Origin of the sequence: Amycolatopsis sp. FU40, from assembly GCF_021903635.1 — a bacterium.
GTDB classification, from domain to species: Bacteria; Actinomycetota; Actinomycetes; order Mycobacteriales; family Pseudonocardiaceae; genus Amycolatopsis; species Amycolatopsis dendrobii.
Genome location: NZ_CP091381.1, coordinates 9,142,882 through 9,604,254 on the forward strand (window position 1 = coordinate 9,142,882; position 461,373 = coordinate 9,604,254).

407 protein-coding genes, 3 tRNA genes, 2 pseudogenes and 2 riboswitches (2 of these 414 cut by a window edge) are annotated in these 461,373 nt (G+C 68.8%); of the genes and pseudogenes, 245 read left to right on the forward strand and 167 right to left on the reverse strand.

Going from position 1 to position 461,373, the window contains the following annotated elements:
• The 9 genes and pseudogenes from L3Q65_RS43420 to L3Q65_RS43460 all read left to right on the forward strand — a co-directional run.
• Positions 1-486: the 3' portion of a DUF4097 family beta strand repeat-containing protein gene (locus tag L3Q65_RS43420; RefSeq protein ID WP_182892440.1), read on the forward strand. The gene continues 360 nt to the left of window position 1, outside the view; only the last 486 of its 846 coding nucleotides appear in the window; the start codon falls outside the window, past its left edge; its stop codon occupies positions 484-486.
• A gap of 21 nt (positions 487-507) precedes the next feature.
• Positions 508-1,467, forward strand: a complete 960-nt coding sequence (locus L3Q65_RS43425; protein WP_237598225.1) for an ATP-binding cassette domain-containing protein — start codon at positions 508-510, stop codon at positions 1,465-1,467.
• Positions 1,464-2,279: an ABC transporter permease gene (locus tag L3Q65_RS43430; RefSeq protein WP_237598226.1), complete on the forward strand. Its 816-nt coding sequence runs from the start codon at positions 1,464-1,466 to the stop codon at positions 2,277-2,279. The genes L3Q65_RS43425 and L3Q65_RS43430 overlap by 4 nt, the downstream gene beginning before the upstream one ends.
• 14 nt (positions 2,280-2,293) lie before the next feature.
• Positions 2,294-3,484, forward strand: coding sequence for a cytochrome P450 (locus L3Q65_RS43435; protein WP_237598227.1), 1,191 nt, complete (start codon positions 2,294-2,296; stop codon positions 3,482-3,484).
• 94 nt (positions 3,485-3,578) lie between these two features.
• Entirely contained in the window at positions 3,579-4,334 is a 756-nt protein-coding gene (locus tag L3Q65_RS43440; RefSeq protein ID WP_237598228.1) for an aminoglycoside N(3)-acetyltransferase, read from the forward strand.
• Between the two features lie 120 nt (positions 4,335-4,454).
• Positions 4,455-5,378, forward strand: a pseudogene (locus tag L3Q65_RS43445) (type III PLP-dependent enzyme); the annotation flags it as partial.
• A gap of 108 nt (positions 5,379-5,486) precedes the next feature.
• Positions 5,487-5,879, forward strand: coding sequence for an adenosylmethionine decarboxylase (gene speD / locus L3Q65_RS43450; RefSeq protein ID WP_370648242.1), 393 nt, complete (start codon positions 5,487-5,489; stop codon positions 5,877-5,879).
• Positions 5,876-6,706, forward strand: a complete 831-nt coding sequence (locus tag L3Q65_RS43455; RefSeq protein ID WP_237598229.1) for a spermidine synthase — start codon at positions 5,876-5,878, stop codon at positions 6,704-6,706. The genes speD and L3Q65_RS43455 overlap by 4 nt, the downstream gene beginning before the upstream one ends.
• Positions 6,703-7,509, forward strand: coding sequence for a nucleoside-diphosphate kinase (locus tag L3Q65_RS43460; RefSeq protein WP_237598230.1), 807 nt, complete (start codon positions 6,703-6,705; stop codon positions 7,507-7,509). Before L3Q65_RS43455 ends, L3Q65_RS43460 begins: the two co-directional genes overlap by 4 nt.
• Here the strand turns inward: L3Q65_RS43460 and L3Q65_RS43465 are convergent, their stop codons facing one another.
• Positions 7,510-7,980, reverse strand: coding sequence for a MarR family winged helix-turn-helix transcriptional regulator (locus L3Q65_RS43465; protein ID WP_237598231.1), 471 nt, complete (start codon positions 7,978-7,980; stop codon positions 7,510-7,512).
• Positions 7,981-8,042: 62 nt separating this feature from the next.
• Between L3Q65_RS43465 and L3Q65_RS43470 the strand changes: the two genes are divergently transcribed.
• Positions 8,043-8,438 carry a cupin domain-containing protein gene (locus L3Q65_RS43470; RefSeq protein ID WP_237598232.1) on the forward strand — a complete coding sequence of 132 codons (396 nt, stop codon included), beginning with the start codon at positions 8,043-8,045 and terminating at the stop codon, positions 8,436-8,438.
• A 285-nt stretch (positions 8,439-8,723) separates the two neighbouring features.
• A complete protein-coding gene (locus tag L3Q65_RS43475; RefSeq protein WP_237598233.1) occupies positions 8,724-9,599 on the forward strand; it encodes a nuclease in 876 nt (291 codons plus the stop codon).
• On the opposite strand, the gene L3Q65_RS43480 is transcribed toward L3Q65_RS43475, so the two are convergent.
• Entirely contained in the window at positions 9,559-10,728 is a 1,170-nt protein-coding gene (locus L3Q65_RS43480) for a GyrI-like domain-containing protein (protein ID WP_182892430.1), read from the reverse strand. The two genes, L3Q65_RS43475 and L3Q65_RS43480, sit on opposite strands and share 41 nt — an antisense overlap.
• Before the next feature lie 10 nt (positions 10,729-10,738).
• The gene (locus L3Q65_RS43485; RefSeq protein ID WP_182892429.1) at positions 10,739-11,476 is read right to left on the reverse strand and encodes a phosphotransferase family protein; all 738 of its coding nucleotides are present in this window, start codon (positions 11,474-11,476) and stop codon (positions 10,739-10,741) included.
• 281 nt (positions 11,477-11,757) lie between these two features.
• On the opposite strand from L3Q65_RS43485, the gene L3Q65_RS43490 reads away from it, so the two are divergent.
• Positions 11,758-14,517 (forward strand): BTAD domain-containing putative transcriptional regulator, encoded by a 2,760-nt coding sequence (locus tag L3Q65_RS43490; RefSeq protein ID WP_182892428.1) that lies wholly within the window; start codon positions 11,758-11,760, stop codon positions 14,515-14,517.
• Here L3Q65_RS43490 and L3Q65_RS43495 read toward each other — a convergent pair.
• The gene (locus L3Q65_RS43495; RefSeq protein ID WP_220507467.1) at positions 14,514-15,038 is read right to left on the reverse strand and encodes a M15 family metallopeptidase; all 525 of its coding nucleotides are present in this window, start codon (positions 15,036-15,038) and stop codon (positions 14,514-14,516) included. The genes L3Q65_RS43490 and L3Q65_RS43495 overlap by 4 nt on opposite strands.
• 88 nt (positions 15,039-15,126) lie before the next feature.
• Here L3Q65_RS43495 and L3Q65_RS43500 point away from each other — a divergent pair, with 88 nt between their 5' ends.
• Positions 15,127-15,801 (forward strand): response regulator transcription factor, encoded by a 675-nt coding sequence (locus tag L3Q65_RS43500; RefSeq protein WP_182892426.1) that lies wholly within the window; start codon positions 15,127-15,129, stop codon positions 15,799-15,801.
• Complete coding sequence (locus L3Q65_RS43505; protein WP_182892425.1) at positions 15,798-16,910, forward strand: HAMP domain-containing sensor histidine kinase; 1,113 nt, start codon at positions 15,798-15,800, stop codon at positions 16,908-16,910. Before L3Q65_RS43500 ends, L3Q65_RS43505 begins: the two co-directional genes overlap by 4 nt.
• On the opposite strand, the gene L3Q65_RS43510 is transcribed toward L3Q65_RS43505, so the two are convergent.
• The 4 genes from L3Q65_RS43510 to L3Q65_RS43525 are packed head-to-tail and all read right to left on the reverse strand — an operon-like array spanning position 16,860 to position 20,611.
• Positions 16,860-17,957, reverse strand: a complete 1,098-nt coding sequence (locus tag L3Q65_RS43510; RefSeq protein ID WP_182892424.1) for a glycosyltransferase — start codon at positions 17,955-17,957, stop codon at positions 16,860-16,862. The two genes, L3Q65_RS43505 and L3Q65_RS43510, sit on opposite strands and share 51 nt — an antisense overlap.
• Entirely contained in the window at positions 17,957-18,565 is a 609-nt protein-coding gene (gene vanX, locus L3Q65_RS43515) for a D-Ala-D-Ala dipeptidase VanX (RefSeq protein ID WP_237598234.1), read from the reverse strand. The genes L3Q65_RS43510 and vanX overlap by 1 nt, the downstream gene beginning before the upstream one ends.
• The gene (gene vanA, locus L3Q65_RS43520) at positions 18,562-19,599 is read right to left on the reverse strand and encodes a D-alanine--(R)-lactate ligase (protein ID WP_237598235.1); all 1,038 of its coding nucleotides are present in this window, start codon (positions 19,597-19,599) and stop codon (positions 18,562-18,564) included. Before vanA ends, vanX begins: the two co-directional genes overlap by 4 nt.
• Positions 19,592-20,611: a D-isomer specific 2-hydroxyacid dehydrogenase family protein gene (locus L3Q65_RS43525; protein ID WP_182892421.1), complete on the reverse strand. Its 1,020-nt coding sequence runs from the start codon at positions 20,609-20,611 to the stop codon at positions 19,592-19,594. The genes vanA and L3Q65_RS43525 overlap by 8 nt, the downstream gene beginning before the upstream one ends.
• Before the next feature lie 341 nt (positions 20,612-20,952).
• Here L3Q65_RS43525 and L3Q65_RS43530 point away from each other — a divergent pair, with 341 nt between their 5' ends.
• The 6 genes from L3Q65_RS43530 to L3Q65_RS43555 all read left to right on the forward strand — a co-directional run bounded on the left by L3Q65_RS43530 (position 20,953) and on the right by L3Q65_RS43555 (position 30,413).
• Complete coding sequence (locus L3Q65_RS43530; protein ID WP_237598236.1) at positions 20,953-24,762, forward strand: tetratricopeptide repeat protein; 3,810 nt, start codon at positions 20,953-20,955, stop codon at positions 24,760-24,762.
• Between the two features lie 158 nt (positions 24,763-24,920).
• Positions 24,921-25,895 (forward strand): hypothetical protein, encoded by a 975-nt coding sequence (locus tag L3Q65_RS43535; protein ID WP_237598237.1) that lies wholly within the window; start codon positions 24,921-24,923, stop codon positions 25,893-25,895.
• 132 nt (positions 25,896-26,027) lie between these two features.
• Positions 26,028-27,104: a hypothetical protein gene (locus L3Q65_RS43540; RefSeq protein WP_237598238.1), complete on the forward strand. Its 1,077-nt coding sequence runs from the start codon at positions 26,028-26,030 to the stop codon at positions 27,102-27,104.
• Positions 27,104-28,243 (forward strand): toxic anion resistance protein, encoded by a 1,140-nt coding sequence (locus L3Q65_RS43545; protein WP_237598239.1) that lies wholly within the window; start codon positions 27,104-27,106, stop codon positions 28,241-28,243. Before L3Q65_RS43540 ends, L3Q65_RS43545 begins: the two co-directional genes overlap by 1 nt.
• Positions 28,240-29,850 (forward strand): extracellular solute-binding protein, encoded by a 1,611-nt coding sequence (locus L3Q65_RS43550; protein WP_237598240.1) that lies wholly within the window; start codon positions 28,240-28,242, stop codon positions 29,848-29,850. The genes L3Q65_RS43545 and L3Q65_RS43550 overlap by 4 nt, the downstream gene beginning before the upstream one ends.
• Positions 29,847-30,413 carry a hypothetical protein gene (locus L3Q65_RS43555; RefSeq protein ID WP_237598241.1) on the forward strand — a complete coding sequence of 189 codons (567 nt, stop codon included), beginning with the start codon at positions 29,847-29,849 and terminating at the stop codon, positions 30,411-30,413. The genes L3Q65_RS43550 and L3Q65_RS43555 overlap by 4 nt, the downstream gene beginning before the upstream one ends.
• Here the strand turns inward: L3Q65_RS43555 and L3Q65_RS43560 are convergent.
• The 5 genes from L3Q65_RS43560 to L3Q65_RS43580 form a co-directional block, all read right to left on the reverse strand.
• Entirely contained in the window at positions 30,367-32,541 is a 2,175-nt protein-coding gene (locus tag L3Q65_RS43560; RefSeq protein WP_237598242.1) for a BTAD domain-containing putative transcriptional regulator, read from the reverse strand. The genes L3Q65_RS43555 and L3Q65_RS43560 overlap by 47 nt on opposite strands.
• 178 nt (positions 32,542-32,719) lie before the next feature.
• A complete protein-coding gene (locus L3Q65_RS43565; protein WP_237598243.1) occupies positions 32,720-33,115 on the reverse strand; it encodes a hypothetical protein in 396 nt (131 codons plus the stop codon).
• A gap of 134 nt (positions 33,116-33,249) precedes the next feature.
• The gene (locus L3Q65_RS43570) at positions 33,250-33,906 is read right to left on the reverse strand and encodes a response regulator transcription factor (protein ID WP_237598244.1); all 657 of its coding nucleotides are present in this window, start codon (positions 33,904-33,906) and stop codon (positions 33,250-33,252) included.
• The gene (locus L3Q65_RS43575; RefSeq protein WP_237598245.1) at positions 33,903-35,057 is read right to left on the reverse strand and encodes a sensor histidine kinase; all 1,155 of its coding nucleotides are present in this window, start codon (positions 35,055-35,057) and stop codon (positions 33,903-33,905) included. Before L3Q65_RS43575 ends, L3Q65_RS43570 begins: the two co-directional genes overlap by 4 nt.
• Positions 35,054-35,662, reverse strand: coding sequence for a DUF1453 family protein (locus L3Q65_RS43580; RefSeq protein WP_182892410.1), 609 nt, complete (start codon positions 35,660-35,662; stop codon positions 35,054-35,056). Before L3Q65_RS43580 ends, L3Q65_RS43575 begins: the two co-directional genes overlap by 4 nt.
• Positions 35,663-35,885: 223 nt before the next feature.
• Here L3Q65_RS43580 and L3Q65_RS43585 point away from each other — a divergent pair, with 223 nt between their 5' ends.
• The gene (locus L3Q65_RS43585) at positions 35,886-36,509 is read left to right on the forward strand and encodes a VC0807 family protein (protein ID WP_182892409.1); all 624 of its coding nucleotides are present in this window, start codon (positions 35,886-35,888) and stop codon (positions 36,507-36,509) included.
• On the opposite strand, the gene L3Q65_RS43590 is transcribed toward L3Q65_RS43585, so the two are convergent.
• Positions 36,494-36,940, reverse strand: a complete 447-nt coding sequence (locus L3Q65_RS43590) for a MarR family winged helix-turn-helix transcriptional regulator (RefSeq protein WP_182892408.1) — start codon at positions 36,938-36,940, stop codon at positions 36,494-36,496. The two genes, L3Q65_RS43585 and L3Q65_RS43590, sit on opposite strands and share 16 nt — an antisense overlap.
• 47 nt (positions 36,941-36,987) lie before the next feature.
• On the opposite strand from L3Q65_RS43590, the gene L3Q65_RS43595 reads away from it, so the two are divergent.
• A complete protein-coding gene (locus L3Q65_RS43595) occupies positions 36,988-37,443 on the forward strand; it encodes a nitroreductase family deazaflavin-dependent oxidoreductase (RefSeq protein ID WP_182892407.1) in 456 nt (151 codons plus the stop codon).
• Positions 37,440-38,627, forward strand: coding sequence for an FAD-dependent oxidoreductase (locus tag L3Q65_RS43600; protein ID WP_237598246.1), 1,188 nt, complete (start codon positions 37,440-37,442; stop codon positions 38,625-38,627). The genes L3Q65_RS43595 and L3Q65_RS43600 overlap by 4 nt, the downstream gene beginning before the upstream one ends.
• Here the strand turns inward: L3Q65_RS43600 and L3Q65_RS43605 are convergent.
• The 3 genes from L3Q65_RS43605 to L3Q65_RS43615 are packed head-to-tail and all read right to left on the reverse strand — an operon-like array spanning position 38,594 to position 40,591.
• Positions 38,594-39,202, reverse strand: coding sequence for a CPBP family intramembrane glutamic endopeptidase (locus tag L3Q65_RS43605; protein WP_182892405.1), 609 nt, complete (start codon positions 39,200-39,202; stop codon positions 38,594-38,596). The two genes, L3Q65_RS43600 and L3Q65_RS43605, sit on opposite strands and share 34 nt — an antisense overlap.
• Positions 39,199-40,095 carry an NAD(P)H-binding protein gene (locus L3Q65_RS43610; RefSeq protein WP_237598247.1) on the reverse strand — a complete coding sequence of 299 codons (897 nt, stop codon included), beginning with the start codon at positions 40,093-40,095 and terminating at the stop codon, positions 39,199-39,201. Before L3Q65_RS43610 ends, L3Q65_RS43605 begins: the two co-directional genes overlap by 4 nt.
• Before the next feature lie 37 nt (positions 40,096-40,132).
• Positions 40,133-40,591, reverse strand: coding sequence for a MarR family winged helix-turn-helix transcriptional regulator (locus tag L3Q65_RS43615; protein ID WP_182892403.1), 459 nt, complete (start codon positions 40,589-40,591; stop codon positions 40,133-40,135).
• A gap of 45 nt (positions 40,592-40,636) precedes the next feature.
• Between L3Q65_RS43615 and L3Q65_RS43620 the strand changes: the two genes are divergently transcribed.
• The 5 genes from L3Q65_RS43620 (at position 40,637) to L3Q65_RS43640 (ending at position 44,751) form a co-directional block, all read left to right on the forward strand.
• Positions 40,637-40,996: a hypothetical protein gene (locus L3Q65_RS43620; protein ID WP_237598248.1), complete on the forward strand. Its 360-nt coding sequence runs from the start codon at positions 40,637-40,639 to the stop codon at positions 40,994-40,996.
• A gap of 73 nt (positions 40,997-41,069) precedes the next feature.
• Complete coding sequence (locus tag L3Q65_RS43625; RefSeq protein ID WP_237598249.1) at positions 41,070-41,984, forward strand: 3-oxoacyl-[acyl-carrier-protein] synthase III C-terminal domain-containing protein; 915 nt, start codon at positions 41,070-41,072, stop codon at positions 41,982-41,984.
• A gap of 12 nt (positions 41,985-41,996) precedes the next feature.
• Positions 41,997-43,283, forward strand: coding sequence for a type III PLP-dependent enzyme (locus tag L3Q65_RS43630; protein WP_237598250.1), 1,287 nt, complete (start codon positions 41,997-41,999; stop codon positions 43,281-43,283).
• Positions 43,283-44,065, forward strand: coding sequence for a hypothetical protein (locus L3Q65_RS43635; RefSeq protein WP_237598251.1), 783 nt, complete (start codon positions 43,283-43,285; stop codon positions 44,063-44,065). Before L3Q65_RS43630 ends, L3Q65_RS43635 begins: the two co-directional genes overlap by 1 nt.
• 41 nt (positions 44,066-44,106) lie before the next feature.
• Positions 44,107-44,751, forward strand: a complete 645-nt coding sequence (locus L3Q65_RS43640) for a response regulator transcription factor (RefSeq protein WP_182892398.1) — start codon at positions 44,107-44,109, stop codon at positions 44,749-44,751.
• Between the two features lie 69 nt (positions 44,752-44,820).
• Here the strand turns inward: L3Q65_RS43640 and L3Q65_RS43645 are convergent, their stop codons facing one another.
• Positions 44,821-46,101, reverse strand: coding sequence for a sensor histidine kinase (locus L3Q65_RS43645; protein WP_182892397.1), 1,281 nt, complete (start codon positions 46,099-46,101; stop codon positions 44,821-44,823).
• A gap of 138 nt (positions 46,102-46,239) precedes the next feature.
• Here L3Q65_RS43645 and L3Q65_RS43650 point away from each other — a divergent pair, with 138 nt between their 5' ends.
• The 11 genes from L3Q65_RS43650 to L3Q65_RS43700 all read left to right on the forward strand — a co-directional run bounded on the left by L3Q65_RS43650 (position 46,240) and on the right by L3Q65_RS43700 (position 66,091).
• Positions 46,240-47,037, forward strand: a complete 798-nt coding sequence (locus tag L3Q65_RS43650; RefSeq protein ID WP_182892396.1) for an ABC transporter ATP-binding protein — start codon at positions 46,240-46,242, stop codon at positions 47,035-47,037.
• Positions 47,037-49,610: an ABC transporter permease gene (locus tag L3Q65_RS43655; protein ID WP_237598252.1), complete on the forward strand. Its 2,574-nt coding sequence runs from the start codon at positions 47,037-47,039 to the stop codon at positions 49,608-49,610. Before L3Q65_RS43650 ends, L3Q65_RS43655 begins: the two co-directional genes overlap by 1 nt.
• Before the next feature lie 91 nt (positions 49,611-49,701).
• Positions 49,702-51,378 (forward strand): NAD(P)/FAD-dependent oxidoreductase, encoded by a 1,677-nt coding sequence (locus tag L3Q65_RS43660; RefSeq protein ID WP_237598253.1) that lies wholly within the window; start codon positions 49,702-49,704, stop codon positions 51,376-51,378.
• A 25-nt stretch (positions 51,379-51,403) separates the two neighbouring features.
• Complete coding sequence (locus L3Q65_RS43665; protein WP_182892393.1) at positions 51,404-51,691, forward strand: acyl carrier protein; 288 nt, start codon at positions 51,404-51,406, stop codon at positions 51,689-51,691.
• The gene (locus tag L3Q65_RS43670; RefSeq protein ID WP_182892392.1) at positions 51,684-52,244 is read left to right on the forward strand and encodes a DUF2786 domain-containing protein; all 561 of its coding nucleotides are present in this window, start codon (positions 51,684-51,686) and stop codon (positions 52,242-52,244) included. The genes L3Q65_RS43665 and L3Q65_RS43670 overlap by 8 nt, the downstream gene beginning before the upstream one ends.
• Entirely contained in the window at positions 52,241-53,461 is a 1,221-nt protein-coding gene (locus L3Q65_RS43675; RefSeq protein ID WP_237598254.1) for an acyl-CoA dehydrogenase family protein, read from the forward strand. Before L3Q65_RS43670 ends, L3Q65_RS43675 begins: the two co-directional genes overlap by 4 nt.
• Positions 53,452-54,432 (forward strand): 2,3-diaminopropionate biosynthesis protein SbnA, encoded by a 981-nt coding sequence (gene sbnA, locus L3Q65_RS43680; RefSeq protein ID WP_182892390.1) that lies wholly within the window; start codon positions 53,452-53,454, stop codon positions 54,430-54,432. Before L3Q65_RS43675 ends, sbnA (L3Q65_RS43680) begins: the two co-directional genes overlap by 10 nt.
• The gene (locus L3Q65_RS43685; protein ID WP_237598255.1) at positions 54,429-64,106 is read left to right on the forward strand and encodes a non-ribosomal peptide synthetase; all 9,678 of its coding nucleotides are present in this window, start codon (positions 54,429-54,431) and stop codon (positions 64,104-64,106) included. The genes sbnA (L3Q65_RS43680) and L3Q65_RS43685 overlap by 4 nt, the downstream gene beginning before the upstream one ends.
• Before the next feature lie 5 nt (positions 64,107-64,111).
• On the forward strand, positions 64,112-64,912 hold the full coding sequence (locus L3Q65_RS43690) for an ABC transporter permease (protein ID WP_182892597.1): 801 nt from the start codon (positions 64,112-64,114) through the stop codon (positions 64,910-64,912).
• Positions 64,913-64,929: 17 nt separating this feature from the next.
• Entirely contained in the window at positions 64,930-65,133 is a 204-nt protein-coding gene (locus L3Q65_RS43695) for an MbtH family protein (protein ID WP_182892388.1), read from the forward strand.
• Position 65,134: 1 nt separating this feature from the next.
• Positions 65,135-66,091, forward strand: a complete 957-nt coding sequence (locus tag L3Q65_RS43700; RefSeq protein ID WP_182892387.1) for an ATP-binding cassette domain-containing protein — start codon at positions 65,135-65,137, stop codon at positions 66,089-66,091.
• A 9-nt stretch (positions 66,092-66,100) separates the two neighbouring features.
• Here the strand turns inward: L3Q65_RS43700 and L3Q65_RS43705 are convergent, their stop codons facing one another.
• The 10 genes from L3Q65_RS43705 to L3Q65_RS43750 all read right to left on the reverse strand — a co-directional run bounded on the left by L3Q65_RS43705 (position 66,101) and on the right by L3Q65_RS43750 (position 76,923).
• A complete protein-coding gene (locus L3Q65_RS43705; RefSeq protein ID WP_182892386.1) occupies positions 66,101-67,399 on the reverse strand; it encodes an MMPL family transporter in 1,299 nt (432 codons plus the stop codon).
• A gap of 119 nt (positions 67,400-67,518) precedes the next feature.
• The gene (sbnA, locus tag L3Q65_RS43710) at positions 67,519-68,496 is read right to left on the reverse strand and encodes a 2,3-diaminopropionate biosynthesis protein SbnA (RefSeq protein WP_237598256.1); all 978 of its coding nucleotides are present in this window, start codon (positions 68,494-68,496) and stop codon (positions 67,519-67,521) included.
• Positions 68,496-69,533, reverse strand: coding sequence for a 2,3-diaminopropionate biosynthesis protein SbnB (gene sbnB / locus L3Q65_RS43715; protein WP_237598257.1), 1,038 nt, complete (start codon positions 69,531-69,533; stop codon positions 68,496-68,498). Before sbnB ends, sbnA (L3Q65_RS43710) begins: the two co-directional genes overlap by 1 nt.
• Positions 69,534-69,571: 38 nt before the next feature.
• Positions 69,572-70,942 (reverse strand): ATP-grasp domain-containing protein, encoded by a 1,371-nt coding sequence (locus L3Q65_RS43720; RefSeq protein ID WP_237598258.1) that lies wholly within the window; start codon positions 70,940-70,942, stop codon positions 69,572-69,574.
• A gap of 70 nt (positions 70,943-71,012) precedes the next feature.
• On the reverse strand, positions 71,013-71,747 hold the full coding sequence (locus L3Q65_RS43725) for a beta-ketoacyl-ACP reductase (RefSeq protein WP_182892382.1): 735 nt from the start codon (positions 71,745-71,747) through the stop codon (positions 71,013-71,015).
• Positions 71,744-72,820: a beta-ketoacyl synthase N-terminal-like domain-containing protein gene (locus L3Q65_RS43730; RefSeq protein ID WP_182892381.1), complete on the reverse strand. Its 1,077-nt coding sequence runs from the start codon at positions 72,818-72,820 to the stop codon at positions 71,744-71,746. The genes L3Q65_RS43725 and L3Q65_RS43730 overlap by 4 nt, the downstream gene beginning before the upstream one ends.
• Complete coding sequence (locus tag L3Q65_RS43735) at positions 72,817-74,064, reverse strand: beta-ketoacyl synthase (RefSeq protein WP_182892380.1); 1,248 nt, start codon at positions 74,062-74,064, stop codon at positions 72,817-72,819. Before L3Q65_RS43735 ends, L3Q65_RS43730 begins: the two co-directional genes overlap by 4 nt.
• 5 nt (positions 74,065-74,069) lie before the next feature.
• A complete protein-coding gene (locus L3Q65_RS43740) occupies positions 74,070-74,321 on the reverse strand; it encodes an acyl carrier protein (RefSeq protein WP_037812007.1) in 252 nt (83 codons plus the stop codon).
• A 171-nt stretch (positions 74,322-74,492) separates the two neighbouring features.
• Entirely contained in the window at positions 74,493-75,164 is a 672-nt protein-coding gene (locus tag L3Q65_RS43745) for an AfsR/SARP family transcriptional regulator (protein WP_237598259.1), read from the reverse strand.
• Positions 75,165-76,850: 1,686 nt separating this feature from the next.
• Positions 76,851-76,923 (reverse strand) — tRNA-Ala (locus L3Q65_RS43750).
• 918 nt (positions 76,924-77,841) lie between these two features.
• Between L3Q65_RS43750 and L3Q65_RS43755 the strand changes: the two genes are divergently transcribed.
• The 3 genes from L3Q65_RS43755 (at position 77,842) to L3Q65_RS43765 (ending at position 82,634) form a co-directional block, all read left to right on the forward strand.
• On the forward strand, positions 77,842-79,449 hold the full coding sequence (locus L3Q65_RS43755; RefSeq protein ID WP_237601011.1) for a coagulation factor 5/8 type domain-containing protein: 1,608 nt from the start codon (positions 77,842-77,844) through the stop codon (positions 79,447-79,449).
• A gap of 108 nt (positions 79,450-79,557) precedes the next feature.
• The gene (locus tag L3Q65_RS43760) at positions 79,558-81,210 is read left to right on the forward strand and encodes an FAD-dependent oxidoreductase (RefSeq protein ID WP_237598260.1); all 1,653 of its coding nucleotides are present in this window, start codon (positions 79,558-79,560) and stop codon (positions 81,208-81,210) included.
• Positions 81,207-82,634, forward strand: coding sequence for an ATP-binding protein (locus tag L3Q65_RS43765; RefSeq protein WP_237598261.1), 1,428 nt, complete (start codon positions 81,207-81,209; stop codon positions 82,632-82,634). Before L3Q65_RS43760 ends, L3Q65_RS43765 begins: the two co-directional genes overlap by 4 nt.
• A gap of 300 nt (positions 82,635-82,934) precedes the next feature.
• On the opposite strand, the gene L3Q65_RS43770 is transcribed toward L3Q65_RS43765, so the two are convergent.
• Positions 82,935-83,438, reverse strand: a complete 504-nt coding sequence (locus L3Q65_RS43770) for a DUF2993 domain-containing protein (RefSeq protein ID WP_237598262.1) — start codon at positions 83,436-83,438, stop codon at positions 82,935-82,937.
• Positions 83,439-84,478: 1,040 nt separating this feature from the next.
• Between L3Q65_RS43770 and L3Q65_RS43775 the strand changes: the two genes are divergently transcribed.
• The 3 genes from L3Q65_RS43775 to L3Q65_RS43785 are packed head-to-tail and all read left to right on the forward strand — an operon-like array spanning position 84,479 to position 86,463.
• A complete protein-coding gene (locus L3Q65_RS43775; RefSeq protein WP_237598263.1) occupies positions 84,479-85,102 on the forward strand; it encodes a pentapeptide repeat-containing protein in 624 nt (207 codons plus the stop codon).
• A gap of 48 nt (positions 85,103-85,150) precedes the next feature.
• Positions 85,151-85,750 (forward strand): sulfite oxidase-like oxidoreductase, encoded by a 600-nt coding sequence (locus L3Q65_RS43780; RefSeq protein WP_237598264.1) that lies wholly within the window; start codon positions 85,151-85,153, stop codon positions 85,748-85,750.
• Positions 85,720-86,463: a ferredoxin reductase gene (locus L3Q65_RS43785; protein WP_237598265.1), complete on the forward strand. Its 744-nt coding sequence runs from the start codon at positions 85,720-85,722 to the stop codon at positions 86,461-86,463. Before L3Q65_RS43780 ends, L3Q65_RS43785 begins: the two co-directional genes overlap by 31 nt.
• 13 nt (positions 86,464-86,476) lie before the next feature.
• Here the strand turns inward: L3Q65_RS43785 and L3Q65_RS43790 are convergent, their stop codons facing one another.
• Together L3Q65_RS43790 and L3Q65_RS43795 are read right to left on the reverse strand one after the other, a co-directional pair.
• A complete protein-coding gene (locus L3Q65_RS43790; protein ID WP_237598266.1) occupies positions 86,477-89,149 on the reverse strand; it encodes a helix-turn-helix transcriptional regulator in 2,673 nt (890 codons plus the stop codon).
• The gene (locus L3Q65_RS43795; RefSeq protein ID WP_237598267.1) at positions 89,146-90,288 is read right to left on the reverse strand and encodes a molecular chaperone DnaK; all 1,143 of its coding nucleotides are present in this window, start codon (positions 90,286-90,288) and stop codon (positions 89,146-89,148) included. Before L3Q65_RS43795 ends, L3Q65_RS43790 begins: the two co-directional genes overlap by 4 nt.
• Before the next feature lie 304 nt (positions 90,289-90,592).
• Between L3Q65_RS43795 and L3Q65_RS43800 the strand changes: the two genes are divergently transcribed.
• From L3Q65_RS43800 to L3Q65_RS43810, 3 genes are all read left to right on the forward strand, one after another.
• Positions 90,593-91,921 carry an IniB N-terminal domain-containing protein gene (locus tag L3Q65_RS43800; RefSeq protein ID WP_237598268.1) on the forward strand — a complete coding sequence of 443 codons (1,329 nt, stop codon included), beginning with the start codon at positions 90,593-90,595 and terminating at the stop codon, positions 91,919-91,921.
• Between the two features lie 97 nt (positions 91,922-92,018).
• Positions 92,019-93,791 carry a dynamin family protein gene (locus L3Q65_RS43805; RefSeq protein ID WP_237598269.1) on the forward strand — a complete coding sequence of 591 codons (1,773 nt, stop codon included), beginning with the start codon at positions 92,019-92,021 and terminating at the stop codon, positions 93,789-93,791.
• Positions 93,792-94,333: 542 nt separating this feature from the next.
• Positions 94,334-95,533 (forward strand): GTPase, encoded by a 1,200-nt coding sequence (locus L3Q65_RS43810; protein ID WP_237598270.1) that lies wholly within the window; start codon positions 94,334-94,336, stop codon positions 95,531-95,533.
• A gap of 513 nt (positions 95,534-96,046) precedes the next feature.
• Here the strand turns inward: L3Q65_RS43810 and L3Q65_RS43815 are convergent.
• Positions 96,047-96,433 carry a pyridoxamine 5'-phosphate oxidase family protein gene (locus tag L3Q65_RS43815; protein WP_182892367.1) on the reverse strand — a complete coding sequence of 129 codons (387 nt, stop codon included), beginning with the start codon at positions 96,431-96,433 and terminating at the stop codon, positions 96,047-96,049.
• A 99-nt stretch (positions 96,434-96,532) separates the two neighbouring features.
• On the opposite strand from L3Q65_RS43815, the gene L3Q65_RS43820 reads away from it, so the two are divergent.
• Genes L3Q65_RS43820 through L3Q65_RS43840 form a run of 5 tightly spaced genes read left to right on the forward strand, consistent with a single transcriptional unit; the run spans position 96,533 to position 101,728 of the window.
• Complete coding sequence (locus tag L3Q65_RS43820) at positions 96,533-97,480, forward strand: ABC transporter substrate-binding protein (RefSeq protein ID WP_182892366.1); 948 nt, start codon at positions 96,533-96,535, stop codon at positions 97,478-97,480.
• Positions 97,467-98,360, forward strand: a complete 894-nt coding sequence (locus L3Q65_RS43825; protein WP_182892365.1) for an amino acid ABC transporter permease — start codon at positions 97,467-97,469, stop codon at positions 98,358-98,360. Before L3Q65_RS43820 ends, L3Q65_RS43825 begins: the two co-directional genes overlap by 14 nt.
• Positions 98,353-99,120: an amino acid ABC transporter ATP-binding protein gene (locus tag L3Q65_RS43830; RefSeq protein ID WP_304504539.1), complete on the forward strand. Its 768-nt coding sequence runs from the start codon at positions 98,353-98,355 to the stop codon at positions 99,118-99,120. Before L3Q65_RS43825 ends, L3Q65_RS43830 begins: the two co-directional genes overlap by 8 nt.
• Positions 99,117-100,841, forward strand: coding sequence for an aminotransferase class V-fold PLP-dependent enzyme (locus L3Q65_RS43835; protein WP_182892364.1), 1,725 nt, complete (start codon positions 99,117-99,119; stop codon positions 100,839-100,841). The genes L3Q65_RS43830 and L3Q65_RS43835 overlap by 4 nt, the downstream gene beginning before the upstream one ends.
• A complete protein-coding gene (locus L3Q65_RS43840) occupies positions 100,841-101,728 on the forward strand; it encodes an aminoglycoside phosphotransferase family protein (protein WP_237598271.1) in 888 nt (295 codons plus the stop codon). The genes L3Q65_RS43835 and L3Q65_RS43840 overlap by 1 nt, the downstream gene beginning before the upstream one ends.
• Here the strand turns inward: L3Q65_RS43840 and L3Q65_RS43845 are convergent.
• The gene (locus tag L3Q65_RS43845; RefSeq protein ID WP_182892362.1) at positions 101,688-102,854 is read right to left on the reverse strand and encodes a macrolide family glycosyltransferase; all 1,167 of its coding nucleotides are present in this window, start codon (positions 102,852-102,854) and stop codon (positions 101,688-101,690) included. The genes L3Q65_RS43840 and L3Q65_RS43845 overlap by 41 nt on opposite strands.
• Before the next feature lie 284 nt (positions 102,855-103,138).
• Between L3Q65_RS43845 and L3Q65_RS43850 the strand changes: the two genes are divergently transcribed.
• The 6 genes from L3Q65_RS43850 (at position 103,139) to L3Q65_RS43875 (ending at position 108,297) form a co-directional block, all read left to right on the forward strand.
• The gene (locus L3Q65_RS43850) at positions 103,139-104,041 is read left to right on the forward strand and encodes an ABC transporter ATP-binding protein (protein ID WP_182892361.1); all 903 of its coding nucleotides are present in this window, start codon (positions 103,139-103,141) and stop codon (positions 104,039-104,041) included.
• Complete coding sequence (locus L3Q65_RS43855) at positions 104,038-104,772, forward strand: ABC transporter permease (protein ID WP_182892360.1); 735 nt, start codon at positions 104,038-104,040, stop codon at positions 104,770-104,772. The genes L3Q65_RS43850 and L3Q65_RS43855 overlap by 4 nt, the downstream gene beginning before the upstream one ends.
• 54 nt (positions 104,773-104,826) lie before the next feature.
• The gene (locus tag L3Q65_RS43860; RefSeq protein ID WP_237598272.1) at positions 104,827-105,474 is read left to right on the forward strand and encodes a hypothetical protein; all 648 of its coding nucleotides are present in this window, start codon (positions 104,827-104,829) and stop codon (positions 105,472-105,474) included.
• On the forward strand, positions 105,467-105,772 hold the full coding sequence (locus tag L3Q65_RS43865) for a transcriptional regulator (protein WP_116205832.1): 306 nt from the start codon (positions 105,467-105,469) through the stop codon (positions 105,770-105,772). The genes L3Q65_RS43860 and L3Q65_RS43865 overlap by 8 nt, the downstream gene beginning before the upstream one ends.
• Position 105,773: 1 nt before the next feature.
• Positions 105,774-107,093 carry a DNA polymerase IV gene (locus L3Q65_RS43870; RefSeq protein WP_237598273.1) on the forward strand — a complete coding sequence of 440 codons (1,320 nt, stop codon included), beginning with the start codon at positions 105,774-105,776 and terminating at the stop codon, positions 107,091-107,093.
• A gap of 79 nt (positions 107,094-107,172) precedes the next feature.
• Entirely contained in the window at positions 107,173-108,297 is a 1,125-nt protein-coding gene (locus L3Q65_RS43875) for a CapA family protein (RefSeq protein WP_370648243.1), read from the forward strand.
• Positions 108,298-108,526: 229 nt separating this feature from the next.
• Here the strand turns inward: L3Q65_RS43875 and L3Q65_RS43880 are convergent, their stop codons facing one another.
• Together L3Q65_RS43880 and L3Q65_RS43885 are read right to left on the reverse strand one after the other, a co-directional pair.
• Positions 108,527-109,549 carry a family 2 encapsulin nanocompartment cargo protein polyprenyl transferase gene (locus tag L3Q65_RS43880; RefSeq protein ID WP_237598274.1) on the reverse strand — a complete coding sequence of 341 codons (1,023 nt, stop codon included), beginning with the start codon at positions 109,547-109,549 and terminating at the stop codon, positions 108,527-108,529.
• On the reverse strand, positions 109,546-109,836 hold the full coding sequence (locus L3Q65_RS43885; RefSeq protein ID WP_182892355.1) for a hypothetical protein: 291 nt from the start codon (positions 109,834-109,836) through the stop codon (positions 109,546-109,548). Before L3Q65_RS43885 ends, L3Q65_RS43880 begins: the two co-directional genes overlap by 4 nt.
• Positions 109,837-110,066: 230 nt before the next feature.
• Here L3Q65_RS43885 and L3Q65_RS43890 point away from each other — a divergent pair, with 230 nt between their 5' ends.
• The 3 genes from L3Q65_RS43890 (at position 110,067) to L3Q65_RS43900 (ending at position 113,753) form a co-directional block, all read left to right on the forward strand.
• A complete protein-coding gene (locus L3Q65_RS43890; protein ID WP_182892354.1) occupies positions 110,067-110,828 on the forward strand; it encodes a hypothetical protein in 762 nt (253 codons plus the stop codon).
• Positions 110,829-110,831: 3 nt separating this feature from the next.
• Positions 110,832-112,097 carry a hypothetical protein gene (locus L3Q65_RS43895; protein WP_237598275.1) on the forward strand — a complete coding sequence of 422 codons (1,266 nt, stop codon included), beginning with the start codon at positions 110,832-110,834 and terminating at the stop codon, positions 112,095-112,097.
• Between the two features lie 90 nt (positions 112,098-112,187).
• A complete protein-coding gene (locus L3Q65_RS43900) occupies positions 112,188-113,753 on the forward strand; it encodes an esterase-like activity of phytase family protein (protein ID WP_237598276.1) in 1,566 nt (521 codons plus the stop codon).
• Between the two features lie 6 nt (positions 113,754-113,759).
• On the opposite strand, the gene L3Q65_RS43905 is transcribed toward L3Q65_RS43900, so the two are convergent.
• Both L3Q65_RS43905 and L3Q65_RS43910 read right to left on the reverse strand, forming a co-directional pair.
• Complete coding sequence (locus tag L3Q65_RS43905) at positions 113,760-114,773, reverse strand: autoinducer 2 ABC transporter substrate-binding protein (protein WP_182892351.1); 1,014 nt, start codon at positions 114,771-114,773, stop codon at positions 113,760-113,762.
• A gap of 98 nt (positions 114,774-114,871) precedes the next feature.
• The gene (locus tag L3Q65_RS43910; RefSeq protein ID WP_237598277.1) at positions 114,872-116,338 is read right to left on the reverse strand and encodes an alpha/beta hydrolase; all 1,467 of its coding nucleotides are present in this window, start codon (positions 116,336-116,338) and stop codon (positions 114,872-114,874) included.
• A 97-nt stretch (positions 116,339-116,435) separates the two neighbouring features.
• On the opposite strand from L3Q65_RS43910, the gene L3Q65_RS43915 reads away from it, so the two are divergent.
• Complete coding sequence (locus L3Q65_RS43915; protein WP_101435430.1) at positions 116,436-116,894, forward strand: DUF4396 domain-containing protein; 459 nt, start codon at positions 116,436-116,438, stop codon at positions 116,892-116,894.
• A gap of 4 nt (positions 116,895-116,898) precedes the next feature.
• Here L3Q65_RS43915 and L3Q65_RS43920 read toward each other — a convergent pair whose 3' ends face one another.
• A complete protein-coding gene (locus tag L3Q65_RS43920) occupies positions 116,899-117,573 on the reverse strand; it encodes a hypothetical protein (protein ID WP_370648155.1) in 675 nt (224 codons plus the stop codon).
• Positions 117,574-117,727: 154 nt separating this feature from the next.
• Entirely contained in the window at positions 117,728-120,604 is a 2,877-nt protein-coding gene (locus tag L3Q65_RS43925; RefSeq protein ID WP_182892347.1) for a BTAD domain-containing putative transcriptional regulator, read from the reverse strand.
• Positions 120,605-121,327: 723 nt separating this feature from the next.
• On the opposite strand from L3Q65_RS43925, the gene L3Q65_RS43930 reads away from it, so the two are divergent.
• Positions 121,328-123,289, forward strand: coding sequence for a protease pro-enzyme activation domain-containing protein (locus L3Q65_RS43930; RefSeq protein WP_237598278.1), 1,962 nt, complete (start codon positions 121,328-121,330; stop codon positions 123,287-123,289).
• Between the two features lie 53 nt (positions 123,290-123,342).
• On the opposite strand, the gene L3Q65_RS43935 is transcribed toward L3Q65_RS43930, so the two are convergent.
• Positions 123,343-124,563, reverse strand: coding sequence for an MFS transporter (locus L3Q65_RS43935; RefSeq protein ID WP_237598279.1), 1,221 nt, complete (start codon positions 124,561-124,563; stop codon positions 123,343-123,345).
• Positions 124,564-124,665: 102 nt separating this feature from the next.
• Between L3Q65_RS43935 and L3Q65_RS43940 the strand changes: the two genes are divergently transcribed.
• The 7 genes from L3Q65_RS43940 to L3Q65_RS43970 all read left to right on the forward strand — a co-directional run bounded on the left by L3Q65_RS43940 (position 124,666) and on the right by L3Q65_RS43970 (position 131,659).
• On the forward strand, positions 124,666-126,039 hold the full coding sequence (locus L3Q65_RS43940) for a cytosine permease (RefSeq protein WP_237598280.1): 1,374 nt from the start codon (positions 124,666-124,668) through the stop codon (positions 126,037-126,039).
• A gap of 43 nt (positions 126,040-126,082) precedes the next feature.
• On the forward strand, positions 126,083-126,757 hold the full coding sequence (locus tag L3Q65_RS43945) for an SDR family oxidoreductase (protein ID WP_182892343.1): 675 nt from the start codon (positions 126,083-126,085) through the stop codon (positions 126,755-126,757).
• A complete protein-coding gene (locus L3Q65_RS43950; protein ID WP_237598281.1) occupies positions 126,754-127,779 on the forward strand; it encodes an S-adenosylmethionine:tRNA ribosyltransferase-isomerase in 1,026 nt (341 codons plus the stop codon). The genes L3Q65_RS43945 and L3Q65_RS43950 overlap by 4 nt, the downstream gene beginning before the upstream one ends.
• Positions 127,780-127,893: 114 nt before the next feature.
• Positions 127,894-128,949 carry an ABC transporter substrate-binding protein gene (locus L3Q65_RS43955; protein ID WP_237598282.1) on the forward strand — a complete coding sequence of 352 codons (1,056 nt, stop codon included), beginning with the start codon at positions 127,894-127,896 and terminating at the stop codon, positions 128,947-128,949.
• A gap of 25 nt (positions 128,950-128,974) precedes the next feature.
• A complete protein-coding gene (locus L3Q65_RS43960; RefSeq protein ID WP_182892340.1) occupies positions 128,975-129,751 on the forward strand; it encodes an ABC transporter ATP-binding protein in 777 nt (258 codons plus the stop codon).
• Positions 129,738-130,622 carry an ABC transporter permease gene (locus tag L3Q65_RS43965; protein WP_237598283.1) on the forward strand — a complete coding sequence of 295 codons (885 nt, stop codon included), beginning with the start codon at positions 129,738-129,740 and terminating at the stop codon, positions 130,620-130,622. Before L3Q65_RS43960 ends, L3Q65_RS43965 begins: the two co-directional genes overlap by 14 nt.
• 47 nt (positions 130,623-130,669) lie before the next feature.
• Positions 130,670-131,659 (forward strand): YdcF family protein, encoded by a 990-nt coding sequence (locus L3Q65_RS43970; protein WP_237598284.1) that lies wholly within the window; start codon positions 130,670-130,672, stop codon positions 131,657-131,659.
• A 52-nt stretch (positions 131,660-131,711) separates the two neighbouring features.
• Here the strand turns inward: L3Q65_RS43970 and L3Q65_RS43975 are convergent, their stop codons facing one another.
• Positions 131,712-133,166 (reverse strand): tachylectin-related carbohydrate-binding protein, encoded by a 1,455-nt coding sequence (locus L3Q65_RS43975; RefSeq protein ID WP_237598285.1) that lies wholly within the window; start codon positions 133,164-133,166, stop codon positions 131,712-131,714.
• 127 nt (positions 133,167-133,293) lie between these two features.
• A complete protein-coding gene (locus L3Q65_RS43980; protein WP_237598286.1) occupies positions 133,294-133,824 on the reverse strand; it encodes a hypothetical protein in 531 nt (176 codons plus the stop codon).
• 347 nt (positions 133,825-134,171) lie between these two features.
• Between L3Q65_RS43980 and L3Q65_RS43985 the strand changes: the two genes are divergently transcribed.
• Positions 134,172-138,404, forward strand: a complete 4,233-nt coding sequence (locus L3Q65_RS43985) for a hypothetical protein (protein ID WP_237598287.1) — start codon at positions 134,172-134,174, stop codon at positions 138,402-138,404.
• A gap of 405 nt (positions 138,405-138,809) precedes the next feature.
• On the opposite strand, the gene L3Q65_RS43990 is transcribed toward L3Q65_RS43985, so the two are convergent.
• Together L3Q65_RS43990 and L3Q65_RS43995 are read right to left on the reverse strand one after the other, a co-directional pair.
• On the reverse strand, positions 138,810-139,013 hold the full coding sequence (locus tag L3Q65_RS43990) for a hypothetical protein (RefSeq protein WP_237598288.1): 204 nt from the start codon (positions 139,011-139,013) through the stop codon (positions 138,810-138,812).
• A 207-nt stretch (positions 139,014-139,220) separates the two neighbouring features.
• Positions 139,221-140,753 (reverse strand): DEAD/DEAH box helicase, encoded by a 1,533-nt coding sequence (locus L3Q65_RS43995; protein ID WP_237598289.1) that lies wholly within the window; start codon positions 140,751-140,753, stop codon positions 139,221-139,223.
• A gap of 277 nt (positions 140,754-141,030) precedes the next feature.
• Here L3Q65_RS43995 and L3Q65_RS44000 point away from each other — a divergent pair, with 277 nt between their 5' ends.
• Together L3Q65_RS44000 and L3Q65_RS44005 are read left to right on the forward strand one after the other, a co-directional pair.
• Positions 141,031-142,359, forward strand: a complete 1,329-nt coding sequence (locus L3Q65_RS44000) for a serine hydrolase (protein WP_237598290.1) — start codon at positions 141,031-141,033, stop codon at positions 142,357-142,359.
• A 12-nt stretch (positions 142,360-142,371) separates the two neighbouring features.
• Entirely contained in the window at positions 142,372-144,099 is a 1,728-nt protein-coding gene (locus tag L3Q65_RS44005) for an acyl-CoA dehydrogenase (RefSeq protein WP_182892332.1), read from the forward strand.
• 135 nt (positions 144,100-144,234) lie between these two features.
• Here the strand turns inward: L3Q65_RS44005 and L3Q65_RS44010 are convergent, their stop codons facing one another.
• Positions 144,235-146,598: a Tex family protein gene (locus L3Q65_RS44010; RefSeq protein WP_182892330.1), complete on the reverse strand. Its 2,364-nt coding sequence runs from the start codon at positions 146,596-146,598 to the stop codon at positions 144,235-144,237.
• Positions 146,599-146,792: 194 nt separating this feature from the next.
• Between L3Q65_RS44010 and L3Q65_RS44015 the strand changes: the two genes are divergently transcribed.
• Entirely contained in the window at positions 146,793-148,271 is a 1,479-nt protein-coding gene (locus L3Q65_RS44015; RefSeq protein WP_237598291.1) for a chitinase, read from the forward strand.
• Here the strand turns inward: L3Q65_RS44015 and L3Q65_RS44020 are convergent.
• Together L3Q65_RS44020 and L3Q65_RS44025 are read right to left on the reverse strand one after the other, a co-directional pair.
• Positions 148,243-149,718, reverse strand: a complete 1,476-nt coding sequence (locus L3Q65_RS44020; RefSeq protein ID WP_182892328.1) for an NAD(P)/FAD-dependent oxidoreductase — start codon at positions 149,716-149,718, stop codon at positions 148,243-148,245. The two genes, L3Q65_RS44015 and L3Q65_RS44020, sit on opposite strands and share 29 nt — an antisense overlap.
• 81 nt (positions 149,719-149,799) lie before the next feature.
• Positions 149,800-150,891: a winged helix DNA-binding domain-containing protein gene (locus L3Q65_RS44025; protein WP_237598292.1), complete on the reverse strand. Its 1,092-nt coding sequence runs from the start codon at positions 150,889-150,891 to the stop codon at positions 149,800-149,802.
• Positions 150,892-150,971: 80 nt separating this feature from the next.
• On the opposite strand from L3Q65_RS44025, the gene L3Q65_RS44030 reads away from it, so the two are divergent.
• The 3 genes from L3Q65_RS44030 (at position 150,972) to L3Q65_RS44040 (ending at position 153,886) form a co-directional block, all read left to right on the forward strand.
• Positions 150,972-151,988 (forward strand): AraC family transcriptional regulator, encoded by a 1,017-nt coding sequence (locus L3Q65_RS44030; protein ID WP_237598293.1) that lies wholly within the window; start codon positions 150,972-150,974, stop codon positions 151,986-151,988.
• Between the two features lie 42 nt (positions 151,989-152,030).
• Positions 152,031-152,630, forward strand: a complete 600-nt coding sequence (locus tag L3Q65_RS44035) for a TetR/AcrR family transcriptional regulator (protein WP_182892325.1) — start codon at positions 152,031-152,033, stop codon at positions 152,628-152,630.
• Between the two features lie 68 nt (positions 152,631-152,698).
• On the forward strand, positions 152,699-153,886 hold the full coding sequence (locus L3Q65_RS44040) for an MFS transporter (protein ID WP_220507460.1): 1,188 nt from the start codon (positions 152,699-152,701) through the stop codon (positions 153,884-153,886).
• Here L3Q65_RS44040 and L3Q65_RS44045 read toward each other — a convergent pair.
• Positions 153,844-154,458: a TetR/AcrR family transcriptional regulator gene (locus L3Q65_RS44045; protein WP_182892594.1), complete on the reverse strand. Its 615-nt coding sequence runs from the start codon at positions 154,456-154,458 to the stop codon at positions 153,844-153,846. The genes L3Q65_RS44040 and L3Q65_RS44045 overlap by 43 nt on opposite strands.
• A 163-nt stretch (positions 154,459-154,621) precedes the next feature.
• Here L3Q65_RS44045 and L3Q65_RS44050 point away from each other — a divergent pair, with 163 nt between their 5' ends.
• Complete coding sequence (locus tag L3Q65_RS44050; RefSeq protein ID WP_182892324.1) at positions 154,622-154,912, forward strand: hypothetical protein; 291 nt, start codon at positions 154,622-154,624, stop codon at positions 154,910-154,912.
• Positions 154,913-154,984: 72 nt separating this feature from the next.
• On the opposite strand, the gene L3Q65_RS44055 is transcribed toward L3Q65_RS44050, so the two are convergent.
• Together L3Q65_RS44055 and L3Q65_RS44060 are read right to left on the reverse strand one after the other, a co-directional pair.
• A complete protein-coding gene (locus L3Q65_RS44055; protein WP_237598294.1) occupies positions 154,985-156,313 on the reverse strand; it encodes an MFS transporter in 1,329 nt (442 codons plus the stop codon).
• Positions 156,310-157,536 (reverse strand): M20 family metallopeptidase, encoded by a 1,227-nt coding sequence (locus L3Q65_RS44060; protein WP_182892320.1) that lies wholly within the window; start codon positions 157,534-157,536, stop codon positions 156,310-156,312. Before L3Q65_RS44060 ends, L3Q65_RS44055 begins: the two co-directional genes overlap by 4 nt.
• A 119-nt stretch (positions 157,537-157,655) precedes the next feature.
• Here L3Q65_RS44060 and L3Q65_RS44065 point away from each other — a divergent pair, with 119 nt between their 5' ends.
• Entirely contained in the window at positions 157,656-158,690 is a 1,035-nt protein-coding gene (locus tag L3Q65_RS44065) for an Lrp/AsnC family transcriptional regulator (RefSeq protein ID WP_182892319.1), read from the forward strand.
• Here the strand turns inward: L3Q65_RS44065 and L3Q65_RS44070 are convergent.
• Entirely contained in the window at positions 158,687-159,628 is a 942-nt protein-coding gene (locus tag L3Q65_RS44070; protein ID WP_237598295.1) for a GlxA family transcriptional regulator, read from the reverse strand. The genes L3Q65_RS44065 and L3Q65_RS44070 overlap by 4 nt on opposite strands.
• Positions 159,629-159,700: 72 nt before the next feature.
• Here L3Q65_RS44070 and L3Q65_RS44075 point away from each other — a divergent pair, with 72 nt between their 5' ends.
• Positions 159,701-160,690, forward strand: coding sequence for a trans-acting enoyl reductase family protein (locus L3Q65_RS44075; RefSeq protein WP_182892317.1), 990 nt, complete (start codon positions 159,701-159,703; stop codon positions 160,688-160,690).
• Between the two features lie 3 nt (positions 160,691-160,693).
• On the opposite strand, the gene L3Q65_RS44080 is transcribed toward L3Q65_RS44075, so the two are convergent.
• From L3Q65_RS44080 to paaI, 3 genes are read right to left on the reverse strand one after another with little or no spacing between them, the layout of a single operon-like run.
• Positions 160,694-161,284, reverse strand: a complete 591-nt coding sequence (locus L3Q65_RS44080) for a TetR/AcrR family transcriptional regulator (protein ID WP_037811921.1) — start codon at positions 161,282-161,284, stop codon at positions 160,694-160,696.
• Complete coding sequence (gene paaK, locus L3Q65_RS44085) at positions 161,281-162,570, reverse strand: phenylacetate--CoA ligase PaaK (RefSeq protein WP_237598296.1); 1,290 nt, start codon at positions 162,568-162,570, stop codon at positions 161,281-161,283. The genes L3Q65_RS44080 and paaK overlap by 4 nt, the downstream gene beginning before the upstream one ends.
• Entirely contained in the window at positions 162,567-162,962 is a 396-nt protein-coding gene (gene paaI / locus L3Q65_RS44090) for a hydroxyphenylacetyl-CoA thioesterase PaaI (protein WP_182892592.1), read from the reverse strand. The genes paaK and paaI overlap by 4 nt, the downstream gene beginning before the upstream one ends.
• A 200-nt stretch (positions 162,963-163,162) precedes the next feature.
• Between paaI and paaZ the strand changes: the two genes are divergently transcribed.
• From paaZ to paaE, 6 genes are read left to right on the forward strand one after another with little or no spacing between them, the layout of a single operon-like run.
• On the forward strand, positions 163,163-165,190 hold the full coding sequence (gene paaZ, locus L3Q65_RS44095) for a phenylacetic acid degradation bifunctional protein PaaZ (protein WP_182892315.1): 2,028 nt from the start codon (positions 163,163-163,165) through the stop codon (positions 165,188-165,190).
• The gene (paaA, locus tag L3Q65_RS44100) at positions 165,187-166,128 is read left to right on the forward strand and encodes a 1,2-phenylacetyl-CoA epoxidase subunit PaaA (protein WP_182892314.1); all 942 of its coding nucleotides are present in this window, start codon (positions 165,187-165,189) and stop codon (positions 166,126-166,128) included. The genes paaZ and paaA overlap by 4 nt, the downstream gene beginning before the upstream one ends.
• Entirely contained in the window at positions 166,125-166,409 is a 285-nt protein-coding gene (gene paaB, locus L3Q65_RS44105; RefSeq protein WP_009073848.1) for a 1,2-phenylacetyl-CoA epoxidase subunit PaaB, read from the forward strand. The genes paaA and paaB overlap by 4 nt, the downstream gene beginning before the upstream one ends.
• An 8-nt stretch (positions 166,410-166,417) precedes the next feature.
• Positions 166,418-167,275, forward strand: a complete 858-nt coding sequence (paaC, locus tag L3Q65_RS44110) for a 1,2-phenylacetyl-CoA epoxidase subunit PaaC (protein WP_237598297.1) — start codon at positions 166,418-166,420, stop codon at positions 167,273-167,275.
• Positions 167,272-167,799 (forward strand): 1,2-phenylacetyl-CoA epoxidase subunit PaaD, encoded by a 528-nt coding sequence (gene paaD / locus L3Q65_RS44115; RefSeq protein ID WP_255751337.1) that lies wholly within the window; start codon positions 167,272-167,274, stop codon positions 167,797-167,799. The genes paaC and paaD overlap by 4 nt, the downstream gene beginning before the upstream one ends.
• Positions 167,800-168,876 carry a 1,2-phenylacetyl-CoA epoxidase subunit PaaE gene (paaE, locus tag L3Q65_RS44120; protein WP_237598298.1) on the forward strand — a complete coding sequence of 359 codons (1,077 nt, stop codon included), beginning with the start codon at positions 167,800-167,802 and terminating at the stop codon, positions 168,874-168,876.
• 400 nt (positions 168,877-169,276) lie between these two features.
• On the opposite strand, the gene L3Q65_RS44125 is transcribed toward paaE, so the two are convergent.
• The 4 genes from L3Q65_RS44125 to ccrA form a co-directional block, all read right to left on the reverse strand.
• A complete protein-coding gene (locus L3Q65_RS44125) occupies positions 169,277-170,392 on the reverse strand; it encodes an adenylate/guanylate cyclase domain-containing protein (protein WP_237598299.1) in 1,116 nt (371 codons plus the stop codon).
• A 4-nt stretch (positions 170,393-170,396) separates the two neighbouring features.
• Positions 170,397-170,846 (reverse strand): universal stress protein, encoded by a 450-nt coding sequence (locus tag L3Q65_RS44130; protein ID WP_182892309.1) that lies wholly within the window; start codon positions 170,844-170,846, stop codon positions 170,397-170,399.
• Between the two features lie 57 nt (positions 170,847-170,903).
• Positions 170,904-172,166 carry a chromosome segregation protein gene (locus tag L3Q65_RS44135; RefSeq protein ID WP_370648244.1) on the reverse strand — a complete coding sequence of 421 codons (1,263 nt, stop codon included), beginning with the start codon at positions 172,164-172,166 and terminating at the stop codon, positions 170,904-170,906.
• Positions 172,167-172,295: 129 nt separating this feature from the next.
• Positions 172,296-173,636: a crotonyl-CoA carboxylase/reductase gene (gene ccrA, locus L3Q65_RS44140; protein ID WP_037811912.1), complete on the reverse strand. Its 1,341-nt coding sequence runs from the start codon at positions 173,634-173,636 to the stop codon at positions 172,296-172,298.
• A gap of 199 nt (positions 173,637-173,835) precedes the next feature.
• Between ccrA and L3Q65_RS44145 the strand changes: the two genes are divergently transcribed.
• Both L3Q65_RS44145 and L3Q65_RS44150 read left to right on the forward strand, forming a co-directional pair.
• A complete protein-coding gene (locus tag L3Q65_RS44145) occupies positions 173,836-174,204 on the forward strand; it encodes an SPW repeat protein (RefSeq protein ID WP_101435391.1) in 369 nt (122 codons plus the stop codon).
• Positions 174,205-174,237: 33 nt separating this feature from the next.
• Positions 174,238-174,831 (forward strand): TetR/AcrR family transcriptional regulator, encoded by a 594-nt coding sequence (locus L3Q65_RS44150; RefSeq protein WP_182892307.1) that lies wholly within the window; start codon positions 174,238-174,240, stop codon positions 174,829-174,831.
• 117 nt (positions 174,832-174,948) lie between these two features.
• On the opposite strand, the gene mce is transcribed toward L3Q65_RS44150, so the two are convergent.
• Entirely contained in the window at positions 174,949-175,410 is a 462-nt protein-coding gene (gene mce / locus L3Q65_RS44155; RefSeq protein WP_237598301.1) for a methylmalonyl-CoA epimerase, read from the reverse strand.
• A gap of 140 nt (positions 175,411-175,550) precedes the next feature.
• On the opposite strand from mce, the gene L3Q65_RS44160 reads away from it, so the two are divergent.
• The 5 genes from L3Q65_RS44160 (at position 175,551) to L3Q65_RS44180 (ending at position 179,940) form a co-directional block, all read left to right on the forward strand.
• Entirely contained in the window at positions 175,551-176,738 is a 1,188-nt protein-coding gene (locus L3Q65_RS44160) for an acetyl-CoA C-acetyltransferase (protein WP_182892305.1), read from the forward strand.
• 1 nt (position 176,739) lies between these two features.
• Positions 176,740-177,714: a methylmalonyl Co-A mutase-associated GTPase MeaB gene (gene meaB / locus L3Q65_RS44165; RefSeq protein ID WP_182892304.1), complete on the forward strand. Its 975-nt coding sequence runs from the start codon at positions 176,740-176,742 to the stop codon at positions 177,712-177,714.
• A gap of 135 nt (positions 177,715-177,849) precedes the next feature.
• Positions 177,850-178,587, forward strand: a complete 738-nt coding sequence (locus L3Q65_RS44170; protein ID WP_182892303.1) for a peptidylprolyl isomerase — start codon at positions 177,850-177,852, stop codon at positions 178,585-178,587.
• Between the two features lie 157 nt (positions 178,588-178,744).
• On the forward strand, positions 178,745-179,203 hold the full coding sequence (locus L3Q65_RS44175; RefSeq protein WP_182892302.1) for a carboxymuconolactone decarboxylase family protein: 459 nt from the start codon (positions 178,745-178,747) through the stop codon (positions 179,201-179,203).
• A complete protein-coding gene (locus tag L3Q65_RS44180) occupies positions 179,200-179,940 on the forward strand; it encodes an isocitrate lyase/phosphoenolpyruvate mutase family protein (RefSeq protein ID WP_182892301.1) in 741 nt (246 codons plus the stop codon). The genes L3Q65_RS44175 and L3Q65_RS44180 overlap by 4 nt, the downstream gene beginning before the upstream one ends.
• Positions 179,941-179,996: 56 nt before the next feature.
• Here the strand turns inward: L3Q65_RS44180 and L3Q65_RS44185 are convergent, their stop codons facing one another.
• The 11 genes from L3Q65_RS44185 to L3Q65_RS44235 form a co-directional block, all read right to left on the reverse strand.
• Positions 179,997-181,628, reverse strand: coding sequence for a cation acetate symporter (locus L3Q65_RS44185; protein WP_182892300.1), 1,632 nt, complete (start codon positions 181,626-181,628; stop codon positions 179,997-179,999).
• The gene (locus tag L3Q65_RS44190; protein WP_182892299.1) at positions 181,625-181,975 is read right to left on the reverse strand and encodes a DUF485 domain-containing protein; all 351 of its coding nucleotides are present in this window, start codon (positions 181,973-181,975) and stop codon (positions 181,625-181,627) included. Before L3Q65_RS44190 ends, L3Q65_RS44185 begins: the two co-directional genes overlap by 4 nt.
• A gap of 72 nt (positions 181,976-182,047) precedes the next feature.
• The gene (locus L3Q65_RS44195; RefSeq protein ID WP_182892298.1) at positions 182,048-183,760 is read right to left on the reverse strand and encodes a cation acetate symporter; all 1,713 of its coding nucleotides are present in this window, start codon (positions 183,758-183,760) and stop codon (positions 182,048-182,050) included.
• 74 nt (positions 183,761-183,834) lie between these two features.
• Positions 183,835-184,185, reverse strand: a complete 351-nt coding sequence (locus L3Q65_RS44200) for a hypothetical protein (RefSeq protein ID WP_067583425.1) — start codon at positions 184,183-184,185, stop codon at positions 183,835-183,837.
• A gap of 82 nt (positions 184,186-184,267) precedes the next feature.
• Positions 184,268-185,023, reverse strand: coding sequence for a LytTR family DNA-binding domain-containing protein (locus L3Q65_RS44205; protein WP_037811898.1), 756 nt, complete (start codon positions 185,021-185,023; stop codon positions 184,268-184,270).
• The gene (locus L3Q65_RS44210) at positions 185,020-186,069 is read right to left on the reverse strand and encodes a sensor histidine kinase (RefSeq protein WP_182892297.1); all 1,050 of its coding nucleotides are present in this window, start codon (positions 186,067-186,069) and stop codon (positions 185,020-185,022) included. The genes L3Q65_RS44205 and L3Q65_RS44210 overlap by 4 nt, the downstream gene beginning before the upstream one ends.
• Positions 186,070-186,170: 101 nt before the next feature.
• Positions 186,171-187,172, reverse strand: a complete 1,002-nt coding sequence (locus tag L3Q65_RS44215; protein ID WP_182892296.1) for an ABC transporter substrate-binding protein — start codon at positions 187,170-187,172, stop codon at positions 186,171-186,173.
• A 31-nt stretch (positions 187,173-187,203) separates the two neighbouring features.
• Positions 187,204-188,247, reverse strand: a complete 1,044-nt coding sequence (locus L3Q65_RS44220; RefSeq protein ID WP_182892295.1) for an ABC transporter permease — start codon at positions 188,245-188,247, stop codon at positions 187,204-187,206.
• A 70-nt stretch (positions 188,248-188,317) separates the two neighbouring features.
• Complete coding sequence (locus L3Q65_RS44225) at positions 188,318-189,082, reverse strand: ATP-binding cassette domain-containing protein (protein WP_182892294.1); 765 nt, start codon at positions 189,080-189,082, stop codon at positions 188,318-188,320.
• Positions 189,083-189,087: 5 nt separating this feature from the next.
• A complete protein-coding gene (locus L3Q65_RS44230) occupies positions 189,088-190,125 on the reverse strand; it encodes a class I mannose-6-phosphate isomerase (RefSeq protein WP_182892293.1) in 1,038 nt (345 codons plus the stop codon).
• Positions 190,122-191,105, reverse strand: a complete 984-nt coding sequence (locus L3Q65_RS44235; RefSeq protein ID WP_182892292.1) for a LacI family DNA-binding transcriptional regulator — start codon at positions 191,103-191,105, stop codon at positions 190,122-190,124. The genes L3Q65_RS44230 and L3Q65_RS44235 overlap by 4 nt, the downstream gene beginning before the upstream one ends.
• A gap of 319 nt (positions 191,106-191,424) precedes the next feature.
• Here L3Q65_RS44235 and L3Q65_RS44240 point away from each other — a divergent pair, with 319 nt between their 5' ends.
• The 3 genes from L3Q65_RS44240 to L3Q65_RS44250 all read left to right on the forward strand — a co-directional run bounded on the left by L3Q65_RS44240 (position 191,425) and on the right by L3Q65_RS44250 (position 197,818).
• On the forward strand, positions 191,425-194,673 hold the full coding sequence (locus L3Q65_RS44240) for a GH92 family glycosyl hydrolase (RefSeq protein ID WP_237598302.1): 3,249 nt from the start codon (positions 191,425-191,427) through the stop codon (positions 194,671-194,673).
• Between the two features lie 74 nt (positions 194,674-194,747).
• Positions 194,748-197,135 (forward strand): GH92 family glycosyl hydrolase, encoded by a 2,388-nt coding sequence (locus tag L3Q65_RS44245; protein ID WP_237598303.1) that lies wholly within the window; start codon positions 194,748-194,750, stop codon positions 197,133-197,135.
• Positions 197,136-197,449: 314 nt separating this feature from the next.
• Positions 197,450-197,818: a DUF3817 domain-containing protein gene (locus L3Q65_RS44250; protein WP_037811885.1), complete on the forward strand. Its 369-nt coding sequence runs from the start codon at positions 197,450-197,452 to the stop codon at positions 197,816-197,818.
• 51 nt (positions 197,819-197,869) lie between these two features.
• On the opposite strand, the gene L3Q65_RS44255 is transcribed toward L3Q65_RS44250, so the two are convergent.
• On the reverse strand, positions 197,870-198,370 hold the full coding sequence (locus L3Q65_RS44255; RefSeq protein ID WP_182892290.1) for a MarR family winged helix-turn-helix transcriptional regulator: 501 nt from the start codon (positions 198,368-198,370) through the stop codon (positions 197,870-197,872).
• 71 nt (positions 198,371-198,441) lie between these two features.
• Between L3Q65_RS44255 and L3Q65_RS44260 the strand changes: the two genes are divergently transcribed.
• Entirely contained in the window at positions 198,442-198,747 is a 306-nt protein-coding gene (locus L3Q65_RS44260; RefSeq protein WP_182892289.1) for a thiamine-binding protein, read from the forward strand.
• Between the two features lies 1 nt (position 198,748).
• On the opposite strand, the gene L3Q65_RS44265 is transcribed toward L3Q65_RS44260, so the two are convergent.
• Entirely contained in the window at positions 198,749-199,156 is a 408-nt protein-coding gene (locus L3Q65_RS44265) for a hypothetical protein (protein ID WP_237598304.1), read from the reverse strand.
• A gap of 155 nt (positions 199,157-199,311) precedes the next feature.
• Here L3Q65_RS44265 and L3Q65_RS44270 point away from each other — a divergent pair, with 155 nt between their 5' ends.
• The gene (locus L3Q65_RS44270) at positions 199,312-200,238 is read left to right on the forward strand and encodes a tetratricopeptide repeat protein (RefSeq protein ID WP_237598305.1); all 927 of its coding nucleotides are present in this window, start codon (positions 199,312-199,314) and stop codon (positions 200,236-200,238) included.
• Positions 200,239-200,284: 46 nt separating this feature from the next.
• Here L3Q65_RS44270 and L3Q65_RS44275 read toward each other — a convergent pair whose 3' ends face one another.
• Positions 200,285-201,727 (reverse strand): neutral zinc metallopeptidase, encoded by a 1,443-nt coding sequence (locus tag L3Q65_RS44275; protein ID WP_182892286.1) that lies wholly within the window; start codon positions 201,725-201,727, stop codon positions 200,285-200,287.
• 128 nt (positions 201,728-201,855) lie between these two features.
• On the opposite strand from L3Q65_RS44275, the gene glgP reads away from it, so the two are divergent.
• Complete coding sequence (glgP, locus tag L3Q65_RS44280) at positions 201,856-204,399, forward strand: alpha-glucan family phosphorylase (RefSeq protein WP_182892285.1); 2,544 nt, start codon at positions 201,856-201,858, stop codon at positions 204,397-204,399.
• Positions 204,400-204,504: 105 nt separating this feature from the next.
• On the opposite strand, the gene L3Q65_RS44285 is transcribed toward glgP, so the two are convergent.
• Together L3Q65_RS44285 and L3Q65_RS44290 are read right to left on the reverse strand one after the other, a co-directional pair.
• Positions 204,505-204,900 carry a rhodanese-like domain-containing protein gene (locus L3Q65_RS44285; protein ID WP_182892284.1) on the reverse strand — a complete coding sequence of 132 codons (396 nt, stop codon included), beginning with the start codon at positions 204,898-204,900 and terminating at the stop codon, positions 204,505-204,507.
• On the reverse strand, positions 204,897-205,442 hold the full coding sequence (locus L3Q65_RS44290) for a cysteine dioxygenase family protein (protein WP_237598306.1): 546 nt from the start codon (positions 205,440-205,442) through the stop codon (positions 204,897-204,899). The genes L3Q65_RS44285 and L3Q65_RS44290 overlap by 4 nt, the downstream gene beginning before the upstream one ends.
• Before the next feature lie 343 nt (positions 205,443-205,785).
• Between L3Q65_RS44290 and L3Q65_RS44295 the strand changes: the two genes are divergently transcribed.
• From L3Q65_RS44295 to L3Q65_RS44315, 5 genes are all read left to right on the forward strand, one after another.
• A complete protein-coding gene (locus tag L3Q65_RS44295; RefSeq protein ID WP_037811875.1) occupies positions 205,786-206,598 on the forward strand; it encodes an ABC transporter ATP-binding protein in 813 nt (270 codons plus the stop codon).
• 73 nt (positions 206,599-206,671) lie between these two features.
• The gene (locus L3Q65_RS44300; protein WP_037811874.1) at positions 206,672-207,451 is read left to right on the forward strand and encodes an enoyl-CoA hydratase/isomerase family protein; all 780 of its coding nucleotides are present in this window, start codon (positions 206,672-206,674) and stop codon (positions 207,449-207,451) included.
• Positions 207,452-207,471: 20 nt separating this feature from the next.
• Positions 207,472-208,428, forward strand: a complete 957-nt coding sequence (locus L3Q65_RS44305) for a class I SAM-dependent methyltransferase (RefSeq protein WP_182892590.1) — start codon at positions 207,472-207,474, stop codon at positions 208,426-208,428.
• A gap of 1 nt (position 208,429) precedes the next feature.
• Positions 208,430-209,638: a class I SAM-dependent methyltransferase gene (locus L3Q65_RS44310; protein WP_237598307.1), complete on the forward strand. Its 1,209-nt coding sequence runs from the start codon at positions 208,430-208,432 to the stop codon at positions 209,636-209,638.
• A 23-nt stretch (positions 209,639-209,661) separates the two neighbouring features.
• Positions 209,662-210,423 (forward strand): HAD family acid phosphatase, encoded by a 762-nt coding sequence (locus L3Q65_RS44315; RefSeq protein ID WP_237598308.1) that lies wholly within the window; start codon positions 209,662-209,664, stop codon positions 210,421-210,423.
• Positions 210,424-210,494: 71 nt separating this feature from the next.
• Here the strand turns inward: L3Q65_RS44315 and L3Q65_RS44320 are convergent, their stop codons facing one another.
• Positions 210,495-211,475, reverse strand: a complete 981-nt coding sequence (locus L3Q65_RS44320; protein WP_182892279.1) for a chitinase — start codon at positions 211,473-211,475, stop codon at positions 210,495-210,497.
• 119 nt (positions 211,476-211,594) lie between these two features.
• A complete protein-coding gene (locus L3Q65_RS44325) occupies positions 211,595-212,149 on the reverse strand; it encodes a dihydrofolate reductase family protein (RefSeq protein WP_237598309.1) in 555 nt (184 codons plus the stop codon).
• Between the two features lie 161 nt (positions 212,150-212,310).
• On the opposite strand from L3Q65_RS44325, the gene L3Q65_RS44330 reads away from it, so the two are divergent.
• Entirely contained in the window at positions 212,311-212,631 is a 321-nt protein-coding gene (locus L3Q65_RS44330; protein WP_182892277.1) for an antibiotic biosynthesis monooxygenase, read from the forward strand.
• 434 nt (positions 212,632-213,065) lie between these two features.
• Here L3Q65_RS44330 and L3Q65_RS44335 read toward each other — a convergent pair whose 3' ends face one another.
• Positions 213,066-214,661: a bifunctional NAD(P)/FAD-dependent oxidoreductase/class I SAM-dependent methyltransferase gene (locus tag L3Q65_RS44335; RefSeq protein ID WP_237598310.1), complete on the reverse strand. Its 1,596-nt coding sequence runs from the start codon at positions 214,659-214,661 to the stop codon at positions 213,066-213,068.
• 91 nt (positions 214,662-214,752) lie between these two features.
• Between L3Q65_RS44335 and L3Q65_RS44340 the strand changes: the two genes are divergently transcribed.
• Genes L3Q65_RS44340 through L3Q65_RS44350 form a run of 3 tightly spaced genes read left to right on the forward strand, consistent with a single transcriptional unit; the run spans position 214,753 to position 216,208 of the window.
• Positions 214,753-215,343, forward strand: coding sequence for a helix-turn-helix domain-containing protein (locus L3Q65_RS44340; protein ID WP_182892275.1), 591 nt, complete (start codon positions 214,753-214,755; stop codon positions 215,341-215,343).
• A 30-nt stretch (positions 215,344-215,373) separates the two neighbouring features.
• The gene (locus L3Q65_RS44345; RefSeq protein ID WP_182892274.1) at positions 215,374-215,721 is read left to right on the forward strand and encodes a helix-turn-helix transcriptional regulator; all 348 of its coding nucleotides are present in this window, start codon (positions 215,374-215,376) and stop codon (positions 215,719-215,721) included.
• A complete protein-coding gene (locus L3Q65_RS44350) occupies positions 215,714-216,208 on the forward strand; it encodes an SRPBCC family protein (protein WP_182892273.1) in 495 nt (164 codons plus the stop codon). Before L3Q65_RS44345 ends, L3Q65_RS44350 begins: the two co-directional genes overlap by 8 nt.
• 419 nt (positions 216,209-216,627) lie before the next feature.
• Here L3Q65_RS44350 and mptB read toward each other — a convergent pair whose 3' ends face one another.
• Positions 216,628-218,448, reverse strand: coding sequence for a polyprenol phosphomannose-dependent alpha 1,6 mannosyltransferase MptB (mptB, locus tag L3Q65_RS44355; RefSeq protein WP_237598311.1), 1,821 nt, complete (start codon positions 218,446-218,448; stop codon positions 216,628-216,630).
• A 524-nt stretch (positions 218,449-218,972) separates the two neighbouring features.
• Between mptB and L3Q65_RS44360 the strand changes: the two genes are divergently transcribed.
• Together L3Q65_RS44360 and L3Q65_RS44365 are read left to right on the forward strand one after the other, a co-directional pair.
• The gene (locus tag L3Q65_RS44360; protein WP_182892271.1) at positions 218,973-219,632 is read left to right on the forward strand and encodes a response regulator transcription factor; all 660 of its coding nucleotides are present in this window, start codon (positions 218,973-218,975) and stop codon (positions 219,630-219,632) included.
• 38 nt (positions 219,633-219,670) lie between these two features.
• Complete coding sequence (locus L3Q65_RS44365; RefSeq protein WP_237598312.1) at positions 219,671-220,678, forward strand: HAMP domain-containing sensor histidine kinase; 1,008 nt, start codon at positions 219,671-219,673, stop codon at positions 220,676-220,678.
• A 1-nt stretch (position 220,679) separates the two neighbouring features.
• Here the strand turns inward: L3Q65_RS44365 and L3Q65_RS44370 are convergent, their stop codons facing one another.
• Entirely contained in the window at positions 220,680-221,543 is an 864-nt protein-coding gene (locus tag L3Q65_RS44370; protein ID WP_182892270.1) for a 3-hydroxyacyl-CoA dehydrogenase family protein, read from the reverse strand.
• A 99-nt stretch (positions 221,544-221,642) separates the two neighbouring features.
• Between L3Q65_RS44370 and L3Q65_RS44375 the strand changes: the two genes are divergently transcribed.
• Positions 221,643-222,053, forward strand: a complete 411-nt coding sequence (locus tag L3Q65_RS44375) for a hypothetical protein (protein WP_182892269.1) — start codon at positions 221,643-221,645, stop codon at positions 222,051-222,053.
• Here the strand turns inward: L3Q65_RS44375 and L3Q65_RS44380 are convergent.
• From L3Q65_RS44380 to L3Q65_RS44390, 3 genes are all read right to left on the reverse strand, one after another.
• On the reverse strand, positions 222,037-222,942 hold the full coding sequence (locus L3Q65_RS44380) for a carboxymuconolactone decarboxylase family protein (protein ID WP_182892268.1): 906 nt from the start codon (positions 222,940-222,942) through the stop codon (positions 222,037-222,039). The genes L3Q65_RS44375 and L3Q65_RS44380 overlap by 17 nt on opposite strands.
• A gap of 1 nt (position 222,943) precedes the next feature.
• Positions 222,944-223,570, reverse strand: a complete 627-nt coding sequence (locus tag L3Q65_RS44385) for a TetR/AcrR family transcriptional regulator (RefSeq protein WP_237598313.1) — start codon at positions 223,568-223,570, stop codon at positions 222,944-222,946.
• A 100-nt stretch (positions 223,571-223,670) separates the two neighbouring features.
• On the reverse strand, positions 223,671-224,414 hold the full coding sequence (locus L3Q65_RS44390; RefSeq protein WP_182892266.1) for an SDR family oxidoreductase: 744 nt from the start codon (positions 224,412-224,414) through the stop codon (positions 223,671-223,673).
• Between the two features lie 91 nt (positions 224,415-224,505).
• On the opposite strand from L3Q65_RS44390, the gene L3Q65_RS44395 reads away from it, so the two are divergent.
• Complete coding sequence (locus L3Q65_RS44395) at positions 224,506-225,114, forward strand: TetR/AcrR family transcriptional regulator (protein WP_182892265.1); 609 nt, start codon at positions 224,506-224,508, stop codon at positions 225,112-225,114.
• Positions 225,115-225,117: 3 nt separating this feature from the next.
• Here L3Q65_RS44395 and L3Q65_RS44400 read toward each other — a convergent pair whose 3' ends face one another.
• The gene (locus tag L3Q65_RS44400) at positions 225,118-225,642 is read right to left on the reverse strand and encodes a TetR/AcrR family transcriptional regulator (protein ID WP_237598314.1); all 525 of its coding nucleotides are present in this window, start codon (positions 225,640-225,642) and stop codon (positions 225,118-225,120) included.
• Here L3Q65_RS44400 and L3Q65_RS44405 point away from each other — a divergent pair.
• On the forward strand, positions 225,641-226,660 hold the full coding sequence (locus L3Q65_RS44405; protein ID WP_237598315.1) for an SDR family NAD(P)-dependent oxidoreductase: 1,020 nt from the start codon (positions 225,641-225,643) through the stop codon (positions 226,658-226,660). The genes L3Q65_RS44400 and L3Q65_RS44405 overlap by 2 nt on opposite strands.
• Before the next feature lie 101 nt (positions 226,661-226,761).
• Here L3Q65_RS44405 and L3Q65_RS44410 read toward each other — a convergent pair whose 3' ends face one another.
• Together L3Q65_RS44410 and L3Q65_RS44415 are read right to left on the reverse strand one after the other, a co-directional pair.
• The gene (locus tag L3Q65_RS44410; protein WP_182892587.1) at positions 226,762-227,859 is read right to left on the reverse strand and encodes a C40 family peptidase; all 1,098 of its coding nucleotides are present in this window, start codon (positions 227,857-227,859) and stop codon (positions 226,762-226,764) included.
• Positions 227,860-228,530: 671 nt separating this feature from the next.
• Entirely contained in the window at positions 228,531-229,478 is a 948-nt protein-coding gene (locus L3Q65_RS44415; RefSeq protein WP_237598316.1) for a nucleoside hydrolase, read from the reverse strand.
• Positions 229,479-229,530: 52 nt separating this feature from the next.
• Between L3Q65_RS44415 and L3Q65_RS44420 the strand changes: the two genes are divergently transcribed.
• Entirely contained in the window at positions 229,531-230,286 is a 756-nt protein-coding gene (locus L3Q65_RS44420) for an acyltransferase (RefSeq protein ID WP_037712791.1), read from the forward strand.
• Between the two features lie 66 nt (positions 230,287-230,352).
• Positions 230,353-230,697: a nuclear transport factor 2 family protein gene (locus L3Q65_RS44425; protein WP_237598317.1), complete on the forward strand. Its 345-nt coding sequence runs from the start codon at positions 230,353-230,355 to the stop codon at positions 230,695-230,697.
• 482 nt (positions 230,698-231,179) lie between these two features.
• Here the strand turns inward: L3Q65_RS44425 and ilvA are convergent, their stop codons facing one another.
• Together ilvA and L3Q65_RS44435 are read right to left on the reverse strand one after the other, a co-directional pair.
• Complete coding sequence (ilvA, locus tag L3Q65_RS44430; RefSeq protein ID WP_182892261.1) at positions 231,180-232,436, reverse strand: threonine ammonia-lyase IlvA; 1,257 nt, start codon at positions 232,434-232,436, stop codon at positions 231,180-231,182.
• A 61-nt stretch (positions 232,437-232,497) separates the two neighbouring features.
• Positions 232,498-233,922: a short-chain fatty acyl-CoA regulator family protein gene (locus tag L3Q65_RS44435; RefSeq protein ID WP_182892260.1), complete on the reverse strand. Its 1,425-nt coding sequence runs from the start codon at positions 233,920-233,922 to the stop codon at positions 232,498-232,500.
• A 229-nt stretch (positions 233,923-234,151) separates the two neighbouring features.
• Here L3Q65_RS44435 and aceA point away from each other — a divergent pair, with 229 nt between their 5' ends.
• The 6 genes from aceA (at position 234,152) to L3Q65_RS44465 (ending at position 240,308) form a co-directional block, all read left to right on the forward strand.
• Positions 234,152-235,441: an isocitrate lyase gene (gene aceA / locus L3Q65_RS44440; protein WP_037811829.1), complete on the forward strand. Its 1,290-nt coding sequence runs from the start codon at positions 234,152-234,154 to the stop codon at positions 235,439-235,441.
• 70 nt (positions 235,442-235,511) lie between these two features.
• The gene (gene aceB, locus L3Q65_RS44445; protein ID WP_237598318.1) at positions 235,512-237,116 is read left to right on the forward strand and encodes a malate synthase A; all 1,605 of its coding nucleotides are present in this window, start codon (positions 235,512-235,514) and stop codon (positions 237,114-237,116) included.
• A gap of 838 nt (positions 237,117-237,954) precedes the next feature.
• The gene (locus tag L3Q65_RS44450) at positions 237,955-238,272 is read left to right on the forward strand and encodes a multidrug efflux SMR transporter (protein ID WP_182892258.1); all 318 of its coding nucleotides are present in this window, start codon (positions 237,955-237,957) and stop codon (positions 238,270-238,272) included.
• 32 nt (positions 238,273-238,304) lie between these two features.
• Positions 238,305-238,709 (forward strand): multidrug efflux SMR transporter, encoded by a 405-nt coding sequence (locus tag L3Q65_RS44455; RefSeq protein ID WP_182892257.1) that lies wholly within the window; start codon positions 238,305-238,307, stop codon positions 238,707-238,709.
• A gap of 148 nt (positions 238,710-238,857) precedes the next feature.
• The gene (locus tag L3Q65_RS44460; protein WP_237598319.1) at positions 238,858-239,643 is read left to right on the forward strand and encodes an alpha/beta fold hydrolase; all 786 of its coding nucleotides are present in this window, start codon (positions 238,858-238,860) and stop codon (positions 239,641-239,643) included.
• Positions 239,644-239,846: 203 nt separating this feature from the next.
• A complete protein-coding gene (locus L3Q65_RS44465) occupies positions 239,847-240,308 on the forward strand; it encodes a MarR family winged helix-turn-helix transcriptional regulator (RefSeq protein ID WP_237598320.1) in 462 nt (153 codons plus the stop codon).
• A 68-nt stretch (positions 240,309-240,376) separates the two neighbouring features.
• Here L3Q65_RS44465 and L3Q65_RS44470 read toward each other — a convergent pair whose 3' ends face one another.
• On the reverse strand, positions 240,377-241,630 hold the full coding sequence (locus tag L3Q65_RS44470) for a glycosyltransferase family 4 protein (RefSeq protein WP_182892254.1): 1,254 nt from the start codon (positions 241,628-241,630) through the stop codon (positions 240,377-240,379).
• Between the two features lie 505 nt (positions 241,631-242,135).
• Here L3Q65_RS44470 and L3Q65_RS44475 point away from each other — a divergent pair.
• On the forward strand, positions 242,136-243,950 hold the full coding sequence (locus L3Q65_RS44475) for a glycoside hydrolase family 2 protein (RefSeq protein ID WP_237598321.1): 1,815 nt from the start codon (positions 242,136-242,138) through the stop codon (positions 243,948-243,950).
• 509 nt (positions 243,951-244,459) lie between these two features.
• On the opposite strand, the gene L3Q65_RS44480 is transcribed toward L3Q65_RS44475, so the two are convergent.
• The 3 genes from L3Q65_RS44480 to L3Q65_RS44490 are packed head-to-tail and all read right to left on the reverse strand — an operon-like array spanning position 244,460 to position 247,268.
• A complete protein-coding gene (locus L3Q65_RS44480; protein ID WP_182892252.1) occupies positions 244,460-244,951 on the reverse strand; it encodes a glutathione peroxidase in 492 nt (163 codons plus the stop codon).
• Between the two features lie 17 nt (positions 244,952-244,968).
• Positions 244,969-246,498: a glycoside hydrolase family 57 protein gene (locus tag L3Q65_RS44485; RefSeq protein ID WP_237598322.1), complete on the reverse strand. Its 1,530-nt coding sequence runs from the start codon at positions 246,496-246,498 to the stop codon at positions 244,969-244,971.
• Positions 246,495-247,268, reverse strand: coding sequence for a class I SAM-dependent methyltransferase (locus L3Q65_RS44490; RefSeq protein ID WP_237598323.1), 774 nt, complete (start codon positions 247,266-247,268; stop codon positions 246,495-246,497). Before L3Q65_RS44490 ends, L3Q65_RS44485 begins: the two co-directional genes overlap by 4 nt.
• A 53-nt stretch (positions 247,269-247,321) precedes the next feature.
• Between L3Q65_RS44490 and L3Q65_RS44495 the strand changes: the two genes are divergently transcribed.
• Entirely contained in the window at positions 247,322-247,753 is a 432-nt protein-coding gene (locus L3Q65_RS44495) for a hypothetical protein (protein ID WP_182892249.1), read from the forward strand.
• Here L3Q65_RS44495 and L3Q65_RS44500 read toward each other — a convergent pair.
• Positions 247,731-248,570, reverse strand: a complete 840-nt coding sequence (locus tag L3Q65_RS44500) for a DegV family protein (protein WP_182892248.1) — start codon at positions 248,568-248,570, stop codon at positions 247,731-247,733. The two genes, L3Q65_RS44495 and L3Q65_RS44500, sit on opposite strands and share 23 nt — an antisense overlap.
• A gap of 243 nt (positions 248,571-248,813) precedes the next feature.
• Between L3Q65_RS44500 and L3Q65_RS44505 the strand changes: the two genes are divergently transcribed.
• From L3Q65_RS44505 to L3Q65_RS44520, 4 genes are all read left to right on the forward strand, one after another.
• Positions 248,814-249,599 carry an electron transfer flavoprotein subunit beta/FixA family protein gene (locus L3Q65_RS44505; protein WP_037811817.1) on the forward strand — a complete coding sequence of 262 codons (786 nt, stop codon included), beginning with the start codon at positions 248,814-248,816 and terminating at the stop codon, positions 249,597-249,599.
• Between the two features lie 28 nt (positions 249,600-249,627).
• On the forward strand, positions 249,628-250,587 hold the full coding sequence (locus tag L3Q65_RS44510; RefSeq protein WP_037811816.1) for an electron transfer flavoprotein subunit alpha/FixB family protein: 960 nt from the start codon (positions 249,628-249,630) through the stop codon (positions 250,585-250,587).
• 175 nt (positions 250,588-250,762) lie between these two features.
• Positions 250,763-251,545: a GNAT family N-acetyltransferase gene (locus L3Q65_RS44515; RefSeq protein ID WP_182892247.1), complete on the forward strand. Its 783-nt coding sequence runs from the start codon at positions 250,763-250,765 to the stop codon at positions 251,543-251,545.
• A complete protein-coding gene (locus L3Q65_RS44520; protein WP_182892246.1) occupies positions 251,542-252,429 on the forward strand; it encodes a 1-acyl-sn-glycerol-3-phosphate acyltransferase in 888 nt (295 codons plus the stop codon). Before L3Q65_RS44515 ends, L3Q65_RS44520 begins: the two co-directional genes overlap by 4 nt.
• 414 nt (positions 252,430-252,843) lie before the next feature.
• Here L3Q65_RS44520 and L3Q65_RS44525 read toward each other — a convergent pair whose 3' ends face one another.
• Complete coding sequence (locus L3Q65_RS44525; RefSeq protein ID WP_237601013.1) at positions 252,844-253,749, reverse strand: NADP-dependent oxidoreductase; 906 nt, start codon at positions 253,747-253,749, stop codon at positions 252,844-252,846.
• 423 nt (positions 253,750-254,172) lie between these two features.
• Here L3Q65_RS44525 and L3Q65_RS44530 point away from each other — a divergent pair, with 423 nt between their 5' ends.
• The 3 genes from L3Q65_RS44530 to mnmA all read left to right on the forward strand — a co-directional run bounded on the left by L3Q65_RS44530 (position 254,173) and on the right by mnmA (position 257,896).
• Positions 254,173-255,537 (forward strand): MFS transporter, encoded by a 1,365-nt coding sequence (locus tag L3Q65_RS44530; RefSeq protein WP_182892245.1) that lies wholly within the window; start codon positions 254,173-254,175, stop codon positions 255,535-255,537.
• Between the two features lie 64 nt (positions 255,538-255,601).
• A complete protein-coding gene (locus tag L3Q65_RS44535) occupies positions 255,602-256,798 on the forward strand; it encodes a cysteine desulfurase family protein (protein ID WP_182892244.1) in 1,197 nt (398 codons plus the stop codon).
• Between the two features lie 3 nt (positions 256,799-256,801).
• Positions 256,802-257,896: a tRNA 2-thiouridine(34) synthase MnmA gene (gene mnmA, locus L3Q65_RS44540; RefSeq protein ID WP_237598324.1), complete on the forward strand. Its 1,095-nt coding sequence runs from the start codon at positions 256,802-256,804 to the stop codon at positions 257,894-257,896.
• Between the two features lie 4 nt (positions 257,897-257,900).
• Here mnmA and L3Q65_RS44545 read toward each other — a convergent pair whose 3' ends face one another.
• From L3Q65_RS44545 to L3Q65_RS44560, 4 genes are all read right to left on the reverse strand, one after another.
• Positions 257,901-259,178 (reverse strand): DUF222 domain-containing protein, encoded by a 1,278-nt coding sequence (locus L3Q65_RS44545; protein WP_237598325.1) that lies wholly within the window; start codon positions 259,176-259,178, stop codon positions 257,901-257,903.
• A gap of 152 nt (positions 259,179-259,330) precedes the next feature.
• Positions 259,331-259,726, reverse strand: a complete 396-nt coding sequence (locus L3Q65_RS44550) for a GNAT family N-acetyltransferase (protein WP_220507515.1) — start codon at positions 259,724-259,726, stop codon at positions 259,331-259,333.
• Positions 259,727-259,826: 100 nt separating this feature from the next.
• The gene (locus L3Q65_RS44555; RefSeq protein WP_182892240.1) at positions 259,827-260,870 is read right to left on the reverse strand and encodes an MBL fold metallo-hydrolase; all 1,044 of its coding nucleotides are present in this window, start codon (positions 260,868-260,870) and stop codon (positions 259,827-259,829) included.
• 104 nt (positions 260,871-260,974) lie between these two features.
• Positions 260,975-261,478 carry a hypothetical protein gene (locus L3Q65_RS44560; protein WP_237598326.1) on the reverse strand — a complete coding sequence of 168 codons (504 nt, stop codon included), beginning with the start codon at positions 261,476-261,478 and terminating at the stop codon, positions 260,975-260,977.
• A 193-nt stretch (positions 261,479-261,671) separates the two neighbouring features.
• Here L3Q65_RS44560 and L3Q65_RS44565 point away from each other — a divergent pair, with 193 nt between their 5' ends.
• The 6 genes from L3Q65_RS44565 to L3Q65_RS44590 all read left to right on the forward strand — a co-directional run bounded on the left by L3Q65_RS44565 (position 261,672) and on the right by L3Q65_RS44590 (position 267,008).
• Positions 261,672-261,827 (forward strand): hypothetical protein, encoded by a 156-nt coding sequence (locus L3Q65_RS44565; protein WP_237598327.1) that lies wholly within the window; start codon positions 261,672-261,674, stop codon positions 261,825-261,827.
• Positions 261,820-262,854, forward strand: coding sequence for a methionine synthase (locus L3Q65_RS44570; protein WP_237598328.1), 1,035 nt, complete (start codon positions 261,820-261,822; stop codon positions 262,852-262,854). Before L3Q65_RS44565 ends, L3Q65_RS44570 begins: the two co-directional genes overlap by 8 nt.
• A 72-nt stretch (positions 262,855-262,926) precedes the next feature.
• On the forward strand, positions 262,927-263,631 hold the full coding sequence (locus L3Q65_RS44575; protein ID WP_237598329.1) for a hypothetical protein: 705 nt from the start codon (positions 262,927-262,929) through the stop codon (positions 263,629-263,631).
• 11 nt (positions 263,632-263,642) lie between these two features.
• Positions 263,643-265,802 carry an NAD-dependent DNA ligase LigA gene (gene ligA / locus L3Q65_RS44580; protein WP_182892236.1) on the forward strand — a complete coding sequence of 720 codons (2,160 nt, stop codon included), beginning with the start codon at positions 263,643-263,645 and terminating at the stop codon, positions 265,800-265,802.
• Positions 265,795-266,289: a GNAT family N-acetyltransferase gene (locus L3Q65_RS44585; RefSeq protein WP_182892235.1), complete on the forward strand. Its 495-nt coding sequence runs from the start codon at positions 265,795-265,797 to the stop codon at positions 266,287-266,289. Before ligA ends, L3Q65_RS44585 begins: the two co-directional genes overlap by 8 nt.
• Positions 266,290-266,606: 317 nt before the next feature.
• Positions 266,607-267,008 (forward strand): PASTA domain-containing protein, encoded by a 402-nt coding sequence (locus L3Q65_RS44590; RefSeq protein ID WP_237598330.1) that lies wholly within the window; start codon positions 266,607-266,609, stop codon positions 267,006-267,008.
• A 240-nt stretch (positions 267,009-267,248) separates the two neighbouring features.
• On the opposite strand, the gene L3Q65_RS44595 is transcribed toward L3Q65_RS44590, so the two are convergent.
• Positions 267,249-267,902: an amino acid-binding protein gene (locus L3Q65_RS44595; protein ID WP_037367388.1), complete on the reverse strand. Its 654-nt coding sequence runs from the start codon at positions 267,900-267,902 to the stop codon at positions 267,249-267,251.
• Between the two features lie 221 nt (positions 267,903-268,123).
• On the opposite strand from L3Q65_RS44595, the gene gatC reads away from it, so the two are divergent.
• Genes gatC through L3Q65_RS44615 form a run of 4 tightly spaced genes read left to right on the forward strand, consistent with a single transcriptional unit; the run spans position 268,124 to position 271,958 of the window.
• A complete protein-coding gene (gatC, locus tag L3Q65_RS44600; protein WP_037811790.1) occupies positions 268,124-268,423 on the forward strand; it encodes an Asp-tRNA(Asn)/Glu-tRNA(Gln) amidotransferase subunit GatC in 300 nt (99 codons plus the stop codon).
• On the forward strand, positions 268,420-269,937 hold the full coding sequence (gatA, locus tag L3Q65_RS44605) for an Asp-tRNA(Asn)/Glu-tRNA(Gln) amidotransferase subunit GatA (protein WP_182892233.1): 1,518 nt from the start codon (positions 268,420-268,422) through the stop codon (positions 269,935-269,937). The genes gatC and gatA overlap by 4 nt, the downstream gene beginning before the upstream one ends.
• Positions 269,934-271,439, forward strand: a complete 1,506-nt coding sequence (gatB, locus tag L3Q65_RS44610) for an Asp-tRNA(Asn)/Glu-tRNA(Gln) amidotransferase subunit GatB (protein ID WP_182892232.1) — start codon at positions 269,934-269,936, stop codon at positions 271,437-271,439. Before gatA ends, gatB begins: the two co-directional genes overlap by 4 nt.
• The gene (locus L3Q65_RS44615; RefSeq protein ID WP_182892231.1) at positions 271,440-271,958 is read left to right on the forward strand and encodes a hypothetical protein; all 519 of its coding nucleotides are present in this window, start codon (positions 271,440-271,442) and stop codon (positions 271,956-271,958) included.
• A gap of 375 nt (positions 271,959-272,333) precedes the next feature.
• Here the strand turns inward: L3Q65_RS44615 and L3Q65_RS44620 are convergent, their stop codons facing one another.
• On the reverse strand, positions 272,334-273,542 hold the full coding sequence (locus L3Q65_RS44620; RefSeq protein WP_182892585.1) for a sorbosone dehydrogenase family protein: 1,209 nt from the start codon (positions 273,540-273,542) through the stop codon (positions 272,334-272,336).
• Positions 273,543-273,600: 58 nt separating this feature from the next.
• Here L3Q65_RS44620 and L3Q65_RS44625 point away from each other — a divergent pair, with 58 nt between their 5' ends.
• Together L3Q65_RS44625 and L3Q65_RS44630 are read left to right on the forward strand one after the other, a co-directional pair.
• A complete protein-coding gene (locus L3Q65_RS44625) occupies positions 273,601-274,509 on the forward strand; it encodes a 2-hydroxyacid dehydrogenase (protein WP_182892230.1) in 909 nt (302 codons plus the stop codon).
• Between the two features lie 105 nt (positions 274,510-274,614).
• Positions 274,615-275,190 (forward strand): DoxX family protein, encoded by a 576-nt coding sequence (locus L3Q65_RS44630; RefSeq protein ID WP_182892229.1) that lies wholly within the window; start codon positions 274,615-274,617, stop codon positions 275,188-275,190.
• 604 nt (positions 275,191-275,794) lie between these two features.
• Here L3Q65_RS44630 and ilvD read toward each other — a convergent pair.
• Positions 275,795-277,639 (reverse strand): dihydroxy-acid dehydratase, encoded by a 1,845-nt coding sequence (ilvD, locus tag L3Q65_RS44635; protein ID WP_182892228.1) that lies wholly within the window; start codon positions 277,637-277,639, stop codon positions 275,795-275,797.
• A gap of 72 nt (positions 277,640-277,711) precedes the next feature.
• Positions 277,712-278,293 (reverse strand): PH domain-containing protein, encoded by a 582-nt coding sequence (locus L3Q65_RS44640; RefSeq protein ID WP_237598331.1) that lies wholly within the window; start codon positions 278,291-278,293, stop codon positions 277,712-277,714.
• A gap of 324 nt (positions 278,294-278,617) precedes the next feature.
• Between L3Q65_RS44640 and L3Q65_RS44645 the strand changes: the two genes are divergently transcribed.
• From L3Q65_RS44645 to L3Q65_RS44660, 4 genes are all read left to right on the forward strand, one after another.
• Positions 278,618-280,504 (forward strand): acetolactate synthase large subunit, encoded by a 1,887-nt coding sequence (locus L3Q65_RS44645; protein WP_237598332.1) that lies wholly within the window; start codon positions 278,618-278,620, stop codon positions 280,502-280,504.
• Complete coding sequence (ilvN, locus tag L3Q65_RS44650; protein WP_009074017.1) at positions 280,501-281,007, forward strand: acetolactate synthase small subunit; 507 nt, start codon at positions 280,501-280,503, stop codon at positions 281,005-281,007. The genes L3Q65_RS44645 and ilvN overlap by 4 nt, the downstream gene beginning before the upstream one ends.
• 42 nt (positions 281,008-281,049) lie before the next feature.
• Positions 281,050-282,063: a ketol-acid reductoisomerase gene (ilvC, locus tag L3Q65_RS44655; protein ID WP_009074019.1), complete on the forward strand. Its 1,014-nt coding sequence runs from the start codon at positions 281,050-281,052 to the stop codon at positions 282,061-282,063.
• Positions 282,064-282,161: 98 nt separating this feature from the next.
• Positions 282,162-282,425, forward strand: a complete 264-nt coding sequence (locus tag L3Q65_RS44660; protein ID WP_182892226.1) for a DUF397 domain-containing protein — start codon at positions 282,162-282,164, stop codon at positions 282,423-282,425.
• Between the two features lie 163 nt (positions 282,426-282,588).
• Here the strand turns inward: L3Q65_RS44660 and L3Q65_RS44665 are convergent, their stop codons facing one another.
• Complete coding sequence (locus L3Q65_RS44665; protein WP_220507454.1) at positions 282,589-283,413, reverse strand: M55 family metallopeptidase; 825 nt, start codon at positions 283,411-283,413, stop codon at positions 282,589-282,591.
• A 219-nt stretch (positions 283,414-283,632) separates the two neighbouring features.
• Positions 283,633-284,193, reverse strand: coding sequence for a TetR/AcrR family transcriptional regulator (locus tag L3Q65_RS44670; protein ID WP_220507453.1), 561 nt, complete (start codon positions 284,191-284,193; stop codon positions 283,633-283,635).
• A gap of 104 nt (positions 284,194-284,297) precedes the next feature.
• Between L3Q65_RS44670 and L3Q65_RS44675 the strand changes: the two genes are divergently transcribed.
• From L3Q65_RS44675 to L3Q65_RS44685, 3 genes are all read left to right on the forward strand, one after another.
• The gene (locus L3Q65_RS44675) at positions 284,298-284,837 is read left to right on the forward strand and encodes a cupin domain-containing protein (RefSeq protein ID WP_237598333.1); all 540 of its coding nucleotides are present in this window, start codon (positions 284,298-284,300) and stop codon (positions 284,835-284,837) included.
• A gap of 97 nt (positions 284,838-284,934) precedes the next feature.
• Positions 284,935-285,615, forward strand: coding sequence for a HEAT repeat domain-containing protein (locus L3Q65_RS44680; RefSeq protein WP_237598334.1), 681 nt, complete (start codon positions 284,935-284,937; stop codon positions 285,613-285,615).
• On the forward strand, positions 285,609-286,649 hold the full coding sequence (locus L3Q65_RS44685) for a HEAT repeat domain-containing protein (protein WP_182892222.1): 1,041 nt from the start codon (positions 285,609-285,611) through the stop codon (positions 286,647-286,649). The genes L3Q65_RS44680 and L3Q65_RS44685 overlap by 7 nt, the downstream gene beginning before the upstream one ends.
• Before the next feature lie 290 nt (positions 286,650-286,939).
• Here L3Q65_RS44685 and L3Q65_RS44690 read toward each other — a convergent pair whose 3' ends face one another.
• From L3Q65_RS44690 to L3Q65_RS44710, 5 genes are all read right to left on the reverse strand, one after another.
• Complete coding sequence (locus L3Q65_RS44690; RefSeq protein WP_237598335.1) at positions 286,940-287,836, reverse strand: nuclear transport factor 2 family protein; 897 nt, start codon at positions 287,834-287,836, stop codon at positions 286,940-286,942.
• A 90-nt stretch (positions 287,837-287,926) separates the two neighbouring features.
• The gene (locus L3Q65_RS44695; protein WP_237598336.1) at positions 287,927-289,273 is read right to left on the reverse strand and encodes an ankyrin repeat domain-containing protein; all 1,347 of its coding nucleotides are present in this window, start codon (positions 289,271-289,273) and stop codon (positions 287,927-287,929) included.
• A gap of 158 nt (positions 289,274-289,431) precedes the next feature.
• A complete protein-coding gene (locus L3Q65_RS44700) occupies positions 289,432-289,584 on the reverse strand; it encodes a hypothetical protein (RefSeq protein WP_237598337.1) in 153 nt (50 codons plus the stop codon).
• Between the two features lie 117 nt (positions 289,585-289,701).
• Entirely contained in the window at positions 289,702-289,863 is a 162-nt protein-coding gene (locus L3Q65_RS44705) for a hypothetical protein (protein WP_182892219.1), read from the reverse strand.
• Between the two features lie 353 nt (positions 289,864-290,216).
• Positions 290,217-291,050 carry a TIGR03620 family F420-dependent LLM class oxidoreductase gene (locus tag L3Q65_RS44710; protein WP_182892218.1) on the reverse strand — a complete coding sequence of 278 codons (834 nt, stop codon included), beginning with the start codon at positions 291,048-291,050 and terminating at the stop codon, positions 290,217-290,219.
• A gap of 207 nt (positions 291,051-291,257) precedes the next feature.
• Between L3Q65_RS44710 and L3Q65_RS44715 the strand changes: the two genes are divergently transcribed.
• From L3Q65_RS44715 to L3Q65_RS44755, 9 genes are all read left to right on the forward strand, one after another.
• Complete coding sequence (locus L3Q65_RS44715) at positions 291,258-291,857, forward strand: TetR/AcrR family transcriptional regulator (protein WP_182892217.1); 600 nt, start codon at positions 291,258-291,260, stop codon at positions 291,855-291,857.
• A gap of 80 nt (positions 291,858-291,937) precedes the next feature.
• Positions 291,938-293,536 carry a phosphoglycerate dehydrogenase gene (gene serA, locus L3Q65_RS44720; protein WP_182892216.1) on the forward strand — a complete coding sequence of 533 codons (1,599 nt, stop codon included), beginning with the start codon at positions 291,938-291,940 and terminating at the stop codon, positions 293,534-293,536.
• A 250-nt stretch (positions 293,537-293,786) separates the two neighbouring features.
• Positions 293,787-297,119 (forward strand): S8 family serine peptidase, encoded by a 3,333-nt coding sequence (locus L3Q65_RS44725; RefSeq protein ID WP_237598338.1) that lies wholly within the window; start codon positions 293,787-293,789, stop codon positions 297,117-297,119.
• A gap of 263 nt (positions 297,120-297,382) precedes the next feature.
• A complete protein-coding gene (locus L3Q65_RS44730) occupies positions 297,383-298,423 on the forward strand; it encodes a 3-isopropylmalate dehydrogenase (RefSeq protein ID WP_182892214.1) in 1,041 nt (346 codons plus the stop codon).
• Between the two features lie 31 nt (positions 298,424-298,454).
• Positions 298,455-298,536: riboswitch (cobalamin riboswitch) on the forward strand.
• Between the two features lie 769 nt (positions 298,537-299,305).
• Positions 299,306-300,319 (forward strand): FecCD family ABC transporter permease, encoded by a 1,014-nt coding sequence (locus L3Q65_RS44735; RefSeq protein ID WP_370648156.1) that lies wholly within the window; start codon positions 299,306-299,308, stop codon positions 300,317-300,319.
• Positions 300,320-301,108 (forward strand): ABC transporter ATP-binding protein, encoded by a 789-nt coding sequence (locus L3Q65_RS44740; protein ID WP_237598340.1) that lies wholly within the window; start codon positions 300,320-300,322, stop codon positions 301,106-301,108.
• A 184-nt stretch (positions 301,109-301,292) separates the two neighbouring features.
• The gene (locus L3Q65_RS44745; protein WP_237598341.1) at positions 301,293-302,105 is read left to right on the forward strand and encodes an ABC transporter substrate-binding protein; all 813 of its coding nucleotides are present in this window, start codon (positions 301,293-301,295) and stop codon (positions 302,103-302,105) included.
• Between the two features lie 210 nt (positions 302,106-302,315).
• Positions 302,316-303,980: a citramalate synthase gene (gene cimA / locus L3Q65_RS44750; RefSeq protein WP_182892211.1), complete on the forward strand. Its 1,665-nt coding sequence runs from the start codon at positions 302,316-302,318 to the stop codon at positions 303,978-303,980.
• A 272-nt stretch (positions 303,981-304,252) separates the two neighbouring features.
• Positions 304,253-305,023 (forward strand): fumarylacetoacetate hydrolase family protein, encoded by a 771-nt coding sequence (locus tag L3Q65_RS44755; protein WP_182892210.1) that lies wholly within the window; start codon positions 304,253-304,255, stop codon positions 305,021-305,023.
• Between the two features lie 690 nt (positions 305,024-305,713).
• On the opposite strand, the gene L3Q65_RS44760 is transcribed toward L3Q65_RS44755, so the two are convergent.
• On the reverse strand, positions 305,714-306,952 hold the full coding sequence (locus L3Q65_RS44760; RefSeq protein WP_237598342.1) for an FAD-dependent oxidoreductase: 1,239 nt from the start codon (positions 306,950-306,952) through the stop codon (positions 305,714-305,716).
• 1,188 nt (positions 306,953-308,140) lie between these two features.
• Here L3Q65_RS44760 and L3Q65_RS44765 point away from each other — a divergent pair.
• From L3Q65_RS44765 to L3Q65_RS44775, 3 genes are all read left to right on the forward strand, one after another.
• Positions 308,141-308,977, forward strand: a complete 837-nt coding sequence (locus L3Q65_RS44765) for an HAD family hydrolase (protein ID WP_182892208.1) — start codon at positions 308,141-308,143, stop codon at positions 308,975-308,977.
• A 49-nt stretch (positions 308,978-309,026) separates the two neighbouring features.
• A tRNA-Gln gene (locus L3Q65_RS44770) sits at positions 309,027-309,098 on the forward strand.
• 91 nt (positions 309,099-309,189) lie between these two features.
• Positions 309,190-309,262 (forward strand) — tRNA-Glu (locus tag L3Q65_RS44775).
• A 71-nt stretch (positions 309,263-309,333) separates the two neighbouring features.
• Here L3Q65_RS44775 and L3Q65_RS44780 read toward each other — a convergent pair.
• Complete coding sequence (locus L3Q65_RS44780) at positions 309,334-310,389, reverse strand: FAD-dependent monooxygenase (protein WP_237598343.1); 1,056 nt, start codon at positions 310,387-310,389, stop codon at positions 309,334-309,336.
• A gap of 85 nt (positions 310,390-310,474) precedes the next feature.
• On the opposite strand from L3Q65_RS44780, the gene L3Q65_RS44785 reads away from it, so the two are divergent.
• Positions 310,475-310,963, forward strand: coding sequence for a TetR family transcriptional regulator (locus tag L3Q65_RS44785; RefSeq protein ID WP_237598344.1), 489 nt, complete (start codon positions 310,475-310,477; stop codon positions 310,961-310,963).
• Here L3Q65_RS44785 and L3Q65_RS44790 read toward each other — a convergent pair.
• From L3Q65_RS44790 to L3Q65_RS44815, 6 genes are all read right to left on the reverse strand, one after another.
• Positions 310,960-311,460, reverse strand: coding sequence for a MarR family winged helix-turn-helix transcriptional regulator (locus tag L3Q65_RS44790; RefSeq protein ID WP_220507452.1), 501 nt, complete (start codon positions 311,458-311,460; stop codon positions 310,960-310,962). The genes L3Q65_RS44785 and L3Q65_RS44790 overlap by 4 nt on opposite strands.
• Positions 311,461-311,615: 155 nt before the next feature.
• Positions 311,616-312,524: a glycine betaine ABC transporter substrate-binding protein gene (locus L3Q65_RS44795; RefSeq protein ID WP_182892204.1), complete on the reverse strand. Its 909-nt coding sequence runs from the start codon at positions 312,522-312,524 to the stop codon at positions 311,616-311,618.
• A gap of 33 nt (positions 312,525-312,557) precedes the next feature.
• Positions 312,558-313,442 (reverse strand): proline/glycine betaine ABC transporter permease, encoded by an 885-nt coding sequence (locus L3Q65_RS44800; RefSeq protein ID WP_304504540.1) that lies wholly within the window; start codon positions 313,440-313,442, stop codon positions 312,558-312,560.
• Positions 313,435-314,661, reverse strand: coding sequence for a glycine betaine/L-proline ABC transporter ATP-binding protein (locus L3Q65_RS44805; RefSeq protein WP_237598345.1), 1,227 nt, complete (start codon positions 314,659-314,661; stop codon positions 313,435-313,437). The genes L3Q65_RS44800 and L3Q65_RS44805 overlap by 8 nt, the downstream gene beginning before the upstream one ends.
• A 741-nt stretch (positions 314,662-315,402) precedes the next feature.
• Entirely contained in the window at positions 315,403-316,026 is a 624-nt protein-coding gene (locus tag L3Q65_RS44810) for an HU family DNA-binding protein (protein WP_116206583.1), read from the reverse strand.
• 956 nt (positions 316,027-316,982) lie between these two features.
• Positions 316,983-317,684 carry an IclR family transcriptional regulator gene (locus tag L3Q65_RS44815; RefSeq protein WP_009074079.1) on the reverse strand — a complete coding sequence of 234 codons (702 nt, stop codon included), beginning with the start codon at positions 317,682-317,684 and terminating at the stop codon, positions 316,983-316,985.
• Positions 317,685-317,829: 145 nt separating this feature from the next.
• Between L3Q65_RS44815 and leuC the strand changes: the two genes are divergently transcribed.
• From leuC to L3Q65_RS44830, 3 genes are all read left to right on the forward strand, one after another.
• Positions 317,830-319,254 (forward strand): 3-isopropylmalate dehydratase large subunit, encoded by a 1,425-nt coding sequence (gene leuC / locus L3Q65_RS44820; RefSeq protein ID WP_182892202.1) that lies wholly within the window; start codon positions 317,830-317,832, stop codon positions 319,252-319,254.
• A gap of 23 nt (positions 319,255-319,277) precedes the next feature.
• Positions 319,278-319,880, forward strand: a complete 603-nt coding sequence (gene leuD, locus L3Q65_RS44825; RefSeq protein WP_182892201.1) for a 3-isopropylmalate dehydratase small subunit — start codon at positions 319,278-319,280, stop codon at positions 319,878-319,880.
• A gap of 242 nt (positions 319,881-320,122) precedes the next feature.
• Positions 320,123-320,764 carry an HU family DNA-binding protein gene (locus tag L3Q65_RS44830; RefSeq protein WP_182892200.1) on the forward strand — a complete coding sequence of 214 codons (642 nt, stop codon included), beginning with the start codon at positions 320,123-320,125 and terminating at the stop codon, positions 320,762-320,764.
• 898 nt (positions 320,765-321,662) lie between these two features.
• Here L3Q65_RS44830 and L3Q65_RS44835 read toward each other — a convergent pair.
• From L3Q65_RS44835 to cofC, 3 genes are read right to left on the reverse strand one after another with little or no spacing between them, the layout of a single operon-like run.
• A complete protein-coding gene (locus tag L3Q65_RS44835) occupies positions 321,663-322,610 on the reverse strand; it encodes an NUDIX hydrolase (protein WP_237598346.1) in 948 nt (315 codons plus the stop codon).
• Positions 322,607-325,033: an RNA degradosome polyphosphate kinase gene (locus L3Q65_RS44840; RefSeq protein ID WP_182892198.1), complete on the reverse strand. Its 2,427-nt coding sequence runs from the start codon at positions 325,031-325,033 to the stop codon at positions 322,607-322,609. Before L3Q65_RS44840 ends, L3Q65_RS44835 begins: the two co-directional genes overlap by 4 nt.
• 55 nt (positions 325,034-325,088) lie before the next feature.
• Complete coding sequence (gene cofC, locus L3Q65_RS44845; RefSeq protein WP_182892197.1) at positions 325,089-325,721, reverse strand: 2-phospho-L-lactate guanylyltransferase; 633 nt, start codon at positions 325,719-325,721, stop codon at positions 325,089-325,091.
• A 116-nt stretch (positions 325,722-325,837) separates the two neighbouring features.
• Here cofC and L3Q65_RS44850 point away from each other — a divergent pair, with 116 nt between their 5' ends.
• The 3 genes from L3Q65_RS44850 (at position 325,838) to L3Q65_RS44860 (ending at position 328,539) form a co-directional block, all read left to right on the forward strand.
• Positions 325,838-326,608, forward strand: coding sequence for a 1-acyl-sn-glycerol-3-phosphate acyltransferase (locus tag L3Q65_RS44850; protein WP_182892196.1), 771 nt, complete (start codon positions 325,838-325,840; stop codon positions 326,606-326,608).
• Positions 326,608-327,633 (forward strand): NAD(P)H-dependent glycerol-3-phosphate dehydrogenase, encoded by a 1,026-nt coding sequence (locus tag L3Q65_RS44855; RefSeq protein WP_182892195.1) that lies wholly within the window; start codon positions 326,608-326,610, stop codon positions 327,631-327,633. Before L3Q65_RS44850 ends, L3Q65_RS44855 begins: the two co-directional genes overlap by 1 nt.
• Before the next feature lie 426 nt (positions 327,634-328,059).
• A complete protein-coding gene (locus tag L3Q65_RS44860) occupies positions 328,060-328,539 on the forward strand; it encodes a cysteine dioxygenase family protein (RefSeq protein WP_237598347.1) in 480 nt (159 codons plus the stop codon).
• Here the strand turns inward: L3Q65_RS44860 and L3Q65_RS44865 are convergent, their stop codons facing one another.
• From L3Q65_RS44865 to L3Q65_RS44875, 3 genes are read right to left on the reverse strand one after another with little or no spacing between them, the layout of a single operon-like run.
• Positions 328,540-329,526, reverse strand: a complete 987-nt coding sequence (locus L3Q65_RS44865; RefSeq protein WP_237598348.1) for an asparaginase — start codon at positions 329,524-329,526, stop codon at positions 328,540-328,542.
• 9 nt (positions 329,527-329,535) lie between these two features.
• On the reverse strand, positions 329,536-330,357 hold the full coding sequence (locus L3Q65_RS44870) for a class I SAM-dependent methyltransferase (protein ID WP_237598349.1): 822 nt from the start codon (positions 330,355-330,357) through the stop codon (positions 329,536-329,538).
• The gene (locus tag L3Q65_RS44875) at positions 330,354-330,728 is read right to left on the reverse strand and encodes a VOC family protein (RefSeq protein WP_237598350.1); all 375 of its coding nucleotides are present in this window, start codon (positions 330,726-330,728) and stop codon (positions 330,354-330,356) included. The genes L3Q65_RS44870 and L3Q65_RS44875 overlap by 4 nt, the downstream gene beginning before the upstream one ends.
• A gap of 138 nt (positions 330,729-330,866) precedes the next feature.
• Here L3Q65_RS44875 and L3Q65_RS44880 point away from each other — a divergent pair, with 138 nt between their 5' ends.
• Complete coding sequence (locus L3Q65_RS44880) at positions 330,867-331,568, forward strand: response regulator transcription factor (RefSeq protein ID WP_237598351.1); 702 nt, start codon at positions 330,867-330,869, stop codon at positions 331,566-331,568.
• Positions 331,565-333,016 (forward strand): cell wall metabolism sensor histidine kinase WalK, encoded by a 1,452-nt coding sequence (locus L3Q65_RS44885; protein WP_237598352.1) that lies wholly within the window; start codon positions 331,565-331,567, stop codon positions 333,014-333,016. Before L3Q65_RS44880 ends, L3Q65_RS44885 begins: the two co-directional genes overlap by 4 nt.
• Here the strand turns inward: L3Q65_RS44885 and L3Q65_RS44890 are convergent.
• Positions 332,988-333,662 (reverse strand): pyridoxamine 5'-phosphate oxidase family protein, encoded by a 675-nt coding sequence (locus tag L3Q65_RS44890; RefSeq protein ID WP_182892188.1) that lies wholly within the window; start codon positions 333,660-333,662, stop codon positions 332,988-332,990. The genes L3Q65_RS44885 and L3Q65_RS44890 overlap by 29 nt on opposite strands.
• Positions 333,663-333,751: 89 nt before the next feature.
• On the opposite strand from L3Q65_RS44890, the gene L3Q65_RS44895 reads away from it, so the two are divergent.
• Together L3Q65_RS44895 and L3Q65_RS44900 are read left to right on the forward strand one after the other, a co-directional pair.
• Positions 333,752-335,122, forward strand: a complete 1,371-nt coding sequence (locus tag L3Q65_RS44895; protein ID WP_182892187.1) for a PLP-dependent aminotransferase family protein — start codon at positions 333,752-333,754, stop codon at positions 335,120-335,122.
• Positions 335,123-335,289: 167 nt separating this feature from the next.
• Positions 335,290-336,387 carry a D-alanine--D-alanine ligase family protein gene (locus L3Q65_RS44900; RefSeq protein WP_182892186.1) on the forward strand — a complete coding sequence of 366 codons (1,098 nt, stop codon included), beginning with the start codon at positions 335,290-335,292 and terminating at the stop codon, positions 336,385-336,387.
• Positions 336,388-336,395: 8 nt separating this feature from the next.
• Here L3Q65_RS44900 and L3Q65_RS44905 read toward each other — a convergent pair whose 3' ends face one another.
• Genes L3Q65_RS44905 through L3Q65_RS44915 form a run of 3 tightly spaced genes read right to left on the reverse strand, consistent with a single transcriptional unit; the run spans position 336,396 to position 338,456 of the window.
• A complete protein-coding gene (locus L3Q65_RS44905) occupies positions 336,396-336,794 on the reverse strand; it encodes a hypothetical protein (protein ID WP_237598353.1) in 399 nt (132 codons plus the stop codon).
• Entirely contained in the window at positions 336,791-337,531 is a 741-nt protein-coding gene (locus tag L3Q65_RS44910) for an SDR family oxidoreductase (protein ID WP_237598354.1), read from the reverse strand. Before L3Q65_RS44910 ends, L3Q65_RS44905 begins: the two co-directional genes overlap by 4 nt.
• Before the next feature lie 37 nt (positions 337,532-337,568).
• On the reverse strand, positions 337,569-338,456 hold the full coding sequence (locus tag L3Q65_RS44915; protein ID WP_237601015.1) for an RNA polymerase sigma-70 factor: 888 nt from the start codon (positions 338,454-338,456) through the stop codon (positions 337,569-337,571).
• Between the two features lie 84 nt (positions 338,457-338,540).
• Here L3Q65_RS44915 and L3Q65_RS44920 point away from each other — a divergent pair, with 84 nt between their 5' ends.
• Positions 338,541-339,881 carry an MFS transporter gene (locus L3Q65_RS44920; RefSeq protein WP_237598355.1) on the forward strand — a complete coding sequence of 447 codons (1,341 nt, stop codon included), beginning with the start codon at positions 338,541-338,543 and terminating at the stop codon, positions 339,879-339,881.
• Here the strand turns inward: L3Q65_RS44920 and L3Q65_RS44925 are convergent.
• The gene (locus L3Q65_RS44925; protein WP_182892183.1) at positions 339,862-340,401 is read right to left on the reverse strand and encodes a DUF3515 domain-containing protein; all 540 of its coding nucleotides are present in this window, start codon (positions 340,399-340,401) and stop codon (positions 339,862-339,864) included. The two genes, L3Q65_RS44920 and L3Q65_RS44925, sit on opposite strands and share 20 nt — an antisense overlap.
• Positions 340,402-340,420: 19 nt before the next feature.
• A complete protein-coding gene (locus L3Q65_RS44930) occupies positions 340,421-340,654 on the reverse strand; it encodes an Lrp/AsnC ligand binding domain-containing protein (RefSeq protein ID WP_009074118.1) in 234 nt (77 codons plus the stop codon).
• Between the two features lie 137 nt (positions 340,655-340,791).
• Here L3Q65_RS44930 and L3Q65_RS44935 point away from each other — a divergent pair, with 137 nt between their 5' ends.
• The 5 genes from L3Q65_RS44935 (at position 340,792) to L3Q65_RS44955 (ending at position 344,378) form a co-directional block, all read left to right on the forward strand.
• Positions 340,792-341,751: a thiamine-phosphate kinase gene (locus L3Q65_RS44935; protein WP_182892182.1), complete on the forward strand. Its 960-nt coding sequence runs from the start codon at positions 340,792-340,794 to the stop codon at positions 341,749-341,751.
• 20 nt (positions 341,752-341,771) lie between these two features.
• Positions 341,772-342,254, forward strand: coding sequence for a GNAT family N-acetyltransferase (locus L3Q65_RS44940; protein WP_182892181.1), 483 nt, complete (start codon positions 341,772-341,774; stop codon positions 342,252-342,254).
• A gap of 22 nt (positions 342,255-342,276) precedes the next feature.
• Positions 342,277-342,807, forward strand: a complete 531-nt coding sequence (locus L3Q65_RS44945) for a gamma carbonic anhydrase family protein (protein WP_182892180.1) — start codon at positions 342,277-342,279, stop codon at positions 342,805-342,807.
• 31 nt (positions 342,808-342,838) lie between these two features.
• Entirely contained in the window at positions 342,839-343,516 is a 678-nt protein-coding gene (locus tag L3Q65_RS44950) for a uracil-DNA glycosylase (protein ID WP_182892179.1), read from the forward strand.
• Between the two features lie 73 nt (positions 343,517-343,589).
• A complete protein-coding gene (locus tag L3Q65_RS44955) occupies positions 343,590-344,378 on the forward strand; it encodes an alpha/beta fold hydrolase (RefSeq protein ID WP_237598356.1) in 789 nt (262 codons plus the stop codon).
• 175 nt (positions 344,379-344,553) lie between these two features.
• On the opposite strand, the gene rpmB is transcribed toward L3Q65_RS44955, so the two are convergent.
• On the reverse strand, positions 344,554-344,745 hold the full coding sequence (gene rpmB / locus L3Q65_RS44960) for a 50S ribosomal protein L28 (RefSeq protein ID WP_009074135.1): 192 nt from the start codon (positions 344,743-344,745) through the stop codon (positions 344,554-344,556).
• Between the two features lie 134 nt (positions 344,746-344,879).
• On the opposite strand from rpmB, the gene L3Q65_RS44965 reads away from it, so the two are divergent.
• Positions 344,880-346,466, forward strand: coding sequence for a DAK2 domain-containing protein (locus tag L3Q65_RS44965; RefSeq protein ID WP_237598357.1), 1,587 nt, complete (start codon positions 344,880-344,882; stop codon positions 346,464-346,466).
• A 2-nt stretch (positions 346,467-346,468) separates the two neighbouring features.
• Entirely contained in the window at positions 346,469-348,622 is a 2,154-nt protein-coding gene (recG, locus tag L3Q65_RS44970; protein WP_182892176.1) for an ATP-dependent DNA helicase RecG, read from the forward strand.
• 56 nt (positions 348,623-348,678) lie between these two features.
• Here the strand turns inward: recG and L3Q65_RS44975 are convergent, their stop codons facing one another.
• Entirely contained in the window at positions 348,679-353,862 is a 5,184-nt protein-coding gene (locus L3Q65_RS44975; protein ID WP_237598358.1) for an RHS repeat-associated core domain-containing protein, read from the reverse strand.
• A gap of 288 nt (positions 353,863-354,150) precedes the next feature.
• On the opposite strand from L3Q65_RS44975, the gene L3Q65_RS44980 reads away from it, so the two are divergent.
• Positions 354,151-354,678, forward strand: coding sequence for a GNAT family N-acetyltransferase (locus L3Q65_RS44980; RefSeq protein WP_237598359.1), 528 nt, complete (start codon positions 354,151-354,153; stop codon positions 354,676-354,678).
• Between the two features lie 692 nt (positions 354,679-355,370).
• On the opposite strand, the gene L3Q65_RS44985 is transcribed toward L3Q65_RS44980, so the two are convergent.
• Positions 355,371-356,003, reverse strand: a complete 633-nt coding sequence (locus tag L3Q65_RS44985; protein WP_237598360.1) for a TetR/AcrR family transcriptional regulator — start codon at positions 356,001-356,003, stop codon at positions 355,371-355,373.
• Positions 356,004-356,034: 31 nt separating this feature from the next.
• On the opposite strand from L3Q65_RS44985, the gene L3Q65_RS44990 reads away from it, so the two are divergent.
• The 4 genes from L3Q65_RS44990 to L3Q65_RS45005 all read left to right on the forward strand — a co-directional run bounded on the left by L3Q65_RS44990 (position 356,035) and on the right by L3Q65_RS45005 (position 362,873).
• The gene (locus L3Q65_RS44990; RefSeq protein WP_237598361.1) at positions 356,035-357,252 is read left to right on the forward strand and encodes an erythromycin esterase family protein; all 1,218 of its coding nucleotides are present in this window, start codon (positions 356,035-356,037) and stop codon (positions 357,250-357,252) included.
• Positions 357,253-357,503: 251 nt separating this feature from the next.
• The gene (locus L3Q65_RS44995; RefSeq protein ID WP_182892171.1) at positions 357,504-358,436 is read left to right on the forward strand and encodes a S8 family peptidase; all 933 of its coding nucleotides are present in this window, start codon (positions 357,504-357,506) and stop codon (positions 358,434-358,436) included.
• Between the two features lie 142 nt (positions 358,437-358,578).
• Entirely contained in the window at positions 358,579-361,956 is a 3,378-nt protein-coding gene (locus L3Q65_RS45000; RefSeq protein ID WP_182892170.1) for a pyruvate carboxylase, read from the forward strand.
• Between the two features lie 119 nt (positions 361,957-362,075).
• On the forward strand, positions 362,076-362,873 hold the full coding sequence (locus L3Q65_RS45005; RefSeq protein ID WP_182892169.1) for an arginase family protein: 798 nt from the start codon (positions 362,076-362,078) through the stop codon (positions 362,871-362,873).
• A 145-nt stretch (positions 362,874-363,018) separates the two neighbouring features.
• Here the strand turns inward: L3Q65_RS45005 and L3Q65_RS45010 are convergent, their stop codons facing one another.
• Together L3Q65_RS45010 and L3Q65_RS45015 are read right to left on the reverse strand one after the other, a co-directional pair.
• Positions 363,019-363,405 carry a GntR family transcriptional regulator gene (locus tag L3Q65_RS45010; RefSeq protein WP_182892168.1) on the reverse strand — a complete coding sequence of 129 codons (387 nt, stop codon included), beginning with the start codon at positions 363,403-363,405 and terminating at the stop codon, positions 363,019-363,021.
• On the reverse strand, positions 363,406-364,134 hold the full coding sequence (locus tag L3Q65_RS45015) for a hypothetical protein (protein ID WP_370648157.1): 729 nt from the start codon (positions 364,132-364,134) through the stop codon (positions 363,406-363,408).
• A 347-nt stretch (positions 364,135-364,481) separates the two neighbouring features.
• Here L3Q65_RS45015 and L3Q65_RS45020 point away from each other — a divergent pair, with 347 nt between their 5' ends.
• A complete protein-coding gene (locus L3Q65_RS45020; protein ID WP_237598362.1) occupies positions 364,482-365,780 on the forward strand; it encodes a CdaR family transcriptional regulator in 1,299 nt (432 codons plus the stop codon).
• Positions 365,781-366,147: 367 nt separating this feature from the next.
• Here the strand turns inward: L3Q65_RS45020 and L3Q65_RS45025 are convergent, their stop codons facing one another.
• Positions 366,148-367,464, reverse strand: a complete 1,317-nt coding sequence (locus L3Q65_RS45025) for a DUF6801 domain-containing protein (RefSeq protein WP_237598363.1) — start codon at positions 367,462-367,464, stop codon at positions 366,148-366,150.
• A 369-nt stretch (positions 367,465-367,833) separates the two neighbouring features.
• On the opposite strand from L3Q65_RS45025, the gene L3Q65_RS45030 reads away from it, so the two are divergent.
• A complete protein-coding gene (locus tag L3Q65_RS45030; protein WP_237598364.1) occupies positions 367,834-368,877 on the forward strand; it encodes a hypothetical protein in 1,044 nt (347 codons plus the stop codon).
• A gap of 403 nt (positions 368,878-369,280) precedes the next feature.
• Here L3Q65_RS45030 and L3Q65_RS45035 read toward each other — a convergent pair whose 3' ends face one another.
• The 15 genes from L3Q65_RS45035 to L3Q65_RS45105 all read right to left on the reverse strand — a co-directional run bounded on the left by L3Q65_RS45035 (position 369,281) and on the right by L3Q65_RS45105 (position 384,843).
• Complete coding sequence (locus L3Q65_RS45035) at positions 369,281-369,892, reverse strand: DUF6801 domain-containing protein (protein ID WP_182892165.1); 612 nt, start codon at positions 369,890-369,892, stop codon at positions 369,281-369,283.
• A 330-nt stretch (positions 369,893-370,222) separates the two neighbouring features.
• The gene (locus L3Q65_RS45040) at positions 370,223-370,858 is read right to left on the reverse strand and encodes a hypothetical protein (RefSeq protein ID WP_237598365.1); all 636 of its coding nucleotides are present in this window, start codon (positions 370,856-370,858) and stop codon (positions 370,223-370,225) included.
• A 34-nt stretch (positions 370,859-370,892) separates the two neighbouring features.
• Complete coding sequence (locus L3Q65_RS45045) at positions 370,893-371,363, reverse strand: hypothetical protein (protein WP_237598366.1); 471 nt, start codon at positions 371,361-371,363, stop codon at positions 370,893-370,895.
• A gap of 500 nt (positions 371,364-371,863) precedes the next feature.
• Positions 371,864-372,103, reverse strand: a complete 240-nt coding sequence (locus L3Q65_RS45050; protein WP_237598367.1) for a hypothetical protein — start codon at positions 372,101-372,103, stop codon at positions 371,864-371,866.
• A 362-nt stretch (positions 372,104-372,465) separates the two neighbouring features.
• Positions 372,466-373,671 (reverse strand): MlaD family protein, encoded by a 1,206-nt coding sequence (locus L3Q65_RS45055; protein WP_237598368.1) that lies wholly within the window; start codon positions 373,669-373,671, stop codon positions 372,466-372,468.
• Positions 373,671-374,723: an MCE family protein gene (locus tag L3Q65_RS45060; RefSeq protein ID WP_237598369.1), complete on the reverse strand. Its 1,053-nt coding sequence runs from the start codon at positions 374,721-374,723 to the stop codon at positions 373,671-373,673. The genes L3Q65_RS45055 and L3Q65_RS45060 overlap by 1 nt, the downstream gene beginning before the upstream one ends.
• Complete coding sequence (locus tag L3Q65_RS45065) at positions 374,720-375,718, reverse strand: MCE family protein (RefSeq protein WP_237598370.1); 999 nt, start codon at positions 375,716-375,718, stop codon at positions 374,720-374,722. The genes L3Q65_RS45060 and L3Q65_RS45065 overlap by 4 nt, the downstream gene beginning before the upstream one ends.
• Positions 375,715-376,698: an MCE family protein gene (locus L3Q65_RS45070; protein ID WP_237598371.1), complete on the reverse strand. Its 984-nt coding sequence runs from the start codon at positions 376,696-376,698 to the stop codon at positions 375,715-375,717. The genes L3Q65_RS45065 and L3Q65_RS45070 overlap by 4 nt, the downstream gene beginning before the upstream one ends.
• Entirely contained in the window at positions 376,695-377,696 is a 1,002-nt protein-coding gene (locus tag L3Q65_RS45075) for an MCE family protein (protein WP_237598372.1), read from the reverse strand. The genes L3Q65_RS45070 and L3Q65_RS45075 overlap by 4 nt, the downstream gene beginning before the upstream one ends.
• Complete coding sequence (locus L3Q65_RS45080; RefSeq protein ID WP_237598373.1) at positions 377,693-378,934, reverse strand: MCE family protein; 1,242 nt, start codon at positions 378,932-378,934, stop codon at positions 377,693-377,695. Before L3Q65_RS45080 ends, L3Q65_RS45075 begins: the two co-directional genes overlap by 4 nt.
• Positions 378,931-379,773 carry an ABC transporter permease gene (locus tag L3Q65_RS45085; protein WP_182892157.1) on the reverse strand — a complete coding sequence of 281 codons (843 nt, stop codon included), beginning with the start codon at positions 379,771-379,773 and terminating at the stop codon, positions 378,931-378,933. Before L3Q65_RS45085 ends, L3Q65_RS45080 begins: the two co-directional genes overlap by 4 nt.
• A complete protein-coding gene (locus L3Q65_RS45090) occupies positions 379,773-380,546 on the reverse strand; it encodes an ABC transporter permease (protein ID WP_009074192.1) in 774 nt (257 codons plus the stop codon). The genes L3Q65_RS45085 and L3Q65_RS45090 overlap by 1 nt, the downstream gene beginning before the upstream one ends.
• Positions 380,547-380,835: 289 nt before the next feature.
• Positions 380,836-381,639, reverse strand: a complete 804-nt coding sequence (locus L3Q65_RS45095) for an alpha/beta fold hydrolase (protein WP_237598374.1) — start codon at positions 381,637-381,639, stop codon at positions 380,836-380,838.
• Positions 381,639-382,634 (reverse strand): LLM class flavin-dependent oxidoreductase, encoded by a 996-nt coding sequence (locus L3Q65_RS45100; protein ID WP_237598375.1) that lies wholly within the window; start codon positions 382,632-382,634, stop codon positions 381,639-381,641. Before L3Q65_RS45100 ends, L3Q65_RS45095 begins: the two co-directional genes overlap by 1 nt.
• Before the next feature lie 85 nt (positions 382,635-382,719).
• Positions 382,720-384,843: an AAA family ATPase gene (locus tag L3Q65_RS45105; RefSeq protein ID WP_182892154.1), complete on the reverse strand. Its 2,124-nt coding sequence runs from the start codon at positions 384,841-384,843 to the stop codon at positions 382,720-382,722.
• A gap of 125 nt (positions 384,844-384,968) precedes the next feature.
• Here L3Q65_RS45105 and rsmD point away from each other — a divergent pair, with 125 nt between their 5' ends.
• The 8 genes from rsmD (at position 384,969) to mutM (ending at position 390,737) form a co-directional block, all read left to right on the forward strand.
• Entirely contained in the window at positions 384,969-385,535 is a 567-nt protein-coding gene (gene rsmD, locus L3Q65_RS45110; RefSeq protein WP_182892153.1) for a 16S rRNA (guanine(966)-N(2))-methyltransferase RsmD, read from the forward strand.
• 52 nt (positions 385,536-385,587) lie between these two features.
• Complete coding sequence (gene coaD / locus L3Q65_RS45115) at positions 385,588-386,070, forward strand: pantetheine-phosphate adenylyltransferase (protein WP_182892152.1); 483 nt, start codon at positions 385,588-385,590, stop codon at positions 386,068-386,070.
• Positions 386,071-386,211: 141 nt separating this feature from the next.
• The gene (locus tag L3Q65_RS45120; RefSeq protein ID WP_237598376.1) at positions 386,212-386,931 is read left to right on the forward strand and encodes a ribonuclease domain-containing protein; all 720 of its coding nucleotides are present in this window, start codon (positions 386,212-386,214) and stop codon (positions 386,929-386,931) included.
• Positions 386,932-387,084: 153 nt separating this feature from the next.
• The gene (locus L3Q65_RS45125) at positions 387,085-387,810 is read left to right on the forward strand and encodes a DivIVA domain-containing protein (RefSeq protein ID WP_182892150.1); all 726 of its coding nucleotides are present in this window, start codon (positions 387,085-387,087) and stop codon (positions 387,808-387,810) included.
• 248 nt (positions 387,811-388,058) lie between these two features.
• Complete coding sequence (locus tag L3Q65_RS45130; protein WP_182892149.1) at positions 388,059-388,676, forward strand: DUF177 domain-containing protein; 618 nt, start codon at positions 388,059-388,061, stop codon at positions 388,674-388,676.
• 74 nt (positions 388,677-388,750) lie between these two features.
• Positions 388,751-388,933 carry a 50S ribosomal protein L32 gene (gene rpmF, locus L3Q65_RS45135; protein WP_009074209.1) on the forward strand — a complete coding sequence of 61 codons (183 nt, stop codon included), beginning with the start codon at positions 388,751-388,753 and terminating at the stop codon, positions 388,931-388,933.
• A 14-nt stretch (positions 388,934-388,947) separates the two neighbouring features.
• Positions 388,948-389,688: a ribonuclease III gene (gene rnc / locus L3Q65_RS45140; protein ID WP_182892148.1), complete on the forward strand. Its 741-nt coding sequence runs from the start codon at positions 388,948-388,950 to the stop codon at positions 389,686-389,688.
• Positions 389,689-389,876: 188 nt separating this feature from the next.
• Positions 389,877-390,737, forward strand: coding sequence for a bifunctional DNA-formamidopyrimidine glycosylase/DNA-(apurinic or apyrimidinic site) lyase (gene mutM, locus L3Q65_RS45145; RefSeq protein WP_182892147.1), 861 nt, complete (start codon positions 389,877-389,879; stop codon positions 390,735-390,737).
• Here the strand turns inward: mutM and L3Q65_RS45150 are convergent.
• On the reverse strand, positions 390,679-392,169 hold the full coding sequence (locus L3Q65_RS45150; RefSeq protein ID WP_237598377.1) for a nitrilase-related carbon-nitrogen hydrolase: 1,491 nt from the start codon (positions 392,167-392,169) through the stop codon (positions 390,679-390,681). The genes mutM and L3Q65_RS45150 overlap by 59 nt on opposite strands.
• On the reverse strand, positions 392,153-392,734 hold the full coding sequence (locus L3Q65_RS45155; RefSeq protein WP_237598378.1) for a TetR/AcrR family transcriptional regulator: 582 nt from the start codon (positions 392,732-392,734) through the stop codon (positions 392,153-392,155). Before L3Q65_RS45155 ends, L3Q65_RS45150 begins: the two co-directional genes overlap by 17 nt.
• Positions 392,735-392,894: 160 nt before the next feature.
• Here L3Q65_RS45155 and L3Q65_RS45160 point away from each other — a divergent pair, with 160 nt between their 5' ends.
• Positions 392,895-393,218, forward strand: coding sequence for a PadR family transcriptional regulator (locus L3Q65_RS45160; RefSeq protein ID WP_182892144.1), 324 nt, complete (start codon positions 392,895-392,897; stop codon positions 393,216-393,218).
• A gap of 44 nt (positions 393,219-393,262) precedes the next feature.
• Positions 393,263-394,486, forward strand: coding sequence for a DUF1700 domain-containing protein (locus tag L3Q65_RS45165; protein WP_237598379.1), 1,224 nt, complete (start codon positions 393,263-393,265; stop codon positions 394,484-394,486).
• 230 nt (positions 394,487-394,716) lie between these two features.
• Here L3Q65_RS45165 and L3Q65_RS45170 read toward each other — a convergent pair whose 3' ends face one another.
• Positions 394,717-395,238: a general stress protein gene (locus L3Q65_RS45170; protein WP_009074217.1), complete on the reverse strand. Its 522-nt coding sequence runs from the start codon at positions 395,236-395,238 to the stop codon at positions 394,717-394,719.
• Positions 395,239-395,476: 238 nt separating this feature from the next.
• Here L3Q65_RS45170 and L3Q65_RS45175 point away from each other — a divergent pair, with 238 nt between their 5' ends.
• The 10 genes from L3Q65_RS45175 (at position 395,477) to L3Q65_RS45220 (ending at position 408,078) form a co-directional block, all read left to right on the forward strand.
• A complete protein-coding gene (locus L3Q65_RS45175; protein WP_237598380.1) occupies positions 395,477-396,841 on the forward strand; it encodes a glutamine synthetase family protein in 1,365 nt (454 codons plus the stop codon).
• Positions 396,822-397,535, forward strand: a complete 714-nt coding sequence (locus L3Q65_RS45180; protein ID WP_237598381.1) for a gamma-glutamyl-gamma-aminobutyrate hydrolase family protein — start codon at positions 396,822-396,824, stop codon at positions 397,533-397,535. Before L3Q65_RS45175 ends, L3Q65_RS45180 begins: the two co-directional genes overlap by 20 nt.
• The gene (locus L3Q65_RS45185; protein ID WP_237598382.1) at positions 397,532-398,896 is read left to right on the forward strand and encodes an aldehyde dehydrogenase; all 1,365 of its coding nucleotides are present in this window, start codon (positions 397,532-397,534) and stop codon (positions 398,894-398,896) included. Before L3Q65_RS45180 ends, L3Q65_RS45185 begins: the two co-directional genes overlap by 4 nt.
• On the forward strand, positions 398,897-399,664 hold the full coding sequence (locus L3Q65_RS45190) for a 3-oxoacyl-ACP reductase (RefSeq protein WP_182892139.1): 768 nt from the start codon (positions 398,897-398,899) through the stop codon (positions 399,662-399,664). It abuts the gene before it with no gap.
• 252 nt (positions 399,665-399,916) lie between these two features.
• Positions 399,917-400,018: riboswitch (glycine riboswitch) on the forward strand.
• Positions 400,019-400,061: 43 nt separating this feature from the next.
• A complete protein-coding gene (gene gcvP, locus L3Q65_RS45195) occupies positions 400,062-402,893 on the forward strand; it encodes an aminomethyl-transferring glycine dehydrogenase (RefSeq protein WP_182892576.1) in 2,832 nt (943 codons plus the stop codon).
• 35 nt (positions 402,894-402,928) lie between these two features.
• A complete protein-coding gene (gene gcvT / locus L3Q65_RS45200) occupies positions 402,929-404,017 on the forward strand; it encodes a glycine cleavage system aminomethyltransferase GcvT (RefSeq protein ID WP_237598383.1) in 1,089 nt (362 codons plus the stop codon).
• A 15-nt stretch (positions 404,018-404,032) separates the two neighbouring features.
• Entirely contained in the window at positions 404,033-404,410 is a 378-nt protein-coding gene (gcvH, locus tag L3Q65_RS45205) for a glycine cleavage system protein GcvH (RefSeq protein WP_037356097.1), read from the forward strand.
• Positions 404,410-405,687 (forward strand): serine hydroxymethyltransferase, encoded by a 1,278-nt coding sequence (gene glyA / locus L3Q65_RS45210; RefSeq protein WP_182892137.1) that lies wholly within the window; start codon positions 404,410-404,412, stop codon positions 405,685-405,687. Before gcvH ends, glyA begins: the two co-directional genes overlap by 1 nt.
• A complete protein-coding gene (gene lipA, locus L3Q65_RS45215) occupies positions 405,684-406,688 on the forward strand; it encodes a lipoyl synthase (protein ID WP_237598384.1) in 1,005 nt (334 codons plus the stop codon). The genes glyA and lipA overlap by 4 nt, the downstream gene beginning before the upstream one ends.
• A 16-nt stretch (positions 406,689-406,704) precedes the next feature.
• A complete protein-coding gene (locus L3Q65_RS45220; protein ID WP_182895557.1) occupies positions 406,705-408,078 on the forward strand; it encodes an L-serine ammonia-lyase in 1,374 nt (457 codons plus the stop codon).
• A 31-nt stretch (positions 408,079-408,109) separates the two neighbouring features.
• Here the strand turns inward: L3Q65_RS45220 and L3Q65_RS45225 are convergent, their stop codons facing one another.
• Both L3Q65_RS45225 and L3Q65_RS45230 read right to left on the reverse strand, forming a co-directional pair.
• Positions 408,110-408,283: a hypothetical protein gene (locus L3Q65_RS45225; protein ID WP_182895558.1), complete on the reverse strand. Its 174-nt coding sequence runs from the start codon at positions 408,281-408,283 to the stop codon at positions 408,110-408,112.
• Positions 408,283-408,870: a helix-turn-helix transcriptional regulator gene (locus L3Q65_RS45230; protein ID WP_182895559.1), complete on the reverse strand. Its 588-nt coding sequence runs from the start codon at positions 408,868-408,870 to the stop codon at positions 408,283-408,285. Before L3Q65_RS45230 ends, L3Q65_RS45225 begins: the two co-directional genes overlap by 1 nt.
• A gap of 72 nt (positions 408,871-408,942) precedes the next feature.
• Between L3Q65_RS45230 and L3Q65_RS45235 the strand changes: the two genes are divergently transcribed.
• Together L3Q65_RS45235 and L3Q65_RS45240 are read left to right on the forward strand one after the other, a co-directional pair.
• The gene (locus tag L3Q65_RS45235; protein WP_037810150.1) at positions 408,943-409,665 is read left to right on the forward strand and encodes a FadR/GntR family transcriptional regulator; all 723 of its coding nucleotides are present in this window, start codon (positions 408,943-408,945) and stop codon (positions 409,663-409,665) included.
• Between the two features lie 52 nt (positions 409,666-409,717).
• Positions 409,718-411,541 carry a transglycosylase domain-containing protein gene (locus L3Q65_RS45240; protein WP_237598385.1) on the forward strand — a complete coding sequence of 608 codons (1,824 nt, stop codon included), beginning with the start codon at positions 409,718-409,720 and terminating at the stop codon, positions 411,539-411,541.
• A gap of 1 nt (position 411,542) precedes the next feature.
• Here the strand turns inward: L3Q65_RS45240 and L3Q65_RS45245 are convergent, their stop codons facing one another.
• Positions 411,543-412,352, reverse strand: a complete 810-nt coding sequence (locus L3Q65_RS45245; protein WP_182895561.1) for an ABC transporter ATP-binding protein — start codon at positions 412,350-412,352, stop codon at positions 411,543-411,545.
• 116 nt (positions 412,353-412,468) lie between these two features.
• Here L3Q65_RS45245 and L3Q65_RS45250 point away from each other — a divergent pair, with 116 nt between their 5' ends.
• Positions 412,469-413,800, forward strand: a complete 1,332-nt coding sequence (locus L3Q65_RS45250; protein WP_237598386.1) for a PLP-dependent aminotransferase family protein — start codon at positions 412,469-412,471, stop codon at positions 413,798-413,800.
• A gap of 43 nt (positions 413,801-413,843) precedes the next feature.
• Here L3Q65_RS45250 and L3Q65_RS45255 read toward each other — a convergent pair whose 3' ends face one another.
• Entirely contained in the window at positions 413,844-415,814 is a 1,971-nt protein-coding gene (locus tag L3Q65_RS45255; RefSeq protein ID WP_237598387.1) for an SDR family oxidoreductase, read from the reverse strand.
• Positions 415,815-415,878: 64 nt separating this feature from the next.
• Positions 415,879-416,115: a hypothetical protein gene (locus L3Q65_RS45260; RefSeq protein WP_037810157.1), complete on the reverse strand. Its 237-nt coding sequence runs from the start codon at positions 416,113-416,115 to the stop codon at positions 415,879-415,881.
• A 181-nt stretch (positions 416,116-416,296) separates the two neighbouring features.
• On the opposite strand from L3Q65_RS45260, the gene L3Q65_RS45265 reads away from it, so the two are divergent.
• Positions 416,297-417,541, forward strand: coding sequence for an NAD(P)/FAD-dependent oxidoreductase (locus L3Q65_RS45265; protein ID WP_237598388.1), 1,245 nt, complete (start codon positions 416,297-416,299; stop codon positions 417,539-417,541).
• Here the strand turns inward: L3Q65_RS45265 and L3Q65_RS45270 are convergent.
• Positions 417,495-418,634, reverse strand: a complete 1,140-nt coding sequence (locus L3Q65_RS45270) for a multidrug effflux MFS transporter (RefSeq protein ID WP_370648158.1) — start codon at positions 418,632-418,634, stop codon at positions 417,495-417,497. The two genes, L3Q65_RS45265 and L3Q65_RS45270, sit on opposite strands and share 47 nt — an antisense overlap.
• A 758-nt stretch (positions 418,635-419,392) precedes the next feature.
• Between L3Q65_RS45270 and L3Q65_RS45275 the strand changes: the two genes are divergently transcribed.
• Genes L3Q65_RS45275 through L3Q65_RS45300 form a run of 6 tightly spaced genes read left to right on the forward strand, consistent with a single transcriptional unit; the run spans position 419,393 to position 425,893 of the window.
• Positions 419,393-420,247, forward strand: a complete 855-nt coding sequence (locus L3Q65_RS45275) for a fumarylacetoacetate hydrolase family protein (RefSeq protein WP_237598389.1) — start codon at positions 419,393-419,395, stop codon at positions 420,245-420,247.
• Between the two features lies 1 nt (position 420,248).
• Positions 420,249-421,550, forward strand: a complete 1,302-nt coding sequence (locus L3Q65_RS45280) for an enolase C-terminal domain-like protein (RefSeq protein WP_182895566.1) — start codon at positions 420,249-420,251, stop codon at positions 421,548-421,550.
• Positions 421,547-422,305, forward strand: a complete 759-nt coding sequence (locus L3Q65_RS45285) for an SDR family NAD(P)-dependent oxidoreductase (RefSeq protein WP_182895567.1) — start codon at positions 421,547-421,549, stop codon at positions 422,303-422,305. The genes L3Q65_RS45280 and L3Q65_RS45285 overlap by 4 nt, the downstream gene beginning before the upstream one ends.
• Before the next feature lie 39 nt (positions 422,306-422,344).
• A complete protein-coding gene (locus tag L3Q65_RS45290) occupies positions 422,345-423,385 on the forward strand; it encodes a sugar ABC transporter substrate-binding protein (RefSeq protein WP_370648159.1) in 1,041 nt (346 codons plus the stop codon).
• On the forward strand, positions 423,382-424,884 hold the full coding sequence (locus tag L3Q65_RS45295) for a sugar ABC transporter ATP-binding protein (protein ID WP_182895568.1): 1,503 nt from the start codon (positions 423,382-423,384) through the stop codon (positions 424,882-424,884). Before L3Q65_RS45290 ends, L3Q65_RS45295 begins: the two co-directional genes overlap by 4 nt.
• Positions 424,877-425,893, forward strand: a complete 1,017-nt coding sequence (locus L3Q65_RS45300; RefSeq protein ID WP_182895569.1) for an ABC transporter permease — start codon at positions 424,877-424,879, stop codon at positions 425,891-425,893. The genes L3Q65_RS45295 and L3Q65_RS45300 overlap by 8 nt, the downstream gene beginning before the upstream one ends.
• 716 nt (positions 425,894-426,609) lie before the next feature.
• On the opposite strand, the gene L3Q65_RS45305 is transcribed toward L3Q65_RS45300, so the two are convergent.
• Positions 426,610-427,326, reverse strand: a complete 717-nt coding sequence (locus L3Q65_RS45305; protein WP_067589361.1) for a FadR/GntR family transcriptional regulator — start codon at positions 427,324-427,326, stop codon at positions 426,610-426,612.
• Positions 427,327-427,400: 74 nt separating this feature from the next.
• Here L3Q65_RS45305 and L3Q65_RS45310 point away from each other — a divergent pair, with 74 nt between their 5' ends.
• The 3 genes from L3Q65_RS45310 to L3Q65_RS45320 are packed head-to-tail and all read left to right on the forward strand — an operon-like array spanning position 427,401 to position 429,543.
• Positions 427,401-427,733, forward strand: a complete 333-nt coding sequence (locus L3Q65_RS45310; RefSeq protein WP_182895570.1) for an L-rhamnose mutarotase — start codon at positions 427,401-427,403, stop codon at positions 427,731-427,733.
• Complete coding sequence (locus L3Q65_RS45315; protein WP_182895571.1) at positions 427,730-428,704, forward strand: aldo/keto reductase; 975 nt, start codon at positions 427,730-427,732, stop codon at positions 428,702-428,704. The genes L3Q65_RS45310 and L3Q65_RS45315 overlap by 4 nt, the downstream gene beginning before the upstream one ends.
• Positions 428,701-429,543, forward strand: coding sequence for an amidohydrolase (locus L3Q65_RS45320; protein ID WP_237598390.1), 843 nt, complete (start codon positions 428,701-428,703; stop codon positions 429,541-429,543). Before L3Q65_RS45315 ends, L3Q65_RS45320 begins: the two co-directional genes overlap by 4 nt.
• An 84-nt stretch (positions 429,544-429,627) precedes the next feature.
• On the opposite strand, the gene shbA is transcribed toward L3Q65_RS45320, so the two are convergent.
• Together shbA and L3Q65_RS45330 are read right to left on the reverse strand one after the other, a co-directional pair.
• On the reverse strand, positions 429,628-430,284 hold the full coding sequence (gene shbA / locus L3Q65_RS45325; protein ID WP_182895573.1) for an RNA polymerase sigma factor ShbA: 657 nt from the start codon (positions 430,282-430,284) through the stop codon (positions 429,628-429,630).
• A gap of 325 nt (positions 430,285-430,609) precedes the next feature.
• Positions 430,610-431,038: pseudogene (locus L3Q65_RS45330) on the reverse strand (GtrA family protein); the annotation flags it as partial.
• A 972-nt stretch (positions 431,039-432,010) separates the two neighbouring features.
• On the opposite strand from L3Q65_RS45330, the gene L3Q65_RS45335 reads away from it, so the two are divergent.
• Together L3Q65_RS45335 and L3Q65_RS45340 are read left to right on the forward strand one after the other, a co-directional pair.
• Complete coding sequence (locus L3Q65_RS45335) at positions 432,011-432,322, forward strand: hypothetical protein (RefSeq protein WP_182895574.1); 312 nt, start codon at positions 432,011-432,013, stop codon at positions 432,320-432,322.
• 144 nt (positions 432,323-432,466) lie between these two features.
• Positions 432,467-432,772, forward strand: a complete 306-nt coding sequence (locus L3Q65_RS45340; RefSeq protein ID WP_009074268.1) for a hypothetical protein — start codon at positions 432,467-432,469, stop codon at positions 432,770-432,772.
• Between the two features lie 231 nt (positions 432,773-433,003).
• Here the strand turns inward: L3Q65_RS45340 and L3Q65_RS45345 are convergent, their stop codons facing one another.
• Positions 433,004-434,131, reverse strand: a complete 1,128-nt coding sequence (locus L3Q65_RS45345; RefSeq protein ID WP_237598391.1) for a glycerate kinase — start codon at positions 434,129-434,131, stop codon at positions 433,004-433,006.
• On the reverse strand, positions 434,128-435,075 hold the full coding sequence (locus L3Q65_RS45350; protein ID WP_237598392.1) for a D-glycerate dehydrogenase: 948 nt from the start codon (positions 435,073-435,075) through the stop codon (positions 434,128-434,130). Before L3Q65_RS45350 ends, L3Q65_RS45345 begins: the two co-directional genes overlap by 4 nt.
• Before the next feature lie 431 nt (positions 435,076-435,506).
• Here L3Q65_RS45350 and L3Q65_RS45355 point away from each other — a divergent pair, with 431 nt between their 5' ends.
• From L3Q65_RS45355 to L3Q65_RS45460, 22 genes are all read left to right on the forward strand, one after another.
• Positions 435,507-436,316 (forward strand): CoA transferase subunit A, encoded by an 810-nt coding sequence (locus L3Q65_RS45355; RefSeq protein WP_037712884.1) that lies wholly within the window; start codon positions 435,507-435,509, stop codon positions 436,314-436,316.
• Positions 436,313-437,068 carry a CoA-transferase subunit beta gene (locus L3Q65_RS45360; protein WP_237598393.1) on the forward strand — a complete coding sequence of 252 codons (756 nt, stop codon included), beginning with the start codon at positions 436,313-436,315 and terminating at the stop codon, positions 437,066-437,068. The genes L3Q65_RS45355 and L3Q65_RS45360 overlap by 4 nt, the downstream gene beginning before the upstream one ends.
• Positions 437,065-438,246 (forward strand): thiolase family protein, encoded by a 1,182-nt coding sequence (locus tag L3Q65_RS45365; protein WP_182895577.1) that lies wholly within the window; start codon positions 437,065-437,067, stop codon positions 438,244-438,246. The genes L3Q65_RS45360 and L3Q65_RS45365 overlap by 4 nt, the downstream gene beginning before the upstream one ends.
• Before the next feature lie 16 nt (positions 438,247-438,262).
• Positions 438,263-438,997, forward strand: coding sequence for a protocatechuate 3,4-dioxygenase subunit beta (gene pcaH, locus L3Q65_RS45370; RefSeq protein WP_182895578.1), 735 nt, complete (start codon positions 438,263-438,265; stop codon positions 438,995-438,997).
• Positions 438,994-439,545, forward strand: coding sequence for a protocatechuate 3,4-dioxygenase subunit alpha (pcaG, locus tag L3Q65_RS45375; RefSeq protein ID WP_237598394.1), 552 nt, complete (start codon positions 438,994-438,996; stop codon positions 439,543-439,545). Before pcaH ends, pcaG begins: the two co-directional genes overlap by 4 nt.
• Before the next feature lie 29 nt (positions 439,546-439,574).
• A complete protein-coding gene (pcaD, locus tag L3Q65_RS45380; RefSeq protein ID WP_237598395.1) occupies positions 439,575-440,354 on the forward strand; it encodes a 3-oxoadipate enol-lactonase in 780 nt (259 codons plus the stop codon).
• Entirely contained in the window at positions 440,351-440,752 is a 402-nt protein-coding gene (gene pcaC, locus L3Q65_RS45385) for a 4-carboxymuconolactone decarboxylase (RefSeq protein WP_009074285.1), read from the forward strand. Before pcaD ends, pcaC begins: the two co-directional genes overlap by 4 nt.
• Positions 440,753-440,762: 10 nt before the next feature.
• Positions 440,763-441,569: an IclR family transcriptional regulator C-terminal domain-containing protein gene (locus L3Q65_RS45390; protein ID WP_182895581.1), complete on the forward strand. Its 807-nt coding sequence runs from the start codon at positions 440,763-440,765 to the stop codon at positions 441,567-441,569.
• Positions 441,570-441,578: 9 nt separating this feature from the next.
• Complete coding sequence (locus L3Q65_RS45395; protein WP_237598396.1) at positions 441,579-442,169, forward strand: NTP transferase domain-containing protein; 591 nt, start codon at positions 441,579-441,581, stop codon at positions 442,167-442,169.
• A 159-nt stretch (positions 442,170-442,328) separates the two neighbouring features.
• Positions 442,329-443,207, forward strand: coding sequence for a MoxR family ATPase (locus L3Q65_RS45400; RefSeq protein ID WP_237598397.1), 879 nt, complete (start codon positions 442,329-442,331; stop codon positions 443,205-443,207).
• 858 nt (positions 443,208-444,065) lie between these two features.
• Positions 444,066-445,181: a VWA domain-containing protein gene (locus tag L3Q65_RS45405; protein WP_237598398.1), complete on the forward strand. Its 1,116-nt coding sequence runs from the start codon at positions 444,066-444,068 to the stop codon at positions 445,179-445,181.
• Positions 445,174-446,286, forward strand: a complete 1,113-nt coding sequence (locus tag L3Q65_RS45410) for an XdhC/CoxI family protein (protein WP_037810189.1) — start codon at positions 445,174-445,176, stop codon at positions 446,284-446,286. The genes L3Q65_RS45405 and L3Q65_RS45410 overlap by 8 nt, the downstream gene beginning before the upstream one ends.
• 988 nt (positions 446,287-447,274) lie before the next feature.
• Entirely contained in the window at positions 447,275-447,799 is a 525-nt protein-coding gene (locus tag L3Q65_RS45415; protein ID WP_182895584.1) for a (2Fe-2S)-binding protein, read from the forward strand.
• Positions 447,799-450,237 carry a xanthine dehydrogenase family protein molybdopterin-binding subunit gene (locus tag L3Q65_RS45420; RefSeq protein ID WP_182895585.1) on the forward strand — a complete coding sequence of 813 codons (2,439 nt, stop codon included), beginning with the start codon at positions 447,799-447,801 and terminating at the stop codon, positions 450,235-450,237. The genes L3Q65_RS45415 and L3Q65_RS45420 overlap by 1 nt, the downstream gene beginning before the upstream one ends.
• Positions 450,234-451,088, forward strand: coding sequence for a xanthine dehydrogenase family protein subunit M (locus L3Q65_RS45425; RefSeq protein WP_237598399.1), 855 nt, complete (start codon positions 450,234-450,236; stop codon positions 451,086-451,088). Before L3Q65_RS45420 ends, L3Q65_RS45425 begins: the two co-directional genes overlap by 4 nt.
• A 134-nt stretch (positions 451,089-451,222) precedes the next feature.
• Entirely contained in the window at positions 451,223-451,954 is a 732-nt protein-coding gene (locus L3Q65_RS45430; RefSeq protein ID WP_182895587.1) for an SRPBCC family protein, read from the forward strand.
• 217 nt (positions 451,955-452,171) lie between these two features.
• Entirely contained in the window at positions 452,172-453,386 is a 1,215-nt protein-coding gene (locus L3Q65_RS45435; RefSeq protein WP_182895706.1) for a diguanylate cyclase, read from the forward strand.
• Positions 453,387-453,424: 38 nt separating this feature from the next.
• The gene (locus L3Q65_RS45440; RefSeq protein ID WP_182895588.1) at positions 453,425-454,480 is read left to right on the forward strand and encodes an NAD(P)-binding domain-containing protein; all 1,056 of its coding nucleotides are present in this window, start codon (positions 453,425-453,427) and stop codon (positions 454,478-454,480) included.
• 183 nt (positions 454,481-454,663) lie between these two features.
• On the forward strand, positions 454,664-456,307 hold the full coding sequence (locus L3Q65_RS45445; RefSeq protein WP_237598400.1) for a discoidin domain-containing protein: 1,644 nt from the start codon (positions 454,664-454,666) through the stop codon (positions 456,305-456,307).
• A gap of 9 nt (positions 456,308-456,316) precedes the next feature.
• Positions 456,317-457,552, forward strand: coding sequence for an MFS transporter (locus L3Q65_RS45450; protein ID WP_237598401.1), 1,236 nt, complete (start codon positions 456,317-456,319; stop codon positions 457,550-457,552).
• The gene (locus L3Q65_RS45455; protein ID WP_237598402.1) at positions 457,549-458,493 is read left to right on the forward strand and encodes a hypothetical protein; all 945 of its coding nucleotides are present in this window, start codon (positions 457,549-457,551) and stop codon (positions 458,491-458,493) included. The genes L3Q65_RS45450 and L3Q65_RS45455 overlap by 4 nt, the downstream gene beginning before the upstream one ends.
• A gap of 67 nt (positions 458,494-458,560) precedes the next feature.
• Positions 458,561-459,376, forward strand: coding sequence for an alpha/beta fold hydrolase (locus tag L3Q65_RS45460; protein WP_237598403.1), 816 nt, complete (start codon positions 458,561-458,563; stop codon positions 459,374-459,376).
• Here L3Q65_RS45460 and L3Q65_RS45465 read toward each other — a convergent pair whose 3' ends face one another.
• The 3 genes in view from L3Q65_RS45465 to L3Q65_RS45475 are tightly spaced (each overlapping or abutting the next) and all read right to left on the reverse strand, a layout consistent with a single transcriptional unit that may run on beyond the window.
• The gene (locus L3Q65_RS45465) at positions 459,377-460,153 is read right to left on the reverse strand and encodes an ATP-binding cassette domain-containing protein (protein WP_237598404.1); all 777 of its coding nucleotides are present in this window, start codon (positions 460,151-460,153) and stop codon (positions 459,377-459,379) included. It lies immediately after the preceding gene.
• Positions 460,150-461,178, reverse strand: coding sequence for an ABC transporter permease (locus L3Q65_RS45470; RefSeq protein WP_182895593.1), 1,029 nt, complete (start codon positions 461,176-461,178; stop codon positions 460,150-460,152). The genes L3Q65_RS45465 and L3Q65_RS45470 overlap by 4 nt, the downstream gene beginning before the upstream one ends.
• On the reverse strand, positions 461,175-461,373 hold the 3' end of the coding sequence (locus L3Q65_RS45475; RefSeq protein ID WP_182895594.1) for a sugar ABC transporter substrate-binding protein. It continues 803 nt past the right edge of the window; 199 of the gene's 1,002 nt are visible here — the last part of the coding sequence; the start codon falls outside the window, past its right edge; its stop codon occupies positions 461,175-461,177. The genes L3Q65_RS45470 and L3Q65_RS45475 overlap by 4 nt, the downstream gene beginning before the upstream one ends.

The window sequence follows — 461,373 nt, forward strand, 5'->3', positions numbered from 1 at the left end:
CTCGACCGCACCGGCCCGCTGCGCGTCGACACCTCGGTCGGCCATGTGACGGTCGAGGAGGTCGCCGGCGACGCCGAGGTCTCCACGTCGTCCGGGAAGGTCCGGCTCGGCCCGGTCGACGGGACCGTGGTCGTCAAGAACTCCAACGGAGACACCACGATCGAGTCCGCGGGCGACGAGGTCCGGGTGCGTGCGGCCAACGGCGACATCACGGTCGAGCACGCCGGCGCCGGGGTCGACGCGAAGACGTCCAACGGGGCCATCCGGCTCGGCGAGGTCGTGCGCGGTTCGGTCCTGCTGGAGAGCGCGATCGGCGACCTGCGGATCGGTATCGCGGAGGGCACCGCGGCCTGGCTCGACGTGAAGACCAACTTCGGCCACGTGCGCAACCAGCTGGAGACCTCGAGCGGCGCGGGCGAGTCCAAGGAGACCGTCGAGGTCCGCGGGCACACGGCGTTCGGCGAGATCGTCATTCACCGTTCCTGATCACAGCTTGGGGAGAAACCTATGTACAGCAACCATTTCAGGCCGGCGATCGCCGCGACCGGACTTCGCAAATCCTTCGGCGACCACGTCGTGCTCGACGGCATCGACCTCACGGTCGCCCGCGGCACGGTCTTCTCGCTGCTCGGCGCGAACGGCGCGGGCAAGACCACCACGGTGAAGATTCTGTCCACTTTGATCAATGCCGACGCCGGTGCGGCGCGGGTCGCCGGGTACGACCTCGCCGCGGAAGCGGACGGGGTGCGCGCCTCGATCGGGGTCACCGGGCAGTTCTCCGCCGTCGACAATCTGCTGACCGGCGAGGAAAACCTGCTGCTGATGGCGGATCTGCACCACCTCGACCGGACCGCCCGGCGGCAGCGCACGGCGGAGCTGCTCGAACAGTTCGATCTCGTCGAATCGGCGAAGAAGCCGGTGTCGACGTACTCCGGCGGCATGCGGCGGCGGCTCGACCTGGCGCTGACGTTGGTCGGCAGCCCGCAGGTGATCTTCCTCGACGAGCCGACCACCGGCCTCGACCCGCGCAGCCGCCGCGCGATGTGGGAGATCGTGCGCAAGCTGGTGGCCGGCGGGGTCACGATTTTCCTTACCACGCAATACCTCGAAGAGGCCGACGAACTCGCCGACCGGATCGCGGTGCTCGACCGCGGGCGGATCGTCGCCGAAGGCACCGCGGAAGAGCTCAAGCGCCAGATCCCCGGCGGCCACGTCCAGTTGCGCTTCGAAGACGAGGCCGACCTCGGGCGCGCCCAGCGGGCGCTGAGCGAGGCTTCGCGGCAGAACGACGCGCTGGTGCTGCGCGTGCCCAGCGACGGCAGCCTGCAGTCGCTCAAGACGGTGATCGACCGGCTCGACGCGTTGTCGGTGAATGTCGGCGAACTGTCCGTGCACACCCCCGATCTCGACGACGTTTTCCTTGCCCTGACTGGCAACCCCACTGACGAAAAGGTGACTTCCCGATGACTGCTCCCGCTCTCGCCGGACTGGATCTGCGGTTCCACCCGGTGCGCGATTCACTGACCATGCTGCGCCGGAACCTCAAGCACATGCTCCGGTATCCGTCGCTGACGATCATGCTGGTCGGAATGCCGGTCGTGTTCCTGCTGCTGTTCGTCTACGTTTTCGGCGGCACGCTAGGCGCCGGGTTAGGCGGGGCGGGCGGCGGCAGAGCCGAGTACGCCAACTTCGTCGCGCCGACGATCCTGCTGATGACCATCACCGCCACCGTGCAGGGCACGGCGATTTCGGTGGCGATGGACCTGACCGAGGGGGTCATCGCCCGGTTCCGGACCATGCACATCGCGCGGGTTTCGGTGCTGACCGGGCACGTGCTCGGCAGTGTGCTGCAAGCGTTGTTCGGGCTCGTGGTGGTCACCGGGGTCGCGCTGCTGGTCGGGTTCCGGCCCGCCGCCGGGGTCGGTTCGTGGTTCGCCGCGGTCGGCTTCCTGGTGGTGGTGGCACTCGCGCTGGTGTGGCTGTGCGTCGCCCTCGGACAGGTGAGCAAGAGTGTCGAATCGGCCAGCAACACGCCGATGCCGTTGCTGCTCCTGCCTTTCCTCGGCAGCGGGTTCGTGCCGACCGACTCGATGCCGGGTGCGCTGCGGTGGTTCGCCGAATACCAGCCGTTCACGCCGATCATCGAGACCCTGCGCGCGCTGCTGCTCGACAAGCCGCTCGGCAACCACCTGTGGTTCGCGCTCGGCTGGTGCGCCGTGCTGGGCATCGGCGGCTATCTCTGGTCCAAGAAGCTTTTCAATCGCGAATACGCACACTGAAAGGGGCATGGGGGATGACTGGCGAGGAGATCGTGCAAGGGGTTCCGATGGGGCGGGCGGCGGGATGCCCGTTCGATCCTCCGCCGTCGCTGACCGCGGTGCGGGACCGGGCTCCGCTGACGCGGATGGCGTTCCCGGACGGGCACGTCGGCTGGCTGGCCACCGGGCACGCGGAGGTCCGGGCGATTCTGGCGGACCAGCGGTTCAGCAATCGGTACGAATTGTGGCACTACCCGTTTCCCGGGATGGAGCAGTTCCCGGAATTGCCGCCCGCTCCGGTGGGCGACATGACGGGGATCGACGCGCCGGAGCACACGCGGTTCCGGAAGCTGCTGACGGGGAAGTTCACGGTGCGGCGGATGCGGTTGCTCGGCGATCGGGTCGCCGAGGTCGCCGACGAATACCTGGACGCGATGGAAAAGGCCGGGCCGGGGGTCGATCTGCTCGAGGCTTACGCGCATCCGGTGCCCGCGGTGATGATTTGCGAATTGCTCGGGGTGCCTTATTCGGATCGGGCTTCTTTTCTGGGGTACGCCGCGGCGATCAGCGACGTTGCTCTTTCCGAAGAGGAGAGGATGACTGCTTATGGCCAGTTGCAGGAGTATGTGGCTTCGCTGGTACCGGCTAAGCGGGCCGCGCCCACGGACGATCTGTTCAGCGACCTGACCGGCAGTGATCTGACTGACGAGGAACTGGCGGGGCTGGGGACGTTCCTGCTCGCGGCTGGGCTGGACACGACGGCGAACATGCTGGCGCTGGGGACGTATGCGTTGCTGCGCAATCCGGCGCAGTGGGCGGTGGTGCGGGATGAACCGGACGCAGCCGGCGGGGCGGTCGAGGAGTTGATGCGGTACCTGTCCATCGCGCATACCGGGGTGCGGGCCGCGCTGGAGGATGTCGAGGTCGGCGGGCAGGTCGTCCGGGCGGGGGAGACGGTGGTGCTGTCGGTGCAGGCGGCCAATCGGGATCCGGAGAAGTTCGAGCGGCCGGACGAGCTGGACGTCCGGCGGGTCGCGGTGGGGCATGTCGGGTTCGGGCACGGGATTCATCAGTGTTTGGGGCAGCAGTTGGCTCGGGTGGAGATGACAGTGGCGTTGCCTGCGCTGGCGCGGAGGTTTCCTGGGTTGCGGGTGGCGGGGGAAGTTTCGTTGCGGCCTGAGGTGCAGAATATTTACGGGGTTTTGCGGTTGCCTGTCGCTTGGTGAGGTCGAGGCGACTCCCGCGCAGTTGAGTGTTCGGCTCTGGCTCGGTGCTCTTCGGGGTGCCGAGCCAGAGCCGATTGGCCGGTCAGGGGAGAACGTGGCGGTTGTGGTCGACGCGGAGGCGGTGTGTGCGGGGCTTCGGGAGCTGGGGGTCAGCGGCGGTGCGGTGATCGTGCATTCGTCGTTGTCCGCGTTCGGGGAGGTGGACGGCGGGGCGGAGGCGGTGGTTCGGGGGCTGTTGCGGGCCGCGGGGACGGTGGTGGTGCCCGCGTTCACGCCGCAGGTGGCGGATCCGTTTCCGGAGCATGCGGGGGACGCCGAGGCGGATGAGGCACGGGCGCGGGTTCCGTTGTTTCACGAGGGGCTGGCGACGCCGATGGGGGCGATTCCCAACGCGGTGCTGGGGTGGAAAGGGAGCTGTCGTAGCCGGCATCCTCAGGCGTCGGTCGCCGCAGTGGGGGCGCGGGCGGCGCAAGTGACCGGTCGGCAGCCGCTGGCGTATGCGGTGGGGCGGGGGTCGCCCTTCGAGTGGCTGTATCGGGAGCGGGCGCGGATCCTGCTGCTCGGGGTAGGGCATGACCGGAACTCGTTCCTGCATTACGCCGAATCTCTCGTCCCGCGTCATCGGCGGAAGGTCCGGCGGTTTCCGTACCTTGTGGACGGGGAGCGGGTGTGGGTGCGGACCGACGACGTCGGGGACGACAACGGGCGCTTCTTTCCTCAGGTCGGGGCGGAATTCGGGGAGACGGGCGGCGTGCGGCGGGGGGAGATCGGAGCGGCGGACTGCCAAGTAATGGACTGTGTACCGTTCGTAGGGTTCGCCCGGCGGAGGCTCGCGGAGCTGCTTCGATGAAGCCGGCACCTATACTCGGGCGTTGTGACTGAAGGGTTCTCGCAGGTTCTGGAGCGTTGCCGGGCGTTCCTGGAGGAGCGGCAGCCGCCGACGCCGTGTCTGGTCGTGGACCTTGACGTGGTGCGCGGGAACTGCGAGCGGCTTCGCCGGGCGCTGCCGGAAGCGCGGATGTACTACGCGGTCAAGGCTAATCCGGCGCCAGAGGTCGTGCGGGTTCTTCGGCAAGCGGGAGCGGGATTCGACGTCGCGGGGCGCGAGGAGATCGAGCTGTGTCTCGCGCAAGGGGTGCGGCCCGAGTCGCTGTCCTATGGCAACACGGTGAAGAAGGCACGGGACATCGAGTTCGCGCACCGCGTGGGGGTGCGGCGGTTTACCTTTGACAGCCTGGAAGACCTGGAAAAGCTCGCGGAGTTCGCGCCGGGATCGACTGTCTCGTGCCGGATTCTCGTGGACAGTCCTGGATCGCAGACGCCGTTCGGGCGCAAGTTCGGCTGTTCCCCGGAGATGGCGGTCGACCTGCTGACGCGGGCGGCGGAGCTGGGGCTGGATCCGGAAGGGGTCGCGTTTCACGTTGGGTCGCAGCATGGTGATCCGCGGGCTTGGGAAGCCGGGATCGCTGCCGCGGGCGAGGTGACTCGTGCGGTGGCGGAGCGCGGGGTTTCCTTGCGAGGCTTGAATATTGGCGGCGGGTTTCCGGTTGGCTATCTGACTGAGCCGCCGCCGTTGACGGAGTACGCGGCGGTTGTTCGCGACGCGGTGGGGCGGCATTTCGCGGTGGTGCCTGAGCTGTCGTTCGAGCCGGGGCGGGCGGTGGTGGCGTCGGCCGGAGTGATTCGCAGCGAGGTCGTGCTGGTGTCGCGCAAGTCCGCGGCGGACGAGAAGCGTTGGGTGTACCTCGACATCGGCCGGTACGGCGGGCTTGCCGAGACGGAGAACGAGGCGATCGCGTACCGATTGGTCACTGCGCACGATGGCGGTCCGGACGGGCCCGTTGTGGTTGCTGGGCCGACGTGCGACGGGGACGACGTGCTTTATCAGCGCACGCCGTATCGGTTGCCGTTGGCGCTGCGGGCTGGGGATTACGTCGATATTCCGGACGCTGGGGCGTACACGCAAAGTTATTCTTCGGTGTCGTTCAACGGGTTTCCGCCGCTGCGGTCGTACTTCGTCGGCGGGGAGGCCGGTGGAGTGGGGGAATTCGCTGGGCGGCATGTGCTCGCGGAGTTTTCCGGGGTGTCCGCGGAGCTGCTCGACGACCCGGTGTTTCTGTGCGAGAGCTTGGAACGCGTGCTGGACAAGGCTGGCGCGACGGTGTGCGAGCTGACGTACAAGCAATTCGAACCGCACGGGGTGACGGCGATGGCGTTGCTGTCGGAGTCGCACGCTTCGATCCACACCTACCCGGAGCGCGGGTCGGCGTTCGTGGATGTGTTCACCTGCGGGCACAAGGCGGATCCGGAACTGGCGGTTCAGTTGTTGCGGGACTTGCTCGGCGCGAGTGTTTCACGGGTGACCACTATCCACAGAGGACAGGAAGACAGTTGAACATCGAGGAACCAGTCGGCGCTGGACTGACCCGGCGGTGGCATGTCTCGGACGTGCTGGTCGACACGCGGACTTCCTACCAGCACCTGGTAATCGGCAAGACGGCGCAAGGGATTTCGCTGTTCTGCGACGACGAGCGGCAGAGCACCGAGTTCAGCCAGCTGGTGTATCACGAGGCGTTGCTGGTTCCGGCGTTGCTGCTGGCGTCCACTGTGGATCGTGTCTTGGTCGTCGGGTCCAGCGAAGGCGTGGTGTGCCAGATCGCGGCCGAGGCAGGTGCTTCGGTCGACCACGTGGACATCGACGCGGAGGCGGTTCGGCTTTGCGCGGAGCATCTTCCGTACGGGTACACGTCGGCTGAGCTGGCTCGGGCGGAGCGTGGCGAGGGGCCGGTTCGGGTGCATTACGTCGATGGGTGGGAGTACGTCCACGCCTGTGCGGAGAAGTACGACGTGGTCTTGGTCGATCTGCCGGATGAGCAGGACGACACCGATGCTCAGCACAATCGGTTGTACGGTAAGGAATTCCTGACGCAGTGCCGGTCGCTGCTGGCCCCTGGCGGGGTGGTGGCGTATCAGGGCGGGTGTCCGACGTTGTGGCGGAACTCGACGTTGGTGAAATGCTGGCGCCGCTTCGAGGAGGTTTTCCCGACGCCGGTTTACTTCGGGTCGCCGGAGCACGAGTGGGCGTTTTTCTTCGGGACGGACGGGGAAGTGCCGGTGGAGACCATGGTGGAGCGGTTGGCGGCCCTGCCGTACCGGCCGGTGTCGGTTGACGCTCTGACGTTGCGCGGGGCGACGGTTCCGCCGATCAGTCTTCGCCGGTGACCGGCAGGTGGACGTTCGCGCTGATCACTCCGGACGGAGTGGTCGGTGAGGTGTTCGACTCCATCGTGGAGCTGCTGCAGCGCAACGGTTTTGCAGTGGTGACCGGCCGGGTGCTTCAGCTGGATCTGCCGACGATGATGCGGGTGTACCGGGCGTCGGAAACGGTTGATCCGGAGAACGATCCGTTCGCGCGGCTTTACGGTTCGGGAGCGGCGTGTCTGCTCCTGCTGCATCGCGCCGCCGGGGAGGCTTGTGCGACCTTGACGCGCTGCAAGGGTGCGACCCGGCCGGACGCCGCGCAGCCGGGGACGGTGCGGTACCTCGGGGAGAACGTCATCCTCAATCTCCTGCATTCCCCGGACGACCCGGGCAACGCGGCGCGCGAACTGTCGATTCTGGTCGGGCAGGAGGCCGCCGAGCGGTACCGCGCCGAGGCGATGTCCGGTGTGCTGCGCGGGGCCGCGGCATTGCGTGCCAGTCTTCCGGCGACGCACGGCTGGGAGGCGATTTCCGGCCCGGTCGCGGTGAATCGCATCCGGCGGCGGATCGGGCAGCAGTTCGCGCCGGGTGATGAGGGACTCCAGGCCGCGCTGGACGACGAGCGGGACCGGATCGCCGTCTGCCGGACCAGCGGTGAACGTCGCCTGGTCGCGGAGCGGGCGAACCCGTCGATCCAGCGGCGGCTCACCAGCCTCGGGCTCGGAGAACTCGCCGGGGCGCCACCGGATCAGGCTGTCCTCGCTGAGCACGGGATCTTCGTTTCGAAGCTGGAGCAGTTGGTGCTCGACACCCGCGACGCGTGATCAGTGCCCGGAGAACCATCCCGGCAGATCCAGTCGCGCGGACTCCGGCGAAGCGACCTTCCGCAGATCCTCCTCCATCGCCCGCAGCCGCCCGGCGCCCAAGGTCTCAGCCCACTCCGCCCGCAGCCGGTCGAAGATCTGCGCGGACTTGGCCAGGCAGTCGAGACCTCGGTCCGTCAGCCGCACCAGCATGCGGCGGCCGTCGCCGGGGTCGCGTTCCCGGTGGACGTAGCCGAGGCGTTCCAGGGCGTCGATCGTCTTTCCGGCGGCCTGTTTGGTGACCCCGAGCGTGCGGCCCAGTTCGACGGCGGTGGTGCCGGACGGGCCGATCGCTTGGAAGACGAAACCGTGCATCGGGCGCAGGCCGGGGTGGCCTTGCCGCGCCAGTTCGGCGTGCAGGTCGTCGATCAGGCTGCGGAAGGCGAACAGCAGGCGCAGCGGCAGCTCGTATCCGGGCGGATCGCTTGACATAGGTAGACAACCTCGTTGACTATATGGACAACCTTATTGTCTATCTTAGGGGAGAGCGGCGCATGACAGTGATCCGGGAGAGCCGTCGGACGGAGACGCCCAACGCGGTGATGACGACGTTGGCTTCGCCGACGCAGGGCGGCAGCCAACAGTCGGTGTGGAGAGTCGAAATGGCGCCCGGCGCGGTCGGGCCGGTGCATGCGTTCGATGCGGAGCAGGTGTGGACGATTCTCGGCGGCGCGGCGGAGATCGCGGTGGGCGGTGTCGTTGAAGCCGTAAGAGAAGGGGAGACGGTGGTGCTGCCTGCTGACGCGGAGCGGCAAGTGCGGGCGGACGCGCGAAGCGGCCTGGTGGCGATCGCGTGCGCGCCGGGGAGTACGCGGGTGTATCGGACGGGCGTGGTGCCGGCGTGCGCGACGGCGGACGGGGACAAGATTCTTCCGGACTGGGTGGCCTGAGGCTGTGGCGGGCGTCACGGAATGTTCGGCGATCTTGAGCGCTACAACGGATATGTCTGCTCCCACCACGCCTGAAGAGTCCGCCTCGGTCGTTCCCGTTCTGGACGACTTCGACTTTCCGCTCGTCGACGGTGCCGCTTGCCGCATCGACGACCCGGATTGCGAAGCCTGTCAGTAATAGCGCACGCACGGGGCGTGACAAGTGGTAACAACACGAGTGACCGGTCGGTGACGGCTCGGGAAACACGGTAACTGCCGGCGCTTCCGGCAGTTACCGTCATTCTCGTGCCGTTGACATTGATCAAAGGTCAGTTCCGGGTCGTCGGGGCCTCCCCGGACGGGGATTCGGTCCGGTTCTATCCCGACCGCGCCGACGCGTTTTCCGCCGCCCGCCTCAAGGTGCGGACCAATTCCCGCGGCGGGGTGCAGTTGCGCCTCGACGGGATCGACGCGCTCGAGACGCATTACCGGCCGAGGGTCGCCGGGGCGGAATTGTGGCGCCAGCCCAAGGAGCTGGCGGACGCCGCCGGCGCGGAACTGTTGCGGTACCTCGGTTTCACGAAGGTCGAGCGCGACGAAGGCGGCCGCGTTTCCGCCAGTACGCCGGGGGAGACGAGCGGGCACATCCTGACCCGGTTCGCCGACAAGTACGGCCGCGCGGTCGCGTTCGCGTTTCCCGGGCAGCGCGCGGGTCGTTCCACGGACGGCGGGTCCGTGCACCTTGATCCGAAAGCGCTGAAGGCGTCGGCGAATTTCCGTCTTCTCGAAACCGGGCTGGCGTATCCGACGTTCTACTCCAAGCTTTATCCGGATCTCCGGCAGGCCATGGCCGACGCGGCGGTCGCGGCGCGCACCGCGGGCAACGGCGTGTGGGAGCACGACGTCACCAACAGCGGGTTCCGGCTGACCAGTCGCGCCCAATTGCGCGACGACGTGGTGCTGTTGCCGAAACTGTTCCGCCGTTTGGTCGATTACCTGAGCCTCGACGAAACCGACGGGGTCTCGCTCGCCGGGTTCGCGGACTACGTCGACACCCGCAACGACCGGCTTTTCACCATCCCCGACGGGCACGCGACGGAACTCCACACGCTCCTGTCCGTCCGGCGGCAGACGCTGAAGCTCACGACTCCGCCGGAGCGGATCGTGTTCGAAGAGGCTTGACCGGCTGCCGCAGAACGGTCTTCAGCTTCTCGGGCGCGGTGCGGCGCGGGTCGCTCAGGTAGACCTCGTGGTGGTCGCCGTTGAAGGTCAGGTCGTGCTCGGGCAGGTATTCGTCGTGGAGCCGGTGCAGGGTGGGCGTTTCGTCGTCGTACGAGCCGAGGTGCAGGATCTGGACGCTCGTGCCCTCGGTCAGCGTGCGCAGCTGAACTCGGGCGAGCGCGGGGTTGTCCTTCTTCTTCGCGACGCTTTCGGCGGCTTCGCGGACCATCTCCTCGGTGACCCAATCCGGCTGATTGATCATCATCGTCCAGTCCCACTTCGCCTTTTCCCGCGTGAGGAAGACGGTGGGGTCGTCGGCGCGCCACAGCCCTTCGAGCGGTCCGACGACGAAGTCCCGGCCGAGGGTTTTCTTGCTGGCGAACTTCACCGAGTACGCGATTCCGTACAGCGCTTCGACCGCGTGCGTGTACTCCGGCGCCGTGTTCGGGTCGCCGTGGCCGTCGACGGCGAGATACTGAAGCGCGGGTACGTCCACGACGGTGAAGTCCTTTGAAGGCGGCGCGTACAACGTGCGGTGGGCCTTCTTGACGTCGTACTTCTCCATCGCGGTCTCCTTGCTGAGGACGCTCTCGGTCCAGGTGAGGTCGGCCGTGAGCATCGCTTCGCTGTAGTCGAAGATCGCCGCCGCGGCGTCGGGCAGGGGTTCTTGGCGGGTGCGCGTCGCCCGCACCTCGGCGAGTTGTTCGCGTACCGCGGTGAGCCGCGCGGTCAGTCCGGAATGCACGTCTGCGTCCGGCAGGCCTGGGCTGTTGGCCATGGCGATGAGGACGCGCGCGTGGACCGGCGTGAGGGTGGTGAGTGCTTCACGGGTGGCGTCCGCGCAAAGTTCGACGCCGGACGGCGTGGCTTGGAAGGTCGCGCGCGATTTCCCGGAGCGCGGGCCGCCGGTGGCTTCGATCAGGCCGCGTTTGGCCAGTTTGTCGAGGACGTAATAGATCGAGGAGAAACCGAGCGCGGTCCAGGCGCGGATGCCGCGTTCCTCGATCACCCGCTCCAGTTCGTAGCCGTGCCGGGGCTGCTCGACGAGCAGGCCGAGGACGGTCAGTTCGGCGTCGGTGAGGGCAGGCACGCCAGATATTCTAGTACTGGAATAGCTGTGCCTCCAAGACCGCGACCTCCGGAGCCGGGTCGAAGCCGTGGCCGATCAGCCAATGGACCACCCGGAGGCTGCGCAGCGACCACCACGCGCGGAGTGCGTCGAGGTCGACGTCTGTGCCATAGCCGGCCAGGACGTCGGAGAGGTGTTCCTGGTGGGCGAGCGTCAGGGCGGCGAGGTCGAAGAGGGCGTCGCCCTGGGCGGCCTCGGACCAGTCGAGGATGCCGGTGACCTCGTCGCCTTCGACGAAGACGTGGGCCACCTGCAGATCGCCATGGGTGAACACCGGGGTCCACGGCCGCAGCGCCGCCTTGGCGATCTGGTGGTTGCGGGTGACCAGGCCGGCGGGGAGGGCGTCGTTCGCGATCAGCCACGCGCATTCGCGGTCGAGGTCGGCGGCGAGTTCGTCGGGGTTCCAGCCGGGGGACGGCGGCAGCGGCGCCTCGTGCAGCTTCCGGGCGGCGGCTCCCGCGGCGGCCCAGGCTTCCGAGGACGCGGCCGACGGTGTGCCGGGGCGGCCGAGTTCACGTCCGCGCAGGGCGGCGAGCGCCAGCACGGGCGGTTTCCGCCACCGGATCTCCGGCGTCGGGACCGGGGCCAGCGCCATCGCCGCGACCTCGGCGTCGGCGCGCGCCTGATCGGTGTCGACCTTCAGGAACACGTCGCCGACGCGCAGGGTCGCGCGTTCGTGGTGGGCGACGATGATTTCGACTTCCTCCATGGCCGCGATTGTCACGAAGACGATCACTCGCGTCGCCCGGTTTTTCCGGCGAACGGCGGCGAGTACCCCCAGCACCCACCCCTCCCCAGAGGATGTCCGCCCGGCCCCACCGCGTCGGCCCGCAGGCCGGCGACCAGGTCCCCACCTCGGGGGCCGGACGTGGTTCCTACCCTGCCCGGAGCCGTCCCCAAGCTGTCCCCGGTCTGTCCTTTCGGCATCCCCGGTGCCGGTGACCTGCGCGGGTATGCTCGGACCCCGGAGCGGAGGAGGGGAATCGCGGAATGGATTTTCGCGTGCTCGGAGCGCTGGAAATCCAGACCGGAGCCGATCGGGTGACGGTGCCCGGCGCGCGCCACCGCCGCGTGCTGGCCTGTTTGCTGCTGTCGCCGAACTCGGTCGTCCCGCTGCCGAAGCTGATCGAGGCGACGTGGGACGGCGAGCCGCCCGCGACGGCCACGAAGCAGATCCAGAACTGTGTCTCGGTGCTCCGAGAGCGGCTCGGCGATGCCAAACAACAGCTCATCGTCACCGACGGCTCGGGCTACCGGATCGCGGTCGATCATCGGCAAGTCGACTGGCTTCGGTTTGCCGACGCCGTTGCCGCCGCCCGCCAGTCGGCGGAGGCCGGAGCGCTGGCCGAGGGGGTCGAGAAAGTCCGGTCGGCGTTGCGGCTGTGGCGCGGTCCGGTGCTGGACGGGCTGGACGCCGCGGCGCTCGCCGGGCGTGCGGCGCGGCTGGAGGAACAGCGGCTCGACGCGGTGGAGCTGTGCATCGACTGGCAGCTGAAACTCGGGCAGCACCGCGAGGTCGTGGACGAGCTGGGGGCGATCGTCGAGGAGCATCCGCTGCGGGAACGGCCGTACGCGCAGCTGATGCTCGCCCTGGATCGCAGTGGTCGGCAGGCGGACGCGCTCGCGGTGTTTCAGCGGTTGCGGACCCAGCTCGCCGAGGAACTCGGGGTCGATCCCGGCGCTGAGGTGCGCCGGTTGCACGAGCAGATCCTGCGCGGCGAGACGGAACAGCCGGCGGTCGCGGAGCCGGTTCGGGCGGAGCGGCCGTCGAGCCAGCTCGATCGGGCGGCCGAGGAACTCGCGGCGGCGATCGTCCGCCAGTGGACCGCGGAGACCGAGATCCGTTCGCTGCACCGTCCGGAACCGGTGCCGCTGACCTGGACGAGCACCGAACGTCCGGTGGCCGCGGCCGCGCCCGCGGTGCTCGGCCGGCCCGGCGATCCGGACCGGCTGACGTTCAGCGGCGATCTCACCGACGTCGTCGCGAAGTTCCGGCAGGTCCCGGCGCGGCAACTGGTCGTGCTCGGCGAACCGGGCGCGGGGAAGTCGGTGCTGGCCATCCTGCTCACGCTCGGGCTGCTGGCCGACCCGCCGCCGGGCGAACCGGTGCCGGTGCTGCTGCCGCTGTCGTCGTGGAATCCGCGCGAGGAACACCTCCACGGCTGGCTGGCCCGGCGGCTGGCCGAGGAGTATCCGGGCCTGGCCAACACCGGCGCGTACGGAAAGGGCGCGGCGCTGCGGCTGGTGCTCGAAGGCCGGATCATCCCGGTGCTCGACGGTCTCGACGAGCTGGCTCCCGGACTGCACACCGCCGCGATCGACGCGCTGGACCAAGCCGTCTCCGGAGGCCGTCCGCTCGTGGTGACCTGCCGCAGCACCGAGTACGAGGCCGCGGTCGAGCAGTCCGGGACCTTTCTGTCGCGCGCGGCGGTGGTGGAGATCGAACCGGTCGAGACCGAGGACGCGATCGACTTCCTCACCGCACGGCAGCGCTTCGGCGAAACCCGCTGGGATCCGGTCGTCCGGCAGTTGCGGCGGCAGCCGGAAAGCCCGCTGGCGCAGGCTCTTCGCACGCCGCTGATGGTCGATCTGGCCAGGACGGCGTACGCGCATCCCTCGACTGATCCCGGCGAACTCTGCGACCCGACAAGGTTTCCCGACCGCGCGGCGATCGAGGGACATCTGCTCGACGAGTACCTGCCCGTGGTCTACACCTCGCGGCCGGCCCCGCCCGCCCGGCTCGACCGGCCGACCCGCCCGCGCGATTACCCGGCGGAGCAGGCGCAACGCTGGCTGAGCTTCTTCGCCCGGCAGCTGGAACGCGACCAGAGCCGCGACCTCGCGTGGTGGCAGTTGGATCGTGCGGTGCCGAGGCTGGTCCTGGGGCTCTGCCTCGGCTTGCCGCCTGCGTTGCTGTTCGCGCTGACCGGCTGGATCGCCGCGGGTCCGGTGATCGGGGCGATCTACGGGCTGTCGTTCGCGGTGGCCGGTTGCGTAACGCATACGGTCGGCAGCCGGCCGGGCCCGTTGCGGGTGGAGGCGCGGTTCCGCGGGACCGCGGGCCGTTTCCTGCGCCGGTTCGCGGTCGGGGTGCTGATCGGGGTGTGCCTCGGACTGGCGTGGTCGCTGTCGGCCGGGGTGATCGCCCTGCTCGCGGTGGTGTTCGGACTGGCGATCGGGGTGCACGTCTGGCTGGACACGCCGCTCGAGGCGAGCCGGGTGTCGAGTCCGGCGAGCGTGCTGCGCAACGACCGTGCCGCGACGCTGTCGTTCACCTTGTCCTTCATCGTTTCGCTGGGCTTGTTCTACGGGATGGCGTTCGCCTTCACGAAGGAAACGCGGTTCCTCGGCGTCTTCAACGACCATTACGACCTGGCGCTGGCCTTCGCCGGCGGGCTGGCGTCGGCGTTGCTGGGCCGGTTTTTGGTGCGGAGTCCGGGAAGCCTCGCTTACGGCCTCGCTGGCGTGCTCATCGGCGGCCAGGTCTTCTCGCGGGCGTCGAGCACGGCGCAGGCGGTGGCGGCCGGTGTGGTGTTCGGGTTGGCCGTGGGGCTGAGTGTGTGGATCGCGCGGGCTTGGGGCGCCTACACGTTCAGCCGGTTGTGGCTGGCCTCGCGGAAGCGGATCCCGTTGGATCTGATGGGTTTCCTCGACGACGCGCATCGTCGTGGTGTGCTGCGTCAGGTCGGTGAGGTGTACCAGTTCCGGCACGCGCGGTTGCAGGAACGGCTAGCGGCGGATCCGGCTTAACGCTGCAATCTCGGGTCCTGCGACGGGTCCGCGTACATCGGCGGGCAGCCCTGGTCGATGGCCTCCGGACGCAGTTCGTAGTGCCACGGTTCGTTGCGGTAGATCTGGCACAGTCCATACGCGGCACCGTGTTCCGACAGCCACGCCGTCGCTTCGGAGGGGCCGAGGTCGATCGCGTTCCCCAGGACGTGCGCGGACCGGTCGGCGGTGGCTACCCAGCGGGCGGCTTCCTGTTCCGAGCCGTACTTGGCGATCGCCTTGTGCCGAAGCTGATTCTGGTACGCCGGGGAACGCCAGCCGCTGTTGACGCGGAACTCGACGCCGTCGTTCGCGGCGTCCTTCGCCGCCCGGCGCAGCGCCTCCAGGAACACCGGGTCGAGATTGGCCACGGCGGGAATCTCGGCGAACACCGTCGTGCCGGACGGGACGGCTCCGTCGGCCTCGCTGAGCGCGCCACGACGGCGAAGCACGCGGCGGACGGTTCGCCGGAAGGGACTTCGTGCTGATTCGCTGCGGGTCATGGCGTTCAGCCAAGGCGGACCGGTGTTGCCGGCGCGTACGCGGTTTCGGATATGCCAGCGATACGCGCCTGCTCGTAGCATCGAGATCATGCGTGTGCTGATCGTCGAGGACGAGCCCTACCTGGCCGAGGCCATCCGGGACGGGCTGCGCCTGGAAGCGATCGCCGCCGACCTCGCCGGGGACGGGGACACCGCGCTGGAAATGCTGAGCGTCAACGCGTACGACATGGCGGTGCTCGACCGGGACATTCCCGGGCCCTCAGGCGACGAGATCGCGAAACGCGTCGTCGCCTCCGGCAGCGGCATGCCGATCCTGATGCTCACCGCCGCCGACCGGCTCGACGACAAGGTCTCCGGTTTCGAACTCGGCGCCGACGACTACCTCACCAAACCGTTCGAGCTGCGGGAACTCGTGCTCCGGCTGCGCGCGCTCGACCGCAGGCGCGCGCACAACCGGCCGCCGGTGCGCGAAATCGCGGGACTGAAGCTCGACCCGTTCCGCCGCGAGGTCTACCGGGACGGCCGGTACGTCGCGCTGACCCGGAAACAGTTCGCCGTCCTGGAGGTGCTCGTCGCGGCCGAGGGCGGGGTGGTCAGCGCCGAGGAACTGCTCGAACGGGCCTGGGACGAGAACGCGGACCCGTTCACCAACGCCGTCCGCATCACGGTTTCGGCGCTGCGCAAACGGCTCGGCGAACCGTGGCTGGTCGCGACCGTCCCCGGGGTCGGCTACCGGATCGACGACGGGGCGGAACGCGGATGATCCGCGAGCCGGGGATGAGCGTCCGGCTCAAACTGACCCTCAGCTACGCCGGATTCCTCATGCTGGCCGGGACGCTGCTGCTCGGCGCGGTGGGCTTCTTCCTGCTGGACTACCAGGACCGGGCGCTGGAGGTCATGCCGGTGGTGATGGCCCCGTCCGGCCGCGACCTGATCAAGGATTTCGCGCCGGACGCGGCCGTCGTGATGCTGCTCCTGCTGATGTTCGGCCTGCTGGGCGGCTGGATCCTCGCCGGGCGCATGCTCGCCCCGCTGAACCGGATCACCGCCGCGACCCGGCAGGCCGCGACCGGCTCGCTCGCCCACCGGATCGAATTGGAAGGCCGCGACGACGAGTTCCGCGAACTCGCCGACAGCTTCGACGCCATGCTCGCCCGCCTCGACGCGCACGTCGCCGAACAGCGGAGATTCGCCGCCAACGCCTCGCACGAACTGCGCACCCCGCTGGCGATCACGCAGAGCCTGCTCGAAGTCGCCCGCGACGACCCGGAATGCGATATCGACGAGCTTCATGAGCGTCTACGCGTCGTGAACACACGGGCGATCGAACTCACCGAAGCCTTGCTGCTGCTCAGCCGCGCGGATCAGCGTTCGTTCACCCGGGAGCCCGTCGACCTGTCGCTGCTGGCGGAAGAAGCCGCCGAGACGTTGCTTCCCCTTGCCGAGAAGCACGGCGTGACCATTGAGACCTCCGGTGATGTCACTGCCGTGCACGGGTCTCGGGCACTGCTGCTGCAACTGACGACGAATCTGCTGCACAACGCCATCGTCCACAACCTGCCGGAAGGCGGGACCGTGCGGCTCCGCACCACCGCCTCCGCGACGTCGAGCACGCTCACGGTGGAAAACACCGGGGAGGAAGTCAGCCCGGAGCGGATCTGGACGTTCACCGAGCCGTTCCAGCGCGGCACCGAGCGGATCCGCCGCGATCATGCTGGGGTCGGGCTGGGGCTGGCGATCGTGAAGAGTCTCGCGCGGGCGCATGACGGGACGCTTTCTCTCGCGCCGGGTGCCGCGGGCGGGCTTCGGGTGACGGTGCGGCTACCTGGCGGGTCGACGTCGTTCGGCGATCGTCAGGACGTGCCGCGCTAGGACGGTGTCCGCGTTGGGCGCACCGGTCGCGGAGGCGCGGGCGGACATCGCAGCTAGGCGGACCGGGTCGGTGAGGATCGGGAGGAGGGTGGTTTCGATCCAGGTCGGGGTGAGGTCGGCGTCGTTGACGAGCAGTGCGCCGCCTGCCGCGACGATCGGTCCGGCGTTCAGCCGTTGCTCGCCGCCGCGGTCGGGCAGCGGGACGAACGCGGCGGGGAGGCCGACTGCGGCCAGTTCGGCGCAGGTCATCGCGCCGGAACGGCAGATCGCGAAGTCGGCGGCGGCGTAGGCGTGCTGCATTTCGTCGACGAATGGCAGGACGACATACGACGGGTCTTCCGCTTCGACGGTGTGCCGCGGGCCGGTGATGTGCAGGACTTGCACCCCGGCCGCGCGTAGTGCGGCTGCTGCGCCGGAGGCGGCGGCGTTGATCGTGGTGGCGCCTTGCGAACCGCCGGTGACCAGCAGGACCGGGTCGTCGGGGTTGAGGCCGAACCGGCGTCGGGCTGCTTCGCGGGTTGCGGGACGGTCGAGTCCGGTGATCGCCGGGCGCAGCGGGATGCCGATCGCGGTGCCGTGTTTCAGCCGGACGTCCGGGGAGGCGGTGTACACGTGCGGCGTCAAAAGCGCGGCCATTCGGTTGGCTGCTCCCGGGCGGATGTTCGCCTCGTGGATGACGATCGGCAGCCGTCGCTGGCGGGCGGCCAAGCAGGCCGGGGCGGCGACGTAGCCGCCGAAGCCCACGACGACGTCTGCCCGCACCTGGTCGAGGATCGTCCCGGCGGTCCGGATCGACTCGCGCAGCCGGGACGGGATGTGCAGAAGGGCGCGGGTCGCCTTGCGCGGCAACGGGACTGGCGGGATGAGTTCCAGCGGGTAGCCGCGAGCGGGGATCAGCACCGTGTCCAGACCGCGGACGGTGCCGAGCGCGGTGATCTCCGCGGCAGGCTCCAACCGCCGTAGCGCGTCGGCGAAGTTCATCGCCGGTTCGATGTGCCCGGCCGAATGGCCTCCGGCGACGACCACGCGTGGTGCTCTGATGTCCATCAGGCGACAAGGAAGTCGAAGTACGTGTCCGGATAAGGCTCGTCCTTCAGCGTGTAGTGCCACCACTCGGACTCGTAGGCGGCGAAACCGCAGTCCTCCATGATGGAACGCAGGTGCTGCCGGTTCGCCGTCTCGGCTGCGGTAATGCCTGGCGCGCCGTGGTGCGAGACGGCGTCCATCAGGTCGAAGCCGCCGCCCATGGGGACGAGTTCTCCGGTGTCCAGGCGGTACAGGGTCAAATCCGCTGTGCTGCCTCGGGTGTGGCCGGATCTGGTTGCCACGTAACCGTTTTCGAACATCTCCGCACGGTCGAGGTGCGGGTAGTGCTGGCGCTTCTTCCGGCCGTCTTCCGGCTGTTTCGCCCAGCGCAAGAAGCAGTTCACGGCGCGCTGCGGCCGGTAGCCGTCCCAGATCAGCAGGCCGAAACCCAGTGTCGCGGCTTTCTCCCGCGCACTTCGCAGCGCGTCGCACAAGGCGTGGGTGCCGACGATCCGGTTCGCCAGGTAGCCGTCCACCGGTTTGCCGGTGAAGTTGTCCCAGGTGGCGTACTTGGCGTCCCAGCGGATCCCGGGCACGGCCTCGTCCAGGAAGGCGAAACCGGGCTTCATCGGGGCGTCCCGGCCAGCGCGAGCGACACCATCCGGTCGAGCATTTCGGAGAACGAGAGCCCGGCCGCCGCCATCATCCGCGGGTACCGGCTGTAGGAGGTCAAGCCGGGGAAAGTGTTGACCTCGTTGAGCATGGCGGTGCCGTCTTCGAGCAGGAACAGGTCGACGCGGGCGAGTCCCTGGCAGCCGAGCGCGCGGTAGACGGTCCGCGCGGTCGCCTGGACACGGGCGCGCGATTCCGCCGGGATGTCCGCGGGGACGAGGATGGTCGAGTTCTCGGAGCCGCTTTCCGGGTTCTCCTCCTGGTGGATCTTGAAGAACCCGTGCGACAGCCGGATCTGGTCGGGCTCGCCGACGATCAGGTCCGCGCCGTTGCCCAAGACCGCACATCCGACCTCGCTGCCCTCGACCGCTTCCTCGATCAGCAATTTGGAGTCGAACCGCGCCGCCTCCGCGATCGCACCCGGCAGATCTTCCTCGCGCGAGACCTTGGTGACGCCGAACGACGAACCGGACCGGGCCGGTTTCACGAAGACGGGGTAGGAGAACTTGCTCGCGTCGACGTCCTCGTCCGCGGTGCCGGCCCAGAAACTCGGCGTCGCGACACCCGCGCTGCCGACGACCAGGTACGCGAGGGATTTGTCCATGCACAGCGCGGAACTTTGCACGTCACAGCCCGCGTACGGGATTCCGGACAGTTCGAGCAGACCCTGCATCGCGCCGTCCTCGCCGAGCTTGCCGTGCAGCACCGGCAGCACCACGTCCAGCCGGACCGGCTCGTACTCGCCCTGCTCCTCGACAAGCAACCCGCGGACGCTCCGGTCCGGCGACAGCATCGCCGGGCGACCGCTGTCTTCCCACGCTTCGCCGGGGCCGTCGCACAGCTTCCACGCGCCGTCCTTGGTGATCCCGACCCAGTACGGTTCGTATTTTTCCGGGTCGAGGTTTTTCGCGACCTCTCGCGCGGATTTGACCGAGACGGGGTGTTCCTCGGAGATTCCGCCGAAGACGACGCCGACCTTGAGTTTAGCCATGGTTTGTCCAGCTTTCGAAATTCAGGCAGTTGAGGAGACTGTTTTCCACCGCGTCGCGCAACGCGTGGTCGGTGTGGTACGCGGTGTGCGGGCTGATCAGGACGTTCGGCAGCTTCTGCAGCCGCGCCAGATTCGTGTTCTCGAGGGGTTCGCGGCGGCAGTCGGCGTAGAACATCCCTTCCTCCCCTTCGAGGACGTCCAATGCCGCGCCGCCCAGCCTGCCGCTTTCCAGCGCCGACAGCAGGGCTTCGGTGTCGATCAGCCCGCCGCGGCCGGTGTTGACGACGATCGCGCCGGGTTTCATCTGCTCGATCCGGCGCTGGTCCAGGAGACGGCGGGTTTCGGGGGTGAGCGGGGTGTGCAGCGTGACGATGTCGCTCTGCCGCAGCAAATCGTCGAGGGGAACGTAATCGGCCGACGTCCGGGGGCGGAGATCGTAAGCCAGCTTCTGTCCGCCGAAACCCCACAGCCGGTCGATGACCGCCGCGCCGATCCGGCCGGTTCCGATGACGCCCACGGTGAGGTCGCGCAGTTCTTTTCCTGGCGTAGGGCTCAATCGGTAATCGTGCGCGTCCGTCCGGCGGATGAGGGATTTCGCGTTGCGGATCGCCATCAGCATCAACATGAGCGTGTAATCGGCGACGCTGTCGGGCGAGTACGCGACGTTTCCCACCGAGATCCCGAGCTTCTCGGCGTACGCGACGTCGAGATGATTGCAGCCGATGCTCCGCGTGGAGAGATACTGGACGCCGATCTCGCTGAGCGCGTGCAAGGTGTCATTGGTGATGCGCGTTTTGTGACTGATGCTGACACATCGATTCCCGGCGGCGAGTTCGACCGTGGCTTCGGACAACGCCGCCGAGGTGACAGTCGGTGTCACCCCCAACCGGGACACCGCCTCCTCGACCAGGGCGGCTTCGTCGGGCCCGCAGCCGTAGATCGTGATCCCGGCCGCCGGAACCAGCGATCGGACCCGAGGGCCCGCGGCGCGTGCCGGTTCGCGGTAGGTCATGGCTGCCAGTCAAGGCAGCGGCATGTTGCCAGCACGTATGCGGTTTCCGATACACGGACGATATGCGGCACCGGGGCGAGGGAAAACCGCACTGGAGACGGTGGTTCTCGGCGTGATGGCGAGAAATCCGGGAGCTGCACCACTGTTTTCGCATCGCAGGGGCTCCGACGCGGCCTTCCTGGCGCTCGGGTGCGATGGCGGGGAACTCTTGTACATCGGCAACGAGCCGTGCGACCGTTGAGCGGACGGAGCGATCTGCCCGGACTGTGCCGGTCGCCCGTGGTGGCGGGCCGGTGGCGGCTCTGGGGGCGAGAAGGGCGGACGCGCAGGGGAGATCGGCAGTGACGGCGGTCGTGGCAGTGCATGTCCCGCGCCGGGCGGTTCTGGACGTCGTGTTCGTCCATGGGCTGGACGGCGATGCCCGCGCGTCGTGGCGCTGCGGCGGCGACGGCACGTTCTGGCCGCGGTGGCTCGCCGCCGACCTCGCGGGCGTCGCTGTCTGGACCCTGGGGTACGACGCCTGGTCCAGCGGATGGCGCGGCCAGTCGATGCCGGTGCCAGACCGTGCGGTCAACCTGATGGCGCAGTTGCAGAACGCGGGCCTCGGCGAGCGTCCGTTGTGCTTTGTCACGCACAGCATGGGCGGCCTGCTGGTCAAGGAGATCCTGCTGCACGCGGCGGAGAGCCGGACCGATTTCGCGTGCTTCGCCGCCGCGGCGAGGGGCGTCGTCTTCCTGGGCACGCCGCACACCGGATCCGGGCTGACCCGGGCGGTGGACGCGCTGGGCGTGCTGTACCGGGGCACGCCCGCGGTCGAAGACCTGCGCCGCAACAGCGCGTACCTGCGGCAGCTCAACGACCGGTACCGGGATTGGGCGGACGAGACCGGGATCGCCAATCTGGTGTTCTTCGAAACGCGCCTGACGCGGCGGGTCCGGGTGGTGGACGAGGCGTCGGCCAATCCGGGCCTGCCGAGGGTCCGGCCGATTCCGGTGGACGCGGACCACGTCGGCATCTGCAAGCCCGCGGACCGCGCTTCGCTCGTCTACGGGCAGGTCAAGCGGTTCGTCCTCGGTCTCCTGCCCGGCCGAGGGAACGGCCAGGCGCCGCCGGCGGCGGTGCACCGGACGATCCTCGTCGCCGACGTCGAAGGGTTCAGCGACCGGAGCCGGACCAACCGGAACCAGCTGTCCGTCCGGGACACGATGTACCAGACCCTGCGCCGGGCGTTCCGGAAAGCCGGCATCCCCTGGGAGGCGTGCTATCACGAGGACCGCGGCGACGGGGTGCTCGTGCTCGCCCCGCCGGAGGTGCCGAAAGCGGCCTTCGCCGAAGCGCTTCCCAGCGCGATCGTCGAGACGCTGGAAGTGCACAACCGGGTCGCCGACGCGGGGGAAGAGATCCGGTTGCGGCTCGCGGTGCACGGCGGCGAGGTCCACTACGACCAGCACGGCGTGACCTCGAACGCGGTCGTGCTCGCGTTCCGGCTGGTCGAGTCGGCGGCGTTGAAGTCCGTGCTGGCCGGGTCCTCGAGCGTTCTCGCGATGATGGTTTCGCCGTGGTTCTTCGACGAGGTCGTGCGGCACAGCCAAGGCAGCCGTGCGGAGACCTGGCGGCCCTTTCCGGTGTCGCTCAAGGGAAGCGAGACGACCGGCTGGACGAGCCTGCCCGGCGATCCGTGGCCGGCCGGGGAGCCGCCGGCCGTCGCCGAGCCCGCTGACCAGCCGGTCCCGCACTCGTCGCCGCGAGCTGACCGGGAAGACGGATGCGTTCAGCTGGCGAAACGGACGCTTCCCCGCGACGCTCCCGCGTTCACCGGCCGGACCGCGGAGCTGGAGAACGTGCTCAAGGAGATCACCGACGCGGTCCATCCCGGCTGCATGGTCGCCATCCACGCGATCGACGGGATGGCCGGGGTCGGGAAAACCGCGCTCGCCGTGCACGCCGGACACCTTCTCGCGGAACGGTTTCCGGACGGTCAGCTGTTCCTGCGGCTGCACGGGCACACCCCCGGCGAACGGCCCGTGGGACCGGCGGACGCGCTCGCGTCGCTGCTGACCATGATCGGCGTGACTGTGCGGCAGATGCCCGCCGGGCTCGACGCCCGGGCGGCGCTGTGGCGGGATCGGCTGGCGGACAAACAGGTGTTGCTGATCCTGGACGACGCGCTGAGCCACCAGCAGGTCGAACCGTTGCTGCCCGCGGCTGCCGGAGCACTGGTGATCATCACCAGCCGCCGCAGGCTCACTGCCCTCGACGGGGCGGTTTCGGTCGCGCTGGACGTCCTGCCCGCCGAGGAAGCGTCCGCGTTGTTCGTGCGATTGTCCGGCCGGTCCGTCCGGCCCGAGGAGAGCGAAGCCGTCGAACGGGTGGTGCGCCTGTGCGGTTGGCTGCCGCTGGCGGTGACCCTGTTGGCGGGACGGCTGCGCAGCCGTCCACAGTGGACTGTCAAGGACCTGGCCGACGAACTGGATTCGACGCACGACCGGCTGGGCAGGCTGCGGGCCGAGGACATCGAGGTAGCCGCGGCCTTCGACCTGTCCTACCGCGAACTCGGCCCCGGCCAGCAGCGGTTCTTCCGCCGCATCGGGCTGCACCCCGGCCCGGAACTGGACGCGCACGCGACCGCGGCGATGGCCGACCTCCCGGTGGCCGAGGCCGGCGCGCACCTCGGGGCCCTCTACGACGACCACATGCTCGAAGAGCCCGCCTTCGACCGCTACCGGATGCACGACCTGATCCGCGAGTACTCCCGGAACCTCAGCAACGCCGACGACCCGCAGGAGACCGAACGGGCCGTCTGCAGGCTGTTCGACTACTACTGCGACACGGCTGCCGACGCGGCCGCGCACATCGCCAAGGACGTCACCACCGACGGCCTCCGCGAAACCCGCTCACCCCGGCGACGGACGGCGCGCGGCACCCGGGTGGGCAGCAGCATCGAGGCTTGGCGATGGATGCGCGTCGAGGCGGTGAACCTGCTGGCCTGCGCGGACCACGCGATCCGGCATGGCTGGCATCACCACGTCGTTGACCTGTCGGCGTGCCTGGCCAAGTTTCTCTACGTCGCCGGGCCATGGGACCGGGCGTTGCGGCTGCACCAGTCCGCGGTGCGCGCGGCGGAACACAACGGCGACGAGGCAGCTCGGGCGCATGCGTTGAACCATTTGGGAGGTGTGCAACGACGCATCGGCGATTACACCTCCGCGGCGACCTCGCACGCGGCAGCCCTGGAGAGTTACACCGCACTGAGAGACGAGGCGGGGCAGGCCGCCGCGCTCGGTCAACTCGGCGCGGTCCGGCGCTGTCTCGACGACTACCCCGGTGCGGCCGAAGCTTTCCAGCGTGCGCTCGCCATGCTGCTGAAGCTCGGTGACCGCAGCGGGGAAGCCCACGCCCGCAACGAACTCGGCATCCTGTATCTGGTCAGCGGCGACTACCGGGCCGCGGTCGGCTCGCACGAGCACGCGCTCAGCATTTACGAGGAACTGGACGACCTCTTAGGGCAGGCGGACGCCTGGAACGAGCTGGGCGTCGCACGGCGGGCGATCGGCGATCTCCCCGGTGCGGTCGACGCGAACACCCGCGCGGTCGGCGGCTTCCGCAGGCTCGGCGACGGCTTCCACGAATCGTTCGCGCTGAACAGCCTCGCCGTCGCCTGGCGGATGATCGGCGAACCGCGGAAAGCGGTCGACGCGCACCACGAGGCGCTGGCCATCTCCCGCTCGCTGGGCGACCGGCTGGGCGAAGGATTCGGGCTCAACGAACTCGGTGCGGCCCTGCGTCTGGTCGGGGAGCTCGAGGCCGCGGACCAGTGCCATGCCGAGGCGCTGGACATCTTCACCGAGCTGGGCAACCAGCTCGGCAAGGCCGAGACGCTCAACCACATGGGCGCGCTGCTGCTGGCGACCGGGCAGGTGGGGGAGGCGGGCGCGCGGTATCGGAGTGCGCTGCCGTTGGCCCGTGAGGTGAACAGCCCGCTGGAAGAGGCCCAGGCGCTGGCGGGGCTCGGCCGGTGCGCGGTTTCGCGAGGCGATCAGGACGGCGCGCGAGAGTGTTTGCGTGCCGCGCTGGAGATCTTCGAGCGCATCGGCTCGTCGGAAGCGGAGCCGGTCCGGGACTTTCTCCGCCTCGACCTCAACCCGAGCTGAGCAGCCACGCTGGTCCTCGTGACGGTGTACGAGCTGGAAGAGGACGCCGCTTGATTTCTCCGGCCGGACCGGCGGGTTCGCGCGGAGACGTCGGCGGGAGCGGCGGCTCGCGGGAAACGCGGTGGAGCGAGCGGACGTCGGGATGGTCGGATACCGCGGTGAACGAGCGAGAGCGGAAGAACGCGGCGCGGCGGGCGGCGGTCTTGGCTCTGCCGGCCGTCCAGGCCTGGCATCACTCGCGAATCGTGCCGCCGCGGCAGGGGGACGTGCGGATTTCGGAGTCGATCGGGCCATTCGGTGAGTTGATGGCGGTGTGGTCGGCTCCGGCGGATCGCACGGCGAGGTTTTCGGAGGTGCGTCCGGTGCGGGTGACTGTGCACGTGCCGGAGATGGCGGTCGCCGCGCGGATTGCTGATCTCCGGCTGGCGCATCCGTCGGTGCAGCCCCTGCCGGAGGGCCGTGTGCTGCTGGTCGACGCGCGGTGCGCCTGGCGGTCCGAAGGGCCGGACCGCAATGCGGTCGTCTACGACTGCGACGGCGAGGCAGTAGCCGAGCAGACTTTTGGCGACGGCATCGACCACGTGCAAGCCACCCGGAACGGCGAGATCTGGGTCGGCTACTTCGATGAAGGCGTCCTCGGCTCGCACGGCTGGGGAGTCGATGGCGCCGCGCCTCCCGTCGGCCGGAGCGGGCTGGTCCGGTTCTCCGCCGACTTGACCGAGCAATGGCGTTACCCCGATTCCGCGCGGCTGGTGTGGGGCCGCATCTTGGACTGCTACGCCCTCAACGTCGACGGCGAGACCGCGTGGGCGTGCTTCTACACCGAATGGCCCATCGTCCGGATCCACGACGGCAGTGTGACCGGCTGGCACAACGAAATCCGCGGTGCCGCGGCCTTGACAGTGCGTGGTTCCCGGCTGGCGTTGTACGGCGGTTACGAGCCCGTCCGGGATCGGCTGGTCGCCGGGGTTCTGGGCGACAATGAGTTCCGCGTGACCGGGGAATACCGGCTCGTCCTGCCGGACGGCGGGGAAGTCCCGCGCGAGGCCCGGGTTTTCGGGCGGGGCGCGGACTTGCACATCGTGACCCGGCACGACTGGTACCGGCTCAGTCTCGAAGACCTTCCCGCGTAAGAAAATCCCCGCCGCCGCGGCCATCCCGTCACCGCGCCACCGGAACCCCGGGTGTTCATCGACCGTTCACGCCGAAACTCCCGTGCGGCGCGTCAAAAGATGAAGGATTCGAGGTGACGTGGGGGAGGGTTCGTGAAGCGCCGGTTGTCGATCGGGCTGGCTGTGGTTTTGGTGCTCGCCGTGGCGGGGGTGGTCGTGTGGGGGCGTTCCGGCGGCGACCAGGCGGGCGGCGGCGGGCTGACCGTCGTGCGCGGGGTGATCGGGTCGGAGAAGCAGGCCTTCTTCACTGATCAGCGCGTGGTGGACGCGTTCGCCAAGCAGGGGCTGAAGGTCGAGGTCGACACCGCGGGGTCGCGCCAGATCGCCACGACCGTCGACCTCGCGAAGTACGAGTTCGCGTTCCCGTCGTCCTCGCCGGCCGCGCAGAAGATCCAGCGCGACAAAAAGGTCACGACGGTTTACACGCCGTTCCAGTCGCCGATGGCGGTCGCGACGTTCGAACCGATCGTGCAGCTGCTGAGCGGCAACGGCGTGGTGCACAAGGGCGCGGGCGACTACCAGGTGCTCGACATCGCGAAGTACCTCCAGCTCGCGGGCACCCGCTGGGACCAGTTGCCGAACAACACGGCCTATCCGGTGCGCAAGAACGTCCTCGTGACCACCACCGATCCGCGCGAGTCGAATTCCGCGGCGATGTACCTGTCGATCGTTTCGTTCGTGGCCAACGGCAACAACGTCGTCTCCGGCCCGGACCAGGAGGCGAAGGCCCTGCCGCAGGTCGCGAAGTTGTTCCTGGACCAGGGGTACACGCAGAACAGCACCGAGGGACCGTTCGAGGACTACCTGTCCGCGGGCATGGGCAAGACGCCGCTCGCGTTGATCTACGAATCGCAGTACGTCGACCGGGTGCTGCGGAAGGACGGTTCTATCCGTCCGGACATGCGGATGCTTTACCCGGCGCCGACGGTGTATTCCAAGCATACCCTGGTTCCGTTCTCCGCCAACGGAAACAAGGTCGGCCAGCTGCTGTCGACGGATCCGGAACTCGGCAAACTCGCCGCCGCGTTCGGGTTCCGCACGACGAATCCGCAGGTGTTCCGCGAGGTCGCCGCGCAGGCCAAGGTGCCGGGCGACCTCGTCGACGCCGTCGAGCCGCCGAGTTTCGAGACGCTGGAGCGGATGCTCGACGCGATCCAGAAACAGTACTGATGGACGAATTCACCCTCACCCCGCCGGAGCCGGTGGCGGCGGTCCCCGCGGAACGTGCTGCGGGGCTTATCGTGCTCGGCGACGATACGAGAGCGCAGATCTCCCAGCGGGCGGACGAATTCGCCGCGCGGCTCGAAGCGCTGGACGTCAAGTCTCCCGAATTCACGGCGTTGCTGGACGAAATCCTCGCGGTCGGCGAGGCGGACATGCGCACGGCGGCGACGGTCGCGGGGACGATGCTCGACCGCTCGGCCAAGGCGCTCGACGCCGCTCGTTCGCCGCACCAGGAAGTGACGGCGAGCTTGACCGAGTTGCGCGCTACGGTCGCGGGACTCGATCCGGCGAAGCTGCCGGTCACCGGCCGTAAACTGCTCGGGATCTTCCCCGTCGCAGCCAGTGCGAAGCGGGCGCTCGACCGGTACCGGGCGGCGAATGAGCCGGTGAACGCGCTGGTCCGCGAGTTGCGCGTGCGGCAGGACGTGCTGCGACGCGACAACGCGGCGATCAAAGGCGAGCGTGAGCGGCTTTGGGCGACGCTCGGCAAGCTGGCTGAAGCGGCCGCGTTCGCGGAGGCGGTCGACGGAGCGATCGATCGGCAGGCGGGCGTCTTCGACCTCACGGATCCCGCGCACGCCAACGCTTTGCGGGCCGATTTGCTGTATCCGATTCGGCAGCGGCACCAGGATGTGCTCACGCAGCTGGCGGTGAGCGCGCAGGGATATCTCGCGCTGGATCTGGTGCGGCGGACCAATGACGAGCTGATTCGCGGCGTCGAGCGGGCAGCGACCACGACGGTTTCCGCGCTGCGCGTCGCGATGTTGGTGAGTGCCGCGTTGGCGAACCAGCGGGACGTACTCGATGAGGTCAGCGCGTTGCAGGCGACCACGAACGGGCTGCTTCGGGCGAACGCGGAGCTGTTGCGGTCGCAGAGCGAGGAGATCCGCAAGGCTTCGAGTGATCCGGCGGTCGCGGCGGACACGCTGCGCGAGTCGTTCGACCGGATTTACGCGGCGTTCGACGCGATCGACGGGTTCAAGGCCGAAGCGGTGTCGCATATGGCGTCCACTGTGGATTCTCTGTCCGGGGAGTTGCGCCGCGCGGAAGATCGGCTGCGCCGGTCGCACGAGGGGGAGCTGTGAGGAAACTCGGCGTACTGGCGCTGGCCGCGGTGCTGCTGGCTGGCTGTTCGTCGGCCGGATCGACTGACCCGGGCCAGCCCTCGGCGGACACCTTGCGGGTGTTCGCGGGCAGCGAGCTGGCCGATTTGCAACCGGTGCTCGACGAAGCCGCGAAGGCGACCGGGGTACGGGTCAAGTTCACTTTCACCGGCACGCTGGAGGGCGCGGAGGCGCTCGCGAAGGGCAGTGTCGACGGCAAATACGACGCGGTGTGGTTCTCCTCGAACCGTTATCCCGCGGGAATTCCGGACGCGAGCAAGCGGCTGGGCAACCAGGCGAAGATCATGCGTTCGCCGGTCGTGCTGGGGCTCTCGGCACCGGTCGCGCAGCGGCTCGGGTGGGACAAGAAGGCACCCACCTGGGGCGACATCGCCGTGGCGGCGGGAAAGAAGGAGTTCAGCTACGGGATGACCGACCCGTCGGCGTCGAACTCGGGTTTCTCCGCGCTCGTCGGGGTCGCTTCGGCGCTCGCCGGTGCGGGCGCGGCTGTCGACGCGAAGCAGATCGAGGCCGTAACGCCGCAGCTCACACAATTCTTCAGCGCGCAGCAAATGTCGGCGGGCTCGTCGGGCTGGCTGTCCGACGCGTTCCAGCGGCGCGCGAGCGGCCAGGATCCGGGGCAGAAGGTCGACGGGCTGGTCAACTACGAGTCCGTGCTGCTGTCATTGAACGCCTCGGGCAAGCTGCCCCAGCCGCTGACGCTGATCTACCCGACGGACGGCGTCGTCACCGCCGACTACCCGCTCACCCTGCTCAACGGTGCGAGCGACACTGCCCGTGCGGCACACCAGAAGCTCTCGGACTACCTCCGGACGCCCGATGCGCAACGCAAGATCATGACCACCACGCAACGTCGTCCGGCCGTCCCCGGCGTGCAACTCGGGCAGCAGTTCGCTTCGCACGACCTGGTGGAGCTGCCGTTCCCCGCCACGCAGCAAGCCGTCGACGCGTTGCTTTCGGCCTACTTCAGCAAGATCCGCCGCCCTTCGCGCACGCTGTACCTGCTGGACACGTCGGGGTCGATGCGGGACGGCCGGATCGAGGCGCTGCGTTCGGCGTTGACCGGACTCACTGGTGCGGACAGTTCGCTGGTCGGCCGTTATCGGCAGTTCCGCAGCCGGGAAGAAGTCACCATGCTGCCGTTCAGCACGCAGCCCGGGACCCCGGCGACGTTCACCGTCCCCGAGCAGTATCCGCAGCCCGAACTGGCGAAGATCAAAGACTACGTAAGCGGCCTGACCGCGAACGGCGGCACGGCCATCTACGACACTCTCCAGCACGGCTATCAGGTGCTGGAGCCGCTGGTGGCGAAGGACCCGGACCGCTTCAACTCGATCGTGCTGATGACCGACGGCCAGAACGAGAGCGGCTCGGACCTCGCCGCGTTCAAGGCGGCGTTCGGCTCGCTGCCGCCCGCGATGCGCCAGATCCCCGTCTTCACGGTCCTGTTCGGCGAGGGCAGCGGCGACGAACTCGGCCAGGTCGCCGCGCTGACCGGCGGGAAGGTCTTCGACGCCAGGAACGTGCAGCTGGCCAGCGTGTTCCAGGAGATTCGCGGGTACCAATGAGGCGCTGGTTCTCCTCCACCAAGAACATCTTCGGCTGCGTCGGCGCGCTGGTCGGGCTGCTGCTGTACGTGCTCGGCGTGATCGGCCCGTTGTGGCTGATGTTCGTGGTGCTGGCCGTGCTGTACGCGGCGGGCGCGCTGCTCGGCCCGCCGGAGAAGGTGCGGCTCGTCGTGGACCCGTCGGTGGAGGCGGCCGAGGTTCGCTCGTCGCTGGCTGAGCTGGCGCGGACGGCCTCCGGACGTCTCCCGGAGTCCACTGTGGACTCCGTGCGGCGGGTGGCGGAGATGCTGTCGGATCTGCTGGCGGATCCTGTCCGGTTGGCGGCGAGCCCGGAGGTGCAGCATCGGGTGTTGTTGCTGGCGCGGACGGATTTGCCGCTGTCGGTGCAGACGTATCTCAATCTTCCGAAGTGGTTCGCGACGCATCGGTCGGAGGCGGGGCAGGAGTTGGCGACGCAGCTGGGTCTGATCGAGCGTCGGGCGCATCAGTTGGCGGAGGAGTACTACGCGACAGAGGTCAACCGGCAGAAGGACCAGACGCGCTACCTCGGCGAGGAGTCGTAGCGAGATCAGCCGGGGCCTGCCACCGCGCGAGACGGTCGTAGAGACGCGACAGCCGGGCGTGGAAGGTCTCCAACGCCCAGGCCAGCTTCCAGCCAGCCGGGTTGAGCGTCGTCGCGGTGTGCTGGGCGGCGAGCAGACAGGCGTGTTCGGTGTTGCACCAAGCCAGCGCCGCCAGCGCGTCGGGCAGGGGATGGGGGAGGACGTCCGGCGCGGGCGGGTCGAGCGGGACTGAGTCCTGCCGCGGGTTCAGGAGCCGGTCGGCGGCGTGGGCGGTGTGCGTGTAGAAGTACAGGATTCGCTGCAGCGCCGCGTCGCGGGTGTCTTCGGTGAGGGTGTGCTGGGCGGTGTCGCCGGCGTAGAGGCGCACCAGGTCGTGCATCCGGTATCGGCCCGGAACGTGTTGCTGCACCAGGGAAGCGATCTCCAGTTCGCGCAACACCGTGCGCAACTGGGCGGCCGGGAACGCCGCCAGAGCTTCGGCGGCGGCGAGGCTGATGTCGGGACCGGGCGCGACGCCCAGCAAGCTGAACAGGCGCGTCGCCTGCGGGCTGAGGGCACGCACTGACCACGACAGCACCGCGCGCAGATTCACGCGCAGGCCACCGGCGTTCAAGCCGTCCAGGCGGGCCGAGGCGTCGCGAAGTTCTTCGGCGAGCACGGCCAGCGGGAACGTCGGGTGGTGCTGGGCGCGCGCGGCCACGATGCGCACGGCCAGCGGCAAACCCGCGCACATCGTGAGCAGGTCGGCGACCGTGTCGGGTTCGGCGGCCAAGCGGTCTGGGCCGAGGTGCCCGGCGAGCAGTTCGCGAGCGTCGGGGTCGGGGAGTACGTCCAGGTTGAGCAGGTGCACGCCGTACAGCGCGGCGAGGCCGACCAGGTGGCGGCGGCTGGTGATCAGGACCGCGCAGGTCGGAGTGCCCGGCAGCAGGGGCGTGACCTGGTCGATGTCGCGGGCGTTGTCCAGCAGGAGCAGCATCCGCTTCCCGGCGAGCAGGCTGCGGTACAACCCGATCTGCGCTTCGAGGTCGGCGGGGATCGCGCAGGAGGCGACGCCGAGGGCGTCCAGGAAGCCGCGGATCGCCTCGGCGGCGGACATCGGCTGTCCGGCAGGATCGAAACCGTGCAGGTCGACGTGCAGTTGCCCGTCGGGGAAGCGGCCGAGCCGCTGGTGTGCCCAGTGCAGCGCCAGCCAGGTTTTGCCGATTCCGCCGGTGCCGCCGATCGCGACGGTTCCCGCCAGGTCCATGTGCCGGTCCAGGTGGACGAGTTCGGCGCTGCGGCCTGCGAACAGCCGGGGCGGGCACGGCAGTTGCCGGGGGACTGGCGGCCGCGTCGCGGGTTCCGGTGCGGGCGCGGCCAATGCGGGGTCGGCGGCGAGGATCTGCTCGTGCAGCCGGCGCAGCGGACGGCTGGGGTCGGTGCCGAGTTCGTCGGCAAGAACCCGTTGCAGGCGGTGGTAATGCTGCAACGCCTCGGCTTGGCGGCGGCTTCGGTAGAGGGCCAGCAGGTACTGTGCGGCGAGGCGTTCGTCGAACGGGTGGCTCGCGGTGCCGGCGGCGAGTTCGGCGAGCAGTTCGGCGTGTTTGCCTTGGCGCAGCCGGATGTCGGTCAGATCCAGCCGGGCGGTTCGCTGGCGGGCGGTGAGGGCGGCACGCAGCGCGCACAGCCACGGGATGTCGGCCGCGGCGGCGAGGTCCGAGAAAGGTTTGCCCTGCCACAACGACAGCGCCTGGTCCAGTGCGGCCGCGGCACGGGTATCCGCCTCGTCCGGATTGTGGTGCTGCGCGGCGCGGGCTTGGGCCAGCAGCGCGTGGAAGCGGTGCAGGTCGATCGCGTCCGGTTCCACGGAAAGCCGGTAACCGCAGCCGTCGCGGGTGAGCGCGACCTCCGGAACCGGAGCGAGCGCCCTGCGCAGCAACGGAATGTTGTGCTGCACCGCCCGGCGCGGCTGCCGGGGGAGCGCGCCGTCGGGCCAGACGCGGTCGATGAGCTCGTCCACCGCGACCGTCTGGTTGGCCTCGATCAGCAGCACCGCCGCCATGCAGCGCAATTGCGGATGGCCCAGTTCGATCGCGCGGTCGTCCACCGTCACGCCAACTGGGCCGAGCAGACGGAACCGTACCGTCATCGTGATCACCCGTGGGCCGGTCGCCGGACCAGGACATGCTGTGTCTAGCGGTCTTCGCCGGGGCCGGGCAACGGCCGGGGCGGATGTGCGGCACTACGGCCGAGCAGTTTCGGCCAAGCGGACCGGAAACACGTCCGGGGGCGGCCCGCCGGATGGCCGCCCCCGGACGTTTTCCGCGCTAAGCCAAGGCTTCCCAGTTAATGGTCCGCAACGGGACGCCCGGGCACGAAAGAACGAAACGGTAAGTGTTGCCCGCGAACATGACCGGGCCGTTGACCCGGGCATTGTTCGAGCAGATGAGGTAAACCCGCATCACCCCGACCCGGACCGAACAGCTGACCGCGACGTCGTGGAACGGAGCACGCGAGAAATAGTTGCAGTTGAACACCGGCGGTGTGGTGTTCGGAGCGGCGAGCGCGGCCGCTGAGCTGAGGGTTCCGGTCTGCGTGCTGTCCGCCGGGGCCGCGGTGGCGACGCTCGCGCCCGCGAACAAGGCGGCGATTGTCAGTGCGATGGCGATGAACGGCTTGGCCGCTCTTCGGGAAAGGGAATCCGGACCGGTGAATCGGAGCATGGTGAATATTCCTTCGCGCCTGGGCGGCACCTCGGACGGTGCGCCTCGCGCACCATGCTGTCCGGTCGCGGCGTCGCGGATGCGGCACCGATGCGTCATCGCGGAAAGCGCGAAGAATCCTTGCCGTGCCTGAGTTATCGCTGACGCTGGCCGTTCTGATAGTTGAGTGCGTAGCGGACCGCGTCGGCGCGAGAGTGGAAACCGGCTTTGGCGAAAAGGTTGTTGATGTGGGTTTTCACCGTGGCCTCGCTGATGACCAACGCGGCCGCGATTTCCGGATTGCGCAGGCCGTCGCCGATCAGGCCGAGGATCTCCCGTTCGCGTGCGGTCAGCGCCAGATCCGGTTCCGCGGGCCGGGCCGGTTTGGCGGCCAGCGCGAGCAGCCGCCGCTGCACCTCGGGCGCGAGCACGGTCTGGCCCTGCGCCGCGGTGCGCACGGCGTGCAGGATCGTGGTGCGGTCCGCTTCTTTGGTCAGGTACCCGCTCGCGCCCGCCTGCAGCGCGGCCAGGATCGATTCGTCGTCGTCGAACGTGGTGAGCACGAGAACGGTGGTGTCCGGCTGGGTTTCGCGGATCTTGGCGGTCGCGCCTACCCCGTCCAGGACCGGCATGTTGAGGTCCATCAGCACGACGTCCGGACGGTGCTCCTGCGCCGCCTTGACCGCTTCCGCGCCGTTGGTCGCGGTCGCGACGACGTTGACGTCCTCGGCGAGGTCGAGCATGACCGCGAGCGCTTCGCGGACAGTCGCCTGGTCGTCGGCGACGACGAGGGTGATCGGGCGGTCGGTCATCGAGGCAGCTCCAGTTCCACGGTCCAGCCGTCGCCGGCCGGGCCTGCTCGCAGGGTGCCGCCGAGCAGGGCGGCCCGTTCGCGCATCCCGACGAGCCCGACCCCGGACCCGCCGGCCAGTTCGGCGCGCAGCGGTTCGGTCGCGGGCCCGTTGTGCACGGTCAGCCTGACATGATCGGCCGCGAAGGCCAGCCGGAGGCTGCGAGCCGCGCCCGGCGCGTACTTGGCCGCGTTGGTCATCGCCTCCTGCGCCGCCCGGACCATCGTGTGCGTGGTCTCCGGGCCGACCGCCTCGGCTTCGCCCTCGACCACGAATTCGGCCGACGCGTGGTCAGCGAGTTGGCACAACGTCTCAGACAGCGGCAAGGTGTCTTCGCGCAGCGCGTGCACCGCGCGGCGGGTCTCGCTGATCGAGTCGACGGCGATGGCGCGGGCCTTGCGCACCGCGGCGGCTGCCTCGTCGTCGCGGCCGCTGTCGCGCAGTGCGTCGGCCATGTCCAATTGCAGGGCGATCCCGGAGAGCGAATGACCGAGGACGTCGTGAATCTCGCGCGCGATCCGGCCGCGTTCGACGAGCGCTGCCTCGCGGGCTTCGGACTCGCGGGCGCGCTGCGCTGATTCGGCGGCGAGCTGGGCGTTGCGGATGGCGTCGAGACGGTCGTGGTGCGAGATGCCGACCGCGACCGGCAGGCCCACGGTCAGCGGTACCCACACCGGCCACACCGGGAAGCCCGGCGACAGCTCTCCGACCGTCCAGGTCGCGGCGACCGCGATGACCGCTCCGGCGACCGCGATGGTCACCGCGGCCCGGCGGGACGCGAGCTTGATTCCCGAGGCGGACGCGGCGACGAACGGGAACATCGCGGCGAACGTTCCGTGCGCCAGCGGCAGGAGCAGCGCGCCGAACAGCATGTACGCGCCCATCACGGTGATCTGCCGGTTCTCGGCGATCCGGGCCCAGGGCAGCAGCGAGACGATCCCGGCGACCGACACGAGGACGAACAGCGCCAAGGCCAATGGCCGGTACGCGATGGTCGCGTCCGGCCATTGAACCGCGGTGCAGGCGATCGCGGTGAGGACGAGGAGGGGCTGGATCAGGTCGTCCCGGTGCTGCCCGAGACGGGACAGCGACCGCTGGTCCGGCGTGCTCATGGGACCAGGTTCCTCCTCGTCTGGCCGGCGTCGTGCGCGGACTGAGTGTTCCACTCGGCGGGGCGGCCGGTGAGGTTGCGCTGGATGTTGTCCAGCATCGGCGAGGTCTTGCCCGGCGCGCCGTCGCTGCCCTGGGTCCACATGACCTGGTGCCCGGCGCGCAGTGCGCGGTAGAGCACGACCAGCCCCTCGGCGAGGATGCCGGCTCCGATGGTGAGCAGCATGCTGTTGGAGACGCCGCCCGCGTCCTGCGGGTCGAACGCGTCGAGCGCGAGGTTCACGCCGATCTTGACCACGATGTTCGCCACCCACAGCCCGACGGTGACCGGCGTGTAGCGGACGAAGGCGGTGCCGTCGCGCCGGGAAATCCGGACGCTGACCCCGCGCAGGACGCCGAGTACGACGCTGATCGCCGCGGTCCCGACGAGGAAGACCAGCGAGGCAGCGGTCTTCACCTCGCCGGACACCGTGCTGAGGCCGACGACGGACAGGATCGCGGGCAGGATGAGCATCTGCTTGGCCTGCGCGGGTTCGCCGATCAGCCGCCGCACCATCAGGTAGCCGACCGCCGCCACGATCAGGACGATTTCCACGGGACCGCTCATGGGTTGTTCCTGCCTTTCGAGTTCGTTCCGATGCCGAGAAAACTACGGCGGAACGGCGGCGGAGTCGTGAGGTGCGCGGCGTATCCGCGGGTGGAGAAATCCCTCCACCCGGCCCTGGATTTCTCCACCCGGGATACGCCCTCGGCCGCAAGACGGCGGCGGGCGGCGACCGTAGCGTTTTCCGTGCGAATCCCAGCAACCAAGCCAAATCGGGGAGTACGGCATGACCACGCACGCCCGCACGATGATCACCACGCTGTTCCTGGACGTCGGCCTGTCCGTCGTCGCCTACTTCGCCGCCAACCTGCTCGGTGCGAGCGCGTACGTGTCGCTGCTGATCGGCACGATCGTCGCCGGAGTGCGGACGGTCTGGGTCGCGGTGGCGCAGCGGCGGCTCGACCTCTTTTCGTCATTCCTCATGCTGCTTTTCGGCCTCGGCCTCGGGCTGAGCTTCCTCACCGGCGACCCGCGAATGCTGCTGGCGAAGGAATCGGTGACCACCTTCTGCGCGGGCGTGGCTCTGATCGGCAGCTGCGTGCTCAACCGGCCGCTCGCGTACTACGCGGCACGACGCTTCGCGCAGCAGGCCGGCGGCGAGCAGCAGCGCGAATTCGAGGCCGCCGCGGGCGACGCGACATTGCGGCGGCGGTGGTATCAGGTCTCGCTGGTGTGGGGCGTCGGGTTGACCGCCGATTCCGTGCTTCGCATCGTGGGCGTCTACACGCTGCCGTTCGACACGGCGGCGGCTTGTTCGCAGGCGTTGATGGTCGTCGCGTTCGCGGGGCTGATCGGGTGGACGCTGCTGACCCGGCGGCGGGGCGAGCAGGCGGTTCAGCGTCCGTCGTAGTTGCGCATCGCCGCCGCGACGTCGTCGAGGAAGGACAGGACGACCGGGACGTGTTCGGGCTCGAGCCGGTCGGTGATGGTTTCGATTTCGCCGAGCAGCGGACCCAGCGCGTTCCGGACGTCCTCGCGGGCGTGGCCGGTGGCTTCGAGGTGAACCCGGCGCCGGTCGGCCGGATCGGCGTGGCGGGCCAGGTGCCCGGCGGCGGCGAGCCGGTCGACCAGCACGGTCGCGGACGCCGAGGTGATGCCGAGCCGGTTGCCCAGTTCGCCGGGCCCGAGCGGCTCCGGACTGGAGACGACCTGGTCGAGGGCCTGCACGTCGGTGACCCGAAGCGACAGCTTGCGCGCCAGCGCCGCCTGCATGCCCCGGCCCGCCTGCAACAGCCGCCGCACCGCCAGGGAGATCTCCCGCGCCGCCTCCTTGTCCGCCACGGCCGAATATTAGCTAGAAATTCTAGTCGTGGGCTACACTAGGGCATATGGCTAGAAAATCTAGCGAATTGGCCCAGGTCAACGCCGGGATGGCGCGGAAGCTGCTCGCCGCCGAGCCGGATCCGGTCCCGGAGGGCGGTTACGGGCTTCGCGTGCTCGAAACGACCGGACGCCGCAGCGGCGAGGCCCGGCAGACGCCGCTCGGGGTGCTCCTGCTCGGCGGCACCCGCTACCTGGTTTCGCCGGATGCGAACCGCGACTGGGTGCGCAACCTCGTCGCGACTCCGCAGTGCCGCGTTCGGGCGGGCGGGGTCGACGAAAACGTTTGCGCACAGCCGGTCGACGGCGCCGACGCGGTGTCGGTGATCTCGGCTTACCTGAACGCCGTGCGGGCGCCATGGGCGCTCGCCGCGTTCCCCGTCGGTCCCGCCGCGTCCGCGGCCGAAATCGCGGCGCGGCTGGATTCGCTCGCGGTGTTCCGGCTCGAACCGGGGGCGAAATGACGGACGTGGTCGTCGTGGGCGGCGGGCCCGGCGGGATGATGCTCGCCTACCTGCTCGGCCGCGCCGGAATCCCGGTCACGCTGCTGGAGGCGCACCAGGACTTCGACCGCGACTTCCGCGGCGATTCGCTGCACCCCTACACCCTCGAACTGCTCGACCGCCTCGGCCTGGCCGACCGGCTGCTCGCCCTTCCGCACCACAAAGCGCGGTTCTTCCGCTTCCACACTCCGGCCGGGTCGATCACCACCGCCGACTACGGCAAGCTCTCCTCGCCGTACAACTACGTCGCCCTGATGCCGCAGGCGCACTTCCTTGACTTCCTCGCCGCCGAAACCGCCGCCCTGCCGAGCGCGAGCGTGCGCACCGGAGCCAAAGTCGTCGACCTGAACCGCGACGACGACGGCCGGATCACCGGCGTCCGCTACCGCGACGACACCGGAACCCACGACCAGCCCGCCGCGCTCGTGGTCGGCGCGGACGGCCGTTTTTCCCGGATCCGCCGCCTGGCGGACGCTCCCGCCCGCTCTCTCGGCGCGACCACCGACCTGCTGTGGTTCCGGCTGCCGCACCGTCCCGATGACCCGCCGGACGCCGACGTCGACCTCTTCTTCGGACGGCACCACTATGTCGGCCTGCTCGCCGGGACCAGCGGCTGGCAGGTGGGATACAGCCTGCCCAAGGGCGGCTACGCCGAAGCCCGCGAACAGGGCGTCGGCCCGATCCGGACATTCCTCGCCGAGCAGGTGCCGTGGCTGGCCGACCGGGCCGAGTTGCTGACCGATTTCGGCCAGACGACCCTGCTGTCGGTCGACATCTCCCGGGTGGAGCGCTGGTGGCGGCCGGGTCTGCTGCTCATCGGCGACGCCGCGCACGTGATCTCGCCGGTCGGCGGCAACGGAATCCTCATGGCGGTCCAGGACGCCGTCACCGCGGCCAATCACCTCGTGCGGGATTTGTCCGACGCCGCCCTCGCGCGGATTCAAGCCGAACGCGAACCCGCGATCCGGCAGGTGCAGGCACAGCAGGTCCGGCTGGAACAACGGGCCGCTCGCGCGAGGGAGCGCGGTCGTCCGGCCGCTCCTCCGTATCGGTTGCTGCGCCTGCTCACCGGCATCCCGGGCGCCCGCGCCCGCGCCGCCCGGGCCAACGCCTACGGGCCTGCTGCGCCCGTGCTGGAATCCTGAGGCGGGAAAAGCCGGGGCAGGAAGCCGATCATCAACGCGGACCAGGTCACGTGCGTCAGCAATGGTGCTTGCACGCCGCCGCCCCGACGGCGCTGCAGCGTGAAGAGCGTTCCCATGGTCGCTGACGCCAGCACCAATGCCGGATTCCGCGTTGCCGTCGTCGAGAGCACGTACAGCGCGGTCGATTCTCGCGCCCCGAACGCGTCGTAAAGCGCGCCGCGGAAGAAAACCTCTTCGGCGGCGCCGGTTACGAGCGCGGTTGTCACGACCGTCGGCGTCGAACCGTGATGGGCGTGGCCGAGCACGCCGGTGATTGCCCGGCGCAGCAACGGAATCCGGCGAGCGACCAGCGCGCAGCCGTAAAACACCCCGAACGCGCCCGCGCCCGCCAATACCGGCTGCACGACGCCGGTGCGACCCCGTGGCACCGGCCCGGCCGCGCGCGCTCCGGCGAACCAGGTCGCCGCGACCGACGCGGTCAGCGCGTGAAACCGGCGCGACCCCGGCTTGCTCGCCAAGGACGCGCCGAGCAGCCCGGAACCCGCGGCGGTCACCGCCGTCAGGAACGCCTTCACCTGGTCCGCCGTTGCCGCGCTCGTTCGCCCAGTGCTTGCAGCACGGCGTCGTTGTAGCTCGTCGGCTCGAATTCGACGATGCGGCGGATCGCGTCGTCGCGGACGACGACCTCGTTGCCCATCGAGTCGATCAGCGCGCGGCCGGTCGTGGCGTCGATGTCGGTGACCAGCGAAAGCCAGTAGGACGACAGCCGGGGCGTGAGCAGCGGGACCGGCACGATCGCCAGCATCCTGCCCTCGATCACCGCGACACGCTGGAGCATGTCCCGGTAGGTCAGCACTTCGGGGCCGCCGATGTCGAACGTCCGGCCCTCGGTCTCGGGATGCTCCAGCACGCCGGCCAGGTAGCGGACGACGTCGGCGAGCGCGATCGGCTGCGTGCGCGTGCTGACCCAGCGCGGGGTGATCATCGCGGGCAGGCGTTCGACGAGCTGGCGGGTCAGCTCCCACGACGTCCCGCCGTGCCCGATGACGATCCCCGCGCGCAGCACGGTCACCGGCACCCCGGTCTCCGCGAGCAGCCGTTCGACCTCGCGCCGGCTGGCCAGATGCGCGGACAGCGAGTCGGCGTCGTCGCCCAGACCGCCGAGGTAGACGATCCGGCGCACTCCCGCTTCCGCCGCGGCGCGGGCGAACGCGCGGGCCGCGTTGGCGTCGCGCTGCTGGAAATCGGTGCTGTCCAGGGAATGCACCAGGTAGTAGGCGGCTTCGACGTTCTTGAGCGCGTCCCGCAAGGAACCGATGTCGGCGACATCGCCGTAGACCGGCTCCCCGGCGCCGCGGTACTGCTCGGGACGGCGGGTCATGGCGAGCACGTCGTGCCCGGCGTCTTTCAGCGCCGGGCACAACCGTTTGCCGACGAACCCCGAGGCCCCGGCGACCAGTACGCGCATGCTTGCGACGGTAGCCGGGCGAGCGGAATTCCGCTGATCACCGCGGCCCGGGGCGCTGCCGGTCCGTCATGAGCCCTTCCATCAGCCGCGCGAGCGCCTCGTCCAGCTGGCCGCCGAGCCGAGCGCCGAGCCGAGCGGCCAGTTCGGCGTCGACGGCCGCCGCGCGCGAACCCGTCTCGGCCAGCAGGGATTTCCCCGCCTCGGTGACGGTGAGGATGTGCTTGCGCCGGTTGGCCGGGTCCCGCTGCCGCTCGATGAGGTCGCGCTGCTCCAGCTGGTCGGCCAGCCGGACGACCAAGCTGGGGCTCACCCGCATGAGCCGGGCGATGTCGTCCTGGGTCCGGGCGAAGCCCTGGTCGACCATGGCGAGCGTCCCGAGATGCTTGGGCGTCAGCCCGCTTTCGCGCAGGTGCTCGGCGAAGTCGTTGGCCAGGTCGGTGCCGAGCACCATGAGCCGGAAGGCCGAGGTCTCGGGCAAAGAGCTGTCGGTCGCCACGCCGGTACTCTATCATCCGTGAACAGTTCAAACCATAAATAGTTTATGAGTGAGGTAATGATGATCGTCTTGGCGGTGGCCAATGCCGTGCTCGCGGCGGTTAGCGTTGTCTTCGCGGTGGTGGCGGCAGTGCGACCGGCGGCATTGAGCCACAGCGAGGCGCCGACGGACGGCGAGAAGTTCTACGGATGGATGTACGCGGTCAGAGCCGTGCCGCTGGGCTGTGCGGCCGCGGTCGTGCCGCTGATCTGGTCTGGACCAGTCTGCGCGGCGGTCCTGATCGCGGCCGCGGTCGCGCAGGCAGGCGACGTCGCCATCGGGGTATTCCGGAGGGAACGGGGCATGATCGCGGGAAGTTCCGTGGTGGGCATAGTGCATGTGCTTACCGCCGTCGTGCTGTGGTGAGCGAAGCGAGCTGAAAGCCGCGCGTCAGCGTCACGTCAGTGCCGGTTGGGACGCTGTCGGGGTGACGTGCCTGATGTCTGTGTCCAGTTACCTGCCCGCCGCGGTGCCGATCGCGACGCTGCAGGACGCGCTCGGCCTCACCGACGCCCAGTTGCGCAGGCTGCATCGCATCTACGGGTTGTCCGAGGTTTGCCGGTCGCCCGAGTCCGAGGCCGAGATGCTGCTCGGCGCGGTCGCGAAGCTCGACGGGTTCGCCGGAGTCGAGGAACGCGTCCGCTATGTGCTGCGGCCGAAAACGGTGCCCGCGGCCTCGCCGTTTCCGTTCGATCCGCTGGCCGAGGTGCAGCAGCGGCTGGGACTCCGGAACGCACTGGCTTTCACGGTTGCTGATCACGCGTGCGCGTCCGGGCTGCTGGCCCTCGACCTCGCCGGCGCGCTGCTCGAACAGGACGGCGACCCGGACGCGCTGGCGTTGATTCTCGCCGGGGAGAAGGCGTTCACCCCGGCCGCGCAGATCATCCCGGACGTCGCGGTGATGGGCGAGGGGACCGCTGCGGTGCTGGTCGCCCCTGGCGGGCAACGGGATCGGCTGCTCGGCTACGCGACGACGACGCTCGGCGGCCCGGGCGGCGAGGTCATCACGAACGAAGAGCAGAACAAGGTCTTCCGGCAGATTTATCCGGACGCGCTGGGCGACGTCACCCGCGCCGCGCTCGAAGCCGCCGGGTGCGCGGCGAGCGATCTCGCGCTCGTCCTTCCGCACAACGTCAACAAGGTTTCGTGGATCCGCGCGGCGGAGGCGATGGACGTGCCGCGGAAACGGATCTTCCTCGGCAACGTCCCGCGCACCGGCCATTGCTTCTGCGCGGACCCGTTTCTCAACTACCACACCGCGTCCCGGCTCGGCCTGCTGAACCCGGGCGAGCGCTACCTGATGGTTTCGGTCGGCCTCGGCTCGACGTTTTCCGCGATGGTCTTCGAACACTAGGAGCAGAACCTGATGAGTACGGAACTCGAGATCGAGGGCGTCGGGATCACCGAGCTGGCGGACCGTTACGGCACCCCGCTGTTCGTGTACGACGGCGGCGAGCTGGCCGGCCGGATGTCCCGGCTGCGCCGCGAACTGCACGACAGCATGGAAATCTTCTTCTCGCTGAAGTCGAACCCGAACGTGTCGATTCTGGCTGTGCTGCACGACAATGGGGCCCGCGCAGAAGTGTCGAGCCTCGCCGAACTGCGCACCGCGCGCCGTGCCGGAGTCGAGCCGCGCGACATCATCTTCCTGGGCCCGGGCAAGAGCAAGGCGGAACTCGAAGCCTGCCTGGACGAGGACATCGCGGCGATCGTCTGCGAATCCTTCGGGGAACTGGCGTTGATCGACCAGCTCGCCGCGGCGCGCGGAGTGCGGGCGCGGGTGGCGTTGCGGGTCAATCCGAGCTTCGCGGTCAAGGGCTCCGGGCTGACGATGGGCGGGAAGCCGCGCCAGTTCGGCATTGACGAGGAACAGCTGTTCGCCGCCGAGGACCTGGTTTCCCGGCACGCGAACGTGAAGATCATGGGCGTCCAGGTCTACATGGGCACGCGCATCCTCAGCGAGGAATCGGTGGTGGAGAACACCACGCGCATCTTCGCGCTGGCCGAGCAGCTGTCCGCACGGCTGGGCTTCGGGCTCGACCTCGTCGACGTCGGCGGCGGGCTGGGCGTGGCGTACTTCGACGGGGAACGCGACCTCGACCTCGATCTGCTGACCTCGCGGCTGAACCCGGTGATCGACGAGTTCGCCACGCGGCATCCGGACACGCGGCTCGTGATGGAGCTGGGCCGCTACCTCACCGCGATGAGCGGCACTTACGTCGTGCGCGTCCGCTACGTCAAAACCTCGCTGGGACAGAATTTCGCGGTCGCCGACGGCGGCACCAACCACCACATGGCCGCGGTCGGCATCGGCTCCTACGTCAAGCGTGATTTCCCGATGCGGCTGCTCAACCGGATCGACGAACCGGCCACCGAAACCTGGCAGATCACCGGCCCGCTGTGCACCCCGAACGACGTGCTGGGCAAGAAAGTCCCGCTGCCGCCCGTCCGGCCGGGCGACCTGATCGGCGTGGAACGCTCCGGCGCCTACGGTCCGAGCGCGTCGCCGGTGCTGTTCCTCAGCCACGGCTATCCCGCCGAAGTGTTGGTCCACGATGGACAGTCCTATGTGATCAGTGAACGGGACCAGCCGGAGGACCTGTTGCGCCGCCAGCACCTGCACCGGCTTCCGGTTCCCGCGGTGGAGGGCTGATGTTCAGTGCCGGCGCTCCTGTGGCGGCCACGCGCACCTCGCCGTTCGCCGTGTTGCCGATGGGGCTGAAAACCGTGCTGCACCGGCGATTCGAGTCCGGCGCCGACCGGCTCGACGGCCCGATCATGACGCGGTACTTCACCGATCTGGCCGCCGGACACGACGTCGGCTACTCGCCGGACCTGGTCGCTCAGGCGCAGGGCAACACGTTCATTTCCCTGGCCCGGGAATTGCTGCACGGCCAGGTGCGCGAGCCGATCGACCTGGTCGTCGTCGCCCACGACGGCCCCGATTTCGACCCGCGGCTGTCCGCTCCGGTCAATCTGACCGCGGTGCTGCCGGGCGGCCCGATGACGTACTCGGTTTCCGGACAAGGGCCGCTCGCCGGATTCCTCGCCCTGCGGGTGGCCGCCGGCTACGTGCGCCGGAAGCCGATGCACCGCGTGCTGATCCTCGTCATGGAGCAGCGAGGAATGCCGTACGCCGGAGTACGCCCGCCAGCGGACGCGGCGACCGCGCTGCTGTTCGAGTCCGGGACCGGTTCCACTCGCGTCGCGGTGCTGCCCGGAATCGACCCGTCCGCCGCCCGGGCCGAGGCCGATCGGCTCGCGCCAGCCGACCGTTACGGACCAGGTTTGACCGGCGGACCGGTCACCGAAGGACGCTCCGCCACCGCCCTGTGGGCCGGACCGCCCGCGGTGCTCGCCGATTACGACCCGATTCGCGGAACTCTGGGAATTTGCGCCTTCGCCCGGGAAAGCGAGCCGTCCGCGCCCCTATAATCAGGAGCGGAACTGCCGCGGCGAAGAAAAGGTGAAGCTCTGTGCGCGTGGTCATCGGCGAAGACCAGTTCCTGCTCCGCGACGGGCTGGTCCGGCTGCTCGAAGCGCACGGGATGACGATCGTCGCGGCGCTCGACAACGGGCCGGATCTGCTGAACGCGCTGGTCACGGAGAAGCCGGACGTCGGTGTGGTCGACATCCGGCTTCCGCCGTCGTTCACCGACGAGGGCCTGCGCGCGGCGATCGAGGCGCGCCGCCAGGTGCCCGGGCTGCCGGTGCTGGTGCTGTCGCAGTACGTCGAACGCTTGTACGTCAACGAATTGCTGGCCGACGGCGCGGGCGCGGTCGGCTACCAGCTCAAGGACCGGGTGCTCGACGGCGACCATTTCGTCGATGTGCTGCGCGGGGTCGCGGCGGGCAACACCATGATGGATCCCGAGGTGGTGTCGCGGCTGTTCACGCACAACACGCGCGACCGTGCGCTGGAAAGCCTCACCCCGCGGGAAAACGACGTGCTCCGGCTGATCGCCGAGGGACGGTCCAACAGCAACATCGCCGCCGAGCTGTTCGTCACCGAGAAGGCGGTGTCCAAGCACATCAACAACATCCTGGCCAAACTGCAGCTGCCGGTGTCGGAGGACAGCAACCGCCGGGTGCAGGCGGTGCTCGCCTACCTGCGCCACTGAGCACTCAGCCTGCCGGCCGCAGGGGTGCTTTCACGCACCGGCAAGCCCGGGGAATCCGGGCGGACGCGTTCAGCCGACCGGGCGGCAGGGGATTTCGATGACCACCGAGGTCGGCCCGCCGAGGGGGCTGAGCACGGTGAGGAATCCGTCCAGCGGCGCGAGCCTGCGTTCGAGTTCCCGCAGGCCGGTGCCCTTGGCCGGGTCCGCGCCGCCCTTGCCGTAGTCGGTGACCGTGATGGACAGCCGTCCGCCGGAATGGTGCACGTCGATTTTCCCGGAATCCGCGCCGGAATGCTTCATCGCGTTGTTGAGCACCTCGGAAACGGTGAAATACGCGGCCGTCTCGACGGCGGGCGCGAATCGGCCGGGAAGGTCGACGGTGGTCTCCATCTCGAGCGCCGACTCCATCCCGAGTTCGCGGACCGCGTCGGCGAGACCGCGGTCGACCAGTACCGGCGGCTGGATCCCGCGCACCAGATCACGCAGTTCCTGCAGTGCTTTCACCGAACTCGCCTTGGCCTCTTCCAGCAGGCTCTTCGCGGCTTCCGGCTGCCGTTCGGCGAGTTTCGCGGCCGCGTCGAGCGTCATCCCCATCGCGACGAGGCGGGCTTGCGCGCCGTCGTGCAGATTGCGTTCGATCCGGCGCAGTTCGAGCGCCTGGTGGCCGACCGCGTCGTCGCGCGTGGTGGTGAGGTGCTGGACGCGCTGGGCGAGGACCGTGCTTTCGGACGGGGAAAGGAATTTGGCCGCCAGCGCCGCGTGCAGTTTCAGCAGGTGCGGGGCGGCCCACAGGACGAGCGGGAAATGCAGCAGGCCCAGCACGACCGCGATCCAGGCGACGGCCGGGTTGTCCACCGGCAGCGCCACATACCAATCGCCGAGCCACAAATCGTCCAGAACCGGGTAGAGCAACGGCATCAGCAGGCCGCGCACGCCGTCGGCCACGAGGGCGAGCGGGGCCAGCGTGAGCAGGCAGCCGATCGTGCAGTCCACCAGCAGCCAGGCCGTGTCCCGCCAGGTGGCACGGTCGGCGAGCAACCGCGCGAACACCTGAAAGAACCGGGTTCCCTCGGGCAGCGGGAGATACGGTTCCGGCACCTCCCGTCCGGTCCAGGCGCCGTGCAGTTTCCGCTGCAGATTGGCGACCGCGCGGACGGCGTAGACCACCGGCGGGATCAGGAACACCCCGACGCCGACGCCCAGCAGGGAAGCGGCGCAGGCCAGCAGCGCGAAAAGCACCACCTCGACCGGTGCGAGCAGGCCCAGCGCGGTGCTGTGCAGCACGGCGCGGCCGCCCCGCGCGAACCAGGGCTTCGGCGCCGCCGGCTCGCGGGCATCGGTGGAGGGCATGTCCCGATTATGTGCTGTTCCGGGCTTTCCCGGCAGGGGTGCTAGGACCCGTCCGGATCGAAGAGTTAGCACCATCGGAATCCGGCGCCGGCGCTCGTAGCTTTCTTCCATAGCCCGACGCGCCTGGGAGAGTGACCGATGTACCAGTCCGGACAGTCAAGCACGGATGCGGTGACGCTCCGCTCCGTCACCAAGTTCTACGGAGGGAACCGGGCCCGCGTCGTCGCACTCGACGGGATCTCGGTTTCGTTCGCGCGCGGGAGTTTCACCGCGGTGATGGGACCGTCCGGTTCGGGCAAGAGCACGCTGCTGCACTGCGCGGCGGGGCTCGACCAGCCGGATTCGGGCACGGTCGTGCTGGCCGGCCAGGACCTCGGCCGGCTCGACGAGGCGCAGCTGACCCGGATGCGCCGCGACCACATCGGGTTCATTTTCCAGCAGTTCAACCTGCTGCCGTCGCTCGACGTGGTCGACAACGTCACGCTTCCGCTGCGGCTGGCGGGCAAACGGGCCGATCCGGCGCTGGTGAACCGGATCATCGAGCAGGTCGGGCTCGGCGGACGGCGCGGGCACCGCCCCGGTGAGTTGTCCGGCGGCCAACAGCAGCGCGTGGCGATCGCCCGCGCGCTGGTCAGCCGTCCGCATGTGACCTTCGCCGACGAGCCGACCGGTGCGCTGGACACGACGTCGGCGAGCGAGATCCTGGATCTGCTGCGCACCGCGGTACGGGCCGAGGGGCAGACCATCGTGATGGTGACGCACGATCCGGTCGCCGCGTCCTACGCCGACCGGGTGCTGTTCCTCGCCGACGGGCAGTTCGCCGGCGAGTTGCACGAACCGACCGTGGACGAGGTCGCGCGCGGGCTGACCGCGTTGAGCTCACGCACGACGCGGCTCGGCCGCGACGGCCGGAACACCGTCGGGACGGTGCGCTGATGCTGCGCCTTGCCCTGAGCACGCTCCGGTTCCGCAAGGCCGGATTCACCGCGACGTTCGTCGCGCTGCTCGTCGGCACCGCGATCGTGATGGCGTGCGGCGGGCTCATGCAGACCGGGATCTCGCCGCGGGTGCCGCCGCAGCGGCTGGCCGAGGCCCCGGTGGTGGTCGCGGGCGACCAGCACTACAACCTGCCGCCGACGAACCCGGGCACCGAGGACGAGGACCACGAGTCCGCGACCTTGCCCGAACGGGTGCGTCTTGACGCGTCGCTCGGGGCCAAGATCGCGGCCGTTCCCGGCGTCGCGAAGGTCATTCCCGACGTGTCGATCCCGGCGACGCTGCCCGCGGATCCGGACGTGAAGCTGGTGCGCGGCACCGCGTTGGGTCACGACTGGGCGACCGCCGAGCTGGCCCCGTATTCGCTCACCGACGGGCGGGCTCCGCAGCACAGCGGCGAAGTCGTGCTCGACCAGTCGACGGCCTCCGCCACCGGAGTCGCCTCGGGTGGTTCGGTGCAGATTGCCGTGCGCGGCGGCGTTCGGTCCTTCCACGTGGTCGGAATCGCGGTCGCGAGCGGGAAAATGGCGTCTGACGCGGTGTTCTTCTCCCACGAAGACGCTCTCGCGCTGACGCCCGCGAACGGGCAGGTCGACGCGTTCGGCGTGCTTCCCGCCGCGGGCACGGACCCGGCCGCGTTGAGCACTCAGATCGGGAACGCGGTGCGGGACCAGCACGCGGTCGCGCTGACCGGCGTGGCACGCGGGACGGCCGAGTTCGCGCAGGCGAGCGACGGCGGCGAAATCCTGGTGATCCTGGCCGCGGTGTTCGGCGGGCTGGCCGTGCAGGTCGCGTTGTTCGTGGTGGCCAGCACGCTGGGCCTGTCGGTGCAGCAACGCCGGCGCGAGGTCGCACTGCTGCGTGCGGTGGGTGCCACGCCGAAGCAGGTCAGCCGCATGATCACCGCGGAATCGATGGTGATCGGCGTGCTTGCGACGGTTTTGGCGGCCTTCCCGGGTGAATTGCTGGGGAATTGGCTGTTCGACCGGCTGTCCGGATTCGGCGTCTTCGAACCGGTGCTGGCGTATCACCAGGACTGGATTCCGACCGCGGCGGGCGTTCTCGTCGGCCTGCTGTCCGCGTGGGGCGCGGGTTTCGTCGCGGCGCGGTACGCCGGGCGGACGCGTCCGGTGGAGGCGATGCAGGAACTGGTCTCGCCGAAGCGCTGGCTGACGTCGTTCCGGCTCTGGTGGGGCATCGGCAGCCTGGTCGGCGGCGTGGCGCTGGCGTACCTGACGATCACCGTGATGGACGGGCCGCTCGCGGCCAGCACGGCCGGACCGGCGGTCACGCTCGTCGCGGCGGCGGTCGCGCTCTTCGCGCCGGGGATCACCCGGGCGATGGTCGCGGTGCTGCGGATTCCGGTACGGGCGGTGAGCGGGCTGTCCGGCTATCTCGCGATGGCCAACGCCCGGGTGCGCTGGCTGCCGATGTCCGGTGCGGTCGTGCCGGTCATGCTCGCCACGACGCTGGCCGTGTTCATGCTCTATTTCCAGACCACGCAGGTGGAATCGGCGAAGCAGAAGTACGCGTCGAACCTCTCGGCGGACGCGGTGGTCACGTCGTCGACCGGCGACGTCAGCACCGGGTTGCTCGGCAAGGTCCGGTCGCTGCCCGGCGTCGGGACCGCGTCGGCGTACGTGACCAGCAAGGGCTACAACGAGAAGCCGTCGGACTCGAGCCAGGACGAGGACGGGCTCGCGCTGACCGGGGTCACCGGTGACGCGGTCGCGAAGACCAGGGCGTCCGAGGTCGCGACCGGCTCGCTGGACGCTTTGCAGGGCAACACCATCGCGCTTCCGGTCGACAACGCGACTCGGCTGCACGCGAAGGTCGGCGACGAGATCGGACTGCGGCTCGGCGACGGTGCGCAGGTGCGGTTGCGGGTAGTGGCGACCCTGCGGTCCGCTCCGTCCTTCGCGACGGCGTTGATGCCTGCGGGCACGCTTGCTCCGCACACAACCGACGGGATCGCTTCGCAGGTGCTCGTCACCGCGGCGGCGGGCACGAGCGTCTCGGAGCTGATGAGCACGCTCGACGGGATGGCGCAGGCTTCGCCAGGGGTGCAGGTCGCGAACCGGGACACGCTCACCGCCAAGTTCGTGCAGGAACAGGAAGCGAACGCCTGGGTCAATTACCTCGTGGTCGGCATGATCCTGCTCTACGCGGCGATCTCGGTGGTGAACACGCTCGTGCTCTCGACCGCGCACCGGCGGCGCGAGTTCGGCCTGCAACGGCTGGCCGGGTCGAGCCGGAGCCAGGTGCTCGGCGTGATGGCCGTGGAGGGGATGGTCGTCGCGATCATCGGCGTCGTGCTGGGCACCGCCGTGTCGCTCGCGATGCTGGTCCCGTTCAGCCAGGCCGTGTCCGACAGCTGGCTGCCGTATGGTCCATTGTGGATTTATGCGGTGGTGGTCTTGCTCGCGGTCGTGGTAAGCATGGTCGCCACGCTCTTCCCGACGTGGCTCGCGGTCCGGGGGAAGACCTCGATCGCCATGCTCTCTCCTGAATAGGTGACCCCTGGGCGGCCGCCCGCCGCTGACTGCCCCCAGCTGTCAGCGCGCGGTCAGCCCGGGGTCACCGCCCCGCCGTAGCGTCACCGGCATGAGTCCGAACGAGGCGGGAAGCTCCTCCTGGGACGCGATCGTGATCGGGTCCGGGATCGGCGGCCTCGTCTGCGCCGGCTACCTCGCCGCCTTCGGCCGCCGGGTCCTGGTGCTCGAACAGCACGACGTGGCGGGCGGCAACTGCCACATGTTCCGGCGGCGGCGCGCGTACGAGTTCGACATCGGCGTGCACTACCTCGGCGACTGCGGGCCCGGCGGGCTGCTTCCGTCGCTGCTGGCCGGGCTGGGCGTCGGCGACCGGGTGCGGTTCCGCCGCCTCGACCCGGACGGTTTCGACCGGATCGTGCTGCCGGGCGTGCGCTTCGACGTGCCCGAAGGCTGGTCCCGATACGGGGATCGGCTGCTCGAAACCTTTCCGGCCGAAGCCGCGGGACTTCAGGAGTACCTGTCGATCTGCGGCGAGATCGCCGCGTCGGCCCGGTATTCGGCGAGCGCCCGGCCGGTCTTGGGCGGTTCGCCCGCGGTGGTGCGCTGGAGCCGCCGCGGCCTGAGCCGTCTTTTTGACCATTGTGGACTGTCCGCGGCCGCTCGCACGGTGTTGGCCGCGCAGTCGGGCAACTATGCTTCGTCGCCCGCGAACACCGTTGTCGCGGCGCACATTCGCATGCTCGACGACTACCTGACCGGCGGCGCGTACTACCCCGAGGGCGGCGGTCAGATGCTGGCCGCCGCGCTGGTTGAACAGCTCGAAACGCACGGCGGCCAGCTGCGCACCAAAGCCCGTGCCGCACGGATCCTGATCGAGCACGGTCGCGCGGCCGGTGTCGAGCTGACCGACGGCGAGGTGCTGCGCGCGCCGCTCGTGGTGTCCAATGCGGACTACCGACGAACCGTGCTGGAGCTGTGTGGCGGCCGGGAAAACTTCCCCGAAGGCGTTGTCCGGCGCACCGAAGACGCGGTCATGCGGCTGCCGCTGGTCACCAGTTATGCGGTTGTGGCAGCGGAACTGCCCGAAGCGTCCGAGGCCAACATCTGGTACTGGCCGAGCGGCGACGTCGAAAGTGCTTACGCCCGAACGGAAGCGGGTCAGTTCGACGAGCTGCCGTTCGTGTTCATCTCGTCCGCGTCGCACAAAGACCCCGGCAACACCGCGGTCTGCCCGCCCGGACACACGAACCTCCAGATCATGACCGCATGCCCGCCCGGCTACGCACCGTGGGGCGTGCCCGACGGACCGGCATCTGGGCGCCGGTACCGGCGCGTGGCCGAATACCGTGCGGCCAAAGAGAAAGTCGCCGCCTGCTTGCTCGACCGCGCCGAAGAGGTGCTCGGCCCGTTCCGGGACCGCATCGTCTACCTCGAATCGGCCACCCCGCTCACGCAGGAGCGCTACACGCTGGCCACCGGCGGCGCCGCGTACGGACTCCAGTCCTGGGGCCCGCACGGCCGGCGACCGGACGTGCGGACCGCGGTCGAAGGACTGTTCGTCGCCGGGCAGGACGTCCACGGCGGGGGAGTCGTCGGCGCCGCGGTCGGCGGTGCGCAGTGCGCCGAAGCGATTCTCGACCGCCCGGTCCTGGCCGAAGCGTACGACGGCGCGGTCTTCGCCGACCGCGCCCTGCTGCCCGAACGCGGCCACGACTGGGATCCGCTGCGAATTTCCCGCGGCCAGGCCCGCCGCGACGCCCGCGGATTCGCTCCGACGGCGCGCTGAACCCCGTGTAAGGAGAAGGAGAGCCATGACTGAGACAGTCCAGACCACCGAGACCGCGCAGACCCTGACCGAGGACCGCGTCGTCGAAGGCATCACCGGCGCACTGGGCGCGGTGCTCGAACGGGACGTCGCCGACCTGTCTGAGGACACCCGGCTGTCCGACGCCGGCCTCGATTCGACCGGTGTGCTGGAGCTGCTGATGCAGCTCGAGGACACGTTCGGCATCGAGTTCGACACCGAGAACCTGGAGATGCAGCACTTCGAATCGGTGCGTTCGCTCGCCGCGTTCGTCATCGCGGAAATCCGTGCCTGACCCGGTGCCGGGGCAGCAGTGCCGGCGCGTCGCCCGCGAGCAGGGCGTCGCGCCCGCGCTCAAGCTGCTGCGGACGACGCGCCGGAACAACGCGATCGGGGCGGTGCCGGCGGGAGACCTGCCCGCCGGGACGGAGCTCCTGCGGGAAGCGGATCTTCCCGGCGGCGCGGTCGCGTTCGCCCGGGGCCTGCCGGGCGCGCCCGCGGGACTGGACCTGGTGTGGATGCGGCTGGGGCTTTCCCAAGGGCTGCTCGACGAGTGCCTCCGGTACTTGGGCGAGCGGCGTTCGGGGGAGGAGTCGTTGCTGCGCAAGCAGATGATCCAAGACTGCCTCGCGACTGCGTTGAACGGGCAACTGGCGGTGGAAGCGGATCTGCTGGCGGACGGGAGCATGGCTGCGGCGCGGGTGCGGTATCTGCATCAGCTGCTGTCCGATGTGGACCGGAAGCTGCTCGGGTTGCTGGGGGCGAAGGGTTTCCTCGCCGGCGGGCCGGGTGAGGTCGCCGACGTCTCTGAACTGCTTGCGAGCGTGCACGAAATGGGGACGACGTGACGGGCACGGTGCTGACCGAACCCTTGCTGGCGCTGCGGGATATCGCCGCCGAGTGGGCGACCGGCCTCCGTGTCGCCGGTGCGGTGCTCGACCGCGATCCCGAGGCCGTCGCCCAGTTCGCCGACCTGCCCGCGGTGCGCTGCATGGCGCAGCTGCTGGTCCCGGGGGAGTACGGCTCGGAGGGCATCAACGTCGCCGGGCGCCGGTTTCACGGGATGACCGCGCTCGAACGGACAGTGCTGCTGGAGGAGTTCGCCCGGGGCGACGCGGGCGCGACGCTCGCCGCACCGGGCGCGTCCATGTCCGGCGTCCTGCTCGACGTGCTCGGCGACGACGAGCAGAAAGCCTGGTTCTACGGCAGGCTCGTTGACCGTCCAACGTGGACATTCTTCGCCCTCACCGAACCCGACGCCGGTTCCGACGCGAACGCGCTCACCACGAGCCTGACTCCGGGTCCAGACGGCGATTTCGTGCTGAACGGCCGGAAACGGTATGTCGGCAACGCTTCCCGCGCAGGCATGGGCGTCGTCTTCGCCCGCACCGCACCCGGCCCGCTCGGCGTACGCGCGGTCCTCGTAGACACCGCTTCCCCCGGCTTCCACGCCGAACCGCTCGGCATGCTCGGACTGCGCGGCGCACGGTTCTGCGCCCTCGAGTTCGACAACCTGCGCATCCCCGCGAACCGGGTGCTGGGCCGCCATCTTTCCCCGGCCCGGCGCGGAATGTGGGCCGCCACCTTGACGTTCAACCGGCTTCGTCCCGGCGTCGCGGCGATCGCGATCGGCATCGCGCGAGCGGCGCACGAGTACGTCCGGGCGGAAGGCGGCCTGCTCACCGGCGGCGCGGCGGCCGAATGGGATCAGCTGGGCTACCGGATCGAGAGTGTCCGGAACCTGGTGCACCTCGCGGCGATGGAGGTGGACGCGGACGGCAGCCGCGGCGGGCACCTCGCCTCGTCCGCCAAAGCCGAGGCGAGCAGGCTCGCCGAGGACGCGACCAGGGCGGCCTGCCGGTTCTTCGGGCCGAGCGCGCGCTGGACGCATCCCTTGCTGGACAAGCTGGTTCGCGACGCACGCGGCGTCGAGTTCATGGAAGGCGCCGCGAACATCCAGAAACTCATCGTCTTCACCGGGCTGCTCGCCGGCAAAGTCGGCCAGGGCGAGTCGTTCCCGGCGCTGAACGCCCTCTCGGGCACCGGAGGTTTGCCGTGCGGGTGATATCCGCCCCTCAGGAGTTCACCGTCCCGGATCTCTATGTCGACCTGCGCCGGTTCGTCGGCCGCGACCTGTTCGTCAAGTGCGAGGGGTTCAACTTCGCCGGGTCGATCAAGCTCAAGGCCGCGCTGGAGATCGTCGAGCGCGCCGAACGCGACGGCACGCTGCGTCCCGGGCAGACGATCGTCGAGAGTTCGTCCGGCAACATCGGCGTCGCGCTCGCGATGGTCGCGGCCAGCCGGGGATACCGGTTCATCTGCGTCACCGACGACCACTGCACGCTGTCCGCCCGGCAGTTAATGCAGAACTACGGCGCCGAGGTCCGCGTGCTGACCGAACCGCATCCGGTCGACGGGCTGGTCGGCGCGCGGCAGCGGCTGGTGGAGAGCCTCTGCGCGGAGCACGAGGACTACGTCTGGCTCGACCAGCACACCAACCCGGGCAACTGGACCGCGCACTACCGGACCACCGGCCCGGAGATCCTGCGCATGTTCCCCGGCCTCGACGTGCTCTTCGTCGGCACCGGCACGGCCGGGACGCTGATGGGCTGCGCCCGGTACCTGCGCGAGGCCCGCCGGTCGATCCGCGTGGTCGCGGTGGACAGCGTCGGCTCGGTGAGCTTCGGCGGACCGCCCGGGCCGCGGCAGATTCCCGGGCTCGGCTCCGCGATCCGCCCGGCGCTGCTCGACGAGTCCTTGGTGGACGACGTGGTGCACGTCGAGGAAACCGAAACCGTGGAGATGTGCCGGACGCTGGTGCGGCACGGGTTCCTGTTCGGCGGCTCGACCGGCACCGTCGTCGCCGGAGCGCTCTCCTGGCTCGCCCGCGAGGACCGCGACCTGACCGCCGTGGCCATCTCGCCGGACCTGGGCGACCACTACCTGGACACGGTCTACCGGGACCACTGGGCCGCCGACGCGCTCGGCCGCGTGCCCGGGCAGACCACCGACCGACTTTCCGAGGTGCCGCGATGACCGCTGTCGAGACCAGCCTGCCCCTGTCCACGGCCCAGACCGACGTCTGGTTCGACGAGCAGCTGTCCGGAGGCGGCCTCGCCTACGCGATGGCCGACTACCTGGACATCTCCGGCGACCTGGACGTGACCGTGTTCGTCGAGGCGTTCCGCCTGCTCACCGACGAGGCCGAATGCTTCCGCGCGCGGTTCTTCGAGGTCGACGGCGAACCGCGGCAGGTAGTCGAACCGCTCACCGAGCTGCCGGTCAGCTTCCTCGACCTCTCCGGCGAACCGGACCCCGAGGCGGCCGCGCTCGCGTGGATGCACGAGGACCTGGCCCGGCCGTTCTCCGTCACCGATTTCCCGCTGTTCCGCGCCGCGCTGCTCACGCTCGGCCCGCGCCGGCGGTTCTGGTATCTCACCACCCACCACCTGGTGGGCGACGGGTTCAGCGCCGCGATCTGCCACCGCCGGATGGGCGAGCTGTACACCGCCGTGCTGACCGGCAACGAGCCCGAGGGCCGTCCGCTTCCGCCGTTCCGGGACCTGCTGGAATCCGAACTCGCCTACCAGACCTCGACGCATCTGGGCCGCGACCGCGAGTTCTGGAGCAGCCACTTCAGCACGGTTCCGGACCTGATCAGCCTGTCCGGCAAGGAACCCGCACCGGCGCGCGGATTCCTTCGCCGCACGCTCGCCCTGCCCGCCGACGCGGCCGCCGCGGCGCGGAAGGCTGTCGCGCAGGCCGGAGTGACTCTGCCGACCTTCCTGCTGGCTGCGATGGCCGCCTACACCGAGCGTCTTTCCGGGATCCAGGAACTGATGCTGACCGTCCCGGTCGCCGCCCGCGCGGGGGTCCGGACGCGGACGATTCCGGGGATGATGGCGAACTACCTGCCGTTGAAAATGCAGGTCACGCCCGCGATGACCCCGGAGGCGCTGCTGAAGCAAGCCTCGCGGGAGCTCGCCCGCACGCTCAAGCACCAGCGGTACCACGTCAACCAGATCCGCCGCGACATCGGCGTGCGCAGCGACGAGCGGCGTCCGTTCGGCGGGCCCTTCGTCAACGTGCTGCCCGCGGACCCCGGGCTGCGGCTGGGCGACTGCGTGACCCGGGTGCGGAACCTGTCCACCGGGATCACCAACGACCTGTCGATCACCGTCCTCGACGAGCCCGGCGGCGGGATCGAACTGCACCTCAACGGCAACCCGGATCTCTACGACGAGTCCGGAGTGGACACTCACCTGCACCGGTTCGCCGGATTCCTGGACCGCTTCGCGCGCGCCGACCCGGAAGCGCCGCTCGCCCGCATCGATGTCGCCGATGCACAGGAGCGCGAGGAACTGCTCACCGCCGGGTCGGGCGCTGCCGGCCCGGTGGGCGCGGGTGTGGTGGAGCGGGTGCGCGCGCAGGCTCCGGACGCGGTGGCGGTGGTCGATGCCGCCGGATCGGTGAGTTACGCGGACCTGGTGGGGATGGCCTCGGCGTTGTCGCGGCGGTTGCCTGCCGGGCGTGTGGTCGGGGTGCTCGCTGGTCCGGGGAGTGGTTTCATCTCGGCGGTCCTCGGCGTGCTCGGTGCCGGTGGTGCGTACGTGCCGTTGGATCCGACGTTGCCGTTGGCGCGGTTGCGCGATCTGGTGGCGGACAGCGGCGCGGCCTGTGTGCTCGCGGCACCGGAGTTCCGGGATGTCGCCGCAGAGCTGCCGGTGGACGTCGTTGAGTTGGACGGTGTCTTAGACACTGAGCTGGCACCGGTGGTCGGCGCGGGCGACGACGTGGCGTACGTGATCTTCACGTCGGGTTCGACCGGTCGGCCGAAGGGCGCGATGGTTTCGCGGCTCGGGATGATGAACCACCTGCTGGCGAAGGTGGAAGACCTCGGGCTCAGTGCGGCCGATGCGGTGGTGCAGAACGCGCCGCTGACGTTCGACGTGTCGGTGTGGCAGATGCTCGCGCCGCTGGTGGTCGGCGGTCAGGTCCGCGTGGTGGACCGACGGGTCGCGGCGGATCCGGAGGCGCTGTTCGGGTTGGGCATGTCCGTGCTGGAAGTCGTGCCGTCGTTGTTGCGGGCGGCGTTGGACTTCTGGGACGCGGGCGGTCCGCCGGAGCTGGCAGGTCTTCGATGGCTGGTGGTGACCGGCGAGGCGTTGCCGCCGGACCTGTGCGTCCGGTGGTTCGGGTACTTCCCCGAGATCCCGCTGGTGAACGCCTACGGCCCAACAGAGTGCTCGGACGACGTGACGCACGCGGTTCTGTCCACTGTGGACGACGTACGCGGGCTGCGGACGCCGATCGGTCTTCCGGTGCGGAACACCCGGCTGTACGTCCTGAGCGACGAGCTGCGACCGGTCCCGGCAGGCGCGGCAGGCGAACTGTATGTCGGCGGTCTGGTGGTCGGCCGCGGTTACGTGGGCGACCCGGGCAAGACGGGTTCAGTGTTCGTCGCGGACCCGTTCGGCGAGCCGGGAACCCGGATGTACCGGACCGGCGACCGCGTGGTGCGCCGCGCCGACGGGGCGTTGGAGTTCATCGAGCGCCGCGACTTCCAGGTCAAGATCCGCGGTCACCGCATCGAACTCGGCGAGATCGAAGCGACCCTGCGCGAGCTGCCGGAGATCGCCGACGCGGTCGTGGTGGTGCGCGATGATTCCGGGACCGAACGGCTCGCCGCGTATCTGGTCGGCACGGAGCCGGTCGACGTCCCGTCCGTGCGCAGCGAACTGCAGCAGCGGCTGCCGGATTACCTGGTGCCGCCCGCGATGGTCGTGCTCGACGCGATGCCGCTGACCGTCCACGGCAAGGTCGACCGGGATGCGCTGCCCGAGCCCGATTTCGCCGCCGAAGCGGTCGGCCGGGCCCCGCGCAACGCCGTCGAGACGATCCTGTGCGACGTGCTGGCCGAGGTGCTGACGGTGCCGAAGGTCTACATCGACGACAACTTCTTCGCGCTCGGCGGCGACAGCGTCAGCTCGATCCAGGTGGTCAGCCGCGCGCGCAAGGCCGGATTGATCATCACCCCGCGCGATCTGCTGGAAGCCCGCACCCCGGCGGCGATCGCGGAAAACGCGGTCCCGATCGGGGACGACGTCGCTCCGGAACCCGGCGCCGCGCTGGTCGAACTCGAACCCGGCGAACTCGGCGAACTGCGGGCCGGGCCGGTCGAGGAAGTGCTTCCGCTCGCGCCGTTGCAGCAGGGCATGCTCTTCCACGCCGAGCTGGATGCCGAGGGCGTCGATTTCTACGCCGTGCAAGCAATCGCGGACCTCGAAGGACCGCTGGACACCGCTGCCGTCCGAGACGCCTGCGCCACGCTGCTCACCCGGCACACCGCCCTGCGCGGCTACTTCCGGCGCCGGCGCAACGGGGAACCGGTGCAGCTAGTCGCCGAATCGGTCGAGCTGCCGTGGACCGAAATCGACCTGACCGTGTTGCCTGAAGAGGACCGCGAGGCGGAACTGCGGCGACTGGTCGAACAGGACCGGTTGCGCCGCTTCGACTTGGCCCACCCGCCGTTGGTCCGCTTCACGCTGATCCGCGTCGCCGCCGAGCGCTACCGGTTCCTGTGGAGCGCACACCACATCGCCACCGACGGCTGGTCGGTCCCCATCCTCATCGACGAACTGGCACAGCTCTACGCAGGCGGCGCGACAACGTCGTTGCCCGAGGTGCCGCAGATGCGCGACTACCTCGCCTGGCTGTCCCGCCAAGACGAGGAAGCCGGACGAAAAGCCTGGCAGGACCTGCTCGACGGCCTGCTCGGCCCGACCCGCGTCGCACCCGGCCTGCCCGCCGCCGCGAGCCTGCCCGCGACTGTCGAGTCAGCGCTGTCCGAAAGCGACACTGCGCACCTTTACGCCTGGGCACGGGAACACGAGCTGACCGTCAGCACGATCGTGCAAGCCTGCTGGGCGATCCTGGTCGGCCGCTTGGCCGGGCAGCAGGACGTGGTCTTCGGCGCCGTGGCCTCCGGACGTCCCGCGGAACTGCCGGGTGTCGAAACGATGGTCGGCATGTTCGTGAACACCGTGCCGGTCCGGGCCCGCCTCGACCCGGCCCGTCCGGTCCGCGAACTGCTCGCCGAACTGGGCCGTCAGCAAGCATCGATGGTGTCCTACCAGCACATCGGCCAAGCGCAATTGAGCGGAGCCATCCCCGACAGCGGCGAACTCTTCGACACCGCAGTGGTGTTCGAGAACGTCCCCGCCGGCGACGACGGCCCACTGGTGAAACTCGGCGAGGACGTCCGCGTAGTCGATGCTGTCACGCTCGACTCACGGCACTACCCGCTCAGCCTCGTGGTGGAACCGCATGCCGCCCTCGTCTTCCGCTTCGACTACCTCCGCGAAGCATTCGGAGACGACCGCGTCCGCGAACTGGCGCAGCAATTCCGGTCGCTGCTCGACACGGTGCTCGGCGACCCGGACCGTCTGCTGGGCCGGATCGACGTGGTGGCCGAACCGGCGCAGACCTTCCTGCTCGGCGCGACCGGCCCGGTCGGTGCGGGCGTGGTCGAGCGAGTGCGCGCGCAGGCCCCGGACGCGGTCGCCGTGGTCGACGACTCCGGTTCGGCGACCTACGCGGAACTGGTCGGTTTGGCTTCGGCTCTCTCTCGGCGGTTGCCTCGGGGACGGGTAGCGGGCGTGCTCGCCGGTCCCGGGATCGGCTTCGTCTCCGCGGTTCTCGGCGTCCTGGGCGCAGGCGGTGCTTATGTGCCGCTGGACCCGACGGCGCCGCTCGCCCGACTGAAAGGCTTGGTGGAGGACAGCGGCGCGGCGTGCGTGATCGCGGCCCCGGAGTTCCGGGAGATCGCGGCGAGCCTGCCGGCGGACATCGTCGAGTTGGACAGCGTCTCAGACGTTGATCTAGCGCCGGTGGTCGGTGCTGACGACGACGTCGCGTACCTGATCTTCACCTCCGGCTCCACTGGCCGTCCCAAGGGCGCGATGGTGTCTCGCCGCGGGATGGTCAACCACTTGCTGGCCAAAGTGGAAGACCTGGCGTTGAAGCCGTCGGATGTGCTGGTGCAGAACGCACCGCTGACGTTCGACGTGTCGGTGTGGCAGATGCTCGCCCCGCTGATGGTCGGCGCTCAAGTCCGAGCAGTCAGCCGCGAGACGGCGGCGGATCCGGACGCGTTGTTCGGCTTGGGCATGTCGGTGCTGGAAGTCGTGCCGTCGTTGCTGCGGGCGGCATTGGACTTCTGGGACGCGGGCAGCCCACCGGACCTGACTGGTTTGCGGTGGCTGGTCGTGACCGGCGAAGCATTGCCGCCGGACCTGTGCGTGCGCTGGTTCGGGTACTTCCCGGACATCCCGATGGTGAACGCCTACGGCCCGACCGAGTGCTCGGACGACGTCACGCACGCCGTCCTGTCCAGTGTGGACGATGCGCAGGGCTTGCGCGTGCCGATCGGTCTCCCGGTGCGGAACACCCGGCTGTACGTGCTGGGCGACGAGCTGCGTCCGGTCCCGCCCGGTGCTGCCGGAGAGCTGTACGTCGGCGGCCTCGTGGTCGGACGCGGTTACGTGGGCGATCCGGCCAAGACGGGCTCCGTGTTCGTCGCGGACCCGTTCGGCGAGCCAGGCACCCGGATGTACCGCACCGGCGACCGCGTGGTCTGCCGGGCCGATGGCGCGCTGGAATTCGTGGAACGCCGCGACTTCCAGGTCAAGATCCGCGGTCACCGCATCGAACTCGGCGAAATCGAGGCGGGTCTGCTGGCGCAGGAATCCGTCACCGACGCGGTAGTCGTCGTGCAGGGCTCCGACGCGGCCAACCGGCACCTGGTCGGCTACGTCGCGGGAACCGCCCGTCCCGAGGACCTGCAAGCCCAGCTGGCCGAACTGCTGCCCGCGTACCTGGTGCCCAGCGCGATCGTCGTACTCGACCGGCTCCCGCTCACCGCGCACGGCAAGGTCGACCGCAAAGCCCTGCCCGCACCGGAGAACCTGACGAGTCAAGAGAAACGGGGCCCACGCACCCCGGTCGAGGAACAGCTGACCCGGCTGTACGCCGAGGTGCTGGGGTTGCCCGAAGCCGGTATCGACGACGACTTCTTCGAACTGGGCGGCCATTCCCTCCTGGCCACCGCGCTGGTCAGCCGGATCCGGTCGGAACTGAACGTCGAACTTCCGCTGCGGGACCTGTTCGAGGCGCGCACCGTCGCCGCGCTGGCCGGACGGCTCGCGTCGGCAGGCCAGGCCCGCGCGGCGTTCCGCAAACTGGACCGTCCCGATCCGTTGCCGTTGTCTTACGCGCAACAACGCATGTGGTTCCTGAACCGGCTCGAAGGCGAGCACGGCGGATACACCATCCCCCTCGCCGTGCGGCTTTCCGGAGAGCTGGACCGCGCGGCGCTCGCCGCCGCCGTCGACGATCTGACCGCCCGCCACGAAATCCTGCGCACGGTCTTCCCCGACACCGACGGCGTCCCGTTCCAGCGGGTCCTCGACGCGGGGGAGTCGCTGCGCGCCGCTCCGATGCCCAAGGACCTCGCCGCCGCGCTGGCCGAGGAAGTCGCCCGCGGCTTCGACCTGGCCGTCGACCTCCCGTTGCGCAGCAAACTGTTCGGTCCCGACCGGAACGGCGATCACGTCCTCTTGCTGGTCCTGCACCACATCGCCGGAGACGCCTGGTCCGTCGACGTGCTCGCCCGCGACCTCGCCACCGCCTACGAAGCGCGGCTGTCCGGAAATAGTCCACAGTGGACCGAGCTGCCCGCCCAGTACGCGGACTACTCGGTCTGGCAGCACTCCCTGCTGGACGAGCCCAAGGACGGCGAATCCGCTCGCCTGCTGAAGCACTGGCGGGAAGCGCTCGACGGAATCCCCGGCGAACTGGCGTTGCCGGTCGACCTGCCGCGCCGCGCCTCCGCCGGCTACCACGGCGGAACCATCGAGTTCGAGCTGTCCGCCACCGTGCATCGGGCGCTCGCGCGGCTCGCGCACGAACAAGGGGCGAGCCTGTTCATGGTCGTCCAGGCCGCGCTGGCCACGCTGCTCACCCGGCTGGGCGCGGGCACCGACATCCCGCTCGGCAGCCTGGTCGCCGGACGCCCGGACGAAGCGGTGCACGACCTCGTCGGCTTCTTCGTCAACACGCTCGTCCTGCGCACCGACACCAGCGGTGATCCGCGCTTCGCCGAACTGGTCGGGCGAGTCCGCGACGCCGATCTCGCCGCGTACGCCCACCAGGAGTTGCCCTTCGAACGGCTGCTGGAGGCGACACAGCCGGCAAGGTCGATGTCGCGGCAGCCGTTGTTCGGAGTGCTGCTGTCCTTCTACGACGTTCCGCCGTCCGAAGTCAGCCTCGGCAGTCTGACCGCGCGACCCGAAATGCTCGCCCCGACGCACAAGAAGTTCAAGTTCGACCTGACCTTCCAGTTGGGCCAGCACAAGGGCGAGCGCGGTCTGGAAGGCACGCTCGAATACAACGCCGACGCGTTCACCGCGGAAACCGCACAACTGCTCGTCGACCGTTTGACGCTTCTCCTGACGGCCGCCGCGGAAGACCCGGAGCAGCCGCTGAGCCGGATCGACCTGCGCACTTCCGGCGAGCGGGCCACCGCAGCCGGGCCGGCTCCCGAGGTTCCGGACGGCCTGCTGGTGCCGGGCGACATCGGTCTGCGCGAGGAAGCCAACCGGCTGGCCCGGGCCTTGCACGCACAGGGCGCGGGTCCAGGGGAGACGGTGACCGTCGACCTGCCGCCGGGCCGCGACCGTTGGGCAGCGATCTTCGCCGTCCTCGCCATTGGCGCAGCCTGGACGCCGAGCGGACCGTCTCGCTACACAGTCCCCGCGGACGGGTCCGGATTCGCCGACACCGACCTCGAGGTGGCGCTGTCCGGGACGGAGCTGGCCTATCGCGGAGAAGCGGTCTTCAGCCGAGACGCGCTGGCCGCGACGATCGCCGCCCTGCTGGCCGAGTTGCCGCTCACAGCCAGCGACCGCGTCCTGGCACCAGACACCGAGTTCGCGCTGCCGGTCGTGCTGGCCGCGTTGCACGTCGGCGCGGTGGTGACTGTCGCGCCCGCCGCCGAGATCGCGGAACTCGCCTCGTCGGTGGACCCGAGTGTCGTGGTCGTGACCCCGAGCATCGCGAAGATGCTGACGCTGCGTCCGGGCACCCGGGTGCTGAACTTCGGCGAAGAATTCCTCGACGGAGCACTCAACTGCGAGGGCACCGCCGAGTCCGGCTGGCTCTCGCTGGTCAACGGACGCCCGTTCGCGCACAGCCACGCCGACGTCCTCGATCAGAGTCTGCAGCCGGTGCCGCGCGGTGGCCGAGGAGAGCTGTACTTGGCTGGCGCACCCACGGGTCTCCCCGCCCGAATCCGCTTGGACGGAACCGTCGAAGTGCTTCGCGAGGCCCAGGTACGCGGCTTCGCTATTCCGCTCGGGCAGATCGAAGCGGCCCTGCACCGCCAGCCCTCGGTCGCCGCAGCTGCCGTCGTCGCCGAGGACGACTTGGTCGCCTATGTCGTCCCGCAATGGGAACGCGGCGTCGACCCGCTAGCCCTGCGCGAAGCACTGGCCGCCGAACTCCCCGACTACCTGATCCCGACCGCCTTCGCGGAACTGGACACCATCCCCGTCGCCCCGGACGGCACGCTGGACCGTTCTGCGTTGCCCGCTCCGACCGCGCAAACCAGCCAGGACACCAGCGAAACCGTCGAACTGCTGCGCACCGCGTTCGCCGAAACCCTCGGCATCGCTGACCTCGACGTCCAGACCGGCTTCTTCGAACTGGGCGGCAACAGCCTCCAGTCCGTCCGGCTGGTCGCGCTGGCCCGGCGAGCCGGACTCCGGTTGACGGTCGCCGACATCCTGACCCACGGCAGCGTCGAACGCCTGGCCGCGCTCGCCGAACGAGCCGAACCGGAGCTCGCGGACCTGCCGGACCCGTTCGCGCCAGTGCTGCCGATCCGCCCGACCGGGTCGAACCCGCCGCTGTTCTGCCTGCACGCCGGACTCGGCCTGAGCCTGCCCTACCTCGGCCTGGCCGCCCACCTGCCAGACCGTCCCGTCTACGGCCTGCAATCGCCCGGAATCAGCGGCGCCGAACAGTTCCCGGACTCGGTCGAGCAGGTCGCCGAGGACTACCTGAAACACCTCCGCCGCATCCAGCCGCACGGCCCGTACCACCTGCTCGGCTGGTCCTACGGCGGTCTGCTGGCCTTCGAACTGGCAGTACGCCTGGAGTCCGAAGGCGAAACGGTCGGCTCACTGTCCATCTTGGACAGCTACCCGCAGGACGGTGCCGAAGCAGCACCGTCCCGGCACGAACTGCTTGTCGACTTCCTGGAGCACATCGGCTTCCACGACACCGACGCCGGTGTCGAGCTGACGCCAGCCGACGTCATAGCCGTGCTGCGCCAGGGCGACAGCCGGCTGGCCGACATCGGAGAGGAACGCATGACGCGCGTCCTCGCCGTGATGGACAACAACGCCGCGCTGGCCCACCGGTACCGCCCGGCGCGATTCACCGGCGCGGTCGAACTGTTCGTCGCCGCCGAGGGGCTGACCGACACGGAAGTGGCGGAGCGAGCAGGCCGCTGGGTGCCGCACGTGTCCGGTCCAGTGCGGGCGCACCGGATCGAGTGCGGTCACGAATATCTGATGGACCCGCGGCCGCAGGCGGAGATCGGTGCCGCGGTGGCCGGAACGCTGGCGAGCAACGAGGAGTCGCAGTGACCGCAATGACCACCCCGAGCTCTCCGCGGGCAGCGGCGTTCGTCGAGACCTTCGCACTGGCGGGTCGTCGATTGACCCACCTGCGCAAGGTGCCGGGCCGACTGCTCGCGATCACGCTGAACTCGCTGATCACCATGCTGGCCATCGGCTATGTCTTCAAAGGCGCGGTGAGCGTCGAAGGCGGCGGCAGCTACCCGGAGTTCCTCTTCCCGGCCGCGCTGATGCAGGTGGGCCTCGCCGGTGTCGCGCCGACCGCGATCGCGGTGGCGATGGACCTCAAAGGCGGCCTGACCGACCGGTTCCGCTCCCTGCCGATCTCCCGTCCCGCCGTGCTGTTCGGCCACACCATCGGCGACGCGCTGGTCGGGTTCGTCGCGCTGGCGATCGTCGCCGGGATCGGGCTGGCGGTCGGCGGCCGCGTGCACGCCGGATTCCCCGCGCTGCTCGCCGGATTGGCCGTTCTCGCGCTCTTCCTCTACGTGATGATCTGGGTCGGCGTGCTGCTCGGGCTGACCATGGGCAATCCCGAATCCATCGACGGCGTCGGCGCGGTGCTGACGCTCGGGCTTTCCTTCCTGTCCAACGCGTTCATGGCGGTCAGCCAGCTGCCGGCGTGGGTCCGGCCGATCGCCGAATGGAATCCGGTCAGCTCCGTCACCACGCTGTGCCGCCAGCTGTGGGGCGTGCCGGTGCCCGCGGACGATTCGTTCCCCGCCCAGCATCCCGGCGTCGTCGTCGCGGTGACGCTGGTCGTGCTCTTCACCGCGGCGACCCTGCTGAGCTTCCGCCGTTACCGCCTCGCCTAACCGATCCGGAGTATGCGATGACAAACCCGTTTGACGACCAGAACGGCGCTTTCCTCGTTCTGGTCAACGACGCCCAGCAGTACAGTCTTTGGCCGTCCTTCGCGGAAATCCCGTCCGGCTGGCGGGTTTCGCTCGGCGAGAGCAGCCGCGAAGAAGCCCTCGCGCACATTTCGGGCCACTGGACCGATCTGTCGCCCGAGAACATCCGGGAAGCAGGCTGACATGACAGCGCACGGAGAACTCGCGATCGAAGCCGAAGGGCTCCGCAAACGCTACGGCGACCACGAAGCGCTCGCCGGCGTCGACCTGGCCGTTCCGCCCGGCACGGTGCTGGGCTTGCTCGGCCCGAACGGCGCGGGCAAAACCACCACCGTCCGGATGCTCGCCACCTTGCTCCCGCCGGACGGCGGCCGCGCGTTGGTCGCCGGACACGACATCGTGCGGGAACGCAAACAGGTCCAGCGGCACATCGCGCTCGCGGGCCAGTACGCCGCCGTCGACGAACTGTTGACCGGCCGCCAGAACCTGGTGCTGCTGGGCCGTCTTCTGCACCTCGGCCGCCGAGGCGCACGCGCCCGCGCGGGCGAACTGCTGGAGCGGTTCAACCTCGCCGAGGCGGCCGACCGCGCGGTCGGGACGTACTCCGGCGGGATGCGTCGCCGCCTGGACCTCGCGACCTGTCTCGTGGCGCGTCCTTCGGTGCTCTTCCTGGACGAACCGACCACGGGCCTCGACCCGGCGAGCCGGATGGGCTTGTGGACGATGGTCCGCGAGTTGGTCAGCGAGGGCGTGACGGTCCTGCTCACCACGCAGTACCTCGAGGAAGCCGACTACCTCGCCGACCGGATCGTGGTCATCGACAAGGGCCGGAGCGTCGCGGAAGGAACCGCGGACGAACTCAAGCGCAAGGTCGGCCGGGAACGGCTGGAAGTCGCAGTCGCCCACCCCGAAGGTCTCGCGGACGCGGTGGCGGCGCTGACGCCGGTCGCGGTAGGCGTCCCGGTCGTCGACGAACGCCGGTGCAGCATCTCGCTCGAACTGCTCGACGAGAGCGGCGGGATCGCCGCGGCGGCGAACGCGTTGCACGAACGCGGCGTCGCGCTGGCGGACTTCGCGCTTCGCAGGCCCACCCTCGACGAAGCCTTCCTCGACCTCACCGGACACCCGACCACCGGGTGATCTCCCGGCTCACTTACGCGCAGCCCCCGGCCCGGTCCGCCGCCACCAGCGGACCGGGCCGGCCAGCGAGAGCAGCAAGGGCAGCAGCACCAACCGGATCACCAGCACGTCCATCGCCAGCGCCGCGGCGGCCGCCCAGCCGAACTCGCTCAGCTCGCCGGGCCCGGCGATCCCGAGAGCGCTGAAGATCCCGATCGACACCACGCTCGCACTGGAGATCGCCACGGTGCCGCGACGCAGTCCCTCCGCGAGGACGTGCTGCGGCGACATCCCGGTCAGCGCCTCGACGCGGAAGTGGTGCAGCAGGCAGACATGCATGTCAGTCGTGGGCGCGGCGAGCACGGCCACCAGCGCCACTGGCAGCCACGTCGGAGTCGGCGGGGCCATGCAGGTGAGCATGGTCAGCGCGAAGAGCGCGGACAGTACTGAAAGCACCGCGGTCGTCAGTGCGACCACCACTGGCCGGAAAGCCGTGATCACAGCCAACGACGTCAGCCCGATCAGCAGCGCCAACGGCAACGGCGGCAGCGTCGGCGATTCGAGGTAGCGGTAGACGACGTAGCCGAGCGCCGCGGCAGTGCAGACCAGCGCGCCGATGAGTCCCGCTGCGTTGCGGTAGCGCCAGGTCGCGGGCAGGCGGGCGACGAACCGGGGCAGCCAGTGCCACTGGAACGACCTCTTCACCGGAAGCGCGATCCGGGTCAGCAGCACCGGGAGCAACGTCAGCGCCGCGGCGGCTTCCACCACCACTACGAGGACCACGGCGGCCGCCAACCGCATGACTTGCGGCTCGCCAGTGAGATACAGCCCGGTCATCGCGGAAAGCATCGCGAGTCCGGTGACGAGTGCGGTCCGTCCGGCGGTCGAAGCGACGATCTGCGCGGTATCGGACGCGTCGTGCTTGCCCGGCGGCATCTCCTGCTGCCTGCGGACCGCGAACAGCAGATGGTTGGCCGCGCTCGTGATGCCGGGCAGGAGAACGAGGTTCCAGCTGCCGAGCGAGCCCGCTCCTTCGGCCGCCGTCAGCAGCACTCCGAGCGCGCCGGCCCCGACGGTCGCGAGATATCCGAACGCGATCGCGGCCAGCCGCAGCGAACCCAGCACCAGCAGCAGCAACAGCGCGGTGAGCAGGCACCCGACCGCGAGCACGGAACCGGCCGGCGGGAATCCGGTCTTCGCGGAGCCGCCGATCGCGGCGGCGAAATCCTCGCTCGCCGCCACGACCAGGAACAGCAGCCACGCGCACAGGACCGGGCCGGGGCGTCCGGCACACCAGCGCGCGAGACGGAGCAGAGGTAGCGTTCGCAATGCCGCACTCCTTGGGCCGCTTCAGGCCTCCCGCCGCGCAGGCGGCAAGCCGGACGGTCTAAGGATGGCTCCTCGTGATCGTGCGCACACTGGGCGTGGCACCTCGATTTCGAGTGGTACTAGCTCCCGAGCGCGGCGGGCGGGGCGAGCGCCGCGTCTCCGTAGAGATCGGCCACCCACTGGTCGTGGTAGACCGTGTCCAGGTAGCGGTCGCCGAGATCGGGGGAGACCGCCACCGCGGTAAGGCTTTCGCCGCGCTCGTGCCGGTCGAGCCAGTGCAGCGCCCCGGCCACGACGGTGCCGGTCGAGCCGCCGAACAGGAACCCCGCCCGGACGAGCCTGCGGCACATCCGCACGGTGGCGAGCTCCGGCACGTGCACCACATCGTCCACATAGGACTCGTCGAGCAGCGCGGGCCGGACTCCGGTGCCGAGACCGGGGATCATCCGCGGGGCGGCCGGGGTCCCGAAAGTCACCGAACCCACGGTGTCGATGGCCACCACGCGCATTCCGGGGCAGTGCTCGCGCAGGTAGCGCGCGCAGCCCATCAGCGTGCCGGTCGTGCCCGCTCCGATGAACGCCACGTCGGCGCCCGGGAACGAGTTCGCGATCTGCGCTCCGGTGGTGCGGTAGTGCGCCTGCCAGTTCCCCGCGTTCGCGTACTGGTTGAGCCAAACCCGGTCGCCGCCCTCGGCGCACAACCGGCGCACGTGCGCGATCCGGGCGCCGAGCAGTCCGTCTTCCGGATGCGGTTCGGTGATCACGTGCACCTCGGCGCCCAGCGTCTGCATCAGCTGCCGGGCGCCGAGGGTACAGCGCGAATCGGTGACGCAGACGAACCGGTAACCCCGGCTGGCGGCGACGAGGCTCAGCGCCACCCCGAGGTTGCCGGACGAACTCTCCACGAGGGTCGCGCCCGGCCTCAGCGTGCCGTCCAGCTCGGCCGCGTCGATCATCTCGGTCGCGGCCTTGATCTTGATCGAACCGGCGAAGTTGAAGCCCTCGCATTTGAGGTAGAGCGATCGCCCTGTACACCCGTTCAGGTCGACGAACAGGTCGTCGACGTTGAACTCGTGCGGACTGGTGATGATGGGCATCAGCGCTTGCCGTAGCGGTCGAGTTCGAAGAAGAAGTCGCCGACCTCGTGCAGTTCGCCGCGGCGGCGCAGTTCGTCGAGGACGTGCTTGCCGACCGCGAGGTCCAGCACGCCGAGGCCGAACGGCGAGAACACCAGCGGCCGGTCAGCGTCCAGGGCGAGCGCCCCGGTCATGACCTCGAAGAGGGTGCCGTCGAGGAAGTCGCGGTTGCCGGTGGCCTGTTCGGCCAGGTGCACCGAGGTGTTGGCCTTGAGGCAGTGCTCGACGTCGTCGACCACGTTGGCCGACGCCAGGACGACCTCGGTGGACAGGTCGCGCAGCGAAACGTTCAGCACGAGCGGGTTGTGCGCGAACCAGGCCGGATCGTGCACGTGCGGTTCCCCGGCGACGGTGGCGAACACGATCAGGTCGCTGCCGCGGATCAGCTCCTCGGCGCTCTCGCGCACCGCGATCCCGCTCGTGCCGGTGCTCTCCAGATAGCCCTGGAAGCCCGCGGCGTGCTCGGCGGAGAGGTCGAACACCGCGGTCTCGTCGAAGTCCCAGCCGGTGCCGAGCAGGAACCGGTGCACGTAACGCGCGATGAGCCCGGTGCCGACGAACCCGAGCCGCCGCGGCCGTTCGCCCCGCCTGCTGAGCCAGTCGGCCGCCAGCGCCGCCGACGCCGCGGTCCGGCTGGCGCTGATGATCGAGCTTTCCATGCAGGCCAGCGGGTAGCCGGTCGCCTGGTCGTTGAGGATCAGCACGGCCGAGGCGCGCGGCAGGCCGGTGCGGACGTTCTCCGGGAAACTGGAGATCCACTTGACCCCGTCCACCGCGACCTCCCCGCCGACCGAGGCGGGCAGCGCGATGATCCGCGCGGACGGCCGGTCCGGGAACCGGAGGAAATAGGAGGGCGGGTTGACGGTCGCCTGCTGCCCGTGCAGCCGGTAGGCCGCCTCGATCAGTTCGGTCAGCTGCTTCTCGGCGCCGTCGAGCACCTGGTGCACCTGTGCTCCGGACACGACGGCGAACTCCGGAACGGTAGCGGTTTCGGTCACAGAACTTCCTTATTCTTCGGCTGGGCGGAAACTGGAGCTCAGTCCTGCTGCAGGACGGCAAGAGCGCGCTCGACCCGCGCGTCGATCCGGTCGACCTCGGCGGCCGAATCCCCGATGAGCACGCCGTAGAGGCGGCCGGCGAACGGAGCCCCGTCCGCGGTCTGCGCCCCGGCGTTGACGGTGGCGAAGTTGTTCACCAGCAGGCCGCTGCCCGTGCCGTCGAAAAGCAGGTCGCCGAGCACGTCGCGGACCCGGTCGAAGCCGACGCTGGCGCCGAGCCGCAGCGAGTAGTGCCGGGCCATCGCGGTCTCGCCCGCGGTGACGAAGCGTTCCTGGAGCGGCACCTGATAGGTGGACATGTTGTTGCGGGCGTTGATTTCCAGCACCGGGAAGATGCCGCCGTCCGGTTCGACGATCGCGTCCACCCCGACGACGCCGTAGTAGCCGTCGGCGGCGAGCTGCCCGCCGAGCGCCCGCGCCGCGGACCGGATGATCTCCAGCTGGGCCTCGTCCAGCCTCGGCGGAATCCGGTGTCCTTTGTGGACGCCGTTCTCGGTGATCAGCTCCTTGACGAAGTCGAAGTGCACCGAACCGTCGCGGCTCACGGTGAACTGGTAGTTGAGGTCGGCGCGCTTGTCGACCCACTCCTCGACCACGAACGCGATCCGGTCCCGGCCGTTGCGGCGGGCGGTCGCGGAGATCATCCGGCGCAACCGGTCGAGCCTGCGTTCGTCGGAGACCACCGAGATGCCCTTGCCGGAAACCCCGAACGCCTCCTTGACGACGACCTTTCGCCCGGTGGCGAGCACGGCCCCCGCCGCGGTGACGGCCTCGTCGAGCAGTTCGAGCGTGTCGCACGCCCAGCCGTTCGGCTGCCGCAACCCGAGCTTCGTCGCGACGCGGCGGCTGTAGATCTTGCTGTTCACCGCCTTGCACCTCGCCGCATCCGGAGCGGCCAGCGGCAACCCCGTCGCGGTAGACAGTTCTTCCTCCACCGCGGAGACACCGTGCGCGAGCAGATGCGCTTCGTCGGTGCGCAGCGCGGACAACGCGGCGATCAGCCACGGATCGTGCAGCGCGTCCTGGCTGACCGTGCGCGCCGGGTCCGGATCCGCGATCACGTGGATCTGCGGCAGATCCAGACCGAGCCCTTCCAGATAGCTGCGGTAACCGGGGTCCGGCGCGTGCTTGAGCACCACGTGGTCCCGCTTCCCGCCCAGCAGCAACGCGAACTCGTCCATGCTGTTGACGACCGCCATGCCGCCTGGGGCGGACACCCGGGGCAGCCCCTGCTCGTCGCGAGCCCACTGTTCTTCGACCTCGAAGTTGCCGACGAACACCAACGGGCGGTCGGCCGTGCCCAGAACCGCGGTCTTGAGCCGCGGGATGAAACCGTTGTCGGCGCTCATGACGTCCTTTCGCCAGCGCACGGATAGGACGCGGCACGCGCTGCCAGCGCTGCCGCGAGGGGGAGATCAGCTAGACGACGAAGCCGCCGTCGACCTCGAAGACGCTGCCGGTGATGTAGGAAGCGCGCTCGGAAACCAGGAAAGACACCAGGTCCGCGACTTCTTCGGGCCTGCCGAACCGGCGCAGCGGGACAGCCCGCAGCATCTTCTCGCGGGTCGCTTCGCTGAGCTTGCCGAGCATGTCGGTCTCGATCAGGCCCGGCGCGACGGAGTTGACCCGCACCCCGTACCGGCCGACTTCCTTGGCCAGCGCCTTGGTGAAGCCGAGCACGCCGCTCTTGGCCGCGGAGTAGTTGGTCTGCGTCGGATTGCCGTGCACGCCGGACACCGAGGACAGCGTCACGACGCTTCCGGCGCGGCGTTTGATCATCCGGAACACCGCCGGGCGGCACGCGTGGAAGACGCCGTCGAGGTTCGTGCGCAGGACACTCGACCAGTCCGGCTCGGACATCAGCGCGAGCGAACCGTCCCGGGTGATCCCCGCCGACGTGACCAGCGCGTCCGGCGCGCCGAACTCGTCAGCCGTGCGCTCCACCCACGCCGTGACCGCCTCGCCGTCGGCCACATCGACCTGGCTGGCCTCGACCCGGACACCCAGATCAAGGACTTCTTTGACGAGAACGTCCGCCGCGGTTCGGTTGCTGTGGTAGCAGAAAGCGACGTCGAACCCGTCCTGCGCCAGGCGGAGCACGACGGCCCGGCCGATCCCGCGGGAGCCGCCGGTCACGAGCGCGGTTTTGCTCATCGCGCACCGCCGAGCTGCAGCAGCGCGGCGGCCACCGAACCGTCGTCGTCGCAAGCGGTCACGACGATGTGGTCCTGCTCGCCGTGATCGGCTCCGTCGGCGATGCTGAGCACCGACGCCAGTCCGAACAACGCGGTCGCCGCGGAGGTGTCGCCGATGAGATCCACCGGCGGCACGCGATCCGTCACTTCGTCGCCGAACAACTGCCGCAGAGTCGCGTCCTCGGGACGGTCTGCCCCTGCGGGGAAACCGCTCCCGACTGCCGCCCACACGCGGCCCGCGTCGACGCCACACCGTTTCAGCAGCGAGGACACGGTGGCGTGCAACGTTCCGGAGAGGTCGCCGTCAAGGCAGATCCGCGAGTCGATGCCGGTGAGCGTCGCCAGCACGCTGCGCGGATCGGCCGAGTCCGCCGGTTCGAGCAGGAACATCGCACAGCCTTCGCCGAGCGTCGCCGCCCCGCCGCGCCGGTGGTGTTCAAGCCAGGACCGGGCGTCGGAATGCTCCTCGGCCGCACCGCACAACACCTGAGCCGCGCGCTCGGTCATCAGCAGCCGGCGCGCGTAGTTCAAGGCCTGCAACCCAGTGGTGCGCCCCGCGGCGATCGTCGCGTTGGGCCCCTTGAGCCCGTGCCAGATCGCGGCCTGCCCAGCCGCGCAGTTCATCACCGTGCCGGGGACGGCCGCGGGCTCGACGTGGTCGGGCTGCTCGGCGGTGACCGACGCGCGGGTGAAGTCCATCATGCTCTGCGCGCTGCCGGTCGTGGTGCCGAGCACGAACCCGATGTGCTCGCGGTCCCCGTCCGGAACCAGCTCCATGTCGGCGAGCAGCTGCTGCGCGGCCGCGACGGTCAGCCCGCTGACCCGGTTCATCGCCCGGGTCTTCTTGCGGCCGAACCTCTCGCGCACGTCGAAACTGGGCACGACGGCCGCGGGATCACCCGGCCCGCCGGGTTCGAGTACCGGCTCGCGCCGGGAGCGAACGCCGTCGGCGAACGCTTCCCGGCCGTAGCCGAAGGGAGAGATGGCGGTCCAGGCCGAGATGACCGGACGGTGCCGAGCAGATGCGGTCATCGCAGGTCCTTCTCTCGGGGTTGCCGCTCGTACCGGCCGAGCAGGACCACGGCGTTGTTGCCGCCGAAGGCCCAGCCGTTGTTCTGCACGATGTCGAGGTCGGCGTCGACGGATTCGTTGGGCACGCAGTCCACCGGGCAGTCCGGGTCGGTGTCGCGATGGTTGATGGTCGGCGGGATGAACTGCTCGGTGAGTGCGATCGAACACCCGATCGCGGCCAGCGCGCTCGCCGCGCCCATCGAATGCCCCAGCATGGATTTCATCGACACGGTGCGCGGCGGCTTCGGCCCGAACAGGTCGCGGATCGCCGCGGATTCGGTCATGTCGTTGGCTTTGGTCCCGGTGCCGTGCGCGGAGATCAGGTCGATCTCGGCGGGTTTGACCCCGGCGTCGGCCAGCGCGAGCTCCATGCAACGGGCGATCCCGGCCTGATGCGGCGCCACCGGATGATGCGCGTCGCAGGACATGCCGTAGCCCAGCACTTCCGCGTAGATCCGCGCACCGCGAGCGAGCGCGGAGTCAAGGCTCTCCAGCAGAAGAATGCCCGCGCCCTCGCCGGTGAGGATGCCCATCCGGTTGCGGTCGAACGGACGGCAGCAGTCCGGAGCGATGCTGCGCAACCGGTAGAACGAGGTGAACGTCTTGCGGCACAGCGCGTCGGCGCCGCCGCAGAGGGCGAACTCGGCGTCCCCGCACCGGATCGCGTCGAGCGAGTTGCCGATGGCGTAGTTCCCCGCCGAACACGCCGTCGCGATGGTCCCGGTCTCGACATCGGCCAGTTCGAGTTCGCGCGCGATCGACGTGGCCAGCCGTCCCGCGGAGGTGCGCCGCACCAGCTTCGGGTCGAGACCGGCCAGCCCCGCGGAGAGTTCCCGCGCCACCAGGCCGTCGAGTTCGTGCGCCTCGCCGTCGGTGCTGCCCACCGAGACGAGCGTGCGCGCGGCGCGCAAGGTTTCCAGCGGCAGCCCCGAATCCTCGACGGCGAGCCGGGCGGCCGCGGTGGAGAACCGGCTCGCCCGGCCGAGATCGCCCGGGTCGAGCGTGCGGATCCACCGCGCGGGCTCGAAGTCGGCGACCTCGCAGCCGTTGTCGTGGGCGAACCCGGTGGTGTCGAACACCGAGATCGGCCGGACGTTGCTGCGCCCGGCGCGCAGTGCCGAGGTGAACTCCCGGACCCCGATGCCGATGCTCGACACGACACCGCATCCGGTGATGACCACCCGTCGTCCGATGCTCGTCGACATGGTCTCTACCAGCTCGCGGATTCCGAGACGACCTCGTACACCGCGCGCAGGTTGGTCATCCGGGCGAACTGGGCCTGGTCGATCGTGACGCCGAACTTCTTCTCCAGCGCGGCCAGCACGTCCATCAGCGACAGCGAATCGGCCTCGTGGTCGTCGGCGAAATCGCTGGTTTCGGTGAGCTCCGCGTCGTCGAGTTCGAGGTGCGTGCAGACGATCTCGCGGATCTGCTGCATGCGTTCGGAGACGGCTGTCGTCATGGGGGTCACTCCCGATCGTCAGGGACCGTTACAAGGGATCGGCCCGAAAACTAGCGGCGAGCAGTGACACCCTTCTGACAGCGCCCTGACGCGAGGAGCCCCGTAGGCGCGGTGTCAGCAGGCGGTCATCGGGGACTGCCATGCTGACGCCGTGGAAGAGAAAACGACGGGTCAGTCGAGAACCTGGTCCTGCATCAGGATGGACTGGTACAGCCGGCGCAGCCCCGGCCCAGGCTCCAGCCCGAGTTCGGCGCCCAGCCACTTGCGGGTGCTGTGGAAGACGGAGACCGCCTCGCCCTGCCTGCCGTCGCGGTAAAGCGAGATCATCAGGTACTCGCTGAGCCGCTCGCGCGCCGGGTTCTCCGCGACGAGTTGTTTCAAGTCGTGGGAAAGCCCGTGGTGCTCCCCAACCTGAAGCCGCGCGGAGATCAAGTCCTCCTGCACGGTAAGCCGATGCTCGTTGAGCTGCTCGGCAGCCATCCGGCAGCGAGTGCAATCGGCGACGTCGAGCAGCGCCGGCCCGCGCCAGAGCCGCAAAGCTTGCTCGAAGACCGTGATGGCACCACGCGGATCCTGCCCGAGCAACGCGGTGCCACGCTGCGCCAAAGCGGAAAACCGATGCGCGTCGACAGCCTCGGCAGGCACGGTCATCAGATACCCGCTGCTGACCGTGCGCACCACCTCGCGCTCGCCGGTCACGTTGAACACGAGCTTCCGCAACCGCGCGATGTTGGCCTGCAAAGCATTGCGCACGTTGGACACGGGTTTGTCAGCCCACAGCTCGTCCGCGAGCGTGTCCAGGGACAACGGAACTCCCGGCGACAAAGCCAGCAACGCCAGCACAGTCCGCACCTTTCGCGACGCGACTCCGTGTCTGCGGCCGGCTTGCCTGAGCGTCACCGATCCCAATAGCTCAATTTCCATATCTACCCCTGAGGAAAAATAGCCCGTCTCAAGTGACCCCACGCACCGAGCTGTCGGCCGAGCCGAGCATGTCAGACATTGAAAAGTCGGTCTACCTCCGATTGGGGTAATGAGTTGGCGTCATGCGCGACAGTTTCCCGGCGGCAATAGGAAGGCCGTTCCCCATTTGTTGCCCTCGACCTCCCGATGGTGGTGCTGGCACCAGGTGCGACAGTGGTGTTACCTCCACCAGAACCCCCTTCTGCGGCGAATACCTTGTCGTACTCGCCGGTACGGTGTTGAATCAATTAACGCGGCTGGGCGGAGCCGCATTTTCCGGCATGCGGTGAGTTCTATTTGCAGTTCCGGGCAACATTTCTGCCCGTTGCTGCCGAGTCGGCGAATGGTTATTTATTAGCGGCCTGGCGACGCAGGGTGTTTCTGTTGTTCCCCAGGGTTGCGCCAAGGCATTCGACATCATGAACGCCGCCGCTCGCCCTCTCGGCTACTGGGACAGAATCCTTCTATTGCGCCAGTGTGCAATCCGCGACATCGACCGGTCGGGTCGTAACAGGGAAATTTTGCGAACTTCCGCCCTTTCGACGCAGTCCCGGCCACCTCCGCGCGCGGCCGATCCCCGCCCTCTTCCACCGCCGGGTCCCGCCCCTGCCCGAACCCCGTCTCCGACGAGATCGCGAACCACTGAACCAATCTTGTCGCTTCCCCGGTCGCGGCCGCGCCAGGTGCGAACGAGCCGGAACGAGATCACCAACGCCGTAATCGTCTCCTACTTGCCCTCAGCGCGGACTGTCGCGCGCATCCCGTCTGAGACCATCCGAAATCGGGTCTCCGCGAAACGCGACCTCACTACGAACACCGCCGACCAGCCCCACGCCGTCACGTCCGGATCGCACCCAGCCGGCGATGCACCGCGCCCAACACCCGCGTTAGCCGCCAACCCGCCTGAATCGGCACCCCGAGAATGCGCTCTCCCAACCGCGCTTCCTCGACGACCGCGGTCAAGCCCATGAACCGGCCAGCAACCAATGCCTCCCACGTGCCGCCACCTCGCCCAAGACGCCCCCTCCGGCCTGAGGGCGCGCTCCCGCCCGACAGTCCTGCCGTGCCCATCAGCCGACGTCTCCCATCGAGACCGCCATCGGGTTCCCGCCCGGACGCCGCAGTCGCCCTTGGACGAGCCTCCGTCTTGCGAGAAGAAGCGGCCATCTGCCCGCGGCGCGGCAACCCCACGCGCCTTAGCCGTAATGAACCCGCTAGCCGCCGCGGCAACTAATGCGACTTATCGCCCGCAGCCTGTCTGAAGAGGCGTCTCCAGACATCGCGACCACCTGCTTCAGCACAATGCCGTTGGACGAGATCATCGCCCTCGACGCCGCCGCACCAACACTGGTCACCCGACCGCGACCATGCCCGGCAAGCAGCAACCGCCGTCAACGAACTTCCCAGCCCGATCGCCGAGCTTCCGACGCCAACCCGCAGTCCAGCAGCACCAGCCCCGGGCAATCGACCGTCTAGCGGACCCGGCCGCATCAATTCATGCCCACGAATGCAAAAAACCCTCCGGCCAACCTGAACTGCGTGGCCGAAGGGTTCCTATGCAACTTGTGGAGCTAAGGGGACTCGAACCCCTGACCCCCTCACTGCCAGTGAGGTGCGCTACCAGCTGCGCCATAGCCCCGAAGCAGAGGTGAACTCCGCATCTCGTATGGACATACAGTACACCCCGCCTTCGGCTCCTTCGTCAGGGGGTCGGTTAGGCGTCGCGGCCACGCCAGAACGGCGCGCCAAGCTGGCCGAACCTGCATCTCCACTGCCCACCCTGGGCGCATTAGTGCAGGTCGACTGCCCTTCCTGACTTTTCTTCAGGTTTGCGTTGAGTGTCAGTGTGTCCGCGATTACATTCCTCCGCAGTCGCGACCTTCGAGCCGACTCCCGCCACGAGGCGAACCGCACCCCCGGCCAAGGTCGCTCGGCCGCCTGTCTCGGCAAGGAGGTGACGATGAATCCCGAATCACGGAGAGTGGCCGCTCCGCCGCTGACACCTCCGAGTTCGACCGCCTACCTCCCCGGCCGGAACAGCGGAACGCCGCCTCGGCAGCCCCTCGATGCCCACACTGACGCATGGCCCGCCCAAACCGAGACCGCGAACGCCCAACGAGCCGCTACTCGGCTGCTCGTCACGCCCGCCCCGCTGGCCCGCCCGTACACCGGCACCGGAACAAACGCGCACGATTGGCACTTCCACCTCACCCGCAAGGGCGATGCAGAGACGACCACCCGGCCCCCGCGCCCTGCGTCGTCGAAGGACAAGAACGCCTCGGAAACCAGCTGTGCCGCAGTCCCGCCGCGACTGCCGTCCACCGAGCTTGACCCGCAATGGCCAGCACATCCGACCGCTGCGGTTGTCGATCTTGCCCCCGGCCGAGACCGCGAACCCCGTCCGGCCGGGTTGGCTGCCGACCGCGAGAAGCCGCAGCAGCACGGCCATCATGACGCCGCCAACGAGTCGTTCACACTGATCTCCGTGGGTGGCACTACTTCTCCGCCGCCGGGACAAGTGGACCTGGGGCCGAACGTCGTCGTTTTCGAACCGTCGATGCCGAGCGAGAGCATCCAGCGCAAGCTGGACGCGATCTTCGCGGAGCAGGAGAAGAACCAGTTCGGCAGTCAGCGCTACGCGGTGCTGTTCAAGCCCGGTGCGTATTCCAACGACGTGAACGTCGGCTTCTACACCCAAATTCTCGGACTGGGCAGCACCCCCGACGCCGTGACGATCAACGGCGCGGTGCACGTAGAGGCTGACTGGTTTCCCCCGAACAACGCGACCCAGAACTTCTGGCGCGGCGCGGAGAACCTGTCCGTGAACCCGGTCGGGGGCGCGGATCAATGGGCCGTCTCGCAGGCGAGCCCGTACCGGCGCATGCACGTCCGCGGCGACCTTCGGCTCGACGACGGCGGCGGCTGGTCGAGCGGGGGCTGGATCTCGGACACGAAGATCGACGGCCAGGTCCGTTCCGGATCGCAGCAGCAATGGATCTCGCGCGATTCGCACTTCGGCGGCTGGACCGGGTCCACTTGGAACATGGTGTTCGTCGGAGTGAAGGGCGCTCCCGTCGGCACCTTCCCGGACCCGCCGTACACGACGATCGACCAGGCCCCGGTCGTCCGCGAGAAGCCGTGCCTCCAGATCGACGAGTCCGGTCACTACCGGGTGTTCGTGCCCGCCCTGCGAAGCAACACCTCCGGGGTCACTTGGGAACACGACAGCGCACCAGGTGTCGCGTTGCCCATCGACCAGTTCTTCATCGCGAAGCCGGGCACTACCGCGTCCGAGATGAACGAAGCTCTGCGGGCGGGCCAGAACCTGCTGATCACCCCAGGCGTGTACCACCTTGATCAGCCGCTCCAGGTGACTCGCCCGGACACCGTCGTCCTCGGCCTTGGCATCGCGACCTTGATCCCAGACGGCGGGATCACTGCGATCAACGTCGACGACGTGGACGGAGTAAAGATCGCCGGCCTGCTGATCGACGCCGGAACGACCTCGTCGGCCACGCTCATGCAGGTCGGCGATCCCGGGTCGGACGCCGACCATTCGGCGAACCCGACCTCGCTGCACGACGTGTTCTTCCGCGTCGGCGGTGCCGCCGCGGGCAAAGCGCACACTAGCCTCGTCGTCAACAGCAACCAGGTGATCGGCGACCACCTGTGGCTCTGGCGAGCCGACCACGGTGCCGACGACAGTCACGTTGGCTGGAGTTTCAACACCGCCGACACCGGCCTGGTGGTGAACGGCGACGACGTGACCGTCTACGGGCTGTTCGTCGAGCACTTCCAGAAGACGCAGGTGACCTGGAACGGAAACGGCGGGCGCACCTACTTCTTCCAGAACGAGATGCCCTACGACGTCCCTGACCAGGCAGCCTGGATGAACGGCGGGAGCGCGGGCTACGCCGCGTACCAGGTCGCCCCGGACGTGACCAGCCACGAAGCCTGGGGCCTTGGCAGCTACTGCTTCTTCAACTCGAACCCGTCGGTGTCCTGCTCGCACGCTTTCGCCGCTCCGGACGCTCCCGACGTGCGGTTCCACGGCATGGTGACGGTGTCGCTCAACCACCAGGGAACGATCGCCCACGTGATCAACGACGTCGGCGCGACCACCCCGGCGGGGACGAAGCCGGTCAACTTGGTGCGCTATCCGTAGCCGCCACCTGAGCAACCGGTGCCCGCCGCGGTGGCGGCCGCGACGGGCACCGGTCCCTGATTCTGTTGTTTGCCGCGACAGCCGACGGGACACCGTAGGCTGTGCCGTGTGAGCCAGCCGATCCTGATGACCGTCGACGACGACCCCGCCGTTTCGCGGTCGGTGGCGCGCGACCTGCGTCGCCGCTACGGCAAGGACTACCGCGTCATCCGCGCCGATTCGGGCGCCGACGCCCTCGACGCACTTCGCGAGATCAAGCTGCGCGGCGACGCCGTCGCGGCGATCCTCGCCGACTACCGCATGCCGCACATGGACGGCATCGTCTTCCTGGAGAAGGCGATGGACCTCTTCCCGAACGCCCGGCGCGCGCTGCTGACGGCCTACGCCGACACCGACGCCGCGATCCAGGCGATCAACGTGGTCGACGTCGACCACTACCTGCTCAAGCCCTGGGACCCGCCCGAGGAGAAGCTGTACCCGGTCATCGACTCGCTCGTCGAGACCTGGCTGGCGGTCGGCGATCGGCCGGTGGAAGAGACGAAGCTGATCGGGCACCGGTACTCGGCGCCGTCGTTCCGGATGCGCGACTTCCTGGCTCGCAACGCCGTCCCGTATCGCTGGTACTCGGTCGACGACGAGGAAGCCGGCCGTATTCTCCAAGCCGCCGGCGCGTGCGAGACCGACATCCCGGTCGTGGTGACGCCGGACGGCACGGTGCTGAAACAGCCATCGGGAAGCGAGATCGCCGATGCGGTGGGCCTTTCCACGCAGCCCGCGCAGGACTTTTACGACCTGGTGGTGATCGGCGGCGGTCCGGCCGGACTCGGTGCCGCGGTGTACGGCGCTTCCGAGGGACTGCGGACCGTGCTGGTCGAGCGCAAGGCCACCGGCGGCCAGGCCGGAACCAGCTCCAGGATCGAGAACTACCTTGGCTTCCCGGACGGAGTGTCCGGCGCGCAGCTCACGGATCGAGCCCGCCGCCAGGCGCAAAAGTTCGGCGCCGAAGTGCTTACGGCCCGCGATGTCGTGGGTCTGGAAGCGCGCGGGTCGAGCCGGGTCGTGACCTTCGGCGACGGATCCGAGATCGCCGCGCACTCCGTGATCCTTTCCAGCGGCGTTAACTACCGAGCGCTGGAAGCCGAGGGAATCGCGGAGCTGACCGGCCGAGGTGTCTACTACGGCTCTGCCGCGACGGAAGCACCTGAGTGCTCGAACGACCACGTGTACATCGTCGGCGGCGCGAATTCCGCGGGCCAGGCGGCGGTGTTCTTCGCCCAGCACGCCACCGACGTGACGCTGCTGGTGCGCGGCGCGTCGCTGGAGTCGTCGATGTCGCACTACCTCATCGAGCAGATCGCTGCCATCGAGAACGTGCACGTCCGCACGCACACGACGGTGATCAAAGCGCACGGGGACGATCACCTCGAGTCCATCACGGTCTGCAAAGACGGCGTGACCGAGAAACTGGACACGGAACACCTCTTCATCTTCATCGGAGCCGCTCCGCGCACGGAGTGGCTGGGAAAGAGCGTCCTCAGGGACGCCCACGGATTCGTCCGGACCGGCCCAGACCTCGTGGAGGACGGACGCAGGCCGCCGGGATGGACCCTTGACCGCGATCCGCATTACCTGGAGTCGTCAGTGCCCGGCGTGTTCGTGGCCGGAGACGTGCGCTCGCAGTCGGTGAAACGCGTGGCGTCCGCCGTCGGCGAGGGTGCGATGGCCGTGACCCTGGTCCACCGTTACTTGGAGGAACAGTGACTCAGCCCGCCTTGCCGCGCGAGGAACTCCGCGGCCTGTTCTTGTTCGAACACCTCGCCGACGCGCAGCTCGACTGGATCGAGCAGAACGCGGTGCGCGAGGAGTTCAAAGCTGACTCCGTGGTGATCCGCGAGGGCGACCCGGCCACGTGCTTCTACGTTCTGCTCAACGGCGCGCTGCGGATGACCCGTGTGGTGGCCGGCGCCGAGGTCGAGATGAAGAGGTCTGATCAGCGCGGTTCCTACTGCGGTGCAACGCAATTCCTGGCCTACCAGGACAGCGAAGCCACCTACGGCGCGACGATCTACGCCGTCAGCGACCTGACCTTCCTCACACTCCCCGCCGCGGAGTTCGCCGTCGAATTCCGGCAATGGTTCCCGATGGCGGCGCACCTGCTGGAGGGGATGTACCTCGGCTGGCGCAACACCGACGCGCTGGTGTCGTCGCGCCGCAGGCTCGTCGCTCTCGGCGAGTTGTCCGCGGGGCTCATGCACGAACTCAACAACCCGGCCGCAGCTGCGGTACGAGCCACTGCCGCGCTGCGCGAGCGAGTCGCCGGCATGCGGCACAAGCTGGCGATCCTGGCGAAGAAAGACATCGACCCGGACCTGCTCGAACTGCTCCTCGACGTGCAGGAACGCTTGGTAAAGCAGGTCGGCGACGCGCCCAAGCTCTCCGCGATGCAGCAAGCCGACCGCGAGGACGAGATCGGCGACTGGTTCGACGACCACGGCATCGACCAGGGCTGGGACCTCGCCAGCATCTTCGTCGCCGCCGGGCTCACCCCGACGAATCTCGACCATGTGCTGGAATCGGTGGGCGAAGGACTGCTCGACGGCGCGATCCGCTGGCTCGCGTACGCGCTCGAAACCGAGATGCTGATGGGCGAGATCGAAGACTCGACCAGCCGGGTTTCCACGCTCGTGGGCGCGGCGAAGCAGTACTCGCAAATGGATCGCGCCCCGCACCAGTTCATCGACGTCCACGAAGGACTCAACTCCACGCTGGTGATGATGTCGGGCAAGCTCGGCGAGGGCATCCGCGTGGTCAAGGAATACGACTGCTCGATCGACCGGGTTCCCGCCTACGCAGCCGAACTGAACCAGGTGTGGACCAACATCATCGACAACGCCGTCGGCGCCATGGGCGGCGAGGGAACGCTGACCCTGCGCACGTGGCAGGTCGGCAAGCAGGTGCGGGTCGAGATCGGCGACACCGGGCCGGGGATCCCGGAAGAGGTGCGCCAGCGCATCTTCGAACCGTTCTTCACGACCAAAGGCGTCGGCGAAGGAACTGGTCTCGGCCTGGACATCTCGTGGCGGATCGTCGTGGAACGGCACTCGGGCGACATCAAAGTGACGTCGGAACCGGGTGACACGCGGTTCGAGGTCTGCCTTCCGGTCGAGGAGCAAGCGTCGCTCTGAACGCGCGCTTGCCCGTGGATGTCCGGCACGGCACCGGGATCTTCGGGTTCTTCGGAGCAGTTCTGCGGTGGTTGTCATCGGTGGTCTCCCCTCGGAGCGAACTGACGGCTCGATTCCGAGGTTAGCCGAGCGCACCGACAAGATTTCGGGCTGTTTTCGAGTTTCCCTTGTGCCCCAACGGTTTTCGATTTTTCCCTGATCGGGTGATGATTGCGAACGCGTGTTCGAGCACTCTGGAACACGGCAGTGCCGCGTCCATTGCTCGGGCCTAGAAGGGGTCCGGTGGGTGCCGCCGCCGGTTCAGGGGAGGGACCGTGATCCGAATCCGGGAAGTGTCAGTGTCATTGCCGCTGTCGTCAGCCAGGTCAGCAAGTCCGGCAGCGGAATCCGGGCGAGCCGTCCAGGCCATTCGTCGGCTGCGATCGTCAGCGCGAGCTCGTCTTCAGCAGGCCGGATTCCGGTCAGGCGCAAGCCTTTCGGCAGATCCGGGAGGGGAAGCACGATCGGCCGGATCCGCTTCGGCGGACGCCTCGTCCATCGTCCGAGGCGGAGTGCGGTCGGGGTCAGCACTATCGCGTCGTCTTCGATGCCCGCGACGAGAGTCAAGCATCCCCAGTGCGGATGCTTCCGCCAGCGCACCCGGAACCCTTCCGGATGCGGCGTCGCGATCAGGTCCGGACGTGCCGCCGCGACCCGATCCCGCACCACGGTCCCGCTCACTTCTATCTCGAGTTCGACAGATCCGGGAATCGCCGCTGGCGAAGGCAATCCTCGAAGCCGCACGTCTTTGGCGAGCACGGTCACGCGTCGCAACGGAATGCGTTCGACGTCTGGCTGCGCAGGCGATCCGACACTCGGCGGAATTGCCGGGCCAGCTTCGAGACCGGTGGACGCCCTTCCGGACCCGCGTCGAGAAGTCGTTCGTTCTGATTCGTGCGGTCCGGCCTTCGTTGCGTCAGATTCCGAGATGGGGTTCGATGCTGCGGCACCAGGTGTGGCTTCCGCGCTTCGGCGATTGCCTTGCGCCTGAACGGAACCCGACGATGCCGTGTTCTCTCGTGGACCGGATGGGCGTGCGTCAATTCGGTCGTCGGCGGACTGCGCGATCCGACCAGCCGCAAGCCCAGCCACGTCCGGCGGGCCGTCTGTCTTGTTTGTTTCGCCGGCGGGGGACCGAGTGCCCGTCGCAGCAGGCATGCCGAGCGCGTCCGCGGTGGTCGGGTCCGTCGTTTCGCCACGCGCGTTCGACGCTGCTCCGGCCGCTGCGGTTCGAGACGAGCGGGCAGTGCGGGCCAGGCTGTCAGCGCCGTGCTCAACGGGGGCCGCCGAACTGTTCGGAACGGGCCAGTCGACGTCTTCCGCGACAATGCGAACGTCTCCGACTCGACCTGTGGCCAGCCGAAGCGAGTCCGCCGGATAGTCGAGTTCGGTGAGCGTCAGGCCGACTTCGTGGCCTTGCACCGTGGTCGTAAGGCGACGGCCCACTAGTTGCTCGGTGACGGTCCGGGCGAGCGCGGCCGGGGTCGCGGGCACTGCGGGCAGCAGTGCCCGGCCCGCGGCGGCCAGGCCCGACAGTTCGGGCCAGGGCATCCAGGCATCGAACCATCGGCCTTCGCTCATCAGGCCATCGTATGGCTGTCCTGAGGAGACCGCTCCTCGCTGTGGCACGGGCCGCGTAACGGACAGGAAGGGGTCGATCACCCGAGCCGCCCGAGCAGCCATCGGCCCGGCAGATGCTGCGGTCTCGGTGATCCTGCTCGCCACCAGGCAGAACTCCGGCGCACCGAGCCGCTTGAGGTCGCGTCCGGCACCCGATCGGCAGGGCGGCGAACTAGGCTCGACGAATGTCTGAACACGACCACGAACCGTCCGACATCGAGACGGTCGAAGACCGCGTCTACCGGCGCGAAGACTGGTACGCGGAGGAGTTCACCGCACGTCGGTTCGTGCGCTGTGAATTCCACCAGGTCGACCTCACCGAAGCAGTCACGCGCGGTGTCTCCTTCCTGGACTGTGTGTTCGGAAACGTCCAGTTCAACGCTTCCCGGCACACCGACTCTGCGTTCACCGGCTGCGTGTTCAAAGGGTGCAATCTGTTCGATGCCGAGTTCACCGGATGCAAGCTGGTCGGCAGTCGATTCCAAGACTGCGACCTGCGGCCGTTGCGCGTGACCGGCGGAGACTGGTCTTTCGTCGGCTTGAACGGTGCTGACCTGCGTGGAGTCACGTTCCAACAGGTGCGGATGCGCGAAGCGGACCTCACCAAGGCGAAGTGTTCGGGAGCAGTGCTCACCGACGTGGATCTGTCTGGCGCAGAACTGCAGGACATCGACCTCGCGCGCGCCGAACTCCGGGGAAGCGATCTGTCATCCCTTGACCTGACTCGGGCGTCGCTGACCGGCGCGATCGTGTCCCCGGAACAGGCGGCGGTACTCGTCACGTCGCTCGGGCTGCAGGTACGCGGGTAGTCTCGCGTCTGGGGAACCGAACCGTCGGGTATGTCCGGAGGGAGCGCGATGGGAGTCGTCACACCAGGCTTCACCGGACGCGCCCGCGGTGCCAACCCGCGGCTGCCGCCGGGGCAGTATCTCGCCGAAGACTTCCCGGTTCTCTCGGCCGGGCCCACCCCTCGAGTGAGCACCGAGCGGTGGGAGTTCGCGGTAGTGACCGAGCGCGGCGAACGTCGCTCATGGTCGTGGCCGGAACTGATGGCGCTGCCGAGCGAGAAGATCACGGTCGACATCCATTGCGTCACCCAATGGTCCAAACTGGACACTCATTGGCGCGGCGTCCCAGTGGAAGCGCTCGTCGGGGATCTCGATACCGCCGCTGATTACGTTATGGCGCACTCCTATGGCGGCTACACCACAAACCTGCCGCTCGCGGATCTCCTCGGCGGACAAGCTTGGATCGCCTACGAATACGGCGGCAAGCCACTCACTCCGGAACACGGAGGCCCGGCTCGGCTGTTGGTGCCGCATCTGTACCTCTGGAAGTCCGCGCAGTGGGTGCGCGAGCTGCGGCTCGCAACGAAGGACGATCCGGGCTTCTGGGAAGCGGCCGGCTATCACGACTACGGAGATCCATGGCGAGAACAGCGGTATCAGGGCGACTAGCGTGGCGCGTCGCCCGGCTCGCCGAGATCCGGCAGGAGACACCGACGGCGCGTACCCTGGTCTTCGACATCCCAGGGTGGCCCGGTCATCTCGCGGGACAGCACGTTGACGTTCGCCTTACCGCAGCTGACGGCTATACGGCACAACGCAGTTACTCGCTCGCTGCACCGGCAAACGGAGACCGGATCGAACTAACCGTGCAACGGGTAGCCGACGGTGAAGTGTCCGAACACCTCACCGGCCCTTACGCGATCGGTGACCCAGTCGAAATTCGCGGCCCGATCGGCGGCTGGTTCGTGTGGCGTCCCGCCGACTCGGCACCGGTGCTGCTCGTCGCCGGTGGTGCGGGCATCGTCCCGCTGATGTCGATGATCCGGGCTCGTCGCAAAGCTGGCAGCAAAGCCTTGTTCCGGCTGGTCTATTCGCTGCGCACCCCGGCGGAGCTGTACTACGCCGAGGAACTCCGCCGACCCTATGCAGGCTTGGACATCACTTACGTCTACACGCGGGAGCTCCCGGAAGGGCGATCCGGCATTCCGCGGCGCATCGACGTCGCGACGTTGAACACCGCTGCGTGGCCCGCTGACTTCGGTGCGACCACGTACATTTGCGGGCCGACCGGGTTCGTAGAGGCCGCCGCGGACATCATGCTCGCGCTGGGACATTCGCCGCAGTCGATTCGGACCGAGCGTTTCGGCCCCAGCCGGGACTGAGTCCGTCCACGATTCAGTGCACGGTCGGCTTGGCGAGGAGTTCGCGCAGGGTCGCGAGCAGTTCGCGACGGTCTGAGGCACCGAGCTTGCCGCGAATGCGGGCCATGTGGTGTTCGACAGTCTTGCCGGAAATGAAGAGTTTGCTACCGGCTTGTTTGTAAGTCAGGCCGTCGACTACCAGACGGGCGACCTCAAGCTCGCGTTCGCTGAGTGCGCTCAAGCCGGTCGCCGCGCCTGGTGCCGGAGCGGCGGACTCAAGACGTCCGGTCGTGCCCTGGAACTGCCGAGCCGCTTCGAGCAGCTGGACCATCGCCTTGCGGTCAGAGGTGCGAATCGCGGCTTGGCCGGCCAGCCGGGCCGCGTCCCAGCACAGGTCCAGTTCATGAAGTTCCGCGGCGGCTGCGGAGATTTCTCCTGGATCGAACGTGCCGCTGAGCACCGCAAGCCAGCACCCAGCGGCGCGGGCGAGCGCGGCTGGGTAGCGGCCGCAGTCGGCGAAGCGGTTCAGTGCGGCCAGTTGCTGTTCCGCGGTGGTGCGGTCTTCTGTGGTGATCGCGGCGTGCAATTCATGCCAGCACAGCGAGACCGTCCACAAAGGAGGATTACCGAGGCGGTCGAGCATCGCGTGCGCGCGTTCTAACCGACGGGAAAGCTTGGCGTGTGCACCAGTCCGAGCGGCTGCGATTGCCAGTTCTCCCAACGGCAGCAACGTGAACAAGTCCACTTGCTGACGCATGGACGCCTGATACGCCCGCTCCCACGACTGTTGCAATCCGACCAGGTCGCTCGCTCGCCGGGCGAGGCCGAGTTCCAGCGTCGCGAAGAACAATTCGTCGCGAGCCTCAAGTTTGGTGCCAGCGACGGCGTCGCGGTGTTCCGTCGCCGCGGCGAGATGGCCGCCGGTCATCGCGACCCAGCCGAGCAGCAGCCGGTGCCGGGTGGCGAGCAGATCGCCGCCGACGTTGCTGGCCAGTGCTCGTTCAAGCACCGACTCTGCGAGCGCCAGTTCGCCTGCGTGCAGGCCCGCGAGCGCGGCGAGTGCCGCGGGGCTGTCCGGAAGCGGTGCGCCGCCAACTGCCGGTTCGAGCATCGCTGCGGCACCTACGAGCGTCGGCAACGCCTCCGTTCCGCAACCTAACACCGATTCCACGATCCCGCTTGCTGTTCGTGCAGCGGCACCGGTGAACAACGTCGGCGCGGCACCCGGCATCGGGACGTTGGCGACAGCTTGACCGTCGGTCGCCTGGCCGGTTCCGACGAGTGCGATCGTGGCGAACGCGTCCACCGCACCGGGGCCTGCCCAGCGATAGCTTTCGCCATTCGGTTGGGACGGCGTAGGGAACGAGGTATTGCTGTTGGGGGCGTAAGCGGTCGGTGTCGAGGAAGCGGGGTCGGCGGCAGCGTCTGCGCGGTGGGGGAGCGCGAAGGCTTGGGAATCTGTCGAGTTGGCTGATGGCCGCCGGGTTGCCGCTTGGTGGATCGTCGTCGCGTCGGCCGGACTTTCGTTGTCTGGCCGGGTGGAGTCATGGCCGCCGGAGTTGGCTCCCGGAGCGGTCGCGTGTTGGCGAGACCAGCTGTCCGTGGCTGCGGCCCAGCGGTACAGCTCCGCAGTTCGGGCCAGTTCGCCGCGGTGGGCGAGGACTGTCGCGGCGATCTCGGCACCGGCGGCTCGTGCTTCGGGGTCTTCGCCGGACAGCATGCCGTCGCCTAGGCGGAGGGCAGTGTCCAAATCTCCGGACAATGCGGCGGCGCGGGCCCAGCCCGTAGTGGTCGCGGCGTCGCGGGCCCCAGCGTCGGCTGCGGCTTCGAAGAGCCGTGCGGCGTGCTTTGGGTCGGTGGGGAGTGCTTCGCTCGCGGCCGTTGCGAATGCGGTCGCTGCGGAGGCACCGGAACTGCCGGCGTCGAGCAGAGACGTCGCGAGGTCAAGTACGGGCAGGCCCCGAGTCAGCTGTGCTTCCACGAGTTGCTGCAACACCGCTAGACGTCGAGCGGGTGGTCCGTAAGCGCGTACTGCTTCGGCGGCGGCAGGCAAGAGAATGTCTTCGGCGTCGAGGAGGCCGGTCGCGCGGGCGCCGTCGACGACTTCGGACAGTTCGTCTGGTGTGCGCTCCAGCAACGAACACAGCAGGTCGAGGTTGCGGGCCGCGCCGGCTTCGGCGGCGATGAGGTAGCGGAGGACGTCGTCGTCGAGCGCTGCCAGTTCGGCGCGGAAGTCAGCGAGACGGGCGGTTACTACCCGCTCCACGAGACGGGGGACACCACCGGTGCTGGCGTGCAGGGCGGGGGCGTCCGCTGTGCGGCCGGTGAGTTGTTTCGCGAGCTTCCCGACTTCGTCGACAGTCAACGGCGGCAGCAGCAGCGTTTCACCGAGAGACCGCAACGCTTGCGCGCGAGGGTTCGGACGGTGTGCCACCACGAGCGGTCCCTCTTTGGCGGCCGCGAGCATGGTGAGCCTGGTCAAGTCTTCGTCGTCGAGCTGGTCTGCGTCGTCGACGACCGTGGCCTCGACACCTGCTTCGCGGTAGCTGCGATCGAGCGCGCCCAACAAGGCGGTCTTGCCGTAGCCGCCGGGTGCGACGACCACGAGCCGGACTGGGGCCGCGGGGGCGTCGGCGAGTTGTTCGAGGAGGCGGCGGGCTGCGGGGTGGACGGCGTCGTTGCCGGTTTTCGCCAGCAGTGCGTTCAACAGTGACCTTCACCGGAGGGAGCTGCGGCTGGGTGGGCGCACGAGCTCAGGACAGGGGGACGGGGAGAAACGGGTTCCTTGTCGGCGGTCGCTTCGTGGGACGTGAGGACCGCGATCAGGATCGAGGAGCTGATCGCCAGCACTGCCGCCGCGGCGGCGAGCGGTCGCCATCGACCCAACAGTTTGGCAGCCCCCTCGGGCTCCGGCAGCGTGAATGGCGTGATCTCCACCGGCGGCCGCTCGGGTCTTTCCGGAAGTTCGGGTTCGCGGTCGACTCGCGGCAGCAGGGTGGTTTCGGGAGCAGGGGCTTCCCGTCGCGCGAGAGGCCTCGTCCGTTGGCTGGCAAGGATCCCGGCGCCGATGGCAGCCGTATCCGCAGGTTGCGGGCCGGTGAAGAACGGGCAGGGCAGACGTCCAGGGCGAGTGCCCGGGCCGGGTTCGCCGCAGAACACCAGGCCGGCCAGCGACTCGGGGGCGACGTTGGCCGCCTGCGCGAGACCGAACGCGGTCTTGACCGCGGCACCCGGCGCGACGCCCTCGGTGCTGTTCCGGGCGATCCAACCGCTGGCTCCCGAGGCGGTTGCCAAGGTGACGGTGACGCCGTCCGGGCCGAACTCGCACACCGCCGCTGTCCGGTCGCCCGCACCGGGCTCCGGGAGGTGGGCGTAGAGCGCGGCGATCGCGCTGGGAACGAGCGTGACAGCGGCGAAACCGGACTCTGCAAGCGACTGGCGCAGGAGTTCGCGTCGGTAACCGCCCCAGTCACCGGGCTGGGTGATGACGAGTTGGCGCGGCGGTCCGCCGGTCTGGCCGGCCGCGACGTCGGCGATGCCCTCGATGAAGACGGTGGTCAGGGACTCCGGGGTGAACGGTTCGCTGCCGATGAAGACCGGCACGTCGTCGCCGATGCGGCGGTGGAAACCGGTGATCAGGCGGGAAGGAACGGCGGCACCGGCTTGCGTGGCCGCGTCGCCGGTGAGCAGGTAACCCTCGTCGTCGAGGAAGAGCGCGGTCGCGGTCGCCGGCGACGTCTCGCCCAGCCACAACGGCTCGGGATCCTCCCACCGGTCACCTTGCCTGCGACGGAGCGCGGCGTGGGTCCGGGCAGCGCCGAGGTCGATGCCGAGCACGTAGGGCACCGCCGCTTCCTCCCTTCGTCGCAGTCAGGGTTCGGCCAAGGGGCGTAACTCACTGAACGGATACGCATCCTCACCCGTTCGGGTCAGACGGGCAAGAGTGGGGTGGGATTTAACCCAACCGGGTTCAGCGTGTCCGATCCCCTAACTCCCTAACGATCTCATATCGACCCCCTAACGGCTGAGCGAGGCGCGACTGGGTGTAAACCCCGATGTGAGCGGGGGTGCCCCGTCCCTACCTTGGGCGCCACGCCCGGCCGGGGAGGGCCGGGCATTCCCCGTAATCACTACAAGTGGAGATCCCCCCATGGATTCGGTGCAGACTCTGCACGACTTCACGCTCACCTTGCTCCAAGACCCGTCCGCGCTCGCCGCTTTCGGCCAGGACCCGCAGGCCGCGCTGGCCGCCGCTGGGCTGGGCGACATCAGCGCCGCCGATGTGAACGAGGTCGCGCCGCTGGTACTCGACTACGTGCCGGTGGACCACCTGGCCTCGCTCGGACATCTGCCCCAGGCGGGCGACCTGACCACTGCGCTCGGCGAGGGCCCGCAGGGCGCGATCGAGCAGCTGCAGGCACTCACCGCTTCGCTCGGCGTCTCGGCTGGCGGCGCCGCGGCGTCCGCGGGTACGCCGGGCCTCGGCGAACTGCCGGCGGTGCCGGGTGTGGGCGAGCTGCCCGGTCTCGGCGAGCTGCCGGGCGCGGGCGCGCTGCCTGCTGTCGGCGACCTCCCCGGTCTTGGCGAGCTGCCCGTCGTGAGCGACGTGGCCGGCGCTTCGGCGCTGCCCGCCGCCGGTGAGCTTCCGGGCCTTGGCGAGCTTCCGGCAGTGCCGGGCCTCGGCGAACTCCCGGGCGTCGGCCAGCTGCCGGGTCTCGGCGAGCTGCCGGGTGCCGGTGCTCTTCCGGGCGTCGGTGCGCTTCCTGGTGTCGGCGACGTCGCCAGCGCGGTTCCGGCCGTTCCGGCGCTGCCGGTGGCCGGCGAGCTGCCGTCGGTTCCGGCTGTGCCGGGCGTCCCGGCCGTTCCGGGGCTGCCCGCGGCACCGGGTCTGGGCGACGTGCAGAACGCTGCCGCGTCCGTCACCGCGCTGGTGCAGAACCCGGCCAGTGCACTCGCCCTGGGCAACGACCTGGCCAGCGGCCTGGACTCCAGCGCGGTCGCGCAGGCGAGCGGGCAGGCGGCCACCGCGGCTGACGGCGCCATCTCGCAGGTGCAGCACGTCGGCGGCGAGCTCGCGGCGGCTTCCCCGGTGAACGTCAGCGACCTGCCGGTCGCGAACTCCGCCGCGCAGGTCGCCGACCACGCGACCGAGGCGGGCGGCGGGATCGCCGGGCACGTCAGCGACGCTGTCGGGACCGTCACCGAGAACGTCGGCAGCCTGAGCAACACGCTCAGCGCCGACGGGCTGAACCACGCGGTGAACGGTGTGACCCAGCAGGCGCACTCGCTCATCTCGCACGGCGAGTCCGAGCGTTCCGACGCCGCGACCGAGACGCACACCGGGACCGACGCGGGCGTCGGCATGGTGCACGACACCGTCTCGACGGTCTCCGACCTCGGGCACCAGGGCCTCGGCCTTGACCTGCACGCCGGTGCGGAGACCTCGCACGGCGGCGGTGAGCTGCACATTTCCCTCTGAGCAAGGGTAATTCGGGGGTGGCTTCGCGGTCTGGGTGCGACCGCGGAGCCACCACCCGGTTCGGATACTCCCCGTACACGGGGGACACTGGTTCGCCGTGACGGCTCCAGCTTGGCTCGAAGTGCTCGCCGAGACCTCGGATGCCTGCCGGACGCACGGCCGCGAAGACCTGGCGCAACGCCTTCGCCGGCGTCAGGACCGGCCGCCGGGGGGCACGCGGGTCGCTGTGCTCGGTTTTCCCAAGCAAGGCAAGGGTTACCTGGTCAACGCGGTGCTCAATGCGCCGGTCTGCCCGGTCGGCGACGCGGCGACCCCCGCGGTGCCGATCGAAGTCGGGTACGCGGCCGAACCCGGCGCGACGCTCGTCGGACGCGCCGACGAACGCGTCCCGGTCGAGATCGAGAAGCTGACCGGCGAGGTGGGCGCCCGGCCGGCCGGGTCGCTGCGGAAGGTCGAGGTCGGGGTTCCGCGCGATCTGCTGTCCGCGGGCTTGGTGCTCATCGACACCCCGGCGATCGGCGATCCGAGGTCGCCGCGCACAGCTGCCGCTCTTGACGTTCTCGCGGACGCCGACGCGGTCATTCTTGTCTCAGACGCAGCCGCTCCGCTGGATCCGGCCGAGCTGGCGTTGGCCCATCACATCCGGACGTGGTGTCCGCACGTGGTCATCGCGCTGACCAAGATCGACGTCAGCGCCGGATGGCGGACGGTCGCCGAACAGAACCGGACCGCGCTGTCCGCTGCGGGGATCGATTCGCCGGTGCTGCCGGTGTCGGCGACGGTTCGTTTCGCGGCGGCCAAGGGCGGCGATCAGGACCTCAACGTGCGGTCTGGGTTCCCGGAGCTGCTTTCCTGGATCGCGACGCAGGTTTCGCGACCGGCGGAGAGCACGGCCGCGTTGCTCGCGGCGGTGAGTGTGCGCGCAGCGGCGGCCGAACTGGTCGAGACGTTGCGGGCGCGCGCCGAGGCAGCGGGGCAGGAAGCAGGCGTTGACCAGACGACGTTGCTGCAACGTTCGCAACGTCGCGCTGACGAGCTGCGCCGACGCAACAGCCGCTGGCAGAACTTGCTGGCGGACGAAATCGCCGACCTGCAGTCCGACGCCGAATACGACCTGCGCGAACGCACTCGAAAGATCGTCGAGACCATCGACGAGACCTTCGACCGCGGGGACCCGGTGAAGGTGTGGGACGAGTTCGGGCCGTGGCTGGACAGCACGCTCGCGGAAGCGGTCGAGACGACCTACACGTTCGCGGCCGAACGCGCGGAGTGGATCGCACAAGCGGTGGCGGTGAGCTTCGGCGCGCAATACGACCTGCCGGAACTGGCCTTGACCGACTCCGGCGCGGACCGGATCGCCGAGGTGCGGCAGCCGCGGATCGAGCGGTTCAAGATCGGGCAGAAGGCGTTCACCGGCCTGCGCGGTTCGTACGGCGGCGTGCTGATGTTCGGCCTGGTGACCGGGCTCGCGGGGCTGCCGTTGATCAACCCGGTGTCGATCGGCGCCGGCGTCGCGTTCGCCGCGAAGACGATCAGCGACGAGGGCGGCATGCGGCTGCAACGTCGGCAGGCGGTGGCCAAGATGACCGCGCAGCGGCACGTCGACGACGTGTTCCTGCGGTTCAGCAAGGAATGCCGCGACGCGATCCGCCACGTGCAGCGACGGTTGCGGGACCATTTCACCGAGCTTGCCGACAGTCTCGCCGACGAGCTGACACGAGAACGCGAGATGATCATCGCCGGTTCGGCCGAACGGGAACGGCGCAGCGCGGCGCTGCGGCGCGAGATCGACCGGCTCGCGGGCTTGCACAAGCGGGCCGGGGAGTTGGGGATGCTGGCTAATCGGGCGCCCAAGGAGTTGCCTGCGTGACCTCCGCGCCGTGGGCTTGGTTCTGGCGGGCGTTCGCGGCTAGCGGGAGCAGTGGTGGTGGCCGACCAGCTGCGGAGGAGTTGTCTGCGTGGCTTCGACTTGGCGGGCCGCGCATGGTGCGCTTTTGGCGGTGCTGGCGGCTTTCCGCGGGCTGATGGTGCTGGTCGGAGGAGACACGGTTTCTGAGCGCTGGCGGCCTCATCCTTAGCCCTGCGCGGACTTCCGCATTGTGGGAGTGAGTTGGTCTTTGGCGCGGTTGAGGCGTTTGCTGCAATAGGGCTGGAGCAAGTCGGGTGTGGGTGCGATCGGTTAGTGACGGCATGCTCCGGCTGGGTTGCATCGCTCCAATCGCGGGAGATGCGGCTGCTTGGCGGAAGGTTCAGTCGTCGGGAAAGCGCCGTTCTTGGGCGGTTGAGGGTGTTTCGGGAGATAACGGCTGGGCTGGTGAAGGTGGGCTTGGGCCTCGGTGAGCGGGACGTTGCCGGGTAGTCGAGGATGTTCGGGGCTGTGCCGGGTGAGTCGAGCGAGGAGTGGTGTCGCGCGTGGTTGAGGACGTTCGGGCGCTTCTGGTGGATGCTTGTGCGTACTACCGCGACAGTCCGAGGGCTTCGGCGTTGCTGGGGGAAGCGCTAGATCATCTCGACGAGCCGCTTCGGGTGAGCATCGGAGGGGCTGCGGGGACGGGGAAGTCCACGTTGGCTGCGGCGTTGGGGGATTGGCCGACGCGGGCGTTGCGCGATCTGGAGTTTCTCGATGCGCCGCCTCCGTCGACGCTCACTGACGCATCCGTACGGCTGCTACGCCACCTTGAGCCCGAACAGTTGGCGACGCTGCGCCCGACAACGCCTTCAGCGTTCGCGCGGCAGACGGCCGTTGACACGATCCTTGTGCTTGCGCGCGCGGACGAAACCGGCGCAGGGCGGATCGACGCACTGCTTACTGCGAAGCAGATTGCGCGGCGCGCGTGGCGCGAAGACCCGCTGTGTAGTGGGTTTCAAGGCGTGATCGCTGTGGCGGCGCAGCTTGCGTACGGCGCGCGCGCGTTCACTGACGACGAGTTCGAGCTTCTCGCGGCCTTCGCGGCCGTGCCTCGTGAGGAGTTGGAGCGGTATCTGCTCTCAGTGGATTCATTTACTGATCCGGCGTTTCCGGGGCCGGTGGCGGTCGAGACGCGACGGTCGTTGGTGGTGCGCTTCGGGCTGTTCGGGGTGAAGCTTGCACTGACGTTGATCCGTACCGGCTGTGATGACCGGGTGAAGCTGTCGACGGAACTGGTGCGGCGCAGCGGTCTTGGCGAGCTACGCGACACTATCGCGGGTTGTTTCGCAGCGCGTGCGGACGCGTTGCGTGCGCGGACTGCGTTGATTCGGCTGGAGACTGTGTTGAACGCGGAGCCCCGACCGCACAGTGATCGGCTTGCGGCGCGGGTTGAGCGGTTTTCGGCTAGCGCGCATGACTTCCGCGAGTTGCGGCTGATCGCGGACATTCGTGGCGGGCGTACGGCTTTGGCGGGGGAGTCGGCGGAAGAAGCTGTGCGGTTGCTGGGCGCGGAGGGGACGGCGTCCGAGGAGAGGCTGGGGCTTGAGGCGGGTACGGATCCGCGCGAGATGTACGAGGCCGGTCTTGACGCGGTGATGCGGTGGCGGCATGAGGCGGAGCGGCCGGACCGGGCGTTGGCGGAGCGGGCTGCGGCGCAGGTTGTGGTGCGCAGTGCGGAAGGGTTGCTGGCGCAGTTCGTGTGACTGGGGCAGTCGTCCGGGGCGATCGCCCAGGACGGTTGGCTGAGACGGTTGACGGGGCGCTTGACCGACGTTGCCGACCAGCGTGGCTGAGCGGGGCGGTTGACTGAGATGACTGGCGGGGGCAACTAGCCGGGTTTGGCGACCAGGGCGACCGCCCGGGACGACTGACCGACTGACCGGGATGTGTTACTGGGACGGCCGCCTGGGGCGACTGGCTCGGCGTGGATGACTGGGGCAGTCTCCTGCGGCAGCCGACGGGTGGATGCCTGGGACGTTCGACCTAGGCGAATGACGGGGGCGGCTGACCCGGGCGGACAACCAGGACGGTCGACCTGAACGACTGACTCAAACCCACCGGCTGACCGGCTGGGGGGCCACAGGTCGGGGCGACTAACTAGGGCGCCTGACCAGAGTGATCAGGCCGGGCGACCGACCAGGGCGACTGATCAGGGCGACCGGCCGGGGCGACTGACCAGGGCGACTGACCAGGGCGATCGCCTGGAGTTCGGAATCTCAGGCGTTGCCCAGCACGCGTCCGATGGTGAGCTCCAGGACCACTCGCTGCGGGTTTTCCCGCGGCGTCCGGTACCGCTGGGCGTAGCGTTCTTCGGCGTCGCGGACGGAAGCAGCGTCGTCGAGGAGGCGGATTCGGCCTTCCAGCGTCGACCAGGTCCGGCCCTCGAACTGGCACACCGCGGCGGCCAAGCCCGAGTCGCCGGCGGCGCGGATGAGGCGGGCCTTGTACGAGGTCCCGGAGGCGATCACGCGGGCGATGCCTTGTTCGAAGTCGACCGTCACGCCGACCGCTACTACGTGCGGTGTTCCGTTGGGGCGCACTGTCGTGAGCGACGCGAGCCGCCGTTCGGTCCAGAACTGGCGGAAGCTCTCGTCGAGGGTCATGTCCGCACGCTAGACGAGACAGAATTTCAACTGCTTGTTGACCTCTTTAACAACCAGTTGTAGCGTCCCGCGGAACCAACGACGTCCTGGAGGATCCGCATGTCGTCGCTTCGTTCCCGTGCCTGGCAGGCCGCGCTGCTGGGCGGTCTGCTCGTGTTCGCTGCCGCCTGCGGAGGAGGTCCCGACGGGGCCGGCGGCGGGCAGCAGCAAAAGCCGAGCGCTGTTCCGGACAACACTGCGTTGCTCGGGGCGATCAAGGCCGACCCGCAGCTCGCCGGAGGGCTGCCGCCGGCTGTTGCGCAGGCCAAGACGTTGCGGCTGGCGTCCAATATCCAGTCCGCGCCGAACAACTTCTACGCGGCTGACGGCAAGACGCCGATCGGCTACGAGGTCGATCTGGCCAAGGCGGTCGGGGCGAAGCTCGGGGTGACTGTCGCGTACCAGGACCTGGCGTTCGGTTCGCTGATCACGAGCCTGCAGTCCGGCCGCGTCGATCTGACCATGGCCGCGATGAACGACACCAAGGAACGCCAGCAGCAGATCGATTTCGTCGACTACTTCTCGTCCGGCATCACGATCATGATCCGCAAGGGCAACCCGGACGGCATCACCGGGCCGGACACGTTGTGCGGCAAGAACGTGGCAGTCGTACAGGGCACCAGTCACCAGAAGTTCGCCACGGCGCAGAGCGCGAAGTGCACGCAGGCGGGCAAGCCTGCCATCACGGTCACCGCGACTGACAGCGACAACCAGAACCAGAACCAGCTGCGCACCGGTCGCGTCGCGGCGATTCTCAACGACCTGCCGAGCGCGGTCTACATCTCGCGCACCGCGGGCGACGGCAAGTTCTTCGAGGTCGTGCCCGGTCAGCCGATCGAGGGCGGACCGTACGGGATGGGCTTCGCGAAGAACAACTCGAAGCTGCGCGACGCCGTCAAGCAGGCGTTGCAGTCGCTCGTCGCCGATGGCACGTACGGCAAGATCCTGCAGTCCTGGGGCGTCGAGCAGGGCGCGATCAAGGAGGCGGCCGTCAATGGCGGAAGCTGAACCGCTGCCGATCGTCCGGCTGCGGCACTGGGGTCGCTGGGTCAGCGCGGCGGTGATCGTCGCACTGCTGGTGCTGCTGGGTTTCGCGCTCGCGCAGGCGCAGATCGAGTGGGGTTCGGTACCCGACTTCGTGTTCTACCGCGTGATGGCGCTCGGCCTGCTCAACACGGTCGTGCTGGCGGTGATCGCGCAGGCGATCGCGATCGTGCTCGGCATCCTGATCGCGTTGCTGCGGCTCAGCGCCAACCCGGTCGCGAAATGGTTCGCGGCGGCCTACATCTGGCTGTTCCGCGGGCTTCCGGTGCTGTTGCAGATCCTGATTTGGTACAACCTGGCGCTGATCTTCCCGACCGTCTCGATCCCGCTGCCGTTCGGCGGCTACCTCGTCCACGAGCCGACGAACGTGCTGATCAGCGCGTTCACCGCGGCGCTGCTCGGGCTGGCGCTGAACGAGAGCGCGTACATGGCGGAGATCGTCCGCGCCGGGCTGACCAGCGTCGACGCCGGGCAGACCGAGGCGGCGAAATCCATCGGCATGACGCCTGGCGCGACACTGCGCCGGGTCGTGCTGCCGCAGGCGATGCGCGTGATCATCCCGCCGACCGGCAACGACTTCATCAACATGCTCAAGGGCACGTCGATGGCTTCGGTGATCGGCGTGACCGAGTTGATCCACGCGGCCAACAACATCTCGTCGAACAACCTGCTGGTGATGGAAACGCTGATCGCGGCGGCGATCTGGTACATGGTCGTGGTGACCGTGGCCGGTGTCGGCCAGCATTACCTTGAACGATCGTTCGGGGCAGCTGACCGAAGTCCCGTCGCGCGGGTCGGGAAGGCGTTCAAGGGGATGCCGCTGGTGAGGGGTGCGCGTGTCTGAACCGCTGCTGAAAGCTGTCGGGGTCCGCAAGAACTACGGGCACACCGAGGTGCTCAAGGGCATCGACCTGGAGGTCCGCAAAGGACAGGTGGTGTGCCTGCTCGGGCCGTCGGGAGCGGGGAAGAGCACTTTTCTCCGCTGCCTCAACCATCTCGAGACGATCGACGGCGGCCAGGTCTGGGTGGACGGCGAGCCGATCGGGTTCAAACTGCGCGGCGGCAAGCTGTACGAGCTGCGGGAGAAGGACGTCGCGCGGCAGCGCAGGGACATCGGCATGGTTTTCCAGCGGTTCAACCTGTTCGGGCACCGGACGGCGCTGGAGAACGTGGTCGAGGGACCGGTGCGGGTGCTCGGCGCCGACCCGGCGCAGGCCCGGAAAGAGGCGCTGGACCTGCTCGACCGGGTCGGGCTCGCGGACCGAGCGGGCGCTTACCCAGGGCAACTGTCCGGCGGGCAGCAGCAGCGCGTCGCGATCGCACGGTCGCTGGCGATGAAGCCGAAGCTCATGCTGTTCGACGAGCCGACGTCCGCGCTGGACCCGGAGCTGGTCGGGGAAGTGCTCGCGGTGATGGGTACGTTGGCTCGGGAGGGGATGACGATGGTGGTCGTGACGCACGAAATGGCTTTCGCCGCGGAGGCCGCCGACGAGGTGGTGTTCCTCGCTGACGGCGCGGTGGTCGAAACCGGGCCGCCGGAGCGGGTGCTGAAGTCCCCGGAACACGAGCGGACGCGGCAGTTCCTCGCGCGGGTCCTCTCGTGACCCGCATTCCGCCCCGGTACCTGCTCCAGTTCGACGAGCCCGCGGGCTACCTGGACTTCGCGCGGTTCGGGCCGCCGTCGCACGCCGTCTTAGACACCACCGCGCGGCTGCTGGAGGCGACGACCAAGGCCGGTCCGTCCACTGTGGACGAGCTGATGCGGCAGGAAATCCGGGCGAAGGCGGCGGCAGCACGGCTTTGCGGCAGCGACACCGACCACACCGTGCTGCTCCCGCACACCAGCCTCGGCCTGTTCCAGGCTGCGTTCAACAGCCACGGCGAAGTACTCGTGTCGGCCGCGGAGTTCCCGGCCAACACGTACCCGTGGGCGCGCGCCGAGCAGGCCGGACGCGTACGGATGCGGCGGCTGGAGGGCGGTTACGTCACCGCCGACCGTCTCGCGGAAGCGCTCACGCCGGAAACCGCTGTCGTTTCGGTGAGCGCGGTCGATTTCCGCACCGGTTACCGGGCTGACCTCGCCGCATTGCGCGAGGTGGCCGGCGATCGGCTGCTGGTGGTCGACGGGATCCAGGGCTTCGGGGTCGTCGACGCGCCGTGGGAGGTCGCCGACGTGCTCGTGGTCGGCGGGCAGAAGTGGCTGCGAGCGGGCTGGGGCACCGGGTTCGCGGTGCTGTCCGACCGGGCGCTGGCGCGGATGGACCCGATCCTGTCCGGCTGGACCGGCGCGCGCGACCCTGGCTTGTTCGATAACGAGATCCACCCGGCCGACCCGACCGCGGCGAGCTGGTCGATCTCCAACCTCAGCCCGGTCACGTCCGGCGCGTTCGCGGCGGCGCTCGAACTGGTCGAGGAAACCGGCGTCGCGGCGATCGCGGGCCGGATCGACGAACGCGTCGGCGAACTCGAGGAGGTGCTGCGCTCGTTCGGCGCGGAGATCGTGTCGGCGACCGAACGGCGGGCCGGGATTCTTGCGTTTTCGTTGCCGGACAAGCCCGCCGAGCAGGTCGGGGCGGCGTTGACGGCGGCGGGGATCGCGGCGACGGTGCGTCCGGAACACGTCCGGTTGTCGCCGCACGCGTCGACCCCGGCCGCGGCTGCCGAACAGGTGCGGGACGCGCTGGAAACGCTGCTGCGGCCGCGTCGGGTCGTGCCGGTCGCGTCGGCTGCGGGCACCGCGACGCATGAGCTGCTCACCGCGCTGATTCCGGCGGTGGACGGGCTGGCGGCGATGCTCGGGCCGGGCAACGAGGTGCTGCTGCACGACCTGTCGCGGCTGCCGGATTCGATCGTCGCGATCGCGGGGAAGCTCACCGGTCGTTCGGTCGGCGGGCCGATGACGGATCTGCTGCTCGGGCTCGTCCGGCGCGGCACGACGCAGGACCTGACCAACTACCGCACGCACAGTCCGGATGGTCGCGAGATCCGTTCGTCCACGTTGTTTTTGCGTGACGCCGAGGGTACGGCGATCGGGTGCCTGTGCGTGAACAGCGAACTGCCCGCGGCGGCGCAGACGTCGGAGGAACGGCGGGAGGAGACGTTCCTGCCGGACGTCGACAGCCTGCAACGGTTCCTCGTCGGACGCGCGATCGGGAAGTCCGGGATTCCGGTGGAGCTGATGAAGAAGCGCCACAAGTCGGCGGTGGTCCGGGAGCTGGACGAGGCCGGGTATTTCCTGATCAAGGACGCGGTGGACCACCTGGCCGCGCAGCTCGAGGTGACGCGGTACACGATTTACAACTACCTCAACGAGATCCGGGCCTGATGAGCGTCGTCGTACCGGCCAGGTTGGCGAAGGCGGTGCGGCGGCGCGAGGGTGCCGCGGCTGAGGCTTGGCTACGGGAACTGCCGGGGTTGGTCGAGGATGCCTGCGTGAGGTGGGACTGTCAGATCGCGGGCTCTCCGCTGCACGGGGAGACGGCGTTGGTGCTGCCCGTCGAATGCGCCGGGCAGGCGGCCGCGCTCAAGATTTCGTTTCCTCATCAGCATTGTGCGGCGGAAGCGGCGGCGTTGAAGCACTTCGACGGTGCCGGGGTGGTTCGGCTGCTGGAGGCTTCTGCTGACAGCAGCACGCTTTTGCTCGAACGCGTCGGTCCCGCGACACTGGAGACAGTACGAGTGGAGGAAGCGACCGAGATCGCGGGCGAGTTGGCCCGTCGGCTGGCGGTGCCCGCCCCGGCCGGGACTCGGGCGCTCTCCTCGACAACCGGGCCGTGGCTCGCGCAGCTGGATCAGCAGGCGATGCCAGGTTTGCTGCCGAAGCGCGAGGTTGATCGGGCGCGGGAACTGATCGCGTTCCTCGCCGATGACCGGACCGGCACGATGCTGCACGGTGATCTGCATTTCGGGAACGTGCTGCGGGCGCGACGGGAACCGTGGCTGGCGATCGACCCGATCGGGTGGCGCGGGACGGCTGCGTTCGACGCGTTCACCGTTGTCGCGAGAAGAAGACGGGCAGATGACCTGACCGCGTTGATCACCCGGTTTTCCCGGGCCGCACAGACAGATCCGGGCCTGGCAGCGCGTTGCTGCCAGGCCCGGGCGGTCAGTGCTTATCTGCACCAGGAACACACTGGCGGCGCATGGTTCGACCGCGACGTGCTCCTCGCACTTATTTCAGGAACTTCTCCACCGCGTCCGCGGCCGCGGTAATCCCGCCGTTGGCACGGATTTCCGAGCGCAGCTCAGCCAACCTCGCGGCAACGTCCGATGAACTGCTGACTTCATCGACGGCTTCGCGCAGGGACTTGGCGGTCACCTGGTCCGCGGGCAGATGCTTGCCGACTCCCAACGCTTCCAGCTGCGCGGCGTTGCCGAACTGGTCGACGGCTTGCGGAATGGCGACCGTCGGGACGCCGTACCACAGGGATTCCGTGCAGCCGCCCATGCCGGCGTGCGTGATGAAGGCGGACGCGACGTCGAGAATCGCCAGTTGCGGCACCGTTTCGTGCACCTCGACCGACTTCGGCAGCGGGCCGAGATCGTCCTTCGAGACGTGCTTGCCGATCGAGAGCACGACGTGCCAGTCCTCGAATTCGGTGATGCAGTGCCGGTAGACGTCCAGCTGGTCGTTGTACGCGGTGCCGAACGACACGAGCAGCACGGGTTTCCCGTCGGACGGCGGTGTCCAGTGCTCCGCAGCGCGCGCCGGGTCAAGGCACGGGCCGACGAACTGGACGCGGTCCTCCGGCACGCGGTCGGCGTTCGGCTGCATCGCGCGCGGGATCAGCGACAGGATCGGCACCGGTCGCGCGAGCCACGTCCAGGCGTCTTCGGTGACTCCGTTTTCCGCCAGCCACTCGGTGAATGCCCGGTCGTAGTCCACTCCGGACGGTGAGGTGCGGATCGGGTCGAGGACGTCGGCGAGTTCTTCCTCGTAGCCGTCCCAGGCGACGTAGGCGGGGGAGAGCTGCACCGCGGGCACGTCGTAGCGGAGGCCGAGCAGCGGGGCGCCAAGGCCGCCGATGTCGTAGAGCAGCAGGTCCGGCCGGTCCTGGTCGAAGGTTTCGATCAGCCGCGGGTGGATCGCGATGGCCTCGTCGAGGAAGACGCGCATCGCTTCGGCCGGGTCTTCCGGCCATTCCGCGTCCGGACCGAGCGGGAAGATCGTGGGATGCGCGACGACGTCCGCGCCGGTCGCTCCGACCAGTTCGGCGAGCGGTTCGCCGACGACGTAGCTGACCCGGTGCCCGCGTCGCACCAGTTCGCGGACGATCCCCAGCGACGGGTAGATGTGGCTCGGCGCGGAACAGCCGACCACGACGATGTGCTTGCCCATGAGGCGAAAGTGTCCTTTCCGGACGAGATGCGGTCCGGCACGCGGAACGGGAGCCGCCCGATGGCGGGCGGCCCGGAAAGTCGTGCCGGGATCAGGACAGGCGGCGGCGGGCGAAGATCGTCATGAATCCGGACGGTAGTGCGGCTGGTCGCGGGGAGCAACCGGATTAGCCGGCATAGCCGCCAGGCACTTGCCACGGTGAACGACTCGGCATCGCCCACTACTTTTCAACACAACCAACTTTGTGTTACAAAGTTCAGGACAGCGAAGCACTGGGGGACGAGATGACGGAAGCGTTCAGGCTGACCGGCCTGGTGAAGCAGTTCAAGCAGGTCCGCGCGGTCGACGGCGTGTCGATGACGGTGCGGCGGGGCGAGGTCGTCGCGCTGCTGGGGCCGAACGGCGCGGGCAAGTCGACCACGATCGACATGCTGCTGGGGCTCGCCTCGCCGGACGAGGGGAGCGTGCGGGTGTTCGGCGGTGCGCCCCGGGCGGCGCTCGACTCCGGGCGGCTCGCGGCGATGGTGCAGAACGGGTTCCTGCTGCGGGACGTCACACCGGCCGAGCTGGTCGAGTTGCATCGGTCGATGTTCGAGAATCCGCTGCCTGCCAAGGAGGTTTACGCGCGGGCCGGGATCGGGGAGTTCGCCAAGCGGCGGTGCGGGAAGTTGTCCGGCGGGCAGCTCCAGCGGGTCCGGTACGCGCTCGCGCTCACCGGCGACCCGGAGCTGCTGATCCTCGACGAGCCGACGGCGGCGTTGGACGTCGACGCGCGGCGCGAATTCTGGGCGTCGATGCACGAGTTCACGGCGGCTGGGAGGACCGTTCTGTTCGCGACGCACTACCTCGCCGAGGCGGAGGACTACGCGGACCGCGTCGTACTGATGCGGCACGGGAAGGTCGTCGCGGACGGCGCAGTCGACGAGGTGCGCGCGAATGTGTCCGGGCGAGTGATCAGGGCAGTCGTACAGGGCGCCCGTCCGGAAGCCTTGGCCGCGCTCGACGGGGTCGCCAGTGCACGCGTACAGGGCGATCGTACGGAACTGGGCTGCACGGACTCCGACCTGGCGATCCGGGCGTTGCTCGCGGCGTTTCCGCAGGCCAGCTCGATCGAGATCACCTCCGCGGGGCTGGAGGAAGCCTTCCTCGCCCTCACCTCCGACGAGCCGCAGGGAGCGCTCCGATGAACCTCGTCTACCTCCGGCTGGAGATCCTGCGCATCGTCCGCAGCCCGCAGTTCGCGTTGTTCACCATCGTGGTTCCGCTTGGCATGTTTCTCCTGTTCGGCGGGTTGTTCGGCGATCAGGTCGGGCCGGACGGCATCAAGGCGAGCGTCACCACGATGATCAACATGGGCGCGTACGGCGCGATGAGCGGCGCGTTGTTCACCGGCACCCGCGTCGCGACCGAGCGGACGGACGGCTGGCAGCGGCAACTGCGGCTCACGCCGATGCGCGGGCCCGGCTATCTCGCGGTGAAGATCGCGTCCTCGATGGCGATGGCGTTGCCCGTGGTTCTGGTGATCTTCGTGGCTGGTGCGTTGCGCGGAGTGCAGTTGACGCCGGCGCAGTGGCTGCTCAGCGGGCTCTCGTTGTGGCTGGGCGCGCTGCCGTTCGCGGTGCTCGGGCTTCTGCTCGGGTTGTTCGGCAAGGGCGACACAGTCGGCGCGATGACCGGCGCGTTGATGCTGCCGCTCGGCGTGTTCGGCGGGTTGTGGATGCCGCTGTCGATCTTGCCGGAATGGATGTCGGCGCTCGCGCATTTCTTCCCTACGTACTGGCTCGGCCGCGTCGGCACGCTCCCGGTGGATCACGCGGGCGGGCTCGGTCTCGCGGTCGGCGTGCTGGCGGCGTGGCTGGTCGTGCCCGCGCTCGTGGTGGTGCGGCGGTTCCGGCTGGGCCCGGTGAAGGTCGCGTGACGTGTTAGCTTCCGTGCTGCATGAGGGGTCAGTACGGGGGAAGGGCGGTCCGGGGTGAACAACGACGCGGGGGACCCCGTCGAGGACGAAGGCGAGCCGCTGTCCGTGGCGGAATCGCTCGAGCTCATCGCCCGGCAGAACGAACGGACGCGCCGGGAGCTGCGAGTCAGCCCGGCGCGTCTGTTCGCCGTCTGGGCCTTCGCCTGGCTGGTCGGCTGGGGGCTCGTCTACCTCTCCGACGGGCGATCGGCGGCGCTCATGCCCGGCTGGGTCGCGGGGATCGTCGTCGCGGTGCTCATGGTGGGCGCGATCGTTTACTCCGCCTGGCACGGCAGCAAAGGCGGCCGCGGGATTCGCGGGCCGTCGCAGCGGATCGGCGCGATGTACGGCTGGGCGTGGATGATCTCGTTCGCCGGGATGAGCCTGATCGACATCCGGATCACGAAACTCCTCCCCGAAGGCTCGGATCTCGTTCCCCTGCTGTGGTCCGGCACGTCGCTGCTGCTGACCGGTGCGCTCTACCTGGCCGGCGGGACGCTGTGGCAGGACATGCGGCAGTACTTCCTCGGTGGCTGGATCATCGTGTGCAGTGGGGCGAGCGTCTTGGTCGGTGTGCCAGGCAACTTCCTCGTCCTTTCGCTCGCGGGCGGCGGCGGATTCGCGGTCGCGGCGCTGGTCTATGTGGTGCGGCCCCGTGACTGAGCTGCCGGAGCTCGACCCCGTCATCCACGCCCAGGCGCGGCTGCGCGTCACGGTCGCGCTCGCTGGGCTCCGTCCGGCCGACCAGATCACCTTTCCCCGGCTGCAGCAGCTGCTGGAGATGACCGCGGGCAATCTCTCGACGCATCTGCGCAAGCTCGAGGACGCCGAGTACGTCGAGATCACCAAGGCTTACGAGCACCGCACGCCGGTCACGCTCGTGCGGCTCACGAGCAAGGGCCGCGCCGCGTTCGAGAGTTACACCAAGGCGTTGCAACGGCTCCTGGACGCTGGAACCTGACATGTCTCGCTGGGTCGTGCACTTGGACCTCGACGCGTTCTACGCCTCCGCCGAACAGCTCACCCGGCCGACGCTGCGCGGACGCGCGGTGGTGGTCGGCGGTACCGGACACCGCGGTGTCGTCGCCGGGGCGAGCTACGAATCCCGCGAGTACGGCGTGCGGTCGGCGATGCCGATGTCCCAGGCTCGGCGGCTGCTCCCGGCCGGCGGCGTGGTGCTGCCGCCGCGGTTCCGGTTGTACGAAATCTTGAGCAAGCAGGTTTTCGATGTCGTCGGCGAGGTCGCGCCGGTGCTGGAACGGATTTCCCTCGACGAGGCGTTCGCCGAACCGCCCGCGCTGGCTGGTGCGTCGGTCGAGCAGGTGACCGGGTGGGCCGAGGAACTGCGGGCGCGGATCCGGGAGCGGACTGGGCTCACTGCGTCGATCGGGGCGGGGACTGGCAAGCAGGTCGCGAAAATCGGCTCGGATCGCGCGAAGCCAGACGGTTTGCTGGTCGTGCCTCCCGGGACCGAACGCGAGTTTCTGGCTCCGCTGCCGGTGCGCGCGTTGTGGGGGATCGGACCGGTCGCGGAAGCCAAACTGCGCACGATCGGTGTCCTCACCTTGGGCGAGTTGGCGGCGTTGCCCGAGCCGGACGCGGTGTCGACGCTCGGTGGCGTGGTCGGCCGCGATTTGCGGCGGCTGGCGAGCGGATTCGACGACCGTCCGGTCGCGGAACGGGGCGAAGCCAAACAGGTGAGCGCGGAGACGACCTTCGACGTCGACGTGGTCGATCTCGTCCGATTGCGCGCCGAGGTAAGGAAAATCGCGGCTGGTGCGCACTCCCGGCTGGTGAAGGCGGGGCGCGTCGCGCGCACGGTGGTGATCAAGCTGCGGCATACCGACATGAGCACGGTGACCCGCTCCGAGACCACCGCGTCGCCCACCGATGACCTCGAACAGCTTGCCGCTACTGCGGAACGGCTGTTGCTCGACCCGCAGGAGTTCGGCGGAGTGCGGTTGGCGGGCGTCGCGTTCAGCGGGCTTTCAGTGCCGCATCAGGACGCGTTGTTCAGCTTGACCGTGCCCGCCGCGACGGAGGAGCCGGTGGTCACTTCGGCGCCGTCGCCGGGCGGGAGCGCGCCAGTGTCGTCGTCGGGATGGCGCCCGGGCGACGACGTGGTGCATGCCGAGTTCGGCACAGGGTGGGTGCAGGGCGCGGGGCACGGCCGGGTGACGGTCCGGTTCGAGACGCGCACGTCCGGTCCAGGCGTCGCGCGCACGTTCGACCAGACCGACCCGGCGCTGGCTCGCGGACAGCCCGCCGACTGCCTAGCCTGAGCGTTTCCCCTGGTCACGACCGGGGTGTTAACCCACAAGAGTGATGAGGAAGGATGTGCCGGGCAGCCGGGCAAAGGGGATGATCATGACGAACACGCGCCGCGCCGCCGCCCTCGCCGGGGTCGCGCTGATGCTGACGGCGTGTGGGAGCGAAGCCGCCCCGCAACGGTCCTCGGCCGGACCGGCATCGTCGTCGGCGGCCGCTTCGCCGGATTCGTTCACCGTCGTGGCGACCGGGGACGTGCTGATCCACCCTCGGCTCACCGAGCAGGCCGAGGCGGACGGCGGCGGGAAGATCGACTACCGGCAGCTGTTCGCCGGGGTCAAACCGCTGGTGTCCGGTGCGGATCTGGGGATCTGCCACCTCGAAACGCCGCTCGCGCCAGAAGGCGGGCCGTACAGCGGGTATCCGTCGTTCAGCGCGCCGCCGGAGATTGCGGACGCGTTGAAGGACACCGGATACGACACGTGCTCCACCGCGTCGAACCACACGCTCGACCAGGGCGCGGCGGGTGTGCAGCGGACGTTGGACAAGCTCGACCAGACCGGGTTGAAACACACCGGGTCCGCGCGTTCGGCTGAGGAGGCAGGGAAGCCGCTGATCCTGGACGTGCACGGGGTGAAGGTCGCGCAGTTGTCTTACTCGTTCGGGTTCAACGGGATCAAGCGGCCTGCCGGGAAACCTTGGCTGGCCAACGAAATCGACCCCGACGAGATCCTCGCCGCGGCGCGCGAGGCGAAGGCGGCCGGGGCGGAGGTCGTGATCGCGAGCCTGCACTGGGGCGTCGAGTATCAGCATGACGTGACTGCTGAGCAGAAGCAGTTGGCGCAGAAGCTGACGGCGTCGCCGGATCTCGACCTGATCGTCGGGCACCATGCGCATGTGGTGCAGCCGTTCCAGAAGGTCGGCGGCAAGTGGGTGGCGTTCGGGCTCGGCAATGAGGTCGCGCGGCACGACGAACCTCGCGGGTCCACGGAGGAAGGGGTCGCGGCCCGGTTCCGGTTCAGCCGCGCCGGCGGGAAGTGGACGGTGGACAAGGCCGAGTACGTGCCGACGCTGATCGACCTCGGGCCGCCGATTCGGTTGCGCGACCTGACGACTGCGCCGCCGAGCGAGCGAGGAAAGGAAGCGCTCGCGAATACCGACGAGGTGGTGCTTTCCCGGGGCGCTGGGGATGACGGGTTGAGCCGACTGGGGCGGTGACGGTTTCCGGGTCGGTGGCGGCCTAGGGCAGTGGGGGTTGCTGGGCGCTGCGCTGTTGTGCGCTCGATGTTGTGGCGGGCGATGGGTTCGATGCGCTTGTCGTCGCTGTGGGGTGAGCCTTGCGGTGTGCCCAGGGCGATCGTCCTGGGCGGACGATCGGGTTGGGCGGCTGTCTTCGTTGGGCGTTCGCCAGGTTCAAGTTGTTGTCTGGGGCGGACGATCGCCCGAGTCAGTGGTCCCGGCGGGTGATGAGCTGGGCGATCGCGGTCAGTTCGGCCGTTGGCCGGGGGGCTGGGTTGGCGGCGGTCAAGGCGGCCAGCGCGTCGGTGAGCAGTTCGTCTGCTTGGGCGTGGCTCCAAGAGCGGCCCCCGGCTTCGTCGACCAAAGCCGCGGCTTTGGCGAGGCAGTCGTCCGGGAGTGGCTGTCGGTACAGCATTGCCAGTTCCTGTCCGGCTGACGTGCCCGAGGTGAGCGCCGCGACCACGGGGAGGGATTTCTTGCGGCTGCGCAGGTCCGAGTAGACCGGCTTGCCGGTGACTGCTGGGTCGCCCCAGATGCCGAGCAGGTCGTCGACGTGTTGGAAGGCAAGGCCTAGCGATCGGCCGAAGCGGCCGAAGCGTTCGACGTGCTCGCCGCGGCCTCCGACGACCAGTACGCCGAGCGTGCATGCCGCGCTCAGCAGGGCCGCCGTTTTGCCTTGGGCCATGCGGACGCATTCCGCTACTTCGACGTTCGTTCGCTGTTCGAACGCCAGGTCCTCGTGCTGGCCGTGCAGCAGGTCCAGTACCGCGGTGCTCAGCAGGCGGGCGGCGGCTGGGCCGTCGGGGGACAGGACGTCGAAGGCCAGTGCCAGCAGGGAGTCTCCGGCCAGCACCGCTTGCCCGGTGCCGAAGACGGTCCACGCGGTGGGGCGATGGCGCCGGGTGCGGTCGCCGTCCATGACGTCGTCGTGCAGCAGGGAGAAGTTGTGGGCCAGTTCGACGGCCACCGCCGCGGGGATCGCGTCTTCCGGGTCTCCGCCGCAGGCCTCCGCGCACAGCAGCACCAGGGCCGGGCGCAGGGCTTTGCCTCCGGCGGCGCTGGTGGCGGTTCCGGTTTCGTCCCACCAGCCGAGGTGGTAGCCGGCGATCCGGCGCATCGACACGGGCAGCCGGTCGACCGCCGCGCGCATCGCGGGTTCCCAGCGGCTCCGGCTCCAGTCCAGCACCTCGGCCACGGAGCGGGCCCCGGTGCGCGCGTCCACCGTCGTCATCGTTCTTCCGCTTCCGGGCGCAGCACGGCGGCCACAGTGGACAGTGCGGAGGGGCTCGGGACGATCACTGCGAAACCACCTAACGTCGAAAACGCCGGAACCCGGCGGAGCGGTGTTTTCCGGGAGAGGAATGCGAAATCGTAAGCGGCGCCGCGCATCAACATAGCAAGGCGGATGATCTCGACAATCACTCGATCGGGTAACCGCGTCCGATTCACCTGTTTGCCGAAGCTCCTTTTCGGGCATTGCCGGTGCTGTTGTCCGGTCGACAACGAGAGGCGCGTCACCGTGGGTCCGCTGCCGTAACCCGGTCGAGTGCGCACCACCGGTATCCGAGCAATTTTCCCTTGTTGAGCAAGGGCAATCGGGGGTACGCGTGGCCGGGACGCTGCTCCGATCCGGCGAACCGCGCGGGCGGTGGACGGCCACCCGGCTGAATCGCGGGTTTCGCCGTTGTCCGTTCCGGAATCGGCTGGATAGCGTCGGCCAGCGTATTTCCCCGCGCGAAAGGAACCGGATGAACGTCTACGTGACCGGGGTGTTCTGGGTCGTCGGCGCGGCGATCGCGGCCGCGGTGATCGGCTATCTCGTCCGGCGCTTCGGCTGGGACGAGGGCCGCCGCGACAACAACGACGCCGCGGGCCAGGTGTTCACCATCGTCGGCGGGCTGCACGCGGTGCTGGTCGCCTTCGTGCTGATCTCGCTCTTCGACGCCGTCACGGCCACGCGCGAGGGTTCCTACACCGAGGCGGAGGGCCTGGTCGCCGCCACCTGGTCGGCTCAGGCACTGCCCGGCGACACCGGCGAGCAGGTGCGGCGCCTGGCCATCGCGTACGCGACGACGGTGTCGAAGCAGGAATGGCCCCGGCTCGTCGACGACGGGCCGGTCCCGGACACCGGCTGGACGCAGCTCGACCAGATGCGCCGCGTCGTCGCCAGCGCGCAGGCCAGCGACGACTGGACGAACGACCGGAAGAAGGACGCCGCCGCCCAGCTTTGGCAGGTCTACCAAGCCCGCCAGACCCGGCTCACCGGCGCGGAAACCGACGGCGTCGGCTCGGTCATGTGGTTCGCGCTCATCCTCGGCAGCGTCATCTCGATCCTGCTGCCCAACCTCTTCGGCGGCACGCGGATGGCCGCGCACCTGGTGATCGTGTCGACGCTCGCCGGCACGATCGTCCTGCTGCTCTATGCGATTTACCAGCTGCAGAACCCTTATGCCGGCGGCGCGAACGTGCATCCGGACGCGTTCACCTCGGCGATCTCGCGGCTCGGCTGACCGGTGCGAGGTTCCCGGTACCTGACTGTGGTGGCCGCCGCGGCCGCGGTCGCCGGGCTGCTCGTCGCGTCCGGATGGCTGGCTCCGGCTCGCCAGCGCGCGGCCGCGACGTCCTGCCGGGTGCTGCAGGTCGAAAGCCGTGACGGGCAGTCGTCCGACATCGTGCGGTTGACCTTGCCCTCCGGCGCGCGACATCTGTTGCACCACAGTCCGTTCGCGCTGAATGCCATCGCGTATTCGGCCGCGCAGGACGTGACCTACGGCGTCGCCGACGGTCGTTTCCACGACGGCTGGCACGCGGTGCGGATCGACTCCGGAGGTGAGTTGACCGATCTCGGCGCGGTTGGGCGAGAAACGCACCATGGCGTGTGGAGCTGGGTCACTGGCGCGACGGCCGGGGCGATGTCCGGTAGCTCTTGGTACGTGAAGCGGGCGACCAGTCTGTACACAGTGGACGTTGACCCGCACAGCTCCGGTTACCTCACTGCGACCGGGCCGGTGTTGCTGCATCCGTGGTGGCTCGCGTCCGGCGTCGACGATTTCGCATACAACCCGGAAGACGCTCTGCTGTACGGGGTTTCGTCCGCTGCCGAGGGCGCGGTGGTCACGGTGAACCCGGTGAGCGGAACGGTCGCGAAGGTGCCGGGGGAGCAGTTTCCGGCGGCGACTTACGGTGCCGTCGTGTTCGGGCCGGACCACAAGCTCTACGCGACCGCGAACTGGATCGACGGGCGGAGCGTCACGTACCGGATGGACGGCGGTTCCGCGGTCGAGGTGAGCACAGGGCCGCCGTTGGTGATGTCCGATGGCGCCGGGTGTTTGGCGGAACCCCCGCCGCCACCGCCTCCGCCACCACCGCCTCCGTCGTCCTCGACCCCGCCGACGACCTCGTCCTCACCGACCACGACGCCGTCCTCGCCGTCCCCGACCCCGACCCCGTCGAGCTCGGCGAGCCCCACGCCGTCGTCCACCCCGGTGCCCCCGCCGCACCCATCGTCACCACCGTCCTTCCCGCCACCCACGACGCCGAGTCCGGTCACGCCTACCCCTACCCCGCAACCACCGGACGCGATCATCCAGCCGATCCCGATGCCTCAGCCCCCGGCACCGTCGCGCGCAGCCCCGGTGAAGGGCATCCCGAAACCGCCCGAGAAGCGCACGGCGAAAGCACGCGACAACGTCAAGAAGCAGCGACGCTGGGGTGTCGCCGCGGTCCTGCTGATCGTCGGAGGAGGTGCGGTAGCGGCTCGAGCACGGCGCGCTCGTTAACGCGGCGGTCGTCTCGATGACGGACGTTGTCCAACTCGGCCGTCAAGACTCCCTCCGGCGTCGAAACGACGCCAGAGGAGGAGAAAGCCGATGAAACGCGTGAAGATCGGGCTGGTCGCCGGGGCGCTGGTGCTGCCGCTGGCCGCCGCGGGCCCGGCCGAGGCCAAGGGCCGTCCGGACGACCATTACCGGGTGCGGGCCGGGCACACGCTGCAGGTGCGCGGCGACGCGCAGCGCGACGGTGCGGTGGTGCGGCACACCGATCCCGGCCACGGCGCGCTGGCCATCGGCCCGGACGGATCGTTCCGCTACACGCCCGCCGCCGGGTTCACCGGACGCGACACGTTCACCTACACCGTGAGCGACGCGGTCCGGCTGTACCCGACGGACTTGCCGCCGCTCGGCACCGTCGGCGGCGTCAAGATCACCGGCGGCGGGTACGGGTCCGCGCTGACTCCGGTGCCGGGTTCGCGCGACGAGTTCTACGGGCTCACCGACCGCGGGCCGAACGTCGACGCGCCGGACGGGTCCAAAGTGGAGCCGCTGCCGTCGTTCACGCCCGCCGTCGGCAAGTTCCGGCTCAAGGGCGGAAAAGCCGTGCTGGAGCGGAATATTCCGCTGCGCGCGGCCGACGGTTCGCCGTACAACGGCCAGGTCAACACCCTGGCGAACACCGGCGAGACCATCGTGGACCTCAACGGCGCGAAACTGCCCGCGTCGCCGAACGGCTACGACTCCGAAGGGCTCGTCGCGCAACGCGACGGGACATTCTGGGTGTCGGACGAGTACGGCCCGTTCATCACGCATTTCCGTGCGGACGGCCGGGCGATCGAGCGGCTCTCGCCCTTCGACGGTTCGCTGCCGAAGGAACTGAAGAACCGCGTGCCGAACAAGGGCATGGAGGGCCTCGCGCTCACGCCGGACGGCCGGACGCTCGTCGGCATCATGCAGTCCGCGCTGCAGCAGCCGGATCTCACGAAGAAGCCCAGCAAGGTACCCGCGCTGCGGATCGTGACGGTCGACCTGAAGACCCGCGCCACGCACGAGTACGCCTACCTGCTCGACAACCCGGACGAGACCAGCACCGCGGTCTCCGAGATCACCGCGTTGTCCGCGACCCGCTTCCTGGTGGACGAGCGCGACGGCAAGGCCGAGCCGGGCGCGTACAAGAAGCTGTTCGAGATCGACCTGAGCAAGGCGACCGACCTCGGACCGGCGGCGAAGGTGCCAGGCGCGACCTACGACGCGGTCAAGGGCGGGCTGCTCGTCGACGGCGGCAAGAGCATCGAGGCGTACGTCGGCAAGGCCACCACCGCGGAGGCCGCTGACGCGCTGGCGAAGGTCGGTGTGACACCCGCGGCGAAGAAGCTGTTCCTCGACGTCGGCGGCTTGGTGACCGGGCTCGACCCGAGCGGCGGCTTCTTCGGCCACGACAAGGTGGAAGGCGTCGCGACGACCGACGGCGACCGCACCGTGGTGATCAGCAACGACAGCGACTTCGGCATCGACGGGGTTGCGAACTCGACGGCTCCGTACACCCTGCACGCCAAGGCGCAGCCGAATGGCCGTCAGGACGACGGCGAGTACCTGAAGGTGGACATGGCGAAGCTGCCGGCCCGGACGCGCACTCTGACGGTGACCGTCGACGTGCGCTGAGGACCCTCAGTACTTGAACTGATCCACGTTGTTCTGCGTGATCAGCAGGGGATCGCCGAGCAGGACCGTCCGGGTGGCCGCGTCGTAGCGCACCGCGGGGAGCTCCGGGCTCACGTTGTTCCTGGGCTTGAGCGGGGCGTCGGTCGCGAGCTGCTCGGCGGTCCAGGCGGTGAGGTAGCCGAGGGATTCGACGTTCCACAGCACCGTCATGGAGCAGGAACCGTCGACCAGGTACGGCTTCATCGTCTGCGGCGTGCCGGTGCCGACGGTGAAGACCTGGCCGATCTTCTGCTGATCACGCACCGCTCGTGCGATGCCGGGCGTCGCCGTGGTGCACTGCCCGATCATGCCGGTGAGTTTCGGATGCCGGTTGAGGATCTCCTTCGCCAGCTTCGTGGCGGTGGTGGTGTCCTCGTCGGCGTACACCGTCTCGACTAGCTTCGCCTGCGGATAGCGTTGTGCCGCATACGTTTTCTCGGCTTCGATCCAGGAGTTGAGGTTCGCTGCCGCGCGCCCGCACGAGACGATCGCGTACTCGCCGGTCCCGCCGGTCTTCTTCATCAGCGAGTCGACCAGCGCCGAGCCGATGCCCTCGGCCGTCGTCTGGTTCACGAAGACCTCGCGCTGGGAATCGGCGGCGTCGGTGTCGGTGGTGAGCACGTGGATGCCCTTCGCCCGCGCCTCCGCGATCGTCGGGGCCAGCTCCGCCGGATCGTTCGGGGCGACCGCGATGACGTCCACGCGTTCGGCGATGAGCTGGCGCAGGATCGCGGTTTGCGCGGCCGGGTCGACCGACGCCGGCGCGCGGAGGAACCACTTCGCGCCGAGCCGTTTGGCGGCCAGCATGCCGCCGGCGTTCATCGCGTCGAAGTACGGGATGCCGCCGATTTTCGGCACGAAGGCGATTTTCGCCTGCTCGGGGGCCGAGCCGGACAGGACCGGCGAGCAACTGCCCGCCAGCGCCGCCGCGGTCGCCACCAGCGCCGCGCCCAGCACGAGCGTTTTGGTCCGCCCTCGCATCCCCCACCGTTCCCCGGCTATGTGACCTGGCAGCCGAAGGTAGGGCCAGCGGCGGCAGGGGGTCAACCGAACGCGACCAAACGGTTACGCAAGCGAGTTCAACCGCCGGAAGGCGCAGCCTTCTCTCCGCCCGCCGGACACGTCCCGTCCTGGGGGAGTTCACCGGTCAGCAGGTAGTGCGCGGCTTTGTCGTCGACGCACGGGTTGCGCTCGTTGAGGTAGGCGGCGTGGTTGCCGCCGCCGTCGACGAGCAGTCTCGACCCGTGCAGCACCCGACGCATCCGCTGTGCGCCGGCCAGCGGTGTCGCCGGGTCGTCTTTCCCTTGCAGCAACAGGATCGGCGGCACCGGAGCAGAGCCGATCCGGACCTCCGGCGACGCCGGGACCTGCCAGAACGCGCACGGCGCGCTGTACCAGCTGTTGAGCCAGGCGAACAGCGGCGCGGACATCGCCGACTTCGCGGTGTCCGCGTGCCAGGTCGCCCAGTCGCGCGGCCAGCCCGTGTCGGCGCAGTTGTAGGCGAGCTGGCCGGGGTCGACCGCGTACCGCGCCTGTCCGGCGGCGACGTTCAGCCCGGCGGAATCCCCGCCGCGGTGGCTCGCGATCGCCTGCATCAGCGACGGCCAGGCCCAGTCGCCGTACATCGCGGACGCCAGCAGATCGTCCAATTCGGACACTCCGGTTTTGCCGTCCGCCGGTCGTGCCGCGAGTTTCTCGCGCAGTTCGTTCCACGCGGTCTTGACCGCGGACGCGGTGGCGCCGAGGTGGTACGTGCTGTCGCGCTCCGCGGTCCAGGCGAACAGTTGCTCGGCCCGCGCTTGCAGTGCGGCGTTTTGCTGGAACTGCGTTTGATACGTGGTGGCCGTCGGATCGACGACGCTGTCCAGGATCATCCGCCCGGTGTGCGCCGGAAACAGGGTCGCGTACGTGGCACCGAGCTTGGTGCCGTAGGAATAGCCGAGGTAGTCGATCTTGTCCTTGCCGAGCGCTTGGCGGATCCGATCCATGTCGCGCGCCGCGTTCTCGGTGGTGACCTGCGGCAGCAGGTCTTTCCCGTTCGCCGCGCATCGCGCCGCGATCTGCTTGGCGAAGCCCTCGCGTTTCCGCTCCTGCGGGAGATCGGCTGGTTGGTACGGCGAGGCCGGATGCGGCGCGAGTTCCGAGGTGTCGCCACAGGAAACCGGTGTGCTCGCCCCGATTCCGCGCGGATCGAAGCTGAACGCCGCGTACTGCTGTGCGACGTCCCGCGGCAGTTGACTGAACACGAGTTTCTCGGTGCCCAGCCCGGACGCGCCCGGTCCGCCAGGGTTCACCAGCAGGAAATGCGGCGCGCTGAGACTGCCCATGCCGGACACGGTGAGGGTGATCTGCTTCCCGTTCGGTTTCGCGTAGTCGAGCGGCACTCGCAGGCTCGCGCACGACACCTGCCGCGGTGTCCCGGCCGGGCACGCGCCCCACTTGAGCGAGGACGTGCGCGCGCTGGCGGCCGGAGCGCTGAGGAGGCTTCCTGGAAGGAGAACGAGGACGAATGCGGCGGCGCGACGACGCGCCGAGTTGATCACCACACTTCCGGTTATACCGATTCGCCGGAGCGGCCGGGCGACAGTCATCACATCGGGCGACCTTGCGCCATTTATACCCCTAAGGGGTATAGTCGCAGGCATGAACGAACACCAGCACGGAGCGTCTTGGTCCACTGCCGCTCAAGCGACGCTGCACTGCCTCACCGGTTGTGCCATCGGCGAAGTGCTCGGCATGGTCCTCGGCACCGCGCTCGGCCTGCACAACGCGGCCACTGTGGTGCTGTCTATCGTGCTGGCGTTCGTCTTCGGCTACGCCCTCACCATGCGCGGGGTGCTCAAGTCGGGCCTCGCGCTCGGTGCCGCCTTCAAAGTCGCGCTCGCCGCCGACACGGTGTCGATCGCGGTCATGGAGGTCATCGACAACACCGTCGTCGTGGCGATCCCGGGCGCGATGGACGCGGGATTGTCGAGCGGCCTGTTCTGGCTGTCGCTGGCGTTGTCGCTCGCGATCGCCTTCGTGGTCACGGTTCCGGTCAACAAGTGGATGATCGGCCGCGGTCGTGGGCACGCCGTCGTGCATGCCCACCACCATCACTGATGGTTCAGCAGGAGGGCACGGCCGCGTCGGCTCGGAGATAGGCCTCGGGCACGTAATGCCCGGGGCCTATCCGGTTCCAGCGCGCCGTGCCGTCTTGCACGGAACACTCGATCGGCACCTGAGCGGAGTCGGCGGCCAATCCGGCCGATGGCGCGTCGTTGCTCGCGGACGTGCGCACGACCAGCGGGGCGCCGCCGGTCACCACGCCGGTGGCCGGAGCGCTGCCGGTCCACAGGAAAGTGACGTCCACATAGCTGCTGCCGTTGAGCCCGAGTCCGTCCCAGAACGTGCCGTCGGCCAGGTCGAGACCGGCCGGATTGCGCACGGTACGGCCGTGTTCGTCCTTGCCGCCGTTGAAACCGTCTTGGTACGCCGCTTGTGCTTCCGGTACGCCTTGCGGCAACGAACCGAATGCCGCGCGCCGGCCGGCGGGGTTCCAGTAATCGTCGTGTTCGTTCCATGGCCCGACATCCCACACCGGCGCGTACTCGCAGCGCGTGCCGTCGGTGCGGCACACCCGGACGGTGAAGGTCCCTCTTCCCTTGGAGGACACCGTTTTCGTGGACGGGAGCGCGACGAAGTGGTCTCGTTCGGTGATCCGGTGCCCGCTCGAGGTGGTGCCGCCGACGAGTCCTTCGCGGGTCGCGTAGAGGCGGTAGGTCAGTGGTCTTTCCAGCACTCTCCGGCCGTGCTTCGGTTTGGCCGAGGCCGGAGCTGGAGTCGACAAAGCGATAACTGTCACCGCAAGAAGGACGTGACCAGCCGCTTTTCTGGTGTTCATCAGCGCATCGTGGCCCGGCGCACGGGTTTGGCCGCGCAACCGGGCCCGCGCGTCAGGCGGACACGATCCGGTGCGGCCCGGTCTTGCGCGGCCGGTCGTCGACCGGGGTGTCGGCGGACAGCTCGCGGCGGATGGCCCGCGCGCGTTCGGCGTAGCTGCGGGACCGTTCCGGCTGGCTGAGCGCGGAGTGGAGCTCGCCGAGGAGCTGGGACGCGTGGGCTTCGGAGCGGCGGTCTCCGTTGCGGCGGTGCACGCTCAGCGAGTTCACCAGCAGCAGCTGCGCGTGCGCGAGATCGCCGCTGTACAGGCACAGTTCGCCCAGGTTCTGGTTCGCGTAGCCGACGCAGTGGTCGTCGCCGAGATCGGTGAACACGGCGATGGCGCGCGTGACGTGTTCGCGGGCTTCGGCGAGGTTGCCCTCGCGCTGGTGCAGGAGCCCGAGTCGTTGCAGCGCATGGGCTTCCCGGTGCCGGTCGCCGATTTCGCAGGACAGCTCCAGTGCGTCGGTGTACCAGCGGCGCGCGGTCGCGTAGCACTTGCGCGCGACCCAGATCGAACCGATCGCGATCCGGATCACCGCTTCGCCGTGCGGATCGCCCGCTTCGCCGAACAGCCGGAGCGCTTCGTGACAGGGTTCGAGCGCGCGGTCGGGTTGGCCTTGCATCCGCAGCACGGTGCCGAGGCCGGCGTAGGCCTCGCCGAGCCCTTGCTGGTCGCCGATCCGTTGGTACAGCTCGCGTGCCGCCTCGAAGGCGACCATCGCGTCCGCGTCGTTGTCTTGGTACAGCAGGACTTGGCCGAGGTTGCGCTGGACGACCGCCTCGCCGCGGATCGCGCCTGCCCGGCGCGCTGCTTCCAGAGCGATCAGGTGGGTGGCGTGCCAGTCGTCCTGGTGGCCGCGGAGGTCGAAGTACGGGGTGAGGGCCGCGGTGAGCCGCCAGGTCAGGTCGTCGAAACCGCGTTCGGCGGCGAGCCCGACGGCGGCGACGCAGGTGGCGCGTTCGGCGGCGAACCAGGCGGCGGGATCGGTCAGGAGCCGGTCGGCTTCCGGCGGCAGGGTCAGGTCGGTGTCGTCGTGGTACTGGCCGAAGAAGTGGATCGGCATGCGTTCGGCGGCTTCTACTGCCAGCGCCAGATATCCCTCCAGCACGCGGCCGATCGCGGTGCGGGTTTCGGCGGGCTCGGCCAGTTCCGCGGCGTAGACGCGCAGGAGGTCGTGCAGGCGGTAGCGCGGCTGTCCCGCGACGTCGGTGGCGACCAGTTCCACCAAGTGCGCGTCGACGAGCACGTCGAGGACGTCGTCGGCGGACGGGCGGCCCAGTACCGCGGCGACTGCCCAGGCGGGGAAGTGCACCGGGCCCAGCGCGCCTAAGCGGCGGAAGGCCGCGGCGGCGGACATCGGCAGGAGGTCGTAGCTCAGGGTCACGCTCGCCCGGACGGCCAGGTCGCCGACGCGCAGCTCGTCCAGGCGGCGGTGCTCGTCGTGGAGACGGTCGGCGAGGATGCGCAACGACCAGGTCGGCCGGTGGGTGAGCTTGGCTCCGGCTACCCGGATCGCGAGCGGCAAATGTCCGCATTGGCGCAGGATCGCCGCGGCGTCTTCGGGTTCGGCGGCTACTCGTTCGTGGCCGACGATGCCTTCCAGCAGACGCGCGGCTTCCGGTTCGGGCAGGAGGTCGACGTCGACCGGCATCGCGCCGGCGAGATCGGGCAGGCGGATTCGGCTGGTGACCAGTACGGCGGACGCGCCCGCGCCGGGGAGCAGCGGGCGCACCTGGGCGGCGCTGCCCGCGTCGTCCAGGACGATGCACATCCGGCGCCCGGCGAGCTGGGAACGCAGGAGCGCGGAGCGTTCTGGCAGGTCCCGGGGGAGGCCGGAATCGGGGATGCCCAGGGCGCGCAGGAGTTCGGCCAGGACGCTCATGGGCGAGCGTGGCGACGACGAGGTTCCGGCCAGGTCCACATGCAACTGTCCGTCCGGGAAAACGGTGCGGACGGCATGCGCTACCCGTACGGCGATTGAGGACTTTCCGACGCCTGGTGCGCCGGAGAGGACGACGATCGTGGGGCGTTCGGCTTCGGCGTGGTGGCGGAGTTTCGCGACCAGGTGCTCGATTACCTCGCTGCGGCCGGTGAAATCGGGCAGATCCAAGGGGAGCTGGCAGATCGGCGGGATTGTGGCGCAGGGGACTTCGAGGGTCGTGCGGAGTTCGCGGAGCGCTGCGCCAGGGCTCGCGGACAATTCGTCGGCGAGGGTTTGTTCGACCAGCTCGTACGCTTCCGCGGCTTCGGTGGTGCGGCCTGCGTCGCGTAGCGCGGTGATCAGGTGGTGCCAGAGTTCTTCGCGGAGCGGGTGTTCGGTGACGAGGGCGCGGAGTTCGGCGATGACTTCGTTGTGGCGGCCCAGATCCAGGCGGGCGCGCAGGCGCTGTTCTTGTACTGCCAGGCGTAATTCGTCCAGGCGGGCGACGGCGGGGCCCCAGGTGGGGTCATGCGGGAGGCCTTCCAGTACTTCGCCGCGCCAGAGGGAGTGGGCTTGGTCCAGCAGGGTCAGGGCGGTTTCCGGGTTGTCTTGGGATTCCCAGGCTTGGGTGGCCAGGCGGGTGAAGACCAGGTGGTCCAGTTCGTCTTCCGGGACGGTGAGGAGATAGCCCGAGGCGCGGCTGGTGATGCGGTCGGCCAGGTCGGGGGAGGTTTCCGCCAGGCGTCGGCGGAGGGAGTGGACGTAGGTGCGGATGTTGGCGGCGGCGGAGCGCGGGGCGGTGGTCGGCCAGAGGACTTCGACCAGGGCTTCGGTGGAGACCACGATGTTCGGCTGGAGGGCCAGTGCGGCCAGCAGCAGCCGGGGCTTCGGGCCGCCCAGCGGTACGGCCCTGCCCTCGGCGATGACCTCCAGCGGCCCCAGGATCCGGAAGGTCAGCGAAATCAATTTACCCGCCTTGGCGGCAAGGTCCCCATGGTCGGCATGCTAGGAGCGTTTGGGTCGGTTAGCTAGATCCACTGGGGGAGGAATACCCCATATGGGGTGATATCGGGGTGGATGTCACGGAGTGTTCGGCTGGGGTGGGGTGAATCGTTTTCATGTGCGCGACTTGCGGGCGGCTCGTCGCCTGGGGGCGACATTGCGCCCGGTTGGCGCACCGCCACCCCGAAGCTTGATTGTGCTGACGGTCCGGGGGTGCTTGTCCAGGCGGGAAAGATGCCCGGGCAAGCACCCCCGGACCGCAGGGAGGCTTCGTATCGGGGTGCGGGGGTCGGGCAGGGCGGCGCGATCGGTGGGTGCGTCGGCTGCGGTGGGTGCTGGCGGGCTGTGCGGACGTGGGCGATCCGGGCAGCCGGGTGAGTTTCTGGTGCCGGTGATCGAGATTGTGCGACCTTCGTAGGTGGTGTCTCGGGTCGCTTAGTGCTGCGAAGGGAGCGTGGGAAAACGGGCGTTCTTCTGATTTCTGGACATTCCGCTGTGGACAGTGCGGATGAAACGGACTTTGGCCGCAGCTGTCCCTTGTGTCGCGATGAGGGGAGCAGATAACGGTTCCGCACCGGGAAGCCGGACGCTTCCCTGGCGGGCGGGGGCAGTCCTAATCTCGTTCCGGCGGCAGGCGGGGTCGAGGCCGCGCAACACGAGGGAGTTGCTGTGCGTAGAAGCGTCACCATGTTTCTTTCGCTGGCGGTGGTGGGCGGTTTAGCCGCTTCGCCTGCCGTGGCGTCGGCTCAGGGGCGGGCGGACATTCCGCAATCGCATCCGGTTTGGGCCAATCCGCAGTCCAAGGTGGCCGACACGGCCGGGTCGTCCACTATGGACTTTCGGGTTTACTTGAACCTCAAGGACCAGGGCGCGGCCGAGGCCGCCGCGCAGTCGGTGTCCGATCCGAACAGTCGCGACTACCGGCACTATCTTTCGCCGGACCAGGTGCGGGACCGGTTCGCGGCCACCGACCAGACCGTTTCGGCAGTGAAGAATTGGCTGTCCGCAAGCGGATTCGGCATCGGCGAGGTGCCGTCCAACCGGGCCTACGTCGAGGCGACCGGTACCGCCGATCAGGTGCAGCGCGCGTTCGCCGTGACCTTGGGCAAGTACCAGGTCAAGGGGCAGACGTTGCGGGCGGCGGACAAGGACCTGTCCGTCCCGGCCGCGCTGGCGAACGACGTGCTCGGCGTCGTCGGCGTCGACCAGGCGACGAACCTGTTCAAACCGGACCACACCGACGGGGCGGACCCGACCGCGAAGAAGCAGTCTCGCGTGCAGGGCAGCCCGTCGACCGCGCCGCCGAGCAACGGGTTCCGCAATTCGGGGCCGTGCAGCGCTTACTACGGCGAGAAGACCGACACGACTGACCCTGCGTACAACGGCAAGCAGCTTCCGTACGCGCCGTGCGGCTACACGCCCGCGCAGTTGCGTTCGGCGTACGGGCTGGACCAGGTCGCGAAGTTCGGCGCGGACGGGCGCGGCACCACGATCGCCATTGTGGACGCGTTCGCGTCGCCGACGATCTACGCCGACGCCTCGGAGTACGCCAAGCGCAACGACCCGGCGCACCCGCTGACCCAGCAGCAGTTCAAACAGCACATCTTCCCGCCGAACCCGGTGCTCGAAGGGCCGGACCAGTGCGACGCTTCCGGCTGGTACGGCGAGGAAACCCTGGACGTCGAGGCCGCGCACGGGCTCGCGCCGGGCGCGAACATCCTGTACGTCGGCGGGCAGGACTGCGAAGACCTGTCGCTGGACACCGCGCTGAACTACGTCGTCGCGGGCCACAAGGCCGACATCATCTCCAACTCCTACGGCGACACCGGCGAGGACATCCCGGCCGCCGAGGTCAAGGTGTTCAACCACATTTCGCTGCAGGCGGTGCTCGAGGGCATCGGCGTGTACTTCTCCTCCGGCGACAACGGGGACGAGGTCGCGCGCCTCGGCACGCCGTCGCCGGACTTCTCCGCCTCGGCTCCGTGGGTGACCGCGGTCGGCGGCACGTCGCTGGCGGTCGGCAAGGACGGCAAGCGGATCTTCGAAACCGGGTGGGAGACCGGCAAGTCGACGCTGACCGACGGCGCCTACGCCCCGGCGTTCCCGGGCGCGTTCAACGGCGGCGCGGGCGGCGGCACGAGCCGGCTGTTCGGCCAGCCCTTCTACCAGAGGGGAATCGTGCCGGACGCGTTGTCCACGAAGAACCAGACCGGCGGCGCGAAGGGGCGCGTGGTCCCGGACATCTCCGCGATCGCCGACCCCAACACCGGCTTCCTGGTCGGCCAGACGCAGACCTTCCCGGACGGCGTCTACTACGACCAGTACCGGATCGGCGGCACGAGCCTCGCGTCGCCGGTGTTCGCGGGCGTGATGGCGGTGGCCGACAGCCTCGACCACTTCCACCACGGGTTCATCAACCCGGTGCTGTACCAGCTGACGTCGCGCACGTCGGCGATCAACGACGTGCAGCACGTCGACGGCGCGGTGCAGCGCGTGGACTTCGCCAACGGGGTCGACGCCTCGGCGGGGCTCAAGACCTCCGCCCGGGTGCTCGACTACCCGAACCTGACGATCCACACGACCAAGGGCTACGACGACGTGACGGGCCTCGGCTCGCCCAACGGCGTGGCGTTCCTGTTGCTGGTGTGACCGAGGGGTGAAGGAAGGGCCTGCCGGAATCCCCGGCAGGCCCTTCCTTGCGTTCACGGCACGCGGACCGGCGGGTGCCGCAGCGCGCGGACGGCGGGCGAGCGCAGCGGGGAGAGCGCGGCGACGGCGATGGCGATCCCGCCGACCAGCACCACCTGCGGCGCGCCGAACGCCGCCCCGAGCGGCCCGGCCAGCAGTTCGCCCAGGGGAATGCCCGCGTAGGAACCGAAATCGTCGAACGCGGCCATCCGCGACAGCAGATGCCCGGGGATGTTCTCCTGCATCGTCGTGTCCCAGGCGACGCTCATGACCCCCGCGCAGAATCCGGCGACGAACGTCGAGCCCGCCAGCACCGCGAAACCCGCGTGCAGGCCGAGCGCGATCAGCGGCAGCACGGTCAGCGCGGCGCTCACCAGTCCCATCGGCAGCAGCCGTCGCGGTGCGAGCCGGTACATCACCAGCCCGGACAGCAGCGCGCCCACCGCGCGCACGCTCAGCACCACGCCCCATCCGGCCGCGCCGATCGTGTCCTGCGCGATGCCCGGCCCGAGCACCAGCCAGCCGCCGGTGAACACGATGTTGTAGACGGTGAACGCGGTGACCACCCGCCACAGCCACGGGATGCGCCAGAACTGCCGCCAGCCGGTTCGCACACTGTGCAAGACGCTGTCTTGCACAGTGTGCTCCGCCGGGGGCAGCGTGATCGCCTGGTAGAGCAGGGCGGCGAGCACGAACGACACCCCGTCGGCGGCGATCGCCCAGCCGCCGCCGACCGTGCCGACCAGGACCCCGGCGACGGCCGGACCGGCCACCTTGGTGATGTTCCGTCCGGTGGCCAGCAGCGAGTTCGCCTGCCGCAGCGATTCGGCCGGGACGATCTGCGGCACGATCCCGCGCAGCACCGGCGTGGTGAACGCGGTGCAGACGCCGCCGAGGAACTCGGTGACGGCGAGGGCGGCCAGCGAGTAGTTGCCGGTGAGCAGGATGGTCGCGGCGACCAGTTGCGCCGCGCCCGCGCCGAGGTTCGACAGCCGCAGCACGCGGTTGCGCGGGAACCGGTCGCCGACCGCGCCGCCGACGAGCAGGAACGCCAGCAGCGGCACGATCCCGGCGGCGAGCACCACGCCGAGGTCGGTCGGGCTGCGGCTGCTGCCCAGCACCGCGAACGCCAGCGCGACCGGGGTCATGGCGCTGCCCAGCAGCGAGACCAGCCGCCCGGCGTAGAAAACGGCGAACGCGCGATGGCGCAGCGGACTGCGCGGTCCTTCCCCCATTGCGGCGATCTTGCCGAGAACGGGTCGGGAACGCCACAGAGTATTGGCGCGGCCGGGCACTCCGGTTCAGACTCACGGGTCAGCCGGGAGAAAGGGCAGCGCATGAGCGGGATCGACGCCGAGGTCTTCGGCGGCCGAATGCCATCTGGAGCAGGGGATTTCGCGATCGAAACGCACGGAATCACCCCGATCCCGCCCGCGAACCGGTTCGGGCGGCCGTGGCGGCTCGCGGGCGTGTGGTTCGCGCCGAACCTCACCATGACCGCCGTCTTCACCGGCACCCTCGGCGCGACGCTCGGCCTCGGCTTCACCACCGGGTTCGTCATCGCGCTGATCGGCACGGTGATCGGTTCGCTGCCGGTCGCGTGGCTGTCCACCTGGGGTCCGCGCACCGGCACCGGCCAGCTGCCGCTCGCGCGGCTCCCGTTCGGCCGCGGCGTCGTGCTGCCCGGCCTGGTGCAATGGCTCGGCTCGATCGCGTGGGACGCGCTGGTCGGGCTGTTCGGCGGCGAAGCGCTGGCGCAGCTCACCGGGCTGCCGTTCTGGGCTGCGGTGCTCGTCGTGCTGGTGCTGCAGTGCACGCTCGGCGTATTCGGTTACGCGGTGATCCACCGGGTCCAGGCCGTGATGAGCGTGGTGCTGGTTGTCGCATTTGTCGCGCTTGCGGTAAAGGTGGTGCTTGACCACCCGATCACATTCGCCGATTCCGCCACGGGTGGCGATTTCGCCGGCGCCGTCGTGCTGTTTTCCACCATTACGCTCAGCCTGGCTATTTCGTGGGCTCCTTATGCGTCGGATTTCAGCCGTTACTTGCCCGCTTCGACTCGGCTGAGCGGCGTCTTTTGGTTCACCCTGCTCGGACTGACCGCGTCGTACGCGCTCGGCGAGGGCATTGGTCTCGCGCTCGGCACCTCGCTGGGCGACCAGACCGCCGCCGGGGTGTCGACGCTGCTCGGCGGCGGTGTGCTGGGTGCGGTGGCGTTGCTGGTGATCGCGCTGGCGGCGGTCTCGTCCAACGCGATGAACGACTACAGCGGCTCGCTCGCGTTGCAGACCGTCGGCGTGCGGGTGCGTCGTCCGGTTTCGGCGGTGGTCGTGACGGTGCTGGCGTTCGCGCTGATTCTCTGGATGCACACCGGCGACCTGGCGGCGAAATTCCAGAACGTGCTGCTGGTGGTGAGTTACTGGATCCCGCCGTTCCTCGGCGTCGTCGTGCCGGACTGGCTGCGGCGCACGCGTCGCGGCCGCGAGGTCGACGTGCTGGCTGAGCTGCGACGTCCGGTGCGCAGCTGGGCAGCGCTGGTGGCGTTCGTGGTGGGCTTCGCGGCGGCGGTGCCGTTCATGAACACGACTGTCTACACCGGACCGGTTGCCGCGGCGCTGCACGGTGCGGATCTGGCCTACTACGCCGGGTTCGTGGTTTCGCTGGTGGCGTACACGGTGCTGCGCGGCCGCCGTCCGGTTGACCTCCAGTAAGGTAGAGGTCGCACGCTGGCAGGTGCCTACTTCTGGAGGGACCATGCCAGTAGCTGTTGTCACCGGCGCTTCCGCCGGTCTGGGCCGGGCGCTCGCCTCGGCTCTCGTCCGTCGCGAATGGACAGTGCTGGGCACCGGGCGCGACCCGGGCACGCTGCGCGCCGCCGCGGCGGAGGCCGGGTTCACCCCGGTGCCCGGCGACGTCACCGACCCCGCACACCGCAGCCAGCTCGCCGAAGCCGCCGGACCCCGGCTCGACCTGCTCGTCAACAACGCCAGCACGCTCGGCGTCAGCCCGCTGCCGCCGCTGGCCGAGTATCCGCCGGACGAGCTGGAAACTGTCTTCCGCACCAACGTTTTCGCGCCGCTCGCACTCGCCCGCCTGCTGTTGCCCGCGCTCGCCGCGGCAAAGGGAGTGCTGGTGAACATCAGCTCCGACGCCGCCGTGGAGGCGTATGAGGGTTGGGGCGGCTACGGTTCGGCGAAGGCCGCGCTGGACCACGTGAGCGCGGTGCTCGGCGTGGAAAACCCGGATATCGCGGTGTACGCCGTCGATCCCGGGGATCTGCGCACCGCCATGCACCAGGCCGCCTTCCCCGGTGAAGACATTTCGGACCGGCCGCTGCCGGAGACCGCGGTACCGGCTTTCCTGCGGCTGCTGGAGGAACGCCCGGCGAGTGGCCGGTTCCGCGCGGCAGATCTGCAGGTGCAGTCATGACCGCACCGCGTACCCGGTTCGACCTGGCCGAGGACCGCAGCGCGTCCGTGCCGCCGGAAGCACGAGGTCTCGCCCGGGACGAGGTGCGGCTGCTCGCGGCCGGTCCCGAGGGTGTGCACCACGCCGCTTTCCGCGACCTGGCGGCGTTCTTGAATCCTGGCGACCTGTTGATAGTCAACACTTCCGGAACCTTGCCCGCTGCGGTCGACGCCGTCCGGGACGACCACGTCATCGCCATCCACTTCTCCACCGAACTCGACGACGGCACCTGGGTGGTCGAACTCCGCGCCCCAGGAGGCCCTCTTCTCGACGGGCACGCGGGGGAGCGGCTCAGCCTGCCCGTCGGCGCCGTCGTCACACTGCGCGAGCCGCACGTCGCCGGTGCGCAACGGTTGTGGCGCGCGAAGATCGAAGTGGAAGGCGAGATCCCGCGGTATCTCGCGAAGGTCGGGCGGCCGATCCGCTACGGCTATGTCCCGCGCGCCTGGCCCTTGCCGAATTACCAGACCGTGTTCGCGCTCGATCCGGGTTCGGCGGAGATGCCGAGCGCGGCCCGGCCGTTCACTGCGGAGCTGGTCGCTCAACTCGTCTCGCGCGGGGTGCTGTTCGCGCCGATCTTGTTGCACACCGGCGTCTCGTCGCCGGAAGCGGGGGAACCGCCTTACGGTGAGCGATTTCGCGTTCCGGCGACGACTGCCGCGTTGGTCAATTGGGTGCGCGACCAGGGTGGACGCGTTATCGCAGTAGGGACAACTGCGGTGCGCGCGATCGAATCGGCCGCGAATCCCGGCGGACTCGTCACCGCGGCGGCGGGCTGGACCGAACTCGTGCTCGGTCCCGACCGGCCTGCCCGCGCGGTCGACGGATTGATCACCGGATTGCATGCCCCGGAGGCATCCCACCTGCTGCTTCTCGAAGCGGTCGTGGGTCCGGAGCTGGTGCAGCGGGCTTACGACGCGGCAGTGCGGCGGGAGTATCTGTGGCACGAGTTCGGCGACGTCTCGCTCCTGACAAGCAGGTGAGGCCCGGGCCTGTCAAGTAATCCCACACAATTTCCCGGGATGCGGATGCATATGCAGTCTCGCGGGTGACCGTGTCATTCTCGCCCCGTTCCGCTGACCGCGAAAGGGCCATTTGTGCGTACATTTCCGCGAACCCGATTGCTCGCTTCCGCACTCGCCGCGCTGACGGTGCTCGGGGCGCTCGCCGGGTGTTCCCGCGCGGACCGCACCGAGGCCGCGACCAACCAGGGCGCCGCCGGGGAGGTGCGCGTCGGCTTCTTCCCGAACGTGACGCACACGCCCGCGCTGATCGGGGTCAAGAAGAACTTCTTCGCGCAGAACCTCGGCGGCGCCAAGCTCACGACACAGACGTTCAACGCCGGTCCGTCCGAAGTGAACGCGCTGCTCGGCGGTTCGCTCGACGTCGCGTTCATCGGCTCCGGGCCGGCGATCAACGCCTTCACCAAGTCCAAGGGCGCGATCCAGCTCGTGGCCGGCGCGGTCACCGGCGGCGCGCAGCTGGTGGTCAAGCCCGGGATCACCTCGGTCGACCAGCTCAAGGGCAAGACGATCGCGACGCCGCAGCTGGCCAACACCCAGGACGTCGCGCTCAAGAAGTTCCTCGCCGAGAAGCACCTGACCGGCCAGGTCAACGTGACCAACCTGGACAACCCGAAGACGCTCGACGCGTTCCGCAAGGGCGAGGTCGACGGCGGCTGGCTGCCCGAGCCGTGGTCGTCGCGGCTGGTCACCGACGCGGGCGCGAAGGTGCTGGTCGACGAGAAGTCGTTGTGGCCGGAAGGCCGGTTCCCGACCACCGTCGCGATCGTGCGCAGCGAATTCCTCAAGCAGCACCCGGACACCGTGCGCGCGCTGCTGAAGGGCGAACTGCAGGCGATCGACTGGGCGAAGAAGAACCCGGCCGAGGCGAAGACCGTCGTCAACGGCGCGCTCAAGGAGCTTTCCGGCAGCTCGCTCAGCCCGGCCGTGCTCGACCGCGCGTTCGCGAACATCGAACTGACCACCGACCCGGTGCCCGCGCAGTTCCCGCAGCTGGCCAAGGACTCGGTGACCGCGGGCGTGGTCGACCAGGTGGTGGACCTCAAGGGGTTCGCCGACTTCGGCCCGCTCAACGAGGTCCTCAAGGCACAGCAGCTGCCCGCCGTCAACGCGCCCGAACTGGCGAAGTGACGTCCCGACCGGAAGGCGATCCGCGATGACCACCACCCTGGCCCGGCCCGTGACCGCCGCCGTCCACCTCGACCGCGTCGGCAAGGTGTTCGGCTCCGCGGGCAGCGCCGTGACCGCGCTCGACGGGGTCGACCTCACCGTCGAACCGGGCGAGTTCGTCTGCCTGCTCGGCGCGTCCGGCTGCGGCAAGAGCACGCTGCTGAACCTCGTCGCCGGTCTCGACCAGCCGTCGGCCGGTGAGATCACTCTCACCACCTCGCGGCCCGCGGTGATGTTCCAGGAGGCCGCGCTGATGCCGTGGCTGACCGCGTCCCGGAACGTGGAACTGCCGCTGCGGCTCGCCGGTTTCGGCCGCTCCGAGCGTCGCGAGAAGGCCGCTGAGCTGCTGGATCTGGTGCGGCTGAGCGACGCGGCACGCAAGCGTCCGCACGAGCTGTCCGGCGGGATGCGGCAGCGGGTCGCGCTGGCCCGCGCGCTGGCCGCGACCCACCGCGTCGGCGGCGACGACGGCAACGCGTTGCTGCTCATGGACGAACCGTTCGCGGCGCTCGACGCGATCACCCGCGACGTGCTGCAGAGCGAACTGCTGCGGGTGTGGCGCAGCACCGGTACGTCGGTGCTGTTCGTGACCCACGACGTGCGCGAGGCCGTCCGGCTCGGACAGCGCGTGGTGCTGCTGTCGTCGCGTCCGGGCCGAGTGGTCCGCGAATGGCACGACGTGCCGTCCGCCGATGCTGAACTGCTGGCCGAGGAGATCACGGCCGATCTGCGAAAGGTGATCAGCACCCATGCCGCAGCCTGACCAGGCGGCCCCGGAGCTGGACGAAGCCGTCGGCGCCGGACTGGACCGGCTCGACACCCCCACCGGCGCGCGGCCGGCTTCGCTGCGCCGCCGGTTCGTGCGCGGCTTCCTGCCGCCCGTCGGCGCGCTCGTGCTGCTGATCGCCATCTGGCAGGTCCTGTGGGCCGCCGCGTTCTGGCCGGAAACGACGCTGCCCGCGCCGCTGGACGTCTGGGCCGAGTTCTGGCGCACCGTCGCCGACGGTTCGGTGTTCGGCTTCATCTGGACCTCGGTGCACCGTGCCGCTTTGGGTTTCGCCGCCGGGGTGGTCATCGGTACGCCGCTGGGCATCCTGGTGGCGAAAGTCCGCGCGGTGCGCGCGGCGATCGGCCCGCTGCTGAGCGGATTGCAGAGCCTGCCGTCCGTGGCGTGGGTGCCCGCCGCGGTGATCTGGTTCGGCATCAACGACGCGGCGATCTATTTCGTCGTGCTGCTCGGTTCGGTTCCGTCGATCGCGAACGGCCTCGTGGCGGGCATCGACCAGATCCCGCCGATCCTGCCGCGCGTCGGCAAGGTGATGGGGGCCGGCCGGTTCGCCGCGGCGCGCCACATCCTGCTGCCCGCCGCGCTGCCCGGGTTCCTGGCCGGGCTCAAGCAGGGCTGGGCGTTCTCGTGGCGCTCGCTGATGGCCGCGGAACTGATCGCGCGTTCGCCGAGCCTCGGCGTCGGGCTGGGGACGTATTTGAACGACGGGTCGTCGTACAACTCGATGCCCATGGTGATCGCGGCGATTTTCCTGATTTTGTTCGTCGGGGTGGCGATCGAGCTGATCGTGTTCCGTCCGCTGGAGCGGTCGGTGCTGCGCGCGCGGGGCCTGACGACGTCACTCTGAGTACCTGCCCGAGCGCTGCTCGCGGATGCCAGACAGAATGCTGGACCATGACTTCCGGGCTGTTCGCGCTGGCTTCCGTGCTCGTGTTCGTCGTACGGTTCGCGCGCGAGCCGCGGCGGGTCGGCAACGCGGTGTGGTTCCTGGTCGCGCTCGGGTTCACCGGGTTGTGGCTGCTGTCGTTCTTCAACCACGTCGAATGGGCCCAGATCGCGATCATCGCGCTGGTGGCGCTCGTAGGCGGGCTCGGCGCTTTGGCGCTGCCGTGGGCACTGATCGCGAACGGCGTCGTGATGCTGCGCCGCGAAGGACGGCGGCTCGCGAACCTGCTGTCATTGCTGGCCGGGCTCGGTCTGCTCGCGGTGTTCGCTCTCGCGGTGAGCTCGCTGGTCTTCGACGATCAGCCGGTGCTGCGCGTGGCCGCGATGGCGGTGCTGTTCGTGACCGGGTACCTGGCGTTCCTGTTCACGGCGCTGTTGCTGTACTCGATCCTCTACAGCCGGCTCACCCGCCGCGCTCGTGCCGGAGCGGTGGTCGTGCTCGGCTCCGGACTGCAGGGCGACCGGGTGCCGCCGCTGCTGGCGAGCAGGCTCGACCGCGCGGTGCAGGTGCAGCAGCGGTCGCCGGGGGCGTTGCTGGTGGTGTCCGGCGGGCAGGGCGCGGACGAACTGACGTCGGAAGCGGACGCGATGGCGCGGTACCTGATGGATGCTGGGGTTCCGGCGGAGCAGATCGTGCTGGAAGACCGGGCGACGACCACGAGCGAGAACCTGCGGTTCAGCGTCGCTTTGCTTGCGCAGCGGGGGTTTGCCGGGCCGATTCTGGCGGTGACGAACAACTACCACGTGTTCCGGACCGCGGTGCTGGCTCGGCAGTTGGGGTTGCGGCTCAACGTGATCGGGGCGAGGACGGCGTCGTACTTCGTGCCGAGCGCGTTCTTGCGGGAATTCGTGGCGTTGCTGCTGGAGTACCGGAAGACGAACGCGGCCGCGTTGCTGGTTTTGGGCGTGGGGCCGTTCTTGCTGTTCATGATCAGCTGATCGGGCCGGATCGCCGTGCCGCACTCCGGAACGCGGCACGGCGATCCGGTTTCTAGCGAACCAAAGTGCAGGAGTTGCGCTGCGCCTCCACGTCGGAGAACTGCTGCCACCCGCCGTCGCCGATCACGGTCGGGCCGGGGGACCAGGCGTCGCTGTAGGGCAGGTAGCGGTACCAGCGCAGTTCGCCCTTGCCAGTGACGGTGTAGAGGACGTCCGCGCCCGCGGAGGTGATGCGGGTGAACGCGTTCCAGCCGCCGTTGCCGACAAGCTTCTTTTCCTGCGCCCACTTGTGTCCGGCCGCGTCCCAGGCGTAGCGGTACAGGAAGCCGTCGGTGCTGCGGGCATAGAGCACGCCGTCGCCGCCGCCGGTGATGAGGTTGTAGGAATTCCAGCCGGTGCCGAGGGTTTCGGCCGACCAGGTCTTGGCGGCGTTGTCGTAGCGGCGGCGGGAGAGCGAGCCGTCCGCGTTGACGACGTAGATGTCGCCGCGGCTGTCGATGGTGATGCGGTTGTGGTTGGCCGCGTCGTCGAACCCGGTCCAGCCAGTGGCGACGACGGTGCGCGAGTCGGCCGTCCAGCCGGTGCCGTTCCATTGGTAGCGGTAGACGTCGCCGTTCGCGCGGATGCCGTAGACCAGCCCGTCGGGTCCGGCGAGGAGACGGACGTAGCCGTTCCAGCCGCCGGTGCCGATCGTGGACTGCTGGGGCGCCATCGGCCCGCCGTCAGCCGGGTTCGGGTGGCGGTAGAGCTGCAGGTCGCTGGTGGCGGCGAACAGCGGAACCGTTGCCTGGCACTGGATCGCCAGCTCCGGAGCCTGTGCGCGGATCCAGTCGACGAGATCGTCGGTGCGGGTTTCGACGCTGCCCTGGCGGGTTTCGGCGACGGCGAGGCAGCCGTGCTGCCACGACCGCGAGTTGATCCCGACAAGCTCGGGGGTGTTGTTTGCCGCGGTGCGGATCGCGGGGCCGCCCGCGTCGCCGAGGCAGGTGTCGTGCCCGTCGGCGTTGGTGAGGCTGAAGGTGGTGGCCGCGACCGACGCGGTAGTGAAGGGCGAGGTCGTGGCCTTGTCCGGAACCCAAGTGTCGGAGGTGCGGCCAAATCCGGCGACGGTAAGCGCTTCGCCCGCCGCCGGTGCGGTCCGTCCTAGAGCGATCGGGGTGACGTTGGCGATCGGAGTGGCGAGCTTGGCCAGCACCAGGTCCCGGTCCGGCCTCGGGACCAGCGTGGCGACTTTCGCGGTGGTTCCGCCAGCGGTGACGGTGACCGGACTGCTCGGCGTTCCGGAGCCAGCCGGAACGCACCCGCTGGCGGTGACGATCCACTGCGGTCCGAGAAGAACGCCGCTGCAGCCGTGCCCGTCGGCGGCGACGCGAACGACGAAGTCGAAAGCCTTGTCGGGGACGGGGGTTCCGCCGCTGATGGCGTCCGCGGCCGGAACGATCAGCAGGCCTGCCGAGAGGGCGGCCGAGACAGCGACGGCCAGCCTGAGGCGTGGGGGAGTGGTCACGGCAACGTTATCGGGGGTGCGGGCGCGGTATTACCGCGAGTGCCGGTGAGCGGGAGCGGTATTCCCGGCCGTCGGTACAGCTGCGCGGAAACGGCCGGCGAAACAGTTTCCGCCAGCCGCTCCGAAATCACGAGGATGCGTCCAATTGGAGCAAGGTGGTCGGCGCGCCGGGCGGGTTGGTCCCGACTCCGACCTGAGTCGTTCCGCTCGGATTCACGTCGACGGTGCTGTGCTGCCCGCTGTCGGTGGTCAGTTCCGCCCGCACCTTGTGCCCTGTCCCGGAATTGATCCCGTCGCCCCGGATGGAATAGACGGCCGGGATTTTCATCGTGAGATGACCGGTCGGCGCGATGACGTGGAAGCACACGCGGCCGTCGCTGCCCTGCCCGACCGGTTCGCTGGTCCGGACCTGGATCAGGCCGACGGTGTCCGGGCCGGACGGGCAGGCGGCGAACAGGATGTGCCCGTCGCCGGAGAGCAGTTCGACGTGATAGTCGGCGAGAATCTGCGCCGCGCCGGGGTAGTGGTAGTCCTCGACGACGGAGGGCTGCTGGTCCTCCGCGGTGGCGGCGGCTCCGGTGCTCAGGGTCAGCGCCGCCGCTGCCGCGGTGCAGGCCGCGGCAGCGACCGCGGCGGCGGATTTCGTTCGGGTCGACAAGCTCAAAATTCCCCCTTGCGGACTAGCGAATCATGGCAAAGCGAGCAATGAACCCGGCTCGGCCTGCGTGCGCGGACGATCCTGGCGGGCGTTTTTCGCTGAACCCAGTGCGAGTGTTAGCACTAATGTGACGCGGTTCACTTTCTATTCTTCAATAAAAGAAAAAGTAAACAGTTCTTGACTCGGTTTACCTTGGTAACTTTATGAATTCGAAATCGCTTCCGGGTGGCGGCGACTGGCTAGTCTCGACCGGAGACGCGTGGTGATCGGACGGTCACCGGGGATCGCGTGGCATTTCACAGGGGGAATCGATGCGTACGGCGAAAGCCCGCTTTCGTGCTGCTCTGATGACGTTCTTGACCGCCTCCTTGGCCGCCGGAACGGTGCAGGCCCCGGCCGTCGCGGCCGAGGCGCCGCGAGCAGCGGCTTCCGCCGCGCCGGCGGGCAGCACGGATACCGATCGGGCCAAGACCTGGCGGTTGTGGCAGTTCGGCGGCCCGGCGACCAAACGGGACGCCGCGGTCGCGCTGGTCGGTTCCGACGCGGATGTCACGCGATTCCTCACCTCGCAGAAAGACGTCGACGCGTCCATCGACCGGAGCATCCACGTCAACCAGCTGATGTCCTCCGGCGGTGTCGCGACCCGGACGGCCGCGCAGAAGGCGCTGGACGCCAACAGCGACGACGCACTCGAAGCTTTCCTCGACACCGGCTGGGAAGGCGCGCACGAGAACGACCTCGCGCTGCGCGTCAACCAGATGATGGCCGCGGGCGGGCCGCAGCTGAAGCAGGCCGCTCAGAAAGCCTTGGACGCCAACACCGAAGAAGCGTTGCGGACCTTCCTCGCCACCGGCTGGAAGGTTCCGTTCGGGACCGACCAGGCGGTCAAGGTCAACCAGGAAATGGCCGCAGGCGGACCGGAGGTGAAGAAGGCCGCGCAGCAGGCGCTGGACGCCAACACAGACGACGCCCTCACCCAGTTCCTGGCCATCGATCTTCCGGTCGCGCAAGCTCGCGACGCTGAAACAGCGACCATCGCCGACCTCGTCGCCACCGCCAACTCGGCTTCGGCGCAGGCAGCGACCCAAACTGAGCTGGCAAAACAGGAATCCGACCGCGCAGTCGCCGAAGCTGCTGCAGCGGCGAAGGCCGCGCAAGCCGCCAAGGACGCTGCTGCGGCCGCGCAGGGACATGCCGGTCAGGCGACCGAAGCTGCTTCGCAGGCTGCGTACGCCGCGAACCAGGCCGCGATCACCGCTCGAGAGGCGATCGGGGCCGCGAACGCTGCTTCGCGCGCCGCACACACCGCGGCCGCTGCGGCGTCTCGTGCTGCTGCGGCGGCTTCCCGTGCGGGACAGGCTGCGTCGAACGCGTACGACGCGGCTGCGCAGGCATCGCTCGATAAGGAGCACGCGGACGTCGCGCGGAATGCCGCGCAGACCGCGCGCGATGCCGCAGTAGGTGCGGAGAAAGCAGCTGGTGCTGCCCGCGCGGCGCGGACGGCGTCGCAGCAGGCGGAGAACGCGGGTGCCGCCGCACACGATGCTGCACTGCAGTCAAGCAACGCTGCTGCTGCCGCCACGGATGCCGCTAACAACGCTGCTGCCGCAGGCGCGGACGCACGTCAGGCGCAAGCCGCGGCCGCGACGGCTCGCGCGCAGGCGGCTCGCGCCGTCTCGGCGGCGAACGCGAGCCAGTCGTGGGCACACCAGGCGAGCGATGCCGCTGATCAGTCTGCGAACGCAGCGCACGCGGCTGCCCTCGATGCGAACGCCGCTGCGCAAGCGGCCGACGACGCGGCAGCACATGCCGGCGAGGCAGCGGACGCGGCGAAGAAAGCCACCGAGCACGCGAACGCCGCGACAGCCGCCGCGAACGCCGCGGTCACTGCCGCCAATCAGGCCATCCAGATCGCGCAAGCCGCGCGCAAGGCGGACGACGACCGGATCGCGCAGGCCAGCCAAACGGCGGACGATGCCGCCAAATCCGCGTTGGCCGCTTACGCCGCACAACCGAAGCCGAAGCGGTGGGACGTCGACCAAGTCAGTACCTGGGACGCGGAAACCACCCGGTTGATCGCCGAAGCGACGGCGGCAGGCGCTCCGCGGGCCACAGTGCTCGCCGACGCGCGCAAGGTCGCGCTGACGCTGGCCGACACCGGAGGACAGTGGACGAAGGCGGCCGCGCAGGCAGCGCTCGCAGCGACCGACGACGAGGCGATCGACTTCGTCACCACCGGCGTGCAAGCCGCCGCCGGGCAGGACGACCGGTCGATCCTCCGGCAGCTGTGCGAAACCGCGACGACCGGTTTCCAGACCGCGGCGAACACCGCGCTCGCCGGCAGCGACGCTCAGGTGCGCGACTTTTTGCGCAGCCGGGATTACCCGGGCCGGGAGCAGGACGACGCGCTGCAGGTCAACCAGATCATGTCGGGCGCTCGCACGGCCGGGCGCACGATCGTCGTCCAGTACGCGCAGAAGGCGCTGGACGCCAACACCGATCAGGCTCTGCGCGACTTCCTCGATGCTGGCCAGTACACCGCGCTCGGAATCGACGACCAGGTCAAGGTCAACCAGGTGCTGTCCGGCGCCCGGAACGCCGGGCAGCGCGAGGTGGCCGCCGGAGCGCAGGCCGCGCTGGACGGACCGCCGACGCTGGCCCACGAGTTCTTGGTCGTCGGGCAGTACAGTGCGGCGCGGCGGGACCAGAACACTGCCGCGCACAACGCTGCGATCGATTCCTTGCTGGCCCAAGCGTCCCGCGCGGCCGCGAACGCGACTCACGACGCCAATGAAGCGCAGGCTGCGGCCGCCCGCGCCCGCAACGCGGCGGATGACGCGAACCGGTACGCACAAGAGGCCAACGCGGCCGCCGCTCAAGCCGCGGACTACGCGAAGACCGCGCAGACGGCCGCCGACCGCGCAGCCGCGTCCGCTAAGCAGGCGCAGGATTCCGCGAACGCCGCCGCTCGGGCAGCGGCCTCCGCGGTCGCTTCCGCGGACGCGGCCGGCCGTTCGGCGGCCTGGGCGCAGCATTCCGCGCAGGTAGCCGCGAACTATGCCCGCGAGGCAGCGGATTCAGCCGCGACCGCGCATCGGATGGCGGTCGACGCGGGCAAGGACGCCCACGATGCCGCGGTCGCCGCGCAGCAGGCCTGGGAGGCCGTCGCCACCAAGGCGAAGGCGGAGAAACAGCAAGCGATCCAGGACCGGCAAGCGTCCTGCCGAGACCAGTACCGGTCGCACGACTCGCTGCTCTACCTGAACAACCAGGACTGCAACCTGCTGTTCTCCGGCAGCAAGGCCGACCAGGAGCGGATTCTCGCGCACCTGCAAGAGGTCTGCCGGAACATGAACCCGGCAGGCAGCGCAGACACCGCGCGCTGCCTCGACCCGCACAACCTGCTGAGCTCCAACTTCGTGGCCCGGCCGTTCGACGGTTCCGGCCAGGAACTCTCCGAGTACGGCGGTTTCGTCCTGATGGGCTTGGTCGCACTGGCCTGCCCGGAGTGCGACCTGGTCGAACTCCTGGGCGGGGCGGTCGCCGACCTGGCCGACGGGGTCGGGCTCGGCGAGATCTTCGCCGGGGACCTGCTCGACGCGGCCATGGGCAGCGCGCTGGACACGGTGACCTCGCGGGCCATCGCCGCGGCCGGCGAGGCAGGCGACCTCGCCGCCGAGGCGGTCGCGGAAGCGGCGCAAATGGCCAGGGTGGCGCAAGAACTGTCGGAAAACCCGTTGCTGTGCGGGCTGAACAGCTTCACACCCGAGACGCGGGTCTTGATGGCCGACGGGTCGGCGAAGCCGATCAAGGACATCCGCGTCGGGGACGCGATCACCAACGCCCGCCCCGACGACGCGGCGCGGCAGCAGCACACGGTGGCGCACATCAGCGTCACCGACACGGACACCGATTTCGTCGACCTGCGCATCGACACCCCGGCCGGGCCGCGGATGATCACGTCGACCGCGCACCATCTGATCTGGAACACCGGTGCCCACGCGTGGACCGCTGCGGCCGACTTGCGCCCTGGCGATCAGCTAGACACGCCCGGAAACGGGCATGCGCGGCTGATCGACAGCCGCCGGTACACGGCGAACAGCCGGACGTACAACCTGGCGATCAACACCACGCACACGTTCTACGTGCTGGCCGGCGAGACGCCGATTCTGGTGCACAACGGGGCCAAGTGCATCGAAGAGGTGGAGCCGGGAATCTTCCGCTATGACGACGGCTCGATCCGGACGTCGGACGGCAAGTTCGCGGGGACCGACGGGACGAACGTCGGGGCGGACGCGGAGAAGGCGGTATGGGACGCGCTCGAGGCGGATGGGTTCAAGGTCGTCCGCGGCCGGATTTACACCAAGGGGAACGGCGACCAAATCCGGGTCTACGACGGTGCGGTCGATCTCGGGAACGGCCGGTACCGCGGACTGGAAATCAAGAGCGGAAACGCGAGAAAGACGACTGCGCAGAACCGGTTCGACAATTGGGTCATGTCCGGGAACGTCGCGGTCGGCATCGGGAATTCGACCGGCTTTGCTATCGTTGACGTCGAGTTGCGGAAATTTGGCGGCTGAGCCGGCGAGGCCGGTCGCCTCCCACGGGTGCGGGCAAGGTGGGCAGCATGTTTTCGACGAGTCGGGCCTTGGTGTCGAGAGGGCTGGTCGAGTACGGGGAGGAGGCCGTGGCCGAGTGGGTTTCCGGATGCGGCGACGACGACTTCCACCGGGTGTGCGGCGTCGCGGAATGGCTCATGGCGGATCCGTTGGGATGTCTGCCCGGCCCGGGGTTCACTCCTGTGGCGGCCTCGTCGATCGCCGCGGTCTTTGTACACGACGGGCATCCGAGGAAACTTGCCAGGGCCAGGAGGCGGAAGCTTCCCGAGTTGTCCCGGGAGGAAGCTCGCAAATTGTCCTTCGCCGGTTCACCGGATTCGCGTGATTTGGCAGCAAAAGGAAGCTTCTACGGGGTGACTGAGGAGTTCAAGTCGTTTTGGCGGGAGGCTCGGCGTTCGTGACGAGCCGCTGCGCTGTCGGTGCCGCGGCCTGAAGGCCACGGTGCTGGCCTCGAACGGCGTCGCCCTCGGAAACCCTGCGCAGGCGAATATCGTCGCGATTATCGAATCGATGTTGCGTGGCGGGGAATGCGGTCATCTCCAGCAACCGCAACCCGGAGAACGTCTTCATTCAGGTGTGGCTTCGCGACAAACGCTGACTTTCTCGCAGGGCAAGGTCGTCGCCGCCATCGTCGGATGGCTTGCCGCCGACGGCTGCTGGACAGCAGCTTTCCCATAGAAGCACATCGGCGACTGGTTCGCCGACGAGGAAGCGGGCTGACCCCCGCACGGAAAAGCGGGTCGGGGACCGAAATCCCCGACCCGCCCCGTGCACAACTCAGGACTCTGACTGCCGCCGACCGCTCGAGCCGTTGCGGCGATTGCGTGGCGGCTGGCCCGATCCGCGACGGTCGGCACCGGCAGCGCGACGTCCAGCGCCCTCCGCCCCTCGGCGACCGGCACCTGATCCGCCGCGGCGCTGGTCTTCCCGCCGGGCCTGACCTGGCTGCCGCTCCGCGGAACGAGCCTCGCCTTGCCGAGGTCCGCCGCGGCCGCCGGAACGCCGGGTCTGCGCGCCAGTCCGAGCGCCGAGCCCGCCTCGGTTCTCCGAGGGGGCGCCGCGGCGTCGGCCGGTGCCTGGTGCGGCGCCGGAGGCGGTCACCGTCTTCGGGCGGTTGTCCACCACGGGGCGGCGCGGCGAAGCGGTGAACGAGCGGTCCCCGGGGGCCAGTTCGGCCAGCAGCGGGTGCGTCGGCGAGATCCGCGTGGTGGTCGGCGAGATGCCTGCCTTCCGGGTCAGTGCGCGGACGTCCGCGACCTGCTCGTCGGTCATCAGGGTCACCACGGTGCCGGACGCGCCCGCGCGAGCGGTGCGGCCGGAGCGGTGCAGGTACGCCTTGTGCTCGACCGGCGGGTCGGCGTGGATGACCAGCGTGACGTCGTCCACGTGGATGCCCCGGGCGGCGATGTCGGTGGCCACCAGGGTTTTCGCGGTGCCCGACGAAAAGGCTTCCAGGTTGCGCGTGCGCGCGTTCTGGCCGAGGTTGCCGTGCAACTCCACCGCGGGGACGCCGCTTGCGACGAGTTTGCGGGTGAGGGCCTTCGCGCGGTGCTTCGTGCGGGTGAAGACCAGGGTGCGGCCGGGAGCCGCGGTGAGGTCGACCAGGACGGGCAGGCGGTGGGTTTCCTCGAGGTGCAGCACGTGGTGCGTCATGGTCGAGACGGGCGACTGCGCCGAGTCGACGCTGTGCAGCATCGGGTCGTTCATGAAGCGCTTCGCGAGCACGTCGATGCCGTTGTCGAGCGTCGCGGAGAACAGCAGCCGCTGGCCGCGCTCGGGGGTCGCCGCCATGATGCGGCGGACCTCGGGCAGGAAGCCCAGATCGGCCATGTGGTCGGCCTCGTCGAGGACGGTGATCTCGATCTTGTCCAGCTTCGCTTCGCCGGAGCGCATGTGGTCGGCGAGCCGTCCGGGGCAGGCGACGACGATGTCGACGCCGTCGCGAAGGCGGGTGATCTGCGGGTTCGCGCTCACGCCGCCGAAAATCGTGGTCGCCTTGAGGCCAAGCGGGCGCGCCAGCGGCACGATCGCGGCCTCGATCTGGGTGGCCAGTTCGCGCGTCGGGGCGAGGATCAGCGCCCGCGGACGGCCGGGGCGGCGCCGCGTCGGGCCCGCGGCCAGGCGGGCCAGCACGGGCAGCACGAAGCCGTAGGTCTTGCCGGAGCCGGTGCGGCCGCGGCCGAGCACGTCGCGGCCCGCGAGGGTGTGCGGGAGCGTGGCGGCCTGGATCGGGAAGGGCTCGGTGACGCCCTGTGCGGCGAGCGCGTCGACAAGAGGCTTGGGCAGGCCGAGTTCGGTGAAAGTCGTCATGGTTGGTGCGGACGCGAAAGCGTCCCGTATCTCCGTACGTAGCGCGGTTGTCCTGCCCGGCGCGGCCTCGGATGGCTGCGGCGCGTGGTCGTCGACAACAGTGAAACGCGGTCCGAGGCAGAACTGAGCGGACCGCATCGTCCACTATACCGTCCCAAGATCCGGCGGGCTACGTGATATCGCCCGCAGGCCGCCACGCGCGAACCGACGAAGCGGACGCGCGATGTTCGTTCGTTTCCACCATCGACGCCGCGCACGCGGGTGCGAGGCTGGCCGCATGAGCGCAGACGAACTCCGGGGACTGCTGGGCGAATGGGCGCGAGAGGCGCGAGTTCCCGGCGTCTCAGCCGGGATTTTCCACGAGGGCAAGGAAACCCTGCTGACCGCGGGGGTGTCCAGTGTGGACACCGGAACGCCGGTGGACGACGACACGCTGTTCATGATCGGCTCCACGAGCAAGACGTTCGCCGCCGCCGCGGCGCTCGTGCTCGTCGAGGACGGCGTACTCGAACTGGACCAGCCGGTCGTCGAGTACCTCCCGGATCTGCGCCTGGCCGACCCGCTCGCCCGCAAGACCGTGACGCTGCGCCACCTCCTCACGCACTCCTCCGGCTTCCTCGGCGACATCGAGGTCGGCACCGGCTGGGGCGACGACGCGCTCGCCCGCGCGGTGCAGCGGTTCGACGAGTTGCCGCAGGTGTTCCCGGTCGGCGAGGTGTTCTCCTACTGCAACGCCGGATTCCTGCTGGCCGGCCGCGTCGCCGAGGCGGTGTCCGGGACCGCCTACGAGGAGCTGGTCCGCACCCGGCTGCTGGAGCCGCTCGGCATGACCGATTCGTTCTTCCAGCCCTGGGAGGTGCTGACCCGGCGGCACGCGGTCGGGCACGCGCTGCGCGAGGACGGTCCGGCGGTCGCGCACACTGTCGGCCTCGCTCGGGCGGACGCGCCGGCCGGCGGTCTCTGGTCGACTGCCCGTGACCAGCTGAAATGGGCCCGATTCCAGCTGAATGGCGCGGAGGTGCTGAGCGACGAAACCCGTCGGCTGATGCACGCCGCACAGCGCAAGGGCGCGCTGCCGTTCGAGGAGGTCGGGCTGTCCTGGCTGCGGCTGAGCCACGGCGACGCGCAGTTGGTGCGGCACGGCGGGAACGTCAGCAACCTGCAGTTGTCGGAGTTCGTCATGGTGCCGAGCGAGAACCTCGCGGTCACCGTGCTCACCAACAGCGCGGGCGGCGGCGCGCTCGGTCCGCGGATCGTCGACTGGTGCCTGGACAACCTGGCTGACCTGCCGAAACTGGACAGTCGTCCGTCCAGGGCAGTCGACCCGGGCGACTGCCCTGGACGCTATCGGACCGGCTCGCTCATCTTCGAGGTCGCCGAACGGGACGGCTCGCTCTGGGCGCAGATGATCCTCGACACCGACGATCCGGACATCCTCTCCGCTCCGCCGTTCGAGGTCGTCTTCGTCGCCGAGGACGTGCTCGCTCGCGCCTCGGACACCCGCAGGCCGAGCGCGCGTTTCCGGCGCGACGGCCACGGCCGGGTGGACGCGGTGGAGTTCGGCGGCCGCACCGCGCTAAAGTTACCGGGCAGTAATATCGGCTGACCTGGAGATGCGATGAGCGAAACGGCGACAGCGCTGCTGAACCCGCGCGATTACGACGCCCGGAGGTTCGACCCGGAGACCCAGCGGCTGCTGCGGGCGACGATCGACTGGTTCGAAGCGCGCGGCAAACGCCGTCTCGCGCAGGCGTATCACGACCGCGAGTTCTACGCCGACTTCCTGGAGTTCGCGGGCAAGGAAGGCCTGTTCGCCACGTTCCTCACGCCGGCCGCGGATTCGGCGGGGAACCCGGAGAAGCGCTGGGACACCAGCCGGATCGCCGCGCTGGCGGAAATCCTCGGCTTCTACGGCCTCAACTACTGGTACCCGTTCCAGGTCACCGTCCTCGGCCTCGGCCCGGTGTGGCAGAGCGGAAACGCGGCCGCCCGCAAGCGGGCCGCGGAAGCGCTGGCCGAGGGCGGCGTCGGCGCGTTCGGACTGTCGGAAAAGGAGCACGGCGCGGACATCTACTCGTCCGACCTCGTGCTCACCCCGGACGGCGAGGGCGGCTACCGCGCGAACGGGTCGAAGTACTACATCGGCAACGGAAACTGCGCACGCACGGTTTCGGTGTTCGGCCGGATCGACGGCGTCGAAGGACCCGGGCAGTACGTGTTCTTCTACGCCGATTCCGAGCACCCGAACTACCACGTCGTGAAGAACATCGTGCCGTCGCAGATGTACGTCGCGGAGTTCCGGCTCGAGGACTACCCGGTGCGCGCCGAGGACATCCTCCACACCGGGGCCGAAGCCTTCAGCGCCGCGCTGAACACGGTCAACATCGGCAAGTTCAACCTGTGCTTCGGCGGCATCGGGATGGCGACGCATTCGCTGTACGAGGCGATCACGCACGCGCAGAACCGCATCCTGTACGGCAACCCGGTCACCGATTTCCCGCACGTGCGCCGCGAATTCGTCGAGGCCTACGCGCGGCTGACCGGGATGAAGCTGTTCTCCGACCGTGCGATCGACTACTTCCGCTCGGCGAACCAGCAGGACCGCCGCTACCTGCTGTACAACCCGATCACCAAGATGAAGGTCACCACCGAGGCGCAGAAGGTGATCGGACTGGTCGCGGATGTCGTGGCGGCCAAGGGTTTCGAGGCCGACACGTACCTCGCGATGGCCAAGAACGACATCGACGGCCTGCCCAAACTGGAGGGCACGGTCGCGGTGAACCTCGCGCTGATCGCGAAGTTCATGCCCGCCTACCTGTTCGCGCCGCAGGAATACCCGGCGGTGCCGACCCGCGACGACGCCTCCGACGACGACTTCCTGTTCCGCCAGGGCCCGGCGCGCGGGCTGTCCAAGATCCGGTTCCACGACTGGAAACCCGCGTACGAGAACGCGAAGCACCTGCCGAACGTCGCCCGGTTCACCGAACAGGCCGACGTGCTGGTGCGCCTGCTTTCCGAGGCGACCCCGGACGAGGCGCAGCAGAAGGACCTGGACTTCGGCCTCGCGCTGACCGAGTTGTTCACGCTCGTCGTGTACGGGCAGCTGATCCTGGAGCAGGCTGAGCTGACCGGCGTGTCAGACGATGTGCTAGACCAGCTGTTCGCGGTGCTGGTGCAGGACTTCAGCGTCGCCGCGGTCGATCTGCACGGCAAGCCGAGCTCCACGGAGAAGCAGCAGGAACTGGCACTGGCCGGGTTGCGGAAGCCGGTGGTGGACCACGAACGGTTCGGCCGCGTGTGGGAGAAGGTGCGCGAGCTTTCCGGCGCGTACGAGATGAATCCCTGACGCGCACCGCCTGCTAGAGACCTCTCCAGCTCTCCGCATTCGCCGAGGTCCGCGAAGGCCCCTTGAGAGAATCAGATTCCCTCAAGGGGCCCTTCACGGACGTTCGCAGCGCCGGACCGCGCCCGCTGAGGCGTCCTACTTGCCGAATCCGGCGCGCCGCAGCGCGTCCGCCATCGCGCCGCCGCCTCCGGAGTCGCGACGGTCCCGGCCGCCGCCCCGCTGCTGCGGCTGGTTCCGGCGCTGACCGCCGCCGCCCTGGCCGCGGTCCCGTCCGCCGCCACCGCCGCCGCGGTTGTTGCCCGCGCCGGGTTCGTCGTCCAGGCGCAGCGTCAGCGAGATCCGCTTGCGCGGCACGTCGACGTCCAGCACCTTCACCTTCACGATGTCGCCCGGCTTCACGACGTCGCGCGGGTCCTTCACGAAGTTCTTCGACAGCGCCGAAACGTGCGCGAGACCGTCCTGGTGCACGCCGACGTCGATGAACGCGCCGAACGCGGCCACGTTCGTCACGACGCCCTCCAGGCGCATGCCCGGCTTGAGGTCGGCGATCTTCTCGACGCCCTCGGCGAAGGTCGCGGTCTTGAACGCCGGACGCGGGTCGCGGCCCGGCTTCTCCAGTTCGGACAGGATGTCGGTGACCGTCGGGAGCCCGAAGGTGTCGTCGACGAACTCGGCGGGCTTCAGCGCCTGCAAGGTCCGGGCGTTGCCGATCAGCTCGCGGATGCCGGTGCCGGTGCGGTCGAGGATCCGCCGGACCACCGGGTACGCCTCCGGGTGCACCGAGGACGCGTCGAGCGGGTCGTCGCCGTCGGGGATGCGCAGGAAGCCCGCGCACTGCTCGAACGCCTTCGGGCCGAGCCGCGCGACGTCCTTGAGCGCGGTCCGCGAGCGGAACGGGCCGTTGGAGTCGCGGTGCGCCACGATGTTCTCCGCGAGCGACGTCGTGATGCCCGAAACCCGGGTCAGCAGCGGGGCGGACGCGGTGTTCACGTCCACGCCGACCGCGTTCACGCAGTCCTCGACCACCGCGTCCAGCGAACGCGACAGCGACACCTCGGACAGGTCGTGCTGGTACTGGCCGACGCCGATCGACTTCGGGTCGATCTTCACGAGTTCGGCCAGCGGGTCCTGCAGCCGGCGCGCGATCGAGACCGCGCCGCGCAGCGAGACGTCCATGCCCGGCAGTTCCTGCGAAGCGAACGCCGAGGCCGAGTACACCGAGGCGCCCGCCTCGGACACCACGGCCTTGGTGAGCTTCAGCTCCGGGTGCTTCTTGATCAGCTCGATCGCCAGCTTGTCGGTCTCGCGCGAGGCGGTGCCATTGCCGATCGAGATCAGGTCGACGTTGTGCTTCCCGGCCAGCACGGCCAGTTCGGCGATCGACTGGTCCCACTTGTTCGCGGGCTGGTGCGGGTAGATGACGTGGGTGTCGACGACCTTGCCGGTCGCGTCGACCACGGCCACCTTGACGCCGGTGCGGAAGCCCGGGTCGAGGCCCATCGTCGCGCGGGTGCCCGCCGGGGCGGCCAGCAGCAGGTCGCGCAGGTTGGCCGCGAACACGCGCACGGCGTCGTCCTCGGCCGATTGGCGCAGCCGCATCCGCAGGTCGATGCCCAGGTGCAGGAGGATCTTCGTGCGCCAGGCCCAGCGCACGGTGTCGCCGAGCCACTTGTCCGCGGGACGGTCCTGCTGGCTGATCCCGAACCGGGCGGCGATGCGCTGTTCGTACTCGGTCGGGCCGACCCGGACCGGAGCGTCCTCGGCGACCGGCTCGGAAGGCTCCATCGACAGGTCGAGGATCTCTTCCTTCTCGCCGCGCAGCATCGCGAGGATCCGGTGCGAGGGGAGCTTGGTGTAGGGCTCGGAGAAGTCGAAGTAGTCGGAGAACTTGGCCCCGTCGGTCTCCTTGCCCGCGCGGACCTTCGAGGCCAGGTGGCCCTCGGTCCACATCTTCTCGCGCAGCTCGCCGATGAGGTCGGCGTCCTCGGCGAAGCGCTCGACCAGGATGGCGCGCGCGCCGTCGAGGGCGGCCTGCGCGTCCGCGACGCCCTTGTCCGCGTCGACGAACACCGCGGCGGCCGCCTGCGGATCGGTCGACGGGTCGCTCAGCAGGCCGTCGGCCAGCGGCTCGAGACCGGCCTCGCGGGCGATCTGCGCCTTGGTCCGCCGCTTCGGCTTGTAGGGCAGGTAGATGTCCTCCAGCCGCGACTTCGTGTCCGCGGCGAGGATCTGCGCCTCGAGCGCCTCGTCCAGCTTGCCCTGGCTCCGGATGGACTCCAGCACCGCGGCGCGGCGCTCGTCGAGCTCGCGCAGGTAGCGCAGCCGCTCCTCGAGCGTGCGCAGCTGCGCGTCGTCCAGCTCTCCGGTGACTTCCTTGCGGTACCGGGCGATGAACGGCACCGTGGACCCCTCGTCGAGGAGGGTGACGGCGGCCTTGACCTGCCCTTCGCGCACCCCCAGCTCTTCGGCGATCCGCTGCTCGACCGACTGCACGCTCAAAACCAGGCTCCTGCTTCGTCTCGGGTTGCTCCGAGCCTGCATTGTGCCGCTGCCCGCCCCGCCCGCCGCGCATGGCCCGCCGAAGCACCTCCGGAAGTTCCTTGACATCCGTATTGGTCTAGTCCATTTTGAGGTGACCTGGCTCACTGTCGTGCGGAGGTCTGCCCGTGTCCCCACACCCGTCCCCCCGGCGGATGCCTGCCCTGGTGTCCCTGCTGGCCTCGGTCGCGCTCGCGCTCGGCGTCACGCTCGCCCTCGGCACCAGCAGCGCGTCGGCCGCGAACATCCTCGCCAACCCCGGCTTCGAGAGCGGCTCGCTCTCCGGCTGGACCTGCACCGCCACCGCGTCGGTCGTCTCGACCCAGGCGCACGACGGCAGCCACTCGCTGAGCGCGGCGCCATCCGGCTCCGACACCGGGCAGTGCTCCCAGCAGGTCACCGTGCAGCCCAACACCGCGTACAAGCTCTCCGCGTGGGTTCAGGGCAGCTACGTCTACCTCGGTGTCTCCGGCTCGGCCACGCAGAACACCTGGACGCCCGGAGCGAACGGCTGGCAGCAGCTCAGCCTGAGCTTCACCACCGGCTCGTCCACGAGCCTCACGGTGTACCTGCACGGCTGGTACGGCCAGCCCGCGTACCTCGCCGACGACGTGAACCTCGACGGCCCGGGCACCCCGCCCACGACGTCCACGAGCCCCACGAGCCCCACGACGTCCACGACGCCGACGACCCCGACCTCGCCGACGACGACCACCACGACCAGCACCCCGCCGCACAACGGCGACCTGCCGAAGCACATCCTCACCGGCTACTGGCAGAACTTCGACAACGGCGCGAAGACGCTCCGGCTCGCTGACGTGCCCACGACGTACAACGTCATCGCGATCGCCTTCGCCGACGCCACCACGACGCCCGGCGCGGTGAGCTTCACGCTCGACCCGGCGTTGTCGTCGAAGCTCGGCGGCTACACCGACGCGCAGTTCCGCGAGGACGTCAAGACTGTGCAGGCACGCGGCCAGAAGGTGATCATCTCGGTCGGCGGCGAGAAGGGCACGATCAGCGTCGGCGACAGCTCCTCGGCGAGCAACTTCGCCAACTCGGTGAAGCAGCTGATCTCGACCTACGGTTTCGACGGCGTCGACATCGACCTGGAGAACGGCATCAACGCCACCTACATGGGACAGGCGCTGCGCAGCATCCACGACGGCGGCGGCTCGGTGATCACCATGGCGCCGCAGACGATCGACATGCAGTCCACCCAGGGCGGCTACTTCCAGCTGGCACTGAACGTCAAGGACATCCTCACCGTCGTCAACATGCAGTACTACAACTCGGGCGCGATGAACGGCTGCAACGGGAACGTCTACTCCCAGGGCACCGTCGACTTCCTCACCGCGCTCTCGTGCATCCAGCTGCAGGGCGGCCTGCGGGCCGACCAGGTGGCGTTCGGGCTGCCGTCCTCGGGCTCGGCGGCGGGCGGCGGGTACCAGTCGCCGTCCAACGTCGTATCGGCGATGAACTGCATGGCCAAGGGCACCGGCTGCGCCTCCTTCAAGCCGTCGACGACGTATCCGGAGTTCCGCGGCGCGATGACCTGGTCCATCAACTGGGACGCGTCGAACGGCTACTCCTTCGCCAACACGGTCAGCGCGGGCCTGAAGAACCTGCCCTGATCGAACGCACCAGGTAGTCGGCCGGGTCGAGTGCCCTGGTCCGGCGGTCGTATTCGGTGACCAGCCCGGGCCAGTTGGTGCTCACCCGGCCGTTTTCCTGCCGGTACCAGCTGGTGCACCCGCTCCAGACGCTGTGCGAAAGCCGTGCTTGCACCTCGCGGTCGTAGCGCTCCTCGACCTCGGCGCGCACCTCCAGCGACGCCACGTCCGGCCGGGCGAGGTGCTCGACGGCCTGGCGGAGGTAGCGGGCTTGCCGTTCGATCATGTAGATGATCGAGCCCGCGCCGAGGTTGGTGTTGGGGCCGTAGACGCAGAACAGGTTCGGGAATCCCGGCACCGTCATGCCGAGATATGCCCGCGCGCCGCCGCTCCACGCCTCGGCCAGCGACCGGCCGTCGCGGCCGAACACCTTCATCGGGCCGAGGAATTCCGTCGCCTTGAACCCGGTGCCGTAGATCAGCACGTCCGCCTCGTGCTCCACGCCGTCCTCGGTGCGCACGCCGCGCGGGGTGATTTCCTTGATCGACGAGGTTTCGACGGAGACGTTCGGCTGGGCGAGCGCGGGCAGGTAGTCGTTGGTGAACAAGATCCGCTTGCAGCCCAGCGGATAGTCCGGCTTGACCTTGCGGCGCAGCGTGCGGTCCTTGAGATGGCGGCGGCGCAGCTGAGCGGTCCGCAGCTCGAAGATCTTGGTCAGCACCGGGTGCCGGGTCATGCCGTAGGTCGCGTATTCGGCGAGCAGGAAGATCCGCGCGCGGCCGAACAGCTGCGTCTTCGGCAGGCGGCGGAAAAGCCGCTTCTGCCAGGCTTTGTAGCGGCCGTCGTTCTTGGCCATGATGTACGGCGGCGTGCGCTGGAAGACGGTGACGTGCGCGGCTTCCTTGCGGATCTCCGGCACGAACTGGATCGCGCTCGCGCCGGTGCCGACCACCGCGACGCGCTTGCCCGCCAACGGGATTTCGTGGTTCCACTCAGCGGAGTGGAAAGCCGCGCCGGCGAAGGTCTCACGGCCGGGGATCGACGGCCAAGCGGGCCGGGAAAGCTGGCCGACGGCGGGCACGAAGACGTCTGCCTCGAAGGTTTCGCCCTGTGCGGTCTCGACGTGCCAGCGGCCGTTGTCATAGGTCGCGGACGTGACCTCGCGGCCGTACCGGATGTGCGGTTCGATGCCGTATTTCGCGATCACGCGCTTGAGATAGGCGTGGATGTCCGGCTGCATCGCGTACCGCTTCGGCCAGTCCGGATTGGGCTCGAAGGAGAACGAGTACAGCGGCGACGGGATGTCGCAGGCCGCGCCGGGGTAGGTGTTCTCGCGCCACACGCCGCCCGGTTCGGCCGCCCGCTCGAGGATCGTGACGTTCGGGAAACCGGCGCGCTTCAGCTCGATCGCGGCGCCGATTCCGCCGAACCCGGTGCCGACGATCAGCACCGACGGGGTGTCGTCCATAGGCTGAAGCTACGCAGGCGCCCAGTTCGGCGGAAGGGCACGAACGGCCACCCGATCGAGAATTCCGGCCAGCGGACGAGGCTACCCGGGCACGACCTGGACCTCGTGCGTCTTGCCTGGCTCGGCCCACGCGAGCAGCTTCCGCCCGTTGCTCTCCAACGCGGCGATGTCACGTTTCGCCAGCCGTTCGAACGGGGTGAGGACCATCGTCGCCGACCCGCGGGCGGTCGTGGTCTCCCAGCTCCCGCGGACCCGGCCGTCGACCAGCAGGGTGCCTTTGACCAGGCCGTTGACGGTGATCACGCGTTTGCGGTGCCCGTCGCTGATCATCCGGGTGCGGTCGGCGTAGGACAGCAGCGTCTGGTCGAACGGGCCGAGCAGCCTCGTCGGCGCGGGCGTGTCCTCGTCGGGCAGCGTGGCGTCCGGCAGGTCGTAGAGCGTGCGGCCCTCGGGATCGAGGTACGTGCGCAGGTCCATCTCCCCGACCACCTCGCCAAGCTTCGTGACACCGGCCCAGGCCTGCACGTCGGCGACCGTCGCCGGACCGAACGCGGCGAGATAGCGGCGGACCAGTTCGGCGGCGGACGGTTCGGGCGCGGCGACGCCGTCGAGCCAGTGGTCCGCGACCTGGTAGGTCGGCTGCCCGGCCTTGCCCCACACGCCGCGCGGCGGGATCTGCACGAGCGGCAGGACGGCGCGGACCAGGAACATCAGCGACCCGGCCGGCGTCTCCGGATAGTGCTCGACCAGCGCTTTGCCGAGTTGATCGCTCGAATACGGCCGTTCGCGCAGGAGTTCGCTGGTCGTCTTCGCCACCGCGTCGTGGTCGAGTTTCGACAGCGGTTCGCGATGCTGGTTGGCCGCGGTCAGGGCGCGGTCCATGACGATCTGCACCAGCGGACGCCACGCCAGCGCGTCTGCGGCGGGGACGAGGTGCACGGTGCCGCGCATCAGCACCATCCGCACCACGCTGCGGTCGAGCAGCAGACTCGCGAGATCGTCCGGCTGGAAGCCCCGCAACCGGCACCACAGCGCGTAGTACGGCGGGAACGGCGCTTGCGCTTGCAGCCCGGCTAGGTGGGTGACGGCGTCGAGAACCGGCATCTTGGCGGGCTTGAGGAGCAGTTGCCGGTCGAGGGTCGCGCGGTTGAGGACGCGGTGGGAAAGGCGCACGGCGGGAGCTTAACGAGCAACCCGGACAGTTTTGGCCCTCGAACGGCACGCGGACGGCCGGTTGATCCATAATTCCGGCCATGGCCGAGCTAGCCGCACCCGCCATCCGCGACTGGGACTACCCGCGCGGCACGGCGAGTGTGCTGCTCATGCACCGATTCGCCGAGGAACGCGGAGTCTCGTTGCCCGGGGTGCCGGTCGAGGAACTGCGCGCGCCGGACCGGCAGCTCGACGCGCGGCAGGAGCTGGCCGTCGTGCGGGCGTTGCTGTCGACGGTCGGCTCGGGCGACGACGTCGCGCTCAGCCTCGGCTGCCGGTACCGCGTGACGACGTTCGGCATCTTCGGGTTCGCCTGCATCAGCAGCCCGACGATGCGCGACGCGATGGTGTTCGCCTTGCGCTACCTGGATTTGTCGTTCACCTTTTGCATTCCGCACGTCGAGCTGGACGCCGCCGGACTCCGCCTGGTGCTGGACGATTCGCGAGTGCCAGGCGACGTCGCCCGGTTCCTCGCGCTGCGCGACCTTTCCGCGATCTGCACCGTCATGCGGGACCTGCTGCCCGAGATTTCCCTGGAAAGGCTGGAGTTCCGCTTTCCGTCTTCGTCCTTTGTGGACGCATACCGGACTGCCTTCGGCGTCGTCCCGGTTTTCGGCGCGGCCGAGCATCAGGTCGCCCTCGATCCGGAGTTGCTCAACCTTCCTTTGCCGCAGGCCAACGAGCAAACCGTCGCGTTGTGCGCCGCGCAGTGCGACGCCCTCGTCGCCCGCCGCCGCACGCGCTCGGGAGTCCCGCAGCTGGTGCGGGAACGGCTGGTGCGGCTCGGCGGCGCGGACGCCGGGATGGACGAGATCGCCCGCCAGCTCACCCTCAGCTCGCGAACCCTGCGGCGGCGGTTGACCGAGGCGGGCACCGGCTACCGCCAGCTGCTGGACGAAGTCCGCCAGACGCTCGCGGAAGAAATGCTCGACACCGGCGTGCTGTCCGTCGACGACGTCGCCCTGCGCCTGGGCTACGCCGAAGCGTCGAGCTTCATTTACGCCTTCAAACGCTGGACCGGCACGACGCCCGCCGCGTACGCCCGGCGCAATCGCTAGCCGTTATGGACACTTCGTTACACAATGCCGTAGGCTGCCCGCATGGCTCGACCGCGCACCTTCGACCGCGAGCAAGTGCTCACCGCCGCCACTGAGCTGTTCTGGCGGCGGGGCTTTCACGCGGCCAGCGCCGAAGAACTGTGCCAGGCAACCGGTCTCGGCCGCAGCAGCCTGTACAACGCCTTCGGCAGCAAAGGCGCGCTGTTCGCGGAATGCCTCGCTCGCTATCTCGACACGACAGCGCGCGCCACGGCCGACGTGATCGCGAAGAAGGGCGACGCGGTAGCGCGAATCGAGGCTTACCTGACGAAGGTGGTACTCGAAGAAGCCGAGCGGTCGAGCACCGGTGCGCCGAGCGGATGTCTCGCGGTCAATTCCGTCGCCGAGTTGGCCGGCGACACCGGGAACGCGGAGTTCCTGGAGCAGATCGCTCGCGATACCGATGCCCGGTTGCGCCTGCTGACCGACCTGTTGCGGGCCGGTCAGGCGGCCGGCGAAGTCACCGCCGAGGTTCCCGCGGAAGGGCTGGCCGCGTATGTGAACGCCAGCGTCGCCGGGCTGCGGATCTCGGCCCAAGGCGGTGCGCCGCTGGCTCGGCTTGCCGACATCGTCCAGGTATCCGCTCGGGCACTTCGTCCGTAATCAGCCCTGCCCGTCCCGGCTTAACGACGGCCAGGTTTTGAAACGATCGTTACAAGAAAGGGTCTCCCATGTCGTCGCCTCAAGTGCCGTCCGCGGTCTACGTACTGGCTGCTGGCATCTTCGCCATGGTCACCAGCGAGTTCGCGGTCGCCGGGCTGATGCCGCAGCTTGCTGCCGGACTCGGCGTCGACGTCGCACAAGTCGGCTACCTCATCACGGTGTTCGCCGTCGCGATGGCGCTCGGCGGTCCGGTGCTGACGCTGGCATTGCTGCGCGTTCGGCCCAAAGCGGCGCTGATGGTCATCTTCGCGGTGTTCCTGGCCGGCAACGTGCTGGCCGCGCTCGCGACGACGTACTCGGTGATGGTGGCTGCCCGCGTGATCAGCGGCGTCGCGTCGCAAGCCTTCTTCGGAATCGCGATTTCGCTGTGCGGGCAGCTGGTCGGCGAACGCGTGCGCGGGCGGGCGATCGGCGTCGCGATGAACGGCCTGATGCTGGGCACGCTGCTCGGGCTGCCGCTGGCGACCTTCGCGGGCGGACATTACGGCTGGCGGGCGGCGTTCTGGACGATCACCCTGCTGACCGTGCTCGCCGCGCTGCTGACCCAGTTCCAGGTCCGGGACGTCGGACAGACCGATCGCCGGGAAGCCGCGGACTTCAGCGTTTTCCGCCGCCCGAAGCTGCTTCTCGCGCTCGTCTCCAGCACACTGATCATCGGCGCGACGTTTTCCGCGTTCAGCTTCTTCACCCCGATCCTGACCGAGGTCAGCGGGTTCTCGCCGGACACGGTCCCGGTGCTGCTGCTCGGCTACGGCGCGGCCACCGTCGTCGGCAACAGCATCGTCGGCCGCCTCGCTGACCGGCACACCTTGTCGGCACTCGTGGCCGGCACGCTCCTGAACGCGGTGTTCCTCACCGGGTTCGCGCTGTTCACCGACCTGCCCGCGGCCGCGCTGGCGTTCCTGCTCGCGATCGGTCTGGTCGGCGTGACGATGAACCCCGCGATGGCGGTGCGGGTGCAGCGGGCCGGGAACACCAGCCCGCTGGTCAACACGGTGCATTCGTCGTTCATCACACTCGGGGTCATGCTCGGCTCGTCCGTCGGGGCCAGCCTGATCGAGCCGTACGGCCTGCGCGCGCCGATCGTCCTCGGTGCGGCGATGGCGGTGGGCGCGGTGCTGACCATCCTGCCCGCGTTCGGCGGGCGTGCTGCTCAGCCGGTGGCGGAGGTCTGCTGCGCCAGCACGGCCGGATAGGTCGTTTCCAGCAGCTGCACCAGCGATTCCACCAGGAACGCACGCAGTTCGGCCCGCTCCAGCGTGCCGCGGACCAGCCATTCCCGGGACGCGGCGCGCAACATCCCGCCGTACGCGCGGATCATCGCCCGCAGCTGCGGATGCCCGTTCTCGGGCAATTGGGCCGCGGCGAGCACGCGGTCGGCGGCGATCTCGTCCGCCTCGCGCATGATCCGCTCGACCTCCGGATCGTGTGCCGCGTCGATCACGGTGAGCCAGGCGTCGCGGTTGCGTTCCACGACGTCGATCCAGCGGTCGATGCCGACCTCGAGGCGCAGCCGGGGCGGGCCGTCCGGCAGCGCGTCGACGACCGGGGCGGGCACGATCGTCATCTGCCGCACCACTTCGAGGTACAGCTCGCGTTTGCCGCCGAAATAGTGGTTGATCAGCGGCCGGGCGACTCCCGCCGCGGCCGCGATGTCCGAAGTGGACACCGAGGAGTAGCTGCCCGCGCCGAAGCACCGCCGGGCCGCGGCGAGGATCTCGGCCCGGCGCTGCGCGGGATCCAGCCGCCGCCGGGGTCCGCTGCTCACCGCGCCAGCCTCGCCGCCGGGCGAGGTCGTTGTCAACACGTTGCGGACCGTGTCGCGGTGCTGTCACCGGATGCCGTTACCCAACCGGAACAACCGGCTGGTAACTCCGGCCGCCCCGGCCGCGACCTTCAGCCGGGGGACATGGGGCGAGCGGGAGCGGGCGATGGACGGCACGGACCAGCAGCCGCGGCCGCCCGGCCGATGGGTCGGGGTGCGGTTGCACTACCGGCATGTGCGGATGGACGACCGGCCGTGCGCGACCGGCTGCCCGGAGGACGAACTGACGGTTTCGTATCCGGGGATACTGATCAGCAGCTACGACGACGGCGAACTGGTGGAGGAGCGCTGGGTTCCGCTGGGCGCGGACCCGAGCGAGGAGGACGACGAGGCCCTGATCGAACAACTGCGCGCGGCGCTGTGGTGGCAACTGGGCGAAACCCAGCCGGACACCTGAGCACATGCGGAGAAGGCCGTGAGGGGAACCCTCCGGGACGCTGATTCCCTCAGGGTTCCCCACCCGGAAGTTTCAGTCCACTGTAGACGATTCGCGGCTGGGCTGCGCGTCCCGGTCCGCCGTCTCGGTCTTCTCCCGCAGGTCCACGCCCCGGGTCTCCGGCAGCGTGAACACGACCAGCGCGCTGATCACCATCAGCACGATCCCGTAAATGATGAACAGCGACGGATGCCCGTTCCCGGCGAACAGCGTCTGCAAGTACGGTGCCGTTCCGCCGAAGGCCGCGACCGCGATCGAGTACGGCACTCCGACGCCGACCGCGCGGATGCGGGTCGGGAAGATTTCCGCGTAGACCGCCGGGCCGATCGAGGAGAATCCGGCCATGAACAGCAGCGCGATCGACATCGCGACGAATAGCTGCCACGGCTCGTGCCCGACCATCGCGTTCAGCGGGAAGCTCAGCAGGAGCAGGCCCGCGATCGCGATGAACAGCACCGGCTTGCGGCCGATGCGGTCGGACAGGATTCCCCACAACGGCAAGGCGATCAGGAAGACCACGTTCGCGAACACGCCCGCCCACAGCGCACCGGTCGGAGGGACGCCGCGCACGGTGATCGCGTACGACGGCGCGGCGACGGCCCACATGTAGTAGATGACCGTCGCGCCGACCGTCAGCCCCACGACCTGGGCGAGCAGCTTCGGGTTCTGCTTGATCGTCTGCCAGATCTGGCCCTTCTCCTTCGCCGCGTTCTTCTTCGCCGCCTGGAAGACCTCGGTCTCGCGCATGCGGAGCCGCACATAGAGCGAGTAGATCCCGAAGACGCCGCCGAGGATGAACGGGATCCGCCAGCCGAAGGAGAGCATCTGCTCGTGGGTCAGCACGCCGGAGAGGACCGCGCCGAGCAGCGTGCCGACGAGCACGCCGCAGGTGCCGGAGAAGTAGATGAGGCTCGACCACAGCCCGCGGCGGGCCGGCGGGGCGACCTCGGCGATGTAGGTCTGCGCGGACGGCAGCTCGCCGCCGTGCGCGAGGCCCTGGGCCAGCCGCGCGACCACGAGGATCACCGACGCCCACACGCCGATTTGGCCGTAGGTCGGGGAAAGGCCGATGACCAGGCTGCCCGCGGCGGCGATCGCGACGGTCAGCGCCATCGCGAGCTGACGGCCCTTGCGGTCGGCGATCCAGCCGAACACCCAGCCGCCGATCGGCCGCGCGGCGAAGCCGACCGCGAACACCGCGAGCGTGCTCAGCAGGGCCGAAACCGCGCTGTGGGCATTGAAGAACTGCGCGGCGAAGAACGACGCGAACGTGGCGTAGACGTTCCAGTCGAACCATTCCATCGCGTTGCCGGCACCGAGCCCGAACAGGGTGCGGCGACGGTCTGGGACCACAGAAGTCATCGCGATGCTCCTTCGGCGAATCGGTCGAGACGGCGGACGGCGAGTTCGGCGTAGACGGTGGCCGCGCGGGACAGCACGGACGGGTCGAAATCGGCGTACGGGCTGTGGTTGTTGGGCGCGGTGTGCGGTTCGAGGCCCGGCATCAGCGCGCCGAGGCCGAGGAACGTGCCCGGCACCGCGGCGAGCACGCGGGAGAAGTCCTCGGAACCGGCGACCGGGTTGGGCAGGTCGGTGTAGTACTGCTCGCCGATCGTCTCGCGGACGACCTCGGCACCGAACGCCGTTTCGTCGACATCCGTTACGGTCACTGGATATTCGTTTTCGAACACGACGTCCGCGGTGACGCCGTTCGCCCGCGCGACACCGTCGATCGTCTCGCGGATGGTGGTGTCGAGCAGAGCCGCGGTGTCATCGGAGAAGCAGCGCACGGTGGCTTCGAACTCGGCGGTCGCGGGGATGACGTTGCGCTTCGTGCCGCCGCGGATGACGCCGACGGTGAGCACCGCCGGGTCGAAGATGTCCAGGCGGCGCGTGATCATCGTCTGCAGCGCGGTGATCATCGCTGCGGCGGCGGAGATCGGGTCCTTGGCGCGGTGCGGCATCGACCCGTGGCCGCCCTCGCCGTGCACGGTCACGAGCAGCTTGTGCGAGGCCGACATCAGCGTCCCGGGACGACTGGCGAACTGGCCGCTGGGCAGCATCGAGGAGAAGACGTGGAGCCCGTACGCGGCGTCAGCGCGTCGGCCGGCGGCGTCGAGCACGCCTTCCTTCAGCATCACGCCCGCGCCGTCCCAGCCTTCTTCGCCGGGCTGGAACATCAGGACGACGTCGCCGTTGATCCGGTCGCGGTGCGTGTGCAGCAGCCGAGCCGCGCCGACCAGCGACGTGGTGTGCAGATCGTGGCCGCACGCGTGCATCGCGCCGTTGGTGGCGGCGAAATCGAGTCCGGTCGCTTCCTGGACCGGGAGCGCGTCCATGTCGGCGCGCAACAGGACCGTGCGCGGCTGAGCCGAATCGCGAGCGGAGCCCTCGCCGCGCAGCACCGCGGTCACCGACGTCGTATCGGTCCCGGTGGAGATCTCCAGCCCGAGCCCGTCGAGTTCGCGCAGGACTCGTTCCTGGGTGCGCGGCAGGTCGAGGCCGATTTCAGGCTCGCGGTGCAGTTCCTGGCGCAGCCGCGCCAGGTCGTCCTGCTGGCTGCGGGCGTCTTCGTGGAGGTCCACCGGCTCGGCTCCTCTTCGTCGGGGAACGGCGTCTTGGTGGTCGAGTGTGCGAACTGCCGCCCGATATCGGGTTAGAGTTGCCGGAATCGCTCGCGACCTGGCTCCTTGGAGAAGAAAAAGTGATCGAATCGCTGGAGGAGGAAGACTTTTCGCTCATCCACGCACTGCAACTGCGCCCCCGCGCCACCTGGACGCAGCTGGCCGCGGCGCTCGACTCCTCTCCGGTGACGCTGGCCCGGCGCTGGGAGCGGCTGCGCGACGGGGGAGCGGCGTGGGTGACGGCGTATCCGCACGTGCCCGGGCTGTATCAGGTGCAGGCCGCGTACGTGGAAATCCGCTGCGCGAGCGGCCAGGTGCGCGAGCTGATCCGCGAGCTGTCGACGTGGCCATCGGTGGCCAGCATCGAGGAAGCTTCGCGTGAGTACAGCCTGGTGCTGACCGTTTTCGGCCTCGGCCTGCGCGACCTGTCCGCCTTGCTGCTGGACGCGATCCCCAGCTTGCCCGGCGTGCTCAACACGCGCTCGCACCTGGCGTCGCGACTGCATGTCGAGGGCAGTTCGTGGCGAGTGGGCGCGCTGGACCGGCGGCGGGTGCGGGCTCTGTCGCAACTGCCGGCCATCGGCGGCGGGCGGATGGCGAAACTGCAGCCGTGGGAAGAGCCTTACGCCCCGCTGACGGTCGCGCTGGGCGAGGACGGTCGTCGCAGCGCGGCGGACTTGGCGCGGATCACCGGACGTCCGGTGTCGACCGTGCGCCGCCAGCTCGGGCATCTGCTGAACGCCGATGCTTTGACGTTCCGCTGCGAGATCGCGCAGGGGCTGACGCCGTCGCCGATTGTCGTGAACTGGTGGTGCCAAGTCCCGGTGGCGCACGTGTCAACGTGCGTGGACCGATTGCGCGCCAACCCGACGGTGCGGCAGATGGCGAGTTTGCCGGGGCCGGCGAATCTTCTGGTGACCACATGGATGCGGTCGATCGAGGAATCGATGCGGATGCAGGAACATCTGGAACAGGACCTCGCGCCGCTGTCGGTGGTGGATTCGGCGCTGATCCTGCGGACGGTCAAGCGGATGGGCTGGCTGCTGGACGATTTGGGGCGCAGCACGGGGTTCGTGGTGACGATGCCTGCCCCGGCGCGGGAGGAAGCGCCTTAGCCGAGCCGGAATGTCGCGCGGTATTCGGAAGGGGTGACGCCGAGCGCGTCGCGGAAGCGGCGGCGGAGGGTGGCGGCGCTGCCCATTCCGCAGCTGGCGGCGATCTGGTCGATTGAGGAGCCGGTGCGTTCGAGCAGTTCCTGTGCGCGGGCGAGGCGTTGCTGGTGCAGCCAGGTCAGCGGTGCCGCACCGAATTCGGCGTGCATCCGGCGGGCGAGTTGCCGGGAGCTGAGGCCCGCGTGGCGGGCGAGGTCGACGACCGTGAGCGGTTGATCCAGCCGGGCTCGCGCCCACTCCGCGGTGCGGGCCAAGCCCGAACCGCCGGGGGACGGCGGCGGGGACACGAATTGCGCCTGGCCGCCGTGCCGATGCGGCGGGACGACCAGCCTGCGCCCGAGGTCATTGGCGACCGCCGCTCCCAGGTCTCGGCGGACCAGGTGCAGGCACAGGTCCAGGGCGGCCGTTTTGCCCGCGGAGGTGAGGATGTCGCCCTCGTCGACGTAGAGCACGTCGGCGCGCACTTTCACCCGCGGATAGCGGCGGGCCAGGTCGTCGGCGTGCATCCAGTGGGTGGTCGCGACCCGATCGTCCAGCAGGCCCGCCTCGGCCAGGACGAACGAGCCGGTGCACAGGGCCGCGATCCGGGCCCCGCTCGCGTGCGCTTCCCGGAGGGCGGTCGCGAGCGCCGGATCGATCTCGTCGCCGGGGGAATCCGTGGAGGGGACCACGATCAGGTCGGCGTCGCCGATCTCCGAGACGTCGATCGCGGGCAGCTGCGGCAGCCAGTGCCGCGGCGACCGTTCCGGGCAGGCCACGACGACCTCGTACCAGTCGCCGGTGGGGGAAAGGTCCGAACGGTCGACGCCGAAGACCTCGGCCGCGATCGCGACCTCGTACAGCATCGCGTGCTCATGCAGGACGAGCACCAGTCGGGGCATGTCCGATACTGTACGCAAAGCGTCCTTTCAGACACTCACCAGTGGCTCGCGGGAGTATCCAGAATCGACGGCATGACAGATTCCCAGCGTGTCCTGGTCTACGGCGCAAGCGGCCATACCGGAAAGTTCGTGGTCGACGAGCTGCGGCGGCGCGGCCTTCAGCCGATCGTCGCGGGGCGCAGTCTCTCGCGGCTCGCGCAGTTCACGGACCCGGAGCGGCGTGCGGCGAGCATCAATGACGGGCCTGGTCTGCGGGCGCTCCTCAACGACGTCGCGGTGGTGATCAACTGTGCTGGCCCGTTCCTGGACACCGCGCTCCCGCTCGCGAAGGCAGCCGTCGAGACCGGCACTCACTACCTGGACGTCACCGCGGAGCAGCCAGCCGTCCAGCAGCTCTACCGCGAACTCGACGCAGCCGCCCGCTCGGCAAAGACCGTCGTAATGCCCGCGATGGCGTTCTACGGCGGGCTGGCCGATTTGCTCCTCACCGCCGTGCTCGGTCCCGAGAAGTCCGCAGACGAGGTCGAAATCGCCATCGGACTCGACCGGTGGTGGCCCACGGAGGGAACCCGGGTCACCGGCGCCCGCAACACCGCGACCCGGCTGGTGATCCGCGACGGCGCCCTCGTCCCGATCTCCGATCCGGCAGCGACCGGGGAATGGGACTTCCCGGAGCCGATCGGCGCACAGTCCACTGTGGAGCTGCCGTTCTCCGAGGTTGTCACCATCAATCGGCATCTCGCGGTGGGAACCCTGCGTTCCTGGCTGAACACCGCCCCGCTCGACGACCTGCACGACCCGGAAACCCAGGCCCCGCACGGACGCTCGGCGCAACGGTTCGCCGTCGAAGTCACCGTCGGCTCCGGGACGCAGATTCGCCGCGGCACCGCGACCGGGCGCGACATCTACGCCAGCACCGCACCGATTCTGGTCGAGGCCACTGCCCGCCTTCTCGACGGCCGGTACCGCGGCTCGGGCGCGCTGGCACCGGGCGAGGCATTCGCGGCCGCCGACTTTCTGCAGTCGATACCGGACGCCGATTTCGAAGCGGCCTGGGGATAACCGCTAGGCGCGCAACCCGTCGAACGCCATCTTGCACACCGCGTCCGCCAGTTCCTCCGGAGACGATCCACGGCGCGGCCGGTACCACTCGATCAGCGAGTTCACCGTGCCGAACAGCAGTCGCGCCGCGATCGCCGGGTCGATGTCCGGACGGACATCCCCCTCGGCTTCGGCCTGCTTGACCAGATCCGTCACCAGATGATCGAACTCGCGCCGCCGCGCCAACGCCGCCCGCTCGGCCTTCGTATTGCCCCGCACCCGCAGCAGCAACGTCACGAACGGCAGCCGATCCGCCAGCACCAGCACACTTCCGCGCACCAGATGCTCCAAGCGGTCGATCGCACGCCCGTCCAGTGCCTCGGTGGACTCCGCGACCTCGAACAGCCCGTCCAGCGCCCGGCCCACCGCCAGCCGCAGCAGTTCCTCCTTGCTCGGCACGTGGTGGTAGATCGCGGATTTCGTGATGCCGAGCTTGCGCGACAGGTCCTCCATGCTGGTCCCGTCGTAGCCGCGGTCGTTGAAAAGCTTGACCGCGACCTGGAGCAGCGACTCCAGGTCGTAGCCGGGCCGGCCGCGGCGAGCGGGGGCAGTCACGAGCGTTCGTCCAGCACGCGGCGCATTTTACCGAGCGAGCGCTCCAGCGTGTCCGGGTCCACGACCTCCACCGAAACGCTCACGCCGACGCCGTCCTTCACCCCGGCGGCCACCGCGGCAGCCGCGGCGGTGCGGGCGTCGGCGGTGGTGTCGGCGCGGGCTTCGACGCGCACGGTGAGGTGGTCCAGGCGGCCGCGGGTCGAGCGGACCAGCTGGAAGTGCGGGCTCAATCCCTCGGTGCGCAGCACGATTTCCTCGATCTGCGTGGGGAAAACGTTGACGCCGCGCAGGATGATCAGGTCGTCGCTGCGGCCGGTGACCTTCTCCATCCGGCGGAAGGCCGGGCGCGCGGTGCCGGGCAGCAGGCGGGTCAGGTCGCGGGTGCGGTAGCGGATGATCGGCAGCGCCTGTTTGGTCAGCGACGTGAACAGCAGTTCGCCGCGTTCGCCCTCGGGCAGCACCTGCTCGGTGAACGGGTCGATCACCTCGGGGAAGAAGTGGTCCTCCCAGATGTGCAGGCCGTCCTTGGTTTCCGCGCATTCCTGCGCGACGCCGGGGCCCATCACCTCGGACAGGCCGTAGATGTCGACCGCGTCGAGGGCGAACCGTTCTTCGATCTCGGACCGCATCTGCTCGGTCCACGGCTCCGCGCCGAAAATGCCCACCTTCAGCGAACTGGCCCGCGGATCCACGCCCTGGCGCTCGAATTCGTCGAGCAGCGTCAGCATGTAGGACGGCGTGATCATGATGATTTCCGGTTTGAAGTCCGTGATCAGCTGGACCTGCCGCGCGGTCATGCCGCCGGACGCCGGAATCACCGTGCAGCCGAGCTTTTCCGCGCCGTAGTGCGCGCCGAGCCCGCCGGTGAACAGGCCGTATCCGTACGCCACGTGCACCTTGTGCCCCGGCCGTCCGCCCGCGGCGTGGATCGAGCGCGCCATCACGGTGGCCCAGGTGTCGAGGTCGTCCTCGGTGTAGCCGACGACGGTCGGTTTCCCGGTGGTGCCGCTCGACGCGTGCAGCCTGCGGATCTGGTCCTGCGGCACGGCGAACATCCCGAACGGGTAGCTCTCGCGCAGGTCGGCCTTGGTGGTGAAGGGGAATTTCGCCAGGTCACCCAGTTCGCGGCAGTCGTCCGGGTGCACGCCCGCTTCGGCGAACTTCTTGCGGTACAGCGGGACGTTCTCGTACGCGTGCCGCAGGGTCCACTGCAGCCGTTCCAGCTGGAGCGCGGCCAGTTCGTCGGCGCTGACGGTTTCGGCGAGGTCTGCGGTCGTGGGGGTCACTGTGCTTCCCGGGTCTTCTCGATGACGCGGCTGCGGCCGCGGAATTCGGCGACGACCTCGGGCCCTTCGGGGGTCTCCCGGTGCACCGTGACGTCGTAGATGCCGTTGCGGCCGTAGCGGGTGCGCTCGGCGGCCGTCGCGACGAGGTGGTCGCCCAGTTTTCCGGCGGCGACGAACGAGATCTCCGCGCCCGCGGCGACGGTGACCGGCCCGTGCGTGTTGCAGGCGAGGGCGAAAGCGGTGTCGGCCAGCAGGAACACGTAACCGCCGTGGGCGATGTCGTGCCCGTTGACCATCGTCTCGGTGACCTTCATCGTGGCCACCGCCCGGCCGTCGGCCGCCTCGACGAGTTCGATGCCGAGGGAGCGGGACGCCTCGTCGGTGTCGAACATGGCGTGCGCGGCGTTGCGGGTCACGAGGTAGCCCTCCGGGATGGTGACTTACTGACCGAATGGCCGGTAATCCCGGCTGGGGCCCAGTAAAGGCCGCGCCTGGTGCGGTGTCAAGCGATGCGGGGGTTCCGGTCGGCGAGGAGAACGGCTATCCTGCGAATTACTGAACGTCCGGTTGGTAATTCGGCGAGAGGGTCGGCATGGTTCTGCTCCGCAGCTACGTCTCCGGGGGATGGCACACGGCGCCGGGCGAGGGCGCCCCGCTGCACGACGCGGCGACCGGGGAGGAAGTGGCCCGGATTTCGTCGGAGGGGATCGACTTCGCCGCGGCGCTCGAGTACGGCCGCAGCGTCGGCGGTCCGGCGTTGCGGAAGCTGACGTTCCATCAGCGAGCCGCGCTGCTGAAGTCGCTCGCTTCGCACCTGCGCGAGCACCGCGAAGAGCTGTACGCGCTGTCGGCGCGCACGGGTGCGACGCTGGGTGACTCGAAGTTCGACATCGACGGCGGCATCGGCGTCCTGTTCAGCTACGGCTCGAAGGGCAAGCGCGAGCTGCCGAACGACACCGTGTACGTCGAGGGCGCGGTCGAGCCGCTGAGCCGCGGCGGCACGTTCGTCGCGCAGCACATCGCGACCCCGCTGCAGGGTGTCGCGATCCAGATCAACGCCTTCAACTTCCCGGTGTGGGGCCCGCTGGAGAAGTTCGCGCCCGCGTTCCTCGCCGGCGTGCCGAGCCTGATCAAGCCGGCCAGCCAGACCGCATACCTGACCGCGCGGCTCGTGGAGCTGATCGTCGAATCCGGCATCCTGCCCGAGGGCACGGTGCAGTTCGTCGCGGGCAGCGTCGGCGATCTGCTCGACCACGTCACCGCGCAGGACCTGGTGTCGTTCACCGGTTCCGCGTCCACCGCGCAGAAGCTGCGCGCGCATCCGGCGATCGTGCGGAACTCGGTGCGGTTCAACGCCGAGGCCGACTCGCTGAACTGCTCGATCCTCGCCCCGGACGCCCGGCCGTCCACGCCGGAGTTCGATCTGTTCGTCAAGCAGCTGACTACCGAGATGACGGTGAAGGCGGGGCAGAAGTGCACCGCCATCCGCCGCGCGTTCGTCCCGGCCGAGATGCTGGACGACGTCGCCGAAGCGGTCAGTGCCCGGCTCGCCAAGGTGACGGTCGGCAACCCGAACGCCGAGGGCGTCCGCATGGGCGCGCTGGCCAGCCTGGAGCAGCGCGAGGAGGTGCGTCGGTCGTTGAAGGCGCTGCTCGACGCGGGCAGCATCGTCTTCGGCGACCCGGAGCACGTCGATGTCGTGGACGGCGACGAGGCGACCGGCGCGTTCATCTCGCCGATCCTGCTCAAGGCCGACCCGGAGCGCGCCGAACCGCACGAGGTCGAGGCGTTCGGCCCGGTGTCCACGCTGATGCCGTACACGTCGGTCAAGCAGGTCATCGAGTTCGCGGCACGCGGCGGCGGCAGCCTGGCCGGGTCGGTCGTGACCGGCGACCCGGTGTTCGCCCGCGAAATCGTGCTCGGCGTCGCGCCGTATCACGGCCGGCTGCTCGTGCTCGACAGCGAAGACGCGAAGGAATCCACCGGGCACGGTTCGCCGATGCCGCAGCTGGTGCACGGCGGCCCCGGTCGCGCGGGCGGCGGCGAGGAGATGGGCGGTATCCGCGGCGTGCTGCACCACATGCAGCGCACGGCCGTGCAGGGCAGCCCGAGGGTGCTCGGCGCCGTCACCGGCCGGTGGGTCGAGGGCGGTCCGCGCGTCGAAGGCGAGCACCCGTTCCGGAAGTCGCTGGCGGAGCTGAGCATCGGCGACACCGTGGTGGCCGGTCCGCGCACCGTCACCCGCGCCGACATCGACCACTTCGCCGAGTTCACCGGCGACACCTTCTACGCGCACACCGACGAAGCGGCCGCCGCGGCGAACCCGCTGTTCGGCGGCATCGTGGCGCACGGCTACCTGGTCGTCTCGTTCGCGGCGGGCCTGTTCGTGTCGCCCGAGCCGGGGCCGGTGCTGGCCAACTACGGCCTGGAGAACCTGCGCTTCCTCACGCCGGTGAAGGTCGACGACGCGCTGACAGTCACCTTGACGGCCAAGCAGATCACGCCGCGGATCGACCAGGAGTACGGCGAAGTCCGCTGGGACGCCGACGTCACCAACCAGGACGGCGACTCGGTCGCGAAGTACGACGTGCTCACCCTCGTCTCGAAGGAGCAGCCGTGACCGCTGTGGCAGAGCCCGAACTCGAAGCCCTCTTCGAGCACACCATCGAACGGGACCAGCGCATCGAACCGCGCGACTGGATCCCCGAGGGCTACCGCAAGACGATGATCCGCCAGATCGCGCAGCACGCGCATTCGGAGATCATCGGCATGCAGCCGGAGGGCAACTGGATCACCCGCGCGCCTTCGTTGCGCCGCAAGGCGATCCTGCTCGCGAAGGTGCAGGATGAGGCCGGCCATGGGCTATACCTGTACTCCGCCGCGGCGACGCTAGGCGCCGACCGCGCGGACCTCACCGACAAGCTCATCACCGGCAGGCAGAAGTACTCGTCGATCTTCAACTACCCGACGCTGACCTTCGCCGACGTCGGCGTGATCGGCTGGCTGGTGGACGGCGCGGCGATCTGCAACCAGGTGCCGCTGTGCCGGTCGTCGTACGGGCCCTACGCGCGGGCGATGATCCGGATCTGCAAGGAGGAGTCCTTCCACCAGCGGCAGGGCTACGAGCTGCTGATGACCATGATGAGGGGCACGCAGCAGCAGCGGGACATGGTGCAGGAGGCGGTGAACCGCTGGTGGTGGCCGTCGCTGATGATGTTCGGCCCGCCGGACGCGGATTCGCCGAACACCGCGCAGTCGATGGCGTGGAAGATCAAGCGGCACACCAACGACGAGCTGCGGCAGCGCTTTGTCGACATGTCCGTGCCGCAGGCCGAGGCGCTCGGCGTGACGTTCCCCGACCCGGAGCTGAAGTGGAACGCCTCGCGCGAGCACTACGACTTCGGCGCGGTCGACTGGGACGAGTTCAAGAACGTGCTCAAGGGCAACGGCCCGTGCAACGCGGAGCGGATCGCGCACCGCCGCCGCGCGCACGACGAAGGCGCCTGGGTCAGGGAAGCCGCGGCGGCGCACGCGGCCAAGAAAGAGGTTTCGGCATGAAGCACGACTGGCCGCTGTACGAGGTTTTCGTCCGCGGGAAGCGGGGACTGAACCACGTCCACGTGGGTTCGCTGCACGCGGCGGACGACGAGATGGCGCTGCACCACGCACGCGATCTCTACACGCGCCGCAACGAAGGAGTGTCGATCTGGGTCGTTCGCGCCTCGGACATCACCGCGTCGTCGCCGGACGAGAAGGACCCGTTCTTCGCGCCAAGCGGGGACAAGGTGTACCGGCACCCGACGTTCTACGACATTCCCGACAACGTTCCCCACATGTGAGGTCTGGGATGTCCTTTGACAACGTCTACGAAGCCATCACCGAGGACAACGACGCCCGGTGGGCTTTCGGTACCGGGTTCGCCGATCCTTTGTCCGGCGTGGACGCTTCGGTTCCGTCCGGAGTGGACGGTGCGCAGCTCGCCGCGTACTGCCTGATGCTGGGCGATGACGCGTTGATCTTCTCGCACCGGTTGCAGGAGTGGGTCAGCAATGCGCCCGAGCTGGAGGACGAGGTCGCTCTCGCGAACATCGCACTCGACTTGCTCGGCCAGGCTCGCCTGTTGCTGGCTCGATCCGGTAAAGCGGACGGCACCGATCGGTCTGAGGACACCTTCGCGTTCCTGCGGGCGGAAAACGAGTTCCGGAACGTTCGGCTGGCTGAGCTGGGCGGCGGGCACTTCGGGCAGCTGATCGCGCAGCTGTTCGTGTTCTCGACCTGGCGGCTCGCGCTGTTCCAGCAGCTGGAGTCCAGTGTGGACCCGGTGCTGGCGGCTATCGCAGCCAAGGGGGTGAAGGAATTGGCCTATCACCGGGACTATGCCGCGCAGTGGCTGGTGCGGCTGGGCGACGGGACGTCGTTGTCGCACGAGCGGATGGCCGAAGGGCTGGCCGCGGTGTGGCCGTATGTCGAGGAGTTGTTCGCGAGCCATCCCGCTGAGCTGGTCGATGCGGTTTCGGTGCGGCCGGAGTTCGACGCTGTTCTGGATCAGGCGTTGGCGGCGGCTACGTTGGAGCGGCCGGAGATCGGGGCTGTCGCTGGGGTTTCCGGCCGGATGGGGCGTGACGGCGTGCATACCGAGCAGATGGGGTTCCTGCTGGCCGAGATGCAGAGTGTGGCTCGGGCGATGCCTGGGGCGTCGTGGTGACCGCCGAAGTGCTCTTTCCCGCGGAGGCGGCGTCCAACACCGCGGTCGCGGTGGCTGCCACGGTCACTGATCCCGAGCTGCCGATGCTGACGCTCGCGGATCTGGGCGTGCTGCGCGAGGTGTCCGAAGAGGACGGCCGGGTTACGGTTTCCATTACGCCGACCTACACCGGTTGCCCGGCGATGGACACCATGCGGGACGACCTGGAGCATGCCCTTCGGGGTGCTGGGTATACCGAGATCGATATTCGCACTGTGCTGGAACCGGCTTGGACGTCGGATTGGATCAGTGCGGACGGGCGGCGGAAGCTCGCCGAGGCTGGGATCGCGCCGCCGGGGGCCGCGCCTAAGCGGGTTGCCGGGCCGATTCCGTTGACACTCGGGCCTTCCGTGCGGCGGGTGGCCTGTCCGCATTGCGGGTCTTCGGATACCGAGGAGCAGTCCCGGTTCAGTGCGACTGCCTGCAAAGCCTTGCGGCGCTGCCGGTCCTGCTGGGAGCCGTTCGAACACGTCAAGGAGATTTGAGTGACTGCCACCGTTTCCCGCCGTGCCGGATTCCATTCGTTGCGGGTGGCTGAGGTTGAGCGGCTCTGCGACGACGCCGTGGCCGTCACCTTCGACGTGCCTCCCGAGCTTGCCGAGACTTATGCCTTCGCGCCTGGGCAGTCGCTCACCCTGCGCCGGGTGGTGGACGGGCGCGACGAGCGCCGCTCGTACTCCATCTGCGCCCCGGCCGGAGAGCGCCCGCGCGTCGGCGTGCGTCTCGTGCCGGACGGGGTGTTCTCGTCTTGGCTGGTCAATGAGGTTCGTCCTGGGGACACTGTTGAGGTCTCCGCGCCGACCGGCTCGTTTACTCCGGATCTTGCTGCTGGCGGTCACCATGTGCTGATCGCTGCTGGATCTGGGATTACGCCGGTGTTGTCTATTGCGGCCTCTCTGCTGGCGACGCCGGATGCTTCGGTGACTGTGCTGTATGGGAATCGGCGTACCGACACGGTGATGTTCGCTGATGATCTGGCTGATTTGAAGGATCGGTATCCGGCGCGGCTTGAGCTGGTGCATGTGCTGTCCCGGGAGCCGCGCGAGGCCGAGTTGTTCACTGGGCGGTTGGATGCGGACAAGCTGCGTGCGTTGTTCGAGTCGATCGTGCCGGTTGAGGATGTTGACCATTTCTGGCTTTGCGGGCCGTTTGGGATGGTCGCTTCCGCGCAGGATCTTCTTGGCGCGTTGGGGGTTCCCGGGGAACGGATTCATCAGGAACTGTTCTATGTGGACGATGTGCCGCCGGAGCCGGTCAAGCATGTTGATCCCGCTGTTGCCGGTGCTTCGGCTGAGGTGACGTTGGTGCTGGACGGTCGGTCTACGACGATGAATTTGCCCCGTGAGTCTTCGGTGCTGGATGGGGCTCAGCGGTTTCGGCCGGACTTGCCATTTGCTTGCAAGGGCGGGGTTTGCGGGACCTGCCGGGCGAAGGTGACTGAGGGTTCCGTTGACATGCGGCGGAATTTCGCGTTGGAGAAGGCTGAGGTGGAGGCTGGGTTTGTGCTGACCTGTCAGTCTCATCCGGTTTCTGAGCGGGTTACTGTGGATTTTGACGCTTGAATGCTCGTCGCCTGGCGGCGACATCGCTGGTGGTTGCGTGGGGCACCCCGAAGCTTGATTGTGCTGACGGTCTGGGGGTGCTTGTCAAGGCGGGAAAGATGCCTTGACAAGCACCCCCAGACCGCAGGGAGGCTTCGTATCGGGGTGCGGGGGAGGGGCTGGGTGCCTCGATGGTTGGGTGCATCGGCTGCGGTGTCGTAGGTGGTGGGGCTTGCGCCCCAATGTGGCGTTGGGTGCGTGGGACGCACCCAATGTGGCGTTCGGTGCGTCTGACGCACCCAATGCCGCATTGGGGCGGCATCCGGCGCGGGGTGGGCGGCGGGCTGTGGAGGGCTCCTTGAGGGAAGCTAAGTCCGGGAAGGGGTCCCTCACGACCGGCGGCGGGTCGTGCGGAACGGGGTTAGCGGCGCCGGCGGCGTTTGCGTGGCGCGGCGGGGGTGGGGAAGTCGTCTGGTTGTGGGGTTTCGGGCGGGGCGGGGTCGCCTAGGCCTAGCATTTCCGCGGCCAGCTGCTGGGACGACGCGAAGCGGCCGGTGGGTTTGTCCTTGGCCCTGCGGAGGGCTGACGGGCGGAGGCGGTTGTAGCCGCGCACCGCGATCGGGCGGCGGGTGCGGAGATCGAACTGTGGCAGCGATTCCAGTTCCCCGGCCAGTTCGCGATCGACCAGCACGGTCCCGGGGCGCGCGGCTGAAGTGAGCCGGGCAGCCAGGTTCACCACGGAGCCGTAGACGTCGCCGAAGCGGGAAAGGACCCTCCCGGACGCCATTCCGGCCCGGACTGCTGGGAGGCCGCCGTCTTCGCCGGTGCGTTCGGCTAGCGTCAGGGCGATTTCGGCGCCGTCGGCGGGAGTGTCGGTGACGAAGAGGACTTCGTCGCCGATCATTTTCACGACTCGGCCGTGGTGTTCCGCGATGACTTCAGTGGCCAGGGATTCGAAGCCGTCCAGGACCTGGGTCAGTTCTTCTTCGTCGGCTTCCCTGGTGAATCTGGTGTAGCCGACCATGTCCACGAAGCCGACGACCAGGGCGCGCGTTTCCAGGTCCTCGTCGGGGCTGGCGAAGGCGCGGCCCGCGAAAGCGGCCAGGTGGCGGCGCCAGACGTAGTTTTGCACTTGCTCCAGTTCGGGGAGCAGGCGCTCGACCAGGCGGGTGACCTGGCGGTCGCTGCGGGCCAGCTCCGGGTTTTCGGTGATCAGCGACCACAGCATGTGGACCTGCCACTCGGCCAGCCGGGAAAGATGCTGGCCGAGGGCACGGGTCACCGCGACTTCCATTCCGGGCGCGACCAACCCGGAACTCACCAGACCGTCGGCGATGCGCATGGCTTCGACGTCGGCGTCGGTGAACACCATCTCGTCGTCTTCGACGGTGGCGAAACCCAGCGCCCGCCACAGCCGGCGCGAGCGTTCTTCGGGTACTCCGGCTCGTTTGGCTACCTCGAGCCGGGTGTAGCGGCGGGGGCCGCCCAGCAGGGCGCGTTCCAGCCGCTGCTGCAGGTCCCGGGAAGAATCGGCCACGGCCTCAGGTGGTGTGCACGATCAGCACGTCGACGCCCGACTTCCGGGCCACCTCCGACGGCACCGAGCCCAGGATCCGCCCGGTCAGGGTGTTGAGCCCGCGGTTGCCGACCACCAGGAGATCAGCCGAGCGGTCCTTCACGACCTTGCGCAGCATGTCGACCGGCTGACCCTCCAGCGCGACCGTTTCGATGTTCGTGGCGCCGGCCTTCGCCGCGCGGTCCCGCGCGGACTGCAGCGTGTCCTCAGCGGGCGCGGAGCCGACTACCTGGTAGGCCTCGTCGCCCAGTTCGTCCTGCGCGCGTTCCACGTCTTGGCGGCTGGCCGGGTGGTACGCGCAGACGACGACGAGCGTCGCCCCCGCGTCGGCGGCCACCCCGGCCGCCTTGTCCACCGCGGCGAAGGACGAGTCGGACCCGTCCGTGCCCACCACCACAGTCCGATAGACAGCCATCCACTACCTCCCGGCGAATCGGTCAGCGGGGCGGCGCGGCCCCTTCGCGGGGGAAGGTTACTCGCCAGTCGGTTTTCCCGCCGGGCGCGGTTGCGGCTGCGGCTTGGGCACGTCGGACGTGCGCAGCCGGACGGTCTGCTCGACATCGCCGCTCGCCGCGGGCTTTCCGCTGTTCGCCGGGGCGTTCTTGCCGCCCTGACCAGCGGAGTTCTGCCCGGCCGGAGTGCTGGGCTTGCTGTTTTGCGCACCCGAAGCGGTACCGCCGGCCTTCGAGCCGGCCGGAGATCCGTTCGTGCCGGACTTCGGACCGGACCCGTTGGCGGTCTCGGCCTTGATGTCCGCGGGCACCTCGCCGTCCATCTCGCCGAGCACGTGCTGTGCCTCGGCCAGCACCGTGCGCGCCGAGCGGACCTGTTCGGCCAGGCTCGCCCGCACGCTGCGCAGGGCCTCGACCCGCTCGTTCGCCTGGGTGATCCGGCGGTTGGACTCGTCGGTGGCCGTGCGGACGCGGCGGCGGGCCTCGTCGGCCGCTTCCGCGAGCCGCGCGTTGGCCTCGGTGATCGAGTCCTGGCGGCGCTTGTTCGCGTCGGCGACCGATTCGCGCTGGCGGCGGTCGATGTCGGCCTTGGCGGCGGTCTCCTCTTCCAGCACCTTCGCCCGGATCGCGGCCGCGTCCTCGGCGGCCTCGCGGACCCGGCGCTCGGCTTCCGCCTTGCTGGCCGCCTCCTGCTCGGCCAGCACGCGCATCGCCTCCGCGCGGCGGGTCGCCATCGCGATCTCGAAGTCTTCCTCGACCTGCGTGCGGCGGGCCTCGGACTCCGCGTCTAGCTTCTTGCGCTCGGCCTCGGCCTCGTCGGTGATCCGCTTGGCCTCGGCGCGCGCGTCCTCGAGCACCTTGCGGTGCTCGGCTTCCATTTCCTTGCGGCGCAGGTCGAGTTCGGTGAGCAACTGCTCGTACCGGGCGCGCATGGCGCTGGCGTCGGTCTCCGCCTTGGCCCGGATGTGACCCGCCTCGGCCTCGGCGCGGGCGCGCGTGTCGGCGGCCTCGTCTTGGGCCAGCCGCAGCATCCGCTGGAGGCGTTCGGACAGGCCCTCGACGCTCGTCGGCGGCTGCGCGAGCCGGTCGACCTGACCGCGCAGATCGGCGATCTCGCCGCGCGCGACCTCCAGCTGCCGGGCCAGATCGCCGGCTTGGGCGATGGCGGCGTCGCGGTCGGCGGTGAGCATCTTCAGGTCGCCGTCGAGCCGTTCCAGGTGCTCGTCGACCTGGGCCCGGCTGTACCCCCGCTTCGCTACGTCGAAGCCGGCTCCCAGCGGCACGAGTTCGCGTTCATCGCCAAGACTCATGACACCACCGTAGTCGCTCCGCGGTCACGGACGGGTGAGCACCCACGGGGTCCGGCCGCTCGTGCGCCGAGCGGCCGGACCGATCGGGCAGGTGGTCTGCCTTCACGCACCGCGGAAGGCGTTGATGCCGTCGAGGTGCTTCGCGCGCAGCTCCTCGTCGCGCACGCCGAGTCCTTCTTCCGGGGCGAGCGCGAGCACGCCGACCTTGCCCTGGTGCGCGTTGCGGTGCACGTCAAGGGCGGCCTGGCCGGTCTCCTCGAGCGAGTACGTCTTCGACAGCGTCGGGTGGATGAGGCCCTTCGCGATCAGCCGGTTGGCCTCCCACGATTCGCGGTAGTTCGCGAAGTGCGAGCCGATGATCCGCTTGAGGTTCATCCACAGGTACCGGTTGTCGTACTGGTGCATGTAGCCCGAGGTGGACGCGCAGGTGACGATGGTGCCGCCCTTGCGCGCGGCGTAAACGGACGCGCCGAAGGTCTCGCGGCCCGGGTGCTCGAACACGATGTCCGGGTCCTCGCCGCCGGTCAGCTCGCGGATCTTCGCGCCGAACCGCTGCCATTCCTTCGGGTCCTGCTCGTTCTCGTTCTTCCAGAACTGGTAGCCCTCCGCGGTGCGGTCGATGATCAGCTCCGCGCCGAGCTTCCGGCAGATCTCCGCTTTCTCCGGGCTGGACACGACACACACCGGGATCGCTCCGCCGTTGAGCGCGTACTGCGTCGCGTACGAACCGAGGCCGCCCGACGCGCCCCAGATCAGCACGACGTCGCCCTGCTTCATGTCCGCGCCGTTGCGCGACACCAACTGCCGGTACGCGGTCGAGTTCACCAGCCCCGGGGAGGCGGATTCCTCCCAGGTCAGGTGCGCCGGCTTCGGCATGAGCTGGTTCGCCTTGACCAGCGCGACCTCGGCGAGCCCGCCGAAGTTCGTCTCGAAGCCCCAGATCCGCTGCTCGGTGTCGAGCATCGTGTCGTTGTGCCCGTCCGGGCCTTCCAGCTCGACGTTCAGGCAGTGCGCGACGACCTCGTCGCCGGGCTTCCAGTTGTGCACGCCCGCGCCGGTGCGCAGCACGACGCCGGACAGGTCCGAGCCGACCACGTGATACGGCAGGTCGTGCCGCTTGGCCAGCGGCGAGAGCTTCCCGTACTTGCGCAGGAACTTGAACGTCGGGATCGGCTCGAAGATCGACGTCCAGACAGTGTTGTAGTTGATCGCGCTGGCCATCACCGCGACCAGCGCCTCGCCGGGGCCGAGCTCCGGCGTCGGGACCTCGTCGACGTGCAGCGAGCGGCGCGGGTCCTTGTCCCGGCTTTCGAGGCCCTCGAACATGTCGACCTCGTCTGCGTGCACGGTGACGCCCCGGTAGCTCTCGGGCACGGGCAGCTCGGCGATCGCGTCGAGGCGGCCGTCGAGGATCGCCTGCTGGATCTCGTCGAGGTGCGTCATCGGGAACCTCCAGGGGTCGGTCGCGGCGCGACTGGACGAAATTACTCGTCGGTAACCGGGTGCCTCACTGTACGAGACAGAGGCCTTATGGACGAGTCGAAGTGTGACCAACGAATCTTGACCGCCTGGCCAGTCAAGGCGCATAGTCGGCAGTGGGAAATCTCCCTGAACGGCTCTTTTCCGGCGGAGGTGAGCACGAATGAGTGAAGTCTCGACGCGCGCCTGGACGCGGCCCTACGACTGGGCCGAGGTCGTCATCGGTGTTGTCGCCGCTCTTTCACCCCTTTGGCTGAGCACGAACACCACGATGGTGTGGACGATGGTGGTCCTCGGTGCGCTGATCGCGATCGACGGCCTGGTGTCGCTCGCGGCGCCGAGCATGGTTTACGGCGAGGGCGTGCAGATCGTCCTCGGCGCGTTGCTGTTCATCGCGCCGTGGGTGATGGGGTATACGGAATTCAACGGGGCGTCGTGGACGTCCTGGGTCGGCGGTGCGCTGACGATCATCGCCGGCGCGGCCGCGATGCCGGAGGCCAACGCCGCCCACCGGATGGCGGGCCAGCACTGACGGGGCAGCGACGCCCTGGTTGGGAAAGGTGAGATGACCGACGACTCGGCGAAGGAACGGATCCTGTGCGCGGCGGAGGAGCTGTTCGCCGAGTCCGGCTTCGAAGCGACCCCGACGTCCCGCATCGCGGAGCGCGCCGGGGTCCCGAAGGGCCTGGTCCACTATTACTTCCGCCGCAAGTCCGACCTGCTGGCCGCTCTGGTCGACCGGCTGCCGGACGAACGCATCGAACCCGCCGCGGTCGTCGTCCCCGGCGACCTGGCGGGTTCCCTGCGCAGGCTGGTCGGCGAACTCGACCGCCGGTTCACCGGCTCGCTGGGCCTGTCGCACCTGCTGTGGCGCGAGGCCGACACCCATCACGTGGTCCGCGACGCGCTGTCCGAACGGTTCCAGCAACTGGTCCGGCTGATGCGGTCGGTGATCGTGGCCGCCGCCGGCGGGCGGCTCGCCGGAGCGGACATCGACAACGCGTCCGGGCTTTTGGCCCGCGCGGTCACCCACCGGCACGCGACAGCCCGGCACACCGGCGACGACCGGCCCGCGGAGTTCGACGGCGAGCTGACCTTCGTGGCGAACGCGCTGTCGGCGCGGGCGGCCAAGGGCAACCCGCCTGCTTCGGCGGTGTGAGAACCGCACCGCGGCCTTCGCGCCCGAAGCTTCCCCAATGTGGCATTGGGTGCATGCGATGCACCCAATGTGGCGTTCGGTGCGTCAGATGCACCCAATGCCACATTGGGGCGCGGTTCAGTGCGAGGCGGCGGGCTCCACCAGTTCGACCAGAACCCCGCCCGCGTCCTTCGGATGCACGAAGTTGACCCGGCTGTTCGAGGTCCCGCGCTTGGCCGCGTCGTACAGCAACCGCAGCCCCTGCGCGCGAAGCGCCGCCGCCGCGGCGTCCACATCGGACACTCGCAGCGCGAGCTGCTGCAGGCCGGGACCGTTGCGGCCGATGAACTTGGCGATCGTCGAATCGTCCCGGGACGGGGCCAGCAGCTGGATCATCGTCTCGGTGCCCGCGGTACCCGGCGCGCGCAGCATCGCCTCGCGCACGCCCTGCTCGTCGTTCACCTCCTCGTGCGCGACCTCCAGGCCGAAGTGGTCGCGGTGGAAGGCGATGGCCGCGTCGAGGTCGGGCACGGCGATGCCGACGTGGTCGATCGCGGTCACGAACGGCTTGAGCACGGATGCGCTGGGCTCGGTGTCCATACCGGGGAGGATAAGCCCCGCCGGGCCTCGCGGAACCCCGCGTGCGCCCCCTCACACTGGCTCCATCAAGACGCGCCGGGAACCCCGCGCAGGCCGTATCGTGGGAACACTGCCAGTGCACCGATGCTTTGGAGGACGTCGTGTCCGGTTCCGTGATCCTGGGCGCTGCCCGTACCCCGATCGGGCGACTGCTCGGCTCGTTGAAGGACTTCTCGGGAGCCCAGCTGGGCGGGATCGCGATCAAGGCCGCGCTCGAACGGGCCGGCGTCTCCCCGGACCAGGTCCAGTACACGATCATGGGCCAGGTGCTCACCGCCGGCGCGGGCCAGATCCCGGCGCGCCAAGCCGCGGTCGCCGCGGGCATCCCGATGGACGTCCCGGCGCTGACCATCAACAAGGTCTGCCTGTCCGGCCTCGACGCGATCGCGCTCGCCGACCAGCTGATCCGCGCGGGCGAGTTCGACCTCGTCGTCGCGGGCGGCCAGGAGTCGATGACGCAGGCCCCGCACCTGCTGCCGAAGTCGCGCTCCGGGTTCAAGTACGGCGACACCACGCTGGTCGACCACATGGCCTACGACGGCCTGTTCTGCGCGTTCGACCAGGTCGCGATGGGTGTTTCGACAGAGAAGCACAACGGCCGCTACAGCGTCACCCGCGAGCAGCAGGACGCGTTCTCCGCGCGTTCGCACCAGCGGGCCGCGGCGGCGATCGAGGCCGGGTTCTTCCGCGAGGAGATCGCGCCGGTGTCGATCCCGCAGCGCAAGGGCGACCCGGTCGTGTTCTCCACCGACGAGGGCGTGCGGGCCGACACCACCGGCGAGAGCCTCGCGAAGCTGCGTCCGGCGTTCGCCCCGGACGGCACCATCACCGCCGGTTCGGCGTCGCAGATCTCCGACGGCGCGGCCGCGGTGATCGTGGCCAGCCCGGAGAAGGCGGCCGAGCTGGGCATCACGCCGCTGGCCGAGATCGGCGCGCACGGCGTCGTCGCCGGTCCGGACGCGAGCCTGCACGAGCAGCCGTCGAACGCGATCCGCGCCGCGCTGAAGAAGGCGAAGCTGGACGTCGGCGACCTGGACCTGGTGGAGATCAACGAGGCGTTCGCCGCGGTCGGCCTGGTGTCGAGCGAGAAGCTCGGGCTGGACGAGTCGAAGGTGAACGTCAACGGCGGCGCGATCGCGCTCGGCCACCCGATCGGCGCTTCCGGCGCGCGGCTGGCCGTGCACCTGGTGCACGAGCTGCGCCGGCGCGGCGGCGGCCTCGGTGCGGCCGCACTGTGCGGTGGCGGCGGACAGGGCGACGCGCTGCTGATCCGCGTCCCGTCGGCGTAAGTTGGCCGGCCCGGACCTCGACGAGCTGGTCGGCCGCGCGCGGGAAGGACAACCGCGCGCGGTCGCCCGGCTCATTTCGCTTATCGAGTCGGACACTGCTTCGTCGCCGCAAGTCGCGGACATCGCCCGCGCTTTGACGCCCTGTACCGGGCGCGCCCGCGTCGTCGGGCTCACCGGCCCGCCCGGGGTCGGCAAGTCAACCTCGACGTCCGCGCTGCTCACCGCCTTGCGCGGCGAGGGTTTGCGCGTCGGGGTGCTGGCGATCGACCCGTCGTCGCCGTTCTCCGGCGGTGCGTTGCTCGGCGACCGGATCCGGATGACCGAGCACGCCACCGATCCCGGCGTGTTCATCCGCTCGATGGCGACCCGGGGACACCTCGGCGGGCTTTCGTGGGCGACCCCGCAGGCGGTGCGGGTGCTGGACGCGGCCGGTTTCGATGTCGTGCTGATCGAGACTGTCGGGGTTGGACAGTCCGAAGTGGACGTTGTGAAACTGGCCGACACCACCGTGGTTTTGCTGGCTCCGGGAATGGGCGACGGCATCCAGGCGGCGAAAGCCGGGGTGCTGGAGATCGCGGACGTGTTCGTGGTCAACAAAGCCGACCGCGACGGCGCCGACGCGACGGTGCACGACCTCAAGCAGATGATCACCCTGGCCCGCCGCGAACTGCGCGGGCCGAGCTGGCGGCAGCCGATCGTCCGCACGGTGGCGGCGAAGGGCGAGGGCGTCGACGAAGTGGTGTCGGCGTTGCGGACGCATCATGAATGGCTTGTGGCACACGGGGAATTGGACCGCCGCCGCGCCGCTCGCGCCCGGGAGGAGGTCGCCGCGATCGCGTTGCGGAGGCTGCACGCGGAACTGGCGGACCTCCGGGACGGCGATCGGCTGAGCGACTTGGCGGCGCGAGTGGTGGCCCGGGAACTGGACCCGTTCGCGGCGGCGGACCGGCTGATCGCGGAGCTGAAAACCTCGTGAGCGGCAATGCCGGTGCTAACCGGCGTAGACACTCACGACCCCGCTGACAGCCGGTCAGGTTGCGACTTTCGCCGGAAGCGCAGGCAGTTTCCCGTCCCTATACTGCGATCCTCCGTGCACTGGGAGGGAACCGGAATGAAAAGACTGCTCGTGTCCGTGCTGACCGCGTTGTCGCTGGTCGCCGTGGCTGTACCGGCTTCGGCGGCTGAGGCGCCGCCGAAGGTCGCCTCGGGGCCGTGCCAGTACACCCCGACTCCGGACGACCCCGCGGTGCGCCCGGTTTCCCTGCCGCGCGACCCGAAGCACACGCCGGACCACGGCAGCGTCGACGTCGCCGTCTTCTCCAACCAGGGCCTGCTCCCGCTGCGGCTCGACCGCGCGCAGGCTCCGTGCACCGTGCAGAGCTTCTTGCACCTGGCCGCGCACGGCTTCTACAACCAGACGACTTGCCACCGGCTCACCGCGTACCCGACGCTGAAGGTCCTGCAGTGCGGCGACCCGTCCGGCACCGGCGAGGGCGGCCCGGGCTACAAGTTCCGCGACGAACTCCCGACGACGCTCCCGCCCGCCCCGTCCGACCCGACCGGCAAGCGCCGCACGTACGCGCGCGGCCTGCTGGCCATGGCGAACGCCGGCCCGGACACGAACGGATCGCAGTTCTTCGTGGTGTACGGGGATTCCAGCCTGCTGCCGAACTACACGGTCTTCGGCACGGTCGGCTCGGCTGGTTTGCGCACCCTGGACCGCGTCGCGGCGGGCGGCATCCAGCCGTCCGCGGACACCCCGCCGGGGAAGACGCCGGTGGACGGGAAGCCGGTGCGGAAGACGGATCTGGAGCTGGTTCTGCCGCTGTGCCTGTTCTGCGGCCGCTGACCGGGACGGGGTCGCGCGCGGCCGGTCGATCAGGCGCGCGACCCGAACTGGTCTTGTCCCGCAGCGTTCTCCCTTGACCGAAGCGCGCTGACTGGCCCACGGGACCCACCTCGAACTGGACCACCCGCCTAGGCCAATCCCGATTAGCGTAATCGGCATGACGAAGCGAATCGCGCTCGCCACCGGCGGGTTGTATCAAGCGATGTCCCACCTGCAAGGCGAGGTGAAGAAGGCCAGCGCGAACGCGGGGCTCGACGTGAAGCTCATCGAGCTGGTCAAAATGCGCGCGTCGCAGATCAACGGATGCGCTTACTGCCTCGACATGCACGCGGCGATGGCCGTCGAAGCCGGGGAATCGCCGCGACGGCTTTTCGTGCTTGAGGGATGGCGCGAGACCGAACTGTTCACCGAGCAGGAACGCGCCGCGCTCGCGTACACCGAGGCGATGACCCTCATCTCGGACCACAAGGACGTTCCCGAAGACGTCTACGCCGAGGCGGTCCGCGTGTTCACCGAGGACCAGTACCGCGCGCTCGCGTGGTGCGTCGTCGCCATCAACACCTGGAACCGGCTCATGGTCGCGAGCCACGCCGAGTTGCCGGAGCGTGCGGAGTGAGCGCTGAGCTGCTGCGGGCGCTGCATGTGCCCGGGAAACCGTTGATCCTGCCGAACGCTTGGGACGCGGATACCGCGAAGGCAGTGGAAACCGCCGGATTCCCGGTGGTGGCAACGAGTTCCGCGGCGGTCGCGGCGGCGCTCGGGAAAGCGGACCACGAAGGCGCGTCGGCGGACGAGATGCTCGCCGCGGCCAAGCGGATCGCGGACGCGGTGGCGGTGCCGGTGACCGTGGACGCCGAGGCCGGTTACGGCTTGGCTCCGGCGGACCTCGCTGCCCGGCTGAAGGAAATCGGTGCGGTCGGCTGCAACGTCGAGGACACCGACCATGGCAAGGGCGCGCTGCGACCGGCGGCGGAGCAAGCGGAGTGGCTCGCCGAGCTGCGCCGGGCGGCTGGTGACGGGCTGGTGGTCAACGCGCGCGTGGATTCGTTCCTCGGGGCAACGGACGAACAAGCCGTGCTCGCCGACGCCGTGGCTCGCGGGCGCGCGTATCTCGAAGCCGGGGCCGACTGCGTCTACCCGATTCTCGTGCGTTCGCCTGAAGTGCTGGCCGAATTCGTCCGTCAGGTGGGCGGTCCGGTCAATGCTTCGGCGCTTCCCGGCGGTCCGGGGCTGGCCGGGCTTGCCGAACTGGGGGTAGCCCGGATTTCGCTGGGGGCCGGGTTGTGGCGGTATCTCCGCCGGGTGCTGGAAGGCGCGCTCGAAGGGATCGCGCAGGGGAAGCTGCCGTCGTGAAAACCGCTGGGCGCCGCGGCGAAAGCGGCGCCCAGCGGTTTTCGGCGGGGCAAAACTCAGTGCTGCACGGCCTTTTCCGCGCCAGCGCCGGTCAGCGCCCGTACTTCCATTTCGGCGAACTTCGCCTTGTCGTGTTCCTTCGACAGGATCGTGCCCAGCCAGCCGAGGATGAACGCGATCGGGATCGAGACCAGACCCGGGTTGTCGAGCGGGAACCAGTGGAAGTCCACGCCCTGCAGCATCGACGCGCTCTTGCCCGTCTTCGGGTCGACCGGCTTCCCGGAAACGGCGGGCGAGAACACGATGAGCACGATCGTCACGATCAGCCCGCCGTAAATGCTCCACAGCGCGCCCTGGGTGTTGAACCGCTTCCAGAACAGCGAGTACAGAATCGTCGGCAGGTTCGCCGAAGCCGCCACCGCGAAGGCCAGCGCCACCAGGAACGCGACGTTCTGCCCGTTCGCCAGAATGCCGCCGAGAATCGCGACGATGCCGATCACCACGGCGGTGATCCGCGCGACGCGGACCTCCGAACCGGTGTTGGCCTTGCCCTTCTTCAGCACGTTCGCGTAGACGTCGTGCGCGAACGAGGCGGACGCGGTGATCGTCAATCCCGCGACCACGGCGAGGATCGTGGCGAACGCGATCGCCGAGATCAGCCCGAGCAGGACCGGGCCGCCGAGGTTCAGCGCCAGCAACGGAGCCGCGGAGTTCACGCCGCCGGGCGCCTTCTTGATCGCGTCCGGCCCGACCAGCGCGCCCGCGCCGTAGCCGAGCACCAGAGTGAACAGGTAGAACACGCCGATCAGGACGATCGCCCACACCACCGAACGACGCGCCTCGCGCGCGGTCGGCACCGTGTAGAAGCGCATCAGCACGTGCGGCAGGCCCGCGGTGCCCAGCACCAACGCGATGCCGAGGGAGAAGAAGTCCAGCTTCGTCGTGCCGTCCTTGCCGTACTGCTTGCCCGGTCCGAGCAGCGCTTCGCCGGCCTGGCCTGCTTTGTCGACCGCGCCTTGCAGCAGCGAGGAGAAGTTGAAGCCGTACTTGCCGAGCACCCACAGCGTCATGGCGAGCGCGCCGACGATCAGCAGCGCCGCTTTGATGATCTGGACCCAGGTGGTGCCCTTCATGCCGCCGATCAGGACGTAGGCGATCATGATCACGCCGACCACCGCGATCACCAGCGACTGTGCGGCCTTGCCGTCGATGCCCAGCAGCAGCGCGACCAGCCCGCCCGCGCCCGCCATCTGCGCCAGCAGGTAGAAGAACGACACCACGAGCGTCGAAATCGCTGCCGCCGCGCGCACCGGACGCTGTTTCATCCGGAACGCCAGCACGTCGCCCATGGTGAACTTGCCGGTGTTGCGCAGCAGTTCCGCCACCAGCAGCAGCGCGACCAGCCACGCCACCAGGAAGCCGATCGAGTACAGGAACCCGTCGTAGCCGTACACCGCGATGGCGCCGGCGATGCCGAGGAACGACGCCGCCGACAGGTAGTCGCCGGAGATCGCGATGCCGTTCTGCGGCCCGGTGAACGCGCGGCCCGCCGCGTAGTAGTCCGACGCGGTCTTCGTGTTGCGGCTCGCGCGGAACACGATCACCAGGGTGATGACCACGAACAGCGCGAAGATCGTGATGTTGAGAGTCGGGTTGCTGCCCTCGACGCTCGCGGCGAGCGTGCTCATGCGCCCTCCTTCGCCGGGTTCTCGATGTCGTCCTTGATCCGCTCGGCGAGCGGGTCGAGGTTCTTGTTGGCGTAGCGCACGTACAGCCACGTGATGAGGAACGTGGACACGAACTGCAGCAGCCCGAAGAGGAGGCCGACGGTGAAGTTGCCCGCGATCTTCGTGCTCATGAAGCCGTGCGCGTAGTCGGCGAGCAGGACGTAGAGCAGGTACCAGGCGAGGAACAGTCCGGCCATCGGGAACACGAACCGGCGGAGCCTGCCGCGGAGTTGGCGGAACTCGGCGCTGTCGTGCACCTGCTCCCAGGTCGAGTCCGGCGGGGCGCCGGACGGGTCGCCTGCGCTCATGGGATCTCCCTTGTGCGACGCTGCGGATGTGGTCCGCGACACAGTAGGGAGGACTCCGAGCCAGGGAAACCGTCAGCGGCTCAAACGCCTCGCCGCGCGACGAACGGTTGACGAACGGTCACCGGAAGCGGACGAAGGGCGTTCGTCGAGGTGCAGCCGCAGCATCGCGGCCCCGGCCCAGGACGGTGGGCGCCCGCGCAGTGACACCGTGATCATCACGCCGAAGGCGAGCGGTACCGACCAGGGTGCCGGTTGCGAGACCAAGATCGCCACCCAACCTTGCATCGAGGGGCCGGCCAGCGCGAACAGGATTGACCCGGACGAGGCGGCCAGCCCCGTCAGCACTCCGGCGATCGCGCCCGCCGCGGTGAGCCGCTGCCACCAGATGCCGAGCACGAGCAGCGGGCAGAACGTAGACGCGGCGACGGTGAACCCCCAGGTCACCAGCACTCCGGCGTCGAGCCGCGCGGACGGCAGCGCGAGCAGCACCATCGCGATCGCGGCGAACACGACCGTCACCCGCAGCCGGCGCAGGCCACCGGGCATCAGGTCGTAGGCGAGCGCGCCGGACATCACCAGCAGCAACCCGAGCGACGTCGCCAGAAACGCCGCGAACGCGCCCGCGGTGAGCAAAGCGGTGAACAACTGCCCTGCCCAGCTGTGGTCGACTTGCGAGGGGAGCGCGACGACCACGGTGTCGGTGTTGCCGGACAAATACAACTGCGGCACGAGCACCCGGCCGAGGACACCGTAGATGCCGGGGAAAAGGTAGAAGACCCCGAGCAGCGCCACGGTGATCGCGGCGGTGCGGCGCGCGGCGCGACCGTCCGGACTGGTGTGGAAGCGCATCAGGACGTGGGGGAGACCCATCGTGCCGAGGACGGTCGCGATGAGGACCGCCCAGGTGCCGAGCAGCGGGTATCCCTTGTCGATTTCCAGCAGCGGACGCTGCCAGTCCGGCCCGCCGAGCGCGACCTCTCCGCTGACGCCGGGGACTTGTGCACCGGCGGCGAAGGTGAGCTGTTCTCCCTTGTGCACCACCAGTTGTCCGGGCGGAACTGTGCCGCGGTCCTCGATCGCGGTGGGTTCGCGGAAGGTCAGGGTGACGTCGTGGTCGAACTGCACCGGGGTGGCGTGCGAGAAGCGGGTGAACTCGACCGGGTGGAGGCTCGCGTCGCGGGTTTCGGCGCCGATCTGGAGCACCAGCCACAGCGCGGGAACGAGGAAAAGCACGAGTTTCAGGAAGAACTGGAACGCCTGGACGTAGGTCGCCGCGCGCATCCCGCCGAGCGCGAGCGTGACGCTGACCGCGGTGCCCGCGATGACCACGCCGACCCAGTACGGCGTCCCGCCGACCGCGGTGAGCACCAGCCCGGCGGTACGGAATTGCGGGACTACGTAGATGGTTCCGATCACCAGCACGACAACCGCGGCGAGACGGCGTAGCGCGGGGGAGGCGAGGCGCGCTTCGGCGAAGTCGGGGACGGTCAGCGCGCCGGATCTGCGCATGGGCGCGGCGACGAGGACCAGCATCGCGACGTATCCCGCGGTGAAGCCGACGGGGTACCAGAGCGCGCCGACGCCGTCCTTCACCATGAGCCCGGCGACGCCGAGGAATGATGCGGCGGAGAGGTATTCCCCGGAGACGGCGGCGGAGTTGACGAAGGGCGAGATTCGCCGGGACGCCACCAGGAAGTCGGACGTGGTGCGCATGGCGGCGACCCCGCGCACGCCGATGAGCAGCGTGACGAGGACGACCGGCGCTACCGCGAGCGCGATGTCCATCTATCCGGCCCCGCCCCTCCGGCCCGCTCCGGTTGCGCACCCAATGTGGCATTGGGGCGCAAGCGCTGGGCCGCTCACCGATCGTCCTCGATCTTCTCCGCTCGCCGCAGCTGCCACCACGAGAGCCCGGCCAGCACCGGGTACGGCAAGACCGCGATCAGCAGCCAGGACAGCGGAATTCCCCACAACCGCACGCTGTCCAGCGACGGGGCGAGCGAGAACAGCACCGGCAAACCCAGCACCAGCACGAACATCGCGACCAGCGCGGGGATTCCGCGACGGCGCTGGATCCGGTACAGCACCGCCGCGCGTTCGGCTTCCGGCGCGCGCAGGCGGGGCATCCGCCACCGGCCGCGTTCGAGGCGCCGCGACCGGGCGAGCCTCGTCTGCGGACTGGTAACGGCGACGCGTTTGGTGCGGCTCACCGGACCTCCCGCGCAACGCTCGTGAGTGCTGGCGCCGGTTCTAACCGGCATTGCCACTCACGAGCCGCGCAGCACAGGCGGCTCACCGGGTGCTCCCGAGTTGCCCGCGCTGCGCCGCTTCCAGCAAACGGTCCCGGAGATCGCGTGCGTGCCGTCGGCTCACCGGCACGTCACCAGCCTCGGTGTGCGCCAGCAATCCGCCCGTCGTATCGCTTCGCAGTTCCAGCACCGCACTCACCGCAAGCAGGAATCCGCGGTGCACGCGGGTAAATCCAGTGCCTTCCCAATATTCTTCGAGCCGCGAGATCGGCATTCGTACCGGATGCACGCCACCGCGAGTGTGCAGCCGGACGTAGTCGCCGTTGGCTTCGGCGAACAGCACGTCGTCGCGGCGGACATACCGGGTGCGGCCGCCGGAATCGACCGGCAGCGCGGCCATCGCGTCCGGAGAGGACTGTCGACGGCCGCTCGGCACCAAGCGAGTCACCTTCGCCAGCGCGGCGGAAAGCCGTTCCGTGCGCACCGGCTTGAGCAGATAGTCGACCGCTCCGATGCCGTACGCGGTCACCGCGTGCCCGTCGTGTGCGGTGACGAACACGATCACCGGCGGTTCGGACAGTTTCGCCAGCAGCGACGCGAGTTCCAGCCCGTCCAAGCCGGGCATGGAAATGTCGAGGAAGACCGCGTCGAAATGGTCTGCCTGCAACAGTTTCAATGCCTTCAGTGCGTCGCTCGCGCCGACGACCTCGCCGACCTCCGGCGCCTCACGCAGCATCCGGCACAGTTCGTCCAATGCCGGCGCGAGATCGTCGACCGCCAGCACCCGCAGCCCGCTCACGGCAGCACCCCCGGCTGGAACCGCGGCACGCGCAATACGACGCGGGTGCCTTCGCCGACCGCCGTCTCCACGGTCAGCCCGTACCAGGCCCCGTAGACCGTGCGCAATCGTCTGTCCACATTGGCCAGTCCGAGCCCGGTGCCGTCGCCGCTGCCCGCGAGGATGGCCGCGGCGCGCTCGGGCTCCATGCCGACCCCGTCGTCCTCGACGCTGATCACGCAGTCGTTCCCTTCCGCCTGTCCGTGCACCTGGACGAGCCCGGTGCCCGACCGCGGCTCGATGCCGTGCCGGATCGCGTTTTCCACGAGGGGTTCGAGTACCAGGTACGGCACCGCCACCGCAAGCACCTCCGGTGCGACCCGCACCTGCACCTTGAGCCGTTCGCCCAGCACCGCGCGCTGCAGCGCGAGATACGTTTCCACCGCGCGGAACTCCTCGGCGACGACGGTGTACTCGCCGTGCCTCGACAGGCTGTAGCGGGTGTAGTCGGCGAAATCGAGCATCAGATCGCGGGCCCGGTCCGGTTCCGAGCGGACGAACGACGCGATGACGGTGAGTGCGTTGTAGACGAAGTGCGGGGACATCTCCGCACGGAGCGCCCGGAGTTCGGCTTGCGCGGCTTGGTCCGCCGAAGCTTCGAGCCGGCCCCGTTCCAAAGACTGGACGACCAGGTCCGCCGCCTGCCGTGTCACCGCGCCGGGGACCTCGCCGACCAGCAGCAACGCGCCCGCCAGTTCGTCGTGGACGTGCAACGGAACCGCTGTCACGCCACGCACGGTGATCGGCTCTTCCTGGTGCAGCACGTCGTCCAGGATTTGGGACACGGCGTCGTCGGCGCCGGGGCGGCCAGACCACATCAGGGTGCCGGACAGATCGGACAGCCCCAGCCCGGCGACGTCGAACAGCCGTCGCAGACCGTGTGCGGCGCGTCGGGCGCGGACGCCGGAAAGGCCGTCTTTCAGGTCGTCGGCGACTTTCCGCGCCGCGCCGAGCACGCCGACGGCGTCCGGGCGGGAGCGCCACGGCAGCCGGGCACTCTCGGTCATCGACGAGCCTCCCCTCGGGTACCTGGGGGAGTAGATACTAGCGCCGAACACGGCGAAGGGGACTTTCCGTGCGGAAAGTCCCCTTCGCGTCGAGCCTGAGATTAGCAGCTCTGCTTGTAGAAGTACTTCGAATTGGCGTCCAGGTCGTCCTTGGTGATCGAGTGCAGTTGCGCGGTCAGGTCCCGTTCGGTCGGCTTGCCCTCGAGCGCGGCCACCGCCTGATCGACGCCCTTGGTGCCGATCTGCGCCGGGTCCTGCGCGATCAGCGCCTGGTACTCGCCCTTCTTCAGACCGTCCACTTCGGACGGGCTGGCGTCGAAGCCGACGAGGTTGACCTTGCCGATCTTGCCCGCGTTGCGCAGGCCGGTCGCCGCGCCCTCGCCGGTGTTGAGGTTGGTGGCGAAGATGCCGACGAGGTCCGGTGTCGAGGCCAGCGCCGCGGTCACCTTCGACGCGGCCTGATCCGGTTCGTTCTGGGTGAACTGGATGCCCACCGACTTGAGGTTCGGATGGTTCTTCAGCTCGTCCTCGAACCCCTTCGCACGGGCCGCGGTGGTGGAGGTGCCCGCGATGGTGTCGAGGACCAGCACCGAACCCGGCTTGTCGCCGACGAGCTTCGCCATCGTCTGCGCGGCGAGCTTGCCGCCCTCGGCGTTGTCCGAGGAAACCGACGACACCGCGACGCTCTTGTCCTTGAGCGAAGTGTCGACCTCGACGATCTTCGTGCCGCGGTTGTGCACCTGCTGGATCGGCGCGAGCATCGCCTGGTCGTCAGTCGGCGCGATGAGCAGCGCGGCGGGCGGGTTGGAGCCCATCGCGTTGACGATCGACGTCTGCATGGCCGCGTCGAACTTCTGCGGCGCCTGCGTGGTCAGCTCGTAGCCGAGCTTCTTCGCTTCTTCCTGCGCACCGCACTGCATCGAGATGTAGAACGGCTCCGCCTGCACGCCCGGCACCAGCGCGAGTTTCTTGCTGTTCGCGGAGTCGCCGCCGGGCTTGTCCCCGGACCCGCTCTGTCCCACCTGCCCGGACCCGCACGCGGCCACCAGCATCGCCGCGGACGCGAGCGTCCCCGCGGCGAGGACGGTCTTGCTGAATTTCATCGTAAGCACCTCTTTGTACTCGGGGACCGATTCAGCGGGAGTTGCGCTTGCGGCGGCGGCGCTGGTCGAACCAGACCGCCGCGATCAGGACCGCGCCGACCGCGATCATCTGCCAGAAGTCCTGCACGTGCGTGATGTTGAAGCCCTTCTTCAGCACGGCCGGGATGAACACCCCGATCACCGTGCCCAGCATCGAGCCGACGCCGCCGAACAGGCTCGTGCCGCCCATCACCGTCGCGGAGATGGCGTTGAGATTGTCGTTGGTGTGCGCCGAGATCGTGGTCGACGCGTAGTACGCCAGCGACATGAAACCCGCGATCCCGGCCAGGAAACCGGTGAGCAGGTACACCTTCAGCAGGTGCGCGGTCACGCCGATGCCCGACCGCCGCGCCGCCTCGGCGTTCGAGCCGACGGCGAACGTGTACCGGCCGAACCGTGTGGTGTGCAGCAGCCACGCGCCGATCAGCGTGATCACCACGGCCACCAGCACGAGGTTCGGGACCCCGCCGAACGACGTGCCGTAACCGAGGGTCTTGTTCAATTCAGTGGGCACGCTGCGCACGTCCGACCCGCCGTTGAGCAGGTACGACACGCCGAGCGCGGCGCCCATGGTGCCGAGCGTGACGATCAGCGGCGGGATGCCCGCCACCGCGATGAGGAACCCGTTGATCAGGCCCCAGATCGTCCCCGCGAGCACCGCCGCGACGAGCCCGACCGTGATGACGCCCCAGCCGGCGTGCGAGGCGTCGCCGCCGCTGAGGGATTCCATGGTCTTGCCCGCGACCATCCCGGCGAAGATCAGCACCGACCCGACCGAGAGGTCGATGCCGGAGGTGATGATCACGAACGTCATGCCGACCGAAAGCACCAGCAGCACGGACGTTTCGATCAGCAGCGTCTGGAAGGTGAACAGCGTCGCGAACTCGGCGGGCGCGATGGCGGTGAAGACCGCGATCAGCGCGATCAGCACCAGTGCGATCCAGAATGTGTTGGCCCCGACGAGCCGTTTTCCCAGCGGAGGCTTGACGAACTCGCCGTCCACCGCGGTCTGGATGTCCTTGACCGGTGCGCTCATGCCGCCTCCTGTGTCTTGCGGGATACCCGCACCCAGTCGGCGGCAAGAGCAGGCTGGCGCGATTGTGTGCTCATACCGCCTCCTCCTGGACCAGCGCGCCGGTCATCGCCGCGACCAGATCCTCGAGTTTCGTGTCCGCACCGGCGAACCTGGCGACGCGCTTGCCCCGCATCAGCACCTCGACCCGGTCCGCCACCGAGAGCACCTCGGGCATGTTGTGGCTGATCAGCACCACCGCGATGCCCTTGTCGCGAACCTTCTTGATCACGTCCAGCACGCGTTCGCGCTGCCGCACGCCGAGCGCCGCGGTCGGTTCGTCCATGAACACGACCTTCGACGCCCACGCCACCGACCGCGCCACCGCGACGCTTTGCCGCTGCCCGCCGGACAACGAGCCGATCGACACCTCGGTGCTCTGCAGTTCGACGCCGAGCTTTTCGAACTCGGCGACCGCTTGGCGGCGCATCTCCGCCTTGTCGAGCATGCCGAGCTTGCCGAGGATGCCCTTGCGCGGGATTTCCCGGCCGAGGAAGAGATTCGCCGCCGGGTCGAGGTCCGGGGCAACGGCGAGATCCTGATACACCGTCTCGATGCCTGCCCGGCGCGCGGCCACCGGCGAATCGAAATGGACTTCCTCGCCCTCGAGCAAGATCCGGCCCGACGTCGGTTGTTCAGCCCCGGACAGGCACTTCACGAGCGTGGACTTGCCCGCGCCGTTGTCGCCGATCAGTGCGGTCACCTCGCCCGCGCGCGCCTGGAAAGACGCGCCGCCCAAGGCTTCCACCGATCCGTAGTGCTTGGTCAGGTCCACCGCTTCGAGCAGGATCTCGCTCATCGGCGCTAACTCCTTTCCGGGGCGGGCGGACGGCAGCGGACGACGGTGAGCGAGCCGGACAACTCGGTCTGGCCCGCGGAGAACGGCACCGCGTAGGTGTCGCCCTTCGCCACCGGGAACTCGCCGCCGCGCTCGGTGCGCAAGGCGCCCTCGCCGTCGAGCGCGACGAGCACGCTGAACGACGGGTCGAGCGAGAAAGCGTTGCCGGACAACTGAATGCGGTCGGCGCGGAAGAACTCCGCCGAGGCCGGCGCGAGCAAGTCCACTGTGGTCGCTTCGTCGCCGGAGGTGTGCTTCACGATCGTCTTGAGCCGGTCTTCGTCCCAGCCCGAGGTGTCGAGCGTTTCGATCGCGGTGTCGAAGCCGATGCCGAGGTGGCCCTTTTCCGGCGAGGCGAGGAAATCACGCCACTCCAGGGTCAGCGAGAAGTCTGTCGGCTGCTGGAGTTCGACCACGAACACGCCCTCGCCGATCGCGTGCGGCAGCCCGGCCGGGATGTAGACCGTGTCGCCCGCCTGCACCGGGATGCTGTTGAGCGCGCCCAGCATGCTCGGCGCGTCCTGTTCGCGGGTCCATTCGGCGACGGTTTCCTTGCTCAGCGTCTCCCGGAAACCGGGGTACACGCGCGGGTCGTCGCCGTAGGTGCCGACCACGATCCACGCCTCGGTCTTGCCGAAGTGCGAGTCGAAGTGCTTGCGGGCGAACGAATCCGTCGGGTGGAAGTGCACCGGAAGCCGCTGTCCGGCGTCGAGCAGCTTGACCAGCAGGCCGGTCGAGTCGCCGAGTTTGGCGACGTGCGCCGCGCCCAGCCACGCGTCCGGGTCGCCGCCGACCGCGTCGCGCAGCCAGATCCCGCTGGGCAGCTTGGTGAGACCGTTGGTCTCCTGGCCGAACATGGTGGTGACGGAACCGACCCAGTCCTCCGGCCCGAACTTCGAGTCGGTGCCGCTGGCGCCGCGCAGGGCGGCGATCGCGTCGCCGCCCCGGTAGAACTGCGGCGGCTGGTTGGCCGGGAGCGCGACCGGCTCGAGGTGCTTGGTCACAGGGCGGCCTCACCGGAACCGCGGGCGACTAGGTGCACGGGCAGAACTACCTTTCTCGGGGCGGACTGATCTCCCTGGATCCGGGCGAACAGCAGCTCGGCCGCTGCGTGCCCGAGGGCGCTGACGTCGTGGGCGATCACGGTGACCGGCGGGTCGAGCAGATCCGCCAGTTCGAAATCGTCGAAGCTCACCAGCGCGGGCCGGTGCTCGGCGTGCGCGAGCGTGCGCAGCAGGTGCACCGCGACCCGGTTGTTGCCCGCGATCACGGCGGTGGCCGGATTCGGCCCGCCGACCAGCTTGCGCACCGCGTGGCCGACGGTTTCCGGCGTCGGCGTCTGCATCGCCACGAGGCTCTCGTCGTAGGAGATCCCGTTGCGCACACAGCCTTCCCGGAACCCGCGCAGGCGTTCGGCGGCGGTGAAGATGTCCGGGCTGTCGCCGAGGAACGCGATCCGCCGGTGGCCGTGCCGCACGAGGTGGCCGACCGCTTCGATGGTGCCGCCGAGGTTGTCGACGAGCACGGTGTCCGCCACGATGTCGCCGGCCGGGCGGTCGAGGAACACCACCGGCGTGCCCGCGCGCATCTCCGGCACGAGATACCCGTGCTGCAGCCCGGCGGGCACGATCAGCAGCCCGTCCACGCGCCGCGCGCAGAACTCCAGCGACAGTTCGCGCTCGCGGTCGGAGTTCTCGCCGGACGATCCGGTCAGCACATGTCTGCCGAACGACGTCGCGATCCGTTCCACCGCGCGGTTCAGCTCGGAGTAGAAGGGGTTGCCGACGTCCTCGACGACCAGGCCGATGGTGCCGGTGGTCGAACCGCGGCGCAGGTTGCGGGCGCCGAGGTTCCGGCGGAACCCCAGCTGTTCGATCGCGGCCACCACGCGCTCGGCGGTGTCCGGATGCACCGCGGGCTCGTCGTTGACGACCCGCGACACCGTTTTGATGCTGACGCCGGCCAGCCGGGCCACATCGCTCATCGTGGCCCGCCTGCTGGCGGGGCGGGGAAGCCCGTCCGCGTCCCGGCCCGAGTGAGACAACGTTGTCATAATGCGGGGGATTGGACACCATCCGCGCCCGCGCTGTCAATGGCCGCGGGCGCACGCTGCCCGCTTCGCCGAATGCGCTGGTGCGGATGGTGGACATCGTTGTCTCGAATCGGACAGGCTCTCACCTCGGTCTTGACGATCCGGTGAGCCATTGCCGAAGGTAGCCCGCATCGACGGTGCGCGACAAGGTTGTCATCGATGCCTCGACGGCTGGTGACGGCGGATTCGCGCCGGAACAACTGGAGAGGCGATGGCGATGGCGCGAGCGCGCTGGAGAGCCGGACTGATCTTCCTGACATCCGCGGTCGTGGCGGCGGTGGCCCCGGCCGCCCCGGCACTGGCCGATCCCGCGGCGAGCGCCGCGAAGACCGCCGACCCCGCGAAGTGGGTGAACCCGTTCGTCGGCACCCGGCCCGGCGGCGCGGACCACGGAACCGGCGGCGGCGCGGGCAACACCTTCCCCGGCGCGGTCGCGCCGTTCGGGATGGTGCAGTGGAGCCCGGACACGAAGAAATCCCAGCCGGGCGGCTATTTCTACGACGACAACACGATCACCGGATTCAGCCTCACGCACCTTTCCGGCGCGGGCTGCACCACTTATCAGGACCTGCCGTTCATGCCATACGTCGGCGAGATCAGCACGTCGCCCGCGACCGACCCGGGCCACTACACCTCGACCTTCTCGCATCAGAACGAGCACGCGACCGCTGGCGCGTACGACGTCGCCCTGGACAACGGCGCGAAGGTCGAGCTGAGCGCGACGCAGCGCACCGGTTCCGGCCGCTTCACCTACCCGGCGGGCGCGGCGTCGACGTTGCTGGTCAACACCTCCGGTTCGGTCAACGGCACCGACGACGCGTCGATCAGCATCGGCAAGGACACCATCAGCGGCTGGGCGACCAGCGGCCGGTTCTGCGGCGCGAAGAACACATACCGGGTCTATTTCTCGGCGAAGTTCGACACCCCGTTCGAGTCCGTCGGGACGTGGAAGAACGGCGCGGTGACGCCGGGCAAGACCGCGGAGACCGGCGGGGCCAAGGCGAAGGTCGCGCAGCCCAACGGGATCGGCTCGTCGATGGCGCGCCCGGCGGCGGCGAAACCGCAGGACACCACGGTCAGCGGACCGGGCAGCGGCGGGTACGTGACGTTCCCGAATCTCAACGGCGCGCAGGTCAACGTCCAGGTCGGACTGTCCTTTGTGTCCGTCGACGGGGCGAAGGCGAACCTGAAGGAGGAGAACAACGGCAAGCAGTCGTTCGACGCGGTGGCGGCGTCCGCGCGGAAGGCGTGGAACGACCAGCTCGGCAAGATCCAGGTCAGCGGCGGCAGCGACGCCGACACCACGACGTTCTACACCTCGCTGTACCACTCGCTGATCCAGCCGAATGTGTTCTCCGATGTGGACGGTCGCTACCCCGGTTTCGACGGCCGGATCCACCAGGCCGAGCGCGGGCACGCGATGTACACCAACATCTCCGGCTGGGACATCTACCGCTCAGAAGCCCCCTTGCTGGCCACGATCGCGCCGAAACAGACCTCGGACCTCGTGCGCTCGATGATGGCCTTCGCCGAACAAGGCGGTTCGTGGGACCGCTGGACGGTGGCGAACGACTACACCGGCGTGATGAACGGGGATCCGTACCACATCATCGTTTCCAGCGCTTACGCGTTCGGTGCGCGCGATTTCGACGCGCAGAAAGCGTTGCTGCTCATGATCAAGGGTGCGACGCAGCCGACGCAGGGCTACACCGAACGCCCGGGTCTGCAGGACTACCAGCGGCTCGGCTACGTGCCCGGCGCGGCGGCGGACACCCTGGAGTACACGAGCGCGGACTTCGCCATCGCCCAGTTCGCGAAGCGGCTCGGCGACAGCGCCACGTACACCACGTTCATGAAGCGCGCGCAGTACTGGCAGAACCTCTACAACCCGGGCAGCGGACATCTTCAGCCGCGCAACGCGGACGGTTCCTTCTCCGGGAACTACGACCCGGCGAGCTCGCAGGGCTGGGTCGAGGGCAACGGCGCGCAGTACGACTGGATGGTTCCGTACGACCTCGCCGGTCTCGTGACCGCCTTCGGCGGCAACACTGCCACGCAGTCGCGTTTGGACACGTTCTTCACCAAGCTGAACGCCGGAACCCATGAGCCGTACGCGTTCCTGGGCAACGAGCCGAACTCGAACGCGCCGTACGTGTACTCGTTCGCCGGCGCTCCGGCGAAGACGCAGAACATCGTGCGCCGGGCGATGGACGAGCTGTACAACCCGCGTCCGGAAGGCTTGATCGGCAACGACGACCTCGGGCAGATGTCGTCCTGGTACGTCTGGTCCGCGCTCGGCGTCTACCCGGAGATCCCGGGCCGCGCCGAAACCGTGCTGACCACGCCGCGCTTCGCGCACGCCGAGGTGACCACCGGGGCGGGCAAGAAGATCACTGTCAACGCTCCCGGCACCGGTGAGTACACCAGCGCCCTGCAGGTGAACGGCAGTGCGGCCGGCAAGGCATGGCTGTCGGAAGGGTTGATATCTCAGGGCGGCAAGCTGGACTTCACTCGCTCGACGACCGCGACCGCGTGGGGCTCCGCTCCGGCTGACGCGCCGCCGTCGTTCCGCGAGCAGGAGAAGCCGAGCCTGTCCTTTGTGGACCCGGCACGCGCGGTGGTGCCCGCCGGCACGACCTCGACCGCCTCGGTGGGCGTGCAGGATCTGTCCGGCGCCGCGAGGACCTGGACTTATTCCGCGGGCAGCGCGGACGGCATCACGCTGACCCCCGCGACCGGCTCCGTCCAGGTCCCGGCGGCGGGCAAGGGCCACGCTGACGTGACGGTGAGCGTTCCGGCGGGCACCTCCGACGGTCCGCGCCGGATCCCGGTCACCTTCTCCTCGCCGGGCCTCGCGGACGTCCAGGCGGTGCTGACCGTCCTGGTGGCGAAGCCGAACAGTTGGCTGGCCACGGTGAACAACACCGGTCTGTCGCCGGACGCGAACTCGGCGGCCGGGAACTTCGACGGCGGCGGCTGGAGCTACTCCGCGGACGCGCTGGCCAAGGCCGGCGCCAAGCCGGGCAGCACGGTGTCGAGCGACGGGCTGAACTTCACCTGGCCGTCGTACCCGGCCGGCGACCCGGACAACGTCGTGGCCTCGGGCCAGACGATCACTCTGTCCGGTTCGGGACGGCTCGCGCTGCTCGGCTCCGCCAGCAACGGCAACGCCCAGGGCACGCTCACCGTCACCTACACCGACGGCAGCAAGTCCACCGCCACCGTCGGATTCTCCGACTGGACCCTCGGCGGCGGCGGAGCGCAGCCGGCGTTCGGCAACCGGATCGTCCTGTCCACGCCGTACCGCAACTCCGCGGGCGGCGACCCGCAGCAGATCCGCACGATGGTGTTCGCCACCGCGCCGATCACGCTGGACGCGGGCAAAACCGTCGCGAGCGTGACATTGCCGAGCGGCGTCAGCGGCGGCTCGATGCACGTGTTCGCCATCGCCGCGGGCTGACCTTCCGTGAGGGGAACCCTGAAGGACTCAAGTCCTTCAGGGTTCCCCTCACGTACTTTTCCCAGAGGAGTCACATGAGGAGCAGGGTTCTGGCGGGCGCGATGGCGCTCGCTGTCACCGCGGCGGCGCTCACGCCGGTCGCGGCACAAGCGCGTCCGGCCGATCCGCTGGACGCGGTGAACACGTTCATCGGCACACAGGACGAGGGCAACACTTTCCCCGGTGCGTCCGCGCCGTTCGGCATGGTCCAATCCAGCCCCATCACCACGCATTACGCCGGATATCTCTACACCGACACGGCGATTCGCGGCTTCGGCCACTTCTTCCTGTCCGGAGCGGGCTGCTGGGAACAGGGCGGTCTGGTGTCCATGCTGCCCACCACTGGAGACATCGGCCCGGGCGCGGCGTTCGACACCAGCAAGCCCGCGACGTTCGACCAAGCCAAGTACGCCGCGCCGTATACGCACGAGGGTGAAGTCGGCAAACCCGGCTACTACAAGGTGCACCTGACCGGATACGGCGGCATCGACGTCGAAACCACCGCCAGCACGCGCAGCGGCGTCGAACGGTATTCCTTCGACAAATCCGGCCCAGCCAACGTTTTCGTGAACGTCGGACAGGCCAACGCGAAGGAGCCGGTCAGCGGCAGCAGTGTCCGGATCATCGACGACCACACCATCGCGGGCACCGTCGAATCGCAGGCCTTCTGCGGTGGCAAGCCCTACACCACTTACTTCACCACGAAATTCGACCAGCCGTTCTCTTCCTACGGCACGTGGTCGCCGGACGGCGGCACACCTGGAAGCCGTTCGGCACAAGGGGGCGCGGGCCTGCGCGGCGCGTGGCTGACCTTCCCGAAGGGCGGCCAGGTCACTGCCACCACGTCGATTTCCCAAGTGGACGCGCGCGGCGCGGACACGAACCTCGCCGCCTCGCGCGTCCGTCCGTTCGAGGCGGTGAAGAACGACGTCCAGCGTGACTGGCGCCGTGAGCTGTCCAGTGTGGACATCACCGGCGGCGCCCCGGACGACCGCACGGTCTTCTACACCTCGCTCTACCACGCCTTCCTGCAACCGCTGACCGCCAACGACGCCGACGGCCGGTACTACGGCTTCGACAAGAAGATCCACCGAGCGATCGGCTGGACGTACTACGACTTCTTCTCCCTCTGGGACACTTATCGCTCGCAGAACCAGTTGCTGGCCCTGCTGAAACCGGACCGGGCCCGCGACGTCGCGAAGAGCATCCTCGCCATCCACGACCAAGGCGGCTGGCTCCCGCGCTGGGCGTACGCGAGCCAGGAAACCAACACCATGACGGGCGACCCGGTCACGCCGTTCCTCGTCGACCTGTGGCGGTTCGGCGCGCTGAGCGGCGACGAAATGCACGCCTACCAAGCGCTGCTGCAGAACTCCCGCGAAATCCCGCCCGCGTCGTCGCCGTTCCAAGGCCGCTCCGGCAACGCGAGCTACCAGGCCGGCGGATTCGTCCAATACGACCCGAACTTCCCGAAAAAGGGCCAGGACACCGACCCGGCACACGGCGCGTCCGCGACCCTCGAATACGCCCTCGCCGACTGCTCCCTCTCGGTGATGGCCTCCGCGCTCGGCCGTAAGCAAGACGCGAAGCAGCTGGCCGCCAAGGGCCGGACGTACGCGACGCTCTGGGATCCGTCGGTGACCGACCGCGGCTTCACCGGCTACTTCCGCCCGAAGGTGACCGGCGGCAGCTGGTACACCCCGGCCGACGGCCCGTACAGCCCGCAAGGCCAGGACGGCTTCCACGAAGGCACCGCGTGGCAGTACCAGTGGCTGGTGCAGCAGGACGTGCCCGGCCTGGTCGCGAAGATGGGCGGTGCGGCCAACGCGGGCAAACGGCTCGACGACTTCTTCGCCTACGACGACCTGGTCAAGGATCCGGCGAAGACCGCGCACGAGAAGTGGGTCGTCGGCCCGTACGACTACTACAAGCAGTTCCGCTACAACCCCAACAACGAGCCCGATCTGCACTCGCCGTGGATGTACACGCTCACCGGACAGCCGTGGAAGACCTCCGCGGTGGTGCGGGCCGCGCACACGCTGTTCACGAACGCCCCCAACGGCGTCACCGGGAATGACGACCTCGGCACCATGTCCGCCTGGTACGTCTTCAGCGCCCTCGGCCTCTACCCGGCTGTCCCGGGCACCGGCAACTTCGTGCTCAACGCGCCGCGGTTCGCCAAGTCCGTGCTGCACCTGCCGAACGGCCGCGACTTCACCATCAACGCGCGCGGCGCGAACGGGGCGCAATTGCAGTACGTCTCCGGGCTGCGCGTCAACGGCACGGCGTCGGACAAAACGTTCGTCAGCCTCGAACAACTGCGCCGCGGGTCCACTCTGGACTTCTCGCTGACCGGCGACGCATCGAAGGCCACGTGGGGAACGTCACGCTTCTCCGCACCGGCTTCTCCTTGTGCCGGTTAGTGATCGCAGCAGGACAGTCGGTGAAGACCGCCTCCCGGATCCTGGGATCGGGAGGCGGTCTTTCCCGTTAACCGGGCATTTCCCGCCCGTTTCCGCCCCCTGTCCGGAATTGGTGCAGACCTTTGCCCTGATCGCTCGTGACCAGAGTCACGGGCCCCGGTGTTCCGGTGAGGCCGGTCACGCCTCACACTGGTCTCATACTCGTTCGACAGCGCTGTTGACGCCAGGCGGTTTCCGTCCGCCTTGGACAGTCGCGTCGGACGTGTTTTTGTGTGTGCAGTCAGCACGCACCGGGTGACGCACAGGAGGATGTCGTGTCCAGCAAGGCCGCTCTCGTGTTCCGCGTGGCCGCAGTCGCCGAGGCTCTGTCCTGGCTCGGCTTGCTGATCGGGATGTTTCTCAAGTACGTCGTCGACGCGTCTAACGAGGGCGGCGTGCCCGTCCTCGGCATGGTGCACGGCGTCGTCTTCGCCCTGTACGTGATCGTCTCCCTGTCCGTCGCCAAGCCGCTGGGCTGGCGGGGCAAGACCCTGGTGCTGGCGCTGCTCGCGAGCATCCCGCCGCTGTTCACCTGGCTGTTCGAGAAGTGGGCCCTGCGCAACGGCAAGCTCGACGGCCCGCAGCGGCTGACCCACGGCGGCGTCGGACTCTTCGTCCGCGCGCAGGAGCCGGTCGGCGTCTGATCTTCCGCTTTTCCCGAAGGGCCCGTGCGAACCGCGCGGGCCCTTCGCGCGTCACGAGGTGAAATCGCCCGCCGACTTGCGCACCTTGGTGAGCAGTTCGGTCAGCTGCTCCACCTGCCGCTCGGTGAGCCCGGTGAGCCCGAAGTCGATGCCGGTGACCGCGGCGGTGGCGGTTTCCCGCAGCGCGCGCCCCTCGTCGGTGATCTCGACGAGCGTCGTGCGCCGGTCGGTGGGATGCGGCACGCGCTTCACGAGCCCGTCGCGCTCGAGCCGGTCCACTATGTTGGTGACGCTGGTGGGATGCAGCTGCAGCCGTTCGCCCATCACCCGCATCGGCAGCCGCGCGTTGCGGGAGAAGGTGAGCAGCACTAGCGCCTCGTAGCGGGCGAAGGTGAGGCCGTGCGGCTTGAGAGCGCCGTCGACCGCCGACTGGATGATCTGCTGCACCCGCATCACACCGGTGACCGCGGCCATGGTTCCGGCCGGGCCGATCCGGTCTTCCCACAGCTGCGCGGCACGGGCGATCGGATCGAACGGCAGCGGACGGTTCATGGCAACCGAAGCTACCAGCGGGTACCCCGGTCGTGGGGGTCGCCCTGCGAGAACAGGGAAAGGAAAGCCGCATGATCGTCGCGTTCAGCGTGAGCCCCTCGGCGGGAGAACCGGACGGCGGAGTGAGCGAGGCCGTCTCGCGCGCGGTGAAGGTGGTGCGCGAATCGGGGCTGCCGAACTCGACCAGCTCCATGTTCACGGAGATCGAAGGCGACTGGGACTCCGTGATGGCAGTGGTGAAGAAGGCAGTGGAAGCCGCGGGCGAGGGCTCGGCGCGCGTCGGGCTGGTGCTGAAGGCCGACATCCGCCCCGGCTACGACTCGGGCCAGCTCACCGCGAAGGTCGAGCGGGTGGAAGCGCATCTGCGCGAGGGCTGAGCTAGGGAATCGGCGGGGTGAAGGCGATGGTCCAGCGTCCTTTGGCGCTGGTCACGGCGAGCCGATAGCTGAACTGCTCGCCCGCGCCGGTCTTCCCGCGCACAATAACCGTGGTCGGCGCGCGCTCGTCCGGCGCGAGCTGCACCGAGATGTCGCGCGCGTTCCCGTCCTTGAGGACGCCGACGTAGTCCTTGGCAAGGTCGTCCCCGCCGGATCCGGGGACGTCGAAGAGCCCGGCGAGCGCGTCCGCGTCCCGTCCGCTCAGCGCGGCGGTCAGCTCCGTGCGCAGTTCCGGCGGGGACGCCGCGCCGGGCGGGTCCTGGTGCGCGACGGATGCCGTGATGCTGGCGATCCACGCCACCGCGACCACGACGGCGACGGCCACCGTGACGTTGCGCCGGCTGAGCATCCTGCGGCCTCCTCGTTGTCCTCGCGCAGAGCATGCCTCAGCGGACTGCTCATGCCAAAAGCGAACCTCGGGGCTGCCGCTGAACTCTCGCGGCGAGGCGTGCCAGGATGGAGGGCGTGACACACCCACGCGGATCTGCAGCGAACTCAGCGGCCATGTCCGCCGCGTTGTCCGGCGCGGTCGACCTGTCCGCGCTCAAAGCCAGGGCGGAGGCGTCCCGGAACCAGCCGCCGTCGACGGCGGGGGCAGGACAGCCGGGCGGCACTCCGGCCCCGTCGTCGGACACGGTGCTCGAGGTCACCGAGGCGACCTTCCAGTCCGTCGTCGAACTTTCCCTCAACCAGCTCGTGGTCGTCGACCTGTGGGCCGGGTTCTCCGAACAGTGCCAGCAGCTGACCGCCGTGCTGGAGCGGCTCGCGGGCGAGAGCGGCGGCGCCTGGGTGCTCGCGAAGGTCGACGTCGAGGCCAACCCGCGCATCGCGCAGGCGTTCGGCGCGCAATCGGTCCCGACCGTGGTCGCGATCGCCGGCGGCCAGCCCGTGGACGCCTTCTCCGGCGCGCTGCCGGAGCCGGAGATCCGCAAGTGGCTGGGCTCGCTGCTCGACGCCCTGCGCGACCGCCTCCCGGGCATCCGCGCCGCCGAGGAGGCCCGCGGCCCCGTGGAGGAGCCGGAGGACCCGCGCTTCACCGAGGCCGAGGAGGCCTTCGAGCAGGGCGACTACGCCGCCGCGCAGGCCGCGTACGAGCGCATCCTGGACGCCGAACCGGCCAACGAGCTGGCGAAGAACGCGCTGGCCCAGGTCAAGTTCACCGCCCGCGCCGAAGCCGCCGACCCGAGCGCCCGCGAGAAGGCCGAAGCCGACCCGAAGGACATCGACGCCCAGCTCGCGGCCGCTGACCTGGACATCGCCGAGCAGGACGTCGAAGGCGCGTTCCGCCGCCTGGTCGACGTCGTCCGCCGCACTGCCGGGGACGATCGCAACCGCGTCCGCGAACACCTGGTCGCGCTGTTCGAGCTCTTCGACCCGTCGGACGAGCGCGTTGGGAAGGCCCGCCGCGACCTGGCGAGCGCGTTGTTCTGAGCCGACGAAAAAGGGCCGCACCGGAACGGTGCGGCCCTTTCCGCTGTCAGGGGTACTGCTTCGAGCAGGAAGACGACCCCTCGAGGTAGCCGCGGCGCAGCGCCTCGACCCGGTCGAACCCGCTGTCCGGCCGCTCCCCGTTCACGTTCGCCGACACCAGCCCGTCCGGCCGGAGCAGATCCGCGATCGCCTCGTCCAGGTCTCCGGACGACAACTTCAGCTTCACCCCGCCCGTCGGATGATTCGAGAACGCCGCCCAAGCCCCCACCAGGCACGCGGTCCGCAACCCGGCGTTAGGCGTATCGATCGACGCCCCCACGCCCTTCTGGACCCCGATCGCGTACCGCGACGCCAACTCGGCGAAGGCGGCGAAGTCGCCCAGCCCGCCGCCGGCCCGGCCGGCCATCTCGGCTTCCTGGTCCACCGGCTCGGCCAGCTTCTCCAGCGCCCGCTGATCGAAGGTCACCGTGTTGTCGTTGGGGCAATAAGACGCGGGCGGCGTGCTCGGCCCGCCAGGGCAGCTCCCCGGCCCGGCCCGGAACTGCGGCCCCTGCACGCCCGCGCCCTTGAACGCCTCGTCAAGGCTGGCCTTCAGATCCGTCACCGTCTGCTCGCCGAACCGGGTGTCGCCCTTGCCCTTGTCGCCCGAGTCGAACGGCCGCTCAGTCAACCGCTTCTGCACGTTCTGCGCGTTCATCCCCGCGCATTCCTTCGGCCCCTTCTCGAACCCGGCCTGGAACGCGTACGTCCGGTCGAACGCCGTGCCGTGCGCCTGCCGGTCCGTCGCGCTGGTCCCGGCCTGGTCGCGGATGAAGAACATCGCGGCCAGGATCTGGTCCAGCCCCTCCGCGGTCGACACCCGGTAGAACTTGCTCTTGTCCTCGGCGACCCACCGGAAGTACCCGCCGGCGAAGCAGTCCGCCTGCTGTTCCTTCACGACGGTGGGCGTCGACTTCGAAATCCCCGCCGTCGCCCCGAGCCGGTACTGGATCGCGTGGCCGAACTCGTGCGCCAGCACGGTCACCACCGACATCGGCCCGAACCGCTTGCGCAGCATCGGCAGCAGCACGCCGCGGTCCCACGCCACCGAATCGTCGCCCGCGCAGTAGAAGGCGTTCACCAGCTGCTTGACGCTGCCGCACGCGGTGTCCTCGGTGTCGCGCTTCGAGTCGTAGGACAGCAGCGATTTGACCGGCTCGAACCGCTTGCCGCCGAACTCCGCGGGCAGCGCCTCGGTCCAGTACGCCTGCACGTCCGCGATCGCGGCGGTGGCGAGCTGGTCGTCCTCGCCGCCGCTGGCGTTCTTGACCCGCAGATCCGGCCGCGGCGCGTCGGTCCGCAGCCCGCTCTCGAAGTGCGTGACCGGCAGCCCGGCGACGTTCCCGGCGCCCGGTGTCGCCGGAGGAGCCTTGTCCCCGCACGCGGCCGTCCCCAGCACGGTCGCGGCGACCAGCGCGACCAGCGCGTACCGGCGTCCCCCTCGGCTCATGTTCCCTCGTTCCCATCCGCGTCCCGACAACGAACCCGGACATTACTGACCCGGATGGCGCAACGCGCGGACAATCCCCGAAGTGGGGTGCGAGCGCGCGCGAAGCGAGCCGGATATCGTCGCTGACCATGCGTGCAGTCCGCCGGTTCACCGTCCGCGCCAGCCTGCCCGAGCCGCTCGCCGGGCTCGGCGCACTCGCGACCAACCTTCGCTGGACCTGGCATCCGCCGACGCGCGACCTGTTCGCCTCGATGGACGCCGAACTCTTCAACAAGATCCGCGACCCGCTGCGCATGCTCACCGCGCTGCCGCCGGAACGGCTCGAAGAACTGGCGAAGGACGAGGACTTCCTGAACCGCACCCGCGAGGCCGCGGCCGGGCTGGAGCGCTACCTCACCGAACCGCGCTGGTACCAGCGGCGCACCGATGACGGCCTGCCGCGGGCGGTCGCGTACTTCTCGATGGAATTCGGGGTCACCGAGGCGCTGCCGAACTACTCCGGCGGCCTCGGCGTGCTCGCCGGCGACCACCTCAAGGCGGCCTCGGACCTCGGCGTCCCGATGGTCGGTGTGGGCCTGCTGTACCGGTCCGGCTACTTCCGCCAGGGCCTGTCGCTCGACGGCTGGCAGGTCGAGCACTACCCGGTGATCGACCCGAACGCGTTCCCGCTGGAACTGGTCACCGAGGACGGCCGCCCGGTGCTGGTCGAGGTCGCCATGCCAGGCGGGCGCGACCTGCGCGCGCAGATGTGGCGGGCCCGCGTCGGCCGGATCCCGCTGCTGCTGCTCGACACCGACATCGAGGCCAACGACGAGGACCTCCGCTCGGTCACCGACCGGCTGTACGGCGGCGACGCCGACCACCGGATCCGGCAGGAGATCCTGGCCGGCATCGGCGGGTTCCGCGCGGTGCGGAAGTTCTGCGAGCTGACCGGGCATCCGCAGCCGAAGGTGTTCCACACCAACGAGGGGCACGCCGGATTCCTCGGGCTGGAGCGCGCCCGCGAGATCATCCAGTCCGACGGGCTCGCCTTCGACGAGGCGCTGCCCGCGGTCCGCGCCGGCACCGTGTTCACCACGCACACACCGGTCAGCGCGGGCATCGACCGCTTCCCGGTCGACCTCGTGCAGCGCTACTTCTCCGACGGCAGGCTCGTCCCGGACGTCGACGTCCGCCGCGTGCTGCAACTCGGCGCGGAGGACAACCCCGGCCTGTTCAACATGGCGCACATGGGGCTGCGTCTGGCACAGCGTGCAAACGGTGTCTCCGAGCTGCACGGCCGCGTCACGCGCCGGATGTTTTCCCGCCTGTGGCCCGGTTTCGACGACGCCGAGGTGCCGATCGCGTCGATCACCAACGGCGTGCACGGGCCGACGTGGGTGGCGCGCGAGCTGAGCGCGCTGCTCGGCGGCAACCACGAGGAGTTCGGCCACGAGGGCCGCACGCCGGACAGTTCGCTGCGCGACGGCGTCAGCGACCAGCAGCTGTGGGAACTGCGCCGGGAACTGCGCGAGAAGCTGGTCGGCGAGGTCCGGCGGCGGGTGCGGGCGGCGTGGATGCAGCGTGGCGCCTCAGCACTGGAACTGGGCTGGACCGACCGCGTTTTCGACCCGGACGTGCTGACCGTCGGCTTCGCCCGCCGCGTGCCGACGTACAAGCGGCTCACGCTGATGCTGCGCGACCCGGACCGGCTGCGCGCGCTGCTGCTGGACGAAAAACGGCCGATCCAGATCGTGATCGGCGGCAAATCGCATCCCGCCGACGAGAACGGCAAGCAGCTGATCCAGCAGATCGTGCGGTTCGTCGACGACCCCGCGGTGCGCCACCGCATCGTCTTCCTGCCGGACTACGACATGTCGATGGCCCGCTACCTCTACCGCGGCTGCGACGTGTGGCTGAACAACCCCGTGCGGACACTGGAGGCGTGCGGCACGTCGGGCATGAAGTCTGCGCTCAACGGCGGCCTGAACCTGTCCATCAAGGACGGTTGGTGGGACGAGTGCTACGACGGCTCGAACGGCTGGGCGATTCCTACGGCGGACGGCGTCACCGACCCGCTCCGCCGCGACGACCTCGAAGCCGCGGCGCTGTACGACCTGCTCGGCCAGCAGATCGCGCCGCTCTACTACGACACCGGCGCGGACGGCGTGCCGACCGGCTGGCTCGCGATGGTCTGGCACACGCTCGAAACGCTGGGCCCGCGAGTGCAGGCGTCGCGCATGGTCCGCGAGTACGTGGATTCCGGCTACCTGCCCGCGTCGAGGATGGTCACCGCCGCCACCGACAACGGCCACCAGGGCGCGCTTTCGCTGGCCGACTACCGCACCAAACTGGAAGTCGCGTGGCCGCGCGTGCGGATCTTCGACGCCGAACTCCAGTACGACCACACCGAACGGCTCGTGGTGGGCACCGAGGTCACCATCCGCGCCCGGATCGACCTCGCCGGTCTCGAACCGTCCGAAGTGGACATCCAAGCCGTGGTGGGCCAGGTCGGCGACGGGGACGAACTCGCGGACGCGGTGCAGGTCCCGATGACGCCGGACGGAATCGGCGCGTTCGCCGCGACCCTGCGCCTGCCGCGCGCGGGCTCGGTCGGCTACACGGTGCGGGTGCTGCCGAAACACCCGCTGCTGGCGAGCCCGGCGGAACTGGCCCGCGTCGTCCTCGCCTGAGCAAGTTCGCGCCCCAATGCCACATTGGGTGCATCTGACGCACCCAATGTGGCGTTCGGTGCGCGGGACGCACCCAATGCCACATTGGGGCGCTCGCGCCCCAGCTCAATCGACCGCCGGGGTTCCGCCTTCCCGTACCGGCAGCCCAGCCGCCGCCCAAGCCCGGAACCCGCCCACGAGATCCGTCGCCTTGGCCAGTCCCAGCCGCTGCAAATCCGCCGCCGCCAGGCTCGACGCGTACCCCTCGTTGCACACCACCACCGCGACGGTCTCCGCCGAAACCCCAGGCAGCCGCCACTCGCTTTCCGGAGCCAGCCGCCACTCCAGGTGGATCCGCTCGACCACCACCGACCCGGGAATCTCGCCCTCGGCGAGCCGGTTGGCGTACGGCCGGATGTCGACGATCAGCGCGCCCTCGGCCTGCAAGGCGGCGGCGCGCGCCGGGTCCGCCCGGTCCAAGGCGGACCGGGCGTCGGCGAGGAAACCATCAAGTGCGGTCATGACCGCACAATGGCAGGAAGCGGCGGGATCTCGTTCGGCACGTCGGCGAGGCTCGTGTACTCGCGGGTCGGCACCAGCGGCGGCGAGTAGGCGTGCACGCTGGCCGCCGGTTCGCTGCCGACGCCGAGCACCTGGTGCGCGCGCCCGGCGCCGAAGCCGATGCCCTGCCCTGCGGTGTGCGTGCGGCGGCGCACCGGGCCGCCGGGGTAGCGGTACTCCTCGCCGAGTTCGCCTTGCAGCACGGTGAACGAACCCGACGCGCCGCCGTGGTCGTGCGGTTTCGTGTGCTGGCCGGGCAACCACGACAGCAGCCACAGTTCGACGCCGTCGGTCAGCGCCAGGCGCGCCCACCAGCGCTGGTCTTCGTCGAAGCGCAGGACGCCGCGCAGGCTGGTAGTCAGCTCGGTGGTGACCGTGCGGGTCAGGTCGGCCAGCTCGCGCGGCGTCCACAGCAGCCGCGCCGGGTGCAGCAGCTCGGGCAGCAGCGGGTCGGTCAGCTGGGGGTGGATTTCGACTTCCGGACGGACGATGGACGTGGTCAACGCGGGTGCTCCTGGTATGAGTCGGAAGATGCCGGGCACGAGGCGACGCGGCACGCCGACGAGGATCAGCGTGCGTGCCGCGCCCGGCTACATCCGCTGGAAGCGACCAGGAGCAGGTCGATCGCGCGACGGCGCCACAACACGGGGCGCGCGGACCTGGACATGCCGTGGATGCTGCCACAGCGCCGCGAGCACGGCCGCTCGTCCCAGCGGCTGGACACCCGGCACGCATCCGGGCCTCGTGAGTGTTTGTGCCGGTTCCAACCGGCACAAACACTCACGAGCGAGTTGCTAGCCCCGGGCGGGTGCGCGCCCGTGCCCGGGCGACCGCCACAATGGGCTCGTGAGCGAGCCGATCCTGCCCAGCGATCCTGACGACCTCGTCGTGCGGATGTCCGGTGTCGGCGTCCGCCGTACCGGAAACGACCTCCTCGCGGCCCTCGACTGGGCGGTCGAGCTGGACGAGCGATGGGTGGTGCTCGGGCCGAACGGGGCCGGCAAGACCACCCTGCTGCGCCTGGCCGCCGCCGAACTGCACCCCACCTCCGGCACCGTCGACCTGCTCGGCGACCGCATCGGCAAGGTGAACATCTTCGACCTGCGCCCGCGCATCGGATTCACCTCCGCCGCGATCGCCCAGCGCGTGCCCGGCGACGAGCTCGTCGGCGACGTGGTGGTCAGCGCCGGGTACGCGGTGATGGGCCGCTGGCGCGAGCAGTACGACCGGATGGATCTCGACCGGGCGACCGAACTGCTCGGCACGCTCGGCATCGCGCACCTGGCCGAGCGCACCTTCGGCACGCTCAGCGAGGGCGAGCGCAAGCGCGTGCTGATCGCCCGCTCGCTGATGACCGACCCGGAGCTGCTGCTGCTCGACGAGCCCGCCGCGGGACTCGACCTCGGCGGCCGCGAGGACCTCGTGGCCCGGCTGTCGGTGCTCGCGATGGACCCGGACGCGCCGGCGATGGTGCTGGTCACCCACCACGTCGAGGAGATCCCGCCCGGGTTCACCCACGCGCTGCTGCTGCGCGAGGGCCGCGCGGTGGTGTCCGGGCTGGTGGACGACGTGATCACCAGCGAGAACCTGTCCAAGACGTTCGACCAGGACCTGGTGCTGCAGCGTTCGGGCGAGCGGTTCTTCGCCCGCCGCAGGTAGGTCGGCTAGGTTGGCCTTACCGGCCGGTAGCCTGCTGGCGCTGCGTCAACGCCGTTAACGAGGAGGAGTTCGCGTGGGAGAGTTCGTAACCCTGGAGGTCGAGGGCGGGGTCGGCACGATCCGGCTGGACCGGCCGCCGGTCAACGCGCTGAACAACCAGGTGCAGGCCGAGCTCGCCGAGGCCGCGCGCGAGGCGTCCGACCGCGACGACGTGCGCGCGGTGATCCTCTACGGCGGCGAGAAGACCTTCGCCGGCGGCGCGGACATCAAGGAGATGGCCTCCCGCACCTACCCGGAGATCGCGAAGTTCGGCGCCGAGCTGACCGCGTCGCTCGCCCGGGTCGCGAACATCCCGAAGCCGGTCGTCTGCGCGATCACCGGCTACGCCCTCGGCGGCGGCCTCGAACTGGCGCTGACCGCGGACTGGCGGATCGCCGGCGACAACGTCAAGGTCGGCCAGCCGGAGATCCAGCTCGGCATCATCCCCGGCGCGGGCGGCACGCAGCGGCTGACCCGGCTGATCGGCCCGAGCAAGGCCAAGGACCTGATCTTCACCGGCCGGTTCGTCAAGGCCGAGGAGGCGCTGAAGCTCGGCATCGTCGACGAGGTCGTCGCCCCGGACGACGTGTACGCGGCCGCGCACAAGTGGGCGTCGCAGTTCGCGAACGGCCCGGCGGTGGCGCTGCGCGCGGCCAAGACGGCGATCGACTCCGGCCTCGACGTCGACCTGGCCACCGGCCTGAAGATCGAAACGCAGCTGTTCACCGCGCTGTGGGCGACTGAGGACCAGCGCAACGGCATGCAGTCGTTCATCGACAACGGCCCCGGCAAAGCCAGTTTCGAGGGGAAGTGACTTCCGTGTCCGACTCAGGAGTGTCCGACCCGGCGCCGAACCCGCACGCGACCGAAGACGAGGTCAAGGCGGCCTACGCCGACCCGAAGCTCGCGAACGTCCTCTACCACGACTGGGAAGCCGGGACGTACGACGAGAAGTGGTCCATTTCCTACGACGAGCGCTGCATCTCCTACGCCACTGACGTGTTCAACGCGGTGGCCGGCGACGACGGCCAGCCTTACCAGCACGCGATGGAACTGGGCAGCGGCACCGGTTTCTTCCTGCTGAACCTGATGCAGGGCGGCGTCGCGAAGAAGGGTTCGGTCACCGACCTGTCGCCGGGCATGGTGCAGGTCGCGCTGCGCAACGCCGAGGGCCTCGGTCTCGACGTCGACGGCCGGGTCGCCGACGCGGAGCGGATCCCCTACGACGACAACACGTTCGACCTCGTGGTCGGGCACGCGGTGCTGCACCACATCCCGGACGTGCGCCAGGCGTTCGGCGAGGTGCTGCGCGTGCTCAAGCCGGGCGGGCGGTTCGTGTTCGCGGGCGAGCCGACGAAGATCGGCGACCGCTACGCGCGCAGGCTCGGCCAGCTCACCTGGTACCTCACCACGAACATCACCAAGCTGCCCGCGCTGAGCGGCTGGCGGCGTCCGCAGTCCGAATTGGACGAGTCCTCGCGCGCGGCGGCGCTGGAGGCGGTGGTCGATATCCACACCTTCGACCCGTCGGAGCTGGAAGCGATGGCGCGCGGCGCCGGTGCCCAGGACGTCCGCGCGGTCACCGAGGAGTTCTCCGCGGCGCTGGCCGGATGGCCGATCCGCACCTTCGAGGCCGCGGTGCCGCAGGAGAAGCTCACCGTGCGCTGGCGGCTGTTCGCCTACCACCTGTGGCTGCGGCTGTCCGCTTTGGACAAGAAGCTGCTTTCGAAGGTGCTGCCGCGCGAGCTGTTCTACAACGTGATGATCACCGGGACCAAGCGGCCGTCCTGAATTGCCCTACAGTTTCACGCTCGACGACGTCGCCTTCCTGCGCTCCGCCGCGGGACGGGCGGCGCTCGCCGAGTGCTCCGCTTTGGACGGATCGCGGATCGCGGACGTCACGGCAGCTCGTCGCGTAGCCGGAGAACACGCTTCCCCGGTGCTGGAAACCGTTGCGCTGCGGCGTAAATCGGTTCTGAAGCTGACTTCGTCCGGCGAGTGGCTCTTCACCGGCGACGCCTTGCAACAGGCGAGCGCTACGCCGGTGGCACGGCATCGGGCTTCGCGACTGGCTGGTCACGCCGTGCACGACGTTACCTGCTCAGTCGGCGCGGACCTGATTGAACTGTCCCGGGTCGCTTCAGCCGCGATCGGGTCCGATGTGGATCCGGTGCGGCTGGAAATGGCGCAGCACAACGCTTCCGTCGCCGGAGTCTCGCCGCTCATCGCCCGCTCCGACGCCTTGCGCCCGGTTTCCCGCGACACCGCGGTAGTCGCCGATCCTGCTCGCCGCGACTCCGCTGGCCGCCGGGTGTGGCGTCCGGCCGACTTCCTGCCGCCGCTCGACGAACTCGTGGCCGCCTATCCCGGCCGGATCCTGTCGGTGAAATGCGCGCCCGGTATGGATTTCTCCATCGCCCCGTGGGCGGACGAGGTCGAACTCGTGTCGCTCGACGGCCAAGTCCGCGAAGCCTGCCTGTGGCGAGGGCTCTCGTCCGGTGTTGCCCGCCGAGCGACAGTGTTGCGTTCGGACGGTTCACAGTGGACTCTCACCGACGCGGAGCCAGACGACCTTCCCGTGCAAGCAGCGGGGGAGTGGCTGGTCGACCCGGACGGCGCGGTCGTGCGCGCTGGACTCGTGCGCCATTACGCAGCTCGGCACGGCTTGTGGCAGCTGGACGAACGCATCGCCTACCTCACCGGTGACACGCCACCGCCCGGCGTGCGGGCCTTCCGGGTGCTGGAACAATTGCCGTATCGGGAAAAGACGCTCGGGCAGGCGTTGAAGAAGCTCGACGTCGGGCGGCTGGAAATCCTCGTCCGCGGCCTCGACGTGGACCCGGACGCTTTGCGTCGCAAGCTGAAACCGCGCGGCAGCGAAGAGTCCACTGTGGTGCTGACGCGGATCGGCCGGTCGCCGGTGGCGTTCGTGTGCCGGGCCGAACGCATCCCAACGGAGGGTTTTCAAGCCGAGGGACGCGGCGTAAGTTCTGCGGGTTGACGAATCATCACTGGAGGGTCGCTGTGTCTCGTTTTCCCGCTCTCGTCAAATTGGCCGCCGCCGCGGCCGTCGGCGCCACCGTCGCAGGCGGCGCGACCGCACTCGCCGGTTCGGACGCCGTCACCGCCGCGCACGGCCGCGAACCGGCCAACATCGGCCAGGTGAAGAACGACGTCAAGGCGTACTACGGCGACTGGCTCGACGCGTCCGGCAAGCACCACTACTCCGAGAGCAGCCGGTTCGTCACCGACACCAAGCGCGTGCTCGCCGACGCGAAGCGGTACCTGCAGCAGAAGCTGGGGAAGGTGAAGAACCCGGCGATCGTGCTCGACGTGGACGACACGTCCGAGATCACCTATGGCTGGGAAGCCGACAACGACTTCGGCTTCGACCCGGCGAAGCAGCAGAAAGCCATCGACGACGGCACCTTCGAGGCCAACAAACCGGTGCTGGAGCTGACGAAGTGGGCCGCCGAACGAGGCGTGCAGATCTACTTCCTGACCGGCCGCAACGACAAACAGGGCCCGCAGTCGCTCAAGAACCTCGCCAACGAGGGCTACCCGACCCCGGCCGGTGCGTACTTCAAGCCGAAGACCACCCCGCCGGACTACCTGCCGTGCGGCCTGAACTGCAACACCGTGCAATACAAGTCGGGCACCCGCGCGCACATCCAGTCGACCGGCGCGCACATCGTGCTCAACCTGGGCGACCAGTTCAGCGACCTCGAAGGCGGCTACGCGGATCACCCGGTGAAGCTGCCGAACCCGATGTACTACCTGCCCTGATCCCGGTTTTCGAAAGCTGTTCCGGAGTCAGCCCGGGTCCCGCGCCGGGCCCGGGCTGCTCCGTCTTTCCCTCAGCCGGAGTACCCGGCGAAGATCTTCGAGAACTCGTACGGCTGCTGCGAAATGTTGGTGCACCGGTACAGCGGTCCGCTGCACGCGTTCGCGTCTCGGCCGAGTTCCCAGAACGACAGCATTCCCATGTGGACACTTTGCGCGTAGCTCACGACCGCGCTGGCGTCCTTCTGGTAGAAGATCTCGTTCTGCGAATCGTTGGCGCCCAGCATCGGCGTGAGCCCCACCTTCTGCCAAGCGTCCGCATCGGACAGTCCGAGCGCCGATTTCAGTTGCGCCTGCGTGGATTGCGCCGCCTGGATCGCTTTGGCGCCTTGGTCGCCGGGGCCCTGGTAGTAGTCCATCGCCATGACGTTCACCAGGTCGAGATTGACGCCCGCGTCCCGGGCCGAGGTCACGACGTTCAGCCCGTCCGAGGTGAGCCCGGTCGGAAGGACCGGCAGCGTCAGGGAAATCTTGAGCCCGGGATTGTCGTCCTGCACTTTTTTCAGCGCCTGCGACCGAAGCTTGATCGACCCGGGGTCGGCGACCGCCGCGCCCTCGATGTCGATGTCGATGTACTTGAGGTCGTAGGCTTTGATCACCGCCTCGTACTCGGCGACCAGCGAATTGACGTCACCGCACGCCTGCGCGAGCTCGACGCCGGACGCGCCGCCGAAGGAGACTTTGACGTCTCCGCCTGCCGCGCGGATCTTCGCGATTTCGTCGGACTGCCAGCCTTGCCGGGGATCGTAGGCAGCGAACCAGCTGGCCTTGCACGCAGCTCCGGTGACGAAGCCGAGAGTAAAACTCTTGATGCCGCTTTGCTCGGCCATCGAAGACAACACAGGCGACGGCCACGCGCCCATGTCCACATAGGGCGCGAGCGCGATCGACGAGTCGCTCGCCGCAGCCGCGGCGCCCTGCGGCGCCGCGAGTCCGGCTACGGCCAGCAACCCGCCGAGCGCAGCCGCCAGTTTCCGGGGGGAGGGGAGACGCATAGGTGGAACCTCCACGGTGAGGACCGAGGGGCGGTAAACCCCTGTCCAAATGGTATAGACCAATAACCGCGTCGGTGCCATACGCCATTAGTAGGCCGCTTCGTCCCGCTGACCGGGATTCAGCGTCCGGAGGCGAGCCGATACCGCAGGTCGACCGCGAGCGCCGGATCCCCGTCGTGCACCCGATCCCACCGAACCGGTTTCCCGCCCGGATTGTCGAACAGCCGCACCCCGGACCCCAGCATCACCGGCATGAGATGCACCAGGAACTCGTCGAGAATCCCCAGCTCAACGCACTGCCGCGCGATGTCCTGGCTGTGCAGTTCCAGATCCTTCCCGCCGGCCGCCGCGAGCCCGGTCTCGACCGCCTCCCGGACGTCGCAGTCGAGAAACGCGACCCCGTCCTCGGCCGGCGCGTCCTCCGGATGATGGGTAAGCACGAAAACCGGCCCGCGCCACGCTCCGCCATACGGCTGCCTGGCGACCTCCCCCGGCACCCGGGCGGCTAGCGCGTCAAACCCGCGCCGCCCGCCCAGAATCGCCCCGACCCGCGCGACGGATTCCTCGTGCACCCCCGGCGTGACGCGCACGCCCGACATCCAATCCATCGCATGCCCGTCCGCGGCGACGAACCCGTCCAGCGACATCGCGACGTGCCACAACACCTTGCCCATGGGTCCTCCTCGTGTGCTTGATACGAGGTAGACCGGCGGGACGACGAAAACTCATCGGTCACCGAGGGTTGCCGGGGCGGCCGGGTCAACAGCATCCGCTCCTCGGCCGCCCGCTGCGTCGTCTGTTGACTCAAGACAAGAACCTGCCGTAAGGAAGCGTCATGACAACCATCAGCACCGACGCCGACCTCGCCACCCTGGTGAACGTCTTCACCGTCGCCCCGGAGAAGCAGCGGGCCCTAGTCGATGTCCTGACGACGGCGACGGAGGAAGTCATCCGCCACCAGCCCGGCTTCGTGTCCGCGAACATCCACGCGAGCATCGACGGCACGCGCGTGGTGAACTACGCCCAGTGGGCGAGCGCCGAGGACTTCCAGGCCATGCTCGTCGCCCCGGAATGCCGCGAACACCTGTCCGCCGCCCTGTCCTTGGCCGAGAGCGACCCGCACCTGTGCACCGTGGAATCCGTGCACCACGCCTGATTCCTCCGGTTCAGGCGACCATCGGGACGGTCACTCCGGGAGACGTCCGTCTCCGCTTCGCCGAGCATCACCGCCGCGCTGTATCTGTCCGCGCTCCGGAGCTTCCGGGGTATCGGCGGTACCCGGCCAGCGCGAGCGTCCGTCTCCTGACGAGCCCACGTCCCGGCGTCGGAGGCATACCACCCGGTCACCGTTCTGCCAGCGCGGTGAGCCGCAACGTCACCGACCGCCCGCGTGCGGCCGACCTGGACCGGCGGCGTTCTTCCCACGCGGCAACGCCGGTTCCGCGACGACCGCGGACTGCTCACGAAGACCCGCGGCCGTCGGGCGACGTCGTTCGCCCCAGGTCGACGGCGGTTGTTTCGCGCCGTTCCTCGGCAACTTGATGCGACCGACCCCGGTCTGACCGCGTTCCAGCCAGACCGGGGGAGCCGTCACCTCTTCCGAGCCACCAGCACCGTGTCCCGGACCACCATCTCCGCCCCAACCGCGGGCCTTTCGCGAACGTCCGCAGCCACCGAAGCCCATGACTGATCCAACGTCTCCGCCACTTCCTCAGCCGTGAACATCATGTCCGCCATGTGCGGCCGGCCGGCGTGGTGATCCGCGGGGTCGTGCCCCACCACCAGCAGCGTCCCGCCCGGAGCCACCGCCTCCGCGAGCCGCGCGAACGCCACCGTCCGGGCCGCCGACGGAATGTGCAGGAAATGCGACGTCACCAGGTCGAACTTCGACTCCGGCGCCCACTCGCCCACGTCCGCGGCGACCCACGTGATCCGGTCCGCCACCCCGAGTTTCGCCGCCTGCGCGCGTCCGCGTTCGATGGCCGTCGTGGAGAAGTCGACCGCCGTCACGCGCCAGCCCTGCTGCGCGAGCCACAGCGCGTCGCCGCCCTCGCCGCAGCCGGCGTCCAGCGCGTGGCCCGGTTCGAGGCCGCGAGCCTCGGTCACGAGCTGATCGTTCGGCCGCCCGCTCCACATCTCGTCCCGCGAGCGATACCGCTCCTCCCAGGAAGCCCGGTCGAACGGCGGCGGCTCCGCGTGGTGCTCGTTGGCCCGCGCGACCTCCCGCTCCATCTCGTGCGAGAACGGCCTTTCCCGCAGCCGCACAGCTTCCGCGGCTTCCTCCTCGACCAGTTCGCCGTTGATCGCCGCCCCGGCCATCAACCCCGCCGCGGCCGAAACGACGACCTGCGCCCGCATGTCCGTGACGTTCCCCGCCACCCACAAACCGGGCACGGACGTCCGCCCGGCGGTGTCCGCGGGAACCCGCGTGCCGATCACGAACCCGTTGAACTCCACCGGCTCCGGCTCGATCCCGAGCGGCGCGAGAAAGTCCGCCCGGGTCCTGGCCGGCGCCGCGACCGCCAATGCCTCGCGCGCCACGACCTCACCTGACTCGAGCCGCACCCCGGTCAGCTGGTCGCTTTCGGCCTCGACCGCCGCGACCACCCCGTCCACGATCCGGATCCCGCGAGCCAGCAGCGGAGCCTCGTCGAAATCCCTCTGCGTGTGCCGGAAAACGACCACGTCGTCGGTAAGCTGCCGCCACATCAACGCCTGGTGCACGGTCATCGGACCGGTCGAGAGCACGCCGACCGCCCGGTCGCGCACCTCCCAGCCGTGGCAGTACGGGCAATGCAGCACGTCGCGCCCCCACCGCGCCGCCAGCCCGGCGACCTCGGGAAGCTCGTCGACGAGACCGGTCGCGACCAGCACCCGCCGTGCGTGCGTGCGCCGCCCGTCGGCCAGGGAGATCTCGAACCCGTTGTCCCCCTTGGCAATCGACGTCACCGTCTGCGCGACCACCTCGCCGCTGTACCCGGCCAGTTCCGCGCGCCCGAGCGAGAGCAACTCGGCGGGCGGCGTGCTTTCGCGGCCAAGGTAGTTGTGCACGTGCCCGGCAGGCGCGTTGCGCGGTTCGCCGGAATCCACGACCAGCACCGACCGCCGCGACCGAGCGAGCGCCACCGCCCCGCTGAGCCCGGCCGCCCCGCCGCCGACCACCACCACGTCGTACTTCTCGTCCACTGCGTCCTCCTGTCGGTCCCCGTGCCACCGGACTATCCGGAGAACGCGCCGACTTGACAAAGTTCTTTGCCGAAGTGGCAAATTGACCGGCATGAGCGAAGACGACCAGGGCCTCGGCGAGGTCCTGCACGCGGTCGGCCCGAGGCTGCGCGCCCTGCGCAAACAACGCAACGCGACGCTGACCGGCCTCTCGGAAACGACCGGCATCTCGGTGAGCACCCTGTCCCGGCTCGAGGCCGGCCAGCGCAAACCGACCCTGGAACTGCTGCTCGCTCTGGCCCGCGCCTACCAGGTCCCGCTGGACGAACTGGTCGGCGCACCCCCGACCGGCGACCCGCGCCTGCACCCGAAACCATTCGTCCGGCACGGCCGCACCTACCTGCCGCTCACCCGCCGCCCAGGCGGTCTGCGCGCGTACAAGATGATCCTCCCGCCGGAGCGCTCCGCAGAACCCCCGGACCAGCGGGTCCACGAGGGGTACGAGTGGATGTACGTCCTATCCGGACAACTGCGCCTGATGCTCGGCGAACACGACGTGGTCCTCCGTCCAGGCGAGGTCGCCGAGTTCGACACCCACGTCCCGCACTGGTTCGGCAACGCGGGGGACGAGGTCTGTGAGGTCCTGGCCCTGTTCGGTCCGCAAGGAGAACGCTTCCACGTCCGCGCCCGCCCAGCCTCTTGACGCATACCCATATCGGCATATGATTGCCGCATGGCACGGGCAGCAACCACCGCGGACGTCTTCAACGCCGTCGCCGAACCACGGCGCCGGGAAATCCTGGACGTCCTCGCCGAGGGCGAACGCCCAGTGAACGACCTGGTCCGCGCGCTGGGCTTAGGCCAGCCGCAAGTGTCGAAACACCTGCGAGTCCTGCGCGAGGTAGGCGCGGTCGAGGTGCGGGACGAGGGCAGGCAACGCCTCTACCGCCTGAACGGCCGCGCCCTCAAGCCCATTCACGACTGGGTCCGCCGCTACGAACGCTCCTGGGAGGAACGGTTCGCATCGCTGGACGCCGTGCTGGAAGAAATGGACCCGACCGAGGAGGAAGCCCATGACTGACACGACGACCGGCACGGCGAAGGTGACGCTGCCCGCTGACGACCAGATCCTGATCACCCGCGACTTCGCCGCCCCGCGACAGCACGTCTACCGCGCCTGGACCACGCCCGACCTGGTGAAACGCTGGTGGGCAGGCAAACGGGGCACCGTGACGTCCGTGGACATCGATCTGCGCGTCGGTGGCCAATGGCGCTACGTGATGCTCGCGAACGGCAATTTCGAGGTCGCCTTTCACGGCGAATATCGAGAGATAGTCCCCAACGAACGCCTGGTCCATACCGAGGTCTACGAAACCCCAGGAGCCTTGGACGTCGACGCCCCCGTGGTCACCGTGACCTTCGCCGAATCGGGCGACCGCACCACCGTGACCATCCTGACCGAAACGCACACCAAGGAACTCCGCGACGCCATCCTGGAGTCCGGTATGGAGGGTGGCATGCAGGAGTCGATGGACGCGCTGGAAGAAGTCGCGGTTTCGCTGGATTGAGCTCTCTCGTAGTTGCCTCTGCGCTCTCCTCTCTGGAGCTTGGCGGTGGTCTGCCTGTGCCTGATGGGGTTTGGTCCTGTTCCGGTCGTGTCTGGCGGGGTTTGCTCGTGTTCCGGTCGTGTCTGGCGGGGTTTGGTCCTGTTCCGGTCGTGTCTGGCGGGGTTTGCTCGTGTTCCGGTCGTGCCTGGCGGGGTTTGCTCGTGTCCCGGCCGTGCCTGATGGAGTCTGCTCGTGTTCCGGCCATGCCTGATGGAGTTCGGTCGTGTTCCGGCCATGCTTGATGGGTTTTGGTCGTGCTGTGGCCGTGCTGATGGAGCGTGACCCTGTCATTCCCATGACTGGCTGCGCGTGGAGCTATTCCGATCCCCGCGGGCCCGGTGCCGCCCGGCGACCCGGGTCAGCTCGGCAGCGACGACCGCTCAGTCAGGCGTGGCTGTTCCCGTCGTGCGGGTGCGCCCGCACCCGCGCCCACACGACGGTCGTGCCACGCCCGGCTCAGCCAAGCACCCGCGTTGTTCCTCGCGGCAGCTGTACCTCTCCACTTGGGCGGATCGCGGCGCAGCAACAGCGACACAGCCGCGACTCTTGAGCGCCACGCTCAAACCGGCACGCAGTTTCGCGCGAATGGCAAGAAATCCATTGATGGGTAAGGAAGAACCTTCGAAGGTTGATGCCACCACTCTACCAGCACCAACGTCACCCAGGAGTGCGAACTTCCCGCGCATGGTCAGCACGCCCACGACGACCGACGCCACCGCCAGCACCGCGAATCCCCATGGCGGCAGCAGGCTTTTCCCGTCAGGATGAGTGCTGACCACCAGCCACGTGGACGCAGCAGCCGCAACGGCGACCCGGGAAACAGGCCACGCAGCAGCACTTCCCAGAACCAACGGCCACGTGAAATACCAGGGAAGAGCCACCGGGGCCAGCACAACGGTCACGAATAAAGCCGCAGCAGCTCCGCGCACCGCGTCCGCGCCGCCGGCTCGCGAACGCCACCACAGCCAGGCGACCACAGCCACGAGTACGACGCAGCCCGCAATCCGGCTCACCGCAACGGCTGCCGCGGGATCGCCTGTCAGAAGGCCCACGATTTTCCCGGCCGAAGTCGAGGCCGAGAGCCATGGTTCGAGCACTGAATTTCCGCTCAACGCACCTATCCACCCGAGGCTGACCCCTGCGGCGACGCTGCACAGACCCATCGTACTGACCACAATGGACACTGTGGCGACGAGCGTGAATCCATAGCCTCGAACAGAAGTCCGCCCGCCAGAGCGACGGCGGGCCCACTCCCACAAGAGAAACGGCAACGCCACTGCCGCCGGAGCCTTCACTGCTGCGGCAAGTGCTACCAAGACGAACCCCAATCCTGGTACAGTGGTGATCACCAGCGCAGCGCCCGCACTCAAGAGCCCGATCATCAGTAAATCGTTGTGCCCTCCTGAAACCACGCACAGCACCGTCAACGGGTTCGCGACTGCCATCCACAGCGCACATTCCGGCCGCGAGCCCAGTTGCCGGCACAAGATCGGCACAGCGACGCACATCAGCGCCAGACCCGCCGTCATGGCAAGGCGGGTCAGCAGCGCCCCGAGAATCACGTTGTCACCAGTCACCGAGAGGACGCTTTTCACGATCAAGATATGCAACGGACCATAGGGCGACGGAACACGAAGCCAGCCGCCCGCCGCGTTGTCGGTGATCGGTCCCGGAAAATCAGCCGCAACGCGGGTGTAGGGATCGAAGCCGGCGTGCGCCACCACGCCCTGTGCGAGATACGTGTACAGGTCCGTGCTGAACAACGGCGGCGCACCGAGCAGCGGTACGCACCACATCCAGGTGGTCCGCACGATCTTCCGCGCGTTCGCCTGGCCCGCGCGCGCGGAATGTCCTAATCGGACCCAAGCTGACACCAGGAGGAAAATGCCGAGATAGACAACAGCGGTCGCCAGCAGGCGGCCATGGCCGAAGCGCACGATGCTGAACACGGTTCCCGACAGCACGGGATCATGCCGCAACGTCGCGCCCGCGCCGAACGCGCCGAGCGAAACCAGTATCGACCCGGCGAGCCCAACGGCAGACGCTTCCCATCGGGGAAACCGGGCCGTCAAGGCGCGTTTCGTGGAGCGCGCCGAGGCGGACGCGTCTCCTCCGGCGAGCGCTGGTGCGGACCCGCGCATCCCGGCGGGCACGGTGACAGACGCGTTCGCTCCGAAAGATCTCGCGGCGAAGGCACGCATTCCCGCACGCGCTGAGGTCGGCGTGTGTCTTTCAGCGAGCTTCGGGACGGACGCGCGTTTCCCGGCGACTCGTGCGACGGGCCAGACCCGTGCGATCAGCCCGAGCCATGCGACGAATCCGGGCAGCGCAAGGGACCCAGGTCGCGCCGAGGGGCCGGACTGAGCAGCCGATGTGAGCCGTCCAGCGCGCCCGGCCACTGCGGGCGGCCTGGACGATGGACCGGACGTGGCGACCGCGACCCGGCTGACTGGCGTGATCGGCGAGGCGGATCCGCCCGGCTTGAGCAGTGCACGAGGCTGAACTCGCGCACTCGACCCGGGCCGCGCGCCGCGCTGGAACCGCGCGGCAGGCCAAATTCTCGTGACAGAGCCGCCCGCCGCAGCGAACCGTGCATGAGACGTGCGTTTCCCGGCGAAGATCATTCCGCAGGTCTAGTCAGCGGATGATCCCGGGCAGTTAAGATCGGCGTTTATCCGGTCTTTATCCGCCCGGCGTTGTACTGGCGCTCGTGAGGAGAAGCTGAATGCGAGTGCTCGTGGCCGAAGACGAGCGGATGCTGGCCGACTCCGTCACGGAAGGCTTGCGGCATCTGGGCATGGCAGTCGACGTCTGCTACGACGGTGATGCCGCGCTCGAACGCGTCGCCGTCCATCGGTATGACGTGGTGCTGCTCGACCGTGACCTGCCGCGGGTGCACGGCGACGAGATCTGCCGCAGAATCGCCGGCGACGGCGGCGAGACCCGGGTGCTGATGCTGACCGCCGCGGCGGGTATTCGCGACCGGGTCGAGGGGCTCGGTCTCGGCGCGGACGATTATCTGACGAAGCCGTTCGCGTTCGCCGAACTCGTCGCCAGGGTGCACGCGCTGGCGAGGCGGGCCCGGCCCTCGTTGCCGCCGGTGCTGCACGGTGCGGGTGTCGAGCTGGACCCGGCGAAGCGGTTCGCGTCGCGGGACGGTCGGCCATTGTCCTTGTCTCCCAAGGAGTTCGCCGTGCTGGAGGTGCTGCTGCGAGCCGAGGAGCGGGTCGTCAGCCCGGAAGAGCTGCTGGAGAAGGCATGGGACGAACACGCCGATCCGTTCACGAACACAGTGCGGATGACGGTCATGACGCTGCGGAAGAAGCTCGGCCCGCCGCCGATAGTCCACACCGTTCCCGGAGCTGGCTACCGTTTGGCTACCTGAAACGGGCCCGAGGCTCGCTCCGCGGTCGCATCGAGCTGGTGTTCCTCGGCGGGCTGCTGGTCGCGCTGGTGCTGGCGTACCCCGTCGGGAAGGGCCTGGCCATGGTGCTCGGGACCTATGCGGACCAATCGTTCTGCCCGCGCGGCACCGGCTGCCGTGACCCGCTGGGCACGATCTGGTGGTTCCTGCCGCTGGTCGCTGTCGTCGTGCTGGCGATTCGCGCGTGGCGTCCGCTGGTGTCCTGGGTCGTGCGGCCGCTGCTGGATCTTTCGTCCACGATCGACGAACTCGGCCCGCGGAACCTGGGGCAGCGCATGCCGTCGCACCAGACCGAGCACGAATTGCGCGTCCTCTCCACGGCGGTCAACGGAATGCTCGACCGGGTCGCTGTCGGCTTCGAAGGCCAGCGCCGATTCGCCGCGAACGCGTCACATGAGCTGCGCACGCCGCTAGCGGTGCAGCGGACGCTCGCTGAGGTCGCGATCGTCACCGGCGGGGGAGAGGACGTGCAGCGGCTCGCGGCGCAGCTGCTGGTCGTCAACGAACGCAATGAGCAGCTGATCGAAGGCCTGCTGGTGCTGGCCGAAGCTGACCGCGGCCTGCCCGGCGCCATCCCGGTCCGGCTTGACGAGCTGGTGGACGCCGTCGTCGCGCGGTACGGCGATCAGCTGACCGAACACGAACTGACCCTGCGCCGTCAGTCGGCCGAGCGCACGGTATCCGGCGATCCCCTCCTGCTGGAAAGGATGATCGCCAACCTCGTGCACAACGCGATCAAGTACAACCGTCCCGGCGGATGGGTCGAGGTGAACGTCGGCGGCGAGCCGGCGCTGAGCGTCCGCAACTCCGGCGACCGGGTGCCTGCCGAGGCGGTCGATTCGCTGTTCCAGCCGTTCCGCAGGCTGACTGCCGAACGCCTGAACCATCGCGACGGAGCCGGCCTCGGATTGTCGATCGTGAACTCGGTAGCCACCGCACACCGCGGCCGGGTGTCCGCGGTCGCGGTGGCGGACGGCGGGCTGCAGGTCGACGTCGTGCTGCCGTGATTCAGCCGTACGAGTAGAACCCCTCGCCGGTCTTGATCCCGAGCTTCCCCGCCTCGACGTAGCTGCGCAGCAGCTCCCTCGGCCCGGCGGGAAGGTGCGGATTCTCGTCCGCGTAATGGTTTTCGATGTCCAGCACGACGTCAAGGCCGACCTGGTCCATCATCTGGAACGGCCCGTACGACAGGTGCCAGTTGATCTTGAACATCCCGTCCACGTCCTCCGGCCGGGCGACGCCCTCCGCGACGACGGCCAGCGATTCCCGTTTGATCGCCGCCCACACGCGGTTGAAAATGAAGCCGACGCTTTCCTTGCGCGCCTCGAACGGATGAATGCCGAACTCCGGCAGCACTCCGAGCAGCGTGTCGAGCACGGTCCGGCCGGTTTCGCCGTCGGACATGAGGTCGACCGCGTTCGCCGTCGGCGGCATGTAGAAGTGGATGTTGCACATCCGCGATTTGTCGCGCACCTTCTCGGCCATCATCCGCGACGGATACGACGACGAGTTCGTGGCGAAGATGGTGTCGGCGGGCGAGGCTTCGTCGATTTGGCCCCACAGCGGGATTTTGATGTCCAGCCGCTCTGGCACCGCCTCCACAACGAGCCACGCGTCGCGCAGCGCGTCCTCAATCGACGCTGCGTCCTCGACCTGGCCGACCTCGCCGCTGCCGCGTTTTTCAATCAGGACAGGCAACGCCTCCGCCACGTATTCCGCCGCCGCGGCGACCTGGTCGGCGCTCGGGTCGCTGATCCGCACGGTCCCGCCGCGCGAGGCGAACATCAGCGCGATGCGCCTGCCCAGCGTCCCGGCACCGAACACGGTGACCGGCCGGTCGCGGATCTGGTCGAATGTGTACGCGTACGGCATGGCGGCTCACCTTTCGATCTTCAGCCAAGAAGACCACCCGTCCTCGTCCGCCGCAATTCCGCGCCCACCGCCGGGGGAACGGCCGCGTAGAATGCGACGGTGGTCGAGGTCCGCGAAGTTCGCCGTCTCTGTTACGGCTTCGCCCGTCGTACCGGCGGGACCTTGACCGACTTCCGTGTCCCGGCCGTCACCCCGAACTTCTGGCAAGCCGTCATCGAGTACCCCGGCCGCACAGTCTCGGTCGTCGCGGCCAACGACGTGCCGGTGATCGCGCTCGCCCGCCCTCGCTCGCTCGACTTCGCACCAGCGCGGGAATCCGGGCCGTTGGAGTTCGTCGACGAACCGGAACTGGCCGCTGTCCTGGCGGAGACGGAGCGGTTCCAGGTGCTCACGCCGGCTGACCTCGAACGTTCCTTCAACGCCGAAGACTGGCCGCACCTCACCCGTTCCGACATCGCGTATTGGAAACCGGCGACAGTCGGCGAAGCTTTGTTCAATTACTGGGACTGACCTCCCGCACTCCAGACAGCGGGAAGGTGCCGCCGCCGGAAATCGTGACGGAGCCGGTGAACACGTCCCCGTCGACGGTGCCGGTGACGCTCACCTCGAAGCGCGCCGGATCAGTCACCAGCGCGCTGAAGGCGACCTCCTGGCCGTCGACCGTCCCCGACACGATGGGGACCGTGACCTTCAGCTGAGTGTCAAAAATGGAACCGGACACCCTGGTGCCGTCGGTCGCGAGTTCGAGCAGCAGGTCTTTGCTTCCTGCCGGATGCGTGAACGTGACCTTCCAGTTGCCGTCCGGGCCGGTTTCGCCGCTGGCCGGCCGAACCTGCTGAGAAGCGGCAGCCACTGGCGCCGGAGGTTCGCCGAGCGCGGGTTGCCCAGGCTTCACCGGGACGCCCGCGGAATTCAGGAACCCCGCCATCATCCGGTAGTAGCCGACAAGGAACAGGACCTCGATGATCTCTGCATGGTCGCGGGTCGCGGCGAGAGCTGCCCAGGTTTCTTCGGACACGAAGACATCCGCGCACAGCTCGTCGGCGGCACGCAGCACCGCGTCGTCCTCGGGCGGCCAGTTGGCGTCTGGATCGGAGAGAGCCGCGATCTCCGCTTCCGTCGCGCCGCCGCCGAGCGCGGCGGGCGCATGGTTGGCCCACTCGTACGGAGCGTCGCACCGGAGCGCGACGCGAAGAATCGCCAGCTCGCGGATCCGTGGATGCAGTTTCCCTTGGCTCAGCAGGTAAGCGCCTAACGCGCCGGACGCCTGCATCACTTCCGGTGCGCGGGCGAGAACCTGGATCACGGTGTCCGCGCCGAGTTTCGCCAGTTTTTGCTGGTCGGGCTCCATCTCGTCGAGTTCGAGCGGCGGGATGCGGGGAATCGTCGCGTGCGGCATGTCAGTTTCCTTCCGCGGGCAGGCGGTCGAGCGCCGCCTGCGCTTCGTCGAGGCTCAGTTGCGGATGCGAGTAGATGTCGATCAGCGCGCGGGCGAGCATGTTGTCGCCCGCTGGGCTGAGGATGTCGATGCCTGCCGCACGGGAAATGTGCTGGTGCAGCACAGTGATGGACAGCGCCATCGCGGCACCGATCGCGGCGCGGACCTTGGGGTTGACCGTCGGCGGATCCGTCCGTTGCCGATCAGCGGCGACAAGCCGGCTCGTGCCGAGGTCGACCATCTCGTCGAACAACGGCGCGACGCCGCCTTCGACCAGCGCCCGGACGAGATAGTCCCGGTAGGGCCCGACAGCGATCCGGGCCGCCGCGACAGGATTCGCGGTGACGCTGGTGGCCAGATCCTCCGGCACCTGGTCGTTGAGCTGTCGGAGGAGCTTGATCAGGTGGGCGTCGCACGCCTCGCGGAGTGCCTGTTTGGACCCGAAGTGATGCCGCACCAATCCCAAGGACACCCCGGCTTCCACCGCGATGCCCCGGATCGTGGCGCGCTCGAAGCCGTACTCGCCGAAGTGTCGCATCGCCGCGTCGCGGATACGGGCACGCGCGGTCAGGTCATCGGAGTCGGTCATGACATCATCGCTATACGCATGAATAGTAGACTACACGCTTGTATAGTCCACGTGTCAGCGCGAAACGGCGGGAACGTCGTTGTCCCCGCGCTGACGCTGGTCAGAACTGCTTTTCGCCGCCGTCGACGTAGATGTTCGCGCCCAGGATGAAGCTGCTCTGGTCAGAGGCGAGGAACAGCACGGCATCGGCGACCTCGCGCGGCGTTCCCATCCGCCCGAGCGGAACCCTCGCCGCGAAGCTCGCCCGAGCCTCATCGACCTTGTCCGCGCCGACCGCCTTCTCGAGCACCGGCGTGTCGATGGTTCCGGGCGACACCACGTTGACCCGGATCTCACGGTCCTTCAGTTCGTTGGCCCAAGTCCGGGCATAGGAACGGAGGGCGGCTTTGGACGCCGCATACGTCCCGAACGAAGCGAGGCCGTCATCCGCGCGCACCGACGAGTTCAGGATCACCGACGCGCCCTTGTTGAGCAGCGGCAACGCTTTCTGCACGGTGAAGAGCGTGCCGCGAACGTTGGTGGCGAAGACTTGATCGAAGTGCTCCGCGGTGGTCTCCTCCAGGCTTGCGAAAGATCCCGCCGCCGCATTGGCGAAAACGACGTCGAGCCCCTTGCCGCGGGTGCGAACCGCGTCGTAAAGCCGATCGAGGTCCGCCAGATCGGCGATGTCACCCGCTACCGCGGTGGCTGAGCCGATGCTCTTCACGGCAACATCCAGCGCGTCCTGGTTCCGGCCGGTGATGAAGACGTGCGCCCCCTCGGCGGCGAGCCGCTCGGCCGCGGCCAGGCCGATCCCGCTGCTCCCGCCGGTGACGACCGCTGTCTTGCCCTCGAGCTGTCCCATTGCTGACCTCCGAATTATTCGGTACCGATCGGTACTTAAAGTGACCGTAGCACTTCTGAACCGATCGGTACCGAAGAGGTATGCTGGCGAGGTGACCGGTCAGGACAAGGCGCACATCGGCCGCCCGCGCGGATTCGATGCCGACGAGGCGCTGCGACGCGCCATGCTGGTGTTCTGGGAGCAGGGCTACGAAGGGGCCAGCTTGGCCGACCTGACCGGGGCGATGGGCATCACGAAAACCAGCATGTACGCGGCTTTCGGCAACAAAGAGCAGTTGTTCGGCAAGGCTTTGGCGCTCTACGACGAAGGCCCGGCTTCCTATGGCCCGCAAGCGTGGGCCGAGCCGACTGCCGCCAAGGTGGCCGCCGCGATGCTCAACGGTGCCGTCCGAGCGACGACCGACCCCGACTGTCCGCCCGGATGCCTGGGCGTCCAAGGCTCATTGGCGGCCGGCGAACTAGGCCGCCCCGCACGCGAATTGCTCGTTGAGTGGCGAAACGCGGCACGTCGCGCCCTTGAGAAGCGATTCCAGCGCGCCATCGACGAACACGATTTGCCGCCGAACGCCGACGCGGCACGACTGGCCCGCTACGTCATGACTGTCGCGTTCGGAATCGCCGTCGAAGCGGCAAGCGGCGCAACCCGTGAAGAACTGCAGGAAGTCGCCGACGCGGCCCTGTGCAACTGGCCGCCTGCCTGAGTTTCAGCGTTTGCAGTAAAGGTTGACCGCGATGGTCATTCGAGCGCGGAACTCGTCGCGGGTCTCCGCGTCGTGCTTGATCCCGATCGCGGTGCTGATCAGTGTTCCGGCCACATCGGCGGCGGAGCGTCCCCCGATCGCCTCGACGACCAGTGTGCGGAACCGTTTCGGGTATTCGGTTGGCATGGTGCCGAGCAGGTCGGGATTCGAGTCGATCAGAACGCCGATCTCCGCGGCCATCGGCCCGACGTAGCGACCGGCCCAGTGGTCGAACGCCTCGACCAGCCGCTCGCGCAGCGGTTGCCGCGAATCGGCGAGAGCGAGCCGGGCTGCCTCGATGCTGCCGTCGAGCGAATGCTGCACAGTGGCGCGGAACAGCTCCGGCTTGGACGAGAAGTAGAAGTACAAGCCAGGACGCGAGATGTTCGCAGCCTTCGCGACGTCATCCATGGACGCCTTGCGATAGCCGTAGCGCGCGAACACCTCCAACGCCGAGTCCAGTACGTGCGTGCGTCGATCACTGCCCATGGACACACTATACAAACAAAGTCCAATGCGTATAGTCCGAAGGGTGTCTCAAACCTCCCTGATCCGCACAGCCTTCGACGCCACCAGCACCGCCGCCGACGTCGTCACAGGCCAGAACCTCACCGGCGTCCGCGCGATCGTCACCGGTGCCACGTCCGGCCTTGGCCGCGAAACAGCCCGCGCGCTCGCCTCCGTCGGCGCGGACGTCACCCTGGCCGTACGAAACACCGCTCTCGGTACGAGCGTCGCCGAGGACATCGCCGCCTCCACCGGAACCCGCACCGTCCGCGTCGCACACCTCGACCTGGCCGACCTCGCCACCGTGACCCGCTTCACCGACACTTGGGACGGCCCGCTGCACCTGCTGATCAACAATGCCGGCGTCATGCGTCCGGCCCTGGGCCGCACTCCGCAGGGTTGGGAACTGCAGTTCGCGACCAATCACCTCGGCCACTTCGCGCTGGCACTGGGCCTGCACGACGCCCTGGCCGCAGGCGCGAATCAGCAAGGAACGGCCCGGATCGTCGCGGTGACCTCCGGCGCGCACATGTACTCACCCGTTGTCTTCGATGACATCCACTTTACCCACCGCGCCTACGATCCCCAATTGGCTTACGGGCAGTCGAAAACGGCCAACTCGTTGTTCGCCGTCGAAGCGACTCGCCGGTGGGCAGCCGACGGAATCGTCGCCAACGCGGTCAACCCCGGCGGAGTTTCCACTGGCCTGCAACGAGATTTCACCCAAGACATGAAGGACCATCTAGACCGGCTCGAAGCCGCCGGGGTCTTCGCCTACAAGACCATCGAACAAGGCGCGGCCACCGCTCTCGTCGCCGCGACCGCTCCAGAATTCGCCCATAACGGTGGCCATTACCTGGACGACGGCAACGAAGCCGTGACAGTTCCAGACCATGTCGACCTGGCAGGCAACAGTCATGCAGTAAAACGCTGGGCCCGCGACGCCGCGTCCGCGCAGCAGCTATGGGAGGTCTCCCTGGACCTGGTCCGTCAACGCTGACGGACCCAACACGGTCTGCGAATGCGCGTAGTTGGGTTGCCACAAGGGCATTTCTCGCGTTCGCAGGCTTCCACTGCGCACACGACAGGTTGAGCCGCGGGTCAGGCAGTCGGACGCCCTGCACCCGCGTAGTCGTCACCGGGCTTCCGATACGGATGAACCTGCACCGCCTGCCCAGTCTGCGGCGCGTCGATCATCTGCTGATTCCCGATGTACAGCCCCACATGATGGATCTTCGTAGCGGGCGCACCGTAGAAGATCAAATCGCCCAATTGGGGTTCGCTCACATGGGCAACGCTGCGGAATTGCGTGTCCGCCGTCCGCATCAGCTTGACATCAGCGCTCGCGTAAGCCGCGGTCGTCAGGCCGGAACAGTCGAATCCCGGGTCGGCGTCGCGAGTGCCGTTGCCGCCCCAGACATACGGCAGCCCAATCTGGTCAATCGCGAAATCGACCGCAGTGAGCACCGCGGGATTAGGCGGCTGATCGCTCTGGCCGACCGTGCCGTAGACGTTGGTCGTCGCGAGCGTCCGATGCAAAACGACCGGAGCCGGCTCCAACGTGGCGACTCCGTTCCACCAATCTGTCGCCAGATCGCGGCCATTCGCACAGAGCGCGCGCCCAGCCGTGAGTGCCGAGTCGTCGATGTTCTGAATGTCAGGCTTGCCGCCGGACGCACTGCGCTGCCACTTGCTCCACACCGCGGGGGAGAGCTGCAACGGCCCCGCGGCTCCCGGCGTCGAAACCGGCCGGTGATAGAAGTCGAGAACTTCCACCGTGCCAAGCGGTTTCGCGAGAGTCCCGTTCTCTCCGACTCGATTACCCTGCGCCCGTCCGTGATCGCTGGTGATCTTCCCGATCGCGGCGAGAGTGATCCAGGACAGGTGACAGTCGGGCTGTTCCTTGCTGAGCGTGACGGTCGCCTGTGCGTACCCGTTCATCGCCCGCAACGGAATGTCGAGCCACTGACTGGTCCGCGACGCCCACACCCCGAACTCCCCAGCCCGCGGCACCCCAGGCTGGGTCGGCACCACCGACGTAGGCACAGTCGAGACCGGAGCCGTCTTCGAGCTATTCGGCACCAAGGACGAGGTCGCCGCGACGTTCCCGGAATTCGCGTCACCGGTGCCGCCCGGCAAAATCTGCACCGCGACGACCAACGCCGCAACGACCACCACAACCGCCGCCAACGTCACCACGGCCCGCCGATTCCGCGCGAGAAAACCCTGCCTCGCCGAACGCGCGACCCCTTCGCCCGCCGAGGCACGGACCCCGTCGCCATTTAACGGCGACGCGCTGGTCAGCTCAGGCGAGTCGCTTCCGAACGATGACTCACCAGCCAGCTCGAAGGTTTCGCCACCGAGCGGCGAAATGCTGGTCGACGGAGGATTTTCGCTATCCGCTGGCGACGATTCGCCGCCCGACGAACGACCGGAGCTAACTGATTCGCCGCCCGCTGGCGACGCCTCGCCCGCGGGGGAACGACCGGCGCTGGCTGATTCACTACCGACCAGCGACGCCTCGCCCGCGGACGAATCACCCGTGCCAACCGATTCGCCACTCAGCGGCGATTCACTGGTCGACGGAGGATTTTCGCCATCCGCTGGCGACGATTCACCGCCCGACGAACGACCGGAGCTAACTGATTCGCCGCCCACTGGCGACGCCTCGCCCGCGGGCGAACGACCGGAGCCGCCAGATCCGCCGCCCACCGGCGCCGCCCCACCCGCAGACCGATCACCCGCACCAACCGATTCGCCACGAACCGGCAACGAACCCGCACCCCCAGGCTCCCCGCTGCCCGCACCCGCCGCCGCACCAGGCGTGACCTGCGATTCGCCATCCAGCGGCGATCTCCCGGCCCCGTCCATCACCGGCCCCCGGCGAGTCTCGACAGCACGAACTCGCGCAACACGTCCAGTTCCGTATCCACCGCCACCTCGACCGGCCGCCCGGTCGGTCGGTTCGGGACCGCCCGCCGGTCGACGATCGTCATGCCGCGGGTCGGGCCGAGGCCGGAGTCGATGTCGACCGGGTAGGTCTCCGCGCGCAGGATGCCCGGGCGGATCGCCTCGGCGACGGCCACCGCGTCGTGCAGGACTATGCCTTCATAGCCGAGCACCTGCCGGTAGTGCGCCAGGTAGTCGGGAGTGAACGAGTTCAGCGCCTGCCCGACTGGTCCGGAAGCCGCGAGTTTTGCCAGCCACGTGCTGTCGACCGCGCACCGGTGGGTGAGGTCGAGGGGGACCATCACGCACGGAACGTCGTCCTCGGCGATCACGCGCCGTGCTGCGTCTGGATCGGCCCAAATGTTGAATTCGGAGACCGCAGTCGAGTTGCCGAGGGTGATTGCGCCGCCCATCAGGACGATGCGAGCGATCTTCGAACGCACTCCGGGGTGGGCCGCGAGCAAGGCGGCGATATTGGTGAGCGGGCCGATCGGCGCGATGGTCACCGGTTCGTCCGAGGCTTCGAGCAGCGAAACCATCAGGCTGACCGCGTCGAAATCCTCAAGCGGACGGGTGGCGTCGGGCAGCGAAGCGGCGTGCCCGGAAAGTCCGTCGGAGCCGTGCACGGTGCTTGACCGGTGCAGTTCGCGGTAGAGGAGAGGCCGCGAGGCACCTGCGGCGACCGGCACGTCCGGCCGGTCGCACAGCTGCAGCAGACGGCGTGCGTTCGAGGTCGTCGTGGCCAGCGGTACGTTGCCGAAGACAGTCGTCACGCCCAGCAGGTCGACGTCCGCCGACCTCGCGGCCAGCGCGATCGCGAAAGCATCATCGACGCCGGGGTCGGTGTCGATGATCAGCTTGGTCCCCATCCTGCTCCCCTTGCGTGTGGCCGGCCGTCGTCCACAGGTTACGGTCAAGGGCATGACGTCGATGTGGGGTGCGCCCGCGTTGTCGCGCGTGCGCGCCTGGCGGCGGGCCCGGCGGGACCCGCACCAGGCGAAGTTCCTGACGGCCGACTCGCTGCGCTGGATCCTGCGCAATCGCGCCTACACGCCGTGGTACCTCGTGCGCTACTACCGGCTGCTCAAATTCCGCATCGCGAACCCGCACATCATCCTGCGCGGCATGCTGTTCCTCGGCAAGAACGTCGAGATCCACTGCCGCCCCGGATACGGCCGGATGGAAATCGGCCGCTGGGTGCACATCGGCGACGGCAACGCCATCCGCTGTCACGAGGGGTCCCTTCGCATCGGCGACAAGTCGGTGTTCGGACGGCAGAACGTGATCAACTGCTATCTCGACATCGAGCTCGGCGCCGCCACGCTCGTCGCCGACTGGGTGTACATCTGCGACTTCGACCACGTGACCGCGGACATCCACGTGCCGATCAAGGACCAGGGCATCGTCAAATCGCCGGTCCGGATCGGCCCGGACACGTGGCTCGGCACCAAGGTCAGCGTCCTGAAGGGCACGCGCGTCGGCCGCGGCAGCGTGCTCGGCGCGCACGCGGTAGTGCGCGGTGACATCCCGGACTACTCGATCGCGGTCGGTTCACCGGCCCGGGTGGTCCGGAACCGCGAGGACGACTACGCCGCGGATGCGGCCCGACGCGAGGCCGTCGCCGACATGGCGCGCAAGGCGAACAAGGCGCTGCAGAAAACGCTCGGCGACAGCTGACGCCAGCGAGCTGCGCGTCGATTCAGCGCGGCGAAAATCACCTGACAGCGCCGATAACCTCGCCTTATGAGCGAAGCCCTGCGTCGGCATGTCGCCGCCTTCAACAACCGTGACCTGCAAGCCCTCCTCGACGGCTTCACCGAGGACGCGGTTTGGATCACCGGCAGCAGCGTCGTGCGCGGACGCGACGAGCTCACCGAACTGTTCAGCAGTGCCATGGAGCAGCTTCTTCCGACGTTGACGGTCGAGAACGTTCTCGCGGACGGTGACCAGGTCGCCGCCCAATTGACCGAGCGGCTCACCCACAACGGCGAGGAGCACGTTTTCGCCATCGCTGGCTTCTATCGGCTGTCCGGAGCCCGCATCAAGTCGGCGAAGATCTACCGCGAGGGAAGCGCCGAACTCGACTGAGCGGTGTTGCCGTTTTTTGGCGAATCGCGCTGAACTGCAGAAACGATCCTTGGTGGAGCTCGATTGACCGGTCGGCAGCAGGGATCGGGACGCCGAAGGCCCGCGCTCAGGCGCTGCCGTCGGATGGCTCCGACAGCGCCTTCGCCGCTGCGTCGTCGATGAAAGCAGCCTTCGCTGAGGTGCCGATGCCGCGGTCAGTGAGGGAGCGATGGGCGATCGAACGCTTCGGCGTCGCGGCGGTCTGTGCGGTGCGCGGAGGTCCCGGAACGCGAGCACCCGACCGAGTTTCCCGTTGAAGGCTTCTGGAGCGGAAATGCCGAGAGCGTCTTCGTGCCAGTGCCCGATCGCCTGAAAACTGGCGACAACGGCGTGCACGTGCTCGCCGCGTTCGCGCGAGTCCGCCCATTGATACTGGCGCTGAGGCGAGCAAATGCCGCAAACCTCAGACACCCAATCCGTCGTGCGGGCAGACCAGCGACACCTCAGAGCAGGAAGTGGAACAACGGACTCCCCGGCTCGACCCGCTCCACCTGCAGCGGGCTCTTCTCCAGCCGAGCCAGCAGTCCGGGCAGGTCCGCGCGCCGCGGGATCTCGACCCCGATCAGCGCGGGACCGATCTCCCGGTTGTTGCGCTTCACGTACTCGAACCGCGTGATGTCGTCCTCCGGGCCGAGGATTTCGTCCAGGAACCGCCGGAGCGCGCCAGGCTCCTGCGGGAAGCTGACGAGGAAGTAGTGCTTCAGCCCCTCGTGCATCAGCGAGCGTTCGAGGATTTCGCTGTACCGGCTGACGTCGTTGTTGCCGCCGGAAACGATGCACACGACCGTCTGCCCGGGCTCGACCTGCACGCTGGTCCCGAGAGAAGCTGCCGCGAGCGCGCCCGCAGGTTCGGCGATGATGCCGTCCGACTGGTACATCGACAGCATTTCCGTGCACACCGCGCCCTCGGCGACGGACGTCAGTTCCGCGCCGCTGTCGCGGATCAACGGGAACGTCACCTGACCGGCCTCGCGCACTGCGGCACCGTCCACGAACGGGTCCACCGCATCGATCCGCACTGGTTCGCCCGCTTCGAGGGCTGCCGCCATGCACATCGCCCCTGCCGGTTCGACGCCGACGACCCGGATGTCCGGATGCCGCTCGCGGACCCACGTCGCGATCCCGGCCAGCAACCCACCGCCGCCGACCGGCACCACCAGGACATCCGGCACGAAGCCGAGCTGCGAAACCACTTCAAGCGCGACAGTGCCCTGGCCGGCGACAGTGCGTACGTCGTCGAACGCCGGAACGAGCGTCGCACCAGTGCGGTGGGCGTCATCTTTAGCCGCGGCGAAGGCGTCTTCGTACGTCTCGCCGACGACGATGACTTCGATGTGCGCGCCGCCGAGAGCCGCGATGCGTTGACGCTTCTGCCGAGGCGTCGTGCCCGGCACGTACACGCGACCGTTCGCCCCTAAGCGGCGACACGCGTATGCGACGCCTTGCGCGTGGTTGCCAGCGCTCGCGCAGACGACACCGCGCGCCCGCGTCTCGGCGTTGAGCTGCACGATGAAGTTGTACGCACCGCGGATCTTGTACGAGCGGACCGTCTGCTGGTCTTCGCGCTTAAGCCAGACGCGCGCGTCTACGCGGGACGAGAGACGCGCGTTGGGCTCCAAGGGCGTGCGTGTGACCACGCCCGCGAGCCGTTCGGCGGCCTGCTCGACCAGTTCTGCATTCACCGTGTCGATGTCGTGCACTCGGGTGAATGTACTTCGCACCCGGTGAACACGTCCGGGGCACTCACGTCACTGGCCGCGTTCACGTCTTCGGCACCGCCGGGTACGGGACGAACGTGCTGGTGTTTTCGTCCACCGTGAGCGGTTTGCCGATCGCCGGAAACGCGCGTTGCGAACAAGCGGGCCGGTCGCACACCTTGCACCCCATGCCGATCGGCGTCGCGGCGGCGGGTTCGTCCAGGTCAAGGCCGGTCGAGTAGATCAGCCGGCCGGCGTGCCGCAGTTCGCAGCCGAGACCGACGGTGAACGTCTTGCCCGGGCTGCCGTACCCGCCGATGTTGCGCGACACCGTCCGCGCGACCCAGAAGTACCGCTTGCCGTCCGGCAGCGCCGCGATCTGCGTGAGGATCTTGCCCGGCGAGGTGAAGGCCTCGTAGATGTTCCACAACGGGCAAGCGCCGCCGACGCGCGAGAAGTGGAAACCCGCCGCTGACTGGCGTTTCGACATGTTCCCGGCTCGGTCGACGCGCACGAACGAGAACGGCACCCCGCGCTGTTTCGGGCGTTGAAGAGTCGACAGCCGGTGGCACGTCGTCTCGAATCCGACTCCGAAGTGGTCGCAAAGGCGCTCGATGTCGTACCGGAACTCCTCTGCCGCGGCCAGGAACGGGCTGTACGGCAGGATCAGCGCGCCTGCGAAGTAGTTCGCCAGGCCGACGCGCGCGAGCGTCCGCGCGGCCGGGCCGGAAAAAGCCCACGAATCGGCGAGTTCGGTGATCAAGTCGTCGTATTCCAGCAGCGCGATCTGGGACGCCATCCGGAACGCCTGCTGACCGACCCGGAGGCTCGGGGCCAGCCGCAACACCCGCGTCGCCGGCTCGTATCGATGCTGTTCACCAGCGGATTCGTTGATGCCCTCGTTCGTCACGTCGACGCCGTAGCGCTGCCACAGCCGTTCCTTGAGCGACCCGAGCACCGAGCCGCGCCGCAGCGGGATCTGCGCGGCCATCCGCTCGGCCCGCTCGTCCAGCTCGGCGACGTAGTTCTCCCGCTCGTAGAAGAAGTCGCGGACCTCCTCGTGCGGCAGCGGCGCGGCGGCGCTTCCATGCAGGCCGAGCCCGTTTTCCGTGGTCAGAGCGGCTGTGCTCTCGACCGCGTTGCGGTAGCTGCGATGCAGTTTCACCAGCGCCTGGGCGATGGACGGCAAGTTGCTGGCCAGGTCGTTCAGTTCGCTTGTCGTCGCTTCGATGCCCACAGCCTCGTCGAGCAGAGCTTCCTTGACGTCGGCGACGAGCCGCGAGGTGTCGTTGTTGGCGAAGAACTCGGTGTCGACGCCGAACGCCTGCGTGATCCTCAGCAGCACCGGCACGGTCAGCGGGCGCGAGTTGTGCTCGATCTGATTGAGATAACTGGGTGAGATCTCGAGCACACGAGCGAGATCCGCCTGGCTCATCGACCGGCTTTCGCGCAGATGCCGCAGCCGCGCGCCGGCGAAAGTTTTGTCCATGGGTGCTCCGTCCGGCCGGAAGGTTTCCGGGCCTGAACGATTACGTGAACGATCAAGCCCGCGAATTTTCGCTGGGGTTGCGAACCGATGATTCGCAACCTTTGCAGCATGCTAGGCAATCTTCGCAGAAATTGGCAAATTGGAGCAGTAGACCGAGTTTTCCCGCTCGTGTCAGGGTCGTGACCAGGCAAGGCGAGCAATCGCAAACTTCGCAACACGGGAGAGTCCGATGACCGAGCAGGCCAATCAGCTCGAGCAGGCGGCGGCCGAGCTGGCCGAGCAGTGGAAGACCGACCCCCGCTGGGCGGGTGTCCAGCGGACCTACTCCGCCGCCGACGTGGTGAAGCTTCGCGGTTCTGTCGTCGAAGAGCACACCCTCGCCCGCCGCGGCGCCGAGAAGCTGTGGGAGCTGCTGCACAGCGAGGACTACGTCCACGCGCTGGGCGCCCTCACCGGCAACCAGGCCGTGCAGCAGGTGCGTGCTGGCTTGAAGGCCATCTACCTGTCCGGCTGGCAGGTCGCCGCGGACGCCAACCTCGCCGGCCAGACCTACCCGGACCAGAGCCTCTACCCGGCCAACTCGGTTCCGGCCGTCGTCCGCCGCATCAACAACGCGCTGGGTCGCGCCGACCAGATCAACTGGGCCGAGGGCAACGGCGACATCGACTGGTTCGCCCCGATCGTCGCTGACGCGGAAGCAGGCTTCGGCGGCCCGCTGAACGCGTTCGAGCTGATGAAGGGCATGATCGCGGCCGGTGCCGCGGGCGTGCACTGGGAAGACCAGCTCGCGTCCGAGAAGAAGTGCGGCCACCTCGGCGGCAAGGTCCTCATCCCGACCAAGCAGCACGAGCGCACCCTGAACGCCGCCCGTCTCGCCGCCGACGTGCTGAACGTGCCGTCCCTGGTCGTCGCCCGCACCGACGCGCAGGCCGCGACCCTGCTGACCAGCGACGTCGACGAGCGCGACCGCAAGTACCTCACCGGCGGCCGCACCTCCGAGGGCTTCTACGAGGTCAACAACGGCATCGAGCCGTGCATCGACCGCGGTCTGGCCTACGCGCAGTACGCCGACCTGCTGTGGATGGAGACCTCCACGCCGGACCTCGAGGTCGCCCGCAAGTACGCCGAGGCGATCAAGGCGCAGTACCCGGACCAGATGCTGGCCTACAACTGCTCGCCGTCGTTCAACTGGAAGAAGCACCTCGACGACGACACCATCGCGCGGTTCCAGCGCGAGCTCGGCGCCATGGGCTACAAGTTCCAGTTCATCACGCTGGCCGGCTTCCACGCGCTGAACTACTCGATGTTCGACCTGGCGCACGGCTACGCCCGCAACGGCATGAGCGCCTACGTCGACCTGCAGGAGCGCGAGTTCGCTTCGGAGGAGCGCGGCTACACCGCGACGAAGCACCAGCGCGAGGTCGGCACCGGCTGGTTCGACCTGGTGTCCACCGCGCTGAACCCGGAGAGCTCGACCACCGCGCTCAAGGGTTCGACCGAAGAAGACCAGTTCCACTGACGCACCCCGCGGGCCGGCGATTCCGGTCGCCGGCCCGCCCCTTCCCTTTCCCCCTTCGCGGAGGTACGAGATGGCTGACACGTTGAACACCCGCATCGAGGTCACCGGGCCCGCCGATGGCCGCTTCGCCGAGATCCTCACTCCGGCAGCACTGGACTTCGTAGCCAAACTCGACAACACCTTCGCCGGACGCCGCCGCGAACTCCTCGACGAGCGCCGCCGCCGTCGCGAGCGGCTGCAGTCGGGGGAGGAGCAGCTGGACTTCCTGCCCGAAACGCGGTCGATCCGGTCGGACGAGAGCTGGCACATCGCCCCCGTCGCGCCCGGTCTGGAGGACCGGCGCGTCGAGATCACCGGCCCGACCGACCGGAAGATGACGGTCAACGCGCTCAACTCCGGCGCGAAGGTCTGGCTGGCGGACTTCGAGGACGCGACCTCGCCGACCTGGCACAACGTCGTCGACGGCCAGCTCAACCTGTTCGACGCGATCCGCCGCAACATCGACTTCACCACCGAGGCCGGCAAGCGCTACACGATCGGCGACGACCCGGCGACGATCGTCGCCCGCCCCCGCGGCTGGCACCTGGTCGAGAAGCACATCCGCATCGACGGCCGCCCGGTTTCGGCGAGCCTCGTGGACTTCGGCCTGTACTTCTTCCACAACGCCCGGCAGCTCCTGGCCCGCGGCAGCGGCCCGTACTTCTACCTGCCGAAGCTGGAAAGCCACCAGGAAGCGCGCTTGTGGAACGACGTGTTCCTGCTGGCGCAGAAGGAACTCGGCATCCCGCGCGGAACCATCCGCGCGACCGTGCTGATCGAGACGATCACCGCGGCCTTCGAGATGGACGAGATCCTCTACGAACTCCGCGAGCACGCGGCCGGCCTGAACGCTGGGCGTTGGGACTACATCTTCAGCGTCATCAAGAACTTCTCCGCGCACGGTGCCGACTTCGTGCTGCCGGACCGTGCCCAGGTGACGATGACGGTCCCCTTCATGCGTGCCTACACCGAACTGCTCGTCAGCACCTGTCACCGCCGCGGAGCGCACGCGATCGGCGGGATGGCCGCGTTCATCCCGAGCAAGGACCCGGTCACCAACGAGAACGCGCTGGAGAAGGTCCGCCAGGACAAGGAACGCGAGGCCGGCGACGGCTTCGACGGCTCCTGGGTCGCGCACCCCGGCCTGGTCCCGGTGTGTCGCGAGGTATTCGACCAGGTGCTCGGCGGCTGGCCGAACCAGCTCGGCAAGCTGCGTGAAGACGTGGCTGTCGACGCTTCGGACCTGCTCGACGTCGCGAGCGCCGGCGGCGAGGTCACCGAAGCGGGCGTGCGGGCGAACATCAATGTCGCCCTGCGCTACATCGACTCCTGGCTGCGCGGCACCGGTGCCGCGGCGATCCACAACCTCATGGAGGACGCCGCGACGGCGGAGATCGCGCGATGCCAGGTGTGGCAGTGGATCCGCAACGGCACGAAGCTCGAGGACGGCACGGCGCTGACCCACGAGCTGGCCGTCGAGTTCCTGGACGACGAACTGGCGAAGGTCCGCACCGACCTCGGCGCGTCGGCCCGCCTCGACGACGCCCGCGCGATCTTCACCGAGACCGCTCTTGGCGAGAAGCTGCCGAGCTTCCTCACGACTGTCGCCTACGCCCGCTACCTGACTGAGCGGTGACAGGCTCCGGTCGCCAGTGACCTGACCACCGGCGACCGGTTACCCCGCACCACATTTTGGGATGGTGCAGGGGACGGGTCCGGTGGCGGAGGCTCCCCGCCACCGGGCCCGGGTCTTTCCGGACCCGCGCTCCTTCGCCGCCGAGAGGCGAGGGGCGCGGGTTTTCGGCTTCTCGGGGTTCGATCCTTCAATCTTTGGCTTGGGGTTCTGCTGCACTTCCGCTCGGACGCTGCCCCGAACTCCGGAAAACCCGGGGTGCCGTCCGGGGCGGCCGTGCCGTGGCCGCTCAGCGGCGAATCCCCGTGCGACGTTAAGGCTCGCTTGATCCTGCCTCCCGCTCGGATCTGACTGAGCATCGCTGCCGGTTCGACTGCGTTCCCCAGTTCGGACACGGGCCCCAGCGTCAGACGCCAGGTGCGGCCGAGTCTGTGACACGTCCGTCCCGATGGATCTCGCCCGCTCCACCCGACCGGTCTCCAGACCGTGGTCGCGTTCTCTTAACGGACTATCCCGCCAAGATCCCGGCTTCTCGCCCAGTCTGGCCGGTGATGCGAACGAGCTTGCGCCGAAGTTTCCGACTCCGATCTCGCCCGGCCGAACCGCCGTTGCCGCTCAGTGGCGAATACCTGGTCAACGCCCACTTTCAAGCGTGCTCGACCGCGCTTCCGGCCACCGCGGCTCCCTTCCTCAACTGGCACCCGGCACTGCTCCGCCCACCTGTCGAACACCCCTTGCTTATTTGATTCGACATACATATATTGCACAAGTAACTACCTGGGGGAGCGTCGCCGGCGAGGGTGCCGAGCAGCTTCCAACCTCACTCGCACCCGGAGAAACCATGCACTGGCTTTACCTCGGCATCGCTGTGTTCTTCGAGATCGCCTTCGCGCTCGGTGCCAACGCTACGGACGGGTTCACCAAGCTGTGGCCGTCGGTGTTCACGCTGGTCATGGCGGCTGGCGGCATTTTCTTCCTCAGCCGGGCCCTGCTGACCCTGGATGTCGGCGTCGGCTACGCGATCTGGACCGGTCTCGGCTCGGTGGGCATCGTGCTGCTGGGCGCGCTGATCTTCAAAGAGAAGCTCAACTGGCGCAAGCTCATCGGTTTCGGCCTGGTGATCTGCGGGATCATCGGTCTCCAGCTGACCGGTGCCTGACCCTCTTTCCCGCTCCCGAAAGGATTTCCGCCGTGTCCGTTCAGCCCGAAGCAGCACCGGCCATCGCACCGGAGAGGACGCAGACCACTCGCCGCGCATGGGGCATTCTTCTCTTCGCCGGAGTCTGCGAAATCGCCTTCGCCGTTAGCACGGACGGCAGCCGAGGTTTCACCAACCTGCCGTGGTCGATCGCCACGGTGATTACGGCCGCCGCAACGATTTTCACGCTCAGCCTGGCCTTGCGCACCATCGACGTCGGCGTCGGCTACGCGGTCTGGACCGGTATCGGCGCGAGCGGCGCCGCGATCTTCGGCGCGATCATCTTCGGCGAAAGTCTGGGACCGCTGCGCATCCTGTTCCTGGCAGTGATCATCGCCGGGGTCATCTGCCTCAAGCTCGCCGGCGGTTCAACCGATTCGGCGAAGGCTGGCGACTGACCGTATCCAGCCCGAGGCCCGCGACTTTCACCAGCTGGCAGCGAACCCGCGAGGTTCTGGCCGCAGGCCCCGTGATCGCGTTTTCGTCACTACGCTGCACCGGCGCGGCACCAATGTTTGCGACGAACCTGGAGGCCAGCCAATGCCCATGGCGACTGTCAACGACCGCCCGATCTTCTTCGCCGACACCGGGGGAGACGGACCGGTCTTGCTCCTGGGACATGGCTACTTCCTGGACCACTCGACGTTCTCGCCACAAGCAGCGGTGCTCGCGCCGGAGTGGCGCCTGATCAGTTGGGACGCCCGCGGCCACGGACAAACCCCAGATAACGACCCCGGCACGTCATACACCTACTGGGACCAAGCCCGGGACGCGCTCGGCCTGCTTGACCGCCTGGGTATCGAACGCGCTGTCGCAGGCGGACTGTCCCAAGGCGGCTTCACCGCGCTACGAATTGCATTGCTGGCACCCGAACGGGTCGCAGGCCTGGTGCTATGGGACACCGAAGCAACACCGTGCGACCCAGCCGACAAAGCCGCCTATGGCGACATGTTCGCCGCATTGCGCGAATACGGCCCAATTGATGACCTCACCATACCGCTGTCGACACAACTGCTCGGAGAATCAGACCTGCGTGACGAGTTACGTGCACGATGGCGTGCCGTACTCGCACTGCCGCTGGGCCCGGCCGCGCACTGCCTGCTGGAGCGAGACGACATCTCGGGGCGCCTGAACGAAATCACCTGCCCGGCGTTGCTGATGTGGGGCGAGCAAGATGTCTCCCTTCCGCGTGACCGCATGAACCTGCTGAGCGAACGCCTCCTGAACGCCGGCAACGTGCACGTAATCCACGGCGCGGCGCACTCCCCAACCCTGACTCATCCGGAGCGGGTCAACCCGTTGCTGCAGCAGTTCCTGCAGACGTTGCCCTGAGCGGTTCCGCCGAGCGGTCGAGACTCTTGCACAGCCAGAAACGCCGAGTTCTCCCACCGCTCAATGCCATGCAGGTCGCCCGCGACCTCCGGACAACGAGAGGCTCGCCGAACGCTCAATTGCATGCACGCACATGTGCTATACAAGAGGTCTCGGCGTCATTTCTCGACGCCGGACAAGGCTTTGCCGGAGAGGTCGTTCGCGTGACCACCACACCTTCCCCTGGTCGCAAGCAGACGGGGGCGAAACTCACCACCCTCGGTGCGATGTGGCCCCGCATGGTGGCGCTTCGCAGCCGTATCGACCACGAGGTCGAGCAGGCCTTGCAACGGCAGCTGCACCTGGGCTTCTCGGAATTCGTCGCCTTGATGTCGCTGGCCGATCGCCCCGACGGCGAACTCCGCATGCAGGAGCTCGCGGACGCGACGTCACTCAACCAGAGCTCCGCGACCCGTCTGGTGGGCCGACTCGAGCGGACCGGTCTGACCGAACGACGTCTCTGCGAATACGACCGCCGCGGCGTCTACACCGGAATCACCGATGCCGGACGAGTCACGTTGCGCAAAGCCGTCCCGGTCTATGAAGCCGCCCTGGCGAACGCTTTCGACCGCGTGGCAGCAGACCCTGACTACCGCGACCTCATCGCCGCCGTCGACCCCCGCTGAAAGCGCCCTGACCAGGCATTCGCCACTGAACGGCGAATCTCGCCAACCGCTGTTGACCAGCGCTTACCTTACACTTCGAACGCATTGCCAGTAGCGATCTTCGGCCGCCCCAACTCTACCGGTTCGCCGACTCGAGCCCGCCGGTAAACCTCGACGGTCGCCTCCGCGATCCGTCCCCAATCGAAGTCCGCGCCAAGCCGGGCCTGCGCCGCACGCGCACGCCGGGTCGCGGCCGGAACGTCGCTCAAGACCGTCGTCACGGACGAGGCGAGGCCAGCGACGTCACCCGGCGCGAAGGCCAAGCCGGTCTCGCCGTCGATGACAACCTCGCCGAGCCCGCCCGCGGTCGACGCCACCAGCGGTGCTTTCGCGGCAGCAGCCTCCAGCGCGACGATCCCGAACGGCTCGTACCGGCTCGGCAGCACGACCGCATCGGTCGCAGCGAGGAGAGCTCGCAGGTCACGGTCGGAAAGATGGCCGACGAAGTCCACCGCCCGGCGAATCCGCAGCTTGCGAGCCTGCGCGACGAGTTCGTCGTGATGTCGCCCTTTTCCGGCGACGACCACCCGAGTGCCCGGGAACTGGCGGCGGATCCTGGGCAGCGCGGCCAGCAGGTCCTGCACGCCCTTTTCCCACTCCAACCGGCCGAAGAACAGCAGGAACGGAGCCCCGTCCGGACTGTGCTGCTCTCGCATCCTCGCGACCTCGCCGGACGACACGCGCCAGCTGCGCCCCTCGATGCCGTTGTGGATCACCGCGACGTCGGCCGAGTCGATTTCGAAGAGGTGCGCGACCTCCTTGCGCATGGCCTGCGAACAGGTGATCACCGCGTCGGCGCGGTTGGCCAGCCACCATTCGACCGAATGCACCTGCTGGTTGAGCGGATGCGACAGCCACCCCGAATGGCGGCCCGCTTCGGTCGCGTGGATCGTCCCGACGAGCGGCACCCGGGCAGCCTCGGCGACCGCGATCGCCGGATGCGTGACCAGCCAGTCGTGGGCATGGACGACATCGGGTTGCCACGTGCGGAGCAAATCCTGCGCCGCCCGGATCATGGCGTGGCCCATGGCGAGCGTCCACGCGACGAGATCCCGCTCGAAAGTCAGGTGCATCGGATCCTCGGCCACACGGACGACGCGGACCCCCTCGATGACCCGATCGCTGCGCGGATGCGTCGAGGCGTCGGTGCCCGCGGTGTGCCGGCAGAGGACGACGACGTCGTGGCCTTGCTGTGCGAGGTGCCTCGCCAGCGCGTGAACGTGCCGGGCCAGCCCGCCGATGACCACCGGCGGGTACTCCCAGGACAACATCAGCACGCGCATGGCCCGAGGTTACTCGCCAGTCGCTTACCCCGGGGCGGCCGCCCGAACGACCGCCGGAATGACTCGTCGTCACCCGGCGAAAAAGTGGCTAAGCAGGGAAGACTCCGCTGGTCAGAGCGTTTCGCCAAAAAAGGGCAACAGCTCCGTCTGGCCGTTGTGCCAGCTCGCGACGCCCGCATCTCCGCAGCTCAGCTCCCCGCCTCGAGCAGAAGCGACCACCCGGCTGAAGCGCCAGCTCCGGCTAGGGCCACCGGCCGCCATGCGCAACTCGCACGCGCCGCAGTACCCGGGGCTGAAGCACGCTGACCAGCGGTTAGCCGCTAAGCGGCGAGGAGGTCGTCGACGGTAGCCCACTGCTCAACCCGAGGAGCTTCCATCGAGGATCAGTTGCCAGCCAGCGGCCACAGACAGCCGGCGTAGTCGTCGAGCAGGACCCGGGCACCGGCTGTTCGAGCAGCCCTCAAGCCGTGCCGCGGACCGCGGTTCTCTGCCACCATGACCACTGATGACTCCAACAGAGCCCGAATGGCAGCGAGCGGATTCGCCACTGACCACCCCGTGGACCGACCGAGTCGACCCGGCCGCGGTGCTGCCCGAGTACCCGCGCCCCCAGCTCCGCCGGCCGGAATGGCTGAGCCTCAACGGCATCTGGGAGTACGCGGGATGGCCTGCTTCGCCCGCGGAGCCGCGACCTGTCGGGTACAGCGAGCGCATCCTGGTTCCCTTCGCGCCGGAATCGGCGCTCTCCGGAATCGGCCGACGCGACGAAGTGCTGTGGTACCGGCGGTTGTTCGAGGTCCCGGAATGCTGGATCGGGCGGCGGGTGTTGCTGCATTTCGGTGCAGTCGACCAAAAAGCCGAGGTGCGGGTCAACAACCAGACGGTGGTCACCCATGAGGGCGGCTACACGTCGTTCTCCGCGGACATCACAGATGCGCTCCGTGCATCGGGGCCGCAGGAAATTACCGTTCGCGCAGAGGACCGTACGGACATCGAGCCGTACCCGATCGGCAAGCAGCGCAACGAACCTGGCGGTATCTGCTACACCCCGACGTCGGGAATCTGGCAGACCGTCTGGGTCGAGCCGGTGCCGAACGAGCGCATTTCCTCCGTCGAAATGACCTCGGACCTGTCCGGCGTATCTGTGTTCCCACAGGTCACCGGCGGTGCCCAAGTGGAGCTGATCGTTTCGCCGCCAAACGGCGACGAGGCAGTGCGCGTCCGGGGCGCCGCTGGCGCGCGGCTGCGGGCCGATCTTCCTGAACCGCATCTGTGGTCCCCTGATGATCCGTTTCTGTACGACATCACCGTCCGTCTCCTCGATGCGCACGGTGATGTATTGGACGAAGTCGCCAGTTATTGCGGCCTGCGAACGGTAGAAATCGTCCCGGATGCCGACGGACAGCCACGGATCGCGGTGAACGGCCGGATCACTTTCCTGCACGGACCACTCGACCAGGGCTACTGGCCGGACGGCGGCTACACCGCGCCGACGGACGAGGCACTCCGGTTCGATCTGGAGAAGACGAAGGAGCTCGGGTTCAACCTGGTCCGCAAACACGTCAAGGTCGAACCCGCGCGCTGGTACTACTGGGCGGACCGGCTGGGTTTGGCGGTCTGGCAGGACATGCCGTCATTGGTCGTCTCGTTCGCCGGACCGCCCGGTCACGCGCCGGATCCGTTGCCCGAAGGTCAACGCCGATTCGAGGCCGAGTTGCGGGAAATGGTTGCGCAGCTGAGCAACGTCACGTCGATCGTCGCCTGGGTGCCGTTCAACGAAGGCTGGGGAGAATTCGACACGGCCCGGATCGCGGCGCTCGTGAAGGAACTCGACCCGACGCGGCTGGTGATCGCCAACAGCGGCGTGAACTGCTGCTTCTCTCGCGCGGACACCGGTGCTGGCGACATCTACGACGATCACACGTACGTCGGGCCGGGAGAGCCGCACGAGGGGGACCATCGCGCATTGGTGGACGGCGAATACGGCGGCCTGGGCTTGGTTCTCGAAGACCACGTTTGGCCAGGTCCGCCCAATGCCTATGAAATGGCGACTGACTCCGCGCACCTCACTCGCAGGTACGCGGAGGTGAGCGAGCGCCTCGAACGGCTGGTTTCCGATCTGGGATTGTCCGGCGCGATCTATACTCAGACCACGGATGTCGAAAACGAAGTGAACGGCCTCCTCACCTACGACCGTCGAGTGCAGAAGCTCGACTTCGACGACGCCGCGAACCACAACCGAGCGGTGATCGCGCGGGGTTCGCACCCCGAGGTGAAGACCGCTGCCGAGCTGGCTGGCGAGGCTTCGGACAGCCGTTGACCTGCGGTTCGCCATTGAACGGCAACGCAAGACATGCAGTCCTGCACTGGGCTGTGGCTTTGGGGGCGGCCCAAGCCGACTCGCGTTTCGCCGCTCACTGGCGACGAACTGGGCAACGGTGTCTCGAAGCTGGCGAAATATCGCCCAGCCGGACCCGGTGCGTCAACGTCTACGTTGCTGTGTCGACCTTGGCGTCGAACTAGCCTTTGGACGGCGACGGCATCCTCGGCGTGGCAGACGGCTGACGTTGTGGTGCCGTTGTGGTGCGCGACGACGTCCGCTCAGGGCAACGCGCCATTGGTCGCCAGTCGCCGATAAGAGGTGACGCCGCGGTCGATCAGAGGCCGATGAACGACGGGCCTTTCGCCACTGAACGGCAAGAGCGGCAACCAACGGCTCGGGCTGTCTCCTTGGGAAGCCAGCCGTCTCCGCGTTCGCTGGCAGTTGCCGAAAAACGGCAAATGCTCTCCGACCACGATAAACGCTGGCCGGAGAGCAGGACCCGTAGCTCAAGCAGGCAGTGCTGCCTCGATCGCCGCGACGATCGTCTCGTCTTCAGGCTCCGTGCGCGGCCGGAAACGGCCGAGTACCTTGCCGTCCGGGCTGATCAGGAACTTCTCGAAGTTCCACTGCACGTCACCGGCTTCGCCGTCCGCGTCGGGAGTTTCCGTGATGCTCGCGTAGAGCGGGTGCCGCCCTTCGCCGTTGACGTCGATCTTCTCGAACAGCGGAAACGACACGCCGTACGTCGTGGAGCAGAACGTCTGGATCTCCTCCGCCGTGCCTGGCTCCTGACCGGCGAACTGGTTGCAGGGGAACCCGACGACCGAGAAGCCTTTGTCTCCGTAGCGTTCTTGCAGGCGTTCCAGACCGGTGTACTGCGGCGTCAGCCCGCACTTCGACGCGACGTTCACCACGAGCAGCGTCTTGCCTGCCAGCGGTCCGCCGAGGGTGGCGTCTTCGCCGGCCAGGGTCTTGAGGGGCAGGTCGCGGATTCCCATGGAGTTCCTTCCGATCGTCATGCGCGAGGACGCCGCAGGGCGCGTGCGTCCAGATGTCCGAACGGGCCGTCGGCCCGGCGGTATTCCTCGGCCAAGGCGAGCGCGCGAGCGCGATCCCCACTGCGCAGCAAGCCCGCCAGGGCATCGAATCGTTCGGTGTGCACGCGGGCCCGCCGGCGGGCGTAGTCGGCGGCAGAGTCTTTGGTGACCATGAACGCCCAGTCGCTGGACAGCGCCATCATCGCCTCGGCGACGGCCTGATCGGCAACGGCGTCGCGAGTGGTCCCGTCCTGCTTATCGACCAGGTCGAGCAGGCGGGCCTGCAGTGCGGTGTTGTCCTGCACCATGTCCGCGACCTGCTCGCCGTCCCATACTCGCCAGTCCTTGCCGGAGCCCCATGAGGATGCCGGCAGCTGGACCGGTTCGCCTAGGTGGCCAGCCTCGAGCGCGCCGCGCAATGTGGTCACCCGGACGCCGGCCTCGGGCAGTGCGCGCAGGATTCCTTCGAGCCACGCGGGGCCTTCGTGCCACCAGTGTCCGAAGAGTTCCGTGTCGTATGCCGCGACCACAAGTGACTCGCGGTCGTGTTGCTCGCGGAGAGACCTCAGCCGCGCGACGACTGTTTCGACGAAATCCTTGACGTGCGAACCCAAAACCTCCGCGGCGAGCGCGGGGTCGTACGGAGATTTGTCTTGTGGTTCAACGGTTTTTCCGGTGACGCGCGACGCTTTCAGTCCGACTTCGTGTGCCCAGGTGTGGAAATCCCGATACGCCGCATGGCCCGGATAGCCGGCTTTCGGCGACCAAACCCGGTAGGTGACTTCAAGATCGCGGCCAAAGCAGACGACGTCGGAGTCGCCGACCGGATGTGCGGCGGAAGTGTCACCATGGAGTGAAGGGCCGTCGACTAGGAAGCGGCGCACACCGGCATCGTGGTAATCTCGTTCCATTCCCGGTGCATAGCCACATTCAGGTGCCCAAATACCTTCTTGCGCGCGGCCAATGCGCAGTGCGGTGTCCTCCAGCCCCGCTTGGAGGGCGAACCGTCGCACTCGCTGGTCCAGCAGCGGCTGGAACGGATGCGCCAGCGGTCCGCCGAGCAGTTCGATCGTGTCACTGTCCACAAGCGACCGAAGAATCGGCGAGAAACCGTGCCGCCAGCGCGTTTCCAGCTCCTCGGTGGCGTGCATCGCGGCCTGGTGCTCCGCGGCGGCTAGGTCGCGCAGCAATGGATCGCCATGCCAGAGCGTCGATGCGTGCTGTGTGCGCAGCTGCCAGTGGCCGATCCAGTCGTGGCACGCGCGGATGGCGTACGGATCGTCGAGCTGCGCGGCGAGGACTGGCGTCATGCCGAGTGTCAGGACGTCGCGTCGCCCCTCAGCGGCGAAACGGCGCAGCAGGTCGACGACCGGCAGATACGAATGCGTCCACGCCTGATACAGCCACTCCTCGCCGACCGGCCAGCTGCCATGGTGCGGCAGCCACGGCAGGTGGCTGTGCAGGACGAGGCAGAACGTGCCTTCGGGCGCGGGATTCCGGGCGCTCACGGGCGCACCGCCACGGCCATCAGGTCGAGGCTTGCGTCCAAGTCGTCGCTGTGGATCGCGAAGTCGTCGGCCCGGATCGCTGCGACGTCCGCGAGGAGGTCGGCGGGCCAGGTGGCTTGTCCGGGAAGCGAGCCCATGACGACGTCCAGTTGAGCGTCGATGATCGAGCCGCCGTAGCGGGTTTCCACGCTGCGCAGGGATTCGGCGTGGTGCAGCCCGTGCAACGCCGCCACGGTGAACCCGGCTGCGCGCAGCAACTCGTCCATTTCGGATGGTGCCAGTTCGCGCGTATGGAACGGGTTGAGCGGGGTGTCGCTGTCCGGCGTGAAGGTGAGCCGATTCGGGGTCGTGACCAGCAGTTTTCCTCCCGGACGCAGGACGCGGAAGCATTCGGCGAGGAAACCGTCCTGGTCCCAGAGGTGTTCGATCACCTGGAAGTTCGCCACCACGTCGACCGCGCCGTCCCTTAGCGGGAGGTACGCCAGGTTTGCCCGCGCGACGGCGACATCCGGATAGCGACGTGTGACGTGTTCGGTGGTCGGCACGTCGTAGTCCAGCGCCAGCACTTGCCGGGCGTGCTGGGCGATAAGCCCGGCACCGTAGCCCTCGCCGCAGCCGGCTTCGAGCACGGTCGCGTCGGCGCAGTGGGGGAGAAGGGCGAGGTATGCGGCTTCATGGCGGCGGAACCAATAATTCTCCTCGGGGATGCCGGGGACGGTTCGTTCGCCGGTGAGGTGCAGTGCCTCGGCCCGGGTGGCTGCGTTGGTCACCTGCGCGACCCTAGCGCCTGTCACGTTTCGCGCAGCCGTCTCGTTCCAGCGGTATGCAACGGACGATCACGCGCATCCTCCTGATCCTGCTCGGTCTCTACACCCTGGTGCAGGGGCTTTGGCCGCTGCTCGACCCGATGGGGTTTTACCAGGACTTTCCAGGGTTCCGGCACGGCTGGGTCTCCATGGACGGGCCCTACAACGAGCACTTCATCATCGATTTCGGCGGCCTCAGCCTGGCGCTCGGCGCCATGCTGGTGGGCGCTGCCGTGATGGGCACCACAGCTATCGCGAGGCTGGTGGCGATCGCGGCGTTGCTGTTCGCCGTCCCGCACCTCGTCTACCACGTGGGTCACGTCGGGCACTATCCGCAGCTCGACCAGGTGCTCATCATCGGCGGGCTCGCGGTGACGGTCCTGCTGCCGCTCGTGGTGCTTTTGGTCCCTGGGCGGCGAATCGAGGTCAGTTCGACGGCGACACCGTGATGCTGAGCGCGCCCGGGCCGACGTGAGCGCCGATCACGGTGCTCGCGTCGCCCACCACGATCTCGCCCGCGCCTGGCACGCGCTCCCGCAGCCGCCGGACGACCTCGCTTTCATCGGAGCCGAATCGGGTCACCGCGAGGTCCACCGGCTGGTCGCCAGCCGCTTGCACGGCCAGGTCGACGAGCCGGTTCATCGCTCGTTTAGTGCCGGGAACGCGGGCGAGCGGACCCACTTCTCCATTGCGGACGGTGAGCAGCGGCTTGATCGCGAACGCACTTCCGAGCATCGACTGGGCGGCGCCGATCCGTCCTGATCGCCGCAAGTACTCGAGCGTGTCGACATAGATCAGTTCGGTTGAGCTGCGGACTCGCCGTTCCGCGGCGTCCAGGACTCGCTCGAGCTGTCCGCCGGCTCCGGCGACGCGGGCGGCGGACACCGCTGCGTAGCCGAGACTCATGCTCGCTGTCCCGCTGTCGAGAATGTGCACGGGAATCCGGACCTGCTGGGCGGCTTCGCGGGCGGCTTCGACGGTCTGCGAAAGCCGTCCGGAGATGTGCAGGCTCACGATGGCGGACGCGCCGGCGGAGGCCGCGTCCTGGTAGCTCCAGAAAAACGCGCCCGGATCGGGCGGCGAAGTCGTGACGGCCGCGCCGGACTTCATCGTCTGGATGAGCTCGCTCCGGTCGAAGCGGTGCTCGTCGTCCGTCTGGTCGCCGACATGCAGCTGGACCTGGACGACACTGATTCGCCACTGGGCGGCGAGCTGCTCGGGCAGGCACGAGGTCGAGTCGGTGACTACGGCGATGTGCGCGGACATGGTGCCGGAGCGTAACCCCTAACGGCCTACTGCGAGTAAGTGACCGTTGCTCCGATCGGGCGAGCGGCACGCTGGACGGGCTAACCGGTCAACTACTAGGACGATGGTCCCATTAGATTGCTCATCCAGGTGAATGCCGTCACCTCGAGGGGTCCGGCCGCGGAATTGCCCCTAATCTACCGCTCAGTAGAGCACTGTCCCGCGGCCGAGAGCCGGCCCCAACCGGGAGGTCGAAGAAGACCCATGACGAACATCGTTGTCCTGGTCAAGCAGGTACCGGACACCTACTCGGAGCGGAAGCTCTCCGGTTCCGACAACACCCTTGACCGCGAATCCGCCGACGCCGTGCTCGACGAGATCAACGAGAAGGCCGTCGAAGAGGCCCTCAAGATCAAGGAAGCCGGCGAGGGCGAGGTCACCGTGATCTCGGTCGGCCCGGACCGCGCGACCGACGCGATCCGCAAGGCGCTCTCCATGGGCGCCGACAAAGCCATCCACGTGTCCGACGAGGCGCTGCACGGCTCCGACGCGATCGCCACCGCGAAGGTCATCGCCGCCGCCGTCGGCAAGGTCGAGGGCTTCGACCTGATCCTAGCCGGCAACGAGGCGTCCGACGGCCGCGGCGCCGCCGTGCCCGCGATCCTCGCCGAACTGCTCGGCGTGCCGCAGTTGACCTACGTGCGTCAGCTGACCGTCGAGGGCTCCGCCGTGAAGGCCGACCGCGAGACCGAGGATGGCATCACCCACCTCGAGGCGAACCTGCCGGCGCTGGTGAGCGTGAGCGAGAAGATCAACGAGCCGCGCTACCCGTCGTTCAAGGGCATCATGGCCGCGAAGAAGAAGCCGGTCGAGACGCTGACCATCGCCGACCTGGGCATCGACGCGGGCGAGGTCGGCCTCGCCAACGCGTGGTCGACGGTCGTCGAGGCCTCGCCGAAGCCGCCGCGCACCGCGGGCGAGAAGGTCGAGGACGAGGGCGACGGCGGCTCGAAGGTCGCTGAGTACCTGGTCGCGCAGAAGCTCATCTGAGACACGGTTTCGAGGAGGATTCCGGAAAATGGCTGAAGTACTCGTCCTCGTCGACCACGTCGACGGTGATGTCAAGAAGGTCACGCTCGAGCTGCTGACCGCTGCGCGAGCCCTCGGCGAGCCCTCCGCCGTCGTGGTGGGCCCGACCGGCACCGCGGCGAAGGCCAAGGAAGCGCTCGCCGGCCACGGCGCGGCGAAGGTGTACGTCGCCGAGGGCGACGACGCCGCCGGTTACCTGGTGACGCCGAAGGTCGACGTGCTCGCGAAGCTCGCCGAGCAGGTCTCGCCTGCCGCGGTGCTCGTCGCCGCCAGCGCCGAGGGCAAGGAGGTGGCCGCGCGGGTCGCGCTGCGGCTGGGCTCCGGTCTGCTCTACGACGCGGTCGGTGTGAACGCCGACGGCACCGTTGACCAGTCCATCTTCGGTGGCGCGTTCTCCGTCAAGGCCAAGGCTGCCAAGGGTGCGCCGGTCGTGTCGGTGCGTCCGGGCGCGGTCGAGGCGGAGGCTGCCGATGGCGCGGCCGCCGAGGAGACCGTCGAGATCCCTGCGCAGGACCCGGCGAAGTCCGCCAAGATCACCGGCATCGAGCCGGTCGTCGGCGGCGACCGTCCGGAGCTGACCGAGGCGTCGATCGTCGTTTCCGGTGGCCGCGGTGTCGGTTCGGCGGAGAAGTTCGACGTCGTCGAGAAGCTGGCCGACTCGCTCGGCGCGGCTGTCGGCGCGTCCCGTGCCGCTGTCGACTCCGGCTACTACCCGGCGCAGTTCCAGGTCGGCCAGACCGGCAAGACGGTGTCGCCGCAGCTGTACATCGCGCTCGGCATCTCCGGCGCGATCCAGCACCGTGCCGGCATGCAGACGTCGAAGACGATCATCGCGGTCAACAAGGACGCCGAGGCCCCGATCTTCGAGATCGCCGACTTCGGCGTGGTGGGCGACCTGTTCAACGTCGCGCCGCAGCTGACCGACGCTGTCGACAAGCGCAAGGGCTGACGTTTTCTTTCGCCCGGAAGGCCGTCGCGTGCACGCCACGCGGCGGCCTTCCGCGTTCTCCGGGCTTTCTCGGCTGCCTGAGAGGAACCTGAGAACCCGCAATTAACTCAACGTGCACTGACCGGTCATCGATTGGCACTCTCCGAGGCCGCTTACCGGCAGGTACACCTTGACCATGACGTCGTCACAGCTCCTCGTCAGTACTGATCAGGCGGGTGCCGACCTTCCCGCAGGCGCTCCGCGGTATTCGCTTCTGGTCGCCAACGGGAACGATGAAGTGCTCGCCGCACAGAAACTGCGATACCGGGTTTTCGCCGAGGAGATGGGGGCGGAACTGCATTCCCCGGAGCCCGGCCGGGACGTCGACTACTTCGACGAATTCTGCGACCACCTCGTGGTCCGCGACGACAACACCGGCGAGATCGTCGGCTGCTACCGCATGCTCCCGCCGGAGCGCGCCGCGCAGGCCGGAAAGCTTTATTCCGACAGCGAATTCGACCTGACGACGCTCGCCGCGCTGCGGCCGTCCTTGGTCGAGACCGGACGGTCCTGCGTCCACCCCGACCACCGCAGCGGTGCCGTCGTGAGCCTGGTGTGGGCCGGGATCGCGCGCTACATGCTCCTTTCCGGACATCGTTATCTCGCGGGTTGCGCCTCGGTCCCGATCAACGACGGCGGCAGCTACGCCGCCAGCGTCTGGGATGTCTTGCGCACCAAGCATCACGCCGACGACTCGTTGCGCGTCTCGCCGTTGAACCCCTGGGATCCGGGCGCGATCGCGCGACCTGACCGGGCCATGCTTCCGCCGCTGATCAAGGGTTACGTGCGGCTTGGCGCCAAAGTGTGCGGCCCGCCGGCCCTCGACGCCGACTTCGGGGTCGCGGACTTCTTCGTCCTTCTTGATCTGCAGCAGGTCGACGAGCGGTACCTGAAGTTCTTCCTCGGGGCGCAAGGATGAGTCACGCATGGATGCCGACGTCGCCCTGCGGTGACGGTTGCCTCACTGAAGGCGCGCCGACGGTCGGCTTGCCCCGACGGATTTTGCGTTTCACCGCAGCGGGTTCCGTGGTCTTCGCGGCGCTGCTGATCGCGCCGGCGTTGCTGGTGATTCGCGGCCGGGGCCGGGAGCGCTTGGTGCGCCGGATCTTCCGGGCAGTGCTGAGGGCGTTCGGCGTGCGGATGTCCGTGGTGGGCGGTGCGGACTTCCTCGCAGCCCCGGCGGGCCGCGGTGCGCTCGTGGTGAACAACCACATCTCGTGGCTGGACATCATCGCCGTCAACGCACTGCGCCCGATGCGCGCGCTCGCGAAGATCGAGATCGCCTCCTGGCCAATCCTGGGGACGCTCGTCCGTCGCGGCGGGAGCATCTTCCTGGACCGCAACCGTTTGCGCGCTCTGCCGGACACCATGTCCGAACTTGCCGACAGCCTCCGCGCCGGCGCGCTCGTCAACGTCACTCCCGAGGGCACCACCTGGTGCGGCCTAGCCTCCGGACACTTCACGACGGCCACCTTCCAAGCCGCGATCGACGGAGGCGTTCCGGTCCGGCCGATCGCCCTCCGCTACCGACTCGCCGACGGCCGCGAGACCAGCCAGCCGGCGTTCATCGGGCCGGAATCGCTCATCGCGTCCTTGCGCCGGGTCGCCGCGCTGCGCGGTCTGGTCCTGGAAGTGCACGTGTGCCCGGAGATCGCCCCAGGCCGCGCCGACGACCGTCGTTCGCTGGCCGCTCTCGCCGAAGCCTCAATCCATTCGGCGCTCGGCACAGTCCGCATCCCGCCGCAGCGCCGCCGCCGGGTTCTGGTCGGCCGTCCCTCGTCGGCCGAGCCGGCTGTGCACTGACGAACACCCTGGTCACAGGGCTGCGGAGGGGAGTTGCCGTTTTTTGGCGACACTTCTCCGCAGCTCTCCGACCTAGCCCGTTGGCCGTTCGGCTGACCGCAGCCGGCCCATTCGCCACTCAACGGCGACAGCCGCCCGACCCGCCTCGCCGCCGGATGGCTACGGCTCCCCGGCTCGTCGCAGGTAACCGCCGCCCCCGTCATCTGCCTCACGGCGACGAATCACTTGCGCCGACGCGCCTAGCTTCCGCACTCCAGGTTTGTCGCCGCTGAGTGGCGACAGTCGCTTACCCTCGGCGCGTCTACCCGCGCTGCTCAGCCTTTTCGCCACTGAGCGGCAACGGCCTGCTTGCCGCAGACCGGCAACGCCAACCTGCCGAGCCGTTTCGTCCTCAAGCCTAGCCGACGCTCGTGGTCAGGAAACGGCAAGAGTCAGCTTCCCGCCTGGGTGCCCGTTCTGGCTCTCCTCCTGCGCAGCTGCTGCTTCCTCCAACGGGAATGTCTTCCCCTGAGCAATCCGCAATCCATTGCGTACATACCCGAGAATCTCGTTGAGGACCTCTTGTGTCTGCCCGTCCTGGCCGCCGGACGAAAACGGCAGTCCGAGTTCGAAAGCCGCACCGTCGGCGATGGTCACGATGCGATCCTTCGACCCTCGCAACTCGACCGATTCCGGCAAAACGCCATGGCCAGACGCGTCGAAGACCGCATCGACCGGTCGGTCCGCCACCTCGCGGACCCGCTCCAGCCACCCGTCGCCGTAACGCACGGGAATCGCGCCCAGCGCTTTCACCTCCTCGAGATTGTGCTGTCCAGCCGTTCCGATCACCGTCGCGCCCAAGGCGACCGCGATTTGCGTCGCGAAACGACCGACAGCGCCGCTCGCTCCGTGGACAACCAGCAGTTCGCCAGCTTTGATGTCGAGCAGCCGCAACACTCGCAACGCAGTTTCGCCGGCAACCGGCAACGCCGCCGCGTCATCCCAGGAGAGGTCGGCAGGCTTGCGAACGATCGCACCGCCGATCGCGAAGTCGGCATACCCGCCGGTCGCGGACCAGCCGAACACCTCATCTCCGACGCCGAATTCAGCGCCGTCGCCCACCGCGTCGACCACTCCGGCGATCTCCAGCCCCGGAATCTGCGGAGCTTTGAGGCCCGCGCCGCCAGCCATCGCCCCCGAACGGATCTTCCAGTCGATCGGGTTGATCCCCGCGCGCCGGACCGCGACCCGGACCTGCCCCGGGCCAGGCTCCGGTGCCGGAACCTCTTTCAGTTGCAGCACTTCGGACCCGCCGTACTCGGCGAAAGTGATGGCTCGCATCTCGGTTCGCACTCTCCTTCGGTCGCCGTACGTCCTACTTAAAGCCAACCAGCATCCGGCGCATTCCGAACCGCACGCGCGATTCGCCAGCCAACGGCAAAACCCCAGCCCTGCTGCGCTCGACCACTCAGCTCTGGCCCGGCGTAGAGACACAGACAGTGGTTCTTTACAGCTGCAAGTGAGCCCAATCCATCGGTCTAGGCGACCTGCATGACGTCGCCAGCTACCCGGCGTCATCGACTTCCTCGCGTCGACCGCCCTCGCTTGCCCTGCCGTTGCGTCCACGGGCTTCGCCCGATCCCGCGTGAGCTGCGGAACGTCAAACTTGAGGCCTCGGATACTCCTCCGATGCGACGCGCCCCTCTGTTAACCCCCAAAGCTCCGCTTGACCTCCAGAGCGCTGGAGGTTGCAAGCTCGCGATCATGAGCCAGACCGTCGAAGCGCAGCCTCGAAAGAGCGTCCTCTGGAACCGCGAACACCGCCTTGTCACCGTCGGGCTGTTGCTTGTGGTCACGCTGGTGGCCTTTGAAAACATGGGCGTTGCCACCGCGATGCCGACGCTGGTCGCCGAACTTCACGGTCTTGCGCTCTACTCGTGGCCGTTCACGACGTTCCTCGTGGCAAGCGTCGTCGCTACCGTCTTGTCCGGCCGGCTGGGCGACCGTCGCGGCCCAGCTCCGGCGCTCCTGGTGGGGCCGGCTCTGTTCGCCGCAGGGCTAGCTGTCGCAGGCGTCGCCACGACGATGCCGACGCTCCTGGTCGGCCGAGCGCTGCAGGGCTTCGGCTCGGGATTTCTGCTGGTGTCCGTCTCGCTGCTGATTGCCCTGACATTCACCGACCGCGAACGCCCCGTCATCTACGCGGCGAACGCGGCCGCCTGGGTCCTTCCCGCGGTCATCGGCCCATCCGTCGCTGGCGTGGTGACCGTGACCGTGGGCTGGCGATGGGTCTTCCTCGGACTGCTTCCGCTGGTCGGGATCGGAATCGCTCTTCTCTACAAGATCACTCGCCGCTTGCCCGCCCATGTGCCGCTGTCGGCCGGGCGCCGCGCGGGCGTCATCGCCGCTGTTGTCGCTGCACTTGGCGTCGCTGCCCTGAGCTGGGCTGCGCAACACCCATCGCCTGCCGCGATCGCATACGGAGGCTTGGGTCTGGTCGCGCTAGCCGTCGCACTGCGCAAGCTCCTGCCTGCCGGAACGATGACCTCTCGTCCTGGATTGCCCACGGTGGTTGCCTCCCGAGCTCTGATCGCCGGCGCATACGCAGGCATGGAGGCGTACCTCCCGCTGACCATGACCGCCGTTCACGGCTACAGTCCCGCGCTCGCTGGCCTGCCGCTGACCATCACCGCTCTCGGCTGGTCTGCCGCATCTGCCCTGCAAGGCCGGTTCCTCGACTGGTCCCGCGAGGCCTCGCTGCGTACTGGCTTCGCACTCGTCGCGATTGGCTTGGTCGGCTTCGGCTTTGTCGCCCAATCGTGGTTCCCGGCCTGGGTGGCCTTCGCCGTTTGCGCGGTCGGCGGGGCCGGGATGGGAATCGCGATGCCGGCTATCTCGGTCCTCCTGCTGCGCTACTCCCCGGAGGGGGAGCGAGGATTCAACACCTCCGCGATGCAACTCGCCGACTGGGTCGGATCAGCGCTGCTCATCGGGCTCGGCGGGGTGCTCCTGGCCGCGGTCGCGTCCGCCGCCCAGCCTTCTGCCGCGATGGGATTGCTCAGCATCGCGCTCGTCCTGCTGGCGTTGCTCGGCGTCCAACTCACGAGCAGGTGGCCGAAACAGGTGTGACGTGCCACTCCGGGGCCCGGGGCGAGCTTCGTCACAGGCCGCATCGGTCTACCCTGATAGAGCGATGACCTATCTCGACCATGCGGCAACGACTCCGATGCTGCCCGAAGCCATTGCGGCGATGACTGAGGCTTTGTCCACCGTGGGCAACGCCTCTGCGCTGCATTCTTCGGGCCGTCGAGCTCGGCGGGCCGTCGAGGAAGCGCGCGAAGTGATCGCCGCCGCTCTGGGGGCGCGGCCGTCGGAGATTATCTTCACCAGCGGCGGTACGGAGAGTGACAACCTCGCTGTCAAGGGCATCTTCTGGGCTCGCCACGGCGAAGACTCGGCCCGACGTCGCGTCCTTTGCAGCACGGTCGAGCATCACGCAGTCCTCGACACTGTCGAGTGGCTGGAGCAGCACTCGGACGCCGAGATCACCTGGCTCGAAGTCGACGACCAGGGCCGTGTCTCGCCGGAAACGCTGCGCGCGGCGATTGAATCGGCACCGGAGACTGTTGCCCTGGCGACGGTGATGTGGGCGAACAACGAGGTCGGCACTGTCAATCCGGTCGCTGCTCTCGCCGAGGTCTGCAACGAGTACGGGATCCCACTGCACACCGACGCCGTCCAGGCGGTCGGAGCAGTTCCCGTCGACTTCACTGCTTCCGGTGCCGCAGCACTCACGCTGACCGGCCACAAGCTTGGCGGGCCGTATGGCGTCGGTGCGCTTCTTCTCGACAGGGATACCTCATGCGTCCCTGTTCTCCACGGTGGTGGCCAGGAACGCAGTGTTCGCTCGGGCACTCTCGACGTCCCGGCGATCGCTGGGTTCGCCGCTGCCGTGCAAGCGACGATCAGCGGTCGAGCGGAGTACGCGGACCGAGTTGAGAAGCTGCGCGATGAGCTCGTTGCTGCGGTCCTGCGGGAAGTCCCGGACGCGATTCTTAATGGTCGCGACGGCGAGCGTTTGCCGAGCCACGCTCACTTCACTTTCCCCGGCTGCGCGGGCGACAGCCTGCTGATGCTCTTGGACGCGAAGGGCATCGAGTGCTCCACCGGCTCGGCATGCACCGCTGGTGTCGCGCAGCCAAGTCACGTCCTCCTGGCAATGGGGGCGGACGCAGCCGCGGCTCGCGGTTCGCTTCGATTCTCGCTTGGCCACACGTCGACGCTGGACGACGTGCACACGCTGGCTCGCGAGATCGGTGGCGTCGTCACCCGTGCCCGACAGGCCGGCCTCGCCGGCATGCGCAAGCAGACGCAGAAGCAAGAGGTGTAAAGCATGCGGGTATTGGCCGCAATGAGCGGAGGAGTCGACTCGGCCGTCGCCGCCGCGCGTGCAGTGGACGCCGGCCACGACGTCGTGGGAGTGCACCTGGCGCTTTCAGCGCAACCTGGCACGCTGCGGACAGGTTCCCGCGGCTGCTGCACCATCGAAGATTCGCACGACGCCCGCAGGGCTGCGGACATCCTCGGTATCCCGTTCTACATCTGGGATTTCGCGGAGCGTTTCACCGAAGAGGTCGTTGAGACGTTTGTCGGCGAGTACGCCGCCGGCCGCACGCCCAACCCTTGCGTGACTTGCAACGAGAAGATCAAGTTCGAGGCGCTTCTTGAGAAGGCACTCGCTCTCGGCTTCGACGCTGTTGCGACCGGTCACTATGCGCGCCTGGCGACCGTTGACGGCGAGTTGGAACTTCGCCGCAGCGCGGACGAAGGCAAGGACCAGTCGTACGTACTGGCTTCACTGCAGCCAGAGCAGCTGCGTCATGCGATGTTTCCGCTGGGCGACTCCTGGAAGTCGGATGTGCGTGCCGAGGCGGAGCAGCGTGGGCTTTCCGTTGCGCGGAAGCCGGACAGCCACGACATCTGCTTCATCCCTGATGGCGACACCAAGAAGTTCTTGGAGAAGCGGCTCGGCGAACGTCCCGGCGAACTCGTCGATGCAGAGACGGGCGCGGTGCTTGGGCATCACACTGGCGTGCACGGATTCACCGTGGGCCAGCGGAAGGGTCTCGGCATCGATGCGCCGGCAGCTGACGGGCGACCGCGGTATGTCCTTTCGCTTGAACCTGTTTCGGGCACGGTGAAGGTCGGGTCGTCGGCAGACCTCGGTGTCCGGGCCATCGACGCGGACCGGGCGATCTGGCCGAGCGGGCGAGCATTGGACGGCCCGACCGAATGCACCGTCCAGGTTCGCGCGCACGGAGGCATTGCCGATGCCGTCGCCGAAGCGGAAGAAGACGGACGGGTCTCCATCCAGCTGCGAGAGCCGCTGCGAGGTGTGGCACCTGGCCAGGTCGTTGTCCTTTATCGGCAAGACGACCAGGCTGGTGACCTTGTGCTCGGGAGCGCCAAGATCTCTGGCACGCGCTGATTCCCTATGCGCCTAGCCGTTCCTCGCCAGGTTGTTCCGGCGTGGACTGTGGGTCGTGCAGTGGCGGAGGCGCGCTCTCAGCCGTCTCGCCTGTCGGCGTCGTGACGATCAGCTTCCCGTCCTGCATGACCTCGTAGCTCCAGTCGGCTCGATTCTTGAGACGGCGGTGGCGTAGGCAGTAACTCAACGTCGAGTCTGCGTGTGCGGAGTCAGTCCCGGTCGGTTCCGTGAGGCAGTTCTGCGCGGGCCGCGGGCAGCCAGGCTGTCGGCATTCACGGTCGCGGACCCGCACGAACTCGTCGACATCGATCTTCGGCCGGTACCGGAACTTGCCGACCTCGATCACTTGCCCGGTCAGCGGATCAGTGATGACCCGGCGGACGATCGTGTCGGGACCCGTCGCGATGTGGCGCGCGAGTTCGGCGGGGATATGACCGTGGCCAGCCAGCTCAGCAGGATTGTCGTTGAGATTTAGATATGTCTCCAGATCGACATAGAGGTACACCTCGGTTTGCTCTGGAACGCCGCCCTTGCCGCTGAGCAGCAGATCGATCGCGACGTCAGCGCGTAGCTGGTCGAGAGTGCGCTTCTCGTCCCCTGTCTTGAGCGACCGCGCGATTTTGTCGACGCGGAGGTAGGCCGCTGCAGCTTTGTCAGTCGAGGCGTTGTCGACGGAGAACCGCGAGATGCCTTCGCTCTGGTGTTGCAGGATGACGCGACGCTCAGCTTTCCGCTGAGCCAGCCGGTTCATCGCGCCATCCGGGTCGATTTTCGTTGCGGCGTAGGCGGTAGCCTTGCGGACTTGGGTCGGGTTCTTGTCCTCCAGTCGGTGTTCGAGCAGATAGTCGACCATCCGGGCATGGCGATCGGACAGGTGGCTGGTGCCGTCGGTGACTTTCATCGCGCGATAGAGGTCGAACTTGCCCTGATCCATCAGCCGGAAGGTTCGAGGCAGACGCTGGGCCAGGGCCTCAGCGGCATCGATCATCGCTCCGGCTCGGGTATCGGTGACATGCAAGGCAATCGCGAGCTCGCACGCCAGTTCGTGCGGGTCTGATCTTCGTCTTCGTATGCCAGCCATGCAATGCAACTGCAACGCCTGCAAGCGCGCGATCTGCCGGTTCGCGTCCTTTACCGCCGCCATCAGCTGGTCTGGCTGCAGACGATCAAAGAGGCTGAGGTTCGCGTGCATGGTGCGAAGCAGGAAGGCGAGGTCTGCGGTTTCGGTGGTGTTGTTGTTGGTCTGGTCGGCATGCTCTGCCGGTGTGGTCGACTGGCTCATGATCGTCACGATACGCATTGATTCGAGCACAGTCAGCTAAATTGCACGAAGGGACCCATCGTGCAATAGCTTGGCTTCTGCGTGGCAACTCTGGCACGGTGAAAGCGGGGTCATCGAGCGTGCGGACGGTAGCAGCTGCTGGAGGGGAGTGATCAGAGATGCAGCTTGAAACCCGTGTGACTCGCGACGAAGCCCAACCGTTCGTAGAAGCGGTGCGCTGCCGTCCTCGTGGTGTCCGAAGTGAGCTGGACCAGGTTGCAACCCCGTCGTCGTGATTCGTCGATGGCCCACTGCACGAGTTGTGCGCCCATGCCTGAGCCGCGGTGATCGCGGTGGACGCGGACAGCTTCGATTTGCCCGCGAAGCGCTCCGCGCCGTGCGAGGCCGGGGATGATCGTCAGCTGAAGTGTGGCTACCGGCCGGTCGTTTGACGTTGCGACGACCAGCAGCTGATTTGGGTCTGCAGCAATGGTTTTGAACGCTTGCAGGTAGGGCTCCAGATCAGCTGGCGAGTCGCGGGTTGCTCCCAGTTGGTCGTCCGCAAGCATCTGGACGATCGCTTCGACATCGTCGGCTCGCGCTCGTCTCACAGTGATAGGAGGCACGGCGAATCAGTATTCCATTGAGCGAGTGCTGTGCGGTCGGTCGCTACGTGGTCTTGTAGCGGCGAATGCCGTCGACGTTTTCAGCCGCGAGCTTGTTCTGTGAAACCAGCAGGTCCAGGTGTGCGCCGGTCTCCAGGACGGCGAGCATCTGATTGAAGGCGTCCATTTCGGACAGCTTGCGGCCGCGGCGGGTCCAGCCGAGGCGGCTCGCAGCTTCGAAAGCAGTGCTTGCTCCGGCTTCGATCTGAGCCGTCATCGTTTCGAGACGTTGCCGGTGGTGTTCGAGAAGTTCGTCGATGCGGGCATGCACGCTGCCGGTGACTGGGCCGTGAGCCGGCAACATGCGCCGGTCCGGCATGCCCCGAACCAGGCGGAGGGAGTCGAGATAGTCGTTCAGCGGCAACTCAGCCGGAACCGGCTGGAAGCCGATCGACGGAGTGATGTGCGGGAGCACGTGGTCGCCGGAGAACAACAGGTTGGCTGCGCCGTCGACGAAAACCACATGTCCGTTGGTGTGTCCTGGGGTGTGGACTACGTCGAACTCGCGGTCGGGCAGCACCGCCCGTCGGCCGGGCGTCAGCCATTCGTCCGGCTCTTCCCAAAGATTCGCCTCGGTGTGGCGAGGTTCCGAACCGAACAGCTTGCTGAGCGCGGTGATGACCTCGTGCCCGTCGCTTAGGCGAAGGAGGTCGAGTTGGGCTTGCATGGGGAACTGGTTCGGGTTGGCGCTCGCGTCGAGTGAAGGCTGCTCGAGCTTGCCGAGGGCGATCCGGTTGCCGAATTCGCGCCGAAGCGCGACTGCCTGTGTGTAGTGGTCACGGTGGACATGGGTGATGAGGAACTCGCGGACATCTCCGAGCTCGGCGTCGATCGCCTTGAGCGCGTCGGCCAGCAGCTGGCGAGATTCGGTGAGGGCCCACCCCGAGTCGACGAGCACGAGGTTCGTGCCGTCGGTGATGGCGTAGACGTTGACCGCGCGCAGGGCGTCGTTCGGGAGAGGCAAGGGGATCCGGTAGACGCCCGCAGCCACTTCGTAGACCCCGGGATCGGCCCAGTTCGAGTTACTGCCTTCGGGCAACGGCTCCACGGCGACCTCCGTCCAGGCGGGACCTCGGCGTCCCGGACTTTCCTTACATTGGGCCGTATTTCGGTCGCTGTCCACCTGGCGGGGCTGAGACACCGGTCACGTGATCAGCCGGGTCGCGCGGTGAGCGCGAGGTCCATAGTCAACGTTGTCGCGACGAGCATGCTGGCCAGCGGCTCGGGGACCTGCTGCGGGATCTCTGCGAGGCAGGCGTTGCCGCTGATCGGCGAAAGCTCCGGCGACGGAACTCCGACTTGGGCGACCTCGGTGCCGGCTGGGTCTTCCACTGTGACTTCCCAGCGTTGCCGGCCACTGGCGATGACGGTGGCGATCGTCTTGCCTTCGGCGCGAAGGGTGAAACGGACGCGGCCTGCGTCGGTCGGGACGATCTCGCCGATCGGTGTCCCGTCCGCGCGGGTGACCACGAAGCGGGCCAGCGGGTCCTTCGAAGGTTTCTCGACCTTGAGGACAGTGCTCTGGTTCGCGTCGCGGACCTCGAACCTGCGGCTGACGTGCTGGTCGGATTTCCACAGATGCTGAATGACCCTGTGCAGAAAGCTGGGCGTCGTGACGGCTACGCCGCCAATGTGGAAGCCGTGGCGGTCGAACACGCCGTACTCCTGGCCGGCGGCGGTTGGCCGCGCCTCTCGGCTGACGTAAAGGAGCGGCTCTGTGAAGAGAGTCCGCTCAAAGGAGCGGCTTGAAGCCCGGCGGCCCGGTGTTCCGGGCATGCTGCCCCGATGCGGCTCCCGGGCGGTGGCGTCACCGGGTGTTTTGCCGGGCGGTGTCGGGGCGGAGCTGGTCATGACGATCCAGACTAACGCGGTGACCGCGAATTCGGTGCAGGCAAAGGGATATGCGGCGAATGTCCGGCTATTGCCGCGCGGCTGGGTGAAGCTTGTCCACAGGGGCGGTGCTGACGCCGCCCGTACGTTCCGCGACAATCCGGCCTGTGAGTGAACGACCTTGGCCCGCGGGCGCGGCGACGGGAATCGGGTCAATGCCGGGGACCGATCCCGTCGAGGCCGCCGCCGTGGTGTTCGGAGAGCTTCCCGGCTTCCCGTATGTGCCCGAATTGCCGGCTCGCGGCGTCGGTGCCGACCTGGTCGGCCGTACCGCGGCGTTGCTCGTGGACCTCGCGGTCGAGGTTGTGCCCAGCGGCTACCGCGTCGCCGGGCGGCCCGGTCACGACCATCGTCGTGGGCGTGACCTGCTCCAGTGGGATCTCGACGCCGTCCAGGCCGCCCGCGAGAACACTGGTGCGCCGGCCGTTCTCAAGACCCAGATCGCCGGGCCCTGGACGCTCGGCGCTGGGATCGAGCTTGCCCGCGGACATCGGGTGCTCACCGACCGCGGGGCGTTGCGGGACTTCGCCGCGTCGCTGCTCGACGGGCTCGCCCAGCACGTCGCGGAGCTGACTGCGAGGACTGGCGCGCCGGTGGTCGTGCAGCTCGACGAGCCGTCGTTGCCTGCTGTTCTCGCTGGAAAACTGCCGACTCCATCGGGATACGGCAACGTGCCGGCGGTACCTGAGCCTGAGGTTCGGGAGCTGCTCGCGACGACGATCGAACGGATCGGCGCGCTGACTGGGCAGCCGGTGATCGTCCACTGCTGCGCTCCGCGCCCTCCGATCGCGCTCTTCCGTGCTGCGGATGCTGGGGCCATTGCGTTCGACGTCAGCATGCTCGCCGGTGCGTCCGCCGAGCTTCTGGATGAGATCGGCGAGGCTTGGGACAGCGGTATCTCGTTCTTCCTAGGGCTTGTACCAGCCACGGACCCGGTGACGGCTCCGAGCCTGAAGGACTTAGCGTCGCCCGCGCTCAAGCTCGTGGACCGGCTGGGATTCAACCGTTCAATCCTGGCCGAGCGTGCTGTTCCGACGCCTGCATGCGGTCTGGCCGGTGCCACTAACGAGTGGATGCGCCGGGCTCTCGCTCTTAGTCGCGACCTGGGCAAAGGGTTCGTGGAGCCGCCCGAGAACTGGTGATTTCGCGGACGTGCCGCTGTCGTGGCGCGTACCGTGGCTGGCGAAGAGAAACAACCGGGGGAATTCCGAATCATGCGTTTGTTCCGTCGTCGCCGCTCGGAAGCCGAGGCCGCGCCGCCAGATCCCCGTACGCCATGGCCTGAACAGCAGGTGCCGTCCGACGCCGCCGCTGCGGCAGCCGCGTTCTGGGAAGGGTGGTACGACCTTCTGCCCGAGGTCAGTGCCGCGCTGGGCGAAGGCGAGCCGCATCGGGTCGAGCATGACCTGTGTGTGCTGGTCGAGACGTTGCATCCGCGGCTGCACTTCTCGCTCGAACGCGGCCGGACCGCCATTTACGCATTGGTCGTCAGCGGACAGGAAGATCCGGAGCTGCGCCCGTACACCGACGCGTGGAAAGCGGCTGGACCGCCGGACGACGCGATCTGGGAGTACCACGATTCGGTGCCTCCGGTCCCGGACCCGACCGAGGTGACGGTGAACCTGGGCGAGCATCGGATCTCGCTCGCCGACGTCCGGGTTGTCGCACAGGTGGACGACGGCGTGGTTGACGTCGCGGTCCATCATCCGGCTTTTGCGGAGCTGGACGAGGCTTCCCGCACCACGATGACATTCCTGCCGCTCGACGCGACGTTGGGCGAGCGCCTGGCCGCCGAGCGGCTTCGCCGGGTCGAGACCGCTGAGGCGGTGCCGGAGGGCACGATCGATCTGCTGGAGTTCCGGGAGCTGGTCCGCGGGCTGACGGAGCAACCGGACGAAAGTGTCGGTGCCTCCGGCTAGGCTCACCACCTGTGAGCAGCACCGACCTTCCCCAAGACCAGGTGGCCGTGGAGGCCGCCCAGGACGTGACCGACGTACCGGCCGACGTGCGCGAGCGGCACGGCGCGCTTGCCGAGGAGATCCGCGGCCATCAGTTCCGGTACTACGTGCTGGATTCGCCGATCGTCTCCGACGGCCAGTTCGACGCGCTCCTCGGCGACCTCCAGGAGATCGAAGACGAATATCCGGCGCTGGTCACGCCGGATTCGCCGACCCAGAACGTCGGCGGCACGTTCTCCACCGAGTTCACCGCGCACGACCACCTCGAGCGCATGCTGAGCCTGGACAACGTCTTCGACACCGACGAGTTCCTCGCCTGGGTCGAACGGGTCGAGAAGGAAATCGGGTCCACGGAGTACCTGGCCGAGCTGAAGATCGACGGCCTGGCCATCAACCTGCTCTACGAAAACGGCAAGCTCACCAGGGGGCTTACCCGCGGCGACGGGCGTACGGGCGAGGACGTCACGCTCAACATCCGCACCCTCGATCAGGTGCCGGACCAGCTCACCGGCACCGACGAGTTCCCGGTGCCGAAGCTCGTCGAGGTGCGCGGCGAGGTCTACTTCCGCGTCGAGGACTTTCTTGAGCTGAACGCGAAGATGGTCGAGGCGGGCAAGCCGCCGTACGCGAACCCGCGGAACACGGCTGCCGGGTCGCTGCGGCAGAAGGACCCGAAAATCACCAGGGAGCGCCGGCTGCGGCTGATCTGCCACGGCCTCGGCAAGCGCGACGGTTTCGAGCCGGTTACGCAGTCGCACGCCTATGACGCGTTGGCGGCTTGGGGATTGCCGGTGTCGCCGCACACGCGAGTGCTGCGGACGGGCAAGGAGCTCACCGATCACATCGCCTATTGGGGTGAACATCGGCACGACGCCGAGCACGAGATCGACGGTGTGGTGATCAAGGTCGATCAGGTCGCTTTGCAGCGCCGGCTCGGCACCACGTCGCGTGCGCCACGGTGGGCGATCGCGTACAAATACGCGCCGGAAGAGGCGATCACGACGCTGCTCGACATCCAGGTCGGCGTCGGACGCACAGGACGGGTCACGCCGTTCGCTGTCACCGAGCCAGTCAAGGTCGCGGGCTCGACGGTCGCGCGCGCGACGCTGCACAACCAAGAGGAGGTCAAGCGCAAGGGCGTGCTGATCGGCGATCGGATCGTGATCCGCAAGGCCGGCGACGTGATTCCCGAGGTGCTCGGCCCCGTCGTCGACGCGCGGACCGGTGACGAGCGCGAATTCGTGATGCCCACCGAATGCCCGGAATGCGGCACGGAACTCGCTTATCAAAAGGAAGGCGACAAGGACATCCGGTGCCCGAACACCCGGTTCTGTCCTGCGCAGCTGCGGGAACGGCTGTTCCACCTCGCTGGCCGCGGTGCGTTCGACATCGAGGTGCTCGGGTATGAGGCGGCGGTCGCACTGCTCGACGCCAGGGTGGTCGCCGACGAGGGCGACGTCTTCGACCTCACCGAGGAGGCGCTCGCCGAGGTGGAGTTGTTCCGCACCAAGGCCGGCGACCTGTCGGCGAACGCGCGGAAGCTTCTGACGAACCTCGATTCGGCGAAAGACCGTCCGCTGTGGAAGGTGATCGTCGCGCTGTCGATCCGGCATGTCGGGCCGACTGCGGCACAGGCGCTCGCGCGCGAATTCGGCTCGTTGCAACGGATCGAGGACGCGAGCGAGGAGGAGCTCGCGGACGTCGACGGCGTCGGCCCGACCATCGCGCACGCCGTGCAGGAATGGTTCGAGGTCGACTGGCACCGGGAAATCGTCGAAAAATGGCGACGGTCCGGGGTTCGGATGGAGGAAGAGCGCGACGAGTCCATCCCGCGGAATCTCGAGGGCTTGTCGATCGTGGTGACCGGTTCGCTGGACGGGTTTTCCCGTGACGAAGCGAAGGAAGTCATCATGGCGCGGGGCGGCAAGGCCGCGGGGTCTGTGTCGAAGAAGACGGCGTTCGTCGTAGTGGGCGATGCTCCCGGGTCGAAGTACGACAAGGCTGTGCAGTTGAAGGTGCCAGTGCTGGACGAGAACGGGTTCCGTGCGTTGCTGGAGCGCGGCCCGGAAGCGGCCGCGGAATTGGCGCTCGACACCGGTGCGGACGAGGAAGCTGAGGGCGGCGATGAGTGAGGTGGAGATCCGTCCGGCGCGGCCGGATGAGTTCGAGGCGCTCGGCGAGGTGACTGTCGAGGCTTACCGGATCGAGGGTTTCTTCGACACGGACGCGGCATACGAGGCGAAACTTCGTGACGTGTCGGGACGTGCTGAGCACGCTGAGTTGCTGGTCGCGGTCGGTCCGGACGGACAGGTCCTTGGCTCGGTCGCGATCGTTCAGCCGGGGAGCGAACTGTCCGAGATTTCCCGGCCGGGGGAGTTGGAGTTCCGCATGCTCGCGGTCGCGGAGGCGGCGCGCGGGCGAGGGGTCGGGGAGGCGCTCACCCAGGCGGTGCTGACTCGGGGCCGGGAACTCGGCGTCGACCGGGTCGTGCTGAGCAGCCTCGACGTGATGCGGAAGGCGCACCGGCTCTACGAGCGGATCGGGTTCCGGCGCTTGCCGGGGCGGGACTGGCATCCGCATCCGGGGGTCAACCTGATCGCCTACGAGTACGGCTTCTGACCTCTCGTTACTGCAGGTCAAAGACTTTTGCCGGTTTTTGGCGAAAGCGTGGGACGGGGGTTGCCGCCGGTTTTCGCCGTTGAGTGGCGACGGTTTGGCGAACCCGCGCCGGCTTTCGTCAGGTACTGGTGGGCGCTTTGGCGGTGCTGGCGGTGAGCGTGTGTAGGGCGGGAGCGGTCAGGGACGTCGCTTGCGGACGGTTGCGCGCGCGTCTGTTTGGCGAGATTCGACGGGGTACGGGCTGTAACGACTAGATGTCTGACTTCGACTCAAGCTGTCACGCGTGAAGTACCGACTCGTACCGAGGAAGCGTGATCATGGCGAAGTTCGTTCAATCCGCAGTACCGGTCGTTGGCGTTGCCGCGTTTCTTGCTGTTGCGTGCAACGCGGCACCGCAGCCTGGTGGCACCTCAACGACAGTCACGATCGAGACCGTGACTGCGACGGCAGCCCCGTCAGCGACAGCGACCGTGAGCGCGCCGGCCAGCGCTGCGCACTCGGCGACGATCAAAGTCCCTGACGTGTCCGGCATGAACCATCAGGACGCGCAGGACGCCATGCAGGCGGCTGGGCTGTACAACCTGCGAGAGGTCGATTCGTCCGGGAAGAAGCGGATGATGATCATCGATCGGAACTGGTGTCAGACCGGGCAGGATCCCAAGCCTGGAACCGTGGTTTCTGCTGACACGGTCGTCACCCTCTTTGCCGACAAGTGCTGATCGCGCGGCGCACCCAGGGGAATCGGTAGCCGTTAGCGGGCAATGCCAGCTTCTTGAGGGAGATTGTCTGCGCTTGAGGACAGTCGAAGGCGACTGAACTCAAGTGCAAAGAACGACCGAGTCAGCCTTGAATCGATGCTGGCCGCGGCGTTCGACCGGCCGATTATCGGCAACCGAGATCGGCCAGACGCTTAACTCGATCGCCTTCAAAGCTTCAGGACAGCTGACCCAAGCCTTGGGTCACCCGTCCAGAACCACCGCGACGATCCCGGCGAAGTGCGCCAGCCGAGCGACTTCCGCGGCACGGAAGTTGGGCCCGCCCGGCCGGGCGACGAGCATCGCCTTCCCTGGTTTGCCCAGCGGAGTAGCGGCCAGTTCGGTGCCGAGCTCCTTCCACGTTTCCGGAACCCACGAATCCTCGCCGTCCAAGACCGTCGCGCGCTCCAGCGGCAGCCATGGCAAGTCCGTGAACGGGTTCTCCGGCGCCGCGCTCGACGAAGCCAAGCGGCGAGGTCCCGATTCCGAATGTTCGACGATCACCGCCCACCCGGCGCGGATGATCTTCGGCACACCTTCGGCGAGCAAATCCAGCCCGGCCTTCGGCTGCGCGGCGATCTCCTCGACCAGTTCGAGCTCGCGATGGGTGTCGAGGATGCCCGCGTACGGCCGCACCGCGTCGACCTCGACGCCTTCCACGCTCTCGGCCGCGGTGATCAGCGCGTCCGGGAGCCGGCCCGACGGGAGTTCGACCACCAGGTCGTCGATCGCGAGCCCGCCGCCGCGTTCCACCACGTCCACGCTCAGGATGTCGGCCCCGACCGTGCCGAGCGCGGTCGCGACCGCGCCGAGGGTGCCGGGGGAGTCCGGTAGCTGGACCCGGATCAGGAACGACACCACGCGCCCCTCTCGCCTCAGGCGTCCCAGCCCTGTCGTGGGACGCGCTTGCCGGGCGCCGATTGTGACAGACCGGGTACCCGCGGGGGCCCGCTGTCCGGCAAGCGGGACGCCCTGCCCGGCGCCCGCGGCCCGATAACCCGGTCGAACCGTCCGACGCCGTCACCATAGACTTGCAGCTTCCGAGAGCACCCGCACAGCACACCCCGGGAGTCACCCGCGTGCCCAACATTTCCCGAGACGAGGTCGCACACCTCGCCAGGCTGGCCAGGCTGGCCGTGACCGACGACGAGCTGGACGTTTTCGCCGGCCAGCTCGACCAGATCCTGGACTCGGTCGCGAAGGTCAGCGAAGTCGCCGAGGAGGACGTCCCGCCGACCTCGCACGCCGTGCCGCTGACGAACGTCTTCCGCGAGGACACCGTCCGGCCCAGTCTCGAGCAGCAGGACGCGCTGGCCGCCGCGCCGGCCGCCGAGGACGGCCGGTTCCGGGTGCCGCGGATCCTGGGAGAAGAACAGTGAGCGAACTCGTCAAGCTGACCGCCGCCGAACTGGCGGCGAAGATCCACTCGCGCGAGGTGTCCGCCGTCGAGGTCGCGCAGGCGCACCTGGACCGGATTTCCGCGGTGGACGACCACGTGCACGCATTCCTGCACGTCGACACTGAAGGCGCGCTCGGCGCGGCCAAGGCTGTCGACGAGCAACTGGCCGCGGGAGAGCAGCCCGCGTCGCCGCTGGCGGGCGTCCCGCTGGCGCTGAAGGACGTGCTGACCACGAAGGGCATCCCGACGACCTGCGGGTCCCGCACGCTCGAAGGATGGCTGCCGCCGTACGACGCGACCGTCACGCGCAAGTTGCGCGAAGCGGGCGTCGTGATCCTCGGCAAGACGAACATGGACGAGTTCGCGATGGGCTCCTCCACGGAGAACTCGGCGTACGGCCCGACGCACAACCCGTGGGACCACGCGCGCATCCCGGGCGGTTCGGGCGGTGGCTCGTCCGCGGCGATTTCGGCGTTCGAAGCGGCTCTCGCGATCGGCACGGACACTGGCGGCTCGATCCGCCAGCCCGGTGCTGTCACCGGCACAGTGGGCGTGAAGCCGACGTACGGCGGTGTGTCGCGCTACGGGCTCGTGGCGTTCTCGTCTTCGCTCGATCAGGCCGGGCCGTGCGCGCGTACGGTGCTTGACGCCGCACTGCTGCACGAAGCGATCGCTGGCTACGACCCGATGGACTCGACATCCATCAACGCGCCGGTGCCCCCGGTTGTGGCCGCGGCGCGCGAAGGCGCTAAAGGCGATCTGTCCGGCGTACGCGTCGGCGTCGTGAAGGAGTTCGGCGGCGACGGTTACCAGGCAGGCGTGCTGCGGTCGTTCGAGGCTGCCGTGGAGCAGCTTCGCGCTCTCGGCGCCGAAGTGGTCGAGGTGTCGTGCCCGCACTTCACGTACGCGCTGCCCGCGTACTACCTGATCGCGCCGAGCGAAGCGTCGTCGAACCTCGCGCGCTTCGACGCGATGCGGTACGGCCTGCGCGTCTCGGACGACGGCGAGCACAGCGCCGAAGAAGTGATGTCGCTGACCCGCGAGAAGGGCTTCGGCGCTGAAGTGAAGCGTCGCATCATGCTCGGCACGTACGCGCTTTCGTCGGGCTACTACGACGCGTATTACGGCTCCGCGCAGAAGGTGCGCACGCTCATCACTCGCGACTTCACGCAGGCCTTCGAGAAGGTCGACGTGCTCGTGTCGCCGACGACGCCGACCACGGCGTTCAAGCTCGGCGAGCGCGTGGACGACCCGATGGCGATGTACCTCGCCGACCTGTGCACCATCCCGTCGAACCTCGCGGGCAACGCCGCCATGAGCGTCCCGAGCGGACTGTCCGACGAGGACGGGCTGCCGGTCGGCCTGCAGATCATGGCCCCGGCGCTCGCCGACGACCGGCTGTACCGCGTCGGCGCCGCGTACGAGGCCGCGCGCGACGCCGCTGCCGGCGGCTCGCTCGTGCACCAGGCTCCGGAGCTGGGAGGAACGAAGTGACTGCCGTGGCCGAGTTGATGGACTACGCCGAGGTCATCGAGCGGTTCGACCCCGTGCTCGGGCTCGAGGTCCACGTGGAGCTCAGCACGAACACGAAGATGTTCTGCGGCTGCGTCAACGAGTTCGGCGGCGAGCCGAACACCAAGACGTGCCCGACCTGCCTTGGGCTGCCCGGTTCGCTGCCGGCCGTGAACGGCAAGGCGGTCGAGGGCGCGATCCGGATCGGTCTCGCGCTCAACTGCGAGATCGCGGAGTGGTGCCGGTTCGCCCGGAAGAACTACTTCTACCCGGACATGCCGAAGAACTTCCAGACGTCGCAGTACGACGAGCCGATCGCGTTCGACGGCTACCTCGACGTGACACTGGACGACGGTGAGGTCGTGCGCGTCGAGATCGAGCGCGCGCACATGGAGGAGGACACCGGCAAGTCGCTGCACATCGGCGGCGCGACCGGGCGAATCCACGGCGCCGAGCACTCGCTGCTCGACTACAACCGCGCCGGCGTGCCGCTGATCGAGATCGTGACCAAGCCGATCACCGGCACCGGCGAGCGGGCGCCCGAGGTGGCGCGCGCGTACGTCACCGCACTGCGCGACCTGCTGCGGGCGCTCGACGTGTCCGACGTCCGCATGGACCAGGGCTCGCTGCGCTGCGACGCGAACGTGTCGCTGATGGCCAAGGACGCGACGGAATTCGGCACGCGCACCGAGACGAAGAACGTCAACTCGCTGCGCAGCGTCGAGCGCGCGGTGCGGTACGAGATGACGCGCCAGGCGGCGATTCTCGCCGAAGGCGGGTCGATCCGGCAGGAGACGCGGCACTTCCAGGAGGCCGACGGCACCACGTCGTCTGGTCGTGCCAAGGAAACCGCGGAGGACTACCGGTACTTCCCGGAGCCCGACCTCGTGCCGATCGCGCCGTCGCGCGAGTGGGTCGAGGAGCTGCGCGCGACGCTGCCGGAGATGCCGTGGGAGCGGCGCAAGCGGATCCAGGAAGAGTGGAAGCTCTCCGACGAAGCGCTGCGCGACCTGCTGAACGTCGGTGCCGTCGACCTCGTCGCTGCGACGGTCGAGGCTGGCGCGACGCCGGACGAGGCGCGCGGCTGGTGGGTCAACACGCTGGCGCAGGAAGCGAACACGCGCGAGGTCGAGCTGACCGAGCTGGCGATCACGCCGGCGCAGGTCGCCGAGGTGATCGGGCTCGTATCCTCCGGGGAGCTGACGAACAAGCTCGCCAAGGAGGTCGTGCAGGGCGTTCTCGCGGGCGAAGGTTCGCCGCGCGAGGTCGTCGAGAAGCGCGGCCTGAAGGTCGTCTCCGACGATTCGGCGCTGCTCACCGCTGTCGACGAAGCCCTGGCCGCGCAGCCGGACATCGCTGACAAGATCCGCGGCGGCAAGGTCGCCGCGGCGGGCGCGATCGTCGGCGCGGTCATGAAGGCGACCAAGGGTCAGGCCGACGCCAAGCGGGTGCGCGAGCTGATCATCGAGCGCGTCGGTTCCTGAGTGGCTTTTTCGCTTCGACGCGTCACCTGGCGCGAGTGGCTCGGCCTGGCGGCCGGGCTGCTCGCGGTCGGGTCGACAGCCTTGCCTTGGACTGTGTTGTCGGCAGACACCGCGACGTCCGACGTCCGCGAAGCATTCGGGACGTTGCCGCACAGCGACGTCGTGCGCACGGCATGGAATTCGGATCTCTTCTCGTGGGGTCCGCCGCTGCTGCTGGCCGTGGTCGGTCTTGCGGTGGTGCTGTTCGGGCAGGTCACCAAGGCACGGGTGAGCGGGTTGCCGCAGTTGTGGCTGGTGGGCGGCCTGGCGACGGTGTTGCTGATGGTGATCGGCTGGACGACGCTGGACTGGGTTTTCGACAGCGATCAACGGGCGTTCCTGGACGCTGCTGGGGTGTCGATCTCGGGCGGGCTCGGGCGGTATCTGGGGATGGCATTCGCGGTCGGCTCGGTCGTGGTGGCGATAGTGGACATCCGGGCGGCTCGTGCGGAGAGCCGGGCTCCCCGTCGTCGCCGCTGAACGGCGACGCGGGTCGGTCCTGGCTGGGCTTCTGCCAGATCTGCCGCTCAGTGGCGACGGGGCCTCTCGTCGACTGGCTTCGGCGGGTTCGCTGCTAGCTGGCCACAGGCCCCTCGGATCGAGAGTTGGCCCTTGTCGGATTGGGCGTTGAGCGGCGACTCATGCCCAGTGGGGACCCGGCCTGGTGGATTCGCCATTTAGCGGCGACGCTGGCTGGGCCGTCATGTCGGTCGGGAGCGCTGGGCACGGCAAGGGTGCGGTTCGAGTGGAAGCAGAATGTCGTGTGGCCGGCGTCAGGCTGTCGCCGCCAAGTGGCTAACCGCAGGTCAGCCAGTCAATTGAGCCTGGGAAAGGCTCGGCTCGGTGTGTCCGGCGTCAGTCCTTGCCCGGACCGCCGCCCGTGTCGCTCACCACGATCAGGACCACGCGGTCGTCACTGGAGACCGGTTTGCCGCCGTCCTTGTTGACGGTTCCGGCGACGGCCAGTTGAGGGTTGATCATGCTCATGGCGGAGAGCCGGCCGTACGTCGTGGCGGCCTTGCTTTTGCCGTCGAGGGTGACCGTCGGCTTGCCGGTGACCGCGCCGTCCTTGTTGACCGGCACGTTCTGCATGCCGGTGGACGACGCGATGCCGAGGATGCCGTTCGCGTCGACGAAATCGACGCAGCCGCCTAGGGACGGCTTGTCCTGCCAGGTCCACGCGGGTGTGCTGAGCGGCTGTCCGGGCTGGAGGCGGTACACGGCGTCCGGGCCGCTGGCTGGGTGATCGGTCACCCACGTGCGCTTCCCGTCGGACGAACGGCAGATGCCACCGGGGGAGTGCAAGCCTGCGGCATAGACGGCGGACCCGGACGTGGGATTGCCGGTCGCTGGCTTCCCGGAGACGTCGATGCGCAGGACCTTGCCTGCCAGGGAATTCGGGTCCGCGGCCGCGGCAGGATTGCCTGCGTCGCCTGTCGCGACGAGCAGTGCGCCGCTTCCGTCGCTGGCCAGCGCACCGCGGTTGCCGGTCGGGCCCTTCGGGATTCCGGTCAGCACCGGCTTCGGAGCCTGGCCCTTCGCGAACCGCACGACTCGGTTGTCCGACGCCGTGGTGATGTACGCGAAGACCAGTTGATCCTCGACATAGCTCGGCGACAGCGCCAGGCTAGTGAGACCTCCGTCGCCGTCGGCCTGGACGTCCAGTTGCGCGAACGACGTCGCGTCATGGCCCGAGCCGGCCAGCATCACCCGGCCGGTTTTCCGTTCACCGGCGAGAGCGGCGGGCGCGGATCCTTCGCCGGGAAGTCCGGCGACGGCGGCGACTGTGTCCAGGCAGGTGGCGATGACGGCCTTGTCGAAGTCCTTGCAGCCCTGCGGAGGCGGAACCGGCGAGGGCGGCGCTTGCGCGGGGCCATTGCGGGGACCGCTGCCGGGGCCGTCGCCGTGCTCCTGGACCTGCGGCGGCGATTCCGGGCTCGGCACCGGCGCGGGGGTGAACGTCTGGCCGGCGGCGGTGTCGTCGAACCGGGCGCAGCCGGAAAGCACGAGGCCGCCGCAGGCGAGGAGGGCCAGCGGCGCCGACCACCGGTACCGGGTACGCATGATGCCCCAGCCTAGGTGGGGCGGCGTGAGCCACTCGTAAGTGGTTACCGTGGTGATCATGACAGTCACCGTGCTGGTCCCGGACGACGAGGGCGTCGCCGTGCTGTCCGAAATCCCCCTCGTGCACGCGGTGCGTTACGAATGGGGCCGTCCGTTGCCGCCAGAGGCCGCGAAAGCCGAGGTGCTCGTCCCGGCCATGGATTCCGCGGGCGACGACATCTGGAGTGATCTGCCGAACCTCAAGCTGGTGCAGCTCCTGACCGCGGGCGCGGAGGACTGGGTCGGCCGCGTCCCGGACGGCGTTCTGCTGTCCACCTGTCGCGGTGCGCACAGCGGCAGCATGGCGGAGTGGGTCGTCGGCGTGCTGCTGTCGATGTACCGGAATCTGGACGTCTACGCGGCGGCACAACGAGCGGGACGCTGGGAGCAGCTGCCGTCCGACACGTTGCAGGGCCAGCGCGTGCTGATCGTCGGGGCCGGGGACGTCGGGCGGCAGTTGCGGCGGCGGTTGGAGCCGTTCGACGTTCGCTGCACGATGGTCGGGATGTCGGCGCGTGAGGGCGTGCACGGTGTCGATGAGTTACCGGAGCTGCTGCCGCACCACGATGTGGTGGTCATGATGGTCCCCCTCACGTCGCGGACGCGGGGCATGGTCGACGCTGATTTTCTTGCGGCGATGCGTGATGACGCGGTACTGGTCAATGCTGCCCAAGGGCCTGTCGTGGTTACTGACGCGCTGGCGGCGGAGCTGACGGCCGGAAGGCTTCGAGCCGCGCTCGACGTGACCGATCCCGAGCCGTTGCCGGACGGCCATCCGCTGTGGACAGCGCCCGGTTTCGTGCTGACGCCGCATGTGGCCGGAGCGGTGCGGGGCGTCCGGCGGCGCGCTTATTTGGTGGCTGCGGCGGAAATCGCCCGGTACGCTGGCGGAGAGCTACCCGGCAATCTCGTGCGCGGCGAATACTGATCATCTCCCGGATGTCTGCCCGGCACTCAGGGTGAACCCTGAAAGAGCCCCTGACCTCGGCGTGCTCGCTCGCGGGTCACGGCTGAATCCCCTAATCTTCGCCGCGTGACCACTCAAGGGGACGACTACCAGACCAGCGTGCTGTCCGGTGTCGAGGACTCTGCCGGCAACGACTACGACGAACCGCGGCAGGGCGGTCTCGGCTTCGGCCTGCTCGTCTTGCGCCTGGGGCTCGGCGTGATCATGGGTGCGCACGGCCTGCAGCATCTGTTCGGCGCTTTCGGCGGACCGGGCGTCGGCGGGTTCGCGCACGTGCTCGAGATGTTCGGGTACCACAAACAGACGACGCTGCTGTCGTGGATCACCGGCATCACTGAGGTCGCGGGCAGTGCGCTGGTGATCGTCGGCCTGTTCACGCCGCTCGCTGCGGCGGGGCTGCTGGGCGTGGCCGCGAACATCGTCTACGCGAAGTTCCACGGCGGTTTCTTCCAGGGCACCGGCCAGGGCTGGGAGTACGAGCTGCTGCTGGGCCTGTGTGCGCTGACGCTGATCTTCACCGGCGCGGGCACCATCTCGCTGGAGCGGAACACGCCGTGGCGGAAGCGGCCGTTGCCGCTGGGGCTCATCTCGTTGCTGCTGGCTGCGGCTGCGTCTGTGGTCGTCATCGTTCTGACTCGCTGACCTGGTCCGAGCCTGTGCCGCTGACTGCGCGGAGCCGGTCGGAGGCGACGGCGAGGTTGACGGGGTGCCGGTCGTTGAGCGGGTCGTTCCGGTGTTGCCGTTTAGCGGCGAATGCCTGGTCGGGGCCGCAATCCGGGGCTCGGGGCTGGCGGGATTCGGTTCGTGAGCGGCGACGGCCGACGTGGATTCGGCGGCTGGAGTTCGAGGATCGGCGTGGGCGGACGGGCCGTGGCCATGGGGCGGCGACTCGTGTCGAGCGGGGTCCTGGGCTGGCGAAAGGGAGCGTTCGCCGTTTGGCGGCGAATGGTGCGGGCCGGGCACTTCGGGCTGGACGGAGCGACTATTCGACGTTGAGTGGCGGTTCGCCTTGATCGAGGTCCTTGGGCCCGCTGGGGGAGCGTTCGCCGCTTAGTGGCGAATGCTGCGGACCCGGGGACTCTGGCTGGCCGCGGCGACCGTTGTCCGTTGCGCGGCGAATCGTGTCGACCGGGACCGGGCGACAGCGCAATCTGAGATTTCAGCGGCGGGAGCCAGCCAGGCGCGACACGGAAAAGGGGCCCGCGCACCATGCGCGGGCCCCTTCCGGCAGAAGCGAACAGCAGGATCAGCGGTTCGGGTCCCGGACCGCGCCGGTGTCGGCCGACGTGGCCATCCGGGCGTAGGCCCGCAGCGCCGCGGTGATCGGGCGTTGCCGGTCCTTCGGCTGCCACGGACGTTCCGAAGCTTCCATCTTCGCCCGCCGTTCGGCCAGGATCTCCGGTTCGACCAGCAGCTCGAGCCGGCGTTCGTGGACGTCCAGGACGATCTGGTCGCCGTTCTCCACCAGGCCGATCAGACCGCCCGCGGCGGCTTCCGGCGAGATGTGGCCGACCGAGATGCCCGAGGAGCCGCCGGAGAAGCGGCCGTCGGTGATCAGGGCGCATTTCTTGCCGAGGCCGGATCCCTTGAGGAACGCCGTCGGGTGCAGCATTTCCTGCATGCCGGGGCCGCCTGCCGGGCCCTCGTAGCGGATGACCAGCACCTCGCCTGGCTGGATCTCCTTCTTGAGGATCGCCGACACGGCTTCCTCCTGGCTTTCCAACACCCGCGCCGGGCCCTGGAAGTGCCAGAGGTCCTCGTCGATGCCCGCGGACTTGATCACGGCGCCGTTCTCGGCCAGGTTGCCGCGCAGGATCGCGAGGCCGCCGTCCTTCGTGTAGGCGTGTTCGACGTCGCGGATGCAGCCGCCGGCAGCGTCGGTGTCCAGCGACGACCAGCGGTTTTCCGTCGAGAACGCCTGCGTGGTCCGGACCCCGCCCGGTGCGGCGTGGAACAGCTCCAGCGCCTTCTCCGACGGAGACTCGGCGCGGATGTCCCACTCGTTCAGCCACGTGGCGATGTCTGGCGCGTGGACCGCGTGCACGCCGGTGTTCAGCAGGCCGCCGCGGTACAGCTCGCCCAGGATGGCGGGGATTCCGCCGGCCCGGTGGACGTCTTCCATGTGGTAGTCGGAGTTCGGGGCGACCTTCGACAGGCACGGCACCCGCCGCCCGATGGCGTCGATGTCGCTGATCGTGAAGTCGACCTCGCCCTCCTGCGCGGCGGCGAGGATGTGCAGCACGGTGTTCGTCGACCCGCCCATGGCCATGTCGAGCGCCATCGCGTTCTCGAACGCCTCCTTCGTGGCGATCGAACGCGGCAACGCGGACTCGTCGTCGGAGCCGTACCAGCGCTTGCACAGCTCGACCACCGTGCGTCCGGCGTTGGAGAACAGCTCGCGCCGGGCCGCGTGCGTCGCGAGCGTGGAACCGTTGCCCGGCAACGACAAACCCAGCGCTTCGGTGAGGCAGTTCATCGAGTTCGCGGTGAACATGCCGGAGCACGAACCGCAGGTCGGGCAGGCGGAGCGCTCGACCTCGGAGAGACCGGCCTCGTCGATCGCCGAGTTCGCGGACGCCGCGATGGTGGTGATCAGGTCGGTCGGGGCGTGCGCGACGCCTTCTACGACCACCGCCTTGCCGGCTTCCATCGGACCGCCGGAGACGAACACGGTCGGGATGTTGAGCCGCATCGCGGCGTTGAGCATGCCCGGCGTGATCTTGTCGCAGTTGGAGATGCACACCAGCGCGTCGGCCTGGTGCGCGTTGACCATGTACTCCACCGAGTCCGCGATGATCTCGCGCGAGGGCAGCGAGTAGAGCATGCCCGAGTGGCCCATCGCGATGCCGTCGTCGACCGCGATCGTGTGGAACTCGCGCGCGATGCCGCCTGCTTCGGCGACCGCCTCGGCGACGATCTCGCCGAGGTCCTTGAGGTGCACGTGGCCGGGCACGAACTGGGTGTAGGAGTTGGCGATCGCGACGATCGGCTTGCCGAAATCGCTGTCGGTCATTCCGGTCGCACGCCAGAGCGAGCGTGCGCCCGCCGCGTTGCGACCGTGGGTGGTGGTCCGGGAACGGAGGTGCGGCACGGCATTCTCCCAGGTCAGAAGGCTGAACCAGGCGGAGGGGAACTACGGCTCCGCAAACTGGTCCTACCAATTCTACTCGGCTGGTTTGCCGTTGCCGCCGCCGGTCCGCTCCGCGTCGGCGGAAGGCTCCGGCTCAGCGGGCTCGGGAGAAGGCTCCGAAGCGGGTTCCGTGGCGGATTCCTGAGCGGCGTCCGGCGCGGTCTCGGCGGCGGCCGGTTTCCGCCCGCTGAGCTCCTCGTCGCTCAGCACGCCCGACGGGTCCTTGATCTTGCCTTCGCTCACCAGTGCCAGTACCGGAAGGTGCCGCGTCCGCACCGTGGGAAGGCTGACCTGAGTGTCGTCGCCGAGGACCGCTCGCACGCGGGCCTTGTTCGTGATCGCCAGGCCCTTGAGCGACGACCACGGCAGGTCGCGCTTGCCGAAGACGGTCCGGACGTGCAGCCCCTCGCGGGTCGCGACGGTGCGCGTGCGCGCGACGAACACGAGCAGCGCGAGCGGGAAGACGTACAACCACTGGAATCCGCCGATCTCGCCCAGTGCGATCGGTGTCACACAGACGGTCAGCAGACCGATCGCGAGATACGCCGTGGTCGGGATCCGGAACACGGCCTTCCGGCCCTCGTCCGCACGCTGGTCCTGCTGTTTCTTGGCCACGCAGGAATGGTGCACCGACGCCGGGAGTGACCTGCGTCCGGGTCGCGCGCGGGCAGTACTGGCCGTCCACGATGCGGAACCGCCGTCCCGTAGAGTTGACACTCGCCCGGGCGCGCGACTAACGTCGGGGCCGTGATTACGCAGACCGGTCTCGTACTTCCCCAGCGCGCCGACGCTTAGGAAGAGTCCTCTGCGTCGACGCGCGACCCTCGTGCGACCTTACGGTCGGCGGGGGTTTTTTGTTGCGTGAAACCGGTTCCCCGACCGGAAGTACGGCCCAGACAACCCGAACGAGTGACACCGAGAACCCACGAGGCAGAACCGATGACCAGTGCCACGTCGCGCAGCGACGCGAAGCCCGGGCCGACCGCGCCCGGTGTCCCAGGAGCACGTCCGAAGCCCGCCCCGCCGGCGGGTACGCCGGTGCGCGTCACCGGCGCGCAGTCGCTTGTCCGCTCGCTCGAGGCGGTCGGCGCGGAGGTCGTGTTCGGCATTCCGGGTGGCACCATCCTTCCCGCCTACGACCCGTTGCTCGACTCCACGAAGGTCCGGCACGTCCTCGTCCGCCACGAGCAGGGCGCCGGGCACGCCGCCACCGGTTACGCGCAGGCGACCGGCAAGGTCGGCGTCTGCATGGCCACCTCGGGTCCGGGAGCCACGAACCTCGTCACCCCGCTGGCCGACGCCAACATGGACTCGGTCCCGGTCGTCGCCATCACCGGGCAGCAGTCGCGCGGCCTGATCGGCACCGACGCGTTCCAGGAAGCCGACATCTGCGGCATCACCATGCCGATCACCAAGCACAACTTCCTCGTCACCGACCCGGCGGAGATCCCGCGGGCCATCGCCGAGGCGTTCCACCTGGCCGCGACCGGCCGCCCGGGCCCGGTGCTGGTGGACATCCCCAAAGACGTGCTGCAGGAGATGACCTCGTTCTCCTGGCCGCCCGAACTGCGACTGCCCGGCTACCGCCCGACGCTGCGGCCGCACGGCAAGCAGGTCCGCGAGGCCGCGAAGCTGATCGCGCAGGCCCAGCGGCCGGTGCTGTACGTCGGCGGCGGCGTGATCAAAGCCGAGGCGTCCGAGCAGTTGCGCGAACTCGCCGAACTGACCGGCATCCCGGTCGCCACCACGTTGATGGCGCGCGGCGCGTTCCCCGATTCGCACCGCCAGCACGTCGGCATGCCCGGCATGCACGGGTCCGTCGCCGCGGTCGCCTCGATGCAGCGTGCTGACCTGCTGGTCGCGCTCGGCGCCCGGTTCGACGACCGGGTCACCGGCCAGCTGTCCTCGTTCGCGCCGGACGCGAAGATCGTCCACGCGGACATCGACCCCGCCGAGATCTCCAAGAACCGCAAGGCGGACGTGCCGATCGTCGGCGACTGCAAAGAGATCATCGGCGAGCTGATCGACGCGGTGAAGACCGAGTTCGAGCGCGCCCGTCCCGACCTGAGCGACTGGTGGACGCAGGTCGACTCGTGGCGCGAGGACTACCCGGCGGGCTACGAATGGCCCGACGACGGTTCGCTGTCGCCGCAGTACGTCATCGAGCGGATCGGCGAGCTGGTCGGCCCGGACGCGGTGTACGCCGCGGGCGTCGGGCAGCACCAGATGTGGGCCGCACAGTTCGTGAAGTACGAGAAACCGCGCACCTGGATCAACTCCGGCGGCCTTGGCACCATGGGCTTCGCCGTCCCGGCCGCGATGGGCGCGCAGTTCGGCCTCCCGGACACGCAGGTGTGGGCGATCGACGGCGACGGCTGCTTCCAGATGACCAACCAGGAACTCGCCACGTGCGCCATCGAGGGCGCGCCGATCAAGGTCGCCGTGATCAACAACGGCAACCTCGGCATGGTCCGGCAATGGCAGAACCTGTTCTACTCCGAGCGGTACTCGAACACCGACCTCGGCACGCACAAGCACCGCATCCCGGACTTCACGCTGCTGGCCGAGGCGCTCGGCTGCGCCGGCCTGCGCTGCGAGGCCAAGGAGGACGTCGACGCGACGATCCGGCGCGCGATGGAGATCAACGACCGCCCCGTCGTGATCGATTTCGTCGTGGGGAAGGATGCCCAGGTGTGGCCGATGGTCGCCGCGGGCACCGGGAACGACGAGATCATGGCCGTCCGCGGCATCCGGCCGCTGTTCGACGACGACGAGGTTTCGCAGGAAGCTGCCGAGGCCGCCGCCGCGGAGGGAGAGCAAGCATGACTGTCCACACGCTGAGCGTGCTGGTCGAGAACAAGCCCGGTGTGCTCGCCCGGGTCTCCGGACTGTTCTCCCGCCGCGGCTTCAACATCGAGTCCCTTGCTGTCGGGCCCACGGAGAACCCCGAGGTGTCCCGGATGACGATCGTGGTCGCCGTTGAGGAGCTACCGCTCGAACAGGTGACCAAACAGCTCAACAAGCTGGTGAACGTGATCAAGATCGTCGAGCTGGAGGCAGGCAGCGCGGTGCAGCGCGAACTGCTGCTCGTGAAGGTCAGGGCCGACGCCACCGTGCGCAGCCAGGTCCTCGAGACCGTCCAGCTCTTCCGCGCCAAGGTGGTGGACGTCTCGCCGGAGGCGCTCACCGTCGAGGCGACCGGGACGTCGGACAAGATCGGCGCGCTGCTGCGGATGCTGGAGCCGTACGGCATCCGCGAACTCGTCCAGTCCGGCATGGTCGCGGTGGGCCGCGGGGCCCGCTCGATCACCGCCGCTTCTCCCCGCTGAACCTCAGATTTCGTGTAAGTACGGAAGGAAGTAGTACCCCCCATGGCAGTGGAAATCTTCTACGACGACGACGCCGACCTGTCGATCATCCAGGGTCGCAAGGTCGCCGTGATCGGCTACGGCAGCCAGGGCCACGCGCACTCGCTCAGCCTGCGCGACTCGGGCGTCGACGTCCGGATCGGCCTGCAAGAGGGGTCCAAGTCCCGGGCGAAGGCCGAGGAGCAGGGCCTGCGCGTGCTGTCGGTCGCCGAGGCGGCCGCCGAGGCCGACGTGATCATGATCCTCGCGCCGGACACGAAGCAGCGCTTCATCTACGAAGAGCACATCGCGCCGCACCTCAAGGACGGCGACGCGCTCTTCTTCGGCCACGGCTTCAACATCCGGTACGACCTGATCAAGCCGCCGGCCAACGTCGACGTCGCGATGGTCGCCCCGAAGGGCCCGGGCCACCTGGTCCGCCGCCAGTTCGTGGACGGCAAGGGCGTGCCCTGCCTGATCGCGGTCGAGCAGGACGCTTCGGGCAACGCCCAGGCGCTCGCGCTCTCCTACGCCGCGGCGATCGGCGGCGCGCGGGCCGGCGTCATCAAGACGACCTTCACCGAGGAGACCGAGACCGACCTCTTCGGCGAGCAGGCCGTGCTGTGCGGCGGCGCGTCCGCGCTGGTGCAGACCGGTTTCGAGGTGCTCACCGAGGCCGGCTACGCCCCGGAGATCGCCTACTTCGAGGTGCTGCACGAGCTGAAGCTGATCGTCGACCTCATGTACGAGGGCGGCATCGCGCGCCAGCGCTACTCCATCTCCGACACCGCCGAGTACGGCGACCTCACCCGCGGCCCGCGCGTCATCTCGCCGGCCGTCAAGGAGGAGATGAAGAAGATCCTGGGCGAGATCCAGGACGGCACCTTCGCCCGCGAGTGGGTCGCCGAGGACGAGGCCGGACGGCCGAACTTCACGAAGCTCGAGGAGCAGGGCAACCAGCACCCGATCGAGAAGACCGGCAAGAAGCTCCGCGACCTGATGTCGTGGGTGGACCGGCCGATCACCGAGACCGCCTGACCCGTTTCCCTTGAGGAGGCCCTGCTGTCCGTTTGCCGGACGGCAGGGCCTCTTTTCGTTTCAAGGCGTTGCCGCTGAATGGCGGATACGCTGTGGCGATGAGCCGCCCGACCGACGACAAGGCGCACATCCGGCACGAACTCGACCTCACCGGCGCGACTTGGATCCGCGCCGAACCGGCGGGCGTGACCCTGGAGCATTGCGCGGAGTACGCGTTCGTCCCGCATTCGGACGGGGTGACCTACGTGGCCATCCGGCAGCCGACTGATCCGGACGGGGCGGTGCTGGTGTTCACGCCTTCGGAATGGGACGCGTTCACGCGCGGGGTCCGGGACGGCGAGTTCGAGTTGCCCGAGTCGTAGGGCTTCGTTTTTGGGGGCCGTTTCTGGCCGGGAATCCGGCCGGACTGCTGGTGGACGGCTGTTGCCGTTTAATGGCGAATCTGACGTTGCGGCGCGATTGCCCAGGTCAGAGGCTCGGGCGCGTCTTCGTGCGGGGCTTCGCGGCTGGGTCCGGCTGTCCGGATCAGAAGGCTCCGAGCGTCGCGATGAGTTCGGTGACCTGGTAGGCGGTCGGGAAGTCCGGCGCTTGATAGCGGAGAGTGCACCCGTCGGCGAGTTCCATTCCCGGCACCAGCAGTGCGTGTTCGGTCATCCGAGGCCGATGCACCTGGACTTCCAGTTCGACCGGGCCGTCGAAGCGCAGCGGACAAACGTCCTCCCGGCTGGCCAGAGCTTCGGGTACCGCGTGCTCGATTTGGCTGCATGCCTCGTCGGGATGCAGCATCGCGGCCGCGCGAGCACCTAGCGCACGTTTGACCACCACGGAGCGGATGCCAGGTGCGACTTCGGCCGCCTCAGCGGCCACGGTGTCGTCGCCACTTGCCAGCACCGGCGGTACGCCGTAGTGCGCCGCGAGCGCGGTGTTCAGACCGAGTTCGCCCAAAGAACGGCCATTGCAACGCACGTCCGCGACCGTCCCGCCGGAGATCGTGTGCGCCATGACCGAGCGGGGCGTGCCGGCCTTGCCGTGGTAGCCGATGAACAGCACCGCGTCCGTGTTCTCGGCCAATCCCGCCATCATCCCGCCGGGCTTGGGCGAGCCGCGGAGCAGTTCGGCACGTCGGTCCAGCAGTTCGGGCAGGAGATTCCGGAAGCTAGCGTGCGCCTCGGTGACCTGGACCTCTGCGGCTGCGTCATACGCGAATACGCCGCGGACGGCGGCGTTGGCCTCGGCGGTGAGCAGCTTGCGGTTGCGCTCGTATTCGCTGTGCCCGGGAATGACGTCGTCGCCGTGCACGACTCCGGCGATTCCCTCCATGTCGACCGAGACGAGCACCCGCATCTCCATCACGCCCTTCTTGGCGATTCATGGTCAGGACTGTCACCCTATCGAGCGATTCCGTGCGTGGGCGGCGATCGATCGCCTACGCGGCTGCGGCGTTCTCGGGTGCGTGGACGCTCGGTCGATCGTGGGTTTCGCCGATTCGCGGCTACTTCGACTTCGCTGGGCCAGATCGTGTCGCGTCAGATTCGCCGCTAGGACGCCGATGACGATGCGCGGGCTGGTTCAAGAAGGCAGGAAGATCGCGGCCGCTGCGTCGGCAAGTGCATCGGGGCTCGGCGAATCCGCCTCGGTTTGGGCCAGGTGCAGCAGCCCGAGAATAGCCGCGTAAGCGACCCGCGCCCGGTGCGCCGCCTCATCCGGCGTGCAGCCGAGTTCGAGATACGTGCTGGTCAGCAGGTTAAGTCGGGCTTGGTTGACGCGGCTGACCGCGTCTTTGACCCGCGGGTCGTTGCGGTCGCCGAGCAAGCTGAGGTGCACCGACGGGGCCAACGGCTGGACGGCGCGCACAACGGCGGTGAGCAGTTCGCGCAGCCGTCGCCGCGGATCGGCAATTGCCGCGTACTCGGCGAGCCCCGCTTCGCCGTGGCTTCGCCCCCAATCGGCGAGAGCCGCGGTGATCAGCTCGTCCCGGTTGCGGAAGTGCGCGTAGAAGCTGCCCTTGGTCACGCCGAGCGTTCTCGCGAGCGGTTCGACTCCGACCGCGGCCAGCCCGCCGTCCGCGATCGCCTTCAGCGCGGCCCGCGTCCAGTCCTGGGCGGACAGCCGGGGCGAATCGTTCACCATGCGCGGAGGATACGCCACCGTATTGACGGTCCCGCTCGCGCTGGATACGGTGGCGTATCCATACGCATCCGTATTCATACGATGCCGTACTGAGAGGCGATGACATGACGCACGCGAAGGTTCGCCGAGTAGTCACCGGGCACGACTCCGACGGCAAGGCCCGAGTGGTCGCCGATGCCGCCGTCGAACCGATCGCCTCCGGATTGATGCCCGGCTGCGCGATCTACCGGCTGTGGGGCCGGGACGAGCGACCGGTATTTCCCGACAACGGTTCGCCGGGCCGGGCCGAGGCGTATTACCCGCCGCGGGACGGCTCACGGTTCATGATCAACACGATCGCGCCTGGCGAGCTGGCTCCGTTGCCGGACCTCGACGTGGCGGCAGCCTGGGAAGAACTGGAGCGACAGGCACCGGGTGCGGCCGCCGCAATGGAGCCCGGCGCGCCGGGCATGCACACCACCGACAGCCTCGATTACGTCCTGGTCGTCTCGGGCGAGGTCACGTTGGAGCTGGACGACGGGGACCAGACGGTCTTGCGGGCAGGCGATGTCGTCGTCCAGAACGGCACGCGGCACGCCTGGCGAAACCACGGCGTCGAACCGTGCACGATCGTCGGCGTCGCTGTCGGTGCGGATCGGGCGTAGGCCGGATTCGCCACTGAGCGGCGACGGTCCCTTTTGCCCGCCGGGTTTGACATTGACATCGTGACAAGGTCTTCACTGGTCGGCGGAGGTGATCCCGATGAACTCGACACAGATGAATTCCCAGCTCACGCGGCTGATCGAGGCGTTGGGCTCCGGGGACTCGTCGACGCGGCTGCAGGCCGCCCTGGCGATCGGAACGCACCCGGACGGCCCTGGTCTCGTCGAGGCGCTCGTCGCACGGTGCGCGATCGAGCCGGACTTTTACGTGCGCGACATGCTCACCTGGGCGTTGACCCGGTTCCCGGCAGGGGACACGGTGCCGCGGCTTCTCGCGGAGCTGCGGTCCTCGGTGCCGCAGGCCCGGAGCCAGTCGCTGCACACGCTGTCCAAAATCGGCGACCGGAACGTGTGGCCGGCGATCACCCGATCGTTGCTGCGCGACGCCGACGACGAGGTCGCGAGAAGCGCATGGCGGGCGGCTGTCGTCCTCGTGCCGGACGGGGACAAGGCCGGACTGGCGGCTGAACTGGCGACACAGTTCGGTCGCGGCGACCGGACCCTGCAGCTCAGCCTCAGCCGGGCGCTGGTCGCGCTCGGTCCCTTGATCGAGCCGGTACTGGAGGCCGCGGTGACGAGCACCGACCCCGCTGTCCGGACGCACGCAGTGGCCACAGAGCGGCTGCTCCGTGACCCGGACACCGGTTTCGACCAGGCCGTGGACGAGGCGAAACGGATCGTCGCGCTCGGTCCGGAGCGGGCTCAGGAAACCGCGTGCTGATCGGCGAGGTCGCCCGCCGCTCGGGGGTGAGCACCCGGATGCTCCGGCACTACGACGCCCTCGGGCTGGTGCGGCCGACCGGTCGCACCGTGGGCGGCTATCGCGAATACTCCGCCGACGACATCCGCCGGATCTTCCACGTGGAGAGCCTCCGGTCGCTCGGGATGTCGCTGCGGCAGATCGGCCGGGCGCTGGAAGATCCCGCTTTCGTGCCGTCGGAGCTGGTCGGCGACCTCATCCGGCGAACCGAAGACCGGCTGAAACGGGAACAGGAACTGCTCGACCGGCTCCGTGCGGTCGATGCCTCGGCACCCTCCGGATGGGAGGGTGCCTTGCGCATCGTCGAACTGCTGCGCGGGCTCAGTTCGCCGGGTGCCGCGCGTCGTCAGCAAGCCGTCCTGGCCCCTGCCGACGATGTGCCGGTTCCCGCCGAGGTGCTGGCCAGAGCGATTCTCGCCGAATCCGACCCGAACGTCGCCGGCGCGCTCCGATGGGCCCTCGCCCGGACCGACGGCGACGGGGTGGCGAATGTGGCGTCCGGTCTCCGTTCGGAGAACGCCGACGTCCGCCGACGCGCGATCCTGGCACTCATCGAGTTGCCCGGCGACGAGGCGACCGCGGTGTTGAAGGACGCGCTCGCCGGTTCCGACTCGGTGGTCCGTCGGCATGCGGCACTTGCTCTGGGTGCGCGCGGTGCGGAGGAGGCGGCGGTGCCGACGCTTATCGAAATGGTCGTCGAGGGGCGAAACGACGTCGAGGCGGCTGAGGTTTTGGGCGCGCTGGCGGATGAAGGCGCGAACGGAATTGTCGGCGCGTTGGTCGATGCGTCGGCGGCGAATGCTGCGGATTCTGCGGTGCGGATCCGGTTGACGCAGGCGCTCGCGGAGATGCCGGGGACGCTTGCGCACGAGGCGTTGCAGCAGTTGGCGGGGGATGAGGATCGGGCTGTGGCGTTGGTGGCTTCGGCTTTGGTGAAGGTTGTTGAAGAGCGTCAGGGCGTTGGTGGCGAGGGTGACGGCAGTGTTCGCCGATGAGCGGCGAGGGCAGGGGCAGATGCCGATGAGTAGTGAACGGCCGCGCAGCGGATGTTGCTGAATGGCGAGCGGCCGCGGTGGCAGTTGCTGTCACCGAGCGGCGAGGTCTTCGGTCATGGACGTTCGCCGCTGACTGGCAACGACGGGTTCAGCGGTTGATTGGCTGCCGTCATGCGGCGCGGTGCTGATTAGCCGTTGAGCGGCGAATCTTGTGGCGGGCCGCCGTGGTGGCGGTGTGCAGCGTGGTGTGGGCGTTGCCGTTTGGCGCCGAAAGCGTGGCGGAGTTGCCGTTATTCGGCGAGGCGGGCGACGAGCTCCGGTAGGCGGCCGGTGGCTGCGGCCAGGGCGAGGTGGTCACCATAGTCGCGGGATTCGACTATCTCTCCGTCTTTGATGCGCATTACGAAGATGTTGCTTACCTGGAACGGGGTCCCGGAGCTGGTTTCGCCTACGTAGGTCGATTCGCCGATGATGACTTCTGGGTCGGTGCTCAGGTGGAGTACTAGGTCGGTCACCTCGATGCGGAAGGCTGCTGCGGCACCGGCGTCGAAGTGGGCTCGCAGGTCGTCTCGGGTGCGGAGGACGGGGGCTCCGGGCAGGAACGGGTGACGGACATCGGTTTTCGCCGCATAGAGGTCGGGGAGTTCGGACCAGCGTCCGTCGGCGACGCCGAAGACGACTCGTTGGAATACGCCCTCGCGGCTTTTCGGGGAGAAGAGTTCAGCCGGGCGCGGAGCGATAGGGCGAGGTTCGTAAGCGGGCGCTTGGGCGTATGCCTGGACAAGGCCGGCGGTCGCGTTCTGGATCGCGGCCAGGCGCAGGTAGTCGTGATAGTCGCGGGTGTGGGTGAGGAGTCCGTCGCGGGAGCGGAGGACTTGGATGTTGGCCGTCTCGGTTGTCCGGCCGGTTATTCGCGATTCGGCGGTGTACTGGTACTCGGCCACGATGACCTCGGGGTCGGCGGTTTCGTGGACGGTCACGTCGTGGCGCTTGAGACGAAGGGTTTGACCCAGGCCGCTGACGAAGCGGTCGTGTACTGCGGCGCGACCTTCCATGCGGCCAGGCCTCGGGATTGCGGTGGGGTGCTCCACGACGGTGTCTTCGGAGTAGAGGTTTGCGAGGTCGGCGAAGCGGCCGTCGGCGATTCCTGTGGAGAGCTGGTCGAACAGGTCGCGTGCGGTGGTCATGAGGGTCTCCGCGGGTCGGTTAACCGGAGTCGGTAGTCCGTTACGATACGGACTACCGACTCCGGTTGTCTACCGGTCGCGAGTTGCCGATTAGTGGCGACTGAGGCGATGCAGCAATTCTTGGGCTGCGGGACTGTCGCAGGCTTCTGCCCAGCCCTCGGGGGTGCTGTCCCAAAGGGCGTCGCGGGCGGTGAGGTCGGCACCGGCGTTTACGAGGAGTTCGATGACGTCCAGTTGGTTGTTTTGGGCGGCCAGGTGCAGCGCCGTGACGCCGACGCCGTGGCGTGGGCCGCCGAAGGTGCCGACGTGGTTGACGTTCGCGCCGAGTGACAGCAGAGTCTCTGTCGCCGCTGAGTGGCCACACGTCGCTGCCCAGGTGAGGGCGGTGCCGCGGTAGATGTCGGCGTTCAGGCTCGCGCCGCGTGCGGCCAGGGTGCGGAGCGCGGCTGTTTGGTCGTTGCGGGCGGCCCAGGATAGGGATTCGTCGAGGATCTCCGTAGGGTCGTTTGCCGGCTGCCAGAAGGGAAAACCGCTGTGTGGACGGTAAAAATCACGGTGTGCGCCGGCTGCTGGAGAAAGAGTCCCCTTTGGACTGACGAGTTCATCCAGTAGCGCGTCGTCGCCGAGACCTGCTGCGACACGCAGGTTGTGAGGGGACCGTTCGTGCGTTGCCAGTTTTTCGGCAACGGCGCGATTTCCCCAAAATAGGGCCACAATCAGCGGGGTTCCGCCGTCACCGCGGCCTGAACAGGCCAGGGGTGCGCCAGCGTTGATCAAGAGGTCGGCGATCAGTGGTAAATTGCTGTAGGCGGCTTGATGCAGGGCAGTCCAGCCGTGTGCGTTGGCTCGTGCGGGATCGGCACCGTGGGCGAGCAGTACGCGGACAAGGCGTTCGTCATGGGTCGCGGAGGCCATGCCGAGGAGGTCGTTTCCGTTGGTGCCTCGGGCGCGGGTCAGGTGCGGGGCTTCGGTGAGCAGGGCGGTCAGGCCGTCCAAATCTCGGGCTTCTACCAGTTGATAGGCCCGGGCGAACGGTTCGCCGGTTTTCGGCAAATCCTCGACGTGAGCTTTCAATGCCTGCCACGTCGGGAAGCCGTGCTCGCGGGCGATGACGGTTAGAGCGCCGGTGCGGGTCAGAGGTTGTTCGTGCCGGTCGAAGGCGGCGCGGGCGTCGGAAGTGCCGTCTTCGGCTGAGGCGAGGAGGCCGGCTGCGCGCCCGCGGTAGTACTCGACGTCCTGGTGGTAGGCGTGCTGGACGTCCGGTCCGTGCTCGGCGATTCGGCGGACGTAAGCCTGAAGCTGTGGCCAGCTGGGGAATCCGTAGCGGCGAGCAAGCCGAAACTGCGCTTCCGAGAGCGCGACCGAGTCGGCGCGGGCGAGTTCTTTCGCCTGTTTGCGGAGTTGGCCGAGGTCGGGGTTGGCGGGCAAGGCCGTCATCAGGGGGAGTCCTTCCTTCCCTTGCGCGCCCCGTGGTCCGCCGGCACCGGGCAGGGAAGAAGGAAAGCTCGGCAACTCGTGGTACGGGGGTGGGCTCAGCCCTTTCCGCGGACAGGACGCGGCCCCTGCCGCGCTAGGGCAACTGTAACTCAGAAGGGTCACCGTCCGCCGGTGATGACGCTGACCGCGAGGACGAGGGAACGGATCGACGTCGTCCGCGTTTCGACGTCCGAGACCGGGAAGCTCGTCCGATGGTGAACGCGAAAGTGCTTCTGGGCGTAGCGTTCCGCATAACCGAAGTGCAGGATCACCCAGGCCAGCAAGACCGCGGGAGACGCCGACGAGGCTGGTCAGGAGGGCGACAGCAGCCCGAGCCGACGGCCTAGCACGCCTTTCAGCCACCGGGCGTCGGTGTGGTCGATTTTCGGCTACGGGACACGCGCGACCCGGATGCCGAGGTAGCTCAGCGCGAGCAGATCCCAGAAGGGAAGGGCGAGGACATTGTCGTCTTGGACGAAGGTGGCGATCCCCGGCGCGAGCAGGATCAGTTCGACCGTCCGGGACGCGGCGATGGCGAGTTTCGTGAACACCGGCGGCGCCCGGGGCGAACGCGGGCGAGGCGTCTCGCGAAGATAACAAGCCCGTGTGGCCGCTGGACGGCGAAACGGTCCCGCCGGAGTCGCCCGTTCAGGGGAAGTGTTCGCCGGAATCGCTGCGAGGACGCGGAGGCGTGGGAATGTCGGTGATGAACGGAAAAGTGCTCGTCGGCAGGGGATGAACGTTTTCGCCGTTTAGTGGCGAATCCCTGGTGAGCGGGGGATTCCGGCGTCTGGGGCGACTTAGGCGAGTGCGGGGCGGCCCGATGGCCCGGACTCGGCGGGGGCACGGGAAGCGAGCCGGGGGCGGGGCTTTCGCGGGAAGCTTCGAAAGCCCCGCCGATGAATCAGGGGACCAGCGCGGCCAGGCGACGCCAGCCGTCCACCGGAATCTCCGGTCCGTCGACGAGAACCTGTACGCAGACGTGGTCCGCACCGGCGTCGATGTGTGCGCGGATTCGGTCGGCGACTTCCTGCTCGCTGCGATAGGCGACGATCGCGTCGACGAGACGGTCGCTGCCGCCGTCGGCCAGGTCTTCCTCGGTGTAGCCGAGGCGGCGCAGATTCGCTCGTTGGTGTGGAGCCAGTCGTGCGTAGCCGGCGACGTGTTCGCGAGCGATCTGCCGCGCTCGCACCGGATCTGCGTCGAGGACGACGGCTTGTTCGGCGGCGAGGTACGCGTCGGGTCCCATCGTTTCGCGGGCGAACGCGGTGTGCTCTGGCGGAACGAAGTACGTGTGCGCACCGTCGGCCTGGGTCGCCGCGAGCTTCAGCATTCTTGGGCCGAGTGCGGCTAGGAGCCGACGTGGTCGAGAGCCGGCGGCGAAGTCCAGTTCGGCCGCATCCATGGCGTCGAGGTAGTCCTGCATCGCACTGCCTCCGCCGCCCGGCCGATGTCCGCCCAAGCCCAGCGTGAACCGCCCCGGGTATGCCTCGGCCAGTGTGCGTCCAGCTGCTTCAGCGGCTGCCGCTGACCGTTCGGAAAATCGTGCGATCCCAGTCGCCACAGTCAACGTCGTGGTCGCCTCGAGCAGCAGTGCGGCCTGTGTGAGCGCCTCCCGGCCGCGATACTCGCCGAACCACAGCGCGGTGAAACCCAGCGACTCGACCTCTCGGGCGGCCGTGCGTACTTCGCCGATTTCCCTGCCGTCAAAGGCAAATGTCCAGATTCCGATCGTCATCGTGTCCCGCCTTCCGCGGAGGCGGCAAGGTTCGCGAACAGATTCACAACAGACTCCAAGAAGTTCCCCGGCCGCAGGAGCGCGGCAGTGATTCCGGCGCAGCCAAGGCCGATACGTCCTCCGCGGACGCACCCAGAACCAGAGGCTGCCTCCGGTTACTATACGGAGGAGCCCTCCGATTTGTCACGGGATAAACTCGGACCCGACATGACCGACGCCAAGCCGATGCGAGCGGACGCCCGCCGCAACTACGAGCGCCTGCTCGCCGAAGCGAGGCGCGCCTTCGCCGAACGCGGCGTCGACGCCTCGCTCGAAGACGTCGCCCGCAGTGCCGGTGTCGGGATCGGCACCCTCTATCGCCACTTTCCGACCAGGGAAGATCTGATCGAGACGCTCCTGCGGGACCGGTTCGACTCCCAGGCGGAAAAGGCGCGCGAGCTGCTGCTCGCCGACGACCCGCTCGACGGGCTGTACACCTGGCTGATCGGCTTCGGCGAGACCTCCGGCGTTTACCGCGGGCTTGCCGAAATGCTGGCCGACGCGTTCGACGATCCGGAATCGCGGCTGCACGCGTCCTGTGAGGCGATGCGGGAAGCCGCGTCCCATCTAGTGGACAGGGCGCAAGCGGCTGGCGTTTTCCGCGCCGACGTGACGGTCCGAGAGCTGCTTTTGTTGCTGCACGGCGCTTCCTGGGCCGGATCCCACCTTCCGGGAGAAGGCGGTACAGAGCGCCTGATGGGGCTTGTCTTCACCGGATTACGAACAAGTGAACAGCGGGGGCAGCGGGCTGTCAGTGCCCCGCGTTAAACTCCCGCGAGTCCGGGCACAACGACGTGCGCCGCGAGAGAGCGTCCTCGATTTCGTGACCAGATAGTGGGAGCCGCATCGTGACCAAGCCCAGCAAACCCGTAGTCCTCATCGCGGAGAAGCTCGCGCCCTCCGTGCTGAGTGTGTTCGGTGAAGAGGTAGAGGTCCGGCACGTGGACGGCACCGACCGTCCCGCTCTGCTCGAGGCGGTGAAGAGCGCCGACGCGCTCTTGGTCCGATCCGCCACCAAGGTCGACGCCGAGGTGCTCGGGGCGACTACGCAGCTGAAGGTCGTCGCCCGCGCGGGTGTCGGCCTGGACAACGTCGAGGTCCCGGCGGCCACCGAGCGCGGCGTGCTCGTGGTGAACGCGCCGACTTCGAACATCGTCTCCGCCGCCGAGCACGCGGTCGCGCTGCTGCTCGCGGTCGCCCGCCGCGTTCCCGCCGCCGACCAGAGCCTGCGCGGCGGCGAGTGGAAGCGCAGTTCGTTCTCCGGCGTCGAGATCAACGGCAAGACGGTCGGCGTCGTCGGGCTCGGCAAGATCGGCCAGCTGTTCGCCCAGCGGCTCGCCGCCTTCGGGGCCAAGCTCATCGCGTACGACCCCTACGTCTCGGCCGCGCGCGCCGGCCAGCTGGGCATCGAGCTGGTCACCCTCGACGAACTGCTGGAACGCGCCGACGCGATCTCCATCCACCTGCCGAAGACGCCGGAGACCAAGGGTCTCATCGACGCCGAGGCCCTCAAGAAGACCAAGCCCGGCGTGATCATCGTCAATGCCGCGCGCGGCGGCCTGATCGTCGAGGAAGCGCTGGCCGACGCGGTGCGCAGCGGGCACGTGGGCGGCGCGGGCATCGACGTGTTCGTCACCGAGCCGACCACCGAGAGCCCGCTGTTCAACCTGCCGAACGTCGTCGTCACGCCGCACCTCGGCGCGTCCACCGCCGAAGCGCAGGACCGCGCGGGCACGGACGTGGCGCGTTCGGTGCTGCTGGCGCTGCGCGGCGACTTCGTGCCGGACGCGGTGAACGTGTCCGGCGGCGGCGCGGTCGGCGAGCACGTGCGGCCGTACCTGTCGCTCACCCAGAAGCTCGGCCAGGTGCTGACCGCGCTGAACCCGAAGGCCCCGACGTCGCTGACCGTCGAGGTCAAGGGCGAGATCTCCAGCGAAGACACCGCGGTGCTGAAGCTGGCGGCGCTGCGCGGGCTGTTCTCGGGCGTGGTCGAGGACCAGGTCACCTTCGTCAACGCGCCGCGGCTGGCCGAGGAGCTCGGCGTGCAGGCGGAGCTGGTTTCCGAGTCGGAGAGCCCGAAGTTCCGCAGCCTGGTCACCCTCCGCGCAGTGCACGGAGACGGCGCGACGCTCACCGTGTCCGGTTCGGTCACCGGCAAGGACGAGGTCGAGAAGATCGTCGAGGTCAAGGGAAGGCACTTCGACCTCCGCGCCGAGGGCGACGTGCTCGTGATCGAGTACCCGGACCGCCCGGGCGTCATGGGCCGCGTCGGCACGCTGCTCGGCGAGGCGGGCATCAACATCGAGGCCGCGCAGATCAGCCAGAGCACGGACGGTTCCGACTCGATCATGCTGCTGCGCGTCGACCGGCACGTGGACGCCAACGTGCTCGAGCCGATCGGAGCCACCGTCGGCGCGCACACCATCCGCGCGGTCGACTTCAGCTAGTCCCGATTTCGCCGAACGGCCCCTTTCCCGGACTCCCGGGGAAGGGGCCGTTCTGTCGTTCACCCGCACCGGCAACATTCGGGTAACGGAGCTTTTTCCGCACGAAAGTAGGGGTTTCGGACAGCTAGGTTCTTGCCGCGAGGCTGAACCACGCGCCGTGAGAGCACGGTGCGGCGCCGGTGCTCACCGTCGGGGGTGCGAATGGGAGCGCGGGCAGGTTCGTGATCCGGGCCTCGAGAAGGGGTTACTCATGAGCAGAACCCGGTTGCCCGGGTGGGCTGCCCGCTCGGTGGTCGTGGGTTCCGCGGTGGTGCTGGCGGCGGCCGTCGCCGTGCCCGCGGCGTCCGCGCAGGGCGCGCCGCTGGCCGAGCCGGTCGCTCCGGCGAAGGTCGACGCGAGCAAGGTCCAGGGCAAGCTTTCGCCCCGGCTGAGCGCGGCGCAGGGGCAGATCACCGCGTTCGTCGAGCTGGCCAAGAAACCCGCGGTGGACGCGTTCAAGGAGGAGCAGGGCAAGGGCAAGGAGAAGGCCAAGCAGGCGGCGAAGGCGGCCAAGGCCGACGTCGCCGCGGCGGTCAGCTCCGTCGTGGGACAGCTGCGGTCCGCGGACGCGGGCACGAAGCTGGTCACTCAGACGGCCAACGCGGTTCCCGGCGCGGTCGTCACCGCGGACGCGGCCAAGATCCGCCAGCTCGCGGAACGGCCGGACGTCGTCTCGGTGCGCACGGTCGTGCCGAAGAACCGCACGAACGCCAGCGCCGAACAGCTCACCAACACGCTCGCCAGCTGGCAGAAAACCGGCAAGTTCGGCGACAACATCCGCGTCGGCGTGATCGACGACGGCATCGACTACACCCACGCCGACTTCGGCGGCCCGGGCACGCCCGAGGCGTACAAGGCGGTCGACCGCGCCAAGCCGTCGCCGCTGTTCCCGAGCGCCAAGGTGGTCGGCGGCACCGACCTCGTCGGCGACGACTACGACTCGGCGGGCAAGACCGGTTCGCCGACGCCGAAACCGGACCCCAACCCGATCGCGTGCGGCGAGCACGGCACGCACGTCGCGGGCACGATCGGCGGCTTCGGCGTCAACGCCGACGGCAGCACGTTCACCGGCGATTACAAGAAGCTGAACAAAAAGACGCTCGACGCCATGCGGATCGGGCCGGGCACCGCGCCGAAGGCGCTGCTCTACGCGATCAAGGTGTTCGGCTGCAAGGGGTCCACGAACGTCACCTCGCAGGCGCTGGACTGGGCGCTCGACCCGGACGGCGACGGCGACTTCACCGACCACCTCGACGTCGTGAACCTCTCGCTGGGCAGCGACTTCGGCGCGCCGGACGACCCGGACTCGCTGTTCGTGCGCAAGCTCGCGCAGAACAACGTGCTGCCGGTGATCTCGGCGGGCAACGGCGGCGACATCAACGACATCGCCGGTTCGCCGGGCAACACCCCGGAAGCGCTCACCGTGGCCAGCAGCCGCGACGCGGGCGAACTGCGGGACGCGATCGAGGTCAAGGCCCCGACCGCCGGGCAGCAGCCTGGTCAGTACAGCCAGGAGTACACCGGCTACGACACCCTCGACCTCACCGCTCCGGTGGTGCCGATTTCGGCGGGCAACAACGCCGGTTGCGCCGCCTATTCCGCTGAGGACAAGGCAAAGGTCGCGGGCAAGATCGCGTGGCTGGAGTGGGAAGACAACGACGCCACCCGTCCATGCGGTTCGGCGGCGCGGGCCAACAACGCGCAGGCCGCGGGTGCCAAGGGCGTGCTGCTTTCGTCCACTGTGGAGCATTTCGGCGCGGGCATCGCGGGCAACGCCGCCGTTCCGATGTTCCAGCTCACCGGCAAGGCCACCCAGGCTGTGCGGGCGGGCCTGACCGCGGGCACGCTGACCGTGCGGCTCTACGGAGCGGGCCGGACCACGCTGCAGACGTATGACCAGTCCATCGTGGACACTCCCAGCTCGTTCACCTCGCGCGGCGGACGCGGTCCGTCGGTGAAACCGGACATCGCCGCGCCTGGCGACACGATCACGTCGGCGTTCCGCGGCAGCGGCAACGAGCGGCTGGTCATCTCGGGCACGTCGATGGCCGCGCCGCACACGTCGGGCATCACGGCGCTGGTCCGCCAGGCACACCCGGACTGGAGCGTCGAAGAGGTCAAGGCCGACGTCGTGGGCACCGCGGTGCACGACATCACCGACGGGGCCGGCCACACCTACGGCCCGCAGCGGGTCGGGGCAGGCCGGATCGACGCGAAAGCCGCGCTGGACAACCAGGTTCTCGCGTATGTGCAGGACGACCCTGGCGCGGTGAGCGTCACGTTCGGCACCGTCGAGGCGGCTGGGCCGGTCACCTTGAGCAAGACGATCAAGGTGGTCAACAAGGGCGTCAAGGCGGCTGAGTACTCGGTGGGCTACGAGGCGGTCAACAGCCTGCCCGGCGTCGAGTACACAGTGGACAAGAGCTCGGTGAAGCTGAACCCGCGCGGGGTCGCGACGGTGAAGGTGACGCTGAAGATCGCCGACCCGAAGGCGCTGCGCAAGGTGCTTGACCCGACCATGGCGGCTTCGCAGGCCGGGCTCGCCCGGCAGTTCGTGGCCGACGCCTCGGGCCGCGTCGCGTTCACCCCGAAGAACGGTGCGACCGTTCCGCTGCGGGTGGCCGTGTACTCGGCGCCGAAGCCGGTTTCGGCGATCACCACCCCGGGCGGCGTGCGCTTCGGCGCGAACGCCGACCAGGCCGTGCTGAACCTCGGCGGCAAGGGCATCGACCAGGGCAGCGGTTCCCAGCGGTACCGCTCGCTGATCAGCGTCCTCGAACTGCAGGCCGAATCGCCGCAGCTGCCGGAATGCGACTCGCATGTCACGTCCGACTGCACCCTCAACCGCACCGCGAAGGGCGGCGACCTGCGCTACATCGGCGCGGCGTCGACAGCCCCGCTCGCCAAGGCGCAGGGAGAGCCGGAGAACGCGACGCTGGCGTTCGGCATCACGACCTGGAGCGATTTCGCGAACCTCGGCAGCAACACGGTGCCGTTCGTGGACATCGACACCAACGGTGACGGAAAGCCGGACTTCGAAACCTTCGTGACGAAGGCGACGGGGTCGGACGTGCTGCTCGTCAACACGGTGTCGCTGACCAAGCCGGGCAACCCGTCGGTCGACCTGCAAGCGATCAACGGGCAGCTCGGCGACGTCGACACCAACGTGTTCGACTCGAACGTGATGGTGCTGCCGGTCAGCATCGCCGCGCTCGGCATCGACCCGAAGGAGGCGTCGCACCGGATCAGCTACACGGTGGGCACCGCCGGGTACTACGTCGCGCCGGGTACCTCGAACGGGTTGATCGACCAGGTCAGCACTCCGCTGTCGTTCGACGTGCTCGCACCGGCGTTCTCGGCGCAGGGCGGCGGCGACGCGGCGCTGGGCTACGTCGCCAAGCCGGGCACGGCTCTGGTGGTCAACCGCAACAAGGCCGCCGTCGCCGGGGACAAGGCGAAGGGCCTGCTGGCGATTGAGCACCACAACGCGACCGGGCAGCGCGCCTCGGTCGTGCGGATCGAATCGGAGGTTCCGCGCGGCTGACCCTGGTTCACCCTTTGAGGGGAACTTGAGGGATGCCGCGGAAGCGGCCGCATAGCGAGACGCGGGGGCTTGCCAAGGCTGTCCGGCCTGGGCAAGCCCCCGTTTCCGTTCGCCCGAACGGGTGTCTCACCCTGTGGGAGGATGCGGCATAAGGGTGGTGCGGCTACGGCACCTTGTCTACGGCCGGTAACCTTCCGCTGCTGGCGTTTTTGTGCGAATGGGCCATCGGTGCGCCCGGTGGCCTGGGCTACGGAGGTGTGTGGATGCGGCTCGCGGTGATCCCAGGGGACGGGATCGGGCCCGAGGTGGTCTCCGAGGCGCTCAAGGTGCTCGGTGAGGTAGCACCGGCGGCGGAGATCACGAACTACGACCTCGGCGCCTCGCGGTGGCACGCCACCGGGGAGCTGCTCCCGGAGTCGGTGCTCGGCGAACTGCGCCAGCACGACGCGATCCTGCTCGGCGCGGTCGGCGACCCGACGGTGCCCAGCGGCATCCTCGAGCGCGGCCTGCTGCTGCGGCTGCGGTTCGAACTGGACCACCACGTGAACCTGCGCCCGGCGCGGCTGTACCCCGGAGTGCGCGGCCCGCTGGCCGACGCCGGGGACGTCGACATGGTCGTGGTGCGCGAAGGAACCGAAGGCCCGTACGCGGGCAACGGCGGCCTGCTGCGCAAGGACACCGAGCACGAGATCGCCACCGAGGTCAGCGTCAACACGGCCTTCGGCGTGCGGCGCGTGGTCGCGGACGCGTTCAACCGTGCCGAAGAGCGGCCGCGCAAGCACCTCACGCTCGTGCACAAGACCAACGTGCTGGAGCACGCCGGTTCGCTGTGGTCGCGGATCGTCGAAGAGGTTTCGCTGGAGCACCCGGACGTCACCGTCGCGTACTCGCACGTGGACGCCGCCACGATCCACCTGGTCACCGACCCGTCGCGGTTCGACGTGATCGTCACCGACAACCTCTTCGGCGACATCATCACCGACCTCGCGGCCGCGGTGACCGGCGGCATCGGCCTCGCGGCCAGCGGGAACCTCGACATCACGCGCCGCAACCCGAGCATGTTCGAGCCGGTGCACGGCAGTGCGCCGGACATCGCCGGCCAGGGCCTCGCGGACCCGACCGCCGCGGTGCTGTCGGTGTCGCTCCTGCTGGACCACCTCGGCCAGAAGGAAGCGGCGCGGCGGATCGAGGCCTCGGTGGCGTTCGACCTCGCCACGCGCGACCAGTCGTCCCCCGGCGCGACCCAGGCGATCGGCGACCGCCTCGCGGCGCTCGTCTCGTCCAACGCGCGTCAGGCCGGCTGACCCCGTCCTGAGTTTTTCGGACCCCCGCCGCGGAAGCCGGTCGAAATCCGGCGCTGACCCGCAACGGTAGGCCTTCGGCTCCCTCTCTCGGGAGCCGAAGGCGAGCCCGATACCGGCGGAGGTTCCTCGAACCTCGTCCCCTCCCGTCGTGGTCTGCGGGAGACGACACTCCCGCCGCCGGCGGCTGCCGTCTTTTGCGGGCCCAATGTCTCGATTGGGTCGTCGCCGGTGTCTTCGTCTTCGCCTCCTTCTGAAGGACGTTCTGTATTTCCCGGACCCGTGGGCGGGGGCGGGGGTTCGCCGGTTTCTGGCGATAGTGGTTCTGGTGTTTCGCCATCCGACAGCGATGGCGGGACCCGAGGCTCGAGTCTCCACGGTGGTTCTGCTGCGGCGGCGGATTCGCCGCTTCGCGGCAACTCGGGGCATCGCGGCGAGCCGCCGGCCGACGAGTTGCAGGCCGACGACTCGGTTAGCCGTGATTTGACTGGCTCCGGTGCTCGTGTTGTCTCGCCGTTGGATGATCCGGTGGGTGAGGGGCAGGTTTCGCCGCGGATTGGCGAATCCCAGAGCCAGCAGGTTGTGTCGTCGTCGATTGGCGAATCGCAGGGCCGGCGGTCCGCGTCGCCGTTGAGCGGCGAATCCGCGAACGAGCGAGTTGTGTCGCTGCGAATCGGCGAGCCCGAGAGCCAGCGGGTTGTGTCGTCGTCGATTGGCGAATCGCAGAGTCTGCGGGCTGTTTCGCCGCGAATCGGCGAATCCCCGGGCGAGTGGGTTGCGTCGTCGCGGGCAGGCGCACCTCGAAGCCGGCAGGTTGCGTCGCCGTTGAGTGGCGAACCCCAGGTCGGAGCCGTTGCCGTTCAGCGGCGACGGTCTCTGACGCCGGTGCTGCTGGGGCTTGCAGTGGCGTTGCTCGGGTCGATCGTCGTCGCGGTCGGGATCGGGACGGTGGCGGTTCCGGTCACTCACACGTGGGCCTTTCTCCGCGCAGGGCTGTTCGGCGGGACGATCAGCGCGGACGAGGTCGGGGAGTACCGGATCATCTGGGACCTTCGGCTTCCCCGCGTCCTGCTGGCAGTGGTCGTCGGTGCTGGGTTGTCGACTGTCGGCGTCGCGATTCAAGCGATGGTTCGCAACGCGCTCGCCGAGCCGTACGTGCTGGGCATTTCTTCGGGCGCGTCCGTTGGCGCGACAGCGGTGACGTTGTTCGGCGTCTTCGCATCGCTCGGGATCTACGCGTTGTCGGTCGGAGCGTTCGCGGCCGCGCTCGCCGCGACTTTGATCGTTTATCTCGTCGCCCGTACGCGGCAAGGACTTACACCACTGCGTCTGGTGCTCACCGGAACGACGTTGTCCTATGGGTTCTTCGCGATCACCACGGTCATCGTTTTCCAAGCGCCGAACGGCGAGGCCGCGCGGTCGGCGCTGTTTTGGCTTCTCGGCAGTCTCGCCGGGGCGAACTGGGGCACGCTGCCGATCGCCGCGATCGTGGTGGTCGGCGGGGTCTTGTTGTTGCTGGCGCTGTCCGGGCGGCTCAACGCGCTCGCCATGGGCGACGAGGCGGCGACGACTCTCGGCGTCGACGTCGGGAAACTGCGGGTCCTTCTCTTCGTCGTTTGCGCTGCCATGACCGGGGTCCTGGTCGCGGTGAGCGGGGCGATCGGATTCGTCGGGCTGATCCTTCCCCACCTGGTGCGGCTGGTCGTCGGTGCCGATCATCGCCGGGTGCTGGCCGTGGCACCGCTTGCCGGCGCGGTTTTCCTGGTGTGGGTGGACGTCGCGGCGCGGGTGCTCGCCGCACCCGAGGAACTGCCGATCGGGGTGCTGACCGCGGCGGTCGGGGTGCCGGCCTTCCTGCTCTTGATGCGTCGTCGCGCCTACGTATTCGGGGGTGCGTGAATGGACCTCTCGCTCAATGGCGTCAGCGTGACCGCGGCCGGTCGCAAGCTGGTCGACGACGTGACCCTCGAAGCTCGGCAAGGCCAGTTCGTCGGACTGCTCGGCCCGAACGGCAGCGGAAAGTCGACGACTTTGCGCGCTGTGTACCAAGTGCTCAAGCCGTCCGCCGGGGCTGTTCTGGCCGACGGCCAGCCGGTGGACGGCATGGCACCGCGAAAGCGGGCGCGCGCGATCGCCGCGGTAGCGCAGGAATCGCATGCGGAGTTCGACTTCACCGTCGCCGAAGTGGTGGCGATGGGCCGGATGCCGCATCACGGCCTGCTCGACCGCATGAGCGCGGCCGACCGCCGGGTGTGCGCCGGCGCGCTGGCTCAAGTGGGCCTGGCGCACCTGGCCGAGCGAGGCGTGCTCACTTTGTCCGGCGGCGAACGGCAGCGTGTGCTGATCGCGCGCGCACTCGCGCAGCAGCCCCGGATCCTGGTGCTCGACGAGCCGACCAACCACCTCGACATCCGGCACCAGCTCGAAGTCCTCGCGCTCGCTCGCACCAGCGGACCGACGGTGCTGGCCGCGCTGCACGACTTGAACCTGGCCGCCGCCGTGTGCGACGTGGTGCATGTGCTCGACCACGGCCGCCTCGTCGCGAGCGGAACCCCGGCCGAGGTGCTCACGCCTGCTCTGCTCGCCGATGTGTTCGGGGTGCGCGGGCATGTGGTGCCGCACCCCGCCACGGGCCGTCCGCAGTTGTTGTTCGACCTGCTCGAGTCTCCGGAGGACAGTCATGCGTAAGGCAGTCGCGTTGATCGTGACGGTCGCCCTCGTCGCCACTGGATGTGGCGCTCAGGTGTCCGAAGGGGACGGTGGAGCCGCCCCGGCCGGGTTTCCCGTGACGGTGACCAACTGCGGTTCGTCGTTGACCGTGTCCAAACCTCCTTCGCGGGTCGTGACGAATGACATCGGCATCACCGAGCTGATGTTCGCGCTCGGCCTGGGCGACCGGATGGCCGGTTACGTGGTCGACAAAGGACAGTCCGGCGGCGTGGCCTCGTCGCCGTGGAAAGCCGATTTCGCCAAGGTGCCCAAGCTCGCGGAGAAGATCAACCGTGAGGTGGTGCAGGGGGCAGGAGCGGACCTCGTGTTCGCGGGCTGGAACTACGGCTTCTCCGAAGCAACCGGGTTCACCCCGGACTCCCTCGCGAAGCTGGGCATCTCCAGCTACTTGCTCACCGAGGCGTGCCGCAACGGCAATGGCAAGCAACGGGGCATTATGCGACCGCTCGACGCGCTGTACACAGATGTGCGCAATCTGGGGAAAATCTTTGGGATCAGTGATCGTGCAGAACGTTTGATCGAAGAGTACCGCGCACGGGTCGCGGCTGTCACGAACGCGGTGCAGACCGGACGGCCGAAACCCCAGGTGTTCCTCTACGACGACGGCCGTGACCAGCCATTCACCTCCGGACGCAACGCGGGTCCGGACGAAATCATCACCAAATCGGGTGGTGCCAACATCTTCGCGGACCTCAACGACAGCTGGACCAGCGTCAGCTGGGAAGCCGTGATCCAGCGCGCGCCGGACGTCATCCTCATCAACGACTACAGCGGCGAGGTCGGCAGTGTGGCCGACAAGGAGAACTTCCTTCGTTCACGTCCTGGCCTGCAGGACATCCCGGCGGTGAAGGAAGGACGCTTCTTCGCGCTGCCGTATGCGGCTTTGGTGGAGGGGCCGCGAAATGCGGCCGCGGTCGAGGAATTCGGCCGCTACCTGGCGAATCTGCCCGGCTGACGGCTCTCAGAAGGTGGGATGCTTCGCCCGGAGCTTGGAAGCCGGGCGAAGCTGTGGCATGATGGCCGACATGACCGCCATCTCCGTCATTATTGCCTTGCGCGCCGGATAGAAGCTCCACAAGAGCTACCGGCGCGCAACCTCTCGCACCCATGCGGGAGGTTTTTTTGTTGCCTGGACCAGGTTCTGCCCCGCCACAAGGAGAACACCGTGACCCGCACGGAACCCGCCGGCACGCCGCTCGGCGATGCCTTCCACCTCTACGACACGACTTTGCGCGACGGTGCTCAGCGCGAAGGGATCACCTACTCCGTCACGGACAAGCTGGCCGTCGCGCGGCTGTTGGACGAGCTGGGTGTCGGGTTCATCGAGGGCGGCTGGCCGGGTGCGTTGCCGAAGGACACGGAGTTCTTTTCCCGCGCGGCACAGGGGGAATTGCCGCTCAAGCACGCCGCGCTCGTAGCGTTCGGTTCCACGCGCAAGGCGGGAACCGCGGCGGACAAGGATCCGCAGGTCCGCGCGCTTTTGGACTCGGCGGCTCCGGTCATCACCCTGGTGGCCAAATCGGACCTTCGGCACATCGAGCGGGCCCTGCGGGTCGACGTCGACGAGGCGTGCGCGATGGTGCGGGACACGGTCGCGTTCCTCGTCGGTGAAGGGCGTCGCGTTTTCCTTGACGCAGAACACTTTTTCGACGGATATGCCTTCTCTCCCGAAACCTCGCTGCGAGTGCTCGACGCGGCGGCGCACGCTGGTGCGGACGTTCTCGTGCTGTGCGATACCAACGGTGGGCAGTTGCCGCTAGGACTTGCCGAAACCGTAGGCGGGATCAAGGAAAAGACCGGATTCCGGCTCGGAATCCATTGCCAGGATGACACTTCCTGTGCCGTAGCGAATTCTGTCGCTGCGGTGCAGGCCGGCGCGACGCACGTGCAGTGCACCGCGAACGGCTACGGGGAACGGGCGGGCAACGCCGACCTGTTCGCCGTGGCGGGAAACCTCGTGACCAAGCTCGGAATGGAGGTCCTCCCGACCGGAGGGGCCGCCGAGCTCACTCGCGTCTCCCATGCTTTGGCCGAAATCGCCAACCTCGCACCCGACACCCACCAGGCTTACGTCGGGTCGTCCGCTTTCGCCCACAAGGCGGGGCTGCACGCGAGCGCGATCAAGGTGGATCCGTTGTTGTACAACCACATCGATCCGTCTTCCGTCGGCAACGGCATGCGAGTACTGGTCACTGAGATGGCCGGCAGGGCCAGTCTCGAGCTCAAGGGACGTGAACTCGGGGTCGACCTTGCCGGCCGGCCCGACGCATTGACGAACGCAGTGCGGAAGGTGAAGGAACTCGAATCGGAAGGCTGGTCGTTCGAAGCGGCCGACGCGTCGCTGGGGCTGTTGCTGCGTCGCGAGGTCGAGGAGGTTTCCGGCGAAAAGTCGGATCCGCCGCCGTTCGATCTCGAGTCGTACCGGGTGGTGCTGGACCACCGCCCGGACGGCGAAGTCGTTTCCGAGGCGACAGTGAAGGTGCATGTCGCGGGCGAGCGAGTCATCGCGACCGCGGAGGGGAACGGCCCGGTGCACGCCCTCGACGCCGCGCTGCGCCAGGCGTTGACGCCGTATCTGTCCTGGTTGGACAGCATTGAGCTGGCTGACTACAAGGTACGGATTCTGCCGTCGAATCCAGGTACGGACGCCGTCACGCGGGTGCTTCTCGAAACGAGTGACGGCGAACACGAATGGACGACGGTGGGCGTGCACGGCAACATCGTTGAGGCGAGCTGGCTGGCGTTGTGCGACGCGTTGGTCCACAAGAGCCTGGCGGTCGCGTCGGTGCAGTCGGCGCCTGAGCTGGGGGTGGCTGCTGTGGGCGGGTGATACCGGTTTGCTGGGCGCGTTGATGCTTTCGTGTCCGGCCTTCGTGTGGTGCGTATTGCGGCTCACAGTCGAAGTCGTTGGTGGCCGTTCGCGTTGGTGCTGAGGCTGGTTGTTCGGGTGGTCGTTTCTGGCGGGTGCGGAGGGTCCTTTCGCGCCAGTTTCGTCACGGTGGGTCAGCTGGTGCGAGGGGTCCGGTCGTGCGGAATGGAGCGAGGGGACCTGTCGCGCGCTCGGGGTGCGCGACAGTCGGTGGGGGTACGTAGACTGGTGCCGTGCGTCTAGCTCGTATTGCTCATCCCAGTGGTGTCGCGTTCGCTTCGATCGAGGGGGACGGCGACGATGCTCAGGTCCTGGAGATCGCGGAACATCCGTTCGGCCAGCCGAACTTCACCGGCAAGCGCTGGCCGCTGGCCGACGTCCGGCTGCTCGCGCCTATCCTGCCGTCGAAGGTGATCGCGGTCGGCAGGAACTACGCGAAGCACGCGGCGGAGTTCGGCAACGAGTTGCCGTCCGAGCCGATGCTGTTCATCAAGCCGTCCACGACGGTGGTGGGGCCGAACGCTCCGATCCGCCGTCCGTCGGACGTCGGACGCGTCGACTTCGAGGGCGAACTCGCGGTCGTCATCGGACAGCCGGTCAAGAACGTGCCCGCGGCCCGCGCGGCCAGTGCGATCCTCGGCTACACGGTCGCGAACGACGTGAGCGCGCGCGACCTGCAGAAGTCGGACGGCCAGTGGGGCCGGGCGAAGGGGTTCGACACGTTCTGCCCGCTCGGTCCGTGGATCGACACGTCGATCGACCCGTCCGACCTGGCGCTCCGCAGCGAGGTCGACGGCGAGCTGAAGCAGGACGGCCGGACTTCGGACCTCGTGCACAAGGTGCCCGAACTGGTCGAGTTCGTGTCGCGGGTGATGACGCTTCTTCCCGGCGACGTGATCCTGACCGGCACGCCGGAGGGGGTCGGTCCGATCGTCAACGGGCAGTCGGTGTCCATCACGATCGACGGCATCGGGACTCTGACGAACCCGGTTCAGGACCTCTGAACTGGCTGTCGTCGTTTTGTGGCGACAGTGGTTTGGAGGGGCGGGCTCGGACGTTGCCGCCCAGCAGCGACAGCGGCTCGGTGGAGTGGGTTCGGGCGTTGCCGTTTAGTGGCGAATCCCTGGTCGGGGTCGGTTTTGGCCGTCGGGGTGAGGCTGCGGTGGCTTGGGCTGTTGCCGCTCGGTGGCGAGCGGGTGGCTCGTGCCAGGGGTGGTGGCAGCCGTTGCCGTTGAGCGGCGACAGGCGATCGTTGCTTGAGCGGTGGGCGGCGGGTGCTGTTGCCATTGAGCGGCGAATGGCGGCTGGTGCCTCACTTGGTGAGTGGTAGGCGTTGTTGCCGCACGGCGGCGAGAGGCGATCGCTGCTCGGAAAGGGGAGCGGCGGGGGCTGTTGCCGATGAGTGGCGACATGGTGGTTGGCGCTTCGCTTGGTGAGCAGTCGGCGCTGTTGCCTCGGAGCGGCGAAAGACGGTCGGTGCTTGAGCTGCCTAGTGGTCGGCGTTGTTGCCGGTAGGTGGCGAGAGCGCGGCTGATGGTCGGGTGGCGAGTCTGCGGCGCTGTTGCCGCTGGGCGGCGAAAGTGCGTTGCCGTCGTCTGGCCCTGGCCCACCGGCGGGTGCTGCCGGTGGGCGGGTGCGTCGGCGCAGGCGAGAGGTGCTCGGCGTTGCCAGTTGGTGGCGAACCCGGTCGCGGGTTAGCGGCTGGCTGGTTCTGCTGGACGGCGGGCGAAGGCTGGGGCGGATTCGCGGCGGATGCCTACGCCGATGAGGTACGCCGGAACTCGAGAGAGTTTCGGAAAGCGCTTGAGCAGGGCGATCAACTGGGGCGGGGGACCGTCGGCGTGGCCGGTCATGACGGGACCCATCACGCGGCGGTGGAGCAGGCGCTGCAGTCCTTGAACGGCAACGGTCGGCAGGAGGCGACGGCGGCGGACGGCGGTGAGGTCCTTTTCGGTTGGCTTGCCTCGGAGGAGCGGGTCGGCCAGCAGCCTCGCGGTGGCGACGGCGTCTTGGACTGCCAGGTTGATTCCGACACCGCCGACTGGCGACATCGCATGGGCGGCGTCTCCTATGCAGAGCAGGCCGTCGACGTGCCAGCGGCGCAGGCGGTTGAGGCGGACGTTGAGGAACTTGACGTCGTCCATGGACTTGAGTTCGTGCACGCGGTCGGCGAATTCCGGGCAGACCTCGGTGACGTCGCGGCGGAAGCTTTCGATGCTGGCGGCCTTCAGGTCTTTGCCCTTCGGCGTGAGGTAGGCGATCTGGTAGTAGCCCTTGCGCGGCAACGGCACCGCGAAGCGGTGGTTGCGCATCCTCGGCACCAGCGCGGCTTCCTGTTCTTCGGCCTTCCGGGAGAGACGGAACCACCAGGCGTCGAACGGGGTGTAGTACTCGCGCGGGGTGAGGCCGGCTGAGCGGCGGGCCAGTGACCAGCGTCCGTCGGCGGCGATGACCAGGTTGGCTTTCAGTTCGCCTTCGGTGCCGTCGGCGGTGCGGTAGCGGACGCCGGTGACTCGGCGGCCCGAGCGGAGCAGGCCGGTCATTTCGGTTTCGAGCCGCAGGGTGAAGGTCGGCTCTTTTTGCGCTGTCTCGGCGAGCAGGTCCAGGAAATCCCATTGGGGGACCATCGCTACGTAGGGGCGGGGGACGTTCAGCAGCGACATGTCGGCGATGGTCAGGGCGCCGCCGTCGGGAGTGGGGAGTCCGACCGCGGTCACCTTGGTGTGCGGCAGCGCTTCGAATTTCTCGCCCAGGCCCAGTTCGTCCAGGAGCCTGAGCGTCGACGGGTGGACGGTGTCGCCGCGGAAATCGCGGAGGAAGTCCGCGTGCTTTTCCAGCACGGTTACCGCTACGCCTGCTCGGGCCAGGAGCAATCCCGCCACCATGCCCGCCGGTCCGCCGCCGACTATGACGCAGCCCGTGTGCTCAGTCATCGTCCCCAGCTCCCCTCTTATTCATCATCTGTTGAATAAGTTGAGGATGCACCTTGGGCGGAGGGTGCGTCAAGTCGGCCGATGGGGTGGGCCGGGTGCTGGCGGGGAGTTGGGGAGTGGCAGTCGAGGGGAGGGCGATGCGAGAGGGGTGAGGTGCGGGAAGGGGGCGGACAGGAAGGGGGCGGACAGGAAGGGGGCAAGGCTAGGTGGACCGGGGGGGCGGGCAGGTGAAGCAAGGCGAGGCAAGGAGGGTGGAGCGAAGGCGAGGCGGGGTCAGGAGGGCGGAGCCAAGGCGAGGCAGGCAGGGAGAGGCGAAGGGAGCAGGGAGAAGCGAAGGAAGCAGGGAGAAGCGAAGGAAGCAGGGAATCGGGAAGCAACGGAGGAAGGAGCAGGCGGCGGATGGCTGCGGGCGGGATTGAGGGGCTTCAAGCGGGTGGGGATTGCTTCATAGGAGACGGGCAGCGAAGGCGGGACCGTGGGCATGTTTGCCCACCGGGGATCGTGGTGAGGATCGGCTGTTGTGGTGCCCTCGGGAAGTGAGGGAGGCGAGGGGAAGTGACGGGAGGCGAGGGGAGGAGGCGGGAAGCGAGGGGCGCGACGGGAACTGGCGGGAAGCGGGGGGAAGAGGCGGGAGGCGGGGGAAGAGGGGAGGCAAGAGGACGGGGCGGGAAGCGCCACTGGCTGGTGCCGACAGTGCAGTTGATGTACTCCGCAGGAGGCCAGAATGTGGGGAGTTTGCGTAATGGCCTGTGGTTCACGTATGTGGATCTCCGGCGGGATGGGGGACGCCGCCATCTGGTCGGAATGAGCGGGGCGGGGATATTTCCGGAAAGAATTTCGGGTGGTTGGTTCGGTCGCGGAACTTATGCGTGGTTGTTGTTGCTTTGAGGACAGTCAAGGCTGAGGGGTGCCGACTCCGGGGCGGCGAAAGGGTTATGGCTACAGGGTTCTCGGCGCGGACGCGAGGGGCGGTGGTGTCGGCCGCGGGGGAGAGCGTTCGGAATTGGTAAGTTTTCGAGGGGAGCGTGGAGTAAGCGTCTTTCACTCGCTCGGCCCTCTGGGGTGGTGGTGAACGTCACCGGGCGGACACTTTGCGCACCGGGGGTAGAGCCGGTCAGCGGCAACAGCTCTGGGGTAATCACCTTTTTGGCCGCGTTGCGAACGCGGCGAGTGCCCTAGCCTCACGGGGTGGATTTCGCCCCGGCCGCTCTGTCGCGCGCTCGTACTGCCCCGCCGGCCGCTGCCGGTCGCGAACCGTGGGCGCCTCCTGAGTTGAGCCTGGTTTGCCTCGACATCGATGACACGTTGATCGACTGCACCGCCGCGATCCGGCGCACGCTGCACGCGCTCACGGGGCGCGACGATCTTTGGCCGTTGTGGGATTTGATCACCGAGGAGCACGTCGCGCTCGTTGTCGCGGGGAAACTCGGTTACGACGTCATGCATCACCGGCGTACTGAATGTTTCCTCGCCGAGTTGGGGATCTTCGGCGACTCCGCGCAAGTGAGCGCGTTCGAGGCGCGCCGGAGGGAGATTTTGGCGCGGTCCTGGCGGTTATTCGACGACGTTCTTCCCTGTCTTGAATGGCTGCGGGCCGCGGGGCTTCAGCTGGCCGCGGTGACGAACGCCTCAGGGGTTCATCAGCGGCAGAAAATCGCGGAACTGGGGCTGGCGCCGTTTTTCGACCATGTCGCGATCGCGGGCGAGGTCGGGGTCGCGAAACCCGATCCGGTGATGTTCGGTTCGGTCTGCCTGGCGCTGGACTGCCCGCCGGAGCGCACGGTGCACGTCGGGGACAAGCTCGACACCGACGCGATCGGCGCGTTCGGCGCGGGACTCGGCGCGGTCTGGCTCGATCGCGACGGGACCAGTCGCACCGGCGAGCGGGCTCCGGAGGGGGTGCACACCGTGAGCGGGCTCGACGAGCTTCCTGAGCTGCTGGTTTCGGAGTACGCGACGGTCGGCGTGCCCGCCCCGCGGGCGGCGGGGACCCCCGCTGCGACGGTCCGCGGCGGGATGTTCTAGTATTTCTTCTCGTGCGGCACTGACCTGGGCAACCGGGAAAGTACCTCACTGGGGTATGGTGTAATTGGCAGCACGACTGGTTCTGGTCCAGTTAGTCTAGGTTCGAGTCCTGGTACCCCAGCTGCAAGAGAGGACCCCCTCTCGGAAGTGCGAAATCGCTTCTGGTAAGTTCTCTCTCGCAAGAAAAGCCCCGGAAACGGGGAAGTTCCTAAGCCCCCGTCGTCTAGCGGCCTAGGACGCCGGCCTCTCACGCCGGTAGCGTGGGTTCGAATCCCATCGGGGGTACAGTCAGCCCGGTTGATCAGTACAGATCAACCGGGCTTTGTTGTCTGTGCTGGTATCGGGGAAAGCAAAGATCAATCCGGTGCGCCGCCGAACATCGCGGCCGCTGAGCGGCCATTCGCCTGGTTTTCGGTCACATACGGCCGGAGTTCGGCCTCGTACCGAGCGAAGGCCTCCGGGTATGCCGCGGCCGTCAGGTGCCGGGCCAGTGAACGGGCGCCGAGCAGGGCTTGCGAGGTGCCCATGCCCGCCGTGGGCGCGGCGCAGTATCCGGCGTCTCCCACCAGGGCGATGCGGCCGGTCGACCAGTGGTCCAGGTGCACCTGGGTGCTCGAGCTGAAGTAGAAATCCGAAGCCTCCGACATCGCCTCGAGCAGGCGAGGCGTGTGCCAAGCGTCACCGGCGAAGGCGGCGCGTGTCGCTGCTTCCTGCTCGGAGCGGGGGAGGCGGTCGAGGGCTCCCGAGGTCGTTCCGAAGGACAGGCTCACGGTGAGACGGTCTGGATCTGCTGAGCTGAACAGGTAGACCGCGGTGCCGTCGGCGGTGCGGAGGAGGCCGCTGTGGTCCAAGTCCAGGAAGTTCGGCATGGTGAAGCCCGCGCCGGAGAGGCCAAGGTGCTGCAACACCGCTGAGTGCGGGGCGAAGGCCAGCTGGCGGACCTTCGAGTACACGCCGTCCGCGCCGAAAACGAGGTCGTAGGTCTCCGTGGAGCCGTCGGTCAGTTCCGCGGTCACGGCGGCCTCAGTTTGCGTCAGCGCCGTGATCGAGGTGCCGAAGCGGTACTCGACATGATCGACAGTCAGGTCGTACAGCAGCTCGTTCAGGACGTGCTTCGGCACCTCCAGTTCGCCCGCGAAAGCTTCGGCGGGCAGCAGGTCCACCTGGGTGCCGTCGCGGTCGACGATGGCGGTGCCGGTCATTTTCGTGTCGTGCTGGCGGACGTCGTCGAGGATGCCCAGTTCGGACAGGACATCGAAGGCGGCGCCGCGGAAATCCACGGCGTAACCGGTGTGCCGGAGGGCGGGGGCGCGTTCGACGATCGTCACGCGGTGGCCGGAGCGGGTGAGGAGTTCGGCGAGGGTGGCGCCGGCCACGCCGGCACCGGAGATCAGGACGTTCGAGGAGGCCATGGGAGAGACCGTAGCCGGTGCTTGACCATTTGGTCAAACCATCCGGATAAACCATCTGGGCAAGAATTCGGCTAGGCTGTGCGCCATGGGCAATCGCGAGGATCTGATGGCCGGGGCGAAGCGCTGCTTGATCGAGCGGGGCTGGGGCAACACGACGGTGCGCGACATCGCGGCCGCGGCGGGGGTCAGTCACGCGGCGATCGGCTACCACTTCGGGTCGCGGGACGCGTTGCTGACGCAGGCGCTGGTGGCGGCGGTCGACGAACTGGGCGGGCAGGTCGCGGATTCGTCGTTCGATCTTTCCGAGCAGGGACTGCAACGGCTGATCGACAGCTTCGGCGAGCACCGCGCGTTGTGGGTCGCGCAGCTTGAAGCGCTCGTGCAGGCCGAACGGTCATCGGACGTGCGCGGGCACCTCGTGCAGGGGTTACGGGAGGCGCGCGCCGGGGTCGGCGGAGCGGCGCAGAGCGCGTTGGTGATCGGGCTGATGGTGCAATGGCTGCTCGATCCGGAGGAAGCTCCGTCGGCGAAAGAAGTGACCGACGGAATTCGCGCGGTGGCGGCGGAAATTTAGACCCAGACGGCGTCGGCCGGATTTCCGGCGGGCGGTTCGCCGCCGGCTTCGGCGAACGCGGTCAGCGCGTCGACCAGGCCGCGGCGGGCCGATTCGGGCATTTTCGCCACGATGGCGGCGATTTCGCGACGCCGCCGCTGCGTGACGGCGCGCACGATTCGGTCGCCTTCCCGGGTGAGTTCGATGACGACCTCGCGCCGGGACGACGGATTGCCCAGCCGGGCGACCAGCGCGACGGCGACCAGGCGGTCGATCATCCGGCTCGCGGTGGACGGCGTGACACCGAGATGTTCGGCGAGCGTGGCCTGTTTCAGCGGGCCGCGGGAGTGCAGCACCACCAGCAGCCGGAATTGCGGCACCGTGACGAGGTCGCCGACGGAGGCGATGGACCGCGCGGACACCGCGACGAGCAGCCGGGAAGCGGTGAGCACGGCTTCGGTGACCGCGTCGACGTCGTCGGGTACGTCGGTGCGGGCAGAAATCGGCGCGCGAGACATGTGCCCAGTGTGCCGCATCGCGCGGCGGATTCCGCTCGATAACGGTGCTGGGCAACGAATCAGGGGGAATCGGGCCACTTCAACTGCCCCGCAGGTTGAAAAAGAAACGACCCCGCCGTCCCGGCGAACGGGAGGCGGGGTCGTCCGGCGCTGGTTCAGAGACCGGCGAAAGCCTGGTCCACGAACTGCTTGTGCTGATCCGCCCACTGCTTGGCGGCGGTCTTCTCCTGGCCCTTCGGGGCCTTCTGGATCGCGTCCTCGAGCGAACCGAGGTCCGCGTCGGACATCTTCAGCTTCTTGGCCACGCCGGCGAGCGCCGGGAAGTCCTTCTCGAAGCCCTTGCGGCCCAGCGCGTGGATCTGCTCGCCCTTGCCCATCGCGCCCTTCGGGTCCTTGAGATCCTTGAGCTGGTAGCGCGAGTACGCCCAGTGCGGGTGCCACAGCGTCACGACGATCGGCTTCTTCGCCTTGATCGAGCTGTCGAGCGCGGCCAGCATCGCGGTGGTCGACGAGTTCTGCAGGGTCATCGCGCCGTCGAGGCCGTACTGCGGGATCGCGTCCTTCTGCACGATGCCCGTCTCGCCCGCGCTCGCCTCGATGCCGGTGATCTTGCCGCCGAACATGCTCGCCTTGTCCTTGAGGTCGGCGATGCTGTTGACGTCGCTCACGTAGTTCGGCACGGCGAGGTTCAGCGTCGCCTTGTCGTACCAGACGCCCAGGTCTTCGAGCTGGTTGTGGTACTGGTCCCAGTACTGCTTGTGCGTCGCGGGCAGCCACGAGTCGAGGAACAGGTCGACGTCGCCCTTCGCGAGACCCGCGTAGATCGGGCCGACGTCGAGCATCTGCGTCTTGACCTGGTAGCCCTTCTCCTCCAGCACCGCCTGGTACAGGTTGGTGAGGGCGACGTCCTCGTCCCAGTTGATGTAGCCGATGGTGACGCTCTTGGCTTCCTGGCTGTTGCCCGACTGGGACTCCCGGCCGCCGCACGCCGCGGTGAGGCCGACCAGGGCCGTCACGGCGGCGCCGATGGCGATGATCCGGCCGAAGCGTTTCGATGTGCGCACTCGTTCGTCCTTTCTCGTTGCGGTGGAGGTGGATCAGGCCGCGTCGGACCGGCGGAGGGCGCGGCCCACCGCCGAGCGCGCCCCGAGCGAGGAGGTGAGCCGGTCGAGGTAGATCGCCAGCACGACGACGCTGAGACCGGCTTGGAAACCCAGGTCCAGCTTGAGGCTCGTGACCGCGGCGTACACCTCGGCGCCGAGTCCCGGCGCGCCGACCATGCCGGAGATCACGACCATCGACAGCGACAGCATGATGATCTGGTTGATCCCGGCCATGATCGACGGCATCGCGAGCGGGATCTGGATCTCCCGCAGGATCCGCCGCGGCGGCGAGCCGAACGCCTCGCCCGCCTCGACCATTTCCGGGTCGACCTGGCGGATGCCGAGTTCGGTCAGCCGCACGCCCGGCGGCAGCGAGAACACGACAGTCGCCACCACGCCCGGCACCGCGCCGATCGAGAAGAAGAAGATGACCGGGATCAGGTACACGAACGCGGGCAGCGTCTGCATGAAGTCCAGCACCGGCTTCACGATCCGGCTCACTGTTTCGTTGCGCGCGGCCGCGATCCCGACCGGCACCGCGATCACCACCGCGACCACGCCGGAAATCAGCACCTGCGACAGGGTCTGCATCGCGGACGGGAATTCGCGGAGGCTGTCGATGAGCGCGAACCCGATCGCCGAGCCGAGGCCGAACTTCCAGCCGCGCAGCCACCAGCCGAGCGCCGCGAAAATCACGAGCAGCACGGGCCACGGCACCCAGGTCAGGGCCGAGGAAAGTCCGTTGATCGCGCCGCTGACGACGGTTTCGACGAAATCGAAGAACGGGCCGATGTTGCCCTGCAGCCAGTCGATGATCGCCTTGAACCAGGTGCCGACGGGAATCTGCGGCAGATCGCCGAAGAGGACGCTGTCAGACACGGGCGTTCACCTCCTGTTCGTCGTTTTCTCCTGAGCTCAGCGCGTTCAGCAGCGCCTCGCGGGTCACCGCGCCGAGCAGCACGCCGCCGTCGTCGACCACCGCGAGCGGCGCGGGCGCGGAAGCGGCGTGGCCGAACAGGTCGGCCATCTGGGTTTCCGGGGCGGTGCGCGCGGCGGAACGGTCGACGAGCCCGGCGATGGTTTCCGTGCCGCGGTCGGCGGCTTCGCTCACCGTGCGCCGGTCGACCGCGCCGGCGAACTTGCCGTCCTCGGTCACCAGCACGCCCGAGAGTTCGTTCCGGCGCATCGTTTCCAGCGCTTCGGCGACGGTCGTGGCCGGGGTGAACGAGATGTCCGCGGGCGCCATCACGGCGGACGCGGTGAGCACCCGGGAACGGTCGACATCGCGGACGAACTTCGCGACGTATTCGTCGGCCGGTTCGGTGAGCATCTCCTGCGCGGTCGCGACCTGCACGATCCGGCCGTCGCGCATCATCGCGATCCGGTCGCCGAGGCGCATGGCCTCGTTGAGGTCGTGCGTGATGAACACGATCGTTTTGCCCAGCTGCCGCTGCAGCGTCAGGAGCTGGTCCTGCATCTCCTTGCGGATCAACGGGTCCAGCGCGCTGAACGCCTCGTCCATCAGCAGGATCTCGGTGTCCGCGGCCAGCGCGCGGGCGAGGCCGACGCGCTGGCGCATCCCGCCGGAAAGCTGACCGGGCAACCGGTCCTCCCATCCGGTGAGCCCGACCATCTCCAGCGCTTCGGCGGTGCGTTCGCGCTGCCGCTCGCGCGGAGCGTTCTGCACGCTCAGCCCGTAGGCGACGTTCTCCGCGACCGTGCGGTGCGGGAACAGCGCGAAGTGCTGGAACACCATGCTCATCCGCCGCTGGCGCAGCTCGCGCACCTGTCCCGCGGACTTGTCGGTCAGGTCGATGTCGTCGACCAGCACCCGGCCGGAAGTGGCCGGGAGCAATCCGTTCAGCGTGCGCAGCAGGGTCGACTTGCCCGAACCGGACAGTCCCATCACCACGAAAATTTCGCCGCGCTCCACGGTGAAGGAGGCGTCGATCACCGCCGCGGTCACGCCGGGCAGCTCCAATTCGGCGCGGTCGGCGCCGTTCTCCAGCTTGCCGACCGCTTCTTCCGCCCGGCGGCCGAACACTTTGTACAGCTTCTCCACACGAACTATCGGCACAGTCGTCTCATGTTCTCGCATTCGGGGTCCTTGCCGGGCGACATGATTGCATAGACCAACACTGATCGGAGCCGATCGCGCGACCGGTTCACCGATGACGGCCGGTTTTCGTGGCCCGGCACCCACTTTCGCCGGCGCGGTGCGCGCGCTCGCGAGACACCGGTGCGGCAGCGGGGAAAAGACGGTGTGCGCTGGCGAAACCAGTCCGGATTCGCCTGTTCGCCCGACTGGATTACCTGCGGCCACGGTGTGTGGTTGTCACGTTCGCATAACAACCCGAAAGTCTGTTGTGGACCTTGCGTGGCCTGGGTGATCGCGGACACCCGACGGCCACGCTTGGTGGCGAGCCGGGCACAGCAAGGAAACCCCGGCGACCGCTTCGCGCGGGCGTTCGCAGTTGCTTGGGGGAACAGGTGATCGACTGGAGACGGCCGCGAGATGGCCGATGTGATCGGGAAAACGGCGAGCAGTTTCGTCGATTTCCTTCGCGCTGCGCGGATGTGGCCCGGCGGGGACAATGCCCGCCGCCCGGACCCGGTTGTCGTACCGGCTGTCGCTTCGCGGTCCGCGAGATCCGGACGGGCAAGCGCGCCAACGGATCTTGGCGGCGCTCTGCCGCCGCTTCGGAATCGGCGCGGGCTGCGCGGTTTGCTCCGAATGCCGGACAGTGCGCGCGGGGCGGGAAAAAAGGGCAGAGATGCGGCAAGCCCCGCCCGGGGAGAAGCCGGGCGGGGCTTGCGGTCAGGTTCCGGGGAACCGGAGTTACTTCTTCTTCGCGGCCGAGGTGCGCTTGGCCGGAGCCTTCTTCGCGGTCGCCGTGGTCTTCTTGGCGGCCGGCTTGGCGGCGGCCTTCGCCCGCGTGGTGGTGGCCTTCGGAGCCGCCTTGGCCGCGGTGGCCTTGGTGGCGGTCGCCTTGGCGCGGGTGGTGGTGGCCTTCGCGGCGGTGGCCTTGGCGGGAGCCTTGGCCGCGGTGGCGCGGGTGCGGGTGGCGGCCGGCTTGGCAGCGGCGGCCTTGGCGCGAGTGGTGGTCGTCGCCGTGGCGCGGGTGGCGGTCGCCTTCGCGGTGCTGGCGGTCGCACGCTTCACGGCAGTCGCCTTCGGCAGCTTCTTGGAGCCGGAGATGACGTCCTTGAACGTGGTGCCCGCGCGGAACGCCGGAACGTTGGTCTTCTTGACCCGCACGGCTTCGCCGGTGCGCGGGTTGCGCGCGGTGCGGGCGGCACGAGCGCGCTTTTCGAAGACACCGAAGCCGGTGATGGTGACCTTTTCGCCCTTGTGGACGGTGCGGATGATGATGTCGACGAGACCGTCGACGGCTTCCGCGGCTGCCTTCTTGTCGCCGATGCGCTCCGACAGAGCTTCGATCAGCTGGGCCTTGTTGGCCATTCCAGTTCCTCCAACCAGAACTTGTTTTATACGGCCATACAGGCCGAACGCAGTCATTATCACCCATAGACTTCGCAAGTCCAATCGGGACCTGCCTTTTTCGTTGCCGTGTCGGGTAACCGGACGGCGGGCGGGAGGCTCGAAGCGCCGGATTCTTTCACTGGCCGGAAGACCCGCGAGAGTGCTTGCGGCACCGGCAAAGTCGCATGTAGACACCCGCTGTCCTGCGGTTTTGCCTTTTCTTGCGGGTTCGCGGCCGGCTGCCGCGCGGCCGCTCGGACGACCTCCGAAGGGGCCGGACGGTCTACTGAGGACGATCGAAAACCGCGCGAAAAAGACTGCCTCGCACGGGCGTGGCGGAGCGGCGGGCCGGGCGGCGGAGGCGTTCCCGGGGGCGGGTCGCCGGCGGCGGGGAGCTCTGCCGGGCGGGCTTGCGGGGCGGTGCGTTCGGCCGGGTCGCTGCCGCGGTGATGGCTGTGCCGGAGGAATCGCGCGCCGGGCGAAGACGTTCGCGGTGCCGGGTTCGCGTTCGGCGGTGCTTTGGGTTCGATCGCGGGGTGCGTTGAGCGGCGGGTTCTCGATGGGCCGCATCGGTGGGGATCGTTTGTGCGAAAGGCGGCCTCGCGCAGGGGCGGCTGGAGTCGGCTGCGGCGTGCGTTGAGGGGAGTGCGTTCGTGTCGAGGGAGGGGTGCCGATGCGAAAAGGCTGTCTCATGCCGGTGTGGTGACGAGGCAACTGGAGCCAGTTGCGGCGTGCGTTGAGGAGAGTGCGTTCGCGTCAGGGCGAGAGGCGTCGGGGCGAAAGGCCGCCTCCCGTCGGAGAGGCGACGAGGCGGCTGAGGGCAGTCGCGGCAATGCGTTGCGGAGAGGCCGTTCGTCTCAAGGGAGAGAAAAGGCCGCCTCCCGCCGGGGTGGCGGAGAGGCGGCCTGGGGTTGGCGCGTGGTGGGAGCCGGGCGTCAGAGGCGTTCCTGGAGCGCGTCGGCGGCGGCGAGGAGATCCGCCGCCCACCGGGCGCCGGGCTTGCGCCCTATGCGTTCGATCGGGCCGGAGACCGACACCGCGGCGACGACCGTGCCGGAGGAATCGCGCACCGGGGCCGAAACGCTCGCGACGCCGGGCTCGCGTTCGGCGACGCTTTGCGCCCAGCCGCGGCGGCGCACCTCGAGCAGAGTGCGTTCGCCGTAAACCGCGTCGGCGAGGATCGTCCGCTGCGTGTGCGGATCCGACCACGCGGCAAGGACCTTCGCGCCCGAGCCCGCCGTCATCGGCAGGCGCGAACCGATCGGAACCGTGTCGCGCAAACCGCTCGGCGGTTCCGCGGTCGAAACGCACACGCGCTGCACGCCGTCGCGCCGGTAAAGCTGAACGCTTTCGCCGGTGATGTCCCGAAGCTTCGGCAGCACCGAACTCGCCGCGTCGAGCAACGGGTCGGTCGAACCGCCCGCGAGTTCGGCGAGCGCGGTGCCCGGCCGCCAGCGCCCGTCCGGCCCTCGCCGCAACAGGCGATGCACTTCGAGCCCGACCGCGAGCCGGTGCGCCGTCGCACGAGGAAGCCCGGTGCGCGTGCACAGTTCCGCCAGCCCGCACGGGTCCTCGGCGACGGCCTGCAGCACGGCCACGGCTTTGTCCAGTACTCCGATACCGCTATGCTGTCCCACGACGCGATACTATCTTCCCGCAGTGTGGGAAGTCCAGAATCTGGGAAAAACGAAACCCGGGCCCGCGGCCAGCCGCGGCTCGCCCCTCCTCACCGGCTCTGTCCGGGTTCCGTGCTCCCGGCCGATCCCGTGGAAGGAGCCGGAGATGACCAGCCCCACCGGCAAGGCTCGTACGCTGGCGGAGAAGGTGTGGGACAGCCACCTCGTGCGCCGAGGCGAAGGCGCCGAACCGGATCTGCTCTACATCGACCTCCACCTGGTGCACGAAGTGACCAGCCCGCAGGCGTTCGACGGACTGCGGCTGGCCGGGCGGCAGGTGCGCCGCCCCGACCTCACCATCGCCACCGAGGACCACAACGTCCCCACGGTGGACATCGACCTCCCGATCGCCGACCCGGTGTCCCGCACCCAGGTCGACACGCTTCGCCGCAACTGCAAGGAGTTCGGCGTCCGGCTGCACCCGATGGGCGACGCCGAACAGGGCATCGTGCACGTGATCGGACCGCAGCTCGGGCTGACCCAGCCGGGCACCACCGTGGTGTGCGGCGACAGTCACACCTCGACGCACGGCGCGTTCGGCGCGATGGCCTTCGGCATCGGCACTTCCGAGGTCGAGCACGTGCTCGCCACCCAGACGCTGCCGCTGCGGCCGTTCAAGACGATGGCGATCAACGTCGACGGCACGCTGCAGCCGGGCGTCACCGCGAAGGACGTGATCCTCGCGGTGATCGCCCAGATCGGCACCGGCGGCGGGCAGGGCTACGTCCTCGAGTACCGCGGCAAGGCCATCGAAGACCTGTCGATGGAAGCCCGGATGACCATCTGCAACATGTCGATCGAGGCGGGCGCGCGCGCCGGCATGATCGCGCCGGACGAGACGACCTTCGCCTACCTCAAGGGCCGTCCGCACGCTCCGAAGGGCGAGGAGTGGGACGCCGCCGTCGCCGCCTGGCGCGAGCTGCGCACCGACGAGGGCGCGGAATTCGACGCCGAAGTCCACCTCGACGCGGACCAGCTGACGCCGTTCGTGACGTGGGGCACCAACCCCGGACAGGGTCTGCCGCTGGGCGATTCGGTGCCGGATCCGGCCGCGATCCCGGACGAGAACGCGCGCTTCGCCGCCGAGAAGGCGCTGTCCTATATGGATCTGAAGCCGGGCACCCCGCTGCGCGAGATCGCGGTGGACACCGTGTTCCTCGGCTCCTGCACCAACGGCCGGATCGAGGACCTGCGCGCCGCGGCCGAGGTGCTGCGCGGGCGCAAGGTGGCCGATTCGGTCCGGATGCTCGTGGTGCCCGGTTCGATGCGGGTGCGCAAGACCGCCGAAGAGGAAGGCCTGGACAAGATCTTCGCCGAGGCGGGAGCCGAATGGCGGCAGGCCGGTTGCTCCATGTGTCTCGGGATGAACCCGGACCAGCTCGCCCCCGGCGAGCGGAGCGCGTCCACCTCCAACCGCAACTTCGAGGGACGGCAGGGCAAGGGCGGCCGCACGCACCTCGTCTCGCCGCTCGTGGCCGCCGCCACCGCCGTGCGCGGGACGCTGTCCTCGCCCGCCGACCTGCCCGCCTGACCGCCCCGAGAGGAGCTCCCACCATGGAACCGTTCACCCAGCACACCGGGATCGGGGTCCCGCTGCGCAGGTCCAACGTGGACACTGACCAGATCATCCCGGCCGTCTACCTCAAGCGCGTGACCCGCACCGGATTCGAGGACGGGCTGTTCGCCGCCTGGCGCGCGCAGGAGGACTTCATCCTCAATCAGGAACCGTTCAAGAATGGCTCGGTGCTCGTCGCCGGACCCGACTTCGGCACCGGTTCGTCGCGCGAGCACGCCGTGTGGGCCTTGATGGACTACGGCTTCAAGGTCGTCATCTCGTCCCGTTTCGCGGACATCTTCCGCGGCAACTCCGGCAAGGGCGGCCTCGTCGCCGCGCAGTGCGAGCAGTCGGATGTCGAACTGCTCTGGAAGCTGCTGGAGAACGAGCCCGGCACGGAGGTGTCGGTGGACCTCGAAGCCAAGACCGTGCGGGCCAAGGACTTCACCGCGCCCTTCCAGATCGACGACTACGTCCGCTGGCGGCTGCTCGAAGGACTCGACGACATCGCGCTGACTCTGCGCCACGCGGGGGACATCGACGCGTTCGAGTCCCAGCGCCCTTCGTGGAAGCCCGCGACGCTGCCCGCCGCGACCTCCTGACCTGCGCCGCCGGGTCCGGATTCCCTGCTCGGAAAGGGAATCCGGCCCCGGCCGGCCCCCCGCACGCCCACGCCAAACGGAGCCTCCCGGACCCGGAAACGGGTCCTTCGGGAGGGCGGAACCGTTCCCGCCGCAAGGGAAAATTTCGCGTGCCGTTTGGAATTTGTGCTGTCTTGGTAATACCGTGTGCGTTAGCCGGCCGACCTGGCCGTGGACGAAGAGTTCTTCTTGGAGGGACTGGAATGGCCAACAAGGCCCAGCTGATCGAGGCGCTGTCGGAGCGTCTGGGCGACAAAAAGGTTGCTTCGGAGGCCGTCGACGGTCTCGTCGACATCATCATCCGGACGGTCAACAAGGGCGAAAAGGTGAACATCACCGGCTTCGGGGTGTTCGAGAAGCGCGCTCGTGCCGCCCGCACCGCGCGCAACCCGCGCACCGGCGAAGCCGTGCGGGTCAAGAAGACCAACGTTCCGGCGTTCCGCGCGGGCACCACGTTCAAGGACGTGATTTCCGGTTCGAAGAAGCTGCCGAAGGCCACGGCGGCGAAGCGGGCCACCGGCACCACCGCGCGCGCCACGACCACCCGCGCCGCCTCGACGACCGCCACCCGCAGCACCCGTGCCACGGCGGCGAAGCCCGCTGCCACGCGCACTCGCGCCACCGCGGCCAAGGCTCCCGCCAAGGCCACCGCCGCCAAGACGACGACGCGCGCGACGGCCGCGAAGTCGACCACCACCCGCGCCAAGGCGGCCCCGAAGGCCACCACCACGCGGGCGAAGGCCGCCGCCAAGCCTGCCGCCAAGACCACTGCGGCAGCGAAGAAGACCACGGCCGCGGCCAAGAAGGCCCCGGCGAAGCGCACCTCGGCGGCCAAGAAGAAGTAGCCCCGGTATTCGTTGCTTCGCGGCAGGGCCCCGACCTCGGATGAGGTCGGGGCCCTGCCGCGTTTCCGGGGGTTGGGCGGATGAATATTCCGGAGTCAGTGCGGTGAGAAGCGGGTTGCGGGGCGAGGCGTTGTGCGGGCTCGGGTTTCGGGTTGACGGGGCGCTCGGGTCGGTGAGCCGGAGCGCCGGCCGTCGTAGTGGCGCGGTGGGTTCCGGGTGGCTGAGGGGCGCCCGGATCAGCGGACAGGCTGGGTTTCCGGGCTGGTGCTGCGCGGCGATTGCGGCGTCGACCTGCTGAGCGGCGACGGTCGAGCTGTTGTGGCGGGCGGGTTTCGAGGCCGGGTGAGCGGGGACGTCGGCCGGGGCTGGCGAGGCGAGGCAGCAGCCTGGCTCGGACGGCTGAGCGGCCGACCCCGTTGCGATCGCAGGGTTTCCGCGTGAGCCGAGACAACGGGGGCTGGCGAGTCGGTGTGGGGAGCCGCTCCGGAGGTCGCGAATTCCCTGCCCCATCGGGGTTGCCGGAGCACTGGACCAGAGGGTGCCAGCGCAGCGGGACGACAGCGTTTCCCGAGGTAGGCGGGCTGTTCGGACTCCGGAAGAAGCCGCCGGATTGCTGATAAGACAACAGATCCGGAGCCGTCCGGGAAGGCAATCGGATTCCCCGAGGAGGGCTTCCCGGCGGGTCCCGGAGGGCTAATCCGACGCCCGGAGATAAATCCCCGCCGGGGGGTAAATAAACCCCGCGGCACTGTCTCGGACGTCCCTTATGCCGGGGCCCGCGATAACTGCTTAGCGCCGCTGAGCACTATCGGTCTCTATAGAATCCGAAGCCAGCCGAATGGCGGAAGAGCGCATAAGAGAAGGGGCCCGGCGCGGACGCCGGGCCCCGTGCAAAAGATCAGCCCGCCGAAGGCACCGGAGCGGGGAGCGGGCTCGGATAGTAATCCGCGCCCGCCAGAACCGGTCCGTCGTCGCCGGGGCAGAACGACAGGACCCACAGCGAGCCCTTTTTGCTCGGCACGACACCGTCGCGGGCGGCGGGCAGTTCCAGGCCGTCCCGGTCCGCCAGTGCGCTCACCAGGTCCGGGATCACCCCGCCCTGGCTGCTGATCAGCGGCGTGCCCCCGTCGGCCGCGATCTCCAGCAGGCGGCGGATTCCCAGCAGCGGGTCGGGCCAGTAGCCCTCTTCCGACAGCAACGGCTCGTGCTGCACCTCGACTCCGAGTGCGTCCGCGACGCCGCCGACGGTCTGCACGCACCGCAGCCGCGGCGCGGAGAAGACCCGGTCAGGGCCGAAGAGCGGCAGCAGGTCTCGCAGTGCGGCGGCTTGGCGTTGGCCGGCTTCCGACAACGGGCGGAGGTCGTCGTCGCCGGTCCAGTCTTCGCGTTTGCCCGCCTTGGCGTGCCGCACCAGCAATACCGTCGTCGGCGCGGGCGGGAGGGCGCAGAACTCGCGCAGCACCCGGACATCCGCCGGCCGGGTGAGCAGCTGCTCGGCCGCGATCGGGTCCAGCCAGCGGAGTTCGTCGACTTCTTCGTTGGGCTCGAAGGCTCCCTCGACGGCTTCGCCGCTGAAGTAGTCGACGCTCTTGCGCTGCAGCCGCCCGTTGTTCTTCGCGGGCACCTCGTACCTCGTCTGCGCGACATAGCGGCCCAGCACAGCGCGGAACCCGGTCTCCTCGGCGATCTCGCGCACCGCGGTGGCCGCGATCGTCTCGCCCGGGTCGACCTTTCCCTTCGGCAGCGACCAATCGTCGTAGCGGGGCCGGTGCACGAGGGCGACCTCGATGCCCGCCCCGGCGCGGCGCCAGAGCACCGCGCCCGCGGCCCGGACGTCCACGCTCATCCGACGGCCCCGTGCAGCTTCGCGAGTTCGAGCTGGTGGTCGCGCACCTGCGAACCGGCGGCAGGGAACGGCTGCCATTCGCCCGAGGAACTGAGCACCCAGCAGCGCGTGTGCGGATCGAGCGCCGAATCGAACACCTCGTCCAGCTGCCGCGTCAGCCTCGGGTCCTTGACCCGCACCAGCGCCTCGATCCGGCGGTCGAGGTTGCGGTGCATCATGTCCGCGCTGCCGATCCAGTGCGTGCCGCCCGCCCGGAAGTTGAACACCCGCGAATGCTCCAGGAACCGGCCGAGGATCGAGCGGACGCGGATGTTCTCGCTCAAGCCTTCGACGCCCGGCTTCAGCGAGCAGATCCCGCGCACCACCACGTCGACCGGAACGCCCGCCTGCGAAGCGTGGTACAGCGCGTCGATCACCTGCTCGTCCACGAGCGAGTTGCACTTGATCCGGATGCCCGCGTCGAGCCCGGCGCGCGCGAGTTCGATCTCCTCGCCGATCGCGCGCACGATGCCGCGGCGGATGCCGTGCGGCGACGTGAGGATCGTGCGGTAGGTGTCCTGGCGCGAGTAGCCGGTGAGGACGTTGAACAGGTCGGTGATGTCCGCGCCGATGCTCGGGTCCGCGGTGAGCAGGCCGAGGTCTTCGTACAGCCGCGCGGTCTTCGGGTTGTAGTTGCCGGTCCCGATGTGGCAGTAGCGGCGGATGGTCGAACCCTCCTGCCGCACCACCATCGACACCTTGCAGTGCGTTTTGAGGCCCACCAAGCCGTACACGACGTGCACGCCCGCGCGTTCCAGCGTGCGCGCCCAGGTGATGTTGGCCTGCTCGTCGAACCGCGCCTTGATCTCCACCAGCGCCACGACCTGCTTGCCCGCCTCGGCGGCGTCGATCAGCGCGTCCACGATCGGCGAATCGCCGGACGTCCGGTACAGCGTCTGCTTGATCGCCAGCACTTTCGAGTCGGCCGCGGCCTGTTCGATGAAGCGCTGCACGCTCGTGGAGAACGAGTCGTACGGGTGGTGCACCAGGACGTCGCCCTCGCGCAGCGTCGCGAACACGCTCTTGGGCGTCTCGCGTTCGCCGAACGCCGGATGCGTCGCGGGCACGAACGGCCGGTCCTTCAGCTCCTTGCGGTCGACCGCGGACAGCTGGAACAGGCAGGTGAGGTCGAGCAGCCCGGGCACCTCGACGACGTCCTCGGGATCGACTTCCAGCTCGCGCAGCAGCAGTTCGAGCATGTGCTCGCTCATGTCCTGCGCGACCTCGAGCCGCACCGGAGGGCCGAACCGGCGCTGCGCCAGCTCGCGTTCCAATGCCTGCAACAGGTCCTCGTCGCGGTCTTCCTCGACCTCGAAGTCGGCGTTGCGGGTGACGCGGAAGACGTGGTGCTCGGTGACCTCCATGCCGGTGAACAGATCGCTCAGGTGCGCGGAGATCAGTTCCTCGAGCGGAAGGAAGGTCGCGGACCGGTTGCCGCGTTCGGTTTCCACGCGCATCAGCCGCGGCACGTTGCTCGGCACCTTCACGCGCGCGAACCGTTCGAGCCCGCCCTGCGGGTCCCGCACCGTCACCGCGAGGTTGAGCGACAGCCCCGAGATGTACGGGAACGGGTGCGCCGGGTCGACCGCGAGCGGCGTGAGCACCGGGAAGATCTGCTCGGAGAAGTAGCTCGACAGCCGGAGCTGGTCGGCCCCGGACAGGTCGGCCCAGCCGACGATCCGGATGTCCTGCTCGGCCAGTTGCGGGCGCAGGTGCTCCTTGAACGCGGCGGTGTGCCGTTCGACCAGGTCCTGGTTGCGCTTGGCGATGTAGTCCAGCTGTTCGCGCGGCGTGAGCCCGTCCGCGCTGCGCACCGAGAGGCCGGTGCCGTCGCGCCGTTTCAGCCCGGCGACCCGGACCATGTAGAACTCGTCCAAATTGGACGCGAAAATGGCGAGGAACTTGGCTCGTTCGAGCAGCGGCTGCGATTCGTCCTCGGCCAGCGCGAGCACGCGGGCGTTGAAGTCCAGCCAGGACAGCTCCCGGTTGAAATAACGGTCGTCGGGAAGCGACTCGACGGCGGTGGGCGCGGACGTGACGGCGGGCGGGGCCGAGGGAACGGAGCGGAATTCCTCGCCGCTCTCGGTCGTGGTCCGGCGCGGCCGAACGGCGGCCTTGGAGACGGCGGGCGGTGCGGCGGGTTTCTTCGCCGTGGTGCGCAGCGCGCTCGAAGCGGCGGTTTTGCGCTTGGCCGGTTTGGCGTTGTCTTCCGCCGGAGCCGCCTTGGGTTTCGCCCGACGGGCCGCCGCGGAGTCGGCGTTCCCGCGCGAGGTCGCCTTCCTGCCCGCGGTGCGCGGAGCCGGGGACGAGGGGGTCGCGCTGCTGCCGCTCTTCACGCGCCGCCGGGCCGGAGTGCTGCCGTCTTCTGTGCTCACGCTGCCCATTGTTCACTACGAAGCCGCGGTTTGCGCAGGCCGCGATGAAGGTCGAGTGAACACGTCAGCGCAATTGCGCCCGTTCGGCCGGGAGCAATGCCGCGGTGCGCTTGCCGAGACCGAGTTTCGCGGCGTGGCGGAGATCATCTTCGGTGTCCACGTCGCTGCGCAGCGACGGCAATGCCTGGGTGAGCGGAATCGCACCCGACGCCCGATGCAGTTCCGCGGAACCGGCGCCGAAGCGCGGGTCGAGCGGTTTCCCGGGCGCGGACAGCAGCAGCGTGGTCCCGGTGCCCTGCCGGTCGAACACCACCGCGCGGCGGCCGGCGGCTTCGGTGAGCGCCTGCTCGAGATCCACCGCGCGCAATGCCGGGAGATCCGCTTGGAGCGCGCCGACTACTCCGTCCGGCGCGTCCGCGCGCAGCAGCTCCGCGCCGTGCCGCAGCGCTTCGTTGAGCCCGCCGCCCGCCGGCTCGGCGACCAGTTCGACGCCGAGACCGGCCAATTCGGACAGCGCGGCCGGATCGGAGGTGACGACGAGCACGCGCCGGACCCTGGCGACCGACGTGACCGCGGCCAGCGTGTCGCAGGCCAGCGCCAGCACCAGTTCGGCGTGCCGGTGCGCGGCGACCGCGCCGCGCAGCCGGGACTTGCCCGCGCCCGGCGGTTTCAGCGGCATGACCAGGTCTGCGTCCACCTGTCCATCTTTACCCGAAACCGCTCGCGCGCGTGCGTGAGCGCACCCTCCCTGGACTGCGCGAACCGGCGCGCGGCAGGATCACCCGGAGCAGAGGCGACCCGAGGAGGAGAACTGTGGCACGGCGTGAGAAGGGCGGATTCTGGGTGGGGCTGGCCGCCGCCGCGTTCTACCCGCTGACCGCGATCGGCAAGCGGGTGTACCTCGGCGCGGAGAAAATCCCCCGGCAAGGGCCCGCGGTGCTGGTGATGAACCACATCTCGCACCTCGACCCGGCGGTCGACGCGGTGTTCGTGCACCGGCAGAAGCGGGTGCCTCGGTTCTTCCTCAAGGCGAGCCTGAAAGACGTGCCGATCTTCGGCCGGATCGTGACCGGGTCCGGGCAGATCCCGGTGGCGCGCGGGTCGAGCGCCGCGGGCGACAGCCTCAAGGCCGCGCACCAGGCGCTCGAAGAGGGCAAGGTCATCGTGATCTACCCGGAGGGCACCATCACGAAGGACCCGCTGGGCTGGCCGAAGGAGGCCTACAGCGGCGCGGCGCGGCTGGCGCTGCAGAACGACGTGCCGGTGATCCCGATCGCGCGCTGGGGCACGAACCAGATCTTCAACGGCTACACCAAGAAGTTCACCCCGTTCCCGCGCAAGACGGTGACGCACCTGGTCGGCGACCCGATCGACCTGTCCGCGTACCGGGGCGGGAATCCGCGCAGCGCCTCGATGCTGCGCGAGGTCACCGCGGTGCTGATGGACGAGGTGACCCGGCTGCTGGCCGAGATCCGGCAGGAGGAACCGCCGGTGAAGAAGCCGGAAACCGACGCGGCGGCAGAGACCAAGGCAGAGGCCAAGACTGAGACCGAGGCGGCCGAGCAGCCGGAGGACGGTGCCTGATGGCGGGTTTCGCCGCCGACGTGCAGCGGGTCACCGTGCTCGGCGCGGGTTCGTGGGGCACCGCGTTCGCGAAGGTGCTCGGCGACGCGGGCCGGGACGTGACGATGTGGGCACGCCGGGAAAGCGTCGCCGAAGAGATCCGGGAGCGGCACACCAACGAGTCGTACCTGCCGGGAACGACGCTGCCGGACCGGATCACCGCGACGGCCGACGCGGCCGAGGCGCTGGACGGCGCGCAGGCTGTCGTGCTCGGGGTGCCGAGCCAGAGCCTGCGCGCGAACCTCTCCGGCTGGCGGCCGCTGCTGCCGTCCGAAGCGATCCTGGTCAGCCTGGCCAAGGGCGTGGAACTGGGCACGCTCAAGCGGATGAGCGAGGTGATCGCCGAACTGGCCGACGTCGATCCGGGCGAGATCGTGGTGGTGTCCGGGCCGAACCTGGCCCGCGAGATCGCCGACGGGCAGCCCGCCGCCGCGGTGCTCGCGTGCGCCGATCACGAGCGGGCGAAAGCGGTGCAGCAGGCGACTTCGAACCAGTATTTCCGGCCCTACACCAACACCGACGTGGTCGGCTGCGAGCTGGGCGGCGCGTGCAAGAACGTGATCGCGCTCAGCTGCGGGATGGCCGCCGGGATGGGCTTGGGCGCGAACACGATGGCGACGCTCATCACGCGCGGTCTCGCCGAAATGGCGCGGCTCGGCGCGAAACTCGGTGCGGACCCGCTGACCTTCGCCGGTCTCGCCGGGCTCGGCGACCTGGTCGCGACGTGCTCGTCGCCGTTGTCGCGCAACCGCACCTTCGGCGAACGGCTCGGCCGCGGCGAGACGCTGGCCGAGGCACAGGCGGCGACCGGCGGGCAGGTCGCGGAGGGCGTCGCGTCGTGCTCGTCGATCCGCGAACTGGCGCAGCGGCACGGGGCCGACATGCCGATCACGGACGCGATGTACCGGGTGTGCCACGAGGGCGTCGACCCGCGGCAGGCGGGCGCGGAGCTGCTCGGCCGGTCGCGGAAGCCGGAGTGGCGCTGAGCCCGTCGTGAGCGGCGGCTGAGCAGTGGGGAGCGTCGTGAGTGGCGATCCCGGTTAGAACCGGCATAAACACTCACGAGGTCGCGCGGCGGCCCGGCACCGCCTCGCCGCCCGTGCTGCTGCCTGCTGTCGCGCATGGGGAGCGTCGTGCGTGGCGATCCCGGTTAGAACCGGGATTGCCACTCACGAGCGGCGCGGCGGGTCCGGGCGTGTGAACCCGCCCTCACCAGCGTGGTCCAGGGGGTGAGACGGGTTGACCGGGCGGTCCGGGGCTGGTTCTCTGTGCGGCATGCTGACGTGCGAGATGACGATGCGGCCGGGGTCTGCTGACCTCCGCCCCGTCATGGGCATGTCGTGTCGCTGTTGTCGGTGAACCCAGCCCGGCCCAGTTCGACACCCATCTTCTTCCCGTGAGGACTTCTCTTCATGTTCGCCGTTCCGGACAACACCCTGCTGCGTCCCGAGAACCCCGCCCTGCGCCACCCGGTCCGCGTCGCCGTCGACGTGGCCGCCGACCGGGAACGCTGGGGCGGCCTGCTGCGCTACGACCCCGACGAGCGGTTCTCCGCCCTCGTCGAGCGCACCGAGGACCAGGAGATCTGGCTGCTCAGCTGGCTTCCCGGCCAGCACACCGACCTGCACGACCACGCCTTCTCGACCGGCGCGTTCACCGTCGTGTCCGGGCGGCTGACCGAAACCGTCGCGCGGCGCGCCCCCGGCGGACGCGCGGTGACCGAGGTGCACGGGCTGTCCGCCGGGCAGTCGCGCGTGTTCGGGCCCGGCTACGTGCACGAGGTGCGCAACGACGGCCCGGACCCGGCGATCAGCGTGCACGTCTACCGCCAGGGCGGCCGGCAGATGCGGTCGTACCAGGCGAATCCGGTCGACGGGCCGTTCCGGGAGTGATCAGCGGTCGAGGTCGCCGCGCAGCCTGAACTGCCGTTCGATCTCCTCCCGGCCGGCGCCCGCCGCGAGCAGGACCTGCAGCAGGATCCGCGATTTGCGCGGGCACAGCCAGCCGGCCATCGTCGCGCCCATCCGGATCAGGCTCGATTCGGAACCGTGAAAACCGTAGGTGCCGCGGAAAGTCGGGCCCGCGCCGGTCCGGGACGCGACGACGACCGGCACCTGTGCGGCCGCGATCACGTCCGCCGTCCCGGTCGACACGTGGCCGACGCCGTTGGCGGCCACCACCACGCCGCGTGCGCCGCCCTTGAGGACCAGCGACAGCAATTCGCCTGAATCCTCGAGGCCCGATTCCAGCAGCGGAACGAGATCGACGGTTTCGGCTCCCGGCAGCACCGGCAGCCGCGGCGGCGACGGGTGGAAGTAGTGCACCGCTCCCTCGGCGACCATGCCGAGCGGGCCCGCCGGCCGCGACGAGAAGGTTTCGACGTGGCTGGAATGCGTCTTCCGGACCCACCGAGCCGCGTGCACGTCGTCGTTGAACGCCACCAGCGCGCCCCGGCCGCGGCTGCGCGGATCGGCGGCGACGGCGAGCGCGGCGAGGATGTTCGCCTGCCCGTCCGGACTGGGCAGGCTCGGGTTCCGCATCGCGCCGGTGATCACGACCGGCGCGTCGGACGGCCACGTGAGATCGAACAGGTACGCCGTTTCCTCCAGCGTGTCCGTGCCCTGCACCACCACGAGACCGTCCGCGCCCGCCTCGATCTGCTCGACGCCCCACTGCCGGGTGCGCGCGAGCGTCGCGTAGTCCATCGACGAACTCGACAGCCCGGCGAGCGTCGCCGCGGTGATCTCCATCGGCAGCCGGGAACCCAGTTCTCCCAGCAGGTCCTCGGCGCTCAGCCGCGGCACGACGCCGTCTTCGATCGAACGTCCGGGAGCCATCGAGATGGTGCCGCCCAGCGCGGCGACGGCGATGCGAGTCATGCCCGCACTCTATGCGGGGCGGCGCGCCTGGAGGGTGTAGCTCGCGGCGATCCGGCGCGGGTTGTCCCGCAGCCGCCATTCGCCGCCCCCGGCCTCTTCCATCTCGTGCGGCAACGCGTTCCACGCGGCGGTGTCGTGCTCGGTCAGCCCGGTCAGGATCAGGCCCTGGTCGAGCAATGCGGTCACGATCTCGCCGAGCGAATGGTTCCAGCTGTGCGTGGTCGTCGTGCGCACCGGTTCGTCGGTGTCGACGTAGGTGGTGTCGTCGCTGAACACGAGCGGTTCGTCGTGCTCGAAGTAGTCGTACTTCGGCCACGCGCGCTCGGATTCGTCGTCGAGCGTCCACAGCATCGGATGGCCTTCGCGCAGGAACAGCCGTCCGCCGGGGCGCAGCAGCCGCGCGACGACTTCGGCCCACCGCGCGATCTTCGGCAGCCAGCACAGCGCGCCGATCCCGGTGTACACCAGGTCGAACGCGTTTTCGCCGAAGACTTCCACCGCGGCGTAGACGTTCGCCTCGTGGTAGTCGATGTCCGCGCCGGTGGCCTCGGCGAGCTTGCGCGCCTCGGCGAGCGACGCCGGGGAAAGGTCCAGACCAGAGATCTTGGCCCCGAGCCGGTGCAGCGACAGCGTGTCCGTGCCGATGTGGCATTGCAGGTGCACGGCGCGCAGCCCGGAAACGTCGCCGAGCCGCGGCTGGTCGAAGCGCACGATCTGGCTCAGATGCGCGGGATCGGCCTTGAACTTGTCGAACTCGTAGTACGCCGAGCGCGCGTGGATCGGCGCCCGGTCGTCCCAGTTGGCGCGGTTGATCTCGAACGAATCGGTCACGCCGTCTCCGCCGCGCCGCGCTGCACGCAGAACTCGTTGCCTTCCGGATCCAGCAGCACGACCCAGCCGCTGCCGTTCTCGCGGCGGTGGTCGGAATGCAGTGTCGCGCCCAGTTCGAGCAGCCGTTCCACCTCCTCGTCGCGGGTCCCGTCGTCCGGCTTCAGGCAGACGTGCACCCGGTTCTTGATCGTCTTGGGTTCGGGAACGGCGATGAACAGGAGGGTGACGCCGGAGTCGAGGGTGATGCCGATCTCCTCCTCGCCCGGTTTGTCGTCCTCGCCGACCGGGCGGCCGGTCACCTTGGTCCAGAACTGGGCCAGTTCCCACGGATCGGCGCAGTCGACGGTGATGTTGTCCACGTAAGCAGTCATCGGGCTCCTCGGGCCAGGGTCGCTGTCGGTCCGGAGTCTGCCCGGAATGCCCGATGCGCGCGACGGGTTTCCTGTCGACTCGCTGTCAGCCGGGGGTTCGGCTCGCGCGCCCGCGCGGACGTCGCGGAGGATGGCGGGGTGGAGAACCCGAACCCGGTGCGGCTGCTCGTCGTGGACGACGAGCCGCATATCGCCGACCTGGTCGCGACCGTCGCCCGTTACGAGGGCTGGCAGGCCGTGACGGCAGGCTGCGGTGCGGACGCGCTCGCGCGCGCCGCGGAGTTCGCTCCCGACATCGTCGTCCTCGACCTCATGCTGCCCGATTTCGACGGGTTCACCGTGCTCGACAAGCTGCGCGAGAAGCACGACGCGGTGCCGGTGGTTTTCCTGACCGCAAAGGACGCGACCGCCGACCGCATCGCCGGTCTCACCCGCGGGGGTGACGATTACCTTGTCAAGCCGTTCTCCGTCGAGGAGCTGATGGCGCGGCTGCGTGCGGTGCTGCGGCGGACGTCCGAGAAGCCGGACGCCCGCACGATGGTGGTGCAGGTGGGCGATCTCACTCTGGACGAGGAGACGCACGAAGTCCGCCGCGGCGGTCAGCTCGCCGAGCTGACGCCCACCGAGTACGAGCTGCTGCGTTACCTGATGCGGCGTTCGCCCGCGGTGCTCACGAAGGCGCAGATCCTCGACCACGTGTGGGAGTACGACTTCGGCGGACGGTCCAATGTGGTCGAACTCGCGGTCTCGCGGCTGCGGCGCAAACTCGACACCGAGGCCGAACCGCTGATCCACACCGTGCGCGGCGTCGGGTATTCCGTGCGGCAGGCGGGCCGGTGAACCGGATCGGGCGCTGGGCTCGCCGGTGGTACCGGGCTTGGCGTGCCTCCCGGCTCGGCACGCGGCTGGCGTTCGGGTTGGGCGCGCTGTCGCTGGTGGTGTTCGCGATCGTCGGCGCGCTGACCGTCGAGCTGATGCACGACTACCTCAACCGCCGGCTCGACGAGCAGCTCAAGACCAGCCAGGTCGCGCAGGTGCCGCATCTGCGCGAATCGAAGGACAATCCGGAAGTCGTCTACTCCTGGTATTCCGCGGTTTTCGACGTGCGGGAGGGGCACGCCGTCCCGCAGCCGGGCAGCACATTGCCGAACGATGTGCGGCCGTTGGCGAGGGTCGCCGAAGAAGCGACCAGCGGCGATCTGTTTCGCACGATCGCCCTGCCCGGTCAGGGTTCTTACCGCGTCCGGGCGTGTCCGGTGGAGACGTCGCAGAACGGGAGCGGCACCGTGTTGTTGAGCGCCGCGCCGCAGGCCGATCTCGACAACACCGTGCAGCAGCTGATGTTGATCGAAGTGATCGCGTTCCTGATCGCGCTGGCGATTCTCGTCGTCGCTGGCCGGGTGGTGCTGCGGCGAGGGTTGCGGCCGTTGTCGGACATGGCTGGCACGGCGCACGACATCGCCTCGCACGATCTCACTGCCACTGCGGACTTGCCGGTGCGCGCGTCCGGCACGGGCGGCGGCGCGGAGGTCGAGGAGTTGCGGACGGCGTTCAATGTGATGTTGAGCCACATCGAATCCTCGCTCGCCGCGCGCACCGAGGCGAACGATCGGCTGCGCCGGTTCGTCGCTGATGCTTCGCATGAGCTGCGGACGCCGTTGACGTCGATCCGCGGCTATGCCGACCTTTTCCGTTACGCCGCCGCGAATGAACCCGAGGAACGCGAGGCGCACCTGGAGAAGATCCGAGCCGAAACCGCGCGGATGAGCGTGCTGGTCGACGATTTGCTGCTGCTCGCGCGGCTGGACGCGCGCGATGCGGAACCGCCGGTGCGCCCGCAGCAGATGGACTTCACGGAGATCGCCGCGGCTGCCGCGGACGCGTTCCGGGCCGGTCGGCCAGGACATCCGCTGACGGTCTCGATTCCGGAGGATCCGGTGCTGCTGCACGCGGATCCGGCGCGGCTGCGGCAAGTCCTGGACAACCTGCTCGCCAACGCCGCCGTGCACACCGCGGAGGGAACGCCGGTGGAGCTGGCGGTGACGGTGACCGGCGGGATGGCCGTCGCCGCCGTCACCGATACCGGGCCGGGGATTTCCGCCGAAGATCAGCAGCGGATTTTCGACCGGTTCTATCGCGTCGACAACTCCCGGACCCGGGCCGCGGGCGGCACCGGGCTGGGGCTGGCGGTGGTGCATTCGCTCGTGGTGGAACACAGCGGGACGGTCTCGCTGGAGAGCCGCCCCGGGCGGACGGTGTTCACCGTGCGGTTGCCGCTGCCTTCGTGACGCGTGCGGTGACGTGTTCGGGCACGGTCCAGCCGGGCGGCAGGTCGGCGGAGGGTTCCGGTTCGCCGAAGACCGTGTGCACCGGCAGCACTCCGGCCCAAGCGGCGTTCGCGGTGACGTCTTCGGGTTCGTCGTCGGGTCCTTCGGCGCGGAGCTTCACGGACGCTTCGGCGAGGTCGAGCGCGATGACCGATACCGCGGCGAATTCCTTCTTGTTCACCGCGCGGGCGTGTTCCCACGAACCAGGGGAGAGGTGGTCGGTGAGCACGTGCAAGCCGCGCATCTTCTCGTCCGGGTCGGTGACCAGCCGGGCCTTGCCGAGGATCACCGCGCTGCGGTAGTTGACCGAGTGGTTGTTCACTGAGCGGCAGTAGACGATGCCGTCGAGCAGAGTGACCGTCACGCAGACGTCGGTTTCCCCGGTCGCGGCTCGCAGACTGGCCGCGCCCGTGGAACCATGCAGGTACAGGGTTTCGCCGTCGCGGCCGTATCCGGTGGGCAGCACCAGCGGGACGCCGTCGCGGACCACGCCGAGGTGGCAGATCAGCGCCTCGTCGAGCACGGCGTGCAGCGCCGCGCGCTCGCTGGCGGCGCGGTGGCGTTTGCGGCCGAGCGTGGTGCGTTCGGTGGGCGAAAGGCTGCTCATGCGTTCAGTGTGCGGCGGGCAAGTGGCTACGTTGAATGTCCACTTCTTCTACACTTGAGAAGTCCACTTCGCTGCAACGGAGGTCCGCCGTGTCCTACGCCGACACCGCCCTGCCGGTCAGTCTCGACCGCGAAGCGGCCACCCCGCTGGCCGTGCAGCTGGCCGACGCGCTGCGCGAAGCCGCGGCTGGCGGACATCTCCGCGGCGGCGACCGGCTGCCGTCCACCCGTGCGCTGGCGGAACGGCTCGGCGTCTCGCGCACGGTCACTTCCGCTGCGTACGAGCAACTTCACGCGGAAGGCTGGATCGCTGGCCGCCACGGCTCCGGCACCTACGTGACCACTCCGCCGACCCGTGCCGCCGCGTCCGTCACGGTGCCCGGTTCGCTGCTCGCCGAGGCCGAACCAGCCCCGTTGCTGGACCTCGCGCCGGGTACGCCGTGGGCTGGCGGCCTCGACCGCGCGGCCTGGCGGCGAGCGTGGCGCGCGGCCGCCGATCCCGAGCCGCTCACGCGCGCGCACCGCGCCGGGCTGCCGGAATACCGCGCGACGGTGTCGGAACACCTGCTGCGCCACCGTGGTCTGGCTGCGGGCTCGGTGCTCGCGACCGGCGGTACTACCGCGGCTGTCGTTGAACTCGCCTCGGCGGTGCTGCGCCGAGGCGCCGTCGTCGCCTTCGAGGAACCGGGTTATCAGCGTGCGGTGCAAGCGTTCCGGCAGGCCGGGCTCACCGTCGTCGGCGTGCCAGTGGACGAGGAAGGCCTGCGTCCGGACGCGATTCCCGCTGGGGCGCGCGCGGTTTACTGCTCGCCCGCGCACCAGTATCCGATGGGCAGCCGGATGAGCGCGGCCCGGCGCGTGCAGCTCGTCGAACGCGCTCGCGCGGAAGGCATGCTGGTCATCGAGGACGACTACGACGGCGAGCTGCGCTTCGACGTCGCCCCGCTGCCGATGCTGGCCGCGCTCGCCCCGGATGTCGTCGTGCACCTCGGGACCACCAGCAAAATCCTCACCCCGACCCTCGGCGCGGGCTGGCTCGTCGCGCCCGCCGCGGTGGCCGATTCCGTTCTGGCGTACCGGGATCTCACCGGCACCCGTCCCTCGCCCGCGGGGCAGCGGGTGCTGGTCGAACTCGCCCGGACCGGCGATCTGGGGCGGCACCTGCGGAAACTGCGCCGGGAAATGGCCGAACGCCGGACTGTGCTGGTGACCGCGCTGTCGAACGCCGGAATCCCGTTCGTCGGCGACGACGCCGGTGCGCATCTGGTGGTGCGGACGGAAAGCGCGGAGGCCGAGGCCGAGCTGATCGCCGCCGCGGAACGGCATTCGATCCGGCTCGACGGGCTGGCGCGGCATTTCGCCGGAACGCCGACGGTGCACGGCATCGCGCTGGGATACGCGGGCTGCTCGCGGGAAGCGTTGATGGCCGCGGTGCCGACGCTGGTCGATCTGCTTCGCTGACGCACTGCCCGCCGGTCTCGCGAACCTTCGCAGCGCGCTGGGCCCACCGGTGCGTCGCACGCACCCGGCGCGGCATGGGGGCGGTCCGGCCTCCGGAAGCGCGTTCACCTGCGCAGACACCCCCGGCGCGCGCTGTCGGCGAGGCTCACCCGGTACGGTGACCGGCTATGAGCGCTGAAAAGATCCGGGTCGCGGTCGTGTTCGGTGGCCGCAGCAGCGAGCACACCATCTCGTGCCTGTCCGCGGGCAGTGTGATCTCGAACCTGGATCCGGACCGCTTCGAGGTGCTCCCGGTCGGCGTCACGCCGAGCGGCGGCTGGGTGCTCGGCACCGGCGACCCGAAGCAGCTCAGCATCCAGGGCCGCGAGCTGCCGTCGGTCGAGTCCGGCCGCGCGCTCGTGCTCGCCGGCGACCCGACCAGCCGCGAACTGCGCACGGTCGACCCGGGCCAGGCCACCGAGGTGCTCGGCACCGTCGACGTCGTCTTCCCGGTGCTGCACGGCGCCTTCGGCGAGGACGGCACCATCCAGGGCCTGCTCGAACTCGCCGACATCCCGTACGTCGGCCCCGGCGTCTTGTCCAGCGCGGCGGCGATGGACAAGGAATACGCGAAGAAGCTGCTCGCCGCGGAGGGCTTGCCGGTCGGCACCTACGCCGCGCTGCGCCGCGGACAGTCCACTTTGGCCGAACCGGACCGCGAACGCCTTGGCCTGCCGGTGTTCGTGAAGCCCTCGCGCGCCGGTTCGTCGGTCGGGATCTCCCGGGTCGCCGACTGGGCGGATCTGGACGCCGCGATCGAACTGGCCCGGCGCACCGACCCGAAGGTGCTCGTCGAGGCCGCGGTGCGCGGGCGCGAGGTCGAATGCGGCGTGCTGGAATTCCCGGACGGCCGCGTCGAGGCGTCGCTCCCGGCGGAGATCCGGGTGCTCGCCGAGGAGGAGGACGCCTGGTACGACTTCGAAACCAAGTACCTCGGCGAGGACGCCGAACTGGACATCCCGGCCAAACTGGACGACGCGCTCACCGACCGGCTACGCGCGATGGCCGTCGAGGCGTTCCGCGCGCTCGACTGCCAGGGCCTCGCCCGCGTCGACTTCTTCGTGACCGAGGACGGCGACCTGGTGATCAACGAGGTCAACACGATGCCCGGCTTCACCACGAAGTCCGCCTACCCGAAGATGTGGGAGGTGACCGGGGTGGATTACCCGACACTGCTGTCGACGCTGATCGACACCGCGCTTGCCCGGGGCACCGGCCTGCGCTGAGGAGCGGGCTACGTTTTTTCCAGCCGCCCGGTGAGCGGAAGCAGCACCAGCGGGAGCACGACGGCCGCGGCGAGCGCGATCACCAAGGGTATGCGTTCGCCGGGCGTGAGATGGTGCAGCAGCCGCAGATGGATCACCAGGTGCGGCGCGGCGAACGTCAGGTACACCGCGAGCGCGGTCCGGGCCAGGTTCCGGCGTGCGGCGAAGAAGCTCACGCCCAGCACCACCGAGGTGGCCAGGCTCATCGCGCCGTAGTCCATCATCAAATGCGCGTTGTAGGGCATGCGCATGCCCACCCACGGAATGTCGAAGAACGAGCGCGGTGACCACAGCGCCCAGTTCCCCACGGCGAACTGCACTGCGGCAAGGAACGCCAAGCCCGTGCGCAGCCAGATACGGGCGCTCATGCGGCGAGGAACTGGTCGAAGGTGATCCGGCCGTCGGCGTGGCCGGGGGTCAGATGTCCCCCTTCGCGGTAGCCGCGGACGGCCGTCCCGGGCAACGGCACCGACAGCACCGGTCGCCGGAGGGCGCGCGAGCGCGCGTACGCGCGGGCCAGGTCGGCGGCGGGGCGCACCTCGGGTCCGCCTAGATCGGGTGCTCGTCCGGCAGGCGCACCGATCAGCGCGGCCAGGCGGGCGGCCACGTCTCCGGTGTCGACGGGCTGGAAGCTGACTCCGCGGGGCATCAAGATCATCGGCAGCCATCGCTGGCTCGTGCACATCCAGACGACGAGTTCGTGGAACTGCGTCGCCCGCTGGATCGTCCACGGCAGACCGGAGCGTTCCACGAGCTGCTCGCAAGCCAGTTTCGCGCGGTAGTAGGGCAATTCCACCCGGTCGACGCCGACGATCGACACGTACAGCAGATGCGGCCGCCCGGCTCGCGCCGCCGCTTGGACGAGATTGCGGGTGCCGTCGATGTCCGAACGGCCGTTTCCGGTCGCGCAGTGGACGATCGCCTCGACGCCGTCGAGCGCGTCGTCGAGGCCCTCGCCGGTGCGCAGGTCGCCGCGGCGGGTGTGCTCGTTTGCCGGGGGCCTGCGGCTCAGGACGCGGACGGCGTGACCGTCCGCAGCGAGACGCGGAACGAGCGCGCGGCCGAGCCGGCCGGTGCCGCCTGTCACCAGGATCAGGTTCGTCACGGGTGAATTCCTCCGGGAGAGAGAGCGAGTTTCCCCGTTAAGAACCGGGCAGGGCTCCCGAACGTGACAACGCCCGGAGTTTGTCCGGGTTGGCGACGATGCGAATGCCGGTGACCCGGCTGTCCGACGTCTCCGGCACCAGCACTCCCACCAGCGTCCCGCCCGCACGGGCCAGCAAGCCCGGCGAGCCGTTCACTTCCGCGGCCGACAAGGTCGTCTCCGTACCGGCGAGGCGGAACGATCCCGCCAGGTAGCGCGCCACCTTGCCGATGCCGGAGATAGGCCGCCGGGCGGCGCCGACCTTGCCGCCGCCGTCCACCCACACGGTCACGTCCTCGGCCAGCACCTTCTCCAGTCCCGGCACGTCACCCTGTTCCGCCGCGGCCAGGAACCTTTCCACCAGGTCGCGGCGAGGGGGCGTCCGGCAAGCGGAACCCGCGCGGGCCTCGGCCAGGCGCCGGCGGGCTCGGGCGTACAGCTGCCGGGAGTTCGCCTCGGTGGCATTGATGACCTCGGCCGTCTCCCGATGGCTGTAGCCGAAGGCTTCGCGCAGGACGAACACCGCGCGTTCCACGGGGTTGAGGTTTTCCAGCAGCACCAGGAAGGCCAGCGAGACGATCTCCCGCTGCTCGGCGCGGTCGAGCGGGCCCAGCGCGCCGTTCTCGGTGAGGACAGGCTCCGGCAGCCAGAAGCCGACGTAGTTCTCCCGGCGCGCCCGTGCCGACGTCAGCCTGTTCACACACAGATTGGTGGCGACTTTGGCCAGCCACGCCCACGGCGACGCGACCGCCTCGGCCCGATGCCAGCGCAGGAAAGCGTCCTGGACGACGTCTTCGGCCTCCTCGGCGGAACCCAGCATCCGGTACGCCAGTCCGAACAGTTTCGAACGGTGCCGCTCGAACTCCTCAACCGTCACGCCTTCCAGCCTCTCAGAAACCGCGCCGCGAACTCGGTCGCGGGGATTTACGATGATCCCCGCACATCCCCAGCCCGGTAAGGAAAACAGCGCGTGCAGATCGCATCCCGCCTCGACCGGCTCCCGGTCACCCGGCGGCACCGGTACTTCGTGGCAGTGGTCGGCATCGCGACCTTCTTCGACCTCTACGACCTGTTCCTCGCCGCGACCATCAGCACCGTCCTCACCAAGGAGTTCGGCGTCACCCCGACGACGCTGAAGTACGTCCTGGCGTCGGCGTTCGTCGGCGCCTTCGTGGGCGCGGTGTTCCTCGGCAGGCTGGCCGACCGGCTCGGCAGGCGGCGCGCGTTCCTGCTCACCCTGGGCCTGTACTCGGTGTTCACGCTGCTCGGCGCGTTCAGCACGGACGTGTGGATGCTGGTGATCTGCCGTTTCATCGCCGGGATCGGCATCGGCGCGGAACTGCCGGTCGCTGACGCCTACCTCGCCGACCTGCTGCCCGCCCGAGCGCGCGGCCGCGCGACAGCCTGGGCTTACACCATCGGCTTCTGCGGCGTCCCCGCTGCCGGATTCCTCGCCCGCGCGCTCGTCGGCCACGCGCCGCTCGGCGTCGACGGCTGGCGCTGGCTGTTCGTGATCGGCGCGCTCGGTGCGGCGGTCGTGTGGGCGCTGCGGTTCACGCTGCCCGAATCACCGCGTTGGCTTGCGGCACAAGGAAGAATCGGCGAAGCGGACGAGATCGTGCGCAAGCTCGAAGCGAGCGCGCCGCGGCCGTTGCCCGAGCCGGAACCGGAACCGCCCGCGCCCGAACCAGTTCGCGCGTCGGCGTTGCTGCGTCCGCCGTGGTTCCGGCGCACCGCGATGCTGTACGTCTTCCAGTTGCTGCAATCATTCGGCTACTACGGTTTCGGCTCGCTGGTGCCGATTGTGCTGGCGGCCAAGGGTTTCGGCCTCGTCACCTCGCTGACCTTCAGCGCGCTCACCTTCCTCGGCTATCCGATCGGCTCCGCGCTGTCCATCCCGGTCATCGAACGGCTGGAACGCAAATGGCTGATCGTCGCGAGCGCGGCGGCGATGGCGGTGTTCGGGCTTGCCTTCGGCTACGCCACTTCCGGAGTGCTGATCGCGGGATTCGGGTTCTGCTACACCGCCGTCAGCAACGTCTTCTCCAACGCCTTCCACACCTACCAGGGCGAGCTGTTCCCGACGTCGCTGCGCGGCACCGCCGCCGGATCGGCCTACGCGCTGTCCCGGCTGGCGACGGCCGCGATGCCGTTCGTACTGCTGCCGATCCTGCATTCGGCGGGCGCGACGACGATGTTCGCCGTGGTCGCGGGCGCGATGGTGCTGCTGATGATCGACGTCGCCGTGCTCGGCCCGCGCACCACCGGCGAATCGCTGGAAACGATCGCGGCTAGAACTTCAAGGGTTTGACCGGCAGCTTCGCCGCGATCGCGTCCGAAACCGCCTGAAGCGGACCCGTTCCCGCGCTCTCCGGGACGGTCAGCGCGAGGTAGACCGGCCGGTCGACCGCGTACCAGGTGGCCGAACCGCCCTGCTCGATCTGCAGCCACTGCACCTTGTTGACCACGCGCAGTTGCGCGGTCGGGGTGAGCTCGGGCGGGCGTTCGAGGCCGCAGCGCAGCACGACCGGGTCCGGTTCGCCCCACGCGACGGTGGCCTTCGGCGCGGGCTCGGCGAGCGTGCGCGGCGACAGTTCCTTGCCGTTCGACGTGAGCGTGGCCGGAACCCCGGCGATCAGCTTCGCGCAGTCGGGCGACCCGGCCTGCGGCGCGGGAACGGACACGAGCGCGAGCGGCTGGTTCGGATCGGGCTGTCCGGAGGAGCTCTTCGTCAGCGCGACGACCGCGACCGCGACCGCCAGCGCGGCCACGAGCAACGACGCGGTGACGAGGACGACCTTCGGCGGAGCCCCGGTGTCGGTGTCTGCCACCGCCTCAGTGGACCACGGCTCAGAGATGCACGACCGGGCAGGTCAGCGTGCGCGTGATCCCTTCCACGTTCTGCACGCGGGCGACGACGAGCTGGCCGAGCTGGTCCACTGTGTCCGCGGCGGCGCGCACGATCACGTCGTACGGGCCGGTGACGTCCTCGGAGCTGGTCACGCCCGGGACCCCGGCGATCTCCGCAGCCACCGCGGCCGCCTTGCCGACCTCGGTCTGGATGAGGATGTATGCGTGGACCACGGCGTGCCCTTTCGTCGGTGGCGATCGAGTCGAGGTAGGAACGGTGTAGGCAACGTAGCGCCAGCCCTGGGAAAAACCTAGGGGATCCGATTGTCGGTGGCCGATCCGACACAGGCGAGGGAAACAGGAGGTGACCGGTGTCACCGGACGAGCACTCGGTGGCCGCGACAGGCGAGTTCGGCCTGATCCGGCGGGTCACCGAAGGACGCGCGCAGCCGCCTTCGACACTGCTGGGCCCGGGCGACGACGCGGCGGTTCTCGCCGCGCCGGACGGCCGCGTGGTCGTGACGACCGACGTGCTGGTCCACGGCGTGCATTTCCGGCTCGACTGGTCGAGCCCGGAGCAGGTCGGGCGCAAAGCGGTCGCGGTGAATCTGTCCGACGTCGCGGCGATGGGAGCGAAGCCGACGTCGGTGGTCGTCGGGATCGCGTGCCCGGCGGACACTCCCGCGCAGGTCGTGACCGAGATCATGGACGGCATGTGGACCGAGGCGGGCGCGGCAGGGATCGGGGTGTCCGGCGGCGATCTGGTGAGCGCGGACCAGCTCGTGATCAGCGTCACCGCATTGGGCGACCTCGAAGACCGCGAACCGGTGACCCGGTCCGGTGCGCGCCCCGGCGACGTGCTCGCGGTGTGCGGGCGGCTCGGCTGGGCCGCGGCCGGGCTCGCGGTGCTGCGCCGCGGATTCCGGTCGCCGGTCGGCGTGGTGAACGCGCAGCGCTGCCCGGAACCGCCCTACGCGGCCGGTCCGCAGGCCGCGCTCGCCGGCGCGACGGCGATGATGGACATCTCCGACGGGCTCCTGGCCGACCTCGCGCACTTGGCCGCGGCGTCCGAGGTCGGGCTCGACGTGCAGACCGCGCAGCTCGAGGTGTCGACGCGGCTGAAGGAGGTCGGCAGCGCGCTCGGCGCGGACCCGTTGCAGTGGGTGCTGACCGGCGGCGAGGACCACGCGCTGGTCGCGACGTTCCCGCCGTTCGACGACCTTCCCGAGGGCTGGCGCAAGATCGGCGTGGTCACCATGCCCGGCTCCGGGGTCACAGTGGACGGACGCGAGTACGACCAGCAGGGCGGCTGGGAGCACTGGCAGCAGTGATCCTTCATTAGGCTGGCGCAGTGGACATCCGTGTCGTGGCCTTCGACCATCCCGACGCCGCCAAGCTGATGGCCGAGGTGCAGCTGGAATACGTGCGCCGCTACGGCTCCGAGGACGTGACCCCGATGGACCCCGCGGAGTTCGCGCCGCCTCGGGGCCTGTTCCTGGTCGGGTACCTGGACAACGTGCCGGTGGCGTCCGGCGCGTGGCGCGCGCACGACGGTCCCGAGCCGACGTTCCGGCCCGGCGACGTCGAGCTGAAACGGATGTACGTGATCGAATCCGCGCGGGGCCGCGGTTTCGCCCGCGCGATGCTCGCCGAACTGGAGCGCACCGCGGTCGCCGCCGGACGCCGCCGCGTCGTGCTGGAGACGGGCACCGAACAGCCGGAAGCGATCGCCCTCTACCGTTCGTCGGGCTACGCCGAGGTCCCGGCTTTCGGCTATTACGGCGATATGCCCGAAAGCCGGTATTACGGCAAGGATCTCGACCGACCACTCTGACGACTTCGACCCGGAGGCGGCTTTGGCCATCTACGCGCTCGGCGACCTGGTCCCGACCATCCACCCGGACGCCTACGTCCATCCCGACGCCACCGTGATCGGCGACGTCCGGATCGGCGCGCGCGCCTCGGTCTGGCCGCAGACGGTGCTGCGCGGCGACCACGGGTACATCGAGATCGGCGAACGCTCGAACGTGCAGGACGGCTGCGTCGTCCACTGCACCGCGCGGCATCCGACGATCGTGGGCCCGTCCTCGGCGGTCGGGCACGCGGTGCACATCGAGGGCGCGACGATCGGCACCGGCTGCCTGATCGCGTCGGGTTCGGTGGTGCTGAACGGAAGCGTGATCGAGGACGGCGGCATGGTCGGCGCGGGCGCGGTGCTGTCGTACGAATCGACGGTCGGCACCGGCGAGATCGCACTGGGAGTTCCGGCGAAAACGCGGCCGAACAAGTCGTTTTCCGAAGACCAGATCGCCGCTGTCGTGGATTCCTACGTCCGCCGCGGCGCCCGGTTCCGGGCCGAGTTGCGCAGGCTGGACCCGCCACAGTGACGCCGCGCACGTGGCGCTAGGCTCGCGGGCCGTGACTGGACGACCGCTGGACGAAATCGTCGAAGCCGGCTGGGCGAAAGCCCTTGAACCAGTGGCCCCGCAGGTCGCCGCGATGGGGGAGTTCCTCCGCGCCGAGATCGCCGCGGGCCGCACCTATCTTCCCGCGGGCGAGCACGTGCTGCGCGCGTTCAAGCAGCCGTTCGACGACGTCCGCGTGCTGATCGTGGGCCAGGACCCGTACCCGACGCCGGGGCACGCGGTCGGCCTGAGCTTTTCGGTGGCCCCGGACGTGCGGCCGATCCCGAAGAGCCTGATCAACATCTACCAGGAGTACTGCGAGGATCTCGGCCATCCGACGCCGTCCAACGGCGACCTGACCCCGTGGGCGGAGCAGGGCGTGCTGCTGCTGAACCGGTCGCTCACCGTGCAGCCGCACAAGTCGAACTCGCATCAGGGCAAGGGCTGGGAACAGGTCACCGAGCAGGCGATCAAGGCGCTCGCCGCGCGCGGCGGACCGCTGGTGGCGATCCTGTGGGGCCGCAACGCGCGGAACCTGCGGCCGATGCTCGGCGACGTGCCGTGCATCGAATCGGCGCATCCGAGCCCGCTGTCGGCGCGCAACGGTTTCTTCGGATCGCGCCCGTTCAGCCGCGCGAACCAGCTGCTGGTCCAGCAGGGCGCGGAACCGCTCGACTGGAAACTTCCCTGACGCGGCGTGTCCGGTTCCGGCGATCGGCGCCGACCACCAGGGTAAGCAGCGACTGAAACCCTGGAGGAAAGCCATGACCGCCACCGTCACGTCCGCCGACGGCACCCCGATCGCCTTCGACACCTACGGCTCGGGTTCGCCGGTGCTGCTGGCCGGCGGCGCGGTGAACGACCGCACGACCGTCGCCGGGCTCGCCGCGGTTCTTGCCGACGCCGGTTTCACCGCGATCGCCTACGACCGGAGAGGCCGCGGCGACAGCGGAGACGCGCCGGTCTACGCGGTCGAGCGCGAGATCGACGACCTGGAAGTGCTGATCGAGGCCGTCGGCGGCTCGGCCGCGGTGTTCGGCCACTCCTCCGGCGCGATCCTGTCCTTGGAAGCGGCGGCGCGCGGCCTGCCGATCACGAAGGTCGCGGTGTACGAACCGCCGTTCATCGGCGACGACCGGCCGCGTCCAGCGGAAGATCTGGTGGACCGGGTCAGCGCCTGCCTCGCCGACGGCGACCGGGACGGCGCGGTCGAACTGTTCCTGGTGGAGGGCACCGGGACCCCTTCGGAGATCGTGGACTCGATGAAGGCCGCGCCGGTGTGGGGCTGGTTCGTCGGCCTGGCGCACACGCTGCCCTACGACCTGACCGTCTGCGGCCGCGGCAACCACCTGCCGACGGACCGGCTGGCCGCGATCACAGTGCCGGTGCTGTCGCTGTCCGGCGGCGCGGGGGAGGCGTGGATGACGTCGTCCGCCAAGGCCGTCGCGGCCGCGGTCGCGCACGGGCGGTACGAGGAGATCCCGGGGCAGGATCACGGGGTGCTGAACGCGCCGGAATCCCTGCGGGAGGTGCTGACCGGCTTCCTGAGGTGACGAAAAAGGGGCGGGTGCCGAAGCACTCGCCCCTTCAATCCCAAGGTGACTCACGCGGGGGGTCCAGGGGGCTTGTCCCCTGGCGGGGGCCCGGGGGTTCGACCCCCGGAAGACACCTGAACGCAGAAAAATGGCGAGCGCTCTCCGCGAGCACTCGCCACCTTCACAACTGCGTTCAGCCTCGGACGACCTTGCCGGCCTTGATGCACGAGGTGCAGGCGTTCAGGCGCTTGCGCTGGGACACGCCGACCTTCGCGTGCACAACCTGGATGTTCGGGTTCCACCGGCGGTTGGTACGCCGGTGGGAGTGCGAGACCGACTTGCCGAAGCCGGGTCCCTTGCCACAGACGTCGCACACGGCAGCCACGTCGAACTCCTCTGGATATGGGACAAAGAATGCGCGCCCGAACGTGCCGGGCAACTCGACCATAGTAACGAGTGGTCTCGGGGGCCTTGCCGCGGGGTCGTTACCCTCGCGGGGACCGGCTAGGAGGTTACGGGGTGCGGGTGCTGGACGCGGCGGCGGTGTCGGGCTGGGCGGCGGCCTCTGTGCGCAGCTTGGACAGGCTGCGCACGGCCATCGACGGCATCAACGTCTACCCGGTCGCGGACTCCGACACCGGCTCCAACCTGCTGTACACGATGACCGGCGCGCACGAGGCGCTCGACGGCTCGGAACCGGCCGGCGCGGCGGAGGCGCTGGCGGTACTGGCGCGCGGGGCGGTGGCGCACGCGCGGGGCAACTCGGGCGTGATCCTGTCCCAGGTCGTGCGGGGGATGGCCGACTGGGCGGCCACCGGCGGCGAACTCGACGGATCGGGTCTCGCCGCGGCACTCGGGCACGCGGACCAGGTCGCCACGGGCGCGGTCAGCAGGCCGGTCGCCGGGACGATGCTGACCGTGCTGCACGCCGTGGCCGCTGCTGTTCGAGGCACGGCACGGACGTTGCCCGAAGTCGCGCGCGAGGTCGTCACCGTGGCCGCGGCGGCCTTGGAGGAGACGCCCAAGCAGCTGCCCGCACTGGCCAAGGCGGGAGTCGTCGACGCCGGGGGCCGCGGGCTGGTCGCGGTGCTCGACGCGCTGGCGGGTGTGATCACCGGCGAAACCGAGGAGCCCGGGCATGACCTGAAGGCGGTCGCTTCGCTGCCGGAGCAGATGCCGTACGCGTGGGAGGTCATGTACCTGCTGGACGAGGTCGACGAGGCCCGGCTGCCGGCGTTGCGGAAGGAACTGAGCGGGTTCGGCGACAGCGTGACCGTGGCGGGCGACGGTTCGGGCAGCCACGCGGTGCACGTCCATTGCGCGGACATCGGCGCGGCCATCGAAGCCGGGCTGCAGCTGGGCAGGCCGCGAAAGATCCGGGTCGAACCGCTGATCACGCCGACGCCGATCGAACCGGGTGGCGGCATCGACCGGTCCGTGGTCGCGGTGGTGCGCGGCGGCGGGCTCGCCGAACTGCTGCGGGCCGAGGGCGTCGCGGTGCTGGCGGTGCCCGAGGGCGAGACTCCCAGCGTCGAGGACATGATCGGGCTGTTCAACGAGGCGGCCGGACAGCACCTGAGCGTGCTGCCGGGCGGACCGGATCTCACCGCGGCCGCCGACGCCGCTGCCGGGCATCCGATGGCGGGCGAGCGCGATGTCGTGGTGATCCCGTGCGCGTCGCCGGTGCAGGTGCTGGCCGCGCTCGCGGTGCACGACAGCGAACGCCGGGTCAACGACGACGTGGTCGCGATGGCCGAGGCGGCGGGTGCGACGAGGCGTGGCGAGCTGCGGATCGCGCACGAGGAGTCGCTAACCTGGGTGGGCCGGGCCCAGTCCGGCGACGTGATCGGCCTTGTCGACGACGAGGTGGTGCTGATCGAGCCCGCCCCGGCGTCGGCGACGAATCTCGTCGCGGCCGCGGTCAGCGTGCTGAACCGGATGCTGGCGCTCGGCGGCGAGCTGGTCACCGTCCTGAGCGGGGCGGACGCTCCGCCGAGGGTGGCCGCCGAGCTCGCCGAACAACTGCGGCTGGAGCACCCCGAGGTGGAGTTGACGAGTTACGCCGGCGGTCAAAGCGACGCTGTGCTGCTGATGGGGGTCGAATAATCATGGCCGGGCTTCGCGACAAGCTCCCGCTGCTGCTGGGCGCGAAAACGGCGAAGGCGCTCTCGAGCGCGCTCGACATCGAGACGGTTTCGGATCTGCTGCGCCACTATCCGCGCCGCTACGCCGAACGCGGCGAGCTGACCGACATCGCCGGGCTGGAGCTCGGCGAGCACGCGACCGTGCTGGCGCGGATCGAGAAGATCAGCAAGCGGCGGATGAAATCCCGCAACGGCACCATCCTCGACATGGTGATCACCGACGGCAAGCGGCGGCTCGCGTGCGCGTTCTTCAACCAGGCGTGGCGCGAGAAGGAGCTGGCCCCCGGCAAGACCGGGCTGTTCGCGGGCAAGGTCACCGCGTTCCGGGACACGCTGCAGCTGGCCAACCCGGAGTACGAACTGCTCGACGCCGAACGCGAGGCCGAGGCGGTCGACAACTTCCTCGCCGAGATCATCCCGGTTTACCCGGCGGCGCAAGGCATGCCGACCTGGTCGATCGCCAAATGCGTGCGGCAGGTGCTGGACGTGCTGGAGGTCGGCGAGGACCCGATGCCCGAGGAGCTGCGCAAACGGCACGGACTGCCCGGCCTCGAGCGCGCGCTGCGCGGCATCCACCGCCCGGAGGACTGGGCGCACCTGGAGACGTCGCGGCATCGGCTCAAGTGGGACGAAGCGATGGCCGTGCAGCTGATTTTCGCGCAGCGACGGCATTCCGCGGTGTCGCGTCCGGCGAAGGCGAGCCCGCACGTCGACGGCGGCTTGCTGGACGCGTTCGACAAGCGGCTGCCGTTCGACCTCACCGCGGGCCAGCGCGCGATCGGCGACGAGATCGCGGCCGACCTGTCGACCGAGCATCCGATGAACCGGCTGCTGCAGGGCGAGGTCGGTTCCGGCAAGACCGTGGTCGCGCTGCGGGCGATGCTCCAGGTCGTCGACTCCGGACGCCAGGCGGCGATGCTCGCGCCCACCGAGGTACTCGCCGCGCAGCACGCGCGCTCGCTGCGCGAAATGCTCGGCGACATCGGCATGGCGGGCGAACTCGGCGCGGCCGAGAACTCGACCCGGATCACGCTGCTCACCGGGTCGATGGGCGCGAAGGAACGCAAGAAAGCGTTGCTGGAGACGGTAAGCGGCGAGGCGGGCATCGTCGTCGGCACGCACGCGCTGATCCAGGACACCGTGCAGTTCGCCGACCTCGGGCTCGTGGTCGTGGACGAACAGCACCGGTTCGGCGTCGAGCAACGGGACGCGTTGCGTTCGCGCGGAGCCGATTCGACGAGCCCGCACGTGCTGGTCATGACGGCGACGCCGATCCCGCGCACGGTCGCCATGACGGTCTACGGCGACTTGGAAATCTCCGCGCTGCGCGAAATGCCGGTCGGCCGTTCGCCGATCAAGACGACGGTCGTGCCGGTCGCGGAGAAGCCCGCGTGGTTCGACCGGGTGTGGCAGCGGGTCAGCGAGGAAGTCGGCAAGGGACACCAGGCCTACGTCGTGTGCCCGCGGATCGGCGACGAACCGCCGTCGGACAAGAGCGACAAGCGGCCGCCGCTCGCGGTGCTGGACGTCGCGCCGGACCTCGCCAACGGCGCGTTGAAGGGCTTGAAGATCGCCGCCCTGCACGGCCGGATGCCGACGGACGAGAAGGACGCCGTCATGCAGGCGTTCGGCGCCGGGAAGGTCGAGGTGCTGGTCGCGACGACCGTGGTCGAGGTCGGCGTGAACGTCCCCAACGCGACGGCGATGGTCATCCTCGACGCCGACCGCTTCGGCGTGAGCCAGCTGCATCAGCTGCGCGGCCGGGTCGGCCGGGGGAGTGTGCCCGGATTGTGCTTGCTGGTGACGGAAACCCTGGACGGTACTTCCACGCGCGAACGGCTGGCCGCGGTCGAGTCCACAACGGACGGTTTCGAACTGTCCCGATTGGACCTGGAATTGCGCCGGGAAGGCGACATTCTCGGCGCGGCGCAGTCGGGCAAGCGGTCTGGGCTGAAGCTGCTGTCGTTGCTGCGGGACGAGGATGTGATCACTGAGGCGCGGGAGCAGGCTCAGGAGATCGTGACGGGCGATCCGGAGCTGAAGTCGCTGCCGGGCCTGGCGCAGATGGTGGCGGACGTGGTCGACCTGGAGCGGGCGGAGTACCTGGAGAAGAGCTGACCCCTTTCGCGGCGGCGGGGCCGGGAATTCCGGCCCCGCCGCTTCGCTTGTCGTGGTCAGTCGGCTCCGTAGAGGTCGTCGTCCGAGTCGTACTTCCGCTTGCTGGAGCTGCCGCCGTAACCGCCTCCGTAGCTGCTGCTCCCGTAAGTGCCGGTGCCGCCGTGGCTGCTGCTGTGTCCGCCTCCGTAGCTGCTGCCGTAGTGACTGCTGGTGCTGGGCCCGTAGACGTATTGGGTGCCGTTGCGACCGCTGCCGCTCGGGTAGTAGCTACTGCTGGAATGGCTGCTGCTGCTCGGGTAGTAACTGCTGCTGCCGCCGGGATAGCCGCCGCTCGGGTGGTAGCTGCTGCTGTAGTGGCTGCTGCTCGGCGGCTGAACGGTTCGGATGTAAGGCGCCGAACTCGAGGACGACCCGGCGTGCCCGCCGCTGTAGCTGTGGTGCCCGCTGCCGCCGGAGTACCCGCCGCCGCCGTAGCCGCCGGAGTGGCTGCTGCCGCCGTAGCTGCTGCTGCTCGGCTTCACGGTCTTGACCTCGGGAACCCAGTCCGCGACCGGGTTTCCGCGGTAGCCGGGGGTGCCCTTCTTCCACCACACCTCGTTCGCGCCATTGCTCGGGGTCGTGTCCCGGTAGCGCGGTTCCTTGCCGCCGCTGGCGTTGGAGTTGGCGCGCTTCTCGAGCCAGCCGAACGAGTTGGGGTCGGCGTTGTGCGCCTTGTTCGCCGGGCGGTCGTTCTTGTAGCCCTCTTTGTTGAAATGCGTGCTGGCCGAGGGGTTGTGCCCCATGACGAGATTGCTGTGGCCCTTGACGATCCCAGTCGGGTTTCCCTGGTAGTCGCGGGTGTGGTAGCGCCGGTTCGGGTCCATGTACCACTTGGTGTCCTCGCCGCGCTTCTTGAAGGAAGGCGGCGGGGACACCGCGTTGCGTTCGAAGATCGGCCGCATCGCCTTGCTGCTGTGGGACAGGTTGGCGTACCCGTAGTGGGTGCGCCGGTCTTTCGGGCCGGATTTCTTGTGTTCCACGTACACAGTCCCGCCGGGGGACTGCTTCCGGGAGCGGCCGGCGGGGTCCGGCGTGAGGCTGGGACCGCGGTCGTACGGGTCGGGACTGGGACTGCGCTTCGAGCAGTTGCTGCCCGCGAGGCCGAGCGGGTCGACCAGGACGTGCGGGTTGCTGACGTAGGCGTGCGGGTCCGGCCCGCCGGCCAGCCCGATCGGGTCGGGGCTGACGTAGCGGGCGAGCGCCGGGTCGTAGTAGCGGTGCAGGTTGTAATGCAGACCGGTTTCCGCGTCGAAGTACTGGCCCTGGAAGCGCAGCGGCGTCCCGGTTTCCCCCGCCGCGTCGACCACGAGGCCGAACAGGCTGGTGCGCGCGTGCCAGACGATTTCGCCGTTGTCGTCGAGCAATTCGGTCGGCGTTCCGGACGGTTCGGCCACGATGGCGAAGAACTGCTCGTCGATCCGGTCCTGCGAGTCCGCCGGAACGGGACGGCGGCGTTGCAGCAGCGGCCGGAAGGTATCCGGTTCGTAGTCCCACACGGTCGTTTCGGCCGTGCCGTCGGCGGTACGGGTTTCCTCGACCAGAGTGTCGCCGTCCCAGGCGAAGTCGACGCGTTCGAGCGAGGTCTTCCCGTCGGCGGCGAAGTGCTCCTTGCGGATCCGGCGGCCGAGCGGGTCGTAGGAGTAGCGCCAGGAGGTGCCGTCCGGGACCCGGACCGAGGCGAGGCGTTCCAGCGGACCCCAGGCGTACTCCCAGGTCCGCCCGTCCTCGTGCCGGCGGGTGAGCATCCGTCCGGCGTCGTCGTAGGTGTAGCGGACCGCGCCCGCCTCGGTGATCACCGAAGCCGGGCCCGCGCGCCTGCCGAGCCGGTCCTCCTCTTCCGGCGCGGGCCAGGCGGCGTCGACGAGCCGTCCGGTCGCGTCGTAGGCGTACTGCTCGCTCCAGCCGTCGGCGCGGACCGAGGTGACCCGCCCCCGGACGTCGAGGGTGAACCAGCGCGAACCGGACGTCTGGTCGTCGATCCGGGCGGGAAGGCCGTCGGGCCGGTAGTGGTAGCGCCGGTCCCGGCCCAGTTCGCCGGACGCGGCGCGCACGGCCTGCCCGGAAAGCTGCCCGGCCGGGTCCCAGGCGCGCAGGACCGCCGCGCCCTGGCCGAACGTGCGGCGGACCTCGCGGCCTGCCGGGTCGTACTCGAACCGGGTCGTCCGGCCCGCGGTGTGCAGCGCGGCGAGTTCGCCGGCTTCGCTGTACTCCCAAGCGCTTTCCGCTCCGGACGGCGTCTGCCGCCGGACCAGGTTGCCCGCGCTGTCGTACTCGGAACGGAGAGTGCGCCCGTTGACCGTCTCGGCGATCACGCGACCGGCCGCGTCCCGGGTGAACTCGACGCGCGTGGTCCCGTCGTCGACGGCGGCGAGCTGCCCGAGGACGTCGTGCTCGAACCGGGTGCGCACGGTCCCGGACGGCCCTTCGACGACCTCCTCGACGAGGTTGCCGCGCAGATCGCGCCGCATGGTCACGACGTCGCCGGACTGGCTGCGGATCTCGGTCAGCTCGCCGGCGGCGTTGTAGCGGTAGGTCGAGGACGCCCCGCCGAAATCGGTTTCGCGGACGAGGTTTCCGGCCGGGTCGTACTCGTAGCGCCAGACCTGGCCGTGTTCGTTGGTGACGCCGGTCAGCCGCAGTTCGGTGTCGTAGGAGTATCCGAGCCGGGTGCCGTCCGGCCGGATCTCGGCGGAGACCAGGTCGAAGTGGGTCACTTCCTGCTGGGTGATCGCGGACGACGCGTCGGCGTGCAGGCGGTTGTTGCCCTCGCCGTCGTAATGCCATTCCTCCATGGACCCGTCCGCGCGGCGGTGCCAGGCGAGCGAACCGTCGACGGTGTAGCCGAATTCCTCGACCGCGCCGGTCGGGTCGACCGTCGAGGAGAGCCTGCCGAAACAGTCGTAGCGATAGGCGGTCGTCGCGCCGTGCGGATCGGTCACCGTGATCGGATTGCCCGCGTCGTCGGACACCACGGTCAGCTTCACACCCGCCGGATCGGTCACCGACGCGAGGTGACCCCACTCGTCGTAGGTGTAGACCGTGACGCCGCCGCCGGGGTCGACGAGGCGGGTCACGTTGCCGCGCTGGTCGTACTCCCACCGGGTTTCGATGCCAGGCGCCTCGATCAGGTGCACCGGCTGGCCGAATTCGTTGCGTTCGACGGACCATTCCGTGCCGTCCGGCCGGCGCGCGCCGATCAGGTTGTTCAGCTCGTCGTAGCGGTAGCGCTGCGTGCGGCCGAGCTCGTCGGTCTCGCTGAGCAGCCGGTCGCGGGCGTCCCATTCGTAGCTGCGCGAGGCGCCGAGCGCGTTGACCTCGCGGACGAGCTGGCCCGATTCGTTCAGGTGGAAGGCACTGCGGTGCCCCAGCGAATCGACGACGTGGGTGACCAGGTTGACCAGGTCGTATTCCATGGTGACGGTGAGGCAGCCGCCGGAGCCCTCGGTGCGCACGACCCGGCCGGAGGGGTCGTAGTGGAAGCGGTACCACTCGCCGTTGCGGTCGGTCCAGGCCTCGATCCGGCCCGAACGGTCGTAGGCGTACCGGAACGGGAGGCCGGATTCGTTCGTGACCTCGGTGAGGTTGCCGTTGACGTAGCCGTAGCGGACCAAGTGCACCTCGGCGCCGTCGCAGCTGACCGTCGACAGCCCGGTGACGAGACCGCCCTCGGTCGCGATCTCGATCCGGTAGCCGCCGCTGTGCCGCATCGCGATCGGCGTGCCGCGCGGGTCGCGCTCGAAGTAGATGTGCTCGTCGTTGCGGTCGGCGATCGAGCGGATCGGCCGGATCTGCCTGGTGCCGCGCTCGAAGGTGAGAACCCGTTGCCGTTCCCGGTCCTCGATGACGAACCCGCCGCCGGGTTCCTGGGCGAGGAACCGCGCGGGCCCGTGCTCGGCCGCCACCCATTCGTCGCCGCGTGGCCGCGGGAAGACCTGAACGGTCCCGTCCGAGGCGGCGAACCACACCTGGTCGTCGTGCACCTCGACCCGCTCGTCCAAAGTGGACACCCAAGCCCCGCCCAGCCAGCCGCCCGCGCGGAAGGCCGAGAAGTGCGCGCGCTCGAAGACCATCGGCAGCGCACTGCGGAACGCGGCGTCGGTCTCGGTCAGCACCATCTGCCCGCTCGCGACGTCGATCGGGTCGCCGGTGGTGCAGATCTTTTCCAGTGACCGCGAGTTCTCGCCCTGCTCGTCCAGCGACCGCGCACCGCCCTGCCCGCCGCGTGCCCCGGACGCCGACGTGTGCCCGTCCAGCCCGCCCTGGACCCCGCTCGGCCCGTCGGGTCCCGCCTCGGGCTTGTCCGACTGGTGGTGGCCGCCGCCGCCGTGCTGACCGGTGTTCCCGCTGTGATCGCCGGACGCCGCGGTGCTTTCGTCTTTGGCGCTGGACTTAGGTTTCCCGGACTTGACGTTGATGTCCTTGGGCGCGTGCGTCGGCGCGCCCTTGCCGCTCTTGAGCCCCTTCAACGCTTTGCCGGCGTCGCCGAACAACGTCCCGGCCTTCTTCAGCAGCGGGATCAACGCCTTGAGCGCCTGCACCAGCTTCGTGGTGACCTGGCCGATCTTCGACGCCGTCTTCGCCACCGCGGAAATCACCTGCGGCACGACCCAGGCCATCCCGATCCCGAGCGTGAACACGACCTGCAACGCCCACGAGATCAGGTGCCCGACGAGATCGGCGATCGTGTCCCGCACCAGCGACCGGACCGCCGCGACGATCTCGCCCGCGGTCTTGACGCCGCTCGCCGCGCCCTCGCTGCCCTTCTGCGCGCTGGCGATCAGCGCGGAGGTGTCTTCCGCCTTCTTGCGGTAGGTGTCGGCCGCTTCGCCGTTCCAGTCCTGCAGATCCTTCTTGACCAGCTCGGTCAGCTCAACCGAAACGGTCTCGAGCTCCTTGGCGACATTCGTCCAGGTCTCCGCCTGGGACTTGATCTCGTCGGCCTTCCCCGTGAGCGCGTCCAGCGCCTCCTTGAGCGGCCCGACATGCTCCATCAGCCACCCGACCCCCGCGGCGAAGATCGCGCCGAACGGATCCATCACCGCGGTGAGCACGTCGAGCGCCGTGCCCACCGCCCCGATCGCGACGGCCGCCCAGTTCTTGCTCTCGATCGCGGTCTTGAGGCCGGTCGCGTCCTCCAGCAAAGGAATCCCGGACATCGCGGTCGTGGAATCCTTCACCGGCGCGATCAACGGGTTGGTCATCGAGTGTCCCATTTCCTGGTGCGCACGGGCATGACGAACGAGCGGAGCTGACCCGCCAATCCGACGAGGCTATCGGCCGGGCGGCCAAGGAGCCTTCCGGGCGGGGCGGCGATGCCTGAACTCCCGGAACCCTTGCCCGAACGCACTCCCCGGTGGCTTTCGGCGCCTTTGCCCGACTTCGCGGCGCTGACTGTCCTTTGTGGTCACTTGGCTAAACCGCATGCGGGCACGTGGGCTTTTGTGCTGAACTGCCCGTAGCCGATCGTCGCCTGCCGAGCCTCTGGAGGAATGGTGCCCGACCTCGTGATCCGCCCCGCGACCCCGGAAGACGCGGCGGCCATCGCAGCCGTTCACGTCGGTTCCTGGCAAGCGGCCTACGCGGGTTTGCTGCCGGACGAGTTCCTCTCCGGCCTTTCGGTCGAGACGCGGGAAAAGGGCTGGGCATCGAGCCTGGCGGACACTTCCCGCCCGCACACCGTCCTGGTGGCAGGCACCGGCGAGAAGATCACCGGCTTCGCAGTCTTCGGCCCCAGCCGGGACGACGATGCCGCCTCGAAGACGGGCGAACTGTCGTCGATCTACCTCCTCCCGTCCGAATGGAGCCGGGGAATGGGCCGAGCACTGCACGAGGAGTGCGTGCGCGGCCTGTCGGCCCAGTTCGATGCGGCGACGCTGTGGGTGCTGTCGACGAACACGAGGGCCCGGAAGTTCTACGAACGGGCCGGGTGGGTCACTGACGGAAAGGCCAAGGTCGAGACGATCTCCGACGGTGCGGTGACCTTGGAGGAGGTCCGGTACCGGTTGGCGTTGGGGTAGGCGTCTTTCTTGGGCTTTGCCGACGGCCGTCTTGTGGCGGCTGCTTGATTTCGCCCGCCTCGTGCGTTCGGACTCGTCGCCGCTGGGCGGCGATTTGTCTAGGAGGTTGCTGGCCAGCTTGCTCGGTCTGTTGCCGTTAGGCGGCGACTGTCTGGTCCGCTTGGTCCACAAGTCCGCGTCGCGTGTTGCCGCTTTGACGGCGACCCTCCGCGCGTCTCGCCCGCCAACGTCGCTCCGGATACCGCTCGTCGGCGACGATCGCCCGGTGCCCGGTGCCCGGTGCCCGGTGCCCGGTGCCCGGTGCCCGGTGCCCGGTGCCCGGTGCCCGGTGCCCGGTGCCCGGTGCCCGGTGCCCGGTGCCCGGTGCCCGGTGCCCGGTGCCCGGTGCCCGGTGCCCGGTGCCCGGTGCCCGGCGTCTGGTGCCCGGCGTCTGGTGCCCGGCGTCTGGTGCCCGGCGTCTGGTGCCCGGCGTCTGGTGCCCGGCGTCTGGTGCCCGGTGCCCGGTGCCCGGTGCCCGGTGCCCGGTGCCCGGTGCCCGGTGCCCGGCGTCTGGCTTCGCCTGGCTGGCCACTGCTTTGCTGCGAGCGTCTGGCCAGCCCATCGTTCAGCCGCAGCCTGCTTTCGCCGTTTGCGGCGAAAGCCAGCCCGCCTCCACCCGTCGCCGTTTCCGGCAACAAGCCCCCACCCCGGAATCAACCCCTGTCGCCATCCCCCGGCGACCGCCTCCTCAACACCCCCGCCCGGGCAGCCGCAGCCCCAGCCTCCGCCGCGACCTCAGCCGTCTCCTCCGACACCGGCTCCCGCGACACGAACAACCGGTAGAACACCGGCCCGCACACCGTCCGCGTCACCTCGTCCGGATCGGTGTCGGCCGGCACCTCCCCGCGCGCCGCCGCCCGCTCCACGATCACCGCGGCTCGGGCATGCCGATCCCGATAGAAATCCCGCAACGCCTCGGCCGCCTGTGCCGAGTGGAAGGCCGCCAGCACCGCGGCGGTCGGCAACTCGCGTTGCCCCGGCGTGGTCAACGCGTGCACCACGTCCAACGCCATTCGCCGCAAATCGGCGACAAGCGAACCGGTGTCCGCAGGGCTCCACGGTTCGCCGGCACCGGACCGCAGCGCGGCCGCGACCAGTCCTTCGCGTGACTCCCACCGCCGGTAAACCGTCGTCTTGTGCACGCCCGACCGTTCGGCGACGGCCTCGACCGTCAGCTCGGTGAACCCGACCTCCGCCAGCAGATCGAGCGTCGCGCGCAAAACGGCGACGCGCGTGCGTTCCGTTCGCCCGCCCGGTCTGCTGGTCCCCGGTAACTCAGTTGCCAATCGCTACCCCTGTTGCATTAGTGTCCTCAGTATGACACCGCTGAGCACCCGTTCGCCGCTGGACGGCGACGTCGCCTCGATCACCGGCCTGATCGGCGACGCGCGCATCGTCGCGATCGGCGAGAACAACCACCACATCCGCGAGTTCGGCGAACTTCGCGCCCGGTTGCTTCGCCGTCTCGTCGAGGACCACGGGTTCACGGTGCTCGGTTTCGAATCGGGATTCGCCGAGGGCGACCTGGTGCAGCAGTGGCTGAACGGCGGTCCCGGCACGGTCGCCGAGGTCGGGCGAGAAGGATTCACCTTCTCTCTCGGCGAGTCGGTCGAGGCGCACGAAATGCTGACGTGGATGCGCAGTCACGGCGGCATCCGCTTCTCCGGACTCGACCTGCCCAGTTCGAGCGGTTCACCGCAGCCGGCGTTGCGGATTGTCCGCGGCTTCGTGGCGGAGGTCGATCCGGAGGTGCTTCCGCTGGTCGACGCCGCGATCGCCGCGTCCGAGCCGTATTCGGCGGTCAGCAGCGCGGTCGCGCCTGGCCGTTATGCGGCAATGGCCGCCACGGAACGAGACGCGGCCACGGCTGCGTTGACGACTCTCGTAGCGCACCTTCGTTCTCTGTCGCCAGTTTATCGGCAACGGAGCGAGCCGGCCCGATATGCGATCGCCGAGCACCACGCGGTCGGCGCGCTTCGCGTCGACGCGTACTTGCGCGAGTTGAGCGCGATGATGGCGGGGACGGCGCCGTCGCTCCAGGGGTCGTCTCGCGACACGTACATGGCCGCAACTGTGAAGCTGCTTCGCAAGCTGTACGGCGAAGGCGAGAAGATCGTGGTGATGGTCCACAACGGACACCTGCAGCGAGTGCCGTTCGCCGCTTTGCCGACCATGGCGTTCCCTTCCGCGGGCACACACCTCGCCGAGGAGTTCGGCGACGATTACTTCGCCCTTGGCCTCACCGCGGGCACTGGTGCGACCACCGGTCTCGAACCGGACGAGAGCGAGCGTCTCGGCTTCCGGGTCTTCGAACAGGAGTTGGAGCCGCCCGCCGAGGGCAGTGTCGAAGCGGCATTGGCCGGCGAGGATCCGTGCGTGGTCGATTTGCGGCAAGACCGGGCGCGGGGCCTGACCGGACCGTCGAGCATGCGGCACGCGCACATGTTCACGAAGGTCGACGTCGTGCAAGCCTTCGACGCGCTGGTCTACTTGCCGACGATGTCGGTGAGCGCGCACGTCCCGCCGGCGAAGTAACTGTCAGTCTGCCAACGGTTGGCCAGTGAGCGGCAAAAGCTCTCGACCGGTCAACCATTGGCCACGCAGCGGCGAGACGCGTAGGTCGGACTGCCGTTCGCCCCGTAGCGGCGAAAGATCGATAGATGCCGTTCATCGTCCCCCTGTCCTTCGCTTGTCAGTGCGTCGGGGCGGGCGGACGCTGGACCGGGACCAGCCCATCGTGTGACGTCGAGTTGCCGCTGAAGGGCCACCGGGATACGACCGCAGGCATGCGGAACCGAGCGGCGCGTGGCCTTTTTTCGGCAACTCTGACATTTCTGCTGGTCGCCGGGGTGCAACCGGCCGCGTTAGCGGCGAGCGGGACGCAGGCCAACCCGCCGAGCTGGGCGCTCGACCGGATCGACCAGCGAACCGGCCTCGATCAGAAGTACCACTACGACTCGGACGGCTCCGGCGTCACCGTCTACGTGATCGACAGCGGCGTCGATGCCAAACACCCGGATCTGCAGGGCCGGGTCATGCCTGGCAAGGATTTCCTCACCACCGGCCCGGACACGTCGGACACCAACGGCCATGGCACCCGCGTCGCGGGAATCGTTGCGGGACACAGCTACGGCGTCGCCAAAGGCGCGCAGATCTTCCCGGTCCGAGTGCTCGACAAAGCAGGCGGCGGCGCCACCGACACGATCATCGCCGGGCTGAACTGGGTCGCCCGGAACGCACACCAGCCTGCGGTCGCGGTCCTGGGCATCGGCGGCGTGCCGAACGAGCAGCTCGACAACGCGGTCAAGGGAGTCGCGGCGGTGATGCCGATCGTGGTTCCGGCAGGCGAGGGCAGCGCCGACGCCGGCCAGAGCTCGCCTGCCCGAGTTCCGGAAGCCCTCACCGTGGGTGCGACCGACGTCCAGGACCAGGTCGCGCCGTTCTCGAACTTCGGCACGCCGCTCGATCTGTACGCACCGGGCGTCGACATCCCCGCGCCGATCGCCGGAACAGCCGATGTCGGGACGCTGTCCGGCACCTCGATGGCCGCCGCGGTGACCGCGGGCGCGGTGACCCTCTACCGGTCCGCCCGTCCCGACGCCGCGCCCAATGCGGTCGGGGAAGCAATTGTGCAGGACGCAACGCAGAACGTGGTCAAGAATGCGCCCTCCGGAACCGCGAATCGGCTCCTGTGCACACTGCCTGCGGGAACGCCCTGACGGTTGCGGCGCGGCGGCTCGGCCAGCATCATGCATGCAGGTCGGCGTGCATGATGTCCATCACTTGGACTACGGCTCCCGCACCGCGGGACGAACCGGGTAACGTGCCTTCGATACCGATCCGAAAAGGGAAGGACCGGGCATGTTCCGCAAAGTGCTGGTGGCCAATCGCGGCGAAATCGCGATCCGGGCGTTCCGCGCAGGTTACGAACTGGGCGCGGGCACAGTCGCCGTGTTTCCGCACGAAGACCGCAACTCGCTGCACCGGCTGAAGGCCGACGAGGCCTACGAGATCGGCGAACCGGGCCATCCGGTCCGCGCCTATCTGTCGGTCGAGGAGATCGTCAAGGCCGCCAAGAAGGCGGGCGCGGACGCGGTCTATCCGGGTTATGGCTTCCTGTCGGAGAACCCCGACCTGGCCATGGCCTGCGAAGAAGCGGGGATCACCTTCGTCGGCCCGAGCGCCGAAATCCTCGAACTGACCGGGAACAAGGCGCGCGCGGTCAAGGCGGCGCGCGAGGCCGGGGTCCCGGTGCTCGGCTCGTCGGAGCCGTCCAGCAACGTCGACGAACTGGTCGCGGCGGCCGACGAACTCGGCTTCCCGGTGTTCGTCAAGGCGGTCGCAGGCGGCGGTGGCCGAGGCATGCGCCGCGTCGAGGACCCGGCTTTGCTGCGCGAGTCGATCGAGGCCGCCGCGCGCGAGGCCGAGTCCGCGTTCGGCGATCCGACCGTGTTCCTGGAGAAGGCCGTGGTCGAGCCGCGGCACATCGAGGTCCAGATCCTCGCCGACGGCGAGGGCAACGTGATCCACCTCTTCGAGCGCGACTGTTCCGTGCAGCGCCGCCACCAGAAGGTCGTCGAGCTGGCCCCCGCGCCGAACCTCGACCCCGAACTGCGCGACCGCATCTGCGCCGACGCCGTGAAATTCGCCAGGCAGATCGGCTACCGCAACGCGGGCACCGTCGAATTCCTGCTGGACCGCGAGGGCAAGCACGTGTTCATCGAGATGAACCCGCGCATCCAGGTCGAGCACACGGTCACCGAAGAGGTCACCGACGTCGACCTCGTGCAGTCCCAGCTGCGGATCGCTTCCGGGGAAACCCTCGCCGACCTCGGCCTGTCGCAGGACAAGATCTACCTGCGCGGCGCCGCGCTCCAGTGCCGCATCACGACCGAGGACCCGGCCAACGGTTTCCGGCCGGACATCGGCATGATCAGCGCCTACCGCTCGCCGGGCGGTTCGGGCATCCGGCTCGACGGCGGAACCGCGTTCTCCGGCACCGAGATCAGCGCCCACTTCGATTCGCTGCTGGTGAAACTCACCTGCCGCGGCCGCGATTTCCGCACCGCGGTCGGCCGCGCCCGCCGCGCGGTCGCCGAGTTCCGGATCCGCGGCGTGGCGACGAACATCCCGTTCCTCCAGGCGGTGCTGGACGACCCGGACTTCCGCGCGGGCAACGTCACCACGTCGTTCATCGAGGAACGGCCGCACCTGCTGACCGCCCGGCACTCCGCCGACCGCGGCACGCGTCTGCTGACCTATCTCGCCGATCAGACGGTGAACCGGCCGAACGGCGAGCGTCCGCGCACGCCCGAGGCCGTGACGAAGCTGCCGAAGCTGCCCGCGGATCTCACTCCTGCGGACGGCTCCAAGCAGAAGCTGACCGAACTCGGGCCGGAGGGATTCGCGCGCTGGCTGCGGGAAACCCCGCAGCTCGGCGTCACCGACACCACCTTCCGCGACGCGCACCAGTCGCTGCTCGCGACACGCGTCCGGACCAAGGACCTGCTCGCCGTCGCCCCGGTCGTCGCCGCGACGGTGCCGCAGCTGCTGTCCCTGGAGTGCTGGGGCGGCGCGACCTACGATGTCGCGCTGCGGTTCCTCGCCGAGGACCCGTGGGAGCGGCTGGAGCAACTGCGCAAGGCAGTGCCGAACATCTGTCTGCAGATGCTTCTGCGCGGCCGCAACACCGTGGGATACACGCCTTACCCGACCGAGGTCACCACGGCCTTCGTCGAGGAGGCCACCGCGACCGGCATCGACATCTTCCGCATCTTCGACGCCCTCAACGACGTCGAGCAGATGCGGCCCGCCATCGAAGCCGTCCGGGCCACCGGCACCGCGGTCGCCGAGGTCGCGCTCTGCTACACCTCCGATCTGTCGGACCCGAACGAAAAGCTCTACACGCTCGACTACTACCTCAAGCTCGCCGAGCAGATCGTCGGAGCCGGCGCGCACGTCCTGGCCATCAAGGACATGGCAGGCCTGCTCCGCGCGCCCGCCGCGGCCCGGCTGGTGACCGCGCTGCGCAAGGAATTCGACCTTCCGGTGCACATCCACACGCACGACACCGCCGGCGGTCAGCTCGCCACCTACCTGGCCGCCATCCAGGCAGGCGCCGACGCAGTGGACGGCGCCGTGTCGTCGATGGCGGGCACCACGTCGCAGCCGTCGCTCGGCTCGATCGTCGCGGCCACCGACCACTCCGATCGCAGCACCGGCCTCGACCTGCACGCGATCGGCGACCTGGAGCCGTACTGGGAGAGCGTCCGCAAGATCTACGCCCCGTTCGAGGCTGGTCTCGCGTCGCCCACCGGGCGCGTCTACGACCACGAGATCCCCGGCGGTCAGCTCTCCAACCTGCGCACGCAGGCGATCGCGCTGGGCCTCGGCGACCGGTTCGAGGACATCGAGGCCATGTACGCCGCGGCGGACAAGATCCTCGGCCACCTCGTGAAGGTCACGCCTTCGTCCAAAGTGGTCGGCGACCTCGCGCTGCACCTCGTCGGCGCCGGCGTTTCCCCGGCGGACTTCGAGGCGGAGCCGAACAAGTTCGACATCCCGGACTCGGTGATCGGCTTCCTGCGCGGCGAGCTGGGCGACCCGCCCGGCGGCTGGCCGGAACCGTTCCGCACCAAGGCGCTCGAAGGCCGTTCGGCGGCGAAACCGGTCGTCGAACTGTCCGAAGAGGACCACAAGGAACTCGCCGACAACCGCCGCGGCGCGCTGAACCGGCTGCTGTTCCCCGGGCCCACCAAGGAATTCCTCGCACACCGCGACGCCTACGGCGACACCAGCGTGCTTCCGAGCAAGGACTTCTTCTACGGTCTGCGCCCGGGCGAGGAGTACTCGGTGGACCTTGAGCCCGGCGTCCGGCTGCTCATCGAACTGGAAGCCATCGGCGAGGCCGACGAACGCGGCATGCGGACCGTCATGTCCACGCTCAACGGCCAGCTCCGGCCGATCCAGATCCGGGACCGCTCCATCGCCTCGGACATCCCGGCCACCGAAAAGGCCGAGAAGGGCAACCCGAAGCAGATCGCTGCGCCGTTCGCGGGCGTGGTGACGCTGCAGGTGGCCGAGGGCGACCAGGTGGCGGCAGGGGCGACCGTAGCGACGATCGAGGCCATGAAGATGGAAGCGTCGATCACCGCTTCGGCGGCGGGCAAAGTCGGTCGGCTGGCAATCACCTCCGTTCAGCAGGTCGAGGGCGGAGACCTTCTCATCGTGCTCGAATAGCCCGCTCCCGCGCCACTTTTTCTCGTGCGAGGGGTCCCTTCGCTCCAAAACGGAGCGAAGGGACCCCTCGCACCATTTACGGCTCGCTTTTTCCGGGGGGTTCGCGCTAGCGTCGAAGCATGCTGATCAACGCGGTGCCGCAATGGCAGGGCGCGATCAGTCCCCGAGCCAAGGGGCTGGTCGAGGGCTGCCGCGCACTTTCCGAACTGGCCGGGCACGTGCTCGGCAAGCCGGTGCACCACGTACGCCAGGACGCAGCGACGTCCGACGTCGTCGCCGGAATAGCCAACCGGTCCGTGCTCACGGGCACGAACCGGCAGTTGCAGCTCGCTGCGCTCGAAGCGCCGGAAGGCCCGGTGCTCACGATCGGCGGCGACTGCGGCGTCGAGCTGGTCCCGGTCGGTGTCGCGCGTTTCCGTTACGGCGCAACGCTTGGCGTCGCGTGGTTCGACGCGCACGCGGACTTGAACACGGCGGATTCCTCGCCCTCGGGCGCCTATCACGGCATGGTGCTGCGGTCGTTGCTCGGCGAGGGCGACAAGGATTTCGCGGCAAGCCCGGCGATCGAACGCGGCCAAGCAGTGCTGTTCGGCACCCGCTCGCTCGATTCCGCGGAAGAGGAAGCCATTGCCGGCGGCCTCGCCGTGCGCTCCGACGACGTCGCCGGAGCGCTGAACGCCGCGGGAGCGGACCGCGTTTATCTGCATGTGGATTTGGACATTCTTGATCCCGAAGAGTTCCCCGGAGTGAATTATCCGGAGCCCGGCGGGCTCACGATCGCTGAATTGGCCGAAGCAATCGACGGGCTTTCCGGAATGGAGGTCGTCGGTGCGGGCATCACGGAATGCGTCGGCACGGAAGTCGCCGCGCTGGAACCCGTGCTGGCCGCGGTGGGGAGGGTGCTGATGGAGGGCTGAACCTCCGCGCCGAGGCGGTGAGACCGCGCCTCGTCCGGTGAGTGGACCACGGGAACGCACGGGCAAGAAGGAGGTGTGCCCGAGACCGTGCGGAAGACGGTTCACAGAACGGCGAACACCGCGCCGGCCGGACGATCGACCGGATTCACTGCGACGGCGTGTCCAGGCTCGCCAATGCCGCGCGCACGGCGTCGACGGCTTCGTCCGGCGCGACCCCGAGTTCCCGGCTGTGCCGGGCGTATTCGACGGCCGCGTTGCGAAGCAGTGCGCCCGGATCCGGTCGCTCGGCCGGGCCGGTCACGACGGTTCCGCGTGCTCGTGCGGTGGTGACCCAGCCGGCGGACTCGAGCTCGCGGTACACGCGGGCGACGGTGCCGGAGGCGAGCCCGAGGTCCCTCGAAAGCTGACGGATCGGCGGCAGGCGGGCGTCCCGGGCGAGGGAGCCGGTCGTGATCGCGCGGACTATCTGGTCGTGCACCTGACGCCAGGGCGGAACTCCGCTTTCGGCGTCGACCACTACTCGCAGCGGCATTTACCGTGCTGCCGTGGTTGTCGCGCGCTGCTTCGGCGGCGGGCCGACGATCGCGAGGAACGCGGCGACGGTGGCCACGAACGCGAGGAACGAGGTGAGGTCGCCGACCGTCCAGCCGAGCGTGGCAGCCGTTCCGGTGCCGAGCCCGAGGGCGACGCGCGCGCTGCGCACGCGCAGTGCCTGGTCGACTTCCGGGTCGCCGGCGGCCGGACGACGCACCGCGAGGAGCACGATGATCCACGACACCGCGGCCGCGCCGACTGTCACCGCCAGCAGGCCCCATTGCCGCAAAACGGCGAGATGCACGACGGCGGCGAGGGTGGCCAGCCCGGAGACGATGATCGTCCACAGCGGAGCGAAATCGAGCACGCCGCGCGGTGCGAGCACGGCTTCCCTGCGGGGTTCCCGCGAGGGGCGCTGAGCGAGGATTTCGGCGGCGAGCCCGCCGAGCAGCACCACGAACACCAGCGAGTTCGCGTTCCGTTCGCCGACGAGATTCGTCGTGCCCGGGATGAGGGGCAGGCCGAGGAACAGCCACGGATACCAGAATCGACGACGGCGCAGATAGCGCACGGCCACCGGCACCTGGTCGGCGGTCGGGTTCCGCACGCCCCATTTCGCGAGCAGCCGCACGCCTTGTTTCTCGCCTGGCCACAACACGATCAGGATGATCAGCCCGAACAGGCCGGTGATGCCCGCGACGGCGAGCGCCGTGTCGAGTTGCATCATGAACCCCTCCCTCTTGTATCAAGCACATGCTACAAGAGGGAGGAGGACTCTGCCGGGTGACGCTCTGTGGTCGTTTTCGCTGCCCGCCGGGTCGCCGCTGAAGGCAGGCGCCCTGGTGCGTCCGTTTGTACGCACGGCGTAGCGCGCCTGGTGGTGTGTTGTCGCGATGTGCCCCTCTGACCTCGTGAACTTGTCACAAACGTGACAAGAAATCGGTTTCTTCGCGGAGCGGTGACACGTTTGGCGTTGGTTTTTCGATGTGTCGGGTGTCACCCCTCAATGGATGCGGGGGCTCCCGGCAGCGCTGCGGCGCGGTCGGGGAACCGGGGCGGAGCGAAGGAGCTGCGATGTCGGTGGAGCGGGGACTCGATCACGCTGTGCCGTCGGCTGCGCTGCCACGCAAACTCGCCGAGATCCTGCGGCCCGAGCTGGCGAGCCTGTCCGCTGAGATCGTCGACGAAATCCGCGCGACGATTCCCGCCTACGCGCGTCCGCTCGACGGTCCGTACGGGAGATCGATCCGCGCGGGCGTCGAGTATGCGATCACGCTGTTCGTCGCGCAGATCGCCGACCCGCGGGCGTCGAAGGAACAATCGCACGAGGTGCACCATCGGCTCGGGCAGAACGAGATGCGGGAAGGGCGGAGCCTCGACACTCTGCAATCGGCGTATCGGGTCGGCGCGCGCGTGTCGTGGCGCCGGATCATGCGGGTCGGACGGCGGGCCGGCCTTTCGTCGGCGGTCATGTCGCAGCTGGCTGATGCGATGTTGGCGTTCATGGACGAATTGGCGTCGGTCGCACTGGATGGCTATTTGGAGGCGAAAGCTCGCACCGCCGGCGCATTGGACACTTGGCGGCGACGGCTGCTCGGCGTCCTGCTGGAGGTCCCGGCCGCCCCGCCGAAGGCGATCGCGGAGTTGGCTCAGCTGACCGGTTGGGCAGTGCCGGAGCAGGCGTCGCCGATTGCTGTCCAATCGCCGCTCAACGGCAGGGCCCGCCGGCACGCGACGTTGGACTCGGATGTCCTGGCGGACCTGGACTCCGCCGAGCCGTGCATCGTCGTGCCCGGCGCGGTCAATGGTGCCCGGCTGGCGACTCTTCAGGCCGCGCTGCCGAATTGCCGGCTGTCGGTCGGGCCGTGCGTGCCGTTGGCCAGCCTCGCCGACTCTCTGCGCTGGGCACGCCGCACACTGGTTCTCGCCGATCGGGGGCGAATCCCTGGTGAGCGGGTGCTTCGCGCGGAGGAGCATCTCGCTGCCTTGCTGGTGCATTCGGACGGCGCGCTCACCGAGCTCCTCCGCACCCGGCTTTTCGCCCCCTTGGCGGACATGACCGACAAGCAGCAGGATCGGCTTCTCGAAACGTTGCGCGCCTGGCTCGACAGTCAGGGGAACGTGGTCGAGATCGCCGAGCGCCTGCAAGTCCACCCGCAGACGGTGCGCTACCGCATGCGCCAATTGCAGGCGACCTTCGGCGAACTGCTGCGCGATCCGGCCGCGCGGTTCGAAATGGAACTGGTCTTGCGCGCGGCCGCGGACGACCGGCCACGTTCGGGACTGTCTTGGCCGCCGCCTCTCGACGCGGCGACCATGGTGCCAGCCAGTCGTCGGCCGACTTCTTACGAGGACTCGCGAAGCCGCCGCTGAGCGGCTTGGTTCAGTGGTCCGCGCAGAGGTTGAACTGATGCGCGGACGAACGTCGGCGGGTGTTCGTGCTGTGGGGTTGCCGACGCCGACCGACACGGGCCATTTTGCTCGTTTCTGGAATCGTGAAAACCGATACGGAAGGACTCGACAAGAAGCCTGAGGAGGCACGCAAGGGAAGATTCACGACGTCTCCGCTCGCAGTCCCTCGAAGCCCGTCCGTTCCCGCGGCTCGCGATAGTGCGTGATAGTTGCCGGTCGGAGTAAGCGTGCCGCTGAACTCGGTCAGCGCGGCGACGCCTCCTCGTCCGACCGACGCCGGGCCGGTGAAGTGTACTGAGATCTCGGCAGCCCGGGGCGGCGTTCGCTTTCAGCTGGGAGGCGGTGTGTCGGGAATCGGCTTGCACTTGGTGTGATCTGGGAATTTGTTCGAAGCGCATTCAGAGAAGTTGACGTTGACCACCTTGGCCTGGTTGACGTTCGTCGTGGTCGAGGCCATGCCGGTGAGCAGCGGGCTGAGCGGTTCCGCGGTGCCGCAGTGGACGAACGGCGGCAGGGCGAAACCGCGGTAGTCGGGGTCGGGCGAATTCGGGTCGGTGCTGATGATGCCGCCTGTCGTGGCGTTGTATTTGCCGGACAGGTTGAGGGATACCGGTTTGGCGGTGACGCAGTCCGGGCCGAGATCCAGTGGCACGCCGTTGACTTCGGCATTGCTCATCCGCGCCATCACCTGGACATGGGTGGTCAGGCGGACGCCGCCCCAGAGCTGGCCGGTGAGGTCGATCAGTTTGGAATTGCGGTAGTCGACCGGCAGGAACTCGACCGTGGCGCTCACCGGCACGAATCCGAAACCGAGGAAGGTCGCGGTGACCGGGCGGAAGCCGACGACGCCGGAGATCGTGCTCGGGTCGCGCGGGATGTAGTCGGGCGGGTCGAGGATGAGGGTCCAGGATCCGTTGAGGATCGCGGTCCGGCTGCTGGCCACGGTGGCGCCCAGCCGATAGATCGACGAAGTCGCCGTGACCTGGACGTAGTTGAGCGGGGTGACGAGCGGGAAGCCGTCGTCTTGGGGCGAGACCGCGTTGGGCTCGGCCGCGGGCGGCGCTGGTGGCGGTGAGGGATCCGGCTTCGACGGGCCGGGGATGTTCGCAGGTGGCTGAGTGGCGAGGACCGACGCCAGGGTGGTCGTCTGGTCCGGGAGGAGAGTGCAGGCGACGGGGGTCGCTTCGGCGGCGGCGTCGGCAGCGGGTTTCAAGGCAATGGTCGGGGCACCGATGTCGAAGCTGACTTTGCCGGGGACAGTGATCGCTTGCTCTGGCAGATCCGCGGTCGCGGTGAGCTTGACGTCGCCGGTTTCCGGCAACGGGGTCGCGGCGACGGTGAATGGCGTGGGGATCGCGGAGTGCTTGTCGCCTTGATGTGCGGTCAAGTCAAGAGTGAGCCCGCCGCGGATGCCATCCGCCGCGGTCGGTGCCAGCTGGGCGGCGACGGCATGCGGCAGCAGGAAAGACGCGGCAAGAGAACGGAACTTCAGCCCGGACCCGACCTGCACCGTTGCGGGTACTGCGGCGGAGACGGTGAGGGTGATCTGCTGCGAGCCCGCGGGAGCGGCGAACGGGCAGTCGAGGGTGATGTCTTTGCTGACCTGCTGCTCACCGGCTGATGACGGGGGCGGGGCGGCAGGCATGGGCGTCTCGGTCGAGGCGGAGCTGACGCCGGTGAGCGCTCCAGTGCCGATTGACAGGACCCCGAGGACTGCGAGGGCGACGGAGGCAGTCCGGCGGCGGACCGGGCGCCCGCGTGATTCTGGCATGGTGCGCCTCCTCTCCCGGCGGTCCGGAGAATGGCTTTCGAGCGAAGTTACCGGTGAGTTTCGCCGGTTCGCAAGCGTAGCCGGGCGACGGGGGATTTCCCTTGCCCGCCAGGGCTTTTCTTAGGTTCATGAGACAGTTCGGGGGCGGGCTTTCATCCGATTCTGACAAAGAATCGCCACATTCGCCGCAGAGGCCACGAGGCTGGAATCATCCCTGCCAGACGTTCGGCGGAAGGAGCTGCGATGGCGGCCGGATACCGGCGATGGGGCAAGGGCGCGGCAGCAGTCGCCGCGGTCGCCGTGGTTGGTGCGGGGGCGGCGTCGAGCGGTCCCGCTGTCGTGCTGAACGCACCACCGTCGAAGTCGGCGAACACCGTGGTCACGGCGCAGGCGCAGGCGCAGGCAACGGGCAGCGCTGCAGGCGCGGCGAACGTGCCGCAACTGACCGCGGCTGGGGGCATTTACCAGTGGGGGACTCGGGGCATGCAGGGACTGCCCGCGGCCACTACCTCGGGTCTTTCCGCGGTTTCGGCAGGCGGATTGTTCGGTCTGGCGCTCAAAAGCGGTGCTGTGCTCGCCTGGGGCGACAACAACTTCGGGGAAAGCGAGGTGCCGGCGGACCTGTCGTCCGGCACGGCCCAGATCGCCGCCGGCTGGCTGCACGGTCTCGGTCTCAAGAACGGCAAAGTGTATGCGTGGGGCAACGACTGGTACGGCCAGACGGAGCTTCCGGCATCGGTGGCCAGCGGGGTGACCGCGATTTCCTCCAGTGCCGTGCACAGCCTCGCGTTGCTGCGCAACGGCCAGGTGGTGAGCTGGGGCAGCCGGACGGACGTGCCGGGCTTCGCGGAGTCCGGCGTCGACGCGATCTCGGCGGGAGGTGACCACAACCTCGTGCTGAAGGCCGGAGCGGTGCTTGCCTGGGGCAGCAACACGTTCGGCCAGACGACGGTTCCCGCTGCGGCGCAGTCCGGGGTGACGGCCATTTCTGCCGGGTACGAGCACAGTCTCGCGCTGAAGGACGGCGGAGTGATCGCCTGGGGGCACGACAACTACGGCCAGACCGACGTGCCCGCCGCGGCCAAGACCGGGGTTGTCGCCATCGACGCCGGGTGGAACCACAACCTGGCGATCAAGGCGGACGGATCGCTGGTCGCCTGGGGCAACAACTCCTACAGCCAGGCGACGGTGCCGAAGCCGCCGGTGTGCGGGCCGGTGACCGGTGCGTCGGCGGGGTACGAGTTCGGCCTGGTGATCACGGACCGGTCGGTGCCCTGCCGGCACTGAAGCGGCGACCGGAAGCCTGGCGAGGCTGGCTGCCCGGATCCTGGCCTGAATCCGGTTCCTGGTGCGCTGGGAAGGGCGGTCGCCGGGGTGCACGTCGAGCGGGCTCTCCCGAGCGTCGAGGGGCTTCTGCCGCGTTGAAAAGTGTTCTCCGGTGCCGGTTCGGGTGCGCGTCCCATCGCAGGGGCGGCAGCAGAACCCTTTGCTGGTAAGGAACTTTGTTTCGTGGTGGAGTGGATGGAATGCTTCGTCGCTCGACGTCGGTTCCCAGTTCCTGCTGCGCGGAGCGACGGTCGCGGGTTCTCATGTCGTGAAGTTCGGGTGCTAGCTGGTTCTCCGACGCCGGGTGTGCTGCCGGAAACGACAACGGAGGGGCGGCAATCAGCCGCCCCTCCGTCAGTCAGGGTCAGGAAATGGTGCCCGACGGGCTGAAGCTGGTGCCCGACGGCGCGGTGCACGTCATGGTCCACGGGGTCCAGCTGTCGTCCGAAGGCTTGTGGAATTCGAGCTGGGCGGAGAGCGTCGTGTCGAGGCCGAACGTCACCGTGCCGGGGCTGCTCGGCGCGGTGTAGGTCGGGATCGACGACGTCGACGTCTGGGCGATGTTCACCGTGATCGCGCCGCCCGCCGGGTAGATCTGCTCCGGGATCTGCAGGCCGGAGGCGTCCGACGGGGAGAGCGAACCGTTGTCGACGGTGATCGGGACATCGGCGGTGCCGCGGATTCCGTCGTATCCCGCGGCGGTGAGCAGCGCGTGGACCAGCGCGGTGATGGTCGCGGTGCCGGAAACGTTGGTCGGGGTCGTGGTGCCGTTGACGGGAATCGTGTCCGGGCCGTCGAACTGCGCCGTGACCGCCACGGTCTGCGGCGGGATGGCCGGGAACGTGCAGCTGTAGTTCGCGGGGCCGGCCTGGTAGGTCGCGGTGGCGGCCGAGGCCGTGCCTGCGGTGAGGACCGCGATCGCGCCTGCCGCGACGCCGGTCACCACGCCCGTGGACAGTTTGCTGAGCCGGGGCATACCATTCTCCTTAGATCGGACTGCAGTTTCGCGGCGACCCTGCGCAGTGGGGACGGAGGTTTCCGCGGATTCCGTTCCGGACCAGGTTTTCGGGAACGGGGATCGGCTCGGTGAGCAATACCGGCCGCGAGCCCAAGGTTACCCGTGAGTTCAGTCGGCAACAACCCTGGTCGGTGCCTTGTCCGCGAGTCGGCGACTGGACCGATTCTTTTGTCATCGGCCGCGTAAACCGTATCGCCGTTTCGTGTGAGCGTGACAATTTCGCGAAGATCGGATATGCGAAAACGGAGTGCCGGAACAGTTTCCGGCACTCCGTTTTCAGGGGGTTGATCAGTTCTTGGAGGTCAGGGTCAGCGAGATCGTGTTGTCCGGCCCGGACACCAGTGCACCGAGTGCGAGGTCGGCGATGAAGCAGTTCTTGAAGTCCGGAATGGTGTAATTGCCGGTGAGCGTGATCGGCTTGGTGATGTCGACGTTCGCCGCGGCAAGGGTCAGGTCGATCGGCTTGACGGTCGTGCAGCTGCCGGGCACGGTCGGCACCGGGAAGACGGGCACGATCGGGCCTGCCCAGATGTCGCTGATCTCCATGTTCGCGGTTTCGTGGGTGGTGAGGGTGCCGTTCGCGAGCGTGCCGGTGGCGGGCGCGGTCGGGGTGACGGTCACCTTCGCCTTGATCCTGAATCCGCCCGCGAGCAGGGAAATGTTCGCCGTAGCCGGCGGCAATTGCAGATTGGCGTTGAGGCCGACGGCTCCGGTTTGATCGTCGACCAGGAGATTTCCGGCGAGACTTCCGGGACCGAGGTCGAGAGTGCTGCCGGTCTTCTTCACGACCGTGCTGCCGGTGACCGAGTAGGAGATCGGAATGGGTATTTCGGTCGCTGATGCGGGAACTGCGGAGGCGAGGCTGACCGCGGTCGCGACGGCCGCTGCGAGCACGCCGATTCTGGCGAGCCGGGAAATGGGCATGACGGTACTCCTTCGGCGGTGAGGAAACAGAATTTCATCGTGGCGCGAGATCGGTGACAAACCAGTTCCCGCCAATTCGCTCAGCCGTGACGGCCAGTTGTGCCGCGGCTGACTCCGCAGGGGCGGAATCCCCCCTCGTGGCCGATTGGTCGAGGAAAACGAGCAACTGTGCGTGGTCGTTCGTGAGGTGCTGGACGGAGGCGGCGGAGACGCGCGAGGTGAGGGTCAGGCGTTGGCTCGGGGCCATCGTGCGGACTTGGGCGAAGAGCTTTTCGTAGGAATCGCGGGCGTGGCCGCGGAGCAGGGCGGCGGCGGCGTTCTCGGTGACGTCGGTTTTGTCGTAGGTGTAGGAGAAGATCTTGTTGAGGGTGAGGCTGACGGCGGAGGTGACTTCGGCGGTGGCGGGCTGATCGGTCAGCGCGTGGTTCGAGGAAGCGGCGGACGCGCTGGTGGAGTGGGCTTCGACGGTGCACCAGACGCCGGCGGCGGTGAGGAGGACGGTCAAGGACAGCAGGAGTGCGGGGAGGCGGCGGGTGTTGCGAGGCGTGGAGGGACGCGGGGTGGAGGTCGGCCCGGTGCCGTCGTGGTCGGGGACGGCGGTCTGGACGGCGTTGGTGTCGGAGGCTGGCAGGTATGCATCGGAAGTTGTCGTGGTGCGGTGGGGAGTTGAGTCGGTGCGGGAGGAGGTGGTTGCTGCGGTGGAGGGTGGTCGAGCGGTGGAGCTTGCTGGCTGAGCGGATTCGGTTGCGATAGCGGCGGGTGCGGCTGCGGTGGCTCCGGGTTCGGAAGGTGTCTGGCCGGTTCCCTTGCCGGAGACTCGTGGTTGGGCGGATTCGGCTGTGGCGGGTGCCCGGCTACCGCTGGCTGCGCGCGGCTGGTCGGCTCCGGCTGCCGCAGTGCCCGGATGCGCAGGGTCGGCGGACGCGCTGCCCGGATCCGCAGGGTCGACGATCGCAGCGGAATCGACGGGCTCGGTGCGTGGCTTCGACCGGTGCAGAGAGAGCTTCATGACCGCGCCACCCCCAGTTGCTCCAGTGAGCTGAGTTTCCAGCCGGAGGCGGTGCGGGTCATCGTCGCTGCCAGGCGGGTGCGGCGGATCGGCTGTGCGGTGCCGTCCTTGGTGACCGTGATTTCCGCGGAGGCCAGGAGTTTCGCGGTGCCTGCTTCGGTGTCCAGGTCGGAGAGTCCGGCGTCGAGGACGTGGCCTGCGGTGGCGGAGCCGTCGGACGGGACGTCGCTGGGCAAGGTCGACTGGAGGGAGCCGGTCGTCGCGGATCTCCAGTGGGCTAGGGCTTGGTCTCGGTGTTGGGGGTCGAAGGTGGTGACTGTCGTGATCAGGGTGCGGCCGGCGGCGACGGCTTCGTCTCTGGTCGTGCCTCCGGTTGAGGTGGGGGCGGTCGCGGCGGCATGCCATGACCAGGCTGACCAGGCGGCGAAAGCGGTGGCTGCGGTGAGGGCGATTCCGGCGGCCCACGTCAGGGTGCGGCGGGGAGATTTGGCTGTGGGGGAGGCAGTTGTGTCGGTCGCGGAGTCGTCGTCGGCACGTGAGGACGCCGGGTCAGGCTGCAGCGTGTCGTCACCGGAGGGAGCCTCATCCGGCAAGTCCCTCAGTTTCCCCGGCGTAGCCACAGCATCTCCTCCAGATCGGTCGACGTCGGAAGCCCCGCGACTGCCTCGGGGAAGCCGCCTGGCCGGGCTGGCTCCGGGACTCCGGGGTGGGGTGCGTTTTGCGCGCCGCGGACCGAGGACGGGTCTCCGGCGGGCAGGGTGCAGGCTGCGGCGGTGTTGAACGGGAGAACCGGCAGTTCGGCGCTGCTGCGGATCTTCGTGCTCTCGTACCCCTTCCGGCACGGCGGCGGGTCGAAGAACGTCAAGGCCAGTGACAGCCGTCCGCTGTCGGGGGTGATGGCCGAGGACGTCGCGGCTACGGTTTTCGGCAAGGTGACCAGCAGTTGTTCCAGGCCGTCGGTTCGGGCGCTGAAGACGTCGGCTGTCGTCAAGAGGTTTGCCATCAGGATGGGCAGGCCGGGGCTGGTGTCGCGCAGCAAGCCCGTTACCTGGGAAGCGGCTGGTGGGGCGGTGGCGATCAGCTGGCGCAGGTCACCGTCCGACGAAGCCAGTTGCGAGGCGAACAGACGGGCGTTTCGGCTGAAGTCGCGCCACGCGGTCGAGGACGCGGCTTGTGTTTTCAGGACTGTCGAGCCGTCGTCGATGAGTTTTGTTGTTTGCGGGAGGTGGGTGGAGGCGGAATCGGTGAAGGACCTCGCGGTGTCCATCAGCAGTTGCAGGTCTGGGCCGCTGCCCTGCAAAGCGTTGTCCAGTTCGTCGACCACGGTGCGCAGGTCTTCGGTCGGTACCGATGAGGTCAGCGAGTCCACATCGGACAGGAAGGTTTGCACGGGGAGGGGCAGGGCGGTGGCACTGCGGGGGATTACGCTGCCGTCCTCCAAAAAAGGGCCCTGGTCGGTGGTCGGTTGCAGGTCGACGTACTGCTCGCCGACGGCGGAGCGGTTCGCGACGATCGCGCGGGCGTTCGAAGGGATCTGCGGGGCGGCGGTGTCCAGCAACAGGTCCGCTTCCATCCCGCGCTCGGTCAGGCGCAGCGGGCCGATCCGGCCGACGGCCACGCCTCGGTAGGTGACTTCGCCGTTGGTGAAGATGCCGCCGCCTTCGGAAAGCTCCAGGTGCACGGTGTAGCTCCCGGCACCGAAAAGGCGCTTGATCCCGGCGTATTTCGCGCCGACGAACGAGGTCGCGGCCAGTGCGACTACCACGAAGGCGATGACCTGGATCCGGATCCGTCTGGTGAGCATCAGTTGCCTCCGGAAGGGGGAGGCAGCGTCGGGAGGCCTGGCGGGACGCCTTGGCCCGGCGGCGGCAGCGGGACACCGGCGCCGGGGGTGACCGTGGCGTAGACGTTCAGGTAGTCGCCCTTGATCGCGTCCAGTACGGGGTCGGTGAAGGGGAACGAGGGCAGGATTTCCAGCGCCTTGGGCAGGTTCTGACCCGCATCGGCCAGGCGGCGCAGGATGGGGGCGAGTGCGCGCAGGTCGGCGGCCAGGTCGTCGCGGCTCTTGTTCGTGACGTCAGTGGCCACTGTGGACAGCTGGTCAAGCGATTGCAGCATCGTCACCAGTTGCGGTCGCTGGTCGGTGAGGGTTTTCAGGCCCGGGGTCAGGTCGGTGAGGGCGTCGGCGATCTGCTGGTTTCGGTCGGCCAGCGACGCCGACAGGTGATTGAGGCCGTCCAGTGCGGCGGTGATGTCGTGGCGGTGGGCGTCGAGATTCGTCATCAGCTGGTTGACGCCGGAGAGGAAGCTGCGGATCTCCTCCTCGTTGCCGTCCATGGCTTTCGTCAGTTCGCGGTTGATCGTCTGCAGCTGACCGATGCCGCCGCCGTTGAGCAGCAGCGACAGCGCGCCGAAGATCTCCTCGAACTCCGGGTTGCGGTTGGTTCGCGACACCGGGATGACCGCCTTGTCTGCTAGCTGCCCGGAGGGCGACGCGACCGGCGCGGCCAGCTCCACGAACTTCTCGCCCAGCAGCGACGATTGCCGCAGCCGGGCGACGGCATTGGCGGGCAGGTGGACGTCGCCGTTTACCGCCAGGACGGTTTCGGCGGTCCAGCCGTCGGCGCCAAGGCGGATCGACTGGACGCGGCCGACCGGGACGTCGTCGACCTTCACCGCGGCCTGCGGGACCAGGTCCAGGACGTCGGCGAACTGGACGGTGACCTCGTACGGATGCGGGCCGAGGTCCGCACCTCCGGGCAATGGGAGGTCGTAGACGCCTCGGAAGCCGCCGGGTGCGGCGCAGCCGGCCAGCGTGCTGACCGCCAGCGCGAGGAAAAGCCGTCGTGCCTTCATCGGCCGCCTCCCGTCACGGTCGCGTCCGTCGCCGGGAGCGGCAGGTAATCCAGCAGGTCGGCACGGCCCTGCAGACGTCCGGTTTCCGGATCGATCGCGTTCAGCACGTTTTGTGCGGCCAGCGGGGCGACGTCCAAAGTTTCGGCCAGCGACGCGCGTTGGTCGACCAGCGTCTGCGTCGTCTTGGCGAGTTTGTCTACATTGGACTTGATCGCGGCCCGGTTGTCCCGGATGAAGCCCTGGACAGACGCCAGCGCGCTGCCGAGGGAGCGCAAGGCGCCGGACAGTTCGCCGCGGTTCTCGGCGAGGGTGGCCGACACCTTGGCCAATTGCTGGTTCACGTCCGCGACCTGGCGGTCGTTCGTGGCGAGCATGGTGGTGAACTTCTGCAACTCGTCGACCGTCCCGAACAGGTCCTCCGAGTTGCCCGCCAGCGTGCGGGCGAGGCGGGCGAAGTCGCGGACGGAGGTGTTGAACGCCTTGCCGTTGCCGTCCAGGTTCGCCGCGCCGGTGCGGAGGAGATCGGACAGCGCGCCGTGGGAGTTCGCGCCGTTCGGGCCGAGTGCTTTGCTCAGCGTGTCCAGGCTCGAATACAGCTGGTCCAGCTCCACCGGCGTGCCCGTGCGGGCGGTGCCGATGACCGCGCCGTCGGCTAAGCGCGGGCCGCCGCGGGCGAGTTTGCCCAGCTGGACATAGCGGTCGGCGACCACGCTCGGGGCGATGACCAGCGCGGTCGTGTCCGCGGCGACGGGGATGTGCGGATCTACCGATAAGTCGACACGAACCTGGCTGCCCTGCGGGAGAACCGCGGTGACCTCGCCGACCTTCACCCCGAGCACCCGGACGTCGGATCCGCTGTAGACACCGACGGCCCGGGAAAAGTACGCCGTGACGCGGTAGCGGCCGGATCCGGAGAACACCCACCACAAGACGCCGCAGATCACGAGGGCCATCACCAGCAAGAAGACGACGAAACGGTATGCGCGCGTGGTCATTTCGCGCCTCCCTTCGGCGGGGTGCACGGATCGCGGTTCTCCGGGAGAAGGCCGCACAGGTAGCTGTCGATCCAGCGGCCGTTGCCGGCGGTGTTGGTCAGCACGCGGAAGTACGGCCCGGCGAGCTTCAGGCTTTGCGCGAGGTTCGCGTCTTGGCGTCGCAGCAGGTCAGTCACCTGGTTGAGCTGCTGCAACGCCGGAGCGAGCTGCGCGGTGTTGTCCGAAACGAGCCCGGACAGCTGCTTCGCGAGCTGCTGGGTGCCGACGAGCAGCTGGTGGATCGCGTCACGGCGGTGGTCCAGTTCGGTGAGCAGCAGGTCGCCGTCCTTGACGAGTTTCTCGAAGTCGTCGTTCGAGTTGGCGATCGTGGTGGTCAGTTTGCGCGCGTTGGCCAGCAGCTCGGCGATCTCGTTGTCCCGCGAGGAGACCGTTTTCGACAGCGCGCTGAGCCCGTCCAGCGCGGTGCGGACGTGCTGTGGCGAGTTGCGGAAAGTGTCGCTGATCGTGGAGAAGCTGGTCGCGAGCTGCTTGGTGTCGATCGCGCCCGCGGTGTCGGCGAGGCCGTTGAACGCGTCGGTCACGTCGTACGGGGTCACCGTGCGGTCGCGGGGGATCGGCTGGTCCGGGTTCTGTTCCGCCCGTCCGGCCGGGTCCAGGGCAAGGAACTTCCGGCCCAGCAACGTTTTGATCTTGATCTGCGCCGACGTCCGGTTGCCGATCCAGGCGTTCTTGACGCGGAAGCTGACCAGCACGTGGTCGTCGTCCAGGTCCACTCGGGACACTTCGCCGACCTTGATCCCGGCGATCCGCACCTCGTCGTCCGCCTGCAGTCCGGCCGCCTCGGTGAATTCGGCCTGGTAGGTGGTGCCGCCGAGGAACGGCAGACGGTTGTAGTTCAGCGTGCCGGTGAGCACCGCGGCCAGCGCGAGGCTGCCGACGACCCCCAGCACGAGCGGATTGCGCTCCCGGAACGACTTCACGCGCCACACCTCGCCGCGGTCGGCGCCACCCCGCGCGGCGGCGAGGTTTCCAGGACGGCTTTGCACAGGTAGAAGTTCATCCACGAGCCGTACGACCCGAGCGTGCCGATGCGGTCCATCTTCTTGGGCAGCGTGGTCAGTGCCTTGTCCACGTCGGCCTCCCCCTTGTTCAGGTTCCGGGTCAGCGCGTCGAGACCGGAGATGCTGTCCTTGAGCCCGGGCCGGATCTCGGTGAGCAGCCCGCTGGTGGACTGCGTCAGCTCGGCAAGGCCGGAGACGGCGTCACCGATCGCGGTGCGGTCCTCGGCGAGCCCGGACACGAGCTGGCGCAGCGTCGACACGAGCGTCGCGAGCGAATCACCCTTGCCGTTCACGGTTTTCAGCACCGAGTTCAGGTTGCCGATCACCTTGCCGATGACCTGGTCGCGGCCGGCGAGCGTGCTCGTGAGCGATCCGGTGTGCTGCAGCAGTTCGGTCACCGTGCCGCCTTCTCCTTGCAGCACTTGGACGATCTCGCCGGACAGGTCGTTGACGTCCTTGGGCGAGAGCGCCTGGAAGAGCGGTTTGAAGCCGTTGAACAGGTCGGTCAGGTCGAGTGCCGGAGTCGTGCGGTCCAGCGGGATTTCGCCGCCGGACGGCAGCACCCCGGCCGGGTCGCGGGGGCGCTCCAGCGCGAGATAGCGCTGGCCGACCATGTTGCGGTACTTGATCACAGCGGTGACGTTGGCGGGCACTGTGCGGCCGTTCTCCAGCGAGAAGCTGACGTGCGCGCGGTTCTGGCCGACGACGTCGAGGCCCTCGATCTGCCCGACCTTCACCCCGGAGATCCGCACGTCGTCGCCGACATTCAACGCGGTGGCGTCGACGAAAGTGGCGCCGTAGCGCTGGCTCCCGCCGACCGAACCGCCGGTGATCGACAACGCGAGAATGACCGTCGCGAGCACGGTGACCAGGATGAAGATCAGGCTTTTGACCAGGGGAGCGGCAAGGTTTCTCACTTCGCCGTCACCTCCGTTCCGCGATAAAGCGGGCCGACGAGCACACTGCTCCACATCGGCACGTCAGCGGTCGAAACGCCCAGCGAAGGCGCGATCAGCGGGGCCAGGAACTGCTGCTCCTGCGGGGAATTCGCGATACCGAGGTCTCCGGTCGACGGCACGGTCGCCGGAGTGCCGGCGGTCGGCGTCACGCCGCTCGGGTAGCAGCGCGGGCCGGTTTTCTCGGTGTACGCCGGATCGTCCCTGCCCGGCACGTATTTTCCGCGCGACTTGGACACGGTGACCTCGACGTGCAGCCCGGGTTCCTTCGTTCCCGCGCCGAGGACCCGGTCCATCGACGGTTTCAAGTCGGTGAGCGCCTGTAGAGTGCAAGGGAAGCTGGGGGAGTACTTGGCACCGATTTCGAGCGGACGGCGGCTGTCCGCGGACAACGCGATGATGTTGTTCCGGTTCTGCCGCAGGAACGTCGTGAGGTCCCGCGACGACGTGGTGACCTGCTGATACAGCGAGCCGAGGTCGGTTCGTTTCGCGCTGATCGTGCCGAGGGTGACCGACGAATCGGTGAGCGCGTCGAGCAGATCTGGTGCGATGTCGCCGTACATCCGGGTGACGGTGGCGAGGTCGCGCACGTTTCGGTCCAGCTGCGGCAGGTTCGGGTTGAACCGCCGGAGGTAGTCCGACGCGGTAGCCAGCGTCTGGCCCAGCTGTGCGCCGCGGCCTTGCAGTGCGGTGGAAACCGCGGTCAGCGTGGTCGCCAGTTTCTGCGGCTGCACGGCCTTCAGCACCGGGAGCAGGTTGTCGAAGACGCGCTCCAGTTCGATCGCGTTCGCCGACCGGTCCTGCGAGATCACGTCTCCGGCCTGCAAGGGACGCTTCCGTCCAGTGTCCGGAATGGACAGTTGGACGTACCGTTCGCCGAAGAGGGTCTTCGGCACCAGCAACGCGGAGACGTTGACCGGCAGCCATTTCACCTGCTCCGGGTCCAGCGCCAGCGAGATCTCCGCGCCGCCGCGGATCGCGTGCACGCCCCGGATCTCGCCGACCACGACGCCGCGCGCCTTCACCTGCCCGCCCGCGCGCAGCTGGTTGCCGACGCGGTCGGCCCGCAGCGTCACCGGGACCGTGGTGGTGAAGTCCTTGTTGTAGATCTTCACCGTGAGCAGCACGAACGCCGACAGCGCCGCCAGGAACAGCACCCCGGCGGTGCGGACTCCGGTCTTGTGCCAGCGCCGGTTCATCCGGCCACCTGCACGGTCGTGGTCGCGCCCCAAATTGCGAGGCTGAGGAAGAAGTCCAGCACGCTGATCGCGACGATCGCCGTCCGCACTGCCCGACCCACCGCGACACCGACACCAGCTGGTCCGCCGCTCGCGCGGAAGCCGTAGTAGCAATGCGCGAGCACCACGACGACGCTGAAGATCAGCACTTTCCCGAACGACCACAGCACGTCGCCAGGCGGCAGGAACAACAGGAAGTAATGGTCGTAGGTGCCCGCGGATTGCCCGAACCCCCACACCGTGACCTGCCGCGACGCGAGATACGACGACAACAGCCCCACCGCGTACAGCGGAATCACCGCGATGAAGCCGGCGATCACCCGCGTGGTCACCAGATACGGCACGCTCGGGATGCCCATCACTTCGAGCGCGTCGATCTCCTCCGAGATCCGCATCGCGCCCAGTTGCGCGGTGAACCCGCAGCCGACCGTCGCGGACAACGCCAGCCCGGCCACCAGCGGCGCGATCTCGCGCGTGTTGAAGTACGCCGAAATGAACCCGGCGAACGCCGACGTGCCCACCTGGTTCAGCGCCGAATATCCTTGCAGCCCCACGACAGTCCCGGTCGCGACGGTCATCCCGACCATCACGCCGATGGTCCCGCCGATCACCGCCAGCGCGCCGCTGCCGAAGCTCACCTCGGCCAGCAGCCGGACGATCTCGCGCAGGTACCGGCGCACCGCGCGCGGCACCCAGCCGAGCGCGCGCAGGAAAAACAGGATCTGGTCGCCGAGAGTGTCGAGGAAGCTCAGCCTGCGGTCGATGGCTTCGAGCACGCGCGTCGGAGTCGGGGTGGCCATCAGCTTCCCTTCGGCGGCACGAGCTGGAGGTACACCGTGGTGAGGATCAGGTTCAGCACGAACAGCAGCAGGAACGTGATCACGACGGACTGGTTCACCGCGTCGCCGACGCCCTTCGGCCCGCCGCGCGGGTTCAGGCCCCGATACGACGCGACGACCGCGGCGACAAACCCGAACAGCAGTGCCTTGATTTCGCTGATCCACAGGTCCGGCAGTTGCGCGAGCGCCGAGAAACTCGCCAGGTACGCACCAGGAGTGCCGCCCTGCATGATCACGTTGAAGAAGTAGCCGCCGAGGACCCCGACCACGCTGACCATGCCGTTGAGGAACACCGCGACACCCATCGCGGCCAGCACCCGCGGCACGATCAGCCGCTGGATCGGCGAAACCCCCAGCACCTCCATCGCGTCGATTTCCTCGCGGATGGTGCGCGAACCGAGGTCGGCGCACATCGCGCTGCCGCCCGCGCCCGCGATCAGCAGCGCGGTCACGATCGGGCTGGCCTGCTGGATGATCGCGAGCACGCTCGCCGCGCCGGTGAACGACTGCGCGCCGATCTGCGTGGTCAGCGACCCGATGTGCAGCGCGATCACCGCGCCGAACGGGATCGACACCAGCGCGGTCGGCAGGATCGACACGCTCGCGATGAACCAGAACTGCTGGACGAGTTCACGGAACTGAAACGGGCGGCGGAACGTCAGCCGGACGACGTCGAGCCCCAGTGCGTAAAGCCGGCCGGTCTGGTGCAGTGCCGCGGCGCCGGGAAACGCCATCGCCCGACCTCCCAGCAATTTCCGGGCACGGCGGAATGCCCGCCGAACGTCCGTTCCGGTGCTGATCCGTTTGGCGGACCGAGCCGGAACCCTGACGTGCGCGGGATTACCGTGCGGTTTCGTTACTGGTCAGTACGCTAACGAGGGCCCTGCCCGCAGACAAGAACTTGCCCCGTCCCGCGGGGTCACGGCGTCATAACCGCCGAATTCTTGTGCGGTTGTGACAACTGTGCGGAATGCGGTTGTCAATGCGGGAAAATAAATACCGGTGCGGCGGTTTCCGGATATTTCAGCGAGCGAGCCAGCGGTGCAGCGAAGCGGTCAGCGCCTCGGGTGCGTCGAGCTGGATCAGGTGTCCGGCCGAACGGACCAATTCCAGTCCGGCGCCCGGGATCGTCCCGGCGAGCCGGTGGGCGCGGTCGACCGGGATCCAGGCGTCCTCGGTGCCCCACACCACGAGCGTGGGCACGCTGACGTCGCGGTAGCGCGGCTCGATTTCGTCGGTGTACCGCTGATCGGCCTGCGCGATCTGCCGGTAAAAGGCGGCCTGCCCAGTCGCACCGAGCCAAGGCGCGACGAGCATGTCGTGCGCTTCGGCGGACAACGGACGATGCGCGGCACCCGCGATGTACTCCCGCACCAGCGCTTCGTGCAGATTCGGCGGCAGTTGCGCGAACACGGCCGCGTTCTCCGCCACCAGACGGAAGAACTCCGAACCCCACGGGGCCAACGCGACGACGTCCACCAGCGCGAGCGACCGGTAAGCCGCGCCGTGCAACAGAAACGCGCGCAGGCTGACCGCGCCGCCGTAGTCGTGCGCCACCACGTCCGGCTCTTCGAGGCCCCAGTGGTCCAGCAGCGCGGCGAACGTCTCGCCCTGCGCGGCCAGTGAAACGTCCTGGCCTTCGGCCATCGTGGAACTGCCGTATCCCGGCATGTCCCACAGGTACACGGTGAAGTCCGGCGCGAACGTCGACGCGATCGGCTCCCACAGCTTCGACGACCACGGCGTGCCGTGGCAGAACACGAGCGGCGGCCCCGAACCCTGCCGGGACCACCGCACCTGCTGCCCGTGCCAGTCGAAGACCTCCATCAACGCTTCAGGTCCGCGACGATCTCGTACGAGTGCACGCGGTCCTCGTGGCCGTGCACCATGGTGGTGATCATCAGCTCGTTGGCATCAGTGTCGGCCAGCAGCTGGTCCAGTCCCTTCCGGACACTCTCCGGCCCGCCGACGATGCTCGACCCGAACCGCTCGGCGAGGAACGCGCGGTCCATTTCGGTGTACGGGTACTCGGCGGCATCCTCCGGCGTCGGCAGCGCGATCGGGCGGCCGCGGCGCAGGCTCAGGAAGGTCAGCCCGCTCGGCCCGGCCAGGTACTCCGCGCGCTCGTCGGTCTCGGCGGCGATCACCTGCACGCCCAGCATCACGTAGGGCTCGGAAAGCACCTCGGACGGACGGAAGTTCTCGCGGTACAGCCGCACCGCGGGCAGCGTGTTCTCGGCGGCGAAGTGGTGCGCGAAGGAGAACGGCAGCCCCAGCCGTCCGGCCAGTTGCGCGCTGAAGCCGGACGAGCCCAGCAGCCACACGGGCGGCTTGTTGCCCTCGGCGGTGACCGCGTTGACGCCGCGCGCCGCGTCCGGCTCGAAGTAACTGATGAGCTCCATCAGGTGCTCGGGGAAGTTCTCCGCGGACAGCCCGCCCGGCCCGCGCAGCGCGAGCGCGGTGCGCTGGTCGGTGCCCGGCGCGCGGCCGATGCCCAGGTCGATCCGGCCCGGGTGGAACGCCTCCAGCGTGCCGAACTGCTCGGCCACCACGAGCGGCGCGTGGTTCGGCAGCATGATCCCGCCGGAGCCGACGCGGATGCTCTCGGTGGCGTCCGCGACGTGCCCGATCAGCACCGCCGTGGCCGAACTGGCGATGCCCGGCATGTTGTGGTGCTCGGCGAGCCAGTACCGGTGATAGCCCAGCCGTTCGGCATTGCGGGCGAGATCGAGCGTATTGCGCAGCGCCTCGCCGACCCCCTTCCCTTCGGAAACGGGGGAGAGGTCGAGCACGGACAGCGGTACGTCAGGCAAGGAGGTCACGTAAGGGCGTAACGCACGGGGCGGCGGTTCCCTTCCCGGTCACTGTCTCGTGAGTGGCGATCACGGTTCTAACCGCGATCGCCACTCACGAGGCAGGCAGCCAGTCCGGGTCCGAGGCGAGCACGATCAGCTGCTGGGTCGCCCGGGTGAGCGCGACGTACAGCACGCGCCGCCCGGTCGAGGACTCGGTGACCAGGTCCATCGGCTCGACCAGCACCACCGCGTCGTATTCGAGGCCCTTCGAATCGAGGGACCCGACGACCTTCAGCCGCTCGTCGGCCTGCCCGGAGAGCCAGCCCTCGACCTCTTCGACGCGGTCCATGGCGGTGATCACCCCGACCGTGCCCTCGACCGCGCCGAGCAGTTCCTTCGCCGCGCTCTGCGTCGCCGTCGCCAGCGCCGCCTGGTCGACCGGCCGCACCTCCGGCTCGATTCCGGTAGTGCGCACGGCCTTGGGCAGTTCGTCGGCCTGCGCGTGGCCCGCCACGACCTTCGCCGCCAGGTCGAAGATCTCCGCCGAGTTCCGGTAGTTCGTCCGGAGCGTGAAGCGCCGCCGCGTGGTCTTCACGCCGAACGCCTGGTCGCGCGCCTGCGCCGCCTCGTCGGGATCCGGCCACGAACTCTGCACCGGGTCGCCCACGACCGTCCAGCTCGCGTACTTGCCGCGACGGCCGATCATCCGCCACTGCATCGGCGAAAGGTCCTGCGATTCGTCGACGACCACGTGCGAGTACTCGTCGTAGTGCTCCGGACGATGCGGCGCGCCGCCGGAACTGCCGCGCTCCGGAGCCACCTCGACCACGGTCTGCCGGCGGCGGCGCTTCGGCTCCGGACCGACCAGCACGCGCAACTCGTCCAGCAACGCGACGTCGGCGACCGACCAGCCGCGCGAACGATCCGCGAAATCGGCTGACAGCAGGCTGATCTCGTTCCGGTTCAGGATGCCCTTGGACGCGGCGGCCATCCGCTTCTCGGTGCCCAGCCACTTGAGCACCTGTGCCGGATACAGCACCGGCCACCACACCACGAGGAAGCGGTGGAAGTCGATGCGCTCGCCGAGATCGTTGATCAGCTCCGCGCGGTCGATCTCCTTGCCGTCCGCCTTCGCGTACTCCTCGGCCTTGTCCGCGAGCGCGGCCAGAAGCAGCTCTGCCACGCGTACGCGCGACCGGTTCGGCGGCGCGCCCTGCGTGTGCGCCTTGCGCCGTACCTTGTCCAACTCGCGCGCGGTCAGCTTCAGGACTTCGCCGCGATAAACGATCTTCAGCTCCGTCGGCGCTTCGGGCGGGGTGTCGCGCAACGCGCGCAGAAGCACCTTTCGCATCCGCAGCGAACCCTTGATCGCAGCCAGTGCGGCTGTGTCCTGTCGCGTCGCTTCGAGACCGTCGAGCACTTCGCCGAGCGCGCGCAGCTCTACGTTCGTTTCGCCCATCGACGGCAGCACTCGCGAGATGTACGTGGTGAAGACGCCCGAAGGACCGATCACGAGAACGCCCGCGCCGCCGAGCTGACGGCGGTGCCGGTACAGCAGGTACGCGGCACGGTGCAGCGCGACGGCCGTCTTGCCGGTGCCCGGACCGCCGGTGATTTCGGTGACGCCGCGCCACGGCGCGCGGATGACCTCGTCCTGTTCCTTCTGGATCGTGGCCACGATGTCGCGCATCTTCTCGCCGCGCGAACGGCCGAGCGCGGCCATCAGCGCGCCCTCGCCGACGATCTGCATGTCCTCGGGCACGGCGTCGGCGATCAGCACGTCGTCGTCCACGTCCAGCACCGTCTGCCCGGAGCAGCGGATCACCCGGCGGCGCACGACGTCCATCGGCTCTTCGGCGGTGGCCTGGTAGAAGGCGGCGGCCGCGGGCGCGCGCCAGTCGGTGACCAGGTTGTCGAACTCGGTGTCGCGGATGCCGAGACGGCCGACGTAGATGTGCTCGCGGTCGAGGTGGTCGAGCCTGCCGAAGACCAGGCCCTCGTACTCGGCGTCGAGCGTCTGCAGGGTCTGGTTCGCGTGGTAGACCATCATGTCGCGCTCGAACAGCATCGACGCCTGCTCGAAGATCGCTTCGCGCTGTGCGCCTTGGCCCAGCTCGTAGCCCTTGGCCCGCATCGCCTCGGCCTGGGTCCGCAGCTCGGCGAGCCGCGTGTAGACCCGGTCGACGTGTGCCTGCTCGACGGCGATCTCAGCCCGTCTCACCCGGGGTTCCGACACGCAACGCTCCCTTGAACTCCATCAACGCGCCTCTGGAGGGCGAAGGACGACTCTACGCGCCCGCGCGCGCGGGTTCGGCAAGTCCTGCCCAACGCCACATCGCGACCTTGGGCGAAGATGGCCGGGTGACGAGGATCGTGGCGGGGAAGGCGGGCGGACGGCGGCTGAAGGTGCCGCCCAAAGGCACCCGCCCGACGTCGGAGCGGGTGCGGGAAGCACTGTTCAACGCCCTCGAAGTGGCCGGTGAGCTGGACGGTGCCCGCGTGCTCGACCTCTACGCCGGCTCGGGTGCGCTCGGTCTCGAAGCGCTTTCGCGCGGTGCCGCGGACGCGTGGTTCGTGGAGGCCGACCGCCGGGCGGCAGACGTGCTTCGCGGCAACGTCGCCGATTTACGGCTAGGCGGCACGGTGCGAGCCGGGCAAGTGGAGACAGTGGTCGCTGCGCCTGCGACGGCGCAATTCGACGTGGTGCTCGCAGATCCGCCGTACGCAGTCGACGCTGCTTCCCTGGGCACTGTGCTTGCTTCGCTACACAGTGGTGGCTGGCTCGCCGAAGGCGCGTTGGCCGTGATCGAACGTGCCGCGCGCGACGGTGCTCCGGACTGGCCGTCGACTTTCAAGCCGCTTCGCGACAAGCGTTACGGCGACACGGCGCTGTACTGGGCTGAGTACGACAGCTCATCTGAGGTGTGACGCAGTCGTCACGAGAGCGCGCGCGACGGCGCGGCTTGATAGCGTCCGCGCCATGCGGCGTGCGGTCTGTCCCGGTTCTTACGATCCGGCCACCAACGGACATCTCGACATCATCGAGCGGGCTTCGGTGCTCTTCGACGAGGTTGTCGTCGCGGTGGGGGTGAACAAGAGCAAGAAGGGCCTCTTCAGCGTCGAGGAACGCATGGAGATCCTGCGCGAGATCACCGCGAAACTGCCGAACGTGCGCGTCGATTCGTGGCAGGGCCTGCTCGTGGACTACTGCCGCGATAACGACATCGCCGCGGTCGCGAAGGGCCTGCGTTCGGTCAGCGACTTCGACTACGAACTGCAGATGGCCCAGATGAACCGCGAGCTCACCGGGCTCGAAACGCTGCTGATGGCCAACAACCCGGCCTACGGCTTCGTGTCGAGCTCGCTGGTCAAGGAGATCGCGGCGCTCGGCGGCGACATCGAGAACCTGGTGCCGCCGGTGGTGTACGAACGCCTCGTCGCGGTCTACGCCAAACAGGACTGAGCACCGCGTCCGGCCGGAAGGCCAGTCCAGCGGCCGATTTAGCCTGAACGGATTACTGCCTTCGTCGGGACTTCGGCCGCGGCCCGAAGCTGTTCACCTCGCGTCATTCTGCAGACCACCCGTCCGGGTTACCGTCCGAAAATGACCAACAACCGCAGCCGCATAGTCGGTGTCCTTTTCGCACTGCTGGTCGGTTTCCTGGGGTTCGGCACGGCCGCGGAGGCCGTCCCGCTGTCCCCGGCGGCTCCGGCGTCCGTGCAGCCGAAGCAGAACTCCTGTGGGGATCTGTCCGGTTTCACGCACGTCAAGCTGTCGGCGCTGCCCGCGCAGGCGACTGACACCTACAAGCTCATCCAGACGAACGGGCCGTTCCCGTACCCGAAGAACGACGGCGTCGTCTTCACCAACCGCGAGGGGATCCTGCCCTCCTGCGCGTCGAGCTACTACCACGAGTACACCGTGCCCACGCCCGGTTCGAGCACCCGCGGCACCCGCCGGATCGTGACCGGCCAGGGCGGCGAGTACTTCTACACCGGCGACCACTACGAGTCCTTCCAGGTCATCGACATCGACGGCGGCAGCACGCCGACGAAGTGCGGCGACCTGTCGAAGCTGAGCCCGGTCGGCTACTCGACGCTGTCCGACGACGCCAAGCAGGTCGTCGACGGCGTGCGCGCCGGCACCCTCAACGACGGCACGACGTACGAGAACCGCGAGGGCGTCCTGCCCGCGTGCGACGCCGGCTACTACACGCTCTACGACGTCGGCTCGGAAGACCGCGTGATCTCCGGCAAGGGCGGCGAGCTCGTCTACACGCCGGACCACTACGCCACCTTCCAGAAGATCGATCTGAACGGCTGAGCACGGTTCGCCGGGGCGGTCCCACCGGCGGGTGAGACCGCCCCTTCCGGCACACATCAGGACACGCCCGGTCGGGTGCTCGTTCACCGGTTCAGGCTGCGAAGCGGGCAGACTGGAAGCCAGTGATCGGGGAAACTGCTTGAGGGAGTGGCCGTGTACCGGGTTTTCGAGGCACTCGACGAGCTCGTCACGATCGTCGAAGAGGCCCGTGGGGTTCCCATGACGTCCAGCTGCGTGGTGCCCCGCGGCGACGTCCTCGAGCTGCTCGACGACGTCCGCGACGCGCTTCCCGGCGAAGTGGACGACGCGCAGGACGTGCTCGACAAGCGCGACGACCTGCTGCTCGCCGCGCGCAAAGAGGCGGGGGAGACCGTCGCGAGCGCGAACGAGGAAGCCGAGCGGACGGTGTCGGACGCCACGTCCGAGGCCGAGCGCATCCTCGCCGACGCGCGCGCCCGCGCGGAGCAGATGCTGGGCGACGCGCACAACGAGGCCGAGCGCATGGTCGCGGGCGGGCAGGCCGAGTACCAGAACCTCACCGAACGGTCCCGCGCCGAATCCGAGCGGATGATCCAGGCCGGCCGCGACGCCTACGACCGCGCGATCGAGGACGCCCGCGCCGAACAGGCCCGGCTCGTCTCGCAGACCGAGGTCGTGCAGGCCGCGCACGCCGAATCCGCGCGGATCGTCGACGAGGCGCACGCCGAAGCCGACCGCCAGCGCGCCGACTGCGACGCGTACGTGGACGGAAAACTGGCCGAGTTCTCCGAGCTGCTGGCCACCACGCTGCGCACTGTCGACTCGGGCCGCAACCACCTGCGCTCGCCCTCGACCGGGCACGGCGGCGGCCGCTCGACGCTGTACGACTACCAGGTCTGAGTTCCCGCCTCGCAGCCGGGCGCGAGGCCGCACACCACAGCTACTGAGAAAACCCCAATGTGGCATTGGGTGCGTCAGATGCACCCAATGCCACATTGGGGCGCATGACCCGCCGCGCACGCGCCGCGCATCCGGTACCGCCCGGCACTGTGGCCCCGCGGGTGCCGGTCACGGTTCCGGCCGCGTCGGCACTCGCCAGGTCCGGCCACCTCCAACGCGGTTGCGAGGGCTGCGTACGCTGGTAGGCGATGTCCGAAAACCCTGCCCAGAACCCCCGCCCCGCGCAACTCGACGACCGCAGCCCGTGGGTGGTCGACACCCGTGAGCTCGGCCGCCGCGCGGGACTCAGCCGGGAGCTGCGCCGCAGCGCGCCCGTGCCGACCTCGCTCGGCGTGCCCGGCGTGCTCGAAATCCGCGAAGGCGAGCCGGTCGAGCTCGACCTGATGCTCGAGTCCGTCGTCGAGGGCGTCCTCGTCACCGGCACCGCCGCGGCGGTCGCCACCGGCGAGTGCTCGCGCTGCCTCGACCCGGTCACCGAGAACGTCGAGGTCGACCTCACCGAGCTGTTCGCCTACCCGGGCTCGGCCACCGAGGAGACCACCGACGAGGACGAGATCCCTCGCCTGGTCGACGACCGGATCGACCTCGAGCCGACCGTCCGCGACGCCGTGGTGCTGGCGCTTCCGCTCGCCCCGCTGTGCCGCGAGGACTGCCCGGGACTGTGCATCGAATGCGGCGTCAAGTGGGCCGATCTCGAGCCCGGACACGGGCATGAGAAGATAGACCCTCGGTGGGCCGCGCTGGTCGAGCGATTCGACGAGAACGCGGGCGAAAAGCCTGCGCACGGCTCCGGAGAGCAAGCCTGACGAGCGTCCAGCTCGATCCGGGAGAAGTAAGTTCGCTCGCATCCGCGAGCAGACCGTTTGAAGGAGATCTACTCGTGGCCGTCCCGAAGCGGAAGATGTCGCGATCCAACACGCGCTCCCGCCGCAGCCAGTGGAAGGCGGCTCCGGTTCAGCTGGTGCCCTGCTCCAACCGCGCCTGCCGCCAGCCGAAAATCCAGCACGTCGCTTGCCCGGCTTGCGGCCAGCACAACGGCCGCCAGGTCGTCGAGCCCGCCTGAGCGGGCAGCCGACCATGGGGGGTAAGCCCGTCGGAGGACCCGCGGCCGATCCCGCATCGTTGCTCGAGGCGCTCGGGGTCGTTCTCGACCCCGAGCTGCTCCGTCTTTCGCTCACCCACCGCTCGTACGCGTACGAGCACGGCGGCCTGCCGCCGAACGAGCGACTGGAGTTCCTCGGAGACGCGGTGCTCGGCCTCGTCGTCACCGACCACCTCTACACCACCCACCCCGACCTGCCCGAGGGGCAGCTCGCGAAGCTGCGCGCCAGCGTCGTCAACATGCACGCGCTGGCCGGCGTCGCGCGCGGGCTCGGCGAGGGCGGGCTCGGGGCGCATCTGCTGCTGGGCAAGGGCGAAGAGCTCACCGGCGGCCGGGACAAGGCGAGCATCCTCGCCGACGGTCTCGAAGCCGTCATCGGCGCCACGTACCTCGCGCACGGCATCGAGGTCGCGCGCAAGCTCGTGCACCACCTCTTCGACGGGTTGCTGGCCGAGGCTCCGCTGCGCGGGGCAGGCCTCGACTGGAAGACCAGTCTGCAGGAGCTGACCGCCTCCGGGGGACTCGGCGTGCCCGAGTACCGCGTCGAGGACAGCGGTCCCGACCACCGCAAGGAATTCACCGCCACCGTGCTGGTGGCGGGCCGCGCGCTGGGCGAAGGCAACGGCACCACGAAGAAGGAAGCCGAGCAGAAGGCCGCGGAGACCGCTTGGCGGGCCCTGTCGGAGGAACTCGGCACGGGCGACGACGCGAGCTGACGCGTTTTCACTCTTCCCGGGGCCGGTCGACTCAGGTCGACCGGCCCCGTTTTCGTCGGTGGCGCGACCGGCTCCGGCTGTGTCCCGCTGGTTCTCGCGGCCCCGGTTTCCGGGCCGGAGAACCGGCCTTCGCGGTTCCGCGGCGGCACCGGTCCGGAATTGTCGGTGACGGCAGGCAGAATGAGCGCATGCCCGAACTACCCGAGGTCGAGACCGTCCGCGCCGGTCTCGAAGCGCACGTCGCCGGTCGTACCGTCCGGGCCGTCGAGGTGTTGCACGACCGCGCCATCCGGCGGCATGCCCAAGGAGCCGCCGACTTCACCGGACGGCTCGCCGGAGTCACGATCGAAGCGGCCCGGCGGCGCGGCAAATACCTGTGGCTGGAACTGTCCGACGGCGAGGCGGTGCTGGCGCATCTCGGCATGAGCGGCCAGATGCTGGTGCAGCCCGAGGACACGCCGGACGAGAAACATCTGCGCGTCCGGGTCCGGTTCGCCGACGACGGACCGGAACTGCGGTTCGTCGACCAGCGGACGTTCGGCGGGCTGGCGCTGGACGAACTGGTCGAGGTCGACGGCGACAGCTTGCCCGGCACGATCGCGCACATCGCGCGGGACCCGATGGACCCGAAGTTCGACCCGGAAGCGGCGGTGCGCGCGCTGCGGTCGCGGCGGACCGAGGTGAAGCGTGCGCTGCTGGACCAGACGCTGGTGTCCGGAGTGGGCAACATCTATGCCGACGAGGCGTTGTGGCGGTCCAAGCTGCATTGGTCTCGGCCGACCGAGAAACTCACTGCCGCGCAGGGGCGAACGCTGCTGTCCGCGGCCAGTGACGTGATGTCCGCGGCACTGCTGGTGGGCGGGACGTCGTTTGACGCGCTTTATGTGAATGTGAACGGACAGTCGGGGTATTTCGAGCGCTCGCTCGATGCGTACGGCCAGGAAGGGATGCCGTGCCGTCGGTGCGGGTCGCCGATCCGGCGGGAGCCGTTCATGAACCGGTCGTCGTTTTCGTGTCCGAGGTGTCAGCGGCGGGCGCGGGCCGCGTAGCCGCCCGCGATCGAGTGAAGACCAAGCCGGCAACGGTAATCGCCAGCGAAAGCCAAGCGAACCAGTCGCCGAAGCGGGTGTGGAACGTCGCGCCGGGGCCAGCCGGGACATCCGCGGTGACTGCTGTGAACGGGGACGGGCCGCCGGTGCGGGCTTCGCCGAGGACGCGGCCGTAGCCGTCGGACAGCATCAGGCTGCCGTTCGCGTCGGAGAGGGCTATCGACTGTCCGCTTTCGACACCACGCAGCAGCGCGTTGCGGGTGTGCTGCCAGCCGCCCTCGTCGTTGCTGCCCGGCGGGACCGCCAGTTCCGCCGGGATGGCGAGGATCCGCGAACCGGCGGCGGCGTAGTCGCGGCTGGGGGAGGCGAACGTCGTGTCGCCGCAGATCACCAAGCCGGTCGAGACGGCCGCGCCGGGAATGAACACGAGGTCCCGGCCGGGCGGGCTCACCAGGTCGTGGTGCTTCAGATAGCGAGCGGGCGCTGAGCCGTCGGCGGGGAAGGCCAGTGCGTAGTCGTAGTTGTGCTTGGCGGGGCGGTCGTAGTACTCGAAGCCGGCCACGATCGCGGCGCCACGGGTCTTGGCCGCCTGTCGCATCGGCTCGACCAGAGCGGCGGGCCATTCTTCTTCGGCACTGAAAGCGGCTTCAGGCAATACGATGAGCCGCACGCCGTCGGGCATGGCGGAGATCTGGTCGATGTAGTCCCGCACCAGGGCGCGGCCGCGAGCGGTGCCGAGTTCAGGACCCCAGTGATAGCCGGCGTTTTGCGTGATCGCGGCCATCCGTACCGCCGGGCCGCTCGTGCCGGAAAGCCTGAGTGCGCCGCCGCCAAGGGACAGCGCCACGATGAGTGCGGCGACGACACCGGTGCGCAGCCGAGAAGCTCCGGGCGCGCACATCGCGGCGATCGCGCAGGCGGGCAGCAGCACCAAAAACTCGACGCCCCACATTCCCGCCCACGAAGCGGTTTGCAGCACGAGCGGTGCGTCGCCTTGATCGTTGGCGAGGGAACCCATCATTCCCATCGGGTTCGAGACGGCGGCAAGGTACAGGAGGGCGGTCCACGCCGCCGGGGCGGCGAGGCTGGCCAGCAGTGTCCGGCGGCGGCGCGTCAAAGCCCAGAAAAGCCACACCGCGAACGTGAACACCAGCGACATCCCGACGTCGATGGCGGCCCCGAACGGCCACAACGGTTCGTCGCCGGAATGTGCTTGGTAGGCCCACATATTCGCGGTGCCGAGCAGGAACGCGCCGAACGCGGTGCCCGCGGCCGTCCAGCCGCCGGCGCGGGTTGCCAGCAGCAGCACCGGAAACGGCGCGAGCCAGGTCAACGCGGCGATCGGGGCGAGTCCGGTGCCGAAGTAGAAGAGCGCTGCCGAAGACAGCAATGCGGCCGGGATCTGCCAGCGGGCATTACGCTTTGAGTCCACAGAAAACCCTCCGGGAAGTACGCCGGCACAGCTCGCGGAACTCGGGTTCCGTCGTCCCCATCCGGCCGGCGAGGTAGTGCAGCACCATGCCTTGCATCTGGCTGCTGACGGTCAACGCGGCTTCCAGCGGGTCGTCGGCGCGCAGCACGCCCTCGCGCATGCCGTCTTCGATCAGCCGGACCAATGCGGTGAACGGCGGCGAGCCGGGTTCGCGGAAACCGTCCGGGTACAGCCGGGCGCGCGCCCAGCTGTCGGTCATCAGGAAGCGGTACAGGTGCGGCTGACCGAGCGCGAAATCCAGGAACCCGTCCAGCAGCGCGTCGTACCGGTCGGTCCACTCGCCCTCGGACATCGGGTCCTTCCACGCCGCGCCCAGTTCCCGCCCGGTGGCGTCGGCGACCGCGCGCAGCAGGACCTCGCGGTTCGCGTAATGCCGGTAGATCGCCATCGCGGTGACTCCGGCGGCTTCGGCGACCCGGCGCATGGTCACCGCGGCGGCCCCCTCGGCGGCGACGATCTCGCGCGCCGCCGCCACCAGCCGTTCAGCAGTCGGAATCCCAGGCATGTCTACACCGTATACCTCGATGTCTACGTTGTATACCTCACCGTTGGTCTCTCTCTGCACCGGAAGAACGGGCAGCGGTACCGCCCTTCGGCCGCTCGCCGTGCACACTACTGCGCTATGCGTGGTACCGTCTCTCGCGCAAGACCGGGGAAGGAACGCCGTGGAGATCAGTCAGCTGCTCAAGGGAGTGCTGGACCTGGCGGTCCTCGCGGTGCTGCGGGACGACGACGGCTACGGCTACGACGTGCTGCGAAGACTTCGCGTCGCCGGCCTGGACGAGGTCGGGGACGCATCGGTGTACGGCACGCTGCGGCGGCTGTACAAGGCGGGGTTGCTGACGTCCTACGTGGTTCCGAGCGAAGAAGGCCCGCACCGCAAGTACTACAGCTTGAACGAGCGGGGCCGGGCACGGCTCGCCGAATCGGTGCGCACGTGGCACAGTTTCGCGTCCACTATGGACAGTTTGGTGAAAGAGCGGGCCTGACCGCGCGGACAGGCGGAACGCGGCACGAATCGGGGAGAGGCAGCATGAGCACGGACAAGCCGACGGCCGCGCGGGCGTACCTGGCGAGGGTGCGCACCGCGCTCGCGGATCTGCCCGCGAACGAGATCGAGGAACTGCTCGAGGACGTCCGGCCGCAGCTGGCCGAGATGGAGACGGAACTCGGGGCGGCGGCGCGGGTCGAGGACCTCGTCGCGCGGCTCGGCACCCCGGAGAGCTATGCGGCCGAACTGCGGGCGTCCGGCGGATACCCGCCCGCTCCGGCGGTTCCGGAAGCGGCGACCGAGGCGCTCCCGACGGCGAAGCCGGGCCGGGCCGGGCCGCGGTTTGCCTTGTGGGGCTTGCTGTTCTGTGCGGCGGGGACGGCGCTGGTCGCGTTCTCCGCCGCGGTGCGCTTCGACGTCGAGGTACTGGTCGGGATGCTCGTGCTCGCCCCGGTGTTCGCGGTGAGCGTGGCGTTCCTGCTGCTGCGCGGGACCGGCGCGTTGCGGGAGTTGCCGGAGGTCGTCCGCGCACGGGCGATGGTGCAGTCGATGCGGGAGGACCGGTCGGCCGAACGCGCGTTCGCCTACCTGAACTCGCTGAAGCCGGCGTGGTGGCTGGTGTGCGCGTTCGCGCTGCTGGCGTTCGGGCTGCTGATGATGATCCGCGACCTGCACGCGGTCCTGCTGCTGCCGGTGCTGCTGGTCGCCGCGGGCCTGGTGATGTGGGCGGGCCCGCGGATCAAGGCCGACGGGCGGATGCTGTGGATCGCGGTGCCGGTGTCGGCGTTCGTGGTGGGCAGCGCGTTCGGCGGCCTCGGCGCGGCGGTCAAACTTGTCCGCGACCGTTCGTACTCGTCGAATTCCACGCCGTCGTACGCCTCGTCGATGTACCAGGACTCCCACGGCAACGAGTCGCTGCGCTACGGCCAGCACGAACTGACCAATCTGTACGTTTTCGACGCGAACGGCAAACCGCTGGAGAACGTCTACCTCTACGACGACCGCGGCCGTCCGCTCACGATCACGCGCTACGGCTGCGAGAAGGACACCGGAACGAGCCAGATGACGGGACAGGACAACCAGTTCCCGCGCCCGAAGGTCGTCGAAGGAGTGCAGGACGACCACGGGAACGTCAACGGCTACAACGGTTATCGCGGTTACTGCCGGGAAGACGCCGGGGTGCCGTTCGCGGCGGTGATCCCGAAGGCTCCGGCGACGTCCGGTACCCCAGCTCCGCCGACGAAGCCCGCTCAGCCGACGAGGTAGGCGTGCGGGGTCATGAGTGGCTGTGCCGCTGAGAACCGGCACAGCCACTCATGAGACCCAGCCACCGCGAACCGGTGCCGGAGCCGGGTTTCGCTCAGCCCGGTCTCGCCGAGCCTGCGCCGCGCTTGGTGGCGAGGTCCCGGCGGTGTCTCCCGGCGAAGCCGCCGAACACGAAACCGGGCGCCCAGGCCGCGAACGGCCCGGGCGCCCGGGAGGCGAGTCGCCGGAACTCAGTGGTTGAACGCCGACCGCGCGGCCAGATCCGCCAGCAACTGGCGGCCCTTCTCGGCGTTGCGCGGCTGCGACAGCACGTCGTAGCGCTGCGCGACCAGCTGGCTCTGCGAGATGAACCCGCGCTTGTTGCGGTTCGCCGCGTAGCCCAGTGCGCCGAAGGCCACGTTGAACACGACACCCGCGGCGAGGCCCAGCACGATCGACAGCAGCCCGGCGGCCGGGTTGAGCATGCTCAGCACCAGGCCCAGGAACAGGCCGAACACCGCGCCGGACATGGCCGCGCTGCTGAGCATCCGGCTCCAGCTCATCTTGCCCGCGATGCGCTCCACCAGCATCGGCTGGACCCCGACGATCGTGACGTCGGTGACCGGGAAATCAGCGTGCGCGAGGTGGTCGACGGCCTGCTGGGCCTGTTCGTAGGACTCGTACGACCCGATCGGCCACCCGGTGGGCAGCGTCGGGAGCTGCGGCCGCGCCTGCTGCTGGCTGAACGTGGTCTGCGTGAATGCTTCAGTCATCCCTCTCACCTCTCTTGCCCGGTCCAACGCGCGAGGCGGCGGATTTGGTCCCGGACGCACCCGATTCACAGTATCTTCTCAGCCGGGCAACCCGGACATAGCAGGCACCGTGCGGGTGAGGCCGGCGAAGCGCGCGTTTAAAGGTCTAACAAAATACCTTTCAGTGGATTGACCGAGACTCGGCGGCCCGGTAGGAAGAAGCCGCAAAGGACCTGATCCGAACCTTTGGGGCGATGCGATGGCGGCCAGGCGAGGAATGCTCACGCTCGAAGAACTCCGCGAACGGGTGACGGCGGGCACGATCGACACGGTGCTCGTCGCGCTCACCGACATGCAGGGGCGGCTCCAGGGCAAGCGCTGTTCGGCGGAGTACTTCCTCGAAGAGGTCGTCGGCCACGCGACCGAGGCGTGCAACTACCTGCTCGCGGTGGACGTCGACATGAACACCGTCGACGGCTACGACATCTCGTCCTGGCAGAGCGGCTACGGCGATTTCGTGCTCCGGCCGGACTTCGCGACGCTGCGGGAGATCCCGTGGCAGGAGGGCACCGCGCTGGTGCTCGCGGACGTCGAGCGCGTGCAGGGCGGCCCGGTTTCCGTTTCGCCGCGCCAGGTGCTGCGCCGTCAGCTCGACCGGCTCGCCGAGCACGACCTCAAGGCGTACGTGGGCACCGAACTCGAGTTCATCGTGTTCGACGACTCCTACGAGTCCGCGTGGGACAAGCGCTACCACGACCTCAAGCCGTCCAATCAGTACAACGTCGACTACTCCATGCTCGGCACCGCGCGCATCGAGCCGCTGCTGCGCCGGATCCGCAACGGGATGGCGGGCGCGGGCCTGTACCCGGAGTCGGCGAAGGGCGAGTGCAACCCGGGGCAGCACGAGATCGCCTTCCGTTACGCCGAAGCGCTCGCGACCTGCGACAACCACGGCATCTACAAGAACGGTGCGAAGGAGATCGCCGCGCAAGAGGGCAAGAGCCTCACGTTCATGGCGAAGTACAACGAACGCGAAGGCAACTCCTGCCACATCCATCTGAGCCTTCGCAGCAAGTCCGGCGAAGCGGTGCTTCCCGGCGACGGCGATCACGGCTTCTCGAAGCTGATGCAGCACTTCCTCGCCGGACAGCTGGAGGCGTTGCGCGAGCTGACGTACTTCTTCGCCCCGAACATCAACTCCTACAAGCGTTACGTCCCTGGCAGCTTCGCGCCGACAGCGATCGCGTGGGGCACGGACAACCGTACGTGCGCGTTGCGCGTTGTCGGGCACGGTGATGGCCTGCGCGTCGAGAACCGCGTACCCGGTGGAGACGTCAACCCGTACCTTGCTGTCGCCGCCATGGTCGCTGCGGGGCTGCACGGCATCGAGAACGAACTGCCGTTGGAGCCTGAGTTCGTCGGCAACGCGTACGCGTCCGACAAGCCCACTGTGCCGGTCACACTTGCTGAAGCGGCCGAAGTCCTCGAAGGCAGCCGTATCGCGCGAGATGCCTTCGGCGCCGATGTAGTCGACCATTACCTCAACGCCGCGCGGATCGAGCGCGAAGCGTACGAGCGAGCTGTGACCGATTGGGAGCGTATCCGTGGTTTCGAACGACTCTGACCCGCCGGTCATCGGGCTCAGCACCTATTCGGAACACGCGAAGTTCATGGCCTGGGACACCGAAGCGACGCTGCTGCACCGGGTGTACGCGGACTGTGTGGTCAAGGCGGGCGGGATTCCGGTGCTGCTGCCGCCAGTAAGCACGAAGTACGACGTGCTCGTGGGACGCATCGACGGTCTCGTCCTCACCGGTGGTGCGGACGTCGACCCCAGCCGTTACGACCAGGAGCCGCACCCGGCGACGTACGTCCGCCCGGAGCGCGACGCGTTCGAGTTCGGCCTGTTCGCGGCGGCGCGCGCGGCCGGGAAGCCGGTGCTCGGCGTGTGCCGCGGACTGCAAGTCATTAGCGTCGCGCTCGGCGGCACGCTTTCGCAGCATCTGCCGGAAACCCTGGGCGACGCAACGCATCAGCCTGCTCCGGCGACGTTCGGCACCAGCACGGTCACCCTGGTCGACGGCACGCGGGCGGCCGCGATTCTGGGCCGGGAAACGAAAGTCCAGTGCTACCACCATCAGGCGATCGACCGGCTCGGCTCCGGACTGGTCCCGTCCGGCCACGCGGCGGACGGCACGGTCGAGGCCGCCGAGATGCCGGGGGAGTTCGTGCTCGGCGTGCAGTGGCATCCGGAGCAGGACGGCGACGACGTCCGGCTGTTCGCCGCGCTGGTGAACGCCGCGCAGGAGGGGAAATGACGACGTTCGAGGTGCGCAACCCGGCGACCGCGGAAGTGGTGCGCGAGGTCGAGCTGACCACCGAGGCGGAGACCGACGCCGCGATCGCCCGCGCGCACGCCGCGTTCCCGGCCTGGCGGGCGGTCGCCCCTGGCGATCGGGCGAGGCTGCTGCGCCGGTTCGCGGACGCGGTCGACGCCGACGTCGAGCACCTCGCCCGGCTGGAGGTCGAGAACTCCGGGCACACCATCGGCAACGCCCGCTGGGAAGCGGGCAACGTGCGCGACCTGCTGGAGTACTCTTCCGGAGCGCCGGAACGGTTGCTGGGCAAGCAGATCCCGGTCGACGGCGGCGTCAACGTGACCTTCCACGAGCCGCTGGGCGTGGTCGGCGTGATCGTGCCGTGGAATTTCCCGATGCCGATCGCGGGCTGGGGCTTCGCGCCGGCGCTCGCGGCGGGCAACACCGTCGTGCTCAAACCGGCCGAGCTGACCCCGCTCACCGCGCTGCGGCTGGCCGAACTCGCCCGCGAGGCGGGAATCCCCGAGGACGTCTTCCAGGTTCTGCCAGGCAAGGGATCGGTTGTCGGACAACGGTTCGTCACGCATCCCGCGGTGCGCAAGGTCGTGTTCACCGGCTCCACCGAGGTCGGCAAGCAGGTCATGGCGGGCTGTGCGGCGCAGGTGAAACGGGTGACGCTGGAGCTGGGCGGCAAGAACGCCAACATCGTGTTCGCCGACGCGGACCTGGAGAAGGCCGCCGCGACCGCGCCGTACGGGGTGTTCGACAACGCCGGGCAGGACTGCTGCGCGCGGTCGCTGATCCTGGTGCAGGACACCGCTTACGACCGGTTCCTCGAGCTGCTGGAACCAGCGGTCCAGGGGGTGGTCGTCGGCGATCCGGGCGACGAGGCGACCGAGATGGGCCCGCTGATTTCCGCGGACCACCACGCCAAAGTCTCCTCCTACGTCACCGAGCGGACGCCGGTCGCCTTCCGCGGCAGCGCTCCGTCCGGCCCGGGCTACTGGTTCGCGCCGACCGTCGTGCTCCCGCCGGGATTGGCCGATCCGCTGGCCCGCGACGAGATCTTCGGCCCGGTCGTCGCGGTGGTCCGGTTCCGCGACGAGGCCGAGGCGGTGCGGATGGCGAACGACACCGAATACGGCCTGTCCGGTTCGATCTGGACTCGCGACGTCGGCCGCGCTTTCCGGGTCGCGCGCGGCGTCGAATCCGGGAACCTGTCGGTGAATTCGCACTCCTCGGTCCGGTACTGGACGCCCTTCGGCGGCTTCAAGCAGTCCGGTCTCGGCCGCGAACTGGGCCCGGACGCCGCGGCCGCCTTCGCCGAGACGAAGAACGTTTTCCTGAGCACGGAGGAATAAATGGTGCAGCGTTTTGACGGCCGCGTCGCGGTGATCACCGGCGGCGCGAGCGGCATCGGCCTCGCCACCGCCAAGCGGCTGGCGAGCGAGGGCGCGAAGGTCGTGATCGGCGACGTCACGCCGGAGCAGGGCAAGGCGGCCGCCGACGCGGTGGGCGGGGCCTTCGTCCAGGTCGACGTGACTGACGCGGACCAGGTCGAGGCCCTCTTCCAGACGACGGTCGACGAGTTCGGCGCGGTCGACGTCGCGTTCAACAACGCGGGCATCTCGCCGCCCGAGGACGATTCGATCCTCACCACCGGCATCGAAGCGTGGGAGAAGGTGCAGCGGGTCAACCTGACCTCGGTGTACCTGTGCTGCAAGGCCGTCCTGCCGCACATGCAGCGCCAGGGCCGCGGTTCGATCGTGAACACCGCGTCGTTCGTGGCCGTGATGGGAGCCGCGACGTCGCAGATTTCTTACACCGCCTCGAAAGGCGGCGTGCTCGCCATGACGCGCGAGCTGGGCGTGCAGTTCGCGCGCGAGAACATTCGGGTCAACGCGCTGTGCCCGGGGCCGGTCAACACGCCGCTGCTGAAGGAACTGTTCGCCAAAGACCCGGAGCGCGCGGCCCGGCGGCTGGTGCATGTTCCGGTCGGCCGCTTCGCCGAGCCGGAGGAAATCGCCGCTGCCGTGGCCTTCCTGGCGAGCGACGACGCCAGCTTCATCACCGCCGCGCAGTTCCTCGTCGACGGCGGCATCTCCGGCGCCTACGTAACGCCGCTGTGACTGTCCGTGAAGGGCTCCTTGAGGGGATCTGATTCCCTCAAGGAGCCCTTCACGGACCGTTGGCAGTGGGTGTGGCGTAGGCCGGGAGCGGTAGACTGGCGACTGAACCACCAGGTAGGGTGCGTTCCACCGGCAGCACCCACAACTGAACACAGGGCCGTTCGAGCCGGAGCGGGAGAGTCCCATGCGATCAGTGGGACACCGAAGGAGCAAACTCCCCGGAATCTCTCAGGTAACCGCTACCGCTTTTGGCGAGGCCACTCTGGAAAGCAGGCGCACCCGCGCCTCACCCAAGGTGAAAGCCGTGCCGAGCGCGCGGTGAAACTCTCAGGTGCCCATGACAGAGGGGGAGTTCCCAGTGCACCGCCGCGCCCGGTGCCCGTCCCGAGGAGCTCCCATCACCTCCACCCCCTTCGACACCCGCCATATCGGTCCCGGCGAGGCCGAGCGGGCGAAGATGCTCGCCGAATGCGGTTACGGAAGCCTGGACGCCCTCGTGGAAGCGGCGGTGCCGTCCGCCATCCGCACGGCCGGTGACCTGGCGCTTCCCGCGCCCGCCTCCGAGGAAGAGGCCACCGCCGAGCTGCGTGCGCTCGCCGCGCGCAACCGGCCGATGACGCAGATGATCGGCCTCGGCTACTCCGACACCGTCACGCCGGGCGTGATCCGCCGCAACGTGCTGGAGAACCCGGCCTGGTACACCGCGTACACGCCGTATCAGCCGGAGATCTCGCAGGGCCGGCTCGAAGCGCTGCTGAACTTCCAGACCGCGGTGTCCGACCTGACCGGGCTGGCGATCGCCAACGCCTCGATGCTCGACGAGTCCACCGCGGCCGCCGAGGCGATGACGCTGATGCGCCGGGCGTCGAAGTCGAAGTCCAATGTGGTCGTTCTCGACTCCGAAGTCCTTCCACAGACCATCGAGGTCGTGCGGACGCGCGCCGCCGGCCTGGGCATCGACGTGCAAGTGCGCGACCTGCTCACTGGGCTGCCCGAGGAGTTCTTCGGCGTCATCGTGCAGTACCCCGGCGCGTCCGGCGTGCTTCGTGGCCGCGGTTTCTACCACGCGGTTTCCGAAGCGGCGAAGGCCGCGGGCGCGCTGTACACGGTCGCTGCCGACCTGCTCGCGCTCACCTTGATCGCCGCGCCCGGCGAGTTCGGCGCGGATGTCGCCGTCGGTTCCACGCAGCGCTTCGGCGTGCCGCTGGGCTACGGCGGTCCGCACGCCGGGTACATGGCGGTGCGCGCAGGCCTGGAGCGGTCGCTGCCTGGCCGTCTGGTGGGCGTGTCCGTGGACGCGGACGGGAACACCGCGTACCGCCTCGCGCTGCAGACGCGCGAGCAGCACATCCGTCGCGAGAAGGCGACCTCCAACATCTGCACCGCGCAGGTGCTGCCTGCGGTGCTCGCCGCGATGTACGCGGTCTACCACGGTCCCGAGGGGCTGAAGGCGATCGCGACGCGGGTTCACGAGCTCGCCGCCGGTCTCGCGAACGCGCTGCGCGACGGTGGCGTCGAAGTCGCGCACGAGGCCTTCTTTGACACTGTGGTCGCGAAGGTGCCTGGCCGTGCTGCGGAGGTGCACGCGGCTGCGCGCGAGGCGGGGATCAACCTCGGTCACGTCGACGCCGACCACGTCCGTATCGCCTGCGACGAGGTCACGCGTCCCGACACGCTCGCGAAGGTGCTTCGCGCCTTCGGTATCGACAGTGCGTGGGAAGCCGCACAGGCGCTCCCGAACGGTCTCGCCCGCGAGAGCGGTTACCTGACGCACGAGGTGTTCAGCACGCACCGGTCCGAGACGTCGATGCTGCGCTACCTGCGTCGCCTCGCCGACCAGGACTTCGCGCTCGACCGCGGGATGATCCCGCTCGGCTCGTGCACGATGAAGCTCAACGCCACCACCGAAATGGAGCCGATCAGCTGGCGCGAGTTCGCGGGCATCCACCCGTTCGCGCCCGCCGAGGACGCCGAGGGCTACCACGAGCTGGTCCGCCAGCTTTCCGGCTGGCTCGCCGAGGTCACCGGCTACGACCAGGTCTCGCTGCAGCCGAACGCGGGCAGCCAGGGCGAACTCGCCGGGCTGCTGGCGATCCGCGCCTACCACCAGGCGAACGGCCAGCCCGAGCGCGACGTCTGCCTGATCCCGTCGTCCGCGCACGGCACCAACGCCGCGTCCGCGGTGCTCGCCGGGATGCGCGTGGTCGTGGTCAAGTGCACCGACGAGGGCAACGTCGACCTCGAAGACCTGCAGTCCAAAGTGGACCAGCACAGCTCCGATCTCGCCGCGATCATGGTCACCTACCCGTCCACGCACGGCGTCTACGAGCACGGCATCGAGCGGCTCGCCAAGATCGTGCACGACGGCGGCGGACAGGTGTACGTCGACGGCGCGAACCTCAACGCCCTGCTGGGCCTTGCGAAGCCGGGCGAGTTCGGCGGCGACGTCTCGCACCTGAACCTGCACAAGACGTTCTGCATCCCGCACGGCGGCGGCGGTCCCGGCGTCGGCCCGGTCGCGGCGCGCGAGCACCTCGCGCCGTACCTGCCGAACCACCCGCTGCTCGCGCAGGCCGGACCGGAAACCGGTGTCGGCCCGATCAGCGGCGCGCCCTACGGTTCGGCGTCGATCCTGCCGATTTCCTGGGCGTACGTGCGGATGATGGGCGCGCCCGGGCTCACCGAGGCCACCAAGGTCGCGGTGCTCGCGGCCAACTACATCGCCGCCCGCCTCGCGCCGCACTACCCGGTGCTCTACACCGGGCAGGACGGCCTGGTCGCGCACGAGTGCATCCTCGACCTGCGCGGCATCACCAAGGAAACCGGCGTGACCGTGGACGACGTCGCGAAGCGGCTCATCGACTACGGCTTCCACGCGCCGACCATGTCGTTCCCGGTCGCGGGCACGCTCATGGTCGAGCCGACCGAGAGCGAGGACCTGGCCGAGATCGACCGGTTCTGCGAGGCGATGATCGCCATCCGGCACGAGATCGACGAGGTCGCGGCCGGTCGCTGGACCGCCGAGACGAGCCCGCTGCGCGGAGCGCCGCACACCGCGTCGTCGATCGTCGGCGAGTGGACCGCGGACTACGACCGCGAGCTGGCGGTGTACCCGGTCGGCGTGGCGCGCAAGACGAAGTACTGGCCGCCGGTGCGGCGGATCGACGGCGCGCGCGGCGACCGCAACCTCGTCTGCTCCTGCCCGCCCCTCGACGCGTACGACGCGTGAGCGTGTCCTCCGCTCGCGACAACGAAAGGCTTCCTGTGACGGAAACCCCCCTGCACCAGGTCCACCAGGATCTCGGTGCGCTGTTCACCGATTTCGCCGGCTGGTCGATGCCGGTGCGCTATGCCAGCGAACTGGCCGAGCACAAGGCCGTGCGCGAGGCGGCCGGGCTGTTCGACCTGTCGCACATGGCCGAGATCCACGTCCGCGGCGCGCAGGCGGCCGACGTGCTCGACTACGCGCTGGTCGGCAACCTGACCGGAGTGAAGCCGGGCCGCGCCCGCTACACGATGATCTGCGACGCCGACGGCGGCGTACTGGACGACCTGGTCGTCTACCGGCTCGCCGACGAGGAGTACCTCGTCGTGGCCAACGCGGGCAACGCGACCGTGGTCGCGGACGCGCTGGCCGAGCGGGTCGCCGGATTCGACGCGGTGGTGGAAAACCGGTCCGCGGACACCGCGCTGATCGCGGTGCAGGGCCTGAAGGCGGTCGACGTGCTCGCCGCGGTGACCGACGCCGACCTCGCCTCGCTGAAGTACTACGCGAGCGTGCCCGCCGTCGTGAAGGGCATCGACGTGCTGCTGGCCCGCACGGGTTACACCGGCGAGGACGGCTTCGAGCTGTTCGTGCCCGCAGCGCAGGCGCCGGCGTTGTGGCAGCTGCTGACCGAGGCCGGTCAGGAGCACGGTCTGGTCCCGTGCGGGCTCGCCTGCCGCGACACGTTGCGGCTGGAAGCCGGAATGCCGTTGTACGGCAATGAACTCAGCCGCGAGCTGAACCCGTTCGCCGCCGGACTCGGCCGGGTCGTGAAGTTCGAGAAGCCGGGCGACTTCGTGGGCCGCGCGGCCTTGGAGGAGCTGAAGAAGGCCGACGTCCCGCGCGTGCGGGTCGGCCTGCGCGGCACCGGCCGCCGCGCCCCGCGGCACGGGTACGCCGTGCTGTCCGGGGATGCCACTATCGGGGAGATCACCAGCGGCGCGCTGTCGCCGACGCTGGGCTACCCGATCGCCATGGCGTATGTAGACCGGGAGCACGCCGAGCCCGGCACCGCGCTGTCCGTCGACATCCGGGGCCGCGTCGAGCCGGTCGAGGTCGTCGCCCTGCCCTTCTACTCCCGAGCCTGAAAGGCCCTCCGAGCAATGAGCATCCCCCAGAACCTGTCCTACACGAAGGAACACGAGTGGCTGTCGGTCTCCGACGGCGTCGCGACGGTGGGCATCACCGCGTTCGCGGCGAGCTCGCTCGGCGACATCGTGTTCGTGCAGTTGCCCGGCGTCGGCGACACCGTCACGGCGGGCGAGGTGTTCGGCGAGGTCGAGTCGACGAAGTCGGTCAGCGAGCTGTACTCGCCGGTGAGCGGCGAGGTGGTGGCGGTGAACGAGGCCACATCGGACACCCCCGAGGTCATCAACTCCGACCCCTACACCGAAGGATGGCTGCTGCAGGTGCGGCTCTCGGGCGACGTCCCGGAGCTGCTCGACGCGTCCGCGTACGCCGAGCTGACCCAGGAGAACTGATGACCGTCCCGTTCGACGCCCGCCTGTCCGAGGCCGACCCCGAGGTCGCCGCCGCGGTGGCCGCGGAGCTGGACCGCCAGCAGTCGACGCTCGAGATGATCGCCTCGGAGAACTTCGCGCCGGTCGGCGTGCTCGAGGCGCAGGGCTCGGTGCTGACCAACAAGTACGCCGAGGGCTACCCGGGCCGCCGCTACTACGGCGGCTGCGAGCACGTCGACGTCGTCGAGCAGCTCGCGATCGACCGGGCCAAGGCGCTGTTCGGCGCGGAGCACGCGAACGTCCAGCCGCACTCGGGCGCGCAGGCCAACGCGGCGGCGATGTTCGCGGTGCTGAAGCCGGGCGACACGATCCTCGGCCTCGACCTCGCGCACGGCGGCCACCTCACGCACGGGATGAAGATCAACTTCTCGGGCAAGCTGTACAACGTGGTCGCCTACCACGTCGACAAGGAGACCGGGATCGTCGACGTCGCCGAGATCGAGCGGCTGGCGGTCGAGCACAAGCCGAAGCTGATCGTCGCCGGCTGGTCGGCCTACCCGCGCCAGCTCGACTTCGCCGAGTTCCGCCGGATCGCCGACCTGGTCGACGCCAAGCTGATGGTCGACATGGCGCACTTCGCCGGCCTCGTGGCCGCCGGGCTGCACCCGTCGCCGGTGCCGCACGCGGACATCGTCACGACCACCACGCACAAGACCCTCGGCGGCCCGCGCGGCGGCCTGATCCTCTCCCGCCAGGAGCTGGCGAAGAAGATCAACTCGGCGGTGTTCCCCGGCCAGCAGGGCGGGCCGCTGGAGCACGTGATCGCGGCCAAGGCCGTGGCGCTCAAGATCGCCGCGACGGACGGGTTCCGCGAGCGCCAGGAGCGCACCCTGGAAGGCGCGAAGATCCTCGCCGACCGGCTGTCGCGCACCGACTGCGCGGAGGCGGGCGTCCGCGTCCTCACCGGCGGCACCGACGTGCACCTGGTGCTTGTCGACCTGGTGAACTCCCAGCTCAACGGCCAGGAGGCGGAGGACCGGCTGCACTCGGTCGGGATCACCGTCAACCGCAACGCGGTGCCGTTCGACCCGCGTCCGCCGATGGTCACCTCTGGTCTGCGGATCGGCACCCCGGCGCTGGCCACCCGCGGTTTCGGCGCCGACGACTTCACCGAGGTCGCCGACATCATCGCCGAGACGCTGAAGCCGGACTTCGACGAGGCCGCCCAGCAGGCGCTGCGGGGTCGCGTGGAGCTGCTGGCCAAGAAGCACCCGCTGTACGCGGACCTGAGCCGATGAGCGCGCAGCCCGAAGGCCGGAAGTTGTTGCGGCTTGAGGTGCGCAACAGTGAGACGCCGATTGAGAAGAAGCCGTCGTGGATTAAGACGCGGGTGCGGATGGGGCCGGAGTTCACTGAGCTGAAGGGTTTGGTGAAGCGCGAGGGTCTGCACACGGTGTGTGAAGAGGCGGGTTGTCCCAACATTTACGAGTGCTGGGAGGACCGTGAGGCGACGTTCTTGATCGGTGGTGATCAGTGCACGCGGCGGTGTGATTTCTGCCAGATCGACACGGGCAAGCCCGCCGAGCTGGATCGGACGGAGCCGCGGAAGGTCGCTGAGAGCGTGCAGGCGATGGGCCTGCGGTATTCGACGATCACCGGTGTGGCCCGGGACGATCTGGCCGATGGCGGTGCGTGGCTGTACGCGGAGACGGTGCGGCAGATTCACGCGTTGAACCCGGGCACGGGTGTGGAGTTGCTGATCCCGGACTTCAACGCGGAGCCGGAGCAGTTGGCCGAGGTGTTCGGGTCGCGGCCGGAGGTGCTGGCGCACAATGTGGAGACGGTGCCGCGGATTTTCAAGCGGATCCGGCCCGGGTTCCGGTACGCGCGTTCGCTGGATGTGATCACGCAGGCGCGTGCGGCGGGGTTGGTGACGAAGTCGAACCTGATCCTCGGGATGGGGGAGACTCCGGACGAGGTCGGCGTCGCGTTGCAGGATCTGTTCGACGCGGGCTGCGAGATCATCACGATCACCCAGTACCTGCGGCCCTCGCCGAGGCATCACCCGGTCGACCGGTGGGTCAAGCCGGAAGAGTTCGTGGAGCACGCGAAAACCGCTGAGGCGATCGGGTTCCCGGGTGTGATGGCGGGGCCGCTGGTGCGGTCGTCGTATCGCGCGGGCCGGTTGTACGCCCAGACCAAGGCCCACCGCGGCGAGGAACTGCCGGAAAACCTCGCCCACCTCACCGCCGAAGGACCGGCAGCCCAAGAAGCCAGCAGCGTGCTGGCGAGGAACTAAGAGAAGGGGCGGATCAATGGCGATCAGCGTCTTCGACCTGTTTTCGATCGGCATCGGGCCGTCGAGTTCGCACACGGTCGGCCCGATGCGGGCGGCCAAGACCTTTGTGGACGGTCTGGTCGAGGACGGCGTGCTGGAAACGGTCGCGCGAGTGCAGGCCGAGCTGTTCGGCTCCCTCGGCGCGACCGGTTTCGGGCACGGCAGCGACAAAGCGGTGCTGCTCGGGCTTTCCGGCGAGCGGCCGGAGGAAATCGACACCGACACGGTGCCCGCCAAGGTGGCGGCGATCCGGGAGTCCGGGCGGCTGGCTGTCGGCGGAACGCACTCGGTGGCGTTCGCCGAGGACACCGACCTGACGATGCACCGGCGCAAGTCGCTGCCCGCGCACCCCAACGGGATGGTGTTCCGGGCGTTCGCTTCCGACGGCGCGCTGGTGCGGGAACGGACGTACTACTCGGTCGGCGGCGGCTTCGTCCGGGACGAGTCGTACGAGACCGACACGGTGTTCGTGGAGGATTCCACGCCGGTGCCGTATCCGTTCCGTACCGGGGCGGATCTGCTGAAGCACTGCGCGGACACCGGGCTGCCGGTCAGCGAGATCATGCTGCGGAACGAGCTCTCCTGGCGCAGTCGCGAGGAGATTCGGGACGGGCTGTTGCAGATCTGGCAGGTCATGGCCGAGTGCGTGCGGAACGGGTACACGCACGAGGGTGTGCTGCCGGGCGGCCTGAAGGTGCCTCGGCGGGCGAAGTCGTTGCATGACAAGCTGCTCGCCGAAGACGGCGCGGACGATCCGTTGTACGCGATGGACTGGGTCAGTCTGTACGCGCTCGCGGTCAACGAGGAAAACGCCGCGGGCGGACGCGTCGTCACTGCCCCTACCAATGGCGCGGCCGGAATCATTCCAGCAGTTTTGCACTACTACCAACGGTTCGTGCGCGGGGCGTCGGACGACGGCATCGTCACCTTCCTGCTGACTGCCGGTGCGATCGGCTCGATCCTCAAGCAGACCGGATCGATCTCGGGCGCCGAGGTCGGTTGCCAAGGCGAGGTCGGCTCGGCCTCGGCGATGGCGGCCGCCGGGTTGACCGAGGTGCTGGGCGGCTCGCCGGCTCAGGTCGAGAACGCGGCCGAGATCGGCGTGGAGCACCACCTCGGCTTGACGTGCGACCCGGTGGGCGGGCTGGTGCAGATCCCGTGCATCGAGCGCAACGCCGTCGGCGCGTCCAAGGCGATCCACGCCGCGCGCATGGCGATGCGCGGCGACGGAAGCCACGTGGTGACGCTGGACAAGGCGATCAAGACGATGCGCGAAACCGGCGCGGACATGTCGGTGAAGTACAAGGAGACCGCGCGCGGCGGACTCGCGGTGAACGTCATCGAGTGCTGATTTTCGGTCCGTGAAGGACTCCTTGAGGGAATCAGATTCCTTCGAGGAGTCCTTCACGGCGTTTCGGGGTGGCGAGGCGAAGGCCCAGTTCCATGAGCCACCAGCCGAGTCGTTGCCGGGCGGGCGTCCGGGGCGGATTGCGGACGGCGGCGGCGAGCAATTCGTCCTGCCGGGCCGCGGCGAGTGCGTGCAGGAACGGTTCCATCAGGATTCCCCCTGGCCTTCGGACGCGGCGGTCGCGTGCGGGAACGCCGCCCATTGCGTGATCACCGTTTCGTCGCCGGGACGGGCCGGGCGGCGGTAGCGCTCGATCACCGCTTCGATTTCTTCGATCAGCTGCTGGGATTCGCCCGGGGTGAGCGGCATCCGGGTGCTGCTCAGCGTCGAGCTGTCCTGCCATTCGCCCGCCCAGCGCGGCAGCTCCGAGACGAATCGCGCTTGCTCGCGGTAGCGGATGTCCACGTGCTGGTGCAGGAAAGCCATGAGCGGCCCGGCCATTTCCGGGTCGTCGACGAAGTCGGCCGCGCGCATCCGGGTCGATTCCTGCGCCGCCTTCCACCAGCGTTCGCGTTTCGAGCCCCGGCTGGTGTCTTCGGCGACCAGTCCGGCGTCCGCGAGCTGGCGCAGGTGCCACGAGGTGGTGCCGGAGCTCTCGCCGACGCGCTTGCCGAGCCCGGTCGCGGTGGCCGGGCCGTCGACAGTCAGCAGGTCGAGCAGTTCCATGCGCAGCGGATGCGCCAGCGCGCGCAGGGTGCGGGCGTCGATCTGGCGCGCGCGGCGTTCGTCGGACATGTTCCGTACAGTAGACCGCAGAGAAAGCTTTGCAAAGAGTTCTCTGCAATCCGGCAGCATAGAATCGGACAGGTGGAGTCGACCTCGGTGGTGAGCGCGAACGCGGCCCTGTTCCGGCCGGTGCGTGCCGGGAACGCCTTCGAGGAGACCGTCGAGCGGTTGTTGCAGGCGATTCGGCTCGGGGTCGTCGGCGCGGGGGACCGGTTGCCCTCTGAACGCGAGCTGGCGGAACGGCTCGGCGTCAGCCGGGTGACGCTGCGGGAGGCGATTCGCGCGCTGGCCGACGCGGGGTACGTCGAGTCCCGGCGCGGACGGTACGGCGGCACGTTCGTGAACGAGAAACTGCCGGAGCCTGCGGAACGCGCGGTCGGCGAGGTGGACGCGGCCGGGCTGGAAGACGCGTTGTGCCTGCGGCATGTGCTGGAGACCGGTGCCGCGGAGGCGGCCGCGGCGCGCACGTTGAGCCCGGCGGACCGGCAACATCTGACCGGCACGCTCGCGGAAGCGTCGGCAGCCAGTCTCGCCGATTACCGGCGCAAGGATTCGCGGCTGCACCTGGCGATCGCCGAGGTCACCGCGTCCGCGTCGCTGACCAGCACGGTCGCCGACGCGCGGACGCGGGTCAACCAGCTGCTCGACCGGATTCCGCTGCTCGAACCCAATCTGGAGCATTCGAACGCGCAGCACGAGGCGATCGTCGACGCGATCCTGGCCGGCGATCCGGTGGCCGCGCGGCAGGCGATGGCTGAGCACATCGAGGGCACGGCGTCGTTGCTCCGCGCGTTCCTCTCGTGATCAATTCACCGGGTAGACAGAACCTTGTCACCGGTTCAGTCGTCCTTCATTCGTGGAGCCAGCCCCGGAGAGTGACCAATCCGCTGTTGCCCGTCGCAAGTGGCGCCGTGTCCGCAAGGGTGCCTACTACCTGACCGGGTTCGCGATCGGCGTGCCGCTGATCGCGTTCTGGATCGCCTACCTGCTGCTGGACGTCCGCAGCCCGCAGGACGTCCTCGCCTCGCTCGGCAAGACCGTGACGCTGAAGTACGCCGACGGCAGCGAACTGCTGCGCGTCGTGCCGCCGGAGGGCGACCGGCGGTTCGTGCCGTTCGACCAGATCCCGCAGAAGCTGCGCGACGCCATCGTCGCCACCGAGGACCCGACCTTCTGGGCCAACTCCGGCTTCGACCCGACCGGGATCGGCCGCGCGTTCCTGACCGGCGTCGGCGGCGGGTCCGGGATCACCCAGCAGTACATCAAGAAGTCGACTGGCGACGAGGATTCGACGCTGTCGCGGAAAATGCAGGAACTCGTGCTCGCCACGAAGATCACCCAGGAGCAGAGCAAGGAGCAGATCTTCGAGAGCTACGTCAACATCATCTCCTTCGGCCGCAACACTTTCGGCCCGGCGGCGGCGATGAACGCGTTCTTCGGCCGTCCGCTCGACAACAGCATCACCTGGAGCGAAGCCGCGTTCCTGGCCGGGATGATCCAGTCGCCGTCGGTGCACGATCCGGCGGTGTCCGGTGACGACCACGCGGCGAAACGCTGGCGGTACGTGCGCGACAAGCTGGTCGAGCGCGGCTACCTGAAGAACGCCGACGGCATGGCTTACCCGGGCGCGGAGATCAAGCCGCCCGCCGAGACGCGGGTGAGCCTGAACTACGACCAGTACCACCTGAAACAGCGCGTGCTCGCCGAACTGGAGACGGCCGGGTTCTCGCTTTCCCGGTTGCAGCAAGGGAATCTGACCGTCCAGACCACGCTGGACCCAGGGTTGCAGAACGCCGCGCACGCCGCGCTGAGCGACCGGTTGAAAGGCGAACCAGCGGAGTTTCGCGGCGCGCTGGTAGCCGTCGATCCGACGAACGGCGCGGTGCGCGCCTACGACGGCGGCAACAACGGCGTCCGGGATTATGCGGCAACCGGCCACGCGCTCGGCTCCGCGTTCTACCCGTTCACCGCGGCGGCCGGCTTGAAGAACGGGATGTCGCTGGACGAGAAAGTGGCTGCTCCCCGGGACATTCAGTACCTCGGCGAGAAGTTCGACTATCCGCCGAAGTGCCCGCAGCCGTGCACTTTGCGCAGCGCCTTGACGTCCGGGGCGGACACGCCGTTCATCGTGGTCTCGAAGAAGATCGGCGTCGACGAGGTGAGCGCGGCGGCCCGGGCGGCGGGAATCCCGGACGAGGCGGACGGCACGCCGACCATGCGCGAACAGGACGGCGCCACGATCGGCTCGGGCATCGTCGTCGGCCGGTACCCGATGCGGCCGCTCGACGTCGCCGGTGCGTACGCGACCTACGCCGCCAACGGAAGGCACGCGCCCGTGCACCTGGTGGACAAGGTGCTCGACCCGTCCGGGAAAGTCGTGTGGCAGCACGAAAACCAGCCGGTCTCCGCCGTTCCGGAGCAGGTCGCGCAGGACGTGACTGCCGTGCTGCGGACGACGTTGCCGGACGGTCGCGCGGCGGCTCTGCGCACGGGCGAGTTCGAGCGCGGCAACTCGCGCGACAACCAGGACGCCTGGGCAGTCGGCTACACGCCACAGCTGGCGACGGCGGTGTGGCTCGGCACCGATGACAACCGCAAACTGCTCGACGCGGCGGGCAAGAAGGTGACGGGTTCGTCGGTCCCCGCAGACGTGTGGCGGTCGTTCATGACCCGCCGTTGATTCAGGCGGCCCGGCGGCTGACCTTCGGGATCACCATCGGGCTCCCGCTCTCCGGGCACTCCATCACCCGGCACGGCAGCTCGAAAATCCGCTCGACGTTCTCCGCCGTCACGACCTCCTCCGGCGTCCCGGTGGCCAGCACCTTCCCGTCGCGCATCGCGATCAGGTGCGTCGCGTACCGGGCCGCGTGGTTGAGGTCGTGCAGCACCGCGACCAGCGTGCGGCCCTGTTCGCTGTGCAGGGTCGCGCAGAGGTCGAGGATGTCGAGCTGGTGCGCGATGTCCAGGTACGTCGTGGGCTCGTCGAGCAGCAGCAGATCGGTCTGCTGGGCCAGCGCCATCGCCATCCAGACGCGCTGGCGCTGCCCGCCGGACAGTTCGTCCACCATCCGCTCGGCGAGGTCGTCGACGCCGGTCGCGCGCATCGAGTCGGCGACCACTGCCGCGTCCTCGCGGGACCATTGGCGCAGCAGTTTCTGGTGCGGGTACCGGCCGCGCGCGACGAGGTCGGACACGGTGATCCCGTCCGGCGCGATCGAGCTCTGCGGCAGCAGGCCGAGCCGCCGCGCGACCTCCTTCGCGCCGTAGCTGGAGATCACCTCGCCGTCCAGGTAGACCGAGCCCGCGCGCGGCTTCAGCATCCTGGCGAGCGCGCGCAGCAGCGTGGTCTTGCCGCAGGCGTTGGGGCCGACGATGACTGTGAACGACTTGTCCGGGATGACCACGCCGAGCCGTTCGGCGACCGTGCGGCCGTCGTAGGCCAGCGTCAGGTCCTCGGCGTGCAGTCGGGTGTCTTCGCTCGTCAGTGCCACACAGGTAAGGCTAACCTAGTGACCCCCGTCCGGGGAGTTCCGCGGGTCGCATTAGCGAACAGTGACCGGCCGGTGCCATGATGCGTCCGGGAGAATCCCGGCAGAGCGAGGGTGGGATGGACGACTACCGCGTCGTCGCGGACGAACTCGCCGCCGACATCGAAGCCGGCCGGCTGCGGCCCGGCGACCGGCTGCCGCCGCAGCGCCGGTTCGCGCGCGACCGCGGCATCGCGGGCTCCACCGCGGCCCGCGTGTACGGCGAACTCGTCCGCCGCGGCCTGGCTATCGGCGAGGTCGGCCGGGGCACCTTCGTGCGCGCGGCCAAGCCCGGTCCCGAACCGGCGCTTTCCGAACCCGGCGACGCGCGCGTCGACCTCGAACTCAACTTCGCCGTGCTGCCAACCCAATCGGCCAAACTGGCGCAGGCGCTCGAACCCGTGCTGCGCGCGGACGTCTTCACCGACGCACTGCATCCGCTCGGCGCGGCCGGCACCAAAGCGGTTCGCGAGGCGGCAGTCGCGATGCTCGCTCGCGGGTCTTGGACGCCGGACCCGGAATCAGTGCTGGTCGCGGGAAACGGGCGGCAGGGCATCGCGGCCGCCCTCGCCGCGTTCGTGCCGACCGGCGAGCGGCTGGCAGTCGAATCCCTGACGTATCCGGTGGTCAAGGCCGCGGCGACCCGGCTCGGCATCGAGCTGGTGCCGATCGAAACCGACGCGTACGGCCTGGTCCCCGCCGCGCTCGCGGCGAGCGCTCCGGTGCGGGCGCTGTACGTCCAGCCGACCCTGCACAATCCGCTCGGCGTCACGATGCCGCCGCAGCGCCGCGCCGAACTGGCCGAGACCGTCCGCGGGCTGGACCTGCCGGTGATCGAGGACGGCATCTACACCTTCCTCCGCCCGGACACCGAACCGCTCGCCGCGCTGATGCCGGAGCGGACGGTTTTCGTGGACAGCCTGTCGAAACGCGTCGCGCCCGGGCTCACCGCCGGATTTCTCGTGGTGCCGCCGCCGTGGGTCGCGCGGCTGGCGAGCGCGATCCGGTCCGGCGGCTGGTCGGCGTCGCGGTTCTCCGTAGAGGCGGCGCGGCGGTGGATCACCGGTGGCGTGCTCGCCGAGGTCGAAGCAGCGAAACGCGCGGATGCCGCGGCGCGAGCGAGGATCGTCGCCGAGCGGCTGGCGGGTTTCCAGGTGTACGGCGACGCCTCGGCCTATCACCGGTGGTGGGTGCTGCCGGACCAGTGGCGGGCCGAGACCTTCGTGGCCGCCGCCGCTCGCCGGGGGATCGCGTTGTCGCCGGCGGCAGCGTTTTCGGTGGTGCCAGGACACGCGCCGAACGCGGTGCGGATCGCGGTGTCCGCGCCTGCCGAGAAGACGTTGGCGAGTGCGTTGGAGGTGCTGGCCGGGTTGGCGAGCGGGTCACCCGACGACATGCTGGTGGACTCGTGAGTGTTCGTGCCGGTCAGAACCGGCACGAACACGCACGACGTCCTCAGGCCTTCCGCCGCCAGAACATCCTGGTGAGCGTCGCCGCGACGGCCGCCGGAGCGGGTTGCCGGGGCAGTTTCCTGGCTTCCGGCGCGGATTCCGGCATCACCCGGTACACGAGATGCGCCGCGAAGCGGGCGAGGTCCGGCGCTGCCAGCGAGGCCAGTTCCGCGGCTCGGCCCTCGGGCAGGCTCAGGATCTGCGGCCGTCGCTCGATCGCTTTCACCACCAGCGCCGCCGCGCGTTCCGGCGAGCTCGCGGGCAATCCGCGGTACGACCCGGTCGGCGCGATCATGTCCGTGCGCACCAGCGGCATCCGGACCGAGGAGAACGTGACGCCGTCGGACAGCGTCTCGCGCCCGGCGGTCAGGCTGAACTCCTCGAGCGCGGCTTTCGAAGCCAGGTAAGCGGAAAACCGCGGGGTGTCGGTCTGCAGGCCTTGCGTGGTGACGTTGACGATGTGGCCGAACCGGCGTTCGGTCATCGACGGCAGCAGGCCGAGGATCAACCGCACCGGGCCGAAGTAGTTGATGGCCATGGTGCGTTCGTAGTCGTGGAAGCGTTCCGTCGACAGCTGTACCGAGCGCCGGATGGAGCGTCCTGCGTTGTTCACTAAGACGTCCACTGCGCCGTGATCGGCTAGGACTGCCTTCACGAGACCGTCGACCGCGTCGCCATCTGTGAGGTCGCACGGGTACGTCGCTGCTTCGCCGCCTGCTGCGGTGATCTCGCTACGCACGTCTTCGAGTTCTTCGACGCGGCGCGCGACGAGAAGCACCTTCGCGCCGCGACGCGCGACAGCGAGCGCGCTCGCGCGGCCAATGCCGGACGACGCACCGGTAATGAGGACAACGCGCCCTTCGAGCCCTGGGCGACGAGCGTGGTCCGGGTCAAGATGCGCGCGCCAGTAGCGGTAGAGCGGTTCGGCGTAGTCGCGAAGCTCGGGAAGGTGGACGCCGCTGCCGTACAGCTCCGAAGTGGTGCGCGCGGTGTCGAACTCCACCTCCATGTTCAGGTGGGGGAGCACTTCGAGCGGGATTCCCAACTCGGTCAACACTGCGGCCCGCGTCGCCCGTCCAGTCGGCAGGCGGTCGACAGCGGTCGCGAGGCGGGACGCTGTGCTGCGAAGCAGACCTGACGGCACCGTCGTGCGTACGCGCGGCGCTCCGGCAACGCGGGCGAAGGCGTTGTAGACCTCGTGCAGCTTCTGCGGTCGCGGTGAAGCGAGGTGATACGTACTGCCCGAAGGCGCTTCGCGGTGCATGAGGTTTTCCATCGCGGCGACGACGTAGTCGACCGGGACGAGATTGGTGGCCCCGAAATCGGGCGCGACGAGCGGCACCTGCTTCGGCAGCGCAGCGAGCCGCGAGATGGCGGGCAGGAAGTAATAGGGACCGTCGATCTTGTCCATCTCGCCGGTGCGCGAATCGCCGACGACCGCGGACGGCCGGTAGACGCGGAACGGCACGCCGGACTGCGCACGGACCAGCTTCTCAGCCTCGAACTTCGTGGCGTGATACGGAGAACTGAAGGACTGGCCGAGGTCGAAATCGGCTTCGGTGAAGCGGCCGGCGTGATCGCCCGCGACGGCGATGGACGACACGTGGTGCAGCAGTCCCGCGCCGGCTGCCGCGGCGAAGGCGAGCAGGTTCCGGGTGCCCTCGACGTTCGCGGCCCGGTTCGCCGCGTCGTCGGCGGTGAAGTCGTAGATCGCGCCGAGGTGGACGACGTGATCGATCCCGCCGACCCCGTCGTAGCCGGCCGGGTCGAGGCCGAGCAGCGGTTCGGTGAGGTCGCCGACGGCGGGGACCAGGCGGTCGGCGTTCGGCCAGTCCCGCGCGAGCGCGGCCAGGCGGTCGCGCGAGGTGTTGCGGACGAGCACGTGGACGGCGGTCGTGTCCCGCCGCGAGAGCAAGCGGGCGACCAGGCGCTTCCCGAGGAAGCCCGTCGCGCCCGTGACGAAGTAGGTGGTCATGGCCGGCACCTTTCGGGGTCTGCGGGTGCCGACTCTACCTACTCATGAGTAGGAACGGTAGTTGTCAGTCGGTTCCGGTGCGTCGCGCCGACGTCGCGGTCGCCACCACGGCGTCGCGCAGGGCCGCGCGCAGCCGCCCGACCTCCAGCGGCCCCAGTACGGCCGCCTCTCCCGGCGGCGCGACCAGGACGACTTTGTCGTCGCTGCTCACGAACACCGTCACGTCGCGCCGCCTGCCCGCCAGGTCTCGGCAGCCGACCGTCCACTCGTTCCGCACCGCACTGTCGTCCCGCGCTGTCACGGCCCTCGCCCTCCGATCACGTAGTGCCCGTGTCCTTCGTGCGCGGGTGGGACCCGGGCCGCCGCGGCGTCTTACGCCGGTTCACCCGAATTGCCTACTGGCCGGTTTTCCACGGGGTGTGACCGGCCGGATACCGGAGTAGCGTCGGCCACCGCACGCCGCCGGGCACTCAGGAGGACGCATGTCGGAACCTCGGAAGATCGTCGTCGTCGGAGCGGGCCTGGCCGGCGCCACTGCGGCAGCGGCAGTGCGAGAACGCGGTTACGAGGGCGACATCCTGCTGATCGGCGCGGACACGCATCGGCCGTACGAGCTGCCGCCGTTGTCGAAAGCGGTGCTGCTCGGCAACGCCGACGAACCCGACTGGGTGCGCGACGAGAGCTACTGGACCGAACACGACATCCAACTGCTCTCCGGCACCACCGCGACCCGAGTCGAACTAGGTGCCCGCTTGGTCCTAGACGACGCCGGCGGCGAACACCGCTACGACCGTCTCGTCTTAGCGACCGGCTCGCGCCCGCGAACACTGAAGGTGCCCGGCGGCGACCTGCCCGGTCTCTACATGCTTCGCACTCTCGACGACGCACTACGGCTGCGCGCGGCCTTCGAAACAGCGAAGCGCGTACTGATCGTCGGTGCCGGCTGGATTGGCACTGAGGCCGCCGCTGCCGCGCGTACGCACGGTGCCGAGGTGACTGTGGTCGCTCCGGAGAAGCTGCCGCTCGCCAACGTTCTGGGCGACGAGGTTGCCGGAGCGTTCTATCGCCTGCACGAAGAACACGGTGTGCAGTGGCGTCTCGGTGAGGGCGTAGCAGCGATCACTGGTGACACCTCAGCGACCGGCGTCCGCCTGTCGAGCGGCGAAGAGTTGTACGCCGACGTTGTCCTTATCGCAGTTGGCGCGGCTCCCAGCGTCGAGTTGGCGCACGCCGCCGGTCTGGAGCTGGCAGACGACGGCGGTGTCGACGTCGACGCAGGCCTGCGTACAGCAGCACCTGACGTTTACGCGATCGGCGACATCGCTTCGCAGTTCCATCCACGCTACGGCCGCCGCGTACGCGTCGAGCACTGGGCGACAGCGCGTACGCAGGGCGAGCACGTGGCGGCCAACCTCTTTGGCGCGAACGAGCCGTACCTGAACAGCCCGTACTTCTTCTCCGACCAATACGACCCAGACCGCGGCGGCCCGGCGATCGGCTGCGAATACCGCGGCCTGCCCGTCCTGGACCGAGACCGCGTCGTCGTGCGCGGCGACCTCGCGGCCTACGACTTCACCGCGTTCTGGGTGACCCCGGACAACGAGGTCTCAGCCGCGATGAACGTCAACCAGTGGGACGACGGGGACGCGCTGCAAAAGCTGGTCGACGAACGCATCGCCGTCACCGACGACCAGCTGCGGAGCGGAAATCTCGCTGATCTGGGCTGACCGCCAGCGTCGCGAACGACAGCAAGGCGAGCACCCCGAACCCCGCCATCACGGCGGTCATCGGAACCGCCGTGCCCGCCCCGCCGAGCCCGACCAGCGGCGTCGCGATCCCGCCGATCGCGAACTGCAGCACGCCCAGCAGCGCCGACGCGGACCCGGCCGTGCGCGCGTGCCCCGCGAGCGCGAGCGAACTGGCGTTCGGGCTGATGATTCCGATGCAAGAAACCATGGGGAGCAACGGAATCAGCAACGCAGGCAGCGGCAGTCGCATGGTTGTGGCCGCGAGCGTGGCCAACCCGGCCACTGTCGACACCGTCAACCCAGCCCGCAGCAACGTCCTTTCCGGAAACCGGCCGACGAGCCACCCGTTGAGCTGCCCGGCGAGCACGATGCCAACCCCGTTGAGCCCGAAGACGACGCTGTACTCCTGCGGACTCAGCCGGTAAACGTCCTGCAACGCGAACGACGACCCCGAGATGTAGGCGAACAACGCGGCGAAGTTCAGCCCCGCGGTGAGCGCATAGCCAAGGAACGTGCGGTCGGTGAGCAGGTGCCAATACGTCCGGAGCACCCCGCCCAGCCGCGCTGGATGACGCCGCTCGACCGGCAAGGGTTCCGGCAGCGCGAACGCGACCGCGCCGAGCAGCAGCGCCCCGAACGCGGCGAGGACGACAAACACCCCCCGCCAAGACGTAAACGTGAGCAGTTGCCCGCCGAGCACCGGAGCGAGAATCGGCGCAAGACCGTTGACCAGCAGCAAGAGCGAGAAGAACTTCGTCATCGCAGTACCGGTGTAGAGATCGCGGACAGCCGCGCGGGCGATCACGATCCCCGCCGCCGCGCCGAGCGCCTGAACACTTCGCGCGGCGATCAGCAGTTCGACGCCCGGACTCACCGCCGCCGCGATCGACCCGGCGATGTACAGCCCCAACCCGGCCAGCAACGGCCGTCGCCGCCCGAACGAGTCCGACAACGGCCCAACGACGATCTGCCCGGCCGCGAGCCCGACGACGAACGCGGTGAGCGTGAGCTGGACGGTGGTGTCGGAGGCTTGGAAGTCGCCCGCCATCCGGGGGAGGGCGGGGAGGTACATGTCGATGGAGAGGGGCCCGAAGGCGGAGAGGCCGCCGAGAATGAGGAGACGTCGGATCTTGCCCTGACGGGGGGTGCTCGGGGAGGGTGACGGAGTGTTCTGTGGCGGGGTGTTCCGTGCTTGCCGCGGTGGAATTTTCGGCCGCGGCTCCCGCGTGCGAGGCAGGCTCGGCGGCGGAGGGAACGGCAGCGGAGTATGCAGCTCCGGAATGATCCGACGTCACGTGGTCTGCGGCGGAGTGATTCGCCGCGGAATGATCAAGGTCTGCCTGATCGTCCGCCGGATAGTCAACAGCGGCGCCTTCCGGCGCGAGCATCCACGAGCCGTCCGGCAAGGGCACTGCCCGCTCAGCGGAACACCACTCGTCGTCCGCGCTGATCTCCGGCGCGCCAGTCGCGCTCGTGTCTTCTCGGGGGCCGCGCCAGTCCTTGTCGCCGGGTTCGCGCACATCGTCCTCGCCAACGCGCCGCACGCTTCCCCCGTCGGAGCTGTCCCAGGAACCCTTTGGTTCCTCCGGGCTTCCGTCGCCGCCCGCCCGCTCCCGCGGCCCAGCCGCATCCCCATTCCCCATCCGCGCCGCACCGTCTCCCTCGTTGTGACGGGACCACCCCGCCAGAACGAGTGTCCGTTATCCACCCGGCAGCCCGGTGATCGGATCAATTTCCCCAGCAAATCCGGCTTCCCTCTAGATCTCCTGCCCTCCCGTGCGCTATACATCGGATGTATCGCGAGAACGGTGTCGAGAGAGGGGTTCGTCCGTGCGGTTTGTGCGTCTCGGGGCAGCGGGGGCTGAGCGTCCGTTCGTCCGTGCCGGTGACGGCACCCTCCACGACCTCTCCGGGGTCACGCCGGACATCGACGGCGCGTTCCTCGCCGGCGACGGGCCGGCCAAGGCCGCGCGGGCGCTCGAAGCCGGGGAGCTGCCGGTCGCCGACGGCGCCGGGCTGCGGGTCGGCGCGCCGATCGCCGCGCCGGGCAAGATTGTCTGCATCGGCATGAATTACCGCCGCCACGCCGAGGAAACCGGTGCGGCCGTGCCGACCGAGCCGGTTCTGTTCATGAAGGCGCCCGACGTGATGGTCGGACCGTTCGACGAGGTGCTCGTCCCGCGCGGTTCCACGGCCACCGACTGGGAGGTCGAACTCGGCGTCGTCATCGGGAAAACCGCCCGCTACCTGGAAAGCGCGGACGAAGCACTGGCGCACGTCGCCGGTTACGTCGTGTCCAACGATGTCTCCGAGCGCGATTTCCAGCTGAACCGCGGCGGCCAGTGGGACAAGGGCAAGAACTGCGAGACCTTCAATCCGCTCGGCCCGGAGCTGGTGACCGCCGACGAGATCCCCGACCCGCAGGCGCTCGGCCTGCGCACCTGGGTCAACGGCGAAAAGGTGCAGGATTCGTCCACAAAGGACATGGTGTTCGGCGTAGCGGAGATCATCCATTACCTGAGCCAGTTCATGGTGCTGCGTCCCGGCGACCTGATCAACACCGGCACCCCGGAGGGCGTCGCGCTCGGGCAGCCCGAGCCGAAGCCGTACCTGCGCGCGGGCGATGTCGTCGAACTGGAAATCGACGGCCTCGGCAAGCAGCGCCAGACCTTCGGGCAGGCCTGACATGGCGAAAATCGTGGCCATGGAGGTCCGGGACGTCCGCTTCCCGACGTCGCGCGACCTCGACGGTTCGGACGCGATGAACCCGGATCCGGACTATTCGGCGGCGTACGTCGAACTGCACACCGACGCGGGACCGGACGGTTACGGCCTCGCGTTCACCATCGGCCGCGGCAACGACGTGCAGGCTGCCGCGATCCGCGCGCTGGCACCGCATGTGGTCGGCCGCGATGTTCCTGAAGACGCGGAAGCACTCGGCGCGCTCTCGCGGGCCTTGGTCGGTGATTCGCAATTCCGCTGGCTGGGACCGGAAAAAGGCGTGGCACACATGGCGATCGGCGCGATCGTCAACGCCGCGTGGGACCTCGCCGCGCGACGTGCCGGGCTTCCACTGTGGAAGTTCGCCTCGCGCATGACACCGGAAGAGCTGGTGTCCCTTGTGGACTTCCGGTACCTCTCCGACGCGCTCACCGAACAGGAAGCGCTCGACATCCTGCGCGCCGCCGAACCCGGGAAAGCGGAACGGATCGCCAAGCTCGAAGCCGAGGGCTACCGCGCGTACAGCACGTCGGCGGGCTGGCTCGGCTACTCAGACGCGAAACTGGTGCGGCTGGCCGAACAAGCCGTCGCCGACGGTTTCGAGATGATCAAACTGAAGGTCGGCGGGAATCTCGAGGACGATGTCCGGCGGATGAAGCTGGCCCGCGAGACCGTCGGCGCGGAGATCCGGATCGCGGTCGACGCCAACCAGCGCTGGGATGTCGCGACGGCGGTGTCCTGGATGACCGCGCTGGCGCCATTCGATCCATATTGGATTGAAGAGCCGACCTCGCCGGACGACGTTCTTGGCCACGCGGCGATCGCGAAGGCGCTCGCGCCGATCAAGGTCGCGACCGGCGAGCATGTCCAGAACCGTGTGGTATTCAAGCAATTGCTGCAGGCCAACGCGATCGACGTGCTGCAGTTGGATGCCGCACGCGTGGGCGGCGTAAACGAAAATCTCGCCATCTTGTTGCTGGCGGCAAAATTCGGCGTCCCGGTGTGTCCGCACGCCGGCGGTGTCGGGTTGTGCGAACTGGTGCGGCATCTGTCCATGTTCGATTTCGTGGCAGTGTCCGGTTCGGACAGCGACCGCTCCATCGAATGGGTCGACCACCTGCACGACCACTTCACCGACCCGGCCGTCGTGCGCGACGGCCGCTACCTGGCTCCGACCGCACCGGGCTTTTCCGCGCGCATGCACGACGCTACGCTGCGCCGGTTCAGCTTCCCGGACGGTCCTGAATGGACGGAGAACGCGCAGTGAGCGAATTCGACGGCCTGGTCGCCGCGGTCACCGGCGGCGCTTCGGGCATCGGCCTGGCCACGGCGAGCCTGCTGGCCCAGCGCGGCGCGCAGGTGGCTGTGCTCGACCTCAAGACCGACGAGGTGCCCGAGCCGCTGACCGGATTCCGCTGCGACGTGACGTCCGACGCCGAGGTTCGCGGCGCTGTCGACGCGGTGGCCGAACGCTTCGGCCGGCTCGACATCTTGATCAACAACGCGGGAATCGGCGCACAGGGCGACGTCACGGCGAATGACGACGACGAATGGCACCGCGCGTACGACGTGAACGTGGTCGGCATGGTGCGCACCGCCCGCGCTGCCTTGCCGCACTTGAAAAACTCTCCTGCGGCCGCGGTCGTGAACACCTGCTCGATCGCCGCCTGGGCCGGGCTGCCCGCGCGGGCGCTGTACTCGGCGACGAAGGGCGCGGTGCTGTCGCTGACGCTCGCGATGGCCACCGACCACCTGCCGGACCGAATCCGCGTCAACTGCGTGTGCCCCGGCACCGCGGACACCCCGTGGGTCGGCAGGCTGCTCGACACCGCCGCGGACCCGTCGGCCGAGCGGGAGGCGCTCGCCGCCCGTCAGCCGATGGGGCGGCTGGTGACCGCGGACGAGGTCGCGAACGCCATCGCGTACCTGGCCAGCCCGCTTTCGGCATCGACTACCGGCACCGCGCTCGCGGTGGACGGCGGCATGTACGGCCTGCGCCCGCGCGGACCCGTGCAGAACTGATCTGCTCAGCCAACAAGGCCTGTCATCAAGGAGGATGCGGTGCGTACGAAGGTGATCCGGCTGGCCGCCGCGGTGGCCGCCTGCGGTTTGGTGCTCGGTGCGTGCGGGTCCACTAAGGACAAACCGGCGGCAGCGGCGGGCGGCGGCGGCACCGGCAAGGTCGGGGCGACGCTGCCCCTGCTGACCTCGCCGTTCTGGCAGGCCTACAACAAATACGTGCCGCAGATGGCGAAGGAACAGGGCCTCGACGCGCTGCCCACGGTGAACGCCGACAGCGACCCCGCCAAGCTCATCACGGACATCGGCACGCTGCTCAGCCAGGGCGTGAAGGGTCTCGTCGTCACGCCGCTCGATTCGGCCGCGGTCGTCGCCGGACTGAAGCAGGCCGAAAACAAGGGCGTCCCGGTGGTCGCGGTGGACGTCGCGCCGGAGAGCGGCAAGGTCGCGATGGTGGTGCGCGCGGACAACAAGGCGTACGGAACCAAGGCCTGCGACGAAATCGGCAAGCGCGTGAAGAGCGGCAAGGTCGTGCAGGTGATGGGCGACCTCGCGTCGGTCAACGGCCGCGACCGGTCGGCGGCGTTCCGCGAGTGCATGAAGCAGAAGTACCCGGACGTCAAGGTCCTCGAGGTCGCCGCCGAATGGAAGGCGGACAAGGCGTCGTCCGGTTTGGACAGCCTGCTCACCGCGAACCCGGACATCAAGGGCGTTTACATGCAGGCGGGCGGCGTCTACCTCGCGCCGACCGAGCAGGCGCTCAAGCGCAAGAACCTGTTCTTCCCGGTGGGCGACCCGAAGCACGTGGTGCTGGTGAGCAACGACGGCATCCCGCAGGAGCTCACCGCCATCCGCAACGGCGAACTGGACGCGACCGTCTCGCAGCCTGCCGACGCCTACGCCAAGTACGGCATGTACTGGCTCAAGAAGGCGATGGCGGGCGAGACGTTCAAGCCCGGCCCGACCGACCACGACTCCACGATCGTCGAGATCAGCCCCGGCATCCTGGAAGACCAGTTGCCCGCGCCGGTCGTGACCAAGGACAACGTGGACGACAAAGCGTTGTGGGGTAACAACCTGTGAGCGCGCCGGTAGTGCAGGCGGACGGCGTCGGGAAGCGGTACGGGCCGACCGTGGCGCTGCACGACGTCAGCCTCACCGTGCGGCCCGGCGAGTCACACGCACTCGTCGGCCGCAACGGGGCGGGCAAGTCCACGCTGGTGTCCATCCTCACTGGACTGTCCGAAACGGACACCGGCAGCGTTTCCTTCGGTGGTGTACCGGCACCTTCTTTGTCCAAACAGGACGACTGGAAGGCGCACGTGGCGTGCGTGTACCAGCACGCGATGGTGGTGCCGCAGCTGACCGTCGCGGAGAATCTGTTCCTGAACCGGCAAGCCAGGGGCGGATTCGCGATCGGCTGGAAGAAGCTGCGCCGTCAAGCTCGGGAGCTGCTGGACTCGTGGGACGTCCGGGTCGATGTGGACACTCCGGCGGGCGATCTGTCCGTTGAGGACCGTCAGTTCGTCGAGATCGCGCGTGCGTTGAGTTATGGCGCCCGGTTCATCGTGCTGGACGAACCGACTGCGCAGCTGGACAGCCAGGCCATCGAACGGCTTTTCGAGCGCATGCGGCAGATGCAGGAGAATGGCGTCACCTTCCTGTTCATCTCGCACCATCTGCACGAGGTTTACGAGGTGTGCCAAGCGGTTACCGTCCTGCGCGACGCCCGGCATGTGCTCACCGCACCCGTCTCCGAGGTCAGCCGGGCGGCACTGGTCGACGCGATGACGGGGGAGCAGGGCGGCCTTGCCGTCCGAGACGCAGCGACCCGCGATCCCCTCGCGGTGGATGCCGAAGAAGTGCTCGCCGTAGACGACTTGTCCGGCGACGGCTTCCACGGTGTCTCCTTGCGGGTCCACCGCGGCGAAGTCGTCGGTCTCGCCGGAAGCAACGCCAGCGGCAAACACCAGGTAGCCGAGACGGTCTACGGCCTGCGCAAGCCAACCTCGGGAACCGTTGCGGTAAACGGAAAACGCTTGCCCTCCGGCGACATTCCCGCCGCCCTGCGCGCAGGCATCGGCTGTGTCCCGCGGGACCGGCACCACGAAGGCCTGGTGCTGGAACACTCCATTATGGACAACGCGACCCTGTCGGTGCTCGATCGAATGGGCCGCGGCGGCCTGGCGTCCCCGAAGGTCCGCCGCGAACGCGGATCGCGCGCACTGACCGACTACGACATCGTGGCGGCCAGCCCGGACCAGCCGGTTTCGGATCTGTCCGGCGGAAACCAGCAGAAAGTCGTGCTCGCCAGGGCGCTGGAGAGCGATCCGCGCGTGGTGGTGCTGATCAACCCCACCGCGGGAGTGGATGTGAAGTCGAAGGAGGCCCTGCTCGCGGTCGTGGACCGGGTGCGGGCCGAGGGGAAGGCGGTGCTGCTCGTGAGCGACGAGCTGGACGACCTGCGCCTGGCCGACCGGGTGCTGGTTTTGCGCGCCGGCGAGGTGGCCGCCGTTCACCAGGCCGGCTGGTCCGACGGGGACCTGGTGGCGGATATCGAAGGAGTCGGGCTCCATGACTGACCTGATGAGCGACCCGCAGACGGCGCTGCCCGCGGTACGGGCGAAGCGCCGGAAATCGGCGTGGCTGCGCGAACTGGCGCTGCTGCCCGCGCTCGTGGTGGTGTTCGTGATCGGCGGGCTGATCAGCGACACGTTCTTCACCTTCGACAACATCATCAGCATCCTTTCCGCGGCGGCCGCGTTGTCGCTCGTCGTGCTGGGCGAATCGCTGGTGCTGCTGACCGGCAAGTTCGACCTGTCGCTGGAATCCACGATGGGCATCGCCCCCGCGATCGGCGCGATGCTGGTCATTCCCGCGGCGTCTTCCGGCTTCGGCACCGAATGGCCCTCGGCGCTCGGCCTGGTGGCGATCCCCGTGGTGGGCGCCCTGATCGGCTTCGTGAACGGCTTCCTGATCGTGAAGCTGAAGCTGAACGCGTTCATCGTGACGCTGGCGATGCTGACGGTCCTGCGCGGAACCCAGATCGGCACGACGAACGGCAAGACGCTGTTCGACCAGCTCGACGCGTTCACCGCGCTGGCGACCACGACCTTCGCCGGCTTGCCGATGTCGGTGTGGCTCGCGGCGGCCCTGTTCGTGCTCTTCGGGCTTGGCCTGCGCTACCACCGAGTGGGCCGCTCCCTGTACGCGATCGGCGGCAACCGAGAAGCGGCGCGGGCCGCCGGTATCCGAGTGGACCGGATCTCGTGGGCGGTGTTCGTGGTGGCCGGGGTCCTGGCTGCCATCGGCGGCCTCGCGTACACCGGCTACGTCGGTGCCCTCGGCGCTGACCAGGGCGACGGTTTGATCCTCCAGGTCTTCGCCGCGGCGGTAATCGGCGGCGTTTCACTGGACGGCGGCCGGGGCACGCTGGTCGGGGCGCTGACTGGGGTGCTGTTGCTGCAGTCGGTGGACAGCCTGCTGCGCATCGCCCAGGTACCGGCGGAATGGCTGAAGGCGATTTACGGCGGGATCATTCTGATCGCGTTGATCATCAGCCGGTATGCGGGCGGAAAGCCCCAGACCTGATCGGCGGAGGTTCGGTGATCATCCGACCTTCTGGGGGCGTTGGCTCGGTGGACGGGCGATGGGCTGATGCGGCGGTCGGCCGGATGGGCGGCCCAGGCGGCTTGGTCTGCGTGGGTGGCTTGGCTGGCGGGTGCGGCTTGGTTGGCTGGTGTGGCTTGGTTGGCCGGGGTGGCTCGGTTCGCGGGAGCGGCTCGGTTGGCGGGTGCGGCTTGGTTGGCTGGTGCGGCTTGGTTGGCGGGGGTGGCTCGGTTGGCCGGAGTGGCTCGGCCGTTCGGGGCGGCTCAGTTCGTCGGGGTGACCGGGCCAGCCTGGGCGACCAGGGTGCCTCGAGCGGTCCGGTCGGCTCGACGGCCGATATGGCGGACGACTCGGCGGGGAGGTTCATGAAGGGCCCCTCTATTCCGCCCGTCGGCGAACGAATCCCCGCCGCTTCGACCGAGCGTGCGCGATGGGCCCCTTCGCCCTCCCCAATTCGGAGCGTGCCGGTCACCAAACCGCCCGATGCGCGAAAGTCCCCCTCGCTCCGGCCAGGCGTGCGCGATGGGTCCCGTCGCTGCGACGGTCATGGCTTGAAGGGTCCCCTCACTCCTGCCGTGCAGGCGCGAAAGTCCCCGTCGCGTCAGCCGAACAAAAGCGAAGGGTCCCTTCACTCCTGCCCGCAAGGAATGAAGGGACCCGTCACTGCAACTAACCGCCCCGCAGCCGTCGTCGTCCGGTCAGGAAGCCGCAGGCTCGGCCTCATCGCCGGGCGCGTCGTCTTCGACCAGGGTGCTTCGCAACCACTGCTCCACTCCGGCGACGTGCACTGTCGCCCACGAGCGGGCCAGTTCTGGTTCCCGCGCGGCGATCGCGTCGTAGATCGCGGCGTGTTGTTCGCGGGTCCGGGCTACCGCGCCTTCCTGGGTGAGGCCGCGCCAGATCCGGGCTCGCGCGGTCGGGCCGGAGAGGCTTTCGAGCAGCGAGCACAGCACCGGGTTGCCCGAGCCGTCCGCGATCTTGCGGTGGAACTGCAAGTCGTTGGCCACGAGCGCCTCGACGGTCGGCGATTCCTCCAGTTCGCCGAGCAGCGCGCCGAGTTCGGCGACGTCCTCGTCGCGCATGTGCAGCGCCGCCATCGCGGTGGCCGCTGGTTCCAGAATCCGCCGTACGGCAAGGAAATCGAGCACGGTGTCGTCGCGGTGAAAGTCGACCACGAAGGTCATCGCGTCCAGCAGCAGGTTCGGTTCCAGGCTGGTGACGTACGTGCCGTCGCCCTGACGCACGTCCAGCACCCGGATCAGGCACAGCGCCTTCACCGCTTCCCGCAGCGAACTGCGGGAAAGCCCCAGCCGCTGCGCGAGCTCGGCCTCCTTGGGGAGCCGGTCGCCGGGGGCCAGCTCGCCCGAAATGATCATGTCCTTGATCTTGTCGATCGCGACATCGGTGACGGGCATCGGGACCGCCCTCCCTGCAGAGACCTCGGATGTTTACCCCCTACAGCGTGCCACGACTCCCGTCAGGAGGAACGATGACCCACGGCCCGGCACCGCACACGGTCGCATTGCGCACCCGGCTCAAGCCCGGAATGGAGAAAACCTACGAGGAGGTGCACGCGGTGATCCCGCAGGACCTGGATACCGCTCTGCGCCGAGCCGGCGTGCGGTCGTGGCGGATCTGGCGCGACGGGCTCGACCTGTTCCACTTCGTCGAGGTGGACGATTTCGAGCGAATGCGCGCGAAACTCGCTGGCGACCCGGCCGACATCGCGTGGCAGAAGCGGATCAACGAACTGCTCGACCTCGACCACTCCGACGTCGCGCACGGCCTCGGGCTGGTGTGGCAACTCCCGGCGGAGGCGTGACCGTGGACCTTCCTCCGCTGGGACTCGGCGGCGCGCAACTGGGCAACCTCTACCACGCGGTGCCGGACGAAACCGCCGCGGCGAGCGTGCGGCGGGCGTGGGACGAGGGGATTCGCTATTTCGACACCGCGCCGCACTACGGGCTTGGGCTGTCCGAACGCAGGCTCGGAGCCGCGCTGGCCGCGTATCCGCGCGCAGAGTATGTCCTGTCCACGAAAGTGGGCCGAGTCCTGGAACCGCGTGCGGTGGCTCCCGGTGAACGAGACGATCAGGGCTTCGACGTCCCGGGGACTTACCGGCGCCGTTGGGATTTCAGCCGCGACGGGGTGTTGCGTTCGCTGGAATCGAGCCTGAACCGGCTGGGCCTCGACCGCGTCGATCTCGTGTACGTGCACGATCCGGACGATCATTTCGAGGAAGCGATCGCGGGTGCGTTTCCGGCGTTGCTGGAGTTGCGGGAGCAGGGCGTCGTGGGCGCGATCGGAGCCGGGATGAACCAGGCCCCGATGCTCGCGGAATTCGTGCGCCGGTTCGATCTCGACCACGTCCTGATGGCCGGTCGCTACACCTTGCTGAACCAGCCGGCACTGGACGAGTTGTTGCCGCTGTGCGTCGAACGCGGCGTCGGCGTCGTGGCCGGAGGGGTGTTCAACGGTGGAATTCTCGCCACTGAACAACCCGGCGTTATTTACGATTACGCGGCTGCGCCGACGGATCTCGTTGAAAAGGCGCAGAAGATCGCGGAAATCTGTGCGCGGCATGGTGTCTCGCTGCCAGAGGCCGCGCTCGCGTTGCCGCGCACGCACCCGGCGGTGGTGTCGGTGGTCGTCGGAGCGCACGACGCCGAGCAAGTGTCGCTGAACGTTCGCCGGGCAGCGGCGACTATCCCAGCCGTACTGTGGGACGACCTCGCCGACGCCGGCCTGCTGCGGTCGGCCGCCCGCCCCGTCGTGTCCGGAGGAACCCCGTGATCGACTCACACCACCACCTGTGGGATCCCGCGCGCCGCAAGTACCCGTGGATGTCCGGCGACGCGCTGGCTCCGATCCGCAAGCCGTACACCGTCGACGACCTGCGCACAGTGACCACTGCGGCGGGCGTCCACGCCACCGTGCTGGTGCAGACCGTCTCGGACGAGGCGGAAACCGAGGAATTCCTCGCCACGGCCGCGTCCGAGCCAGTGGTGGCCGGCGTCGTCGGCTGGGTCGACCTCGCCGCCCCGGACGTGGCAGACCGGATCGCCCGGCTGCGCGAACTGGGCCCGCTGGTCGGCATCCGGCACCAGGTCGAGGACGAACCGGACCCGAACTGGCTGCTGCGCCCGGAAATCCTGCGCGGCCTGACCGCAGTCGGCACTGCGGGCCTGGTCTACGACCTGCTGGTGGCACCGGCGCAGCTCGCCTCCGCCCGCCAGGTCGCCGAGCGCTTGCCGGACCTGCGGCTGGTCCTCGACCACGCCGCGAAACCTGGCATCGCGGCAGGCGAATGGCAGCCGTGGGCGGACGGCGTTGCGTCGCTGGCCGCCCACGACAACGTGCACTGCAAGCTTTCCGGCCTGGTGACGGAAGCCGACTGGCATGAATGGCAGGTAGGCCATCTGCGTCGCTACGCAGACCACGTTTTCGAGTCGTTCGGCGCGAACCGGGTCATGTTCGGCTCCGACTGGCCAGTGTGCGAACTGGCGGCAGCCTACGAAGTCGTACTGGACGCGGCGGTGTCGCTGACCGGTGTGCTGAGCGACCCGGAACGACTGGACGTCTTCGAGCGCACGGCGGCGCGGGTATATGAGCTGAAAGATGCGGCGGGCTAAAACCAGATTGCCGCGCGAAGCAGAGCCTGTCGACCGATTCGGCGCTCCGCGGCGGCGTTCCAGCCGTTCGAGTGACGAAACGGCTCAGAAGTCCTGGCCCTGCACCATCTCGCGGAGCTTGGACAGCGCGCGGTGCTGCGTGACGCGGACGTTGCCGGCCGAAATGCCGAGCGTTTCGGCCGTCTCGTTCGCACTGAGGCCGACGACGATGCGCAGCGCCAGGATCTCCTGCTGCAGCGGGGCGAGGCGGGTGAGCAGCTCCTGCAGACGGCTGCCGAGGTCGAGGCGCAGCGCGTGGGATTCCGGCTCGTTGCCGCCGGAGAGCGGGTGTTCCGGAAGCTCGGGCACCGGCTCGGACCGGTCGCGCGCTACGGCCCGGTAGGCGTCGGCGACTTTGTTGGCCGCGATCGCGTGCACGAGGTAGAGGAAGGAACCGCCGCGGTCCTGGTAGTCGGGAAGGGCCTTGAGGACGGCCATGCAGACGTCTTGTGCGACGTCGTCGGCGGCGAGGTAGGAGAGGTCGCGGCCGCCCATCCGGGCCCGGCAGTAGCGGGCGACGACCGGGCGGAGCACGTGCAGCAGGTCGGCGATCGCGGCTTGATCGCCCTGCCCTGCCGCGCGTACGAGCGGATCGAGGTCTTCCTTGGTCAGGCGTCCGCCGGACCGGGGCAGCGTCGCAGGGCTCACGTAGCCCGCGACGCCGGACACCGCAGTACGGGACGTCTTCGACGGTGCTGTCATGGTCGTCTCCCCGGCAACCCTGCGACCGTCGCTGTCTTGGGGTCAACACTCTGTGATGTTGCGGTCGCAAGTACTCCGATAGAACGGGGGGAGCACTGCGATCGTTGCGACGCTCCGTAACCTTAAGCGGCCGGAGGCCGACCGTCCACATTTCAACTACGAATACCCCGTTAGCAGCAGTGGTCTTGACACAAACGAGACCAGCCGACGCACAGTACGAATCCGGTCTCGCAGCATGTGCGGATGTCCGATTCTGTACGTCACGAAGAGTGATAGCCGGGTAGCGCAACAGAGAGTGGTCTCACTGCGGGTAGAACGGGTTCCACTACCGTTGGTGATCTTGCGCCGCGTGCGTTCGCCGCGCACGGGCGAACACCCACCACCGCAGCACGGCGAACCGGACGACTCCGCCGACGAAACTGGCCGCGAGAAGCGCGGCGGTTTGCTGCCCGGCGGAGGGATGCGGGACGACGGCGTCGAGGGCCGCGAGGACGACCGATCCGTAGCCGGCGTAGAAGGCGAAAGTGACGAGATCCTGAAGATGCCGCTTGCCCGCGCGGCTGCTCCGGTTGGCGAAAGTGACGCGCCGGTGGAACTCGGTGTTGCCGACCGTCGTGATCGCGAGCGCGGCGAGATTCGCCCATTGCGCGCCGATTTCCGGACGGAAGGCGAGGAAGAGGACGGCCTGGAGCCCGGTGGTGACGACACCCGCGGCCAGGTACCAGGCAGCATGGCCGCCCATTTCGCGGCGGCGGGTGCCGCGGTCTTCGGGGTTTGGCCGATTATCGGCGACGCTCGACGGCTCTGGGCGTGTGGTGAGAACGGCTGGCTTCGAGTGGGTCCGGTTGCGAGCGGGCCTGGCTGCAAGATCCGTCGCGGCTCGCGGTGGGCGGCCGGTTTCCGCAGGGTTGTGGTTGGCGGGGTTTGACGGCAGCAGGTCAGCGTCTTTCGCTGCTTCATGACTGGCGTTGTTCGGATTCGCCGTTGAACGGCGACTGGCACGTTCGCCGCTGGCTTCCGATCGCGACAGGCCGGTCTCGCCAGTTGCTGGCTGAAGACGGTCGCTCGTAGTTGCCGTCGAGCGACGACCGGCGACCTCTGGCGGCAGCTTGCCGTCTCTGGCCGCCGTTTCTTGGCGATTGGTGCTCGCGGCGTTCACCCAGTCGTGGCTGGCGGCTCCGGGGACTGGCGCGGGCGCAGTTGCCCTTTCGCGGCGATCGGAGCTTGAGCTGGCCGCTAGGGGTCGACGAGGTCCGTTGTCTTCGGGCTTCGGCGGCAGCTGGTCAGTCGTTCCCTGGCGCTCGGCGCTCGGATTCGCCGCTGAGAGGCGACGGGCGTTTTCCGCGCGGCGGTCGGCGGGGGAGTCCAGCAGATCGGGGCGAGTCTCGATCTCGTCGGCGAGTGCGTCGGCCACTCGGTGCTGGTCGGCGGCCTCGGCGGAGTCCGGACGGCGGTGGCTCGGAGCCGCGTCGAGCGTGCGGAACTCCGGCTGCGCGTCATCGCCGAGCGGGTCGCCGCTGGGTTTGCGCCGGGGGCGGAGTCCGATCCGGCCGCGCGGCTTCCACCTGGTGGTGGTCATAGTCCCGACGCTAGCTCCGCTTCGCCCGCTGACGCCCTGGCGGACCGAAGGAAACCCTGTGATTCCGACGACAGCCGTTCGGCCCGTTTCACTCGGAGTCGCCTCGGGTAGCTCACCACGAACAATCCGGACTTTCGGGAGGTGCCCGTGAGCGATCCCGGTGACGACACTCCCCGCGAGGGTCGAGCGCCCGGCGCGGACGGCTCTCGTGCCGAGCCGTTTCGTACGTCCGGCTTCCTGGGCGCGGCAACTTCTGGCGAGGTCCGGGAAAGCCAGCGTGCGGGGGACGAGCCGGAGGTTCGGCCGCCGGTCGACGCCGATGGGGACGACCCCGGCCTGGGGCCGCTCAGCTCGGCGGGGGACGGATGGCCCCCGGTGCCCGCACAGGGCGAACGGGTCGACCACGGAGGCGGCACGGTCGCCGACGCGATCCGGTCGGCCATGGCCCGAAGATCCTGATTTCAAACGTATTTGTGACAGGTTCCACCGTCGCGGCAAACGGCCTCGCGCTCACACTGCGCGACCGTCGTGCCGCCTTTAGCGTGAAAAACCACCCTGCAACCGACCGCGCGCATCCGACTGCGACGAAGGGAAGGCCGAAAGATGCTGACCGTTACCGAAGCCGCCGCCGAGGCGATCACCGCGTTGACCGCTGAACAAGGCAGTGACTCCGAGAAGAGCGGCCTGCGCTTCGCGCTGCAGAGCATGGAAGGCGACGGCGCCCAGTTGGCGCTGTCGGTAGCCCCGGCCCCGGAGGACGGCGACCGCATCGTCGGCGCCGACGGCGGAGCCAAGGTCTTCCTCGAGCCGCAGGCAGCGGCGTTGCTCGACGACAAGGTCCTCGACGTTCAGCAGGACGACACCGGCGACGTCGCCTTCGCCGTCCTGCCGCAGCAGCAGTCCGCCTGACGGGCTGCGCGAGCAAGCTCCCGGCCACGGGGTTCGTGCTGCGACGTCCGTCCGCTGATCCCGTGTGCCGCTCGCCGGTGCCTCCGGATGTCTCAAGACGTCCGGGACTGGTGAGTTGATTCACGGCCGATCCCTGGGTGGCGCTGCCGCCCGAGACGCGGGTTGTCCAGACGACGGGGTGGCTGCGTTATTGCGTGGAACGCTCCCGCGGTTGATCGCGGGAGCGTTCTGCTACCTGGTGCGCAGCCAGTCCCGTACCAGCACTCCGGCCCGTTCGCGCAGCAGTTCCGCAGCGTGCGAGCGGGCGTAGTCCAGCGACGGCGCGTGGTCTATCAGCGCGCTGCTGCCCACGACTCCCAAGCCGGCCAGCGCGTCCGCGTCCAGTTGGATCCGTCCGGCCAGCACCAGCAACGCGACGCCCGTCTGCCTGGCGCGAGCCGCGATGCCTGCCGGGGCTTTGCCGGACAGCGATTGTTCGTCCAGCGAGCCCTCTCCGGTGATCACTAGGTCCGCGCCGGTCAGCGCGCTGTCGACACCGGTCAACGCGGCGATCAAGTCGAAGCCGGACGCGACTGTCGCGCCGAACCCCGCGATCGCTCCCGCCGCGACACCTCCGCCAGCCCCGGCTCCGGGGAGGTCGGAGACGTCCGGTGCGCCAGCCCGCACAAGCGCCTTAGCCCAGTGCGACAGGCTTTCGTCCAGCGCGTGGACGTCGTCCGGTGCCGCACCCTTCTGCGGACCGAACACAGCCGCCGCACCGTTTGCGCCGAGCAACGGGTTCGTCACGTCCGTCGCGACTGCGACCGGCACTGCGCCCAGCCGCTCCCGCACCGGGCCCAAGTCGACGCGCGCGACCTGCGTCAGCGATCCGCCGCCGAGACCGACCGGTGCGCCGGACACATCGAGGACCTCAGCACCCAGCGCAGCCAGCATGCCGGCACCGCCGTCGGTGCTCGCGGTACCGCCGACGGTCAGCACGAGCCGCCGCGCTCCGCGGGCGAGGGCGTCGTTCAGCAGTTCGCCGACCCCCCACGTGTGCGCCGCCAACGCGACGTCCCGGCTCGGCGTTACGAACTCGATTCCGCACGCCCGCGCCGATTCGACGTAGGCCGTGCCGTCGAGCAGCACATACCGAGCCTCGACCGGTTCATCCAGCGGACCGCGCACCGACAACCGCACGACGGAGCCGCCCGCGTTCTCGAGCACCTCCAGCGTCCCTTCGCCACCGTCGGCGACTGGGCACTCGGAGATCTCGGCATCCGGCAACACATCGCGCACGCCGTGCGCGATCGCTTCCGTCACCTCGACCGCGGTCAGGCTTCCTTTGAACTTGTCCGGTGCGATCACGACCCGGGTCATCGGCCCACCTCCGTCAGCGGCCCGGCACCGGCGAGCACCGAGACGACGTTGCGCGCGGCCAGCACCGCCATCGCTGTACGCGTTTCCACCGTCGCCGATCCGAGGTGCGGCGTCAGCACCACGTCGTCGCGCTCCAGCAACCGAGGCTCGACGTCCGGTTCCTTCTCGAACACGTCCAGTGCCGCGCCCGCGATCTCGCCGGCTTCGAGCGCGTCGGCCAGAGCCGCCTCGTCGACGACCGGACCGCGCGTGGTGTTCACCAGGTACGCGCTCGGTTTCATGGCCCGCAACGCGTCCGCGTCGACGAGGTGCCGGGTCTCAGGAGTCAGCGGACAGTGCAGCGACACGAAATCGGAACGGCGCAGCAGTTCGTCGAACGACACGAACTCGCCGTCGAAGTCCGGTTTCGCCGACCGTCCGGAGTAGACGACCCGCATCCCGAACGCCGCCGCCCGCTTCGCCACCGCGCGACCGATCTGCCCGAGCCCGACGACGCCGAGCGTCTTGCCCTGCAGCCCGGACCCGAGCAGGAAACCGAGGTGGAACGACCACGGCTGCCGTGCGCGCAGCAAACGTTCGCCTTCGCCGAGCCGCCGCGAGACGGCCAGCAGCAATCCGAACGCGAGATCCGCGGTGGCGTCGGTGAGCACGCCTGGCGTGTTGGCGACCACGACCCCGCGCTCGGCCAGTGCACTGACCTCCACGTTGTCGTAGCCCACCGCGACGTTCGCGACGACCTTCAGTCCGGGACCCGCCGCGTCCGCGACTGAGCCGTCGATCCGGTCGTGCAGCATCGACACCACCGCGGCCGATCCGGCGACGAACTTCCGCAGTTCCTCGGGCGTGAGCGGCCGGTCCTCCGGCGAGATTTCGACTTCGCCTGCCTCGCCGAGAACCTGCACGGCCTCGTCCGGGATCCAGCGGGTCACAGCGATCTTCGGCATGCCGAGCAGCCTAATGCCGACCGTGCCGCCCGAGCGAGGTTCGCGGCGCGCTCACCGCCGGACACCCGCCTGAGCTGCGACGGAGCGTCCAACCGCGACAGTACGCCACCGGCGTCGGCAGTGCCCGAATTCCGCATTGCGGTACCACGCAACGAAATCCCGGTCTGCCGCCGACTGTGCCGCCCTGTGTCGCCGCGAAACCCGTTCGCCGACTCCTAGCGCACTGTGTTGTCTTATCGCATCACCTCACTTCCTTCGAAGCCCAAAACCTTGCGTCGCCTTGTGCCGTCTCTCCGGACGTCCGCTTCACCCTTTGGCACTCCCACGGGCGGCCGGATCGTGCTATGTTCTCATCTAGAACTTCTGTGCGCTATGCGAACACGCTAGCACGGAACGGCGGAAGCAGGAAGATCCAGACGGAAGGGCTCGTGATGGCAAGGGTGCTGTCGCTCGGCGAGGCGGTCGCCGAGCTGGTGCACGACGGAGACACCGTCGCTCTCGAGGGATTCACGCACCTCATCCCCGTGGCGGCCGGGCACGAGATCATCCGTCAGGGCAGGCGGAACCTCACGCTCGTGCGGATGACGCCGGACATCGTCTACGACCAGCTCATCGGCGCGGGCTGTGCGAGCAAGCTGATTTTCTCGTGGGGCGGCAACCCCGGGGTCGGCTCGCTGCACCGGTTCCGCGATGCCGTGCAGCACTCGTGGCCGGCGCCGCTGGAGATCGAGGAGCACAGCCACGCGGGCATGGCGAACCGTTATGTCGCAGGCGCTTCCGGGCTCCCGTTCGCTGTGCTGCGCGGTTACACCGGCACCGATCTGCCCGCGCAGACGGACACGATCAAGCCGATCACCTGCCCGTTCACCGGCGAGCAGCTCACCGCGGTGCCCGCGCTGAACCCGGACGTCACGATCGTGCACGCGCAGCGTGCCGACCGGGCGGGCAACGTCCAGCTGTGGGGCATCGCGGGCGTGCAGAAGGAAGCGGTGCTCGCGGCGAAGCGGTCGCTGGTCACCGTCGAAGAGGTCGTCGACGAACTGGAGCCCAGGCCGGGTGCGCTGGTCCTTCCGTCCTGGGCGGTCACCGCGGTGGCCGAGGTGCCCCGCGGCGCGGCGCCCTCGTACGCCGCTGGGTACTACGAGCGGGACAACGCGGCCTACCAGGCATGGGACGAGATCGGACGGGACCGCGAGGAATTCGCCAAGTGGCTGAACGACCTGACCGGGGTGAAGGCATGAGCGAGTACACCGCCGACGAGATGATGAGCATCGCCGCGGCCCGCGCGCTCGGCGAGGGCATGTCGTGCTTCGTCGGGATCGGATTGCCCAGCACGGCGGCGAACCTCGCCCGGCGCACGCACGCCCCGAACCTCACGCTGATCTACGAATCGGGTTGTCTCGGCGCGAAACCCAGCAGGCTGCCGCTGTCGATCGGCGACGGCGAGCTGGCCGACACCGCCGACGCGGTGGTCAGCGTGCCCGAGGTGTTCAACTACTGGCTGCAGCCCGGCCGGATCGACGTCGGGTTCCTCGGCGCGGCGCAGCTCGACAAATTCGGCAACATCAACACCACGGTCATCGGTTCCGACTACCACGATCCGAAGGTGCGCCTTCCCGGCGCGGGCGGGGCGCCGGAGATCGCCGCGTCCTGCAAGGAGGTGTTCGTCGTGCTGCGCCAAAGCAAGCGGACGTTCGTGGACAAGGTCGACTTCGTGACGTCGTTCGGCCACGGCTGCGGGCGCGGCGACCGCGAACGGCTGGGCCTGCGCGGCGCCGGGCCGACGCTGGTGGTCACCGACCTCGGCCTGATGCGGCCCGACCCGGACACCGCGGAGCTCACGCTCACCGAACTGCACCCCGGGGTCGAGCTGGACCAGGTCGTGGAAGCGACGGGGTGGACACTGAAGACGGCCGCGGACCTCAAGACCACCCCCGCGCCCACCGAACGCGAACTGACCCTGCTCCGTGAACTGAAGAAGGCCGGCGAATGAGCGACGCTTACGTACTCGACGCGATCCGCACTCCCTTCGGGCGCTACGGCGGCGCTCTCTCCGGGGTGCGTCCTGACGACCTGGCCGCGGGCGTCCTGCGCGCGCTGGCCGAGCGCAACGGGCTCGATCCGTCCACTGTGGACGAGGTGTTGCTCGGCGACGCCAACGGCGCGGGCGAGGACAACCGCAACGTGGCGCGGATGGCCGCGCTTCTCGCCGGCTGGCCGACATCGGTGCCCGGTGCGACGGTGAACCGGCTGTGCGGATCCGGCGTCGAGGCGACCATGCAGGCGAGCCGGGCGATCCAGGTCGGCGACGCTTCGCTGGTGGTCGCGGGCGGCGTCGAATCGATGAGCCGCTCGCCGCTGGTGATGCCGAAGCCGGACAAGGCTTTCCCGGCAGGCAACCAGACGCTGTACAACACGGCCCTCGGCTGGCGGATGGTCAACCCGGCGATGCCGTCGCAGTGGACCGTTTCCCTCGGCGAGTCCACCGAACTGCTCGCCGAGCGCTACGGCATCGGCCGCGAAGAGCAGGACGCGTTCGCCGCGCGCAGCCACGTGAACGCCGCGCGGGCGTGGGACGAGGGCTTCTACGACGACCACGTGGTTCCGGTCGAAGGCGTCGAGCTGACCCGGGACGAGGGCATCCGGCCGGACTCCTCGCCCGAGAAGCTCGCGAAGCTGAAAACCGTGTTCCGCAAGGAAAACGGCACCGTCACGGCGGGCAACGCGTCGCCGCTGAACGACGGTGCGTCGGCGTTGCTGCTCGGCGACGCGGCCGCGGCCGAGCGGCTCGGCAGGACGCCGCTGGCCCGCATCGCCGGCCGCGGCGCCGCGGGGGTCGACCCGGACGTGTTCGGCATCGGCCCGGTGCGCGCGGCGGAGATCGCGCTCGGACGGGCGGGCATCGGCTGGGACGACCTCGCCGCGGTGGAGCTCAACGAGGCGTTCGCGGCGCAATCGCTGGCCTGCCTGAAAGAATGGTCGAAGCTGGACCCGGAGATCGTCAACGTCAACGGCGGCGCCATCGCGATCGGGCACCCTCTCGGCGCGTCCGGCGGCCGGATCATCGGCACGCTGGCGCATCAGCTCCGCCGCACCGGCGGCCGCTGGGGGCTCGCGGCGATCTGCATCGGCGTCGGCCAGGGTCTCGCTGTCGTACTCGAGAATCGCTGAGAAAGGGGGAGGCATCGTGGCCACACCGACCGACCGGCGCCTGCCGCAGTACCGGCCTGATCCGGACGGCACCCACCCGCCGCTCGACTACGCGCCATACCGTTCCACCGCGCTGCGGCATCCGACGCAGCCGCTGGTCCTGCTGCCGCAGATGCTCACCGAGGTCACCGGTCCGCTGCTCGGCCCGGGGCGGCTCGGCGAGTTCGACAACGACCTCACCCGCCAGCACGCGGGCGAGCCGCAAGGGCAGCGGATCATCGTCACCGGCAGGCTTCTCGACGGCGACGGACGGCCGATCCGCAACTCGCTCGTGGAGATCTGGCAGGCCAACGCGGGGGGCCGCTACCGGCACACCGGCGACCGCTGGCCGTCCCCGCTCGACCCGAACTTCGACGGGCTCGGCCGCACGCTGACCGACGACGACGGCCGCTACGAGTTCACCACCATCAAGCCTGGTGCGTACCCGTGGAAGAACCACGACAACGCCTGGCGTCCGGCGCACATCCACTTCTCAGTGTTCGGTACGGCGTTCACCCAGCGGCTCGTCACGCAGATGTACTTCCCGGACGACCCGCTGTTCTCGCAGGATCCGATCTTCAACTCCATTCCGGACGAGAAGGCGCGGCAGCGGATGATCTCCCGGTTCGACCTCGACCGCACCGAAGAGGAATGGGCGCTGGCGTTCCAGTTCGACATCGTGGTGCGCGGGCGGGAACAGTCGGTGTTCGAGGACGAGGAGGAGGACGAGTGAGGCTGGAAGGCACGCCTTCGCAGACCGTCGGGCCGTACCTGTCCATCGGGTTGCCGTGGGACGACGGGCCGTTCGTGGTTCCGGAAGGCACCGAAGACGCGGTGTGGATCCGCGGCGGGGTGTACGACGGCGCGGGCAACCCGGTTCCCGACGCGATGATCGAGACGTGGCAGGCCGATCCGGACGGCGGGTTCGACCACCCCGACGATCCGCGCGGCAAGCCCGCCGATCCGTTCCGCGGATTCGGCCGGTGTCCCACCGACGACCAAGGCCAGTACCGGATTCTGACGCTGCTGCCCGGGGTCGTGCCGGACGCGTCCGGGGCTCCGCAGGCGCGGCACATCGACGTGTCGGTGTTCGCTCGCGGGCTGCTGAACCGGGTTGTCACGCGCATTTACTTCGAGGACCAGGACAACGCGGGCGACGCCGTGCTGGCGAGCGTTCCCGTGGAACGGCGGGACACGTTGCTGGCCAAGAAGGACGGTGACGGCTACCGGTTCGACGTACGTTTGCAGGGCGAAGGCGAGACGGTGTTCTTCGCGGTCTGACCGGCCGTGTCCATTGTGGAGGTTCAAGCGTGAGCAGTGTCCGGGTGCACCGGGTCGTCGAAGGCCCGGCGGCGGGGCCGGTGGTGGTGTTCTCCAACTCGATCGGCAGCGACCACCGGATGTGGGAGCCGCAGGTCGCGCCGTTGACCGAACGCGGGTTCCGGGTGGTCCGGTACGACACGCGCGGCCACGGGTCGTCGCCGGTGCCGCCGGGGCCGTACGACCTGGCCGATCTGGGCGGCGACGTGCTGGGGCTGCTCGACGACCTCGGTGTGGAGCGCGCGCATTTCGTCGGCTTGTCGCTCGGCGGGATGACCGGGATGTGGCTCGGCGCGCACGCCGCCGAGCTGTTGTCGAGCCTCACGCTGTGCTGCACGTCAGCGCTGCTCGGGCCGCCCGAGATGTGGGCCGATCGCGCGCGTCTCGTACGAGCCGAGGGCACGGGGGCGGTCGCGGAAGCCAGCGTCGGGCGCTGGGTCACGCCGGGCTACGCGCAGGCGCATCCGGACCAGATCGCGTACCTGCGCGAGATGGTCGCGGGCCAGCCCGACGAGGGATACGCCGGATGCTGCGAGGTGATCGAGCGGATGGACCTCACCGGCGATCTGCCGAAGATCTCCGTCCCGACGCTGGTGATCGCGGGCGCCGACGACCCGTCGACGCCCGCCGAGCCGCACGGGCGGGTCATCGCGGACGGGATCCCCGGCGCCCGGCTCGAGGTCGTCGCCTCCGCCGCGCACCTGGGCAGCTACGAGCAGCCGGATGAATTCACCCGGCTGATCCTCGAACGGATCACGGAGGACCAGTGACCGGAGACCGCTACGAGGCGGGCATGCGGGTGCGCCGCGAGGTGCTCGGCGACGAACACGTCGACCGGGCGGTCGCGCGGACCACCGAGTTCAGCAAGCCGTTCCAGGAGTACATCACCGAAGCGGCTTGGGGTTCGGTATGGACGCGCGACGGCCTCGACCGGCGGACTCGCAGCTGCATCACGCTGGCCGCGCTCACCGCGCTGCACTGCCACGACGAACTGGCGATGCACGTCCGCGCCGCGGTGCGCAACGGGCTCACCGCGGACGAGATCCGCGAGGTCTTGCTGCACACCGGCGTGTACGCGGGAGTGCCTGCGGCGAACACGGCGATCGGGATCGCCCAGCGCGTCCTCGCGGAGCTGGGAGAACCCACCGCCCAGCCGCCGGCCGGATAGGGTTCGCGGCATGGAATCCGACGACCAGGCCGAACGCGGTGCGCACCACGTGCAGTCGCTGGAACGCGGACTGGCGGTGATCAAGGCGTTCAGCGCCGAGGCCCCGCATCCGACGCTCAGCGACGTCGCACGCGTCACCGGGCTGACCCGTGCGGCCGCGCGCCGGTTCCTGCTGACGCTCGTGGACCTCGGCTATGTCCGCACCGACGGCAAGTACTTCTCGCTCACCGCGCGAGTGCTGGAACTCGGCTACGCGTATCTGTCCAGCCTCAGCCTGGCCGAGATCGCGCAACCGCACCTGGAGCGGCTGTCGGCGGAGGTGCACGAGTCGAGTTCGGTGTCGGTGCTGGAGATCGCCGACATCGTGTACGTCGCGCGCGTCGCGGTGTCGCGGATCATGACAGTGAGCATCAACGTCGGCACACGGTTCCCCGCGCACGCCACGTCGATGGGGCACGTGCTGCTCGCCGACATGGACCGGACCGAACTCAACGCCTACTTCATCGTCGCCGACCTCGACCGGTTGACTCCGCACACGCTCACCCACCGCACGGCGCTCGAAGCCGAGCTGGCCAAGGTCCGGGAACAGGGCTGGGCGATGGTCGACCAGGAGCTCGAAGAAGGCCTGCGCTCGGTCGCCGCGCCGATCCGCAACCGGGCGGGGCGCGCGGTCGCCGCGGTGAACATCTCGACGCACGCGAGCCGGACGCCGGTCGAGACCGTCCGGACCCAGTTCGTTCCGCCGTTGCTCGAGACCGCGGCGGCCATCTCGGCAGAACTCGCCGCGGTCGCGCCCGGGCGAGCGATCCAGGGCTGAGGAGCGCGGATGCCGGAACCAGTTGCCGGATTGCTGCTCGCCGCCGGGGCGGGGCGGCGATTCGGCGGGCCCAAAGCGCTGGTCGAGTACGACGGGGAGCCGCTGGTCCAGCGGGCGGTCCGGAGCCTGGCCGAGGCCGGATGCGCCTCGGTGCGGGTGGTGGTCGGCGCGTCGGCTGAGCAGGTCCGGGAACTGTTGCCGCCGGACGTCGCTGCGGTGTCCGCGGCTCGATGGCAGGACGGGATGGGCGAGTCGCTGAAGGCCGGGCTCGAATCGCTGGCGGGGGAGCGGGCGGTGTCAGTGCTCGTGCACCTGGTGGACCTGCCGTGGGTGCCGGCCGCGGCGCTCGCGCGGATAGTCGGAGAGGCTTCCGAGGACGTCGTCGTCCGGGCTGCGTACCAGGGAGTTCCCGGACATCCGGTGCTGTTCGGACGGCGTTGGTGGGGCGAGATCGCGAGTTCGGCGCATGGGGACCACGGGGCGCGGGACTGGTTGCGCGGGCGGGTTGACGTGCGGCTTGTCGAGTGCGGTGACCTCGGGAGCGGCAGCGATGTCGATCGGCCTGGGGATCTGGCCGGGCCTGGTGCGGAGCGGCGCTGAAAGGTGCTGGGACGAGCGACCAGGCTGCCCTGGATCGCTGACGGAGCTCGTCTGGCCACCGAAGTGTGCGTCGCTGGATCCGGATGAGATTCCTCCGCGCAACGGCTCCGTGCTGCGGTGAACGGCGAACTTGGCGGTCTCGGATCTACGATCGGGGGCGTGACAGAGTCCCTCGCCTCGCCCGACGCGCTCGCGGCCGCCCTCGACACCACCGGTTACCTCGCCGACGAGGGGCTGGCCACCGCGGGATTTCTCGCGACGCAGATGCAGCGTCCGCTCTTCTGCGAAGGCGAGCCGGGCACCGGGAAGACCTCGCTGGCGCTTGCCCTGTCGGAGGCGCTGAAGTGGCCGCTGGTGCGGCTTCAGTGTCACGAGGGCATCGATGCCGCGCAGGCGCTCTACGAGTGGGACTTTCCCCGTCAGCTGTTGCACCTGCGCGCTCTCGAAGCGGCAGACGGCGGACGGCTCGACGCGGAAACTGCCGAGCGTTCGCTGTACACGGAGCGTTTCCTGCTTGCGCGACCGCTGCTGCAGGCGCTCACCACGACACCGTGCGTGCTGCTGGTGGACGAGATCGATCGCGCTGACGACGAGTTCGAGGCGTTCCTGCTGCAGTTGCTGGACGAGTACACCGTCACGATCCCGGAGTACGGCGAGGTGCGTGCGGAGCAGCCGCCGCTGGTCGTGCTGACGTCCAACCGGACTCGCGAGGTGCACGACGCGCTCAAGCGCCGGTGCCTTTACCACTGGCTCGAGCATCCGGACCTGACTCGGGAGATCAGCATCCTGCGCCGCCGGCTGCCCGGGATCGGCGAGACGCTCGCCCGGCAGATCGCCGACGCGGTGCACCGGCTGCGGGCGATGGACCTTCTCAAGCCGCCGGGTGTCGCCGAATCTCTAGACTGGGCAAGGGCTTTGCTCGCGCTCCAGCGCGACGAACTGGACGCCGCGACGGCTGCGCGGACCCTCGGCGCGGTGCTCAAATACAGCGAGGATCTCGACCGGGTGCGGGCGAAGCTGGACACGTTGTTCTCTTGAGTATGTGTCTAATGTGGACGGTCGGGTAAGTCCGTTGCGGCGGGGTGCGGGATCGGGCATGCTTGAAGCATCACTGGATGACTTCGCCGACTTCATTGATCTTGTGCCTGATCTTGTGACTGCGACTGTGCCGGAAGGAGGGCTCGTGACCGACTTCGCCCGGACTGCCCTCCTGGCCGTCCGCTGAGTTCCCGTTCTTTCCTGAAGGTTCCGCGCGCCCGCCTTGCGCTACCGAGGCTGGCCGCTGCGCGCAACCACGGTTCGCGCACGCTGTCCCGGAGGCGGGACGGCGTGCGCGGCCGCCCTTCGCCGACGCGATGGGCGGTGTGGTGGGCCTTGGGAGCTTCGCTAGGCGGCTGGCTGAGCTGAACGAAATGCCCGGAAGCGCGGCTCGGGTTTGGCTGGCTGGCGGACGTGCCGGGAAGCCTTGGCGCGGCATGGGCTTGGCCAACGGGCGCGGGACATCCGCGGGGCTTTGGCGCGGGCGGAATCGGGCTGGCGACGGTTCAGCTGGATGGAGCGGTGTGCGGGTCGCGCGGAGCGGTGAGTTGGAGCGAGCCGGAACATCTGCGGGGCCGACGCGGTTCACACTGGAATGGCGGTGCGGAGGAACACTGGCGAGCTGGAGCAGCTCAAGCCGAAACCTTCGCGCGCTCAAGAACCCGCCCCAGCAAGTCCGCACGGCCGAAAACTCGCCCAAGAACCTCTGCGCGCCAAGCTCGCTACAGGCAACCCGCAGCCTGCGGTCGGACAGCCGTGGCCAAGGCCAGTTAAACCGATCGCGGCCGGAGTGTGTGACGGGCGGGCGGGATCGGCTGTCGCGGCGCGGTTTCCGGTGTTGGGGTCACAATGGGGGACATGAACACCGAAGTCGCTGACCCGCTTGCTGGCTATGCGGGGTTCGCGGCGGCATTGCGCGCGGCGGGCGTCGCTTGTGACGCGCGGCGGGTGCAGGCTTACCTGTCGGCGGTGGAGAAGGTCGATGTCGCCCGGCCGACGCAGCTGTACTGGGTCGGGCGGTTGACGCTCTGCTCCGATCCCGACGACCTGCCTCGCTACGAGGAAGCCTTCGCGCGGTGGTTTGAAGGCGATGACAGTCCGAAGGCGACGTCGGGGACTCCGGTGCGGAAGCAGGCCCGGATCGCTCCGCTTGTCGCGGCGGCAGGCGACGGGGACAGCACCGAGGAATCGCACGACACGCTTCGGGTCGCGGCCAGTGATCATGAGGTTCTCCGGCATCGCGATCTCGCCGAGTTGACCAAAGCCGAGCGGGCGCACTTGCGGGAGTTGCTCGCGACGCTGCGTCCTGTGCTGCCTCGGCGGCGGGCGGCGCGGCGGACGCCTGCGCATCGTGGTGCGCTGGATCCGGCGCGGACTTTGCGGGCGATGCTCGCGTCCGGTGGCGAGCCTGTTCGGCTGGCGCATCATCGGCGGGGGACGCGGGCGCGGAAAGTCGTCTTGCTGATCGACGTTTCCGGTTCCATGAGCGCGTATGCCGACGCGTTGCTGCGGTTCGCGCACGTTGTCGCGCGGGCCGCGCCGATGTCGGTCGAGGTGTTTACGCTGGGTACCCGGATGACGCGAGTGTCCCGTCAACTCCGGCAGCGCGATCCGGAGCAGGCAATGCTCGCCGCCGGCACCGCGGTGCCCGATTTCGCTGGTGGGACGCGGCTTGGCGAGACGCTGCGAGTGTTTCTCGACCGGTGGGGCCAACGCGGGTTCGCGCGACGCGCGGTAGTCACCGTGTTCTCCGACGGGTGGGAGCGCGGCGATGTCAGCTTGCTGGCCGAGCAACTCGGCAGGCTGCGCCGTCTCGCGCACGCCGTATTCTGGGTGAATCCGCACGCAGGGCACGAGGGTTATGCTCCGGTCCAATCCGGCATCGTGGCCGCCCTGCCGCACATCGACCGGTTGCTGGCCGGGCACAGCCTGGCGACGTTGGAACGACTCCTCGGGGAGATTGCCGATGCGTGACGTACTGGACGACGTGTACCGCCGCTGGCAGGCGGGCGAAACGGTCGGGCTCGGCACTGTGGTGGCCACGTTTTCGTCGGCGCCGCGGGCACCGGGCGCGTCGATGATGGTCGCGCCGGACGGCACGGTCGTCGGGAGCGTGTCCGGCGGCTGTGTCGAAGGCGCGGTCTACGAGCTGGCCAACGAAGTCGTCGCCGAGCGGAAGCCGGTTTTGCAGCGCTATGGCGTCAGTGACGACGACGCGTTCGCGGTCGGGCTGACCTGCGGCGGGATCATCGACATCTACGTCGAGCCGGTGGACCGCGAATCGATGCCGGAGCTGGAGCGCGTCGTCGAGTCGGTGCGCAGCGGCGAGCCGGTCGCGGTCGTCACGATCGTGGAGCATGAGACGCCCGGGCTGGTCGGCGAGCACATGATTGTGTGGCCGGATCGGGTCGAGGGGTCCCTTGGCTCGTCCCGGATGGACGACGCGGTCGCCGACGACGCGCGCGGGCTTCTCGCCGCTGGACGCACCGGGACGCTCCACTACGGACCGGACGGGCAGCGTCGCGGCGAGGGCATGGCTGTTTTCGTGAATTCCTTCGAGCCGCCGCCGCGACTGCTGGTGTTCGGGGCCATCGATTTCGCCGCCGCAATGGCACGGATGGGTGCTTATCTCGGGTACCAGGTGACGGTCTGCGACGCGCGTCCGGTGTTCGCGACCAGCAGCCGGTTCCCGGAGGCGCACGACGTGGTCGTCGACTGGCCGCATCGCTATCTGAAGGCTGAGGCCGACGCGGGCCGGATCGACGCGCGGACGGCGATCGCGGTCCTCACGCACGATCCGAAGTTCGACGTGCCGCTGCTGGAGGTCGCGCTGCGGCTTGACGTCGGGTACGTCGGCGCGATGGGTTCCCGCAAGACGCACGACGACCGGTTCGCGCGGCTTCGCGAGGCGGGGATCACCGAGGGCGAACTGGAACGCCTGTCGTCGCCGATCGGCCTCGACCTCGGCGCGCGCACGCCGGAGGAGACAGCCGTGTCGATCGCGGCGGAGATCATCGCTCTGCGCTGGAGCGGCACTGGGCGGCGGCTGGCGGCGTTGAGCGGGCGGATTCACAGCTGACCGGATTGCTGAGCTGAGAGCCGTGGCAAGCGTTTGCGGGCCGGGCTTGGCGGCTGACGCGGGTGGGAAATCCGGGGAGTTTCATCGGTGCGGCCTGGGTCTGGACGGTTGGCGGAGCTGAGTAGCGCGCGGACTGGCTCCGGGGACCGGCGGCGTTGTGAGGGCTGGGCGGGCACGGAGCTGACCTGGAAATCCGGACGGCTCGGCTAGGTGCTGCTTGGCCGGGAATTTGGTGCCTGGCAGCGCTGGGCGTGCGGGTGCTGCCCGGGCAGGAGTCCGGTGCGTGGCGGCGCTGCGCACAACGCCGACGCGGCAAGCGCGGGGCCGAGGCATCCAGACAACGCGGCGGGGCCTGCGAGGACTCGGCAGCTGCTGCGCTGGAACCGCGGCTGGCTCGCCGGGACCGCGGCTGGCACCCTGGGGGCCACAGACGGACGGAAGCGCGGCCCCAGGCCGAACCGTCCAGTCCGAGACCCGGCTGGCCGAGACCCGGCTGGCCGAGACCGGGCTGGCCGAACTGTCCAGTCTGAGACCGGGGCTGGCCGAGACCGGGCTGCCCGAACCGTCCAGCCCGAACCGTCCAGCCCGAGACCGGACTGCCCGAGACCGCGTCGGCCGAGACGCAGGTGGCCAAGCCCGGACAGCCATGCCCAGCCAGCCACAACGACCCGCCCGGCCAGCGCAATCCGCGAGAAAAACCCCGTCCAGCAACGAAACCCGGTGAACCCCCGACCCGAAACCGCGCCCCCTCGGGAAGATCCGCCCACCGAAAAATCACCCGTCCGGCTTCACGCATCTGCGCCTCAAAGTCAACTGCGAACCCGCATCTGCGGAACCGCCACGGCGACGTGCGACATCAGGACTTGTCCGCGCGCGAAAGGCGTAGCACGCTCCCCTGTGAGGCCGATCACGATCGTGCCTTGGCCGTTCCCGAACCGGCCCGCCGCCTCCGCCGGGGCTGGCGGGCATTTGCACTTGGAGGCCTTTGATGCGCATCACCGTCACTGTCGACGGCACGAAATACACCGATGACGTCGAGCCGCGCACCCTGCTCGTCCACTATTTACGGGAACGCGTCGGGAAGGTGGGCACCGTCGTCGGGTGCGACACCAGCAACTGCGGCGCGTGCACCGTTCATCTCGACGGGCACAGCGTGAAATCCTGTTCCGTCCTCGCCGTGCAGGCCGACGGAAGCGAGGTCACGACTGTCGAGGGGCTGGCCCGCGACGGTCAGCTGCACCCGGTCCAGCAAGCTTTCCACGACAATCACGCGCTGCAGTGCGGGTTCTGCACGCCGGGCATGATCATGCAGTCCATCGACCTGCTGGCGGACAACCCGGACCCGGACGAGCAGGCCGTCCGCGAGGGGCTCGAGGGCAATCTTTGCCGCTGCACCGGTTACCAGAACATCGTGAAGGCGGTGCGCGACGCCGCGAAGCACATGAGTCCTGGCGCGGGGCCGGAAGCCGAGAAGATCGACCAAGCCAACCACGTCGGCGTGGGGGGTGAATGATGACTGCCACGATCGAGCCTGAGGTAGGAAAGTCCCGGCGCCGCAAGGAAGACGAGCGGCTGATCACCGGGCGTACCCGGTGGACGGACAACATCGCGTTGCCGGGGATGCTGCATCTCGCGGTGCTGCGGAGTCCGCTGGCGCACGCGAAGATCGTTTCGATCGACACGTCCGCGGCGAAGGAATCCGCGGGAGTCGTTGCCGTCTATACCGCTGCCGATCTTGATCCCGAGGGGGCGATCGGCATGCCTTGTGCGTGGCCGATCACGCCGGACATGGCTGCGCCGCGGCGTCCAGTGCTGGCATCGGATCGGGTGAATTTCGCTGGCGAGGGCGTGGCGGTGGTGGTCGCGCGGTCGGCCGCGGAGGCGCATGACGCGCTCGAGGCGATCGAGGTCGAGTACGAAGACCTGCCGCCGGTGCTTGACCTGGAAGCAGCGCTCGCCGAAGACGCGCCGCTGGTGCACGAGGAGCTGGGCAGCAACAAGAACGCCTTCTGGGTGTTCGATTCGGCCGAGGCCGGAACCGGTGGCAATGTCGAGGAGGCACTGTCCTCTTCGGAGGTGGTGCTGAAGCGGCGGTTCCGTCAGCAGCGGCTCGTGCCCGCGTTCATGGAGCCGCGCGCGTGCGTGGTCGATCCGACCGGCGCTCAGCTCACCATGTGGTCGGCCACCCAGGTGCCGCACATTCTGCGCGTGATGTCCGCGCTGACGCTGGGCATCCCGGAGCACAAGCTGCGCGTGATCGCGCCGGACGTCGGCGGCGGGTTCGGCGGCAAGATCGGCGTGCTGCCCGAGGAAATGATGACCGTGCTCGTCGCGAACAAGCTCGGCAAGCCGGTGAAGTGGAACGAATCCCGGTCCGAGACGATGCTCGCCGCGCACCACGGCCGCGACCAGATCCAGGACATCACGATCTCGGCGAAGGCCGACGGCACGGTCACCGGGCTCAAGGTCGAACTGCTCGCCAACCTCGGCGCGTACAACGGCCTGGTCGGGCCGGGCGTGCCGATCCTCGGCGCGTTCATGTTCAACGCGATCTACAAGATCCCGGCCTACCACTTCGCCTGCACCAACGTGTTCACCACGACCACGCTCACCGACGCCTACCGCGGAGCGGGCCGTCCGGAAGCGACGTTCGCGATCGAGCGGATCATGGACGAGCTGGCCGACGAGCTGGGCATGGACCCGGTGGAGCTGCGCGAGAAGAACTGGATCAAGCACGAGGAATTCCCGTTCACCACGGTCTGCGGGCTCACCTACGACTCCGGCAACTACGAGGCCGCGACCGAGAAGGCGAAGGAGCTCTTCGGCTACGACGCGCTGCGCCGCGAGCAGAAGGAACGCCGCGAGGCGAACGATCCGGTGCAGCTCGGCATCGGGATCTCGACGTTCACCGAGATGTGCGGGCTCGCGCCGTCGCGGGTGCTGGGTTCGCTCGACTACGGTGCCGGCGGCTGGGAGTACGCGTCGCTGCGGATGCTGCCGACCGGCAAGGTCGAGGTCACGACGGGTGCGTCGGCGCACGGCCAGGGGCACGAGACGGCGTGGAGCCAGATCGTGGCCGACCAGCTCGGGGTGTCCTTCGAGGACGTCGAGGTGCTGCACGGCGACACGCAGTCCTCGCACAAGGGCCTCGACACGTACGGTTCGCGCTCGCTGGTCGTCGGCGGCATCGCGATCGTCAAGGCGGCGGAGAAGGTGGTCGCGAAGGCGAAGCCGATCGCCGCGCATCTGCTGGAGTGTTCGGAGGACGATCTCGAGTTCTCCGGCGGCAAGTTCACCGTGAAGGGCACGGATTCGTCGACGACGATCCAGGACATCGCGCTCGCCGTGTTCGCCGCGCACAACCTGCCGGACGGCGTCGAACCGTCGCTCGATTCCGATGCCACCTTCGACCCGGAGAACTTCTCCTTCCCGCACGGCACTCACCTGTGCGCGGCCGAAGTGGACACTGAAACGGGCCAGGTGAAACTGCGTTCGTACGTCTGCGTGGACGATGTCGGCAAGGTGGTCAATCCGCTGATCGTGGAAGGCCAGGTGCACGGCGGGCTCGCGCAGGGCATCGCGCAGGCGTTGTTCGAGGAGGCCGTGCACGACGAGAGCGGCACGCTCACCACGGGCACGTTCGCCGACTACCTGCTGCCCTCGGCGGCCGACCTGCCGTCGTTCACCACGGACCGCACGGAGACGCCGTCGACCACGAACCCGTTGGGAGCCAAGGGCGTCGGCGAGGCGGGCACGATCGCCTCTACGCCCGCCGTGGTCAACGCGGTGGTCGACGCGGTGCGCCAGTTCGGGGTGAACGACATCGAAATGCCGCTCACGCCGATGCGCGTGTGGAACGCGGTGCGCAACGGCACCGCGAACGCCGGCGGCCCCGGCGGCGAGGCCGGCGGCGGCCTCGGTTCGATCGACGCTTCCGGAGGTGCCCAGTGATTCCGGCTCCGTTCGACTACGTCGCTCCGTCCACGGTGGACGAAGCCGTCCAGGCCCTCGCCGAGGCGGGCGAGGACGCCAAGGTGCTGGCGGGCGGGCAAAGCCTGCTGCCGGTGCTGCGGATGCGGCTCGCCGCGCCGACCACGCTGGTCGACCTCGGGAAAATCGCCGAAATGCGCGGCGTGCGCGAGGACGGCGACGCGCTCGTGGTCGGTGCGATGACGACGCACTACGACGTCCAGCGCGATCCGTTGATCGCCGAGCACGCCGCGCTGGTGAAGGAGGCGACCGATACTGTCGCGGATCCGCAGGTGCGCCACCGCGGCACGTTCGGCGGTGCGATCGCGCACGCGGACCCGGCTGGCGACCTGCTGGCTCCGGTGCTCGCGCTGGACGGCGAGCTGGTGCTGGCCGGGCTGAACGGGCGGCGCACAGTGTCCGCGGCGGAGTTCTTCCAGGACTACTTCACCACCGCACTGGTCCCGGACGAACTGCTCGTCGAGGTGCGGCTGCCCAAGCACACCGGCTGGCGGGCGCACTACGAGAAATTCAACCGGGTCGCCCAAGCCTGGTCGATGTGCGCGGTGGCGGCCACCGTGCGCACCGAGGGCGGCGTGATCGAGGAAGCCAGGGTGGCGCTCACGAACATGGGCGCGACCCCGGTCCGGGCGACCGGGGTGGAGCAGGCGTTGCTCGGCGCGCAGGCCACCGCGGAAACCATCAAGGCGGCCGCCGCGCACGCGGCCGAGGGCACCAACCCGGTCGCGGACGGCAATTCCGACGTCGAATACCGCCAGCACCTCGCGCGGGTGCTGACCGGGCGTGCCGTCGCGGCGGCGGTGGGCGCCTGAGCCGGCCGGCCGTGAAGGACTCCTTGGGGGAATCAGATTCCCCCAAGGAGTCCTTCACGACAACGCTCCCCGGGAGACGGCCGTAAGGTGGACGGCAACGGCTCGAAGCAGTGTGCAGGAGAGGAGGTCGGCCCGTGCGGCTCGACCACGAATTCACCGTCCCCGCCCCGATCGGGGAGGTCTGGCAGGCCGTCATCGACCCGGAGCGGGTCGCCCCGTGCATGCCGGGCGCCTCGCTCACCAAGGTGGAGGGGGACACCTTCGCGGGCACGGTGAAGGTCAAGCTGGGGCCGATTTCGCTGCTGTACAAGGGAACCGGCGAGTTCCTGGAGAAGGACGAGGCGGCGCGCAAGGTCGTCATCAAGGCGTCCGGCAAGGACTCCCGCGGCGGCGGCACCGCGGCCGCGACGGTCACCCTCACGCTCACCGAGCGCGACGGCGGCACGCACGGCGCGGTGGCCACCGACCTGGCGATCACCGGACGTCCGGCGCAGTTCGGCCGCGGCCTGATCTCCGAGGTGGGCGGCAAGATCCTCGACACCTTCGCGGGGAACCTCGCGGCGTCGCTGGAGACCCCGGCCGAAGCGGCTCCGGAAGAGAAAGCCGCTGAGGTGCCCGCGGCCAAGGGGAAGCACGCCGCCGCGGACGAACCGGTCGCCGCCGAAAAGCCCGCGGCCGAGCCGGTCGCCGAGGAGAAGCCGCATCTGCGGAGCGTTCCGGCGGGCGGTTCGACCGGCGAGACCGAGGCGATCGACCTGCTCGACTACGCCGGTCAGTCCGTCGCGAAGCGGCTGGCTCCGGTGGCCGCGGGCGCGGTCGTGCTGCTGATCGTGCTGGCCATCGTGCGGAAGCTGCGCCGCCGCTGACCCGGAGGTTGCCCGCCCGCTCTACCCAGAGCGTGCCCGGTGGGCAGTTCGCGGGGTGAGTTTTCGCTCGGTTCGGCTAGCTGCGGAGCGGACCCGCTACCCTGGGCAACTTCCGTAGGCCGAATTTCGCGTGGGGGCGCCCGTGACGCAGGCACCTGTCCCCATCGGGGTGCGCGGCGCGGTGACGGCCTGGCGAGGCTGGCCGCCGCGCTGGGCGATGTGGGCGGTCGCGCGGCGGCGATGGATCGGCTACGCGATGGCGTGCGAGGCCGTCGCCGCGGTGCTCACGGTGACGGGCCTCGCGACCGGGTTCGGCGGGCCGGTGCAGTTCAGTTCGTTCGGCGTGCTCGCCGGGCTCGGCATCGCGCAGGCCGAAATGTCGCGGCGGATCGAGCGGCTGCGGCGGTGGATGAGCGGCCAGACGCACATCAACGTCACGTCCGTCTGGTATCTCGCCGGCGCGTTCTTGCTTCCGCCCGCTTGGGTCGCGTTGCTGGCGTTGGTGCTGTACCTGCATCTGTGGCTGCGAGTGTGGCGACACGTGCGTACGCGGCCCGCGCATCGCTTCGCGGCGAGTACCGCGTGGGCGATGCTGTCGTGCTTCGCGGCGTCTGCGGTGTTGACCATCGGCGGTCTGGATCAAGCACGGCTCGACACCGCGTACGGCGTCCTTGCGCTTGTACTGGCAGCAGCTGTTTTTGAACTGGTGAACGTCGTGCTCGTGGCGACGGGCATCTACCTGTACACGAACAGTCGCTCGCCCGCGGACCTCATCGGCACCTGGGAGGACAACGCCTTCGAGCTGGCGACGCTGTGTCTCGGCGGGCTCGCTGCGCTGGCGTTCGTCCATCAGCCGGTGCTGGTGGTGTTCGTGCTGCCGCCGTTGCTGTTGCTGCACCGCTATCTGCTGCTGAAGCAGCAGTTGCAGGTGGCGGTCGTGACCGACGAGAAGACCGGGCTGCTCAACACCGCGGGCTGGCACGAACTGGCGACCAGCGAATTCACCCGGGCCCGGCGGCGCGGGGCAGGCAGCGGGTTCGCCGTGCTGATGATCGATCTAGACCACTTCAAGCGCATCAACGACACGTACGGTCACCTCACCGGCGACGAGGTGCTGGCCGCGGTCGCCGTGGCGATCGAGGCTTCGGTGCGGCAAAGCGACACCGTCGGCCGGTTCGGCGGCGAGGAATTCGTGGTCCTGCTGCCCGCGACCGGCGACACGGACGTGCTCGGGATCGCCGAACGGGTGCGGGTAGCGGTGGGGGAGCTGACCGTCGCGGTGGGAGGTCCGCTGCGGATCAGCGGACTCTCCGTGTCCGTCGGGGTCGCGTGTTATCCGCAGGCGGGCACCACGCTCGACGAGGTGCTGCGGTCGGCCGACGCCGCGCTGTACCGGGCGAAGGACGGCGGCCGGAACCGCGTGGCGGTCTGAGCCGGAAATACCGGGCGCGGTCAATTGTTGAACGTTGTATGAGCACTGCGGATCACGAGACCGACGTCGTGGTGATCGGGGCCGGGCAGGCCGGACTGTCGGCGGCGTATCACCTGCGCCGGGCCGGATTCGCCAACGAACGCGGGTTCGTCGTGCTCGACCACGGCAAACGCGCGGGCGGGGCGTGGCAGTACCGGTGGCCGTCGCTGGTGGTCGGGAAGGTGCACGGGATCCACGACCTGCCGGGGATGGCGTTCGGGACCCCGGATCCGGCGCGTCCGGCGAGCGAGGCCGTGTCGGAGTACTTCGGGCGCTTCGAGAAGACATATGACTTGCCGGTGCACCGTCCGGTCGACGTGACCGCGGTGCGGCGCGCGGGGGAGCGGCTGGTGGTCGAATCGCCTGCGGAGACGTGGGCGGCGCGCGCGGTGATCAGCGCGACCGGGACCTGGGACCGGCCGTTCTGGCCGCGCTACCCCGGCACCTTCGCCGGACGGCAGCTGCACACGGCGGATTACCGCGGCGCGGAGGAATTTCGCGGCCAGCGGGTCGTGGTCGTCGGCGGCGGGACGTCGGCGGTGCAGTTGCTGATGGAGATCGGTCCGGTCGCCCGTTCGACGGTGTGGGTGACGCGGCGTCCGCCGGTCTGGCGCGAGGAAGAGTTCAGCGAGGACTGGGGACGGATGGCGGTCGCGAAGGTCGACCAGCGGGTGCGGGCCGGGCTGCCGCCGGAGAGCGTGGTGAGCGTGACGGACCTGCCGGTGACGCCGCAGGTCCTGGCGGGCCGGGAAGCGGGCTATCTCGACCGGCGGCCGATGTTCTCGCGCTTGGTTCCCGACGGGGTCGTCTGGGAGGACGGCAGTTTCGAGCCCGCGGACACGATCCTGTGGGCGACCGGGTTCCGGGCCTCGATCGACCACCTGGCTCCGCTGCACCTGCGGACGTCCGGCGGCGGGATCCGGATGGACGGGACTCGCGTGGTCGCGGAGCCTCGGCTGCATCTGGTCGGGTACGGGCCTTCGGCCAGCACGGTGGGGGCGAACCGGGCCGGGCGCGCCGCGGTGCAGGAAGTGCGGCGGCTGCTGGAGGTTTGAGGTCCGGGAGGCCGTGTTCCGCTGATCGGGCGGTCTTGATCGTTTCACGTCCGTTCCGGGCTTGTCGGGAGAAACCGGGCCCGCTACTCTGCGGTTTTAGTTAGGAAACTTTCTTAACGCAACGAGACGCCGCAGAACCGTAACGCCGCCGCCCTGTTCCCGTCCGGCCCGAAGGAGTGCGACGTGTCCTCGTCCCGTGTCCGAAGTCTCGCCCGGTTCGCCTTGCCGGCGGCCGCGGTGGTGCTGCTGCCCGCCGCGGTCTCGCCCGCGCGCGACGCCCACGCGGCTGCCGCCGATGTGCTGCTGTCGCAGGGAAAACCCGTCAGCACGTCCACGCTCGAGACGTCCACGTTGAGCGGCGAGAACGCCGTCGACGGGAATCTCAAGACCCGCTGGGCCAGTGCGGTCAGCGCCGACGCGCAGTGGCTGCGCGTCGATCTCGGGCAGGCCGCCACGATCCACCGGGTGAAGCTGAACTGGGAAGCGGCTTACGCCAAGAAGTACCGCATCGAGATCTCCGACGACGGCGAAAACTTCAAGCCGATCGCGACGGTCACCAACGGCGACGGCGGCTCCGACGACCTCACCGGGTTGGCCGGGCACGGCCGGTTCCTGCGTTTCGTCGGCACCGAGCGAGCCACGAAGTACGGCTACTCGCTGTGGGAGCTTCAGGCGTACGGCACGCCGGACTCGTCCGGTGACACGCAGGCGCCCACTGCTCCGTCGAACCTCGCCGCGGGCGAGATCGGTGCGAACAGTGTCGGGTTGACCTGGGCCGCGGCGACGGACAACGTCGGCGTCAGCGGGTACGAAGTGCTGCGGGACGGCAAGTCCGTCGCCACCAGCACGAGCACGTCCTACACCGACAACGGCCTTTCGCCGGACACCGACTACACCTACACCGTCCGGGCGAAGGATGCCGCCGGAAACGCTTCGCCGGCCAGCAGTGCGGTCAAGGTGCACACGAAGCCGGGGACCGCGGGCAACACGTTCGTCCTCGCCGCGGCCGGCGACATCGCCGAGCAGTGCACCGCCAGCAGCTCCAGCTGCATCCACCCGAAGACCGCGAAGCTCGTCCAGTCGATGAACCCCGCCGCGGTGATCACCATGGGGGACAACCAGTACGACGCCGAGGACACCGGTCTGACGCTGCAGAACTTCAAGGACTACTACGACAAGACCTGGGGCAAGTTCAAGAGCATCACGCACCCGATCCCCGGCAACCACGAGACCTACGACGACAACAAGCCGTTCGAGGCCTACGAGCAGTACTTCGGCAAGATCGCCACCCCGAACGGGAAGCGTTACTACAGCTGGGAAATGGGCAACTGGCACTTCATCGCCCTCGACTCCAACGGCTTCGTCGACGACAAGGACGGCGGCGAGCTCAAAGACACCGACCAGATGAACTGGATCAAGCAGGATCTGGCGAAAAACACCAAGGGCTGCGTCGCGGCGTACTACCACCACCCGCGGTGGAGCTCCGGCGACCACGGCGACCAGCGCGGTTCGAAGCAGCTGTGGGACCTGTTCGTGCAGAACAAGGTCGACCTGATCCTCAACGGCCACGACCACCACTACGAGCGGTTCAACCAGCAGGACGCGAGCGGCAAGGCGAACCCGGACGGTCCGGTCGAGATCATCGGCGGCATGGGCGGGGCGAACCCGTACCCGGTCCACTCCGCGCACCCGACCACGGCGAAGCTGTTGAAGGACACCTTCGGCGTGCTGAAGCTGACGATGACCGACACGACCTTCTCCGAGCAGCTGATCGGTCTCGACGGCAAGGTCCAGGACAGCAGCCCGACCTACACCTGCCACAACTAGGGGCCGGTCATGTACATCGCGACCAGCCGTAGTTCGGACGTCGCGGCGGGCACCGAGCGCAAGGCCGGCCTGCGCCGGGTGTCGGCGAACGTCGTCGCACTCGGCGCGGTCAGCCTGGTCACCGACATCTCCTCGGAGATGGTGACCGCGGTGCTGCCGCTGTATCTGGTGCTCGGCCTCGGGCTGAACCCGCTGCAGTTCGGCCTGCTCGACGGGCTTTACGCGGGAGCCACCGCCGTGGTCCGCGTGCTCGGCGGGCACCTGGCGGACCGGTGGCGGCGGCTCAAGGCGGTCGCCGGGTTCGGCTACGGCTTGTCCGCGGTGTGCAAGCTCGGCCTGGTCGCGGCCGGTTCGTCGGTCGCGGCGATCGGCGTGGTGCTCGCCGCCGACCGCACCGGCAAGGGGCTGCGCACGGCCCCGCGCGACGCGTTGATCTCGCTTTCCAGCGAGCCCGACACGCTCGGCCGGTCGTTCGGCGTGCACCGCGCGATGGACACTGTCGGCGCGTTCCTCGGCCCGCTCGTCGCGATGGCCGTGCTGGCGCTGAGCCTCGGCAGCTACACCTCGGTGTTCTTCACCAGTTTCTGCATCGCGGCGATCGCGGTGATGCTGCTCTTCCTGTTCGTTCGCGACCACAAGCAGGAAATCGCCGACCGGGCCGCGGTGTCCGTGCGGGCGGCGTTCGGATTGCTGCGCGAGCGGGGTTTCCGCCGCGTGGTGGTGTGGGCGGCGCTGCTCGGGTTCGTGACGCTCGGCGATTCCTTTGTGTATCTGGTGCTTCAGCGGCGCTGGGACGTCGCGGCGACGTTCTTTCCGCTGCTGCCGCTCGGCACCGCCGGGGTGTATCTGGTGCTGGCGGTTCCGCTGGGCAAGCTGGCCGACCGGATCGGGCGCTGGCCGGTGTTCCTCGGCGGCCACGTCGCGCTGGTCGCCGCGCTGATCGCGTTGTGCGGGCCGGTGTCCGGGTTCTGGCTCGCGGCTCTCGCTTTGGGCCTGCACGGCGTGTTCTACGCGGCTACCGACGGGGTCCTGATGGCTGCGGCCGGACCGTTGGTGCCCGCCGATCTCCGGGCGACCGGCTTGGCCGTGGTCCAAACCGGACAGGCTGCCGCTCGGATGCTTTCGTCTGTCCTCTTCGGACTCGCCTGGACGTTGTGGGATCTCCAGCCCGCGGTCCTCGTGGCGGCCGGAGCGCTCGCTGTCGTGGCGCTCGGCGCCGCTTTCGCAAGGCCGGTGCGCAAATGAAAAAGGTCCTTCTCGCTGTCGTCGGAACTGTGGTGCTCGCGGCTGCTGCGGTGGTTTACACCGTTGCCGCGCGGCCCAGCCCGGCTGAGCCCGCGAAGGTCGAGCACCTTTCGCTCGCGCCCGGGCAGTTGTTCTTTCGCAGCACGAAGACGGGCAACATCGGCGTCGTTCCGCTCGCGAATCCTGGTGCCGCGCCGAAATTCAGCGATCTGAAGTGCGACCGGTTCGCCGTGTCCGCGTCGACGGGGATGTGCCTCGCGGTGCGGCCCGGCACGCTGCCCGCGGTCAGCGACTTCAGCATCCTCGACCGCAATTTCGCCACTACGCACAAGGACTACCTGCCGGGGACCCCGAGCCGGGCGCGCGTTTCGCCGGATGGCAAGCGGGTGTACTGGACGGTGTTCGTCACCGGTGATTCCTATGCCGCTACCGGGTTTTCGACGCGTGCCGGAATCTACCAGCTGGACAACGGCGAGCTGGAGAAGACGATCGAGGAACTGCCGGTCCTGGTGGACGGGAAGCGGTACTTCTCCGCCGACGTCAACTACTGGGGCATCACGTTCAGCAAGGACGGCAAGCGGTTCTACTCGACGCTGGGCACCAAGGGCAAGACGTACCTGATCGAAGGAGATTACGACACGTACCGCGGCAAAGCGCTGCGGGAAAACGTGGAATGCCCGTCGTTGTCGCCGGACGAAACGCGGATCGCGTTCAAGAAGAAGATCGGCGAGGGCGTCTGGCGGCTGTCCGTGCTCGACCTCAAGACGATGCGGGAGACCGCGCTCGCCGAGACCCGCAGCGTTGACGACCAGGCGCTCTGGCAGGACGATCACACGATCCTCTACGGCCTCGAGAACGCCGTGTGGTCGGTGCCCGCGGACGGATCCGGGGCTCCGCGCAAGCTCGTCTCCGACGCCGTGTCGCCCGCCGTCACCAGCTGATTCGACATCTCTTTACGTCGTATAGTACCCTCGCGTCCGGCGATACTTTACAACGTAAAGAGATGAGATGGCTGAAGCGACTCTGCACGACGGAACGCGGATCGAAGCGCAGGTGCACGGGGACGGGCCGGTGCTGCTGCTCCCGGTCGACCCCCGGCCCGCGGAAGGACCGGAGGCCGAGGCGGCCCGGCAGTGGGGCGCCGATCCGGAGCTGGGCCGTTCGCTGATCGAGGGATTCGCCGGGTTCCGGGTGGCGGCCTTCGACTACCAGGGGCACCGGATGGCGCATCCGGCCGACCTGACGCCGGACGTGGTCGCGGCCGATTTCCTGGCCGTGGCGGACGCGGTCGGGGCGGAGCGGTTTTCGTACTACGGGTACTCGTGGCTGGCGCTTTCCGGGCTGCAGCTGGCGTTGCGGACGGATCGGCTGGACGCGCTGGTGATGGGCGGATATCCGCCGCTGGACGGGCCGTATGCGGCAATGCTCGCGGTGACCCGGGCGACGCACGAGATGGCGCTTGCCGGTCCGTCGGCCGAAACCAGAGCCGAGCCGGGGGATTGGGATTCGGTGGACGTCACGTTGTCCATCGGGCAGACGAAGCAGTTCGTGACGTTGTACGAGGCGTTGCAGGACTTCGACGACCGGGCAGTCGAGCTCTCGTGCGCGCGGTTGTGCTTCGCGGGTTCGGAGGACCGGATCGGGTACGGCGAACGGTGGGGCGGGGTGACCGTCGACATCGCCGGGCCGCTGCTGCGCGAGCGCGCCGAGTTGGAGGCGCGGGGGTGGACCGTCGAGGTGCTTGACGGGCTGGACCACATGAGCGCGATGCAGGCGGCCGCGGTGCTGCCGTTGGTACGGCCTTGGCTGGAGAAAGTCTTGTAGCTATTCGGCTTGCCGCAGCTCGTGTTCCAATGCCTCCAGTTCCGCGCCGCCAGCCATCTGCCGGGTCAGGTCGGGCAGTTCGATCTCCGCCTTTTCGTAGGACCCGAGCGCCGTGCCGCGTTTGAGGAGCAGGAAGCGGTCCGCCACCGGGTACGCGTGGTGCGGGTTGTGCGTGATCAGGACGACGCCCAGGCCCCGGTCGCGGGCCTGGGCCACGTACTTCAGCACCACCCCGGCCTGCTTCACGCCCAACGCGGCCGTCGGCTCGTCCAGGATCAGCACCTTCGCGCCGAAATGGATAGCGCGGGCGATCGTGACGCACTGCCGTTCGCCGCCGGACAGCGTGCCGACTGGCTGTTCGACGTCGCGCAGGTCGATGCCGAGATCGGCGAGGGCCTTCTTCGTGAGCTCCCGGCCCTTGCGCCGGTCCAGGGCCCGGAACGGGCCGAACCCGACGGTCGGTTCGGAGCCGAGGAAGAAGTTGCGCCACACGCTCATCAACGGCACTACCGCGAGATCTTGGTACACCGTGGCTATTCCGCGGTCAAGCGCTTCCCGGGGCGAGGCGAACCGCACCGGCGCGCCTTCGACGAGGAACTCGCCTTCGTCGTGCTGGTGCACTCCGGCGAGGATCTTGATCAAAGTGGACTTGCCCGCGCCGTTGTCGCCCAGCACGCACGTGACCTCGCCCGCCTTGACGACCGTGGACACCTCACGCAACGCGACCACATTGCCGTAGCGCTTGCCGATCTCGCGAACTTCGAGGAGAGCGTTCATCGCCGGACCCTTTCCGCGCGCCGCCGCAGAGCGTTGTTGACCAGGACCGCCGCCAGCAGCATGATCCCGAGGAACAGCATGAACCAGTCGTTGTCCCAGCCGGCGAACACGATGCCCTGGCGCGCCATGCCGAAGATCAGCGCGCCGATCGCCGCGCCGACGGCCGAGCCGAACCCGCCGGTCAGCAGGCAGCCGCCGATCACCGCGGCGATGATGTACTGGAATTCCAGCCCGATGCCCTGATTCGCCTGGACGCTCGCGAAGCGCAGGATGTTGATCGAACCGACGAGCCATCCGGCCAGAGCGGTGCCCATGAACAGCAGGATTTTCGTGCGCACCACCGGAACGCCGACCGAGCGGGCGCTCGTGGCGGAACCGCCGACCGCGAAGATCCAGTTGCCGAAGCGCGTCCGGACCAGCAGCCACGCGGCCACCGCGATCGCGCCGAGCCACCAGACGATGGAGATCTGGAACGGGGTGCCGCCGATGTCCACAGTGGAGGCGAAGACGAAACCGGCGGACGCGTAGCCGTCGGTCGAGCGCATGCCGGAGACCTGCACCGTGCCGGTCACCAGCCTTGTGACGCCGAGGTTCAAGCCTTGCAGGGCAAGGAAAGTGCCGAGGGTGACGATGAAGCTCGGCAGCCCGGTTTTCATGACCAGCCAGCCGTTGAACGCGCCGACCGTCAGCGCGAAGACCAACGAGACGAGCAGCGCGAGCCACACGTTCCAGCCCGCTTGGGTGGCGAGGATCGCGGTGACCAGCGACGTGGACGCGGTCATCACGCCCGCGGACAGGTCGAACTCGCCGCCGACCATCAGCAGCGACACGGCCACCGCCATGATGCCCAGCGTCGCCGCGTCGTCCAGCCAGGTCGCGGCGCCGCTGGCACTGAAGAACTTGTCGGACGCGAAGGTGAAGAAGCCGAAGACCACGACCGCGCCGAGCAGCGCGCCGATCTCCGGGCGGAGCACCAATCGGTCGGTCAGCCGCGGCTTCTCCAGCCGTTCGTCGAGGGTCGTCATCGGGTGCCCCTTTGCACGTACTGGCCGACCTTGTCCACTGTGGATTTGTCGACCAGGTCGGGTCCGGTGAGCACCGGTTTGCCGCCGCCGACGACGTTCGCGTTGTCCCGGTAGAGCTTCAGGAACTGCACCGGGAGATAGCCCTGTTCGTACTGCTGCTGGTCGACCGCGAAGAGCACGTCGCCCGCCTTGATC

Bases quoted from the DNA above. Each gene is read 5' to 3' on its own strand.
- L3Q65_RS44620 (WP_182892585.1), bottom strand. From the start codon at position 273,542: ATGCGTACCCGGTACCGGTGGTCGGCGCCGCTGGCCCTCCTCGCCTGC.
- L3Q65_RS43545 (WP_237598239.1), top strand. From the start codon at position 27,104: ATGGACGAATTCACCCTCACCCCGCCGGAGCCGGTGGCGGCGGTCCCC.
- L3Q65_RS44000 (WP_237598290.1), top strand. From the start codon at position 141,031: ATGAGCGCAGACGAACTCCGGGGACTGCTGGGCGAATGGGCGCGAGAG.
- L3Q65_RS43995 (WP_237598289.1), bottom strand. From the start codon at position 140,753: ATGACGACTTTCACCGAACTCGGCCTGCCCAAGCCTCTTGTCGACGCG.
- vanA (WP_237598235.1), bottom strand. From the start codon at position 19,599: ATGGCTAAACTCAAGGTCGGCGTCGTCTTCGGCGGAATCTCCGAGGAA.
- L3Q65_RS43570 (WP_237598244.1), bottom strand. From the start codon at position 33,906: ATGACCGACCGCCCGATCACCCTCGTCGTCGCCGACGACCAGGCGACT.
- L3Q65_RS44480 (WP_182892252.1), bottom strand. From the start codon at position 244,951: ATGGGAATCCGCGACCTGCCCCTCAAGACCCTGGCCGGCGAAGACGCC.
- L3Q65_RS43490 (WP_182892428.1), top strand. From the start codon at position 11,758: ATGGATTTTCGCGTGCTCGGAGCGCTGGAAATCCAGACCGGAGCCGAT.
- paaI (WP_182892592.1), bottom strand. From the start codon at position 162,962: ATGTTCGACACCGACGAGGCGTCCCGCTCCCTCGGCATCGAACTCGTC.
- L3Q65_RS44900 (WP_182892186.1), top strand. From the start codon at position 335,290: ATGAGCGCTGAAAAGATCCGGGTCGCGGTCGTGTTCGGTGGCCGCAGC.
- L3Q65_RS43600 (WP_237598246.1), top strand. From the start codon at position 37,440: ATGACGGACGTGGTCGTCGTGGGCGGCGGGCCCGGCGGGATGATGCTC.
- L3Q65_RS44645 (WP_237598332.1), top strand. From the start codon at position 278,618: ATGACCAGTGCCACGTCGCGCAGCGACGCGAAGCCCGGGCCGACCGCG.
- L3Q65_RS44345 (WP_182892274.1), top strand. From the start codon at position 215,374: ATGGCACGGGCAGCAACCACCGCGGACGTCTTCAACGCCGTCGCCGAA.
- L3Q65_RS44790 (WP_220507452.1), bottom strand. From the start codon at position 311,460: ATGTCTCGCGCGCCGATTTCTGCCCGCACCGACGTACCCGACGACGTC.
- L3Q65_RS45265 (WP_237598388.1), top strand. From the start codon at position 416,297: ATGTCGGAACCTCGGAAGATCGTCGTCGTCGGAGCGGGCCTGGCCGGC.
- L3Q65_RS44145 (WP_101435391.1), top strand. From the start codon at position 173,836: ATGAGTGAAGTCTCGACGCGCGCCTGGACGCGGCCCTACGACTGGGCC.
- L3Q65_RS43905 (WP_182892351.1), bottom strand. From the start codon at position 114,773: ATGCGAGGGCGGACCAAAACGCTCGTGCTGGGCGCGGCGCTGGTGGCG.
- sbnA (WP_237598256.1), bottom strand. From the start codon at position 68,496: ATGCCCATCATCACCAGTCCGCACGAGTTCAACGTCGACGACCTGTTC.
- L3Q65_RS45225 (WP_182895558.1), bottom strand. From the start codon at position 408,283: ATGGAACCGTTCCTGCACGCACTCGCCGCGGCCCGGCAGGACGAATTG.
- L3Q65_RS44360 (WP_182892271.1), top strand. From the start codon at position 218,973: ATGCGAGTGCTCGTGGCCGAAGACGAGCGGATGCTGGCCGACTCCGTC.
- L3Q65_RS44470 (WP_182892254.1), bottom strand. From the start codon at position 241,630: ATGCGCGTGCTGATGTTGTCCTGGGAGTACCCGCCGGTGGTCATCGGC.
- L3Q65_RS45035 (WP_182892165.1), bottom strand. From the start codon at position 369,892: ATGCCCCGGCTCAGCAAACTGTCCACGGGCGTGGTGACCGGCGTCGCG.
- lipA (WP_237598384.1), top strand. From the start codon at position 405,684: ATGAGCGCGCAGCCCGAAGGCCGGAAGTTGTTGCGGCTTGAGGTGCGC.
- L3Q65_RS45175 (WP_237598380.1), top strand. From the start codon at position 395,477: ATGGCGGCCAGGCGAGGAATGCTCACGCTCGAAGAACTCCGCGAACGG.
- L3Q65_RS45190 (WP_182892139.1), top strand. From the start codon at position 398,897: ATGGTGCAGCGTTTTGACGGCCGCGTCGCGGTGATCACCGGCGGCGCG.
- L3Q65_RS43840 (WP_237598271.1), top strand. From the start codon at position 100,841: ATGAGCGTCGTCGTACCGGCCAGGTTGGCGAAGGCGGTGCGGCGGCGC.
- L3Q65_RS44240 (WP_237598302.1), top strand. From the start codon at position 191,425: ATGGCGATGGCGCGAGCGCGCTGGAGAGCCGGACTGATCTTCCTGACA.
- L3Q65_RS45230 (WP_182895559.1), bottom strand. From the start codon at position 408,870: ATGTCCGACGAACGCCGCGCGCGCCAGATCGACGCCCGCACCCTGCGC.
- L3Q65_RS44520 (WP_182892246.1), top strand. From the start codon at position 251,542: ATGAGTCACGCATGGATGCCGACGTCGCCCTGCGGTGACGGTTGCCTC.
- L3Q65_RS44550 (WP_220507515.1), bottom strand. From the start codon at position 259,726: ATGCTTGCGGACGACCAACTGGGAGCAACCCGCGACTCGCCAGCTGAT.
- L3Q65_RS44390 (WP_182892266.1), bottom strand. From the start codon at position 224,414: ATGGGACAGCTCGAGGGCAAGACAGCGGTCGTCACCGGCGGGAGCAGC.
- L3Q65_RS44690 (WP_237598335.1), bottom strand. From the start codon at position 287,836: ATGACCACCGCACGCGACCTGTTCGACCAGCTCTCCACAGGAATCGCC.
- L3Q65_RS45405 (WP_237598398.1), top strand. From the start codon at position 444,066: ATGAACACCGAAGTCGCTGACCCGCTTGCTGGCTATGCGGGGTTCGCG.
- L3Q65_RS44840 (WP_182892198.1), bottom strand. From the start codon at position 325,033: ATGGGCAGCGTGAGCACAGAAGACGGCAGCACTCCGGCCCGGCGGCGC.
- L3Q65_RS45185 (WP_237598382.1), top strand. From the start codon at position 397,532: ATGACGACGTTCGAGGTGCGCAACCCGGCGACCGCGGAAGTGGTGCGC.
- L3Q65_RS44785 (WP_237598344.1), top strand. From the start codon at position 310,475: ATGGGCAATCGCGAGGATCTGATGGCCGGGGCGAAGCGCTGCTTGATC.
- L3Q65_RS45095 (WP_237598374.1), bottom strand. From the start codon at position 381,639: ATGGAGGTCTTCGACTGGCACGGGCAGCAGGTGCGGTGGTCCCGGCAG.
- L3Q65_RS44185 (WP_182892300.1), bottom strand. From the start codon at position 181,628: ATGAGCACGCTCGCCGCGAGCGTCGAGGGCAGCAACCCGACTCTCAAC.
- L3Q65_RS44215 (WP_182892296.1), bottom strand. From the start codon at position 187,172: ATGAAATTCAGCAAGACCGTCCTCGCCGCGGGGACGCTCGCGTCCGCG.
- L3Q65_RS45250 (WP_237598386.1), top strand. From the start codon at position 412,469: ATGGACGACTACCGCGTCGTCGCGGACGAACTCGCCGCCGACATCGAA.
- L3Q65_RS43855 (WP_182892360.1), top strand. From the start codon at position 104,038: ATGAACCTCGTCTACCTCCGGCTGGAGATCCTGCGCATCGTCCGCAGC.
- L3Q65_RS44510 (WP_037811816.1), top strand. From the start codon at position 249,628: ATGGCTGAAGTACTCGTCCTCGTCGACCACGTCGACGGTGATGTCAAG.
- L3Q65_RS44170 (WP_182892303.1), top strand. From the start codon at position 177,850: ATGAAAAGACTGCTCGTGTCCGTGCTGACCGCGTTGTCGCTGGTCGCC.
- L3Q65_RS44270 (WP_237598305.1), top strand. From the start codon at position 199,312: ATGTCCGCCGCGTTGTCCGGCGCGGTCGACCTGTCCGCGCTCAAAGCC.
- L3Q65_RS43755 (WP_237601011.1), top strand. From the start codon at position 77,842: ATGCCGAGCGAGAGCATCCAGCGCAAGCTGGACGCGATCTTCGCGGAG.
- L3Q65_RS45000 (WP_182892170.1), top strand. From the start codon at position 358,579: ATGTTCCGCAAAGTGCTGGTGGCCAATCGCGGCGAAATCGCGATCCGG.
- L3Q65_RS44350 (WP_182892273.1), top strand. From the start codon at position 215,714: ATGACTGACACGACGACCGGCACGGCGAAGGTGACGCTGCCCGCTGAC.
- L3Q65_RS44195 (WP_182892298.1), bottom strand. From the start codon at position 183,760: ATGGACATCGCGCTCGCGGTAGCGCCGGTCGTCCTCGTCACGCTGCTC.
- L3Q65_RS44020 (WP_182892328.1), bottom strand. From the start codon at position 149,718: ATGGACGACACCCCGTCGGTGCTGATCGTCGGCACCGGGTTCGGCGGA.
- glyA (WP_182892137.1), top strand. From the start codon at position 404,410: ATGACCGTCCCGTTCGACGCCCGCCTGTCCGAGGCCGACCCCGAGGTC.
- L3Q65_RS45005 (WP_182892169.1), top strand. From the start codon at position 362,076: ATGCTGATCAACGCGGTGCCGCAATGGCAGGGCGCGATCAGTCCCCGA.
- L3Q65_RS44005 (WP_182892332.1), top strand. From the start codon at position 142,372: ATGAGCGAAACGGCGACAGCGCTGCTGAACCCGCGCGATTACGACGCC.
- L3Q65_RS43940 (WP_237598280.1), top strand. From the start codon at position 124,666: ATGAGCGGGATCGACGCCGAGGTCTTCGGCGGCCGAATGCCATCTGGA.
- paaZ (WP_182892315.1), top strand. From the start codon at position 163,163: ATGGTTCTGCTCCGCAGCTACGTCTCCGGGGGATGGCACACGGCGCCG.
- L3Q65_RS43735 (WP_182892380.1), bottom strand. From the start codon at position 74,064: ATGTCGACGAGCATCGGACGACGGGTGGTCATCACCGGATGCGGTGTC.
- L3Q65_RS44740 (WP_237598340.1), top strand. From the start codon at position 300,320: ATGGACCTCTCGCTCAATGGCGTCAGCGTGACCGCGGCCGGTCGCAAG.
- L3Q65_RS45030 (WP_237598364.1), top strand. From the start codon at position 367,834: ATGGCGGCCGGATACCGGCGATGGGGCAAGGGCGCGGCAGCAGTCGCC.
- L3Q65_RS44670 (WP_220507453.1), bottom strand. From the start codon at position 284,193: ATGGTGAACGATTCGCCCCGGCTGTCCGCCCAGGACTGGACGCGGGCC.
- L3Q65_RS44265 (WP_237598304.1), bottom strand. From the start codon at position 199,156: ATGCTCAGCCGGCGCAACGTCACGGTGGCCGTCGCCGTCGTGGTCGCG.
- L3Q65_RS44525 (WP_237601013.1), bottom strand. From the start codon at position 253,749: ATGCGAGCCATCACTTTCGCCGAGTACGGCGGGTCCGAAGTGCTGCAA.
- L3Q65_RS45120 (WP_237598376.1), top strand. From the start codon at position 386,212: ATGACCAACAACCGCAGCCGCATAGTCGGTGTCCTTTTCGCACTGCTG.
- L3Q65_RS44380 (WP_182892268.1), bottom strand. From the start codon at position 222,942: ATGCCGCACGCGACGATTCCCCGCATCCCGCCGCTCGAACTCGACGAG.
- L3Q65_RS44400 (WP_237598314.1), bottom strand. From the start codon at position 225,642: ATGGGCAGTGATCGACGCACGCACGTACTGGACTCGGCGTTGGAGGTG.
- L3Q65_RS43500 (WP_182892426.1), top strand. From the start codon at position 15,127: ATGCGTGTGCTGATCGTCGAGGACGAGCCCTACCTGGCCGAGGCCATC.
- ccrA (WP_037811912.1), bottom strand. From the start codon at position 173,636: ATGACGCACCTCGACGAGATCCAGCAGGCGATCCTCGACGGCCGCCTC.
- L3Q65_RS44865 (WP_237598348.1), bottom strand. From the start codon at position 329,526: ATGACTCGCATCGCCGTCGCCGCGCTGGGCGGCACCATCTCGATGGCT.
- L3Q65_RS45040 (WP_237598365.1), bottom strand. From the start codon at position 370,858: ATGCCCATTTCCCGGCTCGCCAGAATCGGCGTGCTCGCAGCGGCCGTC.
- L3Q65_RS44450 (WP_182892258.1), top strand. From the start codon at position 237,955: ATGCACTGGCTTTACCTCGGCATCGCTGTGTTCTTCGAGATCGCCTTC.
- L3Q65_RS45065 (WP_237598370.1), bottom strand. From the start codon at position 375,718: ATGACCACGCGCGCATACCGTTTCGTCGTCTTCTTGCTGGTGATGGCC.
- L3Q65_RS43800 (WP_237598268.1), top strand. From the start codon at position 90,593: ATGGATTCGGTGCAGACTCTGCACGACTTCACGCTCACCTTGCTCCAA.
- L3Q65_RS43495 (WP_220507467.1), bottom strand. From the start codon at position 15,038: ATGACCCGCAGCGAATCAGCACGAAGTCCCTTCCGGCGAACCGTCCGC.
- L3Q65_RS43485 (WP_182892429.1), bottom strand. From the start codon at position 11,476: ATGGAGGAAGTCGAAATCATCGTCGCCCACCACGAACGCGCGACCCTG.
- L3Q65_RS45010 (WP_182892168.1), bottom strand. From the start codon at position 363,405: ATGCCGCTGCGAGTAGTGGTCGACGCCGAAAGCGGAGTTCCGCCCTGG.
- L3Q65_RS44460 (WP_237598319.1), top strand. From the start codon at position 238,858: ATGGCGACTGTCAACGACCGCCCGATCTTCTTCGCCGACACCGGGGGA.
- L3Q65_RS44150 (WP_182892307.1), top strand. From the start codon at position 174,238: ATGACCGACGACTCGGCGAAGGAACGGATCCTGTGCGCGGCGGAGGAG.
- L3Q65_RS43525 (WP_182892421.1), bottom strand. From the start codon at position 20,611: ATGACCTACCGCGAACCGGCACGCGCCGCGGGCCCTCGGGTCCGATCG.
- L3Q65_RS45415 (WP_182895584.1), top strand. From the start codon at position 447,275: ATGCGCATCACCGTCACTGTCGACGGCACGAAATACACCGATGACGTC.
- L3Q65_RS44320 (WP_182892279.1), bottom strand. From the start codon at position 211,475: ATGCGTCTCCCCTCCCCCCGGAAACTGGCGGCTGCGCTCGGCGGGTTG.
- paaC (WP_237598297.1), top strand. From the start codon at position 166,418: ATGTCCTTTGACAACGTCTACGAAGCCATCACCGAGGACAACGACGCC.
- L3Q65_RS44585 (WP_182892235.1), top strand. From the start codon at position 265,795: ATGAGTGAGGTGGAGATCCGTCCGGCGCGGCCGGATGAGTTCGAGGCG.
- L3Q65_RS44545 (WP_237598325.1), bottom strand. From the start codon at position 259,178: ATGAGCCAGTCGACCACACCGGCAGAGCATGCCGACCAGACCAACAAC.
- L3Q65_RS44975 (WP_237598358.1), bottom strand. From the start codon at position 353,862: ATGACCAACCCGTTGATCGCGCCGGTGAAGGATTCCACGACCGCGATG.
- L3Q65_RS43935 (WP_237598279.1), bottom strand. From the start codon at position 124,563: ATGGGGGAAGGACCGCGCAGTCCGCTGCGCCATCGCGCGTTCGCCGTT.
- L3Q65_RS44980 (WP_237598359.1), top strand. From the start codon at position 354,151: ATGGTGCCCGACCTCGTGATCCGCCCCGCGACCCCGGAAGACGCGGCG.
- L3Q65_RS43510 (WP_182892424.1), bottom strand. From the start codon at position 17,957: ATGGACATCAGAGCACCACGCGTGGTCGTCGCCGGAGGCCATTCGGCC.
- L3Q65_RS43945 (WP_182892343.1), top strand. From the start codon at position 126,083: ATGCCAGTAGCTGTTGTCACCGGCGCTTCCGCCGGTCTGGGCCGGGCG.
- rnc (WP_182892148.1), top strand. From the start codon at position 388,948: ATGGGGGGTAAGCCCGTCGGAGGACCCGCGGCCGATCCCGCATCGTTG.
- L3Q65_RS43990 (WP_237598288.1), bottom strand. From the start codon at position 139,013: ATGAAGACGTTCTCCGGGTTGCGGTTGCTGGAGATGACCGCATTCCCC.
- L3Q65_RS44175 (WP_182892302.1), top strand. From the start codon at position 178,745: ATGACGAAGCGAATCGCGCTCGCCACCGGCGGGTTGTATCAAGCGATG.
- L3Q65_RS44275 (WP_182892286.1), bottom strand. From the start codon at position 201,727: ATGAGCCGAGGGGGACGCCGGTACGCGCTGGTCGCGCTGGTCGCCGCG.
- L3Q65_RS43585 (WP_182892409.1), top strand. From the start codon at position 35,886: ATGACCACGCACGCCCGCACGATGATCACCACGCTGTTCCTGGACGTC.
- L3Q65_RS43650 (WP_182892396.1), top strand. From the start codon at position 46,240: ATGTACCAGTCCGGACAGTCAAGCACGGATGCGGTGACGCTCCGCTCC.
- L3Q65_RS43430 (WP_237598226.1), top strand. From the start codon at position 1,464: ATGACTGCTCCCGCTCTCGCCGGACTGGATCTGCGGTTCCACCCGGTG.
- L3Q65_RS45130 (WP_182892149.1), top strand. From the start codon at position 388,059: ATGTCCGAAAACCCTGCCCAGAACCCCCGCCCCGCGCAACTCGACGAC.
- L3Q65_RS44435 (WP_182892260.1), bottom strand. From the start codon at position 233,922: ATGGACAAAACTTTCGCCGGCGCGCGGCTGCGGCATCTGCGCGAAAGC.
- L3Q65_RS44715 (WP_182892217.1), top strand. From the start codon at position 291,258: ATGACCGACGCCAAGCCGATGCGAGCGGACGCCCGCCGCAACTACGAG.
- L3Q65_RS43630 (WP_237598250.1), top strand. From the start codon at position 41,997: ATGAGTACGGAACTCGAGATCGAGGGCGTCGGGATCACCGAGCTGGCG.
- L3Q65_RS45395 (WP_237598396.1), top strand. From the start codon at position 441,579: ATGCCGGAACCAGTTGCCGGATTGCTGCTCGCCGCCGGGGCGGGGCGG.
- L3Q65_RS44660 (WP_182892226.1), top strand. From the start codon at position 282,162: ATGAGCCGCCCGACCGACGACAAGGCGCACATCCGGCACGAACTCGAC.
- L3Q65_RS45455 (WP_237598402.1), top strand. From the start codon at position 457,549: ATGAAAAAGGTCCTTCTCGCTGTCGTCGGAACTGTGGTGCTCGCGGCT.
- L3Q65_RS44420 (WP_037712791.1), top strand. From the start codon at position 229,531: ATGACGTCGATGTGGGGTGCGCCCGCGTTGTCGCGCGTGCGCGCCTGG.
- L3Q65_RS44575 (WP_237598329.1), top strand. From the start codon at position 262,927: ATGCGTTTGTTCCGTCGTCGCCGCTCGGAAGCCGAGGCCGCGCCGCCA.
- L3Q65_RS43965 (WP_237598283.1), top strand. From the start codon at position 129,738: ATGCCGCAGCCTGACCAGGCGGCCCCGGAGCTGGACGAAGCCGTCGGC.
- L3Q65_RS45470 (WP_182895593.1), bottom strand. From the start codon at position 461,178: ATGACGACCCTCGACGAACGGCTGGAGAAGCCGCGGCTGACCGACCGA.
- L3Q65_RS43725 (WP_182892382.1), bottom strand. From the start codon at position 71,747: ATGAGCAAAACCGCGCTCGTGACCGGCGGCTCCCGCGGGATCGGCCGG.
- L3Q65_RS44710 (WP_182892218.1), bottom strand. From the start codon at position 291,050: ATGACGATCGGAATCTGGACATTTGCCTTTGACGGCAGGGAAATCGGC.
- L3Q65_RS43645 (WP_182892397.1), bottom strand. From the start codon at position 46,101: ATGCCCTCCACCGATGCCCGCGAGCCGGCGGCGCCGAAGCCCTGGTTC.
- vanX (WP_237598234.1), bottom strand. From the start codon at position 18,565: ATGAAGCCCGGTTTCGCCTTCCTGGACGAGGCCGTGCCCGGGATCCGC.
- L3Q65_RS44495 (WP_182892249.1), top strand. From the start codon at position 247,322: ATGCAACGGACGATCACGCGCATCCTCCTGATCCTGCTCGGTCTCTAC.
- coaD (WP_182892152.1), top strand. From the start codon at position 385,588: ATGCGGCGTGCGGTCTGTCCCGGTTCTTACGATCCGGCCACCAACGGA.
- L3Q65_RS44425 (WP_237598317.1), top strand. From the start codon at position 230,353: ATGAGCGAAGCCCTGCGTCGGCATGTCGCCGCCTTCAACAACCGTGAC.
- L3Q65_RS45435 (WP_182895706.1), top strand. From the start codon at position 452,172: ATGTGGGCGGTCGCGCGGCGGCGATGGATCGGCTACGCGATGGCGTGC.
- L3Q65_RS44385 (WP_237598313.1), bottom strand. From the start codon at position 223,570: ATGACCGACTCCGATGACCTGACCGCGCGTGCCCGTATCCGCGACGCG.
- L3Q65_RS44075 (WP_182892317.1), top strand. From the start codon at position 159,701: ATGACAGATTCCCAGCGTGTCCTGGTCTACGGCGCAAGCGGCCATACC.
- L3Q65_RS43850 (WP_182892361.1), top strand. From the start codon at position 103,139: ATGACGGAAGCGTTCAGGCTGACCGGCCTGGTGAAGCAGTTCAAGCAG.
- L3Q65_RS45165 (WP_237598379.1), top strand. From the start codon at position 393,263: ATGAGCACGGACAAGCCGACGGCCGCGCGGGCGTACCTGGCGAGGGTG.
- L3Q65_RS45220 (WP_182895557.1), top strand. From the start codon at position 406,705: ATGGCGATCAGCGTCTTCGACCTGTTTTCGATCGGCATCGGGCCGTCG.
- L3Q65_RS45015 (WP_370648157.1), bottom strand. From the start codon at position 364,134: ATGATGCAACTCGACACGGCGCTCGCCGTCGCGGGCATCACCGGCCTG.
- L3Q65_RS45420 (WP_182895585.1), top strand. From the start codon at position 447,799: ATGACTGCCACGATCGAGCCTGAGGTAGGAAAGTCCCGGCGCCGCAAG.
- L3Q65_RS44515 (WP_182892247.1), top strand. From the start codon at position 250,763: ATGACGTCGTCACAGCTCCTCGTCAGTACTGATCAGGCGGGTGCCGAC.
- L3Q65_RS45465 (WP_237598404.1), bottom strand. From the start codon at position 460,153: ATGAACGCTCTCCTCGAAGTTCGCGAGATCGGCAAGCGCTACGGCAAT.
- L3Q65_RS43950 (WP_237598281.1), top strand. From the start codon at position 126,754: ATGACCGCACCGCGTACCCGGTTCGACCTGGCCGAGGACCGCAGCGCG.
- L3Q65_RS44810 (WP_116206583.1), bottom strand. From the start codon at position 316,026: ATGGCCAACAAGGCCCAGCTGATCGAAGCTCTGTCGGAGCGCATCGGC.
- L3Q65_RS44245 (WP_237598303.1), top strand. From the start codon at position 194,748: ATGAGGAGCAGGGTTCTGGCGGGCGCGATGGCGCTCGCTGTCACCGCG.
- L3Q65_RS45345 (WP_237598391.1), bottom strand. From the start codon at position 434,131: ATGACCCGGGTCGTGATCGCACCGGACAAGTTCAAAGGAAGCCTGACC.
- L3Q65_RS43730 (WP_182892381.1), bottom strand. From the start codon at position 72,820: ATGACCGCATCTGCTCGGCACCGTCCGGTCATCTCGGCCTGGACCGCC.
- L3Q65_RS44675 (WP_237598333.1), top strand. From the start codon at position 284,298: ATGACGCACGCGAAGGTTCGCCGAGTAGTCACCGGGCACGACTCCGAC.
- L3Q65_RS43845 (WP_182892362.1), bottom strand. From the start codon at position 102,854: ATGGGCAAGCACATCGTCGTGGTCGGCTGTTCCGCGCCGAGCCACATC.
- L3Q65_RS43610 (WP_237598247.1), bottom strand. From the start codon at position 40,095: ATGCGCGTACTGGTCGCCGGGGCCTCGGGGTTCGTCGGCAAACGGTTG.
- L3Q65_RS45270 (WP_370648158.1), bottom strand. From the start codon at position 418,634: ATGTACCTCCCCGCCCTCCCCCGGATGGCGGGCGACTTCCAAGCCTCC.
- L3Q65_RS45460 (WP_237598403.1), top strand. From the start codon at position 458,561: ATGGCTGAAGCGACTCTGCACGACGGAACGCGGATCGAAGCGCAGGTG.
- L3Q65_RS44695 (WP_237598336.1), bottom strand. From the start codon at position 289,273: ATGACGGCCTTGCCCGCCAACCCCGACCTCGGCCAACTCCGCAAACAG.
- L3Q65_RS45090 (WP_009074192.1), bottom strand. From the start codon at position 380,546: ATGGCGTTTCCCGGCGCCGCGGCACTGCACCAGACCGGCCGGCTTTAC.
- L3Q65_RS43720 (WP_237598258.1), bottom strand. From the start codon at position 70,942: ATGAGCGCCGACAACGGTTTCATCCCGCGGCTCAAGACCGCGGTTCTG.
- L3Q65_RS44730 (WP_182892214.1), top strand. From the start codon at position 297,383: ATGCGGCTCGCGGTGATCCCAGGGGACGGGATCGGGCCCGAGGTGGTC.
- L3Q65_RS44500 (WP_182892248.1), bottom strand. From the start codon at position 248,570: ATGTCCGCGCACATCGCCGTAGTCACCGACTCGACCTCGTGCCTGCCC.
- L3Q65_RS44405 (WP_237598315.1), top strand. From the start codon at position 225,641: ATGGACACACTATACAAACAAAGTCCAATGCGTATAGTCCGAAGGGTG.
- L3Q65_RS43635 (WP_237598251.1), top strand. From the start codon at position 43,283: ATGTTCAGTGCCGGCGCTCCTGTGGCGGCCACGCGCACCTCGCCGTTC.
- L3Q65_RS43740 (WP_037812007.1), bottom strand. From the start codon at position 74,321: ATGACGACAGCCGTCTCCGAACGCATGCAGCAGATCCGCGAGATCGTC.
- L3Q65_RS44990 (WP_237598361.1), top strand. From the start codon at position 356,035: ATGACACCGCTGAGCACCCGTTCGCCGCTGGACGGCGACGTCGCCTCG.
- L3Q65_RS45055 (WP_237598368.1), bottom strand. From the start codon at position 373,671: ATGCTCACCAGACGGATCCGGATCCAGGTCATCGCCTTCGTGGTAGTC.
- L3Q65_RS45020 (WP_237598362.1), top strand. From the start codon at position 364,482: ATGTCGGTGGAGCGGGGACTCGATCACGCTGTGCCGTCGGCTGCGCTG.
- L3Q65_RS43985 (WP_237598287.1), top strand. From the start codon at position 134,172: ATGACGTTCTTGACCGCCTCCTTGGCCGCCGGAACGGTGCAGGCCCCG.
- L3Q65_RS43465 (WP_237598231.1), bottom strand. From the start codon at position 7,980: ATGTCAAGCGATCCGCCCGGATACGAGCTGCCGCTGCGCCTGCTGTTC.
- mutM (WP_182892147.1), top strand. From the start codon at position 389,877: ATGCCCGAACTACCCGAGGTCGAGACCGTCCGCGCCGGTCTCGAAGCG.
- L3Q65_RS43555 (WP_237598241.1), top strand. From the start codon at position 29,847: ATGAGGCGCTGGTTCTCCTCCACCAAGAACATCTTCGGCTGCGTCGGC.
- L3Q65_RS43875 (WP_370648243.1), top strand. From the start codon at position 107,173: ATGATCATGACGAACACGCGCCGCGCCGCCGCCCTCGCCGGGGTCGCG.
- L3Q65_RS43915 (WP_101435430.1), top strand. From the start codon at position 116,436: ATGAACGAACACCAGCACGGAGCGTCTTGGTCCACTGCCGCTCAAGCG.
- gcvH (WP_037356097.1), top strand. From the start codon at position 404,033: ATGAGCATCCCCCAGAACCTGTCCTACACGAAGGAACACGAGTGGCTG.
- L3Q65_RS44415 (WP_237598316.1), bottom strand. From the start codon at position 229,478: ATGGGGACCAAGCTGATCATCGACACCGACCCCGGCGTCGATGATGCT.
- L3Q65_RS43700 (WP_182892387.1), top strand. From the start codon at position 65,135: ATGACAGCGCACGGAGAACTCGCGATCGAAGCCGAAGGGCTCCGCAAA.
- L3Q65_RS45440 (WP_182895588.1), top strand. From the start codon at position 453,425: ATGAGCACTGCGGATCACGAGACCGACGTCGTGGTGATCGGGGCCGGG.
- L3Q65_RS44855 (WP_182892195.1), top strand. From the start codon at position 326,608: ATGGCGGGTTTCGCCGCCGACGTGCAGCGGGTCACCGTGCTCGGCGCG.
- L3Q65_RS43775 (WP_237598263.1), top strand. From the start codon at position 84,479: ATGTCTGAACACGACCACGAACCGTCCGACATCGAGACGGTCGAAGAC.
- recG (WP_182892176.1), top strand. From the start codon at position 346,469: ATGGCCGGGCTTCGCGACAAGCTCCCGCTGCTGCTGGGCGCGAAAACG.
- L3Q65_RS43560 (WP_237598242.1), bottom strand. From the start codon at position 32,541: ATGACGGTACGGTTCCGTCTGCTCGGCCCAGTTGGCGTGACGGTGGAC.
- L3Q65_RS43695 (WP_182892388.1), top strand. From the start codon at position 64,930: ATGACAAACCCGTTTGACGACCAGAACGGCGCTTTCCTCGTTCTGGTC.
- L3Q65_RS43930 (WP_237598278.1), top strand. From the start codon at position 121,328: ATGTTTCTTTCGCTGGCGGTGGTGGGCGGTTTAGCCGCTTCGCCTGCC.
- L3Q65_RS44535 (WP_182892244.1), top strand. From the start codon at position 255,602: ATGACCTATCTCGACCATGCGGCAACGACTCCGATGCTGCCCGAAGCC.
- mptB (WP_237598311.1), bottom strand. From the start codon at position 218,448: ATGCGTGCCTTCGCCGCGAGATCTTTCGGAGCGAACGCGTCTGTCACC.
- L3Q65_RS45155 (WP_237598378.1), bottom strand. From the start codon at position 392,734: ATGCCTGGGATTCCGACTGCTGAACGGCTGGTGGCGGCGGCGCGCGAG.
- L3Q65_RS44565 (WP_237598327.1), top strand. From the start codon at position 261,672: ATGACGATCCAGACTAACGCGGTGACCGCGAATTCGGTGCAGGCAAAG.
- L3Q65_RS44235 (WP_182892292.1), bottom strand. From the start codon at position 191,105: ATGAGCGATGTGGCCCGGCTGGCCGGCGTCAGCATCAAAACGGTGTCG.
- L3Q65_RS43665 (WP_182892393.1), top strand. From the start codon at position 51,404: ATGACTGAGACAGTCCAGACCACCGAGACCGCGCAGACCCTGACCGAG.
- L3Q65_RS43660 (WP_237598253.1), top strand. From the start codon at position 49,702: ATGAGTCCGAACGAGGCGGGAAGCTCCTCCTGGGACGCGATCGTGATC.
- leuC (WP_182892202.1), top strand. From the start codon at position 317,830: ATGACCAGCCCCACCGGCAAGGCTCGTACGCTGGCGGAGAAGGTGTGG.
- L3Q65_RS45365 (WP_182895577.1), top strand. From the start codon at position 437,065: ATGAGCGACGCTTACGTACTCGACGCGATCCGCACTCCCTTCGGGCGC.
- L3Q65_RS45280 (WP_182895566.1), top strand. From the start codon at position 420,249: ATGGCGAAAATCGTGGCCATGGAGGTCCGGGACGTCCGCTTCCCGACG.
- L3Q65_RS43820 (WP_182892366.1), top strand. From the start codon at position 96,533: ATGTCGTCGCTTCGTTCCCGTGCCTGGCAGGCCGCGCTGCTGGGCGGT.
- L3Q65_RS43780 (WP_237598264.1), top strand. From the start codon at position 85,151: ATGGGAGTCGTCACACCAGGCTTCACCGGACGCGCCCGCGGTGCCAAC.
- L3Q65_RS44590 (WP_237598330.1), top strand. From the start codon at position 266,607: ATGGCGAAGTTCGTTCAATCCGCAGTACCGGTCGTTGGCGTTGCCGCG.
- L3Q65_RS44220 (WP_182892295.1), bottom strand. From the start codon at position 188,247: ATGAGCGCACCGGTCAAGGACATCCAGACCGCGGTGGACGGCGAGTTC.
- L3Q65_RS44905 (WP_237598353.1), bottom strand. From the start codon at position 336,794: ATGAGCGCCCGTATCTGGCTGCGCACGGGCTTGGCGTTCCTTGCCGCA.
- L3Q65_RS44040 (WP_220507460.1), top strand. From the start codon at position 152,699: ATGTCGTCGCCTCAAGTGCCGTCCGCGGTCTACGTACTGGCTGCTGGC.
- L3Q65_RS43565 (WP_237598243.1), bottom strand. From the start codon at position 33,115: ATGCTCCGATTCACCGGTCCGGATTCCCTTTCCCGAAGAGCGGCCAAG.
- L3Q65_RS43505 (WP_182892425.1), top strand. From the start codon at position 15,798: ATGATCCGCGAGCCGGGGATGAGCGTCCGGCTCAAACTGACCCTCAGC.
- L3Q65_RS44875 (WP_237598350.1), bottom strand. From the start codon at position 330,728: ATGACTGCTTACGTGGACAACATCACCGTCGACTGCGCCGATCCGTGG.
- L3Q65_RS44835 (WP_237598346.1), bottom strand. From the start codon at position 322,610: ATGAGCGTGGACGTCCGGGCCGCGGGCGCGGTGCTCTGGCGCCGCGCC.
- ilvC (WP_009074019.1), top strand. From the start codon at position 281,050: ATGGCAGTGGAAATCTTCTACGACGACGACGCCGACCTGTCGATCATC.
- L3Q65_RS43890 (WP_182892354.1), top strand. From the start codon at position 110,067: ATGAACGTCTACGTGACCGGGGTGTTCTGGGTCGTCGGCGCGGCGATC.
- L3Q65_RS45305 (WP_067589361.1), bottom strand. From the start codon at position 427,326: ATGCCCGTCACCGATGTCGCGATCGACAAGATCAAGGACATGATCATT.
- L3Q65_RS43625 (WP_237598249.1), top strand. From the start codon at position 41,070: ATGTCTGTGTCCAGTTACCTGCCCGCCGCGGTGCCGATCGCGACGCTG.
- L3Q65_RS45060 (WP_237598369.1), bottom strand. From the start codon at position 374,723: ATGAAGGCACGACGGCTTTTCCTCGCGCTGGCGGTCAGCACGCTGGCC.
- L3Q65_RS43870 (WP_237598273.1), top strand. From the start codon at position 105,774: ATGTCTCGCTGGGTCGTGCACTTGGACCTCGACGCGTTCTACGCCTCC.
- aceA (WP_037811829.1), top strand. From the start codon at position 234,152: ATGACCGAGCAGGCCAATCAGCTCGAGCAGGCGGCGGCCGAGCTGGCC.
- paaB (WP_009073848.1), top strand. From the start codon at position 166,125: ATGAAGCACGACTGGCCGCTGTACGAGGTTTTCGTCCGCGGGAAGCGG.
- L3Q65_RS44995 (WP_182892171.1), top strand. From the start codon at position 357,504: ATGCGGAACCGAGCGGCGCGTGGCCTTTTTTCGGCAACTCTGACATTT.
- L3Q65_RS43970 (WP_237598284.1), top strand. From the start codon at position 130,670: ATGACTTCCGGGCTGTTCGCGCTGGCTTCCGTGCTCGTGTTCGTCGTA.
- L3Q65_RS45255 (WP_237598387.1), bottom strand. From the start codon at position 415,814: ATGACCACCTACTTCGTCACGGGCGCGACGGGCTTCCTCGGGAAGCGC.
- L3Q65_RS44190 (WP_182892299.1), bottom strand. From the start codon at position 181,975: ATGAGCGCAGGCGACCCGTCCGGCGCCCCGCCGGACTCGACCTGGGAG.
- glgP (WP_182892285.1), top strand. From the start codon at position 201,856: ATGCGTGCAGTCCGCCGGTTCACCGTCCGCGCCAGCCTGCCCGAGCCG.
- L3Q65_RS43685 (WP_237598255.1), top strand. From the start codon at position 54,429: ATGACCGCTGTCGAGACCAGCCTGCCCCTGTCCACGGCCCAGACCGAC.
- L3Q65_RS43620 (WP_237598248.1), top strand. From the start codon at position 40,637: ATGAGTGAGGTAATGATGATCGTCTTGGCGGTGGCCAATGCCGTGCTC.
- L3Q65_RS44860 (WP_237598347.1), top strand. From the start codon at position 328,060: ATGTTCGCCGTTCCGGACAACACCCTGCTGCGTCCCGAGAACCCCGCC.
- L3Q65_RS45390 (WP_182895581.1), top strand. From the start codon at position 440,763: ATGGAATCCGACGACCAGGCCGAACGCGGTGCGCACCACGTGCAGTCG.
- L3Q65_RS44225 (WP_182892294.1), bottom strand. From the start codon at position 189,082: ATGAGCGAGATCCTGCTCGAAGCGGTGGACCTGACCAAGCACTACGGA.
- mnmA (WP_237598324.1), top strand. From the start codon at position 256,802: ATGCGGGTATTGGCCGCAATGAGCGGAGGAGTCGACTCGGCCGTCGCC.
- L3Q65_RS44745 (WP_237598341.1), top strand. From the start codon at position 301,293: ATGTTCGCGCTCGGCCTGGGCGACCGGATGGCCGGTTACGTGGTCGAC.
- L3Q65_RS45410 (WP_037810189.1), top strand. From the start codon at position 445,174: ATGCGTGACGTACTGGACGACGTGTACCGCCGCTGGCAGGCGGGCGAA.
- L3Q65_RS45310 (WP_182895570.1), top strand. From the start codon at position 427,401: ATGACCCACGGCCCGGCACCGCACACGGTCGCATTGCGCACCCGGCTC.
- L3Q65_RS43595 (WP_182892407.1), top strand. From the start codon at position 36,988: ATGGCTAGAAAATCTAGCGAATTGGCCCAGGTCAACGCCGGGATGGCG.
- L3Q65_RS45350 (WP_237598392.1), bottom strand. From the start codon at position 435,075: ATGCCGAAGATCGCTGTGACCCGCTGGATCCCGGACGAGGCCGTGCAG.
- L3Q65_RS45340 (WP_009074268.1), top strand. From the start codon at position 432,467: ATGCTGACCGTTACCGAAGCCGCCGCCGAGGCGATCACCGCGTTGACC.
- L3Q65_RS44260 (WP_182892289.1), top strand. From the start codon at position 198,442: ATGATCGTCGCGTTCAGCGTGAGCCCCTCGGCGGGAGAACCGGACGGC.
- leuD (WP_182892201.1), top strand. From the start codon at position 319,278: ATGGAACCGTTCACCCAGCACACCGGGATCGGGGTCCCGCTGCGCAGG.
- L3Q65_RS45300 (WP_182895569.1), top strand. From the start codon at position 424,877: ATGACTGACCTGATGAGCGACCCGCAGACGGCGCTGCCCGCGGTACGG.
- shbA (WP_182895573.1), bottom strand. From the start codon at position 430,284: ATGACAGCACCGTCGAAGACGTCCCGTACTGCGGTGTCCGGCGTCGCG.
- L3Q65_RS43900 (WP_237598276.1), top strand. From the start codon at position 112,188: ATGAAACGCGTGAAGATCGGGCTGGTCGCCGGGGCGCTGGTGCTGCCG.
- L3Q65_RS45355 (WP_037712884.1), top strand. From the start codon at position 435,507: ATGGCAAGGGTGCTGTCGCTCGGCGAGGCGGTCGCCGAGCTGGTGCAC.
- L3Q65_RS43785 (WP_237598265.1), top strand. From the start codon at position 85,720: ATGGCGAGAACAGCGGTATCAGGGCGACTAGCGTGGCGCGTCGCCCGG.
- L3Q65_RS44780 (WP_237598343.1), bottom strand. From the start codon at position 310,389: ATGGCCTCCTCGAACGTCCTGATCTCCGGTGCCGGCGTGGCCGGCGCC.
- L3Q65_RS43580 (WP_182892410.1), bottom strand. From the start codon at position 35,662: ATGAGCGGTCCCGTGGAAATCGTCCTGATCGTGGCGGCGGTCGGCTAC.
- L3Q65_RS45025 (WP_237598363.1), bottom strand. From the start codon at position 367,464: ATGCCTGCCGCCCCGCCCCCGTCATCAGCCGGTGAGCAGCAGGTCAGC.
- L3Q65_RS44055 (WP_237598294.1), bottom strand. From the start codon at position 156,313: ATGACTTCTGTGGTCCCAGACCGTCGCCGCACCCTGTTCGGGCTCGGT.
- L3Q65_RS43575 (WP_237598245.1), bottom strand. From the start codon at position 35,057: ATGAGCACGCCGGACCAGCGGTCGCTGTCCCGTCTCGGGCAGCACCGG.
- L3Q65_RS44830 (WP_182892200.1), top strand. From the start codon at position 320,123: ATGGCCAACAAGGCCCAGCTGATCGAGGCGCTGTCGGAGCGTCTGGGC.
- L3Q65_RS43815 (WP_182892367.1), bottom strand. From the start codon at position 96,433: ATGACCCTCGACGAGAGCTTCCGCCAGTTCTGGACCGAACGGCGGCTC.
- L3Q65_RS45085 (WP_182892157.1), bottom strand. From the start codon at position 379,773: ATGGCCACCCCGACTCCGACGCGCGTGCTCGAAGCCATCGACCGCAGG.
- L3Q65_RS43690 (WP_182892597.1), top strand. From the start codon at position 64,112: ATGACCACCCCGAGCTCTCCGCGGGCAGCGGCGTTCGTCGAGACCTTC.
- L3Q65_RS45360 (WP_237598393.1), top strand. From the start codon at position 436,313: ATGAGCGAGTACACCGCCGACGAGATGATGAGCATCGCCGCGGCCCGC.
- L3Q65_RS43880 (WP_237598274.1), bottom strand. From the start codon at position 109,549: ATGACGACGGTGGACGCGCGCACCGGGGCCCGCTCCGTGGCCGAGGTG.
- L3Q65_RS43435 (WP_237598227.1), top strand. From the start codon at position 2,294: ATGACTGGCGAGGAGATCGTGCAAGGGGTTCCGATGGGGCGGGCGGCG.
- L3Q65_RS44625 (WP_182892230.1), top strand. From the start codon at position 273,601: ATGACAGTCACCGTGCTGGTCCCGGACGACGAGGGCGTCGCCGTGCTG.
- L3Q65_RS44475 (WP_237598321.1), top strand. From the start codon at position 242,136: ATGACTCCAACAGAGCCCGAATGGCAGCGAGCGGATTCGCCACTGACC.
- L3Q65_RS44030 (WP_237598293.1), top strand. From the start codon at position 150,972: ATGGCCGAGCTAGCCGCACCCGCCATCCGCGACTGGGACTACCCGCGC.
- L3Q65_RS44285 (WP_182892284.1), bottom strand. From the start codon at position 204,900: ATGACCGCACTTGATGGTTTCCTCGCCGACGCCCGGTCCGCCTTGGAC.
- L3Q65_RS44070 (WP_237598295.1), bottom strand. From the start codon at position 159,628: ATGCCCCGACTGGTGCTCGTCCTGCATGAGCACGCGATGCTGTACGAG.
- L3Q65_RS45450 (WP_237598401.1), top strand. From the start codon at position 456,317: ATGTACATCGCGACCAGCCGTAGTTCGGACGTCGCGGCGGGCACCGAG.
- L3Q65_RS44530 (WP_182892245.1), top strand. From the start codon at position 254,173: ATGAGCCAGACCGTCGAAGCGCAGCCTCGAAAGAGCGTCCTCTGGAAC.
- aceB (WP_237598318.1), top strand. From the start codon at position 235,512: ATGGCTGACACGTTGAACACCCGCATCGAGGTCACCGGGCCCGCCGAT.
- L3Q65_RS44130 (WP_182892309.1), bottom strand. From the start codon at position 170,846: ATGGCTGTCTATCGGACTGTGGTGGTGGGCACGGACGGGTCCGACTCG.
- L3Q65_RS44015 (WP_237598291.1), top strand. From the start codon at position 146,793: ATGCCTGCCCTGGTGTCCCTGCTGGCCTCGGTCGCGCTCGCGCTCGGC.
- L3Q65_RS44955 (WP_237598356.1), top strand. From the start codon at position 343,590: ATGACCGCCACCGTCACGTCCGCCGACGGCACCCCGATCGCCTTCGAC.
- L3Q65_RS44805 (WP_237598345.1), bottom strand. From the start codon at position 314,661: ATGCGAGAACATGAGACGACTGTGCCGATAGTTCGTGTGGAGAAGCTG.
- L3Q65_RS45080 (WP_237598373.1), bottom strand. From the start codon at position 378,934: ATGAACCGGCGCTGGCACAAGACCGGAGTCCGCACCGCCGGGGTGCTG.
- L3Q65_RS43470 (WP_237598232.1), top strand. From the start codon at position 8,043: ATGACAGTGATCCGGGAGAGCCGTCGGACGGAGACGCCCAACGCGGTG.
- L3Q65_RS43655 (WP_237598252.1), top strand. From the start codon at position 47,037: ATGCTGCGCCTTGCCCTGAGCACGCTCCGGTTCCGCAAGGCCGGATTC.
- L3Q65_RS44370 (WP_182892270.1), bottom strand. From the start codon at position 221,543: ATGCCGTACGCGTACACATTCGACCAGATCCGCGACCGGCCGGTCACC.
- L3Q65_RS44665 (WP_220507454.1), bottom strand. From the start codon at position 283,413: ATGGAGATGCGGGTGCTCGTCTCGGTCGACATGGAGGGAATCGCCGGA.
- L3Q65_RS43960 (WP_182892340.1), top strand. From the start codon at position 128,975: ATGACCACCACCCTGGCCCGGCCCGTGACCGCCGCCGTCCACCTCGAC.
- L3Q65_RS44340 (WP_182892275.1), top strand. From the start codon at position 214,753: ATGAGCGAAGACGACCAGGGCCTCGGCGAGGTCCTGCACGCGGTCGGC.
- L3Q65_RS44255 (WP_182892290.1), bottom strand. From the start codon at position 198,370: ATGAACCGTCCGCTGCCGTTCGATCCGATCGCCCGTGCCGCGCAGCTG.
- L3Q65_RS44210 (WP_182892297.1), bottom strand. From the start codon at position 186,069: ATGACCGAGAGTGCCCGGCTGCCGTGGCGCTCCCGCCCGGACGCCGTC.
- L3Q65_RS45170 (WP_009074217.1), bottom strand. From the start codon at position 395,238: ATGACTGAAGCATTCACGCAGACCACGTTCAGCCAGCAGCAGGCGCGG.
- L3Q65_RS43825 (WP_182892365.1), top strand. From the start codon at position 97,467: ATGGCGGAAGCTGAACCGCTGCCGATCGTCCGGCTGCGGCACTGGGGT.
- L3Q65_RS44330 (WP_182892277.1), top strand. From the start codon at position 212,311: ATGACAACCATCAGCACCGACGCCGACCTCGCCACCCTGGTGAACGTC.
- mce (WP_237598301.1), bottom strand. From the start codon at position 175,410: ATGGACACCGAGCCCAGCGCATCCGTGCTCAAGCCGTTCGTGACCGCG.
- L3Q65_RS44725 (WP_237598338.1), top strand. From the start codon at position 293,787: ATGAGCAGAACCCGGTTGCCCGGGTGGGCTGCCCGCTCGGTGGTCGTG.
- L3Q65_RS44760 (WP_237598342.1), bottom strand. From the start codon at position 306,952: ATGACTGAGCACACGGGCTGCGTCATAGTCGGCGGCGGACCGGCGGGC.
- L3Q65_RS43425 (WP_237598225.1), top strand. From the start codon at position 508: ATGTACAGCAACCATTTCAGGCCGGCGATCGCCGCGACCGGACTTCGC.
- L3Q65_RS44890 (WP_182892188.1), bottom strand. From the start codon at position 333,662: ATGAGCAGCCTTTCGCCCACCGAACGCACCACGCTCGGCCGCAAACGC.
- L3Q65_RS44325 (WP_237598309.1), bottom strand. From the start codon at position 212,149: ATGGGCAAGGTGTTGTGGCACGTCGCGATGTCGCTGGACGGGTTCGTC.
- L3Q65_RS44035 (WP_182892325.1), top strand. From the start codon at position 152,031: ATGGCTCGACCGCGCACCTTCGACCGCGAGCAAGTGCTCACCGCCGCC.
- L3Q65_RS44050 (WP_182892324.1), top strand. From the start codon at position 154,622: ATGGACGGCACGGACCAGCAGCCGCGGCCGCCCGGCCGATGGGTCGGG.
- ilvN (WP_009074017.1), top strand. From the start codon at position 280,501: ATGACTGTCCACACGCTGAGCGTGCTGGTCGAGAACAAGCCCGGTGTG.
- L3Q65_RS44505 (WP_037811817.1), top strand. From the start codon at position 248,814: ATGACGAACATCGTTGTCCTGGTCAAGCAGGTACCGGACACCTACTCG.
- L3Q65_RS44680 (WP_237598334.1), top strand. From the start codon at position 284,935: ATGAACTCGACACAGATGAATTCCCAGCTCACGCGGCTGATCGAGGCG.